This is a genomic window from Rhodococcus sp. 1163 (assembly GCF_002091985.1).
In the GTDB taxonomy this organism is placed as follows: Bacteria; Actinomycetota; Actinomycetes; order Mycobacteriales; family Mycobacteriaceae; genus Rhodococcoides.
Window position 1 is genome coordinate 171,481 of the sequence record NZ_MKKX01000017.1, and the last position, 408,951, is coordinate 580,431.

The 408,951-nt window shown below is 62.6% G+C and carries 376 protein-coding genes, 6 tRNA genes, 1 other RNA gene, 4 pseudogenes and 2 riboswitches (1 of these 389 only partly in view); of the genes and pseudogenes, 184 read left to right on the plus strand and 203 right to left on the minus strand.

Annotation, left to right across the window (positions count from 1 at the left end; genetic code table 11):
• From BJD99_RS04270 to BJD99_RS04395, 26 genes are all read right to left on the minus strand, one after another.
• Positions 1-427, minus strand: partial view of a hypothetical protein gene (locus BJD99_RS04270; protein WP_256895479.1) — the 5' portion only. Its footprint begins 101 nt before the window's first position; the window shows 427 of its 528 coding nt (coding positions 1-427); its start codon is at positions 425-427; the stop codon falls past the left edge of the window.
• 60 nt (positions 428-487) lie between these two features.
• Positions 488-2,563 (minus strand): FUSC family protein, encoded by a 2,076-nt coding sequence (locus BJD99_RS04275; protein WP_084345563.1) that lies wholly within the window; start codon positions 2,561-2,563, stop codon positions 488-490.
• Between the two features lie 70 nt (positions 2,564-2,633).
• Entirely contained in the window at positions 2,634-3,326 is a 693-nt protein-coding gene (locus BJD99_RS04280; protein ID WP_084345564.1) for a (2Fe-2S)-binding protein, read from the minus strand.
• The gene (locus BJD99_RS04285) at positions 3,323-4,090 is read right to left on the minus strand and encodes an ABC transporter ATP-binding protein (protein WP_084345565.1); all 768 of its coding nucleotides are present in this window, start codon (positions 4,088-4,090) and stop codon (positions 3,323-3,325) included. The genes BJD99_RS04280 and BJD99_RS04285 overlap by 4 nt, the downstream gene beginning before the upstream one ends.
• On the minus strand, positions 4,087-5,175 hold the full coding sequence (locus BJD99_RS04290; RefSeq protein ID WP_084345566.1) for an iron ABC transporter permease: 1,089 nt from the start codon (positions 5,173-5,175) through the stop codon (positions 4,087-4,089). Before BJD99_RS04290 ends, BJD99_RS04285 begins: the two co-directional genes overlap by 4 nt.
• Positions 5,175-6,170: an ABC transporter substrate-binding protein gene (locus BJD99_RS04295; protein WP_143542046.1), complete on the minus strand. Its 996-nt coding sequence runs from the start codon at positions 6,168-6,170 to the stop codon at positions 5,175-5,177. Before BJD99_RS04295 ends, BJD99_RS04290 begins: the two co-directional genes overlap by 1 nt.
• Positions 6,171-6,270: 100 nt before the next feature.
• A riboswitch (cobalamin riboswitch) is annotated at positions 6,271-6,420 on the minus strand.
• A gap of 41 nt (positions 6,421-6,461) precedes the next feature.
• Positions 6,462-7,763 carry a GAF domain-containing protein gene (locus tag BJD99_RS04300; protein ID WP_084345567.1) on the minus strand — a complete coding sequence of 434 codons (1,302 nt, stop codon included), beginning with the start codon at positions 7,761-7,763 and terminating at the stop codon, positions 6,462-6,464.
• Between the two features lie 45 nt (positions 7,764-7,808).
• A complete protein-coding gene (locus tag BJD99_RS04305) occupies positions 7,809-8,660 on the minus strand; it encodes an IclR family transcriptional regulator (RefSeq protein WP_084345568.1) in 852 nt (283 codons plus the stop codon).
• 165 nt (positions 8,661-8,825) lie between these two features.
• Complete coding sequence (locus BJD99_RS04310) at positions 8,826-10,442, minus strand: NAD(P)/FAD-dependent oxidoreductase (RefSeq protein WP_084345892.1); 1,617 nt, start codon at positions 10,440-10,442, stop codon at positions 8,826-8,828.
• Positions 10,443-10,503: 61 nt separating this feature from the next.
• The gene (locus tag BJD99_RS04315; protein WP_084345569.1) at positions 10,504-11,220 is read right to left on the minus strand and encodes an SDR family NAD(P)-dependent oxidoreductase; all 717 of its coding nucleotides are present in this window, start codon (positions 11,218-11,220) and stop codon (positions 10,504-10,506) included.
• Complete coding sequence (locus BJD99_RS04320; RefSeq protein ID WP_084345570.1) at positions 11,217-12,017, minus strand: mycofactocin-coupled SDR family oxidoreductase; 801 nt, start codon at positions 12,015-12,017, stop codon at positions 11,217-11,219. Before BJD99_RS04320 ends, BJD99_RS04315 begins: the two co-directional genes overlap by 4 nt.
• Positions 12,018-12,032: 15 nt before the next feature.
• The gene (locus tag BJD99_RS04325; RefSeq protein ID WP_084345571.1) at positions 12,033-12,455 is read right to left on the minus strand and encodes a Zn-ribbon domain-containing OB-fold protein; all 423 of its coding nucleotides are present in this window, start codon (positions 12,453-12,455) and stop codon (positions 12,033-12,035) included.
• Between the two features lie 2 nt (positions 12,456-12,457).
• Complete coding sequence (locus tag BJD99_RS04330) at positions 12,458-13,660, minus strand: thiolase family protein (RefSeq protein WP_084345572.1); 1,203 nt, start codon at positions 13,658-13,660, stop codon at positions 12,458-12,460.
• Positions 13,660-14,100 carry a MaoC/PaaZ C-terminal domain-containing protein gene (locus BJD99_RS04335; RefSeq protein ID WP_084345893.1) on the minus strand — a complete coding sequence of 147 codons (441 nt, stop codon included), beginning with the start codon at positions 14,098-14,100 and terminating at the stop codon, positions 13,660-13,662. Before BJD99_RS04335 ends, BJD99_RS04330 begins: the two co-directional genes overlap by 1 nt.
• Before the next feature lie 29 nt (positions 14,101-14,129).
• A complete protein-coding gene (locus BJD99_RS04340; RefSeq protein ID WP_084345573.1) occupies positions 14,130-14,636 on the minus strand; it encodes a MaoC family dehydratase N-terminal domain-containing protein in 507 nt (168 codons plus the stop codon).
• A gap of 43 nt (positions 14,637-14,679) precedes the next feature.
• Complete coding sequence (locus BJD99_RS04345; protein ID WP_084345574.1) at positions 14,680-15,951, minus strand: CaiB/BaiF CoA-transferase family protein; 1,272 nt, start codon at positions 15,949-15,951, stop codon at positions 14,680-14,682.
• Positions 15,948-17,144, minus strand: a complete 1,197-nt coding sequence (locus BJD99_RS04350; RefSeq protein ID WP_084345575.1) for a CaiB/BaiF CoA-transferase family protein — start codon at positions 17,142-17,144, stop codon at positions 15,948-15,950. The genes BJD99_RS04345 and BJD99_RS04350 overlap by 4 nt, the downstream gene beginning before the upstream one ends.
• A complete protein-coding gene (locus tag BJD99_RS04355) occupies positions 17,134-18,282 on the minus strand; it encodes an acyl-CoA dehydrogenase family protein (RefSeq protein ID WP_143542047.1) in 1,149 nt (382 codons plus the stop codon). Before BJD99_RS04355 ends, BJD99_RS04350 begins: the two co-directional genes overlap by 11 nt.
• A 37-nt stretch (positions 18,283-18,319) precedes the next feature.
• Positions 18,320-19,498 (minus strand): acyl-CoA dehydrogenase family protein, encoded by a 1,179-nt coding sequence (locus BJD99_RS04360; RefSeq protein WP_084345577.1) that lies wholly within the window; start codon positions 19,496-19,498, stop codon positions 18,320-18,322.
• Positions 19,499-19,538: 40 nt separating this feature from the next.
• Positions 19,539-20,354, minus strand: coding sequence for an ATP-binding cassette domain-containing protein (locus BJD99_RS04365; protein ID WP_084345578.1), 816 nt, complete (start codon positions 20,352-20,354; stop codon positions 19,539-19,541).
• Complete coding sequence (locus BJD99_RS04370; RefSeq protein ID WP_084345579.1) at positions 20,354-21,397, minus strand: ABC transporter ATP-binding protein; 1,044 nt, start codon at positions 21,395-21,397, stop codon at positions 20,354-20,356. Before BJD99_RS04370 ends, BJD99_RS04365 begins: the two co-directional genes overlap by 1 nt.
• Positions 21,390-22,277 carry an ABC transporter permease gene (locus BJD99_RS04375; protein ID WP_084345580.1) on the minus strand — a complete coding sequence of 296 codons (888 nt, stop codon included), beginning with the start codon at positions 22,275-22,277 and terminating at the stop codon, positions 21,390-21,392. The genes BJD99_RS04370 and BJD99_RS04375 overlap by 8 nt, the downstream gene beginning before the upstream one ends.
• A complete protein-coding gene (locus BJD99_RS04380; RefSeq protein ID WP_084345581.1) occupies positions 22,274-23,215 on the minus strand; it encodes an ABC transporter permease in 942 nt (313 codons plus the stop codon). The genes BJD99_RS04375 and BJD99_RS04380 overlap by 4 nt, the downstream gene beginning before the upstream one ends.
• A gap of 48 nt (positions 23,216-23,263) precedes the next feature.
• The gene (locus BJD99_RS04385) at positions 23,264-24,829 is read right to left on the minus strand and encodes an ABC transporter substrate-binding protein (protein WP_256895481.1); all 1,566 of its coding nucleotides are present in this window, start codon (positions 24,827-24,829) and stop codon (positions 23,264-23,266) included.
• Between the two features lie 51 nt (positions 24,830-24,880).
• Positions 24,881-25,780, minus strand: a complete 900-nt coding sequence (locus BJD99_RS04390) for an NAD(P)-dependent oxidoreductase (protein WP_084345583.1) — start codon at positions 25,778-25,780, stop codon at positions 24,881-24,883.
• Positions 25,777-26,532, minus strand: a complete 756-nt coding sequence (locus BJD99_RS04395; RefSeq protein ID WP_084345584.1) for a class II aldolase/adducin family protein — start codon at positions 26,530-26,532, stop codon at positions 25,777-25,779. The genes BJD99_RS04390 and BJD99_RS04395 overlap by 4 nt, the downstream gene beginning before the upstream one ends.
• Before the next feature lie 210 nt (positions 26,533-26,742).
• Between BJD99_RS04395 and BJD99_RS21210 the strand changes: the two are divergent.
• The 4 genes and pseudogenes from BJD99_RS21210 to BJD99_RS04410 all read left to right on the plus strand — a co-directional run.
• A pseudogene (locus BJD99_RS21210) lies at positions 26,743-26,871 on the plus strand (helix-turn-helix domain-containing protein); the annotation flags it as partial.
• Positions 26,872-27,057: 186 nt separating this feature from the next.
• The gene (locus BJD99_RS21215; RefSeq protein WP_256895482.1) at positions 27,058-27,438 is read left to right on the plus strand and encodes an IclR family transcriptional regulator C-terminal domain-containing protein; all 381 of its coding nucleotides are present in this window, start codon (positions 27,058-27,060) and stop codon (positions 27,436-27,438) included.
• Positions 27,439-27,500: 62 nt separating this feature from the next.
• Complete coding sequence (locus BJD99_RS04405; RefSeq protein WP_084345586.1) at positions 27,501-28,445, plus strand: alpha/beta hydrolase; 945 nt, start codon at positions 27,501-27,503, stop codon at positions 28,443-28,445.
• A 137-nt stretch (positions 28,446-28,582) separates the two neighbouring features.
• Entirely contained in the window at positions 28,583-30,424 is a 1,842-nt protein-coding gene (locus BJD99_RS04410) for an NAD(P)-binding domain-containing protein (RefSeq protein ID WP_084345587.1), read from the plus strand.
• 85 nt (positions 30,425-30,509) lie between these two features.
• Here the strand turns inward: BJD99_RS04410 and BJD99_RS04415 are convergent, their stop codons facing one another.
• Entirely contained in the window at positions 30,510-31,862 is a 1,353-nt protein-coding gene (locus tag BJD99_RS04415) for an NAD(P)/FAD-dependent oxidoreductase (RefSeq protein ID WP_218775705.1), read from the minus strand.
• Between the two features lie 20 nt (positions 31,863-31,882).
• A complete protein-coding gene (locus BJD99_RS04420; RefSeq protein WP_084345588.1) occupies positions 31,883-32,884 on the minus strand; it encodes an aldo/keto reductase family protein in 1,002 nt (333 codons plus the stop codon).
• A gap of 108 nt (positions 32,885-32,992) precedes the next feature.
• Here BJD99_RS04420 and BJD99_RS04425 point away from each other — a divergent pair, with 108 nt between their 5' ends.
• Positions 32,993-34,609, plus strand: coding sequence for a sigma-54-dependent Fis family transcriptional regulator (locus tag BJD99_RS04425; protein WP_256895483.1), 1,617 nt, complete (start codon positions 32,993-32,995; stop codon positions 34,607-34,609).
• An 86-nt stretch (positions 34,610-34,695) separates the two neighbouring features.
• Entirely contained in the window at positions 34,696-35,805 is a 1,110-nt protein-coding gene (locus tag BJD99_RS04430) for an NDMA-dependent alcohol dehydrogenase (RefSeq protein ID WP_084345589.1), read from the plus strand.
• 73 nt (positions 35,806-35,878) lie between these two features.
• On the opposite strand, the gene BJD99_RS04435 is transcribed toward BJD99_RS04430, so the two are convergent.
• Positions 35,879-37,024, minus strand: coding sequence for an acyl-CoA dehydrogenase family protein (locus BJD99_RS04435; protein WP_373270517.1), 1,146 nt, complete (start codon positions 37,022-37,024; stop codon positions 35,879-35,881).
• A gap of 70 nt (positions 37,025-37,094) precedes the next feature.
• Positions 37,095-37,916 carry an SDR family oxidoreductase gene (locus BJD99_RS04440; RefSeq protein WP_084345896.1) on the minus strand — a complete coding sequence of 274 codons (822 nt, stop codon included), beginning with the start codon at positions 37,914-37,916 and terminating at the stop codon, positions 37,095-37,097.
• A gap of 79 nt (positions 37,917-37,995) precedes the next feature.
• Between BJD99_RS04440 and BJD99_RS04445 the strand changes: the two genes are divergently transcribed.
• On the plus strand, positions 37,996-39,147 hold the full coding sequence (locus tag BJD99_RS04445; RefSeq protein WP_256895484.1) for an NADH:flavin oxidoreductase: 1,152 nt from the start codon (positions 37,996-37,998) through the stop codon (positions 39,145-39,147).
• 25 nt (positions 39,148-39,172) lie between these two features.
• Here the strand turns inward: BJD99_RS04445 and BJD99_RS04450 are convergent, their stop codons facing one another.
• Entirely contained in the window at positions 39,173-40,048 is an 876-nt protein-coding gene (locus BJD99_RS04450) for a LysR family transcriptional regulator (RefSeq protein WP_084345591.1), read from the minus strand.
• Between the two features lie 70 nt (positions 40,049-40,118).
• Between BJD99_RS04450 and BJD99_RS04455 the strand changes: the two genes are divergently transcribed.
• From BJD99_RS04455 to BJD99_RS04470, 4 genes are all read left to right on the plus strand, one after another.
• Positions 40,119-40,478, plus strand: a complete 360-nt coding sequence (locus tag BJD99_RS04455; protein WP_084345898.1) for a nuclear transport factor 2 family protein — start codon at positions 40,119-40,121, stop codon at positions 40,476-40,478.
• 73 nt (positions 40,479-40,551) lie between these two features.
• Positions 40,552-42,222 (plus strand): phospholipase D family protein, encoded by a 1,671-nt coding sequence (locus tag BJD99_RS04460; RefSeq protein ID WP_143542073.1) that lies wholly within the window; start codon positions 40,552-40,554, stop codon positions 42,220-42,222.
• Positions 42,223-42,378: 156 nt separating this feature from the next.
• Entirely contained in the window at positions 42,379-42,789 is a 411-nt protein-coding gene (locus tag BJD99_RS04465; protein WP_143542048.1) for a hypothetical protein, read from the plus strand.
• Positions 42,790-43,060: 271 nt separating this feature from the next.
• Entirely contained in the window at positions 43,061-44,080 is a 1,020-nt protein-coding gene (locus tag BJD99_RS04470; RefSeq protein ID WP_084345593.1) for an LLM class flavin-dependent oxidoreductase, read from the plus strand.
• A gap of 39 nt (positions 44,081-44,119) precedes the next feature.
• Here the strand turns inward: BJD99_RS04470 and BJD99_RS04475 are convergent, their stop codons facing one another.
• From BJD99_RS04475 to BJD99_RS04495, 5 genes are all read right to left on the minus strand, one after another.
• Positions 44,120-45,967: an APC family permease gene (locus tag BJD99_RS04475; RefSeq protein WP_179142180.1), complete on the minus strand. Its 1,848-nt coding sequence runs from the start codon at positions 45,965-45,967 to the stop codon at positions 44,120-44,122.
• A gap of 386 nt (positions 45,968-46,353) precedes the next feature.
• Positions 46,354-46,426 (minus strand) — tRNA-Thr (locus tag BJD99_RS04480).
• A gap of 144 nt (positions 46,427-46,570) precedes the next feature.
• On the minus strand, positions 46,571-47,758 hold the full coding sequence (locus BJD99_RS04485) for a DNA polymerase III subunit delta' (RefSeq protein ID WP_084345594.1): 1,188 nt from the start codon (positions 47,756-47,758) through the stop codon (positions 46,571-46,573).
• Between the two features lie 73 nt (positions 47,759-47,831).
• The gene (locus BJD99_RS04490) at positions 47,832-48,347 is read right to left on the minus strand and encodes a hypothetical protein (protein ID WP_179142181.1); all 516 of its coding nucleotides are present in this window, start codon (positions 48,345-48,347) and stop codon (positions 47,832-47,834) included.
• 204 nt (positions 48,348-48,551) lie between these two features.
• Positions 48,552-49,673: an NAD(P)/FAD-dependent oxidoreductase gene (locus tag BJD99_RS04495; RefSeq protein ID WP_084345596.1), complete on the minus strand. Its 1,122-nt coding sequence runs from the start codon at positions 49,671-49,673 to the stop codon at positions 48,552-48,554.
• Between the two features lie 69 nt (positions 49,674-49,742).
• Here BJD99_RS04495 and BJD99_RS04500 point away from each other — a divergent pair, with 69 nt between their 5' ends.
• The gene (locus BJD99_RS04500; RefSeq protein ID WP_084345597.1) at positions 49,743-50,390 is read left to right on the plus strand and encodes a TetR/AcrR family transcriptional regulator; all 648 of its coding nucleotides are present in this window, start codon (positions 49,743-49,745) and stop codon (positions 50,388-50,390) included.
• A 150-nt stretch (positions 50,391-50,540) separates the two neighbouring features.
• Here the strand turns inward: BJD99_RS04500 and topA are convergent, their stop codons facing one another.
• From topA to BJD99_RS04515, 3 genes are all read right to left on the minus strand, one after another.
• A complete protein-coding gene (gene topA / locus BJD99_RS04505; RefSeq protein WP_084345598.1) occupies positions 50,541-53,540 on the minus strand; it encodes a type I DNA topoisomerase in 3,000 nt (999 codons plus the stop codon).
• Between the two features lie 144 nt (positions 53,541-53,684).
• Entirely contained in the window at positions 53,685-54,272 is a 588-nt protein-coding gene (locus tag BJD99_RS04510; RefSeq protein WP_084345599.1) for a hypothetical protein, read from the minus strand.
• A 176-nt stretch (positions 54,273-54,448) separates the two neighbouring features.
• On the minus strand, positions 54,449-54,652 hold the full coding sequence (locus BJD99_RS04515; protein ID WP_084345600.1) for a cold-shock protein: 204 nt from the start codon (positions 54,650-54,652) through the stop codon (positions 54,449-54,451).
• Between the two features lie 431 nt (positions 54,653-55,083).
• On the opposite strand from BJD99_RS04515, the gene BJD99_RS04520 reads away from it, so the two are divergent.
• The 6 genes from BJD99_RS04520 to BJD99_RS04545 all read left to right on the plus strand — a co-directional run bounded on the left by BJD99_RS04520 (position 55,084) and on the right by BJD99_RS04545 (position 62,438).
• Positions 55,084-57,441 carry a DEAD/DEAH box helicase gene (locus BJD99_RS04520; RefSeq protein ID WP_256895485.1) on the plus strand — a complete coding sequence of 786 codons (2,358 nt, stop codon included), beginning with the start codon at positions 55,084-55,086 and terminating at the stop codon, positions 57,439-57,441.
• A gap of 208 nt (positions 57,442-57,649) precedes the next feature.
• Positions 57,650-58,786, plus strand: a complete 1,137-nt coding sequence (locus tag BJD99_RS04525; RefSeq protein WP_256895486.1) for an ABC transporter substrate-binding protein — start codon at positions 57,650-57,652, stop codon at positions 58,784-58,786.
• Positions 58,787-58,863: 77 nt separating this feature from the next.
• A complete protein-coding gene (locus BJD99_RS04530) occupies positions 58,864-59,694 on the plus strand; it encodes an ABC transporter permease subunit (RefSeq protein ID WP_218775706.1) in 831 nt (276 codons plus the stop codon).
• The gene (locus BJD99_RS04535; protein WP_084345604.1) at positions 59,682-60,578 is read left to right on the plus strand and encodes an ABC transporter permease; all 897 of its coding nucleotides are present in this window, start codon (positions 59,682-59,684) and stop codon (positions 60,576-60,578) included. The genes BJD99_RS04530 and BJD99_RS04535 overlap by 13 nt, the downstream gene beginning before the upstream one ends.
• Positions 60,579-60,580: 2 nt before the next feature.
• On the plus strand, positions 60,581-61,657 hold the full coding sequence (locus BJD99_RS04540; protein WP_218775707.1) for an ABC transporter ATP-binding protein: 1,077 nt from the start codon (positions 60,581-60,583) through the stop codon (positions 61,655-61,657).
• Between the two features lie 16 nt (positions 61,658-61,673).
• Entirely contained in the window at positions 61,674-62,438 is a 765-nt protein-coding gene (locus BJD99_RS04545; protein WP_143542050.1) for a GntR family transcriptional regulator, read from the plus strand.
• Between the two features lie 82 nt (positions 62,439-62,520).
• Here BJD99_RS04545 and BJD99_RS20710 read toward each other — a convergent pair whose 3' ends face one another.
• Positions 62,521-63,078 (minus strand): HD domain-containing protein, encoded by a 558-nt coding sequence (locus tag BJD99_RS20710; protein ID WP_143542051.1) that lies wholly within the window; start codon positions 63,076-63,078, stop codon positions 62,521-62,523.
• Positions 63,078-64,199 (minus strand): TauD/TfdA family dioxygenase, encoded by a 1,122-nt coding sequence (locus BJD99_RS04550; protein ID WP_143542052.1) that lies wholly within the window; start codon positions 64,197-64,199, stop codon positions 63,078-63,080. Before BJD99_RS04550 ends, BJD99_RS20710 begins: the two co-directional genes overlap by 1 nt.
• Before the next feature lie 447 nt (positions 64,200-64,646).
• On the opposite strand from BJD99_RS04550, the gene BJD99_RS04555 reads away from it, so the two are divergent.
• Positions 64,647-66,248 carry an ABC transporter substrate-binding protein gene (locus BJD99_RS04555; RefSeq protein ID WP_084345607.1) on the plus strand — a complete coding sequence of 534 codons (1,602 nt, stop codon included), beginning with the start codon at positions 64,647-64,649 and terminating at the stop codon, positions 66,246-66,248.
• Positions 66,249-66,838: 590 nt separating this feature from the next.
• Here the strand turns inward: BJD99_RS04555 and BJD99_RS04560 are convergent.
• The 5 genes from BJD99_RS04560 to BJD99_RS04580 form a co-directional block, all read right to left on the minus strand.
• Positions 66,839-68,434, minus strand: a complete 1,596-nt coding sequence (locus BJD99_RS04560) for an ABC transporter substrate-binding protein (protein ID WP_084345901.1) — start codon at positions 68,432-68,434, stop codon at positions 66,839-66,841.
• Positions 68,435-68,558: 124 nt separating this feature from the next.
• On the minus strand, positions 68,559-69,545 hold the full coding sequence (locus BJD99_RS04565; protein WP_084345608.1) for an ABC transporter ATP-binding protein: 987 nt from the start codon (positions 69,543-69,545) through the stop codon (positions 68,559-68,561).
• Positions 69,545-70,663 carry an ABC transporter ATP-binding protein gene (locus BJD99_RS04570; RefSeq protein WP_084345609.1) on the minus strand — a complete coding sequence of 373 codons (1,119 nt, stop codon included), beginning with the start codon at positions 70,661-70,663 and terminating at the stop codon, positions 69,545-69,547. Before BJD99_RS04570 ends, BJD99_RS04565 begins: the two co-directional genes overlap by 1 nt.
• A gap of 91 nt (positions 70,664-70,754) precedes the next feature.
• Positions 70,755-71,897 (minus strand): ABC transporter permease, encoded by a 1,143-nt coding sequence (locus BJD99_RS04575; protein ID WP_256895487.1) that lies wholly within the window; start codon positions 71,895-71,897, stop codon positions 70,755-70,757.
• Complete coding sequence (locus BJD99_RS04580; protein ID WP_084345610.1) at positions 71,890-72,846, minus strand: ABC transporter permease; 957 nt, start codon at positions 72,844-72,846, stop codon at positions 71,890-71,892. Before BJD99_RS04580 ends, BJD99_RS04575 begins: the two co-directional genes overlap by 8 nt.
• A gap of 752 nt (positions 72,847-73,598) precedes the next feature.
• Between BJD99_RS04580 and BJD99_RS04585 the strand changes: the two genes are divergently transcribed.
• From BJD99_RS04585 to BJD99_RS04600, 4 genes are read left to right on the plus strand one after another with little or no spacing between them, the layout of a single operon-like run.
• Positions 73,599-73,895 (plus strand): hypothetical protein, encoded by a 297-nt coding sequence (locus BJD99_RS04585; RefSeq protein ID WP_084345611.1) that lies wholly within the window; start codon positions 73,599-73,601, stop codon positions 73,893-73,895.
• Positions 73,896-73,933: 38 nt separating this feature from the next.
• Positions 73,934-75,613 carry an alpha/beta hydrolase gene (locus BJD99_RS04590; protein WP_256895488.1) on the plus strand — a complete coding sequence of 560 codons (1,680 nt, stop codon included), beginning with the start codon at positions 73,934-73,936 and terminating at the stop codon, positions 75,611-75,613.
• Positions 75,613-76,188 carry an LppA family lipoprotein gene (locus BJD99_RS04595; protein WP_084345613.1) on the plus strand — a complete coding sequence of 192 codons (576 nt, stop codon included), beginning with the start codon at positions 75,613-75,615 and terminating at the stop codon, positions 76,186-76,188. Before BJD99_RS04590 ends, BJD99_RS04595 begins: the two co-directional genes overlap by 1 nt.
• Positions 76,189-76,246: 58 nt before the next feature.
• Positions 76,247-76,615, plus strand: coding sequence for a hypothetical protein (locus tag BJD99_RS04600; protein WP_084345614.1), 369 nt, complete (start codon positions 76,247-76,249; stop codon positions 76,613-76,615).
• 178 nt (positions 76,616-76,793) lie between these two features.
• On the opposite strand, the gene BJD99_RS04605 is transcribed toward BJD99_RS04600, so the two are convergent.
• The 7 genes from BJD99_RS04605 to ssd form a co-directional block, all read right to left on the minus strand.
• Positions 76,794-77,141, minus strand: a complete 348-nt coding sequence (locus tag BJD99_RS04605) for an Rv3654c family TadE-like protein (RefSeq protein ID WP_084345615.1) — start codon at positions 77,139-77,141, stop codon at positions 76,794-76,796.
• Positions 77,138-77,434, minus strand: a complete 297-nt coding sequence (locus BJD99_RS04610) for a TadE family type IV pilus minor pilin (protein WP_084345903.1) — start codon at positions 77,432-77,434, stop codon at positions 77,138-77,140. The genes BJD99_RS04605 and BJD99_RS04610 overlap by 4 nt, the downstream gene beginning before the upstream one ends.
• A 20-nt stretch (positions 77,435-77,454) precedes the next feature.
• The gene (locus tag BJD99_RS04615; protein WP_084345616.1) at positions 77,455-77,658 is read right to left on the minus strand and encodes a DUF4244 domain-containing protein; all 204 of its coding nucleotides are present in this window, start codon (positions 77,656-77,658) and stop codon (positions 77,455-77,457) included.
• A gap of 80 nt (positions 77,659-77,738) precedes the next feature.
• Positions 77,739-78,311: a type II secretion system F family protein gene (locus tag BJD99_RS04620; protein ID WP_143542054.1), complete on the minus strand. Its 573-nt coding sequence runs from the start codon at positions 78,309-78,311 to the stop codon at positions 77,739-77,741.
• Positions 78,311-79,108, minus strand: coding sequence for a type II secretion system F family protein (locus BJD99_RS04625; RefSeq protein ID WP_084345618.1), 798 nt, complete (start codon positions 79,106-79,108; stop codon positions 78,311-78,313). Before BJD99_RS04625 ends, BJD99_RS04620 begins: the two co-directional genes overlap by 1 nt.
• Positions 79,105-80,286, minus strand: coding sequence for a TadA family conjugal transfer-associated ATPase (locus BJD99_RS04630; RefSeq protein WP_179142182.1), 1,182 nt, complete (start codon positions 80,284-80,286; stop codon positions 79,105-79,107). Before BJD99_RS04630 ends, BJD99_RS04625 begins: the two co-directional genes overlap by 4 nt.
• A complete protein-coding gene (gene ssd, locus BJD99_RS04635) occupies positions 80,283-81,410 on the minus strand; it encodes a septum site-determining protein Ssd (RefSeq protein WP_256895489.1) in 1,128 nt (375 codons plus the stop codon). The genes BJD99_RS04630 and ssd overlap by 4 nt, the downstream gene beginning before the upstream one ends.
• Positions 81,411-81,732: 322 nt before the next feature.
• Here ssd and BJD99_RS04645 point away from each other — a divergent pair, with 322 nt between their 5' ends.
• A complete protein-coding gene (locus BJD99_RS04645; RefSeq protein ID WP_084345621.1) occupies positions 81,733-82,566 on the plus strand; it encodes an HAD family phosphatase in 834 nt (277 codons plus the stop codon).
• Positions 82,567-82,943: 377 nt separating this feature from the next.
• Here BJD99_RS04645 and BJD99_RS04650 read toward each other — a convergent pair whose 3' ends face one another.
• From BJD99_RS04650 to BJD99_RS04670, 5 genes are all read right to left on the minus strand, one after another.
• Positions 82,944-83,699: an oxidoreductase gene (locus tag BJD99_RS04650; protein WP_084345622.1), complete on the minus strand. Its 756-nt coding sequence runs from the start codon at positions 83,697-83,699 to the stop codon at positions 82,944-82,946.
• Positions 83,700-83,760: 61 nt separating this feature from the next.
• Entirely contained in the window at positions 83,761-85,461 is a 1,701-nt protein-coding gene (locus BJD99_RS04655) for an ABC transporter ATP-binding protein (protein WP_084345623.1), read from the minus strand.
• Positions 85,458-86,432, minus strand: coding sequence for an ABC transporter permease (locus BJD99_RS04660; protein WP_084345624.1), 975 nt, complete (start codon positions 86,430-86,432; stop codon positions 85,458-85,460). Before BJD99_RS04660 ends, BJD99_RS04655 begins: the two co-directional genes overlap by 4 nt.
• Complete coding sequence (locus BJD99_RS04665) at positions 86,425-87,351, minus strand: ABC transporter permease (RefSeq protein ID WP_084345625.1); 927 nt, start codon at positions 87,349-87,351, stop codon at positions 86,425-86,427. The genes BJD99_RS04660 and BJD99_RS04665 overlap by 8 nt, the downstream gene beginning before the upstream one ends.
• 95 nt (positions 87,352-87,446) lie before the next feature.
• Entirely contained in the window at positions 87,447-89,009 is a 1,563-nt protein-coding gene (locus BJD99_RS04670; RefSeq protein ID WP_256895512.1) for an ABC transporter substrate-binding protein, read from the minus strand.
• A gap of 537 nt (positions 89,010-89,546) precedes the next feature.
• Here BJD99_RS04670 and acs point away from each other — a divergent pair.
• Positions 89,547-91,493, plus strand: a complete 1,947-nt coding sequence (acs, locus tag BJD99_RS04675; protein WP_084345627.1) for an acetate--CoA ligase — start codon at positions 89,547-89,549, stop codon at positions 91,491-91,493.
• 49 nt (positions 91,494-91,542) lie between these two features.
• On the opposite strand, the gene BJD99_RS04680 is transcribed toward acs, so the two are convergent.
• The gene (locus BJD99_RS04680) at positions 91,543-92,910 is read right to left on the minus strand and encodes an MFS transporter (RefSeq protein ID WP_179142183.1); all 1,368 of its coding nucleotides are present in this window, start codon (positions 92,908-92,910) and stop codon (positions 91,543-91,545) included.
• 253 nt (positions 92,911-93,163) lie between these two features.
• Here BJD99_RS04680 and BJD99_RS04685 point away from each other — a divergent pair, with 253 nt between their 5' ends.
• Both BJD99_RS04685 and BJD99_RS04690 read left to right on the plus strand, forming a co-directional pair.
• A complete protein-coding gene (locus BJD99_RS04685; protein ID WP_084345629.1) occupies positions 93,164-93,667 on the plus strand; it encodes a phage holin family protein in 504 nt (167 codons plus the stop codon).
• 25 nt (positions 93,668-93,692) lie between these two features.
• Positions 93,693-94,622: an alpha/beta fold hydrolase gene (locus BJD99_RS04690; RefSeq protein ID WP_084345630.1), complete on the plus strand. Its 930-nt coding sequence runs from the start codon at positions 93,693-93,695 to the stop codon at positions 94,620-94,622.
• 26 nt (positions 94,623-94,648) lie between these two features.
• Here BJD99_RS04690 and BJD99_RS04695 read toward each other — a convergent pair whose 3' ends face one another.
• From BJD99_RS04695 to nth, 4 genes are read right to left on the minus strand one after another with little or no spacing between them, the layout of a single operon-like run.
• Positions 94,649-95,839, minus strand: coding sequence for a MarP family serine protease (locus BJD99_RS04695; RefSeq protein WP_084345631.1), 1,191 nt, complete (start codon positions 95,837-95,839; stop codon positions 94,649-94,651).
• A complete protein-coding gene (locus BJD99_RS04700; protein ID WP_084345632.1) occupies positions 95,836-96,549 on the minus strand; it encodes a CoA pyrophosphatase in 714 nt (237 codons plus the stop codon). Before BJD99_RS04700 ends, BJD99_RS04695 begins: the two co-directional genes overlap by 4 nt.
• Positions 96,546-97,220: a TlpA disulfide reductase family protein gene (locus BJD99_RS04705; protein WP_143542055.1), complete on the minus strand. Its 675-nt coding sequence runs from the start codon at positions 97,218-97,220 to the stop codon at positions 96,546-96,548. Before BJD99_RS04705 ends, BJD99_RS04700 begins: the two co-directional genes overlap by 4 nt.
• Positions 97,217-97,903: an endonuclease III gene (gene nth, locus BJD99_RS04710; protein ID WP_256895513.1), complete on the minus strand. Its 687-nt coding sequence runs from the start codon at positions 97,901-97,903 to the stop codon at positions 97,217-97,219. The genes BJD99_RS04705 and nth overlap by 4 nt, the downstream gene beginning before the upstream one ends.
• 161 nt (positions 97,904-98,064) lie before the next feature.
• On the opposite strand from nth, the gene BJD99_RS04715 reads away from it, so the two are divergent.
• Together BJD99_RS04715 and BJD99_RS04720 are read left to right on the plus strand one after the other, a co-directional pair.
• Complete coding sequence (locus BJD99_RS04715) at positions 98,065-98,325, plus strand: hypothetical protein (RefSeq protein ID WP_084345634.1); 261 nt, start codon at positions 98,065-98,067, stop codon at positions 98,323-98,325.
• 252 nt (positions 98,326-98,577) lie between these two features.
• Positions 98,578-99,252 carry a Crp/Fnr family transcriptional regulator gene (locus tag BJD99_RS04720; RefSeq protein ID WP_019662947.1) on the plus strand — a complete coding sequence of 225 codons (675 nt, stop codon included), beginning with the start codon at positions 98,578-98,580 and terminating at the stop codon, positions 99,250-99,252.
• 10 nt (positions 99,253-99,262) lie between these two features.
• On the opposite strand, the gene BJD99_RS04725 is transcribed toward BJD99_RS04720, so the two are convergent.
• The 3 genes from BJD99_RS04725 to BJD99_RS20715 are packed head-to-tail and all read right to left on the minus strand — an operon-like array spanning position 99,263 to position 100,740.
• Positions 99,263-100,045, minus strand: a complete 783-nt coding sequence (locus tag BJD99_RS04725; RefSeq protein ID WP_084345635.1) for an MBL fold metallo-hydrolase — start codon at positions 100,043-100,045, stop codon at positions 99,263-99,265.
• Positions 100,046-100,100: 55 nt separating this feature from the next.
• Positions 100,101-100,568, minus strand: coding sequence for a RidA family protein (locus BJD99_RS04730; RefSeq protein WP_084345636.1), 468 nt, complete (start codon positions 100,566-100,568; stop codon positions 100,101-100,103).
• A 4-nt stretch (positions 100,569-100,572) separates the two neighbouring features.
• Entirely contained in the window at positions 100,573-100,740 is a 168-nt protein-coding gene (locus BJD99_RS20715; protein ID WP_088944003.1) for a DUF4177 domain-containing protein, read from the minus strand.
• 137 nt (positions 100,741-100,877) lie between these two features.
• On the opposite strand from BJD99_RS20715, the gene BJD99_RS04735 reads away from it, so the two are divergent.
• Positions 100,878-101,885, plus strand: a complete 1,008-nt coding sequence (locus tag BJD99_RS04735) for an ArsA-related P-loop ATPase (RefSeq protein ID WP_256895490.1) — start codon at positions 100,878-100,880, stop codon at positions 101,883-101,885.
• On the plus strand, positions 101,882-103,012 hold the full coding sequence (locus tag BJD99_RS04740; RefSeq protein ID WP_084345638.1) for an ArsA family ATPase: 1,131 nt from the start codon (positions 101,882-101,884) through the stop codon (positions 103,010-103,012). The genes BJD99_RS04735 and BJD99_RS04740 overlap by 4 nt, the downstream gene beginning before the upstream one ends.
• Before the next feature lie 23 nt (positions 103,013-103,035).
• Here the strand turns inward: BJD99_RS04740 and BJD99_RS04745 are convergent, their stop codons facing one another.
• Positions 103,036-103,353 (minus strand): WhiB family transcriptional regulator, encoded by a 318-nt coding sequence (locus tag BJD99_RS04745; protein ID WP_247596322.1) that lies wholly within the window; start codon positions 103,351-103,353, stop codon positions 103,036-103,038.
• A 353-nt stretch (positions 103,354-103,706) separates the two neighbouring features.
• On the opposite strand from BJD99_RS04745, the gene BJD99_RS04750 reads away from it, so the two are divergent.
• The gene (locus BJD99_RS04750; RefSeq protein WP_084345640.1) at positions 103,707-106,073 is read left to right on the plus strand and encodes a penicillin-binding protein; all 2,367 of its coding nucleotides are present in this window, start codon (positions 103,707-103,709) and stop codon (positions 106,071-106,073) included.
• A gap of 70 nt (positions 106,074-106,143) precedes the next feature.
• Here BJD99_RS04750 and BJD99_RS04755 read toward each other — a convergent pair whose 3' ends face one another.
• Positions 106,144-106,608, minus strand: a complete 465-nt coding sequence (locus BJD99_RS04755) for a GatB/YqeY domain-containing protein (RefSeq protein WP_084345641.1) — start codon at positions 106,606-106,608, stop codon at positions 106,144-106,146.
• 149 nt (positions 106,609-106,757) lie between these two features.
• On the opposite strand from BJD99_RS04755, the gene BJD99_RS04760 reads away from it, so the two are divergent.
• Entirely contained in the window at positions 106,758-107,696 is a 939-nt protein-coding gene (locus BJD99_RS04760) for a metallophosphoesterase (RefSeq protein WP_256895515.1), read from the plus strand.
• A gap of 18 nt (positions 107,697-107,714) precedes the next feature.
• A tRNA-Pro gene (locus tag BJD99_RS04765) sits at positions 107,715-107,788 on the plus strand.
• A 16-nt stretch (positions 107,789-107,804) separates the two neighbouring features.
• Here the strand turns inward: BJD99_RS04765 and BJD99_RS04770 are convergent.
• The 3 genes from BJD99_RS04770 to BJD99_RS21405 form a co-directional block, all read right to left on the minus strand.
• The gene (locus BJD99_RS04770) at positions 107,805-109,088 is read right to left on the minus strand and encodes a site-specific integrase (RefSeq protein WP_084345907.1); all 1,284 of its coding nucleotides are present in this window, start codon (positions 109,086-109,088) and stop codon (positions 107,805-107,807) included.
• Positions 109,081-109,632, minus strand: coding sequence for a helix-turn-helix transcriptional regulator (locus BJD99_RS04775; protein WP_084345642.1), 552 nt, complete (start codon positions 109,630-109,632; stop codon positions 109,081-109,083). The genes BJD99_RS04770 and BJD99_RS04775 overlap by 8 nt, the downstream gene beginning before the upstream one ends.
• A 193-nt stretch (positions 109,633-109,825) precedes the next feature.
• Positions 109,826-110,008, minus strand: coding sequence for a hypothetical protein (locus BJD99_RS21405; RefSeq protein ID WP_179142184.1), 183 nt, complete (start codon positions 110,006-110,008; stop codon positions 109,826-109,828).
• Between the two features lie 57 nt (positions 110,009-110,065).
• On the opposite strand from BJD99_RS21405, the gene BJD99_RS04785 reads away from it, so the two are divergent.
• The gene (locus BJD99_RS04785) at positions 110,066-111,433 is read left to right on the plus strand and encodes a DUF3631 domain-containing protein (RefSeq protein ID WP_084345644.1); all 1,368 of its coding nucleotides are present in this window, start codon (positions 110,066-110,068) and stop codon (positions 111,431-111,433) included.
• Positions 111,434-111,772: 339 nt separating this feature from the next.
• Here the strand turns inward: BJD99_RS04785 and BJD99_RS04790 are convergent, their stop codons facing one another.
• Together BJD99_RS04790 and BJD99_RS04795 are read right to left on the minus strand one after the other, a co-directional pair.
• A complete protein-coding gene (locus BJD99_RS04790; protein WP_084345645.1) occupies positions 111,773-112,138 on the minus strand; it encodes a hypothetical protein in 366 nt (121 codons plus the stop codon).
• 47 nt (positions 112,139-112,185) lie between these two features.
• Positions 112,186-112,782, minus strand: coding sequence for a recombinase family protein (locus BJD99_RS04795; RefSeq protein ID WP_084345646.1), 597 nt, complete (start codon positions 112,780-112,782; stop codon positions 112,186-112,188).
• 205 nt (positions 112,783-112,987) lie between these two features.
• On the opposite strand from BJD99_RS04795, the gene BJD99_RS04800 reads away from it, so the two are divergent.
• The 4 genes from BJD99_RS04800 (at position 112,988) to BJD99_RS20920 (ending at position 114,500) form a co-directional block, all read left to right on the plus strand.
• Complete coding sequence (locus BJD99_RS04800) at positions 112,988-113,200, plus strand: helix-turn-helix domain-containing protein (protein ID WP_084345647.1); 213 nt, start codon at positions 112,988-112,990, stop codon at positions 113,198-113,200.
• Positions 113,201-113,274: 74 nt separating this feature from the next.
• Positions 113,275-113,889, plus strand: a complete 615-nt coding sequence (locus tag BJD99_RS04805; RefSeq protein ID WP_084345648.1) for a hypothetical protein — start codon at positions 113,275-113,277, stop codon at positions 113,887-113,889.
• A 71-nt stretch (positions 113,890-113,960) separates the two neighbouring features.
• Positions 113,961-114,149 (plus strand): hypothetical protein, encoded by a 189-nt coding sequence (locus BJD99_RS20915; protein WP_179142185.1) that lies wholly within the window; start codon positions 113,961-113,963, stop codon positions 114,147-114,149.
• A gap of 249 nt (positions 114,150-114,398) precedes the next feature.
• A tRNA-OTHER gene (locus BJD99_RS20920) sits at positions 114,399-114,500 on the plus strand.
• 65 nt (positions 114,501-114,565) lie between these two features.
• Here BJD99_RS20920 and BJD99_RS04815 read toward each other — a convergent pair.
• The 11 genes and pseudogenes from BJD99_RS04815 to BJD99_RS04865 form a co-directional block, all read right to left on the minus strand.
• The gene (locus tag BJD99_RS04815) at positions 114,566-115,537 is read right to left on the minus strand and encodes an LLM class F420-dependent oxidoreductase (RefSeq protein ID WP_084345650.1); all 972 of its coding nucleotides are present in this window, start codon (positions 115,535-115,537) and stop codon (positions 114,566-114,568) included.
• A 9-nt stretch (positions 115,538-115,546) separates the two neighbouring features.
• Positions 115,547-116,211 (minus strand): annotated as a pseudogene (locus tag BJD99_RS04820) (SDR family NAD(P)-dependent oxidoreductase).
• Between the two features lie 12 nt (positions 116,212-116,223).
• On the minus strand, positions 116,224-118,008 hold the full coding sequence (locus BJD99_RS04825) for a glycoside hydrolase family 15 protein (RefSeq protein WP_084345651.1): 1,785 nt from the start codon (positions 118,006-118,008) through the stop codon (positions 116,224-116,226).
• On the minus strand, positions 118,005-118,697 hold the full coding sequence (locus BJD99_RS04830) for an HAD family hydrolase (RefSeq protein WP_084345908.1): 693 nt from the start codon (positions 118,695-118,697) through the stop codon (positions 118,005-118,007). The genes BJD99_RS04825 and BJD99_RS04830 overlap by 4 nt, the downstream gene beginning before the upstream one ends.
• A gap of 86 nt (positions 118,698-118,783) precedes the next feature.
• Entirely contained in the window at positions 118,784-119,257 is a 474-nt protein-coding gene (locus BJD99_RS04835; protein ID WP_084345652.1) for a Dps family protein, read from the minus strand.
• Positions 119,258-119,301: 44 nt separating this feature from the next.
• Positions 119,302-120,816, minus strand: coding sequence for a catalase (locus tag BJD99_RS04840; RefSeq protein WP_084345653.1), 1,515 nt, complete (start codon positions 120,814-120,816; stop codon positions 119,302-119,304).
• Positions 120,817-120,828: 12 nt separating this feature from the next.
• Positions 120,829-121,386 (minus strand): Fur family transcriptional regulator, encoded by a 558-nt coding sequence (locus BJD99_RS04845; RefSeq protein WP_084345654.1) that lies wholly within the window; start codon positions 121,384-121,386, stop codon positions 120,829-120,831.
• 50 nt (positions 121,387-121,436) lie between these two features.
• Positions 121,437-122,108: a hypothetical protein gene (locus tag BJD99_RS04850; protein WP_084345655.1), complete on the minus strand. Its 672-nt coding sequence runs from the start codon at positions 122,106-122,108 to the stop codon at positions 121,437-121,439.
• Entirely contained in the window at positions 122,096-123,814 is a 1,719-nt protein-coding gene (locus BJD99_RS04855; protein WP_084345656.1) for a GMC oxidoreductase, read from the minus strand. The genes BJD99_RS04850 and BJD99_RS04855 overlap by 13 nt, the downstream gene beginning before the upstream one ends.
• A complete protein-coding gene (locus BJD99_RS04860; RefSeq protein ID WP_084345657.1) occupies positions 123,811-125,349 on the minus strand; it encodes an NAD(P)/FAD-dependent oxidoreductase in 1,539 nt (512 codons plus the stop codon). Before BJD99_RS04860 ends, BJD99_RS04855 begins: the two co-directional genes overlap by 4 nt.
• Positions 125,346-125,927: a TetR/AcrR family transcriptional regulator gene (locus BJD99_RS04865; RefSeq protein WP_084345658.1), complete on the minus strand. Its 582-nt coding sequence runs from the start codon at positions 125,925-125,927 to the stop codon at positions 125,346-125,348. The genes BJD99_RS04860 and BJD99_RS04865 overlap by 4 nt, the downstream gene beginning before the upstream one ends.
• Before the next feature lie 379 nt (positions 125,928-126,306).
• On the opposite strand from BJD99_RS04865, the gene BJD99_RS04875 reads away from it, so the two are divergent.
• The 3 genes from BJD99_RS04875 (at position 126,307) to BJD99_RS04885 (ending at position 128,828) form a co-directional block, all read left to right on the plus strand.
• Complete coding sequence (locus BJD99_RS04875; protein ID WP_084345660.1) at positions 126,307-127,056, plus strand: alpha/beta fold hydrolase; 750 nt, start codon at positions 126,307-126,309, stop codon at positions 127,054-127,056.
• Positions 127,057-127,064: 8 nt separating this feature from the next.
• Positions 127,065-127,841, plus strand: coding sequence for an acetoacetate decarboxylase family protein (locus BJD99_RS04880; RefSeq protein ID WP_084345909.1), 777 nt, complete (start codon positions 127,065-127,067; stop codon positions 127,839-127,841).
• A 102-nt stretch (positions 127,842-127,943) separates the two neighbouring features.
• Positions 127,944-128,828 carry an alpha/beta fold hydrolase gene (locus BJD99_RS04885; RefSeq protein ID WP_084345661.1) on the plus strand — a complete coding sequence of 295 codons (885 nt, stop codon included), beginning with the start codon at positions 127,944-127,946 and terminating at the stop codon, positions 128,826-128,828.
• A 361-nt stretch (positions 128,829-129,189) separates the two neighbouring features.
• Here BJD99_RS04885 and BJD99_RS04890 read toward each other — a convergent pair whose 3' ends face one another.
• Positions 129,190-131,040, minus strand: a complete 1,851-nt coding sequence (locus BJD99_RS04890; RefSeq protein ID WP_256895491.1) for a multicopper oxidase family protein — start codon at positions 131,038-131,040, stop codon at positions 129,190-129,192.
• A 226-nt stretch (positions 131,041-131,266) separates the two neighbouring features.
• Between BJD99_RS04890 and BJD99_RS04895 the strand changes: the two genes are divergently transcribed.
• The gene (locus BJD99_RS04895; protein ID WP_084345911.1) at positions 131,267-132,343 is read left to right on the plus strand and encodes an ABC transporter ATP-binding protein; all 1,077 of its coding nucleotides are present in this window, start codon (positions 131,267-131,269) and stop codon (positions 132,341-132,343) included.
• A gap of 64 nt (positions 132,344-132,407) precedes the next feature.
• Here the strand turns inward: BJD99_RS04895 and BJD99_RS04900 are convergent, their stop codons facing one another.
• Together BJD99_RS04900 and BJD99_RS04905 are read right to left on the minus strand one after the other, a co-directional pair.
• A complete protein-coding gene (locus BJD99_RS04900; protein ID WP_084345662.1) occupies positions 132,408-133,430 on the minus strand; it encodes an aspartate-semialdehyde dehydrogenase in 1,023 nt (340 codons plus the stop codon).
• Between the two features lie 5 nt (positions 133,431-133,435).
• Positions 133,436-134,701 (minus strand): aspartate kinase, encoded by a 1,266-nt coding sequence (locus BJD99_RS04905; RefSeq protein ID WP_084345663.1) that lies wholly within the window; start codon positions 134,699-134,701, stop codon positions 133,436-133,438.
• A 498-nt stretch (positions 134,702-135,199) separates the two neighbouring features.
• Between BJD99_RS04905 and BJD99_RS04910 the strand changes: the two genes are divergently transcribed.
• The 3 genes from BJD99_RS04910 (at position 135,200) to leuA (ending at position 140,061) form a co-directional block, all read left to right on the plus strand.
• Positions 135,200-137,737: a LuxR C-terminal-related transcriptional regulator gene (locus tag BJD99_RS04910; protein ID WP_256895492.1), complete on the plus strand. Its 2,538-nt coding sequence runs from the start codon at positions 135,200-135,202 to the stop codon at positions 137,735-137,737.
• Between the two features lie 108 nt (positions 137,738-137,845).
• Entirely contained in the window at positions 137,846-138,079 is a 234-nt protein-coding gene (locus tag BJD99_RS04915; protein WP_084345665.1) for a hypothetical protein, read from the plus strand.
• Positions 138,080-138,255: 176 nt separating this feature from the next.
• Positions 138,256-140,061 carry a 2-isopropylmalate synthase gene (gene leuA / locus BJD99_RS04920; RefSeq protein ID WP_084345666.1) on the plus strand — a complete coding sequence of 602 codons (1,806 nt, stop codon included), beginning with the start codon at positions 138,256-138,258 and terminating at the stop codon, positions 140,059-140,061.
• 71 nt (positions 140,062-140,132) lie between these two features.
• On the opposite strand, the gene BJD99_RS04925 is transcribed toward leuA, so the two are convergent.
• Positions 140,133-140,423, minus strand: coding sequence for an SHOCT domain-containing protein (locus BJD99_RS04925; protein ID WP_084345667.1), 291 nt, complete (start codon positions 140,421-140,423; stop codon positions 140,133-140,135).
• 9 nt (positions 140,424-140,432) lie between these two features.
• The gene (locus tag BJD99_RS04930) at positions 140,433-140,864 is read right to left on the minus strand and encodes a DUF6325 family protein (protein ID WP_084345912.1); all 432 of its coding nucleotides are present in this window, start codon (positions 140,862-140,864) and stop codon (positions 140,433-140,435) included.
• 153 nt (positions 140,865-141,017) lie between these two features.
• Here BJD99_RS04930 and BJD99_RS04935 point away from each other — a divergent pair, with 153 nt between their 5' ends.
• Positions 141,018-141,410: an SHOCT domain-containing protein gene (locus BJD99_RS04935; RefSeq protein WP_084345668.1), complete on the plus strand. Its 393-nt coding sequence runs from the start codon at positions 141,018-141,020 to the stop codon at positions 141,408-141,410.
• Between the two features lie 37 nt (positions 141,411-141,447).
• Here BJD99_RS04935 and BJD99_RS04940 read toward each other — a convergent pair whose 3' ends face one another.
• On the minus strand, positions 141,448-142,347 hold the full coding sequence (locus tag BJD99_RS04940) for a LysR family transcriptional regulator (protein WP_084345669.1): 900 nt from the start codon (positions 142,345-142,347) through the stop codon (positions 141,448-141,450).
• Between the two features lie 72 nt (positions 142,348-142,419).
• Between BJD99_RS04940 and BJD99_RS04945 the strand changes: the two genes are divergently transcribed.
• On the plus strand, positions 142,420-143,379 hold the full coding sequence (locus BJD99_RS04945) for an EamA family transporter (protein WP_084345913.1): 960 nt from the start codon (positions 142,420-142,422) through the stop codon (positions 143,377-143,379).
• Here the strand turns inward: BJD99_RS04945 and BJD99_RS04950 are convergent.
• Complete coding sequence (locus tag BJD99_RS04950) at positions 143,327-143,704, minus strand: nuclear transport factor 2 family protein (RefSeq protein WP_084345670.1); 378 nt, start codon at positions 143,702-143,704, stop codon at positions 143,327-143,329. The two genes, BJD99_RS04945 and BJD99_RS04950, sit on opposite strands and share 53 nt — an antisense overlap.
• Before the next feature lie 107 nt (positions 143,705-143,811).
• Between BJD99_RS04950 and BJD99_RS04955 the strand changes: the two genes are divergently transcribed.
• The gene (locus BJD99_RS04955) at positions 143,812-145,095 is read left to right on the plus strand and encodes a MurT ligase domain-containing protein (protein WP_084345671.1); all 1,284 of its coding nucleotides are present in this window, start codon (positions 143,812-143,814) and stop codon (positions 145,093-145,095) included.
• On the plus strand, positions 145,088-145,795 hold the full coding sequence (locus BJD99_RS04960) for a type 1 glutamine amidotransferase (protein WP_084345672.1): 708 nt from the start codon (positions 145,088-145,090) through the stop codon (positions 145,793-145,795). The genes BJD99_RS04955 and BJD99_RS04960 overlap by 8 nt, the downstream gene beginning before the upstream one ends.
• Positions 145,796-145,846: 51 nt before the next feature.
• Here BJD99_RS04960 and recR read toward each other — a convergent pair whose 3' ends face one another.
• From recR to BJD99_RS04975, 3 genes are all read right to left on the minus strand, one after another.
• Positions 145,847-146,455 carry a recombination mediator RecR gene (recR, locus tag BJD99_RS04965; protein ID WP_084345673.1) on the minus strand — a complete coding sequence of 203 codons (609 nt, stop codon included), beginning with the start codon at positions 146,453-146,455 and terminating at the stop codon, positions 145,847-145,849.
• A 9-nt stretch (positions 146,456-146,464) separates the two neighbouring features.
• Entirely contained in the window at positions 146,465-146,803 is a 339-nt protein-coding gene (locus BJD99_RS04970; protein ID WP_084345674.1) for a YbaB/EbfC family nucleoid-associated protein, read from the minus strand.
• 102 nt (positions 146,804-146,905) lie between these two features.
• Entirely contained in the window at positions 146,906-147,340 is a 435-nt protein-coding gene (locus BJD99_RS04975) for an SRPBCC family protein (protein ID WP_084345675.1), read from the minus strand.
• A gap of 308 nt (positions 147,341-147,648) precedes the next feature.
• On the opposite strand from BJD99_RS04975, the gene BJD99_RS04980 reads away from it, so the two are divergent.
• Positions 147,649-149,049, plus strand: coding sequence for an FAD-binding oxidoreductase (locus BJD99_RS04980; RefSeq protein ID WP_084345914.1), 1,401 nt, complete (start codon positions 147,649-147,651; stop codon positions 149,047-149,049).
• The gene (locus BJD99_RS04985; RefSeq protein ID WP_084345676.1) at positions 149,046-150,362 is read left to right on the plus strand and encodes a class I SAM-dependent methyltransferase; all 1,317 of its coding nucleotides are present in this window, start codon (positions 149,046-149,048) and stop codon (positions 150,360-150,362) included. The genes BJD99_RS04980 and BJD99_RS04985 overlap by 4 nt, the downstream gene beginning before the upstream one ends.
• A gap of 30 nt (positions 150,363-150,392) precedes the next feature.
• Here BJD99_RS04985 and BJD99_RS04990 read toward each other — a convergent pair whose 3' ends face one another.
• Positions 150,393-151,331: an oxygenase MpaB family protein gene (locus tag BJD99_RS04990; RefSeq protein WP_084345677.1), complete on the minus strand. Its 939-nt coding sequence runs from the start codon at positions 151,329-151,331 to the stop codon at positions 150,393-150,395.
• A 53-nt stretch (positions 151,332-151,384) separates the two neighbouring features.
• Between BJD99_RS04990 and BJD99_RS04995 the strand changes: the two genes are divergently transcribed.
• The 10 genes and pseudogenes from BJD99_RS04995 (at position 151,385) to BJD99_RS20925 (ending at position 161,780) form a co-directional block, all read left to right on the plus strand.
• A complete protein-coding gene (locus tag BJD99_RS04995) occupies positions 151,385-151,975 on the plus strand; it encodes a TetR/AcrR family transcriptional regulator (protein WP_084345678.1) in 591 nt (196 codons plus the stop codon).
• A 56-nt stretch (positions 151,976-152,031) separates the two neighbouring features.
• The gene (locus BJD99_RS05000; RefSeq protein ID WP_256895493.1) at positions 152,032-152,292 is read left to right on the plus strand and encodes an acyl-CoA-binding protein; all 261 of its coding nucleotides are present in this window, start codon (positions 152,032-152,034) and stop codon (positions 152,290-152,292) included.
• 29 nt (positions 152,293-152,321) lie between these two features.
• Positions 152,322-154,670, plus strand: a complete 2,349-nt coding sequence (locus BJD99_RS05005) for an FdhF/YdeP family oxidoreductase (protein WP_084345680.1) — start codon at positions 152,322-152,324, stop codon at positions 154,668-154,670.
• Positions 154,671-154,877: 207 nt separating this feature from the next.
• Entirely contained in the window at positions 154,878-156,374 is a 1,497-nt protein-coding gene (locus tag BJD99_RS05010; protein WP_084345681.1) for an aldehyde dehydrogenase family protein, read from the plus strand.
• A 1-nt stretch (position 156,375) separates the two neighbouring features.
• Positions 156,376-157,311 (plus strand): oxygenase MpaB family protein, encoded by a 936-nt coding sequence (locus BJD99_RS05015; protein WP_084345682.1) that lies wholly within the window; start codon positions 156,376-156,378, stop codon positions 157,309-157,311.
• 76 nt (positions 157,312-157,387) lie between these two features.
• Positions 157,388-158,953, plus strand: a complete 1,566-nt coding sequence (fadD5, locus tag BJD99_RS05020; protein WP_084345683.1) for a fatty-acid--CoA ligase FadD5 — start codon at positions 157,388-157,390, stop codon at positions 158,951-158,953.
• Positions 158,954-159,234: 281 nt separating this feature from the next.
• Positions 159,235-159,549, plus strand: coding sequence for an integration host factor, actinobacterial type (gene mihF, locus BJD99_RS05025; RefSeq protein WP_084345684.1), 315 nt, complete (start codon positions 159,235-159,237; stop codon positions 159,547-159,549).
• Positions 159,550-159,601: 52 nt separating this feature from the next.
• On the plus strand, positions 159,602-160,084 hold the full coding sequence (locus BJD99_RS05030; protein ID WP_084345685.1) for a cation:proton antiporter regulatory subunit: 483 nt from the start codon (positions 159,602-159,604) through the stop codon (positions 160,082-160,084).
• A gap of 22 nt (positions 160,085-160,106) precedes the next feature.
• Entirely contained in the window at positions 160,107-161,273 is a 1,167-nt protein-coding gene (locus BJD99_RS05035) for a cation:proton antiporter (RefSeq protein WP_084345686.1), read from the plus strand.
• A 34-nt stretch (positions 161,274-161,307) separates the two neighbouring features.
• A pseudogene (locus tag BJD99_RS20925) lies at positions 161,308-161,780 on the plus strand (GntR family transcriptional regulator).
• 44 nt (positions 161,781-161,824) lie between these two features.
• On the opposite strand, the gene BJD99_RS05045 reads toward BJD99_RS20925, so the two are convergent.
• Together BJD99_RS05045 and BJD99_RS05050 are read right to left on the minus strand one after the other, a co-directional pair.
• Positions 161,825-163,981, minus strand: a complete 2,157-nt coding sequence (locus BJD99_RS05045) for a 3-hydroxyacyl-CoA dehydrogenase NAD-binding domain-containing protein (protein WP_084345687.1) — start codon at positions 163,979-163,981, stop codon at positions 161,825-161,827.
• Between the two features lie 9 nt (positions 163,982-163,990).
• The gene (locus BJD99_RS05050) at positions 163,991-165,202 is read right to left on the minus strand and encodes an acetyl-CoA C-acetyltransferase (RefSeq protein WP_084345915.1); all 1,212 of its coding nucleotides are present in this window, start codon (positions 165,200-165,202) and stop codon (positions 163,991-163,993) included.
• Positions 165,203-165,435: 233 nt separating this feature from the next.
• Between BJD99_RS05050 and BJD99_RS05055 the strand changes: the two genes are divergently transcribed.
• Complete coding sequence (locus BJD99_RS05055; protein ID WP_256895495.1) at positions 165,436-165,669, plus strand: hypothetical protein; 234 nt, start codon at positions 165,436-165,438, stop codon at positions 165,667-165,669.
• A 75-nt stretch (positions 165,670-165,744) separates the two neighbouring features.
• Here the strand turns inward: BJD99_RS05055 and BJD99_RS05060 are convergent, their stop codons facing one another.
• From BJD99_RS05060 to phoU, 4 genes are all read right to left on the minus strand, one after another.
• Positions 165,745-168,099 carry a DNA polymerase III subunit gamma and tau gene (locus tag BJD99_RS05060; protein WP_143542056.1) on the minus strand — a complete coding sequence of 785 codons (2,355 nt, stop codon included), beginning with the start codon at positions 168,097-168,099 and terminating at the stop codon, positions 165,745-165,747.
• A 54-nt stretch (positions 168,100-168,153) separates the two neighbouring features.
• Positions 168,154-170,076, minus strand: a complete 1,923-nt coding sequence (locus BJD99_RS05065; RefSeq protein WP_084345688.1) for a helicase-associated domain-containing protein — start codon at positions 170,074-170,076, stop codon at positions 168,154-168,156.
• Positions 170,073-170,648 carry an HhH-GPD-type base excision DNA repair protein gene (locus BJD99_RS05070; protein ID WP_084345689.1) on the minus strand — a complete coding sequence of 192 codons (576 nt, stop codon included), beginning with the start codon at positions 170,646-170,648 and terminating at the stop codon, positions 170,073-170,075. Before BJD99_RS05070 ends, BJD99_RS05065 begins: the two co-directional genes overlap by 4 nt.
• Before the next feature lie 79 nt (positions 170,649-170,727).
• Entirely contained in the window at positions 170,728-171,381 is a 654-nt protein-coding gene (gene phoU / locus BJD99_RS05075) for a phosphate signaling complex protein PhoU (RefSeq protein ID WP_084345690.1), read from the minus strand.
• 164 nt (positions 171,382-171,545) lie between these two features.
• Between phoU and BJD99_RS05080 the strand changes: the two genes are divergently transcribed.
• A complete protein-coding gene (locus BJD99_RS05080) occupies positions 171,546-171,875 on the plus strand; it encodes a YnfA family protein (RefSeq protein WP_084345691.1) in 330 nt (109 codons plus the stop codon).
• A gap of 26 nt (positions 171,876-171,901) precedes the next feature.
• On the opposite strand, the gene BJD99_RS05085 is transcribed toward BJD99_RS05080, so the two are convergent.
• A complete protein-coding gene (locus BJD99_RS05085) occupies positions 171,902-173,209 on the minus strand; it encodes a lipase family protein (RefSeq protein ID WP_084345692.1) in 1,308 nt (435 codons plus the stop codon).
• A 154-nt stretch (positions 173,210-173,363) separates the two neighbouring features.
• Positions 173,364-174,035 (minus strand): TetR/AcrR family transcriptional regulator, encoded by a 672-nt coding sequence (locus tag BJD99_RS05090; RefSeq protein ID WP_084345693.1) that lies wholly within the window; start codon positions 174,033-174,035, stop codon positions 173,364-173,366.
• Between the two features lie 107 nt (positions 174,036-174,142).
• On the opposite strand from BJD99_RS05090, the gene BJD99_RS05095 reads away from it, so the two are divergent.
• A complete protein-coding gene (locus BJD99_RS05095; RefSeq protein ID WP_084345694.1) occupies positions 174,143-175,666 on the plus strand; it encodes an MFS transporter in 1,524 nt (507 codons plus the stop codon).
• Positions 175,667-175,716: 50 nt separating this feature from the next.
• Here the strand turns inward: BJD99_RS05095 and BJD99_RS05100 are convergent, their stop codons facing one another.
• Both BJD99_RS05100 and ffs read right to left on the minus strand, forming a co-directional pair.
• Positions 175,717-177,003: an aminotransferase class I/II-fold pyridoxal phosphate-dependent enzyme gene (locus BJD99_RS05100; RefSeq protein WP_084345695.1), complete on the minus strand. Its 1,287-nt coding sequence runs from the start codon at positions 177,001-177,003 to the stop codon at positions 175,717-175,719.
• A 49-nt stretch (positions 177,004-177,052) separates the two neighbouring features.
• Positions 177,053-177,147: signal recognition particle sRNA small type (gene ffs / locus BJD99_RS05105), an RNA gene on the minus strand.
• Positions 177,148-177,242: 95 nt separating this feature from the next.
• On the opposite strand from ffs, the gene BJD99_RS05110 reads away from it, so the two are divergent.
• Positions 177,243-177,327 (plus strand) — tRNA-Ser (locus BJD99_RS05110).
• Positions 177,328-177,455: 128 nt separating this feature from the next.
• Positions 177,456-178,013: a TIGR03086 family metal-binding protein gene (locus tag BJD99_RS05115; protein WP_084345696.1), complete on the plus strand. Its 558-nt coding sequence runs from the start codon at positions 177,456-177,458 to the stop codon at positions 178,011-178,013.
• A 140-nt stretch (positions 178,014-178,153) separates the two neighbouring features.
• On the opposite strand, the gene BJD99_RS05120 is transcribed toward BJD99_RS05115, so the two are convergent.
• Together BJD99_RS05120 and BJD99_RS05125 are read right to left on the minus strand one after the other, a co-directional pair.
• Positions 178,154-178,900: a 3-hydroxybutyrate dehydrogenase gene (locus BJD99_RS05120; protein WP_084345697.1), complete on the minus strand. Its 747-nt coding sequence runs from the start codon at positions 178,898-178,900 to the stop codon at positions 178,154-178,156.
• A complete protein-coding gene (locus BJD99_RS05125) occupies positions 178,897-180,288 on the minus strand; it encodes an MFS transporter (RefSeq protein WP_084345698.1) in 1,392 nt (463 codons plus the stop codon). Before BJD99_RS05125 ends, BJD99_RS05120 begins: the two co-directional genes overlap by 4 nt.
• Before the next feature lie 139 nt (positions 180,289-180,427).
• Between BJD99_RS05125 and BJD99_RS05130 the strand changes: the two genes are divergently transcribed.
• Positions 180,428-181,348, plus strand: a complete 921-nt coding sequence (locus tag BJD99_RS05130; protein WP_084345917.1) for a LysR family transcriptional regulator — start codon at positions 180,428-180,430, stop codon at positions 181,346-181,348.
• Positions 181,349-181,432: 84 nt separating this feature from the next.
• Positions 181,433-182,155 carry a hypothetical protein gene (locus tag BJD99_RS21230; RefSeq protein WP_084345918.1) on the plus strand — a complete coding sequence of 241 codons (723 nt, stop codon included), beginning with the start codon at positions 181,433-181,435 and terminating at the stop codon, positions 182,153-182,155.
• Here BJD99_RS21230 and BJD99_RS05140 read toward each other — a convergent pair.
• Positions 182,143-182,799 carry a class I SAM-dependent methyltransferase gene (locus tag BJD99_RS05140; protein ID WP_084345919.1) on the minus strand — a complete coding sequence of 219 codons (657 nt, stop codon included), beginning with the start codon at positions 182,797-182,799 and terminating at the stop codon, positions 182,143-182,145. The genes BJD99_RS21230 and BJD99_RS05140 overlap by 13 nt on opposite strands.
• A gap of 83 nt (positions 182,800-182,882) precedes the next feature.
• Between BJD99_RS05140 and BJD99_RS05145 the strand changes: the two genes are divergently transcribed.
• From BJD99_RS05145 to BJD99_RS05155, 3 genes are read left to right on the plus strand one after another with little or no spacing between them, the layout of a single operon-like run.
• Positions 182,883-183,449: an RNA polymerase sigma factor gene (locus BJD99_RS05145; protein WP_084345699.1), complete on the plus strand. Its 567-nt coding sequence runs from the start codon at positions 182,883-182,885 to the stop codon at positions 183,447-183,449.
• The gene (locus BJD99_RS05150) at positions 183,446-183,724 is read left to right on the plus strand and encodes a zf-HC2 domain-containing protein (RefSeq protein ID WP_084345700.1); all 279 of its coding nucleotides are present in this window, start codon (positions 183,446-183,448) and stop codon (positions 183,722-183,724) included. Before BJD99_RS05145 ends, BJD99_RS05150 begins: the two co-directional genes overlap by 4 nt.
• Positions 183,721-185,169, plus strand: coding sequence for an NAD(P)/FAD-dependent oxidoreductase (locus tag BJD99_RS05155; protein WP_084345701.1), 1,449 nt, complete (start codon positions 183,721-183,723; stop codon positions 185,167-185,169). Before BJD99_RS05150 ends, BJD99_RS05155 begins: the two co-directional genes overlap by 4 nt.
• On the opposite strand, the gene BJD99_RS05160 is transcribed toward BJD99_RS05155, so the two are convergent.
• Positions 185,141-185,764, minus strand: a complete 624-nt coding sequence (locus BJD99_RS05160) for a CDP-alcohol phosphatidyltransferase family protein (protein ID WP_084345702.1) — start codon at positions 185,762-185,764, stop codon at positions 185,141-185,143. The genes BJD99_RS05155 and BJD99_RS05160 overlap by 29 nt on opposite strands.
• Entirely contained in the window at positions 185,761-186,468 is a 708-nt protein-coding gene (locus BJD99_RS05165) for a TVP38/TMEM64 family protein (RefSeq protein ID WP_256895496.1), read from the minus strand. The genes BJD99_RS05160 and BJD99_RS05165 overlap by 4 nt, the downstream gene beginning before the upstream one ends.
• Positions 186,469-186,622: 154 nt before the next feature.
• Between BJD99_RS05165 and BJD99_RS05170 the strand changes: the two genes are divergently transcribed.
• Genes BJD99_RS05170 through BJD99_RS05185 form a run of 4 tightly spaced genes read left to right on the plus strand, consistent with a single transcriptional unit; the run spans position 186,623 to position 190,507 of the window.
• The gene (locus BJD99_RS05170; RefSeq protein ID WP_256895497.1) at positions 186,623-187,885 is read left to right on the plus strand and encodes an ABC transporter substrate-binding protein; all 1,263 of its coding nucleotides are present in this window, start codon (positions 186,623-186,625) and stop codon (positions 187,883-187,885) included.
• The gene (locus tag BJD99_RS05175) at positions 187,882-188,715 is read left to right on the plus strand and encodes an ABC transporter permease (protein ID WP_256895498.1); all 834 of its coding nucleotides are present in this window, start codon (positions 187,882-187,884) and stop codon (positions 188,713-188,715) included. Before BJD99_RS05170 ends, BJD99_RS05175 begins: the two co-directional genes overlap by 4 nt.
• Positions 188,712-189,482 (plus strand): ABC transporter permease, encoded by a 771-nt coding sequence (locus BJD99_RS05180; protein ID WP_084345703.1) that lies wholly within the window; start codon positions 188,712-188,714, stop codon positions 189,480-189,482. The genes BJD99_RS05175 and BJD99_RS05180 overlap by 4 nt, the downstream gene beginning before the upstream one ends.
• Complete coding sequence (locus BJD99_RS05185) at positions 189,479-190,507, plus strand: ABC transporter ATP-binding protein (RefSeq protein WP_084345704.1); 1,029 nt, start codon at positions 189,479-189,481, stop codon at positions 190,505-190,507. The genes BJD99_RS05180 and BJD99_RS05185 overlap by 4 nt, the downstream gene beginning before the upstream one ends.
• Before the next feature lie 3 nt (positions 190,508-190,510).
• On the opposite strand, the gene BJD99_RS05190 is transcribed toward BJD99_RS05185, so the two are convergent.
• Complete coding sequence (locus BJD99_RS05190; protein ID WP_084345705.1) at positions 190,511-191,962, minus strand: radical SAM domain-containing protein; 1,452 nt, start codon at positions 191,960-191,962, stop codon at positions 190,511-190,513.
• A gap of 114 nt (positions 191,963-192,076) precedes the next feature.
• On the opposite strand from BJD99_RS05190, the gene BJD99_RS05195 reads away from it, so the two are divergent.
• Genes BJD99_RS05195 through BJD99_RS05205 form a run of 3 tightly spaced genes read left to right on the plus strand, consistent with a single transcriptional unit; the run spans position 192,077 to position 194,287 of the window.
• Positions 192,077-192,541: an SRPBCC family protein gene (locus BJD99_RS05195; RefSeq protein WP_084345706.1), complete on the plus strand. Its 465-nt coding sequence runs from the start codon at positions 192,077-192,079 to the stop codon at positions 192,539-192,541.
• Between the two features lie 59 nt (positions 192,542-192,600).
• Complete coding sequence (gluQRS, locus tag BJD99_RS05200) at positions 192,601-193,488, plus strand: tRNA glutamyl-Q(34) synthetase GluQRS (RefSeq protein ID WP_084345707.1); 888 nt, start codon at positions 192,601-192,603, stop codon at positions 193,486-193,488.
• Positions 193,489-193,546: 58 nt separating this feature from the next.
• On the plus strand, positions 193,547-194,287 hold the full coding sequence (locus BJD99_RS05205; protein ID WP_084345708.1) for a queuosine precursor transporter: 741 nt from the start codon (positions 193,547-193,549) through the stop codon (positions 194,285-194,287).
• A gap of 30 nt (positions 194,288-194,317) precedes the next feature.
• On the opposite strand, the gene BJD99_RS05210 is transcribed toward BJD99_RS05205, so the two are convergent.
• Both BJD99_RS05210 and BJD99_RS05215 read right to left on the minus strand, forming a co-directional pair.
• Entirely contained in the window at positions 194,318-194,998 is a 681-nt protein-coding gene (locus BJD99_RS05210; protein WP_084345709.1) for a hypothetical protein, read from the minus strand.
• A gap of 19 nt (positions 194,999-195,017) precedes the next feature.
• Entirely contained in the window at positions 195,018-196,424 is a 1,407-nt protein-coding gene (locus BJD99_RS05215; RefSeq protein ID WP_084345923.1) for a glutamate decarboxylase, read from the minus strand.
• Positions 196,425-196,684: 260 nt separating this feature from the next.
• Here BJD99_RS05215 and BJD99_RS05220 point away from each other — a divergent pair, with 260 nt between their 5' ends.
• Complete coding sequence (locus BJD99_RS05220; RefSeq protein ID WP_179142188.1) at positions 196,685-198,427, plus strand: alpha/beta-hydrolase family protein; 1,743 nt, start codon at positions 196,685-196,687, stop codon at positions 198,425-198,427.
• Positions 198,428-198,494: 67 nt separating this feature from the next.
• Here the strand turns inward: BJD99_RS05220 and BJD99_RS05225 are convergent, their stop codons facing one another.
• Entirely contained in the window at positions 198,495-200,390 is a 1,896-nt protein-coding gene (locus BJD99_RS05225) for an alkyl/aryl-sulfatase (RefSeq protein WP_084345710.1), read from the minus strand.
• A gap of 319 nt (positions 200,391-200,709) precedes the next feature.
• Between BJD99_RS05225 and BJD99_RS05230 the strand changes: the two genes are divergently transcribed.
• Positions 200,710-201,375 (plus strand): pyridoxamine 5'-phosphate oxidase family protein, encoded by a 666-nt coding sequence (locus tag BJD99_RS05230; RefSeq protein ID WP_084345711.1) that lies wholly within the window; start codon positions 200,710-200,712, stop codon positions 201,373-201,375.
• Here BJD99_RS05230 and tgt read toward each other — a convergent pair.
• The 7 genes from tgt to BJD99_RS05265 all read right to left on the minus strand — a co-directional run bounded on the left by tgt (position 201,365) and on the right by BJD99_RS05265 (position 210,575).
• The gene (gene tgt, locus BJD99_RS05235; RefSeq protein ID WP_084345712.1) at positions 201,365-202,636 is read right to left on the minus strand and encodes a tRNA guanosine(34) transglycosylase Tgt; all 1,272 of its coding nucleotides are present in this window, start codon (positions 202,634-202,636) and stop codon (positions 201,365-201,367) included. The genes BJD99_RS05230 and tgt overlap by 11 nt on opposite strands.
• Positions 202,617-204,539 carry an ABC transporter ATP-binding protein gene (locus BJD99_RS05240; protein WP_084345925.1) on the minus strand — a complete coding sequence of 641 codons (1,923 nt, stop codon included), beginning with the start codon at positions 204,537-204,539 and terminating at the stop codon, positions 202,617-202,619. The genes tgt and BJD99_RS05240 overlap by 20 nt, the downstream gene beginning before the upstream one ends.
• Before the next feature lie 23 nt (positions 204,540-204,562).
• The gene (locus tag BJD99_RS05245) at positions 204,563-206,293 is read right to left on the minus strand and encodes an ABC transporter ATP-binding protein (RefSeq protein WP_084345713.1); all 1,731 of its coding nucleotides are present in this window, start codon (positions 206,291-206,293) and stop codon (positions 204,563-204,565) included.
• A gap of 83 nt (positions 206,294-206,376) precedes the next feature.
• Entirely contained in the window at positions 206,377-208,695 is a 2,319-nt protein-coding gene (locus BJD99_RS05250; protein ID WP_084345714.1) for an MMPL family transporter, read from the minus strand.
• 11 nt (positions 208,696-208,706) lie between these two features.
• The gene (locus BJD99_RS05255; protein ID WP_269302181.1) at positions 208,707-209,330 is read right to left on the minus strand and encodes a TetR/AcrR family transcriptional regulator; all 624 of its coding nucleotides are present in this window, start codon (positions 209,328-209,330) and stop codon (positions 208,707-208,709) included.
• 114 nt (positions 209,331-209,444) lie between these two features.
• Positions 209,445-209,900 (minus strand): Rrf2 family transcriptional regulator, encoded by a 456-nt coding sequence (locus BJD99_RS05260; protein WP_179142189.1) that lies wholly within the window; start codon positions 209,898-209,900, stop codon positions 209,445-209,447.
• 168 nt (positions 209,901-210,068) lie between these two features.
• Positions 210,069-210,575: an alpha/beta fold hydrolase gene (locus BJD99_RS05265; protein ID WP_084345717.1), complete on the minus strand. Its 507-nt coding sequence runs from the start codon at positions 210,573-210,575 to the stop codon at positions 210,069-210,071.
• A 148-nt stretch (positions 210,576-210,723) separates the two neighbouring features.
• Here BJD99_RS05265 and BJD99_RS05270 point away from each other — a divergent pair, with 148 nt between their 5' ends.
• Both BJD99_RS05270 and BJD99_RS05275 read left to right on the plus strand, forming a co-directional pair.
• The gene (locus tag BJD99_RS05270) at positions 210,724-211,260 is read left to right on the plus strand and encodes a DUF3558 domain-containing protein (RefSeq protein ID WP_084345718.1); all 537 of its coding nucleotides are present in this window, start codon (positions 210,724-210,726) and stop codon (positions 211,258-211,260) included.
• A gap of 30 nt (positions 211,261-211,290) precedes the next feature.
• On the plus strand, positions 211,291-211,674 hold the full coding sequence (locus BJD99_RS05275; RefSeq protein WP_256895499.1) for a hypothetical protein: 384 nt from the start codon (positions 211,291-211,293) through the stop codon (positions 211,672-211,674).
• Positions 211,675-211,714: 40 nt separating this feature from the next.
• On the opposite strand, the gene BJD99_RS05280 is transcribed toward BJD99_RS05275, so the two are convergent.
• Complete coding sequence (locus tag BJD99_RS05280) at positions 211,715-212,065, minus strand: VOC family protein (RefSeq protein ID WP_084345927.1); 351 nt, start codon at positions 212,063-212,065, stop codon at positions 211,715-211,717.
• 86 nt (positions 212,066-212,151) lie between these two features.
• Positions 212,152-212,838 (minus strand): YceI family protein, encoded by a 687-nt coding sequence (locus tag BJD99_RS05285; protein ID WP_084345719.1) that lies wholly within the window; start codon positions 212,836-212,838, stop codon positions 212,152-212,154.
• A gap of 164 nt (positions 212,839-213,002) precedes the next feature.
• On the opposite strand from BJD99_RS05285, the gene BJD99_RS05290 reads away from it, so the two are divergent.
• The 5 genes from BJD99_RS05290 (at position 213,003) to BJD99_RS05310 (ending at position 216,629) form a co-directional block, all read left to right on the plus strand.
• Positions 213,003-213,665, plus strand: coding sequence for a hypothetical protein (locus tag BJD99_RS05290; protein ID WP_084345720.1), 663 nt, complete (start codon positions 213,003-213,005; stop codon positions 213,663-213,665).
• Complete coding sequence (locus BJD99_RS05295; protein WP_084345721.1) at positions 213,662-214,150, plus strand: RDD family protein; 489 nt, start codon at positions 213,662-213,664, stop codon at positions 214,148-214,150. The genes BJD99_RS05290 and BJD99_RS05295 overlap by 4 nt, the downstream gene beginning before the upstream one ends.
• A gap of 4 nt (positions 214,151-214,154) precedes the next feature.
• Positions 214,155-215,165: a PHP domain-containing protein gene (locus BJD99_RS05300; protein WP_084345722.1), complete on the plus strand. Its 1,011-nt coding sequence runs from the start codon at positions 214,155-214,157 to the stop codon at positions 215,163-215,165.
• Between the two features lie 74 nt (positions 215,166-215,239).
• Complete coding sequence (locus BJD99_RS05305) at positions 215,240-216,067, plus strand: S9 family peptidase (RefSeq protein WP_256895500.1); 828 nt, start codon at positions 215,240-215,242, stop codon at positions 216,065-216,067.
• 31 nt (positions 216,068-216,098) lie between these two features.
• Positions 216,099-216,629 (plus strand): hypothetical protein, encoded by a 531-nt coding sequence (locus BJD99_RS05310; protein ID WP_084345724.1) that lies wholly within the window; start codon positions 216,099-216,101, stop codon positions 216,627-216,629.
• A 47-nt stretch (positions 216,630-216,676) separates the two neighbouring features.
• On the opposite strand, the gene BJD99_RS05315 is transcribed toward BJD99_RS05310, so the two are convergent.
• The 6 genes from BJD99_RS05315 to BJD99_RS05340 form a co-directional block, all read right to left on the minus strand.
• A complete protein-coding gene (locus tag BJD99_RS05315) occupies positions 216,677-217,165 on the minus strand; it encodes an FBP domain-containing protein (protein WP_084345725.1) in 489 nt (162 codons plus the stop codon).
• A gap of 7 nt (positions 217,166-217,172) precedes the next feature.
• A complete protein-coding gene (locus BJD99_RS05320) occupies positions 217,173-217,751 on the minus strand; it encodes a TetR/AcrR family transcriptional regulator (RefSeq protein WP_084345726.1) in 579 nt (192 codons plus the stop codon).
• Between the two features lie 164 nt (positions 217,752-217,915).
• Positions 217,916-218,006 (minus strand) — tRNA-Ser (locus tag BJD99_RS05325).
• A 59-nt stretch (positions 218,007-218,065) separates the two neighbouring features.
• Positions 218,066-218,263 carry a CsbD family protein gene (locus tag BJD99_RS05330; protein ID WP_084345727.1) on the minus strand — a complete coding sequence of 66 codons (198 nt, stop codon included), beginning with the start codon at positions 218,261-218,263 and terminating at the stop codon, positions 218,066-218,068.
• Between the two features lie 95 nt (positions 218,264-218,358).
• Entirely contained in the window at positions 218,359-218,811 is a 453-nt protein-coding gene (locus tag BJD99_RS05335; RefSeq protein ID WP_084345728.1) for a nucleoside deaminase, read from the minus strand.
• Between the two features lie 6 nt (positions 218,812-218,817).
• Positions 218,818-219,381, minus strand: coding sequence for a tRNA adenosine deaminase-associated protein (locus BJD99_RS05340; protein ID WP_084345928.1), 564 nt, complete (start codon positions 219,379-219,381; stop codon positions 218,818-218,820).
• A gap of 83 nt (positions 219,382-219,464) precedes the next feature.
• Here BJD99_RS05340 and BJD99_RS05345 point away from each other — a divergent pair, with 83 nt between their 5' ends.
• On the plus strand, positions 219,465-220,421 hold the full coding sequence (locus BJD99_RS05345) for a prephenate dehydrogenase (protein ID WP_256895501.1): 957 nt from the start codon (positions 219,465-219,467) through the stop codon (positions 220,419-220,421).
• Here BJD99_RS05345 and BJD99_RS05350 read toward each other — a convergent pair.
• A complete protein-coding gene (locus tag BJD99_RS05350) occupies positions 220,394-220,909 on the minus strand; it encodes a putative glycolipid-binding domain-containing protein (protein ID WP_143542078.1) in 516 nt (171 codons plus the stop codon). The genes BJD99_RS05345 and BJD99_RS05350 overlap by 28 nt on opposite strands.
• A gap of 335 nt (positions 220,910-221,244) precedes the next feature.
• On the opposite strand from BJD99_RS05350, the gene BJD99_RS05355 reads away from it, so the two are divergent.
• On the plus strand, positions 221,245-221,571 hold the full coding sequence (locus BJD99_RS05355) for a hypothetical protein (RefSeq protein WP_084345731.1): 327 nt from the start codon (positions 221,245-221,247) through the stop codon (positions 221,569-221,571).
• 13 nt (positions 221,572-221,584) lie between these two features.
• On the opposite strand, the gene BJD99_RS05360 is transcribed toward BJD99_RS05355, so the two are convergent.
• The 3 genes from BJD99_RS05360 to BJD99_RS05370 are packed head-to-tail and all read right to left on the minus strand — an operon-like array spanning position 221,585 to position 225,686.
• Positions 221,585-222,016, minus strand: a complete 432-nt coding sequence (locus tag BJD99_RS05360; RefSeq protein ID WP_084345732.1) for a MepB family protein — start codon at positions 222,014-222,016, stop codon at positions 221,585-221,587.
• Between the two features lie 45 nt (positions 222,017-222,061).
• Entirely contained in the window at positions 222,062-223,888 is a 1,827-nt protein-coding gene (locus tag BJD99_RS05365) for an ABC transporter ATP-binding protein (RefSeq protein WP_084345733.1), read from the minus strand.
• Positions 223,881-225,686: an ABC transporter ATP-binding protein gene (locus BJD99_RS05370; protein ID WP_084345734.1), complete on the minus strand. Its 1,806-nt coding sequence runs from the start codon at positions 225,684-225,686 to the stop codon at positions 223,881-223,883. The genes BJD99_RS05365 and BJD99_RS05370 overlap by 8 nt, the downstream gene beginning before the upstream one ends.
• Positions 225,687-225,950: 264 nt before the next feature.
• On the opposite strand from BJD99_RS05370, the gene BJD99_RS05375 reads away from it, so the two are divergent.
• From BJD99_RS05375 to BJD99_RS05400, 6 genes are all read left to right on the plus strand, one after another.
• A complete protein-coding gene (locus BJD99_RS05375) occupies positions 225,951-227,099 on the plus strand; it encodes a DNA cytosine methyltransferase (RefSeq protein ID WP_179142208.1) in 1,149 nt (382 codons plus the stop codon).
• Complete coding sequence (locus BJD99_RS05380; RefSeq protein ID WP_084345736.1) at positions 227,096-227,935, plus strand: hypothetical protein; 840 nt, start codon at positions 227,096-227,098, stop codon at positions 227,933-227,935. The genes BJD99_RS05375 and BJD99_RS05380 overlap by 4 nt, the downstream gene beginning before the upstream one ends.
• 5 nt (positions 227,936-227,940) lie before the next feature.
• Positions 227,941-228,375, plus strand: coding sequence for a very short patch repair endonuclease (locus BJD99_RS05385; protein WP_084345737.1), 435 nt, complete (start codon positions 227,941-227,943; stop codon positions 228,373-228,375).
• Between the two features lie 10 nt (positions 228,376-228,385).
• Positions 228,386-229,042 (plus strand): DUF998 domain-containing protein, encoded by a 657-nt coding sequence (locus BJD99_RS05390; RefSeq protein WP_084345929.1) that lies wholly within the window; start codon positions 228,386-228,388, stop codon positions 229,040-229,042.
• 61 nt (positions 229,043-229,103) lie between these two features.
• Entirely contained in the window at positions 229,104-229,328 is a 225-nt protein-coding gene (locus BJD99_RS05395; protein ID WP_084345738.1) for a hypothetical protein, read from the plus strand.
• Between the two features lie 10 nt (positions 229,329-229,338).
• On the plus strand, positions 229,339-229,830 hold the full coding sequence (locus tag BJD99_RS05400; RefSeq protein WP_084345739.1) for a GAF domain-containing protein: 492 nt from the start codon (positions 229,339-229,341) through the stop codon (positions 229,828-229,830).
• On the opposite strand, the gene BJD99_RS05405 is transcribed toward BJD99_RS05400, so the two are convergent.
• Together BJD99_RS05405 and BJD99_RS05410 are read right to left on the minus strand one after the other, a co-directional pair.
• Positions 229,813-231,510, minus strand: a complete 1,698-nt coding sequence (locus BJD99_RS05405; protein ID WP_084345740.1) for a dihydroxyacetone kinase family protein — start codon at positions 231,508-231,510, stop codon at positions 229,813-229,815. The two genes, BJD99_RS05400 and BJD99_RS05405, sit on opposite strands and share 18 nt — an antisense overlap.
• 105 nt (positions 231,511-231,615) lie before the next feature.
• Positions 231,616-233,583 carry an AarF/ABC1/UbiB kinase family protein gene (locus tag BJD99_RS05410; RefSeq protein ID WP_084345741.1) on the minus strand — a complete coding sequence of 656 codons (1,968 nt, stop codon included), beginning with the start codon at positions 233,581-233,583 and terminating at the stop codon, positions 231,616-231,618.
• A gap of 178 nt (positions 233,584-233,761) precedes the next feature.
• On the opposite strand from BJD99_RS05410, the gene BJD99_RS05415 reads away from it, so the two are divergent.
• The 3 genes from BJD99_RS05415 to BJD99_RS05425 all read left to right on the plus strand — a co-directional run bounded on the left by BJD99_RS05415 (position 233,762) and on the right by BJD99_RS05425 (position 235,995).
• Positions 233,762-234,118, plus strand: coding sequence for a hypothetical protein (locus BJD99_RS05415; RefSeq protein ID WP_084345742.1), 357 nt, complete (start codon positions 233,762-233,764; stop codon positions 234,116-234,118).
• Positions 234,119-234,204: 86 nt separating this feature from the next.
• Positions 234,205-235,104 carry an oxidoreductase gene (locus tag BJD99_RS05420; protein ID WP_084345743.1) on the plus strand — a complete coding sequence of 300 codons (900 nt, stop codon included), beginning with the start codon at positions 234,205-234,207 and terminating at the stop codon, positions 235,102-235,104.
• A 78-nt stretch (positions 235,105-235,182) separates the two neighbouring features.
• A complete protein-coding gene (locus BJD99_RS05425) occupies positions 235,183-235,995 on the plus strand; it encodes a maleylpyruvate isomerase family mycothiol-dependent enzyme (protein WP_179142190.1) in 813 nt (270 codons plus the stop codon).
• A gap of 12 nt (positions 235,996-236,007) precedes the next feature.
• Here BJD99_RS05425 and BJD99_RS05430 read toward each other — a convergent pair whose 3' ends face one another.
• On the minus strand, positions 236,008-236,535 hold the full coding sequence (locus tag BJD99_RS05430; protein WP_084345745.1) for a TetR/AcrR family transcriptional regulator: 528 nt from the start codon (positions 236,533-236,535) through the stop codon (positions 236,008-236,010).
• A 33-nt stretch (positions 236,536-236,568) separates the two neighbouring features.
• On the opposite strand from BJD99_RS05430, the gene zapE reads away from it, so the two are divergent.
• From zapE to BJD99_RS05450, 4 genes are all read left to right on the plus strand, one after another.
• A complete protein-coding gene (gene zapE / locus BJD99_RS05435) occupies positions 236,569-237,450 on the plus strand; it encodes a cell division protein ZapE (protein ID WP_084345746.1) in 882 nt (293 codons plus the stop codon).
• Between the two features lie 113 nt (positions 237,451-237,563).
• A complete protein-coding gene (locus tag BJD99_RS05440; RefSeq protein ID WP_084345747.1) occupies positions 237,564-237,941 on the plus strand; it encodes a hypothetical protein in 378 nt (125 codons plus the stop codon).
• A gap of 100 nt (positions 237,942-238,041) precedes the next feature.
• Positions 238,042-239,136 carry an LLM class flavin-dependent oxidoreductase gene (locus BJD99_RS05445; protein WP_084345748.1) on the plus strand — a complete coding sequence of 365 codons (1,095 nt, stop codon included), beginning with the start codon at positions 238,042-238,044 and terminating at the stop codon, positions 239,134-239,136.
• Complete coding sequence (locus BJD99_RS05450) at positions 239,114-239,596, plus strand: MarR family winged helix-turn-helix transcriptional regulator (RefSeq protein ID WP_084345749.1); 483 nt, start codon at positions 239,114-239,116, stop codon at positions 239,594-239,596. Before BJD99_RS05445 ends, BJD99_RS05450 begins: the two co-directional genes overlap by 23 nt.
• 18 nt (positions 239,597-239,614) lie before the next feature.
• Here the strand turns inward: BJD99_RS05450 and BJD99_RS05455 are convergent, their stop codons facing one another.
• Positions 239,615-240,163 carry a ribonuclease H gene (locus tag BJD99_RS05455; RefSeq protein WP_084345750.1) on the minus strand — a complete coding sequence of 183 codons (549 nt, stop codon included), beginning with the start codon at positions 240,161-240,163 and terminating at the stop codon, positions 239,615-239,617.
• Positions 240,164-240,220: 57 nt separating this feature from the next.
• Here BJD99_RS05455 and BJD99_RS05460 point away from each other — a divergent pair, with 57 nt between their 5' ends.
• The 3 genes from BJD99_RS05460 (at position 240,221) to BJD99_RS05470 (ending at position 243,427) form a co-directional block, all read left to right on the plus strand.
• The gene (locus BJD99_RS05460; RefSeq protein ID WP_084345751.1) at positions 240,221-241,285 is read left to right on the plus strand and encodes an acryloyl-CoA reductase; all 1,065 of its coding nucleotides are present in this window, start codon (positions 240,221-240,223) and stop codon (positions 241,283-241,285) included.
• Between the two features lie 19 nt (positions 241,286-241,304).
• Positions 241,305-242,246, plus strand: coding sequence for a DNA-3-methyladenine glycosylase (locus BJD99_RS05465; RefSeq protein WP_084345752.1), 942 nt, complete (start codon positions 241,305-241,307; stop codon positions 242,244-242,246).
• A gap of 230 nt (positions 242,247-242,476) precedes the next feature.
• Positions 242,477-243,427: an aldo/keto reductase gene (locus BJD99_RS05470; RefSeq protein WP_084345930.1), complete on the plus strand. Its 951-nt coding sequence runs from the start codon at positions 242,477-242,479 to the stop codon at positions 243,425-243,427.
• Positions 243,428-243,447: 20 nt separating this feature from the next.
• On the opposite strand, the gene BJD99_RS05475 is transcribed toward BJD99_RS05470, so the two are convergent.
• Positions 243,448-243,831, minus strand: coding sequence for a hypothetical protein (locus tag BJD99_RS05475; protein ID WP_084345753.1), 384 nt, complete (start codon positions 243,829-243,831; stop codon positions 243,448-243,450).
• A gap of 69 nt (positions 243,832-243,900) precedes the next feature.
• On the opposite strand from BJD99_RS05475, the gene BJD99_RS05480 reads away from it, so the two are divergent.
• From BJD99_RS05480 to BJD99_RS05490, 3 genes are all read left to right on the plus strand, one after another.
• A complete protein-coding gene (locus BJD99_RS05480; protein WP_373270512.1) occupies positions 243,901-245,196 on the plus strand; it encodes a multidrug effflux MFS transporter in 1,296 nt (431 codons plus the stop codon).
• A gap of 6 nt (positions 245,197-245,202) precedes the next feature.
• Positions 245,203-245,673, plus strand: a complete 471-nt coding sequence (locus tag BJD99_RS05485; protein ID WP_084345755.1) for a DUF309 domain-containing protein — start codon at positions 245,203-245,205, stop codon at positions 245,671-245,673.
• Positions 245,674-245,750: 77 nt separating this feature from the next.
• The gene (locus BJD99_RS05490; protein ID WP_084345756.1) at positions 245,751-246,419 is read left to right on the plus strand and encodes a hypothetical protein; all 669 of its coding nucleotides are present in this window, start codon (positions 245,751-245,753) and stop codon (positions 246,417-246,419) included.
• Here BJD99_RS05490 and BJD99_RS05495 read toward each other — a convergent pair.
• Positions 246,416-247,180, minus strand: coding sequence for a deoxyribonuclease IV (locus BJD99_RS05495; RefSeq protein WP_084345757.1), 765 nt, complete (start codon positions 247,178-247,180; stop codon positions 246,416-246,418). The genes BJD99_RS05490 and BJD99_RS05495 overlap by 4 nt on opposite strands.
• A 76-nt stretch (positions 247,181-247,256) precedes the next feature.
• Here BJD99_RS05495 and BJD99_RS05500 point away from each other — a divergent pair, with 76 nt between their 5' ends.
• The 5 genes from BJD99_RS05500 (at position 247,257) to BJD99_RS05520 (ending at position 254,987) form a co-directional block, all read left to right on the plus strand.
• Positions 247,257-247,988 (plus strand): ABC transporter ATP-binding protein, encoded by a 732-nt coding sequence (locus BJD99_RS05500; protein WP_084345758.1) that lies wholly within the window; start codon positions 247,257-247,259, stop codon positions 247,986-247,988.
• A gap of 2 nt (positions 247,989-247,990) precedes the next feature.
• The gene (locus BJD99_RS05505) at positions 247,991-250,528 is read left to right on the plus strand and encodes an ABC transporter permease (protein WP_179142191.1); all 2,538 of its coding nucleotides are present in this window, start codon (positions 247,991-247,993) and stop codon (positions 250,526-250,528) included.
• A 147-nt stretch (positions 250,529-250,675) separates the two neighbouring features.
• Complete coding sequence (locus BJD99_RS05510; protein ID WP_084345759.1) at positions 250,676-253,258, plus strand: non-ribosomal peptide synthetase; 2,583 nt, start codon at positions 250,676-250,678, stop codon at positions 253,256-253,258.
• A gap of 188 nt (positions 253,259-253,446) precedes the next feature.
• Positions 253,447-254,349, plus strand: coding sequence for an alpha/beta fold hydrolase (locus tag BJD99_RS05515; RefSeq protein ID WP_084345760.1), 903 nt, complete (start codon positions 253,447-253,449; stop codon positions 254,347-254,349).
• 2 nt (positions 254,350-254,351) lie between these two features.
• Positions 254,352-254,987: an LON peptidase substrate-binding domain-containing protein gene (locus BJD99_RS05520; RefSeq protein WP_084345761.1), complete on the plus strand. Its 636-nt coding sequence runs from the start codon at positions 254,352-254,354 to the stop codon at positions 254,985-254,987.
• A 60-nt stretch (positions 254,988-255,047) separates the two neighbouring features.
• On the opposite strand, the gene BJD99_RS05525 is transcribed toward BJD99_RS05520, so the two are convergent.
• A tRNA-Met gene (locus tag BJD99_RS05525) sits at positions 255,048-255,124 on the minus strand.
• Between the two features lie 117 nt (positions 255,125-255,241).
• Between BJD99_RS05525 and BJD99_RS05530 the strand changes: the two genes are divergently transcribed.
• Positions 255,242-256,021, plus strand: coding sequence for a class I SAM-dependent methyltransferase (locus tag BJD99_RS05530; protein ID WP_256895502.1), 780 nt, complete (start codon positions 255,242-255,244; stop codon positions 256,019-256,021).
• A gap of 9 nt (positions 256,022-256,030) precedes the next feature.
• Here BJD99_RS05530 and BJD99_RS05535 read toward each other — a convergent pair whose 3' ends face one another.
• The gene (locus BJD99_RS05535; protein ID WP_084345763.1) at positions 256,031-256,699 is read right to left on the minus strand and encodes a DUF998 domain-containing protein; all 669 of its coding nucleotides are present in this window, start codon (positions 256,697-256,699) and stop codon (positions 256,031-256,033) included.
• 21 nt (positions 256,700-256,720) lie between these two features.
• Positions 256,721-257,695 (minus strand): NADPH:quinone oxidoreductase family protein, encoded by a 975-nt coding sequence (locus BJD99_RS05540; protein ID WP_084345764.1) that lies wholly within the window; start codon positions 257,693-257,695, stop codon positions 256,721-256,723.
• Positions 257,696-257,843: 148 nt separating this feature from the next.
• Here BJD99_RS05540 and BJD99_RS05545 point away from each other — a divergent pair, with 148 nt between their 5' ends.
• Positions 257,844-258,524 (plus strand): dienelactone hydrolase family protein, encoded by a 681-nt coding sequence (locus BJD99_RS05545; RefSeq protein ID WP_084345765.1) that lies wholly within the window; start codon positions 257,844-257,846, stop codon positions 258,522-258,524.
• The gene (locus BJD99_RS05550; protein ID WP_179142192.1) at positions 258,511-259,386 is read left to right on the plus strand and encodes an amidohydrolase family protein; all 876 of its coding nucleotides are present in this window, start codon (positions 258,511-258,513) and stop codon (positions 259,384-259,386) included. The genes BJD99_RS05545 and BJD99_RS05550 overlap by 14 nt, the downstream gene beginning before the upstream one ends.
• Positions 259,387-259,394: 8 nt before the next feature.
• On the opposite strand, the gene BJD99_RS05555 is transcribed toward BJD99_RS05550, so the two are convergent.
• A complete protein-coding gene (locus BJD99_RS05555) occupies positions 259,395-260,249 on the minus strand; it encodes a patatin-like phospholipase family protein (RefSeq protein WP_084345767.1) in 855 nt (284 codons plus the stop codon).
• 43 nt (positions 260,250-260,292) lie between these two features.
• The gene (locus BJD99_RS05560) at positions 260,293-261,132 is read right to left on the minus strand and encodes an alpha/beta hydrolase (protein WP_084345932.1); all 840 of its coding nucleotides are present in this window, start codon (positions 261,130-261,132) and stop codon (positions 260,293-260,295) included.
• Positions 261,133-261,345: 213 nt separating this feature from the next.
• On the opposite strand from BJD99_RS05560, the gene BJD99_RS05565 reads away from it, so the two are divergent.
• Positions 261,346-262,464, plus strand: a complete 1,119-nt coding sequence (locus BJD99_RS05565) for an alkane 1-monooxygenase (protein WP_084345768.1) — start codon at positions 261,346-261,348, stop codon at positions 262,462-262,464.
• Between the two features lie 4 nt (positions 262,465-262,468).
• Here the strand turns inward: BJD99_RS05565 and BJD99_RS05570 are convergent, their stop codons facing one another.
• Positions 262,469-263,659 carry an ATP-binding protein gene (locus BJD99_RS05570; protein WP_084345769.1) on the minus strand — a complete coding sequence of 397 codons (1,191 nt, stop codon included), beginning with the start codon at positions 263,657-263,659 and terminating at the stop codon, positions 262,469-262,471.
• A gap of 560 nt (positions 263,660-264,219) precedes the next feature.
• On the opposite strand from BJD99_RS05570, the gene BJD99_RS21235 reads away from it, so the two are divergent.
• Positions 264,220-264,435 (plus strand): alpha-isopropylmalate synthase regulatory domain-containing protein, encoded by a 216-nt coding sequence (locus tag BJD99_RS21235; protein WP_373270518.1) that lies wholly within the window; start codon positions 264,220-264,222, stop codon positions 264,433-264,435.
• A 54-nt stretch (positions 264,436-264,489) separates the two neighbouring features.
• Here the strand turns inward: BJD99_RS21235 and BJD99_RS05580 are convergent, their stop codons facing one another.
• Positions 264,490-264,990 (minus strand): hypothetical protein, encoded by a 501-nt coding sequence (locus BJD99_RS05580; RefSeq protein ID WP_084345770.1) that lies wholly within the window; start codon positions 264,988-264,990, stop codon positions 264,490-264,492.
• A gap of 143 nt (positions 264,991-265,133) precedes the next feature.
• Between BJD99_RS05580 and BJD99_RS05585 the strand changes: the two genes are divergently transcribed.
• Positions 265,134-266,027 carry an alpha/beta fold hydrolase gene (locus tag BJD99_RS05585; RefSeq protein WP_084345771.1) on the plus strand — a complete coding sequence of 298 codons (894 nt, stop codon included), beginning with the start codon at positions 265,134-265,136 and terminating at the stop codon, positions 266,025-266,027.
• Here BJD99_RS05585 and BJD99_RS05590 read toward each other — a convergent pair.
• The 5 genes from BJD99_RS05590 to BJD99_RS05610 all read right to left on the minus strand — a co-directional run bounded on the left by BJD99_RS05590 (position 266,024) and on the right by BJD99_RS05610 (position 272,284).
• Positions 266,024-267,478, minus strand: coding sequence for a DUF4185 domain-containing protein (locus tag BJD99_RS05590; protein WP_084345772.1), 1,455 nt, complete (start codon positions 267,476-267,478; stop codon positions 266,024-266,026). The genes BJD99_RS05585 and BJD99_RS05590 overlap by 4 nt on opposite strands.
• 38 nt (positions 267,479-267,516) lie before the next feature.
• The gene (locus tag BJD99_RS05595; protein ID WP_084345773.1) at positions 267,517-268,788 is read right to left on the minus strand and encodes an LLM class flavin-dependent oxidoreductase; all 1,272 of its coding nucleotides are present in this window, start codon (positions 268,786-268,788) and stop codon (positions 267,517-267,519) included.
• A gap of 1 nt (position 268,789) precedes the next feature.
• Complete coding sequence (locus tag BJD99_RS05600) at positions 268,790-269,560, minus strand: 3-oxoacyl-ACP reductase (RefSeq protein ID WP_084345933.1); 771 nt, start codon at positions 269,558-269,560, stop codon at positions 268,790-268,792.
• 46 nt (positions 269,561-269,606) lie between these two features.
• Positions 269,607-269,696, minus strand: a riboswitch (TPP riboswitch).
• Positions 269,697-269,807: 111 nt separating this feature from the next.
• Complete coding sequence (locus tag BJD99_RS05605; RefSeq protein WP_084345774.1) at positions 269,808-271,127, minus strand: alpha-amylase family glycosyl hydrolase; 1,320 nt, start codon at positions 271,125-271,127, stop codon at positions 269,808-269,810.
• A complete protein-coding gene (locus BJD99_RS05610) occupies positions 271,124-272,284 on the minus strand; it encodes an alpha-hydroxy-acid oxidizing protein (protein ID WP_084345934.1) in 1,161 nt (386 codons plus the stop codon). The genes BJD99_RS05605 and BJD99_RS05610 overlap by 4 nt, the downstream gene beginning before the upstream one ends.
• A gap of 225 nt (positions 272,285-272,509) precedes the next feature.
• On the opposite strand from BJD99_RS05610, the gene BJD99_RS05615 reads away from it, so the two are divergent.
• Positions 272,510-274,507 carry a DEAD/DEAH box helicase gene (locus BJD99_RS05615; RefSeq protein ID WP_084345775.1) on the plus strand — a complete coding sequence of 666 codons (1,998 nt, stop codon included), beginning with the start codon at positions 272,510-272,512 and terminating at the stop codon, positions 274,505-274,507.
• Positions 274,508-274,525: 18 nt separating this feature from the next.
• On the opposite strand, the gene BJD99_RS05620 is transcribed toward BJD99_RS05615, so the two are convergent.
• Positions 274,526-274,939 (minus strand): DoxX family protein, encoded by a 414-nt coding sequence (locus tag BJD99_RS05620; RefSeq protein ID WP_084345935.1) that lies wholly within the window; start codon positions 274,937-274,939, stop codon positions 274,526-274,528.
• 494 nt (positions 274,940-275,433) lie between these two features.
• Between BJD99_RS05620 and BJD99_RS05625 the strand changes: the two genes are divergently transcribed.
• Positions 275,434-276,207, plus strand: a complete 774-nt coding sequence (locus tag BJD99_RS05625; protein ID WP_084345936.1) for a GTP pyrophosphokinase family protein — start codon at positions 275,434-275,436, stop codon at positions 276,205-276,207.
• On the opposite strand, the gene BJD99_RS05630 is transcribed toward BJD99_RS05625, so the two are convergent.
• The 6 genes from BJD99_RS05630 to BJD99_RS05655 all read right to left on the minus strand — a co-directional run bounded on the left by BJD99_RS05630 (position 276,204) and on the right by BJD99_RS05655 (position 282,046).
• On the minus strand, positions 276,204-277,079 hold the full coding sequence (locus BJD99_RS05630; protein ID WP_084345776.1) for an aldo/keto reductase: 876 nt from the start codon (positions 277,077-277,079) through the stop codon (positions 276,204-276,206). The genes BJD99_RS05625 and BJD99_RS05630 overlap by 4 nt on opposite strands.
• A gap of 89 nt (positions 277,080-277,168) precedes the next feature.
• Positions 277,169-277,999 (minus strand): DUF72 domain-containing protein, encoded by an 831-nt coding sequence (locus BJD99_RS05635; protein ID WP_084345777.1) that lies wholly within the window; start codon positions 277,997-277,999, stop codon positions 277,169-277,171.
• A gap of 24 nt (positions 278,000-278,023) precedes the next feature.
• Positions 278,024-279,352: an MFS transporter gene (locus BJD99_RS05640; RefSeq protein ID WP_084345778.1), complete on the minus strand. Its 1,329-nt coding sequence runs from the start codon at positions 279,350-279,352 to the stop codon at positions 278,024-278,026.
• Positions 279,349-279,894: a 3-isopropylmalate dehydratase gene (locus tag BJD99_RS05645; RefSeq protein ID WP_084345779.1), complete on the minus strand. Its 546-nt coding sequence runs from the start codon at positions 279,892-279,894 to the stop codon at positions 279,349-279,351. Before BJD99_RS05645 ends, BJD99_RS05640 begins: the two co-directional genes overlap by 4 nt.
• Entirely contained in the window at positions 279,891-281,153 is a 1,263-nt protein-coding gene (locus tag BJD99_RS05650; RefSeq protein ID WP_084345937.1) for an aconitase family protein, read from the minus strand. Before BJD99_RS05650 ends, BJD99_RS05645 begins: the two co-directional genes overlap by 4 nt.
• A gap of 17 nt (positions 281,154-281,170) precedes the next feature.
• Positions 281,171-282,046 carry an oxaloacetate decarboxylase gene (locus BJD99_RS05655; protein WP_084345780.1) on the minus strand — a complete coding sequence of 292 codons (876 nt, stop codon included), beginning with the start codon at positions 282,044-282,046 and terminating at the stop codon, positions 281,171-281,173.
• Between the two features lie 150 nt (positions 282,047-282,196).
• On the opposite strand from BJD99_RS05655, the gene BJD99_RS05660 reads away from it, so the two are divergent.
• From BJD99_RS05660 to BJD99_RS05675, 4 genes are all read left to right on the plus strand, one after another.
• Entirely contained in the window at positions 282,197-282,988 is a 792-nt protein-coding gene (locus BJD99_RS05660; RefSeq protein WP_084345781.1) for an IclR family transcriptional regulator, read from the plus strand.
• Between the two features lie 167 nt (positions 282,989-283,155).
• On the plus strand, positions 283,156-283,917 hold the full coding sequence (locus tag BJD99_RS05665) for a nuclear transport factor 2 family protein (RefSeq protein WP_084345782.1): 762 nt from the start codon (positions 283,156-283,158) through the stop codon (positions 283,915-283,917).
• 73 nt (positions 283,918-283,990) lie between these two features.
• Positions 283,991-285,778, plus strand: coding sequence for an HNH endonuclease signature motif containing protein (locus BJD99_RS05670; protein ID WP_084345783.1), 1,788 nt, complete (start codon positions 283,991-283,993; stop codon positions 285,776-285,778).
• A 226-nt stretch (positions 285,779-286,004) separates the two neighbouring features.
• On the plus strand, positions 286,005-287,090 hold the full coding sequence (locus BJD99_RS05675; RefSeq protein WP_084345784.1) for a S1C family serine protease: 1,086 nt from the start codon (positions 286,005-286,007) through the stop codon (positions 287,088-287,090).
• A 4-nt stretch (positions 287,091-287,094) separates the two neighbouring features.
• Here BJD99_RS05675 and BJD99_RS05680 read toward each other — a convergent pair whose 3' ends face one another.
• Positions 287,095-287,475, minus strand: coding sequence for a VOC family protein (locus BJD99_RS05680; protein ID WP_084345785.1), 381 nt, complete (start codon positions 287,473-287,475; stop codon positions 287,095-287,097).
• 94 nt (positions 287,476-287,569) lie between these two features.
• On the opposite strand from BJD99_RS05680, the gene BJD99_RS05685 reads away from it, so the two are divergent.
• The 5 genes from BJD99_RS05685 to BJD99_RS05705 all read left to right on the plus strand — a co-directional run bounded on the left by BJD99_RS05685 (position 287,570) and on the right by BJD99_RS05705 (position 291,103).
• A complete protein-coding gene (locus tag BJD99_RS05685) occupies positions 287,570-288,547 on the plus strand; it encodes an LLM class F420-dependent oxidoreductase (protein WP_179142193.1) in 978 nt (325 codons plus the stop codon).
• Positions 288,548-288,616: 69 nt separating this feature from the next.
• A complete protein-coding gene (locus BJD99_RS05690; protein WP_084345786.1) occupies positions 288,617-289,240 on the plus strand; it encodes an AIM24 family protein in 624 nt (207 codons plus the stop codon).
• Between the two features lies 1 nt (position 289,241).
• A complete protein-coding gene (locus BJD99_RS05695) occupies positions 289,242-289,940 on the plus strand; it encodes an AIM24 family protein (protein WP_084345787.1) in 699 nt (232 codons plus the stop codon).
• Positions 289,941-289,948: 8 nt separating this feature from the next.
• The gene (locus tag BJD99_RS05700) at positions 289,949-290,695 is read left to right on the plus strand and encodes an AIM24 family protein (RefSeq protein WP_084345788.1); all 747 of its coding nucleotides are present in this window, start codon (positions 289,949-289,951) and stop codon (positions 290,693-290,695) included.
• Between the two features lie 27 nt (positions 290,696-290,722).
• A complete protein-coding gene (locus BJD99_RS05705; protein WP_084345789.1) occupies positions 290,723-291,103 on the plus strand; it encodes a hypothetical protein in 381 nt (126 codons plus the stop codon).
• Here the strand turns inward: BJD99_RS05705 and BJD99_RS05710 are convergent.
• A complete protein-coding gene (locus BJD99_RS05710; protein ID WP_084345939.1) occupies positions 291,084-292,253 on the minus strand; it encodes a macrolide family glycosyltransferase in 1,170 nt (389 codons plus the stop codon). The genes BJD99_RS05705 and BJD99_RS05710 overlap by 20 nt on opposite strands.
• A 126-nt stretch (positions 292,254-292,379) precedes the next feature.
• On the opposite strand from BJD99_RS05710, the gene BJD99_RS05715 reads away from it, so the two are divergent.
• The 3 genes from BJD99_RS05715 (at position 292,380) to BJD99_RS05725 (ending at position 297,530) form a co-directional block, all read left to right on the plus strand.
• Positions 292,380-292,985 (plus strand): GNAT family N-acetyltransferase, encoded by a 606-nt coding sequence (locus BJD99_RS05715; protein WP_084345790.1) that lies wholly within the window; start codon positions 292,380-292,382, stop codon positions 292,983-292,985.
• Between the two features lie 57 nt (positions 292,986-293,042).
• Positions 293,043-295,418 carry a lysylphosphatidylglycerol synthase transmembrane domain-containing protein gene (locus tag BJD99_RS05720; protein ID WP_084345791.1) on the plus strand — a complete coding sequence of 792 codons (2,376 nt, stop codon included), beginning with the start codon at positions 293,043-293,045 and terminating at the stop codon, positions 295,416-295,418.
• 243 nt (positions 295,419-295,661) lie between these two features.
• Complete coding sequence (locus BJD99_RS05725; protein ID WP_256895504.1) at positions 295,662-297,530, plus strand: EAL domain-containing protein; 1,869 nt, start codon at positions 295,662-295,664, stop codon at positions 297,528-297,530.
• A gap of 13 nt (positions 297,531-297,543) precedes the next feature.
• Here BJD99_RS05725 and BJD99_RS05730 read toward each other — a convergent pair whose 3' ends face one another.
• From BJD99_RS05730 to BJD99_RS05740, 3 genes are all read right to left on the minus strand, one after another.
• On the minus strand, positions 297,544-297,840 hold the full coding sequence (locus BJD99_RS05730; protein ID WP_084345793.1) for a putative quinol monooxygenase: 297 nt from the start codon (positions 297,838-297,840) through the stop codon (positions 297,544-297,546).
• A 66-nt stretch (positions 297,841-297,906) separates the two neighbouring features.
• The gene (locus BJD99_RS05735) at positions 297,907-298,740 is read right to left on the minus strand and encodes a spermidine synthase (RefSeq protein ID WP_084345794.1); all 834 of its coding nucleotides are present in this window, start codon (positions 298,738-298,740) and stop codon (positions 297,907-297,909) included.
• Positions 298,730-299,443 carry a TetR/AcrR family transcriptional regulator gene (locus tag BJD99_RS05740; RefSeq protein ID WP_084345795.1) on the minus strand — a complete coding sequence of 238 codons (714 nt, stop codon included), beginning with the start codon at positions 299,441-299,443 and terminating at the stop codon, positions 298,730-298,732. The genes BJD99_RS05735 and BJD99_RS05740 overlap by 11 nt, the downstream gene beginning before the upstream one ends.
• Positions 299,444-299,642: 199 nt before the next feature.
• Between BJD99_RS05740 and BJD99_RS05745 the strand changes: the two genes are divergently transcribed.
• Genes BJD99_RS05745 through atzF form a run of 5 tightly spaced genes read left to right on the plus strand, consistent with a single transcriptional unit; the run spans position 299,643 to position 306,344 of the window.
• Positions 299,643-301,193, plus strand: a complete 1,551-nt coding sequence (locus BJD99_RS05745) for an amino acid permease (protein WP_084345940.1) — start codon at positions 299,643-299,645, stop codon at positions 301,191-301,193.
• Positions 301,194-301,197: 4 nt separating this feature from the next.
• Complete coding sequence (locus BJD99_RS05750; RefSeq protein ID WP_084345796.1) at positions 301,198-301,995, plus strand: urea amidolyase associated protein UAAP1; 798 nt, start codon at positions 301,198-301,200, stop codon at positions 301,993-301,995.
• Positions 301,992-302,618, plus strand: coding sequence for an urea amidolyase associated protein UAAP2 (locus BJD99_RS05755; protein WP_084345797.1), 627 nt, complete (start codon positions 301,992-301,994; stop codon positions 302,616-302,618). Before BJD99_RS05750 ends, BJD99_RS05755 begins: the two co-directional genes overlap by 4 nt.
• The gene (locus BJD99_RS05760) at positions 302,618-304,642 is read left to right on the plus strand and encodes a 5-oxoprolinase/urea amidolyase family protein (RefSeq protein WP_084345941.1); all 2,025 of its coding nucleotides are present in this window, start codon (positions 302,618-302,620) and stop codon (positions 304,640-304,642) included. Before BJD99_RS05755 ends, BJD99_RS05760 begins: the two co-directional genes overlap by 1 nt.
• Positions 304,629-306,344 (plus strand): allophanate hydrolase, encoded by a 1,716-nt coding sequence (gene atzF / locus BJD99_RS05765; RefSeq protein ID WP_084345798.1) that lies wholly within the window; start codon positions 304,629-304,631, stop codon positions 306,342-306,344. Before BJD99_RS05760 ends, atzF begins: the two co-directional genes overlap by 14 nt.
• A 61-nt stretch (positions 306,345-306,405) precedes the next feature.
• Here atzF and BJD99_RS05770 read toward each other — a convergent pair whose 3' ends face one another.
• A complete protein-coding gene (locus tag BJD99_RS05770; RefSeq protein WP_084345799.1) occupies positions 306,406-306,912 on the minus strand; it encodes a MarR family winged helix-turn-helix transcriptional regulator in 507 nt (168 codons plus the stop codon).
• A 124-nt stretch (positions 306,913-307,036) separates the two neighbouring features.
• Between BJD99_RS05770 and BJD99_RS05775 the strand changes: the two genes are divergently transcribed.
• On the plus strand, positions 307,037-307,828 hold the full coding sequence (locus BJD99_RS05775; RefSeq protein ID WP_084345800.1) for an SDR family NAD(P)-dependent oxidoreductase: 792 nt from the start codon (positions 307,037-307,039) through the stop codon (positions 307,826-307,828).
• A gap of 30 nt (positions 307,829-307,858) precedes the next feature.
• On the opposite strand, the gene BJD99_RS05780 is transcribed toward BJD99_RS05775, so the two are convergent.
• From BJD99_RS05780 to BJD99_RS05790, 3 genes are all read right to left on the minus strand, one after another.
• Positions 307,859-308,500, minus strand: coding sequence for a LysE family translocator (locus BJD99_RS05780; protein ID WP_084345801.1), 642 nt, complete (start codon positions 308,498-308,500; stop codon positions 307,859-307,861).
• Positions 308,501-308,568: 68 nt separating this feature from the next.
• Positions 308,569-309,159 (minus strand): DUF937 domain-containing protein, encoded by a 591-nt coding sequence (locus tag BJD99_RS05785; protein WP_084345942.1) that lies wholly within the window; start codon positions 309,157-309,159, stop codon positions 308,569-308,571.
• A 45-nt stretch (positions 309,160-309,204) separates the two neighbouring features.
• Positions 309,205-310,086: an SGNH/GDSL hydrolase family protein gene (locus BJD99_RS05790; RefSeq protein WP_084345802.1), complete on the minus strand. Its 882-nt coding sequence runs from the start codon at positions 310,084-310,086 to the stop codon at positions 309,205-309,207.
• Positions 310,087-310,363: 277 nt separating this feature from the next.
• Between BJD99_RS05790 and BJD99_RS05795 the strand changes: the two genes are divergently transcribed.
• On the plus strand, positions 310,364-311,227 hold the full coding sequence (locus tag BJD99_RS05795) for an MBL fold metallo-hydrolase (protein WP_084345803.1): 864 nt from the start codon (positions 310,364-310,366) through the stop codon (positions 311,225-311,227).
• 114 nt (positions 311,228-311,341) lie between these two features.
• Positions 311,342-311,506, plus strand: coding sequence for a hypothetical protein (locus tag BJD99_RS20930; RefSeq protein WP_179142195.1), 165 nt, complete (start codon positions 311,342-311,344; stop codon positions 311,504-311,506).
• A 9-nt stretch (positions 311,507-311,515) separates the two neighbouring features.
• On the opposite strand, the gene BJD99_RS05800 is transcribed toward BJD99_RS20930, so the two are convergent.
• Entirely contained in the window at positions 311,516-311,788 is a 273-nt protein-coding gene (locus BJD99_RS05800) for a hypothetical protein (protein WP_084345804.1), read from the minus strand.
• 326 nt (positions 311,789-312,114) lie between these two features.
• On the opposite strand from BJD99_RS05800, the gene BJD99_RS05805 reads away from it, so the two are divergent.
• Together BJD99_RS05805 and BJD99_RS05810 are read left to right on the plus strand one after the other, a co-directional pair.
• Positions 312,115-313,092, plus strand: a complete 978-nt coding sequence (locus BJD99_RS05805) for an NAD(P)/FAD-dependent oxidoreductase (RefSeq protein ID WP_084345805.1) — start codon at positions 312,115-312,117, stop codon at positions 313,090-313,092.
• A 187-nt stretch (positions 313,093-313,279) separates the two neighbouring features.
• A complete protein-coding gene (locus BJD99_RS05810; protein WP_084345806.1) occupies positions 313,280-315,556 on the plus strand; it encodes a bifunctional diguanylate cyclase/phosphodiesterase in 2,277 nt (758 codons plus the stop codon).
• A 24-nt stretch (positions 315,557-315,580) separates the two neighbouring features.
• Here the strand turns inward: BJD99_RS05810 and BJD99_RS05815 are convergent, their stop codons facing one another.
• Complete coding sequence (locus BJD99_RS05815; RefSeq protein WP_084345943.1) at positions 315,581-316,264, minus strand: response regulator; 684 nt, start codon at positions 316,262-316,264, stop codon at positions 315,581-315,583.
• 367 nt (positions 316,265-316,631) lie between these two features.
• Here BJD99_RS05815 and BJD99_RS05820 point away from each other — a divergent pair, with 367 nt between their 5' ends.
• From BJD99_RS05820 to BJD99_RS05835, 4 genes are all read left to right on the plus strand, one after another.
• Positions 316,632-317,324: a DUF998 domain-containing protein gene (locus tag BJD99_RS05820; protein WP_084345944.1), complete on the plus strand. Its 693-nt coding sequence runs from the start codon at positions 316,632-316,634 to the stop codon at positions 317,322-317,324.
• A 105-nt stretch (positions 317,325-317,429) separates the two neighbouring features.
• Positions 317,430-317,798 (plus strand): YciI family protein, encoded by a 369-nt coding sequence (locus BJD99_RS05825; protein ID WP_084345807.1) that lies wholly within the window; start codon positions 317,430-317,432, stop codon positions 317,796-317,798.
• Positions 317,786-319,009: an RNA polymerase sigma factor gene (locus BJD99_RS05830; RefSeq protein WP_373270519.1), complete on the plus strand. Its 1,224-nt coding sequence runs from the start codon at positions 317,786-317,788 to the stop codon at positions 319,007-319,009. The genes BJD99_RS05825 and BJD99_RS05830 overlap by 13 nt, the downstream gene beginning before the upstream one ends.
• Positions 319,010-319,083: 74 nt before the next feature.
• Positions 319,084-320,814, plus strand: coding sequence for an FAD-dependent oxidoreductase (locus BJD99_RS05835; RefSeq protein WP_084345946.1), 1,731 nt, complete (start codon positions 319,084-319,086; stop codon positions 320,812-320,814).
• 17 nt (positions 320,815-320,831) lie between these two features.
• On the opposite strand, the gene BJD99_RS05840 is transcribed toward BJD99_RS05835, so the two are convergent.
• On the minus strand, positions 320,832-322,145 hold the full coding sequence (locus tag BJD99_RS05840) for an NAD(P)/FAD-dependent oxidoreductase (RefSeq protein ID WP_084345808.1): 1,314 nt from the start codon (positions 322,143-322,145) through the stop codon (positions 320,832-320,834).
• A gap of 97 nt (positions 322,146-322,242) precedes the next feature.
• Here BJD99_RS05840 and BJD99_RS05845 point away from each other — a divergent pair, with 97 nt between their 5' ends.
• Complete coding sequence (locus BJD99_RS05845; RefSeq protein WP_256895505.1) at positions 322,243-323,148, plus strand: LysR substrate-binding domain-containing protein; 906 nt, start codon at positions 322,243-322,245, stop codon at positions 323,146-323,148.
• Between the two features lie 30 nt (positions 323,149-323,178).
• Here the strand turns inward: BJD99_RS05845 and BJD99_RS05850 are convergent, their stop codons facing one another.
• From BJD99_RS05850 to BJD99_RS05860, 4 genes are all read right to left on the minus strand, one after another.
• Entirely contained in the window at positions 323,179-323,775 is a 597-nt protein-coding gene (locus BJD99_RS05850) for a DUF6188 family protein (RefSeq protein WP_256895506.1), read from the minus strand.
• A 28-nt stretch (positions 323,776-323,803) separates the two neighbouring features.
• Positions 323,804-323,956 carry a hypothetical protein gene (locus BJD99_RS20935; RefSeq protein ID WP_179142172.1) on the minus strand — a complete coding sequence of 51 codons (153 nt, stop codon included), beginning with the start codon at positions 323,954-323,956 and terminating at the stop codon, positions 323,804-323,806.
• 65 nt (positions 323,957-324,021) lie between these two features.
• Entirely contained in the window at positions 324,022-324,963 is a 942-nt protein-coding gene (locus BJD99_RS05855; RefSeq protein WP_084345949.1) for a DUF808 domain-containing protein, read from the minus strand.
• A 175-nt stretch (positions 324,964-325,138) separates the two neighbouring features.
• The gene (locus BJD99_RS05860) at positions 325,139-325,576 is read right to left on the minus strand and encodes a pyridoxamine 5'-phosphate oxidase family protein (RefSeq protein ID WP_084345809.1); all 438 of its coding nucleotides are present in this window, start codon (positions 325,574-325,576) and stop codon (positions 325,139-325,141) included.
• A gap of 263 nt (positions 325,577-325,839) precedes the next feature.
• On the opposite strand from BJD99_RS05860, the gene BJD99_RS05865 reads away from it, so the two are divergent.
• From BJD99_RS05865 to BJD99_RS05875, 3 genes are all read left to right on the plus strand, one after another.
• On the plus strand, positions 325,840-326,412 hold the full coding sequence (locus tag BJD99_RS05865; protein ID WP_179142196.1) for an HPP family protein: 573 nt from the start codon (positions 325,840-325,842) through the stop codon (positions 326,410-326,412).
• 248 nt (positions 326,413-326,660) lie between these two features.
• The gene (locus BJD99_RS05870; RefSeq protein ID WP_179142197.1) at positions 326,661-327,527 is read left to right on the plus strand and encodes a patatin-like phospholipase family protein; all 867 of its coding nucleotides are present in this window, start codon (positions 326,661-326,663) and stop codon (positions 327,525-327,527) included.
• Between the two features lie 55 nt (positions 327,528-327,582).
• A complete protein-coding gene (locus BJD99_RS05875) occupies positions 327,583-327,834 on the plus strand; it encodes a SulP family inorganic anion transporter (RefSeq protein WP_084345812.1) in 252 nt (83 codons plus the stop codon).
• 262 nt (positions 327,835-328,096) lie between these two features.
• Here the strand turns inward: BJD99_RS05875 and BJD99_RS05880 are convergent, their stop codons facing one another.
• From BJD99_RS05880 to rpsF, 12 genes are all read right to left on the minus strand, one after another.
• A complete protein-coding gene (locus BJD99_RS05880) occupies positions 328,097-329,704 on the minus strand; it encodes a class I adenylate-forming enzyme family protein (protein WP_084345813.1) in 1,608 nt (535 codons plus the stop codon).
• Positions 329,701-330,402 carry an ABC transporter ATP-binding protein gene (locus BJD99_RS05885; protein WP_084345814.1) on the minus strand — a complete coding sequence of 234 codons (702 nt, stop codon included), beginning with the start codon at positions 330,400-330,402 and terminating at the stop codon, positions 329,701-329,703. The genes BJD99_RS05880 and BJD99_RS05885 overlap by 4 nt, the downstream gene beginning before the upstream one ends.
• On the minus strand, positions 330,399-331,187 hold the full coding sequence (locus tag BJD99_RS05890) for an ABC transporter ATP-binding protein (RefSeq protein ID WP_084345950.1): 789 nt from the start codon (positions 331,185-331,187) through the stop codon (positions 330,399-330,401). Before BJD99_RS05890 ends, BJD99_RS05885 begins: the two co-directional genes overlap by 4 nt.
• 5 nt (positions 331,188-331,192) lie before the next feature.
• Positions 331,193-332,227 carry a branched-chain amino acid ABC transporter permease gene (locus BJD99_RS05895; RefSeq protein ID WP_084345815.1) on the minus strand — a complete coding sequence of 345 codons (1,035 nt, stop codon included), beginning with the start codon at positions 332,225-332,227 and terminating at the stop codon, positions 331,193-331,195.
• Positions 332,227-333,102, minus strand: coding sequence for a branched-chain amino acid ABC transporter permease (locus BJD99_RS05900; protein WP_084345816.1), 876 nt, complete (start codon positions 333,100-333,102; stop codon positions 332,227-332,229). Before BJD99_RS05900 ends, BJD99_RS05895 begins: the two co-directional genes overlap by 1 nt.
• Entirely contained in the window at positions 333,095-334,303 is a 1,209-nt protein-coding gene (locus tag BJD99_RS05905) for an ABC transporter substrate-binding protein (protein WP_084345817.1), read from the minus strand. The genes BJD99_RS05900 and BJD99_RS05905 overlap by 8 nt, the downstream gene beginning before the upstream one ends.
• A gap of 128 nt (positions 334,304-334,431) precedes the next feature.
• Complete coding sequence (locus BJD99_RS05910) at positions 334,432-335,109, minus strand: TetR/AcrR family transcriptional regulator (protein ID WP_084345818.1); 678 nt, start codon at positions 335,107-335,109, stop codon at positions 334,432-334,434.
• A 121-nt stretch (positions 335,110-335,230) separates the two neighbouring features.
• Positions 335,231-337,630: a replicative DNA helicase gene (gene dnaB, locus BJD99_RS05915; RefSeq protein ID WP_084345819.1), complete on the minus strand. Its 2,400-nt coding sequence runs from the start codon at positions 337,628-337,630 to the stop codon at positions 335,231-335,233.
• Positions 337,631-338,443: 813 nt separating this feature from the next.
• Entirely contained in the window at positions 338,444-338,899 is a 456-nt protein-coding gene (gene rplI, locus BJD99_RS05925) for a 50S ribosomal protein L9 (RefSeq protein ID WP_084345821.1), read from the minus strand.
• A 15-nt stretch (positions 338,900-338,914) separates the two neighbouring features.
• A complete protein-coding gene (gene rpsR, locus BJD99_RS05930; RefSeq protein WP_084345822.1) occupies positions 338,915-339,157 on the minus strand; it encodes a 30S ribosomal protein S18 in 243 nt (80 codons plus the stop codon).
• 44 nt (positions 339,158-339,201) lie between these two features.
• Positions 339,202-339,753, minus strand: a complete 552-nt coding sequence (locus BJD99_RS05935) for a single-stranded DNA-binding protein (protein ID WP_084345823.1) — start codon at positions 339,751-339,753, stop codon at positions 339,202-339,204.
• A gap of 58 nt (positions 339,754-339,811) precedes the next feature.
• The gene (gene rpsF / locus BJD99_RS05940) at positions 339,812-340,099 is read right to left on the minus strand and encodes a 30S ribosomal protein S6 (protein ID WP_084345824.1); all 288 of its coding nucleotides are present in this window, start codon (positions 340,097-340,099) and stop codon (positions 339,812-339,814) included.
• Between the two features lie 163 nt (positions 340,100-340,262).
• On the opposite strand from rpsF, the gene BJD99_RS05945 reads away from it, so the two are divergent.
• The 4 genes from BJD99_RS05945 to BJD99_RS05960 all read left to right on the plus strand — a co-directional run bounded on the left by BJD99_RS05945 (position 340,263) and on the right by BJD99_RS05960 (position 343,431).
• Positions 340,263-341,681 (plus strand): glycosyltransferase family 87 protein, encoded by a 1,419-nt coding sequence (locus tag BJD99_RS05945; RefSeq protein ID WP_179142198.1) that lies wholly within the window; start codon positions 340,263-340,265, stop codon positions 341,679-341,681.
• A gap of 67 nt (positions 341,682-341,748) precedes the next feature.
• Positions 341,749-342,441: a response regulator gene (locus tag BJD99_RS05950; RefSeq protein ID WP_084345825.1), complete on the plus strand. Its 693-nt coding sequence runs from the start codon at positions 341,749-341,751 to the stop codon at positions 342,439-342,441.
• A 138-nt stretch (positions 342,442-342,579) separates the two neighbouring features.
• Positions 342,580-342,948, plus strand: coding sequence for a response regulator transcription factor (locus BJD99_RS05955; protein WP_084345826.1), 369 nt, complete (start codon positions 342,580-342,582; stop codon positions 342,946-342,948).
• A 222-nt stretch (positions 342,949-343,170) separates the two neighbouring features.
• Positions 343,171-343,431 carry a LuxR C-terminal-related transcriptional regulator gene (locus BJD99_RS05960; protein ID WP_256895520.1) on the plus strand — a complete coding sequence of 87 codons (261 nt, stop codon included), beginning with the start codon at positions 343,171-343,173 and terminating at the stop codon, positions 343,429-343,431.
• 21 nt (positions 343,432-343,452) lie between these two features.
• On the opposite strand, the gene BJD99_RS05965 is transcribed toward BJD99_RS05960, so the two are convergent.
• Together BJD99_RS05965 and BJD99_RS05970 are read right to left on the minus strand one after the other, a co-directional pair.
• The gene (locus BJD99_RS05965; RefSeq protein WP_084345827.1) at positions 343,453-344,550 is read right to left on the minus strand and encodes a DUF475 domain-containing protein; all 1,098 of its coding nucleotides are present in this window, start codon (positions 344,548-344,550) and stop codon (positions 343,453-343,455) included.
• Positions 344,551-344,658: 108 nt separating this feature from the next.
• Positions 344,659-345,234 carry a TerD family protein gene (locus tag BJD99_RS05970; RefSeq protein ID WP_084345828.1) on the minus strand — a complete coding sequence of 192 codons (576 nt, stop codon included), beginning with the start codon at positions 345,232-345,234 and terminating at the stop codon, positions 344,659-344,661.
• A 263-nt stretch (positions 345,235-345,497) separates the two neighbouring features.
• Between BJD99_RS05970 and BJD99_RS05975 the strand changes: the two genes are divergently transcribed.
• The 7 genes from BJD99_RS05975 (at position 345,498) to BJD99_RS06005 (ending at position 354,695) form a co-directional block, all read left to right on the plus strand.
• Positions 345,498-346,601 carry a hypothetical protein gene (locus BJD99_RS05975; protein WP_084345952.1) on the plus strand — a complete coding sequence of 368 codons (1,104 nt, stop codon included), beginning with the start codon at positions 345,498-345,500 and terminating at the stop codon, positions 346,599-346,601.
• Between the two features lie 47 nt (positions 346,602-346,648).
• The gene (locus BJD99_RS05980; RefSeq protein ID WP_084345829.1) at positions 346,649-347,806 is read left to right on the plus strand and encodes an HpcH/HpaI aldolase/citrate lyase family protein; all 1,158 of its coding nucleotides are present in this window, start codon (positions 346,649-346,651) and stop codon (positions 347,804-347,806) included.
• The gene (locus tag BJD99_RS05985) at positions 347,803-350,133 is read left to right on the plus strand and encodes a phosphoribosyltransferase (protein WP_084345830.1); all 2,331 of its coding nucleotides are present in this window, start codon (positions 347,803-347,805) and stop codon (positions 350,131-350,133) included. Before BJD99_RS05980 ends, BJD99_RS05985 begins: the two co-directional genes overlap by 4 nt.
• Complete coding sequence (locus BJD99_RS05990; protein WP_179142199.1) at positions 350,130-350,978, plus strand: HAD family hydrolase; 849 nt, start codon at positions 350,130-350,132, stop codon at positions 350,976-350,978. Before BJD99_RS05985 ends, BJD99_RS05990 begins: the two co-directional genes overlap by 4 nt.
• 128 nt (positions 350,979-351,106) lie before the next feature.
• On the plus strand, positions 351,107-352,582 hold the full coding sequence (locus tag BJD99_RS05995; RefSeq protein ID WP_084345831.1) for a PPE domain-containing protein: 1,476 nt from the start codon (positions 351,107-351,109) through the stop codon (positions 352,580-352,582).
• Positions 352,579-353,355, plus strand: coding sequence for an ESX secretion-associated protein EspG (locus tag BJD99_RS06000; RefSeq protein ID WP_084345832.1), 777 nt, complete (start codon positions 352,579-352,581; stop codon positions 353,353-353,355). Before BJD99_RS05995 ends, BJD99_RS06000 begins: the two co-directional genes overlap by 4 nt.
• A 134-nt stretch (positions 353,356-353,489) precedes the next feature.
• Positions 353,490-354,695, plus strand: a complete 1,206-nt coding sequence (locus BJD99_RS06005; protein ID WP_084345954.1) for a TerD family protein — start codon at positions 353,490-353,492, stop codon at positions 354,693-354,695.
• Here the strand turns inward: BJD99_RS06005 and BJD99_RS06010 are convergent.
• The 3 genes from BJD99_RS06010 to BJD99_RS06020 all read right to left on the minus strand — a co-directional run bounded on the left by BJD99_RS06010 (position 354,692) and on the right by BJD99_RS06020 (position 359,561).
• Positions 354,692-356,290, minus strand: coding sequence for a glycosyltransferase family 87 protein (locus BJD99_RS06010; protein ID WP_373270513.1), 1,599 nt, complete (start codon positions 356,288-356,290; stop codon positions 354,692-354,694). The two genes, BJD99_RS06005 and BJD99_RS06010, sit on opposite strands and share 4 nt — an antisense overlap.
• Positions 356,291-356,299: 9 nt before the next feature.
• A complete protein-coding gene (locus BJD99_RS06015; protein ID WP_084345833.1) occupies positions 356,300-358,399 on the minus strand; it encodes a transglycosylase domain-containing protein in 2,100 nt (699 codons plus the stop codon).
• A gap of 700 nt (positions 358,400-359,099) precedes the next feature.
• Positions 359,100-359,561 carry a DUF5318 domain-containing protein gene (locus BJD99_RS06020; RefSeq protein ID WP_084345834.1) on the minus strand — a complete coding sequence of 154 codons (462 nt, stop codon included), beginning with the start codon at positions 359,559-359,561 and terminating at the stop codon, positions 359,100-359,102.
• Positions 359,562-359,819: 258 nt separating this feature from the next.
• On the opposite strand from BJD99_RS06020, the gene BJD99_RS06025 reads away from it, so the two are divergent.
• Positions 359,820-360,407 carry a PadR family transcriptional regulator gene (locus BJD99_RS06025; protein ID WP_084345956.1) on the plus strand — a complete coding sequence of 196 codons (588 nt, stop codon included), beginning with the start codon at positions 359,820-359,822 and terminating at the stop codon, positions 360,405-360,407.
• The gene (locus BJD99_RS06030) at positions 360,400-361,482 is read left to right on the plus strand and encodes an inositol-3-phosphate synthase (RefSeq protein ID WP_084345835.1); all 1,083 of its coding nucleotides are present in this window, start codon (positions 360,400-360,402) and stop codon (positions 361,480-361,482) included. The genes BJD99_RS06025 and BJD99_RS06030 overlap by 8 nt, the downstream gene beginning before the upstream one ends.
• A 124-nt stretch (positions 361,483-361,606) precedes the next feature.
• Here the strand turns inward: BJD99_RS06030 and BJD99_RS06035 are convergent, their stop codons facing one another.
• The 4 genes from BJD99_RS06035 to BJD99_RS06050 are packed head-to-tail and all read right to left on the minus strand — an operon-like array spanning position 361,607 to position 364,973.
• The gene (locus BJD99_RS06035) at positions 361,607-361,789 is read right to left on the minus strand and encodes a hypothetical protein (protein WP_084345836.1); all 183 of its coding nucleotides are present in this window, start codon (positions 361,787-361,789) and stop codon (positions 361,607-361,609) included.
• Positions 361,786-362,607, minus strand: coding sequence for a carbohydrate ABC transporter permease (locus BJD99_RS06040; RefSeq protein ID WP_084345837.1), 822 nt, complete (start codon positions 362,605-362,607; stop codon positions 361,786-361,788). The genes BJD99_RS06035 and BJD99_RS06040 overlap by 4 nt, the downstream gene beginning before the upstream one ends.
• Entirely contained in the window at positions 362,604-363,653 is a 1,050-nt protein-coding gene (locus BJD99_RS06045; protein WP_179142200.1) for a carbohydrate ABC transporter permease, read from the minus strand. The genes BJD99_RS06040 and BJD99_RS06045 overlap by 4 nt, the downstream gene beginning before the upstream one ends.
• 48 nt (positions 363,654-363,701) lie before the next feature.
• Positions 363,702-364,973 carry an ABC transporter substrate-binding protein gene (locus BJD99_RS06050; protein ID WP_084345838.1) on the minus strand — a complete coding sequence of 424 codons (1,272 nt, stop codon included), beginning with the start codon at positions 364,971-364,973 and terminating at the stop codon, positions 363,702-363,704.
• A 235-nt stretch (positions 364,974-365,208) separates the two neighbouring features.
• Here BJD99_RS06050 and BJD99_RS06055 point away from each other — a divergent pair, with 235 nt between their 5' ends.
• The 8 genes and pseudogenes from BJD99_RS06055 to BJD99_RS06095 all read left to right on the plus strand — a co-directional run bounded on the left by BJD99_RS06055 (position 365,209) and on the right by BJD99_RS06095 (position 387,910).
• Positions 365,209-366,027: a DUF2786 domain-containing protein gene (locus BJD99_RS06055; protein WP_084345839.1), complete on the plus strand. Its 819-nt coding sequence runs from the start codon at positions 365,209-365,211 to the stop codon at positions 366,025-366,027.
• Positions 366,028-366,040: 13 nt separating this feature from the next.
• The gene (locus BJD99_RS06060; RefSeq protein WP_373270514.1) at positions 366,041-366,553 is read left to right on the plus strand and encodes a TIGR04338 family metallohydrolase; all 513 of its coding nucleotides are present in this window, start codon (positions 366,041-366,043) and stop codon (positions 366,551-366,553) included.
• Between the two features lie 36 nt (positions 366,554-366,589).
• Entirely contained in the window at positions 366,590-367,354 is a 765-nt protein-coding gene (locus BJD99_RS06065) for an LLM class F420-dependent oxidoreductase (protein ID WP_084345959.1), read from the plus strand.
• A 127-nt stretch (positions 367,355-367,481) separates the two neighbouring features.
• Positions 367,482-369,183, plus strand: a pseudogene (locus BJD99_RS21240) (ABC transporter substrate-binding protein/permease).
• Between the two features lie 3 nt (positions 369,184-369,186).
• Positions 369,187-369,912: an amino acid ABC transporter ATP-binding protein gene (locus BJD99_RS06080; protein WP_084345842.1), complete on the plus strand. Its 726-nt coding sequence runs from the start codon at positions 369,187-369,189 to the stop codon at positions 369,910-369,912.
• Positions 369,913-369,996: 84 nt separating this feature from the next.
• Entirely contained in the window at positions 369,997-372,042 is a 2,046-nt protein-coding gene (locus BJD99_RS06085) for a PhoX family phosphatase (protein WP_084345843.1), read from the plus strand.
• Between the two features lie 284 nt (positions 372,043-372,326).
• Positions 372,327-386,918: a non-ribosomal peptide synthetase gene (locus BJD99_RS06090; RefSeq protein ID WP_084345844.1), complete on the plus strand. Its 14,592-nt coding sequence runs from the start codon at positions 372,327-372,329 to the stop codon at positions 386,916-386,918.
• A complete protein-coding gene (locus BJD99_RS06095) occupies positions 386,915-387,910 on the plus strand; it encodes an alpha/beta hydrolase family protein (RefSeq protein WP_084345845.1) in 996 nt (331 codons plus the stop codon). Before BJD99_RS06090 ends, BJD99_RS06095 begins: the two co-directional genes overlap by 4 nt.
• Positions 387,911-387,924: 14 nt before the next feature.
• Here the strand turns inward: BJD99_RS06095 and BJD99_RS06100 are convergent, their stop codons facing one another.
• Positions 387,925-388,749 (minus strand): helix-turn-helix transcriptional regulator, encoded by an 825-nt coding sequence (locus BJD99_RS06100; protein ID WP_256895507.1) that lies wholly within the window; start codon positions 388,747-388,749, stop codon positions 387,925-387,927.
• Between the two features lie 51 nt (positions 388,750-388,800).
• Here BJD99_RS06100 and BJD99_RS06105 point away from each other — a divergent pair, with 51 nt between their 5' ends.
• Positions 388,801-389,184, plus strand: coding sequence for a VOC family protein (locus tag BJD99_RS06105; RefSeq protein ID WP_084345961.1), 384 nt, complete (start codon positions 388,801-388,803; stop codon positions 389,182-389,184).
• Here BJD99_RS06105 and BJD99_RS06110 read toward each other — a convergent pair.
• A complete protein-coding gene (locus BJD99_RS06110) occupies positions 389,181-390,518 on the minus strand; it encodes an amylo-alpha-1,6-glucosidase (RefSeq protein WP_084345846.1) in 1,338 nt (445 codons plus the stop codon). The two genes, BJD99_RS06105 and BJD99_RS06110, sit on opposite strands and share 4 nt — an antisense overlap.
• A gap of 111 nt (positions 390,519-390,629) precedes the next feature.
• Here BJD99_RS06110 and BJD99_RS06115 point away from each other — a divergent pair, with 111 nt between their 5' ends.
• Both BJD99_RS06115 and BJD99_RS06120 read left to right on the plus strand, forming a co-directional pair.
• Complete coding sequence (locus BJD99_RS06115) at positions 390,630-391,154, plus strand: DinB family protein (RefSeq protein ID WP_084345962.1); 525 nt, start codon at positions 390,630-390,632, stop codon at positions 391,152-391,154.
• Between the two features lie 26 nt (positions 391,155-391,180).
• The gene (locus BJD99_RS06120) at positions 391,181-391,867 is read left to right on the plus strand and encodes an SDR family oxidoreductase (protein ID WP_084345847.1); all 687 of its coding nucleotides are present in this window, start codon (positions 391,181-391,183) and stop codon (positions 391,865-391,867) included.
• 81 nt (positions 391,868-391,948) lie between these two features.
• Here BJD99_RS06120 and BJD99_RS06125 read toward each other — a convergent pair whose 3' ends face one another.
• Complete coding sequence (locus BJD99_RS06125; RefSeq protein WP_143542062.1) at positions 391,949-392,602, minus strand: Tat pathway signal protein; 654 nt, start codon at positions 392,600-392,602, stop codon at positions 391,949-391,951.
• A gap of 348 nt (positions 392,603-392,950) precedes the next feature.
• Here BJD99_RS06125 and BJD99_RS06130 point away from each other — a divergent pair, with 348 nt between their 5' ends.
• The gene (locus BJD99_RS06130; RefSeq protein WP_084345849.1) at positions 392,951-393,661 is read left to right on the plus strand and encodes a thioesterase domain-containing protein; all 711 of its coding nucleotides are present in this window, start codon (positions 392,951-392,953) and stop codon (positions 393,659-393,661) included.
• A 38-nt stretch (positions 393,662-393,699) separates the two neighbouring features.
• Here BJD99_RS06130 and BJD99_RS06135 read toward each other — a convergent pair whose 3' ends face one another.
• The gene (locus BJD99_RS06135) at positions 393,700-395,037 is read right to left on the minus strand and encodes a lipase family protein (RefSeq protein WP_084345850.1); all 1,338 of its coding nucleotides are present in this window, start codon (positions 395,035-395,037) and stop codon (positions 393,700-393,702) included.
• Positions 395,034-396,242: a hypothetical protein gene (locus BJD99_RS06140; RefSeq protein ID WP_084345851.1), complete on the minus strand. Its 1,209-nt coding sequence runs from the start codon at positions 396,240-396,242 to the stop codon at positions 395,034-395,036. The genes BJD99_RS06135 and BJD99_RS06140 overlap by 4 nt, the downstream gene beginning before the upstream one ends.
• Positions 396,243-396,492: 250 nt before the next feature.
• Here BJD99_RS06140 and BJD99_RS06145 point away from each other — a divergent pair, with 250 nt between their 5' ends.
• A complete protein-coding gene (locus tag BJD99_RS06145) occupies positions 396,493-397,461 on the plus strand; it encodes a patatin-like phospholipase family protein (RefSeq protein WP_256895508.1) in 969 nt (322 codons plus the stop codon).
• A 31-nt stretch (positions 397,462-397,492) separates the two neighbouring features.
• Here BJD99_RS06145 and BJD99_RS06150 read toward each other — a convergent pair whose 3' ends face one another.
• The 3 genes from BJD99_RS06150 to BJD99_RS06160 form a co-directional block, all read right to left on the minus strand.
• Positions 397,493-399,067, minus strand: a complete 1,575-nt coding sequence (locus tag BJD99_RS06150) for an AMP-binding protein (protein ID WP_084345963.1) — start codon at positions 399,065-399,067, stop codon at positions 397,493-397,495.
• 230 nt (positions 399,068-399,297) lie between these two features.
• Positions 399,298-399,708 carry a hypothetical protein gene (locus BJD99_RS06155; protein ID WP_084345853.1) on the minus strand — a complete coding sequence of 137 codons (411 nt, stop codon included), beginning with the start codon at positions 399,706-399,708 and terminating at the stop codon, positions 399,298-399,300.
• A gap of 82 nt (positions 399,709-399,790) precedes the next feature.
• Positions 399,791-400,690, minus strand: coding sequence for a ribonuclease H family protein (locus BJD99_RS06160; RefSeq protein WP_084345854.1), 900 nt, complete (start codon positions 400,688-400,690; stop codon positions 399,791-399,793).
• A gap of 146 nt (positions 400,691-400,836) precedes the next feature.
• Here BJD99_RS06160 and BJD99_RS06165 point away from each other — a divergent pair, with 146 nt between their 5' ends.
• From BJD99_RS06165 to BJD99_RS06190, 6 genes are all read left to right on the plus strand, one after another.
• Positions 400,837-402,927, plus strand: a complete 2,091-nt coding sequence (locus BJD99_RS06165; RefSeq protein ID WP_256895509.1) for an AlpA family transcriptional regulator — start codon at positions 400,837-400,839, stop codon at positions 402,925-402,927.
• Positions 402,917-404,533, plus strand: coding sequence for a class I SAM-dependent DNA methyltransferase (locus BJD99_RS06170; RefSeq protein WP_084345855.1), 1,617 nt, complete (start codon positions 402,917-402,919; stop codon positions 404,531-404,533). Before BJD99_RS06165 ends, BJD99_RS06170 begins: the two co-directional genes overlap by 11 nt.
• Positions 404,530-405,702: a restriction endonuclease subunit S gene (locus BJD99_RS06175; protein ID WP_084345856.1), complete on the plus strand. Its 1,173-nt coding sequence runs from the start codon at positions 404,530-404,532 to the stop codon at positions 405,700-405,702. Before BJD99_RS06170 ends, BJD99_RS06175 begins: the two co-directional genes overlap by 4 nt.
• 31 nt (positions 405,703-405,733) lie before the next feature.
• Positions 405,734-406,798 (plus strand): phospholipase D-like domain-containing protein, encoded by a 1,065-nt coding sequence (locus tag BJD99_RS06180; protein ID WP_084345857.1) that lies wholly within the window; start codon positions 405,734-405,736, stop codon positions 406,796-406,798.
• A gap of 173 nt (positions 406,799-406,971) precedes the next feature.
• Positions 406,972-407,268, plus strand: a complete 297-nt coding sequence (locus BJD99_RS06185) for a DUF6508 domain-containing protein (protein ID WP_084345858.1) — start codon at positions 406,972-406,974, stop codon at positions 407,266-407,268.
• Between the two features lie 120 nt (positions 407,269-407,388).
• Positions 407,389-408,783, plus strand: coding sequence for an IS1380 family transposase (locus BJD99_RS06190; protein ID WP_084345178.1), 1,395 nt, complete (start codon positions 407,389-407,391; stop codon positions 408,781-408,783).
• Positions 408,784-408,951 lie beyond the last annotated feature (168 nt).

Consider the following 408,951-nt stretch of genomic DNA (forward strand, 5'->3'; position numbering starts at 1 on the left):
CCTGCACCGGAATCGACAGGTTCAGCACCGGGAGAATACGACGGAGGATGGACAGTGCATGCCCATACCCCAGAATGGCGGCGCGAATCAGTAACGCACACAATACCGTTGCGAATGCGTGAGCACAGGCCATCGTGGGGGTCAGGAAAGACCCGTGATCATGTTCGGCGGCAATCGTCAAGATCGTGTGGCCGAGCAGCTGTCCGAAGATCAGGGTCGCCGGCGTCGAAGCCCATCCCCCACGCTCCCCGAGAGCTGCGACCGCTCCACCCACCGCGGCACTGATTGCGAGGAGCAGAATCAAAGCCGCTTCGCTCGGCATCATGGCTCCCCCACCGACACCGTGCGCGGCGACACTCAGCGCACCGGATGCGGCACCGACGAATGCACCGCGCACGCGTGCGCGACCGTCGGGCCGGGAAGTCATGGGCACACCTTACAACTGACTACTACAGCCCCTAGTAGCGGCTGGAAACTTCGGCGACGGTCAGGCGCGGCTGAGAGCTTCCCCCATCGTGCGATTCAAGGTACCGAGCGCGCGGACCAGGCTACGCACGGATCCAGAGGTGGTCTTGGACTCGAGCATGACGTCGTGGGCGGAAGTTTCGGTGAGTTTCTCCGGTGGCTCGACGTGTTCACCTGAGATGGCTCGTTTGACATCGCTGATCGTAGATTTCGTTACCTCCGCGGCCTCTCGGACAGCCAGTATCGTCGCCTCGCACGGTCGTGATTCCGGTTCGGCGCGTGATGCGCCGACCCCTGCTCGGACTAGCGCATGTCCGCACCTGTTGCTCACCGCCATTATCCGCAGCAACCGCTTGGCACCCTGACGAGTCCGGGTGGTCGGACCCAGTTCCAGCGGTTTGCCGGCCGTCGTGAGTTCTTTCAACGCGTTGTCGAGCCTGCGCATGTCGGCAACGAGGTTCGTTGCATTCCCAGGTTCGACCACAGAGTCGATGCTCGTGTCGATGATTGTCGCCATCTGGTCGAGGTAGTCGTCGACCTTCTTTACAAACGTCGATCGTGTTCCGGTGGAGAAGATGAAGTAGGCCGACGCGATGCCTACCAGTCCTCCCGCGACGGTTTCGTATATTCGTAGCTCGAGCACCTCGAGACTGAAAGTTCCCAGGAGGCCGTACAACATCGCGAGCATCACCGTGATGAAGAAGGCGAGCAGCGAGTAGGCAACGGTGACGAGGTAGAACGCACAGAACACGCATACGACCAGTAATACGAGTTGAAGTGGTCGATCAGGTCCGACGAGGGCGGACAACACAACTCCCGCAAGTACGCCGGCGATGGTTCCGACAACACGGTGGCTGGCACGGGAGAGTATCTCACCGCGTGTCGATGCTCCCGTGAAGACCAGGAATGCCGTCAGAACTGCCCAGTACCAGCGATCGGGGGAGATGAGTTCGCCGAGAATCGTTGCAGCGCTGGTGGCTACGGCAACCTGAATGGCTGCCTTCGTACTGGGATTCAAGCCGGTGGATTCATCGCCGCCGGCGACCTCGTCCTTCTCGCCCGCATGGGATTGCGGATCCTTGCGCAAGGCATTGCTGGCGATGTGGTGAATTGCGCTGTGCGCCTGCACTGCCCGCATGGTGATAGTTGTGGCAATTCCGGCTTGGGTCGACGGGTCCGCCTTGTCCGCCGCTGCCACCGCGAGACGTCGCGCGGCGCGCAGTTGATCTTCGGATGGATTGTTCTGCAGGCTCGAACCCAAGGCAGCCGTAGCCTCACCGAGCGGCTCCGGCCATGATTCCTTCGGATCGAGCGCCCAGAGTGCGCTCACCAATTGTTCGGTGACGATCTGGGCATCGAAGATGCGTAGCGCAAGGTCTTTGCTGCTGACGCTGAAGAGTTGGGCGGCGTCGTTGCGGTCGAGCCAGTCGTCGATCAACAGGGCGGTGCGGCCGAACCGATCCAGCTTCTTGCGCAGTGTCGCGAGATCCCGCTCGCTTCGGTTCGATGCGACTTCGAGCACATCTATCGACGCCGCCCGCAGCGCCCGTACAAGTCTTCGCAGTTCTACCGCTGGCCGCTCCGGGAGGATTACCGTCCGAACGAGCAGCGATATCGCGACACCGCACGCGATCGATACCAAGAAAATTGGAATCTGGCTTGGCTGCGCACGCAGGAAAAGGGCAAAGAAATAGCAGATGAAGGCCACCATGCCCAGTGCGGTTCCACGTGGGCCGTACCGCCTGACCCAGACCGCGGTGAAGAGCACGGCGATGAATCCGACATCGGCGACCGCGCCGAACTGCGACAGAACCGCCGACAGCGAGACCGCAGCGGCGGCCGGGAAGAACAGCAGCAGGGTGGTAATGACGCGGCTGCGCTGGTCCTTGTCCTTCACCGCCGCAGCCGACTGCATCGCAACGACGGAGCCCAACAGCGCGACCGTGATCGGTTGACCGATCAGATTCGACGCCGGTAGAAGGAATGCAATAGCGAGGACCAAGGTCAGCGTCGTTGCCGTTGCACTGCGCAGTCGAAGCCTGCCAGGGTCGGAGACGGCAAGAAAACGCGACGTCTCGTGCAAGAACCGAACTGCCATCCACCGATTATGCGGCCCCTCCTACATTGGCCGCACAATCGGTGGACAGTGTGGTCGTATCGCTCGAGCTCTAGTAGCGGGCGGCTCGTTCGAGTCCACGCCGACGATCCGCCGGCGTTCGTCGAGGGCAGCTGGTGCATTTGTCGGCTCCCGCGGTCTCGTACAAAAGGCAGCACGAGCAGCGTTGGGCGAACCGGCAGCCCCCCACGTCGACGAATCTCGGCGACGGCAGCGTTTCCTGCATATTCGCGATCAACGACATAGCGAAGCGACTGCCGATGGTCCTGTCACCGAGGGCGGCCCCCACGTCGAGGCTGCGGTTGGCGATGGAGTCCGTCGCGATTGCCCACAACGCCTGTCGGCGGGCTCCCGACACCTCGGCGAGCACGTCGATGATGCGCGCGAACGCTGCGTCCAGTGCGGGTGCCAGTTGCTCGGTCGAGATGGTCCGCTCGGTGCTCACCCCACCTAGATAGCCGTTGGGCCGCAGGAAGCAGCGTGCGGTATCGAGGCTTGGATCTGCGGCCTCACCGGTCACCATCGCGGTGGCGACAGCAACGAAAGCGAGGGTCGAGCTGGCCGAATACCACCACAGCGTGCCGTTGACCCGATCGTCGACGCAGTTCCACCGCACCCCGGTGTCGACGACGCGAGCCCGAATCCAGTCGGCGTCGAGCATCACCGACGCAGGAAGATCGAACGGGCCTTCGAGGTATTCACCGAGGCCCGGTACTCGCGCCGCAGCACGCGCATAGACGCTCACGCCAGCCCGTGTACATCGAAGACGGGCCTCGGATGGGTACGCACCGTCGCGCGAATCCCGAACACCTCCGCCAGCAACGTGTCGGTCAGCACTTCGGCGGTCGGGCCCGAGGCAACGACGGATCCACCGTCGAGAACCGCCAGCGAGGAGCAGTACTCGACGGCCAGACGCAGATCGTGCACGGTGACGACGATAGCGAGCCCGTCGGCAGCAAGGTCGGCAATGGCACTCATGACGATCAGTTGGTGGCGCAGATCGAGATGGTTGGTCGGCTCGTCGAGCAGCAGAATTCGCGGCTGTTGAGCCAGCGCGCGGGCAATGGAGACACGTTGCCGCTCACCGCCGGACAATGCGCCGACATCACGGTCGGCCAGAGCGGACAATTCCATCCGATGCAAACAGGATGCCACTACCTCGTCGTCGGATGCGGTCGGGGGAGAGAACCAGCCGCGGTGCGGCACCCTCCCGAGCGCGACCGATTCTCGGACCGTCAGTCCCACGGACGCCTCGGGTTCCTGTGCTGCGACGCCGACGGTCCGGGCCAGTTCCGCGCGTTTCATCGACCGTGTGTCGACATGGTCGACGAGGACGGAACCGGATGCCGGTGTCAGCGCACGGTAGCAGCAGCGCAGCGCCGTGGTCTTACCTGAACCGTTGGGTCCGACGAGCCCCAGAATTTCCCCGGGGCGGACGCTGAAATCGATGCTGTGCAACACTTCTCGTGATCCGAGCCGGGCAGTGACCTCGTGTATCGACAGAGTCATCGCTCGGCCCTTCCGTACTGACGAGAGAGCATGAACACGAAGATCGGTGCGCCGACCAGTGCGGTGACCACTCCGACCGGCACCTCGGTGCTGCTGGCAACCGATCGCGCAAGCGTATCTGCCCCCACCAACGCGACCGCCCCGAGCAGCGCCGCCACGGGAAGCAACCTGATGGCCCGGGTACCGACGATGTACCCCGCGAGATGAGGTACGAGCAAACCCACGAAACCGATTCCGCCACCGACGGATACGGCCGCACCGGCAAGCATCGAGACTGCCAGGAGCTGAAGTACACGGAATCGCTGGACGTTCAATCCCAGAGCCGCGGCGCCGTCGTCACCCGTCTTCAGCAGGTCAATCCGCGGCGCACTGAGCAACACCACGGTGCCGACCACCAGGAGTGCGAGAGTGGGGAAAGTCAACGTCGACCAGCGCGCGTCGCCGAATCCTCCTGCCAGCCAATGCAACACACCGCTCAGGGTGTGTTCGTCGGCGAATACGAGAAGAGTGAAGGTGATCAACGCCGAGAACACGGCGCCCAATGCGACGCCGACGAGGATGATCGCCGTCGACTGTGGGTACCTGCCACCGATCAACAATGCCAGGAACAACGGGATCATCGCCCCGATGAAGGCGGCCGCTGGAATGGTGAAGACCCCGAGCGCACCCGCTCCGATACCGAGCACCATCACCACCACGACGCCGAAGCCCGCTCCCGAGGAGACTCCCAGCAGGTACGGATCAGCAAGCGGGTTACGCGTGACTGCCTGTGCGACACCGCCCGCGATCGCAAGCGAGGCACCGACGACCGCTGCCGTCAACGACCGCGGAAGACGTGAGTCGAGGACGATCACTGCGCGAGCCTCGGTCCACCAGGAGTCGAACGCTCCCGGCATCACCTTGTGCATCACGATCGCCCAGACGTCGCCGACGGGAATCCGCACCGACCCGAAGGATGCTGCCGCGGCGATCGCAGCCAGAAGACCGATGGTCAGCAGTGCAAGAACCACTCCGAGCGGAAAGCGTGAACGCCGGTTCGACGCGGGTTCGACAGGCGCAGTGCGTGTTTCGACGGCGGTAGCCATCAGTCCTGGAACCGGTCCGGGTGCAGTGCGCGTGCGATGGTGTCCACGCTCATCACCAGTCGCGGGCTCTCGAAGAAGTCGTCGAGCGGTACGACGATGAAGTTGTCGCGTTGGACGGCAGGCGTCGTCGCCATGATCGGTTGACTTTTCAGGAAGTCGATCTTGCCCTGCGCGGAGGTATCACCGTAGTCGAGGACGACGATCGCCTGTGGTGCGCGTTCGCCGATGATCTCCCACGTCGTGTCCAGGTAAGGCCGCTCGCCTTCGGGGAAGATGTTCGTCGCCCCGGCGTAGTCCGCGATGACCTGCCCGACGCCGACGCCCCCGATGGTCGTGGGAACGTCTTCACCGGAGTCGTAGAAGAACGTCGGGGTCGGAGGCACGCCGGTCAATTTCTCGCCCACCGCGTTCAGGCCTGCCACGACCCCGTCGGTGACGTCTTTCGCAGCATCCTCGGCTCCCAGGATCTCACCGAGTTGGGAATAGTCGTCTTCGAGCATCCCGATGTCGGGGAATCCCGATCCGCAATACTCGGAGAACAGGAACGTCGCGATGCCGACGTCGGTGAACGATTCGCGGGAGCGGCCTTCCTTGTCGTTGAATGCGCTTCGCATGCCGCCCACGACGAGGTCGGGGTCGAGATCGAGGATCTGCTCTTTCGTCGGGTATTCATCGGCGAGGCCGGTGATCTGTGCGAATGCATCTGCCGTCTCCGCAGTGGGCGACGCGTTCTGGTAGCCCATCCCGACAATCCGGTCCGCGACTCCCATCTCGATGAGCACCTCGGTGACGTGGTCGTTCATGGAAACGATGCGTTGCGGAGGGACATCGAACTGCTGGGTGAGGTCGCAGTTGGAGATGGAGACCGGCTCGTCGAACGCGGCCCCGGTCGAGGTGGCGTCTACCGAGTCGCCACGCGAACAGCCCGCGAAGAGCAGCGCTGCAGCGGATCCGACCGCGACAATTCGGACGATGGAGGGAGTAGATGGTGACATATGAACCTCACTTGGAGCTCAGAGCCACGAAATTGAGAGTCGACGCGCAGCAAAAAATCACCCACGCGCAGGACTGCCGATTCGTAGACCACGACGAATAGGTGTCGCACACACAGCCGCTGGGTAATCGGACTCGCCATCTCTACGAGAAGAGACAGCCCACCGTTGCGGGTCAGCGCCGGATTTCGACCGGCTTCCCCCTGCGACTGGCTTGCTTAGTGCTTCGTCCAGCAGTATGCACGAGAGCTTTCGGCAGCAGTCGAGCGCGCCTACCGAGCGCTCAACATGTCGTCAGCTGATACGTCGTGCCCGAACCGCGGGTGCCGAAGAATGCGGCAGCAGTCTGCTGATGTCCTCGGGCAGCAAAATTTCGACGGTCGCCGACGCGTCGAACCGGTAGGGCTGGGTCATGACCACGCCGGACAACTGCTTTCGGAGGCGTGACATTTCGGCTCGCACGGTGATCGCCCTTCCGCCGTCACCGAAGAGATCCGCCGCCATCTGTGCCGCAGTCCGCCCCTCCCGATGGCACGCCAGGAGGTAGAGAATCTCTGCGTGACGAGGCGTCGGCTCGTGTGTCCACTCCCCGACCTCGCTACGGATCTGTACACGCATGTGCTGCGGATGGCGTAAGTCGATGTAGATCGTGGTGGCCCCGGCCGTCTCGGATACCGATGCGCTCTCCGCCATCCCGGTCGGCCGGACGAGCCAACCACCGGGCAACGGCTCGACTTCACACACACCGAGCGTCGGCATCCAGAATCGTCCCGTGGCCAGATCCTCGGGCAGTAGAACTCGAGTGCGCAGCGCTACGGACGAGGTGGCCGCTACCCACCCGTTGGCGTCGACGGCCAATGCGGGGGAATGCAGCCGGGCGAGCATGGGGGCAGCGACCGAACGCAGCCGGTCCAAGTTCTGCCGATGATGTTCACGCAGTTGGAATTCGGCAAGACGGGCAATGGCATCGACCAGTGCGAGGGTCGTCGGGTGCACGGTGTTTGCGGGCCCGCTGACATCCAGTGCGCCGAGGACGTGACCGGTGCGCGGGTCCTTGATGGGCGCGCCTGCGCACGTCCACGGATGGTGACTGCGCACGTAGTGTTCCGCGGAAAATATCTGCACGGCCCGACGTGAAACCAACGCTGTTCCGATGGCATTGGTTCCTACCGAATCCTCGGCCCAGCTGGCGCCCTCGACGAATCCGAGTCCGTCTGCGCGATCGAGCACCGATGTCGAGCCACTGCGCCACAACACCCGCCCGTGACGATCCGCCACGACGAGAATGTTGTTGCCGTCCTGGACCACCGATTCCAAACCTCGAGCCAGATCGTCGAGGACGTCGAACAGACCCGAATCTCGACGGCTCAGCTCGAGATCGGAGATGTCGACGAGCGAGGGTGAGATCGATTTCTGTTCGGGATCGATCCCGAGAGTCTGCAACCGACGCCACGAGTCGCCGATCACCTCGCGCGGCCGGGCGGGACCCTTACCGCCCGCCATTGTCGCGTCGTAGACGGCCGCCAGTATCTGCGCGTAGCGGCGCGGGTCTTCACCTGCCGCCAGCGCAGGCTCGGGACCTGTCGACTGAGTCATTGCCGACAATTGTGCGCCAGCTCACATCGCTATGCAGAGGTGGGGTCAGTTGGCTTTCATCGACAGAGCTTTGCGGGCACGGCGAGGGGCTCCCAGTTCGGGGAACAGAGTCCGCGTGACCTCACGAGCGGCATCCACCACCAAAGGCGCAACTCGCTCGAGTTGTGCAGTCCGCATCTCCCCACACAGCGCGATACCGCCGGCCGGACCCTCGTAGCCACGAATCGCCGATGCCACGCATGCGATCCCACTGACCGACTCGCCGAGACAGAACGTCAGCCCCTTGCGCTGACGAATGCGGTTCAACTCCAGATGCAGGACCGCTCGGTCGGTAATGGTGTGGTCGGTGAAGCGGGGAAGGGTCGGACCGAACAAGGTGTCGACATGCTCGGGATCCAGCCACGCCAGCATCGCCTTTCCACCGGCCGTCGCGTGTGCCGACACCCGGCCACCGACGCGGGATGGCAGCGCGGAGGCGAACCGTCCACCGACCTTGTCGAGACAGACGCTTTCGGGCCCGTCGAGCACGGACAGATGGACGACCATCCCGGTCTGCATGTGCAGTTCGTGCAGGATCGGTGCTGCAGCCTCGCGAATCTGGCTACGTCCACCGTCACCGCCGCCGAGTCCGAGGGCACGCGCACCGAGGCCATAACCGACCGAAGAGTGATTCACCCAGTCGAGCCGGATGAGCTGATCGAGAATGCGGTGAACAGTGGACCGCGGAAGCTGAGTGCAGAACGAGATCTCTTCGAGGGACAGCCGGGCTGCTCGACCGTCGAACGCGTCCAGGATCAGGGTCATGCGTTCGACCATCGACGGCGGCAGGACCGACCTGGACTGTGCGCCGATGGCCCGGCCGGCGAACCTTGTGTCGTTCATGTCAACGATGGTCATGGCACTCCCCCAGATCAGTTTCGAGTCGAATCACAGCTTTACGGAGCCGAACCGAGGGCATGAATCACTGAGTGATACTTGGTATCTCATCACACACCAAAGAGTAAAAGAGATTTAGATCACCGTCAAGCGGGCCCGCATCCCCGGTGCAGACCCGCCGTGACGTCACTCCTGACTTGCAGCGAGCGCGGAGAGATCGAACCCCTTGTACCCCGCCGCAGCAACCTCGGCAATCTTCTGGCCATAGTTGCCGAAACCACCCGCATACATCATGAAGACACGCGGCTTGCCCTCGATATTTGCACCCATGTACCAGGAGTTGGCCTGTGGGAACAAAGTTTTCGCGGCGACGGCGGCACACTCGGCTATCCAGTCCACAGCAGCTTGTTCGCTTGCCTCGATGACCGCGTAATCGTTGCTGTCGAGGTACGCGATCGCGTCCGCGATCCAGTTCACGTGCTGCTCGGAACCCAGCACCATGTTTGCCAGCACGCCGGGGCTGCCGGGTCCGGTGATCAGGAACATGTTGGGGAAGCCGGCCGCAGCGATGCCGTGCAGTGTCTGCGGTCCTGCCGCCCATGCCTCACGCAGCAGTACCCCGTCGCGTCCACGGATGTCGATGCGGTCCAGTGAACCGGTGATCGCGTCGAAGCCTGTGGCGAACACGATCATGTCCAGGTCGTAGTGCGCGTCGGCAGTCGCGATGCCCGTCTCGTCGATGGCGGTGATCGGCGCCTTGCGGAGATTCACCAGTGTGACGTTGTCGCGGTTGTAGGTCGCGAAGTAACCGGAGTCGGTGACGATGCGCTTGGACCCGATCGGGTGGTCCGTCGGGATCAGTACGTCGGCCACGGACTGATCTTCGATGACCGCGCGAATCTTGCGCTCAGCGAAGCCTCGAGCCAAGTTGTTGGCCTCGATGTCGCTCATCTGGTCCGCGAACGTCTTGGCGAACAACACCCCGCCGAGCTCCCAGTACTGCTCGAACTCTGCCTCCCGTTCGTCCGCCGGAACCTCGAGCGCACTCTTCGGGTTCGAGACGAAGGGTGAACCACCACCGCTGGCCCAACTCTTGCGTCGACGCTCGGCGTAAGTCGCCTTCTGCTCACGGCGAGTCTCTTCGTCCAGCGGGCGGTTGCTCGCGGGCACGGAGAAGTTCGGGGTGCGCTGGAAGACGTGCAGCGTCGCTGCCTCCTCGGCGATCAGCGGGATGGACTGGATGCCCGAGGATCCGGTGCCGATGACACCGACCCGCTTTCCGGCGAAATCGACCCCGGTGCGCGGCCAGTCGCCGGTATGCAGGATCTCTCCGCCGAAGCTGTCGCGGCCCGGGATGTTCGGCAGGTTCGTGGTGGACAGCGCGCCGGTGGCCAGCACACAGAATCGCGCCGTCACCTTCTCGCCCTTGTCGGTGACGATGTTCCACCGTGCGGCCTGCTCGTCGAACGTCGCGGACACCACTCGGGTGTCGAACTCGAAGCCGCTACGCAGGTCGAATCGGTCCGCGACGTGTTCGAGGTATGCCAGGATCTCGGGCTGCGTAGCGTAGCGCTCGGACCAGTCCCACTCCTGCTGCAGGTCATCGTCGAAGGAATACGAGTAGTCGACGCTTTCCACGTCGCAGCGGGCACCCGGGTAGCGGTTGAAGTACCACGTGCCACCGACGTCGGAAGCTGCCTCGAAGCCCTGGACGTCGAGTCCCTGCCCGCGGAACTTGTGCATCGCGTACAGGCCGGCGAGGCCTGCTCCGACAACCACCACGTCCACATTGGTTCGCGTCATGATCGATTCCTTCTTTCTGAAGAGTGTGTTGTTTCGACTGGCACGCACGTCACCCGGGCTCTCACGCGTAGACCATGTCGAGAGGCATCGTGATCCCGGTGATGGAGCGGGCTTCGTCGGAGGCCAGGAACAGGCTCACGTCGGCGATGTCCTGGCTCGCCCTTCCGTCCGTGCTCATGGAAGGGTTCACGATGTTGATTCGAATACTGTGTGGCGCAAGCTCCTTCGCCAGCGATCGCATCAGCCCGACCAGCCCGTGCTCGGCCGCGGCGACGTGGCCCATGCCGTTCAGGCCCCGCACGCCGGCCGTGGAGCTGACCAGGACGAGCGAACCACCGCTCCCGCCCTCGATCAGGTGTGGAATAGCGGCCTTGCAGGTCTTCCACATCCCGGTGAGGTTCACATCCAGCATCGTCTGCCAGACCTCGGACGAGAGCTCCATGGTTTTGCCGGTGGAACTGATTCCGGCGCCTGCGCAGACGATGTCGAGCCTGCCGAGTGCGTCGACGCCGCGGGCTACCGCCGCATCGAGCGCGCTCTGCTCGCGGACATCTGCCTCGATGGCGAAGATCCGTCGCCCGAGCAGTTCGACCTGTCGGACAGTCTCCGCCAGATCCGCGCTACTGGCGGCAGGGGTCGTCGAGTGCGCTACCGCGGTGCAGCAGTCCACCACGATCAGGTCGGCACCCTCCTGAGCGAATCGCACCGCCTGCGCGCGTCCGATCCCCCGGGCTCCGCCGGTGATCAATGCCGTCTTGCCCGCCAATCGCCCACTCATGACATCGCTTTCTGTGTAAGTCCGGCGTCGACCACCAGTTGTGTGCCGGTGATGTACCGCGCCTCGTCCGAGGCCAGGAACACCACCGCATTGCTCACATCCACCGACTCCACCCAGGGGACCGGCAACAGGTGCCGCGCGGCGAGGACATCGACGACGTCCTCGGCCGTTGGATCCTCGAGGTCCGGTCGCAACCGGGCGAAGGTTGCCGGGTTGAGTGTCATCGCCGTGTCCACTGCGCCTGGGTGGACGGTATTGACGCGAATCGACTGCGGGCCGAGCTCGTTGGCCAGTGTCCTGGCCAGTCCGACCACCGCATGTTTGGCTGCGCTGTAGTGCGAGGCACCGGGAGCCGCGCTGATGCCGGCCGTCGAGCTGATGATGATCACCGAACCGCCGGCGACCTCCAGCGCCGCGACGCCCGCCAGCACGGTGTGCCAGACACCGGTCAGGTTGACGGCCATCGACCGCTCCCACAGAGCCTCGTCGATCGTCCACGACGGGCCGACGTTCTCGGTCACTCCGGCATTCGCGACCACCGTGTCCAACCTGCCGAGCTCTCCGACACCCAGTGCGACTGCATCCTTCGTCGCCGCCAGGTCGCGCACGTCCGCAACGTCGGTGACGATTCGACGGCCCTCGGCCCGAACCAGCGCCGCTGTCTCGGCAAGGCCTGCCTCGACGAGATCGAGCGCGATGATGTCCGCGCCCTCCTGGGCCAACCGCACCGCGTGGGTGCGGCCCATTCCTCCGCCTGCGCCGGTGATCAACGCGACCTTGCCGGCCATCTGTGACATCTGTGATTCCTCTCGTCAGTCTCGGTTGCCGGCCGGGCGATAACGCAGGAGCGTGATGTCGCGGTCGGGATAGTCGCAGAACACCGGCTCGACGCGCATGCCGATTTCCAGGTCTGCCGGGTCGACCTCCACCATCTCCGTGCTCAGCCGCGGGCCCACGTCCCACTGGACGACGGCCAGGATCTGCGGGAGCGAGTCCGCCCATGGCGGCGCGGTGGGGCGATCGGCCACGGTGTAGGTGTACAGCGTGCCCAGCCCGGTGATTTCCCGCCATTCGAGATCGTCTGCCAGGGTCCGCGGCGCCAGCACCCGCGGGTAGAACACGTACTCGTCCGAGGACGGCGAGTACTGGATCTCGATCCGGTGCTCGCGGAGGCTGTCCCAGAACGGCTTGGTGACCGGGGTGGGCTCGGGAAACGGCTTTTCTGCGGTGCTCATACTCATTCTCCTTGCAGGATCAAAGCGACCTGCTCGCTCATGATTCCGCCGTTGCCGGTGACGAATGCCGTGTTGCAGTCCTCGACCTGTGCCTCGCCTGCTCGTCCCATCAGTTGCCGGACGCCATCGACCACGTGGTGCATGCCGCCTGCCATGCCTGCCTGCCCGAAGGAGAGCTGGCCACCTGCGGTGTTCAGCGGGAAGTCGCCACGGAAGGTGAGGTCGCGTTCCTTGACCCACTCCATGCCGGTGCCCTTCTCGCAGAACCCTGCGTCCTCCAGGCTCATCAGCACGGTGATCGTGTAGCAGTCGTAGATCGACGCCACGTCGATGTCGGAGCGCTCGACGCCTGCCATCGCGAAGGCTCTGTCCGCCGCCGCCTTGATGGGTGTGCGGACCATGTCCTCGGCGTAAGTAGGCGTCTTGAACGAGATCCGCTCGCCGAAGCCTTTGACCCACACTGGACGGTTCTTCGACTTGCGCGCCACGTCGGCGTTACCGACGATCACACCCGCGCCGCCCTGCACCCGCATGACGACCTCGAGCATCCGGATAGGGTCCGCGATCATCGGGCTGGCGAGCACGTCGTCGAGAGTGATCGGCTTACCGTGGAACACCGCACCGGGGGTGGCACACGCGTTCGTCCGCTGGTCGACGGCGATCTTCGCGGTCGCCTCCGGGTCGTAGCCGAACTCGGCTGCGTAGCGTCGGGCGATCTGCGCGTACGGCGCATTCTGGCCGAGGTTGCCGTAGGGGATCTCGAACTCCGCCTGAGGCGAGCCGAAGTTGTTGCTCGACGCGCCGAAGTAACCGGGGTCCTTGGCCGGGCGTTGCTGCGAGCGCGGCAACATGTACGAGCCCGGGACGACCACGAGCACGGATTCACACAGGCCGAGCTCCACGGCAGCAGCCGCACGCCACACCATGCCGGCTGCAGTGGCGCCGCCGAGGTCGACCCGCTCGCCGAAGTTCAACGGCAGTCCCATGTACTCCGACAGCGTGGCCGGAACGAACATGTCAGACTCCGCCAGACCATGCGCGACGATGCCGTCGACCTGGGAGGCGTCGATGCCCGCGTCGTCGATCGCCATCTTCGACAATCTCGCCCACTGCTCGATGGTGAACTGCTCCGGGCGAGTCTGCTTGCGCTGGGACGGCAGTTCGCAGAAGCCGAGAATGGCTGCTTCGCCGCGTAGTCCGCTCATCAGGCAGCCTCGGTCCGGCGTGGCAGGGTGACGGTGGCAGTGCCCGGCATCAACAGCTCGCCGTCGCGCTCACCGCGAATCTCCAAGTCCACCAAAGCGCGTCCGTCTTCCTCACGCTTGGCCGTGACCGTTCCCACGAAGTCCAGCTCCTGGCCGGGAAAGGCGACGGCGCGGTTCTGCGCCGAGTACGTCACCAAGGTGCCGGCGCCGCCGATCCAATCGGTGACGGCACGCGCCAGTAGTGCGGCCTGAAGCGGTCCCTGCACCAGCGGCGCTTGGTAACCCTCGACATCGACTGCCCAGGTCTTGTCGTAATGGATCCGGTGCGCGTTGTACGTCGCAGCACTGAACAAGAACATCTGGATCTCGTCGACGCTCGTGCGCAGGGTGGTGATCTGGTCCCCTACCGTGACGTCGTCGAAGTGCAGCTGGTCCGCCATCGCGTTCTCCCTCAACTCTTTTCCTTCTCTCATGGCCGCGCGATCATCGATGTCGTTGCTTCGGCGACCAGTTCGCGGCGCTGATTGGTGTACGTGGTCTTCCACGTCACCAGCACGAAACGTCCTGAGCGGCCTTGCTTCTCCACGATCGACTCGACTGTGCGCACCGAGGTGATCACGTCGCCGTCGTAGGAGGGGCGCAGGAACGTGGTGCTCTCGCCGCCCGCCATCCGCTTGGGGCACTTGGGAAACGTCAGGTTCCCGGATGCGGCACCGGAGGAGCCGTCGACGCGCAGGGTGTCGATCGGGGTGACGCCGAGGATCGAGTACTGCACGTAGAGCGGCGGGCAGATGACGTCTGCGTAGCCGTGTTCACGTGCGTAGTCCCCGTCGAAGTACAGCGGGTTGTCCTCGCGGACGGACACGGCCCAACGCTGCCAATCACGCTGAACGACAGCACCTTTCGCGGTCGCTACGACCGTTCCAATCCGGGCCGCGACCTCGTCCGGGATCAACGACTCTGCTGTTTCTGGCATCGGTTGCCCGCCTAACTGTGTTGAATTCGAATGCATCTGTCTGTCAGGCAATCTGGTGGTCGGTGATCAAGCCACGAGCCACCTGGTCGGCGTACTGCTCAGCGGAGTAACCGAGCAACTCCTTGTAGAGGTACTCGTTGTCCTCACCGAAGCCCGGAACCGCCCGGCCGAATGCCAGGTCGAAACCCTCTGCTCGCCACGGGTGGCCGGGGTAGCGGTGCGTGCCCACCGACGGGTGGCTGCGCTCCTGGAACCAGCCGCGTGCTGCCAGGTGCGGATCCTCGAGCAACCGAGTTTCGCTCATCACCTCGCCGGCAGGCACGTCGACGTCCTGCAATTCTCGAACGATCTGCTCAGCCGACCGCTTTTGGCACCAACCTGCCAGCACTGCCCGGATTGCGGCGGAGTTCTCCGCGCGCAGCGCGGCGGTCTCGCCCATCCCCGCCAGTCCTTCGGGGTCTACGAGTGCTGCCATCACGATCCAATCTCGGTCGTCGCGCACCGACACGGCGACCCAACGGTCCTCGTCGGCCGAGAGGAACACGTCCTGCAGCATGTGCAGATCGGTGTTTCCGAGCACCTGCGGGTTGCGAGCGTTCATCTGGCAGTCGAGCACGAACTCGCCGATGTCGGCCATGACCGCTTCCGCCTGTGGGAACTCGACCAAGCCGCCGAGCCCGGTGCGTTCGCGATCCCACAGCGCTGCCATCACCGCGAACGCGACGCCCGCGGGGGCCGCCTCGTCCATGTGGTAGTTCTCGCCTGCCGAATCGGGCTCTTCGCCCTCGTACCCGTCCATTGCTGCGATGCCGACGAGCGAGTTGAAGTTCGGCCCGTAACCGAGATAGTCGCTCATGGGTCCGCTCATTCCCATCGGCGGCATCCGTACCACGACCAGGCGTGGGTTGATCGCCAGCAGCGCCTCGTGGCCCAGCCCCAGCTTCTCGAGCGTGCCGTTGGAGTTGTTCTCCACCAGCACATCACTGATCTCGAGCAGCTCGATAGCGGCGGCATGGCCTTCTTCGGTCTCCAAGTTCGCGCACGCGGCCAGCTTGTTCCTTGAGTGCCAATTGAAGAGCGCGGTCCGCTCGTACGGTCGTTCACCCGGGTCCTTGTCCGGGTACGTGCCGCCGTGGTAGCCGGTGGAGGCGATGAGTTCCTTGGTCGTCTTCGCGGACACCTGCCTGCTGGCGCGGTTGTTGCCCTCGAGCCGAATCACCTCGGCACCGAGGTCACCCAGCAGTGCCGTCGCACCCGGCCCGGACCATACGACCGTCAGATCGACAACGCGGATCCCTTCGAGTGGATAGCTCATGCCAGGCTCGCCTTCTGCTCGTTCTGCTCCCGAATCCGTGCACCGTGCTGATCGAGCAGCGGCGCGGCCGTTTTGATCGCATGACCGCCGCGCATCCGCCACGGTGCGCCCGTATAGGTCAGGGTTCCCGCGACGGGATGCTCCACCTCGGTGAACGCCCCGCGGCCGCGGAAGTGCTCGTGTGCCAGCAGCTCCGAGACCTCCATGAAGGCGGTGACCGGGATACGAGCCTCCTCACAGCGCTCCATCAGGTCCATCTTGTCGTTCGCCAGGCACCAGGCCTCGATGTACGCCATGAAGTCCTCGCGGTCCTGGCCGCTCACGGTCGGCATGTTGTGGAAGCGCTCGTGGAACTCCGGGTCGTCGGCGCCGGCGAGGTCGATCAGCCGGTTCCAGAACACCTGGTTGGTCACGTAGATCATCACGAAGCCGTCGTTGGTGCGGAACGGCCCGGTGAAGGTCGCCCCATGCCGATGCGGGCTACGGACCCCTCGCGGCGCCACCATTCCCGAGTAGGACGCCGAGAGCAGGTACGACGCGCGACGGTCTGCCCCAGCGAGCAACACTTCCTGCCCGGACACATCGATCACCGAACCCGAACCTGTGCGTCGGGCATGGAAGATGCCGGCCATCGTGGCCTCACCCGCCGAACGCCCGATCGTGTAGTGCTCGAGCAGACCCGGCTTGCGCAGCGGAGCACGGTCGGCCGCGCCCGTCGCGTTCATCGGGCCGCCGGCTGCCTGCAGAACGAGCCCGGTGGCCTCGCGGTCCCGGTTGGGCCCGTCCTGGCCGAAGGCACTGATGCGGGTCACCACCAGCCGTGGGTTCCGCGCGCGCAGCACGTCGGGACCGATACCGAGGCTCTCGAGATGCCCCGGACGGAACGACTCGACCACCGCGTCGGCGGTCTCGATCAAGGTGAGCAGGACCTCCACATCGGCGGGGTCGTGTAGATCGAGTGCCACCGACTGCTTGTTGGTGTTCAGGTGCAGGAACAGCGCGCTGGCCTCGGGGTCCGGAACATCACCGGGGAAAGGTCCCCATCGACGCGTCAGGCTGCCTTCGCCGGGCCGTTCGATCTTGATGACCTCTGCGCCGAAGTCTGCGAACAGCTTGCTCGCGTACTCACCCGCCACCCACCGAGACAGGTCGATGACACGGAGTCCGGAAAGTGCTTGCGGCTCAATGGACAAGGCCGATCTCCTCCTCTAGCCAGCGCGCGGCCACGTCTGCCGTACCGCCACGGATCTCGGATACTTTGGCCCGCTCGGACCACAGATGCAGGTCCGTCTCTCGGACGTACCCCATTCCGCCGTGGACCTGGTGTGCGTTGAGCGTTGCCCACTTGTAGGCCTCGCTGGCGTGCATCTTGGCAATCGCCACGTTGCGGCCGGCCTGCTCGCCGCGTGCGAGCCACCAGACTGCCGAATCTGCGGACAGTCGCGAAGCCTCGAGTGCGATGTGAATGTCGGCCACGATGTGCTGGACCGCCTGGAAGATGCCGATCGGGCGTCCGAACTGCTCGCGGGTACGCACGTAATCCACGGTCCGCTCCAGCACGGCAGCGCCGCCGCCGGACATTTCCACGCACTGCAAAGCGGTGACCACGTCTGCCACCCACCGCACGTCGACGAGCGCCGGCCCGGCATTGCCGGCGAGAACCCGCTCGTCCGGCACGAAGAGCTCGTCGAGCTCGACGCGGTACTGGTGCTCACCTGCGATGGTCGGCTGCCACGTGCTCGTCCATCCCTGCCCGCCGGGCTCGACGAGCAAGCCGAGCATTCGGTTCGGCTCCGCGAACACGGTCGAGGTGGCCGTCACGAGCAGAAGTTCGGCCAGCTCGGCGTTCTCCACGAACGGCAGGAGTCCGCTGAGCGACCAGCCTCCGTCTGCGCGCGTCGCCGTCAGGGTGGGCTTCACATTGTGGGCGTCGGCGGCGTCCCAGAGGGCTACCCCGGCCCGAAGTTCGCCCGCCGCGACACGCGGAAGGTACTGCTCGCGCATCTCCTGACCGGCCAGTCGGTCCAGCGCGATGCCGAACGCCAGCGTGCTGTAGATGATGGACGGGCACAGTGCCCGTCCGGCCTCGGAGTAGAAGATGCCGAGCTCGTTGAGCGTGGCACCCGCCCCGCCGAGCTCCTCTTCGAGCGCCAAACCGAACACGCCCATCTCGGTCAGTGCGCGCCAGAGCGAGTCCGGGAACACTGTCCCGGACGATTCGGAACCGGCAGCTTTCCACTTACGCACCAGATCGGGCGTGCACTCCTTGACGAACAGCGAACGGAGAACCGCTCGCAATTCCGACTGCTCCTCCGTGGGAACGAGTCTCATGACTTTCTCCTCTTGATCTCGTCTACGCAGCTCATGGTCATCGTCCGCCGCGCGGCAAGCCGTGCCCACGCTGGGCGATGACGTCTCTGAGCACTTCGTTGGCGCCTGCACCGAACCGCAGCAGCGGTGCGGCGCGGTAGAGCCGTTCGAACTTTCCATCGAGCGGGGCACCCTCGGTACCGATCGCGAGAACACCCGCCATGCCCAGTACCTGGGTACCGACGTCGGCGATGCGCTGGCGCAGCTCACTCGAGTAGATCTTCTCGGCGCTGACCAGTACCGACGGAATGATGCCGTCCTCGAGCAGCGACGAGGCCTCGAAGCCCATCAGCCGGGCAGCCTCCACCTCGGCGTCGAGCTGTGCGATCTTGCGACGGAGCGCCGGGTCGTCGATCGGGCGAAGACCGTCCGCGCGCTCGTCCTTGGCCAGGCCGATGAGCTCGTCCACCGAGCGACGCAGGTCGCCGACGTTGGTCAGGGCACCTCGCTCGAGATCCAGCGCGCCGATGATGTAGCGCCAGCCCTGGTCGACTTCACCGATCAGGTTGGTCACCGGCACCCTGACGTTGTCGAAGAACGTCTCGTTGGTGCGGTAATCCGACCACGCCATGATCGGACGGATGGTGATGCCGGGTGCGTCGATGGGCACGATGATCACCGAGATGCCCTTGTGCTTGGGCACATCCTTGTCGGTGCGCACGCACAGCCACTCGTGGGTGACGCGCTGCGCCATGCTGTTCCAGATCTTGGATCCGTTGATCACCCACTCGTCACCGTCGAGCACCGCGGTGGTCCGCAGGCTGGCGAGGTCGGTACCGGCGTCGGGCTCGGAATAGCCGACCGCACAGGTCATCTCACCGCGCGCGATCGGCGGCAGGAACTCTTCCCGGTTGCGAGCGGTGCCATTTCGCATGATCATCGGCGCTACCGAGGTGACGGTGAGGTCCGGCCCGGGCACACCCCAGTACTCGAACTCGCTGACCAGAAGATGCTGGTACACCGCGCCCAGCCCTAGCCCGCCGAACTCCTTGGGCCAGTTCAGCCCGAACCAGCCTTTGTCGCCGATCTTCTTACGGAACGCGGTGACCTCGCCACCGAGAAACTCGATGTCGTGCTCTGCCATCTCGGCGCGCAGTGCGGGGGTGACATTCTCGGCGAGGAACGCGCGTACCTCCTCGAGCCAGCGCTTCTGGTCTGCGTCCAACTGGAAATCCATGCCTCACAGCTTTCGATAGGGTGAAAATCAAAATAAGAAATCAACTGGTTTCGACGGTCCTGGCCAGTCGAGGGATCGGGACGGGGATCGCGTCGAGCAGCGTGCGGGTGTATTGCTCCTGCGGATTCGCGAAGACGTCCGCCACCACGCCCGACTCCACGATTTTGCCTGCAGCCATCACCAGTACCCGGTCGGCGATCACTTCGATCAGAGCGAGGTCGTGGCCGATGAACAGGTAGGCCAAGCCCAGTTCGTCCTGCAGGTCGCGCAGCAGGTTGAGTACCTGCGCGCGCACCGAGACGTCCAATGCCGCCACCGGTTCGTCGCAGACGATCATCTTCGGGCTCAGCGTCAGTGCCCTGGCGATCGCGACGCGCTGGAGCTGCCCGCCGGACAGCTCCGATGGGTAGCGGTCCAGGTAGCGAGAGCCGATGTGCACCTTGCTCAGCAGCTCGCGCACGGCCTTCGCACGCGCGGTCCGATCGAGATCGGTGTGCACGACCAACGGCTCGGCCACAGCTTCCCCGATGGTCATCCGCGGGTTCAGGCAACTGTGGGGATCCTGGAAGATCATCTGCATTCCACGTCGCATCTGACGCAGTGCTGCCGGTTTGGCAGCGCGCACATCTTCACCGTCGAAAATGATCGTGCCGGTGTCGGGTTCGATCAACCGCAGCACGATGCGCCCGACCGTCGACTTGCCCGCGCCGGATTCCCCGACGACGGCCAGACATTCACCGGCCTCGAGCGTGAAACTGACGTCACTGACCGAGGGGGCGCCCGGTTTCGGCCGGCCCCACCAGTTTCGGCCCGAGTCGAAGGTCTTGGACACGTTCGATACTTCGAGAAGGCTCATCAGATCGTCACCCCGGCAAGTGTTAGTTCGGAGGCGCGCACGCAGCGCGCATGGCTGGTGCCGTCCACCTGAGTCATCGGCGGATGCACCGCATCGCACAGGCCGGGCTTTGCAGACTCGCAGCGATCGAAGAACCGGCAACCCGACGGCCAGTCCGCGGCGGCGGGAATGCCACCGGGAATGGCGGAGAGTCGACGCCGTGTGCCGGAGTTCGGCTGCGGGATGGAGGCAAGCAGACCCGAGGTGTACGGGTGAGCCGGCCGGAAGAATACGTCGTCGATCGTGCCCTCTTCGGCGCTCTCGCCGGCGTACATGACGATTACCTTCTGGCAGAGTTCGGCGACGACGGCGAGGTCGTGGCTGACGAACAGCATCGCAACGCCCGTCTGCTCCTGCAGATCCCGAAGCAAGGACAGGATTGTCGCCTGCACCGTCACATCCAGTGCGGTGGTCGGCTCGTCGGCGATGAGCATTCGTGGTTTGCTGGCCATCACCATCGCGATCATGACCCGCTGGCACATGCCGCCACTGAACGCATGGGGGTACTCGTCGACTCTGTCTGCAGCCCTGGGAATCTGGACCAATTCCAACATTTCGACGGCCTTCGCCATCGCGGCCTTGCGTCCCAGTCCGAGGTGTCGGCGGACCGACTCGGCGATCTGGTCACCGACGGTGAACGCGGGATTGAGGCTACGAATCGGCTGCTGGAAGATCATTCCCATTCCGCCGCCACGCAGGTCCCGCCAGACGCGGTCGGGTGCCGCGGTCAAATCCTGGCCGTCGAACACCACTTTGGAGCCCGGCGCAAGCCTGCCCCCGGTTCTGCCGGTCAGCCCCATCAGGGCCAGCGAGGTCACGGTCTTACCCGAACCGGATTCACCGACCAGAGCGACGGATTCACCGGCTGCGAGGTCGAACGAGACTCCGTCCACCGCGGTCAGCCACTTGCCGCGGCCCGCGGGGAATTGCACCGTCAGGTCCTGGACCTGCAGGAGCGGTGAGTCTTTCCGGGCAGAGCTTTCCATCGAGTTCTTGTCAAGCATCTTCGCTACCACTTCGGCTCCTCACCATCGCTCGTCGCACACCGTCACCGAGGTAGGTGAAAGCAAGTACTGCCAGGAAGATCATGACCCCGGGCGGCCACACTAGATACGGGGCGAGCTGCATATTCGATGCCGCGGTGCTGAGCATGGAACCCCAGCTCGCAGCCGGCGCCTTCGCGCCGAGACCCAAGAAGCTCAACGAAGCCTCCGCGGCAACGGCCGAACCGAGAGATACCGAGATCACCAGCACCACCGGCGGCATCACATTCGGCAGGACGTGCCGCACGATCACGCGGATCGGCCGACATCCCAGTGCCACAGCGGATTCGATGTACGTCTCATGACACACGTCCATCGTGGAAGCCCTCGCGACACGGAAGAACCGCGGTGTCATGACCAATCCGACGGCAACCATCGCGTTGGTGATTCCGGAGCCGAGTACTGCCACGATTGTGATGGCCAGTACCAGGGCGGGGGCACTCATCAGCGCATCCATGATTCTGGTCAGCACGGTGTTGATCCATCCGCCGACGTAGCCGGCGATCACACCCAACGGCAGGCCGAGCACCAATGCAAGACCCACCGCCTGCAGTGCGGCAGTCAATGAGATCCGCGCTCCGAAGATCAATCGGCTCAACGCATCCCGGCCGTAGTCATCGGTGCCGAGCCAGTGCTCCGCGCTCGGTGGCGAGAGCCTGTCGAGTAGGTCCTGCGCGTACGGGTCGTAGGGGGCGATCCATGGCGCGAAGATGGCCATCAATGCCAGGGCAACTACGAACACCAGAGCGATCAGGGCAGCGGGCCGTCGGCGCATCCCGCTGAGCACACCACCGGTTTTCCGTGGCGCGGTCTTCGACTCTTCGTCTGACTGCGTTGTCATGAGCGAACTTTCGGGTTGAAGTAGCCGTAGGAGATGTCCACCAGAAGGTTCACCAGCACCACCACGATCGTGGTGAACAGGACGAAGCCCAACAGCACCGGGATGTCATGGTTCTGCACGCTGTCGACGGCCAGGCTGCCCAATCCCGGCATGCCGTAGATGATCTCGATGGTCACGGCGCCGCCGAGCACCTCGGAGACTCGGAAGCCCAGAACGGTGACCACGGGGATGCATGCGTTCTTGAGTGCATGCTTGAACATCACGCTGGTCTTGGACAACCCGCGGGCCTCGGCGTTGAGAATGTAATCGCTCTCGAGCACCTTGCCGAGCGCGGACCGCAGCTGCAACGTCACTTCGGCGGCGGGCAGTAGCGCCAACGCTATGCCCGGTAACACCAGGTGTTGCAGCCACGGGACCACGCCCTCGGACAACGGTACGTAGCCGAACGCGGGAAAGATCTGGTTGCTCACTGCGAACAGAGAGACCAGGACCAGCCCGAACCAGAATGCGGGGATTGCGATGGCAATGGATGCCACCACGTTGACCGCTCGATCGATCACTCCGCCCGGCCGGATGGCCGCCACGATGCCGAGAAGCCCGCCGACCAGCACCGCGATGACCATCGCGAACAGAACCAGCGACATCGTGGTGGCCATCCGGCGACTGATCAGCTCGGTGACCGACTGATTCGACAGGAACGACATGCCCAGGTCGCCGTGAAGTACCCCACCGACCCAGTCCACGTAGCGAACGAACACATTGTCGTCGAGTCGCAGATTCTCGCGAATCGCCGCCAACCGCTCGGGAGTGGGGTTCTCACCGGCGAGTACGACGGCGGGATCTCCCGGAGTGAGGTCGATCAGCACGAAAATCAGAAACGGCACTATCAGCAGCAGCGGCACTGCGGCCAGCAGCCGCTGGCCTCCGTATCGCAACATGGCTTGCCTCTCGGGTCGAAAAACTCGGACTTGGGGGTGAGTCGGGTGTTACTCGACCATTGCCACCGTGCGGATATCGAAGGTGCCGGTGTTCGCCCACGGCATGTTTTCCGCGTCGACGACCTTGTCGGAGTAGATGGTCGCGTTCGTCTGGTGGCAGATCGGAACGAACAGTGCTTCGTCCAACACCATGGCCCAGATTTCCTTGTACAGCGCGGCGCGATCATCCTGTGCCAGTGTCGGATCAGCAGCCTGCTTTGCCTTCGCGGCGATCTCGGCGTTGCCGTTACCGAAGCCGTAGGCACCGGTGATGTAGGTTTCCACCGTCTCCTCCGGGTCGATCTTCGGGCTGAAGCTGTTGGTGACCATCGCCTCGAAATCCCCGGCGATGAAACGCGGCTCCGTCTGGGTGATCGGGGCCGGGTTCAGCGTCGCGTCGAATCCCACCTGCGAGAGCTGCGACTGGATCACGTTGGCAGGCTTCTCGGTGTTCGTGCCTGCAGCGAAAGTGAGAGCAATCGTCGGCGATCCGCCGGCAAGCTTCTTGGCCTCGGCCTCGTCGTAGGTGTAGGGGTACTCGTAGGAGCCGTCCGTAGACCAGCTGCTCTCCGGGTACATCTGCTGGTACGGGGTGCAGGTATCGGAAAACAGCGCACTGATGGCTGCCGGATCGATCGCCCGCGCCGCTGCCCGTCGAACGGCCGGGTCGGTCATGTCACCCTGCGCACGCATCATCAAGCCGAGGACGTTTCGGAACTCGACTTCTTCGACACCGAGAGCGCTCTGCTTGGCGAGGCTCTGTGCTTCCACGATCTCGTTCGCCGAGCTGACCCACGTCAGATCGGTTGCACCGGTACGTACACCGTTGAGCCGTGTGGACGCGTCGGGCATTCCGACGATCTCGATACCCTTCAGACGGCCGGCCTTCTCGTCCCAGTAGTCTTCGTCCGCGCGTGCCAGAGTCAGCGACTCCTGAGGGATGTACGCGGTGACGACGTACGGGCCGGAACCTGATTTGCCGGGATCGTTCTGAATGTCGGTGCCGGCTTCGATCGTCTTGGGACTGATCATCATTCCCACATTGGTGCCGAACACACTCGGCAATTCCACGCCGGAACCGGGAGCGAGGTTGAGGCGCACCGTGGTGGGATCGACGACGTCGACCGTGGTGATGTCACTGAGCGGCTTCACTACGGTGCTGCCGGGCAAGGTCTTTCCGCGCTGAATGTTCGCGGCCACTGCCGCCGCGTCGAACGGCGTGCCGTCGTTGAACGTGACGTCGTCGCGAAGAGCGAGCTCCAAGTAGGAACCGTCCGGAGCGAATTCCCACGATGCGGCGAGGCCGGGCACCACGTTGTCGTCGCCGTCGATCATCGTCAAGCGATCGAAAATCGGTGTCATATAGCTGACCCCGCTGTAGCTGGCCTGTAGATGTGGGTCGAGGTTTCGAGAAGGGGCTGCGGTGGTCACCCGCAGGACCGCGTCCCGGTCGATCTCGCCCGACGAGTTGGACGCACTGCCCCCGGTAGCCCCACCACCACATGCCGACAACAACATGAGTGCGGCGGCGGACGCCCCCAGAACCTTTGCCGTACCTTGCTTTCGAACCTTCACGGCGTTCCTCTCGTAGAGAACTTCACACTGAATTTGGAGTTCGGACAACATTTACCGAGTTACGAATTCGCTGACGTTTCGGACGATGGCGTCCCAGCAGCGGTTGGCAGTGTCATCGGTTATGGCCGCACTGTGCGGCGTGATCACCACACCCGGAGCGGTCCACAGCGGATGCCCGGACGGCAGTGGTTCCGGGTCGGTGACGTCGAGGATGGCGTGGATCCGTCGTTCCTCGAGCGCGGCGAGCAGTGCATCGGTGTCGACGAGTGGTCCTCGGCCCGCGTTGACCAGCACACTCCTGGGGCGCATTGCCGCCAGGAACGACGCGTCGACCACGTGGTGGGTGTCCGGTGTGAGTGGGAGCGCCAGGACGACGACATCCTGCTCGGGCAGCATCTCCCGCGCTTGCACGAGATCGACGACGCCCTCTCGCGCGCTGCGAGCCGCCAACATCACGTCGGCGCCGAACGGCACAGTTCGCTGTTGGACATTCGACCCGATGTCGCCGGCTCCGAGGACGAGTACTCGTTTACCGGCAAGCGTGCCGGTGGGATGCCGTTCCCACAACTGCGCACTCTGCTTCGCGCGGTAACCCGCCAGGTCGCGGTAGTGGTTGAGCAGTTGCGCCACAACCCATTCCGCGACCGGACCGCCATGTGCCCGATCCGCTCCGGAAATCACAACACCCGCCGGGACGATGCCGGTCCAACCATCTCGTCCGGCGCTGAACAGCTGAACCATCCGTAGGTTCGGCAGTTCGGTGTGCATCTGCGCTGCGAACTCTGGATCTACTCCGCGGCTGACCAGGACCTGGGCCCGGTCGGCCCCGGCGGGACGCGGGCCCGACAAGTCCCAGAGAATCGGTTCGATTCCGGGCAGGCCATCGAAGGCTTCGATTCCCCACTGATCCGGCACCAGTACTACGACTGCGCTCGCGGGCGCAGTCGTCACTCCGACACCGACGCAATCTTCCCCAGCAGCTCGGGCTCGGTCCGCAACGCCGCACGAACAGCTGCCTCCCAGAAACCGTGGTAGCCGTTTCCGTCGCTACGAGCCTGGTTGCTGACCCACCAGTCGGGCAGCGAGGTCTTCGCTGGTCCACCCGCGACGCGTGTCAGCCACGCATTCTTGCAGCGAATCTCGAGACTCACCGCGCGAAGGTAGATCGCACGGGCGGTGCTGCCGAGAACGAACACACCGTGGCCACCGAGGAGTGCGACATCCGCATCGCCGACGCCCTGGATCGCAGCCGCGGCCGCGGTCATGTTGTCCACTCCACCGTCGTACTCGTCGACGAGGACGAGCTCGCCTCCGCCCAGGCTCGAACTCTGATCGTGCATCGGCGGAATCTCTTTGAGATCGGCCCAGACGGTCCCGTACTCCGAGTGATTGTGCAGCGCGAACGTGACGTCCGGGCGCGCCTTGTGCAGGGCGAGGTGCAGCGGGATTCCCAGCGGTACCGGCCAGTTGCCCTCGATCAGATTTCCGTCCATGTCGATGCGGAGCACATCCTCGGGACCGAATTCTTCCCAGGTCAGTAGCCATGGGTTGCAGAGCAGAGTGCCGTCGCCGACCGCGTAAGTGATGTGTCCCGCGAGGTGGTCGCAGTAGCCTTCGGCCCACAGGGTGCGAGCCAGCATGACGATCTCTTCTGCTGGGGTGAGTTCGGGCATCAGGCGATCCGCGGTCGGGATGAATCCCATCGATGGCTCCTTGTCGATTCGAGTCGAATGTCCATCGACCCGGCCATGGCCGGCCCCGAGGGGCCATTCACGACCCAACGGCTCGGATGGTCGACACTGTCGTTGGCAACACTGTGGCTGAAAACACTGTGGTATCGTCTAGCGATACTGGGTATCACTTTCAGGTGAAGGATAGGTGGGATTCAAATCACAGTCAAGACGATCCGCAGTCTGACCCGCGGCCTCGAGATACTCGAGGCGATCGCTGCCCAACAGCCGATCGGCCTCACCGCACTGTGCACGGCCACAGGCGAAGACAAAAGCGCACTTCAGCGGACACTTGCCACGCTGCACGAGGCCGGCTGGATCCAACCCGCCCCTGGTTCCTCACCCCAGTGGGAGCTCGGCGCCAAGCCGATCGTCGTCTCCGGACGGGCCCGCCAGTCTTCATCCCTGCAAGGACAGGCACGCCAACTCCTCGGACCGCTGCGTGATGCGACCCGCGAGACGGTCCATCTCGCGCTGCTCACCAACACCAACCTCGTCGTGGCCGACGTCGCAGAGGGCATGCAGGTGGTTCGGACCGCCCTGCCGGTCGGGCAGCTGCACCCATTCGAAACGAGCTCCGCCGGCCGAGCGATCCTCGCCCACTTGAACCCGGTGCAGCGTATGGCGCGAGCCCAGAATCCCGAAAAGCTCCTGACAACGGCAGAATACGAGCAGATACGCCAACGGGGTTGGGCCTCGAGCGCAGGTGCAGTTCTCGAAGGGTCGAACAGCATCGGTGCAGCGATACTCGATGCCGCGGGAACGCCGATGGGTGCGATAGTGATCAGCGGCCCCGCATCCCGCCTCACTCCGGACAGATGCGAGGAGTTGGGCGTGGCCCTGACCGAGACGATTCACGCGCTGTCCCACCACCACTGAACTCGCGCTCACCGAATTCCCCCACTCGACCCGCTGAAAGGTACCCCGAGAAACGGAGCATCATGCGTCTCACCGACGAGGTCCAAACCTTGCTCGACATTCTGAACACCGGATTTCCACGTGTGGAGCAGATGACGGGCGCCGACGCGCGCGCCGCGGTACTGGCCCGCAAGCAGATTGCTCCGAACCCGGAACCCGTTGGCTCGGTGGCCAATACAGCCATCGATGGCCCCGGCGGCCCGCTCCCGCTACGCATCTACCAACCGTTCTCGAGCACCACGCCTGCAGCAACGACGCGGCCCGTCGTCGTCTTCGCACACGGCGGCGGCTTCGTGTTCTGCGACCTCGACACCCACGATGAACTATGCCGAGCCATGGCCAATGCTGTTGACGCAGTGATTGTCTCGGTCGACTACCGATTGGCTCCCGAAAATCCTGCGCCGGCTGCGGCCATGGACGTACATGCGGCACTCGAGTGGGTTCGCGTGCACGCCGGAGAGCTGAACGCCGACCTCGATCGGGTCGTTGTCGCCGGAGACAGTGCAGGCGGAAACTTGGCGGCAGTGACCGCCCTGATGGACCGCGACAGCACTTGGCCCGCGATCGCCGGTCAAGTTCTGATCTACCCGGTGATCGACGACGACTTCGACACCCCCTCGTACCTGAAATACGCCGAGGGCTACTTCAACACTCGGAACGCGATGCAGTGGTACTGGCAGCAATACGCACCCGGCGGCGTTCACGTTGCCGACAACCCCCACCACATCTCCCCCACCCGAGCCGACACACTCGCAGGCCTGCCGCCTGCCATCGTCATCACCGCCGGATGCGATCCACTCGATCACGAAGGCACCGCCTACGCAGAACAACTCCGCGCTGCCGGAGTGACTACCACCCATCGCCGCTACGATGGCATCTTCCACGGCTTCCTGACCATTCCCTCCCTGACGATCACTACCGAAGCCCGAACCCAACTGTGGGCCGACCTGAACGAGATGCTCGCCTGAGTCACCGAGCACGACCTGGAGAAACGTTCAGCCCTCTCGAGCTCTGCCGCGTGCAACCCATTGCAACTCTCGACCAATGCGCACCGAAGGTGTGTGCTGGCTCACAGAGCACGCACACGAGCAACAAGGGAGTTGGCATGACCCAGACCATCGAGCCGGTAGAAGCAACACGGTTTCAGAGCCCGCAGGAACGCGTCGACGCCTGGTTGGCCGACTTCGAGGCAGCACTGACGGCCCGGGACATAGAGCGGGTCACTGCCAAGTTCGCGGTCGACAGCTTCTGGCGAGACCTGGTCACGTTCACGTGGAACCTGAATACCGTCGAAGGCCGTGACGGCATCGCGGGCATGCTCCAAGACCGTCTCGACGACACCGACCCGTCGAATTTTCGGACGATCGAGGCGCCCGACGAGGCCGACGGTGTCACTTCGGCGTGGATCGAGTTCGAGACCGCGACCAGCCGCGGCAAGGGGCATTTGCGATTGAAGAGCGATCCGGAGACCGGGGAGGACACTGCCTGGACGCTGCTCACCACGATGCAGGAACTCAAAGGCTACGAGGAGCGCCAGGGCCACACCCGGATCAAGGGCGCGGTGCACGGGTCCAACGCCGACACCCAGAACTGGGCGGAGAAGAAGGAGATCGAGGAGAAGGAACTCGGTTACACGGTGCAGCCGTACGCATTGATCGTCGGCGGTGGCCAGGGCGGGATCGCGCTCGGTGCACGATTCCGCCAAATGGGTGTCCCCGCGATCGTCGTCGATCGCGCGAACCGCCCCGGGGATCAGTGGCGCGGACGCTACAAGTCCCTGTGCCTGCACGATCCGGTCTGGTACGACCACCTGCCGTACTTGCCGTTCCCAGCCAACTGGCCGGTCTTCGCCCCGAAGGACAAGATCGGCGATTGGCTCGAGATGTACACCAAGGTCATGGAGGTTCCGTACTGGAGCCGGACCACCGCGAAGTCCGCGACTTACGACGAGACCGCCGAAGAATGGACCGTCGTCCTCGATCGCGACGGCGAGGAAGTGATCCTGCGGCCCAAGCAGTTGGTGATGGCCACCGGAATGTCCGGTAAGAAGAACGTCCCGAACTTCCCAGGAATGGACGAGTTCGAGGGCGAGCAGCACCATTCGAGCGAACACCCTGGTCCCGACGCGTATGTCGGCAAGAAGGTCGTCGTCGTCGGATCGAACAATTCAGCGCACGACATCTGCAAGGCACTGTACGAAACAGGCGTCGATGTGACGATGCTGCAGCGATCGTCCACGCACATCGTCAAGTCCGATTCATTGTGCGAGATCGCGCTCGGTGACCTGTATTCCGAGCGTGCCGTCGAGTCCGGGATGACGACGCAGAAAGCCGATCTGACGTTCGCCTCCTTGCCGTACCGGATCATGCACGAGTTCCAGATCCCGGTGTACCAGCAGATCGCGGAGAAGGACAAGGACTTCTACGATCGACTGGAGAAGGCCGGCTTCCAGCACGATTTCGGCGACGACGGCTCAGGGTTGTTCATGAAGTACCTACGCCGGGGTTCGGGATATTACATCGATGTCGGCGCCTCGGAACTCGTCGCTGACGGAAAGATCAAACTTGTTGCCGGACAGGTCGATCGGATCAGCAAGACCGGTGTCGTACTGGCCGACGGCAAAGAACTGCCCGCAGACCTCATCGTCTACGCCACCGGCTACGGGTCGATGAACGGCTGGGTCACCGACCTGATCGATCAGGAGACCGCGGACAAGGTCGGCAAGTGCTGGGGCCTCGGCTCGGACACCACCAAGGATCCTGGCCCGTGGGAGGGAGAGCAGCGCAACATGTGGAAGCCGACGCAGCAGAAGAACCTGTGGTTCCATGGCGGCAATCTCCATCAGTCACGGCACTATTCGCTGTACCTGGCACTGCAGATCAAGGCGCGCTACGAGGGCATCGACACCCCGACCTTCGGCCTGCAGGAAGTACACCATCTGAAGTAAAGTTCGGAACGACCTTCAGCGGCCTTGTGCGCACTTTCGGGTGCGTACAAGGCCGTTCGAGCTACTGGCCCTGCGCTTTCGCGAGCTACTGGCCCTGCGCTTTCGCGATCAGTGCGTCCTCGGCGCGCACTTGGTCGAGGTTGACCACCCGAGTCGGCAGAACCGTCGAATAGAGCCAATCGGTGGCAACTCGAACTCTCGCCGCGGCAGTCGGCAACGCGTACAGGTGATAGCTGCGGGCGACGAACTTCGCGACCGGCCCCTTCAGTGGAATGCCCAAAGGTTTTGCAACACCGTCGAATCCGCCCAAATCTGCGACGAGTCCGAGATCCTTGTGGAAATACGGCTTCGATTCTCCGACGCCGAGGCTTGCCGCCACATTCTTCGCAACCCGCACCCCCTGCCGCTGCGCATGTTGAGCGGTCGGCGGTGTGGGTTTCGACGCGTCCAACGCGAGATCGGGCACCGCAGCCGCGTCGCCGATGGCCCAGACGTTCGGTACTCCAGGAACCGTCATGTCGGGTTCCACCACGAGGCGACCCTTCTCGGTCGGCAGCTCCAGCTTGGCGATCAGCGGACTCGGCGCGACTCCCGCGCCCCACACGAGGGTCCTCGACGGCACGACGGTTCCGTCGGTCAACGTCACCGAGGTTGCAGTGGCCGACGCTACCGACACCTCGAGACGGATCTCGACCCCCCGTGCGGTCAACACATCCATCGCTTCCTTGCCGAGCTCGTCCCCCAGCTCCGGTAGAACCGCTGGCGCCAGGTCGACGAGAAGCCATCGCACATCACTCGGGTCGATGCTCGCCCATCGGGTCGCTATTCCTTTGACCCAGTTCTGCATCTGTGCAACGAATTCCGTGCCCGTGTACCCCGCGCCGACAGCCACGACGGTGAGCCGCTCGATCCGCTCTGCGCGACCGGCCGGAGTATCGGGCAATGAATCGGCGGCATCGAGTTGCGCGAGGACATGGTTGCGGATGAACGTTGCCTCGCTCAATGTCTTGAGCCCGTGCGCGTTCTCGGCTACACCCGGTATGTCGAACTGTCTGGTGACCGATCCCGGCGAGAGAATCAGCTTGTCCCACTCGATTTCGGTGATCCCGTCCCTGCCCTCGACGCTCAGCGTGCGATCGCCGAAGTCGATCGAGGACACATGCCCGAGCACGGTGCGAGTGCGTCGCAACGTCTGTCTGATGGAGACGGCGATGTCACGTGGGTCGAGCACACCCGTCGCGACCTCGGGGAGGAGTGGGCTGTAGAGGAGATAGTCGGTCGGCGCGACGAGCGTCAGGCTCGCTCGTTCGGGTTCGAGAAGTTTCTGTAAACGCCTCAATGCGTGAAATCCACCGAACCCGCCTCCGACGACGACAATCCTCGAGGGAGCCAGGGGCAGCGGCGTTTTCGTTCGGGAGCCACGACCGAATGTGCGCATGAACGACACCTTACTGCGGGTCAGAGGCGGGCGTCGGGAGACCGCGTCAGTTTCGGATCGGTGACGATGGATCCGGCAAGGGCGTCGTCGATCTTCCCCAACACCTCCGCGTCCAGGACGACTTCGGAGGCTTTGACGTTCTCTGCGATCTGTTCCGGCCTCGAGGCGCCGACCAACGCTGCGGCCACGTTCTCGTTCGCCAAGACCCAGGCGACGGCGAGCTGAGCCATGGTGATGCCGAGGTCTGCGGCGATGGGCGCGAGTTTCTGCACCCGTGTGAGCGTCTCGTCTTCGAGGTAGCGGGAGATCATCTTGTCTCCACCCTTGTCGTCGGTCGCTCGCGAGCCTTCCGGCAGCGGCTGCCCGGGCAGGTATTTGCCGGTCAGCACGCCCTGCGCGATGGGTGACCAGACGATCTGCGAGATACCGAGCTTCTTCGACGTCGGGACCACGTCTTTCTCTATGACCCGCCACAGTGCCGAGTACTGAGGCTGATTGGAGACGATGGAGAATCCGTTTTCCCTGGCCAGCGACTGGCCTCGCCGCAGCTGGTCGGCGTCCCACTCCGAGACGCCTATGTACAGCGCCTTGCCCTGACGGACGATGTCGCCGAACGCGGCGATGGTCTCCTCGAGCGGGGTCTCGACGTCGTACCGATGTGCTTGATAGAGGTCGACGTAGTCGGTCCCAAGCCTGTGCAACGACGCGTCGATGCCTTCGAAGATGTGTTTGCGTGACAATCCGGTGTCGTTGGGGCCTTTCGGTCCGACCGGGAAGTAGACCTTGGTGAAGATCTCGAGCGATTCCCGACGCACCCCTTTCAGGGCCTCCCCGAGTACCGATTCTGCAGCACCGTTGGCGTAGACGTCGGCGGTGTCGAAGGTGGTGATGCCCGCGTCGAGGGCCGCATGCACGCACTTCGTGGCGACGTCGTTCTCCACTTGCGAACCGTGTGTCAGCCAATTTCCGTAGGTGATCTCGGAAACTTTGAATCCACTGTTGCCCAGATATCTGTATGCCATGAGAAAAACGCTACCCGCGAACCCAGCTGTGTACAGGAAGAACCGAGTTTGCGCAGAAGCCCTCGGTACCTCGTAAGTCTTCGATACCGTTCGGTGAGGGTGCACCGAGTGGAGAACACCGTGGAACTGGTTCGTGAACAGATCGCGCAGTCGTGGAGTCGAGCCAGGCTCAGCGGCCTCGCTCCGTCGGACACGTTGGAGGATTTCAGCGTCTCCGACGTGGACCGACGCTCACGCTTGCTCTCCGCTGCCGAACCCGTCCTCGACCGTATGGACAACGTGCTGCGCGGCAGTCGGTACTGCGTCATCCTCGCCGACCGCGACGCCAAGCTCGTCGACATCAGATTCGGTACCGCCGCCGTCCGCGCTCTCGTGGAGTCGACGGGCGCGGTGGTGGGTCGGACCTTCACCGAGAACACCTCGGGCACCAATTCGATCGCGACGGTGCACGAGCTCAGAAAACCGGTATCGGTGCGTGGCGACGAGCATTACATGGAATCGATGAAGATGTTCAGCTGCTACGGATATCCGATCGTCCACCCCGTCACACGCCGGATCGAGGGCGTACTCGACATCACCTTCCTCGAGCCGGACGACAATCCGTTGCTCGAGCCGATGCTTGGAAATGCTGTCTCGGATATTCAGGACCGGCTGTTCGAGGAAACCCGGTGGAGCGAACAGCTCCTCTTCGGAGCGTTCCAGCGCGCTTCGGCACGCAGACGCGGCGCACCGGCCATCGCGATAGCCGAAGAAATATTCTTGGAGAACACCAGCGCGGGCACACTTCTCGATGCTGTCGATCATGCCGCCTTGCGGGCACTGACCGACGATCCGGTCCACCGCCAAGGCGTCGTCCGATCGATGACGTTGAGTTCGGGGGTGCGTGCCACCGTGCGATGGGAACGTCCGGCTTCCGGTGCGGGCATCGTGATCGAGATCGATCCGCTGCGCGAAGGGTCGTGCAGCAGACCTGCTGCACCGTTGATCCGCGCCGAGAAGAAGCGTGAAGCCACCGTCAGTGTCAGCGGCGAACCCGGCTCCGGGCGAACTACGGTGCTGTCCGAGCTGGCCGGTAATGCGAAGTTCTTCGACGCCGTCGATCTCGTGACCAGTGATCCGCACGAGTGGATGACGCTCGTGGGTGCCGCACTCGCCGATTCCGCCGGTGCGGTAGTGATCGAACATGTTCATCTGCTCTCTCCGGCGATCGCGCGAAGTCTCTATGTGAAGCTCCAGAGCGCGACCGCGTGGTTTGCCGTGTCTTCGAGTTCAGGGGCCGCGGTGTCCGCTGAGCACCGTCAGCTCCTTACCGCGTGTAGTTCGACGATAGAACTGTCACCACTGCGGACGCGTAAGCACGAGATCCCCGGCTTCGTGCGCACCTTCCTGGCGCAGGTACCGCGCGGATACGACCGCCGCATCACGGCAGCTGCGATGACTGCGCTGATGGGTTACGACTGGCCCGGCAATCTGACCGAACTTCGGACCGAGGTGACCGAGGTCGCCGCCAGACGTTCGGTCGGCGACATCACGGCGCGGGATCTGATCAGGCCGACGGCGGGAGCACCTGCCGCCGGCTTGGGGACCCTCGATGCCGCGATGCGCGAGGCGATCGTTCGCGAACTCGAACGCCACGGTGGCAACAAACGCACCACCGCAGAGCAATTGGGGATCAGCCGGACCACGCTGTACAAGCGGATGAAAGACCTCGGCATCGTGGGCTGAATAAGGTTGTCCAATATCTGAACACTCGGCGGGCGTGATCCAGGTCACGATGGTGTACGAGCGCCATCTACCGGTAGGAGATTTTCGTGAAGATCAAAGCAGCCGTTCTGTTCGAGCCTCACAAGCCGTTCGAGATCATCGAACTCGACATGGACGGCCCAGGACCCGGCGAGGTACTCATCAAGTACGTCGCCGCCGGGCTGTGCCATTCGGATCTGCACCTCCTCGACGGGGACCTACCCCCACGTTTCCCGATCGTCGGCGGGCACGAAGGCTCCGGCATCATCGAAGAAGTCGGGCCCGGCGTCACCAAGGTCAAGCCCGGCGATCACGTCGTATGCTCGTTCATCCCGAACTGCGGCACCTGCCGCTACTGTTCGACCGGCCGACAAAGCCTGTGCGACATGGGCGCAACCATTCTCGAAGGCAGCATGACCGACGGCAGTTTCCGCCGTCGCGACAGCAAGGGCACCGAGTTCGGCGCCATGTGCATGCTAGGCACCTTCGCCGATCGCGCGACCATTTCCCAACATTCGGTCGTCAAGGTCGACGACTGGCTGCCGTTGGAAATCGCAGTGCTCGTCGGCTGCGGTGTCCCCTCCGGTTGGGGAACCGCCGTCTATGCAGGCGGGGTCCGAGCGGGTGATTCGGTCATCATCTACGGCATCGGTGGCCTCGGCATCAACGCCGTGCAAGGCGCTGTTCACTCCGGCGCCAAGCACGTCATCGTCGTCGACCCGCTCGAATTCAAACGCAACCAAGCACTGAAATTCGGTGCCACACATGCTTTCGCGGACTACGCATCAGCTCAGGAAAAGCTCACCGAGCTCACTTGGGGCCAGGGCGCTGATCAAGCGCTGATCCTCGTCGGGACCGTCGACGAAGAGGTCGTCCAGGCTGCGACGGCCGCGATCGGCAAAGGCGGAACCGTCGTCATCACCGGCCTTGCAGATCCTTCGGCTCTGACCGTGCATGTTTCGGGCACCGATCTGACGCTGAACCAGAAGACGATCAAGGGCACCTTGTTCGGTTCGGCAAATCCGCAGTACGACATCGTTCGACTTCTGCGTCTCTACGACGCCGGACAGCTGAAACTGGACGAGTTGATCACCACGACGTACAGCCTCGAGCAGGTCAACGAGGGCTACCAGGATCTACGCGACGGCAAGAACATGCGAGGTGTCATCCACTTCTAGACTCCCGACGCACAAGGGCGGACGTACCCCCGAGGAGGTATGTCCGCCCTCGTGTGTCAGGACCCGGATGTGTTCACCTGTATTTGCGCAACTCCATCTTCGCGATCGACATCTTGTGCACCTCGTCGGGACCGTCGGCGAGTCGCAGCGTCCGGATGTGGGCGTACATCATGGCGAGTGGGAAATCGTCGCTGACGCCGCCGCCGCCGTGGACCTGGATGGCGCGATCGATGACCTCGAGCGCCATGATCGGTGCCGCGACCTTGATGGCTGCGATTTCGGTTCGCGCTTCCTTGTTGCCGACCGTGTCCATCAGGTATGCGGCCTTCAAGGTCAGTAGCCGCGTCATCTCGATATTGATGCGAGACTCCGCGATCCAGTCCTGAATGTTGGCGCGTGTCGCGATGGGTTGACCGAATGTCACTCTCGACGACGCTCTCTTACACATCAATTCGAGTGCACGCTCGGCCACGCCGATGGTGCGCATCGCGTGATGGATGCGACCGGGCCCGAGACGCGCCTGGCTGATGGCGAAACCTTCACCCGGGCCTTTCAACACGTCCTTCGACGGCACTCGAACATTCTCGAAGAGGACCTCGGCGTGACCTTCTCGGTCGATGTAGCCGAAGACCGGGAGATTGCGGACAACCGTGACGCCGGGAGCATCGATCGGGACGACCAACATCGACTGCTGACGGTGGGTAGCCGCGCTCGGATCGGTCTTGCCCATGACGATGAGCACCTTGCAGTTCTTGTGCATCGCGTTGGACGTCCACCACTTGCGGCCGTTGAGGATGTAGTCGTCACCGTCTTCCACCATGCTCATCTCGATGTTGGTGGCGTCGGAACTGGCAACTGCAGGCTCGGTCATGGCGAATGCGGACCGAATTGTGCCGTCCAGCAAGGGCTTCAGATACTTTTCCTTGTGCTCCTCGGTCCCGAAAAGCGTCAAGACCTCCATGTTTCCGGTGTCGGGGGCGTTGCAGTTGCATGCCTCCGGCGCGAGCAGGCTTCGACCCATAATTTCGGCGAGCGGTGCATATTCGAGGTTGGTGAGCCCTGGCCCCCATTCGGGGTGCGGGTGGAAGAGATTCCAGAGTCCCCGTGACCGGGCTTCCTTCTTGAGGTCCTCGATGATCTGAGGTTGACCGTGTGGATCGCCGAGTTCTCGCATCTGTTCGCTGTACACGGCCTCGGCCGGGTAGATGTGCGAGTCCATGAACTCGAGCAGGTCGGTTTCGTACTTCTTGGCCCGGTCGGTAGTTTCGAAGAACGACACGTGTTTCCCCTCAGTTGTTTTCGCCCGTGAGGGCGGTTTGGTAGCGGCGCATTCCACGAAGCCACCGGTCGTAATCGGATCCTTTGTTGCGGTACATGTCCAACACGTTGGCGTGCGGGAGGATCAGGAATTGTTCGGCGTCCATCGCGGCGAGCACGATCTCGGCGACATCGGCCGGTTCGAGGACGTCACCGGCGGCCAACACTGCCTTGGTCGCGGCAGCACCCAAGGCACTTCCGGACTCCTGTCCCTCGTACAACAGCTTGGTGTTGACGCCCATGGGACACAGGCAGCTGACTCGGATGCCACGATCTCCGTAGGTAACATTGAGCCACTCCGAGAAGCCGACGGCGGCATGTTTGGTGACCGAGTATGTGGCAGAACCGATTTGAGTGAGCAGCCCTGCAGCGGAAGCGGTACTGACGAAGTATCCCTCACCGCGTTCGATCCAGGTGGGCACCAGGAGCTGCGCAGCTCTGATGTGCGCACGAAGATTGACGTCGATCGACAGATCCCAGTCTGCCTCGCTGGCTTCCAATCCCGGTGCGCCGCCGATCCCGGCGTTCGCAAAATAAAGGTCTACCGGGCCGAAAGTATCCTCGGCGAGCGCAATGAGTGCAGTGATGTCCTCGACTACCGACGCGTCCCCGCCGAGAGATACCGCCGCGCCCGGACTTGTCTGCTCGATACGGGAGACGACCTCCGAAGCAGCGGTTGCATTCAGATCGGACACGACCACACGGGCACCTTCTACGACCAGTCGCTCGGCGAGCGCTCCACCGATTCCTCCGCCACCACCGGTGACGATCGCGACCTTGCCTGTAACCTTCATCACCCAGGTATAGCACGCTCCCCGTCGCAGATTGCCGCCCGAAGGAATAGCGGCCACGCCCTAGTAGTTGGACCGCTACGTGACCCAACCCGCAGTGAGCAACCTCGACCTCGACCTCGACGCAGCCGGACTCTTCACCCCCATCGAGGTGAAGTCCTTGAAGTTGCGCAATCGCTTCGCGATGGCACCGATGACACGCGCGTTCTCTCCAGGCGGAGTGCCCCGCGAAAATGTCGCCGAGTACTACCGCAAGCGGGCCGCAGGTGGAACCTCGCTGATCATCACCGAGGGCACGCTGATCCCCGACCCGGCAGCAGGCCCGGACTCCCGAGTCCCCCACATCCACGGCGACGAAAGCCTCGAAGGCTGGAAAGGCGTCGTCGACGCAGTACACGCCGAGGGCAGCGCGATCATCCCTCAGCTATGGCATCTCGGTGTCGAACGAGGCGCGACGCCGAGGTTCAACCCCGACGTCGTCACCGTCAGCCCGTCAGGAATCGCTCTCGACGGCTCGCCGGTCGGCCGAGCGTTCACCGACGCCGATCTGGAAGAGCAGAAGCAGATCTGGGTCGATGCCGCGGTCAACGCCAAGGAGACCGGATTCGACGGCGTCGAACTCCACGGTGCGCACGGGTACCTTCTCGATGAGTTCCTGTGGGAGCAGACCAACACTCGCGAAGACGGATACGGCGGTTCGCTGGAAGCCCGTACCCGATTCCCTGCCGAGGTAGTCGCAGCCATTCGCGCTGCCGTCGGGCAGGAGTTCGCGATCGTCTACCGATTCTCGCAGTGGAAATCGGGACACTACGATGCCCGCCTGGCCCAGACTCCCCAGCAACTCGAACGCATCCTCGCTCCGCTGGTCGACGCCGGTGTCGATGTTCTGCACCCCTCTACACGACGTCATTGGGAGCCCGCCTTCCCTGAGCTGTCCGGCGTGGAAGGCGAACGCGGACTTGCCGGTTGGACGAAGTCGATCACCGGACTGCCGACCATCACAGTCGGTTCGGTCGGCCTCGACCAGGTATTCACCGGTGCGTGGGGCAAAAATTCCACCGCCGCAACAACCAGCCTCGACCCACTGCTCGCGCAGTTCGCGCGCGGAGAGTTCGACATCGTCGCCGTCGGCCGGGCATTACTGTCCGACCCCGAATGGGTCAACAAGGTTCAGCAGGGACGTCTCGACGACCGCATCCCGTTCGCCCGCGAGCACATCACCTCGCTGAACTGAGGCTGGCCCGGCGGCTCAGCATCAGCTAAGCGAAACGTCTTCGCATGCCGGCGACCAGTTCCTTTACTGCTGCGCTCGGCCTGTCCGACCACACCAGAGCGAGAACAGCGTCGATGGTGAGGCCGGATATCGGCACTGCAATCAACTGATCGGTGAAGGCAGATGCCATAGATCGACTGAGTATCCCGACGCCCATGCCGCGCGCGGCCAAGTCCGCGACTGCAGCTGGGGCGCTCGCGGCGAACGCAATGTCGGCGACGATGCCCTGGTCTGCGCAGGCGTCGTCGAAGACCGCTCTAATTCCGGTGCCCGTGGGCAGGCAGACGATTCGATGAGCGGAGGCCTGCCTCAGGCTCACTGTGATCTCGGATGCGAGTGGGTGTTGTGGGGGGACGCACGCTGCAAGTCCTTCGGCAATGATGACCAACGAATCGAGCCCCTCGGGTGGGGCCGAGGCGGTGCCGACGAGGGCCAGGTCGAGTGCACCCGATCGTATTTTTGCGATCAGATCGTCCGAATTACCCTCGGCCAATGAGATATCGACGCCGGGATACTCGAAGTGGAAGTCGGCCAGCGCGTCGAACATCGGGGTAACGGTGCACGCAGTCACCATGCCGACGCTTACGCGGCCCCGAACCAGCGAGTGGACCTCGTCGACGGAAACCTGAAGGTCTGCAGCAGATTTCAGGGCGGTCCGAGCATGTTCGATCGCTGCCTTGCCTGCGACCGTGAGCGTCGCGACACGGCTGCTGCGATCGATCAGTTGTGCGCCGACCTCGCGCTCGAGTGCACGGATTTGGGCACTGATGCCGGACTGACTGACCTTCACCCGTTCCGCAGCACGGGTGAAGTTCGCCTCTTCCGCTACTGCCACGAAGTATTCCAGTTGACGTAACTCCATAACTTGGAATTCTAGTTTCGATCGCTACAATCTGTTGGACTTCTGGTTCGCGCACGCGCAACCTGGAGACATGACACGAGAGAAAGCACTCACCCCGGAAGACATCACCCGACTTTTCGTCGAGCGGTCCAACGCAGGCGATGCCGAAGGGGTCGCCGCGTTGTACGCCGAGGATGCAGTCATGGCCTATCCCACAGGAAAAACAACCGTCGGACGCGTCGCGATCGAAGAACTGTGGGCATCGGTTCTTGCACACGGTCCGCACTTCGAAGCGGAGGACGGCCTCCCGACGCTCCTTCACGGTGACATTGCGCTGACGTCCACAGCACCGAAGGACGGAGCAGGCGCACGTGCGCAGGTCGTACAGCGGCAGCCCGACGGGTCATGGTTACGCATCGTCGATCAGCCCGAGTTCAACCCGACGACCTGAGCAAGACCGACCCGGGACGGCGGCACACCGGATGCGGCATCTCGCGGCGGGCTCTGACAGAATCTCGTCCGTGATGACGCAGCGGGCACGCCGCATGATCGACGTGGTGGCGAAGCGACTCGGACGCAGTATCACCGCACTCGACGACGAAGTTCGCGATTTCGATTCGGCCCATCCGTGGTTCCTGAGTGCCGAGGAACGCGACAATCCCGATACCCGGATCGCGGCGTGGACCGAGGGCAATCGCGTCACGCCGCTGGTACACGGGAAGACCTATTTCGCGCAGCTCGCCGAGGCATTGTCCAAAGCTGGGCGTGACGATCTGGTCTTCTTCACCGATTGGCGCGGCGATCCGGATCAGCTCCTCACCGACGACGGCGAAACAGTCGACGATGCGCTGTCCGGCGTCGCCGAGCGCGGCGGGATCGTCAAAGGCATGGTGTGGCGCTCGCACATCGAGACTCTCGGGTTCACGGGACCGAAGAACCGCAAGCTCGCCGAGCGACTGGCAGAGTCTGGCGGCGAGGTCATCCTCGACCAGCGAGTTCTGATGCTGGGGAGCCACCATCAAAAGTTCGTCGTCATTCGCTACGTCAGCAAAGATCTTCAGGATGTCGCGTTCGTCGGGGGCATCGATCTCGCACGCGCCCGCCGGGACGACGCCGATCACTTCGGCGACCCCGTCAGTCGGCCCTTTCCACCGGAGTACGGCGAGACTCCCGCGTGGCACGACATGCAGGTGCAGCTCGAGGGCCCCGCGGTCCGCGACGTCGAGGACGTATTTCGAGAACGCTGGGAGGACCCCGCTGCACTGTCACGACTGCCCTGGCACGCTCTTCCGGACATTCTCCGGGGAGTGACGCGCGCGCCTTCGGAGCTCCCGGAATCACCGGCCGGCCCCGAGCCGCTGGGCTCGTGCTCGGTGCAGCTACTTCGGACGTACCCCCGCCGCCGACCGGCATATCCGTTCGCCACCAAAGGTGAGCGCAGTGCCGCGCGCGCGTATGCGAAAGCCCTTCGCCGCGCTCGCCAGCTGGTGTACGTGGAGGATCAGTACCTGTGGTCGGTCGACGTCGCGCGGGTCTTCGCCGCTGCACTACGGCGTTCTCCCGACCTTCGCCTCGTCATCGTCGTACCGAAGCATCTCGACGACGACAGCGCGATCACCATCCCGTCGGCGCTGCTCGGTCACTCGGCGGCGCTCGATGTCATTCGTGACGCGGGCGGCGAGAGAGTATTGGTGCTGGATCTGGAGAATGACCGCGGCATACCCGTGTACGTGCATTCGAAGGTCTGCATCATCGACGACGTCTGGGCGGCCGTGGGCTCTGACAACTTCAATCGCCGCTCGTGGACGCATGATTCGGAGTTGACAGCCGCGATCATCGACGAAGACGTCGACCGACGCGAGCCGATCGACCCGGGCGGTCAAGGCGATCATGCCCGGGTATTCGCACGTTCACTACGCCTCGAGTTGATACGTGAGCACCTCGATCGCGCACCAGGGGACGACGCGGATCTTCTCGATCTCGGCTCGTTCTTCGACGCTGTCGGTGCGAGTGCCGATCGTCTCGACGCCTGGCACCGCGCACCGGGGGCGGCACCACGGCCTGCGGGTAGGTTGCGCGCACACAACATCGAGGTGCCAGCGGAATGGCAGCAACGGCTCGCATCGCTGGCATACCGGTTGTTCGTCGATCCGGACGGTCGCCCTTTCGGGATGCGGCTGAGGAAGAACTTCTGACTCTCGTTTCGCCGTAAGCCGCGATCACCGCCGGCTAGTCGGGATTCGAGAGAACGGTGACGAGTCCGACCAGGTGTCCATGCGACCCACTCGAAGCATGAGATCGTGGGGCATGACGAGTGCGTGGCACCAAGCTTTACGAAAAGCGACCTGATCGTGAAGGTGACACTGACGTACCTTTCGGCCCTGACGGTGCTCTGCACGATGTTGGTCTTGCTGTACTGCGTACCTCAGCTGGTGGTCTCCGGTGTGATCGAACCGGGGCCGCTGTTCGAGCTGATGGTGGTGTTTCCAACGGTGGTCGGCGTAGTTGCTTCGCTGATCGGAGCAGTCACGGGGGCCGTTGTGCTTCCGCGCGTGGTGCGCGCCGGACAATACACAGCCGCAACCATGGCTGCCGGGCAGATCATCACCTGCACAATCGCTTTCGCGATCGTTCTCTGGGCGGGTTACTTCGCCACGACAGGATGGGAGTTGCTGATGCTGCCTCTCGCGCTGTTCATCGGCCAAGCCGTAGTCGCTGGGGGTCTTGTGTCGCGAGTGCGGCAGGTGCGTCATGCCGTTTAGTGCGAAAACTCCACTCGATACCTGCCGATATTTCTGTTTCGAACATATGCACTAACAGGGTGTGGATGAAACTGTGGATAACTCGAGGACCAAGGCCTTCAGGCTGTGGATGGCTTGTGGATAGATCTGAAGCTCGTCACCATTACCCCTGCTAGAGAAGGGTAAATCTGAATTACAAGGCTGTGAGTAACTTTGGTTGAAGCTAGAACCTAACCTGTGTATGTTGGGGATTGCATTCATCTTTTGCCGGACTTCGAGGAAGTAGACGCGTATGAAGAACATCGGGTTCTTGTCCTTCGGCCACTGGACGGAAAATCCGCAGTCGCAGACTCGATCGGCCTCCGACGTCCTACTGCAATCCATCGATCTCGCCGTTGCTGCCGAGGAACTGGGTGCCGACGGTGCCTACTTCCGCGTCCACCACTTCGCCAACCAGCTTTCTTCACCGTTCCCGCTACTCGCGGCAGTCGGTGCCAAAACGAGCAAGATCGAGATCGGCACGGGTGTCATCGACATGCGCTACGAGAACCCGTTTTACATGACCGAGGACGCCGGTTCCGCGGATCTCATCTCGGGCGGCCGGCTTCAGCTCGGGATCAGCCGGGGATCGCCCGAGCAGGTCATCGAGGGATACCGCTACTTCGGGCACACGCCGCCGGACGGGTCCGACCACGCGGCGATGGCTCGCGCGCACACCCGACAGTTCCTCGAGCTACTGGAAGGCAAGGGATTCGCCGAACCGAATCCGTCGCCGATGTTCCCCAATCCTCCCGGACTATTGCGTCTCGAGCCGCACTCCGCGGGCCTGCGCAACCGAATCTGGTGGGGGGCCGGCACGCGGCAGACCGCCGAATGGGCTGCCGAGCAGGGCATGAACCTGATGAGTTCGACACTCCTCAGCGAAGACACCGGAGTCCCGTTCCATCAACTCCAGGCCGAGCAGATCGTTCGATTCCGTAAAGCCTGGTCCGACGCAGGCCACGCACACGAACCCCGGGTCTCGGTCAGCCGCAGCATCTTTCCCATCGTCAGCGATCTCGACCGCGCCTACTTCGGCCGCGAAGGCACCAGCCGAGACCAAGTGGGTTACCTCGACGGCGGCAAAGCCCGCTTCGGCAAAACATATGCCGGAGAGCCTGATCGACTCATCGCGGACCTGGCCGAGGACGAGGCCATCGCTGCCGCCGATACCCTGCTGCTGACCATCCCCAATCAACTGGGCGTCGACTACTGCGCCCACGTTCTCGACGCGCTACTCACCGAAGTTGCCCCAGCACTCGGGTGGCGGTAGCGCGCCGATTCGCAGAGGTTCTCTGCGGCGACTTGGTCGTCAGGCGTGCAAGGGGCGGTATCGGTCTGCAGGATCGATGCGGACCGGTATCTGGCACACCACCGCTTCGGTGTGTTTGCGCAGTACACCGGCGATTTCGTCGGTGCGTTGACTAGGCAGGAACTTGTGCCATCTGGTGGCCGGGTCGATGGTGGCGACCACCGCGAATGTTTCCTGATGTGGGAAGTGTGTCCGGATATACCGGGCAAGGGACAGCCCAACCGAGTTTTCGGTGTCTTCGATGACGATCAGATGCGAATCGGGATAGCGGGTTTCCCAGCGATGCGTGAAGTCGGCCGTCGACTCCTCGCCCATGCACACGTGAATCGCGATCAGCTCCGATGACATGGCAGTCGCTGCAGCCATCGCCCGCACGGACAGTGCCGTGAGTTCCGCTACCGGAACCAGCACAGCAGGTTTGACTCGGACGCCGCGGGAGAACTCGACACCGTCGACGGTAGTGAGTCGTGTGCCGATGTGCGTGTACGCACCTCGAATGCGTTCCATCCCGAGGATCAGTGCCGGCAGGGCAAGCGCGATCAGCCACGCTCCCTCGGTGAACTTCATTGCGGTGGTCACCACAGCGGCCACGGCCGTCAGCAGTGCACCGAAACCGTTGAGCGCCAAGCGCCACTTCCAGCCTGGAGTGCGCTCGGCCAGCCAATGCCGCACCATGCCGAACTGAGCGAGGGTGAATCCGATGAACACTCCGATGGCGAACAGCGGGACCAACGTGTTCATGTGTCCGCCGGAGGCGAGGAGCAGCAGTGCCGCTACGCCACCGAGGGACAGAACGCCGTAGGTGAAGACTTCTCGTCGCGACTTTCGACTGAAGCGATGCGGAAGCACATTGTCCTCGGCGAGAAGTCGCATCAGGTTGGGAAGTCCGCCGTACGAGGTGTTCGCTGCCAGTGCAAGAAGTATCACCGTGGAGAATTGCACGACGTAGTAGCCCACACCATTTCCGAGTGATGCGGAGGTGAGCTGCGATAGGACCGTCGTACCGTGCACCGGCGTCAAGGAGAACTTCTCGATCAGCACCGCGAGCCCGATCAGCATGGTGCCCAACAGAATTCCAAGGACGACCTCGGCGCGCTGAGCATTGCGCACCCGAGGCGTCTTGAAGCTCGGTACCGCATTCGCGATCGCTTCGACACCTGTCAGTGCAGCACAGCCACTCGAAAATGCCTTGAGGAGAAGAAGAATACCGATCGAATGTGCATTGTCGGCGAGAAACGGAGTCGCGACCGCGGCGGGCTGATCACGAAACAGTCCCGCAATGATGACGGTGAAGATACTCACGACGAAGATCGCAGTCGGGAGCATGAACACCCGCGCCGACTCCGCGATTCCACGTAGGTTCAACGCAGTGATCCCACCGAGTATCGCCAGCGCAATCCAGACCGTATAAGGAAGCAGTGCGGGGAAAGCCGAGGTCAAAGCCGCCACACCAGCGGCGATCGACACCGCGACGTTGAGGGTGTAATCCACGATCAACGACGCGGCGGCCGCCAAGCTTGCACGAGGACTCAGATGCTTCTTCGCGACGGCGTAGGCACCACCACCTTGGGGAAACGCAGCGATCACCTGACGGTACGACGCCACCAGAACCGCAAGCAACACCGCGATCGCGATGGTCACCGGCAAAGTGAACCCGATACCGGCACCACCGGCGAGGGCGAGAACCAGCACGATGGCCTCGGGGCCATACGACACCGAGGCCATCGCGTCGAGCGACAACCCCGCCAATCCTGTTGCAACGGAAAGCTTGTGCTTTTCGGTGTTTCGCGCCGGCCGTGGGGTTGCCGATACGGCCCCACGGTGCCCGAGTATCACTGAATGTCTCATCGCTCGAGACTCGCACGGGCCATCGGCTTCGAATCGTTTCCTGTCGAAATATTGACGGGATAGCCGCCAATATCGACGACATTGATCGGATACGGCCCCGATCAGGGCGAACCTGCCGTGGTCGAGAGGGCTCTTCGGCCCGAATGTGCCCTCCATGGTTTTCACAGCTGAAACCGCGCCTCGTGAGCGAAGCAGGCGGGTAGAGCCGACTGGTGGGTGTGTCCCTGCCCTCGGTCACAGCTTGGCGATTGGCTACACAAGCCGTATCGGAGGTCCGAATATGTCAGGCGACCGCGTTCCGACGTCGCCGGCCGATCTGGCCGTGCCCGGGTCGACCCACGAAAAAGCCCCTCACCGGCTTGCTGGTGAGGGGCTTTCCGTCTCGGAGCCGCCTAAGAGAATCGAACTCTTGACCTTTTCATTACGAGTGAAATGCTCTACCGACTGAGCTAAGGCGGCGTGCCTTTCGGCGATCGTGAGTCTAACGGAGCATCCCGCCCAAATGAAAATCGGCTGCTTGAATGGCCACTTCAAGCTATCTGTCAGCCTGAATGAACCATTGAAGCGATGGGCCAGCCTCGATGAAACACCCAGGCGATGGGGTCAGCGCAGCGCCGAACCCAACGACGCCACCATGGCGTACACGGCGAACTTCGGTTTGGCGTTCAGAGCCAGGGACTCACGGCAGCGCAGAATGGCCTCGATGCTCTTCAGCAGCGCCTCCGGTGAGGCACCTTTGGCCATCCGTTCGATCTGTTCAGCCATGTCAGGGTGATTGAGCACGGCCGTCGACCCGTACGAGCGGGCCAACGCATCGCGGTACAGGCCGGCGAGATCGATCAGTGCGCGGTCGTACGAGTCGCGCACGTTGCGGGTGCGGCGCGACTTCTGCCGCGCTTCGAGTTCCTTGATGACCCCTGCAGACCCGCGTAGCGCGCCCGCGGCGCCCTTGCCGGTGCCGCCTGCACCCAATGCGGTGCGAAGCTCCTCCATCTCGACGCCGTCGAGCGCAGCACTGATCTCCGCTGCTTCCGTTTCGGCGGCCTTCACCATCTCTTCGGCTGCAAGATAAGCCTGTGTGGGGCGAGCGGCGGCTGATGCGAGCCCGAGCGCACGCATCCGTCGAGCACGGGCATCCTCGTCTTTGGCGAGACGTCGAGCGCGGCCGACATGCCCGCCACTGATCGACGCGGCCCACTCCGCTGTTTTCTGGTCCAGCTTGTCGCGTGTCTGCAGCACTCCTGCGATGGCCGACGCGGTGGGCGTCACCAATGGGATGTGGCGGCAGCGCGACCGCAGTGTCACCGACATATCCTCCGGATCGGTCGACGGCGCACACAGCAGCATGACGGTCCGCGTCGGCGGTTCCTCGACGACCTTGAGCAGCGCGTTGGCGGCGGCCTCGCTGAGCCGGTCGGCGTCCTCGATCACGACGATCTGCCACCGGCCGGTACTCGGACGTCTGGACGCTATCGAGACGATGTCGCGCATTTCCTTGACGCTGATGCTCAGCCCCTGCGGGATGATGCGTCGAACATCGCCGTGGGTTCCTGCCATCGTCGTCGAACAGGCATGGCACTCGCCGCAGCCCGGTGAACCTTCCGACGTGCATTGGAGGGCTGCGGCAAAACACAGTGCGGCCACCGAACGACCCGAGCCGGGAGGCCCGGTGAAAAGCCAGGCGTGAGTCATGGCGGACCCGGTATCGCCATTGCGTGCACCGACGGCTGCAGTGGTCAGCTGCAACTCGACGTCCTCTTGGCCGATCAGCCGATCGAATACTCCTGCCATGGGTGGTGATCCTAGTCGTCGACTACGACGCCGTAGACGATCGCGGTACTGCCGGATGAACGGGCCACCCGACCTAGATGTCCTCCAGAAGCATTCTCGTCGCCACCCTCAATCTGATGCAGAACGAGCTGAAGTCCTTCTCCATCATCGTCAGCTGAAGTGCTCGGCCGTCGATATCGACCAAGGCCACACAGGAGTCGCCCTTGAACACGAAGATCTGAACTGTTCGCGCGCCTACGTCGATGGAAGACAAATCGGTGATGCCGGATGTCGTCTCGATCGAATCCAGCGGCAGTCCTGCCTTGACCGTGGCAGTGAATGCAACATCCTCACCCGTCCAGACGCACCCGCCCGACATCGGCACGACCGTCTCCGGATCCACCCCTACCGCTACCGTCAGCGTGATTTCGTCGAAATCGCATGGGTCGAACTCCGCAGAAGTTACCGCCTCGGTCGTCGGCGGCGTCGCCGAACTCGATTGGCCTTGCCCATGCCACGGGTCCTCGACGACAGCTTTACCCTCGACCGATCGAGCGCACCCCGACAACACGAGTAGACAGCATGCAGCTGCAGCTAGTTTCTTCCTCACACCCACTTGGACGTAGCGAACGCCCCGCTGGTTCCAGCGTTACCCAGTCATGTTCGATCGGCACCCATCCGCTTGAATGGTTCATTCAAGATGACAGATAGCTTGAATGGTCCATTCACGTTGGCAGACAACAGTACTGAACACCCAAGAGCTCCCATCACTGCCGGCATTGGGCCCGCGCCAGTGCTAGTGCTAGTGCTAGTGCTAGCTTGCACCCGAAATGAGCTCGATCAGCCCGAAGGGTGCGCTGTCGCCGATAACCAGATCCAACGTCTCGTGTGCCTCGGCGGCGACTGCTGCGCTGCGCGGGAACAGCTCCCCCTCGTAGGCCGTCAGCGCTGCCTCGATATCACCCGGATGTGCGGCGATCGACTTCCCCAGCTCGGAACCGTCGAACATCGCCAGGTTCGCGCCGTCGCCGGATGGCGGCATGAGATGCGCCGCGTCACCGAGGAGCGTCACACCAGGAACGCGATTCCATCGGTGCTCGTTCGGGAGCGTGTAGATCATCCGCGCAACCGGCGGGGCCTCACCATCGGTGATCAGTGAAGTGAGTTCGGGTGCCCAGCCTTCGAATTCGGCTGCGATCCGGCGCGGTGCGGTGTCGTCGGAGAAGTCGATTTGGGCGATCCAATCCTCGGATCGCTTCAGCTGAACGTAGGTGTGCAGAATGTCCCCTGCCTCGCGGTGCACCGAAATCCCTTTACCGGGGGTGAGCGCGAACATCGCACCACTGCCGACGGCCGCGGCGGCGGCAGAGTGCCTTTCGTCGACGTCGGTCAAATAGGTCTCGACGAAAGTAACGCCGGAGTATTCCGGTATTGAATCCGAGAGTAGAGGCCGCACCCGTGACCAGGCACCGTCTGCGCCCACGAGAAATGGAGTGACAACCGTCGACCCGTCTGTGAATGCCAGTTCATGCGTGCCGTCACCGCGGGACGTGACGCCCGCGAGCTTCCTTCCCCACTGAACAGTGCCGTCGGGCAAGGATTCGATGAGGATTCGTCGGAGATCGCCGCGAAGAACCTCGGGGCGGGTTCCGTTGCCGACGTCCTTGTCTTCGTACAGCACCACGCCCTGTGCGTCGACCGCACGCGTCGCTTCGCCACCCTCGTGAATGATCGCCTGGAACTGGTCCGTGAGACCGGCCTCGGCAAGCGCCGCCTGCCCGTCGGCGACGTGAATATCGAGCTGCCCGCCCTGGGTGCGGGCCTGAGGGGAGGCGTCGGACTCATAGACGACCGCGGAGATCCCGTTCGTGTGGAGCACGCGAGCGAGGACGAGCCCGCCTAGCCCCGCGCCGACGATGGTTACTTGGAATTTCAAGTCCTACCCCTTCTATGGAACGTTGTTCCACAATGATGGAACAACGTTCCAAACATGTCAAGATAGGGCATGGCCACCAAACCGAAGCTCTCCAAGGAACGCATCGTCGAGGCCGCGATCGACATCCTCGACGCCGACGGCGAGGCAGCGCTCACCTTCCGCGCGCTCGCCCTCCGCCTGAGCACCGGAAGCGGCGCGATCTACTGGCACATCGACAACAAACGCGACCTACTTACCGCAGCCACCGAAGACGTCATCACCCACGCAGTGACAGTGACGGTCGGCGAGGAAGACCCCAGAGAGGCAATCCGCGCGATGGCCTCGGGACTGTTCGACGCCATCGACGCCCACCCATGGGCGGGCACCCAACTGGCCGGCGAACCCTGGCAACCGGCTGTCACCCAGATCATCGACGGGATCGGCCGACAGCTTCGGGCACTGAAAGTTCCACAAGACGCACAGTTCGACGCGGTCTCCGCGGTACTGAACTACATCATCGGACTTGCGGCCCAACATGCAGCGGTCGCAAAGCTTCTCACCAGGGAAACCGACCGATCGACATTCCTCGGCAGTATCGCCGATCGGTGGACACAGCTCGATCCCGCGAAGTTTCCGTTCCTGCATCAGGTATCACCGCAGCTACGCGAACACGACGACCGTGAACAATTTCTCGCGGGTATCGACATCTTTCTGGCGGGCGTAGTCACCGCCGATTGAGCAGCCGGGGCGGTTACGCACATGGCGGATGTCTACAACTTTCGGACCCGTCGCCTCAATGGTTCATTCAAGCTGACAGATAGCTTGAATGGTCCATTCACGTTGGCAGACAACATGAATGGACCATTCAAGCAAAAAGGGGGCAGGCGGCTAACCCTCAGCCGGCGGCGTCTTCTTCGCGACGGTTTTCTTTGCGGCAACCTTCTTCGCCGCGGCCTTTTTCGCGGGCGCCTTCTTGGCTGCAGCCTTCTTCGCCGGTGCCTTCTTGGCCGCAGTCTTCGTTGCGGTGACCTTCTTGGTCGTCGCCTTCTTGGTGGCCTTCTTCTTCACCGGGCCACGAGCACGCCTGTCCGCCAGCAACTCCGACGCACGATCGTCGGTGATGTCGGCGACGTCGTCGTCCTTGCGCAGGCTGGCGTTGGTTTCACCGTCGGTCACGTACGGTCCGAATCGGCCGTCCTTGATGACCATCGGCGCTTCGCTGACCGGGTCGATCCCGAGCTCGCGGAGCGGTGGCTTCGCCTCACCCTGACGTCCGCGACGCTTCGGTTCAGCGTAGATCTTGAGCGCATCTTCCAACGTAACGGTGAACAATTGTTCCTCGTCGGTGAGCGAACGAGAGTCGGTGCCCTTCTTCAGGTACGGGCCGTAGCGGCCGTTCTGAGCGGTGATCTCCTCTTTCGACTCGGGGTCCACGCCGACCACTCGCGGCAGCGACAGCAACTTGAGCGCGTCGTCGAGCGTGATGGTCGCGAGGTCCATCGACTTGAGTAGTGAGCCTGTGCGCGGCTTCGGGCCGGCGGCCTTCTTCGCGGCCTTCTTGGCGGGCGCCTTCTTCGCGGCAGCCTTCTTGACTGCAGTTTTGGTGCCGCCGCCACCGTCTTCGCCCTGCGGAATCGGAACGATGTCCGGCTCGGGAGGTGTCGGTTCGGCCGGCGGCTCGGGCAGTATCTCCGTCACGTAAGGACCGAAACGGCCTTCTTTCGCGACGATGTCGTTGCCGGTGAGTGGGTCGGCGCCGAGCTTGCGGCCCTCCTGCGGGGTCGCGAACAGCTTTTCCGCGAACTCGAGCGTCAGCTCGTCGGGGGGAAGGTCGTCGGGCAGGTTGGCGCGCTGCGAGATCGGATCCCCATCGGGATCGTCGTCGTTGCGGACCATCCGCTCGAGATAGGGACCGTAGCGGCCGACGCGTACGTGAACTTCGCGTCCCTCGCTGTCGTCGAACAGCCTGATCGAGTTGATTTCGCGAGCGTCGATGTCCTCGAGGTTGGTGCCGACCATCTTCTTCAGTCCGCCAGAACGCGCGACAGAACCTTCGGCGCCGGTGTCGCCACCGAAGTAGAAGCTGTTGAGCCAATCACCGCGACGTTCGCGACCACCGGCGATGGCGTCGAGATCGTCCTCCATCCCGGCGGTGAAGTCGAAGTCCACGAGTCGACCGAAGTGCGTCTCGAGGAGTGCGACGACCGAGAACGCCACCCACGCCGGCACCAATGCGCTGCCACGTTTGTAGACGTATCCGCGGTCGAGAATGGTCTTGATGATCGAGGCGTACGTCGACGGTCGACCGATCCCCAACTCTTCGAGGGTCTTGATCAGCGAAGCCTCGGTATACCGTGCCGGCGGGTTGGTGGTGTGCCCATCCGGATCGAGCGCGGTAGCGGTCACCGCATGCCCGGCCTTCAACGCAGGGAGTCTGGATTCTGCGTCGTCGGACTGGCCGCCGGCCTCGTCGTCGACACTTTCGACATAGGCCTTCAAGAAGCCTGCGAAAGTAATGGTGCGACCAGCCGCGGAGAACGTGCACTCTTCGCCGGTGCCTGCTGTTCCGGTGATGCGCAAAGTAAGAGTCGTGCCGCGAAGATCCGCCATCTGCGATGCGACCGTGCGCTGCCAGATCAGCTCGTACAGACGGAACTCGTCGGTCTGCAGCGCCGAATGAAGCTGGCCGGGCGTTTGGAAGACGTCACCCGCAGGCCTGATGGCCTCGTGCGCCTCCTGCGCGTTCTTGACCTTGCGTGTGTACTGCCTCGGCGACGGATGGACGTATTCCGCACCGTACAGATCGGTTGCCTGAGCCCGTGCGGCTGCAATCGCGGACTCCGACAAGTTCGTGGAGTCGGTACGCATGTAGGTGATGTAGCCGTTTTCGTACAACCGCTGCGCAACGCGCATGGTTCGTTCCGAGCTGAAACGCAGTTTGCGGCCGGCTTCCTGCTGCAGCGTCGAGGTCATGAACGGTGGGTACGGTTTGCGGGTGTACGGCTTGTCCTCGGCAGACGCGACGGTCAGGTCGACGCCTTGAAGTGCGTCGGCGAGCCTGCGCGCACGTGGTTCGTCGAGAACGGTCACGGCGTCGGTCTTGAGCTTGCCGTCGGCTCCGAAGTCTCGACCCGACGCGACACGATTGCCATCGACGTTGACCAGACGGGCACCGAAACTGCGCGGTGCCGCATCGGCTCCGGCGTCGAGTGTCGCCGAAATGTCCCAGTACTCGGCTGTGCGGAACGCCATCCGGTCACGCTCACGCTGCACGATGATGCGAGTCGCGACGGACTGGACACGGCCCGCCGAGAGCTTCGGCATGACCTTCTTCCACAGGACCGGACTGACCTCGTAGCCGTACAGGCGATCGAGGATTCGTCGGGTTTCCTGCGCGTCGACGAGGTCTTGGTCGAGTTCACGGGTGTCGGCGGCCGCTGCCAGAATGGCTGGTTTGGTGATCTCGTTGAACACCATCCGTCGAACCGGGATCTTCGGGTTCAGGGTCTCGAGGAGGTGCCATGCGATGGCTTCACCCTCACGGTCAGGGTCAGTGGCCAGGTAGAGTTCGTCGGCGTCCTTGAGCAGGCTCTTGAGCTCGGCGACCTTGCTTCGCTTCTCCGGCGACACTACGTACAGAGCTTCGAAGTCGTGATCGACATCGACGCCGAGCCTGGCCCACGGTTCACCCTTGTATTTGGCAGGCACGTCGGCCGCTCCACGTGGGAGGTCTCTGATGTGCCCGACGGATGCCTCGACCACGTAGTTCGGACCGAGGTACGGGGCAATCTTCTTCGCCTTGGTCGGGGACTCGACGATGACAAGACGGCGCGGCTCAACAGAGCTGCCGGTGGACCCGTCCCCCGTGCCGTTATTCCGTGTTGCCACCTTGTTGCCGAACCTTTCCTAGTGCATTGACTCGAAGCACTCCGTGTGCATTTTTACCGGTCGAATCCGACATTTTCTTTCGGTCCGCCTGGTAACAGAGTGACATACGCCGTCGAAATTCTCGCAGATCGGCTTCTGAACGACCTAGTCGGCGCGCGGCCAGCCGGCACGAGCGTCCGCGTTTTCCGGAGGGGGGCCTACGTTCTCGACCAGCCTCATCATGCGCCTGCGCCCGGAAATTCTCAGGCCCGGCATCGGACCGCGAGTGCCGATCTGGGTCGGCGCGATTCCGGCACGCATCAAGGCCTGCGCGAGCGGGGCATGCGTTTCCGGAGCGTGCGGATCGAGGCCGAGGACGTAACGTTCGCCCTCCGCCTCCGGCCTGCCGGAGGCCAGAACCCAGGCCCGTAACTCACGGGATCCAGGAACCCAGCCGGGTGGCATCGCCTTCACCGCGCCCTTGGTCCACAGAGAGGCCAGCGCTGCCAGGTCCGCGACCGATGCCGTACGAACTAGTGGACGACCTTCCTCCGACCGACTCGAGTCCGAGACCAACCCGCACTCGGCGATCAGATCTGCGATCGCCTCGGCGCGCCATTCACTGTCGACGACGACAGAGATACGCGCGCCCGCAGCTGACACGACGACCTGTCCGGTCGACGCCAGCAGTCCGCTCAAGTCGGTCACCGACGGGGGCAACGACTCGGCGGAGAAGAACGACAGCTGGTTCACAGTGTGGACAGTAGGACATTGCCGGTAGAACCGACGCCTCATGTGCGCGTTTCGCCCGAGCAGATGACGCGTCTGCCCGAAAACAACTCATCCCCCTCTTGCCGTTCGCAGAAAATGCGGAACGTAAGAGGGGGATGACGATTGTCGACTCGACCCGCAGTGCGGGCGATTGTCGATCAGACCGCGTGAACTCCGGTTGCCTGAGGCCCCTTGGTGCCCTGGCCGACCTCGAACTCGACGCGCTGGTTCTCCTCGAGGGTACGGAATCCGTTGCCCTGGATCTCGGAGTAGTGAACGAAGACGTCAGCGGACCCGTCCTCTGGTGCGATGAATCCAAAGCCTTTTTCGGCGTTGAACCACTTCACAGTTCCCTGTGCCATGCTGTTCCTTCTCTTTCTAACACCGGATGCGGCGGACAGCGCATACAGTCCGCCGGGCCGGTTCCGACCGTTGTACTTCCTGAATCCCCCTCGCGAGGAACCCCTGCAAAACAGAGATCCCTTCAGGAAACGCTCTGAAAAGCACACCGTTCGCAACATTAGTTTCTGTGAACGTGAAACGAACACAGAAGCTGCGACCAAGGCAAGTGAACCATGTTCCCAGCAATCGCAACAGTCGGAATGCGCACTTTCCGAACATTTTGTCGATCTTGATGACCACAGAGCCGACCGACGACACCGTCGCGTGCCTTCACCAGCAGCGATACCGTCCCACTGCAGGTGATCGACCTGCTGACCGATAGCATGAAAACCGCAGGTCGTAGCCCTCGTAAATGTATGCTGTTCGTTCGATTTTCAAGTATGGAGAGCACGTGACCCAACCGGTTCCACAGCAGAGCTACGGTCGCGCACTACTGGACCGAGTGCTCGCCGGCACCCCCTCCGGTGAGGACCCGTTGACCCACATCGCGGAGTTGCCGGGGCGGGCTTCGCAATTCGTCGACTGGCCGTCGTGGCTGAAGCCCGAAGTAAGCCGCACGCTGATTTCCCGAGGAATCACCCGACCGTGGAGCCATCAGGCTCACGCCGCGACACTCGCCATCGGCGGTCAGCACGTCGTCTTGTCCACCGGTACGGCATCGGGAAAGTCACTGGCATACCAGATGCCGATCTTGTCGACGCTTCTCGACGAGCCCCGCGCGACGGCACTGTATCTGGCACCGACGAAGGCTCTGGGCGCAGACCAACTCCGCAGCACCATCTCCATCACCGACGAGTTACGCACCGAAGCACCGGAATCGAGTGAGGTCTTCCCGAGCTCGTACGACGGCGACACGCCCATCGAAACCCGACAGTGGGCCCGCGCCAATGCACGCTGGATTTTCACGAACCCGGACATGGTGCACATCGGAATTCTCGGCGCGCACGAGCGGTGGGCGAGATTCTTGCGGAACTTGAAATTCGTAGTCGTCGACGAATGCCATTACTATCGTGGCGTTTTCGGTTCCAATGTCGCATTGGTACTTCGGCGCCTTCGACGCATCTGCGCGCGCTACGGTGCCACACCCACCTTCGTTCTGGCGAGTGCTACGACGGCCGATCCGGGAGCAGCGGCCACCCGCCTCGTCGGCGCTCACTGCGCACAGGTCACCGAGGACGGATCTCCGCACGGCCCTCGCACAGTGGCACTGTGGGAACCGCCGCTGCTGAAAGCGATCACGGGCGAGAACGGGGCGCCGGTTCGCCGGTCGGCAGGCGCTGAAGCGTCGCGCATCATGGCCGACCTCATGATAGAAGGCGCTCGCACACTGACATTCGTCCGATCCAGGCGAGGAGCCGAGGTCACCGCTCTCGGCACTCGACGCCTGCTCGCCGACGTCGATCGAGACCTACCCGCTCGGGTTGCCGCGTATCGTGCTGGATATCTCGCGGACGATCGACGGAAATTGGAGTCGGATCTTTCCGACGGCACTTTGCTCGGGGTCGCCACCACCAACGCTCTCGAATTGGGCGTCGACATCGCCGGTCTCGACGCTGTCATCGTCGCAGGATTTCCCGGGACCGTCGCCTCGTTCTGGCAGCAGGCCGGCCGCTCGGGAAGGCGAGGAGAGGGATCTCTCGTCGTCCTCGTCGGCCGCGACGATCCACTCGACACGTACCTGGTTCACCATCCCGCAGCATTGCTGGACAAGCCCATCGAGGCGACGGTCACCGATCCGACCAACCCGTACATTCTCCGCCCGCAAATACTGTGCGCTGCAGCAGAATTACCGATCACCACCGAAGAGGCAGTGGAGCTGCAGGCCGAGTCGGTGCTCACTGCCCTGGCTGCCGACGGGCTGGTCCGCAAACGCCCGCACGGATGGTTCATCACACCCGAGGGCCAGAAGATGACTCCGCATGCCGCCGTGAACATACGCGGCGGCATCGGCGTTCAGGTCGCCATCGTCGACGGCGGCTCGGGTCGCATGCTCGGAACCGTCGATGGTGGCCGAGCCCCTGCCACAGCGCATCCCGGCGCCGTCCACATTCACCAGGGTGAATCGTTCGTCGTCGACGAGCTGGATCTCGAGGACGGAATCGCACTCGTCCACCCGGAGCAGCCCGACTGGAGTACCTCTGCCCGCGAGAGAACCGACATCGCGGTCACGGCGGTGCACTCGCAGCAGGATTTCGGCGAGGTGACCACCGCACTCGTCCAGGTGAACGTCACCCATCAGGTCGTCGGCTATCTTCGACGTCTGCACTCCGGCGAGGTCCTCGATTCCATCGATCTCGACATGCCCGAACAGACATTGGATACACGCGCGGTGATGTACACGATCACACCGGAGCTACTCGAGGCCAGAGGGATACCGGCGGAACGATTCCCGGGATCACTCCATGCCGCGGAACACGCTGCCATCGGCCTACTTCCGCTCATCGCAACCTGCGATCGCTGGGACATCGGCGGCGTATCGACGGCCCTGCACCCGGACACCGGGCTACCCACGATCTTCGTATACGACGGTTACGACGGCGGTGCAGGATTCGCCGACCGGGGGCACAGCGCGCTCCGAGAATGGCTGGCCGCGACGAAGGATGCCATCGAATCATGCGAGTGTCGGACCGGCTGTCCGTCGTGCATTCAGTCACCGAAATGCGGCAACGGTAACGATCCGCTGGACAAGCCTGGCGCCGTCGTGGTGTTGGAAACGGTCCTCGGTGCGCTCCGGGCCGGGCCGCGCTGAGGTAGCTCCTACCGCGGGTCCGAAGACGACTGGGAAACCGCTGCAGCGTCAACGCGCGCCAGTTCAGTTGGCTGATGGACTCGATACGTTCAGTCCTCGTTCATCTTGCAGACCCGATGAATATCTTGGCTATACAACTTGCTCGCGCAAAGTCTGTTTCGCGTGATTGCCACCTGGCAGCGAACGCGAATTCAGATTGGAGTCCATCGTGCGTAGTACAACGATTCGAACAGCGGGAATGATCTTTTTGGTAGGCACAGTGGCCCTCACCGGAACTGCCTGCACCAAGAAGAGTGATGCGCCCGCTACTGCTGCAGCGTCGGCGACATCGGCTGCCGATCTCGGCGGGATGGACGCCCTGATCGCCGCCGCACAGGAGGAGGGCTCTCTGAATCTCATTGGCCTGCCCCGTGATTGGGCCGGGTACGGCAACCTGATGGACAACTTCAGCGCCAAGTACGGCATCGCGGTCACGGTAGACAACCCGGAGGCCAGCAGCGCCGACTTGGTCAACGCGATCAAGTCCCTCGCCGGCCAGGACCGCGCGCCAGATGCAGTGGACGTCGGTACTGCGTTCGCCATCAGCGGAGCTGAAGAGGGCCTGTACGCCCCGTACAAAGTAGAAACCTGGGACAGCATTCCCGAGTCGCAGAAAGCCGCCAAAGGTGACTGGTACGCGGACTACGGGGGCTACATCTCGATCGGCTGCGACGCGGCCAAGGTCGAGGTGTGTCCGGAGTCGTTCGCGGACCTCGCCAAGCCCGAATACAAGGGCAAGGTCGCACTGACCGGCGACCCCCTCAAGAGCAATTCAGCCCTGATGGCCGTCTGGTCGGCTGCCCTGGCCAACGGTGGCTCCGTCGATGACATTGCGCCCGGCATCGAATACTTCGGCAAACTCAAGGCCGCCGGAAACTACGTCCCGGTCAAGGCCACCGCCGCGACGATCGAATCCGGCGAGACCCCCATCGTCGTCGACTGGGACTACCTGAACGCCGCGAAGACCGAGGATCTGGCGAGCTCCGGTGTGCAGTGGACCGTCGCAGTCTCGGGTGACGCGACCATCGGTTCGTACTACGCGCAGGCCGTCAGCGCGACAGCCCCGCACCCCGCCGCCGCGCGCCTGTGGCAGGAGTACCTCTACAGCGACGAGGGCCAGAACGGCTACCTCGCCGGATACGCACGCCCGGCGCGTCTCCCGGCTATGGAAGAAGCCGGAACCGTCGACCCGGCACTCGCCGGCAACCTGCCCGCCGTCACTGTGAAAGCTGAATTCCCCACGGACGCAATGTCCACCGCTGCGAAGAACACGATGACGCAGACCTGGGCCGGCGCGGTCGAGTAATGAGAACTACGAGCCCACCGTCGACCCGGCTCGAGACGAAGAGCAGTTCGACTCAACTGTGGAGTCGACTGGGACTGGTGCCGTTCTTCGGCTACGTCGCGGTCTTCTTCATCCTTCCCACCGCAGTGATTGCCTACTCTGCCTTCCAAGCCAAGGACGACGGCGGCGTCGGCACCTTTGGCGGCGCGAATATGACTGCGGCGCTTAGTGGTCCGTATCTGGACGCACTGTGGAACAGTACGAAGATGTCGCTGATCAGCGCCGTAATCGCGGCAGCGCTCGGCCTCGTGCTCGCGTACGCGGTAGTCACCAGTCGCGGCGGCGTGCTGCAGCGGACGGTCTCCACCAGTGCTGCCGTCCTCGCCAACTTCGGCGGACTGCCCCTGGCTTTCCTCTTCGTCGCGGCGATCGGCAACGCCGGCGTGCTCACCTCCTTCGTTCGGGAGCACCTGGGGGTGTCGCTGCGCGAGGACCTGAGGCTGGACCTGTACTCACAGAGCGGCGTGCAGTTCGTATATCTGTACTTCCTGATCCCGCTGATGGTCCTGACCATCACACCGGCTCTCGAGGGCCTGCGCCCCGAGTGGCGCGAGGCGGCTGAGGGCCTCGGTGCGAAGGGCTGGCACTACTGGCGCTACGTCGCCGGCCCGGCCCTGCTGCCCCACTTCCTCGGCAGCCTCGCGCTGTTGTTCTGCACCGCATTCTCCTCGTTCGCAACGGCGGAGGCGCTCACGAACGGCACCTTGTCGATCACGCCGCTGCGCATCGACAGTGCCCTGTCCGGCAATGTTCTTGCCGGACAGGAGAATCTGGGCTCCGCCCTGGCACTGTCGATGATCGTGGTCGTAGTTCCCCTGACCCTGCTCTACCAGCTGATGCAGCGAAGGAGTTCACGATGGTTGCAGTGATCGACGCACCCAAGTCCGACATCGCCGATAGTGCGGTCGCATCCGGAAAAAGCCGTCGCACAAGCAAAAACGCCCCACCCGTGCGCTATTGGCGCGGCATCGTCCTCGCCATCGCGGCCATCTACTTCCTCGGTCCGGCGCTGGTTGCCTTCTGGTTCACGGTGGATGGCGCCGACGGCCTCAACCTGGCGGCATACACCCGAATCTTTTCCGCACCCGGCTTCACCGACTCGATGACGAGTTCCCTACTACTCGGCGTGATCGCGGTGACGATCACGCTGGGGATCATGGTGCCCACGATGCTGATCGTGCACCTCAGGCTGCCGAAGATGCGCAGCTACGTCGAGGCGTTCTCTCTGCTGCCGCTGGTGATCCCTCCGGTGGCCCTGGTGGTCGGTGTGCGCGGCGTACTCGGCTGGGGCAACGGCAGTGAGTACGTCGAAATCTCGTCGCTCTTCACTGCGCTACAAGACAAGTCGCTTCCACTGGTGCTCGCACTGATGTATGTCGTCGTCGCCCTGCCGTTCACCTTTCGCAGCCTCGACGCGGGACTTCGCGGCTCGAAGGTGACAGTCCTGGTGGAGGCCGCCCAGAACCTAGGGGCGCGGTGGCCGACCGTGCTTTGGCGAGTAGTACTCCCAGCTCTGCGCACGTCGATCCTCAACGGCGCCTTCCTCGCCTTCGCTCTGGTTATGGGCGAGTACACGATCGCGAAAATCCTGATCTTCCCGACCTTCCCGGTCTGGCTCGCACAGTCCGGTGCCACCGACGGCCAGTTGCAAGTCGCACTGTCCCTGCTCAGCTTGGTCTTCACGTGGGCGCTGCTGCTTATTGCGGTGGCGGTTGCCGGCAGAACATCAAAAGCACGTCTACGAAAGGAATGATAATGACGAACCCCCACGCTCTCCTCGCGACCGAGGGCACAGCCGTCAGCTTCGTCGGCGTGCGCCGCGCCTTCGGCAGCGTCAATGCGCTCGACGGACTCGATCTCAACCTCGAGCCGGGCGAACTGGTGGCGCTGCTCGGGCCGTCGGGCTGCGGCAAGACGACCGCGCTGCGCATCCTTGCCGGCTTCGACCGACCCGACGGCGGACAGGTCCTCGTCGACGGCGTCGACGCATCCGCTCTCCCGGTCAATCGCCGGGACATGGGCATGGTCTTCCAGTCCTACAGCCTCTTTCCCACCATGACCGCCCAGGACAATGTCGCATTCGGGCTCAGCCTGCGCGGGCGCAGCGAACGTGGCAAAGGCCGATTGGCCCGCGCCCGCGAGCTCCTCGACCTGGTAGGTCTCGCCGACCACATGCACAAGTATCCGCACCAGATGTCGGGCGGGCAGCAGCAGCGAGTCGCGCTGGCGCGCGCCCTCGCGATCTCACCGCGTGTCCTCCTGCTCGACGAGCCGCTGTCCGCGCTCGACGCCAAGGTCCGCTACCAACTGCGCGAGGAGATCCGCCGCATCCAGCTGGACCTGCGCGTGACCACTCTCCTGGTCACCCACGACCAGGAGGAAGCTCTGGCAATCGCCGACCGCGTCGCGGTCATGCGTGCCGGCAAGCTCGAGCAGTGCGCGCCGCCCAACGAGGTCTACCAGCGCCCGTCGACGCCGTTCGTAGCCGAGTTCGTCGGCACGATGAATCACATCCCCGGCGTTGCCGTCGAACGAGGCACGGTGCAGGTGGGTGAACAAACCCTGACCTGTGACGGCGAATGGCCTGGCATAGGCCCCGTCACCGTGCTGACGCGTCCCGAGGCTGTATTGGTCGACGAGGCTCCCGGCGGCGACACGATCATCACGACAGCAACCTTCTACGGCGCGACGACGCGACTGCGGTTGACTCACTCGACCGGAAAGGTGCTACTCGCTGACGTCGCAAGCCATCGCGCGGCAATGTTGACGCCCGGATCACGGGTCCGAGTGTCGCTGCTCAACCGCCCGGTATTACTGGCGCCAGCCGAATGATCGGTACGGTGTGACGATGACCAAGGGCGACGACAGCCTGCCGCTCTACCGCTCGATTGCCACGGATATCCAGACTGCAATCGAACGCGGGGACTTCGCCGACGGATCGACAATGCCCTCGGAGAACGAATTGACGGTGACGTACGGAGTTTCGCGTGGGACGATCCGGCAGGCCTTCGCATTCTTGCGATCCACCGGTGTCGTGTCGTCGCGCCGCGGTGCGCGCAGACAAATCCGGAGCGGCCCGCGCGTACAGTCGATGAGCGAGCTGGTCAGCTTCTCCCTCTGGGCGCGCAGCCTCGGTGAGACACCGAGTAGCCGAACACTGAGCGTCGGAGCAGTGCCGGCGTCCGGCTTTGTTGCGGACAAGCTCGGAGTTCCCGAGGGCGCGAACGTTTTTCACACCCATCGCCTTCGGCTGCTGAGTGACGTGCCGACTATGCTCGAGAGCACCTACTACCCGGAGTCCCTCGCGCCGTTGATCGCAGCGATCGACCTCGACACCCAGTCGATCACCGATCGCCTGGGTGATCACGGCATCGTGTTCGCCGATGCGGAACATGCAATCGCCGCGGTTGCAGCAACTTCCGGAGAGGCCGAATTGCTCGGCCTTGCGCCCGGAGCGCCGCTGCTGCGCACGATCAGGCGGACGACGAACCCGCTCGGCGAGGTCCTCGAGTGCTCGATCGACCTGTACGCCGCTGAATCCGTTGCGTTCGTGGTCCGTAATTCACTGGCCGCCGGAGGGACCAGTCGGGTCGGTTCGCGGCGCGACACCTAGCCCGGTAATCGACTGACACAAGGATCCGTTGCCCGAGTTCGATTCGGGTAACGGATCCTTCGTGCTGTGGAGACTGCTGTCACTACTCCTGAAGGGTGCAGTCCAGCGCGTCGATGTCGGCCCGGAAGTCGGCTAGCGTGACTACGGGTGCGTCCGGATCCTTGCCGAGGTCGTCGAACTTGCGCAGTTGGCAAGCAGCCTCCGCGAAGGGTTCGGCTGCGAACGCCGCCACCTCCTCGTCAGTCATCGATCCGCCTTGTACGGACATGGTGAATTTCGAAGCGTCGGAGAGCTTGTCGTAGTAGGCCGGATCAGTGGCACACAGGTAGCGTTTGGCGGCGACGTGGAGACGAACCGGTTCGGTCACCTCAGGAGCGAACCATGTCGACAGCCACTCGGAGGCGACGGCGTCGTGATGGTTATCGTTGCCCGACATGAGGTCTCGTCCACTGATCGCACCGGAGAAATGGCCGACGTCGTGCAGTACCGCCGCCACTACAAGTACCGTGGGAGCGCCGGCTTCGCGAGCAGCTCGTCCGGTCTGGAGCATGTGCTGCGCCATCGATACTTGCTCACCGAGGTACTCCTGCCCACCTTCACCGTCGAACAGCTTGGTCAGGGTGTCGTACGCGTGCGTCATCAGTTCTCCTCGAAGGCTTGCAGGGTGCTGAGCAACCCGTCCAGGTCTGCGTAGGTTCCCTGGAGATGGCGTCCGCCGGTCGCGGCAAATGCGGTACGGGCGTGCAAAAGTCGTGTGTTGTCGAAGATCAGGCAATCTCCGGCGTCGAGCTGGAAGTTGAGCTGAGCCTCGGGGTGGTACAGCAGTTCGGCGAAGGTACGGTAGGCGCTGTAGAACTCGCCGGCCAGGCTCGATTCCAGACGCGGCGCAACCATCGCGCGGTTGTTGAAGCGGATCTCGCGCACCCTGCCGGACTGGTCGAGACCGATCATCGGCATGGTCGCACTCAGGTGCGCGTCGGTGCTGTCGAAGCGGAAGGTCACCGGCGTGCGGGTCAGAACGTCGAACGCACGAGGATTGTTCTCACGCAACATCTTCGCAGCGGCAAACCCGTCGACGAGGCCGGATTCACCGCCGGTGGTCTCGTTGTGAATGCAATGCAGCAACTGGAGAGTGGGCACCGGATCCCGGTACGGATTGTCGGTGTGCGGACTGATCGCGAGTCCGGTGAACGCGAGGTTGACGGGATTTTCCTCGACGCGGACGTCGAAGATTGTCCCGTAGTTGGTCTCACGGACGAAGCCGAAGGTCTCAGCGACAGCCACAACCTGACCCAAATCGGTTGGTACACCGTGTACCAGAGCAAAACCATCGTCGACCAAGGCACGCAATGCGGGTGCTGGATCAGCGAGGTAGTCAGTCCAGTCATTCCACACCGGAGATACTTCTGCGGCCAAGCGCCACAAGCGCTTTGCCTCCTCGTTTCGCGCGTCAGCCAAACCGGGAGGCACGTCGGCCGTGATCAGGGCCTCGACATCGAACACCCCCCGGTGACCGTCCGGAGCGAACTCGACCTCGAGACTGCGGCCCACGACCCGAGCACGCTCCACCCGAGTATCCGCAGGCAGGTCGACGATGTTGAACAACTTCTGTCCGTTATCGGCGCGACTTTCCGGACACGGGCAACTGTCCCGCAGCCAGATCGCCGCGATCTCGACCTGGGTGTCCCCCACCTTCAGATACAGGTCTCCGTCCTCGACCAATGCGGATATGCCTAGTCTTTCACCAACGTGGCTATACATGTTGAATATCGTGCACGGCTTTCGTCACCAATCGACAAAGCTGCGGTGAACGCCGAGCGTCCGGCACGCGCCTATTCAAAGTGCCGATCGACTACTTGGGAGTTCATGCGGGGGGAGGCGGTCAGAATCAACAGCGCCGCCGGAACTACTTCGATCACGACGGGCAGGGGCCATCCGATCTCGATCGGCGTGCGCCCAACCAGGCGGACGCATCAGCAGTAAGAAGAATCGAGGCCAAAGGCATCCTCCTCCAGCCTCTACAGCGGCGCCGCCGGGTCGGTGTCCGCGATCCAGGGAGTGGTGCTAGCGACTTTCGAAAGCCTTCGTCCCAGTGACAGAGACTGTGGTCTTATTACCGTGATTCAAGTCATATGGTGGTTCGCCTATGGCGAGCGCGACATGTTCCACCGAGACCGTTCGTCTCGACACAATCCAGGAGGTTCTTAGGTGACACTTTCAAGGCAACGCAGGCGCGGCGCGGTGGCTTTTGCCGTCTTGACCAGCGGCCTACTGTTGGCGGGCTGTGCGAGCGGTGGTGGTAGCAGTTCCAGCCCACAGACCGACCCAGGCGCTGTCGGTGTGATCGGGGATCAGGCTGAGGGCGGCACCCCCGTGGAGGGTGGCACGTTGAGCTTCGCCGGCTATTCACCGGTGGCGAGCCTCGACCCTGCCAAGACCCAGCCCACTGGCTCAACCGGTGGCACCGAGATGGCAGCGGTCTACGATCTCCTCGTACGCTACGACTCCGCCTCCGATTCCTACGAGCCGCAACTGGCGAAAGCGCTCACCTCGAGCGACGACTTCAAGACGTGGACCCTGGAGTTGCGCGACGGCGTCACCTTCAGTGACGGCACGCCACTCGATGCCAAGGCCGTAATCGCCAGCACCAATCGCTTCAACGAACGGAAGGGCGGCGGCAGTCAGGCATTCACCGCCGGCGTGAAGTCCATGGAGGCCACCAACGACTCCACCGTGGTCTACACCATGAATCAGTCGTGGTCCGAGTTCCCGTCGCTTCTCGTCTACGGCCACGGCATGGTCGTCGCACCTAGCTCGGATCAGCCCGACGGCACTTTCAAGCCGATCGGCGCAGGTGCTTTCACATTGGAGAGCCTGACCCCCGGCGCAGACGTTGTGATGAAGGCCCGGCCGGACTACTTCAACGGCAAGCCGAACCTGGACACACTGAAGTTCGTCACGATCAGCGACGAACAGCCCAAGGTCGACGCCCTCAACTCGGGCGGCCTCAATATGGCATACCTACGCGACGCCGCAGTCGTCGACGAGGCATCAGCCAACCTTCCGGGTTACTACGAGACGAGCAGTCTCTCTGCGGTGGTCAGTATCAACCAGCGTGAAGGCCGTCCCGCCGCCGACGTGCGGGTACGGAAGGCGATGCAACTGGCCGTCGACCCCGTGGCAATCGATCAGCGTGCACGTGGCGGCAAGGGCATGCCCGGCACCGAGATTTTCCAGCCTTGGTCCAAGTGGCACAACGATATTGCGCCCGTGGAGATGAATACGGAAGAGGCCAAGGCTCTAGTCGAGGCCGCGAAGGCAGACGGCTTCAGCGGCAACATGACCTACTTCACCCCCCAGACGCAGGCGGCCCAGGCCACCGCACTGACAATCCAGGCGATGCTGGCACCGATCGGTATCAACGTCGACATCGAGTACGCGGCATCGGTCACGGACATCGTCAAACGCCTGTACATCGACAAGGACTTCGACATCGCCACCGGCGCGCTGAGCATCCAGGACACGGCACCGTTCCAGCGCCTGTACGGGGCGTTGAACTCCACATCGACGAACAACATCGGCGGGGTCAACGACCCGAAGATGGACGAGATCGTCGCCAGTGTCCAAACCGCAACCAATGACGAGGCGAAGCTCGAGGCTTTGAGCAACCTACAGGTGGAGGTCAACGAGAACGTGCCGTTCCTGGCCCTTGCCTCCGGTGCCAACTTCTTGGCGTGGACCGACAACGTGCACGGCGCAGTGCCGAGCCTGGACGCGATGGTGCTTCTGGACAAGGCCTGGATCGAGTAGTCGCCGCTCGACCGTGTCACCTGAACAGTAAGGTGGCATGACCTAGAAAACTGCATATAGAACGCCGCCTGCCCGGTACGTCAACGCCAGTTGTCGTACCGGGCAGTTTGCTGTCCCCACTGTTCGACGGCGTAGGCGGGCCAGTCTTCTTGCTTCACGTCACAGACTGAGCGTCTCGTCGAATAGCCCAGAGCGACAACATGATCTGGTGTGTGCTCGCCGGAAAGAATCTCCGAGTACGCCCGCCGAGAGTGGGCGCCTGCGGCTTGGTCCATTAATGCAACCCAGCCGAAACGATTCCTTCGTCCTTGTCGGCGTCCGAGTCCGCGGGTTCCACCACAGTCGGGGTGGCGCGGCAGTCGCAGGTGGTAGGAGATACGTTGCGGGCCGCTGGTCCTGTTGAGGTCGGTCCATCTCTACGCCGCGGGCAGGGCATCAGCGGCAAACAGCGAGGGCCTCTCGGTTATCAGGGTGCGTGGTACGCACACCGATACCGAGAGGCCCTCGCCTTCGTCACATCATCCACAACTATCTCGGGAGCTACACCTCGTTGGCGTGCTTGCCTTTCCCCGGAATTCCGAACTGCGCGTTCAGGACTCGACCCATGCTTTGTCGAACAACATGATGCCAGTGGCAGTGGGCACGACTTCGTGCACGTCCTTCTGCCACGCCCAAAACGCGGCAAGCCCGCTGATGGGAACCGACGGCACAGTGTCGTTCCAGAGGCTCTGGACTCGAGCGATCACATCGCGCGCAGCATCATCGTCGGGGGCCGCCTGGAGCTCCTTCAACAAGCCGTCCATCTCCGGATTGGCATACCCGGCTGTGTTCCTCAACGATGTGCTGGAGAGAACGGACTGCAAACCCGCGTCTGGAATCGACTCGTAAAGACCGATCCCGGCATGAGCCAGATCGAATTCATGTTTGACATAGACGCTGTTCAGTAGATCCCCAGCGTTGTTGGCGTAGACGATGTCCACTGTAAAACCGACGGCTTGCAGCAACGACTGCACCGCAAGGCCGATCGCTTGATCCTTGGGCTCGTTGAGAACGGTGTACTTCAGACGCCCGTCATAACCGTCGGCCTTTGCCTGGTTCAGCAACTCGGTGGCCTTGGCCGGATCGTAGACAGGGCCGGCAACATCGGTATGCCATTGCGACGTCTGTCCGAACAACTCGGATCCGGGAAGGCCCTGGCCTTCTTCAGCGCGCTGATCGATGAGGTCGGGGTCAATGGCATACGAGATCGCTTGTCGTACCCGGACGTCTGTGCCTGGACGACCTTCGCGATTGTTGATCAGCTCGGCTCCGCCGGCATTGAGGACATCGACGAATCCGGGGTAGCCGGCATCTTTCGCAGCGTTGATTGCCGATCCCAGGCCGCGAATGTAGGCAACGTCGAGTTGGCCCGCTTCCAGTGACTCGAAGTTCTCTTGTGGGCCGTTCAACGCCACCATGCGCAGACTGGCCAAATTCGGTGGCCCGCCGTAGTAGTCGGGGTTCGCGGTGAACGTGCGTTCCTCTCCGGGGAGAAAACCTGCCTCTGTGAAGGGACCGGCCCCAACCGGAGTGAACTTCTCACCTTGCTGTGCACCTGGGGCGACGATCATGCCGTGGCCCAACGCCAGCATCGACGGAAACCTGGGCCATGAATTTGCGAGACGGAAGATCACAGTGGAACTGTCTTGCGCCTCGGTCGATTTCACCGACTGCTTCCATAGATCTGCACCATTGCCACCGCCGGCGTTGTAGCGCTCGATGCTCGCGACGACCGCTGCAGCATCCAACGGCGTGCCGTCACTGAAGCGCACTCCCTCACGTAGACGCAGAGTCCATGTCGTGTCGTCTGTGCTTTGCAATGATTCGGCGAGCTGGGGTGAGAACTCCCCGGACTCGATGTCGTACTTCATGAGCACGTCGTACACAGCGGCGAGTGCCTCGCCACCCTGGCCACCGCGGGCTGTGGCTCGGAGAGGGTCCAGCGTCGGAGTGAGAAGTTGTACACCGTAGGTGAGGGTGCCACCGGCGACCGGATCGCCACCTTCGGATTGGACGTTCACCAGGCCGGTCTCGTACGTGTCGCTGCCGGACTGGGAACCCTCCCCGTTGGCACCGCTCGAGCACGCTGCGAGTACGACGCCGACTCCGACCAGCGCGGCTGCCATACGGCCGGAGCGGCCGGTCATCCGGTGTCCATAAAACATGGGAATCATGTGGGTTCCTTGTATGTGCGTGCGGTTCGACGGATGAGAACGCCAGACAACGACCCTCTGGGACAGTTCGCCGCGAGGGGGCGGGTAAAAGCTGGGATTACACGTTGTGGCAGGCCACGAAGTGGTCCTTGCCGACCTCCCGTAACAGTGGCTCTTCGGCTGCGCACTGCTCGGTCGCGAGTGGGCAACGGGTCCGAAAACGGCAACCCGACGGTGGGTTCAGGGGGGAGGGCAGGTCGCCCTCGATGATCTCGATCTCGTCCTCCCCATCCCGCGATCGGTTCGGATCCGGAATCGAGTCGAGCAGCAGTCGGGTGTAGGGATGCATCCCGGTGTTCTGAACATTGTCGGTCGGCGCGACCTCGCAGACCTTACCGAGGTACATCACCATGATCCGGTCGCTGATGTTCTTCACCACGGCCATGTTGTGGGCGATGAAGATCATCGAGAACTCGAATTCCTTCTTGGTTTTCTCCAGAAGGTTCAATATCTGTGCCTGCACCGACACGTCGAGGCTCGAGACCGGCTCGTCACAGATCAGCAGCTTCGGCCGAAGCATCAAAGCGCGTGCGATACACACACGCTGGCATTGGCCGCCCGACAGTTCGCCCGCCGTCTTCTCCATCACCGCATCCGGATCCAGGCCCACTGCGCTGAGCAGCTCACGGGTCATGGTTTCGAGCTTGGCCTTGTTTTTGGTCCCCCAGATGCGAGGTCCCTCGGTGACAAGATGCTTGACCTTGCGGCGCGGGTTCAGCGATGAGATCGGGTCCTGCATGATCATCTGCATCTGGTTGCGGGTGATCCGCAGACTCGACGCGGACATGTCACCGAGGACCATGTCATCGAGCGTCACGGTGCCGGACGTGGGCTTGGGCAACTGTAGGACAGCGCGCCCGGCGGTGGACTTCCCGCAGCCCGACTCCCCGACGATGCCCAGTGTCTCCCCTGGGACGAGGTCGAAGCTGATGCCGGAGACCGCGTGCACGGTCTGTTTGCCTGCGGGGAATTCGACCAACAGGTTCTCGACGGTCAAGACCCGCTTCTCGTCTTCGCGCATGTGTGCGGTACCGCTGCCAGCCATTACACAGTCTCCAAGTCCAGCTTGCGTCCGGCCGCGGTGCGCCCGGCCTTCTCGTTGGCGGCCAACGCCGCTGCACCCTCGGCTGTACCGACGGGGAAATGACATGCGGCCTCGTGCGGATGCACCGCCGCTGCAGAGTCTGCAGTGGCGACCAGTTCCGGCGGCACCGTAAGGCACTTCTCCTGTGCGTACCGGCAGCGAGTCGCGAATGAACACCCCTCAACTGGCTTCGTCATATCCGGCAACCCGCCTTCGATGGCCTCGAGGACAGTGTGCGGCGCATCCTCGATTCGCGGGATCGCCGACAGCAGCGCCTCGGTGTACGGGTGACGCGGCTGCGCGAACAACTGCCGTGTCGGCGCGGTCTCCACTATTCGGCCCGCGTACATTACGGCGACGCGGTCCGTCTGGCCTGCGACGACGCCCAGGTCGTGGCTGATCAAGATCCCGGCCATCCCCGTTTCCTTGCGGAGCGAGTCGAGCAACTCGAGAATTTGCTTTTGCACCGTCACATCGAGCGCCGTCGTCGGCTCGTCAGCGATGGTCAGGATGGGGTCGCACGCTAGCGCCATCGCAATGACTACACGCTGGCGCATACCTCCCGAGAGCTCATGTGGGTATTGGTCCACCCGTCGAGTCGGCTCGGGAATCCGCACCTTACGCAGCAACTCGATCGCCCGCTCTCGGGCCTGCTTCTTGTCCAGGCCCAGATGGGCTCGGATCGACTCGGTAAGGTGCGTGCCGATGTGCTTGAACGGGTTGAGCGCCGTCATCGGGTCCTGGAACACCATCGCGATGTCCTTGCCCCACAGCCCCTGCTGTTCCTTGCGGGTAAGCGCCTGCATATCGCGGCCCTGGAACCGAATCTCGCCGGCGACGGTGGTCGCGCCACCGTTGGAGACCAGGCCCATGATGGTCTGCCCGAGCACCGATTTTCCGGAACCGGACTCGCCGACCAGGCCCAGGGTCTCGCCCGCGGCGAGGGTCAAGCTCACACGGTCGACGGCGCGCAACTGGCCCCGCTTGGTGCGAAAGTGCGTGGACACATTCCCCACTGTCAGCAGCGGTCCCGCCGCCGCATGGTCCGGCGTTCCGGCGGCTGCCGTCGTAGCGCCCATGCCAGGCTTTTCGTGCTTATTCATCGGTGAACTCCCGCTTTGCCATGTAGGGCCAGGACTGAGGCGATACGGACACTGTCCGCTCTCGCCGTCACAGCTTTGCCTGGCGTGAGCCGCCGGTGGCCTTCTGCGCCTTTTCGCCGACAATGTTGAACGAGAACACTGTCAAGAACAGGAACATGCCCGGGACCAGTACGACGAACGCGTGCTTCTCGAACACCCCGCCCTGGCCCTCGGCGATCATGTTTCCCCACGTCGGGATCGGCGGCTGGATGCCGAGGCCCAAGAAGCTCAGCGATGCCTCGGCGACAATCATCACCGAGATCATCACCATGCCGAGTGAGGCCAGCGGCAGCGCCACGTTCGGCGCCAGCTCGCGAACCATCACCCGCCAGCGGCTCGCGCCCATCGCGCGGGCCGCGAGGACGAATTCACGTTGGGCGAATGTCAACGTGTTCGCCCGCGCTATTCGAATCATCGACGGCACCGCAAGCACCGCCAGTGCCAACGCGATGTTGCGCAGGTTCGGTTTGAGCACCGACGCCAACGCGATCAGCAGGATCAATGCGGGTACTGCGAGCAGCGAGTTCGTCAAGATCCCGACGATCGAGTCGACTTTCCCGCCGAAGTAGCCGGCGAGGATGCCGATCGCGCCACCGATAATGATGCCGATCAGCACAGCGCCGACCGCGACCACGAGGGAGGACCGTGCACCGTAGATGGACCTCGCAAACAGGTCCAGGCCGAAGTTGTTCGTCCCCAGCGGGTGGCCGGAGAACAGATCCGGCGGGGCGTAACCCTTGGATCCGAGAGTCTTGCTGGTGTCCTCGTGCTCAGCAAACGGCAACAGCGGCGCGATGATTGCTACGCCGATGATCAACGCCAGCCACACGCATGAGATCACGAACGTCAGATCGAAGTCCGGGCCGAAACGGGCCAGCCCGATCCGACGGAAGCCCATGTAGATACCCATCAGGCCGATGATGCCGACCACGATGCGCACAGCCATCACGACCGGGCCCGCGCCCAGCGCGAAACCGAACGCGATCACCCCGATTGCCAGCAGAATTCCGCCGCGTACGTACAGGTTTCGACGTCCGTCTTTGCCGTCGGCGGCGGCCGTGACAGCGGGGTCCTTCACTACCGGATCGGCGACGATCACCGCGGCACCCTGTGCCATCGCGGGGATGGCCTGATCGGGGTCGTTGAGGTCGGGGTGGGAGATATTAGACATGGGCTCGTCGGCTCCTCGGGTCGAGATATCCATAGGAGATATCGATGATGCCGTTGGCCACCACGTAGATGAACGCGATCACCAGTACCGCTCCCTGCACCATCGGCATATCGCCCTGCTGGGCGGCGCGCACGATCAGCGAACCCATCCCCGGCAGCGAGAACAGCGTCTCGATGATGACGGTGGAGCCGATCATCGAGCCCAGCACCAGGCCGAGCATCGTGATCAGGGAGAACGAGGAGGGACGGAACGCATCGGAGATCAGCAACCTCAGGTTCGAGGTGCCCTTCGCCTTGGATACCAGGATGAAGTTCTCTTGCAGGGTCGTGATCAGGTCGCTGCGCAAGATGCGCAGGAACATCGCCATTTCCAGGAGGCTGATCGTGACCGCCGGCAGGATCGCGTGGTACAGGTTGTCGGCAAGTCCCCCCTCGGATACACGCACCCACTGGGAGCGCGGGAACCAGCCGAGGGTGTTGACGAACAGCATGATCAACAGCAGGCCGGACAGGAACGATGGGATCGACAAGACGCCGAATGTGGTGGCACTGATGACACGGTCGACCAGGCCGCCGCTGTGGCGCGCGGACCACATTGCCAACGGAATCGATACCACCAGTGCGATAACCATCCCCATGACAGCCAACTGCACACTCACCGGCAGCGCTGCGACGATGCGCTCCATCACGTCCGACTGCGGCGGAACCAGCGAACGGCCCAGATCGCCCTGCAGAGCGGACGTGAGCCAATCCCAGTAGCGGCTCAAGAACGGATCGTCCAAGCCCATATCGAGACGCGCCTGGGCGTACTCCTCAGGGGTACGTCCCTCCCCTAGTGCCGCCACCGACGGGTCACCGGGTATCAGCGACACAAGTCCGAACGTGCCGAGGCTGACGACGAACAGCACAGCAATCAGCTCGCCAATTTTTTTGAACACAACCTTGGTCATTGCTGGCGTTGCCCCCTTTCTCTGTTCATCCGTTCATCCTCACTTCGATACGATGCTCAGCTGGCCGCGCTTGCGGCCACAGAGTCTTGGGCGGTATCAGCCGGCGCCGAGTCGGTACAGCGCCGAACCGTGGAACGACAGCATTCACTGTTCCGTGCGTCTCATTATGACTGCTGTCACACATCACGAAGGTTCAGTCTCACTGTTCGAGACTGCCCACGATCGGTTAGATCACGAAGGGAACCGAGTCAAGCCAGGCGTCGTCGCCGGGCACATAGCGAAGGAGGCATCCAGCCACCGAAAGCACCCACTGAAGAACCTTCGCGGCGAGTGCACGAGATACAGACATGTAGGGGCTGCCTGCTCGGCGCTTTCCGCTCGAGGCCGGCTTGCGCGGGCTGATCCCCGCATAGAGCAGCGTCAGACCGGCCAGCTGATGTAGAAAAACTTTTGGCAGCCGGCGCCGATGTTGATGTCCGCGACAACAAGGAGTGGACGCCGGTGCCTTTTGCGAGTGCTCATCTTTGGCCGCGTCTCATCTGCCGGAAGCGTTCTCGATGACTGAGTAATTCCAGTACCGCAGCAGTGTCGATAGAGAGTCGAAGCGTCGACCGGCGCGTCTGGGCCAACGCACTGACTACGGAGTGAAGGTCGGACATTGCTGGATCGTGGCAAATGCGTACGTGTTAGCCTTCTGGCGAATTTGGCGCTGCTGTCAGGTTGAGGTCATTCAATTCCGCTGGGGGCGAGAAGTGGGCGAACTGCTGGCAGTCGATGTCGAAGAGCTTCGAGCGCTCAGTAGAACACTCGCCGATACGGCGATCACGATCAACGGAATCAGCGTCACCGCGACTATCGCGATGCCGGGCTCGCCGATCGCCCCAGCCTCGGAGCAGAGCACCAAGACCACGGCCGACGCCTACACACGCATCGGCAACAACGTCAACGAGATGTCGGCAGCGTGCAAGTGGAACGCAACAAGCTACGAGGACGTCGACCGGACGTTTCGTTCTCAGTTGCTCCGCTACGACCGCGCGGCCCCGCGGTGACCACGATCTCCCACGTGCGGGGTTGTCAGCCGAGGTCGATGACGGATTACGCCACGTCTCTGCTGGCGTCGAACAGTACGTTCACCGACCAGGTGCACCGGATGGATCGTGCGGTCGACTCCGCGATGGACAGGTGGCAGGGAGATGCGGCAGCCGCCGCGTCGGCGCGCAGTCTGTCGGAAAGCCTTGCCTCCTCCCACATCGACACGGCCGTCATAGCCATCGCCGAGGCGCACGCATCCCACGGGTCAGTACTCGACGGCATCCGCGCATCGCTGCTGGCCATCGTCGACTTCGAGGTGCCCGGTGCCGGTATGACGGTTGCCGATGACGGCTCAGTGACAGCGCCGACGGTCCCGGTCGGCGGCGGTGTGGTCATCGCGATGCTCCTGCAGAGTCAACTCGACGCGCAGGCCGACGCCATCGAGGTGCGCATCAAGGCGCTCCTCGCACAGTTCGGCGACGGTGAAGTGCAAGCGGCGCAGGCTATTCGAGTAGCGCAGCACCAGCTCGACGCCGTTTCGAACTCGCCGGAGGCCGCGACGATCAGCCCGGCCGTATCGGACATCGTCAATGGCAAGACCTCGCTGCCGTCGGACCCTGCCCAGTTGAGCGAGTTGTGGTCCACGTTGTCCCCGGCCGACAAGGACGCGCTGTTCGCTCACGACAACTACATCGGCAACAGCGACGGTCTCCCGGTCACCGATCGTGACCACTACAACCGAATCAAACTCGACGACGAGTTGTCTCGCGCCGAGGCCCGCGACCCGGCCGTGTCGGATCGGCTCGTGGATCTACAGGCCGTCCTGGACACCATCGCCAACAACCCGGACCGGATGTTGCTGCTCCTCGACACCCAGTCGGGTGTGCAAACCCATGCGGCGGTGGCTGTCGGTAACCCGGACACCGCGGATCACGTATCCGTCACCACACCGGGACTGGGCACCACCGTCGGTGGTGCGATCGGGGCCATGACCGATGAGGGCGAGCAAATCAAGCTGACCGCCGAGAAGCAACTCGACAACATGCCCGGGCACGCGGGTGAGACGGTGTCGACCGTTGCGTGGATCGGTTACGACGCACCGCAACTCGACAAAGAGGACTACACCTCCGAGGAAAGTCTCGGTGGGCTGATACAGGTGTCGGAGGAATGGAACGCGCAGGCCGCTGCGCCGAACCTGTCGCAATTCTACGAAGGCATCGACGCCTCGAACCACGACGGCGACCCGCACCTGACCGCAGTGGGGCATTCGTACGGCTCTCTGACCACAGGACTTGCCTTGCAACAAACTCCTGCGGGAATCGTCGACGACGTGATTGTCTACGGGTCACCCGGCCTGGGCACCGGCCATGACTTCGTAGACAGCAGTCTCGACAAGCTCAACATCGAACCGGGGCACGCGTACGAGATGACCGCGCACGACGATCCCGTCGCGCACTTGAACCGATTCGGCTGGAGTCCCGGCTACATGTCTGAATTCACCCACCTGGACACCGACGCCGAGACGACCGCCGACGGGGTGGCGCGCCAGGGTGCGACGGGGCACAGCGAGTATCCGAGGTCGGGCGACGACGGTGAATTGCGCACGTCCGGCTACAACACGGCCGTCGTGATCGCCGGCCTGGCGGATGTGCCCGGCCAACTCGTCATCGGCGACTCGGCCATCCAGACCGGCGGACGCGATGTATTGACCCAACTCATAGATGCGGTGCGCTGATGCGCGAGACACGAACTACCGACACACGATCGCGACGGTGGATGACGACGGTAGCCGTCGCCGCAGTCCTTACCCTGACAGGATGTGGATCCGACGTGCTCGATAATCCCTACGAAAAGCCGAGCCCGGCCGAGACGGCAGATGCAGCAGCGATTCTGGCGACTCTCCCGTCGCTCGAAGAAACCGAGGTGCAGATGCAGAACGCCGTCGAGCAGCTCGCGGCCTTCATCGACACCCTCGTGCCCGACATGGGGTGGACCTGGATACGACAGAGGAGCGCCGGCAGCTGCAGCCGGCCGTTCAGCGATACCGACGGCGACGATGTCCAATTGAAAAACTATGTGTCGGTGGGGCCGATTCCGGATGCGGTGTGGCCGCAGGTGCTCGAGCACGCGTCGACCCTCGCTACGACTGTAGGCGCAACCAAGGTGCAAACCTTTCACGACGACCCGGACAATCACGAGGTTCGCTTCTACAGCCCGGAGGGCACGTCCATCTACATCGGCACCAGGGGCGCCGTCATCTCCGCGAACACGGGATGCCGACTGCCGCAGGCGAATATGGCCGGAACATAGCACGTTCGCCGGGACCCTTGGCCGACCTACACTCAGCATCGAAAGGACCCCTGTGACGATGCCCAACAGCGCATTCGACGAGCTGGGCATCAAAGTTCAACGTGCACAGGCAGTTGTCTCCGCGATCCGCGGTGTGGGACGGGCCGGCGGCATCGCTGTCGAGGTCGACGCCGAGAATCGGCTTGTCGCACTGCATCATCCGGACGCGCACATCATCCTGGCCGCGTACCGAGCGGCGCTCCTGGACAAGCAGCCGCAGGTGGACGAAGCGATGCGAGAAATGCTCAACGATCCCGACGTCCACGCAATCACCTCGTTCGTACATACCAGCTCCGCTGTCATACCAGCGCACCATCCGCAGCCCGTCGAGGACGACGACACCTACTTCCAAAATCTCGAGCAGGATCCACTCGGCCGGAATCGATGACCTTCGACTCAGTTCGGTAGAGCCCACATTTCACGATTCGCTTCCTCTGCTCGTCGGGCTGCCTTCTCGGCCACGTCCGGCTGGGCTCCGACCGCGGTGCACAACACCGTCCACACTCCACGTGGACGCCATCTGCACACGACCGGAATCATCGGGACCCTCCGACCCCATCGACACTTCACGCCGGCCCCGCCCGCGCCGACGCGACCGCGTCGGCGATCCCGAATCGCCCGAGCGGCAGAGTGATCGTCACGGTGACCACGACGTCCCAACCCTCTACGACGCACTCCGTCACCTCACCCTTCGAGCGGCTTACGATCTCCCGCGCCGTCGCACACGCATCCCCGACGCCTCGGTTCAATTCCCCGGCGGCCGCGAGAGCCGACAGGTCCGCAGCCGACTGGGCCTGATGCCGGGCACCGACCGCCGAGCCGACGTGAACGATCGCCACCACGACCACCAGCAATGCGGCCAGTGCAGCTGCAGCAAGAACCGTCACACTGCCTTCCTCACTGGACACCGTCATTCCGCAGTGTCCGGTTCGATCGCGGCGACAGCTTCGGCACTGACAGTCAAACCCGGCAACGGCGTGTCGGACTGCACGCGGGCTGTCACGAACCCATCGTGCTCGGTGACGGTGATCTGCGCCCCACTCGGCGCCACCGACTGGGCAACCGATACCGCATCACCCCTGGCCGCCAATCGCGCTGCTTCCCGCGCCGCATCCACACACCGGACATACATCGACACAGCAAGTATCGCCCCGATGCATGTCACGACGACCGCAACGATGGACGCGATGGCGATAGCCGCCTCCACCGTCACGGCGCCGTCGTCGGCTACACAGCTGTCTTGAGGGCTCGGTCGATGATTCCGGTCAACGAACTCACGATCGAATCGCCGGTCACCACTGTGTAGAGAATCGCCCCGAACGCCGCAGCGGCGATCGTGCCGATTGCGTACTCGGCTGTCGACATTCCATCGTCGTCCGCCGCGGCCAAGATCAATCTCACCTGAAGCTCTCGAACCATCCTGTGCACCATGCCTATTCCCTCCCTCGACCTCCGAGACGGCGGTTCCGCCTCGGAATCCTCTGTGTCTCGTCACAGCGACCCTCGTGTGCTCACAGCAGTCCCCCACCCAGTACGTTCCCGGCGAGTCCGATGACGACGGGAACGATCCCGAGGCACACGAACGCCGGCAGAAAGCACAGGCCGAGCGGCCCACTGATCAACACCCCTGCGCGCTCGGCTGCGGCTGCCGACGAGTCCTCGGTCTGTGCACGCCGCGCCTCGGCGAGCTCGGAAATCCCCTGTGCCAACGAGGCTCCCGATCTTGCCGATCGCCGCGCCATTCGCGCGAGGGATTCGATGTCGGGCCTGGCGGCTACGGGCTCCCACGCGGCAGCGGGGTCCGCGCCCAGCGCGAGTAAGTCTGCGGTGGTGCGCAATGCCTCGGCGAAGGGCTCGTTCGTCGACTCGGAAACCGCAGCGGCTGCGATGCCCACCGGAAGTCCGCCGCGCAAACATGCAGCCAGCAGATCGAACGTGGTCGCAACCGAATGTGGATCGGCAATGTCGGCGTCGTCTCCGCTCTTCTCGTCGAAAGGATCCTTGGGCGCGATACGAGAGACGTACGAGGGAGCTGTTGGGATCACGGCGAGTGACGCCGCCGCGCACACCGCCGCCACCCACATCAACGGCACACCTTTTCGGTGATCGCATCGGTCCACATCAGCCCGGCGCACGCCAACATCGAGCCGAGCACCAGAAGGACTCCGCCCAGGCCGCCGCCGAACAGCACACCGATCGGGGACGCCCCCATGAATTGACCAAGGATGACCCCGAGGACCGGCAAACCCGACAACACTGTTCCCGTCGCCCGGGCACCGGCCAGGCTCGCCTCGGTTCGATCGCGAAACCGACTCCTACCCAACAGGTCCTGCCGCGCTGCCCCGAGCAGGTCGGCAAGCCCCAATCCGCGGGTGTCCGCGATGTGCCAGGCTGCGGACAATCGCGAGAGTTCCACGTGCACCGGCGAATCCGCGACGAGCAAGCCCGCACACGCATCACCACCCAGCCGCGCACGCCCCGCCGCGGTGCCGAACGCGACAGCCACGCTTCCACTGCAATCGGCAGCAGCACTCGCGCAGGCCAACGCCGGATGCGAGCCGACTCGGAGCTCACCGATGACGACGTCGAGTCCAGCGATGAGCGAGTCGAGCTCACCGCGATGCGATCTCCGCCGCTGAGCTTTCTTTCTCCGACGGACCACCGTTGCACCGACGATGATGGCGGCACAGAGCGCATGCAGGCCACCCGCCACCACGGCAAGGGCCAACCCCACCACTACCACCGACGTGAGACCCAGTGCCCGAGAGCGCGTTCGATCGGCACGAGCGACTTTGCCACGCAGCAACGACGGCACTCGCACACGTGGACGCGGTAGCACCAGAAGTGCCGCGGCACAAGATAGAACACCCAGCGCGGTCACAACCGCGCCAACCGTTGCTCAAGGAGTGCATCCAGCCGTTCTCGGCCGCGGTGTACATCGCCGTCCACACTCCACGCGGACACCATCTGCACGCGACCGGAATCATCGGGAACGACCACGGCAATTTCACGCAACCGACGCCGGCCATCGAACGAGCGATGCACATGCAAGACCACCTGTACCGCGGCCGCGAGTTGACTGTGCAAAGCCGCACGATCCAAACCACCCAGTGCGGCAAGAGCTTCCAGGCGTGCGGGCACCTCGGCGGGAGAGTTGGCGTGAATCGTGCCCGCTCCGCCGTCGTGACCGGTGTTGAGCGCGGTGAGCAGGTCGACGACTTCTGCGCCGCGAACCTCTCCCACAACGAGCCGGTCCGGCCGCATCCGTAGCGCTTGACGAACAAGCTGCCGAACGGTGACCTCGCCGACGCCCTCGACGTTGGGCGCCCGAGCAACCATTCGAACGACGTGCGGATGCGACGGCGCCAACTCGGCAGCATCCTCGACGCACACGATGCGCTCGCTGCGCGCGACCTCGCCCAGCATGGCGGCCAACAACGTAGTCTTTCCTGCGCCGGTTCCGCCGATGACCAGAAATGCCAAGCGCGCCTCGATGATCCGCTTCACCAGAGCGAGAGCACTCGGCTCGAGCGCTCCACGGTCCGCCAAGGCTCCGAGCCCCTGGGTGGTCGGGCGCAACACGCGCAGCGACAGACAGGTACCGCCTCGCGCGACGGGCGACAGCACCGCATGCAGTCGGACGCCGAAAGTGCCGTCGCCCACTCCGGGTAGCTGCCCGTCGACCCACGGTTGAGCGTCGTCGAGCCGTCGGCCCGCGGACAGTGCCAGTCGCTGCGCGAGGCGTCGTACCGCGGCCTCGTCGGCGAAACGGATGTCGGTGCGCTCGAGTCCCGCGCCGCGGTCGACCCATACTTCGTCCGGTGCCGTGACCAGAACGTCGGCGACCCTGGAATCGAGTAGCAGCGTCTCCAGCGGGCCTGCACCGGTCAGCTCGGTCTGCAGGACACGGAGCGCCGCCAAGAGATCGGTATCGCTCAATACCCCGCCCGCTTCGATTCTGATGGCTGCAGCGACCAACGCGGGCGTCGGTTCACCCGTCGTGTGGACGAGCCTGTCGCGAACGCGGTCCAACAACTCCGGCGTGACGACGGCGCTCATGCCGCCCACCGCCTCGGCGCCGGCTTGCGCGCGAACGTCGCGAGAATCGACTCCGCGGCATCGGTCAGAGGCGATCGACGTCCGAGCCCTAGCCCCCCGCGTTCGATACGCTGCGCCAAGCCTGGCTCGGGTCGCATCGTAGCCAGCAGGGGCAATCGGAGGGCGTCGGCGATGTCGGTGCCGCGCAATCCCCCGGGCGCGGGCCCCCGCACGACGAGTCCGACGTTCGAATTGCGGCCGCGGAGGTAGCCGAGGAGATTCTCGGCGCCAGCGACGGCTCCGATCTCGGCGGGGACGACCAACACCACCAGGTCCGCGGCGTCGTGGAAGACGTCGGTGTGTGGGCCTGGGTGACGGGGAACGTCGCACACGACCAGATCTCCGGATCGGCGTCCGGCGTCGACCACCGCGGCACATGCCGTCACATCCAGGCCCGAAGATCCCGAGTCCGCGCGGCCGGCCGAGAGGACGGCCAACGAGCCGCTCGACGGCAACGCACTGTGTAGGGCATCGCCGGAAATCCGGCCTGCCTCGACGACGAGTCCGGGCCATCGCAGGCCCGGCTGATCCTCCCAGCCGAGCATGAGATCGAGTCCTGGACCGTAGCTGTCGCCGTCGACCAACAGCGTTCGCGCTCCTGCCGCGGAGGCCGACAGGGCCAACGCCACGGCGAGCGTCGACGTTCCAGCACCGCCCCGGCCGCCGACAACGGTGATGACCCCGCCGCCGCCCTCGGTCCGGTCGTGTTCCCGTCCGAGGAGCCCGATCAACGTCGCTTCGTCTTGCGGAAGTCCCAGGACGTGTGATGCTCCGACGGCAGTGGCAGCACGCCATTGGTCGACGCCGGGTTCTCCTCGGCCCAGCACGAAGATCGCGTCGCGACGGGGCAGTCTTCGGGAGGACGCCTCGCGAGCGTGGGCGACGTCGAGGAGTATTGCGTCGGCTTCATCCCACTCGATCCTGCTCGGCGGAGTGACTGTCGCGGCAATACCGACTGGTAAGTTCCTTTCCAGCACAGTGCATTCGGCCGCCGCGGCGATCCTGAGTACTTCGTCGCGCAGTACGGGATCGCCGGTGGACAACACGATCGGGCGCCGAGTCGGCGACATGTCCTGGAATTCCATGGGTGCGAGCCTGCAGTGAATTGCGCTCGGAGAAAACAGCGTTCATGCCGAATGGGGATAACTCGCAACGTGTGGACGAGATCGTGTACATCCGTACCAAATTCACGCATTCCCCTACAACGAGGACGACCCTCGCCAGGGGGGAGGAGGCGAGGGTCGTCGAGTTCAGCCCCGGGGGGTCGGGCTGAACTTGCCCGGACGAATCCGGACAGGTCGATACTACACCTGGCGATGACGGTGTTTGCAAGTTCAACATTCACTCTTACTCAGTGAGACAAACCGGGAAATAGCCGAAAAAAACGAACACTCTATTGTGAAAGCTGTGACCACCACCACCGGCAAAGTCAACGCCGAATCCCCTCGTCCGGGCGGAAATATCGCCGCATTCTTCGACCTGGACAAGACGATCATCGCCAAGTCGAGCACCCTCGCTTTCAGCAAACCATTTTTCGATCAGGGGCTGATAAACAGACGGGCCGTACTCAAAAGCAGCTATGCACAGTTCTTGTTTCTGCTATCCGGCGCCGATCACGACCAAATGGAGCGAATGCGAGCGCATATCGCTGCAATGTCCGCCGGATGGGACGTCGAACAAATTCGGTCGATCGTTGCAGAAACGTTGCACGACATAGTAGATCCGTTGGTATTCGCCGAAGCAGCGGACTTGATCGCAGATCACAAACTCCGCGGACACGACGTCGTGATCGTCTCGGCATCCGGTGAGGAAATCGTCGGTCCGATCGCCGAAGCGCTCGGCGCAGACTTCAGCACCGCCACTCAGATGGAGGTCGAGGACGGCCGATACAACGGAACCGTCGCCTTCTACTGCTACGGTGAGGGCAAGGTCGAAGCGATGAACGCACTCGCCGAGTCCCGAAATTACGACCTGTCAAGGTGTTTCGCGTATTCGGACTCGATCACAGACCTTCCCATGCTTCATGCCGTCGGCAATCCGACTGCCGTCAATCCCGACCGTGCGCTCCGCAAGGAGGCCGCGTCGCTTGGTTGGCCGATTCTGACTTTTTCCAATCCGGTCTCACTTCGATCACGTATCCAAGCACCATCGGGTACAACCGTGGCGGCAAGTGCCGCAGTCTTTTTCAGTGCGCTGCTGGCCGGAGCGGTTACCTACGGGTTGCTGAGAAGAAAACCGTGACGCACCCCTTGCTGTGAGCGCCGTCACGGGGTACAAAGGACTTACGGAAGAACGGAAGGCCAAGATCGAACCGGAAGAGAAGGTTCCCTCTCCCAACCGTGATTCCCAGCACGGACACCAGGCACCCACGCTGAGCTCGCCGCTGACATGGCAAAAGCGCTGTGGGTCTGCGAGATTCGGGATGTAGCAGCAAGAACCCTGCACCGGTTGCAGGGATGACCTCCTACCTCACCGGACCATCGCCGAGGCCATGCGATCCTAGCGATCGTGACAGCCCACCAATGCACGCTTGGTAACCCGGCAGTCCGTGCTAACGGGCGGCGAAGTCGACTCAGTCGGCGGCGCCGCCCTTTTGATGTACCGACACAGCCAGGTGGTTACTTGTCGGAGCCTGCAGCCTCGGCGATCGACGTCGCTTCCATCGCCCCGGCCTCGAGTGCGCCGCAGCAGAGGATGACCCAGCTGCCGACACCGGTGGCAGTACCGGAAGCGAACCCTGCCGCTCCGTCTCGGTAGGCCTGCGATCGGCGCAGCCAACTCACTTCGGGTACTCCGAGATTGTGCGGATCCAAACCCGAAGACGCGGCCACGAGCCGAGACGCCGCCCGGGCGACGACACCATCGGCCGACTCGAACGGCTTCAACGTCAACAGCTCACCGTGCACGATCGCCGCAATGACCGGCGCCGGCGCGGAGGATCCACCGGTGACCAGCTGGGCCAGAAAGTCCAGACGCTCACCGATCCCGCCGTCCGAACGTGGTCGCCCGAGTGCTGACTGGTCCTCGACCAGGTCCGCCGCAGCAAGTAGATGGAGTCGAGCGAGGGCCTGAAGCGGCGCGCTCTTCCATGTCGAGAGCATGATCGACAGCGCATCCCCGTCGAGAGCTGCACCTACCCGCAAGGCGCCTGCCAGAATCGGGTCGCCGTCTTCACCTTCGCGTGGGAAGTCCATCGATCCGCCTTCGAGGGCGGACGAAGATCGAGCTGCACGTACTGCGGCTTCGGCCGCCGTGGCAGGCCAGCCTCGACGGTTCGTCTTGTGCCGATGCACTGCTCCGAGTGCGTCGCGGGCACGTTCGGCGGCGTCGATGACGCCGGGGAGTTCGAGCAGCGGGGCGAGAGGGTCCGTCACGATAGGCGACGGTACCCCCTCGCAGGCTGGAGCAGACTCGCCGGACTGCCCCAGCCGATCGCTATACGCCGAGCTGAACCGATCCGCCGGGAATGGCGGCCAGCAGTCGCTGTGTGTACTCCTGCTGCGGGTTGTCGAACACCTCGTCGGTCGTGGCCGCCTCGACGATCTCTCCTGATCGCATGACCAGCACGTCATCGGCGATCTGCCGCACCACGGCAAGATCGTGCGTGATGAAGAGGTAGGTCAGACCGAGCTCTGCCTGCAGATCGTTCAGCAAGGACAGAATCTGCGCCTGCACGAGAACGTCGAGAGCCGAGACTGCCTCGTCGCAGATCACCATCTCCGGCGAGAGAGCCAGAGCGCGCGCAATGGCTACGCGTTGACGCTGGCCGCCGGAAAGCTCGTTCGGGAATCGGCGCATGACCGAAGTCGGCAACGCCACCTTGTCCAACAGGTCACGGACCCGAGCCTCACGTTCCTTCTTGCTGCCGACCTTGTGGGTCCGCAGCGGCTCCTCGATAGTGCGGTAGATCGAGTACATCGGATCCAGCGACCCATAGGGGTTCTGGAAGATCGGCTGTACACGACGCCGGAACGCGAAGGCATCCTTGCGATCCAGCGCCCCTACGTCCTGCCCGTCGAACTTGACTGTGCCAGTTGTCGGTTCGAGGAGACCCAGCACCATTTGCGCAACAGTCGACTTGCCCGAACCCGACTCACCGACTATCGCAGTGGTCGTTCCGCGCTGCACTTCGAACGAAACATCTTTCACTGCAATGAAGTCCGTCGACTTCCACGGTGCTCCGCCGCGGATCTTGAATGCTTTCGTGAGCCCTTCAGCCACCACCACATTTTCGGTGACGTTTTCGGTATGCGAATCGTCCTGCTGCTCAGCCAACTCGAAGGCGTGTTCGGTCGCACTGTCCTTGACCTTTGCACGTGCCTTCACCGATTCGAGCCGGCGCGATGCCAGAGACGGCGCTGACGCCACCAGACGTTGCGTGTACTCGTGCTGCGGATTTTGCAGAATCTGCCGTGCGGGACCGGATTCGACAACGTTGCCCCGATACATCACGACGAGATGCTCGGCACGCTCGGCGGCCAACCCCAGGTCATGGGTGATGAGCAGAACCGCAGTGCCGAGTTCCTTCGTCAGCCCCTCGAGATGATCCAGGATCTGACGCTGCACGGTCACATCCAATGCCGATGTCGGCTCGTCCGCTATCAGTAGTTTCGGTCGACAAGAAAGCCCGATCGCGATAAGCGCACGCTGACGCATGCCACCGGAGAACTCGTGTGGATACTGATTCACACGCTTGTCGGACTCCGTCATCCCGGCCTCGTCGAGCAGTTCGATCGCCCGCTTCTTTGCCGCCTTACCTTTGGCTATACCATTGGCCGCCAAAGTTTCTTCGATCTGAAAGCCGATCTTCCACAGCGGGTTCAGGTTCGACATCGGGTCCTGCGGGATCAGTCCGATCTGATCGCCGCGAAGCGCTACGATCTCCTTTTTCGACGCCTTGGTGACGTCGAGACCGTCGAACAGAATCTCGCCGCCGGTCACGCGACCGGTGCCTGGCAGGAGGTCGATGATGGCATGAGCCGTCGTGGACTTTCCGGAGCCGGATTCACCTACGATTGCGACAGTCTGTCCGGGGTACACAGCCAGACTCACGCCCTTGACAGCGGGAACCATCCCGAACTTGGATTTGAATCCGACCTGCAGATTCTTGATTTCGAGCAGCGGCTCTTCGGTCATCGTTTCCTCGCCTTCGGGTCGAGGGCATCACGTAGGGCATCGCCCATCATCATGAACGCCAGAACCGTAATCGCCAATGCCGTTGCGGGATAGAACAAAATCGGGGAACCGGAACGCAGCCGCGACTGTCCGGTGCTGATGTCGGCACCCCACGAGACGACCGTGCCGGGCAGACCGACGCCTAGATACGACAACGTTGCTTCGAGTGTCACGAATACACCGAGCGTAATCGTCGTGGTGACGACGATCGGACCCAAAGCGTTCGGAATGACGTGCCGTAGCAAGGTTTTGAATCGACTGACGCCGAGAGCCTTCGCAGCCATCACGAAATCGTTGCCACTGATCGAGAGCACCGAACCGCGGGTAATGCGCGCGATCTGAGGCCAGCCGAATATGGCAATGATGCCGATGACGACCCAGACGTTGCGATCACGCAGGACCTGCAGCAGCACGATCGCTCCCAGGATGAGAGGGATTCCGAAGAAGATGTCCGTGACTCGCGACAGCAACGAATCGAGCCAGCCACCGTAGAAGCCGGCCAGCGCGCCGAGGGTGCCGCCGAAGAGCAACACGGCAAACGTTGCTCCAACACCCACCAAGACCGATGCACGAGCGCCGTACACGGTGCGCGCGTAGATATCGCAGCCCTGCAGATCGAACCCGAACGGGTGCCCGCCGCTACGCGCGGCCATGCTGAAATCACCGTTGCAGTAGCGCGGATCTTGACTGGTGAACCAACCAGGGAAGACCACGACGACGAGAATGAACAGGATGAGCAAGCCCGAGATGATGAACAGTGGACTCTTGCGCAGGTTGACCCACGCGTCACGCCAGAAACCAGAAGGCGCCTCGGAGTCGTCGACGGAATCGACCACGGCGACCTCGACCTCAGTGGGTCCGGCAACGAAAGAGCCTTGCGCCGGGCGTCGAGGGCGCACGAGGTCGCCCGATGCGTCTCGCAGATCAGACATAACGAATCCTAGGGTCGAGAACGGCGTACAGAAGGTCGACGACGAGGTTCGCGACGATGTAGATGACGATCAACACCGTCACGAAGGATACGACCGTGGGTGCCTCCTGACGAACGATGGCCTGATACAACGTGCCACCTACGCCTGGGATGTTGAAGATTCCCTCGGTAACGATTGCGCCACCCATCAGCGCACCTAGATCGGCACCGAGAAACGTGACGACCGGAATGAGCGAATTGCGTAGGACGTGAACGGTGATCACGCGGTTGCGTCCCAGCCCCTTGGCCGTAGCGGTACGAACGTGGTCAGCGGTGAGATTCTCGGCGACAGAGGAGCGCGTGAGGCGCAATGCGTACGCGAAAGAGACCAGACCGAGAACGAAAGCGGGGAGCAGGAGCTTGCCGAACGTCGCATCGCCACCGACAGTCACCGGAGCGATTCCCCATTTGATTCCGAGGAAGAACTGACCGAGAAAACCGAGGACGAAGATCGGCACCGCAATGATGACGAGACTGACGACGAGGATGGAACCGTCGAATAAACCGCCCTTGCGAATACCGGTGATCACACCGAAGCCGATGCCGAACACCGCCTCGACGACCAACGCCATCAATGCGAGCTTGATGGTGACCGGAAACGCTTGCGCCATGACCTCGGACACCGGTCGTCCGGAGAACGAGGTTCCGAAATCAAGCGTGAAAATGCCCTTGAGGTACTCGAGGTACTGCACGAAGAATGGCTCGTCGAGATGATAGCGCGCGCGCAACGCGGACTCGACAGCAGGGGTGAGCGGTTTGTCACCGCCGAGAGCTGCGATGGGATCTCCAGGGAGCAGAAACAGCATCGCGTAGATGAGCAGGGTCGCTCCGATGAACACCGGGATCATCTGGAGTATCCGTCGCCCGATGTACCAGATCATCAGGTTACTTTCCGTGGGGTGCGAATGTGAAAATGCGAGGTCTACCTGCTCATGGATGAGCAGGTAGACCTCGCATGTCAGACATGTTGGGCTACTCAGCCCTTGGTGATGTTCTCGTAGTCCGGCAAGCCGTTCCACGTGATCGCTGCGTCGGACACTGCCGTCGAGTGACCGGCAGCGGCGATGTAGTCCCACATCGGGATGACCGGCAGATCGCGGAGCAACATTTCTTGCGCCTCGTTTGTCAGCTTGTAGGACTCATCCACGTCCGTTGCGGCCTCGGCAGCACGCAGGGCGGCGTCGAACTCGGGATTCGCGTAGTCGGTGTCGTTCGCACCTGCACCCGTGACGAAGATCGGCTCGAGGAACTCGAGCAGCGATGGGTAGTCACCCTGCCAGCCGGTCCGGAATGCGGTGGTGATGGTCCGGTCGGTGATCTGTGTACGGATCTGGGCGAACGTCGGCTGCGGTGCGCCGATGGCGTCGATGCCGAGGGTGTTGCGGATGCTGTTGGTCACCGCGTCGATCCACTCCTGGTGGCCGCCGTCCGAGTTGTAGGCGATGGCAAACTGACCGCTCCACGGGGCGATGGCATCGGCCTTCGCCCACAACTGCTTTGCCTTTTCCTGGTTGTAGCTCAAGACGTCGTTCCCGGGGATCGAAGAGTCATAGCCCGGCAGGGAGCTCGCCGTGAAGTCCTTCAGTGGTTCGCGGGTTCCCTGGAAAATCTGCTCGGTGATCTGATCGCGGTTGACGGCCATCGAGATCGCCTGGCGGCGCAGAACACCTTCCTCGCCACCGAAGTGAGCCAGCCTGAGGGGGATCGCGACGGTCTGGTTCTGCGCAGTCGGTGCATTGATCGCCCGATCGCCCAGATCCTGCTCGTACGTGGGCAATGCACTCGACGGGATGGTGTCGAGAACGTCGAGGTTGTCGCCCTGCAGATCTGCATAGGCGGTGTCCAGCGAACTGTAGAAGACAATGCCGAGTCCATCGTTCTTCGGCACCCGGTTGCCGTCGTAGTCGGTGTTCGGAACGAGGTCGAGCCGGACGTTGTGCTGCCACGCACCGTCGCTGGCGAACTTGTACGGTCCGTTGCCGATGGGGTTCTCGCCGAATGCCTTCATGTCGGCGAACGCTGCCTCGGGCAGCGGGTAGAACGGGGTGAACGCCAGACGCGTCTCGAAATCGATGGTCGGTGCCTTGAGCTGGACCGTGAATTCACTGTCGCTGACAACCTTCAGACCCGACATGGTCTGTGCAGACGGGTTCTCGACGGAAACCTCGTCGTAGCCCAGGATCGGCTCGAAGAACGAACCCTGCAACTGAGCATTACTTGACAGTGCGCCGTAGTTCCACGCATCGACGAACGACTTTGCCGTAACCGGCGTGCCGTCCGTGAACGTCCAGTCGGGCTTGATCTTGATGTCGTAATTGAGGTTGTCCGTCGTATCGATGGACTCGGCAACCTCGTTCGTCGACTTGCCTTCGGCGTCGTACGACTTCAGCCCGGCGAACAGACGATCGACGATTCGGCCGCCGCCGTTCTCGTTCGTGTTGGTCGGAATCAGCGGGTTCTGCGGCTCCGAGCCGTTCACCGTGACGACACTGTCAGAACCACCGCCGCCGTCGGATCCGCTACTGCACGCAGTGATCATGGACAACCCGAGAACCGACGCTACAGCGACGGTTGCTATGCGTTTGACACGCAAGATAACCCTCCATCTAGGTGTGACCACAGGTTTACTGTGGTCCGTCCTCCGGGCGCAACGCCCCGGGGGATTCATGGGCGGCGACCGCAAGCCGCGACATTGTGCGCCGAGGCAACGATCTCAATAACGAGGACTCTAGACACACCCTGAAACGAACCTGTGAACTCCCCCAGAAAAAGCAGACGCTCGACTGCGTGTGCAACATGTTCGAAACGATTCGGCAACTGAATTCCCACGAGGTGAGAGCGATCTCCCGCCAACCACTCCGATCATGCGGTGGGCGGTACCGCCCACCGCTCGAAACCTACCGATCACCGCAGATCAGAGGGTTGCAGGTGGATGCAACGATGCGACAGCGCTCACATGTGACTACCCTCACAGGGGCTCGCGCGGAGGCTGCAGAGCGACTGTTGAGCTCGTTCGTGATGGCATAAGTAGCTGCCCGAGCGCGAAGAGAACCACGACGAAAGAGAGCCATTCGAGATGACGATCAGTACCTCCGGTGACCACGACACTGCCGCCGAGGAGACCTACCCGCCGTCTGCAGAATTCGCCGCGCAGGCGAACGCCACAGCAGATCTCTACGACGCCGCCGCCAAGGACCGCCTCGCATTTTGGGCCGAGCAGGCACGTCGACTGCACTGGCACACCCCGTTCACCGAGGTGCTCGACTGGTCCGACGCGCCCGTCGCCAAATGGTTCGCCGACGGAGAGCTCAACGTCGCCTACAACTGCGTCGACCGCCACGTCCTCGACGGCCACGGCGAGCAGGTTGCGATTCACTGGGAGGGCGAACCCGGTGACAGCCGCGACCTCACCTACGCCGACCTTCTCGCGGAGGTCAGTCAGGCGGCCAACACCCTGACCGACCTCGGACTGGTCTCCGGCGACCGCGTCGCCATCTACATGCCGATGGTCCCCGAAGCCATCATCTCGATCCTCGCCTGCGCACGCCTGGGCCTGATGCATTCCGTCGTCTTCGCCGGCTACTCCGCCACGGCACTGCGTTCACGCATCGACGACGCCGAAGCCAAACTCGTCATCACCACGGACGGGCAGTGGCGACGCGGTAAGCCCGCGCCGATCAAGGACACCGTCGACACCGCCGTCGACGGCGCGAAATCAGTCGAACACGTATTGGTCGTCAAGCGAACCGACTCCGAGGTCGCCTGGACCGAAGGACGCGACATCTGGTGGCACGAGAGCGTCGCTGAGGCATCGAAAGAGCATGAGGCTCAGCCGTTCCCGGCCGAGCACCCACTGTTCATTCTCTACACCTCCGGCACGACCGGTAAGCCGAAGGGCATCGTGCACACTTCCGGCGGCTACCTGACTCAGACCTCGTACACGCACCACAATGTGTTCGACCACAAGCCAGGCAAGGATGTCTATTGGTGCACCGCCGACGTCGGTTGGGTCACCGGCCACTCGTACATCGTCTACGGTCCGCTCTCGAACCGCGCGACGCAGGTCGTGTACGAGGGAACACCGAATTCCCCTGACGAGCACCGGCATTGGAACGTCATCGAGAAGTACAAGGTGTCGATCTATTACACCTCGCCCACCCTCGTGCGCACATTCATGAAGTGGGGCAAGGAGATTCCCGAGGCCCACGATCTGACGTCGATCCGGCTGCTCGGCTCCGTCGGCGAACCGATCAACCCGGAGGCGTGGCGTTGGTTCCGCGACGTCGTCGGTGGTGGAACGGCACCCATCGTCGACACCTGGTGGCAGACCGAAACCGGCGCGATCATGATTTCGCCGTTGCCCGGCGTGACGTCGACCAAGCCCGGTTCGGCGATGGCTCCGCTTCCGGGGATCTCCGCCAAGATCGTCGACGACGACGCAAAGCCACTGGGCAAGGGCGGAAACGGATATCTGATCCTCGACGAGCCGTGGCCGGCGATGCTCCGCGGCATCTGGGGTGACATGGAGCGATACAAGGACACGTACTGGTCCCGTTACGCCGAAGAAGGTTGGTACTTCGCGGGCGACGGCGCCAAGTACGACGAGGACGGCGCACTATGGGTCCTCGGACGCGTCGACGACGTCATGAACGTCTCCGGCCACCGGATCTCCACCTCCGAGGTGGAATCAGCGCTCGTGAGCCATCACGGTGTCGCCGAGGCTGCAGTCGTCGGTGCCGCCGACGAGACCACAGGTCAAGGCATCGTCGCGTTCGTGATCCTACGCGCAGGAATCGAGAATACCGGTGACGAACTGATCGCGGAGCTCAAAGCTCAGGTGTCGAAAGAGATTTCACCGATAGCTCGCCCTCGCGAGATCTCGATCGTTCCCGAACTCCCGAAGACTCGCTCCGGCAAGATCATGCGACGCCTGCTGCGTGATGTCGCCGAGGGCCGCGAACTCGGTGACGTATCGACTCTCGTCGATCCGAAGGTCTTCGATTCGATCAAGAAGGGTCGCTAGCGACCGGTGAGTGGGCATTCATCCCTCTAAGGATGATGCCCACTCACGTCTAGTCCGTCAGTGACTGATCGCGGGTTTCCTTCATGAGGATCAACGCGATCAACGTCAGAACCGCGGCGACCGCCAGGTAGACCCCGACCCATCCGACGCCGTAGCTGCTCACCAGCCAGGTCGCGATGAACGGCGCCACTGCCGCACCGAGGATCGACGCCGTGTTGTACGAGATTCCCGATCCCGTGTATCGCACGTTGGTCGGGAAGAGTTCGGGCAGAACGGCACTCATCGGACCGAAGGTAAGACCCATCAAACCGAGTCCGATGCACATGAACACGAGCATCCGACCGGCCGTCGCGCTTTCCGGTGCGGCGAACCAGTGGAATGACAGACCGAACAGAATGATCGCGGCCGTGATGACGATGAGGGTCGGGCGTCGACCGTATTTGTCGGCGAGCAAACCTGCCACCGGAATCAGTGCGGCGAAGAAGAGCACTGCGATCAGCTGAAGCTCGAGGAAGTCGGTGTACGCGATGGTGATCTTCGGGCCACCGGCGTCGGAGACCTTGCCGGTGCCGTAGCTGACCACCCACGTCGTCATGATGTAGAAGAGCGTGTAGGTGGCGAGCATGACGAACGTGCCGAGGATCAGCTGGCGCCAGCTCGTACGGAAGACCTGTGCGAGCGGAGTCTTCACCTTCTGCCCACGCGCGACAGCCAGCTTGAACACCGGCGTCTCTTCCAATTTGAGTCGCACGTACAGACCGATGATGACGATGACGGCGCTCAGCAGGAACGGCACACGCCATCCCCACGTGAGGAACGCGTGATCCGTTGCAGAGTTGGCGGAGTCGTAGCCGGTGATGACGACCAACAGCAGGAAGATCCCGTTGGCGAAGAAGAAACCGATGGGTGCACCCAACTGCGGATACATCGCGGCCCAGGCGCGCTTGCCCGGCTTGGCTGTTTCGGTCGCGAGCAGCGCTGCGCCGCTCCACTCGCCGCCGAGTCCGACACCCTGCGTGAACCGCATGATCGCGAGCAGTGCGGGCGCCCACAGTCCTGCTGCCGCATAGGTGGGCAGCAATCCGATCGCGAAGGTCGCCACCCCCATCGTCAGCAGTGAACCGACGAGCGTCGCTTTGCGCCCGATGCGGTCGCCGAAATGGCCGAACAAAACGGAGCCGATGGGGCGTGCAACGAAAGCGAGTCCGAACGTCGCGAACGACGCCAGCAGCGCCGTCGTCTCGTTCCCCGCGGGGAAGAACAGCTTGGGGAAGACCAATACTGCGGCAGTCGCGTAGATGTAGAAGTCGAAGAATTCGATCGACGTGCCGACCATGGATGCGACGACGATGCGAGACCGTGGTACCTCCGGGGCAGCAGCGGTGCCGTCACTTGGGACGGCCGAGGTAGTGCTCACGGTTAGGACTCCTGAAGAGGTGGGTATGTAGAACGCAAATTACCTGATGAAAACCTGAGAATTACAGGCGATGCCCGGATGCACCGCCGAAGCATTCACCGTTAATCTGAGAGCGCCATCACAGGGCTCGCTGCGACTGTGAGGCAGAGTGCGTCGGGTCGGCACTAGTGTTATCCGAAGAAAGCAGTCGAGACGGCGTCGCAAGACGACATCTTGGAACCAATCAGCACCAGCAAGTGGAGGGGTCGAGAAGTTGAGCGTGACCAATCGCGGTAATGGCAATGCTTATCCGGACGGGGTGCCGAACACGATTTCGTCCATTCCACTGACGGAGGTAGACCACCGCGCACCGGGTACCGGCAGCATCGGGAACCTTGTCAAGGATGCGACGACGCAGGTGTCGACGCTGGTCCGCGCCGAGGTCGCACTGGCAAAGGCCGAGGTCACGGGCGAGATCAAGAAGGGGCTACAAGGCAGCCTCTTTTTCATCCTGGCTCTCGCGGTCGTCGTCTTCAGCGCATTTTTCTTCTTCTTCTTCTTGGCCGAGACGCTCGACATCTGGTTGCCGCGATGGGCCGCCTTCCTCATCGTCTTCGTTTTCATGCTGCTCGTGGCCGCCCTGCTCGGGTTCCTCGGGTATCGGCGCGTCAAGAAGCTCCGTAAGCCGGAGAAGACGATCGAGTCGCTCAAGCAGGCCTCGACCGTCCTGCCGCACCAGCACGAGTCGACACCGGCAATTCCCGGGTACAAGCAATAGCGACGTCGGTAGCGGGGCAAGAAGAATGAACCGGCCTGATCCGTCCACTGTTCGTTTCGCCGGTCCGTGGACACACCGCGACATTCATGCCAATGGCATCCGGTTCCACGTCGTCGAGACCGACGACGCGCCAGCCGATGCCCCGCTGGTAGTTCTACTGCACGGCTTCGCAGATTTCTGGTGGTCGTGGCGTCACCAATTGACCTCGCTGACCGAGGCGGGTTTCCGCGCTGTCGCTGTCGACCTCCGTGGATACGGAGACACCGACAAGCCACCGCGTGGATACGACGGGTGGACGCTGGCCGGCGACGTCGTCGGCTTGATCCGAGCGCTGGGGTACGGCGAAGCAACTCTCGTCGGGCACGCCGATGGCGGTCTGGTGTGCTGGGCCACTGCCGCGCTGCATCCACGAATGGTCCGATCGATCGGTTTGGTCGGGTCGCCGCACCCCATCGCGTTGCGCCAGGCAGTCCTGCGCAACAAGGCCCAACGAGCTGCACTGCTCCCGCAGTTCTTGCGATACCAGGTGCCGCTGGTGCCCGAACGCACGCTGACCAAACACAATGGCGCCGCCGTCGAGCAACTCCTCCGAGCGCGGGCGGGGGCCGGCTGGCGGGACTCGGACGAGTTCGTCGACACAGCGAAGCAGATGCGCTCGGCGATGCGCATTCCAGGCGCGGCACATTGCGCCTTGGAGTACCAACGGTGGGCATTTCGAAGTCAGTTTCGTTCCGACGGTCGAAAGTTCATGCAGGCCATGGACACCCGGTTGCGCATTCCGGTACTCCAGATCAGAGGCGAACTCGATCCGTACGTGCTACCTCGATCGGTAGCCACCGAGGGTCGCTGGGCCCCAGATCAGCGCTTACATACTGTGCTCGGGGCCGGTCATTACGCGCACCAGGAAGCTCCTGCCGAAGTCACCGCACACTTGCTGGCCTTGTTGGCGCTCTAGGTTCGACGCGTCTCCCGCACCCGAACCTAGAGAATGCAGTTGCCAGTTCCGACTGCGACCGGGCTCACGAGGCTCTGCTCGAGCTCGTCGGATACTTCGGGTGCGGTGAGTACGAATCCGGTGTCGGGATCGTCGACGGCGGCACCGAAGACCAGACCTAGAACCTGCCCGTCTTCCGCGACGAGCGGGCCACCCGAATTGCCCTGCCGCACGCTGCCTCGCACGGTGTAGACCTGGCGTTGAACCGTTCCGGTTCGGTAGATGTCCGGGCCCTTCAAGTTCAGGGTTTCTCGGATGCGGGCGGGACTTGCCGTGTACGGTCCGCCGCCCGGATATCCCAGAACCAGTGCACTGTCTCCGGTGACGGCCGGGTCGGGCGCGAAGTTCAATACCGGAGCACGAAGACCGGGTACCCGCAGGATCGCCACATCTTCCTGGGGATCGAAGAGCACGACCTCGGCGTCGAACACCGTGCCCACCGAGTCGACGGTGACGCCTTCGGTGCCGGCGACAACATGCGCATTGGTCATCACGAGCTCGGGGGCTACGACGAATCCGGAGCCCTCCAATGCCTTCTGGCAACTTGGGGCCAGGCCGCTGATCTTGAGAACGCTGGCATGCAGTTGGTTCGCCAGAGGGTTCGCCAACAGCGCTTGATCCGGCTCGGCAACTTCCGCTACCGGGGTCTGCCCGAATGGGCCGATGACATCGGGAAGTCCCGAGGTGTCGAGCAGTGCCGAGAATTCCTTGGGTACTTCACGAAGCCACTGTGGGGCCACTTCGTCGACCTTGCCCAGCACCTTCGAGCCGCGAACCGCCCCGGCAACCTCGGGCTGCGAAGACGACGTCAACGGAATAGCGAGCAACCACGCTGCAGCGAGGACGGCCATGGCTTGCAGGCCGGCGCCGACGACACTGTCGATCGATCGAGCGCCACGTGAATGTATTCCGCTGCGCAGCGCTCGGCCGAGCACCATGCCCGACACTTCGCCGACGATCACCAACACGACGATCAGCGCGATTCCGACGAATACTCGCATCCGAGCGCCGTCGACGTGCAACAGAACATGCGGCGCGATCAGAATTCCCGCGACGGCACCGAGTACGACACCGAGAAATGCCAACGCCGACGCCACTGCACCCTGTCGCCATCCCGACATCGCTGCCAGCAACGCCACCGCGAGAACGACGAGGTCTACCCAGCCGGACCCGCTCACTGATCGAGCCCCGCCCCTACAGCTGCCAAGCTGGCCTCCAGATCACGAATGTCGCCGGTGTCCCACTCGGTCTCCCAGCCGGACACTGCGAGCAGGCCCGCCAGAATACCGCCTGTGAATCCCCACACCAGCATTCCGTCGACGGCGAAGGCCGGACCCTGATAGCCCGCCGGGTGCCGGACCTGGAAACGGTTGTCTGGATCCAGTAGTGCTCGGATCGGCACCCGAACGACTCGGGCGGACTCGCCGGTGTCGACAACTCGGACGTCGCTGGGCCTTCGCCAGTACGCAAGGACTGGGACTACGTCGAATCTCGACGGCGGCACATAGATGCCCGGCATCGTCGCGAGCGGTTGCACACCTGCAGGATCCAAACCGGTCTCTTCCTCGGCTTCACGCAGAGCTGTTGCGACCGGAGATACGTCCCCGGGGTCCGTGGCGCCACCGGGGAACGCGATCTGTCCGCTGTGCTGGCGCAGCGTCGACGCTCGCTGGGTCAGCAGCACATCGGCGTCGGCGGGAAGTCCGCCTCGCGCGGTGTGGTCCGGCTCGGGCGAGCCACCGAACAGTACGAGGACCGATGCCGGACGCGTCGACTCACCGGCGGCGGCAGTGCGCTGCAGTACCGGGTTGATGCCTGTCGTATCCAGCAAGCCTCGTTCACCGCCGACCGCCTCGACGACACTGCGAAGCCAGGACGGGGCGCTCATCGTGCGAGTCCGAGATCGTTCTCGACTGCATCTGCTATCTCTTCGACACTTCGAAACGGTTGCGGCAGCACCTTGGCGACATTGCCATCCGCGTCGATCAGAATCGATACCGGGAGGACGGGCTGCGCGCCGACGGCGGCTGCTATGCGGCCGGCTTCGTCCTGGACACCGGGCAGCGATACACCGTAGTCGGCGAGCTTGGCGAGGCCGTTGCCTTCGTTGCGGTCCTGGTGAACGGTGAGGACGGTCAGTCGGTCGGCCACAGTGTCTGCGTACTGCTGAAGATAAGGGAGTTCCTCCGCGCACGGTCCACACCAGTACGCCCACAGATTGATCAAGACGGGCTTACCTGCCAGTGCCTGGCCTACGTCGATACTGCTGCCGTCGGTGACACACCCGAGCACGATCCCCGTCAACGGGCCGGCCGGTGCGGGAGCTCCTGGAGCGGGGGTCGGGCACGGCGCCAGCTGCGCCCGCTCCCGTAACGCGGCGAGCCCTTCGACGGAAGCGACAGAACCGCCCGGGGAGCCCGCGGTAGGCCCTTGGCCGGTCGCGAGGCCACCGACCGGCGGCTGCAGACCGGGGTTCGTATCGCGCGGCCACAGGGCATAGATCATCCCGACGACGACGATCAGTGCTACCAGTGACCAGCGCAGTGCGGATTTGTTCACGGTGTGATTCCGGCGAGCGCGAGGAGATGTTCGGTCTCCGGCCCCTTGACCAGAGCGGCCGCCTGCGTCTTGTCCACCGGACCGATTCCGTAGGACGGGCAGTCCTTGGCCAGAATGCACACCCCGCACGCAGGCTTCCGGGCGTGACATACGCGGCGTCCATGAAAGATCACGCGGTGTGAGAGCAGTGTCCATTCCTTGCGCTCGATGAGCTCGCCGACGGCGTGTTCGATCTTGACCGGGTCTTCCAAGTCGGTCCATTGCCAGCGTCGAACGAGTCGAGCGAAGTGGGTATCGACGGTGATGCCGGGCACATCGAATGCATTTCCGAGGACCACATTGGCCGTCTTACGACCGATGCCGGGCAGCGTCACCAGGTCCTTCAGGTTTGCTGGAACTTCCCCGTCGAACCGCTCGAGAAGAGCCGCGCCGAGACCGATCAGTGAGTTCGTCTTGTTGCGGTAGAAACCGGTTGTGCGGATGTACTCCTCCAGTTCCGTTCTGTCCGCTTCGGCGTAGTCCCGCGCAGTGCGATATCTCACGAATAAAGCAGGCGTGACGAGATTGACGCGCTTGTCGGTGCACTGGGCCGACAAGATCGTAGCGACGGCCAGTTCGAGGGGGGTGGTGAAGTCGAGTTCGCAGTAGACATGCGGGAACGCCCTCCCCAGCTCCCGATTCATGCGGCGGGCGCGTCTGACGAGCCCAAGTCTTGTCTCTTCGCGTTTACGCACGTCGAAGGCCTTCGAGGCTGTCGAATCCACTCCACAACTGTACGGACAAGAATCGGCATCTAATCCGCACTGTGTTCTTATCGAGACTTTTTCGGTGTTAACTTCCCCGTATGCAAGGACTCGCCGTGGTGCTTTTTCCAGTACTCCTGATGCTCTTCTCGCTCGCTATGGAGCGAGTCGAAGGCAAACTGAGCAAGCTGGCGGTTCGTGAGCACGACGTCGAGGAGTTTCTCGATCAGGCCAGTAGTTCCGAGGTGGCAACGCTCGCCAACGACGGCTTCCCCAACGCTCTCGCGAAGCTCAACAACCGCAAGAGCCGCCCCCATGTTGCGAAGGACTCCGAGGCACTGCTGGACCAGCGCGCCAGTTGAGCGGTCCGTAACGCCCGACATGCCCGTTTCGAGATGAAGATCCGGTGAACTACCCCGGGTCCGTAGATTCTCCTCGACGGTTCCGTGGCGCCGATCACTCGATATCGGACTCGGCGAAGTAGACTTCACCGAGATTCTTGTCATGTTCGATTATTGGTGTGGCGTTGCCGGCCTTCGGGTAGGCAACCCGCGCCGTTTGAAACGCTTGTCGATCCGGGAAACTGAATCGACGACATCCCAAAAGGAGCGCAAGTGGACGACGTCCTGGCACGGGCCGGCATCTTCCAAGGAGTCGAGCCCTCTGCGGTAGCAGCGCTGACCAAGCAGCTGCAGCCGGTCGATTTCCCCCGAGGACATGTGGTCTTCAACGAGGGTGAGCCGGGTGATCGGCTGTACATCATCGTTTCCGGCAAGATCAAGCTCGGCCGCCGCTCCCCCGACGGTCGCGAAAACCTGCTGACCATCATGGGTCCGTCGGACATGTTCGGTGAGCTCTCGATCTTCGACCCGGGCCCACGTACGTCCACGGCAACCACGGTCACCGAAGTTCGTGCCGTCAGCATGGACCGCGACGCCCTGAAAGCGTGGATCGATCAGCGTCCGGAGATTGCCGAGCAGCTTCTTCGCGTGCTGGCCCGCCGACTCCGCCGCACCAACAACAACCTCGCGGACCTCATCTTCACCGATGTGCCCGGACGCGTCGCCAAAGCACTGCTGCAGCTCGCTCAGCGATTCGGAACCCAGGAGGCCGGGTCACTCCGCGTCACCCACGACCTGACGCAGGAAGAGATCGCCCAGCTCGTCGGCGCCTCACGTGAGACCGTCAACAAGGCACTGGCCGATTTCGCGCACCGCGGATGGCTGCGCCTCGAAGGCAAGAGCGTGCTGATCTCGGACTCCGAGCGCCTCGCTCGCCGGGCACGCTAGAAATTCAGAGCTAGTTCTCGCGTAGGTACGCCAGCTGTGTTTTGACCGACATGCGGGCGGCAGGCCACAGCTTTTTGTCCACGTCCGAGTAGACGTGCTTGACCACCTGCATCGGCTTCGCATCGGCACCAAGTTCGTGCAGTGCTGCACGAACTTGGGCCAGCCGATCGAGTCGGTGCTTTCGGTAGAACCGCACTACCTCGGGGAAGTCGGCGATCTCGGCGCCGTGCCCTGGCAGCGCGACCTTGCCCTCGCCTATTTCTTCGAGGCGGTCGAGCGAGTCCAGGTAGTCGGCGAGGGTGCCGTCTTTCGGATCCAGCACCGTAGTTCCGCGTCCCAGAATGGTGTCACCGGTCAGGACGGCGTCATCGAGGACGAAGCACAACGAATCGGCTGTGTGCCCCGGCGTCGCCAGTACCGAGATGGACAGGCCGGCCGCGACGATCACCTCTCCGTCGGTCAACGGTGAGGTGTCGCCATGGACGTACTTGGACTCGAAGGCTCGGATCGGCGCGCCACTCTTGCGGTGAAACCTCTTCAGCCCTGCGGTGTGGTCCCGATGCCGATGCGTGACAAGCGCGAGAACCACGTTGCCCACCCCGGCAACCGCGTCGAGATGCTCGGAGTCCTTCGGACCGGGGTCGACGACGACGCAGTCCTGGCTGCCAGGGGCGCGGAGGATCCACGTATTGGTGCCATCGAGCGTCATCTTGCCCGGATTGTCGGCGAGTAACACAGCAGCTGTGTCGGTCACCTGTCGTAGCTTTCCGTAGGCAGGGTGAGCAAGGGTCATAGACGTACCTTAGGACGAAGAGAGAAATGGCACGAGGATCTTTACCTCGCGGCGCTCAGGCCTCGGGGGTGAGTTCCACGATGAGCTCGACCTCGACTGCTGCACCCAAAGGCAATTCGGCTACACCGACCGCGGAGCGCGCATGCACGCCTGCATCTCCGAATATTTCACCGAGCAGATTCGACGCCCCGTTCATCACCGGAGGTTGACCGGTGAAACCGGTAGCCGACGCAACGAAGCCGACAACTTTGACTATGCGCTCGATGCGATCGATCCCGACGAGCGAGTGGATCGCGGCCAGCGCGTTGAGTGCGCACGTCCGCGCTGCTGCTGCGGCTTCCTCCGGAGAGACCTCCGCACCGACCTTGCCGGTGCAGGTCAACTTGCCGTCGACCATCGGCAACTGGCCGGAGGTGTAGACGTACATTCCCGTCCGAACCGCCGGCGTGTATGCCGCCAACGGCGGGACGACGGCGGGCAGTTCGATGCCCAGTTCGGCCAGTCGCGCGGACCAGTCGGCCATACCGTCAGGCCTTCGGGCGCTTGAAGTAGGCCACGAGCGAGTCCCCGCCATTGGGGCCCGACATGATGGTCACGAGCTCCCAGCCCTCGGAACCGTAGTTGTCCAGAATCTGCTTCGTGGCGTGAATCAGAACCGGTGCGGTGAAGTACTCCCAGATAATCTTTTCGCTCATACCGACAAGCCTAGTCGGCATCGAGGATGCACCGGCGTCCCATCCGTCCTGGATCACGGACCAGATCAAGACCGGAGATGGTGAGCTCGTGCCGTGTTCCCGGGAGGCAATGGGCGATTCGTCTATATGGTCGTGATGTGGGTACCTCTAGTTTGTCAGTTTGGCCGGACAAGGCCGCAGCCGCTCGCTTGCATTTCGTGTCCGGCAAAGGCGGAACCGGTAAGTCGACGGTGGCCGCCGCTCTCGCACTTTCGCTCGCAGCGGGCGGTCGACGCGTACTGCTGGTGGAGGTCGAGGGCAGGCAGGGCATCGCGCAACTCTTCGACGTGCCGCCGCTGCCGCCCGTCGAGACCCGCGTGGCTTCGGCAGAGGGTGGCGGTGAGGTCTTCGCGCTCGCTATCGACATCGAAACTGCATTTCTCGAATACCTCGATATGTTCTACAACCTCGGCTTCGCCGGCCGAGCGATGCGCAAGATCGGTGCCATAGAGTTCGCGACGACCATCGCACCCGGCCTACGTGACGTTCTCCTCACCGGCAAGGTGAAGGAGTGCGTCGTCAGAACGGACAGGGCCGGAAACCGCGCGTACGACGAGGTCGTCGTCGACTCACCGCCGACCGGGCGCATCGGCAATTTTCTCGACGTGACCAAGGCGATGGCGGATTTGGCCAAGGGTGGGCCGGTCCGTTCGCAGAGCGAAGGTGTTGTCCGCCTGCTGCATTCGTCAGAGACCGTCGTCCATCTCGTGACACTGCTCGAGGCTCTTCCGGTGCAGGAAACTGCCGACGCAGTCCGGGAACTCGAGGCCGCAGATCTGAGACTGGGAACCGTCATCGTCAACCGTACGGAGCCGACCTTTCTTCCTTCGGACGCACTCGCGGACGCAGCCGAGGGCGTCATCGACGCCGAGCTGATCCAGCAGGGACTCAAACGGGCTGCAATAGCATTGTCCGACAGTGACTTTGCCGGTCTTCTCACGGAAACGATCGAACATGCTTCGACGCTTGCTGCGCAGGTGGAGAGCGGAAGCCAACTCGACGAGCTGGACACGGCGCGAATGCATCTGCCGATGCTCGGCGGGGGAATCGACCTCGGCGGACTGTACGAACTAGCAGCCAAGCTCACAGAACAGGGTGTCAAATGAGTTCTTCCGCAACGGATGTCCTCGACGTCTCCAGAATTCTCCTCGAGGACTCCTCACGCATCGTGGTGGTGTGTGGCGCCGGCGGTGTGGGCAAGACGACCACGGCAGCAGCGATGGCCCTTCGCGCGGCCGAGCAGGGCAGGAAGGTCGTGGTACTCACCATCGATCCAGCCAAAAGACTCGCACAGGCTCTCGGTGTCGGCGAACTGGACAACACCCCGCAGCCGGTGAAACTCGCGGCGGGCGCCACGGGCGAACTGCACGCGATGATGCTGAATATGCGTCGAACGTTCGACGAGATGGTCATCGAGCACTCGACTCCGGAAAAAGCGGAACAAGTGTTGGCCAACCCCTTCTATCAAACTGTCGCATCCTCGTTCTCCGGCACGCAGGAGTACATGGCGATGGAGAAACTGGGGCAGCTCGCGGCCGATTCGACGTGGGATCTCATCGTCGTCGACACTCCGCCGTCACGTAACGCTCTCGACTTCCTCGACGCCCCACAGCGCCTCGGATCATTCTTGGACGGTCGATTCATCCGCCTACTGATGGCACCCGGTCGAGGTTTGACGAGGATCGTCACCAGTGCGATGGGTTTGGCGTTGAGAGGAGTCTCGACAGTCATCGGGAGCCAGATGCTCAACGATGCGTCGGCATTCGTTCAATCACTGGATTCGATGTTCGGCGGGTTCAGGGAACGCGCGACTCTCACTTACCAACTATTGCGGGAGAGCGGGACGAGCTTCGTCGTCGTCGCCGTGGCCGAGCCCGACGCGTTGCGTGAGGCTGCGTTCTTCGTGGATCGCCTCAGTAGCGAGGGCATGCCGTTGGCGGGGCTGATCCTCAACCGAACCCATCCGACCCTGTCGGCGTTGCCTGCCGACCATGCCGCCACGGCCGCTGATCAGCTGGACGAAGACGACGATGCCTCGGCCGTTCTGACCGCTGCAGTGCTACGGATCCACGCGGCTCGCGCGGTGACTGCCACGCGCGAGCTTCGTCTGCTGCGCCGCTTCACAGCGGCTCATCCCCGGGTCCCTATCGTCGGGGTCCCGTCACTGCCCTTCGAAGTCTCGGACTTACATGCCCTACGCGCTGTGGCCGACCAACTCACCGGCACCGCATAGCGCAGAACACGACGTCAGCCGCTTCAGATGGCTGCTTGTGTCTGTCGTTGACTTTCGAAGAACTCGGACCACGAGTCGACCTCGGGATGCTGCTTGAGCAGCGCGCGTCGTTGACGCTCCGTCATTCCACCCCACACCCCGAACTCGACGCGGTTGTCCAGCGCATCTGCGCCGCACTGCATCAGCACAGGGCAGTGCCTGCAGATCGTTGCGGCCTTGCGCTGCGCTGCACCCCTCACGAAGAGCTGGTCCGGGTCCATGCCCGAGCACCTTGCCTGCGCCACCCACGCAATACGCGCTTCGGCTTCTTCCACATCGAGCCGCGTCGGCGCTGCTGTCATGTTCATGTGCGGATCCCCTTTGCAGTTCGAACATCCTTGCTGGACGTTCCACAAGCTCTTTCGACCTCGAACTTCACCTCGAAGCACATCGACCTAAGAGCTGCCCCACATTCATATACAAGTGTTATGTGAATCACACCGTGCTCATAATTTAGGTAAAACCAGCCGCGAACGCAAGACGGACAGGGCAACTTTCTGGTACGGCCGTCTCTACCTGCGGCTGAGCAAATTCTCGAGGTACCTCGGCAGGGATCGAAGCTCGAGAAGGGACGCAAGTCGAGCGCGCAGATCCGTGTCCACTGGGAGAGACGCCGTCGTCCACGTACGCTGTGCCTGTGTCAGTTGGAAAAACCGTGGCGAAGCTCGCCGGATGTTCAGCCCTTGCGGGTGCGTTGTTGGCCGGCGTCATGTTTCCGCTGGCAGGCGGGTTCGGATACGCATCCAACCGCGCGGCCGATACCGTCGACAATGTGTCGGCCGAATTAGTCGAGGGATCCGTCCCTGCGGTCTCGACGATGGTCGACAGTGCAGGCAACCCCATTGCGTGGTTGTACGAGCAGCGAAGATTCGAAGTGCCGAGCGAGAAGATCTCGAACGAGATGAAGCTCGCCATCGTCTCGATCGAGGACAAGCGGTTCGCCGAACACAAGGGCGTCGACTGGCAGGGCACGCTCCGCGCGTTTCTGACCAACACCACCAGTGGTCAGGTCGAGCAGGGTGCGTCGACACTGGATCAGCAGTACGTCAAGAACTATCACCTGCTCGTCGTTGCCAAGACCGACGCCGAGCGTCGGGCAGCTATCGAGACGACGCCTGCCCGCAAGATCCGCGAGATCCGGATGGCGCTCACCCTCGACAAAGAGCTGACCAAGGACGAGATCCTCACCCGCTATCTGAACCTCGTCCCGTTCGGTAACTCGTCGTTCGGGATTCAGGACGCCGCACAGACATATTTCGGCATCGACGCCAGCAAGCTCGACGCCAAGCAGTCGGCCATGCTCGCGGGCATGGTGCAGTCGAGTTCGGCACTCAATCCGTATACCAACGAGCAAGGCGTCCTCGAGCGGCGCAACACCGTCCTGGACACGATGATCCAGAACATCCCGGAACGCGCCACCGAATTCCAGGCCGCGAGGGCCGAGCCGCTCGGTGTACTCCCCGAACCGCAAATCCTGCCCCGCGGGTGCATTGCTGCCGGCGACCGCGGGTTCTTCTGCGACTACGCGTTGCAATACCTAGCCAATGCAGGTATCAGCCGAGAGCAGATCGACCAGGGTGGATATCTGATCAAGACCACCCTCGATCCCGCCGTCCAGAACTCGACCAAAGCCTCGCTGGTAGCCAATACCAGACCGACACTCGACGGCGTCGCGACCGTCATGAATGTCATCGCACCCGGCCAGGATGCCCATCGCGTCCTGGCAATGGGCAGCAGCCGTACGTACGGTCTCGATTCCGGCGCGGACGAGACGGTGCAGCCGCAGCCTTACTCGCTCGTCGGACACGGCGCAGGATCCATTTTCAAGGTGTTCACCACGGCCGCCGCGATGGAGCGCGGCCTCGGTACCAGCGCAACCTTGCAGGTCCCCAGACGGGCCGAGGTCCGAGGCATGGGCGACGGCGGCGCAAAGGGTTGCCCTGCCAACACGTATTGCGTGGAGAACGTCGGCGACTACCCCGCGTCGCTCTCGGTTCCCGATGCACTGGCGAAATCTCCGAACACGGCGTTCGTGAAGTTGATCGAGTCCGTCGGAGTGACGCCGACGGTGGACATGGCTGTGCGCCTCGGCCTTCGGTCCTACGCTGCACCGAACACTTCCGGTTTCGACGAGCGGAGTATGGCCGACTTCCAGAAGGATCAGAATCTCGGCTCTTTCACGCTCGGGCCCACCTGGGTCAATCCGCTCGAGTTGTCGAATGTGGCAGCTACCCTCGCGTCTTCGGGCAAGTGGTGCCCGCCGACACCGATCGATTCGGTGTTCGACCGTAAGGGCAAGCAAGTACCGGTGACGCAGCAGGCATGCGAGCAGGTTGTCGAGCCTGGCTTGGCCAACACCTTGTCCAATGCGATGAGCAAGGACGACCAGCCCGGTGGCACGTCCGCATCCGCTGCAGGATCGGTTGGTTGGAACTTGCCGATGTCCGGCAAGACGGGCACGACCGAGTCGCACATGTCCTCGGGGTTCCTCGGCTACACCAATAATTACGCCGCCGCGGTGTACACCTACGGAGACTCCCCGAGCCCCGGCGAAATCTGCTCGTTCCCGTTGCGCCCGTGTGGCGACGGCAACTTGTACGGCGGCAACGAGCCGGCTCGTACCTGGTACGAGGCCGTCAATCCAGTCGCCAACAACTTCGGTCCGGTCTCGCTGCCTGCCGTCGATCAGAAATACGTTCGTGGATCCGCCAATGGTCAGGTTCCTGACGTGACCGGCTCGACCCAGTCGTCCGCGACCGCGACCCTGCAGGCGGCAGGTTTTCAGGTCACCGTGGTGAGCACGTCCGACGCTGCAGCACGAGGAACGGTCACCGGAATGTCCCCCTCGGGGTCGGCTATCCCCGGTGCGATGATCACGATCTACGTGAGCGATGGATCCGTTCGACAGGCACCACCGGCTCCGTCGCTTCCAGCACTACCGGAGCTTCCCAACATCCAGATTCCGGCAATACCGCCCAACCTTCCGATTCCGGCCATCCCCGGCGTCACGGTGCCGCGCTAGGACGCAATCGATCCGCACGAGGTACACCTACGCGGTGGGTGGACCTCGTGCGGATTGCCGGAGTTCGAACTTACAAGCGGTCCTTGACAGCCTTGGAGATCCGAGTGCCGTCGGCCTTGCCCTTGGCGAGTTCGGTCGCGACCTTCATGACCTGACCCATCTGCCGAATCCCGGGACGCTCACCCAATTGCTCGGCAACCTGGGCAAGTGCGGTATCCGCGATATCGGCCAGTTCGGCGTCGGTCAATGGCGTCGGCAGGTATTCGTCGATGATCTGTGCCTCGGCATGTTCGGTAGCCGCTAACTCACCTCGGCCGTTCTGGGTGTAGATCTCTGCGGACTCACCGCGCTTCTTCGACTCCTTGGCAAGAATCTTGATCACCTGGTCGTCGGTGAGATCGTGGGCTTGCTTGCCGGATACTTCCTCTGTTTGGATCGCGGCGAGGAGCATGCGGATGGTCGCGGTTCGAAGCTTGTCTCTGGCCTTCATGGAGGTGGTCAGGTCGGTTCGCAGCTGGGACTTCAGTTCGGACATGTATCAGAACGCTACGCGGGCAGTGCCCTGGCCCGCACGTCGATTGCACCACCTGACGTATCGTGGAGGACGTGTCCGTGAAAATCACTACATCGGCCCGACTCCTCGCAGCAGCAGAACGTACTCGCGCCGCTGCCTCGGAGGCCCCCATCAGAAGCGCAGCGATTGCGACGGCGGGCGCGGCGGCACTGGGTATCGGATATGCGACCCTCATCGAACGTAATGCGTTCACTTTGCGGGAAACGTCGATGGCGGTCCTGGAACCTGGTTCGTCTTCGCTTCGGGTGTTGCACATCAGCGATCTACACATGATGCCCGGCCAGCGTTCGAAGCAGAATTGGCTCCGCGAACTCGACAGCCTGGAACCGGACCTGGTGGTCAATACCGGTGACAACCTGTCGCATCCACGCTCGGTTCCTGCCGTCGTTCAAGCTCTCGGTCCCTTGCTGTCTCGGCCGGGACTGTTCGTCTTCGGCAGCAACGACTACTTTGCGCCGAAGCCGAAGAATCCACTCCTGTACTTCAAGAAAGATCGCAAGAAGGTACTCGGCGAAGCACTGCCGTGGCGTGATCTGCGGGCGGCCTTCTCCGAACGCGGTTGGCACGACGTGACGCATGTGCGCCGAGAACTCGAAGTTGCGGGCGTACGTATCGCCTCGGCCGGTGTCGACGATCCTCATCTCGAGCGAGACAGGTACGACACCATCGCCGGCCAGCCGAATCCCCTCGCAGACCTTCGGTTGGGAATCACGCACTCCCCCGAGCCACGCGTGCTGGATCGTTTCGCCGACGACGGATACGACTTGATCCTTGCCGGACACACTCACGGCGGTCAGGTCTGCCTGCCGTTCTACGGTGCTCTCGTCACCAACTGCGAGCTCGATCGCTCTCGCGTGAAGGGTCCGTCGAAGTGGGGCGCACATACCCAGCTGCATGTCTCGGCGGGCGTCGGCACGTCTCCCTATGCGCCGGCCCGGTTCTGCTGCCGGCCCGAAGCGACACTGTTGACGCTGACCCCGGCCCCGCGTCAGGGTCCTCGCGAAGGATCGGACGAGGGCGTTTCGCGTTCTGAGGCAGTCGTAAGCTAGACTCTCCGAGGCGGTACACGGGGTGTGGCGCAGCTTGGTAGCGCGCTTCGTTCGGGACGAAGAGGTCGTGGGTTCGAATCCCGCCACCCCGACAGATATAACCGCAGGTCAAGGCCCTACTCGGGAAACCGGGTGGGGCCTTTCTTGTGCCCCAGTCCGCAGGGCGTCCGCAGTAGGTTCGTAGAGCTTTCGAACGGCCAGGTCGAGGGCCTCGGATACAGACTCGAGGTCGTCGGGGAAGAGGTCCGCATAAGTGTCGAGCGTCATTGCCGCCGACTTGTGCCCGAGCATCAGCTGGACGGCTTTCACATTCGCGCCCGCCGAAATTGCGAGTGACGCCGCAGTGTGCCGCAGGTCGTGCGGGGTGACCCGGGGGAACTCGGGGGTCACAGCCTCGCCCGTCGTCGCACGTTCCCGTTCACGATCACCCAGGGCCTGTAGGCCGAGCGTCGCGACCGTGGGGTTGAAAACCCGTGACCGATATGTCGACACCCGCAGGGCATCACCCATCGGAGACGTGAACACCAGGTCGCCGCGCTCCTTCCCTACCATCAGCTCTGCCAGTCGATCGGTAAGGAACCTCGGGAACGGCACTGAGCGTCGCTCGTGAGTCTTGGGCGTCGACCACACCAGCTGCCCGCGAACCTCCGCAACCGCACGCACAATGTTCACCCGCCGGCGAAGCATGTCGAAGTTCTCGACTCGCAGCGCGGCCATCTCACCCCAGCGAAGCCCGGTGTACGCGAGAAACAACACGACGATCGAATTCGACGCAACATCGGCGGCCAACTCGTGCACCTGCGCGTGAGTCAAGTAACCACGGTCAACATGTTCTCTGCGTGGGGCCTTCACACCTGTGCACGGGTTGCGTGCGATCTGTCGGTCCTCGACGGCAAGCTCAAGCGCCATCCGCAACGCGCCGAGGGCGTTCTCTATAGTCGCAGGTTTTGCCCCACCCTCTACTAGCTCTGCGACCCACGTGCGGACATCGGTGGTCTTGACGTCGCGCACCGCGTACCGGGACCACCTCGGTTCGACGTGGCAGTCCCACGCACTCCGCCGTGTCGCGTCGGTCGTGGCCTTTATATGCGCTTGCGACGCAAACCACGCGATACCGAGGTCGCATACTGTGCCCCTGCCCGCAGACGGTGCGATGTGTGCTCCTTGCACGATCGAGGACGTGACCCCGTCGAGCCACGCGGACGCGTCAACCTTCCGATCAAATCCCCTGGCATGCTCTTTGCCCAGGTCGTCAACGTAGCGGGCTCGCCAGCGTTTGCCTTTGCCGTGGTTGGCACTCTGGACTTTGGATGCCTTCCCGTCTGGATCTCGCGTGGTCTTCGTCCATCTGTCTTCTACGCCTCCGCGCCGATTGCGGTGACCGCTAGTCATCGGCGTCATCCTCACCCGGAATGGATGGGCGGCTTTCAGTTCGGATGGTGTCGACGGTGAAGTCTTCGGGGAGATTCCCGTACTCAGCTCTGAGAACTTCACGCATCGTCTGGGCTACAACTTGGCTGTAGTCGGCCTGGAGGTATCCGACAGCGTTGTCCACGGCGAACTGGGCGACATCCTCGCCGGCGACGGCGAGGTCGGTAGCAAGGTTGATAAGTCCGGTTTGAAGAGTTGAGGCTGCGCGGGTCAGCTCGATTACTAGACCTTGTATCCGGGTGGTGCTGTGACTGATGGATGTTGTTGCATCCGTGTCTTTGATCCCCCTCCATAGCACTGCGGGCAGGACGCCTAGCGCCTCAGCGAAGTTCAACGCCTCTGTCAGTTTGAGTGGGCGAGAGCCTTTTTCAACTTTGAGGATGGTCTGTTGTTGAAAGCTGTCACCTAGTTTCGTCACCGCCTCGGCTAGGTCCGCCTGGGACATCGACTTGGCAACTCGGAGTGCGGCGATGGTCCGTCCTATTTTGGCGTTCATGTTGTCCACACATTGAGAGTATACGAAACAGTGTGATTGACCAACGTTAGTTTGGTGTGTAACGTTTGCGGTGTGACCAACCCACAGCAAAACAATGACCATGCAGCGGACGTACTGAGCATCACTCAGGCATCGGTGCTGACCGGACTCCCCGTCGCGACGCTCCGTTACTACCGGCACAAGGGGATCGGGCCGGTTAGCTTCAAGCTTGGGCCGCATCGGATCGCGTATAGGAGGGGTGCTCTCGAAGCGTGGCTTTCGGCGCAAGAATCGGAAACAGCACGTGGTGACCTAGCTTCATGACCTCATCGGCCTGCCGGATCACGAAAAATAAAAAACCGGGCAAAGCCGCCAGCTTCACCCGGTTACGAAGAACTGCCTGCACTCCTCAGAGAGAAGCGGACACCCCAACACCATCGACTATGTTACATGGCAGGCGACTGTGACGACAACCAATCCTGAGCCGCTCCTCGACGCTTTGCTGACGTTCTACCGCAAGTACGGGGTCTACCCAACCGAGCATCATTACACCGTCCTAATCCTCTGGGCTGCACACACTTACGTGTATGAAGAGTTCGACACATCCCCTCGACTGTTCCTCGATTCCGCAGTTCCGGGGAGTGGTAAGACCCGCACCCTGGAACTGTTAGACGAGACCGCCCGTAACCCGTTGATGGCGTTTTCTGCATCGCCGGCCGCATTGATTCGGACTATCGACAAGGGTGGTCGAACCATCCTGATGGACGAGATCGACACGTTGTACAACAAGGGTGGCGGCGCTGGTTCAGAGGACGTCACCGCCGTGGTCAATGCCGGTTACAAGAACGGTGCCCGCGTCCCGAGATGCGTCGGACAAGGGATGGACATCGACGTGGTGGAACTCGACGCGTATGCGCCTATGGCCCTGGCGGGTCTGCACTCGAATGTGCCGGAAGCTGTTCGGTCCCGAGCAATTCACTTCCGCATGAAGAAGCGCAAATCCTCCGAGGTGGTATCGCCGTTCTATCGTCGGGATGTGACCGAGGAGGCTCAGCCACTTCGTGACGGACTGGCGGAATGGCTCGAGCCGCTCCGTGAGGTAGTTCGGGCTGCGCGGCCTCGGATGCCCGTGGGCGTCGAAGATCGGGCAGCCGAAGTTTGGGAGCCGCTGTTGGTCATCGCAGACCTTGCACGCGGGGAGTGGCCAAAGCATGCGCGGGATGCGTGCAAGCACTTCGTATTCGCCAAGTCCGGGTACGCCCCTCCAATCGGCATCGACCTTCTAGTCGACATCAAGACGGTGTTCGACGGGGCCGAGAAGATGGCATCCGCCGATCTAGTGGCCGCTCTTGTAGCGATCCCTGACGCGCCGTGGAAGAACATCCGAGGATCATTTCTGGATCAGGCAGCCTTGTCCAAGCTCCTACGACCGTTCGACGTACGCCCGAAGACCATTCGCAAGCCGGACGGCGTCACAGCTAAGGGGTACGTCGTGGCCGGCGAGGGTGGTCTCAGTGAGGCGTGGGAGAGGAACCTGCGCCCGGAGGACGAGGAAGAGGAAGCCCAATCCGAGCAACTGCCCGCGCCCATACCCTCACAACCCGTAACACCCGTAACACCCGTAACACCCCAGGTCAAAGCACTGAAAAGTGTGACGGCACCTGTTACGCCCACGAAGGGAGCAACGGCACCCGTAACGCCACCCGTCACACAAAACGTGCCTTCTACCAGCACTGTTACGGCTGTTACGGGTGTTACGCCCTCCCAGGGTAGGGGCGGGAAGAAAACGGCCAAGGCATGGCTTCTCGAAGAGGAGGCGGCAGCGTCATGAACGTGTGCGAGAAATGCGAACTTGATCCGTGCGCCTGCCGATGGGTCGTTCAACTCGGCCGGGGTGGGCGATGGGAGTGGAGACGCGCCGAGGCGTTGAAGATGTGGGATCAGCCGTTACCTGAGATTGACGACCGACAGACCTACCACTACAGCACCTGCCCGTGCCCGCAGTGTTGGTCTCTCCGACAGTCGACCTTTCGCGACTACCCGAACGTAATCCCTCTGCCGCTGCCACCAGACAAACCGCCTGCCGACGATGAACGGACTTCGATGTGACACGGAAAAGGGGCCGGATTCTCGACCCGGCCCCTACCCCCGCGGTGTTAACCGGAATGCGTCATTCACCCGTCATGTCACGCTCGATTCGCCCGAGAAGGCTTTCCGTCTCTGCAATCAACTGCGGCAGGTCCGCCGCACTCGCCAGAGCCAGTGCCGCAGTCGCCATGCGGCGCGATGCCTCACACGCCGGCACCGTTGATGCAATCCCCAGCATGGCCGAAACACGCTGGTGATCGGTCAGCTCCCGAAGCACCTCCCGGGCGAGATTGTCATCGGCTATGTATCCGTCCGGATCCAAGATCGCCCCGGGCCATGCCGCACTCAACCGCCCGAATCTGTGCGACTGTGCCGGCGTCATCCTCGATACGTGAAGTGGCAGAGGGCCGTCTGCGCTGAAGGCGGACATTCTGTAATCGACGGTCATTTCGTAGCTCTCCTGTTGGGGTTGGGTCGGGTTGCGTACTGGAGCGTCTACGTCGCAGCCGCTTCCGTTTCGGGGGCGCTCAGGTAGCGGTAGACAGACGCTCGCGAGATGCCGAGAGCCTTGCCGACCTCGCCTGCCGATAGGCCCTGAGCTTTCAGCTCATGTGCTCGGACGGCATCAGAGGTGGTCAGCTTCCGGGGCCGACCGGTGTGCTGGCCACGTGCTGCGGCAGCCTCACGCGCCGCAGCGGCACGCTCAGCCTTTAGGTCGACCTCCATTTGTGCCATGACTGCCATGATCGCGACGAGGGCTTCCCCAATCGGGTCGCTTGTGTCGAGCCGTCGCCCAGACTTGTCGATGATCTTGATACCGAGGCCGACAAGCTCCTTGACGGTGCCAATTACCTCGAGTGTGGAGCGTCCGAGGCGATCGAGTGCGTCGACGGCAAGTGTGTCACCGGGTCGGAGGTACTCACGGCATGACTTCCATGCGGGCCGATCCATCGTTCGACCGCTGACCTTGTCGGAGAAAATTTTTACAGCGCCCATTTCGGCAAGCTTGTCCAACTGACGGTCCAGATTCTGGTGGCTGGTCGAGACGCGGGCGTAGCCGACGATGTGGGCGCGGGGTGCTCCGTTGGTCATAAGTGAAGCGTCTCATAAGTCGGCACACTCCGCAACTATTGAGACGCATTAATGCGACGGACTTCTGAGACAGTGCGACCAGGCGGTTCGCATGGCCTAGATGGCCTAACGACAGCCGTCTCATTGCTTTGGATATGAGACGGAGGTCGATTGAGGTCGAATCTTGAAAACTCACCCAACAGAGAAAAACCTCTAACGTTATCACATGAACAAATTAGTCCAACCCCCAGACCCCCTACTGAAGCCCGACGAGGCAGCAGCGTTCCTCCGCATCGAAGTCGCCACGCTCGTCTACTGGCGATGCCGCAAGACCGGACCCCGGTTCGTACGCATCGGAGACGGACGAGGCGCAATCCGTTACCGCACAAGCGATCTAGTCGCATACCTCGACCAGAACTCGTCCGACAACGCCGCATAGTTTGCCGTCGAGGAAACCTTGACAACTAGACGACGTCCGACACCGAAGAACTCACCGCACAGGAGAACCCCCGAATGAGCACCACTGAGCAGTCCGCAACCGAGTACTACGAATACCTCAAGGCCCGCATGGTCGACGGCGAAACCGTATCGGTGGCCGAACTGGCCGAAGCCAAAGCGGCAGCCGATCACGAAGCGCTTGTCGATGCCGGCAAGCAGACCATCCGCGAACGCCTCGCAGCCCGCAGACTGGCCGGACAGCAGGACGACGCCAAAGCCCGCGCAGCCGATATCGTCACCGCGCACCCAATCGAAAATGTCTGTGCCGCATACGATTCAGCCCGTGATGCCGTCGACGCACTGATCGGTGCCAGTGACGACTACAACGCCGCACTGGCCGAGGCGACAACAGTCCTGACAGACGGACGTGTGGACGAAAAAGCTGCCAGCCGTGAGCCGCTAACGTGGGCCGATCACCCGCATGGCATCCTCCAGGCCGTCTACGTCGACGGTGTCCGGCACTCCCCGCAGAGGACCGCGGCTTGGGTCGCCCGACTGTGGGCCGACAGTGGCCGCGATCACAGCCTGACCCTCAACGGCGGTAGCTCCCTCGAAGGACTGATCGGTGAGCATGGCCGCGATACCCGCACCCCCGGCGCCCTCCTAGAACACCTCCGAGACGCCGCGTGAACCCCTTCAACTGCCCGACATGCGGCCGCTTCATGGGCGATGCCTGCACCTTCTGCCCGACGACCGGGCCAGTGGGACACCGTAGCGAATTGCCGGCGTCCGGGAACATCACACCCGAGCAAGCAATGGACGACCTTCTAGAGGGTGTTCTCGCAGCTCAGCCTGACCTTGATGCGATCGTTGCAGCCGCCGACGAAGCAACCGCCGACGTACTCGAATGGGTCGAAGGCTGGGAATCCCCAGGTCTTTCTGGGACATAGAAAAAACGCCGGCCCCATGAACCTGCCCCCGTGAGCTGTGTCCGGGAGTGTTCGCGGCTCACGGTGGCACATCAGCACCCCGTAACGCCTTCCGTCAGACAGGGGCCGTTGCGGGGTGTTGTCGTCGGTAGACGGCAATCGAGGTTCGTACCCTTGTTCGATGATGGCCCCCAGTCCGCAGGGCGTCCGCAGTGTTCTCGACTAGCCTCGTTCTCTGTCAACTCAACCGACAATCGAACCCGCTGGTAGCGGTGGTGTACTCACTCAGCACACGAGTGTCGTCACCAGCAAGTATGCCGTTACCTTTCGTTCGGGACGAAGAGGTCGTGGGTTCGAATCCCGCCACCCCGACAAAGTATCGGTGAATTGCAAAAGTCCTGGCCTTTCCACAAGGCCAGGACTTTTGCGTTCTCGACTCAGTTCGCAGCGGCGCGCAACTTCTCCAACAGCGGACCTGCGGCCTCGTCGAGGAATCGTTCCTGGGTTTCGTCGCCTACCTGCACGAGTGCGATGTCGGTGAAACCAGCCTCCCAGTACGGCTTGACGGACTCGACGATCGCATCGAGGTCCGGTCCACAAGGAATTGTTTCGGCTACATCTTCCTTGCGGACGAATTGCGTCGCTCCAGCGAACCCGGCCGTCGTCGGGAGGTCCGCGTTGACGGCCCAGCCGCCTGCGAACCAACGAAAGCGGTCGTGCGCGCGGTCGATTGCAGCGTTCTTGTCCGGATCCCAAGAGATCGGGATTTGACCGATGGTGCGCGAGCGCCCGGAGTGCTTCTCCGTCCATTGCTTCACCAGGTCGCCATTGGGTTCGACGGCAATCAAATGGTCACCGTACGGAGCGAATCTCTCGATGGACTTTTCTCCCGAAACCGCGATTCCGATCGGGATGCCACCGTCGGGCATATCCCAAATCTTGGCGGAATCGACGCGAAAGTGCTTGCCCTCGTAAGTGATCAGCTCGCCTGTATGAAGTTGCGCGATGATCTCCAACGCTTCGACGAACATGTCCTGACGTTTGTCGATCGATGGCCATCCCTCACCGACGACGTGCTCGTTGAGGTTCTCCCCGCTGCCGAGTCCGAGCGTGAACCTGCCGTCGGCGAGTATCTGCATGGTCGCGGCTTTCTGCGCGACGACGGCAGGGTGGTAACGAATGATCGGGCACGTCACGTAGGTCATGAGCTCGACGCGCTCGGTCGCGTGCGCGACGGCGCCGAGTGTGGTCCAGACATAAGGCGCGTGCCCCATGGAGGACAGCCAGGGTGAATAGTGGTCGCTGGCAACCTCGAAGTCGAAACCGACTTTCTCGGCGCCGACCGCATACTTCACGAGTTCTTTGGGGCCGCTCTGCTCGGTCATCAATGTGTAGCCGAAGTTGGTCATCGGTTTCTCCTAGATGGTTGCGACGGAGCCGGCGTCGACTCGGTAGTTGGATCCATTGACGAAGCTGGCGCGATCGGAGCACAGGAAGGTGATGACCGACGCGACCTCTTCGGGTTCGCCTCGCCGACCGAGTTCCATGTACGGACGCTCTTCCTGGAGGAAGCTCTCGATGGCGCCTTCACGATCGGTGCCTTTTCCCTGGGCACGTTTGTCCATCATCGCGTCGGTCATAGGCGTGTGGATGAAGGCAGGTGAGACGGCATTGACGAGTAGGCCCTCGGATGCGTAGCTACGCGAGAGCCCCTTGGCCAACGCGAGAACACCGGCTTTCGCTGAGCAGTAAGGCAATTCGTCGTCGTAGGGTTGCACTGCGTCCTCGGAGGTAAGCAGGACGATCCGTCCCCAGCCGCCTCGTCGGAGCGCGGGCAGGAATGTTTTCGAGTGTGCGCTGCAAGCTCTTGCACACTCGCGGTATCAGTGACATCTGCGGCGAAGGCATGCAGTTGCCCCGGTTCGGCCACGAGTTCGGATGCGGATTTGTCCAAGGCGTCCTGGTCCTTGTCGCTGATCATGACCTTGACACCCTCCGCTAGCAACATCTGTGCGGTCTGCCAACCGATTCCGGAGTCCGCACCCGTCACGAGCGCGATTCGGCCGTCTATTCCCAGTTCCATAGCGCCTGTCTCCTATCGGTTCGTGGTGGCATCGTGCGAGCGTGCGATGGTCAGTGCCGCGTTCACGAGCGCCAGATGACTCAATCCCTGCGGGAAGTTACCCAGAAAGGAGCCATCCGATGCATCGATCATTTCGCTGTACAGACCGACGTCGTTGGACATGGAAACCAGCTCGTCCATCAGGTCCATCGCTTCGTCGTCTCGCCCGACGCAGGACAGGGCGGAGACTCGCCAGAAGGCGCAGGCAACGAACGTCGCTTCTTCTGCTTCGACACCGGTGTAGCGGTAGAGCAGTGGTCCGGCGCCGAGTTCGGCACCAAGCGCATCGATGGTCGAGGACATACGTTCTCCGCGATCGAAATCCATCTCCGCCGCCAGCAGTACCGAAGCATCCAGCCCGTCCGCGCCTGGATAGGCAATGTAGGACTGCCGCTCGTCCGACCAACAGTTCTCTTCGATGTACGCCCTGATTCGCTCTCGTTCGGCTCTCCACCTGTCGGGGATGCCGGGGATCTGGCCGTTCTCGGCAAGGTAGACAGCACAGTCGAGTGCCTGCCAGCATCCGAGCTTCGAACTCGTGAAATGCTGCTCCTCCTCGAGTTCCCAGATTCCCGCATCTCGTCGCTGCCAGGAGTCGCACGTCTGGTCTGCGATCGTTGCCAGGAGTCGACCAGTGGAGGCATCGAGCACATTGCCCGCGTCGACGTACAACCGAATGATCGAGAAGAGATCTCCGAAGATGCTCAGCTGCAGTTGGTCTGCGGCCCGATTGCCGTTCACGACGGGCCCGATCCCACGCCAACCCGGCACGTCGGGTTGTTCGGTCCCGCCAGGCAATTCACCACCGAGGGTGTAGAAGACATTGACCAGAGGATCGTTGGCCCGGATGACTTCCAGTAGCCACGCAACGGCTGCGTGCACTTCTTCGCGCAGCCCGAACCGAATCAAGGCTCTGAGTGTGTATGCGGTGTCGCGGACCCACGCGTAGCGGTAATCCCAGTTCTTACCTCCCGCAGGATTCTCCGGCAGCGACGTCGTCGCTGCGGCGGCAATGGCCCCGGAGGGGCTGTGAAGCAACAACTTCAGCGCGAGTGCACTTCGAGCCACGTGTGCCGCCCACGGGCCGTCGTACTGGAATTCGTCGGTCCACGCACGCCAATTCGCGATGGTTCTGTCGACGCCTTGGTCGACCTCCCGAGGGTCCGGGATGTGCAGTGGTTCGTTTTCGGTGCCGGCCAGGCCTACGAGGTGCCGCGATCCAGCACTGGTGGTGAAGACACCGTGGATGTTCTGTTCTTCGACCGTCAAGTCGTCGGCCTCGAGGGTTCGCACGGCCAAGGTCACTCCGTCGACACGCAGGACGGTCCCGTGCGAAGTGTCGTAGGCCCACGGCGATGCTTTGCCCAGCATCGTTCCCGGCGCAACCCGCCACACCATATCGACTTCACCTTCGAGACCGTCTGTTCGACGGGCCAGTTCCAGCCACGGCAATCGGCCCGCCACTCCGGTGTTGAGTGAATCGGTGACTCGCACCGAACCGGTGGCGGTTCGGTAGGTGGAGGTCAAAACGTTGGTGCCTTCGACGAATTCACGTTCGACCGTGAACGGTCCGGCCGGTGACAGTTCGAATCTTCCGCCATTCTTGGCGTCGAGAAGTGCCGCAAACGTCGGCGGCGAGTCGAGATTGGGGATGGGCAGCCAATCGATCCGGCCGTCCGTTGCGATCAGGGCTACCGTTCGTCCGTCGCCGATGGCGGCATAGTTCTCGATTGCGATGTACCCGTGCTCACGACTCATACTTCGGTCAACCTTGCGATCGCACTGGACTCGAGCCGGCCGAGCAAATCGGCGGGATCCTCGTACACCTCTTCCGCACCGGCAGAGCGTAGTTCGGCATCGGGAACGCCCCCACACCGAACACCGACGCAGACCACCCCGGCCGTGCTGGAGGCTTTCATGTCCCACACACTGTCACCGACCATGACCGCGCTGCCCGCCGATACGTGGGCGCGGGCGAGTGCAACCTCCACGATCTCCGGACTCGGCTTCGCCACCTCGGCGTCCTCTGCGGACGTCACGACCGCAACGATGTCCTCGACGTCGAGCAGATCGCGTAGCAGAGCAAGCTCGGATTCGGGTGCCGACGTCGCCAACACGACGATCGATCCGCGGTCTTCGAGCCGTTTCAGCAGGTCCCTCGCACCGGGGAGAATCTGCAGGCGATGACTTGCCTGTCGGTAGTACTCGCTGTGAAGGCTCTTCGCCTCACGTGCGATGTCGCTGTCAGCAGATCCGACCAGCGACTCCAGCAGTTTGCCACCGTCCATTCCGATGCAGCGATGGATGCGCCAGGCCGGCACGGCAACGCCTGCCTCGAAGAATGCTCTGGACCAGGCATCGACATGGATATAGTTCGAGTCGACGAGCGTGCCGTCGATATCGAACAGCACCGCAGTTGAACCTTGGCCACTCGAGGGTTCGCTCATTCCACCGTCGTACCCGACGCCTACGGCCACGAAACACGAAAGAGGGCCCCCGCATGCGGGGGCCCTCTTTCGTAGCGTTGGGACGATTAACCGACCTGTGCCTGCCACATCCAGTGCAGCTGCTCGAGTCGTGCGGTGATGGCGATCAGCAGATCCTGGGTGACCGGGTCGGCCGCCTCGGTATCAGCGATGCGGCCGCGTAGGCGATCGATCACAGCGGTGAGGTTGTCCACCACTGCCGCAATGACCTGCTCGTCCTTCGTCCAGCCGTCACCGATTCCTTTGGTTCCCGCTGACGCCGAAACCGTGGCGGAGCGGCCGTCCGGGCTGACCCCGATAGCGGTGGCGCGCTCGGCCGACGAATCGGTGAACTCGCGCGCTGCGGCTACGAGCTCGTCCAAAGCGAGGTGGACCGAACGGAAGTTCTTTCCGATAACGTTCCAGTGCGCCTGCTTGGCGATCAAAGACAGGTCGATCAGGTCCACGACGGTGCCCTGCAGCGCGTCGCCTGCGATCTTCTGCTGTCCGGCGTCGAGTGAACTGGTGATGGGGTTGTTCATGATGTGCCTCCTGATAAGAGTCGGAGAGAAGGAGCGGTGAGCGACTAGACCTCTGCGGCCTCGTCGCCAGGAGTGGTCGGCGACTGGCTCGTTGTGGGTTCGCTCTCGGACTGACCTGCACGGACGCCTTCTTCGACCTTCTTGCCGAGTTCTGGGTCCACGTTGGACCAGTACTGGAAGACCCGAATCAGGACATCTTCGGTCACACCGTTGAGAGCGTGCCCGACGATGTTGCCTGCGAGCCTCTCCCGCTGCGCGTCATCCATGACTTCGCGGTAGAGCGTGCCTGCCTGAACGAAATCACCGTCCTGCGGGTGCTCGATATAACCGGTGCGCACGAATCTCGGCTCGAAGTCCCACGATCCGTCGTCGCCGTAGGTCTTCGTGTCTGCCTGCGGACCGCCGTAGGAGTTCGGCGCGTACACCGGGGTGTCGGCGGAGTTGAACGAATACCGCATCGACCCGTCTTTGGAGTACGAATTGACCGGAGCCTTCGGCGCATTGACGGGCAACTGCGCGTAGTTGGTGCCGATCCGGTAGCGGTGTGCGTCGGCGTACGAAAAGACGCGGCCCAACAACATTTTGTCCGGGCTGAAGCCAATGCCTGGAACGACGTTCGACGGCTCGAACGAGCTTTGCTCGATCTGGGCGTGAAAGTTCTCCGGGTTGCGATTGAGGGTCATCTTACCGACCTCGATCAGCGGGTAGTCCTTCTGCGACCAGACCTTGGTGAGGTCGAACGGGTTGAACTTGTAGTCTTCCGCCTCGTTGTACGGCATGATCTGCACCTTGAGCGTCCAGCTGGGGAAGTCGCCCTTCTTGATGGAGCCGAACAGATCCTGACGGTGATGATCGGGCGAGGTCCCGGCGAGTTCGTCAGCCTTGGCCTGCGTCAGAAAGTCGATGCCCTGATCGGTCTTGAAGTGGAACTTCACCCAGTTGCGCTCGCCGGCCTCGTTGATCAGCTGATAGGTGTGCGAACCGAATCCGTCCATGTGGCGGAACGACTTCGGGATGCCGCGGTCTCCCATGAGCCACGTGACCTGGTGTGCGGTCTCGGGAGAGAGTGTCCAGAAATCCCACTGCATGTTGTGGTCGCGCAATCCGGAGTCAGGCATGCGCTTCTGGCTCCGAATGAAGTCCTGAAACTTGATCGGATCCTTGACGAAGAAGATCGGGGTGTTGTTGCCTACGAGATCCCAGTTGCCCTCTTCGGTGTAGAACTTGAGCGAGAATCCGCGCGGATCGCGCCAGGTGTCGGGGCTACCCTGCTCGCCGGCCACCGTGGAGAATCGCGCCAACATCTCGGTCTTCGCACCGGGCTGAAGAACCTTGGCCTTCGTGAATTTGCTTATATCGCCGGTGATTTCGAGTTCACCGAATGCTCCCGAGCCCTTCGCGTGAACTACGCGCTCCGGGACACGCTCGCGGTTGAACTGCGCCATCTTCTCGATGAGGTAGTGGTCGTGGAGCAGAATCGGACCCTGCGTACCTGCAGTCAAGGACTGGTCGTCACTGGCTACCGGAATTCCAGCGTTACTGGTGGTCGGCTTGGTCATATGCGCAGCCTCCTACGTTGATGGGTGGTCGCCTACCGAGGGGCTGACTCGGAAGGCGTGGTTCGACGCCGCCTGCGTCGGGATGGCGTTTCGAGCGGATGCAGCCGAAGGTGCCATGTTCGAGTTCAACCGCGAATCGTGTGTCGATGCGCAGTCGGAACAGAGCCCCCAGAACACGATTTCGGCTTCCTCGACGACGAATCCATGAGACTCCGACGGGTCGAGGCATGGTGATCGGCCGACGACGCAATCGACGTCGACCACTGTTGTGCATACGCGGCAGACCAGGTGGTGGTGATTGTCGCCGGTTCTGCTTTCGTACAGCGCAGACGAACCTGCAGGCTCGATCCGTCGGAGAAGTCCGGCACCGACGCAAGCACGAAGTACGTCGTACACCGCTTGCGTGGACACCGAGCCGAGGTGGGATCGCACCACTGCTGCTACCTCATCTGCATCCGAATGCGGCTGGGCTGCAACCGCAGTCAGAACCGCCACCCGTGGCGCCGTCACTCGCAAACCCACCGAGCGCAATTGCGCGGTGGGTTCGAGTGTGGCGTCGTTCAGTGGCATGCATTCGAGTATGCCCCTTTTCTGGAATTAGTCAAGAAAAGGCAGGCTTACTACACCTGTCCACTGCTGAGCAGGGACGATACCCCCGTGGCCATCCGGCCGGAGACAATCTGCAGCCCGAAATGGGTGCCCGGAGTGATCCACTTGCCCAAGCTCGGACCCGACGCGTCGACCTGGACCCTCGCCAACCGGGCCTTACCCGTCAAACGTGCAGTCGCCAGAAGCGAACCCTCGTCCGAGGGCTGCGCGAACCCGAGCACACCCTTGATGGGGAAGCTCGGGCCGATACCTTTCGCCTTCGTGCGGACAGACCATCCGTCTCCCGACGCCCCTTCACCAGACACCGAGGCGTCGGCAAGTACGTCGCCGCCGAAGTCCGCGAGAACTTTGGGCAGATGCCAGTGTGTGCGGCCCCCGTGCACCGAAGTCTCGGAGTCGACAGCGATGAACGGAACCGATATTCGTGGCATCGGCCCCATTCCACGGCCCGGACGCTGCAAAACCGGACTGGCGAGAACCTCGCGGTACGGCCCGACCGGTGAGTTCAGGTAATCGATGACCATCACCATCGTGATCGGAATCGTCCGACCCTTCAGTAGCGCACGCCCGGCGGGCCGAGCCCGGTGCCACCAGATGGTGGCCTTCACTTCGGCGGGCCACGGCGGTGGCGGGCTCTCCGGCCACTCGGTTCTCGCCGATTCGGATTCGGTCACGCTCCACATGTCGTACCTCCGGGAGCATCGACCGATACGACGGTCAACGGCAGTCGCAGTGCGCCAGAAGCAGCGGTAGGTACTACCGGGCTTCTCGGCGACGTCGGGAGGACCTCGCGATAACCGCTTCCCAATTCTGGACGTCGGTCCGGTTCACCCCTGTTCGGCCACAACGCCATAGCGCGCTCGGCCTGGGCAGTAATCGTGAGCGACGGGTTGACACCGAGGTTGGCGCTGACGGCCGACCCGTCCACGACATGGAGACCAACGTGTCCGTAGACGCGGTGATAAGCGTCGACGACGCCCGTATCGGCCGAGTCTCCGATAGCGCATCCACCGAGGAAGTGAGCAGTCATCGGGATGTTGACGATCTCGGCCATGGACCCGCCAGGGTCGCCACCGATCTTGTCCGCCAGCAGCCTGATTGCCTCGTGCCCCTGCGGGATCCACTGCGGTGGCGGGTCGCCGGCTCCGGGCCGAGAGGTAAGGCGCCTACCGAAGACACCGGCCTTGGAGCCGAGCTCGAGTGAGTTGTCGTCGGTCTGCATCACCAGCGCGATCACCGTCCGCTCCGACCAATGACGAACGGACAGACTGCGAAACGCCGCTCCAGGATGCCGCAATGCCACACCGAGAGTCTTCAGAATGCGAGGCGTTTTGCCACCGCCGTCGCTCAGAACGGTCTGCAAAAGCCCGATTGCATTGCTGCCCTTGCCATATCGAACCGGCTCGATATGCGTGTGATCATCGGGATGGAACGAGGAGGTGATCGCGACGCCTTCGGTGTAGTCGACCTCGCGGCCACGTGCGGTCGCAGCGAGCACTGCTTCGGAATTGGTCCGTACCAGTGAGCCGATCCTGTTCGAAAGATTCGGCAGTGCCGCAGTCTCCTTCATAGCCAGCATCAGCTTCTGGGTCCCGTAGGTACCGGCGGCGAAGACCACTTGGTCGGCCGTCAGCACAGTGACGCTTCGGCGAAGCTTGCCTCCGGTCCTGCGTGTGCAAACCTCGTATCCGCCGCCTGCCGCGGGCCGCACGGCCGTGACCGTCGTCAACGGAAGCACCTGTGCACCAGCCTTTTCTGCTAGGTACAGATAGTTCTTGACAAGAGTGTTCTTGGCCCCGATCCGGCATCCCGTCATGCACGATCCGCATTCGGTACACCCGGTGCGCGTTGGTCCGACGCCACCGAAGAACGGATCCGCCGACTCCTGTCCTGGCGTTCCGAAGAAGACTCCGACCGGAGTGCTGGTGAACGTGTCACCGACTCCCATATCCTCGGCCACTTCCTTCATGACTTTGTCGGAGGGAGTGATGGTCGGGTTCGTCTCCACGCCCAACATCCGTTTGGCCTGGTCGTAGTACGGCGCGAGTTCCCGATGCCAGTCGGTGATGTGTCCCCATTGCGGATCCTCGAAGAATCGGCGCGGGGGTTGGTACAGGGTGTTGGCATAGTTGAGCGAACCGCCGCCCACGCCCGCGCCCGCCATCACGAGGACATCGGGAAGCAAATGGATTCTTTGCACGCCGTAGCAACCGATAGCGGGCGCCCACAAGTACTTTCGGAGTCGCCAACTGGTCTTCGGTAGTTCGTCGTCGGTGAAGCGTCGGCCGGATTCGAGCACTCCGACGCGGTATCCTTTCTCCACTGCACGCAAGGCCGCCACGCTACCGCCGAACCCTGATCCGATGACCAAGACGTCGTAATCGCTCATACCCGAACACCTTTCCTTGCTACCGCACTCGCATAGTCCGCAAGATCGAAGGTGCGAGTCGAGTTTCGGAAGGTGAAGGTGTACGTCGGCCACATGACCGGATTGCGGCCTTCGGCATCGAGATACCAACTCGAGCAACCACCCGAATTCCACACCGTCCCCGCCAACGAGTCGTGAATCCACGAATTATATTGCCGCTGAGACGCTTCGGTTACCTCCACACTGGCTATCCCGCCCTCTCGCATCTTTTCGAGTGCGGAGGCGAGATAGTTCGCCTGCGACTCGAGCATGTACACGATCGAACTGTGGCCGAGGTTGGTATTGGGCCCGTACATGAGGAACAGGTTGGGGAACCCATGCACGGTGGTGCCGCGGAACGCATTGGGGCTGCCGTCCCAATGCTCGGCGAGGGTGCGCCCGTCGAGGCCGGTCAGCGCGTGCGATACCGGAGGTTCCGTCGGGGTGAACCCGGTGGCGAAGATGATCGTGTCCACCGGATAGTGATTTCCCGACGCGTCGAGCACGGAATCGGCGGTGATTTCGGTCAGCCCGCTGGTCACGAGGTCGACGTCGGTCCGATCGAGAGTGGAGAGCCAATCGTTGGACAGGAGCATTCTCTTGCAGCCGATCGTGAAGTCCGGAGTCAGCGCGGCTCGCGTTCGAGGATTCTTCACTTGCCTGCGCAGATGAGCCTTGGCGACCACCGACACCGCCGGTAGCACCCAGGGGTTGTGCGCAAGCGCGGTGACGTAGAGCTCACGGTAGCTGTATATCGTTCCCCGTACTGCCTTTTGGACAGCCGGAAACTTCCGATACAGCGTGCGTTCGACTTTACTGAGCGTGCGGTCCAGCCTAGGCACTACCCAGGCGGGCGTTCGCTGAAATACCGTCAGCCGTTCGGCGCGGTCGACGATCTCGGGAACGAACTGGACAGCGGATGCACCGGTGCCGATGACCGCTATGCGGCGACCGGTCAGGTCCTGTTCGTGATCCCACGTCGCCGAGTGAAATACCGTGCCGGTGAACTTCTCCAGTCCGGGTACGTCAGGAAACTTCGGGGTCGACAGTGCCCCCGTGGCGGCAACGAGGACGTCGGCGTGCACGATGCCCTTGCTCGTCTCGACGATCCAGAGGTTCTGCGCCGCATCCCATCTCGCCGAATCGAGCGAACAGTCGGTAATGATTCTGTTGCCCAGTCCCGACTTGTCGACGACCCCGCGCAGGTAGCGGTAGATCTCCGGTTGACGCGCGAAGGTGTGCGACCACTCGGGGCTCGGCGCGAAGGAGAAGGAGTACAGCGAGGTCGGGACGTCGCATGCGCATCCCGGATACGTGTTGTCACGCCATGTACCGCCGACGTCGTGCGCCCGCTCGATGACGAGAACATCGGCGTCAGGGTCGTCCCGCAGTATGCGCGACACCGCGGCGATGCCGGCAAACCCAGCTCCCACCACAAGTACGTGTACCGATTTCGGCAACGCGGATTTTTCAGCAGCAGTGGATTCTTCGGCAAGGACTGATTCGGTACTTGTCATGACTGGATCACCTTTGCCTCCCATACCGGGAGAAGTCGGGCCCGCAGCTGGGCGTCGGCGTCGGGGGTGCGAAATATCGAAGACACCGCCAGTCCGCGAGCGAGTTCCACGCTCAGCTCGATGGATTCGGGCGACATGGTCTTGCCCATGATCTCGGCGGCACCGCCGGCAATGGCGTCGGCGACCTTGCGTTCCAACGGGACCATGGCCTCGTGCAATATCGGGTCGGTTCGCGCGGCCACCCACAGCTCGAGGGCGGCGTAGAACAGCGGTCCGGAGAATGCTTCGCTGAGCAGTTCGACGCCCCGGGTGCCATCGGAGTTGGCCTCGAGGATTTCGGCCAATCGCTTGTCCACCAGATGTCCGACGGCGGCAGTGACAAGCGATTCTTTGGTCGGGAAGTGGTGTAGTTGCGCTCCGCGGGACACGCCGGCACGCCGTGCGATCTCTTGTGTGCTGGTCTGCGCGAAACCCTTCTCAACCAGGCAGTCGATTGCCGCGTCGAGCAATTTCGTCTGAGTACCTGCAGTGCGTTGTGCCTGCGTACGCCGCTCCGGCGGTCGAGTGCTCTGGGTCACATGAGCGACTGTAGCCCCAAATCAACAAACAGTCCAGACTGATTGTAAGTTCGGTGAGATCCCGATCATCGTCGAAGGCATCAAGTGCGAATATGTCAAGCTCACCCGTTTGATAGACGGACCGACCGCGGCAATACCACCCGCGAAGCCGCCGTGACGCTCTCCTGCTGGGCTGACGCTTACGGCACCGTCGAATCCACGCACCTGCTCGCCGATGCGGATGCCCACGCTCACCGCTACGCGGGAGTTTTACGTGAGGCACAGAGAGCGCTTCGCGGACACTTCTCGTGAGTCTCGTCTAACCGTGGACAAAGTGTGAACTGGCTCATATAGTCAGCCAGTAATACCGAGCGAGCGCTCGGTCGCTTGAGGAGGAAGTATGACCCCATTCGTGGAAGGTTCTGGCGATATCCGGGTGCTCGTATTGCACGGGTGGGCGCTTGATAGTGCCGTGTGGGCCGCGGTCCGATTGGAGACGAATCTCGACAAATTCACTTACGCTTTTGTCGACTTCCCCGGCTATGGCCCGAACCGTTCCGACGCTGACTCGCCTACAGACGGCATCGATGGCATGGCGGCGGCGGCTCTAGCTGCGGCCGACGACCTTGGCTGGGACAAGTTCGCGATCCTTGGCCACTCGATGGGCGGCGCGACCGCCCTCCGAATAGCAACTGTGGCTTCGGATCGTGTGAGCTCAGTGGTCGCGCTGACTCCCGTCTCGCCTTTCGGGACCCCGTTCGACAAGGCAACGTACGAGGGATTCGCATCTGCGTACTCCGATCCAGGCCCGACGTTGGGCGGACTGGCTCCGCACCTCAGTGACGCTCAGCTTCAAAACCTGGTGGCGCGATCGCAAACGGTTCTGGACCGGGAAGTGTGGGAGGCCTACTTGGCGAACTGGAGCAACGCAAGTTTTGGCAGCGAACTCCCCGGATACCACGGCCGAGTCATATTGGCCTATGGGGAGAGCGACCCATTCGTCAGCAAGGAGTACCTGCAAGAAACCGCCGACTCGCTCCCCAACGCTTCGATGGTCGCCATTGAGCACGCCGGCCACTACCCCATGGTCGAGGCGCCGGTCCAGACCGTGCGGCTCTGGGAAGACGCATTCACCGACAAGCAGGAATGAGATCCATCATGACCAAGGTTCCGTATCGGGGCATGCCCCCCACCGTGTGGGCACCCGAGGCTCCCCAACTCATCCGCGATGCACGCATGGTGATCGTGGGCTATCAAGCCGACCGCGAAGCGCTACAGGAAATTCTTCCCCCTGGCCTTGTTCCGCACGAAAACAACACAGTTCAGATGAATATGTACGACATCGAAGCCGACCAGAGCAGCGGGTTTGGGGGGTTCTCCCTGACGTACCTGACGGTTGAAATCGACGGGCACGACAGTCTTGCAGCCGACGGCGCCATGGCGATTCCGGGCCGATACTTCGCGTATTACTGGAACAGCTCCCAGCGAGTCATCTCGTACGCGCGAGAATCCTCCGGCATCCCAGCAATGCTCGGCACACGAACCGCGGAACTGGAGGGAAGCAAGCTCACCTCCACCCTGAGCATCGAGAACAGCGCAGCCATCACGGTGTCAGCAAGCGTCACCGACACACACGTCGGCAACCTCGGCGGGCATCTGAATTACTACAGTCACCGCCAGATCCCAGAACCGTCTGGCGGGTACGCGGCGCTGAGTCAACTCATCGAGCTTCCTCTCCCGTTCACCGTCAAACTCTTCGACGCGTCGGTCGACGACATCACGTTTACGATGCCCGACGGGCATCCCGCGGCGAAGCTCGCTCCGACCACCCCGTTGAACGTCACCTCACTCCTATACGGCGACGTGACATTCACATATTCAATGGGCCGAGTCCTCCATGACTACCTAGAGGACCCTGATCCCGGAAATCTCTAGTAGAGCCTGTCGCTCCTACTGACAGCAGACCACCTTTTTGCCCGCGTGTGTCGGCTCCAGCCCGATCGAATCCCCTCCTCACTCGAACCCGGAAGGACCTCGATGACTACGAAAACTATCGATATCCCCCACCTCGGCGGATCCACCATCGGCTACAAGTTCGGACGCGAATACGATGCGTCCCTGCCAACCATGGTCATGGCCAACTCGTTCACCACGTCCGTGGAGCTGTACCGCCCTCAATTCGCCAACGCAGAGCTCAATGCGGCTATGAACCTGCTGGCCATCGAGCCCTACGGTCACGGCGCAACCCGCGCCAACTACCGTCAGTTCACCTACTGGGACAGCGCAGTCGCGAACCTGCAGGTCCTCGAAGCGCTCGGCATCAAAGAATCATTCGCGCTCGGAACCTCCCAAGGAGGATGGATCGCCACGCGAATGGCGATGCTTGCTCCTGATGTCATCCAGGGAATCGTTATCTTTGGCACCTCCATGGACTTCGAGAGCCAAGCGAGCATGGACAGAGGTTGCTGGAACGGGTCAGAATTCTGCAGCCCATCCATTGATGCACTATCGACGCCTGTCAGTGACGACTGGGTGGTAGAAGACGACTTCGTAAACGCAGTCCTCGGCGCCGGCTTGGGCGAAGTAGTCTCCGAGGAAGAACGCGATTTTTGGCTGAAAACCTACCGATCCAACTACACCGGAGACGAGGGCCGGCGCCGACTCCGGACGAGCACGGTCAATCTCCGCGATCGGGATGGCCTCGAGGCACGCCTCAACGAAGTGAAGTGCCCAGTGCTGTGGGTACAAGGCACTGCCGATCAGGTTTACTCCGTCGCCAACGCCGAGCATGGAATCTCACAGTTCACGCAATCTCCTTCAGCCGAACTCCAGATCGTCGACGGGGGACAACACTTCCTGACCGCATCACACCCCGACACCGCGAACACCGCCGTGGGTGCGTTCGTCGAACGGTGGACGTGAAGCCTGCATGCGGTCCCGCCGTCGACCCTCCAAAAGTAAAGCTGCCCTTCCAAATCCGGAGTCCGTAGCGCAGGTTGGTTGAAGGCCTGGCGAGGCGGGAGATGAAGAGGTACTGGGGCGGGTGAAGATGAGTTTTACGCCAACTATCATCCGCCTCGGGGTCTCCGCAGCGGCCATCACCCGTCGGCCCTGTCGCGGTCCGACGATCACCACCCCGCCCGCAGCTAGTGCGTTGACCAGCGGCTTGTAACTGGCAGGGGCAGGAACTCGGAAGCCGAGAGTAGCTGCCTCAGCCGCCGCGTAGTCGATAGCAACCGGGTGGGTCGTCTCGGCCTGAGCTTTCCGTATGGCATCGACGCGACTAGGCACGCAGTCGGTAACGCAGCATCATCTCGTGGTCCTCGTGGTCGAGCATGTGACAGTGCCACATGTAACCCTGCAGCTCGGTCGAGCTCGCCTGCCCACCAGCCTCGTGACCTGAATGGCCGCCTTCGTGTGCAGGTGCAGGGCCAGCGAAAGTTGCGTCAGGATCGAATCCGAGCTCGTCGGCCGTGGGGAATCGCACCAGAATTCGCGTGACGGTCCCCGGGTAAGTGTTGACGGTGTCCTTCGCGCCCGACTCCCACGCGGCCGGTGGAGACAGCGGGCCGGTCACATATCTCTCGACGTCGGGCGCCCACTTGACGCCGATATCGGGGCGAGGACGCTCGCGCATGTACGCCGTCAGATCCACCGATGCTCGGCCGAGCGTGCGGAAGTGCACCAGATGCAGGTGAATCGGGTGAGGCTCGAGGGTGGTGTTGACGATGTTCCACTGTTCTACGACGCCCTGCGTCGGCATCTCGATATCCGGGTCGCTGTAGCGAAGGTTGTTCAGCGTCATCATCGGCGGCGCCAACGACAACCCTGCCGAAGGCTGATTGACAGTGACCGTGCGCTGAACCTGCGCAGCAGGAATAATCGGCAGCAGAGGTGGCTGGCCTTTGCCGCCGCGATACATCGTCATGACGTCACCGACATATCCTCGGCCCGACGCCACCCTGAACTGACAGAACAACGGCATCGGCACCGCCCCCAACGATGCAGCCTGGGCCGGTGGCGGCTCGTCGTTACGGAGCTCGACCAGTTCGCCGGGTGCCAGCGAGCCGAAATCGACCAGCACATCGACCCGTTCGGCCGGCGCCAGCCTAATACTGTCGGTCTGCACCGGCGCATCGAGAAGCCCGCCGTCGTTCCCGATCACCCAGAATCGCATCCTGTTGCCGAAGAACAGATTCCACACACTGTAGGAGCCGGCATTGACGACGCGAAAACGGTACAGCCCACGCGCCACTTCCATCGTCGGCCAGATCTTCCCATTGACGACGCCGACGTCCCCGGTCCCGCCACCTTCCCATTTCCCCTGGGGAACAGTGATATTGGACCTGATGCTAATGCTGCCGTCAGGATTCATGATCTTTTCCTGCAATACCAACGGCACTTCGAACTCACCGGACGGCAACCCCAGAGAATTGTCGGCGAGACCCGAATCGAATTGATCCCGAACCAGATTCATTCCGACCAGACCCGCGTAGACATTGATGCGCGTCATCGACATCGCGTGATCGTGGTACCAAAGCCCTGCGGCCTCATTGAGCCCCGGAAACCTATGAGTGAGAGATTCACCCGGGCGGACGAGCATCTCGGAGTTACCGTCGCTGTCCGGCGGAGTGATACTCCCGTGCAGATGCAGCGACGTCGGGGTCATCTGCCGGTCCTGCTCGCTCATCCCGTGCAGCGAGGTATCCACATCGGCTGCAAGCGGATTCCCCTCGGTGCGATTGGTGTAGTTCAACGTCCACGGCTGTCCCTGCACGGACTCGATGGTCGGGCCCAGATAATCGAGCTCGCCGTAACCAAACGTCGGACCGGCAGGGAGATCGGCGTGGAAAGAATGCATCGCGCTGCGCGCATCGAGCGACACCTGCGAACCCCCGACCACCGGCAGCCTCGGCAACTCGTCACGAAACGGAGCAAGCGTGGGCGAATGGAACAGCAAAGGGCTACGGCCGCCGAAGATATCGTCGGCAAAAGCCCGCCGAGCTACCGAACTCGACGGCAGCGCTGCACCCCCGGCAACAGCAGCAAGCAACGCGAGACTCCGAAAGACCGACCTGCGCGAAATACCGTCCACATCCACACCCTTCGCCCGTGCCGTGTCATGCCGTGTCATGCCGCGGGCTACCCTCCCGCCCACCTGGGTCGTTCCGCGGGCTACCCTCCCGCTTTCCTGGGTCGTTCCGCGGGCTACCCTCCCGCCTTCCTGGGTCGTTCCGCGGGCTACCCTCCCGCCCCACCGATGTGACCGCGCCCATACTATGTTCCTTCGTCGGCACCCGTCGATACCCCACACTCGGATCGTCCGGCACGTTCCTGCCGGTGGAGGGATTTCACAGAACATGGCATCGATTACGTTCGATCGCGCGAGCAGGCTTTTCCCCGGCTCGGATGCGCCTGCGGTGGACGCACTGGACCTGGAGATAGAGGACGGCGAGTTTCTCGTCCTCGTCGGCCCATCCGGTTGCGGCAAGTCCACCTCGCTCCGGATGCTTGCCGGTCTCGAAGAAGTGAACAGCGGACGGATCCTCATCGGAGGCAAGGACGTCACCGACGCCGAGCCCAAGGATCGCGACATCGCCATGGTGTTCCAGAACTACGCGCTCTATCCGCACATGAGCGTCGCGGAGAACATGGGCTTCGCACTCAAGCTCGCGAAGGCGAGCAAGGAAGAGATCAACACGCGAGTGCTCGAGGCCGCGAGGCTTCTCGACCTGGAGGACTACCTCGACCGGAAGCCGAAAGCACTCTCCGGTGGTCAGCGGCAGCGAGTTGCGATGGGCCGAGCGATCGTGCGTCAACCGCAGGTATTTCTCATGGACGAACCACTGTCCAACCTCGACGCCAAGTTGCGGGTACAGACGCGTACCCAGATCGCACAACTGCAACGGCGGTTGGCCACCACCACCGTGTACGTGACGCACGATCAGGTGGAAGCGATGACGATGGGAGACCGCGTCGCAGTCTTGAAGGGTGGAGTGCTGCAGCAATGCGCTTCACCGCGCGAGCTGTACCGAACCCCGGTCAACGTGTTCGTCGCGGGTTTCATGGGTTCGCCGTCGATGAATCTGTTCACGCTGCCGATTACCTACGGCGGGGTGCAGATCGGTGATCAAGTCATTCCGGTTCAGCGCGAGGCCCTTGCGGCGTCGTCAGGGACGGAGGTCGTGTTCGGTATCAGGCCTGAACACGTGCAGATCGCAGACTCGGGAGTGAAGCTCGAAATCGACATCGTCGAGGAACTCGGCTCGGAAGCTTTCGTGTTCGGTCGCGCTGATATCAACGGCCGGACGCAGACGATCGTCGCGCGCGCCGACTGGCGCGATCCACCGCAGAAGGGCCAGGTCGTGCACGTACGGTTCGACGAGGCCCATGCGCATCTTTTCGACGGATCGGGCGACGGGCAGCGGCTGGGCTGAGCCCACCGCGATCTGCTCCCCGGTTTGTGCTCGAGCGCGCAACCGGGGAGCAGATCGGGTAGATCTAGACCAGCAGTTCGGCAATCTGAATGGTGTTGAGCGCAGCACCCTTACGAAGATTGTCACTCGATACGAACAGTGCGAGTCCGCGGCCTTCGGGAGCGCCCGGGTCCTGACGGATACGCCCGACGAGGGAATCGTCCTTGCCTGCAGCCTGCAACGGCGTCGGCACATCCACCAACGTCACGCCCGGTGCAGCTGCGAGAAGCTCACGAGCACGTTCCACCGAGAGCGGGTTCGCGAACTCTGCGTTGATCGACAGCGAGTGCCCGGTGAACACCGGGACGCGCACGCAGGTGCCACTGACCAGCAGGTCCGGGAGTCCGAGAATCTTCCGCGATTCGTTACGCAGCTTCTGATCCTCGTCGGTCTCGCCTGATCCGTCGTCCACCAGCGCTCCGGCCAGCGGAAGAACGTTGAACGCGATCGGCGCTACGTAATTGTTCGGAGCCGGAAAATCCACCGAAGATCCGTCGTGCACCAGCTTCTCGACGTCACCGATGACAGCGCGTGCCTGCGTGGCGAGTTCCTCGACGCCTGCAAGCCCACTACCCGACACTGCCTGGTAGCTGCTGACGATGAGGCGCCGAAGGCCGGCTTCGTCGTGCAGCACCTTCAGTACCGGCATCGCCGCCATGGTGGTGCAGTTCGGGTTCGCGATGATGCCCTTGGGAGGGTTCTTCGCTTCCTCCGGATTGACTTCGCTGACGACGAGCGGCACCTCGGGGTCCTTACGGAATGCCGAAGAGTTGTCGATGACGACTGCGCCTGCCGCGGCGAACCGTGGTGCCTGCGCACGTGAGAGCGTGGCGCCTGCAGAGAAGAGTGCAATGTCGATGCCTGCGAGATCGGCGGTCGACGCGTCCTCTACGACTATCTCTTCCCCGCGGAACGGCAGCTTCTTGCCTGCTGATCTCGCCGAGGCGAAGAACCGCACCGTGTCGGCGGGAAAGTTGCGTTCCTCCAACAAGGTTCGAATGACGGCACCCACCTGACCGGTGGCGCCTACTACTGCGACTGTTGTCATCTCCCCTACCTTCCTGTTCCGCCGTGCACGACAGCTTCTTCGTCGCCGCCGAGATCGAAGGCGGCGTGCAGTACGCGCACCGCCTCGTCGAGTTGGGTGTCACTGACCAGTACCGAGATGCGGATCTCCGAGGTGCTGATCAAGTCGATGTTGATACCGGCGTCGGCGAGTGCTTCACAGAACGTCGCTGTAACACCGGGGTGGGTCTTCATGCCTGCACCGACGAGCGAGACCTTGCCGATCAGGTCGTCGTAGAGCACCTGGGCGAAGCCGATCTCACCCTGCAGCTTGGTCAACATCTCCACGGCTCTCGGACCGTCGGACTTCGGGCAGGTGAAGGTGATGTCGGTCTTGCCGGTGTCGATCTTGGATACGTTCTGCAACACCATGTCGATATTGATCTCGGCATCGGCGACGGCGCGAAAGACCTTGGCTGCGTAGCCAGGTGCATCGGACAGGCCGACGACGGTGACCTTCGCTTCACTGCGATCGTGTGCGACGCCGGTGAGAATGGCTTCTTCCACTGGAATGTCCTCCATAGATCCGGAGACGATTGTTCCGGGTTTCGTGGTGTACGACGACCGAACATGTACGGGAACGTTGTATCGACGGGCATATTCGACGCATCGCAGCATGAGCACCTTGGCGCCGCATGCCGCCATTTCGAGCATCTCTTCGAACGAAACTGCGCTCAGGTGGCGGGCGTTGGGAACGATGCGCGGATCGGCCGTGAAGATGCCGTCGACGTCGGTGTAGATCTCGCAGACGTCGGCATTCAGCGCAGCGGCGAGTGCGACGGCAGTGGTGTCGGAACCACCGCGGCCGAGTGTCGTGACGTCCTTGCTGTCCTGGCTGACGCCTTGGAATCCGGCGACGAGCACGATCGCACCTTCGTCGAGTGCGTCGCGGACACGACCTGGTGTCACGTCGATGATCTTGGCGTTGCCGTGCACGCTGGTAGTCACGACGCCCGCCTGCGATCCGGTGAAGGAACGAGCCTCGGCGCCGAGGGAGTGGATAGCCATCGCGACCAGTGCGTTGGAAATCCGCTCACCCGAGGTGAGCAGCATGTCCATTTCACGGGCGGGTGGGGCTGGGCACACCTGCTTGGCGAGGTCGAGCAATTCGTCGGTGGTGTCGCCCATGGCGGAGACCACGACGACGACGTCGTTGCCGGCCTTCTTGGTCTCGACGATTCGTTCAGCGACGCGTCGGATACGTTCGGCGGATCCCACCGACGATCCACCGTACTTCTGGACGATGAGAGCCACGCGTGTGTACCTCCGGTGCATTTCAGTGTGTGTTTGTGGTGCATCTGGCCCCGCCACCTTACCGAGGTATGCCGTCGCCAGCAGCCTTGGGTGTTCCGGGGAGTGCCCGCCGGAGCCCTCCACCTGCGGCGACGTAGTGCGGGTGGGCTGGTCACTGCACAAGCGGTGACATTCGCGACAAATGGGGCGCACGCACATTTCTACCGAGGAGACCGCACGGCGGCATATTTCGCATTTGTCATTCGGCGTATCCAGTATTCATCCTCGTAAAAGGCGCGGAGTATGCATAAAGGCGAGCAAACATACCGTTCAGTATCGAATAGTGCTTTCATCACCCAAGATCACTTCGAGTGGAATATTATCGACGCGTCCAGCAAACCTCCGTGTGGCCTTTTCGTCGGGAGACGGTCGTATATGAATACGCTGCGTTGTGCCGCACCGAGAGTGCGCAGCCGAAAACCACAGAGATCCAGCGCCACGATTCGGCGAGGGCGCCTCTTGACCCTGCTCGAACCGACGAGTGACCGCAGCCCCATCGCCGTGATCACGGCGCCCGCCGGTTCAGGTAAAACGACCCTGCTCGTCGATTGGGTCCATACGATCGACGCCGAGGACGACACCCTTCTCGCATGGATCACCATCGACGAATCCGACAACGATGTAGCGGTGCTCAGAGCGTGCGTCATCTCGGCGCTCGCCCAGTGTGGATCGCCCCAGCTCGCTTCTGCTGTCGGATCCCTTCCATCCGTGGGCGATCCGTCCTACTCGGAGTTCAGCGCACTGTTGGTCGAGGCCGTCGAAAGTGTCGACGCACAGATCTGCCTGATATTCGACGACGCCCACCTCTTGCACAACCGTGAAGTACTGGCCCTTCTGGGTACGTTTCTGCGTTGGCCGCCGTGCAATCTCCGGATCATCGTCGCTGGACGATTCGAACCTCCACTCGCACTGCAGAAACCGCGACTCGACGGACTCGTCCGTGACATCTCCGCAGCAGACTTGGCATTCACCACCGATGAGGCGTCGGAGATGTTCCAGCGATCCGGAATCGTCCTTGCCCGAGGCGATCTGGTGAAGGTCATGAACCGAACCGAGGGTTGGGCAGCGGGTCTGAGGCTGGCTGCAATGACACTGGGCGGTGGCGCGAATTCTCCCGAACTCATCGACGGTTTCACCGGAACACAGCACACGGTCGCCGACTATCTCGTGAACGAGATCTTGGCCGGACTCCCTGACGACGCTCGTACGTTCCTGATCGAGACCTCCGTACCCGAATGGTTCACAACCGATCTCGCCGAAAAGTTGACCGGCCTCGGAGGTGCGCAGGCCACCATCGATCACCTGCTGACGCAAAACTTTCTCATCGATCAGATCCCCGGATCAGAACCTACCTATCGATATCACCCGCTGATGCGTGGCTATCTTCGTGCCGAAATCTGTCGCCTCGGCGCCCGGCAGATCAGAAGCCTCGAACGCGTCGCATCCTCCTGGTTCAGCGACTATCGACAGCCACTGCACGCGTTGCAGCACAGCGTGCACGCTGGTGATTCGAGATCGATTCTCGACATCGTTGGCACATCCGGACTCGGACTCGTGCTGCGCGGCAATGCTTCGGAAGTTCTGACCGCTATCGACGACAGCCCGGCTCCGGTACGTAGGCACGAGAACGTTCAGTTGATCAGCGCAGCAGCACTATTGGCGATCGGAAGTGTTGCACCGGCGACCTCGACGCTGACGGCGCTACGGCGCAGACCAGTCGACGAGCTTGCGAGTTTCGATTTCGAGATTTTGCGTCGAACTCTCGAGGTTCACGCGGCAGTGCACGTCGGCAACGACATCGAGGGCGCTTTATGTCGCTTACGCGAGTTGGAGTTCGGCGAATCCGGTTCGCCCGAACTCGATTCCTACGCGCTGCTGATCGCCGGACTCGCCGAGTTGCATCTCGGTCGATCCACCGAGGCGCAGCGCTGTCTCGAGGACGCGGTAGCGAACGGTCGGGCTGGAAATCTCCCGTCGGTTGTCACGACCTGCCTGGTGACCTCGGCCGGGATCTGCTTCCTCACCGGAAGATTGACCGAGGCCCTTGCTCGTGGCCAACGCTCCGTCACCTACGCACGCCTACACTCACTGACCGATAGTCCGCTCTTCTCGGTCGCCGAATCGCTCGAACTTCTCGTTGCCCATATCCGTATGACGCCGACGCCAATGGCAGGGGAGGAAGTGTGGTCGAGCATCGGTCGTTCCGCTGATTCCGCGGTCGCGCAGTACGGAAAGCGCGCGGCTCTCGTTCTGAACGGGACGATCGAGGAGGTGAGCGCCGCAGGCCGTGAGTGGATCGAGTCGGTTCATCCGGTGGTTCCCGCCTACGAGGCACTCCTGGCACCGATGGTCCAGCGTCGATATCTGACGGCGGGCGAAACCCTCTGGGCAACCGAGCTGGTAACCGTCACGAGGCGACGGCTCGGCAAGGTCGGCGAGGTTGCCCTGTTGTCCGCCGAGATCCACCGAGTGCACGGACGCTTCGACGTCGCGGACTCCGAACTGGCTGCGATCCTGGGCGGTCAGCTTCGATGCGCCGGCTTCACGACCCCCATCCGCGCTGCGATCACCGCCGCAAAGGTCGCACTGGCACGACGCAATCCGGCACGCGCGTTCGAACTCGTGTGCCGCGCTCTTGCCGAGGCCGAACCCGAGGCGATACTGCTGCCGTTCGCCGAGGGCGGCGCCACCGTGCGGGACATTCTCACGCACAATCGCGGCCGGTTCGGTCTGCTCGAACCGTTCGCAGATCGTGCCCGCGAAGTAGTACCCCGGCATCCTGCTGCGGCCGAGTCGAGGATGTCGGGCGCACTGACCCGCCGCGAACTGGAATTGCTCCGGGAGCTGCCGTCCTGGCGTACTGCCGAGCAAATCGCGTCCGATCACTTCGTGTCCGTCAACACCGTCAAGACGCATTTGCGTGGTATCTACCGCAAGCTCGAGGTCAGATCGCGCCGCGACGCGATTGCCGCCGCGCACGAGCTCGGTCTGCTGTGATGCGCCGATCGAAGATGTGGCGCGGGTTCACCATCTGCGGGTGATGCCGCGGCGGCCGGGGGCGCGGAACCTGGTAGTAACGCCAGCAGCGGACCGCGAAGGAGCACCATGGCTCAGCCCGCCGATATCAACACCCGCAGAGTTCGGTACGAATTCCTCGTCGAGGGTGAGCTGTCCGAACGTGCGCAGGCTGCCTTCCCCGATCTCGCCACCACCGAAGTCCCGATGCCGTTCACCCGGTTGTTCGGTCCGGTGGACGACGAGACTGCCTTGCGCGGGATGCTTGCGCGTTTCGACGCGTTGGGGCTGACCGTCGTGGAGTTGCGAAGACTTCCCGATTGAACTTTCCTTACCGACCCCGGCACGGGGTTTGCGCTCGCGGTAGTACACTTCTGTTCATGCAGCGTGCGCTCCTCCTCGATCGCCGCGACGGGGTCTGAATCAGACTGGCTTCCCGTCGCGGGGTTCTTCGCGCCGGTCGATAACCATTTCAGCCAGTAACTTCGGAGATTGAGCCAATGTCACCAGCCGACGCATTCACCTCGAGAACGATTACTCCTCCTTCGCGGCCCGCTCCCAGCGACCAGCCTGCGTGGAACACCCAGAAGAACTCCTCGATGCCGACGTACCGGTACCTGCCGTTCGCCGAGGAGGTCGAGCCGATCACCCTCCCCGACCGCACGTGGCCGGACAAGGTGACGGACCGGACTCCGCAGTGGTGCGCGGTCGATCTGCGGGACGGTAACCAAGCGCTCATCGACCCGATGAGTCCGGCACGCAAGCGACGTATGTTCGACCTGCTGGTCCGTATGGGCTACAAGCAGATCGAGGTCGGATTCCCCTCGGCGAGCCAGACCGATTTCGACTTCGTCCGCGAGATAATCGAAGACGGTGCCATTCCCGACGACGTGACGATTCAGGTTCTGACGCAGTGCCGACCCGAGCTCATCGAGCGCACATTTCTCGCGTGCGAAGGTGCACAGAACGTCATCGTGCATTTCTACAATTCGACGTCGATTCTGCAACGTCGTGTGGTGTTTCGTGCGGAGCGCGACACGATCAAGAAGATCGCCACCGACGGCGCACGTAAATGCCTCGAGGAATCCAAGAAGTACCCGGACACCGACTGGCGATTCGAGTATTCCCCGGAGTCCTACACCGGGACCGAGCTCGCCTACGCCAAAGAGGTCTGTGACGCCGTAGTCGACGTCATCGATCCTTCACCAGCCAAGCCCATCATTCTGAATCTGCCTGCAACGGTCGAGATGGCCACGCCGAACGTGTACGCGGACTCGATCGAGTGGATGAGCCGAAATCTCGACCGCCGTGACAGCGTGATCCTGTCACTGCACCCGCACAACGATCGCGGAACCGGCGTGGCTGCTGCCGAGCTCGGCTACCAGGCGGGCGCAGACCGTATCGAGGGATGCCTCTTCGGCAACGGTGAACGCACCGGCAACGTATGCCTGGTCACCTTGGGTCTGAACCTGTTCACCCGCGGCGTCGATCCGCAGATCGACTTCTCGAACATCGACGAGGTGCGTCGAACAGTCGAGTACTGCAACCAACTCCCCGTTCACGAGCGTCACCCCTACGGCGGAGACCTGGTGTATACGGCATTTTCAGGAAGCCACCAGGACGCCATCAACAAGGGCCTCGACGCGATGAAAGTGTCCGCCGACGAACAGAACTCGGATGTCGGCGAGATCACCTGGCAGGTCCCCTACCTGCCGATCGACCCGAAAGACGTAGGCCGCACCTACGAAGCCGTCATTCGCGTGAACTCGCAGTCCGGCAAGGGCGGCGTCGCCTACATCATGAAGTCCGATCACGGTCTCGCGCTGCCGAGGCGGCTGCAGATCGAGTTCTCGCAGGCTGTTCAGCGCATTACCGACGGCGAGGGTGGCGAGGTGTCCCCGAAGGAAATGTGGGACGTCTTCGCCGAGGAGTACCTGAGTCCAGTGCGTCCGCTCGAGCGCATCAAGCAGCGCGTCATCGCGGCCGAAACCGACGGTGGAACCGACAGCATCGTCGCGACGATTCTGCTCGACGGCGTCGAGCAGGACATCACCGGCTCCGGCAACGGCCCCCTTGCCGCATTCGTCGACGCGCTGTCGACGATCGGTTACGACATCAGCGTCCTGGACTACTCCGAGCATGCGATGTCTGCCGGCGACGACGCCCAGGCGGCTGCCTACGTCGAGGCCTCGGTCACCGGTCCCTCCGGTACTGCTGTGACGGTGTGGGGTGCTGGAATCGCGACGTCGATTACTACCGCATCGTTGCGAGCGCTCGTTTCCGCGGTCAATCGCGCTCTGAAGTAACCCGCTGGAACCACTCGGACCCTTCTCCGCCACAGCGGAGGGGGGCCCGCGTGGTTCCACCACCCCGGGGATCAGGCGAGGAGCTTTGCTTTCGCTGCCGCGAACTCGTTCGCGTCGAGTACGCCTGCATCGCGCAGCGCAGCCAGTTTCTGGATCTTGCCGACGAGGTCGTCCTCGGCTGGAGGTGCGGCTACTGGTGGCGGTGGTGGCGGTGGCGGTGGCGCCTGTTGTTGCTCCTCGTGCGATTGTCTGCGACGGTTCATCGCGTTGGACGTCGCATTTGCCGTCCCCGCGACGACCGCGGTGCGGGCTACCGTCCCCAGTAGCCCAGGCCTGCCGACTCGTCCTCGTCCGAATACCATGTGTTTCTCCTAAACCAGCGCTGCAGCGAGCGCAATTTCGACTGTTTCGCGTGGAATTTGAACGTGCAGTGCGACTTCGCCACCTGCCGCGCGTGCTGCATTCGCGAAGGTTCGGGCCCAGGTCTGCTCGTAGACGAGAACTGCGGCGGAGGTCCCCGGTTCGAGGGACTCACGCACGACGTCGAGGTCCTCGTCGCTGATCAATGCCTTGGCTTCGAGCGAGAGGATCTCGAGACCCACGTCTTCGAGTTTCTCGTCGACATCGACCTGACGATAGGTTCCGTCCGGTCTTCGCCCGATGAACACCAGATCGAGAAGCGACACCGAGCCCTGTGCGATCACACTTTGCAGCGCCTCGACCACCTTGGGATTTGCCCGATCGCCGGGAAATGTCATGACCAACAGGCCAACCGGCCCTATGTCGAACACCGTCTCACTCATCGCAGTGATTCTCCCCGCGTTCACCACCTGTGGCATCATCCGGCGCGGGTGAATTCACCTGTTTCGGATGATGATCTTGCTCGCAGATGAGTGCGACACTAAGGCGCAAGGCCTTTCACCAATTTCTTTCACCGGAAATTGGTCTCACTCGAAATGGAGCATCGAATCGTGGATTCGTTCTGGGATTTCCTTTGGCTGATCATCGTCAGCTTCGCATTCATCGCCTATCTCATGGTGCTGTTCTCGATCATCGGAGACTTGTTCAGGGATCACAAGAGCTCTGGATGGGTCAAGGCCATCTGGGTCTTCTTCCTGATCGTGGCACCGTTCATCACTGCGCTGATCTACCTGATCGCCAAGGGTGGCGATATGACCAAGCGTCAGGTAGCGGCCATGCAGCACATGAAGGACGAACAAGAGCAGTACATCAAGCAGGTCGCTGGACGCACCTCCGCCGAGGAGATCGCACATGCCAAGGCACTTCTCGACAGCGGAACCATCACCGATGAGGAATTCTCGCAGCTGAAAGCCAAGGCACTACAGTAGCCAGATTCTTCGCATCTGACCGGATAGGCATGGCACGTCATGCATTTCCGGTCACCTGCGAAGCCTCCGCACGAAAAGCCTCGATGACCGCGGCGACGGCCGGGAGCCTGTGCGCTCCCGGCCTCGTCGCGAGTTCGTAGATCCGTCCGGCCTTCACACCCTTCAACGGCAGTCGCACCAGCCGCGGATGCACCACCGCAAAACGTGGCATCAGCGCGACGCCGTGACCGCGGGCCACGAGTTCTTCGGTCACTCGAAAATCATTGATGCGCTGAACAACTCGTGGTTGCACTCCGGTAGCTGCAGCGACCGAGAGCAACACGTCGTCGACCGGGAAGCCGCCACGCACGCTGATCCAACGCTCTTCCGCCAGCTGCCGCACATCTACCGAACCCTGTCCTGCCAGTGCATGATCGGGTGGCAACACCAGATCGATCGGTTCACGCATCAGCGGCACGACTTCGATACGCATGGCCGCGGTCGCCGGGGCAACGTCATCACGATGAGTCAAGACGACGTCGTAGTCCGCAAGAAGCGCCGATACGGACGATGCGGGGAGGTCCTCGTCGCTGGCGTCGACGCGAGTTCCGCTCCCGCTCAATCTGCCCAGCACACCAGGAAGCAGTAGCGCCGCGCCCGATGGAAACAGCGCGACGCGCACGCGTCCACGCGGGGAGTTGCCGTACGAGGCCATCTCCGCTGCAGCTCTGTCCAGTGCTGATATGACCTCGTCGGCGCGCAGCACGAGTGCGTGCCCGGCATCGGTCAATCGCAGCCTTCGGCCGTCGGGTTCCAACAGTGTCACACCGGCTTCTTTGGCCAACAGTTTGAGCTGCTGGGACACCGCGGACGGGGTCAAGGACAGTGCCGAAGCCGCTGCCGCGACCGTCCCGCGGTCGGCCAGCTCCCGAAGGATCCGCAAGCGCTCGACGTTCATGAAGTAAAGCTTAATCATTCATGCGGATTTATTAGATTGTGCTGATGTTTTCTACCGGTCACGATAGTGACCGTGAACAACCGCGATCGGCTCCTCGGGCTCACTGTCGCGGTGCTGTGGGGGCTCAACTTTCTTGCCATTCGGGTCGGGCTCGATCACTTCCCGCCGTTCTTCTTCGCCGGTCTTCGGTTTCTCGTCATCGCGATCCCGGTACTGCTGTTCGTTCGTCCGCCGAAGGTACCGATCGCATGGCTTCTGCTCTACGGGTTCGGCTTCGGGTTTCTACAGTTCGCTTTTCTCTTCGCAGCGATGAATGCCGGGATGCCCACCGGGCTCGCCTCACTCGTGCTGCAATCCTCGGCGCCGTTCACGATCGTCCTCGGCGCTCTGCTACTTCGTGAGCACGTCGGTCGGCGCCGAATAGTGGGTATCACCGTCGCCGTCGTGGGAATGTCCCTCATCGGTTGGGACCGAGCACAGGCCGCGTCGTTGCTGCCCGTCGTACTGACGTTGCTCGCCGGCCTCGGTTGGGCGTTCGGCAACCTCGGCAACAGGCTTGCCAGGTCGAGAGAACCGATGCGGCTGATGCTGTGGATGTGCGTGATCCCGCCGCTTCCGATGCTTGCACTCTCGGCTGCCGTAGAAGGACCATCCACGGGGTGGCGTGCCCTCGGTGACTCGTTCAGCTCGTCGGGTTGGCCGGCGCTCGCCGGTCTCACCTACATCGTGCTGCTGGGCACGATCGCCGGATCGGGTCTTTGGACGGTACTGATCAGTCGCCACCCCGCGGGTGTCATCGCACCGTTTTCCCTGCTCGTCCCCGTCGTCGGCATCGCCGGGGCGTGGATCTTCCTCGACGAGTCCCCGAGTGCCTTGTCTCTGATCGGAGCAGCTGTCGTCATCGGTGGCTGTCTCGGTGGAATGACCGGAACTCGGGGAACGGCCGGGGCTGTGAACCCGGGGCGTGATCGACCTCGGTTCAGGGAAGCTGAACCATGTCTTCCTGACCCCAGATTGCGCGCATCGAAGTGATCTTGCCCTCGTCGTCGAACTCCATCACGTCGATCGGCGAGATCTCGAGCATCTTGTCGCCGAACTTGGTTGTCAGCTTGAAGTGGAACGCAGCTGTGCTCGCCGCGATCCGCACCGTCAGCACCTCTCCGGTCTGCTCCATCGATTCGACCACGGCATAGAACTCCCTGATCGAGGCCTCGGTGGTCTTGACCTCGGTGCCGACCGGATCTTCCACCGTGGCTCCCTTCGCGTACAAGGCCAAGACGTCGTCGACAGTGCCGTGCGCGACGGCCTGGACGTATTTCTCGACCGTCTTGCGGATGACATCGGCAGTTGGAGCCATGAAAAGTAGTCCCTTCATCGTTTTTAGAACATGTTCCAAAATCAAGATAGCGGTCCGAGGCAACTTCCGAGGAGAGTTCATCGGCCAGTCTGTGCCAGACTCGGCGCATGGTTCGAGCGGGTGAGCGCAGAGCGGCGATAGGTGCACGCGGAAGGCTGGCACTACGAGCAGCCGAGGCTGCAACGTGGGCGTCACGCAAGGCAGGCCGGGGCAAGGGATCGATGATCGGGGGCCTCGTCGCCCTCAAGATCGACCCCGACATCCTGACCGGCCTCGGCTCCGGCCGTCGCACGGTTGTGGTGACGGGTACCAATGGAAAGTCGACGACGACGCGGATGACGGCGGCGGCACTCGCTCCCCTCGGAGAAGTAGCCACCCAGGCCGACGGCGCCAACATGGATGCCGGAATCGTTGCGGCCCTGTTCGCGCATCTCGATGCACCGATCGCTGCGCTGGAAGTAGACGAACTCCACGTCCCCCACGTGTGCGACGCGGTATCCCCCGACGCTGTAGTACTACTGAACCTCAGCCGCGATCAGCTCGATCGCGTCGGCGAGATCAACATGATCGAGCGCAAGCTGCGCGCCGGTCTCGCACGGCATCCCGAGACCGTCGTCATCGCCAACTGTGACGACGTCCTCGTCACGTCTGCCGCGTTCGATGCCCCCAACGTCGTATGGGTGGCGGCAGGAGGCGGCTGGGCTGGAGACTCCGTCAGCTGCCCGAGGACCGGAGAACCGATCGTCTGGGACGGCGACCACTGGTACAGCACCGGCGGCGACGTCGGAAACGGCGTGGCCTTCGAGCGTCCGACGCCCGACTGGTGGCTCGACGACGAAAATCTGTACGGGCCGAACAGTCTGAAGATTCCGATGAGCCTGGCTCTACCGGGTAGAGCCAACCGCGGTAACGCAGCTCAAGCCGTCGCCGCTGCCGTGACTCTCGGTGCGAGCGCGGTCGAGGCCGTTGCCGCGGCGTCAGGAGTGGACGAGGTCGCGGGCCGTTACTCGACAGTCCAGTACGGACGTCATTCCGTGCGTCTGCTTCTCGCCAAGAATCCCGCGGGATGGCAGGAAGCCATGTCGATGATCGACCCCACCGTGGACGGTCTGGTCATCGCCGTAAACGGTCAGGTTCCCGATGGGGAAGACCTCTCTTGGCTGTGGGACGTACGATTCGAACACTTCGAGAACGTCGCCGTCGTTGCTTCCGGAGAACGCGCCACGGATCTCGGCGTCCGCCTGCTCTACGCCGGTTCCCCACACACGACCGTGACAGATCCACTGAGGGCCATCGCATCCTGTCCGCCCGGACGCGTGGAAGTGCTGGCCAATTACACCGCGTTCCGCGACCTCGGCCGCGCGCTCGCACGCGAGGTGCACGATGTCTGAGTCCACCGTTCGGATCGGGCTCGTCCTGCCCGACGTCATGGGAACCTACGGAGACAACGGCAATGCGCTGATTCTCCGGCAGCGTCTTCGCATGCGCGGTATCGATGCCGAAGTCGTCCACATCACCTTGCAGGACCCTGTCCCCGAGTCACTCGACGTCTACACCTTGGGCGGGGCCGAGGACTCGGCGCAACGATTGGCGACGCGTCACCTCTCCCGATACCCCGGACTGCAGAATGCGGCCGCACGCGGTGTTCCCGTCCTCGCGATCTGCGCGGCCATTCAGGTCCTCGGACACTGGTACGAAATATCCTCCGGCGAGCGCGTCGACGGCGTGTCACTGTTCGACGTCACCACCAAGCCGCAGGCGACGCGGTCGATCGGTGAGGTCGTCACCGAACCTGTGCTCTCCGGGCTCACTTCGCATCTGACCGGCTTCGAAAACCACCGTGGTGGAACGACACTCGGCGCCGACGCTTCCCCACTGGGGAAGGTCACGCACGGCGTCGGCAACGGTGTCGGTGACGGCCGCGAAGGCGTCGTACAGGGTTCTGTGATCGGGACGTACATGCACGGACCGGTACTCGCGCGCAATCCCGAGTTGGCGGACTACCTCCTCGAACGTGCGCTCGGATCGCCGCTGGCGCCGTTGGAACTCCCCGAGGTCACCCAACTGCGGAAGGAGCGGCTCAGCCGCTAGGGCCTCCCGCTGGTCCGTGAAAGGCCGGCGGAATCGAACGCGCTGATCAGGTCAGAGCACTCGACGCCCCGTCAGTGCCCGACCCAAGGTGAGCTCGTCCGCGAACTCGAGATCCCCACCCATCGGTAGACCCGAGGCCAGCCGGGTGATCGACAGACCTGGGAAGTCGCGCATCGTCCTGGCCAGATACGTCGACGTTGCCTCACCCTCGGTGTTCGGATCCGTGGCGATGATCACCTCGGATACATCGACGCCGTCGTCCTGGTTTCCTATTCGCACCAACAACTCTCGAATGCGAAGTTGGTCGGGGCCTATGCCGTTCAGGGGATCGAGGGCACCACCGAGCACGTGGTAACGGCCTTTGAACTCCCGTGTTCTTTCCACTGCCTGAACATCTTTGGGCTCTTCGACGACGCAGATGATGCTGCGATCGCGTCGAGGGTCGGCACAGATTCGACACAGCTCTTTGTCGGAGACAGTGCCACACACCGTGCAGAACTGGACGCCGTCGCGGACCCGTTGCAGTGCTTTCAGTAGCCGATCGATGTCGGGTGGTTCCACGCTCAGCAGATGAAACGCAATGCGCTGAGCGCTCTTGGGTCCGACACCTGGAAGTTTTCCGAGTTCGTCGATCAGATCCTGAACAGGACCTTCGTACACGTGTCGGCCCTAGAAGCCGGGAAGGCCGAGCGAACCGCCACCGAGCCCACCAGTGAGCGGACCGAGCTTGTCTGCCGCTACGGTCTGAGCGGATTTCGACGCGTCGGCGATCGCACCGATGATCAGATCCTGCAGTGTTTCGACGTCGTCCGGGTCGACGACCTTCGGGTCGATCGTCAGGCCGACGAGTTCGCCTGTGCCCTTCACCGTTGCGGTGACCAATCCTCCGCCCGCCTGCCCGCTCACCTCGATCTCCGCGATCTGGGCTTGTGCGGCCATCAGTTGCTGCTGCATTTGTTGCGCCTGCTGCATGATCGACGCGATGTCGGGCTGCTCACCGGGTTGCACTGTGGTGTCCTCTCGGTTCGGTTACACATCTCAGCCTAGCCGCGCCCCGCTCAGGGGAGCGCGGCCCAGCATCCATACACGTGCGTGTCGCCGTACGGCGTTCTATCGAATTTCGCGTTCCAGGTTCGCCAACGTCTGCGCCTGGATCTTCTTCAGTCCGAGCGGTGCGAAAGTTTTTTCGAAGAATCCGCCGATGCCACCTGCGCCTTTCCACTCGGTTGTCGTCGTTACCTCGGACCCCGTACCTGACCGGGTGATCGTCCAGGTCGTGACCATCGTGGAGTTGGCGTCCCGCTCGGTGATCTTCGATCCCGCGACCGTCACGGTGGCCAGGACGTTGCGCGAGCGCTTCGAGGTTGCCTGCAGTGTCCACTTGGCCACCGTGCCGTCGCCCTGACCACCCTCGACAACTACGTAGTCGAGGTACTGCTCGGGAAGAATGCGCGGGCGCACCGTTTCGTAGTCGGCGAGCGCGGCCAATACCTTGTCGGGCCCCTGAGCGACGGTGATGGAGCTACTTGCACTTACCCGAGCCATGATCTGTCCCCTTCGATGAATCCGTTTCGAGATCGAAGCACCATCCTGCCCTTCGTCGAAGCAGCGCCAGCCCAGCGGTATGCGGCGATGTGACAGGGTTCACCAACTTTTATTTAGCCGTGCAAAAGACATGCAAGACGAATCTATTTGCCCGATTAGTCCGTTTACAATGACGCTTTCGAGCAACGTTTACGTGAAATTTTACGTACGAGGACGCATTCTCGGTGGCCCTCGACCTGCAGTAGAGATAGCGTCAGCCTGTGGCTTCCGTGAACGTGCTGACGAGACGACGACCCGAACCTCGAGAGATCGGATTCGCCGCGTATCGCGCCGGGGTCGACGCACTACTCGCAAGCTACCGAGCAATCCCCGAGGACGCGACGGTGCGCCTGGCGAAGAAGACCTCGAATCTCTTTCGAGCACGAGCAGGCTCGACCGCCCCCGGACTCGATGTATCGGGGCTGACCGGAGTCATCACGGTGAACCCGACGGATCGGACAGCCGATGTGGCCGGAATGTGCACCTACGAGGATTTGGTCGACGCGACGCTGCAGTACGGCCTGGCCCCGCTTGTCGTTCCCCAGCTGAAAACCATCACGCTCGGCGGTGCCGTCACCGGCCTCGGGATCGAGAGCACCTCTTTCCGCAACGGACTTCCACACGAATCCGTTCTCGAGATCGACGTCCTCACCGGAAACGGCGAGATCATCACCGCGACGCCGGGCGGTGAGAACGCCGAACTGTTCCGGGGTTTCCCCAACTCGTACGGCACCCTCGGATACTCGACCCGACTGAAAATTCAACTCGAACCGGTAAAGCCGTTCGTCGCTCTCCGTCACGTGCGCTTCCACGACCTCGACACGATGCAGTCGACGATGGACACCATCGTTTCCGAGCGTACGTACGACGGCATCGAAGTCCACTACCTCGACGGCGTCGTGTTCTCCGCCGACGAAAGCTACCTGACACTGGGCACCCAAACGGCCGAGCCCGGCCCGGTCAGCGAGTACCACGCCGGCCCCGACGTCTTCTACCGCTCGATCCAGCACGACGGCCCCGAACCGAAGACCGATCGACTGACGATTCACGACTACCTGTGGCGTTGGGATACCGACTGGTTCTGGTGCTCACGTGCCTTCGGCACCCAGAACCCGAAAATTCGACGCCTCTGGCCGAAGAAGTATCGACGCTCCAGCTTCTACTGGAAGCTCATCGGCCTCGACCGCAAATACGACATCGCCGACCGCCTCGAGGCCCGCAAAGGAAACCCACCGCGAGAGCGCGTCGTTCAGGACGTCGAAGTTCCCATCGAGAACACCGCTCCGTTTCTGCGCTGGTTCCTCGACGAAATCCCCATCGAGCCATTGTGGTTGTGCCCGTTGCGCCTTCGCGATCCGGCACCGGACGGTGCCGAGGGTGCGCGACCATGGCCGTTGTATCCCCTCGAACCCGACAAGACGTACGTCAACATCGGTTTCTGGTCCTCGGTCCCTATCGTTCCCGGCCAACCGGAAGGTGCCACCAATCGTGCCATCGAACACAAGGTCACCGACTTCGATGGGCATAAATCGCTCTACTCGGATGCTTATTACTCCGAGGCAGAGTTTGCCGCGCTGTACGGCGGCGAGAAGTTCGAAGAACTGAAGAAAAAGTACGATCCGAAGTCACGTCTGTTGGACATGTACTCGAAAGCGGTGCAAGGAAAATGACAACGTTGAAAGAATCCACCAGTAGCGACGCGAGCCGCACCCACAAGCTCACCATCTCGGAGATTCTCGAGCTGCTTTCCGACGGAAACATCCCCCTCCGTTTCAGCGCTTACGACGGCAGCGCCGCCGGTCCGGAGGATGCCGCGCTCGGACTCAAGCTCAAGAGTCCGCGCGGCACCACCTACTTGGCGACCGCCCCCGGTGACCTCGGCATGGCCCGCGCCTACGTATCCGGCGACCTCGAGGCCGAGGGCGTACATCCGGGAGATCCGTACGAGTTGTTGCGGGTGATGGGAGACGAGCTGCACTTCCGCAGGCCGTCCGCCCTCACACTCGCCACGATCACCCGCTCTCTGGGCTGGGACTTGTTGCGTCCCATCGCGCCGCCGCCACAGGAGGCGATTCCGCGGTGGCGTCGAATCGCGGAGGGCTTGCGCCACTCCAAGACTCGTGACGCCGAGTCGATCTCGCACCATTACGACGTGTCGAATACGTTCTACGAGTACGTACTCGGAGAATCGATGACCTACACCTGTGCCGCATACACCTCACCGGAGCAGTCCCTCGAGGAGGCACAGGAGAACAAGTACCGGCTGGTGTTCGAGAAGCTCGGATTGAAGGAAGGCGACCGACTGCTCGATATCGGGTGCGGCTGGGGCTCGATGGTCCGCTATGCCGCACGACGTGGCGTCAAGGTCATCGGCGCAACTCTTTCACGCGAGCAAGCAGACTGGGCACAGAAGGCCATTGCCGACGAAGGGCTCTCCGAACTCGCCGAGGTTCGCTTCTCCGACTACCGCGACATCGCCGAGACCGATTTCGATGCGGTGTCTTCGATCGGCCTCACCGAGCACATCGGGGTGAGCAACTATCCAGCGTATTTCAGCTTCATCCAGTCGAAGTTGCGCGACGGTGGCCGAGTGCTCAACCACAGCATCACCCGCCCCGACAATCGAAGCCACGCCAAAGCCGGATCGTTCATCGACAGGTACGTCTTTCCGGACGGTGAGCTGACCGGCTCGGGGCGCATCATCAGCGAGATGCAGGATGTCGGCCTCGAAGTGCGGCACGAGGAGAGCCTCCGCGAGCACTATGCCCTCACGCTGGCCGCGTGGTGCCGCAATCTCGTCGACAACTGGGACGCGTGCGTCGCCGAGGCCGGCGAAGGAACCGCCCGCATCTGGGGCCTCTACATGGCCGGCTCACGTCTGGGATTCGAACGCAATGTCGTTCAGCTGCACCAGGTTCTGGGCGTCAAGCTCGGACCCAAGGGTGAAGCCGGTCTCCCACTGCGGCCCTGGTGGGATGCCTAGGCCGCTTCTGTGGACAGGTGAGCGGAACCTCTAGACCCGAGGACTGTAGTGCTTCGGATCGTTCCGCTCACCGATCGGCGGAAGATTGCGTGCCGGGGTTTGGGGTAGTGCCGCGTCGGCCGGAATGCGTCCGGTCGCGCGGTCCCAACCGGCTCGTCCTCTCGGGTGCATACGGTATCGACGAGGCACCACGGCGAATGCCTTGTCGACCAGCTTTCCCACGGTGGAGAAGATTCGCACGTCACGCTCGGTCCAGTTGTAGCCCAACAGATCTCGTATCGATTGATCGTAGAGACCGACGGTAAGCCACACGAAACCTCGCGCGACCGGTCGCCGGAGAACGGCCCAGATCGGCGCTGGAATCCACGACGCGTACGGCGGCGGCCCGAGCCCCGACAGATCCAGGACGTCGCGAGTGGCCTTGTTGTCTTCCAATACCTCGCGGCACATGTACCTCCAGTACACCTGGAAGTCCTCCCAAGTCTCGGGGACCGGCCGCATGCTCATCCCGTACAACCGGTACCACTGAACATGTTCGGTGAACAGTTGGCGTTTCTGTTCTTCACCGAGGCCACCCATGAAGTGGTCCGCCGTCAGAACGGTCCCCATGAAGAACGTTGCGTGCGCCCAGTAGAAGGTGTCCGGGTCGAGCGCGTGATAGCGCCTACCTTTGGCGTCGACGCCTTTGATGTTGTCGTGATATCCACGGACGGCCAGCGCAGTTCGTTCGGCCCGATCGCCGTCGAAGACCACGCCGCCGATCGGATACAGCGATCGGTACAAGCGCTGCCAACGTTCGTCGAAGAAGATCGAATGCTCCTCGACGCCTGCACCGAGCCCGGGATGCATGTTCTGCATGGATCCGGCCCATACCCCCTGCAGCATGCCGCGCCAATCGCCGAAGTACTTCCACGTCAACGACTCGGGCCCCAGCGGAATCGGCCGATCGACCCCAGACTGACTACACATGTTGTCAGACTAGGATTCGACAACATCCGTAGTCAATAGAGACGAGGTGACTCGTGAACATCGACGAACGCCGAAGGCACCGTTACACGACGCTGCTCGACGTCGGTGTTGCACTCCTCGGCTCCCCGGGCGGACCCGCAGTCAGCGTCCGTGCGGCCTGCCGGAGCGCCTCCCTGACCGAGCGATACTTCTACGAGAGCTTCACCGACCGCGACGAGTACGTCCGAGCCGTCTACGCCCACGTCGGCCTTCGGGCCCGTGCTGCCATCGAGACCGCCGTCGCGACCTCCACCGAAGAGGACAGGGCCGCAGCACCGGTCCGCGTCTTCGTCGAACTGGTCCTCGACGATCCCGCCGTGGGCCGAGTCTTACTGCTGGCACCACTGTCCGAGCCTGCCATCAGCCGAAGCGGAACCGCCCTCGTCCCCACCTTCGTCGACCTGGTTCGTACGGAACTGACCGGCCTCGACGCCGAAGACCAGCATTTGGTCGCCATCGGTGTCGTCGGAGCGCTTACCTCCTTGTTCGTCGGATACCTCGACGGAACCGTCACTGCGACGCGGGAGAAGTTTCTCGCTCATTGCGTCCGCCTCGTCGCCGATGCCGGACGAACGGCCCATCAGCACGCCGCTCGCGTGCCATGATCGTTCGACAGGAGCATGTGTCGCAAAACTGCGTCGCAAAACAAGGGAGCCGAACAGTGTCCGATCTCGAGCAGTCGTTTCAGCAGGCCCAGATCGACGTGAAGACGCTGACCTCCAAGCCCAGCAACGACAACCTTCTCAGCTTGTATTCGTTGTTCAAGCAAGGTTCGAAAGGCGATGCCGAGGGTAAGCGCCCGGGAAGACTGGACATGGTCAATCGCGCCAAGTTCGACGCATGGGCGAAGCTCGAAGGAACGAGCCAGGATTCGGCGAAACAGTCCTACGTGGACTTGGTTGCCAGGATGCTCGGCAAGTAGCGGCTTCGCCCGACCCGAAAGGACTCAGCATGGAGCGTCACGAAACCGAGCTCGACATCGGCACACCGAAGACTCATGCTGCGGGCCTGACCGCCGTCGCGGTGTCGATGAAACGCGCGCTCGGCCACATGGGTCCGGTTCGGACGGCCAAGACTCTTCTCGATCTCAACCAGGCCGAGGGCTTCGACTGCATGAGTTGCGCATGGCCGGATCCCGACCCCGGCCATCGTCACGTCGCCGAGTTCTGCGAAAACGGCGCCAAGGCGGTGGCCGAGGAAGCGACGACGACGCGTGCGACCCCCGAGTTCTTCGCCTCTCACACCATCGCCGACCTGGACGGCCACAGCGAACACTGGCTCGGGCAGCAGGGGCGCATCACCCATCCGATGGTGAAGCGGCCAGGCAGTCAGCATTACGAATCGATCGAGTGGGACGACGCGTTCGGGCTCATCGGCGAGGAACTTCGATCGCTCCCCGACCCCGACGAGGCAATTTTCTACACCTCGGGTCGAGCATCGAACGAATCGGCTTTCACCTACCAACTCTTCGCGCGGGCATTCGGTACCAACAATCTGCCCGACTGTTCCAACATGTGCCACGAGTCCACCTCGATCGCATTGCAGGAGACCATCGGCATCGGTAAGGCCAGCGTGACGCTCGACGACGTATACGACGCCGAGCTGATCATCCTCGCCGGCCAGAATCCGGGCACCAACCATCCCCGCATGTTGTCGGCGCTCGAGAAGGCGAAGCAGAACGGCGCGAAGATCCTCTCGATCAACCCACTGCGTGAAGCCGGTCTGGTGAACTTCAAGAACCCGCAGACCGTCCGCGGAATGGTCGGTCCCGGTACGGACCTCTCCGACATGCACTTGCCGATCAGAGTCAACGGAGATCTGGCGCTGTTCCAAGCGTTCGGGTCGTTGCTCGTCGAATGGGATGCACTCGACCACGAGTTCGTCGAGGCCCACACCGCAGGGTTCGACGCGTGGCGCGAGAACGTGCGCGCCCTCGACTGGGACGTCGTCACCGAATCCACCGGATTGACAAGGGAAGTCATCACCGAGGCTGCACGTATGCTTCGTGATTCGAAGGCCACCGTCTTCTGCTGGGCCATGGGTTTGACCCAGCACCGCAACGCCGTCGCCACCATCAAAGAGCTCACCAATCTGGCTCTGGCACAGGGCAATATCGGCAAGGCCGGCGCCGGCCTGCTGCCCGTCCGCGGCCACTCCAACGTGCAGGGCGATCGCACCATGGGGATCTGGGAGCGAGTCCCGCAGCACTTCCTCGACTCCATCGAGGCCGAATTCGGTTTCGATCCACCGCGCGAGAACGGTCTCGACACAGTCGACTCGATCCGCGCGATGCGTGACGGTAAAGCCCATTTCTTCCTCGGACTCGGCGGCAACTTCGTTCAGGCGACGCCGGACAGCGACGTCACCTTCGAGGCGATGCGCGGTATGCGCATGACCGTGCACATCTCGACGAAGATCAACCGTTCGCATCTCGTTTGTGGCGAGACTGCCCTCATCCTCCCGACACTCGGCCGCACCGAGCAGGACGTGCAAGCCTCGGGTCCGCAGTGGATTTCCGTCGAGGACTCCACCTGCTCGGTGCACTCTTCTCGCGGCCCGTTGAAGCCTGCCAGTGCGCACCTCCGGTCCGAGGTGGCCATCCTCACCGGCATCGCCGAGGCCACCTTGGGTGACCGTCATGGCATCGACTGGAAGGGCATGCGCGAGGACTACCGGAACATCCGCACGCACATCTCTCGCGTCGTACCGGGTTGCGAAGGATACGAGGTCAACGTACGCAGGCCAGGCGGTTTCGTTCTCCCACATCCACCGCGGGATTCGCGAACCTTTGAAACCGACTCAGGGCGAGGCGAATTCACCGCGCTGCCGATCGATGTTCTACATGTCCCGGAAGGCCACCTACTACTCCAGACGCTCCGGAGTCACGATCAGTTCAACACGACGATCTACGGCCTCAGCGATCGCTACCGAGGAATCGAAGGTGGCCGACGCGTCGTGTTCGTCCACCGCGAGGACATCGCCGCACTCGGCTATCGGGACGGCGAGTACGTCGACCTCGTCACCAAATGGGACGACGACGACATCGAGCGGTGTGCCTCGAACTTCCGGATCGTCGAATACGACACTCCACGCGGATGCGCCGCCGCGTACTACCCGGAGACCAATCCGTTGGTTCCCCTGGACTCGACGGCGGTGGGAAGCAACTGTCCGACATCGAAATCTGTCGTCATCGAGCTCGTTCCTGCCGGGACTGCCAGCACCGCAGGTCGCGGTCCCCAGGCCGACGTGAGATCCGACGAGGTCCACAAGTCCCATCCGCAGCCACATCATCTGAGTTAGGCCCCGCCCTCGAGGTGCCCTGTCAACCGCTCGGCCCCGTCCACGAACTGGCGACGCATCAGCGCCGAAGAGGAATCACGCGAGCTTCGAACCACCCGCGACCCGGTTGGTTGTCGGCACTGCACACCCCGCATAGTGTGAGCCAGACAACAGTAAATCGCATCGAATATACGTGATGCGATTGCACAGACCGGGAGGATTCGGCCCATGACGGACCAGGTCACGCAGATGAAAGTTCGAATGTTCGACAGTCTCGATCCGAGGACAGGCGACGTGCTGGCCAGCTATCCGATCTCCGACGACGCTGCAGTCCTGGCCGCCGTCGACCGCGCTCGGGCAGCTTCTCGGTGGTGGGATCTTCAGGGTTTCACCGGACGTAAGAATTGGCTGCTCGAGTTCAAGAACGCGATCGCCAAGGATGCGCAGAGCCTTGCCGCAGTCATCGCCGCCGAGAGCGGCAAGCCCGATGAGGATGCGATTCTCGAGGTCATGATGGCCGTCGAACACATAGATTGGGCTGCACGGAACGCCGAGAAGACGTTGAAGCAGCGCAGGGTGCCCTCGGGGCTGATCAGCGCCAATCAGAAGGCCTATGTGGGCTACCGGCCGTACGGTGTCGTCGGCGTCATCGGGCCGTGGAACTACCCGTTGTACACCCCGATGGGTTCCATTGCGTATTCACTCGCGGCCGGCAACGCCGTGGTGTTCAAACCGAGCGAGCTCACCCCGGGTGTCGGTGTGTGGCTGGCGAAGAAGTGGGAATTACTCGCGCCGACACAGCTGGTGTTCCAGACCGTCACCGGTGACGGATCGACCGGCGCTGCGTTGTGCACTGCGGGAGTCGACAAAATCGCCTTCACCGGGTCCACGGCAACCGCCAAGAAGGTCATGGCAACGTGCGCCCAGTCGCTGACCCCGCTCGTTGCCGAGTGTGGCGGCAAGGACGCCATGCTCGTCGACGCGGACGCCGATCTCGATGCAGCCGTGGAGTTTGCAGCATTCGGCGCGATGGGCAATGCGGGTCAGACCTGCGCGGGTGTCGAGCGGATCTATGTCGCGGCTCCGGTGTACGAGAACTTCGTCGACAAACTTGCTGCGGCCGTGTCAGCGTTGAAGCCCGGCGGTGCCGGATCCTCCTCGTACGGTCCGATGACTCTCGGAAAGCAGAGCGACATCGTCCGAGGCCAGATCGAGGATGCTCTGGGCAAAGGCGCGCGTGCTGTCGTCGGCGGCCTCGAGTCGCTGCGCGGCCCGTACATCGACCCCGTCATTCTCACCGACGTTCCCGAAGATTCGACTGCGATAACGGAAGAGACCTTCGGTCCGACGGTGGTCGTGAACAAGGTTCGTGATCTCGACGAAGGTATCGAACGCGCCAACGCATCGGTGTACGGACTCGGCGCCTCGGTCTTCACCAAGGACATCGAGGCCGGACGACGAGCAGCGGAAAGGCTCGATTGCGGCGTCGTGACGGTCAATTCCGTCCTCGGGTTCGCCGGCATTCCTGCTCTGCCGTTCGGTGGTACCGGCGATTCCGGTTTCGGTCGGATCCACGGCGCCGACGGACTCCGCGAGTTCAGCACCGTCAAATCACTTGCCGTACAGCAATTCGCGATACCGCTGAAGCTGCTCACGATGAACCGCAAAGCACGCGACATGAAGATCTCGAAACTGATGCTCAAACTACGACACGGGAGAGGCTGACATGGATGTCACTCCCAAGCGCGGCCGGTACGGGTGGTTGCGGCGAATAGAGGAACTCGACCCGAAAGTGGACAACCACGAGATCCATCTCATCACCGCAGGCTGCGAGTTTCCGTGGGACTACCAACGCGCTCTCGAATTCGCCCTGTTTCGGACGTACTGTGTCCCAACCATCTCCGAACTGTTGGAAAAGACAGGCGAATTCGAGAATCGACCACAGAAGCGCTACGACGACACCTCGCTCCTGATGGCGGAGATGCTCGAGCACGGTTACGACTCCGAGAGGGGACGCGAGTCACTGCGGACGATCAATCGAATGCACGGCAAGTACGACATCGACAACGACGATTTGCTCTATGTCCTGACCACGTTCATCTACGAGCCGATCGAATGGATCGACCGATACGGCTGGCGTCGGCTGCACCCGAAGGAACGCCTGGCCACGTTCTACTTCTACCGTGAAGTCGGAATCCGGATGGGTATCAAGAACATTCCGGAGTCCTACACCGAATTCGCGCGATTCAAACTCGACTACGAGCAGCGCACGTTCCGGTACACCGAGGACAACCACCGCGTCGGGAAGTACACCCTCGACTTGTTCTGCTCATGGTTTCCGACGGCACTGCATCCGGCGGTACGGCAGGGTGTCTATGCGCTGATGGACGACAAGATGGCGCACGCGTTCGGCTTCCCGGCCGGCTCACCGACTCTGCGTCGCATCGCGGTGGCGAGTTTGCGCGCCAAAGCGCGCGGGGAACGATTCATGCCCAAGCGTAGGCATTCGAGAACCACCGACGATTCCAAGAACAAGACGTACCCCGGCTACCCGCGCGGCTACCGTCCGAGCCGGCTCGGTGTGCTCGCCGATCCGTCGACGTGTCCGTACACACCCGAACACAGTGTCGGTCCACGAGCGGAGCACCCCGCGACACTGTGACCGGTGAAGATCTTCAGTAGCCGCCGTGTGCGCTTCGACCCCCGACAGCCGGCACCGTGCGAAAGAGGAACCAGCAATGGACCCATCCGATCCCAGCCAGGAGCCACAACGTTCGGTTCGCAACAATTGGAACAACCAGGTTCGTCGACACGCCCTGATGAATCCGGACGGGCTCGCGCTGCGATTCCTCGGTGAATCCACCACCTGGCGCGAGCTTTCCGACCGGGTTGCGAGGTTCACCGACGTCCTGAGCCGACGAGGGATCGGCGCCGGAGATCGCGTTCTGATTCTCATGCTCAACCGTCCCGAATACCTCGAATCGGTCCTGGCAATCAATGCGCTCGGCGCACTGGCAGTACCCGTGAACTTCAGGATGACCGCCCCTGAGGTCGCGTTCCTGGCCGACAACAGCGGTGCGACGCTACTCGTCACCGACCAGCCACTGTCTCCACTTGCCGAAGCAGTTGCAGCGCAATCGGATTCCGTGACAGGAACGATCACGGTCGGTGCGGAGTACGAGGGGTTGCTCGTCGCCGCCGAACACGCCGCACCCGTCGACGTCCCCGATGATGCACCGGCATTGATCATGTACACCTCCGGCACCACCGGCCGACCGAAAGGTGCTGTGCTGACCCACGCCAACATGCAGGCGCAAGCACTGACGTGCATTCGCGCACTGCAGATGCACGGCGTGGACGAAATCGGCTTCTGCGCGTCACCGATGTTTCACATCGCGGCCCTCGGCAGCCTGGCCCCGAGTCTGCTGCTGGGGGTACCGACCGTCATCCACCCAGTCGGCGCATTCGATCCCGCAGCGCTGCTGGACGTCTTGGAATCGGAGGGAGTCACCACGCTGTTCCTCGTGCCCGTGCAGTGGCAAGCGATATGTGCCGAGCAATCGCGAGTTCCACGCACGGTGAAGCTTCGCGTCATATCCTGGGGCGCCGCCCCGGCGTCGGACACGATCCTGAAGGCCATGTCGGCAACGTTCCCCGATGCACTCAACGTCGCGGTATTCGGCCAGACCGAGATGTCACCCATCACCTGCGTTCTCGACGGAGCGGACGCACTGCGCAAGCTCGGTTCCGTCGGACGCGTCGTCGCCACTGTTTCGGCCCGTGTGGTCGACGACGACATGCAAGACGTCACTCGCGGGGAGATCGGTGAGATCGTCTACCGGGGACCTACTCTCATGCGTGAGTACTGGCAGAACCCCGACGCCACAGCCGACGCGTTCGGCGGTGGCTGGTTCCACTCCGGGGACCTGGTCCGTCAGGACGACGAGGGTTTCGTCTTCGTCGTCGACCGCAAGAAGGACATGATCATCTCCGGCGGCGAGAACATCTACTGCGCCGAAGTGGAGAACGTCCTCTTCTCACATCCGCGAATCCGCGAAGCTGCAGTCATCGGGCGCACCGACGAGACCTGGGGTGAGGTTCCCGTTGCCGTAGTTGCCCTGACCGACGCTGCCGGGGCCCCGGATCCGACTCTGGAGGAACTCGGGGAGTGGCTGGGCGAGCACCTCGCACGGTACAAACACCCGAAGGAGCTCGTGGTCGTCGACGCTCTCCCCCGCAACGCCAGCGGCAAGGTCGTCAAAGTCGCACTCCGAAGCACGTATTCACCTGCCGATGCGAACTGACCGGACGATGAGCCCGATCGGCTTCACGCGCCACCGAGACCGCCGTCTACTGGCGTCAGACGAACCGAAGTGACACAGTTGCCGAGATCCGGATCCGCCCAACTGCTGGTCGGGGCGTACCCCGAAAGCGAAAGGACGTAGCCTGGCGGTGAAGGATCGGTGGCTCACTCCGAATGACACGCGTGTCGTTCGAAAAGATTGTCCGAGCCACCAGGCACGATGCAAGAGGGTCCCGACCATGTCATTGAGCGACGGGTCACCACTATCGAGGAGATAAGGCCATGGCTTTACCAGTATTGACTCCGGAACAGCGCACCGCGGCGTTGGCCAAGGCGGCCGAGGCACGTACCGCCAGGTCGAAGCTGCTGGCCGCCGTCAAGTCCGGCGAGCTGAGCGTCGCTGACGTTCTCGCAAAGGCCGAGGGCGACGAGATCGTCAAGAAGACCAAGGTCTCCGCACTGATCAAGGCACTTCCGGGTGTCGGCTCGGTGCGCGCCGCACAGCTGCTCGAGCAGCTTTCCATCGCAGACACCCGCCGTATCGGTGGACTCGGCGCCAACCAGCGTGAAGCACTGCTGGCCGCTGTCGCGTCCTGACCGAGAGGCTCTAGGCGGTACGGGTCATACCGACTGGGGTTAGCATTCCCCTATGAATGTCGAAGTGACCCTGCTGCCCGGGATCGGGGTGCGGAAGGATTTCGCCCTCGCATCTGGGCGTCGCATCGGTGTCATCACACGCAAGGACGGCGTGAACGAGCTGATCGTTTCGCGCATGGATGACCCCGACGCGACACAGGCGTCCATCACACTGAGCAATGAGGAAGCGGCGGCGCTGGGCAATTTGCTCGGCACGCCGCAACTCATTGCTCAGCTCGGGGAAGAGCACCGTGAACTCCCCGGTATTCACACGCGACAGCTCCGCATCAAAGAGGGCTCGCGATTCGACGGCCGAACTCTCGGCGACACCACGATGCGCACCAAGACCGGTGTATCCATCGTCGCGGTCATGCGCGCCGGGCAGGTCCAACCGTCACCCAATCCTGATTTCCTGATCGTCTCCGGCGATCTGCTCGTTGCTGTCGGTACGGCAGAGGGACTGGATGCGGCCACAAAGCTGCTCGGCAATGCGTAAGAACAAACAGGGCTGATTCCTCATGGCCGAAAGCGCACTCGCGCTGACCGAACTCGGGGCAGTGTTCTTCGCACTCGGCCTCCTCGCCAGGCTCGCCGGACGCATCGGCGTCTCCCCGATCCCCTTCTATCTCCTCGGTGGACTGTGCTTCGGCAACGGCGGCTTCATCACACTCGACGGTATCGACGAGTTCAGTGCGCTGGCCAGCGAGATCGGCGTCATACTTCTGCTCTTGCTGCTCGGGCTGGAGTACACCGCCACCGAGCTCGTTACCGGGCTGCGCAGGTCGTGGATGGCCGGTGTCGTCGATATCGTCCTCAACTTCGCGCCAGGGGCAGCCGTCGCGCTCATGCTCGGCTGGGGTGGCGTCGGCGCACTTGTTCTCGGCGGCGTCACGTACATCTCGTCCTCGGGGATCATCGCCAAAGTTCTCACCGATCTGGGCCGTCTCGGAAACCGGGAAACACCTGTCGTCCTCTCGATCCTCGTATTCGAGGATCTCGCGATGGCGATCTACCTGCCGATACTGACAACAGTCCTGGCCGGGGTGGGCATTCTGGGTGGCTTCGTCGCGGTCGGAATCTCGTTGCTCGTCATCACCGTGGTGCTGGTGGTCGCGCTCAGATACGGACGATTCGTTTCAGCCGTCGTCGACAGCCCCGACCGCGAGGTAGTTCTGCTCACGGTCCTCGGATCAGCGTTGGTGGTAGCCGGCATCGCCTCCGAGTTGCAGGTATCAGCCGCAGTCGGCGCCTTTCTGCTCGGCATCGCCATCTCCGGATCGACCGCGGACAACGCAACCCGCATCCTCGAACCGTTACGTGATCTCTTCGCCGCCATGTTCTTCGTCGTGTTCGGCCTGAACACGGACCCCTCGACCATTCCGCCCGTCCTCGGCTGGGCCGTCGTCCTGGCCGTGGCAACAACGGTCACCAAGGTCTTGACGGGCGCCTGGGCCGCTGGTCGGCAAGGCATCGGTAGGCCTGGACAGCTGCGCGCGGGCGCAGCTTTGGTCGCGCGCGGAGAGTTCTCGATCGTCATAGCGGGGCTCGCTGTTGCCGCAGGCGCTGTCGACGGCGAACTGGCTGCTCTCGCGACCGCGTACGTGCTGTTGATGGCGGTACTCGGACCGGTCGCTGCACGCGTGGTCGAGCCCCTTACGAAGTCCTTGATCCGGCCCCGGAGTTGAGTGCAGACCTACACACCGTGATTGGCTGATCGTCATGGCAGGCAGAGCGCGCACGACTTCCGCAGCGACAGCGCTTTCTCGGCGGCCGCAGCTGTCCGAGGACGTCGCCAATCATGTGCGGCACCTCGTCATGTCCGGCGAAGTTCGCCCGGGTGACTACATCCGATTGAACGAGACCGCAGCCGAGCTCGGTGTCCGTGTCACGCCGGTTCGAGAGGTTTACTGACACTTCGGGGCGAGGGAATGGTCGAACTCGTACCGCATCGCGGATACGTGGTCTCGGCACTGGCCGAGGCGAGCAAGTTGGCATGGTTTCTGAGCAACGCGACCCGCTACACCCCCACCCGCCTCTATGCGTAGGACCCCGAATGGGGCCGCGCGGCGGTGAGCAACCATGAACAGCTGATCGATGCCTTGGACGTCGGCGACGTCGATGCGGCCTGCACTTCGATGCGCAAGCAATTCACCGACGGCGCCGAGCGTTTGGTCGCATACCGCGAGATGTGAGTGGGAATACGTCGTGTGGGACGTATCCCCACTCACATGTCTAGCTAGGAGCGGAGCGAGTCCGGCGCTGTGAACCGCTCGCCGTACTTTGCCGCGAGCTCGTCGGCACGCGCGACGAAGCCCGCCTGACCACCCTTGTAGCCGACGATGTACTGGTGCACGCCGCCCGTCCAGGCTGGGTACCCGATGCCGAAGATCGATCCGATGTTGGCGTCGGCCGTGGAAGTCAGCACGCCTTCGTCGAAGCACTTCTGCGTCTCGAGTGCCTCGATGAAGAGCATGCGCTCGATGAGATCCTCGAACGGAGCTTCCGAGGTACCCGACTTGAACGCATCACGCAGTCCGGGCCACAGGCCGGTGCGCTTGCCGTCGGCGTACTCGTAGAAGCCTGCACCCTTGAGCTTGCTCGGACGCTCGAACTCGTCGACCATCTTGTTGATGACCTCGCCTGCCGGATCCACGGGAGGAGTGCCGCCGGCCGCGACGACCGCGTCGTAGGTCTCCTTGCGGATTTTCTGCATCAGCGTCAGCGTCAGCTCGTCCGAGAGCTGCAGCGGCGCTGCGGGGTAGCCAGCTTGCAGGCCTGCCTGCTCGATGGACGCCGGCTCGACACCCTCGCCGAGCATCGCGATTGCCTCGTTGATGAATGTGCCGATGACGCGAGAAGTGAAGAACCCACGGCTGTCGTTGACGACGATCGGGGTCTTCTTGATGAGCTGGACGAGATCGAAGGCCTTCGCCAACGCAGCGTCCGACGTCTTCTCGCCGCGGATGATCTCCACCAGCGGCATCTTGTCGACTGGACTGAAGAAGTGGAGTCCGATGAAGTCTTCCTGGCGCTTGATTCCCTTCGCCAGGCTCGTGATCGGCAACGTCGAGGTGTTCGAGCCGAGCAATGCCTTCGGATCGACGAGATCCTCGATCTCCTGGAACACCTTCTGCTTGAGCTCCTCGGACTCGAAGACCGCCTCGATGACGAGATCGGCGCCTTCGACGTCCTTGGCATCGGCGGTCGGGTGGATCCGAGCCAGCAGTGCGTCGGACTTCTCCTGGGTGGTCTTCCCACGCGAGAGTGCCTTGGCCTCGATGGTCTCGGAGTACGCCTTGCCCTTCTGCGCAGACTCGATGGCTACGTCCTTGAGCACGACGTCGATGCCGGCCTTTGCGCACACGTAGGCGATTCCGGCGCCCATCATGCCTGCACCGAGGACGGCGACCTTGGTGAACTTCGTCTTCTCGATGCCGTCGGGACGCGACTTGCCTGCGTTGATCGCCTGAATGTCGAAGAAGAACGCCTGAATCATGTTCTTCGAGATCTGCCCGGTGACCAACTCGGTGAAGTACCGCGACTCGATCGTCGACGCGTTGTCGAAGTCGACCTGGGCCCCTTCGACTGCAGCGGCGAGGATTGCACGCGGCGCGGGCATCGGTGCACCCTTGAGCTGCTTGCGCAGGTTCGAGGGAAAGGCAGGCAGAACCGCGGCCAGCGCCGGACTCGACGGTGTTCCACCTGGAATCTTGTAGCCCTTGACGTCCCACGGAGCGACGCCGCCCTCTGGGTTGGCCTTGATCCACGCCTTGGCGGCCGGTACGAGCGCGTCGATGCTGTCGACGAGTTCGTGGACGAGACCGATCTCGAGCGCCTTGTCGGGACGGAATCGGGTGCCCTGGGCGAGGACCGTCATGAAGCCGGTCTGGATGCCGAGGAGGCGGGTGATGCGCGTGACGCCACCGCCACCGGGAAGCAGTCCGAGGGAGACCTCGGGGAGGCCGAGCTGGACTCCGGATACATTCGCCGCAATACGGTGATGCGTTGCGAGTGCGATTTCGAAACCACCGCCGAGTGCAGCACCGTTGATGGCTGCGACGACGGGCTTGCCGAGCTTCTCTACGCGGCGCAGCTGCGCTTTGAGGTTCTGGGCCTCGCCGAACACCTGCTGTGCGTCGTCGGGTCCGATCTTCATCATGTTCTTCAGGTCGCCACCGGCGAAGAAGGTCTTCTTCGCGGAGGTGATGACGACGCCCGTGATCGAGTCCTTCTCGGCTTCGAGACGGTCGATGGTGATGGCCATCGAGTCCTTGTACAACTGGTTCATCGTGTTGGCGCCCTGGTTGGGGTCGTCCATCGTGAGCACGACGATGCCGTCGGAGTCCTGCTCCCACTTGATCATGTTGTCTTTGCTTGCTTCAGTGTTTGTCATATCTTCGCCTCAGACTCGCTCGATGATGGTGGCAACGCCCATGCCGCCGCCGATGCACAGGGTGATGAGTGCGTAACGGCCTCCGCGGCGCTCGAGCTCGTCGAGCACGGTTCCGGTGATCATGGCTCCGGTGGCGCCCAGTGGGTGACCCATCGCGATAGCTCCGCCGTTGACGTTGAGCTTCTCGTTCGGGATGTTCAGGTCCTTCTGGAAACGCAGCACGACCGATGCGAACGCTTCGTTCAACTCGAAGAGATCGATGTCGTCGACGGTCAAGCCTGCTGTCGCAAGAACCTTCTTCGCCGCCGGTGTCGGTCCGGTGAGCATGATGGTGGTGTCGGCGCCGCTCGTCGCGGTTGCTACGACACGCGCCCGCGGAACCAGGTTCAGGTCTTTGCCTGCCTGCTCGCTGCCGACGAGGACGAGGGCTGCGCCGTCGACGATGCCGGAGCTGTTACCACCGGTGTGCACGTGATTGATCTTGTCGATCCAGTGGTACTTCTGCAGCGCGACGTCGTCGAAACCGCCCATGGCGGCAACTCCGGCGAACGCCGAGTTCAGCTTGCCGAGCGATTCGACGGTGCTGCCCGGACGCATGTGCTCGTCCTGATCGAGGATCAGCAAACCATTCTGATCGGTTACGGGCACGACCGACTTGGCAAAGTAGCCACCCGACCATGCTGCCGCCGCGCGCTCCTGCGACTGCACTGCATATGCGTCGACGTCTTCGCGGGTGAAGCCCTCGATCGTCGCGATCAGGTCGGCGCCGATCCCCTGCGGGGCGAAGTAGGTGTCGTAGTTGGTGGCCGGGTCCAGCGCCCACGCGCCACCGTCGCTACCCATCGGAACACGAGACATCGATTCGACGCCGCCTGCGATCACGAGCTCATCCCAGCCGGAGCGCACCTTCTGTGCGGCGAGGTTGATTGCTTCGAGACCGGAAGCGCAGAACCGGTTGAGCTGGAATCCGCCCACGGTGTCCGGCATCTTCGCGGCGAGAACGGCGGTGCGGGCGATATCCATACCCTGATCGCCTACCGGCGACACGACGCCCAGGATCAGGTCCGAGATGCGGTTCTCGTCCAGATCCGGGAATCGACGACGAAGTTCGTCGATCAACCCGGTAACCAGCGAGATCGGCTTGACGGAGTGCAGCGAGCCGTTCTTTCCTTTACCGCGCGGGGTTCTGATGGCTTCGTAAATGAACGCCTCTGTAGTCACAGCGTGCAGTTCCTTCCACGTACTGATTTCGGTGGCAGCGCCGGTCAGGACGCTGCAGGACACGAGGATTACACCTCGGCTGTGTACAGACTAGAACGTGTTACCACTGAAGGGACAGGACCTAAACGAGCATTGTCTGTGACCGAATGGGCAGTTTGGGTTTCGAAGGTGCTGGGTAGACCTACAATCGACATAGCGGGGGGATATTTGTGGAAGATCAGGAGTTGATGTCCATGGACACCCAGCAGCCCCTTGCTGTCGGCGCACATGTGAAGGTCCGCTACAGCTCCGATGCCGAGCTGTCGCGTGAGCAGTGGCCTAAAGAGTCCGGCGTGGTCAAGGAAGACTTCGGCGACCAACAGGCCGCGGTGACAGATCGCGGCTGGGCTCTCGCCCGTCGATATGCGGTCGCACTCGACGACGGACGCCTGGTCTTCGTGGATCCGGAAGATATCGAGCCGGCCTAGCTCCTTGTTGTCGAGTGCACAGGACAGCACTCGACAACAACTTCGCCTGAGCGGATTTCTCCGCTACGAGCAGCGCTACTCCTTCAAAGGAGTTCCGCCCAGCTGACTTTGAATCAACTCCAGTGCAACCGTATCCGGGTCGCGCCTGATCGATGGATCCGCAGGCTCTGCGGCCGCCTTCATGAGCTCTTCCTCGTCCTCAGCGGTTTCCGGCGGTGGCGGACCTGCCGGCTCGGGGTCGTCAGGGTAGTCCGGCGCTTCAGGTGGCGGAATGTCGTCGTAGCCCGATCCATCCCCCGCCGACCCGAATGCGTCTTCGGTCGTTCGCGCCGTCTTGTTGCTCTGGCTCGGTCGTGAGAATTTTGTCGACGGGGCCTTCGGAGCCTCGGGACCACCCTTCGATGCCGAGACCTCTTCAGCCGGTGCCGTCGCACCTACGACGCAGGTCACGGCCCAGTCGACCCCGAAAACATCACGCAGTGCGTCTCGAATGACATCGGCGTTTCGCGGCTCTCCGAGTCTCTTGGCCAGCGGGGCCGAATCGTGGCCGAGGGTGATCGAATCGACTTCGACGGCGCGCACCGACGCCCCGGACAGCATGACCTCGACCGTACGGCTGCGCTCGCGAACCTTGGTCCTGACCTCGGACCACACCGCACGTACCGCCGCCGCGTCGGGTTGATTCGACTCTGCGACAGGAGCCGGCGCGGGCTCCGGCTCGCTGACGACCGGCTCGCTGACAACCGGGTCACTGGCAACCGGCTCACTGGCAACCGGCTCACTGACAGCCGAAAGCTCGGGCTGCGATTCGGCCTCGTGCTCTTGCTCCGGCGGCGATACAAGAGCCGGCTCAGGCTCTGCACTCGGCACTGGCTCCGGCACGTGGACCGGCTCGGGTTCCGCATTCGGCACTGGCTCCGGCACGTGGACCGGTTCCGGCTCGGGCGCTGGTTTCGGCACTGGATCCGGTTCCGGCGTCACGATGGGCGCCGGCGCAGGCACGGTCACCGCAGGCTGGGGCGCAGGCTGGGGCGCAGGCTGGGGCTGGGGCGGGGGCATGGCAGGAGCCGCGGCGGGCTCAGGTGTAGGCACAGTCACCGCAGGCGCCTCTGCCACCGGCCGTTGTGAGGGGCGAACGAACTTCGACGGAGTGTCCTCCACCGGTGGCACCGGTGCCACTGGTGCCACCGGTGCCGACGCCTCGATCCGTCTCGGGGCTGCATCCTCGACAACCGCGGCCCGATCGACCGCGGCCTGTTCACCGGCGGGAAGGGTCACGTCGAGACGCCGTTCCAGGCGCTCGAGACGTTGAAGGACGGCAGATTCGGCGTCGGAAGCGGAGGGCAGAAGCATGCGTGCACACATCACCTCCAGGAGAAGTCGCGGTGCAGTGGCCCCACGCATCTCCCCCAATCCGGAGTGCACGATTTCCGCATAGCGCGCCAAGGTTGCCGAGCCGATGCGCGTGGACTCTTCGCGGAGTCGTTCGAGCACGTCGCCCGGCACATCGACCAGACCTCGTTCCCCGGCGTCGGGCACGGCGCGCATCAGGATGAGGTCGCGCAGCCGCTCGAGGAGGTCGGTGGCGAACCTGCGTGGATCGTGACCGGCATCTACGACCTTGTCGATGGTGCCGAACAGGGAGCCACCGTCGCCGGCAGCGAGAGCGTCGACTGCCTCGTCGATCAGTGCGACATCGGTGACTCCGAGCAAGGACAGCGCCCGGGGGTATGTCACGCCCTCCGGACCTGCGCCCGCGAGGAGCTGATCCAATACGCTCAGCGAATCACGCGGCGATCCACCTCCTGCACGGATGACGAGCGGAAACACCGGGTCCGCGACGATCGCGTTCTCCTGCACACAGATCTTCTCGAGCAGTCCGCGCATGGTCGACGGGGGCAGCAACCGGAACGGGTAGTGGTGCGTGCGTGACCGAATGGTCGGCAGCACCTTCTCCGGCTCGGTGGTGGCGAAGATGAAGACCAGATGCTCCGGCGGCTCCTCGACCACCTTCAGCAGGGCGTTGAAGCCCGCCGTGGTCACCATGTGAGCCTCATCGATGATGAAGATGACGTAACGAGACTCAGCGGGCGCATACACCGCTTTGTCCCGAAGATCACGGGCATCGTCGACGCCGCCGTGACTCGCTGCGTCCATCTCTACGACGTCGAAGTTGCCTGGTCCACCCGGCGCGAGCGCGACACAGGAATTACACACCCCACAGGGTGTGGAGGTAGGGCCCTCGGCGCAGTTCAGCGAACGCGCGAGGATGCGCGCCGACGACGTCTTGCCGCAGCCACGTGGGCCGGAGAAGAGGTAGGCGTGGTTGATTCGGTTGGAGTTGAGCGCCACACTCAAGGGCTCGGTGACGTGCTCCTGCCCGACAACCTCAGCGAACGTCGCAGGACGGTACTTCCGGTAGAGAGCCACGCCGAAAGGGTACCGGCGAACGCCGACATCGGCGCCGATGGCCCAGCCTCGAGTTCACAACAGCGGCGCGACGACCATCCGGACATTCGAGATCCGGATGGTCCGCCTGGTCTGCAACCGTTCCGACCAGGCATGCAACGTACCGGAATCGAGGAGGATGTCACCGATCGTGTCCTTGACGATGCCCATGCCCGCGGTAAGTACATCGACTGTCACCTCGGTGCCGAGCGCGATAGCTCCTGCGAGGGCGTCGGCATCTCTGGCCGGGAGGTGATGAACGGTCTTCACACGAGCGGCCAATCGGGCTACATCGACCTCGACCGGATCACCTGTCACGAGAGCGCGCGCCAACACACCGACTTCGGTGCGCTGCGGCGAGATCGGAACGATGCGGGGCTGTAGCGGTCGAGGTGACACCCGGGCCACCTCGGTCGGTGCGAAGTCGCCGGTGAGCACTGGGGCGTATCCCGCGGATCGCAACGCGTCGAGCACACTGTGCGCCGGTATCGACGGGGCCAGGGCTGTGTCCGCGCACCTTTCGGCGTCGAAAAGTGCGCGCGCGTGAATCTCGGCGATGAGCGCGGCATCTCGAGACTCGATGCGCCCGGACACCCCGTCGACGGTGATTGCCCCGTGCCGTCGCAAGACATCACGGATCAGGTATTCGAGGGACTGTGGCATTTCGGTCGACGCAGTTGCAGCCAGAGACTCGAGCAGTTCTTCACCGGAGCCACCTCGATCGAGCCAACCGCGGATGGACCGGTCGCTGAACCGCCAGGCCGACGCAGCGCCGCGCGATTCGCGGGTCGCCGATCCCGTGAGAAGCAGCGAAACACGTTCGCTCACAGGGCCGGACACCACGGCAGTGAGATCGGGCAACAACCGCACTACTGATTCGGCTCGGTGGACGAGCTGGTGGACAGCGGGTGCAACTACCGTCGCATCGGCGGTAGTTCCCAGGCTGCCGAGCAGTCGTGACAAGTCCGTCGGAGCACCGTCGACGATGATCCCGAGCGCGGATGCCTCGCGCCACACGGCCGCGACATCACCGGGGTTCGCCTCGGCCGCGAACCGGGGCAGCTTCCACACTGAGTAGTCCACAGCCGAGTCGACGTCGAGAAAACCACCGTCCGGGATCGAGTCGATCATGCGTCGACGAAGCACGGCCGTCGATGGATTCGGGGCGATCGGACCGAGTGTCTGCGCCCGCTTGCCGTTCGCTTGCAAGGAATTCGTCGCGGCGCCCTCCGACCACCACCACGCTTCCACGATCTTCGCGTATTTCGTTGCCCGGTCCATCGATTGCCAGTCGCCGCACTCGGTCGTGCATCGCAGTAGCGGAGCGTGAGCGTCGACGAGACGCAGTTCGCCTGCGAGACCGAGAACAAGTTCGACGTCGTCGATATCAGCGCCGACGCCCTTGGCAAGTGCCCGAAGCTCGCGACTCCCCACTCCCCCTGCCCTGACCGCTTTCACGGAGCCTGCATCGACTTCCACGAGCACTGCTTCGACGAGGTCGCAGAACCCGGCCACGGCAAGTTCCTGCGATTGCACATTCGCTGTCCCACGCTCGACCATGACAGGCCGCGACACGTCGAGGAGTGCGTGCAGATTCAGACGTTCGAGGTTCTCGACAATGGAGGTGTAACCCTCACCGACCGGCAAGCAGAGCCCGAGATCGATCAGCGATCCCACCGCGCGATCGACCTCGGCCGTCGTGCATTCGATCCCCTCCGCGACCGCGATACCGAGGTCCGAACGCGAGATCGATTCGCGTCCAGCGAGAATGACGAGCAGAGACAGCGCACCCACGTCGAGTTCACGTATGGCGGCATCCAACGATCGATCGCGCCGCAGAAGGTGGGCAAGCGCGGCATACGTGCGCGGTGGCGGATCGAGCGCCACGTCGGGACGCTTGCCGAGAAGACGGGCCAGCGATGCCTCGTCGATACTCTCGAGCCAGTGCTCGTACGTCACTTTTTCTTGGCTGCTGCCTTGGCTGCTTTCTTGAATTCGCGGACTTCGAGGAGCGACTTCTCGTCGACGACATCGGCGATCGACCGCCGCGACCCCTCGTCCCCGTACGCGCCTGCGGCCTTGCGCCACCCGTCGGGCGTCACTTCCATCTGCTTGCCCAGCAACGCGAGAAAGATGCGGGCCTTCTGATCTCCGTACCCCGGCAAAGCCTTCAGCCGCTTCAGTACTTCGGGTCCGTCAGGACTGTCACGGCGCCAGATCTGATCCGGCTTACCGTCGTAGTTCTCGACGAGGTATTCCGCAAGTCCTTGAATACGTTTGGCCATCGAAGCCGGAAAGCGATGTACCGCAGGCGTTGTGGCACACACGGCCGCGAACTCCTCCGGGTCGGCTGTCGCAATGGTCTCGACGTTCAGATCACCAAGACGGTCGACGAGTTTCTTCGGACCGGCGAATGCCGATTCCATCGGAACCTGCTGATCGAGAAGCATTCCGATCAGCAACGCGAAAGGGTCCTCGGCGAGCAGCGCATCGGCTTCTGGGTCGCCGACCAGGTGCAGAGTAGGAGACATAACTCCGATCCTCCCACGCGGGAGGAAATTCCGTTATCGGGTTCCAGCTGCGATGTCGTGGCCGAACTGTATGGCTCGACTATGTCTCGTCGGACCGAAATTCACCGGTGACGAGGAAGATGACCCGCTTGGCAACCTCGACAGTGTGATCGGAGAACCGTTCGTAGAATCGGCCGAGCAACGTGATGTCGACGGCAGCAGGAATGCCGTGCGGCCAGCCCGGTGCGGACGTCAGAGTGAACAAGCTCCGGTGGAGTTCGTCCATCGCCTCGTCCTTGGTCTGCAGCTCGGTGGCCAGTTCGGCGTCACGGGAGAGCAGAACCTTGCGCGTCGAATCTGCCTGTTCGACGGCGACGCGCCCCATCTCGGCGAACACACTCTCCACCTCGACCGGCAGTACGTGTGCAGGGTGCCTGCGTCGAGCGAGCTCGGCGATATGGATGGCAAGTCCACCCATGCGTTGGAGATCGGCAACAATGTGAAGTCCGCTGACCATGATTCGCAGGTCCAGTGCGACGGGCGACTGCAACGCGAGGACACCGAAGGCTTGGTGCTCCCAGTCGGCTGCAGCTCTGTCGATCGTTTCCCTGCCGGAGATGGTGTGTTCCGCGACTGCGAGATCCGCGGTCAGCAAGGCCCTGGTAGCCGATTCCATCGCAGATTCCGCAAGTCCGCACATCGATGCAAGATCGGCTGCGAGGGAATCCAAGGTGACGTTGTACTGCTCACGCATGAGCTACCTACCTCCGTTGGGCTTACTCGATTGACCTCGATCGGTCACGATCATCTGCCGCCGCCCCTCGCTGTGTACATACCTTCACCCTGTTACCCGAGTGTTGATCCTCCTACACTTGGGAAACCTATGGCACTTCGGTGAACATATGGAATCGTGCACACGTGACGGTACTCAAATCCATCCTGTTGTTCGGCGTCGCTGCAGTGCTGGAGATCGGCGGGGCGTGGCTGGTATGGCAGGGAGTCAGAGAACACCGCGGATGGATCTGGGTCGGCGCAGGTGTCGTTGCGCTCGGTGCCTACGGATTCGTCGCGACGCTGCAGCCGGACGCCAATTTCGGCCGCATCCTCGCCGCGTACGGCGGTGTCTTCGTCGCGGGGTCTCTCGCCTGGGGAATGATCGCCGACGGCTTCGAGCCGGACAGGTGGGACGTGACAGGAGCAGCACTCTGCCTTCTCGGCGTCGCCGTGATCATGTACGGCCCGCGCTGACTGTGCCCGGACCGTACGAGATCACCTCAGCAATTCGACGGCGCTGGGACTCCGTCGAAACGATCCTTCATCCAGCTCTGCGCTTCACCGAGTCCGAGTAGATCCGGAATGATGTGTCCTGCACCCGATCCCGGCACTATGGCCGGTACCTGAGCACTGCTGAGCTGAACGGTTGCACCTTGACTGCACCAGTCAGCGGCCAGCTGCACGGCTTGACCGTGTGGGACGACGTCGTCGGACGTGCCGGACTGAATCAGCACGGGCGCGTTCGGTGTGCGTTCGCCGATCTTGTTGGCCGCCAATATCTCCTGAGCCCTGGGTAGCCTGTCGAGAACAACCGACATCGGTTCGCCTGTGTTGGTGTACTCCTGCGTGCGATGCAACCCGACCGTCAGAATCGTGGCGCCGACACATTGATCAGCGACCTCTCTCAACATCGCCTTGCCTGCACCGTTGATGTTCTCGTCGATGATCGGCTGAAGATCCGGGTCGGATTCGAGCAAGCCGTTGAGCGTGTAACCGATCACGCCGGTGAGGATGGTGCCGTCCACCTGTTCGAGTGTCGACTTCAGATCAGCCGGCGGGGCCCCTGCGTACGTACCGACGATGTTCAGTTCCGGCGCGTACTCGGATGCCAGTTCTGCACCGGACGCCGCCGCGCCTCCACCCTGTGAGTAGCCGTACAGTCCGACGGGTCCATCGGTGGAAATCTCTGTGCCGGAGAGACTCTGCGCTGCCCGAGCCGCATCGAGAACAGCATGCCCTTCGGCAGCGCGGTTGACGTAAGTGTGGGCACCCGGGGTGCCGAGTCCCTCGTAGTCGGTGATGACGACGCCATATCCCTGAGACAGCAACGCGTATGCGGCGAGCACCTCGTACTCCACCATGGCATCGAACGGCGGCGTGTAGGTGATGAGGTTGTTCAACATCTTCGATGGCGCACACTGGTCGCCCTGCCCCTGCGTACCGGGTGCGAGACTCACGAGCGGTCGCGGACCTGGGCCGGTCCAGTCTGCCGCCGGATCGATGTAGGTGCCAGTCACTGCGATCGGATCACCGTTGGAATCCTTGCTGCGGTACATGATTCGAGTAGCCTCGCCGGGGAGTGCCCCACCGATGGTGGGCACCGAGATCGCCAAATGCGAGGGCTCGGAGCGGATGACGTCCCCTGCATCGCCGTCGGGCAGTGGGCTCGGAGGTAGGTAGAAGTCGGACTCCACCGTCGATCCGGTCGATGAACCCGATGGCGGCTGAGCCGACGCCAAGGGCGTCATCGCTGTTGCTGCCAGCAGAACGGCTCCGACGGCCGGTCCGACTACCCGTGACGCTCGCATGCATTACCCCCATAGGTCCACTGTCGCCGCCGTTATTACTAGGCAGTAGCAACACTCGTGACGGACCATACGTGATGTACAGCACAGGCGAAAGACTGATGGTTCAACCCACCGCGCACCGGCGTGAACCTTGTGAACAATCACAAAAAACAGATCAGCGGCGACGGCGATGCATTGCAGCTTTCGCCGAGTCGAGCTCGACTCCGGTGAGTGCACGCCCCGGCAGAGCGGTCGCCGCACCGGGTTCGGATCGGAGCCCGTCGAGAACCACGGTGAAGTAGCGTCGCCAATTGCCGGCGTCCACCGCGGAGGTGAATTCGGCGCCTGTGGAGACCATGCTGATCAGCGGAATGATGTCGTTGACCTCGACGTCGCCGCGGAGCTGACCCGACGCCTTCGCTCGGAGTACGATCTTCTCGACGAAGGGCTCGAGCCGTTCGCGCACCTGCGCGATCCCCGCGCAGCCCTCGTCCGTGCCGAGTACGACCTCACCGAGACCCCGGTCTGCGGACATCCCCTCGCACAATCTATCGAGGAACACCACGAGGCCTTGCCACGGGTCGGCGGTGGTCAACGCCTCCTCAGCGAACACGGTCATCTCCTCGAGCCGCTGTTCGAAGACACCATCGATGAGCTCTTCTTTGCACGAGAAGCGCCGATAGACGGTTCCGACGCCGACCTTCGCATGATCGGCGACGTCGTCGAGAGTGATGTCGATTCCGCGCAATGCGAACAGCTCGCGAGCTGCCTCGACGATGCGTTTGCGGTTTCGTTCCGCGTCGGCCCGAAGCGGCTTCTTTGCCGCTGTGTCAGCTCTCACACTCATCTGAATGTCCGTTTCACCCGGTAAGCGGAGGATTGACCTCCGCTTAGCTGCTACCTTTGGTCGATAACCGGAGAGTACACCTCCGCATAGCCGACAGAAGGACGAATATGACCGCATTGTCTTCGGATAGCGTCGAGACATCGACGTCACCGGCCTCGGAAGAAACTGCTGACGCAAAATCACATCGCGTTCGCTGGCTGGTTCTCGCCACCCTCGGCCTGGCTCAGCTCATGGTCGTGCTGGACGCGACCATCGTGAACATCGCGTTGCCGGCGGCCCAGCTCGATCTCGGCTTCGACAACAGCAACCGTTCCTGGATCATCACCGCCTACGCGCTGGCCTTCGGCAGTCTCCTGCTCCTCGGCGGCCGACTCAGCGATCTGTTCGGTCGTCGCAACACCTTCCTCGTCGGGCTCGTCGGCTTCGCCCTCATGTCCGCGGTCGGGGGCGCATCGGTGAACTTCGGAATGCTCGTCGCAGCTCGCGCAGGCCAGGGCGTATTCGGTGCACTTCTCGCACCGGCGGCACTGTCGCTGCTGGCAACCACGTTCACGGACCCGAAGGAGCGTGCGAAAGCATTCGGCATCTTCGGTGCAATCGCCGGTGGCGGTGGCGCGTTGGGCCTGTTGCTCGGCGGCATACTGACCGAGTGGGCGACCTGGCGTTGGAGTCTCTACGTCAACCTGATCTTCGCCGGGGTGGCGTTCGTCGCCGGATTCATCCTGCTGGCCAAGCATGCGGTCACCACCAGGCCCAAGCTCGACATTCCGGGAACAGTCACAGTCTCGGCCGCGCTGTTCGCCATCGTCTACGGTTTCGCACACGCAGAATCCGACGGCTGGGGTAACACGGTCACCCTCGCGTTCCTGATCATCGGTACAGCATTGCTCGGCGTGTTCGTCGTCCTGCAGCGACGCGTCGCGCATCCTCTGCTGCCACTGCGCATCATCCTCGACCGGACACGCGCTGGATCGTTCCTCGCAGTGTTCGTCACCGGGGCAGGCATGTTCGCAGTGTTCCTCTTCCTCACCTATTACATGCAGAGCACACTCGGCTACACACCGATCACTACCGGATTCGCTTTCATGCCGATGATCGGCGCGTTGATCCTCACCGCAACGGTGTCGACGGGAGTGATCCTGCCGCGATTCGGACCCCGGGTCCTGATACCGACGGGCCTGCTGGTTGCCGGGGTCGGAATGAGTCTCCTGACTCAGGTTTCACTGGACAGCACCTACCCGATGCACATTCTGCCCGGGTTGATCATCATGGGCCTCGGACTCGGCGCCTCCATGGCTCCGGCCTTTCAGAGTGCGATCTCCGGGGTGAATCTCGACGACTCGGGCGTCGCCTCCGCCACGGTCAACACCATGCAGCAGATCGGCGGCTCGATCGGTACGGCATTGCTCAGTACCATCGCAGCGAGCGCAGCAGCCACGTACGTCACAGACAATGTGGCTAGCGCATCGAGTGCGGCGGCACTGCAGGCCAACGCCGAACTCGCCAGCTACACAACGACGTTCTGGTGGGCGAGTGGGATCTTCGTGCTGGGCGCGGTCATCACCGGGTTCCTGTTGCGACCGGGCCTACTCGCCGAAGCACCAGAAGGCGCGGTAGTGATCGGTCACTGAGCGACTTCGTTGCAGCCTGAATGGAATACGCCCTCTCGGGCGTATTCCATTTACCTGTCGAGGAGCTTTTCGGTCGCGGCGAGCAAAACGCACGTCGCGACCCCGTCCATCGACTTCTGCAGATCGTCCAAGGACGGGAAGCTCGGAGCGAGCCGGATGTTTCGGTCCTCGGGATCGTTTCCGTACGGGAATGCCGAACCCGCTCCCGTCAACGCGATACCGGCGTTCTTCGCCAATGCGATCGAGCGAGCCGCGGTGCCCTCGAGCACGTCGAGGGAGATGAAGTAGCCACCCTTCGGCTCCGTCCACGACGCGATCTTCGACGCACCGAGCCGGTCTTCGAGGATCTGACCGACGAGCGCGAACTTCGGTGCAAGGATGTCCCGATGCTTGGCCATGTGGGCACGGACACCGTCGGCGTCGCCGAAGAACCGCAGGTGCCGAAGCTGATTCAGCTTATCCGGACCGATGCTCTTCTTACCCAAATGCTTTTGGTACCACGCGAGATTCTCGTCCGAGCTGCCGAAGAAGCTGACACCCGCACCGGCGAACGTGATCTTCGACGTCGACGCCAGTACGAACGGACGATTCGGGTATCCGGCTTCGGCCGCCCACCCGAGAATGTCGTGGGACGGGGCGAATTCTTCCACCAGCGGATGCACGGCGTAAGCGTTGTCCCAGAACAGGCGGAAGTCTGGGGCGGCAGTCGGCATGGATGCCAACGCTCGCACTACTTCCTCGGAGTACACGGCCCCCGTGGGGTTCGAGTAGTTCGGAACCGCCCACATGCCCTTGATCTGCGGATCCGACGAGACGAGACGGGTGATCTCGTTGATGTCGGGACCGTCGGGAAGCATCGGGACTGCGATCATGTCGATGCCGAAGCTCTCGGCGATCGCGAAGTGCCGGTCGTATCCGGGCGCCGGGCACAGGAAGCGGATATTGGGCTCGGCCGACCAAGGCCGCGGCGAATCGGTAAGACCGTGCAGCAGGGCCCACACAACCAGGTCGTGCATGATTTCGAGGCTCGCATTGTTACCGGCCAGGAGATTCTTCACCGGAATGCCGAGGATTTCACCGAAGATTGCTCGTAACTCGGGAAGACCTGCGAGGCCTCCGTAGTTGCGGCAGTCGGTTCCATTGCCGTCGCGGTAGTCCTCGCCGGGAAGCGTCAGCAGGCCGGCAGCAAGATCGAGCTGCTCGGGCGACGGCTTCCCTCTGGTGAGGTCGAGTGCAAGGTTCTCGTTCTCGAGCTGCTGGTACTTGGCAGACTGACGCTCGTGCTCGGAGACGAGCTCCTCATGGCTCATCAACCCCATTTGGGTTTGCGCTGGCATGTGGAGCTTCCCTCTCGGTGTCGGGGCTCGAAATCTGGTCCCTTGAAAGTAAAGGGGACCCCGCGCACCCGGCAGAGCCCATTGACCCTTGCTGCCTTCCGGCCCTGGGGGAGTTCACAGGATGCGCGCCGCGCGGGATCCATTGAAGAGTGTAACCACACTGGCGGCCGTGCCGTTTCGGTGGCCCTCACCGGAGCCCGTTTGGGATCTGGAGGGGGTTATCCGGTACGCTTCCACACGGAGGATTCGCCTAGTGGCCTATGGCGCTCGCCTGGAACGCGGGTTGGGTTAACGCCCTCAGGGGTTCAAATCCCCTATCCTCCGCAGAGAAGCCCCTGCAACCGTTTGGTTGCAGGGGCTTTCTTCATATCGGTGCAGGTCCGCGCGCCCCGTCTCCTACGCATTCCGATATTCGATCCCCGGCGAGGGTGAATGTTGGGAGAATCGGCCGCATGACAACGCCGGAATCGACCGCCGACCGCTATCGCCGCCTCGCAGGCGTACTTACTCGCCGCATCGAGGCAGTGCCGTCCGACAAGTGGGATATCGCCTCTACCTGTGCGGGCTGGAGCATCCGTGACGTTGTGAAACACCTCGTCGACACCGAGAAGGGCGCACTCGAACCCGTCGGCCTCTCCATTCCCGACGGCCCATCGGCGGACGACAATCCAGCCACCGCCTGGGCCCACACCCGCGACGGCATGCAGGACATTCTCGACGACCCGGCCCGCGCGAACCTCGAGTACGACGGACATTTCGGGAAAACCGATCTAGCGTCGTCGATCGGGTCGTTCTACAGCCTGGACTTGATCGTTCACGCGTGGGACATCGCGCACCCGGCGGGCGTCGACGCAACCATCGCCGACCAGGACCTCGACTTCGTCGAAGCGTTCATCGAGCAGATTGGCGACAACATTCGAATGGAGGGAGTGTGCGGTCCGGCCGTCGAGGTGCCGGAGTCGGCCGATCGCCAGAGAAAGGTGCTCGCCCAGTTGGGTCGGGAGGTCTGAAAGCGCCTCACCCATCGCTTGAATGAACCATTCATACGATCAAATAGCTGGAGGGGTCCATTCAAGCCGGTGGTGGTGGTGGCGGTGGTGGTGAACACCAACTGGTGGGGCGGACACAAGCCGGTGGTGGTGGTGGCGAACTACTTCGCCGACCACCCACCGTCCATGGTGTAGGACGCACCGGTGACCATGCCCGCGTCCGCGGACGTCAGCCATCCGACCAACGAGGCAACTTCCGACGGTTCGACGAGCCGTTTGATCGCGCTCTCGGCCAGCATGACCTGTTGGAGCACCTCTTCTTTCGGAATACCATGCGCGGCAGCCTGATCGGTGATCTGTTTCTCGACCAGCGGGGTTCGGACGTAGCCCGGATTGACGCAGTTGCTTGTCACTCCATGCGGGCCACCTTCGAGCGCGGTGACTTTCGACAGTCCTTCGAGCCCGTGTTTGGCCGTGACGTAGGCAACTTTGAATGCAGAGGCACGTAGGCCGTGCACAGAGGAAATGTTCACGATTCGGCCGAATCCACGAGAGTACATGTGCGGCAACGCGGCTCGGACGAGAAGGAAGGGCGCTTCGACCATCAGCGTCTGAATCCGACGAAATGCCGTTGGATCGAAATCGACTATCGCCGAGACGGTCTGTATGCCGGCGTTGTTGATCAGAATGTCGGTGTCGAGAGTGAGGTTCTCCAGAGCCGCGACGTCCGATAGGTCCACCGCCCACGACTCCCCGTGCAGTTCCGATGCCAACTCCTTCGCCGCGACTTCGTCGACGTCGGCGATGGTGACTCTCGCGCCCCGATCCGCGAGCATCCGGGCACACGCTGCACCGATGCCGCCTGCCCCACCGGTGACGAGTGCGGACCTCCCGGTCAGGTCCGTCACTTCAGTCCTGCTTTGGCCAGTTCTGCCTCGGTTGCAAGGTTTTTGGCATCTGCGATATCGATGGACTCCAGCGCAAGACCCTTTGTCTCACGGGCAGCGATGACCGCAACCAGCGTGATGGTGCACGCACCGGCCAGGTACCACGCAATCGGGACCGAGGATCCGTACCTGTTCAGCAAGAACACTGCGATGATCGGCGCCAGTGAGCCGGCGACGATCGAGGTGACCTGATAGCCCAGGGAGACGCCGGAGTAACGCATACGCGTCGGGAACATTTCGGCCATGATCGCCGGCTGGGTGGCGTACATGAAGGCGTGGAAGACCAGGCCGATGATGATGGCGAGCATGATGACGGCGTTGTGCCCGCTGTTGAACATCGGGAATGCGAAGAAGCCCCACGTGCCGGCGGTCAGTGCACCGAACAGGTAGACCGGCCGTCGACCGATTCGGTCGGCTAGACGTCCTACCAGCGGAATGACGGCGAAGTGGACGGCATGAGCTGCGAGCATCCACCACAGGATCGTCTGGGTGTCGGTGCCGACCTCGACTTTGAGGTAGGTGATGGTGAACGTGACGACGAGGTAGTACATGACGTTTTCGCCGAACCGAAGACCCATCGCAGTGAGAACGCCACGCGGGTAACGCTTTACGACCTCGAAGACGCCGTACGACGCGGCCTTGATGACCTCGGCCTGCTTCTGTGCCTCTAGGAAGATCGGGGCATCGGTGACCTTGGTGCGAATGTAGTAGCCGACGAAAACGATGACGGCAGAGAGCCAGAATGCGACACGCCATCCCCAGCTGAGGAAGGCTGCGTCGGACAGCGTTGTGGTCAGGACGAGAAGGACGACGGTAGCGAGAAGGTTTCCGGCGGGCACCCCGGCCTGCGGCCAGCTGGCCCAAAATCCGCGACTCTTGTTCGGACTGTGTTCTGCCACAAGAAGAACCGCGCCACCCCATTCGCCACCGACTGCGAAGCCCTGGATGAATCGAAGCAGCACGAGAAGCGCGGGGGCCCAATAGCCGATCTGGTTGAAGGTCGGGAGGCAACCCATGAGGAATGTCGCACCGCCGACGAGCACAAGACTGAACTGCAGCAACTTCTTTCGGCCGTACTTGTCCCCGTAGTGTCCGAAGACGATGCCGCCGAGCGGGCGAGCCACGAATCCGACGGCATAGGTGACGAAGGCAGCCAGGATCGCGTCGAGCTCGCTGGTGCCCGCGGCGAAGAAGATCTTCGAGAACACCAGCGTCGCTGCAGTGCCGTAGAGGAAAAACTCGTACCACTCGACGATCGTGCCTGCCATCGACGCGGCAACGACCTTCTTGAGCCCGGTCGGGGCTGCGTCCGGATCTGGACCGCTGTGCGATCGTTCGTCCACGCTCATTGGCACTCCTCGTGTGATTCGGCATGCGCGGCGTACCGACTGTGACGGCTCGCACACATGCTGGGTATCTCGAGTATTGGTGCAGAGCAATTGCGATGCAATAGCCAAGAACGCAGGTGCGATCTGCAAATATGCAGAGATGACGTCATCCTCGGCCGGTCGACTACCGAGTGCCGACGACCTTCTGGTGCTCCTGGCCGTCGGGCGGACCGGTCGCTACAGTTCTGCCGCCGCTGAGCTGGACGTCAACCACACGACCATCTCGAGGCGCATCGCCGTCCTCGAATCGACGCTCGGGGGTCGCGTTCTCACCAGGGGCTCAGGCGGGTGGGAGCTGACCGAGCTCGGGCGTCGAGCGCTGGCCGCAGCGGAAGCCGTCGAATCGGTGGTGCGGGGATTGGTGACGCGCGGTGACGCTGCCGAGTCACTCGAAGGAGTCGTCAGAATTTCGGCAACGGACGGGTTCAGCGCGTACATCATCGCCCCGGCCGCGGCTCGGGTGCAGCGCCGCAATCCCAACGTGGCCGTCGAAATCGTTGCGACGACCCGTCGAGCGTCTCAGCAGCGGTCCGGGCTCGATATCGAGGTCGTCGTCGGCGAGCCCCAGGTCCATCGCGCACAGGCTTTCCGTCTCGGTGACTATCGCCTCGGGTTGTACGGCTCGCGCGCATACTTCGACGAGCACGGGACTCCGCAGAATCTCGATGAATTGTCCGCCCACCCGTTCATCTACTTCATCGACTCGATGCTGCAGGTGGACGACCTGGATCTGGCCCCGAGTTTCACTCCGACGATGCGCGAATCGGTGACCTCCACCAATGTTTTCGTCCACGTCGAGGCCACTCGCGCGGCAGCAGGTATCGGTTTGCTGCCGTGCTTCATGGCCGATCGCCACGACGACCTCGTCCGAATCTTGCACGACGCTGTCACTGTTCGGCTCACGTACTGGCTCGTCACACGTAGTGAGACACTGCGCCGCCCCGAAGTCGCGGCGCTCGTGGAAGCGATCCGAACCATCGTCGACGAGCAGCGTCCGGCGCTGTTGGGCCTGGCCGAGTGATGACCGTCTGTGCGGGGGTACGAAGTGCGCCCGGCGTATACCGTCGTGCACACAGAGTTTCCGTCTGACAGGGAGGATCCCTCGATGTCCGATATCGACTTCTATTTCGATCCGGTGTGCCCGTTCGCATGGATGACCAGCAAATGGGTTCGTAAGGTGCAGGCGCAGCGTGATTACACGGTCGACTGGCGATTCATCTCCCTGCGCCTGCTCAATTCTCACATCGACTACGCGTCCCACTTTCCACCTGAGTACGAGGCCGGCCACACCGCAGGTCTACGACTGCTGAGAGCCGCCGCAGACATTCGGCGCGAGCACGGGCCCGCTGCGATCGGGCCACTGTATGCCGCACTCGGTACGCAGATATTCGATACCGATGTGGTGCCCGATGACGCTGCGAGCCACGGTTATCGCGGCACCGCGGCGTTCCTGGCACCGATCCTCGAACAACTGGGCTTGCCGACTCGGCACACCGGCGCACTGGATGATTCCTCGTTGGACGAGGAAATTCGTGCCGAAACCGACCATGCGCTCTCGCTGACCGGCAAGGACGTCGGCACACCGATCATTGCCTTCGAGCCTCCGGACGGAGTTGCATTCTTCGGCCCGGTGATCAGCAGACTACCCAGTGACGAAGATGCAGTACCTCTGTGGGACAACGTGATCGGACTCGCACGCTTCCCAGGGTTCGCCGAAATGAAGCGCAGCATGCGTGAGCTTCCCCAACTGAAGGCTCTGGGTGTAGCGGAGGACGAAGTCGGTACGCAGCAAGACTGGCACGCCGGTAGCCGACGTCAGAAGAAATGACCACCGCCGGCGGTCGCCGAGGGAACCGACCCGACGCGCACCTGGATGTGACCGCCGCGCACCGATGCCGTTTTCATTGCATCCAACCGAGCGGGCATTGCAGTCCAGGGGTGAGCGTCGATGTCGGATCCACCGAGTCGGCACGCCAGGCGCGCCAGCGGTGTCCATAGTTCTGCGCGTCCGACCGGTTTCTGCATGTCTACGACGGCCACCGCTCCCCCCGTCCGGGTGGCGGAGATCATCGCGTCGAGTGCAACCTCCCACCGAGCCATCAGCGACAACGCGTAGGTACTGATAGCCGCATCGAAGGGAACGTGATGTCCCAGGTCCACCGAACCGAGTGCGGTGGCGTCGGCTGCGACGAGGTTGACGTTCTCCCACCCAGCTGAGGTAGCGCGGCGTCTGGCCTGCTCGAGCATCTGCGGGCTGGCATCGACTCCGGTGATCGAACCTGCCGGCCCGATCCGGCGCTGAAGCAAAGCAAAGTTGAGGCCGGTTCCGCAGCCGATGTCGAGAACATGGCTGCCCGCTGGAAGTGCCATCAGATCGATCGCTGCCGTGCGACCAGCGCGATAGATCGGCCACTCGAAGGAAATGACGTCGTACATGCGCGCCGAAATCGTGTACGGCGTCGGCTTCTTCATCGGTCGGTCCATTTCGTCGAAGTCTGCAGGGCACACTCTGTCGCTATGGGAACACCGCAGGACACTCGAAGGGTTCCATAGCTGTGCCCGAAACAGAATCCGACGCCGTCAACGACGCTCAGGCACGTAATTTTCGTCTCTACGTCGAACCGGAGATCGAGGTGCTCCTGCGCGTTGCGGCCACGTTGACTGGACCCTCGCAAGCCGAGGACCTCGTGCAGGAGACGCTCATACGTGCGTGGCGCAGCGTCGATAGCTTCGACGGGCGCCACCCTCGAGCCTGGTTGCTGACCATCCTGCGCAACACAAATATGAACATGCACCGACGGCAACGGCCCGACACATTCGCCGAGCTCGGCGACTACCTGTCCACCCGGCCCGCGTTCGGCGTCGAGGAACTCGGAACCGAGGAGAGAGTCATGACATCCATCTTGTCCGACGACCTCGAGCGAGCAGTCGGGTCGCTGGACCCGAAATTTCGGACTGTTCTATTGCTGATCGACGTCGATCAACTGACCTACGCCGAGGCAGCGAATGTTCTGGGCGTCCCGGTCGGGACGGTGATGTCGCGACTGAGCCGAGCCCGTGATCGGGTTCGACGCCACCTTCGGCCCACATTCGCCTCTGCCACTGGAAAGGGAAAGCCATGATCAAGACCGCGCGAATGATGCTGACCTGCCATTGGTCGGCTCGACGGCTACAGCGTTATCTCGACGCCGATCCGGCGGCCCACCTCGATCCGTTCGAAGTGCGCAGGATCGAGGCTCACTTGGCTGTGTGTGCCAGGTGCCGGGCCGCAGAGGACGAGTTCCGGCAGATCGACGGGGCGTTGGCCCGCTGGACCGTACGAACGATGCCCGACGCGACGAGCGTCGAACATGCTCGAAAATTCGTGGATCGACTTACCCGAGGCGACCTGACATGAGTTCGATGCCGACCGAAGCCGATGTCGTCGTGGTGGGCGGCGGAACAGCTGGCATCGTCGCAGCCAAGACTGCGGCGGGATTCGGCGTACGCGTGGTGCTGATCGAGCGGGAGCGGCCCGGCGGTGACTGCCTATGGACCGGGTGCGTGCCGTCCAAGGCACTGCTGGCGGCGGCATCGACAGCCGCCACGATCCGGGACGCGCGCAGCTTCGGGATCGACGCCGGTGAGCCGCGCGTGGACTTCCCCCGTGTCATGGCGCACGTTTCCCGCGCCATCGCCGAGATCGCCCCGATCGATTCTCCGGAAGCGCTCACCGGAGCGGGGGTAACCGTCGTCGCCGGTGATGCCGTATTCACCGGACCCGGAACCGTGGCCGTCGGATCGGGGTCCTTGCATTTCGGCCAGGCCATCATCACCACCGGTGCCAGTCCATCGATACCGCCGATCTCAGGATTGGACACGACGGACTACCTCACCAGCGAGACGCTGTGGTCCCTGACGTCGCTGCCGGAACGACTACTCATCATCGGGGCCGGCACCGTCGGCTGCGAAATGGCTCAGGCCTTTGCCCGACTCGGCTCGGATGTCACCCTCGTCGGTCGGGCCGAGACCATTCTTCCGAGGGAGGACGCTTCGGCATCGGCAGTACTGTCCGCAGCGCTCACCGATGAGGGAGTGCACATTCTGACCTCGACGACGGTCACCCGAATCGACGACGGGGAAGCCCTCACCGATACCGGTCTCACGTGCACGTTCGACCAAGTCCTCGTCGCCACCGGACGTACTCCGAGGACCGTTGCCCTGGGCCTGGAATCGGCCGGAGTGTCACTCGAAGAACGCGGTTACGTCGTGGTGGACGATCATCTCCGCACCACCAATCCCCGCATCTGGGCCGCCGGAGATCTGACCGGTCACCCACAGTTCACTCACGTGGCAGGGATGCACGGCAGCCTCGCGGCGAGCAACGCCGTACTCGGTGTGCTCCGAAAGATCGACAAGACCGGCACTCCGCGCGTCACCTTCACCGATCCCGAAATCGCTTCGGCAGGAATCGATGTGCGCACGGCGAAGCGTATCCCCGGGTTGCGATTGCAGACACTCGGGCACGAAGACGTCGACCGCGCGGTCACCGAGGGCAAAACCACCGGTTTCACGACGCTGGTACTCGACGGTAAGCACCGCATCGTCGGTGCCAGCGTGGTGGGGCCACGGGCGGGCGAAACCATCGGCGAACTGATTCTCGCCGTCAGGCAGGGCCTGCGCACTCGCGATCTCGCCGGTGCCACCCACCCCTATCCGACGTACAACGACGGGCCGTGGAACGCTGCGGTCGGCGACGTCCGTTCACAGTTGAGCACTCCTGTCGTATCTCGAGCGCTGCACACTCTCGCGAAAGCCCGAGGTAGGTGGATCGTCAGGAGAGAGCGCGGTAGCCGGCAATGATGCGTTGACCCGAGCTGATCGCTACCACCGCCGCCCATACCGTTGCGATCTGCCACGACACTGCGGGAAACAACAACCAGAGACTGTGCACGGCAATCGTTTCCGCTCCTTCGGCCAACCCGCCCAGAAATGACAGCGAGCGGCCGTCGTCGAGTGTTCTGCCCGTTCTTTCAGCGATGGACGAGAACGCAAGAAATGCTGTGCCGTTGATGTAGTAGGCCAGCAACACCAGTAGAAATGGCCACCACGGGGCGTCGTAACCTGCCGACGCGCCGACCGCGACGCCCACGACCGTTGCCCCGTAGACGGTGAAATCCGCTGTGATGTCGAAGAACCCGCCCGCACCGGAGGTGGGTCCGCCACCGCGGAGTCGTCTACGGGCCAGTGGTCCATCGAGTCCGTCGGCCAGGCGCGAGAGGATCCACAGGGCCAACGCGAGGAGCCAGAACTGTAGTCCGGCTGCGACTGCGCTGCCCAGTCCCAGCAGCAGACCGACAGCAGTAATTCGGTCCGGCGTGATTTGGCTGACGTCGAGGATCCGAGCACACCGATCCAGCGGCCCCTCGAGCTTGCGACGCAGGTAGTTGTCGATCATGGAGCCGCGATGTCGTCGAGATGTGGGCCGTTCGATTCCGGGTCACTCTTCAGGCCGAGACGTTTGGCAGCCAACGACGACCCGACGCCGATCACGAGGACGGCCACCAGCGCAGCGGCGAACGGCCAGGACAGCGGAGAGGTTCCGTACGCGCCGAGTGCGGTGAAACCGACGGTGGCCGGGATGATGCCGACCGCCGTGCCGATCAGGTAATCACGCTGGCCCACGGCGCTGATACCCGCCGCGTAGTTGACGACCGAAAATGGGAACACTGGGATCAAGCGGACGATGAACACCGACATCAAACCGCGTCGCCCGAGCATGGCGTCCAGCCTGCGGAGCTTGCCCCACTCCGAGCGTGCAACCGATCCACGGCCGAGCGCACGCGCCGCCCAATAACCCACATAGGCGCCTCCCGTTGCAGCCACGACCACCACCGTTGCACCGACCGCCAACCCGAACAGCAATCCGGAAGCGATGGTGAGGGCGCTCGCTGGGAACGGCGTCGCCGACAGCACGACATACAGAATTACGAACGCAACGATCCCCCACGCACCTGCGTCCGCGACCAGGGTTCGGATCGACTCCGGATCCGGAAGGTCCACAGTCGCGGCCACGATGACGACCACCATGATCACGGCGGCAGCAGCTGCCAGCTTGATCGCGGTGGAGCGGCTACGTGCCGGTCGGGGGTCCTGATTCACAATTGCTACCTCTCGTGCTCGACACACAAAACAGTTCTTCTACGACGGGAAGTCCTCGACTACCCCAGTGTGTTCCCCTATCACCGGATTCGACCGATTACCGTGGATCAGGCAGCGTCGACTCTGTCTGCATCCTCGGACCAGGAGGCCCACGTTGTTTTCTCGATCTCATACCCGTCGACCGAGAAAGTACGCGTTCGCGGCCCTGGTGGTTGCCGCGAGCGTGGGGTTGGTCCTGTCCTCGTGCGCAGCCCCGTCGTCCGACGCGCCGGTCGCCGAGGAACTGTCCTGGAGCGAGATCGAACAGCAAGCGCAGGGGAAAACAGTCTCACTGTGGATGTACGGCGGTGACGAACAGGGCAATACGTACGTCGACAACGTCCTCACCCCCGCCGCCGCAGCCGCAGGGGTCACGCTGCGTCGTGTGCCCGTCGAATCCACCACCGACGCCGTCAACCGGATTCTCTCCGAGCGGCAAGCAGGTGTCACCGATGGAGAGGTCGACCTGGTGTGGGTCAACGGTGCAAATTTCGGGACCGGTCAGCAGGCAGGCGCGTGGCTCTGCAATTGGACACAGAATCTACCGAACATGGAGTACACGGACCCCGAGGACCCGCTGCTGAGCAGCGATTTCGGTACGCCGGTGAACAACTGCGAAGCACCCTGGCACAAGGCGCAGTTCACGCTCGTCTACAACTCGGCGGCAATAGCGGACCCGCCCCGCACTTTGGACGAAGTATTCGACTGGGCCGAGGCCAACCCCGGCCGCTTCACCTATCCTGCGCCCCCGGATTTCACCGGTTCGGTATTCGTCCGCGAGGCACTGGTGAACCAGTCCGGTGGCGTCGAGAAGGTGCCCGCCCAGTTCGATCAGGACACCTACGATTCTCTCTCGCCGGCCGTGTTCGATCGGCTGAACGCCCTTGCACCGTCGCTCTGGCGCGGGGGCACCACGTATCCGCAATCATCGAGCGAACTCGACGACCTGTACGCCGGCGGGCAGGTGGACATGACCATGACCTATGGGCCCGCGACGCTGCCACAACTTGTCGCCGACGGCACCTATCCCCCCGAGACGCGCGTCCTGGCTCTCGATGAGGGCACCGTCGGCAACGCGAGCTTCCTGGCGATCCCGTCGACGTCGGGGCAGTCCGCGGCAGCGCAGGTCGTCGCCAACATCGCACTGTCACCGGAGCAGCAGCTCGCCAAATCCGAACCAGATGTATGGGGCCAGTTCACAGTGCTGGACACTTCCCGCCTGACACCGGAAGTCAGGGCGCAGTTCGAGGCGCTCCCGGCCTCCCCTGTCCTCCCGCCATACGAGGAACTCTCGGCCAACGCTCATCCCGAACTGGCCGCGGAGTGGGTCACGCCGCTGGACGAGGGGTGGCGGCGATCCGTTCTCGCGGGGCAGTGAGCCAGCGAAAGGTACGCAGCACCCTCTGGGTGCTTCCAGCGGTGATTCCGGTTTTACTGGTGGTCGGCGGTGGCCTCGGAGCTGCCCTGCTGCAAAGTCTCGGTCTGATGCCTCTGGTGGGACGGCCCGCACTCACCCTCGATGCCTATTCTGCCCTCGGTGGAGATCTCTGGAGTTCTCTCGCGCTCACTCTTGCCGTTGCGACAGTCTCGACTGTGCTGGCTACATTGATCGGTCTTGCAGCAGCATCGACGGTGCTGTCCGGTAACCGAACGGTGTTGATCGCCGCGGCGCTGACGTTGGCCGTACCCCATCTGATCGGTGCGGCCGCCATGGGTTTGCTGCTCACCGACTCGGGACTACTCCCGCGCATCTTCGGGCTCACCGATGGCGGATGGCCGGAGCTGGTGGGTGGGCGCTGGTGGATTGCCGTCGCACTCGAATACGCCTGGAAGGAATCGGCTTTCGTCGCCATCGTCGTGGCGGGCACCCTGGCAACTCGGGTGGCAGGATTCGACGAGACTGCTGCGACGCTCGGGGCGGGAAGATGGGCTCGTTTTCGTCTGGTCACCCTGCCGTTGGTGCGTCCCGCGTTGACGGCGTCGGCGGCGATTACCTTCACGTATATCGTCGGATCCTACGAAGTAGCACGAATCCTCGGCCGCCCCTATCCGGAGCCGTTGTCCGTCATGGCAATTCGATTGTTCACCTCCATCGACCTCGCTGCCCGCCCCCAAGCTGCGGCCGCAGCGATGGTCGCCGCCGCACTGGCGATTGTCGTGGCCGCGGTGGCGCTCAACTATCTCCGTAGATCGGCGGTCTGGAAATGACGGCGGTGCGGCCTGCGGGACGGGCACTTCTGGTTGTCTGGTTCGTACTACCCCTCATCCCGGTAGCTGTGTGGGCGGTGAGCAATCAGTGGTCTTTTCCCGCTGTGCTGCCACAGGAATGGGGAGTGGACGGAGTGCGCAGCGCCGTCGCGTCCGGCGGGATAGAAGCCTTCGTGAGGTCTACGGGTCTCGCCCTGACTGTCGCCGCGGTCGCAACGCCGTTGGGAGCATTCGCGGCCCGGGCCCTCGCGCGGGGGAATGTGCACTTCCCTGGCATTGTCGCGGCAATACTGTTCGCTCCACTGGCACTACCGCCCTTCGCGGTGGCGCTGGGATTGAATGTGTTGATACTGCGCGCGCGAATTCCGAGCACCCTGGCCGTGGTCGTGCTGCTCACCGTGGCAGCGATCCCTTACACCACATACTTGATGCGGGTGGCGTTCGGTGCCTACGACCCCGGGTACGAAGAGGAAGCAAGATTGTTGGGTGCCTCGAAGTCGATGGTCCTGCGACAGATAAGGATTCCATTGTTGGCACCAGCCTTGTCCGGCGCCGCTCTGCTGGCCTTTCTCGTGGGATGGAGCGATTATGTGATCACGCTGCTGGTCGGCGGCGGCAGGCTGGTGACGGTGCCGATATTGGTGGCCTCGTTCGCTGCGGGCACCGGAAACGACGCCGTCGTGGCGGCCCTGTCGATCGCAGCCGTGCTGCCCCCTCTGGTGCTCGTCATTCTGCTTTCGCGACTCGGAAGGCGGGCTGCCCGATGAGTGTCGAGCTATCGGTTCACGGACTCACCAAAGTTCATCCGGGCCAAAAGAGTTCGGCATTGACATCGTTGAATCTGACTGTTCGTCCAGGTTCGTGCACAGTAATACTCGGCCCGTCCGGCTCTGGGAAGAGCACCGCACTGCGGTTGATCGCCGGCCTCGATAAGCCATCGGCGGGAACCGTCTGCATCGATGGCGTCGACATCACCGAGATCCCGGCCGAGGAACGTGGCGTCGGGATGGTGTTTCAACGCCCGATGCTCTTTCCGCACATGTCCGTCGTCGACAACATCGGTTTCGCCTACCGTGCCGCAGGCCAGACCCGACGCCACGCCCGCGAGCGCGCACGTCGATATCTCGATCTGGTTCATCTCGGCGATATCGGTGATCGATCGGTATCCGATATCTCGGGTGGTCAAGCACAACGAGTGGCGTTGGCCAGATCCCTCGCCGGTTCACCGCGGGTGCTGCTCCTCGACGAGCCGTTCAGCGCACTCGATCCCCTCCTGCGGACGGAGATGCACGACCTCGTTCGGGAGATCCGCACCGAACTCGACCAAACGCTCGTACTCGTCACTCACGACCAACAAGAAGCTGCGGCACTGGCCGATTCGGTAGCCGTACTCATCGACGGCGAACTGCAGCACCATTCCGATGTCGCATCCGCCTACACCCGACCCAGCACGCTGGCGGTCAACCGGCTCATGGGCGGGATCAACGAGATCGACGGGCATCTGGAAAGTGGGGTTCACTATTCCGCGATAGGGGATTTCGAGGTCGATGTTGCCTTCGGTGACGGTCGGGCCGTTTTGTTACTCCGCCACGAAATGATCCGTGTAGTCGACACTTCCGAGGTTCACGGTGTGGTGTCGGCCCTACGTCCGATCGGTTTCCGCAGCATCGCCGATGTGACGATCAGCGGGGTCACCGTCAAGGTCGAACTACCCGCGGGAGCGACGACGCGGGTGGGCGAGGAAATTTCATTGGAGATTCCGCCCGAGGCGAGGGCTGTGGTCTTTCGCTGATCCTCAGCCACAGCATCCGGGCGGACGTGCCACCGTCAAGGGAAGCAAGCGGCGCAGTTCCTGGTTCTCCCCCGGATCGAGCACCGAATGTTGTACACACGCCGGCACCAGTGCACCGGTCTCGGGATGCGCCATCGAATAGGTGCACGCTGCCAGCCGCTCCTGCGTTTCGAGAATCACGGGATCGGTGGCTGCCACCCCAGACTGCATCAACGTCCATGCAGGAGAAACATTCTCGGCATCCATGAAGCGATGCACGACGAACGTCATCGGGCGTACTTCCTTGCGGAGCAAAGCCACAACCACCGTTCGGCCGCCGCATCGCCGCAGTACGCTCGCAGCCCACTTCACCGCCACGACAACACCGTGCGGATGACCCACCAGCACCCGGAGCAATTTCAGAACCAAGGCCGGCGAACCCGAGCCGCCGAAGTTCACACCCCCCAGATGGGTGAAGAATTCTTCGCGGGCACGCTCCTCGACCTTCGACGTCACCTCGAGAAACGGATGCCACCGACGACCGACCATGAACCCCAAAGCTGTTCGGTTACAACGCGGATCACCGAACTGGATCGCCGAGTACGAAATAGGTTGCCCCATGCCGAGTTCGATCTGCTCCCAGACCGTGTCGATGTCGATCTCGCGGTAGTCGCCGTGCCACCGTCGCTCGTCGCCGACGAAGGCCGCAGGCTGAAAAGAGACCATCGAATAACCGCCCATGTCCACCACTTCGCCCACGACAGCTGCAACCTCGTCGATGTTGTCGGGGGTGACGGTCATGTTGTGCGCGAGATAAGACGCAATGCCGTGTTCGCTTTTCAACCGAGTGAACATCTCCGCGAATCGGCGACGATAGGGCGTGAGCTCGGCTTCCGTTCGTGGGCGAGGGATTCCGCTTCGTCCACGCATCAGCTTGTCGAAATGTGCAGCGAAGGAAACTCGCCCGAACCTGGCGTTACCGTCGGGATCCAAGACGACCGCCCGCAGATACTCGTAGTCGAAGTCACCGTGTGTGAACGACATCGGCTCGCGCCCGTAGTCCCGCATGATCTGCAGCGCTGCAGCGTGGTCGTCGGGGTCCAGCAGGCTGACCTCCCCGCCGATCAACTGTGCGTGTGCCCGTGGGCCTCGGCGCGATGCCAGGAACTTCAGTTGCGCCTTTATCTCACGGAGGGTGTGCTCGCCGTCGACGCGGACTTTGTTCGCATCGGCGCTGTGGTAGCACGGGCTACACGTGAGATTGCACTTCGGAAACACTCCGTGAGTGCCCTCGCATCCGACGGCATGCCGACCGAGCGTCTGTGCCGGTGTTCGTGCCGCCTCGGGTAGGGCCGCCCATCTCGCGTCCAATGCAGCACGGGTTCTCGGGTGGACCGGCCGGTAGCGAAGCTCGATCCGACGCGCGTAGGCCCGCGCTTTTTTCCACATAGTCGGCCTCGATGTCTTCACGGTCATGCAACCCGGTGTGCACTGTTCATCGTTCCAGTGTGCGCGTACCCGAAACGGTCACGTCGACATCCAGGGGCAGTCAGGGTTGCCGAGTGAAAAGACCTTAGGCATGGTGGAGGTATGACCGACAACGCAAAGATCACAGTCGAACGCACCATCGAGGCGCCCGTCGACGCAGTCTTCGATGTCCTGTCCAATCCCGAGCGTCACCAAGCGCTCGACGGCTCCGGTTTCATTCGCGGCGTGGACCATGCCGACCGGATCCAGAAGGTCGGCGAAGTGTTCACGATGAACATGGCGGGCGATCACATGGGCGGCGATTACCAAACCGACAACCATGTTTCGGGATACGCGAAAGACAAGTTGCTGGCCTGGAAGACCGCGCCCGCGGGCACGGAGCCTCCCGGATGGGAGTGGCTGTGGGAACTGGAATCGCAGGGGCCGAACGAGACCTTGGTGCGCCACACCTACGACTGGTCGAAGGTGACCGACAAGAAGCTGCTCGAGCAGGTCAAGTTCCCGCTCGTCACCAAGGAGCAGCTGTCGGACACCCTGGGTCGATTGGCAGCCGAAGCTACTTCCTGACCGATCGCTCTACTCTTACCGGGCTTCGTCGATCGATGCACCGAAACTAGAGTGGTCTCATGAGCACGGGTGCAGGACGTTTCGCTCCCAGTCCGTCTGGAGATCTACACCTGGGAAATCTGCGCACTGCACTTCTGGCCTGGTTGTTCGCTCGATCGACCGGTCGGAAGTTTCTGATGCGGATGGAGGATCTCGATCGCGTCCGCCCCGGCGCCGAGAAGCGCCAGCTCGCCGATCTGCAGGCGATAGGCCTCGACTGGGACGGCGCGATCGTCCGCCAGTCTCAACGCACCGCGTTGTACGAGGATGCGATCACGTCGCTGCAGGAGTCGGGGCGGACCTACGAGTGCTTCTGCACCCGTAAGGAGATTCTCGAGGCGGCATCGGCGCCGCACGCGCCGGACGGGGCGTACCCGGGGACGTGCCGAAACCTCACCTCGACCGAGAAGGCGTCGATGTCGCGCCCTCCCGCATTGAGATTGCGGTCCGAAGTGACCGATTTCTCTGTCGACGACGCGTTGCTCGGCCCATTTCACGGGCTCGTCGACGACTTCGTGCTCCGCCGAGCGGACGGCGTGGCGGCATACAACCTTGCTGTCGTCGTCGACGACGGCCAGCAAGGTATCGACCAGGTTGTGCGTGGTGACGACTTGTTACCGTCCTCGCCCCGTCAGGCATACCTTGCCTCGCTACTCCACTTACCCTCTCCCACTTACGTTCATGTACCACTTGCTATCAATTCTTCAGGGAAACGGCTCGCCAAACGCGACGGTGCGGTGACCCTCGAGGATCAAGCTGCGCTCGGCCTCGGCCCATACGATGTGCTGGCAGTTCTGGCGCAGTCACTGGAGTTGGCGGGCCCGAACCAACCTGTCACGACGACAGAACTGCTGGCTCGTTGGAATCCGAACTCGCTGCCGCGCACGCCCTGGATATTCGAGACATAAGGGATATCGGCTCGGCAGTGATTCGGACCTGGGGATTGAGCGTGTTTGGATAGGGCACGTGACAGTTCCGCAGACCCCAGACGAACCCGATACCGTAGCGCAGTTCGCGCACGTGAGCCGTGGTTACTATCCGACAATCGTTGCCCTGTTCGTGGCGACACTGATCATCTCGAATGTGTCGGCCAGCAAGGGCGTCGCATTCTTCGGTGACAGCGAAGTCTTCCTCGGCCCGCTCCAGATCCTCCCGATCAATACGGACGGGGCGTTCTTCCTCTTCCCATTGGCGTACATCCTCGGCGACGTGCTCAGCGAGGTGTACGGGTTCAAGGCGACGAGGCGCGCAATCTATCTCGGCTTCGGGTCGATTACTTTGGCCGCCCTCTGCTTCTGGATCACCATCGAACTTCCTGCCGCGAGCTTCTACGAGAATCAGCAGTCACTGGAAACCGTCGTCGGTGTGGTTCCGCGGTTGGTCGTGGCCGGGTTGGCCGGCTATTTCGTAGGCCAGATGCTCAATTCACTCGTGCTCGTGGCCATCAAGGAGCGCACCAAAGAGAAGCACCTCTGGGCGCGCCTCATCGGTTCGACCATCGTCGGTGAATTCTTCGACACCCTCATCTTCTGCTCTATCGCGGCCGGGGTCATCGGGATCAGCACCTGGGCGGACTTCATCAACTATGTCATCGTCGGATTCCTGTGGAAGACGATTGCCGAGATCATCGTCATGCCGATCACCTACCGGGTCATCGCGTACATCAAGAAACGCGAGCCCAGCTACCAGGAATCGCTCAACCCCTGAGCCGATATCCGGGTACCGCACGACGGTCGACTACCGGGTGGAGTCGAGATCTCGACCTCGACTCCACCGCGGTAGAACCAGGAACGACGCGAAGAAAAAGCACAGCGCACCGACGAAGGTGCCAGTGTTGGCGAGCGTCGAGTCGACCGTGACACCGTCCGGGGTGACGAAGGCAGCCACCGCGGACACGCCGAATGCGACGCACCCGATCAAGTTGATCTGCCCGGACCACCAGTCGGCCGCGCTCGGATCCCAGAACTTTCGGGCGTGGGTATACGCGATGATCACCAGTACCCCGCTGATGAGGAAAGCGACCGAGCCTCCCGCATCCGGACTCCAGACGAGGCGTTTCTCTTGGGTGACCGATCGTGATTGCAACGCAGCGGTGGTGCTGACGTTGAACAACAACGTACCGACGAATTGCGTTGCGGCGGCCAACCACTCGGCCCGCACCATGAAGCCGGATCCGTACGAGACCTCTGTCGTGACCGCGCCACTTCTGACCAGCTGAATGAATCCAGCCGCGGTGAAGAACCATGCGCCGATGAAATAACAGATATTGGACGCCGAGGCACCGGCCCAGGTACCGAACCCTGGGGCAGAACCCAAGGCGAACAGTGAAGAGCCGATCATGAAGCTCACACACTGCTTGTACAAAGTGGGCGTCAGGAGCACAGCGTGCCAACGCGGTGTTTCCGCAGCAATACTCATGCAACCGCCTCCGGTCTATTCAATGATGGAAGTGGGATCCTTCGCCCACTCGCGGCATAGGCGCAGAAAGGCTGTCGAGAAAAGTAACCTCGCCTTCGAGGTCTCTGAACAGTGCGTCTGCTAGATCCTCGCTCAACCCGGCACGTACCACGATGCGCTGAACTGTCATCTCACCCAGATTGTCGGCCATCGGATAGGCAGGAACGAGCCATCCCTTCATCCTCAACCGATCGGAGAGGTCGTACAGATTCCACTTGTCGGTGTACCCCTCTTTCAGTCGCCAAGCGAAGACGGGGATCGTGTCTCCCTTGCTGACCAGTTCGAAAGCATCCAGTCGCGCAATCTTCGACGAAAGATGCTGTGCCACATCGAGTGAACCCTGCTGCACCTGACGAAAGCCCCTGAACCCCAATCGAAGGAACATGTAGTACTGCAGCAATACCTGAGCTCCTGGACGCGAGAAGTTCAGCGCCAAGGTGGGCATGTCTCCGCCGAGGTAGCTGCAGTGGAAGACCATGCTCGCGGGCAAGGCTTCTTCATCGCGCCAGACGATCCAGCCGACGCCGGGGTACACCAGACCGAACTTGTGGCCGGAGGTATTGATCGACGCCACCCGCGCGACTCGGAAGTCCCACTCGAGATCGGGCTGACAGAATGGAGCAATCATGGCTCCCGAGGCTCCGTCGACGTGGATCTGAACGTCAAGCCCGGTATCGGCTTGAATCTCGTCGAGCTTCTTGGCGATCTCGGCGACGGGCTCGTACATGCCGGTATAGGTCTGCCCCATGATGGCAACCACACCGATAGTGTTCTCGTCTACATACTTCTCGAGTTCGTACCCGTCGAGAACCATGTGGTCTTTGCTGATCGGCACCCACCGCGGTTCCACCTCGAAGTAGTTGCAGAACTTCTCCCAGCACACCTGAACGGCGGTGGACAGAACGATGTTCGGGGTCTCGGTCGACTTCCCCTCCGCTTTACGACGGCCTTGCCAACGACGCTTGAGTGAGAGTCCTCCGAGCATGCACGCCTCCGAGGAACCGATCGTCGAGGTACCGATAGCGTTGTCGACGTCGGGACTGTTCCACAGGTTGCCCAATATCTTCCAGCAGCGCTCCTCGATTGCAGCTGTTTGTGGGTACTCGTCCTTGTCGATCATGTTCTTGTCGAAGGTCTCGCTGTAGAGCTTCTTGGCCTCGTCGTCCATCCAGGTACTGACGAAGGTGGCGAGATTCAGCCGCGCGTTGCCGTCGAGCATCGCCTCGTCGTGCACGATCTGATACGCCGTCTCCGGCAGACTCATGTCGTCTGGAATCCTGAATTTCGGTAGCTCGGTGGCCTCACCCGGCCTGACGAACACCGTGTTCAAAGAGAGCACGTCACCGAGGTTGGTGGTTTGTCGTGCATTTGTGTGGTGTTTGGTCATGACGTCCTTCTTCCGCTCGTGGCAGAGCTCTGTCTGTGCAGACATCAGAAGCTAACCAAAAACACTGCTCAGTAGAGGGAAAGTCTGTGTAATCGGATAAATGCGTTCAACCAAATTTTTCGCTTTCCCCTGAGATAGCCGAAACACCAGCTGAAATCGGGGGGTAAAGTCCGGCCGACGACGTTCTTTCTCATTCTCGTGATGGCGTCACTTCGGAACCAGCACGATGTCCTACGCGAGAACGATCAGGGAGCCACATGATGCCCGCCTCCACAGAAGAAGCTCCGAACCTCGAGCACTCGCCCCTCGATGAAAGCAACCCACCACCGAACAAGGTCCGCTTCGGACGAGTTCGACACTGGCTGGCCAGGTTCAATCCGATAGGTCTGATATTCGCCCTAGCGTTCTACTGCTGGTCCATGTCCCCGTCACTGCTACCGCGCCCCTGGCATCTCCAGGCTGTGGCCAGCGGCGTGAGTGCGGCGATCGGCTACGGAGTAGGAGCCCTGGTTCTTTGGCTCCTCCACAAATGTGGGCTGACCCGACAGTGGTCACCGCGATGGCAGCGGGCCGGTTGGATCACGATCGGAATCGTGGCTCTGGTCGTGATCCCCACCTTCCTCGTACTCGGATCGTGGTGGCAGGACATCTCCCGAGAACTTGTTGGTGTCGAGCCCGGCAGCAACTGGGACTACCTTGGAGTATTTGCCGTCGGCGCCGTGGTCTTCCTGCTCTGCTTACTCATCGGACGCGGCCTTCGGCTGCTCGTGCACCTACTCGACCGATTCGTCGATCGATTCCTACCCGCACCCATTGCGCTGGGCGTCAGTGCGCTCGTCGTAACTGTGATCGTGGTGCTCATGATCGAAGGCATTCTCTCGACGGGAATCACGCGTATCGCCAATGGTTCTGCCGCCGTAGCAGACAAGGGCACAGCCGACGGAGTGGTTCAGCCTACTTCGCCAGAACGCTCAGGGTCTCCGGAGTCGCTCGAAAGCTGGGATTCGCTCGGGCGTGAAGGCCGGACATTCGTGGCAGGCGGACCGGATGCCGCACAGATCACCGAGATGACGGGAGCACCTGCGCAGGAACCGATCCGGGTATATTCGGGTCGAATTTCAGTAGATGCAGACGGTTTCGAGGACGGCGAAAACGTCGTCGACGCGCTTGCGGACAATGTTGTCGCCGAGCTCGATCGGACCCGCGCGTTCGATCGCGAGTACATTGCCGTGGCCACCACCACCGGGCGTGGTTGGGTGAATCAGGATGTGGCCGCCTCGCTCGAATACCTGTCCGGCGGCAATTCTGCGATTGCGTCGATGCAGTATTCCTTCCTGCCGAGCCCCTTGGCATTTCTTGCCGACCGCAAGACGCCCAAGCTTGCCGGACGCGCGTTGTTCGAGGCGGTGTACGCCCGGTGGAGTGAGCAACCTCCCGAGCAGCGACCCAAACTATTGGTCTTCGGAGAGTCCCTGGGTTCGTATGGCGCGCAAGACGCATTCTCCGGCGCTCAGGACATCATCGCCCGAACTGACGGTGCTCTGTTCGTGGGCACCCCGAACTTCACCGAGCAGTGGCGGCGGATCACCGATTCCCGAGATCCCGGCAGTCGTGAAATCCTGCCCATTATCTACGGTGGCGAAAATGTGCGTTTCGCCTCGACTCCGGCCGACCTCGACGCACCTGGCCTCGGCGAGTGGGATTCGCCGCGCATCGTGTATTGGCAGCATGCAAGCGATCCCATCGTGTGGTGGTCACCGAGTCTGCTCCTCAACAAACCCGACTGGCTCGACGAGCCACGCGGCGAAGACATCGACAAGGGGATGAACTGGGTCCCGTTTGTGTCTTTCTGGCAGGTCACCCTGGACATGGTGTTCGCTGCCGAGGTTCCTTACGGCCACGGCCACGCCTACGGCCCGGAAGCGGTCTACTTCTGGAACCAGATCCTCGGCGTCGACGATCAGGCGCTGTCGGACCGTATTTTTGCGAAGCTCGACGGCTGAGCAGTGAAAATTCTTTCTGCTACCTTCGGTCTCGCATAACTTCCCGATAGCGGCGACGAAGTGCCCATCACGGGGTCACTATCGCAAAGTCCGGATCGGGCGCGTCGAGGTAACTTGCCAATTCCGCCAGCCGGCTCGGATCGCCGTCGACGCGTACCTTTCCGTCCGAGATCAATGCACCGAGATCCATCCCGCCGAGCAATATACCGATCAGGTCAGGCCGGGTCAGGTGGAAAACGGTGTCTCCGCGAGTTGCATCGTGATCAAGGTCGAAGTGAACCAAAAGGCCGTTACGCAGCGCCGTTCGGTGCACCAACTCTTCGTCCGTGATGTCCCAGTCCAGCACGATGTCGGCCGACCACGCCCGTGGCCCGTCGACACGCAGCGCGATGGCGTCGAAAATCTGCCCGACCGTGAGCGCGCCGAGGATGTCGGGAGCAGCAGCGACGATCGGTGTGCCGACGTTGCCGAGCCTCAATTCGTATGCGCCCATCAGGTAGAAATTACGCCAAGTGCCGTTCTCACAGCCGAATCCGAGCTGTTCGAAGGTATCGGCCTGAAGAGTACGGGCTTCGGAATTGTCCGGCTCCGCGAAAAGCACATAGTTGAGAACTTGTGCGGCCCAGCGAAAGTCGCCTCGATCGAACGTCTCTCGCGCCTTCCGGAGTACTTCCGCGGAACCACCCATGAAGTCGACGTGTCTTTTCGCGGAATCCACCGGTGTGTGCGGCCACAGCAGGGCTGGATTGCCCTCGAACCATCCCATGTACCGCTGGTAGATGGCTTTGACATTGTGGCTGACCGATCCGTAGTAACCCTTGGTGTGCCACGCATTGTCTATGGCCGGAGGCAATGCGATTTCCTCGGCGATCTCGGTACCGGTCAAACCCTGATTTATCCGCCGCACCGTCTGGTCGTGAAGATATCCGTACAGATCGCGTTGGAGTGCCAGAAATTCGGTCAGCCGCTCGGTCCCCCAGGTGGGCCAATGGTGCGAAGCGAACAGCACATCGGACTTGGATGCATACCGGTTGATCGACTCGGTGAGATATACGGACCACACATGCGGATCGCGTACGAGCGCGCCACGCAGGGTCAATAGGTTGTGCAGGGTATGGGTTGCATTCTCGGCCATGCACAAGGCGCGCAGGTCCGGGAAGTAGAAATTCATCTCCGCCGGAGCCTCGGTTCCCGGCGTGAGCTGGAATTCGATCCGCACACCGTCGACTGTCTCCATATGGCCTGACCGGTCGATGGAGACTGTCGGCGAAATCAGCGTCGGCGTACCTGTCGACGTGGTCAAACCAAGACCTGCCCCCACCGCCCCCAGAGGTTTACGCGGTAGCGCAGCTCCATACATATAGGCGGCACGGCGAGCCATTGCTGTTCCCGCATAGACGTTTTCCTCCACAGCGTGCTCGACGAATCCGGCAGGCGCCAATACCGGGCACCGGCCGGCCTCGACGTCCTCCACGGTGGTGACACCCTTGATACCGCCGAAATGGTCGATGTGGCTGTGACTGATGATGACACCGGTGACAGGTCGTTCGCCGCGATGGGCCCGGTAGAGAGCGAGTCCTGCCGCTGCTGTCTCCGCCGAGATCAGCGGATCGATGACGATGACCCCGCGATCACCCTCGATCAACGTCAGATTCGAAACATCGAGGCCACGGATTTGGTACACCCGATCGCACACTTCGAACAAACCCTGTTTGGCGCACAGCTGCGATTGACGCCACAAGCTGGGATGCACTGTCGGTGGACACGAGTCCTTCAGGAACGCGAAAGAATCGCAGTCCCAGACAACAGACCCGGCAGCATCGGTGATGGCGCCGGGCTGTAGCGCAGCGACAAACCCCCGATCTGCATCCGCGAAGTCCTGCTCGTCGGAGAAGGGCAGGGTGCGCAATGCGTCTTCGTGCACGGCTCGCACCGTCGGTGTAGCGCCGGTATCAGTGGACATGGCTTCCTTTCGGTCCGACCGTCTCCTGCTTCCGTAGGACCTCGACCGTGGTGATGGCATACCTGTGCGGTCGGGACCGAAGAGTGAAACAGGACCTCGTTCGACAGTACGAATTGCGATGGATGTCCACCTCACACCATCCGGGTGATGTGAGGTCAGTACCACCGTCGACTACTCATCACAGGCATCGATCTCCGCAGAAATCAGCCGCGCTACGGTGTACGAAGCAGTCGGGTAGGCGAAAGGATCTTCGGTGGAGTATCGGATCGACGAACTTGCGCAAGCTATGGAACCACAAGCTGAGGACCAGGCCTGAGCCATGCCCAACAATCACTATCACCATCTGATGTTCGGGCCCTCCGCAATCGAGCGGCAGAAAGCGACGGGGAGCTACACCGCGTACGGGTCACAGACCGAACGCCCCGACGACGGCCCCATGCCGCTGGATACCCGAGAGAAACTCATCATCCGCGAGGCCGATCAGTTTCACATCGCCTCCGTCGCCGAATCCGGCTGGCCCTACATTCAGTATCGCAGTGGCCCAAAGGGTTTCCTTCAGGTACTCGACGATTCGACGCTAGGTTTCGCTGACTTCGCCGGCAACAACCAATATGTGACCGCGTCGAATATCGATCACGACGGCCGCGTTGCACTATTTTTGGTGAATTATCCACTGCGCCAGCGCCTCAAGCTCTACGGCAGAGCACGCGTGATCGAAGCGGACGCCGACCCCGAACTGCAGGCAAGGCTCGAGGATCTGGGAACTCGAACAGTTGCCGCGAAGTCCGCGCGCAGCATCGTCATCGACGTCGAGGCGTTCGACTGGAACTGCTCGCGTAGCATCATTCCGCGATACGACCAGGCGTACCTCACCGAGTTGTCCAAGGTGTACCAACGCAAGGCGGCCGAACGTGAAGCAGAGCTGCTCCACCGGATCGAAGATCTGGAAGAGCAACTCGCCCACCAGAAACGGACTACCGGTTAGCACTTCCGTAGAAACGACCGAGATATTCGGTCTTGAACTCCTCGAACCGTCCCTCGTTTATCGACGCTCGGATATCGTCGACCAACTTCACGGTGAATCGCTCGTTGTGGATGGTGCACAGCGTCGAGGCCAACATTTCCTTCGCCTTGAACAGGTGGTGGATGTAGGCCCGCGTGTAGTGAGCACATGTGTAGCAGTCGCAGTGTTCGTCGATCGGTGTGAAATCACGACGATTCTTTGCCGTATTTATGTTGAAACGTCCTGTTGGGACATAGATTGCTGCGTTACGTGCGACACGAGAAGGGTTGACGCAGTCGAAGGTATCGGCGCCGTTCTCGATGGCGGTGAAGAAGTCGTCGGGCTCACTGATACCAAGCATGTGGCGCGGCTTGTGTTCGGGCAGTTCCTCGTTCACCCACCGCACGATCGTCCCGAGATTCTGCTTCTCGAGAGCGCCGCCGATGCCGTAGCCGTCGAAACCTCGCCCGGTCTCACCGGTGATCGTCTCCAGATCGTGTGCGGCCTTGCGTCGTAGATCTTCGTATTGCGCGCCCTGCACCACACCGAACAACGCCTGATACGGCTTCCCGACGCGTTCTGCGGTCAGTCTTTCGTGTTCCTCGACGCAGCGGACGGCCCATGCCTGGGTTCGGTCGACCGATAGTTCCTGGTAGCCACGGGTGTTCATCAGGGTGGTGAGCTCGTCGAAGGCGAACATGATGTCGGCGCCGAGGCGGTGTTGGATTTGCATCGACACCTCGGGCGTGAATCGATGCTTCGAACCGTCGAGATGTGATTTGAAGGTGACGCCGTCGTCGTCGACGTGGGCGAGGCGTTCCTTGCCTTCGGCGATGACGTCGTCGGACTCCACACGGCTCGCGTCCATGGAGATGACCTTCTTGAAACCGACGCCGAGCGACATCACTTGAAAGCCCCCACTGTCGGTGAAGGTCGGCCCGTCCCAGTTCATGAACTTACCGAGGCCACCTGCTTCGTCGATGATGTCCGAGCCCGGCTGCAGGTACAGGTGATATGCGTTGGCGAGTACGGCCTGGGCGCCGAGCTCCTTCATCGCTTCTGGCAGAACCGCTTTGACGGTTGCCTTGGTGCCGACGGCAATGAACGCCGGGGTAGCGATGTCGCCGTGCGGGGTGTGGATGGTACCGGTTCGACCGAGCTGACCGTCGAGGCGGCTGTCGATGTCGAAGAAGGGGTCGTTTGGAGCGCTCACTCGACCAACCTTAGGCGAACTGCGACGCATACAGCCTGTTGTACGCCCCGCCCGACTCGACGAGCGAGTCGTGATTGCCTTGCTCGACGATCCGGCCGTCCTCCATGACGACGATCAGATCGGCGTCGCGGATGGTCGAGAGTCGGTGCGCGATGACGAAGCTGGTGCGGTCGCTACGCAGGGCTGCTGTTGCCTTCTGCACCAGCAACTCGGTGCGCGTGTCGACCGAACTCGTCGCCTCGTCGAGAATCAGGATCAGCGGCTTGGCGAGGAACGCGCGAGCGATGGTGATGAGCTGCTTCTCACCGGCACTGACATTGTTTCCTTCCTCGTCGATGATCGTGTCGTAGCCGTTGGGCAGAGAGTGCACGAACTTGTCGACGTAGCTCACTCGCGCCGCCTCGAGAATCTCTTCCTCCGACGCATTCGGATCTCCGTAGGCGATATTGTCGCGAATCGTTCCGCCGAAGAGCCAGGTGTCCTGCAACACCATTCCGGTCCGTCCACGTAACTCGTCGCGGCTCATCTCGCGGGCGTCGACGCCATCGATGGTGATTCGGCCCGAGTCGAGTTCGTAGAACCGCATGATGAGGTTCACCAATGTCGTCTTGCCGGCTCCCGTGGGGCCGACGATTGCGACGAGATGCCCGGGCTCGGCAACCAGCGAAAGGTCCTCGATCAGTGGCTGACTCTCGTTGTAGCGGAACGAGACGTTCTCGAAGGCGACGCGGCCGAGATTCGACACGGGGACGACAGGTTCGACTGGATCTGCGTCCTCGTCGTCGGCGTCGAGCAGGTCGAAGATCCGCTCGGCCGAAGCGACGCCGGACTGGACTAAGTTCACCATCGATCCGACCTGCGTCAGTGGCTGGGTGAACTGACGCGAATACTGGATGAACGCCTGTACTTCACCGAGGCTCAGCGTGCCCGATGCAACTCGCAGCCCACCCACGACGGCGATGATCACGTAGTTGATGTTTCCGAGAAACATGATGGCGGGCATGATCATTCCGGAGATGAACTGTGCCCGGAAGCTCGACTCGAACAGTTTGTCGTTGCGGTCGCCGAACTCCTGCTCGACCTCCGCCTGCCTGCCGAATGCCTTGACCAGTTCATGACCGGTGTAGGTCTCCTCGATCTGACCGTTGAGCCGCCCCGTGTGCTTCCACTGGGCGACGAAGTGCGGCTGCGATCTCTTGGCGATGACGGCTGTGACAACGAACGACGCAGGAACCGTCAGCACCGCAACGAAGGCGAGCAATGGCGAGATCCAGATCATCATCCCCAAGATGCCCAACACTGTCAGCACCGAGGTGATCAACTGACTCAAGGTCTGCTGCAGGCTGGTGGAGACGTTGTCGATGTCGTTGGTGACGCGACTGAGTAGCTCGCCCCGGGTTCGAGAGTCGAAGTACTTCAAGGGAAGTCGGTGGATTTTGCGCTCCACACTGTCACGCAGATTGCGCACGGTCCGCTGGAGCGCGATGTTGAGGATGTATCCCTGGGCCCAGGCGAGCACCGCCGACGCCAGATACAGCGCGAGTACGAACAGCAGAACATTCCCGACGGCCGAAAAGTCGATCCCGACGCCAGGGGTGACGTCCATTCCGGACACCAGGTCTGCGAAGGTTCCCTGCCCTTGCGCACGAAGTCCGTCGATCGCTTCCTGCTTGGTCTGGCCGGCCGGGAGCTGATTCCCGACCACACCGTTGAAGATCAAGTTGGTGGCATGCCCGAGGATGTTCGGACCAGCAACGGTGAGAACAACGCTGACGACGGCGAACGCCAGCATCAGCGACAGCAACGTCTTCTCCGGCTTCAGAAGTCCGAGTAGTCGTTTGAGTGAGGACTTGAAGTTCAACGCCTTCGTTCCGGGCGCTCCAGGCGCGCCAGGACGTCCTGCTGCCGGCCCCGCCGATGGGGATTTCGTCAGTACAGGCTGTGTAGCCGGCTTCGTCACGATGCTGCCACCGCATGCTGCGAGTCGACGATCTCGGCGTAGGTGGGGCACGTGATGACCAGGTCTTCGTGCGTACCGAGCCCGACCGGTCTGCCGTCGTCGAGCACGAGGATCTGGTCCGCGTCGACGATGGTCGAGACGCGTTGTGCAACAACGATCATGCAGGCATCCTTCATGACGGGTTTCAGCGCGCCTCGGAGGTTGGCATCGGTGGTGAGGTCGAGCGCGGAGAACGAGTCGTCGAACAGGTAGATGCTCGGGCGTCGCACGAGGGCCCGTGCGATCGCGAGCCGCTGACGCTGGCCCCCGGAGACAGTTGTTCCGCCCTGCGCGACGGCGGTCTCGAGGCCGTCGGGCATCTTTCGGACGAAATCTGCACCTTGTGCGATCTCGAGCGCCTCCCACAGTTCTTCGTCGGTGGCGTCGGACTTGCCATATCGAAGGTTGGTGGCGATGGTTCCGGAGAACAGGTAAGGCTTCTGCGGGATGAGGCCGATCTCCGATCTCAGGATGTCGATGTCGAGTTCGCGAATATCGACGCCGCCGACCAAGACCTGCCCCGCCGTGACGTCGATGAGTCTGGGGATCAGGTTGATCAGTGTGGTCTTACCCGATCCGGTACCGCCGATGATGGCGGTGACCTTGCCTGGTTCGGCGACGAGGTCGACACCGCTCAGTACGGGGAATTGCGCTCCAGGAAAGGAGAATTCGGCGTTGCGCAGCTCGACACGGCCGGGCGTCGTCACGAATGCCTTGGGCGCGGCCGGCAGTACGACCGAAGATTCGGTGGCAAGCACCTCGCTGATGCGGTCGGCACATACCGACGCCCGCGGCACCATCATCGCGATGAACGACGCCATCATGACCGACATCAGGATCAACATGATGTAGCTGAGAAGCGCTGTCAACGAACCGATTTCCATGGTTCCGTCGTTGATGGCATGGCCGCCGAACCAGATCACCGCGACGCTGGTCACGTTGCTGATCAGCATCACTGTCGGAAACATGAGGGCCATCAACCGACCGACACGAAGCGCGGCATCGGTCAAGGAGTCGTTGGCGACGGCGAATCGATCGATCTCGAATCGCTCACGCACGAAAGCCCTGACGACGCGGATGCCGGTGATCTGCTCACGGAGTACGCGGTTGACTGCGTCGATACGGATCTGCATGGACCGGAACCCCGGCACCATGCGAACCACGATGAGTCCCATCGAGATTGCCAGTCCGGGAACCGCGATCAGCAGTATCCAGGCCAGACCGATGTCTTCCCGAAGCGCCATCACCACCCCACCGATACACATGATCGGCGCCATCACCAAAATGGTGAAGCCCATGACGATCAGTAGCTGGACCTGTTGCACGTCATTGGTGTTGCGGGTGATGAGCGACGGCGCGCCGAACTGCCCGACTTCACGTGCCGAGAATGTCCCGACGCGATGCAGAATGGACTTCCGCAGATCGCGGCCGGCACCCATGGCAGCTTTCGCACCGATGAGCACGGCCGCGACCGAGCAGACGATCTGAACAAGCGAGACACCCAGCATCCACATGCCGGTGGACACGATGTAGTCCGTGTCCCCGCGAGTGACGCCGTTGTCGATGATGTCCGCGTTGAGTCGCGGTAGGTAAAGCGAGGCAGCCGTGGCCACGAACTGCAGCACCACCAGTGCCGCAATCGAACGCTTGTACGGGGCCAGATAGGTCTTCAGCAGTGGAATCAGCATGACGGCCGAAGGTTACTCGTGCACATATAGAACAGTCTCCACACTTTTCGGGGTGTACGAGGCAACCTTCGGCCGATCTCGACTCAAGCCGTGACTGGTTGCTCCTCCTTGGCCTTCGGCCTGGCTGCGTTCAACTTGGCACCTTCGATGTCGACGTCGGGAAGAATCTTGTCGAGCCACTTGGGCAACCACCACGCTTTGTCGCCGAGAAGCGCCATCACCGAAGGGATGATGACCATGCGGACGACGAATGCATCGAAGAAGACTGCGGCAGCCAAGGCAAAGCCGATCGACTTGATGAACGAGTCCGGTTCGGCCATGAAGGCCGCGAACACGGAGATCATGATGACGGCAGCGGAGGTGACGACGCGTGCGCCGTACTTGAACCCGTTCACGACGGCGTCCTTCGCAGATGCGCCGTGCACATACTCCTCCCGCATGCGAGACACCAGGAACACCTGGTAGTCCATCGCGAGCCCGAACACCACACCGATGAGGAAGATCGGCATGAAGCTCACGATCGGTTGCGGGTTGCTGATCAGCCCCAGGCCACCTTCTTGGAAGATGAACACCGTGGCGCCGAACGTGGCGAGAACGCTGAGCAAGAAGCCGATGGTGGCCGTCAGAGGCACCAGAATCGACCGGAACACCAGCATCAGCAGCACGAACGCCAGTCCGACCACCACTGCCAGGTACGGCACCAACGCGTCCTGCAAGCGTTCGGAGACGTCGATCTCGAGCGCGGTCTGACCCGTCACGCCGTAGGAGACGCCGGTGCTCTCCTTCACTCCGGATTCCGCGGCCCTCAGGTTTTCGACGAGGTCCTTGGTTTCCTGACTGTTCGGTCCACTGGACGGTGTCACGATGATCTGAGCGGTATCGCCGGCCGGGTTCACCGCGATGACCTGAGCGTTGGACACATCGGATTGTTCGTAGATCGCGTCGACGACCTTCTGGAAAGCCGCAGTGCGATCGGCGTCGGCCACATCGGTGGCGTCGGCGATGGTCAGAAGCGGTCCGCTCTTACCCGGTCCGAATCCTTCACCTTCGAGGTCGTAAGCCTTACGCACCGATGTCGCCGGGTCGGCAGTGGCAATACTCGGCAGTGCAAGCGAGAGTCCGGTCGTCGGGCCTGCGATGACGCCGAGGAGCACGATGCCGCCGATGAGACCCAGAGCTGGGCGCTTGACCAGGAAGCGTGCCCAACGAAGGCCATTGGTCGGCGTCGCGTTCGGATCTTCGGGGTCGGTGGTGTTGACGAACTTGATCTTGCCTGCGAAAGCCTTGCCCTTGTAGAGGCCGAGCATTGCGGGCAGGAAGGTCAGCGCAATCAGCACTGCGGTGAACACGGCGAAGGCCGCGGCCAGACCCATCTGCGAAAGGAATGGAATTCCGACGACGCGCAGAGCAACGAGCGCAATCAACACAGTTGCGCCGGCGAACACGACGGCCGAGCCTGCCGTACCGACGGAGCGTCCGACGGCTTCCTCCCGGTCATCGGTGAGCGTCAGCTCATGCCGATAGCGGGCGAGAATGAACAGTGAGTAGTCGATGGCGACCGCGAGGCCGATCATCACCGCCAGAATCGGGGTGAACGAGGACAGATCGGCGAAGCCGGACGCGGTGGTGATGGCGAGGCTGCTGATTCCGATGCCGACGATGGCAGTGATCAGCGGAAGGCTAGCCGCGGCGGCCGAACCGAACATGATGAGCAGCACGATGGCGGCGACGGCCAGGCCGACGATTTCGGACGTCCCGCCCGGTGGGGACGCATCCTGGGCGACACTGCCACCGAGTTCGACGGTGAGGCCCGCATCGCGTGCCGGCTGCGCAGCATCGTCGAGTGCGGTACGCAGATCGTCGGTGACATCGGCGAGTTCGGCGGCAATCGGGACATCGAGCGTGCCGATGTTGCCCTCCGGACTCAACGGCGACAGCGCTGCGGCATTGGCGGCCGCGACGTCGGGAGCAGTGCCGTCCTTGGCTGCGAGCTCGTTGTACTGCTCGACGATTGCTTTGTTGCCAGCAACCGGTCCGACCAGCGGCTTCTCTCCGCCTGGCTTGACCGCGGCCTCGACGTCGGCGATCTTGTCTATCTCGGCGATGGTGGCATCGATCGCTGCGGTGTACGCAGGCGTGTCGAGGCTTTGACCATCAGGCGCTGCGAAGACGTAGTTCGCGGAGACGGCTGTCAGCGGGTCTTCGGCGTTACCGAATCGCTCGGCTTGCAGATCGAGTGCGGACTGCGCGGGAGTGCCCGGAATATTGAACGAGTTGGCAGTCGGACCTGAGAGGGTCGACGCCCCGATGCCCGCCAGCACCAGAATTGCGAGCCACAGGGCAATGACTATGCCTTTTCGTCGGTAAGCGAACTTGCCGATTCGGTATAGATAGGTGGCCACTGGTTGGTTCCTCAGTTCGTTTTCGTTGTATTCGGGGCCGGAAGGCCGGCTTGCAGTTGATCGAATGCATCCTCGACGAGCTGTTTGGGTGAGAGCATTCCCGAGGTGTCGTTGGTCCAGAGGGTCAACGCTGCAACGACAGCGGCGCCGACGGCCATCTGCAGCAGGTTCGGATAGAGATCGGTCTCGATGTCGGTGCCGGTTCGTTGCGCGATCGCTTCGCCGAGTACGCGGGTGAGCGACTGATGAATTTCGAGCTTGCGGGCCATCACGGCGGGATTGGACTCGATGAGCTGTGCGGCCGCGAACGTCTCGCCGAGATCACGCTCGGGATCGGTCACGATCGACACGGCGATGTAGCGCAGCGACTCCCAGATCGGTTCCTCCGCCGGCCGCGCACGAAGCATGCCGAACCACTCGAGCGCAGATGTCTCGATGTGATGGAGGACAGCTTCTTCCTTGTTGGCGAAGTAGTTGTGAAATGTCCGCGTGGATACGCCTGCCTCGGCAGCGATGGCGTCGGCTGTGACCGCGTCCAGTCCCCGAGCCGTGCCGAGACGGACAGCCGCGAGACCGAGAGCATCGCGGGTTGCCGCCTTCTTCAGGTCACGAAGGCCGGTGTTGGGAACAGTCACTCCACCCAAACTACGGACTTTGCAGAGTTCTGCAATGTTGCACTCGACTGCAAGTATGTCGAATGCGTCACAGCGAATAGTTTTTATGAACTAGGACACATCACAAAAACTACTTCAGCGTCGTGCCCACGCCGCCGGATCGCTGGTCAGGTCGAAGATGAGCGACGGCAGGTCATCGTCGGCGATCTCCGCCAAAGAGACAGCCTCCAAAACGGCGCGCATGTTCGATCGCACAGCAAGCCACACCAACCGGAGGGGTTCAGCAGGACCGGGATAGTCGACATCCTCCGGGCGCTGACCCCGCACCGACGCCAGCGGGCCCTCGACCGCTCGAATGACATCGGCGACGGAAATCTCCGCGGGTGGACGGGCCAACCAGTAACCGCCGTCCGGGCCACGCCTGCTGCGTACCAAATCGGCTCGCCGAAGATCGGCGAGAACGGACTCCAGGAACTTGTGCGGGATGTTCTGCGCCGTCGCCAGCGCCTCTGCCTTTCCCGGAGCTCCGCCGGCCGCGGCAATCTCGAGTAGCGTCCGCACGGCATAGTCCGCCTTGGCGGTAATGTGCACCGTCGGTCCCTTCGTAGGATGTCCCCAATTCCTACCATTCGAATAGGAAATGAGCCAGTTCCTGCCTGATGGAGCGGACACCCATTGGAAGCGGACACCCTTTTTGCTAAGCCCGTACCGTTTCTCACACGCGAACATGGCGGCATGCTTTACAAAAACGGTGCACGCTTATGCCGTCCAACTCGCTGCGATCGTGTCGAGTACGCCGACGAACTGGTGCCCACCCGATCGGTGCTCGTGCACGGACGCCGAGGGTAGACGGGTCGAGTGCAACTTCAAATGGTCAAACGGCACCACCTCGTCGTCGCGGCAATGATGCAACGACAGCGCCACTTGGGGTTCCGGTCCAGTGAACGCATAGTCCTCGACGTCCCATCCTTTCGACGTCCAGTCCGGCATCGCCAGCAGCACTGCGTTCGACGGAATGGCTCGACGTTTCTCCGCAAGCACACGTATCAGGATCGATGCGCCGAAAGAATGCCCGACGACGATATCCCCGGACTTCATCGCGTCCAGATACGTACGGACAATCGTGGCCCATGCCTCGAACGACATATCTTGGTCCGGGATGTGCGGCATCTCCATGGCACACCCGAGTCTGTGCGCAAGCCCTTCCGCTATCGGGCGATCGTCGACGTATCCGCCGGCACCATGGAAATAGAGCAGTCGACGCATGTGATGCATCCTCCTCGAATCTGGTTGGTCCAGTAAGCAGACCCGGGCGGTCGAGCGAATTCACCGGTTTGGCTCAGGCGCCGGCGGAAGGGAACCGTTTCTGTCTCGACTGCGTCTAATCTGTCGACGGAACAATCAAGGAGGGGCGATGCGACGTGGAGTGCTGGCAACAGCCGCTGCCCTGACCCTCCTCACCAGCTGCGGCCAACCCGTCGAAGGCAACGCGGTCGCCGGCGAACCCTCACTGGCCGACCAGTTCGACCCCTGCACCATCCCCGACGACGCCATCGCGCGCACCGGACTCGATCCCGACTCCCGTCGCGCCGAGGCTGATATCGGGATTTCGACCAAGGATTGGAAGAGATGCCACTGGCAGGACGCGTCGACAATTTCGCGGTACTCGTATCACGTCCTATTTTCACAAAAGTTCACCCTTGCCGACGTGCGAACGAATCCGGACAATGTCGGATTCTCCGACGTCATGGTCGGTACTCGTGCAGCGCTGCTCTACCGGTTGAGGGTTTCCGACAGCAAGGGAATTTGCGACCTCGCATTCGACACAGAAGAGGGTGTCGTCATCATTTTTGCCAACAGTCAAAGCCCCAGCGATACTGCCGGACAGAACCTTTGCGAGATCGTCCGGCGACACACGGAAGATGTCGAATCGTATCTTCCACCATCGTGAACAGTCGAGCGTCCATCAAAAGGAGCACACGTGCCCCCGAAATCAATCGAACCGAATCTCCTAACGCATTGGCACGACCTCGCTGCCGAAGCAGACAATGGCCACCTCTACTTGACTGCTGACGCCGCAAGAGCGTGCGATGTGGCGTGCGATCAGTATCTCGATTTGCTGAAAACCTGCAAGAATCGCGCCTACGAACTCGCGCACGTCAAAGGCATGGGTGACTTCGAATCCGGCCGGGCGCTGGCGCGGAAGTTTTCGCTGAAAGCAGTGGGCGGTGACAACAACCTCGTCGATGTCTTGGACAGCCACATTCTCGTAGTCGAATCCATGCAAACTGTATTCCGCAAGTTCATCGTCAGCACCGCCGCAACCGACGGGGAGAACGCGTCGAGTATCGACGGGCCAAAGTAGGAGTCCAAACACCCGATGGCACGGGCAAAACGGCGTTCTCTCAGTGCTGTTGGACGATATTGAAGACGTTCCCATCCGGAGCCCGGACGAAGAATCGAGTCACTCCCCAGGTTTCGGTGGTCAGCGGATGCACGATGTCGTACCCATTCTCCTGCGCCTCGGCGAGGGCCGCGTCGATGTCGTCGACTTTGATCGAGACGACGGGGTTGGCGGAGGCAGACGCGTCGTGCGTAAGAATTTGGATGTGGGCTCCTGTGCTCGGCGACGTGTACCGGGCGACCCATCCCAGGTTGAACTCTTCGACGCTCAGGCCGAGGTAGTCGGTGTAGAAGCTTCGTGCCTCGCCCATATCGGGTACCGCAATGTCGGCGATGATATCGGTGATCTTCATGTGCATCTCCTCCGCGAGGTGATCTTCTTTCCCAAATCCTGCCACGAGGCTGGGGCACATGGATCGACGTTCCTCGAATCGGTGTTCTAAGTGCTCGAGTTGATCAGAAAGTCCACGGATCCGGTTGCTTCGACTGTCACGAATCCTAGTGATGGCGGTTCGATTCCGTAGTCGCTCCACGTCGTCGGGATACTTCCCGACGCGATCAGCGAATCACCGGATTGCAGTACCTCCATCTGAACCGAGACCTTCCGCGACTGGTCTTTGAGTGTCAGAGTGCCTTCTGCTGTGACAGTTTCGGTAGTTCCGTCCTTCGGGAGTGCCGACAGATCGACAGGCGAATCGATGGTGAACATTGCCGTCGGGTAGGTGGCCGTGTCGAAGATGTTTCCGCGGAACTGGCTGTCGCGCCGCCCATTGTCGGTACTGATCGAATTCGTCTGCACCACAACCTCGCCCGCGGTGAGCGAATTATCGGCGATGGTGACGCTGCCGCTCACTTCGGTGGTCGAACCCACGACCGTGACGTCGGCCCCGTTGAGGACCTCCTTGACGGTGTATCCCGCGGCCGTCGTGTTGGCCGCGTCTCCCGCGACCACCGTCCACCGTCCGTCGATGCCGTCGGTCGACGCGGCCTGCGCTCCGGACGTGGACACGGTAGCTGCAGGGGCGTCGTCCTCGGCGAAAATTTTGCCGTAGATCCAGGGTCCGACGAGAATTACGAGGGCCACTACGACCACTATCCCGAGCGCACTCCACCGTTTCTTGGTCATGCAACCCGATGCTAGTTGCACCTTCAACTCGATGGGTGACCTAGCGCCTGGCAAGTTACTGAGATATTCGTCCGTCTTCGCCGGCAGGGCTCGGACTGGATAGCCGTACCAAAACTCCTCCCGAACTGGAATGCTGGTATTCGACGATCAAGGTGGTGGCGCGTATGCCGGACGAAGTACGACTGATCAACCTCGCTGCCGGCATGGCGGTGACGGCAGCAGGTGCCGCACGCGGATCCTTGCGCATGCTCACCCGCCTCCCCGGGCTGTCCGGACCTGCCGAAGCTCTGTCCGTACGCGGCGAGCGGGCGGTAGCTGCAGCCGCTGTAGTCGTGGACGCTCTGATTCGTCTCACGATCACCAAGGTGGTAGCTGCTGCCCTGGACGAGATCGATCTGACGCGGCTCATCCGAGAGAACGTCGATATCGATTCCATCGTCGAGGGCGTCGACCTGGACAGAGCTGTCGCGAGGGTAGATCTCGACAGCGTGGTCGCCCGAGTGGACCTCGACAAGGCCGTGTCGCGGGTCGACATTGCCGCCGTCATCGGTCGAGTCGATCTCGATGCCATCATCGAGACCGTCGACCTCGATCGCGCCGTTGCGCGGGTGAACCTCGATTCCGCGATCGCCAAGGTGGACCTGATCGCTCTCGCGAACTTCGTGATCGAGGGCGTCGACCTGCCGGACATCATTCGCGAGTCGACGGGGTCGCTGTCGGCCGAGGCTGTGCGAGGAGTCCGCAGCCAGGGAATGCAGGCCGACGATGCGGTGACGCATTTCGTCGGACGGCTGTTCGGACGCGATCAAGGTCCGGCGACCCCATGAGCCATCCACAACCTTCATTCGAGGACATGCGGCCGGCCGGGATCGTCACGCGCGGAGTTGCAGCGTTCATCGATCTCGCCGTGGTCGGGGCGCTGATGGGGTCGGTGTACGTCGGCTCCCTCTTCATGCAGTTGCTGTTCAGTCCGCAGTCCTTCAGCTTTCCTTCTCCTGCGGTATTCCTGTCGATTTCGGTCTTTCTTGCGTTGTCGATCGGCTATCTGACGCTGTGCTGGGCGACGACCGGTCGTACGGTCGGCGCAATTCTGATGGGTGTCCGACTGGTCTCCCCCCGTCACGGAGTGCTGCGGTGGCCGTTGGCGGCATTACGGGCCGTGCTCTGTGTCGTGTTCGCTTTCGGTCTGTTGTGGGCGGCTGTCGACGGGCGCAGGCGATCGTTGCAGGACATCGTGCTGCGCACCTCGGTGGTGTACGACTGGCAGCCGAACGCCGCGTTGGTCGACCCGCACGCGACTACTGGACAATAGGGACATGGACCCGATCGAAGCACTCCGCGAGATCGCCTATTGGCTCGAACGCTCACGCGCAGACACGCACCGTGTCAAGGCATATCGACGGGCAGCCGACGTCGTGGAATCGTTGGACGAAGCTGCGCGTTCGGAGCGCAACAGAACTGACTCGTGGTCCGCTCTGCCGGGGATCGGCGCTAAGACTTCCCTCATCATCCGGCAGGCCGTCGCAGGAGAAGTCCCCGAATATCTCGAGGAGAAGCGCGCCGAGGCACAGCCGATCGGCGAGAACGATCTACGTGCCGCGCTGCGCGGTGATCTGCACACCCACTCGAACTGGTCCGACGGCGGAAGCCCGATCGAGGAGATGATGCGAACGGCCCGCCGGCTCGGCCACGAGTACTGCGCGCTTACCGACCATTCGCCGAGACTTACTGTCGCCCACGGACTGACGGCCGAGCGTTTACGCCGTCAACTCGACGTCGTCGCCGAACTCAACGAGCAACTGGCGCCGTTCCGCATCCTTACCGGAATCGAGGTGGACATCCTCGACGACGGGAGCCTCGACCAAGACGGAGGGCTGCTCGCCGAGCTGGATATCGTTGTGGCAAGCGTGCATTCGAACCTTCGTGCCGACTCGGACACCATGACGCGGCGGATGGTCAACGCAATCGCCAACCCCCACGTCGATGTGCTCGGTCACTGCACCGGCAGGCTCGTCGAGGGCGGTCGCGGCACTCGGCCGGAATCGAAGTTCGACGCCGAGGTGGTGTTCGAAGGCTGTAAACAGTTCGGCACTGCGGTCGAGATCAACGCTCGACCGGAACGCCAGGACCCACCCGAGCGGCTCATCGACATCGCGCTCGAACGCGACTGCCTGTTCTCCATCGACACCGACGCGCACGCGCCGGGCCAATTGGATTGGCAGGGCTACGGATGCATTCGAGCCGAACAACAGGGCGTTCCGGCCGAACGCATCATCAACACTTGGGCACTCGAGGAACTCCTCGCTTGGACCGGTGGTAGTCGGTGAGATCAAGCCGAACCCTCACTTGCCTTACAACTCTCGCCCTTCTCTCCGGATGCACCTCTACCCAGCAGACCCAAGTGCCGCAGGCGCTTCCGACGCCGTCGCCTGCGCTGGTCCCCGCACAGTCCGATCCACCGATCCGACTTGCGTACGGTGCGAGCAAAGACAACATCGGAGATCTCTATCTCCCCGACAACGGCGTCGACGGACTCCCCGTTGTGGTCATGGTCCACGGCGGCGGTTGGCAAGCGAAGTACGACATGACGTACTTCGCTCCCATTTCGCAGGCGATTGCCGATCGCGGAATCGCCGTGTGGAACATCGAGTACCGCCGCGGTGTCGACTGGCGGGACACCCTCGCCGACGTCGACAACGCAACGGAAGCACTTGCGAACACCGTTCAGGAAGCCGCCGGTGGTCGATTGGATCTGGACCGCGTACAGGTTGCGGGGCACTCCGCGGGCGGGCAACTCGCGGCGTGGATCGCCGGCCGACACACACTCGACGCGTCCGCGCCGGGGGCGCAACCACGCATCCGTCCAGCCAGCGCGACAATCATGGCCGGGGTCTTCGACATGGCGCGGGCAGCGAACATCGGCAACGACAGGTTTGTCCCTGCATTCCTCGGTGGCATGCCCGACCAGGTTCCCGACAACTATCGCATCGCATCGCCGATCAACCATCTTCCGACCGACGTCGCGGTCACAGCAATTCACGGTGACAGCGACGCGACCGTGTCGGTGAACCAAAGCAAGGTGTACGTCGAGGCCGCTCGGTCGGTGGGAGACTCTGCCGAGCTCGAGATTCTGCCCGGCCTGGGTCATAGTGACTTCGTCGATCCCACGTCGGTGGCGTGGTCGACGTCGATCGATACCATTGCCGAACACGCTGCATCGCTGAACTGATCGAGCCACTCCCCTGATACATACTTTGCTCATGATGCGGATGATGTGGGTCGGCGTGCTCTCGATTCTTGCGCTCACCGGTTGCAGTTCGGAGGCGCCCAACTCGTCGAGCGAGGCTTCGGCTCCGGCCACCTCGGCGACATCTTCCGCAACTGCGCCTGCATCCTCGGCTCCCGCCGGGCCCTCGACCGCAGCCGAGGCTCCCCCGCTTGCGACGCCACCGCGATCACCCGAGCCGCTGCCCGAGGATGTGGGAGCAGATTTACCCCCGGTCGCGACGCCGCTCGGATCCCCCGAGCCGATGCCGGCACCGGAGGCGAACGTGGCTCTACCGCCGGAAGGAACGGATATGCCGCATGGCGAAGCGTTGTACCTCGACATCTGTCAGCGCTTCCTTCCCGCGATCGACGCGTTGGAATCGACAGGGGCAGCTAGCCGGGAACAGTCCGTCGTGGGGATGAGAGGAAAAATGGAATCCAATCCGAGTTGGTCGACAGTGTCGGTAGAGGATCAGCAGGAAATTGTGCGCGGACTCAGTGCCGCTGGAAACGGAAGTTGCTGAACGCAGCTGCCGTTTCCAAGCGTTTCGACCGCTGGGCTCACCCGTACTCAGATATAGAGTCGATGGACGAACAGTTCGATATTTTCCCTCACTCGCCCAGCACGCTCCTCGGGAGTGAGGTTCTCGCGGTATCGATTGCCCAGCGCCGGGGTCTTTTTACCTCTCGCGTACAGCGAGCATGCGAGATCGGTGCACATGTACGTGCCGACAGTGTTTCCACGTCGACCTGATTCGCCGACCTTCTTCGCCGTCATCAGCGACACGTTCCCCCGCGAATGCGTGGTCGTGCAGATCGTGCACATCTGTGCTCGATCGGATCCTGTTGTCTCGTAACGCAACGCAATGCCGATGACACCTGCTGGACGCGGAACGACGAGGTAGCCGCGGCCCGCGTATGAGCTATCGGTCCATCCGAGGAAATCCAGTTCTTCCCAACGCTTTTCGTCGAGGTCACGTGGAACGCTCATCCGCTTCGTGTCCCCCTTGGAACAGTTGACGAATGACGCGCGTATGTCCTGTTCGGTGACAGGGTCCATGGTGATATCACTCCTTGGTAAGTGTCGGCCAATGTTCGAGTGCGTGGTGAAGCACGTCGAGCACCCTTTTCCACGAGTCCTCGGATTCACGCGGGGTGTACGCGAAGCCACCCGCAGCCTCGAGCGCGATGAAACCGTGAAACGTACTGCCCAGCAGCCGGACCGCATCGGTCTCGTCCGGTTCGGCGAGAGCGTAGGCACGCAAGACAGCACGCGACATGGCCGAATGCCGTCGGGCATCACTGGCCGCTGCCACGTCCGGGTCGAGGTCGAATTGCGTCGATGCGTAGCGTCCCGGATGCTCCCTGGCGTAGTCGCGGTAGGCGTTCGCGAATGCGACGAGTGCGTCCTTGCCCGCCCTGCCGGCCAAGGCGTCGGAGACACGGTCTGCGAGCTCGGACAACGACGCGACGGATACCCGCTGGCGTAATTCTCGCAGGTTCTTTATGTGCGAGTACAGGCTCGCGTCCTTGACGCCGAACGAGCGGGCCACAGCGAGCATTGTCACGTTCTGGAAACCGATCTCGTCGGCCATGTCCGCCGCCACCTCGGTCAAGCGAGAAAGCGTCACCCCTGCGCGTGCCATCGGACTCCATTCGAACTTGCTGTCTTAGTTTTTTAGCTAGCTGCTCTAGGTAGAGTAGAGCAATTCCACGCTTTGCGCCACGATTTCGGGAGCAGTAGTTGTGGAGGGCATGCGAAGAAGGCACAAAAAAAGCTCCCCACCTGCGTGATGCAGGTGGGGAGCTTTGGCGGTGGCGGAGGGATTTGAACCCTCGGACGGGGGTTACCCGTCACGCGCTTTCGAGGCGCGCTCCTTAGGCCGCTCGGACACGCCACCGCGGAAAACTGTACCGCAGTGACGGCGCGACACTAAATCGCCAGCTCAGCGTTAGTGGATCAGTGTCCGGTGAGCTTGTCCTTGATGGTGGAGGCTGCGTCCTTGACCTTCTCCGCGCCATCCTTGACTGCGGAAGAGACCTGATCGCCCTTGCCCTCGTTCTCGAGGTCCTTGTTTCCGGTGGCCGAACCGGCAGCTTCCTTTGCCTTGCCGCCCAGATCCTCGGTCTTGTTCGAGATCTTGTCGTCGAGTCCCATTAGTGCCTCCTAGGCAATGGAGTTACCGAGCGCGGGTACCGCGCCCCTTGCTCTAGGGGCTTATCCCGTGGGTGCAGCCGTCAAACATGAGAAGTTCATAAGCGTTCGCGGGCGAAGAATTCACGCAGGGTGGCAGCGCACTCCCCTTCGAGAATCCCACCACGGACGTGCGGTCGGTGAGTGAGTCGGCGGTCTCGAACGACATCCCACAGCGATCCGACGGCGCCCGTCTTCGGTTCCCACGCCCCGAAGACCACCCTTTCGACACGAGCCAGGACCAGTGCGCCGGCGCACATCGTGCAGGGTTCCAGGGTCACGGCCAGCGTGCACCCTTCGAGCCGCCACCCGTCGCCGTGCACAGCGGCGGCCGCCCGCAGCGCCAGAATCTCGGCGTGAGCCGTCGGGTCCCCGGTGGACTCGCGCGCATTCGCGGCACGGGCCAGTTCGCGTCCGTCGGCGTCGAAGATCACTGCGCCGACCGGAACGTCACGATCGGACGCATCCCCCGCAGCGGCCAGTGCCGCTCGGATCAGATCCTCGTCGACCACGCCGGACTACCGAGGAAACTTGTCCAGAACGGCCGCGAGTTCGTCGGGGAAGCCGAGTCGCTCTGCGATCGAACCGAGCTGCTCGTCCGGATAGAGATCGGTTTCGGCCACGATGATGCCCAGGACCGCTTCAGGCAGGCCTAGATCGGCCAGCAACGCAAGATTGCCTTCTTCCCAGGGCTCGATGTCATCGAGGTCATCCGGGTCGATATCGGGGATATCGACGTTGAGTGCGTCGAGTACCTCGGCAGCGATGTCGTATTCGATCGCAGCGGTGGCATCGGAGATCAGCAAATGTGTGCCCGACGGCGCGGGCCGGAGGATGACGAAGAACTCGTCGTCGATGTCGAGTAGCCCGAATACCGCGCCCGAGCTGCGCATCTCCCGTAGTTCGGTTTCCGCCGCCGACAACGACGTCAATGCCGACATCGGTAGCGGTGTCACTCTCCACTTGCCGTCTTCCCGGACGACGGCAACGCCGAAGCCGTCCAGGTCGTCGTAACTGTTGTCATCCGGACCGTCGTCGTTCTTCGCCTTGGCGGAGTTGTTGCTCCCGCGCTGTGCAGCCATGCGCGCAACGGTAGTCGTGAGGACCACCGAAACTGAAGTCCGCCGTCAAGACGCCGTTTCGAACGGTGTGTCAATCTATTCGGGTGACTACTGCCCCTGTGTGCGTTCTCGGACTCGGCCTGATCGGTGGATCGGTTCTGCAAGCTGCCGTTCGAGGTGGCCGGATCGCATGGGGATACAACCGGTCCGCGGACGCGATCGCCGGTTCCGTCGAAGCCGGCTACGACACCGGTACCGATCTGACCGCGGTGCTCACCCGTGCCGCCGAGTCCGGTGCGCTGATCGTCATCGCGGTCCCGATGCCCGCAGTCGACGCAATCCTCGCCGCCATCGCAGAGCATGCACCGAACAATGCGCTCACCGACGTCGTCAGCGTCAAAGCCGAGGTAGCGGCGGCAGTGTCACGACGGGGTTTGTCCGAGCGGTGGGTAGGCGGGCATCCCATGGCCGGCACCGACCAGTCGGGTTGGTCCGCCGCCGATCCGGAACTGTTTCGAGACGCAGTCTGGGCTGTCGGCGTCGACGACGGCGTCGACCCGCAGGTGTGGCGTGAGGTGGCATCGCTGGCACTCGACTGCGGTTCGGTCGTCGTACCCGTCGAAAGCGGTGAGCACGACCGCGCTGTCGCCCGGATCTCACATCTTCCGCATCTCCTGGCCGAGACGCTCGCCCTCGTCGGGGCCTCCGGCAGCCCGCTGGCGTTGGGTCTGGCAGCAGGTTCGTTTCGTGACGGAACGCGCGTCGCGTCGACGGCACCGGCTCTGGTCAGTGCGATGTGCGAGGCAAACTCCGCCGCCCTCACCGACGCGCTCGACGAAGCGCTCGACGTGCTGACCCGGGCCCGCGAGGAACTGGCAACGGACGGGTCGACGCGCACGCTCGTGACAGCCGGGCATCGCGCGCGCACCCTCTACGAGGAGCACCAGCGATTCGATATCACCGGCATCGAACCGGGTGATGATCAGTGGCGCGAAAAATTCGGCTCCGCGGGAAGAAAAGGCGGAGTGATCCGTCAGATTCGCTCGGCGAGCCCCGGGTAGTCGAGTACGAATCCGTCGGAATCGACCTTCAGTGTGGATGTCGAGACCGGTGAAAGAACGTGGATGCCGTCGGCGCCACTGCTGTAGGTGAGTTCGGCTTGCTGGATGGACAAGTCGAGCAAGTTGACGTAGATCACGGGAACCTGCACGTCGGAGGCATCGGTGTGCAACTCGAGCCGACGAATCGGCAGCGTATTGAAGAATGGGCTGAACACGACGTCGACATCGAGCGCCCCATTGTAGGTGGACCGCTGATGGTTGGACGAGTTCTCGATCATCCAGTAGCCCTCGTTGTCGCGACTCACCGAAGCCTGCTTCTCGCCTCCCGCGACGAATGTTCGCAGCGAGAGCCTGCGAGTGATGCCGTTTTCGTCGGTCACCAGGTCGTACGACGCGCTGAATGCCGGATGCTCCGCGCAGGCACCGCCGATGATCCGTCCGGCTGCCTTGATGCGATTGCCGCTCAGTTGGACGCGTACCGACTCCATCCGGGGAGCGTCGTGTGCCCGCCACGTCAAGATGGCAGGAAAGGCCGGCGCCGACGAACCCAGGGGTTCTGGCGCGGAGCCTGCGGAAAGACCTGGTTTTACTGGGGGGGAAACGCGTTGTTCACCCGGGGCTGGAGTGGTCACCCGACTACGGTAAGCGACACGGACCCCTGTAGAACAAGCGGTAGCGATTTTTATCCTCCGGGTACGGCTGACGGAGTCCTGCCTCTCACGGTTACAGGAGTCGTAATCCGACATTTCGGGCAGATTTGCGGTGGTGTCGATTACATCGAACCCGATGTTCGAAACTCCTCACCTTCACTAGGGTTGTCGTCGTGACTGCAGGTGACTTCGATTTCGCGCACTCCGAGCAGGCGGCGAAAAGTAGACGAGACAAGGCGACAGCCCTCGCACGCTTCCTCTGGGAACGCGGCATCGACTCGGAGGAGCTTCTCGAGCTGACCGACGCCACTCGACGCAAGCTCGCCCGTGCAGCCGACATTTCGCCGCCGAGCACGATGGAGACGTGGACCATTGCCGCCGAGTTGGTGGACAGCAAGTGCGCGTGGGCGCTCGCGAACCCGAACCATCCCGCGGCCAAGCCGAAGCATGCCGACGAGAAGATCATGTGGGTGAAACCGCCCATCACGCCATGGACCTAGGGCGGGCCGGAGCTCAATACTCCTCGAACGCGGACGCCTGAGCACGTTGCGTGGCCGTGGCCTGAGCATTCAGCCCGGTGCACCAACTCGGATACACCCGGAACCCACGCTTGCCCGGCCGCTTCCCTGAGGTGATGGCGAGTTCGGCAAGATGCGCGCGGGTGAACCGAAACACGCCGCGTCGGCCCCGTTTTTCCACGAAGACAAGCAGGCCCGCGGCCAGATCGTCTTCACCGAACGGCATCGTCGTTCCATCCGTGTCTCGCTGCCAGTAGCTGACGAAAGCGCCCGGCTTGGTCGGGGTGTTTCGCGCAGTCCGGATATGCCACGCCTCGTCGCAGATCTGGGCAATGCCCGACTCGTAGTCACTGTTGTGCATCTCGGGAGTCACCGCTGCGGCCAGCCCCACCTCGGCGGCATAGGCCTCGAACGCACTGAATTGCACGCAGCCAAGCTACCTCACCCATCATCACTGCCCGAGGAAGCGCACTCACTGGACGAGGCTGGTTTCCCACGCGTCGTGCAGTTCGGCGAACCTGCCGTGTCGGGCGATGAGTTGATCCGGAGTCCCATCCTCGACGATGTTGCCGTTATCCATCACCAGGACGCGATCGGCGATCGCAACTGTCGACAAGCGGTGCGCGATGATCAACGCGGTCCGCCCCCTCAGAATCGTTTCGAGGGCGCGCTGCACCAATCGCTCGCTCGGGATGTCGAGGCTCGAGGTCGCCTCGTCGAGGACGATCACCGCTGGCGCGGCGAGGAACACTCGGGCGAACGCGACGAGTTGCCGCTGGCCTGAGCTGAGCCTGCCGCCTCGTTTTCGGACGTCGGTGTCGATTCCGTCGGGAAGTGTGGCGATGAACTCCGTGAGCCCGACGGCATCTGCTGCTGCCCGCACGTCCTCGTCGGTGGCGGTGGGCCTGCCGAGTCTGATGTTGTCGGCGACCGAGCCGGAGAACAGGAACGATTCCTGGGTCACCATGACGATGTGCTCGCGCATGTTCTCGTCGTCGAGTCTGCGGAGGTCCACTCCGTCGAGGCTGACCGTGCCCTCTGTCGGATCGTAGAAGCGTGCGAGAAGCTTTGCGAGAGTGGACTTTCCTGCACCGGTCGCGCCGACCATCGCCACGACCTGTCCGGCCGGTACGTGCAACGAGAATTCCGGCAGCACCACGCGGTCCGTGTTGTACGCGAACCGAACATGGCCGAAGTCGATGTCTCCCTGTGCAGAGCGGAGCAACACCGGATCTTTGGGCGACTGCACCGACGGCTCCTCCTCGAGCACTCCGGAGATCTTCTCGAGTGCGGCCGCTGCGGACTGATACGAGTTGAACACCTGCGCCAACTCGTCCAACGGTCCGTAGAACCGGCGCAGATACAGCACATACGCTGCGAGCACACCGATATCCATGTGGCCGTTGATCACCCGGTAACTACCGAACACCACGATGATCACGAGCGTGAGATTGCCGATCCACCGAACGATGCCGGTGTAGCTCGCCATTCCGCGCAGCGCAGACGTCGTCGCGTCTCGGTATTCACTGTCCTCTACCTCGAGGATCGCATCGTTACGCTGCTCCCGGCGGAAAACCTGTACCGCGCGAATGCCACCCATCGACTCGACGAAATGGACGACGACCTTTGCAATGGCCACCCGTGTGCGTCGATATCCGGTGCGCTGCTTGCGCTGCGACCACCGCGTCACCAGAACCAGCGGAACGAAGCCTGCCAGCACCACAAGTGCGAGCGGCATATCGAGATACACCAGAATGACCGCGATGGTGACGATCGACAGAACCGCGGACAAGGCGTCGTTCAAGGCACTTTCGAGCAACGTCTGCAGCGATTCCACATCGCTGGTCAATCGCGAGATGAGCCGGCCAGAGGTGTACTTCTCGTGGAACGACAAGCTCAACTGCTGCGCGTGCACGAATACGCGTTTACGCAGATCGAACAGGATCGATTGGCTGAGCCGCCCGGACACGATCAGAAAAGTGTACGTGGTGATCGCACCGAGAACGCCGAATCCTATGTAGCCCAGTACCGTCCATACCAGCGGCATCCAGCGGCCGTCCTGTGCAGCGGAGATCCCGTTGTCGAGCGCGTATGCGATGAACAGTGGACCGGCGACGAACGCCAGGTTGTCCACGATGATGACCACCAGCGCCAGCAACGCCTGTTTCTTGTACGGCCGAACCAACGACGCCAAGAGTCGACGAGACCTCGCCGCCAGGACCAGGTTGCCCGTCGAATCGACATCGGAATCCTCGTTGCCGACGCCTCGCCAATCACCGACTCTCTGCTGCTCAGCCATCGACAGATCCCGCTTCGATCGAACCCATGACGTGGCGGTACCTCGGCGACGACGCCAGAAGGCGCTCATGCGTCCCCTGCTCCACAATTCTTCCCTCCTCCAGATACAGCACCCGATCCGCGAGCGCAGCAGTCGACGGCCGGTGCGCGACCAGCAACGTCGTCGAATGAGTCAGGACGCGTCGTAGATCGTGTTGAACCAAAGCCTCGGTGTTGACGTCCAGGGCCGAGAGCGGGTCGTCGAGCACCAGAATTCGCGGCTTCCCGAGCACCGCCCGCGCCAGCGCCAATCGCTGACGCTGCCCACCGGACAGGCTCATACCCTGTTCCCCGATTCGAGTGTCCAGCCCCCAGGGCAGCTCATCCACGAACTCGACGGCATGAGCGATCTGCAGCGCTTCCTCGACGTCGACATCCGATGCACCCGGCCGACCGAGTGCGATGTTCTCGCGCACGCTCGCCGAGAACAGGACCGGATCCTCGAACGCAACCGACACCACCGAACGCAGGTCCTCGAGCGCCAACGTCCTGATGTCGATACCGTCGATCGTGATCGCACCCGCCGTGACGTCGTAGAGTCGCGGCACCAAATTGGTCAGCGCAGTCTTCCCACTACCCGTCACCCCGACGAGCGCGACCGTCTCACCCGGTTCGATCCGGAAGTCGACATCGGTCAACAGAGGTGCCGACGCGTCGGGAAACGTGAAGCCGACGCCATGGAACGCCAACGTTCCATGCACGTCTTTCGGAAGCGGCACCGGCGCAACAGGTTCACTGATCGTCTCGGGTGTGTCCATGATTTCCCAGTAACGATCCGCGGCCGTGCGTGCATTGTTCAGCTCGGCGAGCAGGAATCCGAACGATTCGATGGGCCACAGCAGGAAAGACACGATGGCCATCGACGCGACCAACATTCCTGCTGTCATCGTGCCCGCCACGATCGAGTAGGTCCCGAAGGCGAGCATCAGCCCGATTCCGATCGGCGGGATGCCGACGATCAGCGACCACAGGATCGCGAGATATCGAACCTTTCGCAGTTCGGTGCCACGCAGCGTCGCTGCTTCGGAAAGGAATCTTCGGCCCAGATGCGCGCTCCGGCCGAACGCCTTGAGCACCCGGATTCCCTGAATGGATTCCTCGACAGTGGTCGTGACATCGCCTGCCTGATCCTGCGCATTCCGCGCGAGAACGCGATAGAGCGACTCGAAACGCGCGCAGATGATCACGAGCGGAACAGTCGTCACAGCCATGATGAGACCGAGCTGCCAGGATTGGACGAACAGAACGCCCAGCCCGACGACCAGCGTCACCGTGTTGATGATCAGAAAGGGACCGATGAAGGCGACGAAACGTCGTAGCGCCGACAGGTCCGCTATCGCGCGTGAGAGCAACTGGCCGGATTCCCAGCCTTCGTGCGCGGACACCGACAGTCGCTGCAACTTCTCGAAGACCGTTGCACGTGCCGAAATCTCGAACTGACTCGACGGCCCGGACACCAGATAGCGTCGAATCCAGATACCCACGGCATCGATGGTGCCCAGCAGCAAAATCAATGCCGCAGGCCACCACACGCCCGCAACGTTGCCCTCGGTGATGGGGCCGTCGATGACGCCCTGGATCACGAGTGGAATCGCCAGCCCAGTGAGAGTCGCCACCAACGACACGGCGATCGAGACGAAAAAATACCACCGATACGGTGCAATGAACGGCAGAAAGCGTGCCAACGAACTGCGTTCCTCAGGATTCGAGGACGACGAATCGACCGTCCCTACCTCGGGCTCGAGCACACTCGTCGACACTTGAAACTCCTTCGCACTGTCAGAGGAATGGTTTCACTCCGCAGTTCTTCGACCAACCGATTTTCGGGCCGCCACATTCCACGGCATGAGAGCTCGTGCGCCTCACCGTGCGCCTCGCCTAACCTGTCGGAGGTCTCGAGTAACGTTCTCCATGAATTTGGGTGTCGATCAGTTACAGAGTCCGATCAGTTTCAGAGTCCGATCAGTTACAAGAGTCCGATCAGTTTCAAGAATCACAGAAGGGTGCCCGTGAGTTCACGATCGATGGTCGGGCTGTTCGCCGGGATCGGCGGGCTCGAGTTGGGGCTTTCGGAGCAAGGGTGGTCCACCGAACTGCTGTGCGAGATCGACCCGGGAGCACAGGCCGTTCTCGGCGCTCGATTCCCCGATACTCCCGTGCACGGTGACGTGACGAAGTTGCGATCGTTGCCTTCGGGCACCGAGTTGGTCGCGGCGGGGTTCCCTTGCCAGGATCTGTCTCAGGCCGGCCTCACTGCGGGTATCACCGGATCTCGTTCCGGGCTCGTCGACGAGGTATTTCGCCTCGTCAAGCGACGTAAGGGACCGCGTTGGCTACTGATCGAGAATGTCCCCTTCATGCTGCAACTGAGCCGGGGCGCGGCGATGCGTCACATCACCGACGCGTTGTCCGATCTCGGCTACACGTGGGCTTACCGCGTCGTTGACGCTCGGTCGTTCGGGCTTCCGCAGCGTCGCCAGCGGGTTTTGATGCTGGCCTCGCGCACCGAGGATCCGCGAGAGGTGCTGTTCGGGCAGGACGCGGGTCCCGTGCCCGAGGGCGACCCGAGTGAGCAGCCGTGTGGTTTCTACTGGACCGAGGGCACCCGTGGGCTCGGTTGGGCCATCAATGCCGTCCCGACGCTCAAGGGCGGATCGTCGATCGGCATCGCCAGTCCACCTGCTATCCGGTTGCCGTCCGGGGAGATCGTGACGCCGGGCATCATCGGCGCCGAACGCCTGCAGGGCTTCGACCCGGATTGGACGGCGCCCGCGCTGTCGCTGCCCGGGGTACGGGCCGGCCATCGGTGGAAGCTCGTCGGCAATGCGGTCAGTGTGCGGATGGCGTCGTGGGTCGCCTCGCAGCTGGATCGGCCGCAGCCACACGACGACTCCGAGGACACCCCGCTTCTACCTGGGCAGGCCTGGCCGACGGCCGCCTGGGGACGCAACGGCTCTTCGTTCCGAGTCCACCGATCCACCTGGCCCGTGCACGAGCCGTACGAGGACCTCAGCGACTTCCTCGACGACTCTCGGCTGTTGTCCGCTCGGGCCACCGCGGGCTTCCTCAAGCGCGCGAAGATGGGCAACCTTCGATTCGTTCCGGGTTTCCTCGACGACGTGGAGAGCCACCTCGACCGCATGGGCGGGCACCCCACACCTCGCGCCGCATGAGCGATCACTTGTTTCCGGACCCCCCTGCGCTGGCGCGGCCATTGACGTTGGCCGGAGACAAGCCATCTCCGAGCGCAGACCGCAGCGACAAGAAGAACTACGCCCAACGCTTGTCGAACCATCTCGCGCAGACGGTCGCCGACGCTTTGCGGCCCCACTATCCGGGAATCACTCCCGACGCGATGGGGATGGGCCAGGAAGCGCAGGTCGACGTCGCGAAGGGTCGTAAGAGACTCGACGTCAAGGCGCTCGACCCGACGCTGGGCCTGATTCTCTGTGTGTCGATCAAGACCTACAGCTTCCAGGACTACAGCCCGAGGACCGGCAAGTTGGGGCGTTGGACCAAGAACATCGTCCGAAACGACCACGAACTGCGCGGTGAGGCGATGGTGTTGCATCAGCGCCAGCCGTACAGCGTCCTGATCGCGGTCATGTTCGAGCCGCTGTCGACGTGTGATGACGGGGATCCGGCGAAGGCGAGCGACATCGGCAAGTCCTCGTTCGCACATCATGTGACGACGCTGTCCAAACGATCCGGCCGCGGAAAGCGTCCGGTCGTCGGCGGGACCGGGAAAATGTGGGTCGATCTGGGCGCCGAGGACACTCGTTACGACCTGTTCGAGAAGGTGTTCATCGGCCTCTACGAGACGGACGGCCCCGATCGCGGTGAGGTTCGGTTCTTCGACGTCGACGAGTCCCCACCGCGGAACGGACGACCTTCCGACGCCCAGACATTGTCGTTCGATGAGTTCGTCGCTCTTGTGCACGGCGAGGTCGAGCGCAGAAACCGATTTGCGCCCACCTGGTCCGAACCCGAAGACAGCGAAGACAGCTAGTTCAGGTGGCCGATCGTCCGCGCACCGATGCCGCAACCAGCGCGCGTCTGAGCAAGCAACGTCGGCGCGATACAGGCCCAGAGCTGGCGCTGCGTCGTGAACTCCATCGCCGTGGCCTGCGGTACTTCGTCGATCGGGCTCCGCTGAAAGGTTTACGTCGGCGCGCCGACGTCGTGTTCCCACGACGCAAAGTAGCCGTGTACGTCGACGGTTGTTTCTGGCACAGCTGCCCTCTTCACGCCACCTCACCCCGCAACAACGCGCAGTGGTGGACCGACAAACTTGCCGCCAATGTCGTCCGCGACCGCGATACCGATGCCCGATTGGATGCTGCGGGGTGGACCGTCGTACGCGTATGGGAGCACGAGGTGGCCCGAGACGCAGCCGACAAGGTCACTCGGGCGCTCGACGAAGACGGCTCGGCGCCGCCGGAGAACTAGAGTGGCGGGAGTGACGCGACGGAGAGCCACCACACTGATGGTGATTTCGATAGTCGCCGGGCTGTTGTACTCGGCATGGGTGGCGGAGTTCTTCCTCGACACAGGATTGGATCCGGCGCACTCGTTTCTCAGTGAGCTCGATGCCGCGGATCAGCCTTACAAGGAGTTCTTCGGCACGGCCGATCTGATCACCGGGCTGCTCCTCGTCCTCGCCGCGGTCCTGGGGTTGTGGTGGATTCGACGACATCGCCTCACGACAGTCGGCTGGATCGCTCTCGGCATTTTCGGGATTGCCACGATCGCAGATTCCCAATTGCCGATCGAGTGTGTGGCCGAGAACGACCCCGGCTGCCCTGTCGAGCCGAGCGGTCTCTTTCCACAGTTGCACCACATTCATGCGCTCACCAGCACGATCGCAGTGTTTGCCGTGTTCACCGCCATGCTCGCGTTCACGATAGCGTCGTTTCGGTACCGGTCGATGCCGCTCTTGCGCACTGCTGGCACAGCGGTTCTGATCGTCACCTCGGTCGCGACGGCGTGGTTGATGATCGCCGACAACCTGCCCGGTGAGTACGGCCTCGGTATCGCGCAGCGGATTCAAGTCGGGGGAATGTCGCTGTATCTCATAGTCCTCGGCGTAAGCGTAGGCCGCGATGGGGCTCGGTGAACATGAAAGTTGTGTGCGGTTTGCCACCGAGAGTCGCTCTGAGAAGGTAGCTTTCCGGTGTATGTCGGGAAAAGATCGAGCACTGGGCATCGTCCGAACTCATTGGATATCCATCGTCCTGGTGATTCTCGCGGCGGTATTCATCGCCCAGAACCGGTACAGCACCACCATCGAGCTGTTCTGGCTGAACGTCACCTCACCACTGTGGCTGATCCTGCTGGTGCTGTTCGCTGTCGGGTTCGCGGCAGGTCGCCTCAGTGCCGGGCGCAAGGTTCCGAAGAAATAGACTCGGGCCCATGTCGTTCACCGCCACCTCACTTGCCGGTACCAAGACCGAGCAGTACGCCCAATTGCTGCAGCAGGCTCGAGCACTGGTGTCCGGGGAGTCGGATCGGATCGCCAATGCCGCCAACATTTCGGCCCTGGTCTATCAGGCGCTCCCCGAGGTCAACTGGGTCGGTTTCTACCTGTACGACGGCGTCGAGCTGGTCGTCGGACCGTTTCAGGGGCAGCCTGCGTGTGTGCGGATCGCACTCGACAAAGGAGTGTGCGGGGCCGCAGCGACAACCCTCGAGACACAGCGTGTCGAGGACGTCCATGCCTTCCCCGGACATATCGCCTGTGATGCTGCTACGCGATCGGAGTTGGTGGTTCCACTCAGCCGCGATGGCAAGTTGATCGGAGTCTTCGACCTCGACAGCCCGAGACCGAATCGATTCGACGCCGACGATCAAGCCGGCCTCGAAGCACTGGCGCGAGTGTTTCTCTCCTCACTGGGCGAGCACTGACTCTGCAGCATCCGACGCTGCCTCGAAGTACCACGCCATCACCAGCGCGCCCGGGTCGGTGACACCGCGGGCCGCCTCGCCGACGTACGACGCGCGGCCGCGGTTCGCCGTCAATTCACTGGTGGATGCGGCACCTTCCGTGGCAGCCGCGGCGGCCGCATAGAGTCCGGCCACCAGTGACGCCGCCTCTTCCAACGCTGCCTCTTCCAACGCTGCCACGGCAGGAGCAAGGGCGTCGACCATCGTCTTGTCGCCGACCTGCGCGCCTCCGAGTTCGGTGATGCTGTCCAGTCCGTTCCGTGCGGCGCGCACGATGGCGTCGAGGTCAACGGCCTCACCGAGTTCACGGTAGAACTGCCGAAACCATAGCCCGAACAGCGCACCGGACGTTCCGCCCGCGTGACCCAGGTACGCCTCGGACACTGCCTCGAATACCGTTGCAGCCGGTAGTTCTTCGCGCATGCTGTCGAGATCGAGCCGATGGAGCGCGGCCACCATGTTGGTTCCGAAGTCCCCGTCCCCGGCTTTCCGGTCCAAATCTGTCAATGCCGGCTCTTCGTCGAGCACTCGCCGCACCCAACTCGATACCCATTCACCCACGAATACGCTTGTGTCACTGCTGGTTACGCTAGGGGTGAAGCTCGGACCGAAGCTGCCTCGCTCGCCGACACCTCGGTACTCCGATTGCGCAGCATTGGGCCACCCAGGCGCGGATGTCGGCGCATCCCACAGTTGGAGGATCTCCTCGTCGACACGGACGAGCGTGATCGAAGCGCCTGCCATGTTCAGCGCCGTCACGAAGCTCCCGACGAGGGTGCGGGCTATGGTTATGTCCTTGTCCGACAGGTACTCTGCTAGCTCGCCGAACAGGAGATGCAGCTCCAGCGGATGGGTGCCGCCCAGACCGTTGACGAAGGCGAGCACGGTGTCACCGCGTTCGAGCGCGAGCGAAGCCACCACGGCGCCCGCCAACTCGGCGACGATGTCTCGCGCCGACATCGTCGGAACACGAGACGTTCCGCGCTCGCCGTGGATACCGATGCCCAATTCGATCTCGTCTTCGGGCAGGTCGAACGACGGTGAAGCCGAACCGGGAAGAGTGCACGAACCCAGGGCCACCGCCATGCTGCGCGAGTTCGATGCCACCCGCCGACCGAGCGCCGCAACCGCATCGAGCGAGTCACCCCGTTGCGCCGCTGCACCACATACCTTTTCGACGACCACCGTCGCTGCAGTCCCGCGGCGGCCGGGGCCGTCCCCATCGGAGCGTTCGGTCGCGACGTCGTCGTCGACCAGAACGAAATCCGTCTCGATACCGTCCTCGCGCAACAACTCCCGCGCGATGTGGAAGTTCATCACATCACCGGTGTAGTTCTTCACGATGTGCAACACGCCGCCGCCTGCGCTGATCGCCTTGGATGCTTCATGCACCTGTAGTGCATTCGGCGAGGTGAACACCAGTCCAGGGCACACTGCGGTGAGCATCCCCTCGCCGATGAAGCCTGCGTGCATCGGTTCGTGGCCTGATCCGCCACCTGACAGCAACGCGACCTGGCCCTGCGGGATTCGGTCGCGTCGGGAAAGAAATCCTGGATCGGGTTGCCAGGTAATGTCGCCGGTGGTAGCCACCAGGCCGCGGAGTGCGTCGGCAACGAACGTGTCGGCTGAGTTGACGAACATGACCCCACCCTAGGCGGCATGAAAGAGGACTTCCATCCCCGTCCCCTGACCGACCAAGTCGATTACAGCCGGGGTGTTGCCCTGACAACGGCGAACCGCGCTGCGCTAGTTACGTTTCCCCGCGAACACCACATAGAGCACACGCAAGAACAAGATCGCACTGATAAGGATCAGGTTGAAGCCGAATATCTCGTAGAGGGTGATCGACTCGGCGACCTGCGGCCCGCCCGGATTAGCCAGCAGCACCACGGCCATGATCCCGGCGACCCCACCCAGGAACGCCAGTACGACCTGATTGACCAGTCCCACGATCAGCTTCCGGTCGCGCGAGTCGGAGAACAAGCCGAGGTTCACCTTCAACCGTCCTGCTTCGAGTGATGAGGCGACGCGGTCGAGGTGCCGTGGCATTCGGCGCAGGATCGGGAGCACGGTGATCAATTCGTCTTTCGCAGTCTCCTGCAGCGACGATGGGGAGAGCCGCTCGGTGAGTTGCCGCGAAGCGAAGGCGCGGGCTTCGGCGACCATACTGAGGCCGGGTGCGATCGCAGCCACCGTGCCTTCGAGTGTCCCGATTGCACGGAAGGCCTCGACCACCTCGTTGGGGATCACGAGCGCATAGTCGGAGACCAGGCGGACCAGATCTGTGAACATCTCCGCACTCGGGTCAGTGCCCACGGACATATGCAGCGCCATGAACCGCCCGATGCTCCGGCGCAGCGCGTCCTCGTCGACGTATTCAGGACGAACCACCAACCCTAACAGTGCATCACTTACCTGTTCAGGGTTGTTCTGCTCGAGTGCGAGCATGAACTGCCCGAGACCTGCGCGCAGGTACGAGTCGATGCGTCCGACCGAGCCACAGTCGATGAACGCGGCCCGGCCGGCGTCCATCAGCACAATGTTTCCTGGGTGCGGGTCCGCATGGAATACACCATCGACGACTACCTGGCGTAACAGCGAGTCGAACAAGGTGTGGGCCAAACGTTCGCGCTCGGCAGGAGAGAGGGCATCGAGGGCTCCCTTCGCGGCAAGCGTCGTACCCGAAGTGAACTCCATGACCAAGACCCGGCCGGTGGAGAAGTCCAAGAATGGTTCGGGCACAACAATTTCTGGTATCGACTCGTGATTACTGACAACCGCACGCAATGCGGCGAGGTTTCGAGCCTCGAACCGGAAGTCCAGTTCTTCACGCAGCGCGTCGGCAAACCCCTCCGTCAGCGCCGCAACCCCGATGGAGCGCCCCCACGATGTCGAATCCTCGAGTTTGCGTCCAGTTCTGGTAGCGATCTGGAGGTCACGCTCGACCAACGGTCCGATGCCAGGCCTTTGCACTTTCACCGCCACCTCTACGCCAGTGTGCAGACGTGCGCGGTGCACCTGCGCGATCGACGCAGCAGCGATCGGCTCGCGATCGATCCGCGCGAAGGCGAGTTCTGGAGCGCACCCCAACTCGTCGCGCAAGATCTGGGCGATGTCCTGCCACTCGACGGGGGAAGCCTGCTGCTGCAGTCGGGACAGTTCGTCGAGGTACTCGCGAGGCAACAGATCCGCCCGGGTAGAGAGCATCTGACCGAACTTTACGAATCCCACCCCTGCTTCTTCCATGGCAGAGCGCAGTTCCTTTGCCCGCGATCGCCGCTGCTCAGGTGTTCCACCGAACGGCCCCCCTCGTACGCGCGCCATCCGGGGCAGGCCGTGCCTGAACGCCACCACGACGAGTTGTAAGCCGCGCCGGGTCATAGAAATCTGTCTGCGGAATGCCCGCGCCATCTGATCCGGGCGGGCAAGGCTGCCCTGTGGGACGAGTAGCTCCATGAGGACCAAAGACAGCAACGCGACCAGGACGACGATCCCGATTTGCAACGGGATGAAAGCCAGCCGATTCGAGGTTTGCTGCCACACCACCTGAGACTCGAAACCCACCTCGGCACCCAGCGCCAGCACTGCGGCCACTACCGACCGCATCAGCCCTGCGCGGAGACCTACGAGGCGACGAGCGACCGTCGTTATCAGCGCGACCGACAGAACCGTGACCACCAAGGCTGTCAGCACGCTCGTTGTCGTCTGCCCCACGGTGCCACGGCCTTTCGCTCGAGATGAATTTCGCACTGCCTAGCGACGTTTCGCCCGCCGCAGGCTCCGTTACCGTCCGGCAAGTTCGCTCTTACGCCCGATCATCAGGATTGGAACACGTGGTCCGACTTCACCTCGACTGCTCATTATTGCTGGTCTCCACCGATAGGGTGGCGGTATGGAATTCGTATACAACGTCGTGGTGCTGGTGCACCTTGTCGCAATGGCCGCCATCGTGGGCGGGTATCTGACAGTAATCAAGGCGCCGCGGATCACCGAGGTGATGGTGTGGGGCGCGCGGATCGCGTTCTTGGCCGGCATCGTCCTCGTCGGATTGGGCGAGAGCGTGGATTCTCTGGGCAAGGACTACAACATGGGGAAGATCGGCGTGAAGTTGGTCGTCGGATTGGCCGTCGTCGCCTGTGCCGAGATCGCCCGCGCCCGGCAGAAGCGCTCCGAGCCAGTAGTGAACTTGGTCCATGCTGCCGGTGGACTGGCGATCGTGAATGTGATTGTCGCGGTGCTCTGGAACTAGCGGGCGGTAGATCGACCGGCTGTATGTCGACCCTGCGCCTATTTCGGTCATAGGCAGATCCGAATCGCCGAAGGTAACCTTTGCCCGTGCCAGACAACAAGCAGCGAAATGTCATTCTCACCGGCGGAAATACCGGTATCGGTTACTTCACAGCACTCGAACTGGTCAAGCAGGGCGACCACGTCACGTTGGCCTGCCGGAACTTGGACAAGGCGAACAGGGCAGCAGAGAAAATCGCCGCGGAGGCACCCGAAGGTACTGTCGACACCGCACACCTCGACCTCGCCGACCTCGGTTCGGTCCGCGAGTTCGCCGAGTCCGCCCCGAAGACCCTCGACGTTCTGATCAACAATGCGGGCGTGATGATGCCGGCGAGGAGAGCGGAAACCAAGGATGGTTTCGAGCTCCAATTCGGAACGAACCACCTGGGACACTTCGCATTGACCGGCCACCTGCTGCCGAATCTGCGTGCAGCAGATCACGCAACGGTCGTGACCGTCTCCTCGGTTGCGCACAAGCAAGGACCGAAGTTGGACTTCGACGACCTGCAAGCCGCCAACGGTTATCAACCGCAGCGGATGTATGCCAATTCGAAGCTCGCGAATCTACTGTTCGCTCTCGAACTGCAACGCAGGCTGGACAGGGCGGGAATTCCGATCACCAGCAATGCAGCGCACCCAGGTATTTCCGAGACTGCGCTCTACACCAGCCCGGACGGTTTGGGGAGTTCGAAGATCGCCTCCCTCGCTGCTTCGATAGGGCTCAAGTTCATATCTCAGTCCGCACGCGCAGGTGCTCTTCCTACGCTGTACGCCCTCGAGAGCGGCGGGCCTGGCTCGTACAGCGGACCTACCTCGTTGTTCGAAGCCAGGGGCGTCCCCGGTCCGGCCAAAATGTCGTCCGAAGCTCAGGACGCAGAGCTTGCCGAAAAGCTCTGGCACGCAAGTGAAAGACTCACCGGGATCACGTACGACTTCGGGAAGTAGCTGAACGCTCTTGTGCAGCAATTACTTCTACCGTGACAGCCGGCCGACCGGACAATCTCGAACGAACGGGAGCACACAGTGATCGACAAGCAAAGCATCGTAAAGGCACTCATCGAGGAGTGGGCATCCATCGACGCGCTGGTGCGCGAACTGGACGAAGACCAGTGGGCCGCTTCCACGCCCTGCCCGGGCTGGAGCGTCCACAATGTGATCGCGCATATCGTCGGCACCGAACTCTCGCTCGCCGGGCAAACGCCTCCGGAATCCGACATCGACGTCAGCGCACTCGCGCACGTACACAACGACATTGGCGTGCTCAACGAAAAGTGGATACAGGCGTTCAGCCAACTGAGTCCTGCCGAGTTGATCGAACGGTTCCGGACGGTAACGGGCGATCGTGCTCGGACGCTCGAAGCGATGTCGGACGAGGACTTCGCCGCGCCGTCGTGGACCCCTGCAGGAAAAGCGACGTACGGACGATTCATGCGTATCCGGGTGTTCGACTGCTGGATGCACGAGCAGGACATCCGCGACGCCATCGGGGCGACCGGAGGAATGGACAGTGTCTCTGCCGACTACTCGGTCGACGAAATCGTCCAAGGACTCGGATACATCGTCGGCAAACTAGGCAACGCCCCCGACGGCTCGTCGATCACCTTCGACCTGACCGGTAGCCGGCCTCGCCGCGCGCACGTCGACGTCACCGGGCGAGCACAGGTCGTCGAAGAACTGGCCGGCCCCGCGACGGTCACGATCGCGCTTCCGACCGGAGATTTCACCCGCCTGTGTGGGGGCCGGATCGACGCTTCCGCTGCGCTCGACCGGATCGAGTATCTCGGCGACGAGTCGCTCGGCCTGCAGATCGTCCAATCGTTGGCGTTCACCAAATAGTTTCTGTCCTCGCTACGCCCCGGGGCCGTTGAGATACCTGGCAACCGGGGTACGTAGTGACGCAGCTTCGTAACCAAGTGCATTGTCGTGCCCACGCATCAACGCAACCGCGATGAGCCCTTCGCACAGGGCAAGAAATCCCTTTCCTTGCCCCGCATCACCGAGCAGTTCAGTGGCACCCTCGGCTGAGAACAGACATCGAGCCAGGCGCTCGCGCGCCGCGGGTTCGACAGTCGGATCGATGGTCAGCGCGTGCCGTGCTCTCAGCTGATCCGCACGTTCGGTCAGGAGATCTTCCAGATAGGCGACCGTCACCTCCACGGGATCGCCGGAGGTCGCTTGTTCGAACGCTGCACGTGACGACTCCGTGATTCGGTCGACCACCGCATCGATCAGGTCCTGCTTGGTGCGGAAGTAATACGAGGTCGAGCCGGGAGACAATTCGAGTGCCGAGTCGATCGCTCGGTGCGTCAGCGCACGCACGCCAGAGTGTGCGATCAGCGAGATCGCTGCGTCCGCAATCACAGTTCGACGGTCCATAACCGAGACTCTACATATGTAGAGTCTCGGTTCATGAGACCTGGAGTTCCCCGTTCCGGCTTCGACTCGTCGTTCACACTCGACAAGGCCCAAGCTGCTGCCGCCGATGCGCTCGCGGCTTCCGACTCGCGAGGCGTCTACCTCTGGGGACCCGCCGGGCGCGGCAAGACCTGGCTCCTCGACCACTATGTCGAATCCGTTACCGGTGTCACCACGAAGCGAGTGCACTTCCACAGCTTCTTTCGCGACCTTCACGCGTCGTACTTTCGGCATGGATTCTCACTGACGCGCGCCCTGGACGAACTGCTCGGAGACATCGCCGTGTTGTGCTTCGACGAATTGCACGTGCACGATATCGGCGACGCGAGGCTCCTCGCCCGCATGCTCGACGAACTGTTCGCCCGCGGGGTCACGTTGGTGGCGACGTCGAACTACCCACCCGCAGGCCTGTTGCCCAATCCACTGTTCCACGAGGCGTTTGCGCCCACGATCGCGCTGCTGGAATCTCGGATGCAGGTAATCGCAGTCGATGGACCGCTCGATTACCGAGCCGAAGGAATCTCCTCGACCAGATTCTCCAAGGGCACATGGTCGATGGTGGATGCGTCGTCCGGGTGGTCGTTCACCGAACTCTGTGTCGAACCCAGATCGACGGGCGACTATCTGGCGATGATCGAAGGACTCGACTCCCTGACAGTCCGCGACATACCGGCGCTGAAAGATGCAGACGACAATGCAGTCCAGCGCTTCTGCAATCTGATCGACGTGCTCTACGACGCCGATGTCCCGACGCAATTTCATGCCACGGTCCCGCTGGCAAGCTTCACAGCTGGATGTAGCAGCCTCGATATAGCGCGGACCTCGAGCAGACTGAGCGAGCTGGCCGCAGAAAGTAAGAGAGACACCCACTGCTGACGGCGGTCGGGGGCGACAGCAGCAGCGGGTGTCTCATTGTTCATTCGCCGCAGGTGGGAAGGTGGATGGGTCAAAGGCAGAAATTTCTTTTTCTCTGCCCCTAGCCTGGGTGCATGCCTTTCACAGCAGCGAATCACTTCACCTTCGACGGCGACGACATCTCCGGGACACTCGATTCGGGGGCGGTCGCGGGAGTACTCGTCGCGCAGATCGTTCTCAGCGGCGTGACTTTGGAATCGACGGCTGTGACGAGGTCGGATCTCGGGTGGGAGATTCGGGCGATCGTCGAGCAGGTTCATGATGGCAACTCCACTCATCTACTGGTCGTGGTGCCTCGGGTGAATATCGAGAACGAGCCGGTCGCGTTTTCGTCGTTCGCGGTGCTGTTCACCTCGCGCGGCAACGTGGCCGGTGATCGCTATGTCCACGGCGCGCTGGAGTCGTACGACGTGCGTTCGCTCTCGGGCACTGCGTCCCTTTCGGACAGCTAGAAGTTTCGAGCGGAATAGTTTCCCCTGGCACGTCGTTACCGTACAAGTCAATGCAAACGCATGGACTTTCGTTTCGACGACTCGGTGCCCAGGAGCAGACATGCAATTCGGAATCTTCACCGTCGGCGACGTCACTGTCGACCCAACCACAGGCCAGGCGCCCACCGAGCATGAGCGCATCAAGGCGATGGTCACCATCGCCAAGCATGCAGAGGAGGTCGGCCTCGACGTCTTCGCGACGGGCGAGCATCACAACCCGCCGTTCGTACCGTCCTCACCGACGACGATGCTCGGGTACATCGCTGCCCAGACCGAGAAGCTGATTCTTTCCACGTCCACGACGCTGATCACCACCAACGACCCGGTGAAAATCGCCGAGGACTACGCGATGCTTCAGCATCTTTCCGAAGGACGCGTCGACCTCATCATGGGCCGCGGCAACTCGGCACCGGTGTACCCGTGGTTCGGCCAGGACATCCGTCAGGGCATTCCGCTGGCACTCGAGAACTACCAGCTGCTCCGACGCCTGTGGACCGAGGATGTCGTCACCTGGAAGGGCAACTTCCGCACCCCGCTCGACAACTTCACCTCTACGCCCCGCCCACTCGACGACATCCCACCGTTCGTCTGGCACGGTTCGATTCGAAGTCCGGAGATCGCCGAGATTGCGGCGTACCACGGCGACGGATTCTTCGCGAACAACATCTTCTGGCCGAAGGAGCACTACATTGCGCTCATCAACCTCTACCGCGAACGCTACGAGCATTACGGACACGGCCGCGCAGACCAGGCTATCGTCGGCCTCGGTGGCCAGGCGTTCATGCGGAAGAACAGTCAGGATGCGGTGAACGAGTTCCGTCCCTACTTCGACAACGCGCCCGTCTACGGACACGGCCCGACCATGGAGGAGTTCACCGAGCAGACCCCACTGACGGTCGGTTCACCGCAGCAGGTGATCGAGAAGACGTTGGCGTTCGCAGACTTCTTCGGTGACTACCAACGCCAGTTGATCCTGATGGATCACGCTGGGCTGCCGCTGAAGACCGTACTCGAGCAGCTCGACCTCCTCGGCGAGGAAGTGGTGCCGACACTGCGCAAGGAATTCGCTGCACGTCGCCCCGAAGGAGTCCCGGAGAACCCGCCGACGCACTCGGCGATGCTCGCGGAAAAGAATGCCGTCAGTGTCTCCGTCTAGTACCGAACTGGCAGTCGATGCCTGGGAGGCTTTGTTTCGCTCCCAGGTATCTCTGATGCGTCGGTTCACCGCCGACGACATCTGGGATCCGATCAGCCTGCGCGAGTACGACGTCCTGTTCACGTTGAGCAAGTGTCCCGAATCGGGGCTTCGGCTGCACGATCTGAATCACGAGATTCTGCTCAGCCAGCCCTCACTGAGCCGGATGTGCGAGCGGCTCGAAAAGCTGGGTTATGTAGCCCGACAACAGGATCCGGACGACAAGCGCGGAACTGTCGTCGCACTCACCGACGAAGGGCTTGCGGTACAACGGTCCATCGGCCTCAAACACGCTGCCCGAATACGGCGGTACGTCGGCGAGGCACTCGACGACGAAGAACTGACCCTTCTCGAAAGACTGTGCACCAAACTCAGACTCGCGCAGGTCGACATCCGTGATGTGAACCAGAAGCGGGAGTGAACCAGAAGCGCGAGTGAACTAGAAGAGTGTCGCGACCTCGTCAGCAGGCTGTGCGGCCTTGGCTTGCCTACTCCTAACCGGTTTACTCGGTGCGACCTTCGCAGGTACAGCTTTCGCGGGCGTCGCAACTGCTCCGGAAGCGGCGACGGCGCGCGCAGCTTCACCGGCCAGTGCGTCGGCGGCTTCGTTGAAATGATTCCCGACGTGTCCGCGTACCCAACGGAACCGGACCGGCCCGGTGCGCTCGGTGATCGCGGCATCGATGCTCTTGATCAGTTCGATGTTGCTGACCGGGGAACCGGAAGAGGTTATCCACCCTTTGCGCTTCCACCCGGGAAGCCATTCGGATGCGCACTTGATGGCGTACTGGGAGTCCGACTCGATGGACAACGGCTCGTCGCCGGGATGGGCGAGAATTGCTTCGAGCAGAGCCCGTAACTCGGCGATCTGATTGGTTCCCGACGGCTCGCCGCCGGAGTTGCTGGGACCGGTGTGATCGACCCAAGCCCACCCGATTGCGCCTCCCGGATTACGCAGACACGAGCCGTCCGTACTCACAATGATCACGAAGCAGGACCCTACTTCGGTCCTCCGACAAACAACAGGCGCCGCGCTGGATTGGATATGGTCGGTACGCAACCGAAACCGGAAGGATCATCTCTTGTGAGCAGCTCCGTGCCCTCGTCGTTCAAAGCTCTTGTCGCCCGGGAATCCGACGGGATAGTTCTCGCTCCGGAACAGGTAAACGAGTCGTTTCTACCGACGCACGCCGACCGATCGGGTGTTGTCACCATCGCTGTGGAGTATTCGTCCGTCAACTTCAAGGACGCTTTGGCGATCACTCCGAAAGGTGGCGTCGTACGCGAATATCCGATCATCCCCGGAATCGATATCGCGGGAACTGTCGCCGATTCCACGAGCAGCGACTTCACTGTCGGGCAATCGGTGGTCGCTCACGGTTACGACATCGGTACCGCGCAACACGGTGGTTACTCCGAATTCGCTCGCGTACCGGCAGATTGGGTCGTACCCCTGACCGCATTGTCCACCCGTGAGGCGGCCGCGATCGGAACAGCTGGATTCACGGCAGCTTTGTCCGTCTGCGCCCTGCTCGATCGAGGCATCATGCCGTCGGACGGCCCGGTTCTGGTCACCGGCGCAAGCGGCGGCGTGGGGACTGTCAGTGTGGATCTGTTGGCGGGAGCCGGATTCGAAGTTCATGCATCGACTGGAAAGAAAGACGCGGCCGCATTGCTGACCAGCCTCGGCGCGTCCACGGTCATGGGGAGAATTCCGGAAGATCCGGACGCGCAGCCGCGGCCGCTGGGGCGTGCAGAGTGGGCCGCAGGGGTGGACTGCGTCGGTGGCGCGACGCTCGCCCACCTCCTGAGCACCACGTGTTACGGCGGCGCTGTGGCTGCGAGCGGTTTGACCGGAGGAACTCGACTCCCGACGACTGTGCTTCCGTTCATCCTGCGAGGGATCGCACTGCTCGGCATCGACTCGGTGCAGTTGCCGATCGAGCATAGGCGGGCAATCTGGCAGCAACTCGAGACCGATATGCGTCCGCGACACCTCGCTGCGCTCACCACGGAGATTCCCGTTACCGGCGTCCAGCTCGCTCTCGACAAGATCCGAGAAGGTCGGATCACCGGTCGAACCGTCGTTTCGGTCGCCGGTCGGTTCTGAGCGCTAGGCTCGAAAGGACATGTTGTCGTCCGATCTCCACGCCTCCTCGAACTCGGTCGTGACCGAGTTCGTTTCGGAGCACCCGATGGACGTGGCGATGACGCTCTCCCCGCTTCGTCGAGGCAAGGGCGACCCCACTTTCGAGCGCGATTCAGCGGGCTCGGTGTGGCGAACCTCACGTTTGCCTTCGGGCGTTCTCACGTATCGATTGACGCAGATTTCTCGGTTCCGCGTCCGAAGCGAGGCATGGGGAGCAGGCGCCGCTGAATTCACGGGCATGCTGCCCGCGCTCCTGGGAAACGCCGACGATGCGTCGGATTTCGCGCCCGAGCATCCGACGCTGATTCAAGCCCATCGGGAGTTTCCGCATCTCCGGCTCGGCCGTACCGGCCTTGTCATGGAGGCGTTGGTTCCTGCCATTCTGGAACAGCGTGTGCATGGAGTCTCCGCGTTCGCTTCGTGGCGCCGACTCGTCACCAAGTTCGGTGAGCGCGCTCCCGGGCCGACGCCCAGGCCGATGTTCGTGCCTCCCGCGGCGGACGTGTGGCGGATGATCCCGTCGTGGGAGTTTCATCTGGCGAATGTCGATCCCGCCAGGTCGAAGACCATCGTTCGCTGCGCGCAGTCGGCCGGCAGGCTCGAGGAGACGGCGACGATGACCGCGGCGGATGCGACGCGTCGGCTGCGGGCGATTCCGGGGGTCGGCGTCTGGACCGCCGCCGAGGTAGCGCAACGTGCGTTCGGAGATCCCGACGCTTTGTCGGTGGGTGATTATCATTTGGCCGCCGTGGTGGGCTGGTCACTGTTGGGACGGCCCCTCGACGATGACGCGATGGTCGAGTATCTCGAACCTCTTGCACCGCACAGGTTTCGGGCGGTACGTCTTCTTGCGGTGAGCGGCAAGGCCATCAAGCCGAAGTTCGGTCCCCGCACGCCGCTGGTAGACCACACCGGCCACTGACGGCCGCCGCTCAGTGGCTCGTAGCCGCGTTTTCCGTTGAAGCCGTCTCTGCGCAAATGCTCCGCCTGTTGGGATTCGAACCCCCTGCAGGAGGTTCGAATCCCAACACGGAGAGTAAATTTCCGGAGCGGCTCCGACGCCCAACCTGCGCAGACCCCCGAAGCGGAATAATCGCTATCGAAGCGGTGTTCCCCGTCACGGCTAGTTCTGGACGACTGAAGGAGTACTCGGTGGTAGCAATCGGACATTCGAACCTCGACATCTTTCCGCTGGCTCTCGGTGGCAATACTTTCGGCTGGACCAGTGATGCAAGCGCCTCCTTCGAGATTCTCGACGCATTCACCGCCGGTGGCGGAAATTTCATCGACACGGCCGACTCGTACTCCGCGTTCGTCGACGGCAACTCCGGTGGCGAATCCGAAACCATCATCGGAAGCTGGACTGCTGCCCGCGGCAACCGTGACGACGTCGTCATCGCAACCAAGGTCAGCCAGCATCCCGAGTTCAAGGGTCTGACACCGAAGAACATCGCGGCCGCGGCCGAGGCGTCGTTGAAGCGGTTGCAGAGCGATCACATCGACATCTACTTCGCCCATACCGACTCCGGCGATGCCCCACTCGTCGACACGCTCGCAGCGTTCGATTCGCTGATCGAAGACGGCAAGGTTCGGTACGTCGCGATCTCCAATTTCTCGGCCGATCGCGTCGAGGAGTGGTTGAAGGTCGCACGCGAGAATAATTTCGCGGCACCGATCGCTCTGCAGCCGCACTACAACCTTGTCACTCGACATGCGTACGAATCCGACCTTGCCCCACTCGCCGCCGATAACAACCTCGGGGTCTTTCCGTACTTCTCTTTGGCGTCAGGGTTCCTGACCGGCAAATACCGCGTGCGCAAGGACCTCGAAGGTGGCCAGACTCGGAAACTACTGGCGACGGGTTACTTCACCGACAATGGACTCGACGTCGTCGATGCGCTGAGCGAGATCGCTGAGGCTCACGAGGAAGAAATCGCCACCGTCGCGCTCGCGTGGCTGCTGCATCAGCCGACTGTCACTGCGCCGATCGCGAGCGCGAGCACGATCTCTCAGCTGCCTGCACTGATGGCCGCCCCGACGCTGACCTTGTCGCCCGCCGAGCTTGCACGGCTCGACGCGACGTCGGCTGCTGTCTCCGCGTAGGCGGGCTCGACACCTGAGTTTCAGACAGTTGCGGGTGCGCGCCTGAGGGGGATCCGAAGTTTCGCGCGAATGTGGTGGATGGTGCCGTCGGGGATCAGGAAGCTTTCCTCGACCGCGACGGTCACCATCCGCCTGCCACGCAATCCCGCATCGATAAGGAAAGTCGAGTGCACCGTGTCTCCGGATTCGGTGAGTGCGATGTTCCGAATCGCAATGATCGCGCGGTAGTAGAACGCGTTGCCGAGGGCCTTGATCAACCCAGGGCCCGAGAATCCTGTGGTCAACCCGTTTTCTACGCGGCGTGCGTGGGGCGCGAACTTCACTGCGCTCGGATCGTGGGAGAGCAAGGAATCGATGTACGCCCGGGCGATAGCCTGCCGCGGACTGTCCTCTGGCGTGGTCACGATTGCGGACTCTAGCCCCAACGCTTCCCGCTCGGGAACATATCGGTCATCTTCGTTGCTGACCTTTGGGTGTCTCGAGCCCCGGAACGAACTGCCACCGTCGACCCACCCGCAGTGGCCGTCGTCGAGCCGACATCGTCCGAGCGACTGAGGGTCATTCTCGTTCTCGGTGCACTCATCGCGCTGGGCCCGCTGACCATCGACATGTATCTACCCGCGCTGCCTGCAATCGTCGACGATCTGAACTCGTCCTCGGCCGCAGTGCAGCTCACGCTGACCGGAACACTGATCGGATTGGCACTCGGCCAGCTCGTCATCGGTCCACTGTCCGACATCATCGGCCGTCGACTGCCACTCATCGCCGGCACAGCGGTCCACGTCGCCGCATCACTGCTGTGCGTCATCGCTCCCAATGTCGCCGTCCTCGGTCTCTTTCGTGGGCTACAAGGCCTCGGCGCAGCGGCAGCTGCGGTCGTCGCAATGGCCGTCGTACGCGATCTGTTCACCGGTCGGGCCGCCGCAACGGTACTGTCCCGCCTGATGCTGGTCATGGGTGTTGCACCGGTCCTGGCGCCGTCGCTGGGTGGGGCAGTTCTTCTTGCCGGCTCGTGGCGCTGGGTGTTCGGTGTCCTTGCCGTGCTCGGTGTGGCTTTGCTGGTCCTCGCTGTGTTCTCGCTTCGTGAATCCCTGCCGCCGGAGCGGCGTCGTAGTCGCGGCATCATGCCGGTTGTCCGTACCTACGGCAGCCTCCTGCGCGACGGACAGTTCGTCGTACTCGTGCTGGTTGCCGCTCTCGCGATGTCCGCCCTCTTCGCCTACGTCGCAGGTTCGTCGTTCGTCCTCCAAGAGCAATTCGAACTCGACGAACAGCAGTTCGCTGTCGTATTCGCGCTCGGTGCGATCGCCCTGATCGGTGCCTCACAGCTCAACGTCGTTCTCCTCGCCCACTTCACACCGGTACGCATCGTGATCAGCGCATTGTCGGCGGGCGTGCTCGCTGCCGCAGTGATGACCGTCCTCGCCGTCGGCGATATCGGCGGAATATTCGGCTTCCTGATCCCGCTGTGGTTCGTCCTCGGAGCTGTCGGATTCGTCATGCCGAACGCACCTGCCCTGGCGCTGTCTCGGCACGGTGAAGCCGCGGGAACTGCTGCGGCGCTGCTCGGCGCTGCACAGTTCGGCTCCGGCGCCATAGTCGCGCCGGTAGTCGGTGTTCTCGGCAACGATGCCGTGGCAGTATCGGTCACGATGGTCGGTGTCTCCGCGTTTGCACTTCTCGCGTTGATTGCAGTAACTGTGAAGTCTCCGACCTCGACGACCCACACCGCGACGACCCACACGGTGACGACGACCAGCAAGGTGTGAGCGCACATGCCGGAACGAGAACGCGATGCCAACGGTAAACCGCTGAATGCACGCCCCCGTGACGGTTTGGGACGGCCGCTCGCGCGCGATGCAATCGGTGTCGAACGGATACCGGAGGACCTCAGGCTTCCGCCGCACGAGTCCATCGCGAAAGCACAACAATTACTCGATGCCGATATGCCCTTCCATGCTCACGAAATTCTCGAAGGAACGTGGAAGGACTCACCGGAACCGGAGCAGATGCTCTGGCAGGGTCTCGCTCAGCTCGCCGTAGGCCTGACGCACCTCCTACGTGGTAACGCCGTGGGGGCTCGATCACTGCTCGAACAAGGCCACGATCGCATCCGCGGTTACGAAGTCGATCCGCCGTACGGACTCGATGTGGCCGGGCTTCTGGTGTGGTCGCAAGAGCTTCTGGACCGCCTCAACGACGGGGATCTTCCGCCGTCGCCTTCGGCTCCTCGTCTTCTGGGCTGACCCCCTCTCGCCAATCGTTCCCGATCTGGCTACAGTGAGAATTGTTAGGTTAGGCGACACTGAGCGGAAGGCAGTCGGTGACAGCACAGTCCGCAGCGGCACAGGTTCCCTACTGGGTTGCAGTTCTCACTCCCGAAGAACGGCCGTTCGGAAGCCGTCGCGCCGATCCCCGGATAGACACGATCGATTCCTCGGTCGTCACTTCCTCGCGTACCCAATGGGCGGGTGCGTATCATCCACCGGCCACCACCCTGCTTGCCGTCCTCGCCGCCACCGTCGGTTCGTGGCAGAGCGATCGCTGTCGCAATTGCACCTCCGGAGTGCTCGTCGACATCGAAGCCGGCCGATTCGGCAATCCCGACGCAGCGTCCGAGGATCGTGGTTTCTTCCCGGTTCGTCTTCCGTCCACCGGCCAAGTCGACGTACTCACCTCCGAAGTCCGTCGCCGCGTCGCCGCGGCCCCCAACGAAGGCTTGGACTTCGGTACCGCCAAGCACGTCTCGAGCCCTCCAGTGCTGGCACGAAGATCCGGCGCTCAGATTTCGTTCGAGTACGGCACCGGTAGTGCTGTCCCCGACGACAGTGCCCCGCTGACCCACAACCTGTCCGTCACCTGCGACGTCGTCGTGATCGAAGGCGTCACCGTGGTGGACACCGAGTTCCGCTGGAACAGCCGAGTCTTCACCTGCGCGGACGTCGACGACTTCGAACGCTTCTGGGAGAAGACGATCTCGATGTTCCTCTAGAGGCTCTTCAGAAATCGAACGTCCTCGGCCAGCCCGTCGGCGGGCGTTTCGAGGATCACCGGAGCGTCTGCTGCCTCGGCGACCGCGACCAAAACGTCGGCATCGATCGTTCCGTCGGCGAGGTTGGCATGCCGGTCGCGCGCAGAGCCGAACTCGTCGCGCGAATTATTGAGGTGCACCAGGTCTATTCGACCCGTGATGGCTTTGATTCGATCCACGACGCCGACGAGCTCTTCGCCTCCCGCCCAAGCGTGGCACGTGTCGAGACAGAAACCGGCACCGAATTCGCCGACGGCGTCCCACAGCCGCGCAATGTCGTCGAAGTGGCGAGCCATGGCGAAATCTCCGCCCGCTGTGTTCTCGATGAAGATCGGCACGCCGAAGCCCCCCACATCCTCCTGGCGCTCGAACAACTTGCGCCAGTTCTCGACGCCCTTCGTGGTGTCCTCGCCATCACGCACGTGACCGCCGTGCACGACCAGACCGATCGCGCCGATCCCGGCAGCGGCCGCGGACTGCTCGATCACAGCCTTACGCGAAGGAATCCTGATCCGATTGTTCAGACTCGCCACGTTCAGGACATACGACGAATGCACCACGACGTCGATGTTGCCGGCTTTCAAGTCCTCGCCCTGGGGGTGGGGCTCGAGCTTGTTCCACTTCTGCGGATCGGTCAGAAAAAGCTGAACCAGATCGACGCCGAAACTCTCCGCGGAACCGATGGGGTCGGCGGAGTCGCGGACGTGTGCCCCGATACGCATGTATCCATGATAGGTGGGCGCACCTCAGGGTGTCCCCCGATAGTGAAGACTCCCGAACACTGAAAGACTGAACACTATGACTGATATCGCCGCCAGCGCGATCGCCCTGACCAAAACCTACGGCTCCGGGGATACCCAAGTCCACGCTCTGCGCGAGGTGAGCGTGGAGTTCGCGCGCGGCGAGTTCACGGCAATCATGGGCCCCTCCGGTTCGGGGAAATCCACTCTGATGCACTGCCTCGCGGGCCTGGACTCGGCAACGTCGGGGACCGTGACGATCGGTGACACCGAACTGACCGACCTGACCGACAAGCAGATGACCGGATTGCGCAGAGACCGCATCGGTTTCGTGTTCCAGTCGTTCAACCTCGTCCCCACCCTGACGGCACTGGAGAACATCACCCTTCCGCTCGACATCGCCGGCCGTACGCCGGACAAGGAATGGTTGGACACCGTGGTGAGCAAGCTCGGGATCGGCGATCGTCTCGATCACCGCCCGAGCGAACTGTCCGGAGGACAGCAGCAGCGCGTAGCCTGCGCGCGAGCACTCGCAGGCCGACCCGACATCGTCTTCGGCGACGAGCCGACCGGCAACTTGGACTCGCGTTCCTCCGGCGAGGTGTTGAGTATTCTGCGCGCCGCGGCCGACGACTTCGATCAGACGGTAGTGATCGTCACTCACGATCCGCGCGCGGCAAGCTACGCCGACCGCGTCGTGTTCCTGGCCGATGGCGCTGTCATCGATCAACTGGCGAATCCAACAGCCGAGACAGTCCTCGACCGCATGAAGCAGCTGGAGACGGTCTGATCATGGCCGCCAATCCCATGCGCAAGGTTTCACTGAGAAATCTTGCTGCACACAAAGTTCGTCTTGCACTTACCGTCCTGTCCGTCGTACTCGGAACAGCCTTCGTCGCAGGTTCGTTCGTGTTCACCGATACCTTGCAGCGCACGTTCTCCTCGATCTTCTCCGACACCGCGGCAGGTGCGGATGTTCGAGTCAGCGCGGAGGAAACCGGCTCGAGCGGAGTCCCCACCCAGGATGCCGCGACCATAGAGGCCCTACCGAACGTGGCCGCAGTGATGCCCTACGTCGGCGGACAGATCGTCGTTCTCGACAAGTCCGGGGCGACAGTTCAGTCCGGTGGTGCGCCCACCATCGGGGAGGCCTACATCCCCGATGAACAGAGACTCGGCGCAAAAGAAGACTTCCTCTCCGGCGCTGCGCCCGCTGCCCCCGGTGAAGTCGCGATCAACGAGGGTGGCGCAGAGCGGTCCGGCCTCGCCGTCGGGGACTCGACGCAGGTCCTCATTCCGTCCAAGGGCACGGTCGATGTCACGGTGACCGGAATCTACGACACCGCAACCGAATCCGGCGGTTATATCGGAGTCCAGTTCCTGCAGAGCCAAGCGAACGAGCTGTTCTCGGACGGCTCGCATGTCCAGTACTACGACGTCGCTGGTAATGATCTCGCAGCAAAGGGCATGACCCAGGCCGACCTACGCGAGGAGATCGCCGCCGCGCTACCGGATGCCAAGGTGCAGACAGCCGACGAGGTACGCGCCGAAGCCCAGGACGCGATCGAATCCGCGTTGTCCTTCGTGAACTACTTCTTGCTGGCATTCGGCGGCATCGCCCTACTCGTCGGCACGTTCATCATCTACAACACTTTCTCGATGATCGTCGCGCAGCGAGTCCGCGAACTCGCATTGCTCCGTGCCATCGGCGCAAGCCGCAGCCAGGTCAGCCGCTCGGTAGTGTTCGAAGCGCTCATCGTCGGAATCATCGGTAGCGCGCTGGGGTTCGCCGGCGGCGTAGGGCTCGCCTACGGCCTGCGTGCTCTGCTCAATGCCTTCGACGTCGGATTGCCCTCGGGCGCACTCGCTCTCGAACCGAGAACCGTTTTCGTCGCCTTCCTCGTCGGGATCGTCGTGACGGTACTGAGCGCCTACGCGCCGGCCCGTCGTGCCGCCAAGATCCCACCGATCGCGGCCATGCGAGAAGAGTTCGCCTCTGCGGGTGACAGTCTTCGTATGCGCACGATCATCGGGATCGTGATCGGCGCGCTCGGCGCGGTTGCACTTCTCGTGGGCGCGCAATCGACAGGTGGAGCAGCTGCGGGCACCGTCGGAGTCGGAGCCGTCGCCGTCATCATCGCCGTCGCGCTGGCCGCGCCGTCACTCTCGCGTCCGATCGTCGGCGCCTTGGGATCGGTGCTCACTCGGCCCTTCGGTGCGATCGGTTCTCTCGCACGGACCAACTCGGTCCGCAACCCCCGCCGCACGGCAGCAACTGCCTTCGCTCTGATGCTCGGTCTGATGCTCGTCTCCGTGATCGGCGTACTCGGTGCGTCGGCGAAAGCCAGTGTGGACGCTCTCGTCGACACTGGAATCGAGGCGGACTACATCCTGAGCGGACCTCAGGCCATCGGTGTTCCCGTCGGGGCAGGACAAGCCGCCCGTAACACCCCCGGGGTGGACAAGGTCGCGATACTGCACCCAGTACAGGTGAACATCTCCGGTGAATCAACCTTCGGGGTTGCCCTCGACGGAAGTCCCGACGGCTTGTTCGATCGAAAAGTTGTCGAGGGCGATCCAGAACTCTCCGGCGACAGCATCGCTGTCTCGCAGTCGGCGTCCAGCGAGAAGAACTGGCAGCTGGGGACCGTGGTGGACTTGGACTCGTTCGACGGTGTGCGCGTCCCGGTGACCGTGACCAGTATCTACGAGGACAGCCCTTTGGTAGGTGACTGGCTCGTATCCGAGAGCGTCTACGAGCAGGTGACACCGAGCATCGTGCGTTCGGACATCGTGGTTCTCGTCGGTGCGGCCGCAGGTACCGATCTCGATGTCCTACGCAGCGACCTCGAGGCGTCGACGAAGCCGTTCGTCGTCGTACAAGTACAGGACCGCGAGCAGTTCAAGGGCAGCCAGAGCCAACAGATCGATACTCTGCTCGCAGTTCTCTACGGACTCCTCGCGTTGGCAGTCGTGATCGCAATTCTCGGCATCATCAACACACTCGCTCTCTCCGTGGTCGAGCGCCGTCGAGAGATCGGGATGTTGCGGGCCGTGGGGATGCAGCGTGCCCAGGTGCGTCGCACCATCTATCTCGAGTCCCTTTTGATAGCGCTGTTCGGTGCCATCGTCGGACTGGTCCTCGGAATAGTGTTCGGCTGGGGTTTCGTGCGGACGCTTCGCGACGAAGGACTCGGGGTCATGACGGTTCCGTGGGGGCAGGTCATCGGGATGCTGATCGGGTCGGCAATCGTCGGAGTCGGAGCAGCTCTCTGGCCTGCCGCCAGAGCAGCGCGCACGCGCCCGTTGGAGGCCATTGCCGACGCCTGATCGTGGAGGCCCGCCCTCTTGGGCTATGTAACAATGTCGTAAGGGTTGCACATAAAACGACCCTGGGGTTACCTTGTAGCGCGTAAACAGACTCGAAGACGGTTTCTAGTCAAGACCCGAATGGGCTGTGGCACTGCAAGGGGGGGCATGTCGCTTCATCCGACCGACACGTCCCCACACTCCGACCTCGCGCCGATGTGCAAACCCGATCTGCGGGACACGCTGCTGGATCGGTTGTGCGAGGTCGCCCACGCGCTACCCGACGCGACGGCTCTGGTCGCGGACGACGGCGTACTCACCTTCGACCAGCTTCTGCACCGGACGTATGCAGTGGCCCGCAAGATTGCGCACCTGACCCAGGTCGATCGAAGTCCCATCGCGGTGGACGGGCGCAACACGACCGAGTCGATCACGTTGATGCTTGCGGTCATCGCGTCCGGGCACTCTTTGATACCTCTCGACTCGAACCTGCCCGAGACTCGACGCCGGCACATCGTCGAGCAGGCAGCCGCGCTGCGGATGAACACTGCCGACATCTCCGACGCCGAAGACTCGGCTGCGCCGCTCCCGACGGTAACCGGGGATCAAGTTGCGATGATCGCGTTCACTTCCGGATCGACAGGCGTCCCCAAGGGGGTTCTGCTCAGTCACCGGATGTGCCTGAGCAAAGCGTACGAAGTCAGCTCGGCCCTGGCGCTCAGGCCACGTGACCGCGTGGGGAATGTGCTTCCAGTGAGCTTCGGTGCCGGCGTCAACACCCTGTTCGCAGGTCTTCTCAGTGGCGCACAGGTGCATTGCCGCGATCCGCGAGCGGTCCACCTGGATCAGTTGGCAGCATGGATCGAGCGGTGCTCCATCACGACTTTGCATTGCTCACCTTCGCTGGTGAGTAGCGTTCGCACGACGCTAGCCACCTCGAACGTGCCGCCTTCTCTCGTAGGCGCGGTACCTGCGAACACAATCCCGTCACTTCGCGTCGTCACCACGTACGGAGAAGCACTTCACTCTTCCGACGTACGCTTCTTTCGATCCGTGCTCGGTAGTGATGCAACCTTCGTCAATTGGTACGCCACAACCGAATCCGGTGTAGTCGCCTACAATTCATACAGCGCGGACCAGCCTCTTCCCCACGGGTTCATTCCTGCCGGGTACAGCCCACACGGAAAGATCGTGGAGATCGTCGGAGTAGGCGGTCGGACGCGAAAGTTGGGTGAGATCGGCGAAATTCGAATCTCGGCGCCCTTGTCGGCCGATGGATATCTCGGGCTGGAAGAGTTGACGCGCTCGCGTTTCAGTACTCACGACGCAACTCACCGCTACCTCACCGGAGATGTAGGTCGCATCGATCGGTTCGGGGTTCTGCACCTCGTGGGTCGAGTCGATGATGTGATCAAAGTGTCCGGCTACCTGGTAGAGCCCACGGAAGTCGAAGCGGCACTTCGTACTATCGACGGTGTGGACGATGCCACGGTCGTTGCACGCGATGTCGAATCGGGCAAGGAACTCGTCGCATACTTCGTCTCCGATCGATCTTCTGTCGCCGCAGTGCGCGATGCACTGCGGCGAGACTTGCCGGAATGGACGGTTCCCGCACATATCACCCGGGTGGACAGGATCGACCGGAACGAACGAGGCAAGGTCGATCGTTCGAAACTCTTCGACTCCGAAGCGTTGCCGGAGGCGCTGTCCGACAACGCTTTCGATGGACCCACCGAAAGGTGGATAGGCAATATAGTTCAACAAGAACTAGGGCTGGACGACATCGCCCGCGACGCGGATTTTGCTGCGCTGGGTGCCACCTCACTTGCTTTGACCACGATCGTGGTGGGAGTGCGACAGTCCTTCCACGTCGAGATCTCCACCGAGGAACTTGCGCAGGCGATGAACATCCGTAGCTTGGCCCGGACCGTCGATGCCAAGCTCGCCGATGCCGATCTGGACACCGCAAGGTCGTCACACGACGGAGTCATGGTTCCGCTGCGGAGCGAAGGTTCCGCGGCTCCCCTCTTCGTCATCGCGGGAGCGGGCGTACCAGCAGTCGGACTCATCCCTCTGGCCAATCACCTGGACCACGACCGTCCCGTATATGCGATACAAGCCAAAGGGCTTGGGAAAAAGGCACTTCCGGACCGCAGCATCGGCAAAGCCGCGCGTCGATATGTCCGCGAGATCCGCCGGATCCAGCCACAGGGACCGTATCTGCTCGTCGGCCATTCACTCGGAGCATGGATTGCCCTCGAGATGGCTCGCATCCTCGAATCGGACGGTGACATAGTCGCCGAGCTGATTCTGCTCGACCCTCGCCTGTACCGAACGATGTTGGACAAGCTGTCGGAGCGCAACACCGATCTCGAAGCGGCCCCCGACAGAGCACCGCTCCGCAAACCCTGCCTTCCCGCGCTCGCTCGCCGGGCGGTGTCCGTCGCACTGGCGGGGTTGGTCCGGTTTCCGACCACCGAGCGCTGGCTGGCATTCGGCATCATCGGTCACAGAGCACTCGACGCTCATCGACCGAAGCCATGGAGCGGTCCGGTCACTGTTGTCGTCACGGGCGAGAACACCTCCGATCGACGCTCCTGGGAAACGCTGGCGACGGGCAATCTCGTCATCAGAGAAGTTCCTGGCAATCACATCGACATGGTTCGCGAGCCCATCGTCGCCAGAGTCGCCGACATCATCGACGACGCACTGCACAGGCGCAGGCGGCGGGAACGGACAGATCACAGATGACCGACTCGATAGAACGGCGGCGAAGCCGCAGACCGCTGATGACGTCCATCGCCACTCATCGTGATGGCCACCAGTCCTCGATGCAGCCTTGTAACGTGACGCAGGACTCGATGAGCTGTCCTCGGTCCCCCGATACGCGTACGTTGGTTTTCGATGCTGTAGCAACGCAGCCGGGAGGCTCTCGACCCATGAACATGGACTCACCGCGTTACCCAATGGCCTCGGTCGAACTGCACAAAGACGTACTTCGCTATGTCGACGTCGGCGATGGTCCACCCATCGTGCTGGTGCATGGTCTGCTGGGATCGAACGAGTCCTGGGCAGGGCAAATCGAACGCCTGTCGGCGCGGCACCGTGTCATCGCGCCCGATCTGTTCGGCCACGGCCGATCCGACAAGCCGTCCGGAGACTATTCACTCAGCTCGCATGCTGCGACGATCCGCGATCTGCTCGAACATCTGAACATCAAGTCCGCGTCGATGGTCGGCCATTCGCTGGGCGGCGGGATCGTCATGCAGGCCGTCTACCTGTTCCCGGGGTTGGTCGAGCGGTTGGTGCTCGTCAGCAGCGGCGGTCTCGGCACCGAAGTGAGCCTGCTTCTCAAGGCCGCCACCTTGCCCGGCAGTGAGCTCGTTCTTCCGGTTTTGGCGTCCGACTGGGTACGCAAGAATGCCGAGAGCGTCATGGGGCAGTTGAACAAATGGGGGCTTCCGGTACGGCCGGGTGCGAGCATGGCGGAAACGTGGCGCTCGTTCAAGTCGGTGTCCGACCGACAGACCCGCGAAGCTTTCCTTGCCTCCACGCGCGCAGTCGTCGGCCCGCGTGGACAGACGGTCAGCGCCAAGCAGCACTTCGAGAAATTCGAATCGATCCCATCGCTACTGATCTGGGGTGGCAAGGACCGCATGATTCCGGCTTCGCATGCCGACAACATCAGGCGGGAAGTGCCCAATAGCCGTGTCGAGATCTTCTCCGACGCAGGACATTTCCCGCAGCTGGACGAGCCGGATCTTTTCTTCCGCGTTCTCGACGAATTTCTCACCGCGAACTCCCCGGTCGAGGCAGCACCGACAACTGCAGTGTCGGACTGACAATGTCGCTGTGGCCAATGTTTCCACTCGGCAGCGTGTTGCTGCCAGGGGAGCGTCTTCCTCTGCACATCTTCGAGCCGCGTTACCAGGAACTCTTGGCCGCTTGTCTCGCCATGGAGGACCCCAGTTTCGGGGTTGTGCTGATTGCGCGAGGGAAAGAGTCCGGGGGCGGAGATGTGCGCCACCATATTGCAACGGCTGCTCACATCGTCGCCCACGAAGAGGTCGGTGATGGCAGGCATTACGTGGAATGTGTAGGGAACGAAAGACTTCGAATCGACGCGTGGCTGGAGGACGACCCCTACCCGCGCGCTGATCTTCGTGTGTGGGCCGACGAGAACGCGGACGCTCCGCCGCTCGAATCCGAGTTCGAGTCACTACAGGACAAGATTTCTGAGCTGTACGCATTGATCGGCAACCTGGCACGGGCCGAAGGTGCTGCGCCACCGCCTGATCCGAGTTTCTCCGCTCTTCCTGCCGAGGCAGGTGAACGCTTGTTCACCCTTGCCGCACAGGTACCGATGGGGCAGGCCGACCGTCAGGACGTCCTGGAGGCACCCGGCCCGTCCGAGCGTCTACGAGTACTCGTCGACGCTGTCGACAACGTCACCGACATCGTCAAGTTCAGATTGAGCTGACCGGCGCAAACAGACACAGAAAAGAACCAGTACCCGAAGGTACTGGTTCTTTTCTGACATTGGTAGCGGGGACAGGATTTGAACCTGCGACCTCTGGGTTATGAGCCCAGCGAGCTACCGAGCTGCTCCACCCCGCGTCGGTGTGAAACCAACACTACATGCCTCGGAGCGGATCGCCCAATCACCAGGTCAACCACCGACTCAGTAGCCGATGCGATTGCCCTTATGACGCGCTCGGGCGGAGGATGAGAGCCATGAACGATGAGACTTCTCGGATGTTCGCAGCGCCGGCAGCGGGCTACGACCGGTTGATCGGACGCTATCTGCCTACCTTGGCACCGACATTCGCCGATGCAGTCCCCGTCACGACGGGCATGCACGTCGTCGACATCGGCTGTGGCCCCGGCGGTTTGACGCGTGAGCTGGTGTCGCGAGTCGGCGCGTCAGGGGTCTCGGCGATCGATCCTTCTGCACCTTTCGTCGAGGCTTGTCGAGCCCGCAATCCGGGCGTCGATGTCCGCGGGGGCTTCGCCGAGCGCCTGCCCTTCGACACGGACTCGTTCGATGCTGCGCTGGCGAGTCTCGTCATAGGGTTCATGCGCGACCCGGTGGCCGGTGTGCGCGAAATGGCCCGCGTCACCAGGCCTGGCGGGACGGTGGCAGCGTGTCAATGGGACCGCGCCGGGATGCCCGCTATGCGGATCCTCGGCCAGTTCATGGTCGCCGCAGACCCCACTGTCAACGACAGGATGAAGCTGACCGGCGACACCGCAGGGGAGATTGCTGCGGTGTTCCGCGAGGCCGGCCTCACCGATGTCGAGGACGGCGCGCTCACGGCCCGCGGCTCGTACGCTGACTTCGACGACTGGTGGGAGCCGTTCACCCTCGGTATCGGCCCGCACGGTGCCTACCTCGAGACACTCGACGACAGTGGCCGCGAAGCCCTTCGATTGGCCTGCCTGAACACCTTCGACCGCCCGGAGCAGCCCTTCACGGTGGAAGCCCGCGCGTGGTTCGCTCGGGGAACGGTGTAAAACGAACCGCTAATGCCTCGTGCGCGCAACAACCAACCCGAGCGCTGCCGCGGTGAGCAGCTCCCAGCCGGTGAACGTGTAGATCGACGCGCGCTCCATCACACCCACTGGGCCGACACCGGCGATCAGCAGACCGGAAGCAACGAAACCGAGCACCCCCAATCCGACACTGCCCCTCGAGTACCAACGCGGGCAGGTTGGAACACCCGTGCCGACGAGCAGGGCAATGATGTTTCCGGCGCCGATCGCCAGAACCGCACCGATAATGTGTGTATTTCCGTCACCGGCATGTACGACGGCAACGAGCACGCTGCCGAGGGAGTAGGCGGCTATTGCTCCGAGATACACCCATCGCCGACGTCCGAGCAGCGATGCCGAACAGATGCCCGCAGCCAGCACCGAGATCGCGGACACGCAGAATGCGACGTTCATCAGCCACGAGGTGTCCGATGTTGTCGGCACGCCGAGATCGCTGACGGTGTCATAGGCGTACCGGTAGCCCTCGGATCGTGAGGCGGTCAACGCCTCGAGCAGCAGATATTGCAGCGAGGCGAAGGCGAAGAGCAGGCCTGCAGCGCGTGCTTTCCTACGTGGAATGTCGTACTCCTCAGGGCTGGGAACCGATCCGTTCGTCTTCGAGAACGTCTTCCCCGCGGAGGTGGCCGCGTCGGCGCACACCCGCGAGGTCGATCGGCCGGACTAGCTGAGCGTCAGGACGACTTTGCCTGCGGCGGTTCGATTTTCGAGAGAAGCAATTGCCTCACCCGCCTTCTCGAGCGGGAACACCGACGGCTCGGGTGCAGTCAGCTTGCCCGAGGCGAGCAATGGTTCGACCTCGGCCCACTGCTGCTTCAGGTAGCCCGGACGCGTCATCCACCATGCGCCCCAGCCCACTCCCACGACGTCGACGTTGTTGAGCAGCAGTCGGTTGACCTTGACCGTCGGGATCTCACCGCCGGTGAACCCGATCACCAGGATCCGACCCGACGGCGCAAGACTGCGAATGCTGTCGGTGAACCGGTCACCGCCGACGGGATCGACGACGATGTCGACGCCTTTGCCTCCGGTGAGTGCCTTCACCGCGTCCTTCCATCCGTCCACGAGCACGACGTCGGTGGCGCCCGCGGCCCGCGCGATCTCGGCCTTCGCTTCCGAGCTGACGACGGCAATAACCCGTGCAGCGCCCAGAACCGGAGCCATCCGCAGCGCGGAGGTACCGATGCCTCCCGCGGCGCCGTGCACGAGAACCGTTTCGCCCTCGGTGAGACGTCCGCGCTCACGTAGCGCGAAATGCACCGTCAGATCGTTGAACAACAGTCCGGCGCCTGCCGTCAACGAGACGGCCTCCGGGAGCGCGAAGACGGTCTCCGGGGCCACGGCGGCGACCGAGGCCATACCGTCGGACAGTCCGGTCAAGGCGGCGACGCGATCACCTGCGGTGAACCCGGATCCCTCGGGTGCCGACCGAACGACGCCCGCTATCTCACTGCCCGGCACGAACGGCAACGAGGGCTTGTACTGGTAGAGCCCGCGAGTCAGCAGAGCGTCCGGGAAGGCGACCCCGGCGGCGTGTACGTCGATCAGCACGGACTTCCCGTCGTCGGCCGGTTCGTCGACGTCGACGATCTCGACCGAATCCGGTCCATCCAGCTTCGTGATGTGCACCGCACGCATGAACTGTCCTCTCGTTGGGAAAAGATCCCTTTTCGATCAGGGCGCGAAGCGCCGTGTGACCCACGGTACAAAACCGGCGTGAGGAGCGCGGACCCGGCCGGGGGAGGCCGGAGCGGAGATGGATCGGCCGAGGTGGTCCAATCGAGGTATGTCCACCCCCCTCACCACTGTTACGCCTTCCGGAACCCCTCGCGGCGGTGTCGTCGTAGTTCAGGAGGCCTTCGGCGTCACCGACCACATCGTCGATATCTGCCAACGATTCGCCGACGCCGGCTGGGTCGCCACCGCGCCCCATCTGTTCCATCGACAACAAACCCAGATCATCGCGTACGACGATATGGACCCGGCCATGGCAGCCATCGGCGCACTGAAGGCAAGCGAGGTCGATTCCGATGTGGACGCCGGATTCTCGGCTTTGGCCGAACTCGGATTCGAGCCACAGCAGACTGCGATCGTCGGATTCTGCATGGGCGGATCGGTCACCTTCCAGACCGCTGTACGACGCGCTGTCGGCGCCGCCGCGACGTTCTATGGCGGCGGGATCTCGAAGGGACGCTTCGGATATCCGGCAATGTTGTCGGTCGCCGATGCGTTGCAGACGCCCTGGCACGGGTTCTTCGGCGACCTGGACAAGGGAATTCCCATCGACGAGGTCGAACAATTGCGCACCGCGGTAGCGACGTCACCAGTGTCGACCGGCATCACCCGATACGCCCAGGGCGAGCATGGATTCAACTGCAACGACCGTCCCGCGGTCTACAATCCCGAGGCCGCAGCCGACGCCTGGACGAAGACACTCGAATGGTTCGACGGCCATGTCGCCCACTGAAACCGAGCAGATCCGGTCCTTCTGGGCGGACCTCGGATTGCCCGGACTTTTCGATGTCCACACCCACTTCATGCCGAAGAACGTCATGGACAAGGTCTGGACGTACTTCGACTCCGCGGGCCCGCTCACCGGAATGGCCTGGCCGATCACATACCGGGAGGACGAGGACACGCGTATCGAGATGATGCGCGAGTTCGGTGTACGGGGGTTCACCTCGATGATCTACCCGCACAAGCCAGGCATGGCGGAGTGGCTGAACTCGTGGGGCACACAGTTCGCGCAGCGGGTGCCCGATTGCGTGCACACCGCAACGTTCTACCCCGAGGAAGGTGCCACGCAGTACGTCGAATCTGCGGTGGCGTCCGGCGCCCGAATTTTCAAGTCACACATACAGGTCGGGAACTACCCGCCGAACGATCCACTGCTCGACGGCGTGTGGGGGATCATCGAGGACGCGGCGATACCCGTTGTGATCCATTGCGGTTCGGGGCCGGCTTCCGGACCACACACCGGTCCGGAATCGATTGCCACGCTACTGCAACGCTTTCCGCGACTTCCGCTGATCATCGCCCACATGGGAATGCCCGAATACCTTCAGTTTCTCGAGATGGCGTTGCAGTATCCGAACGTGCGACTCGATACGACCATGGCGTTCACCGATTTCTCGGAAGCGTCTTGGCCGTTCCCGAAATCCGGACGACCGAAACTGATAGATCTTCAGGGCCGCATACTGTTCGGGAGCGACTTCCCCAACATCCCGTATCCGTATCTGGACGCACTGACCGCGGTGGCTCGCCTCGATCTGGGAGACGAGTGGGTCTCGGACGTGTGCTACCGAAACGGAGCGAGCCTGTTCCTGTAGGGAAAGGCTCAGCTCATTTCGAATGCGCTTATCGCATCGGCTATCCGGCCACCCTGGGCAAACCCCGCTTCGGCGGTGTCGGCTCGCCTGGCCGGATCCGTCGGGTCGGGGCCGATTGCCGCGATAGCGTTTTCGTCGGGTTGCACGAGTTCCACAGCGGATCCGCGCGCGATCAGAAGTGCACGCTCACGCTCGAACTTTCCGTCCGAGGGTTCGACGAGACCGACCTTCAGCACCAGTACACGTGCGAAACCGACTGCCAGATCCACATTTTCATCGGATCGGACCCCGCCGTCGACATAGCGGTGATCGCCGATGGTGACCGGCGGCCACATTCCGGGGATCGCGCAACTCGCGGCCACGGCGTCGACCAGTTGCACTCCCGAGCCTCGATCCAACACTCGATGGCGTCCGGTCACGGCGTCGACAGCAACCACACGAAGATCGCGGTCGGGCCATCGGTGTGAGGGGAGCCGTTGCGCGATGACGGCGCGTCGTTCGGCCTCTGGAACGGTTCGAGCAGCGATCGCAGCGGCACCGACCAGCCGGGCGAACTCCTGCTCGTTCCCCCCTGCCCGCTCGGTTGCCCGAGCGAACAGGTCGAGGACGTCCGTCAAGGAACCGTCCGCCCTCAGCTCGTCTACCTGCAGGGCCGGATCGATCTGCCGCGCGTAGAGATCGCCGAGCGAAGTACCGCTGGTCACCTGAGCTGCCACGGTCGATCCAGCTGACGTGCCGAGGACCATGTCGGACCACCCCGGGGCCGTCACGTCGACACCCGCGCAGGCCATACCGTGCAACAAACCGGTCTGCCAGGCGATGCCGGCAACCCCTCCACCGCCGAGAACCAATGCTGTACGCAACGTGCAACCCTCGTCTTTCGTAGCCTGGGTAGAATCTACCGGCTCACGCGACTCTCGGCGACAGCCAGGCGATCAGGTCGTCGAGGACGCGATCGTGCTCGGGTTCGTTGAAGATCTCGTGGTAGAGCCCGTCGTACACCTCGAGGGTCAGGTCGGTCGATCCGGCGGATTCGGCGATCGAGCGACTGCCCGATATGTCGGCAAGTTTGTCCGCGCTGCCGTGCTGCAGAAGAACCGGGAGCGTGAGGGTATGCAGCCGCGCGGGATAACTCTCCATGGCGCCGACCAATCCGCTGGCCAGCCCGGCTGGAATCTTGCCGTGGTAGACGAGAGGGTCGGCGTTGTACGCGGCCACGACGGCCGGATCACGCGACACCGCCGCCGAGTCGAGTTCCTGAACCGGCAAGCTCGGCGCGATCTTGCCCAGTATCTTGCCGATCGGAATCAGAATTTTCGGAGTGCTGTCACCGAGGACGACCGCGGGGGCGGACAGCATCAGCGCATCGAGCTCGTCTTGGTACTCGAGGGCGTACGACAGGGCGATCGCACCACCCATGCTGTGACCGAGCAGAAAACTCCGAGTACCGGGGTAAGCCGCACCGGCGATTCGAAAGACCTCGTGCAGGTCGTCGACGAAGTCCGACCACTTCTTCAGTTCGAGCCGCTTGCCACCGGATCTTCCGTGCCCACGATGATCGGGCGCATAGACGACGAGACCGAGCGTACCGAGACGTTCGATGACGTGGTGGTAGCGGCCCGCGTGTTCACCGAGCCCATGTGAGAGCACCAGGATCGCCGACGGCTGGAGATCTTCGGGCGTCCAGACGTCGTACACGATCTTGGTTCCATGCACGCCACTGAACGATGCCTCGGTGCGTTTCACGTGTATCTCTCCTTGTCTACGACGCTGAACTTCAGCGATCTGAAAGGCGGTCTTCTTCTCGGAGAAAGACGGCGTCCCCATCCGATCACGAGGTGGTGCCGAATTGCAGGGGATCGGCTGACGTGAGGTTTGCTGACAATTTGCTGTTACCGTTTTATCGTAGGTTGCTCGGAAGTTTTGGTTGATGTAGCGAAAGGGCGTGCTCCACTCTCTATGAATGCTCCTTCCGAGGCGCTGCCCGGTGCGCGGTGGCGAGACCCCAAGCGCTACCTCTGGCCGCTCGGTCTGGTCATTCCGTTGAGCCCGTTTCTGGCCTGGGGACTGGTCACAGTGCTGGGCCCAGGCGCCTTTTGGCTCCTCGGCCTGTTGATCATGGGAATCGTCATCCCACTGATCGACGTCTTCGCCGGGGTCGACCGGACCAACCCACCACTCGAGGCTGCGCGAGCCCTCGAGAACGACAAGTACTACCGCTGGTGCCTGTACCTACTGATACCGCTTCAATACGCGGGTTTGGTTGCCGCATGCTATCTCTGGGCCTACGGGCCACTCGGAGTTCCCGAGCGGTTGGCACTCGCCGTCACCATCGGGATCGTTGGCGGTGTGGGCATCAACGCTGCTCACGAACTCGGACACAAGCGCGAAAACGTCGAACGGTGGTTGTCCAAGGTCACACTCGCACAGGCGTTTTACGGACACTTCTACGTCGAGCACAATCATGGCCACCATGTTCGCGTCGCCACCCCCGAAGACCCTGCGTCGGCGCGTTACGGAGAAAGTTTCTGGAAATTTCTGCCTCGTAGCATAATCGGCGGCCTCACCTCGGCCTGGAGCCTCGAGCAACGTCGTCTGCACCGGGTCGGTTCCGCGAAATGGTCCGCCCACAACGACCTGTTCAATGCCGCCGCGATCTCACTCGTGTTGTTCGCGGTCCTCATCGGGGTCTTCGGCTGGCAGGTTGCGCCGTACCTCCTGATACAGGCAGTAATCGCCATCGTTCTGTTCGAGGCCGCCAACTACCTCGAGCACTACGGCTTGCTGCGGCAGAAGAAGAGCAACGGCAAGTACGAACGAACCGATCACCGGCACAGCTGGAACAGCGACCATCTCTGGAGCAATCTTTTTCTGTACCACCTCCAGCGGCACAGCGATCACCACGCTCACCCGACCCGCCGCTACCAATCCCTTCGGACCGTCGACGAATCCCCCCAGCTCCCAGCCGGTTACGCGGTGATGATCTTCTGCGCATTGATCCCGCCATTGTGGCGAAAAGTGATGGATCAGAGATTGATCGACTTCTACGACGGGGACATGTCCCGGATCAACAGCTGACCCGCTACTCGTCGGTCTGAGCCCGCAGATACCGCCCGAAGTGCGGGACGGTGAACGCGATGGTCCCGCGCTCGGCGGAGTAGATCAGACCCTTCTTGATCAGTCCGTCACGAGCAGGCGACAACGATGCCGGCTTGCGCTTCAACTCCGTCGCCACCGCAGACGTCGGTACCGAGGTGTCGTCGCTGGACAGATCGGCCATAGCTCGCATGTACTCACGCTCGGCAGGGGTGGCGCGCTCGTAGCGAGACCCGAAGAATCCGACGGCAAGTTCCTCCTCGGCCGTCGGGGCTGCAACCCGCACGTCCTCTGCCGTGATCGGACTCTCGGGCGCCAGATCCCATGTCGCCTTGCCGTAGGCCTGAACGAAGTACGGGTATCCATCCGCCGCCTCGTAGAGCGCGTCGAGTGCCTCGGTCGTGAATTCCACGTCCTCGCGATCAGCAGGAGCGATCAACGCGAGATCGGCAGCCTTCCGCTCGAGCCGCCCGATCCGGTGGTAGCTGAACAGTCTTTCGGAGTAGCTCTTCGACGCCGACAACACAGCGGGGAGGTGCGGAAGACCTGCTCCGACGATGATGAGCGGCGCCGCATCTTGACTGAGCTCATGGCAGGCCGCGCACAGCGCCGAGATGTCGGCCGGCCCCAGATCCTGCATTTCGTCGATGAATATCGAGATGCCGACGCCGACGTCACCGGCCAGCACCGACGCGTCGAGCAGCAGTTCCACCAAATCGATCTCGATGTCCCCGGAATCCGCCCGGCCGCTGAGCGCGGGAACATCGATACCGGGCTGCCAACGTTCACGCATCCCCTTGTCGGCGGAGGCACGCAAGGCGAAGGCTTTGAGTACACCGAGGAATTCGTCGACCCTCTCCGGATCGCGATGCGCGGCAGCAATGCCGCGAACAGCCATGTGCAGCGCAGACGAGAGCGGTCGACGCAATTCTTGATCCGGCCTTGCCTCGATCTTGCCGGTTCCCCAACCGCGTGCGACCGCGGCCGAGCGAAGATGATTGAGCAGAACGGTCTTGCCCACGCCGCGCAACCCCGTCAGGACCACACTTCGCTCCGGTTTACCGCGAGTGATCCGCTCGAGCACGACGTCGAACGCGTCGAGTTGCTTCTCGCGGCCTGCAAGTTCGGGTGGGCGCTGGCCTGCGCCCGGAGCGTAGGGATTACGCACGGGGTCCATGGGGTCAAGATAACAACCGTCATAGCAAAGTATCGGCACATCTAGCGCGTGTCCTAGACGCCGGTATGGACGGCTAGCGACCCTCTCGGCTTGTATCGACGAGTCTTCACAATGTCCTAGATTTCGATAGACTCGACTACACGGTTGCACGAGAGCGGAAACTGCGCCTACATTGGACTCTGTGGAACACCTTCTCGTAGTACGCCGCCGTAGCGGGGTCTAATTCGGACCGACCCCTCGCTGCGGGTCGTCGTGCTATCTCGGTCCTCCCTTCGCTTTCGGAGAACCACCGACATGAATACTCTCTCTTCCACCACTTTCTCGAGCGACTGCTTCGCTGCCCGCTATGGCGCACCACTACCGCGCGACCTTCGTGACCAGGCCGCGAACATGAGCTGGGCTGCTTTCTTGCAGCGCTTCGGCGCACGCACCGGGCCCATCAGACTGGGCAGCTGGTCGCCCAGCCCGGCCCTGGTGGACAGACGAGATTCGACGCGACCTTCGGCGTCGGGAACGCGATCCACACGACAACAGCAACGTCTCACGGCCCGATCGATGCCCTGACCTCGATGTTGTACGACGCAGGTTTCCATATCGAAATCCTGAACTTTCACCAGCAGACCGTTTCCGAGAACGGCATACATGCCGCCAAGATCGCCACCTTCGTCCTCTGCGAATTCGACGGCCGCCGCGCGTGGTCCATGGCGATGGACGGGGACGGCACGAGCTCGTCCATCCGAGCCGTCATCGGTGCGGCCAACATGTTGCACGGGTAACTCTCCGACCTTCTACTGCACTCTTGTCGACAGGCTAGATCTCGGTAGAGAGCACTAGGGCATTTCGATGGTCTGCGAACGCGCTATCTCCTCGATCGCCCGCCGGATATAGACCTCACTCGACGTCGAGGCATGCGCACCTTGTCCGTCTGCCGCACGCCGGGTGGGACTGGACAGCTCGGCAATGATCAACAACGCATGACCTGCTCGGGGTCGCGGACGTACAGCCTCGGTGTCCGCGACCCCGAGCGCACCTGTGAGCACTTCTACGAATCCATCGACATCGAGGTCGCCGAACCATTCCGATGCCGAGCGCACTGTCCGCGCCAGCACATCCTGAACATCGTCGCCGATCAGCCCGTCGGGATGCAGTTCTTCGAGCAGCGCTCGGATGATCTCGGCATGCACCAGACCGACCTGCGCCGCGTCCTCGGACTCCACGTCGGCCACGGCGTCGCGATAGGCATCCTCCGAGCGCGCACGAGCGGCAGCAAGCGCCTCCTCGGTGGAGGTCGCGATAGCTCGGGGTGTCGCGGGCCAGTCGTTGGGCCACATCTCGAGGGTTCCTTTTGTTGGGCGAAGAGGTTGGACAATCCTCCCACCTTGCACCGACAATCCATTTACATGTAACCGGTACTTATAGTAATCTTCGACAGAGTGTGACGCCCCAACCGAGACCGAAAAGGACGTACCACCCGATGAGCGAAACCGTGACCCGCACAACCGTGGTCAACGAGGGAATGTCACTGGCGGTCTACGAGACCGGCAATCCGGACGGCGAGACCATCGTTCTCGTCCACGGCTGGCCGGACACCCACGAGATGTGGAGTCACATCGTTCCACGACTCACCGCGCGCTTCCGCATCGTCAGCTACGACGCGCGTGGCGCAGGCGAAAGTACGGTTCCGCGTGAACGCTCGGCCTATCGACTCGCCAATCTGGCCTCGGACTTCTATGCTGTCGTCGACGCAGTCAGCCCGAACGCACCGGTTCACGTCCTTGCGCACGACTGGGGCGCCGTCACCGTGTGGGAAGCAGCCGGCGAACCCCATGCGGAAGACCGAATCCGTTCGTACACTTCCATTTCGGGTCCGAACCTGGATCATCTCGGCAAGTGGTCGCGGTCGCGGCTGGCCACGCCGAGCTGGAATAACGTCAAGCAAGTCCTCGCCCAGACGCGCGCATCCTGGTACACCGTCACCTTCCACATACCCGGCCTCTCCACTTTGCGAATTCGACGCCAGTTCGCCAAGGGTTGGCCTACATTCCTGCAAGAATTCTCCGGCGTCGACCCGTCACTGGTCACCGAGAACCCCACATTGTTCTCCGACGCGACCAACGGGGTGAACCTGTATCGCGCGAACCTCTTACCGCGCCTGATGAAGCCGCGGGATCGATTCATCGCCATCCCGGTGCACTTGATCGTCAACACCGAGGACCTCGCGGTGCGTCCCGATCATTACGAAGACACTGGAAAATGGGTGAAGAACTTGACTCGCAACGATATTCACGCGGGTCATTGGTCACCGATCTCTCATGCTGTCGAGATCGCCGAGCTCACCGAGAAGTACATCGATTCGCGAAAGAGCTAGTTGGTCAACTCCGCGTGCATCTGAAAGACGTTGTAGTCCGACCACGTCGAGATGTTGAAGTACAGGTCGGTGCCGGTGGACCAGGGATGCATGAACCCTCCGTACAGCTCGGGGTAGTCGGCGACGCTGACCATCGGCGCTCCGTCGGACCACGCCCCTTGCGGAGAGTCGGACTCCCGCAGCGTGATAGCCGTTTTCGCGGTGTCGAGGTAGGTCATCTGCCATCTCTGGCGTGCATCGTCGTACCGCACCGACAGTTCCGCTGCCGGGGCCGCCACGATCGTCGAGGCTGCGGTATACCCTCCGACCGGCGTCCAGTTACCCTCGCTCCAATACTGATACGCAGACTTGTTCAGCACCTGGTCCTTCGGGACGCGTGCGACGCCGACGTCGCCGAGCCGGGTGTTCGGCGTGCCGAACATGTATACGTAGTCACCCTGCGGGACCATCGACGTCACCTGAAACTTGCTGACGCCGAAGATGTTGTCCCACTGCGCGTACGGATCCTTCGTCCAGGTGGAGCCGCCGTCGTCCGAGTACGCGATCCCCCCGTAGTTGGTCCACCAGGTTCCCGGGATGCTGTTCCACGTCCTGATGGACATGTAGCTCATGTATTGGCGGTCGCCGAGCGCGAAGCCGGAGGTAGGAATCGTGGTGATCTCGACGTTGTCGAGCTTGCGACTGCTGAGCAGTTCAGCTGCGTGACAACGACTGTCCTGCACCATGCTGTCGTAGGTGACCCCGTCGGACAGATCGGTATCGGTGCTGAAAGCGAGTACATTGCTGCGCCAATCAGGGCCCTGGCCTCCAGGGGGATGGAAGCCTTTGCCGACGCTATCGCCGAACGCCGTCGCTATCTGTCCGGGGGCGCTCTCCCACATCATGCCCAGGTCCGTTCCGTAGACCTGCCAGCGTTTGTCGGTGCGGTTGATCGATCCCGCACCAGTCTGTTTGGCAACACGGGTGACGTTGCCGATCTGCGGCGTGGGAGGTGCCGGAGTTCGGACCGCCGGTTCGACGGGAGGTGACGCCGGATCGGGAGGAGGCGGAAGCTGCACTTCGGGCCCGGGAATCGGGATCGGAATGGTGAACGGCTTGAACTCGAATCCGATCCGGGGAATGTTCAATTCGCTCGAGAGCGTTGTGGGCTCGCGAGTCTCATCGGTCAGCTCCGGGCACGGATCCACGCAGGGGTCCGCCGGCAACGGTTCCGGGTCGATGCGTGTCGGGGCCGTCGTCGGTGCTGGGTATGGCACTGGTGCGAGTTGCGGAAATGGGATCGGAATCGAGAGATCCTCCGGGACCAGTGACCCGGTCTCGTTCGTCAGGTCGGCCGCGCACGCGCCGGGAGGGACGAGAGATTCGGCGGCAGCTGGGACGCTGTCCCCGTACACGATCACCACGGACCCGAGAACAACAGCGGCGCTCACGACGGCCATTCGCTTCGACATACTTCCCCTTCTGCGGATGCACCACCCGTGCCAGCGCATCATGCCAGATTCTCGCGCAATGAGCGCGAAGAGTACTCCTTACGAAAGAGATCACGTGACTGGAGAATTGGCACGACTTCGTCGACGAAGTCGTCGAGACTGTCCGGATACAGCGGTGGCATCAGATTGAAGCCGTCGGCAGCTCCTCGTCGCACCCACTCCGAAATCTCGTCGGCGATCGACTCCGGCGTCCCGATCATCGTGGCGTGCCCTCCACCTGCTGCGAGTGTCCCGAGAAGTTGACGGACAGTCGGGTCATCTTTGGCGACTATCCGCAAAATCGTCTCGTATCGACCGTGCGGCCCGGTGAACTCCTCGATCGGTGGAAGAGCAGGAACCGGTGCGTCGAGCTCCCAATCGATGCAGTCCTGCTCCACGAACATCCCCAGCGTGCGCAACGACTGCTCGACGGGAAGCAGTGCATCGAGCTCGGCCTTCTTCGCACGGGCCTCGCTCATCGTCGACCCCACATACGTCACCAGACCCGGCATGATTCCGACGGTCGAGCTGTCTCGTCCGGCAGCGTCTATGCGGCGCTTGACATCCGAATAATAGGCAGCGCCGGCTTCGGCATCATGGGCAACGGCGTAGATCGCCTCCGCGTAGCGAGCCGCGAGATCACGCCCCGGTCCCGACGCGCCTGCCTGAAACAGCACCGGACGTCCCTGCGGAGACCGGGGGACCGTCAAGGGGCCGTCCACCCGAAAGTGCTTGCCTACATGATCGATGGGGTGCACCTTCGCCGGATCCGCATACATTCCCTCGCGATCCAGTACCAGCGCGTCCTGTTCCCAGCTGTCCCATAGAGAGAGGGCGACCTTCACGAATTCTTCTGCACGCTCGTACCTTTCGGCTCGTGCTGGAATGTCCTCGAATCCATGATTGCGCGCCTCGGCGTCGAACATCGAGGTCACGACGTTCCAACCTGCCCGGCCGCCACTGATGTGATCGAGCGAGGCAAGCAACCGCGCAGCATGAAACGGGGTGTAGAACGTCGTGGATATGGTGGTGACCAGGCCGATATGGGTGGTCGCTCCGGCCATCGACGTCAGCGCCGTGATCGGTTCCAGAAACCAGGTGCCCGCGCCTGCCGGATCACGAACGGAGTGTCCGTCGGCGAAGAACACGGCATCGAACTTGCCCCGCTCGGCGGTCTGCGCGAGTTCTTGGTAGTAGGTGATATCGCCGAGGTCCTCGACCCTCGAATTCGGGTGACGCCACGCTGCACTGTGATGCCCACAGCCGTACAGGAATGCGTTGAGATGCAGCATGTCAGTCCTTGACCAAGCCGCCGTCCACGACCAAATTCTGTCCGGTCACCGACCTCGACCACGGAGACGCGAAGAACAACAGGGCATCTGCGAACTCCTCGGGTGTCACCACTCGCTGCAAAGGCGTCGACGCCGCGATGAGGTCGAATACTTCCTCCGGTGTGGCTGCGCTGGCATCGGTGGTCCGCAGCAAGCCACCCGACACCATGTTCACAGTGATGCCGTCCGCACCGAGATCCGCTGCGAGAGTGCGAGTCAGAGACAACAGCGCAGCCTTCGATGCCGTGTAGTCGTGGTACGGCACCACTGGGTTCTGGAACAGATTGGTGCCCACGTTGATGATTCGGCCGAATCCTGCTGCGCGCATCCCCTTCAGCGCTCGCTGCGTAGTCGTCAGCGCACCACGCACAGTGCCACGGAACTGCGCGTCGAACTCGTCCCACGTGATCGAGTCGGCCTTGCTGCGCGCGTCCCCGTTGAACGAGAAGTCGGCCAACGCGTTGTTGACCACCGTCGTCACGGAGGAACCGAAGTGCGCTTCGGCTTCGGTGAACAATGCGTCCACCTGCTCGGCGTCGGTGATGTCGGCTTGAATGGCAACCCCGCCGATCTCCGACGCCAGCGCCTCCGCCGAGACTCGGCTGCTGCGATAGTTCACCACGACGCGCGCACCTTCTCGCGCGAATGCCCTGGCTACCGCGGTGCCCAGACCTCTGCCCGCTCCGGTGACGAGCACTGTCTGCTCGTCCAACTTCTTCGACTGGATGTTCATGTCAGGCCTTTCGCTCTTCCGGCCCACACCGCGCAGAGCATGCACGTATCCCAAGTGCAGACATCCCTACGCTGGTGTTGACCAGATCAGGTTCGACGGGTGTGTTCTCAGCCGTTAGGCACCCCGTGTCGAAGAGGACTGTACCTCTTGCCGAATATCCGCTCGTCTAGGTTTGATCGTAGAAATACGTATAGATACCGGACAAGTCGGGTTTCAGCACGTCGGCCCATCTCATGACGCCCTGCACCTAACGCAGCACCACCCAGCCGTGGGGTGGAATCCTGGTGGATCCGCCGCCCGCATGTGCTTCGCCGGCCAATATCTCGCCGGCAAACACATCGCCGCCGATGCGGTACGTCACCTCGTCGTCACCGAGGTTCAACGCCACGTGCAACTGCTCGTCACCCGAGTGGACGCGGTACAACATCGCGGTATTGGACAGCTCCACCGTTTCGGTGCGCGCCTCGACGAGCCAGGGATGCCTGCGGCGAAACCCGATCAGTTCCTGATGCAGATGGAACGTCGGCCAACCGTACGGGGCGAGTTCTTCTCTGCTGCTGGGGAATTCCGGCCGTACCTCGTCATCACCGCCGACACGTTCCTCTTTCGCGCCACGGAAGCCCTGTTCGTCGCCGTAGTAGATCATTGGCATACCCCCGACCGTGAACAGAACCACGAGTGCATGCTCGAGATGGCGTTCGTCGGTGATGGTGCTGGCGATGCGAGCCACGTCATGATTGCCGACGAACGTGGCCGGAACGAACGTCTCGAGCCACTCGTTGTGACGTCCGAGCGCGTGCGACAACTCGAAGAAGTTTCTTTCCGAGATTGCACTCCATGACGCTTTCCACAGCTCGTACTGAGTCACCGAATCGAGTGAGCTCGCTTTCACGATGGCTGCATAATCACCGTGGATGACCTCCCCGAGGAAGTAGGCGTCAGGGAACTTCTGCCGAACCTTCGGAATGACCGCCGCCCAGAACCGCGGCGGCACAGCGTATGCCGCGTCGAGACGCCACCCGTCTGCACCCCGTTCGAGCCAGTGCGACATGACATCGACGACATACTGCTCGACCTCGACGCTGTCGTGGTTGAGCGTCACCAGTTCATCGTGGCCCTCGAAATTGCGATGCGTCGGTCTCGCCCCGGACCAGTCCAGGTGGAACCACTCGGACTCCGGTGAATCCGGCCCTGCTTCGAGCGCCTGCACGAACCGCGGAAATGCTTGTGCCACATGGTTGAATACGCCATCGAGCATGACTCGCAGTCCACGTGAATGAGCTTGGTGGATCATGTCGTCGAAGTCCGCTTCGGTCCCGAGCCGTGAATCGATGCGAAGGTGATCGATGGTGTCGTATCCGTGGCTTGCGGAGGCGAAGATGGGGCCGAGGGCGATTCCCGACGCCCCGAGTTCCACGGCGTAGTCGAACCAGTCGACGATGCGGTGCAGTCGATGCTCGTCCTCGAGCGAACCGCCGTCCCAGTCATGGACCGGGGCGCCGACGAATCCCAGAGGATAGATGTGCCACCAGATGGCGTGGTCTACCCAGGCAGGCTGACTGCTCATGCCCGGATCACCGACTCACGGCCGAGTTCGGCAGCACCGGTATGACCCGACAAGCTGGTGACGAGATCGAATTCAGCGAGAATGCAACGTAATACGTGCGCCACACCCTCCTGGCCGCCGAGCGCCAAACCGTACAGGAACGGCCGTCCCAGCAGCACCGCGTCGGCCCCCAACGCGAGCGCCTTCGCCATGTCGGACCCGGTGCGCACGCCGGAATCGAACAGGACCGTCAGCTGATCACCGACGGCGTCGACGATCTCCGGCAGCGCGCTCAACGACGAGCGAGCGCCGTCGATCTGGCGCCCACCGTGATTGGACACCACGATCCCGTCCGCCCCGTGATCGACAGCTGCTTCGGCGTCACCGACCGTGCAGATTCCCTTCAAGACGATCGGTCCGTCCCACTGCTCACGCAGAAACGCCAACTGCGACCAGTTCAAACCAGGGTTGGGGAACATCTGCGCCCAGTGCATAGCTGCAGCCCCAGGATTCGCTTCGACCGATTGATCCAGACCCGCCAGAAATGCCGGGTCGGTCAGATAGTTCTCGATCCCGAGGTTCGCCAGGAACGGCAGGTATCCACGGTCGAGGTCGGCCGGCCTCCAGCCGAGAAGCGTCGTGTCGAGCGTCAGTACAAGCGTCGTGAATCCCGATGCCTTGGCTCGCTCGAGAAAGCTGAGCAGAACGGATTCGTCTGTGGGCCAGTACAACTGATACCACCTGGGGGCGTCGCCACCGGCCTCGGCGATCTGCTCGAACGAATGCGAAGCCTGAGTGGAGTGAATGTAGGGCACCGAAAGCTCGGCGGCCGCCCGCACCGTCGCGAGCTCACCGTCCGGATGCGCGAGAGTCTGCACACCCACCGGCGCTATCAACAGCGGCGCGGGCATCGAGGTGCCCAGCACGGTGACCGCATGATCTCGTTCCGCTGAACTCCGCAACATACGCGGGGCGATCCGCCACTCGTCGAACGCATCGCGGTTGGCGCGGGCCGTGGCGCCGCTACCCGCGCTGGCGACGATGTACCCGAGAGCTTCCGGGCTGAGGGTGGCAGCGGCCTGCTCCTCCAGCCTGGCCAGGTTCGTGGTGATCTGCGGCCTCTGATCGGTGAACATGCCCTGGGCATATATACCGATTTGATGGTCACTGAAGTTCATGGTCACCACCGTAGTGCCGTCGCGGGCGATATGGCAGGACATCACCGAGCGGGCGGTGGAGAGAGCGCGTTGGGAAAGCGCGCACCCTTGTTCGGAACCTCACCCCCGCGATCACGTCCTAGCGAGGGTGTTCGGTTTGCACAAAGGGTGCACGGTTCACACCGCCCAGGGATGTCTGTGCCGTCCTCTACGGTATTTCGGACACCGTACGACAGACTGGATCCGATGCCACCTCGTAGACGCAAGCCCACAACCACCGCGAGAACCATCGGCGCAGGCAAGAGCGCCGCTGCGCGCAAATTCAAGGAGTCGACGGCAGCACAGTCGACGACCAAGAAAGCCCCCGCGAAGAAGGCCGCTACCAAACGGACACCGGCCAAGCGGACCACGACGCGCAAGCGTGCACCCCGTAAGACCGTCTCGCCGGACCTGCGGTTGCCGGACCCTGGTGAGCGGGTGTGGGTCCTCGACGTCCCGTTCGAGGATCGCGCTCTCGCGTCGGCGTCCGGTGCTCGGTGGCATCCGGGTCCGCGGGTGTTCGCGTTCTACGGGACCGAGCTGCCCGACGGTTTGGCGTCGTTCGAGTCGATGCCGTACAGCCTGCAGCGCTGGATCGAGGACGACGCCAACGAGGAGTGGCGGCCCGAGGAGATGCACGAGAGGTCGATGACGCCGCGCGAGACGCAGCTCGAGTCGGTTCGGAGGCATCTCGACGCGTTGGACAACGGGTTCCCGTATTTCGCCCAGATGGACTCGACGGGCCTGGGCAAAACTCTTGCCGTGTGCGAGGCCGTCCGCCAGATGGAGGATCCGAGTATCGGAACAGTGCTGGTGGTCGCCCCCAAAGGTGCTCTTCCCGGTTGGCGGCGCACCATCGCCGACACCGAGGCCGATATTCATCCGTCCGAGCGCAAGCGCTGGCTGCTGGTGACGTATCAGTCGACGAAGAAGCTGCTGACCGTCCCCGAAGATGTAGATCTGGGCAAACGCAAGCGAACGCAGAACAAGAGGACCATCACGCTCGGCGAACTTCGATTCGACATCGACATCGTGGTGGCCGACGAATCGCATGCGTTGATGAATATCGAGTCGCAGCAGTCGCAGATCCTCTGGCGCTACCAGGAGGCTGCTCGCGCCGTCGTCTGGATGTCCGCTACCCCGGGTTATCAACCGATGCATTTCGCGTACATGGCCCGGGCGATCGAGCAGAGTCGCGCGCAGGAGCCGATCATCGGTGACGACGAAGGCCTCGGACACGCCATCACTGCTCAGTGGGCGACGTTCCTCGAGGAGTCGGGCTTCGCACTCAAGGAGGGCAAGGCAACGACCGGGCTGAAGACGTGGCGGTGGGAGCCCGAGGATGCTGCACGACGCGAGCGCGACATCGGCACCATCCATCGGTGGCTGTCCGGTGGCGCTGTCCCGTGGTCGATTTCGCGGCCGTCGCCGCCCACGCCGCGCGAGCCTCTCGGCCAGGAGCTGACGGCTGTGCAGAAGCGGCTCTATCACTCGGCGTGGGTGGATTACCGCAAGGAGGTCGGACTGCCGAACTGGAAGAATGTAGGCGGTAGACGGGTGCTCCAGAAGAACCCGAGTACGCGAGCGGCCGCACTGCGGTTACGCCAAAAGTGCTCGTACTTACGCATTCCCGCGTCCGCCGATCAGGTCCGCGCGTGGGTGCGAGACGGCAATCAGGTGTTCGTGTCGATGTTCTATCGCGAATCCGTCGCCGAGTTGTCGCAGTCCCTCCGGGACGAGGGTCTCGATGTCGCGGTGGTCGACGGCAGTATGAGCAGCGCAGCCCAGGAAGTCGAGATCCGCCGATTCCAAACCGGCGCTGCACGAGTCATCGTGTCTACGACGACCAGTGCGATCAACCTGCATTCCAACGAGTTGCTGCTGCCCGAGAAGACGGTGTCGACGGCCGCTCCTCGCATCACTCTCATCCACGACCCTCGGTGGACACCCATCGAGATCCGGCAGATCGAGGGGCGCGCGAATCGCATCGACAAGGACCACAACCACACCACTTCGACCTGCTATTACGGATATGCCGAGGGCACGGTAGAGGAGGACATGGTCCTGACCGGCGTCGAACGCATTGCCGATCTGGGTTCGATCGTCGGTCAAGCGGATCTGATCGACCCGGAGGCGTTCTTGGCGGCACGAGCCGACCCCGATCAGCCGGGAGCGTTGTTCGAGGTCGGCAGGGATGCCATTTGATTCCGGACTGCAGTCTTGTCAGCGTACGAAGGGCATGACCTGCCGTACTTTCGGATCCCGGAGATACAGTGCACCCCACACCACGATTCCGACGTACACCGCAAACAGCACGGTGCTGAACAGCGGCTTGTCGACGCGCCAGTTGGTGAGGACTGCGCCACCGAGGTAACCGGTAAGCAGCACGGCACCGAGAAATGCGGTGCGCGGCACCAAGTACAGGGCAAGCGATACGAGTAGAACGATGCCGACGACGGGCATCATCTCCTCTCGAAGGCCGAGATCCACGGTCGCGTCCTTCACCGCCTGCACGTTCATCAGCTTGGTGACTCCGTCGAAAATCAGGAAGATCGCAATCAACGCGGTGAGCACCCAGCCGACGCGAGCAGCGACGGGTGAGTTGGTGTGCGGTGCGGTGGTTGTGGTGGTGGTCATTGCATTCTCCGATGTTCGGGCCGGGAATTCGGTACTTGCTTGTATCGACACCTCGGCACGCGAAATCTCATCGCATTGGCTGGTTACGAACATACGTTCGATTGCCGTGCTATTCTCATCGAGCCGTCCGGGAAATCAGCACTCGCGGACGGTCCAAAACCATTCGGCAAGCGGGGCCTTCATGGCGATATCAGATGGACCCGATACTTCAGGAACGCTCCATCGATCGGGCGATCGATGGTCCGAGAACGCACCTTTGCGGTGCGCGCGCGGTCATGCCCTCGGCCCGCGAACCGTGCTGGTCGGGTCGAGGGCATGCTCCTGCGGCCGCGGTCACCACCGCACTCATGCCTGCCGAGTCTGCGGCGACATCACCTTCACGCCACCACTCGGAGATCGCTGCGGCGATGCAAGTTTCGATTCACGGGCAGGAAGGCAAGACCCCAGCGCGGGGGCTTGACGCGTCGATCCGGACATTGGTGGACAATCGAGCTATGCAGAACAGCGATTCGGGCGCAGCTTCCTTGGATACGACCGCTGCGCAGGTAGCTCAACTGCGGAACGACTTCACGCGGTTCATGATGGGGTACAAGTTCGGCACCGACGAACTGATGACCAAGATCAATATCCTCAAAGAGGAATTCACGCACATACATCGGTATTCGCCGATCGAACATGTGACATCTCGACTCAAGACGCCGGAGAGCCTGCTCGAGAAGGCGCGACGCAAGAATTGCCCGCTCACCTTCGAAGACATTCGCAAGAACATCTTCGACATCGCCGGCATCAGAATCACCTGCAGCTTCATCTCCGACACCTACCGAGTCGCCGACATGCTGACCAGTCAGAGCGACGTCGAGGTCATCGAGATCAAGGACTACATCGCCAATCCGAAACCCAACGGCTACAAGAGTCTTCACGTGATCGTCGAGATACCAGTCTTCATGACGGACCGAGTCCAGCCCGTTCTCGTCGAGCTCCAGATCCGCACCATCGCGATGGACTTCTGGGCAAGCCTGGAACACAAGATCTTCTACAAGTACCGAGGCGCTATCCCCGTCACGCTGCTCGACGAGCTCACCGATGCTGCCGAAAGTGCGAACAGACTCGACGTGAAAATGGAACATCTGCACGACGAGATCGGCGAAATCAAGAGCAGCAATCTCGATGCCCCGGACAGTATTCAGCTCAGCTCGATGCCGTCGCTGTCGTTGCCTCGGGAACTGCTCGCGTCACTTCTCGAACACGGAAGTATGGGCCGGCTCTAGGCTCCTGCGGCAGAAAGCGCGTCGAACTCGTCGTCGGTGAGTTCTATGCTTGCACCCGCGAGGTTGTCTTCCAGGTGCTCCACGCTCGAGGTTCCCGGGATCGGCAACACGACCGGCGAACGCTTCAGCAGCCAAGCCAGTGCAAGTTGCGACGGCGACGCGTTGTGCTGCTTTGCGAGCGTGGACAACGGACTGCCCTCACCGCTGAGCTTGCCCGTTGCCAGGGGGAACCACGGGATGAAGCCGACGCCGTTGGCTGTGGACCAGTCCAAGAGCTCTTCCGAAGATCGGTCGGAGAGGTTGTAGAGGTTCTGAACGGACACGATCGGCGCGATCTTCTGCGCGGCCTCCGCCTCGGCTACCGAAACCTGACTCAACCCGATGTGGCGGATCTTTCCCTCGTCCTGCAGCTTCTTCAGCTCACCGACCTGGTCCTCCAACGCCACCTCGGGGTCGATTCGGTGGAGCTGGAACAAATCGATTCGGTCCAACCCGAGACGTCGAAGACTCAATTCTGCCTGCTGGCGCAGGTAGGCGGGGCGTCCCACAGGCGTCCAGATACCGGGTCCCTGACGGGTCAGTCCGGCTTTGGTGGCGATGACGACGTCGTCACGGTAGGGATGTAGGGCCTCGCGCAGTAGGTCCTCGGCAACCTCGGGTCCATAGCTGTCGGCGGTGTCGAAGAAGTTCACGCCCAGCTCTACGGCCCGCTGGAGAACGCGAATGGCGGCGGCTCGGTCCTTCGGCTCTCCCCAGACGCCTTCGCCCGGCAGCTGCATCGTGCCGTATCCGAGGCGGTTGATCTCGAGGTCGCCACCGAGACGGAACGTCCCGGAAGCGGCGGCGGGCGTGGCACTGTCCGAAGTAGTCATGCAGGTTCTGACGCTGCGCAGGCTCCGACTATTCCGTCTCGGCCAATCTATGGAGATCTATCGTTTATTCAATACTAGGATAGAGAGGGCTACAGTCGCTCGATCAGCTTCATGGCGTCGAACGGTGCAAAACCCTTCGCATCGTTGTCGAAGTACACGTGCACGTCGAGGCCCTGCTCAGCCCACGCGGCTATCTTTGCGGCCCAACCGTCGAGCGCCTCCTCGGTGTAGCCGCTCGCGTAGAGCTCGTCGGCGCCATGCAGCCGTACGTACATCAATTCAGCCGTCGGCGTCTCGACGTACGGGTATTTACCTGCACTGTCTGCAACGACGAAGGCAATACCGTTCTCCCTCAACAGCGAGACAGCTTCTTCCACCTGAAAGCTCGGGTGCCGAACTTCGAGTGCATGCCGCAGCGTGCGGTCTCCGTCGACGTCGAGATTCACTCGATCCTCGGGCAGCTTGTCGTCCCGTTGCTCGGCGAGTTCGATTGCTGCCGTTGTCGTTCGAGGAAGAACATCGAAGAATGCAGCGAGCTTGTCCGCGTCGAACCGAAAATTGGGCGGCAGCTGCCACAGAATCGGACCGAGCTTGGCGCCCAAGCTCAACACCCCGGTAGCGAAGAAGTTCGCCAGCGCCACTTCGGCACCGACGAGACGCTTGACGTGGGTAATGTAGCGGCCGCCCTTGATGGCGAATACGAAATCTTCCGGCGTCTCCTCGCGCCACTTCACGAAACTCGACGGCTTCTGCATTGCGTAAAAAGTGCCGTTGATCTCTATCGAGGACAGGTGCGTCGACGCATATCCGAGCTCGGCGCGGTGCGGCAGGCCGGGTGGATAGAAGTCGCCTCGCCAGGGCGCATACGTCCGGCCGGAGATCCCGATTCGAACCTCTGGCTCTCGCGTGCGGCGTGACATAGGAGGAGTATGCACTTCGCTGCATTACACGGGAAGCGCGGACTTTCCGGTCTCCCGGATTGTCAGCACGGTGGCCACGCCGATCGCACAGACGCCCATCACCCAATAGGCCGGGGACATACTGTTGCCGGTCGACTCCACCAACTGAGCCGCCACGTACGGCGCAGTGCCGCCGGCGGCGATGGTGCCGATGTTGAATCCAAGAGACACCCCGGTGTATCGAACCGATCGAGGAAAGAGTTCGGTGAACAATGGGAAGGCCGGAACCTGAACGACACCGTTGAGCACCATGTACACGAAGTAAACGCATCCGACGACGAAGATGCTTGCCGTCGCACCCAGAATCATGAACGCGGGCAACGCAATCACGATGTATCCCAGATAACCGGCCAGTAGCACCGGTTTTCTGCCGTAGCGGTCGGTGAGCATGCCACTGAGAGGGAATGTGGCGCACGCCAGCGCAATACTGATCGCCGACGTCCAATACACGGCATCCTTCGAGAACCCGAGATCATTGATCAGATAGACACTGAAGTATGTGAGCCCGATGTATCCGGAGCCGTTCATGGCGATCGCGATGCCGACCACTCGCAACACCGACTTCGGATTCTTCTTCACCACGTCGGACAGCGGGCTCTTGGCAACCTGATTCTTCTCTGCCATCTCTTCGAACTCAGGGGTGTCCTCGAGCTTCAACCGGACTCGGAGACAGACGAATGCGAGTGGCAATGCCAGCAGGAACGGAATTCTCCAACCCCATGAGGACATCTGCTCGTCGGTGGTGCCCAGTGCCACCAGACCGACCACTGCGGCCGCGACGGCGAAGCCCAGGGTCGACCCGACGGGCGTGAAAGAGCCGAAGAATCCACGACGGTTCGGCGGTGCGGACTCTGCGATATATGTTGCTGCCCCGCCGATTTCACCTCCCGCCGAGAAGCCCTGCGCAAGGCGGACGAAGACGAGGAGAATCGGGGCAAGCACGCCAACCGACGAATGTGTCGGTAGAAGACCTAGAACACCACATGCAATTCCCATGCACACGACGGTGATGACCAGTGCGGACCTACGACCGCGCCGGTCACCGAGACGCCCGAAAAAGATCCCACCCAGCGGACGGGCCACATAGGCAACTCCGAAGACGGCGAGGGTTGCCAGAATCGAAACCCCGGGACTCGTCGACGGAAAGAACAGGGGCGCGATGACGACCGCCAAAAACCCGTAGACAGCAAAGTCGTAGTACTCGATGAGCGTTCCGACGCCACCCGCGATTGCGGCCCGGCGCGCGGTAGTCGTCGGCGCCGGCGAAGAGCCACCCGTGCCAGAGCGAGCGGGGGAATGTTCCACGTTCGTCATTGTGCCTGTCCTTGTGCTGTGAGGGAGCGTGAGTGTTCTTCGAGCAGAAGTTCGTACGACCCGCCTGCTTCGATGACCTGGACGGTTCGGGCGTTGGGGCGAGTACCCACGAGTTCGAGGCCGCCGACGGTCCGCAGCGTCGCCGCACGCCAATCCAGCGTCACTGCATCCCCCGTCGTGATTGCGGTGGATATGCCGGGCACAGTGATGAGCGGCATCCCGTTGAACGTCTCGCCTCGCCAGAATCCGGGCGAGAAGGACTCGGCGACTATTGCGGCGATCCCGCAGTTTCTGAGCGCGACCATCGGTGGATAGTGCGGGTGCCCGTATCCGAAGTTGCGACCGCCGACGATGATGTCGCCCCGTCCGACCCTGTCGACGAAACTATTGTCGTAAGCCGTCATGCAGACCGCGCGAAGGTGCACGGGATCATAGGATTTGATGTTGGATACTCCGACGACGAGGTCGATGTCGAAATCGTCGCCGAACACCCAGGCGACCTTGCCGGTGATCACGTCGGGAGGTGGTGGGTAAGCGCTCATCGACCGACCTCCACCGTCTGCGCAGACTCCGTGATGGCACCGGCCAATGCGCTGGCGGCCACCGTGAAGGGCGACCCCATGTAGATGTTCGCATCCGAGCTTCCCATCCGACCCGAGATATTCAAGACGCCGGTAGAAATACAGTTCTCACCGGCTTGGAGTGGTTTCTGATATCCGAAGCAGAAGTCGCAACTCGACACCGCGATCGTGGCTCCGGCGGCACGCAGTACGTCGAGGATGCCTTCACGTTCTGCCTGCTCGTGCACCTTCTGTGACGTCGGCACCACGTTGAGATCGACGCCCGGCGCCACTCGACGCCCGTCGAGGACCAGCGCTGCCGCGCGGAGATCCTCGATTCGGCCGCTGGCGCACGAGCCGATGAAAGCCTTGGTTATCGGTGTACCGGCCAGTTCCCTCGCGGTCTTGGTATTGGCTGCCCGAGCCGAACCTGGCTGCACAACCTGGGGGACGACGTCGGCAAGATCGATCGTGTACCGCGCTGCGTAGGTCGCGTCGGCATCGGGATAGACCGGCTCGAATTCTCGCCGCGCAACATCTTTCGCGTAAGACAACGAGATCTCGTCGGGTTCGAACACCGCGGACACGGCCCCGGTGAACATCGCCATACCGCACAGCCCCTGACGATGATCGATCTTCATCGTCTTCGCACCAGTGCCGCCGAATTCCATGACCTGATGGGCGCAGCCGTCGGCACCGACGAGATCGATGATGGTGTGCACCAGATCTCGACTGTCGACGCCAGGGGCGAAATCGCCGATCAGGTCGAACCTGGTGGTTGCGGGTATGTCGACGAACAGTTGGCCCGTCACCCAGGCTTCGATGAGGTCGCGGCGAATTCCCCAACCGAGCGCACCGAAGGCGCCGATCCCACTGATGTGGCCGTCGAAGTGCACGAGAAAGTCGCCGGGAATTGCGAGACCGAGCTCTGCGGTCAGCTGGTGACCGATTCCGCGGCCTTCGTGGAGTTCGATTCCGTAGAACTCACACCAATCACGAGTGACCTTGTGAACTTCGGCTTCCTTGTCGTCGTTCCTGGTCAGCATGTGGTCGATGAAGACGACGTAGCGGCTCGGATCCGACAGCTCGGTGATTCCGAAGTCCTCCCGCATCTGGCGGAACATCACGTCGGTGTAGCCGGGGAAGTCGTAGGCGATCATGCGCGCCGGACGCACGGCATGATTTTCCCCTGCGCGGACCATCGGACTGTCGCAGGTCCGTGCCAGTATCTTTTCCGTCATCGTGAATCCCATGCCGGTCACCGTTTCGCTTCCGCGGGAAGGTACTTGCGTTGCTTTGCCTCCACCTCGGGAAAGCCGATCAGGTTCACGAAGTCCTGATGCGAGAGCGCGTCGGCACTGACCGCAGCCGGTGCTTCACCCCGAGCCAGCCGGCGCAACGCTTCCTGCGCTGCTCCCGTTGCAGCCATCAGGACCTGTGTCGGCAGCAGTGCAAGACGTACCCCGATTCGATCGAGGACTTCGGGCGTGAAGTCCCGTTCGGTCCACGTCGACGCAGTCAGGGTCGCCATGAGCGGTACTCCGACTTCCTCGTGGCAGCGCTCCCATTCTTCGATGGTCTCGAACGTCTTGGTAACGGGCATGATCATGTCCGCACCTGCCTCTACATAAGCCTGTGCTCGACGGATGGCGTCGTCGCCACGTGAATCCGTCCGTGCGATGAGCAGCACGCCGTCGGGAATCGAGTCTCGGACGGCATGGATTTTTCCGGTGGCCTCGGCGACGTCGATCAGATCTACGGGCTCGCCGACGCAGATGGGGCATGATTTCGGGGAAACCTGATCCTCCATGAACATGCCCTGTACCCCGGCGTCGACGAATTTCGATGCCGTCCGGGCTGCGTTCACTGCGTTGCCATACCCGGTATCGATGTCTGCGACCAGGGGAAGCTTCGACGATTCGACGATGGTGCGCACGGCATTCAGGTTCTCGGTCATCGTGTAGAGCTCGGCGTCGGGCAGCCCGAGAGCTGCGGACACCGCGAATCCCGACGCACACAGAGCGCTGAATCCGGCCTGGTCGGCGAGTCGCGCAGTCAACCCGTCCCAGACGCCTGGGGCGTAGACGAGTCCGCGCGAAGTGAGTTCTTTGAGAGTTGGAGCCGATTCAGTCATGTCACCATCCGTTTCGTATTGCGGAATGCGTTCCGCAGATCACTCCACCGAAGCTAGAGTGGTCGGAGTCACATGTCAAGAGATCGGGCCTGCGCCATCTCTTCGTATGATGACCAGACCGACCACCCGCCGAAACGAAAGTGAGCACTTGTGGCTGCGCCTATCGAGTCCGAAGCACAAGTCGGCCGCGACATAGTCGGAGCCGTACTCAAGGCATGCAGCCTTCTGGAACACTTCGATGCCGCTCGGCCCGTCTGGACGCTCAACCAACTCACCTCCGCGAGCGGTATGAACAAGACGACCGTGCACCGCCTGATGACGACCCTCATCCACGCGGGCTGGGTCGATCGAACCGCCGAGGGCTCGTATCGGATTGCGATGCCGGTATTCGAGATCGGCTCCGCTGCACTGGTGAACCTCGATATTCGCACCGCTGCAAGGCCGTTCATGGTCGACCTGGCCGAGACATTCGGTGACACTGCCTATCTCATGGTCCCTGCTGAAGAGGGCGCAGTGTGTATCGACCGCCTGGAAGGAAACAATCCCCTCGTCGTCGCGGGGATCAACATCGGATCGGTGATGCCCTACCACGCCGCGGCAGGACCGATCGTCATGCTGGCGTTCTCGGATATGTTGCGTAGCAGATGGATCGAGCGCGGGTTGCCGTCCTTCACCGAACACACGTTGACCGATGCCGCCGCGCTCGGCGAGCACCTGGACTCGGTGCGGGCCGCTGGGTATTCCGTGAGCAACTCCGACTACCTCCAAGGCGTTGCGGCAGTGGCGGCACCCATCCTCGGCCGAGACGGTTCGGTGATCGCGTCGATCAGCATCGGCGGTCGAGTCGAAGCCTTCACCGGGACAGCTCTCGAAAAGAAGATAGAGCAAGTTTGCGATGCGGCCGCCCGGCTCACCAGGGTCGCCGAGGCCCTGCCTCAGTAGCACTCGTAACGGTCATTGAGTGGGCCGAACGGCCTCGCGGACCGCAACCATCACCCAACTCGACGGTGGAATCATTGCCGTCAGCACGCAGTAATCCACCAAGTCCCAACAAGCGAGATGCGAGCATTCCCGCGCCTCGACCGCGCAGAACCGATAGCTTCGTTGGCGTGCACACCTCCGAAGACCTTGTGGCAACGATCGATGCATCCCCCGCCGCGGTCGCTGTCCACGACCGCGAAGCCTGGGTGAACCTGTACGCACGCGGAGGAGTTGTCAACGATCCCGTTGGCTCTCGACCGCATCAGGGCAGGCAGGCGATAGAAAAGTTCTACGACACCTTCATCGCTCCCAACACGATCAACTTTCACGTCGAGAACGATGTGGTGGACGGAATGTCCGTCGTCCGGGATCTGTCACTCGAGACCATCATGTCCACCGGAGCGACATTGAACGTCCCGATGCATATTCGGTACGACATCGTCGACGAGGAAGGCGAACTGAAGATCGCACGCCTCGCTGCGCACTGGGAATTGGCATCGATGATCGGACAATTACTGCGTGCGGGGACCAAAGGCTTGGCTGCGTCGGCGAAGCTGACGCCTCAGCTGATCGGGAACCAAGGCATCGGTGGCGTAGTTGGTTTCATGGGCGGCCTGCGTGGCGTCGGGAGCAAAGGTAAGCGCGCGGCAACCGAAGCGCTGGAAGCGGTCTCACAGGGACACGGTGCGGCCGTACGAACGGGCGCAGGAGACGACGTCGCTGCGGGTTCACTGCGTGGAATGACATTCCGGAAGCTGATCGCCGCCGGCAATACCGTAAGCGCGACAGTCGAACACGAGTCTCGACGGGGCGTCGTCTTTGTCGAGTTCGGCGACAAGTCGTTGCACGTCGCTTCGATTACTGCGTTCGGACTTCGACCGAACTCGTGAGCAGGAAAGCCACCGATCGACGATGGGAACATATGTTCGAGTTCTTGTCGGTGGCTGGGGTTACTCTCATTACATGCTTTCGGGGGATGGTATTTCAGGAATAGCCGGGGTGGCAGCTGACGCTCGATTCACTGGTGGCAGTAAGTCTTCCGGTGGCAGTATGTCTTCCGGCGGCAGTGTGTCTTCCGATGGCAGCTGCGCTTCGGCAGAGCCCACGCCATCGTCGGCGTTGACGATCGAGGACATCGACCTCGCACACGCGATAGCGACAATCGAAGATCAAGTCTCGATGCTCCGACGCCTCGATACCGCCGGAGCATCGAATTCCGATCGACGAGCACTACTGGTCCGCACCGAAACAGTCCAACGCACCCTGTTCGCGCTCTCACACACCTGGATCGCCGACCTCATCGCCCAACACGGACTCGACCACATCTACGGATCCGTACCCGACACTCTCGCAATACTCCTGCGACTCTCCAGAAGACGCGCCAGCCAACGCATTCGCCACGCCGAACAGTACGGTCAACGCTCAGCTATCACCGGCGAGCGACTCGGCCCGATCCTCGCTACCACGGCCACCGCCGCCACAGAAGGCGCCCTCGACGAAGAACACCAACACATCATCACCAACTTTTTTCGCACCCTCAGTCCCGACATCGATCCCGAAACCCGCCACCACGCCGAGCAGCAACTCACCGAACTAGCCCGCCAACTCGGCCCCGACAACTTCAAAGTTGCCGCCAGAAGACTCTTCGACACGCTCGACCCCGACGGCACCAACGAAGACGAACAACAGATCGCCGAACAGTGCTACTTCCGCATCAAAGACCAAGGCCAACACGGACTCTCCAAAGGCACCTTCCTCATCGACGCCGAAACCCGCGCTTACCTGGAAGCAGCTTTCGCCAAATGGGCCAAACCAGGAATGTGCAATCCCTCCGATGCCACACCCACCACCGACAGCATTCACCACGACAGTGGAAGCAGCAGCAGCGGTGATCGTCGCAGCGAAAGTGGCGGCGGGAGTAGCGGCCGGAGTATCAGTGCGACAGGGGGTGCGAGTGGCAGTGCGAGTACCAAGGGGAGTGACAGTCCGAGTGGCAGCGGGAGTGGTAGTTCCGAGGCCAGCAGCACCGACACCGACACCGACACCGACGATCGCGCCAGACGGGACTGCCGCAGCCAAGGACGACGCCAACACGACGCACTGAAAACCATCGTCAGGCAAATGCTCGCCTCCGGCGACCTCGGCACCCATCGAGGGCTACCCGTCACCACCGTCATCACGATGAGCCTGTCCGACCTCGAATCGGCGACCGGCCACGCCGTCACTGCCACCGGGTCCCTCATCCGAATGCGCGACGCGATCCGGATGGCCTCCCACGCGCACCACTACCTCGTCCTCTTCGACGATCACGGACGATCCCTGCACCTTGGACGAACCAAACGAATCGCCACCGCTGATCAACGCATCGTCCTCATCGCCGCCGACCGCGGCTGCACCTTCCCTGGATGTACCAGACCCGCTACCTGGTCACAGGTCCACCACATCGACGAATGGGCCACCGGTGGCAACACCGATATCGACACCCTCACCTACGGCTGCGACATGCACCATCCACTCATCGGACCCGACGACACCGATTGGGCAACAACCAAAGCCGGACCCGATCACCCTTACCCCGGCCGCACTCTCTGGCATCCCCCGACCACACTCGACCCCAGCAGAAAAGGCCGCATCAACCACTACCATCACCCCAACGAATACATCTACCCGACAACCGAAACACACTCTCCCTCAATGCAACCCAGAATACCGAAGCCCGGTGCCCCCGATCCACACCCGCCACCCACCTGACACCACCGGGTAGCCGGCCACCAGTGACTTCCAGCGGCACAGAGCCCCACACGTGCCGCCGACAGTCATGCCACGAGCCAAGGCGTCCCGGACAGCTCCGCCCCTCGTCGCAGAGCACCACCTGTCCCGCCAACAGTCATGCCGCGCGCCGACAGCACCAGGCCCCCAGAACTCCGCACCGCCAGAACACTCCATTCCGCAGCCATCGCAGCCATAATCGATACCCATGCAGGCGGCAAGTCGGGCGGCGCTCCTCACGGTGCTGGTTTTCGCTGTCTCGGCTCTGCCGACGCCCCTTGCGCCCGGTGTGCGAGAGCCCCTCGTGGCTACCCCGGCACCTGTGCTCGCGGAGCCACCACCTGCGCCGCTGACGCTGAAGGAGTTGTCCGCTCGGGTGAATCCGACGGTCGTGACCATATCGGCGGAATTCAGCTTCTACGGCGTCGCAGGCACCGGGTTCGTCGTCGATTCGGACGGCCTCGTGCTCACCAACTTCCATGTAATCGAGGAAGCAACCGACGTCACTGCGGTACATATGGGCAGTGGCTTGATCTACGACGCGTCGGTGCTCGGTTACGACAAGACCCGTGATGTTGCGGTTCTCCGATTGGCTTCTGCGGTGGATCTTCCGGTGGCCCCGATCGGGAGGTCTGCAGACGTTGCCGTCGGCGACGGAGTTACCGCGGTAGGCAACGCGGACGGCGGGGGAGTCCTCGTCGCCGCGCCCGGACGCGTGGTTGCCCTGCAGGAATCCGTCATCGCCGAAAGCTCCGTCGATGGGTCGCGGAACGAACTGACAGACATGATTCGAATCGACGCCGACGTACGCGCGGGCGATTCGGGCGGCCCGCTCGTCGACGCGTGGGGCAATGTCATCGGCGTCGACGCGGCTGGCCTGTCCGAGAAGGCTCGGGCGGTATCTGCCCCCGAGGCGTATGCCATTCCCATCGATACCGCGATGGCCGTGCTCGCCCAGGTCCGTGACGGCCGATCCGGGGGCACTGTCCACGTTGGGCCGACCCCGTATCTGGGTATCGGCGTTCGCGATATCTCGGCATCGCGTGAGACGGGACCATCGCAGGGTGCCGCGGTCACGTCCGTTCGATACGATTCCCCAGCCGAACGGACCGGTTTGCTTCGCGGCGACGTGATCGTGTCGTTCGACGGGAGGCCGGTGCGTACGTCGAAGGATCTGATCGAAGAGATGGTCGAGAAGAGTCCGGGCGACGTCATCGAACTCGAGTGGGTCTCTGGGCAGGGAGTCCGTCAGCAGCAATCGGTGACCCTCGAACTGGGGACTCCGACTGCGTAGTCGCTCAGGCTTGCAACACGGACAGGACGTTTCCTGCGGGATCGGTGAACCACGCGATCAGCGGGCCGCCGTGTCTGAAGATTCCCCGCTCATCGGTCCCCATGTCGGGGTAGTGCTCGAACACCACACCTTTGGCGGTCAGGGCGTCGACGGCTGCTTCGATGTCTGCGACCGGGAAGTTCAGGATGGTGTAGGCCGCGGGCACATGATTCGGCCGGGGGTAGATCAACACTTCGTTTCTCTCGCTGAGCTGCAGGTTGATCAGGCCCATCTCACCATCGACGACGGTAAGTCCCAGGATGTCGGAGTAGAAGATGCGGGCGGCCTCGATGTCGTCGACAGCGAAGCCGGAGAAGGGCGCGCGGGTCAATTCGATAGTGGGCATACCTCATCGTGCCCCTGTCGAAGTCGGTACGGGGAGGTATCGAAGCCGTCGTTGCGCCTCCGAGCAGGTCACCGACGGGAGTACCGTTGAACGGGTGACTATCCGCCTCGGTTATCAGATGCCCAATTTCAGCTACTCAGGTTCCGTCGCAGAGCTGTTCCCGAAGGTCATCGCGCAAGCGCGCGAAGCCGAGGCAGCAGGATTCGACACCGCGTTCGTCATGGACCACTTTTATCAACTACCTGGAATCGGCAAGCCCGACGAGCCGATGCTCGAGGCGTACTCGGCCCTGTCGGCTCTGGCCACCGCTACCGAAACGATCCAGCTCTCGGCCCTCGTCACCGGAAACACGTACCGCAAACCGGCAATCTTGGCGAAGACCGTGACCACGCTCGACGTCGTGAGCGGAGGCCGCGCGATCCTGGGAATCGGAGCCGGCTGGTACGAGCTCGAACACCAGAGCTTCGGCCTGGAGTTCGGTACCTTCACCGATCGATTCGAGCGTCTCGACGAGGCACTGCAGATCATAGAGCCGATGCTCCGCGGGCAACGGCCGAGCTTCGACGGGTTGTGGTACCAGGTCGAGAACGCCATCAACGAGCCACGTATGCGCGACGATCTGCCCATCATGCTCGGTGGAGGCGGAGAAAAGAAGACCTTCGGTCTCGCTGCCCAGTTCGCCGATCACCTCAACATCATCTGCGACGCAAGCGAATTGCCCCGCAAGATGAAGGCAGTCGAAGCTCGGTGCGAAGAGGTAGACCGTGATCCGAAGGATCTCGAGACAAGTTTCTTGGCCTTCGTCATCCTCGACGAGGACGGTGACAAAGCGCGCAAGCTGCAGAGCGACTACTTGTTGTCGAACGGGGTCGACTTGTCCAACCTCTCCGACACCGACAAGGCGGCAGCAACCGACCGCCAGTTCTGCGGCACACCTGACGACGTCGCCGAACAGGTGCAGACGCGTGTACTCGATCAGGGTATCGACGGCATCATCATCAACCTGATCACCAACGGTCACGAGCCCGGCATCGTCGAACTCGCAGGTAAGACACTGCGCCCGCTCGTGTAGTTCGAACCGACTTCAGCTTTGGCACGGGGGAACGTTGCGTGGGATAGTTCCCCCGTGGCTCAGCTGACAATGAACGGGCACAGGGTGCTCGTTGCGAATCTCCTTCAGGGATCACCGCAGGGCGATTCGCTACGTGCGATGTCCGGTTCCATGATTGCGTACGAGGGTGACGTCGCCTTCAAGAGTGCAGGAATGGGCGGAGGCGGTGGACTACGCGCGGCTCTGAAGCAGAAAGCAACCGGTGAATCTCTTTCTCTCATGGAGGTTTCCGGCAAGGGCACGGTGTATTTCGCCGTCGACGCTCAGGACATCACTGTCGTCGAGATCGCGAACGACACCATGCACGTCGAGGCCTCCCAGCTGCTCGCGCTGACCGGGCAACTGAAGACCGAGGTCAAGTTCGCCGGCCTCCGCGGCGCATCCTCGGGCCAGGGCCTGTTCACGACCGTCGTCAGCGGTTCGGGTTCGGTGGCCTTACTCTCGGCAGGCGGACCCTTGATCGCGCTCGCCGTCGACCCGACGTACCCGCTCGTCGTCGATCCAGATTCCTTTGTGGCACATCGCGGTCAGCTGAACCAGAGTTTCGTCACCGACGTCACCTGGCGATCCGCCGTCGGTGGTGGGAGCGGTGAAGCCTTCTCGCTCCGTTTCGACGGCCAAGGCGTCGTCTACATCCAACCCGAGGAACGCTGACATGCCGCTCGAGCTCGTCAACAGCAAAGTCGTAAAATCCTCTCTCGCGGCCGGGCAGAACGTCTTGGCCCGTAAGGGTTCGATGCTGTATTACACCGGCGACGTCCACTTCATTCCACATTCGATGGGTGGGTATGCAGGCTCCATGCCCGGAGGCCGGTCGGGTTTTTCAGCGAGCGGCGTCGCGGGAATGGCGGGACGAATGATGTCGGGCGAGCATGTTGCCATGATGGCCGCCGAGGGCCAGGGGGAGGTGTTCTACGGCCACGCCGGCTTGTACGTGGAAGTGATTCACCTCGACGGGTCGTCGATGCTCACCGTCGAGGCCGACCGGCTGCTTGCGCAGGACGGCAATTTGTCGAGTTCCATTGTGTCCCTTGGCTCTCAGGGCGGTGCAGTGCGGGGCGCCGTCCGTGGTGCGATGACCGGGCAGGGCCTCTTCACGACGCAGCTGACCGGCATGGGCAGCGTCGCAGTTCTGTCACACGGTGGAGCGATTGCGCTGCAGGTCGGTCCGGAGCACCCTCAGGTCGTCGTGGATCCACAGGCTTATGTCTGCCACCTCGGCAACATCACCGTCGACATCTCGGCGAACGTCGGCTGGCGTGACGCGGTGGGGCGTGGCAGCGGCGAGGCCGTTCAGCTGAAGATGACCGGCATGGGCACCGTATGGGTCCAGGCCTCCGAGAAGAAGTTCTGAGGGCGAGTATGACGATCGAGATCCACACCCCCCATACGCTGCCCGTCGACGACAACATCCCCGGTAACGATTACGCCTTCTGCGTCGAACTCGCCGGCCAACCCTGGTTCACATCCAAGGGCGCGATGATTGCGTACTACGGCAATATTCGATTCGAGCCGCTCGGTCAGACGTCGATGCCTGCCATCGTCGCCGCTCGATTCTCCTCGCCGCTGTATTCCAACGACTGGGTGCTCGCGCAAGGACAAGGGAAGTTGATCCTCGGCGACCGTGGATTCAACATCAACAGCTACGATCTAGACGACGGCAACCTGACCATCCGAGCCTCGAACCTCCTGGCCTTCGAACCAACGCTCGATCTGAAGCAGTCGATCGTCCCCGGATTCCTGACGCTACTGGGCACGGGCAAGTTCCTGGCCTCGTCCAACGGGCCTGTCATGTTTGCCGAGCCACCGTTGCGCATCGACCCCGAAGCACTGGTCGGCTGGGCCGATTGTCCGTCGCCGTCGCACCACTTCGACGCAGGGTGGATGCAAAACTTTCTGGGTGCCGCGCATGGATACCTCGGGGCCAACACCGGCGAAGAGCGTCAGTTCGACTTCACCGGCACAGGAACGGTGCTCATTCAATCCAGTGAGAAGGTTCTGAACGACGGACACCTGCTGCGCCACATCGAGTCGCAGACCGTCTCGCTAGGGCAGAACAGCTTACGGACGCTGCACGGCACAATCGGTTCGCGACTGCAGCAGCACTGACTTGACTCGCAAGCGCATTATGGAGTGATGACAAACAACGGACCCTTCGGCGTCGACCCCGAGGACTTCGATCGCTTCGCCAAAGAAGCGAGCGACGGACTCCGCGACGTCGTCGATCAGGTAGGTAAAATTTTCGGGCAATCCGGCGCAGGCGGGTCTTGGGGCGCGTTCTTCGGAGAACCATCGGCACAGAGGAAGCCGGAGCCGGAGCCGGAGCCGGAGACCACCGGCGAGACCGGCGATGGTGTCTGGGCGATCTACACCGTCGACTCCGACGGCTCTGCGCACATCGACCAGCTGTATGCGACCGAACTGGATGCCCTACGCGCCCACAAGGACAATGTGGACCCGGCCAGACGCGTCCGCTTCCTGCCCTACGGCGTCAGCGTCAGCGTGCTGGAAGTCTAGATTCCACTGCATCGGCCGCGTGGGCAATTCCGCCGTGCGCTCGTACGTCGGCGCTGATATGTGCCAGTCTCGCGGCTAGTGCCGGTGAATTCGCGACGCCTTCGACGGCCTGAAGCAGCGAGTACGCCGTCACGTCTTCGTCGTCGAGACGAACGCCGACGCCCAGTTCCTCCAACATCGTCGCGTTGCCGAATTGATCGACTGCTTGCGGAATGGCGACGGTCGGTACTGCGAACCACAATGCCTCGGTGCAGCTGCCCATTCCTGCATGTGTGACGAAAGCAGAGGCGGCGGCAAGTACGGCGAGCTGCGGAACGTGCGGTCGGATCTCCATGTTCGACGGCACGGGACCCAGCTCACCGGCGTCGACGCGGTGGCCGATCGAGATGACCACATGCCATTCCGTTCCGGCGAAGGCTTCGATGCACGTTCGGTAGAAGTCGGGGCGCTCATTGAATCCTGTTCCGAACGACACCAGCAGGACCCTCGCACCGTCCGTCGGTGGTGCCCAGCACGAGTTCGTGAGGCGAGCGAGGTCCATACAAGGTCCGACGAACCGAACGGTCTCGGGTACCCGGTCGGCATTCGGTTGCATCACTCGCGGGACGAGGGAGAGAACATCATCGGGGTGCGAGATCCATTGCCATGGATCGGCGTCGACACCGTTTTCTCGCAGCCACGAGGAGTAGGCGCTGTAGTACCTTCTCCCACTTTCGGATTCACGAATCTGCACGAGCACCTCGCCCATGTCCTCCTCGTATCCGTCCCAGGCCACGTAGGTCGGCGAAAGTTGCACGGCCGGAACGCTGTAGCGCCTACCCAGAACGGGCGCCGCCAACCCGCCGATGTCGTAGAGCAGTAGATCCGGCCTGTTGTCGTCGTAGAAGTCGGTGAGGACACCGAACGCGTAGATGGCCTCGTCGAGAAATACCCGCATCGCCGACGCTGGGTCCTCAGGCCAATTCTCTTCCCCCTGAGGCAAGATCGAGGTGAAGGAAACAAGCTCGATCCCAGCGGGTTCGACGAGGTCGGCCACTGCGTCGCCGACGGCGTACGTGACTCGATGTCCCCGTCGCACGAGTTCGGACACGAGGCCGAGTGAGGGATAGATGTGGCTAGGGGCCGTGCAACCGATCATGCCGATGTGCATGGCTGTCACGATAGAACTGCAGTGCGCACGCACGCCAACGGTTTTCCTTCGGATGGTCATGTAGCCGAATCGGGCCACAATCAATCTCAGTGTTCGGCGTCGGCCCGCTCGCGTATCGTCCGCAGTGTGACTTTCCTGCAGCCGGTAACCCTGTCGAACGATGTAGTGACGCTCGAGCCACTGAGTCACGATCATCTCGAAGGACTGTGTGACGCCGCCCGTGACGGTGAGCTATGGAACCTCTGGTACACCTCGGTTCCGCACCCCGACGATATGGCCGCCGAGATCGATCGACGATTGGGCTTGCAGCAGACAGGGTCGATGTTGCCGTTCACGCTGCGACAAAACGACACTGGCCAGATCCTCGGGATGACGACGTACGCGAATGCAGATGTGGCGCACCGACGGGTAGAGATCGGGTACACCTGGAACGCTTCATCTGCGCACCGGAGCGGGACCAATGCGGCGAGCAAGCTTTTGCTTCTCAGCCACGCGTTCGACGAATTGGATTGCATTGCAGTCGAATTTCGGACGCACTGGATGAATCTTCAGTCACGAGCGGCGATTGCGCGACTCGGGGCCAAACAGGATGGGGTTCTTCGCAACCACACCCGCATGCCCGATGGGTCGCTGCGTGACACCGTGGTGTCCTCGATCATCGAGTCGGAGTGGCCCGCGGTAAGAAACGAACTCGACCGCCGGATCACGCACCATCGCGGCCCCGCGCGGTAGGTTTGCCAATAGCGTCGGCCGGCGCGCACGGGTTCGATCGAAGGTACTGATAGCAGCATGCGGGTTGACGGGCGCGACATACCGGTGACGGGCAGCCTGCTGCAACCGCTGGTACGACGCACCAGTGACATCATGCGAGTCGTTCTGGCGCTGCTCCTGCTGTCCACGGTCATCGCCGGTTCGCTCATCACTCGAAATCAATGGGACGCGCTGGAGAACTCGGTCTCGAACATCGTCGGGGTGCTCAGTCCGGACAAGTCGAATCTGGTGTACGTGCTGTACGGCGTGGCGATCCTGGCGCTGCCCTTCGGAATTCTGATCGGACTGATCGCCGGCCGGGAATGGAAGCTACTGGCCGGGTACGGCGCGGCTGGGTTGCTCGCCGGTCTGGCGTTGTCGATCACCGGTAGCGGAATCTCGACGCCCGCCTGGCACCTCGAAGTCCCCGATCAGCTCGACACCTTTCTTTCCCAGTTCCTGGACGATCCACGCTGGATCGGCATGCTCGCCGCGGTGCTCACCGTGTCCGGGCCGTGGCTACCGCAGCGCTGGCGGCGAGTCTGGTGGTTCCTGCTCCTGGCGTTCGTTCCGATCCACCTGTTCGTCAGCACTGTCGTGCCTGCCCGCTCGCTGCTCGGCCTGTCGGTGGGCTGGCTCATCGGCGCATTGATCGTCCTGGTCGTCGGCACACCAGCCCTCGAAGTGCCGCTCGACGACGCGGTACGTCTGCTGTCCAAGCGCGGGCACATCGTCGACTCCCTACGCGTGGTGAAACCTGCAGGCCCGGGACCCCTCGTGCTGGCGGCGTCGACGGAGGGTGCAGAACCAGATCTGATCGTCGAAATGTACGGCCAGAATCAGCGCAGTGGAGGTGCGTTGCGCCAACTGTGGAGGTGGTTGTCCTTCCGGAGCGCAGAGTTCGTTCCATTGCATGGCTCACTGCACCGAGCCGTCGAGCACCGGGCGTTGATGGGCATTGCGATCGGGAACCTGTCCATCGCGAGCAGCCGCCCGCTTGCGGCGTCGGCGCTCGAACGTGGGTGGGCAATGTATGCGCATACCGCGCCCATCGGAAGTCCCGTCGACGACACCTCCCCGGACGCCCTGGTCACGAGCATCTGGAAGGGACTGCAGACTCTGCACGGGTTCCAGATCTCCCATGGCGACCTGCGCACCGCGGAGATCAGAAACGACGACGGTAAGGCACTCTTCGGTGGATTCGCGAACGCCGAACTAGGCGCAACCGACGCGCAGATGCAGTCCGACATTGCGCAGCTGCTGATCACCACTGCTGCGCTGTTCGGTAAGGAACACGCCGTGCGCAGTGCCATCGAGGCCCTCGACGCAGACACTGTTCTCGCGGCATCGGGCCGGCTGACGAAATCGGCGGTACCCAAACGCGTCCGCACATCGGTTCCCGACGGCAACGAGGTCATGAAGGCCGTACGTGACGAGGTGGCGAAACAGACGGGTGCCGACAAGATCAAGGCCGAGCAGGTCACCCGCTTCTCGCGGAGTCAGATCATTCAGCTCGTCCTGCTGATCGGCCTCGTCTACGTCGCCTACCCGTTCATCAGTGCGGTGCCCACATTCCTGACAGAGCTGCAGTCGGTGAACTGGTGGTGGGCGCTACTCGGACTCGTCGTGTCGGCGCTGACCTACGTCGGCGCTGCCGCAGCATTGTGGGCATGCGCTTCGGGCATGGTGAGTTTCCGCAACCTGACGATCATGCAGCTAGCCAATACGTTTGCGGCAACGACGACCCCTGCAGGCGTCGGCGGCCTCGCACTGAGCGTGCGGTTCCTGCAGAAGGGTGGCCTCGGCGCCGTTCGAGCGACGGCCGCAGTTGCTCTGCAACAGTCCGTTCAGGTGATCACCCACGTGGGATTGTTGATCCTCTTCACCTTCGCTGCCGGCACGTCGGCGGATCTGTCGCATTTCGTGCCCGACCCGACTGTTCTCTACCTCATCGCCGGTGTTGCCCTCGGCGCCGTGGGCACCTTGCTGTTCGTACCGAAACTGCGCCGCTGGCTGCGGAACGACGTGCGCCCCCAACTCAAAGAGCTGTTCGGCGAACTCGGCGAACTCGCGCGTGATCCGAAACGTTTCTCGATCATCGTACTCGGCTGCGCTGCAACTACTCTCGGGGCTGCGCTGGCGCTCTGGGCGAGCATCGAGGCATTCGGGGGTGGGACCACGTTCATCACGGTCACCGTCGTCACCATGATCGGCGGAACGTTGGCGTCAGCGGCCCCGACGCCAGGCGGGGTCGGAGCCGTCGAAGCAGCCCTGATCGGTGGCCTCGCGGCATTCGGCCTCCCCGCCAGCATCGCCGTTCCATCCGTGCTGCTCTACCGGGTGCTCACCTGTTGGTTACCGGTGTTCTGCGGTTGGCCGACGCTGCGATGGCTGACCGAAAAGGACATGGTCTGATACGACGCCTCATACTCAGCGTCTCGGCAGTCACTCACATTGCATTGCCCGAGTAAAACGCATCGTGCATACACATTCGTCGGTCGTAACCGGCAGCTGGATCCGGTTTCGGCCGTCGAACCGCCCGCTCACTGGTACCGTTCCGTGACAGGGTCGGGGACCTGAGAATACGAACGATCGGCCGTTACATGGACAAGAAAGTTCTCGAGTACCGGCAGGTCCCGCATGAAAGGCTGTCGATCGGTGACCGGCAAGCTCGCGTTCCACGAAGAGTCCTCTGACTCCTGGGCTTCCCGCGCAGTAAATATCAACCCAGTGGATACCAACCCAGTGGCCTCTCGCGCGCTCGAACCTCGGGCCCCGAAAACGGCCGACTACTCCTTTCGAGTTCGCCCACCGAACAGTGAGCGATGGGCCAAGGTCCTCATCGGTTCACTGACCTTGTCGTTCGGACTGGCCGGAATTCTGCTGGTCCCATCCGGGCAATTGGCCTTCCCCGCGGCAATCCTCCTATTCGTCGCCTCTGCGAGTACAATCCCCGTCGCACTCCGCTGGTTTCTCGGAGCGTGGCCCAGTCCGACTCTGATCAAAGCGTTCATCATCTGGGCCGACCTCGGGATCCTGGCGGTAATGCTGCTACCAAACTCGCCGATGCTCGCGATGTCGAGTTCGGCAATGTTCGCCATCGTCGCCCTTTTTGCCATCATCGGGACTTCGTCCAGGGTGCTCGGCATCCATCTCGCGTGTGCTGTCACAGCACTGTTGCTCACGGCTGGAATGTCGATACTCGACGGGGCAGACCCTTGGACAGTTTCCTCGCGCGCCGTCACCGTCGCATCGATGTTCGTGATGCCGTTCGCTCTTCGTCCTTACATCCGCTATCTCCGCGAACGCGCCGACGGAGCGTTGCGGGATCCGCTGACCGGGCTGTGGAACCGTCGGGGACTCTTCCATGCGGTGGGATACCTCAATACCCTCAACGCCTCGCCGATCCACGAGACGCGCTACATCGGCGTAGTCGTGATCGACATCGACAGGTTCAAGGCCATCAATGCACGATTCGGGCACCCCTCGGGCGATGCGGTGTTGACGGAGGTTGCTGGCCGGTTGCTGCACGCTGCGTCCGTCGATGCGGTGGTGTCACGGTTGGGCGGCGACCAGTTCGTATGTGTACACATCGGCAGCCGCAACAAGGTCGACGACGCCGAGACGCGGATCCGCGCGGAACTCGAAGAATCTTTCAGCGGGCCGCCGTTCACCACCAGTATCGGGTCGGCCGGCGACCGCCTGATCTGCGGAGACAGCACGGACGCACCCATGCGGCGGTTGATTGCACTGGCCGATATCGAGATGTACCGCGAGAAAGCAGATCCGGCCGCGGCGGCGAACGATCTTTGCTTGGATCCTCTCGGTATACGGGATCGAATCGAGGCGCTCATCGACTCCGGTGGACCCTCGATCGTGTTCCAGCCGATCTGCGACACCGTTACCCGAGCCGTGGTCGGGTACGAGGCACTTTGCCGCTTCCCGTTCGGTCACGGTTCGCCGTACATCTGGTTTCGCGACGCGACATGTGCCGGTGTCGGTCCACGTCTCGAACTCGCCGCGATCGATACGGCGCTACGCGCCATGGCAGGCCTTCCTGCCGATGCTTTCGTCTCGGTCAACGCCTCGGCCGCAACCATCAGGACGACCGACATGCTGGCCCGCCTGCGGCCGCACATAGGCACGCGCACAATATATTTGGAAATAACAGAGCATGAACGGGTCGACGACTACCGCGCTGTGGCTCGATCCGTCGAAGACCTCAGAGCCGCCGGCGTCAAAATATCCGTCGACGATGTCGGAGCAGGATTCGCCGGACTCCGCCAAGTCGTGGAACTGAAACCCGACACGCTGAAATTGGACTATTCACTCGTCCACGGCGTGGACCTGGATCCGACCCGCAGGGCGGCCGTGGCGTCGCTCACCGCGTTCGCGCGGGAAGTCGGCGCGACCCTGATCATGGAGGGTGTCGAGACCGACGGCGAACTGCGGGTCGCCGTCGAACTCGGCATCGACATGGTGCAGGGCTATCTCACCGGCCGACCGGCATCGGTCGAACCAGCCTGACGTAGGTGACTTTCTAGACTGCGTCGGTGATCGTGTATTTCGTCAAACTCGGCGCTCCGGCGAGGAGTGGCGCCAGGTCAGCGATCTTTCCGGGACCGGCACGGAAATCGCGGTACTTCGCGTCTGCTTCGGCGGAATCCCAGCGCTCGTGTGCGATCCAGTGCGTCGGGTCGGCTTCGTCGACGAGAACGTCGACTCCTAGGCACCCCTCGAATGCCCTCGTCTCGGCGAGCACACGGGCGAGAACGACTTTGGCGTCGTCGAGTGCTTCGGGCTTGAACTTCAGATCGAGCAGGGCGATGAGCGCCATTCGGTTCTCCCAAATCGACAGTGAAAACGTACGAGCTTCGAACTACTTCTCCAGCCTACCGATCGCTCATACGACGTCCCGTAGGACTTTCGCGTCGCCGCTGAAACTCCGCACCCTCTCATCGAGCCATACCTGCGCAGGCACTCCTCCGCCGAGCAGTTCACGAGCCAACGCCGGGTCCTCGCCGATCGGTGTGTCGCTCCCGGCGATGACGACGTTCCCGTAACGGCGCCCCTTCAACATCGCCGGATCCGCGATGATCACCGTGTGCGGAAAGACCTGTCCGATAGTGGCAGCCTCTCGACGGGTTCTCGTCAGGTCACGGGTGTCGCCGCAGTTGACGACGTAGATCCCGCACGGGGCGAGTACGCGTCGCACCTGCTCGGTGAATTCCAGAGTCAACAGCGGTTCCGGAGTGGCACTTCCGGCAAAAACGTCGCGGACGATCACATCTCGACTGTCCTCGGACAGCGTCTCGGTCACCGCACGGGCCTCACCGACTCTGATACGCAGCATCGGTGCGCGGGGGAGGTCGAACCATTCGCGTACCAACTCGGCCAGCTTGCCGTCCAGCTCGACGACAACCTGTCTTGCATCGGGATACTCCGCAGCGAAATAGCGTGCGAGAGTGCAGGCGCCACCACCGAGATGCAAAGTGCGCAGCTTGGAGCTCGAAAATGTATGGTAACGAACAAGTCCCGCCATCCAACGCATGTACTCGAAGTCCAGCTGTGACGGGTCGGCCATATCGATGTGTGAACTCGGCACACCGTTGACATGGACCGTCCAGCCGTCCGCGGTCAGCGTGTCGCGTACCAGTTCGCAAGTGCCGGTGTCGATGTCGTAGACCCCAGCCTTGGGCCCTGTCTGTTTTTCCGGCCGTGCCTTCTTATTGGCCATGCCCTGCCTTCTTCTCGAAAATACTGCGTGCGGTCACGTCGGACGCCACGCGTACCGCCCTGTCATGGATGCCGTCGATGTCACCGGAGAATCCGAGAACTCGGACCGCGGCGGTGGCAATGAGCGGAGCGTGATGCAGGCCCGCCGAGCCTCGACCGTTTTCTGTATCGGCCCGGCCGTTCACTATCGTCTCGACAAGTCGAAACGGTAACTCTTCGGTGCCGGCGGACACGTCGGACCCGAGCTCTTGCACGACCCCACCAGCGATGGTGGCATACAGATTCATCAGCGTGAAGCGGCTTTCTCTGAACGAGCCGAACCGATCGGTCCGGAGCTCGGGCAACAGATAGAGCGCACCGAGGTTCCAACGGGAACGGCTGAGCTGATCGGCATCGAACCAGGCCATCGCGTACATCTTCACTACCGCCGACTCCTCGACACCCTGAATGCCCTGCCCGACGGCGAGTGGCTCGTCGACAGTCCCGCTGAGCAGCGAATCGAGGATGTCGTCCTTGTTCGAGAAGTGGTGATAGAGCGAGGCCTGCCGCAGGCCAACGGCGTCGGCGATCATGCGTGTCGAGGTGTTGGTGTACCCACGGGTGGTGAAGAGTTCGGCGGACGCGTCGAGTATTTCTTCACGTGCGGTGTCACCCGGACGTTTCTTGGTGGCAAGCCTCGGCCTCCCGGCACCGGTAACGGACATTGGTCCATCCTGTCAGCAATCCGCGCCCGTGAGATTCCTGTCATCTGATCGAAATAGACGAAACAAGCTCGTTTCACGACGGTCACCAGCCGGGCACAACGGCGCGGAAAACTATCAACTGACAGAAACCGCACCGGCAACCCCGCACCTGTCGAAGCAGACGGGCGGTCCTTCTCACCTCTTGTACGGAGACAAAGACATGAGCTCGACTACTCTGCCCTCGCCCGGGGAAAAGGCACCGTCGTTCGGCACTGACCACTTGGACCTCGCCGAACTCGGGTACGACCAGCAACTGCATCGCAGTCTCGGCAAGTACGCGTCGTTCGCCGCCGGTTTCTCGTTCGTATCGATCCTGACCACAATCTTCCAGCTCTTCGGTCTCGGCTTCAGTTTCGGCGGCCCGGCGTTCTTCTTCACCTGGCCGCTGGTGTTTCTGGGTCAGTTCATGGTGGCACTCAATTTCGCCGAACTTGCAGCGCGATATCCCATTTCAGGTGCCATCTACCAATGGTCCAGGCGCATGGGCGGTGAAATCATCGGTTGGTTCGCCGGATGGTTCATGATCATCGCGCAGATCGTCACGGCATCGGCCGCCGCAATTGCGCTGCAGGTCGTCCTGCCCAGCATCTGGAGCGGACTCCAGTTCGTCGGGGAAGACACCGCACTGACCTCGGCCGACGGCGCCGCCAACGCCGTCATTCTCGGCTCTATCCTCCTGGTACTCACCACCACGATCAACTGCATCGGCGTCAATTGGATGTCGCGGATCAACAGCATCGGTGTCACCTGCGAGATCGTCGGCGTCATCGCCCTCGTTCTCGTCTTCTTCACGCACGCCGAACGCGGACCTCAGGTCGTCTTCGACACCGGCGCACCCGGTGCCGATCCCGGATACATCTGGGCCTGGATCGTCTCCGGGCTCATGGCTGCATACGTCATGGTCGGCTTCGGCTCGGCCGGCGAACTTGCCGAAGAGACACACAATCCACGACGCGTGGCGCCTCGCACGATCCGGCTCGCACTCTCCGCATCTGCTCTCGGCGGAGGCCTGATGATCGTCGGCGCCTTGATGGCCGCGCCTTCTCTCACCGACGGCAACCTTGCGACGCAGGGACTTCCGTACGTCATCGACTCCATCCTCAGCTCCCCGTGGGGCACGGTACTGCTGATCGACGTCGCCATCGCCGTCTTCATCTGCACCCTCGCGATCCAGACAGCGGCATCGCGGTTGATGTTCTCGATGGCTCGCGACGGCCGCCTACCCGCGTCGACGATTCTCTCGAAAGTCAACTCCCGCACCGGCACCCCGATCGCACCGTCGGTCCTGATCGGATTCGTCTGTGTGGCAATCCTTGCCGTCAACGTAGGGAACTCGGCGATCTTCACCACCTTGTCGAGCGTCTGCATCGTCCTGATCTACCTGGCCTACTTGATGGTGACCGTGCCACTGCTGGTCCAACGCCTCAAAGGATGGCCGCACGGTGGTCGGCAGGCAACGCCCATCTCGGCAGAGGAGAAGCTCTTCACCCTCGGTAAGTTCGGCATCCCGGTGAATATCGCCGCCGTACTCTACGGCGGGCTGATGGTGATCAATCTTTCCTGGCCACGCGCCGAGATCTTCAACCCCACCGGCGAATTCCCGCTTCTGCAGTGGGCAGCACCACTCACGGTGATCGCGGTAGTGCTGGCCGGAATCGCCTGCCTGCCGCGCGGCAGAACACACCCCAAGCCAGTCACGATCGGAGCCTGAAGACATGAGCACCGCAACCACTCTCGCCGCCAAGGAACATGCTCGGAGCCAGGCAGAGAAAGTCTCCGCCCCGGTTGCCCCGGACGGCGTCACCGAACTCACCTGGGCCGAATCGGTGCCCGGCGGTCGTTACACCACCAGAGTTCTCGCTCGCGGTACCCGAGTACGGCTGCGCGACGTCGACGGCGCCGCATGCGCCAACCTACTGCTGTACCGCGCGGACGCCCCGTGGGAGCGATTGAATGCCGCGGACACCGTCAAAGTTCCGTGGAACGCATACCTCGGAATCGGGCACCCACTGCTCTCGGATCAGGGACGAGTGCTCGCCACGATCGTCGCCGACAGTTCGTCCCGGCACGACGCACTCTGCGGTACAACATCTCTGGCCACCAATCGCACCAAGTACGGTGACGGATCGTTGCACGGGGTATCGCCTGCCGGTCGTGAACTGTTCACGGTGGCAGCTTCCAAGAACGGCCTTCGACCACGCGACTTGCCCCCGTCGATCTCGTTCTTCCACGGTGTACGCGTCGAAGCCGACGGACACCTGCACTCGACCGGCAATGCGGGATGCGGCACCGAAGTGGACCTGCTGATCCACCTGCCGGTAATCGTGCTGCTGGCCAACACCGCGCACCCGCTCGACCCGTCGCCGAGTTTCGACACAACGGCGCTCGAGGTTCTGGCCTGGCAAGCACCGGAAGAGCTCGACGACCTGCCCAATACCGACCCCGAGTATCTGCGCGCTGTTGCCAACACCGAAGACGCTTGGAACGCCACATACGCGAAAGGCGCACGATGACAATCACTCTCGAATCAGGCACAGTAGTGCTGGACCAGATCGCCGACGCCTTCGGCCCATGGTCTGCCGTCGTGAAGGCCGGAGACCTGCTGACCATCGTCGATCTGCACGGCAACCAGGCCGTCGACACGCTGGTCTACGCGGCGCACGATCACACCATCCGCTATAGCGCGGCCGCAACCGTGGTCGCGCAACAGAATCTGTTTCTCACCACCGGCAGCGTGCTGCGCAGCGATGATTCGACGTCGCTGATGACGATCGTCTCCGACGAAGTCGGCAATCACGACACAGTAGGCGGCGCCTGCTCACAGGAATCGAACACGCTGCGGTACGGGCATCACACGCAGCATCAACACGCTTGCGTCGAGAACTTCCTGGCCGAAGGATCCAAGTGGGGACTGGGCAAGCGAGATCTGGTGTCCAACATCAACTTCTTCATGAATGTGCCAGTCGACACCGATGGAACACTCGGAATCGTCGACGGGTTATCGGCACCCGGCAAATCGCTGACTCTGCGAGCCGAGATCGACACGCTGGTACTCGTCTCGAACTGCCCGCAAATCAACAACCCGTGCAACGGATTCGACCCCACCGCAGTCCGCATGATCGTTACCCGACCATGATGTCGACCGACAGCAGGCGAGCGAAGATGACGGTACTGCGGCCGGGGATGCTGACCACGGTTCAGGACTGGCCCGGACGCGTCGGATACTGGAAGGTCGGGGTGCCGCCGTCCGGGCCGATGGACGACCTCTCGTTCCGCCTCGGCAACGTCGCCCTCGGCAACCCGCAGGGCGCACCTGGACTCGAATCTGCCATGGCTGGACCAGCACTGACCTTCGACGCAGATACCTGGGTGTGCGTCACCGGTGCCGACGCTCGGGTCCGCGTCGACGGTCTCGACGTCGCGCAGTGGGGTCCGGTATTGGTGCCGGCCAATACGACGCTCGATGTGGGAACGACAACCGGGGCCGGCTTGCGCGTGTACGTGCTCATCCAAGGCGCCATCGACGTCGAGCCGTACCTGGGCAGTGCATCGACGTTCACACTCGGCAAATTCGGTGGACACCGAGGTGGAACTCTCTGCGAGGGAGACATTCTGGAGATCTCGACGCCTAACGACGCCGCCGAGCGCATTACTTGCATTCCTTCCGAACACCGACCGGCACTGACGACGAGGTGGAGCATCGCCGTCACCGAGGGACCGCATGGGGCACCGGAGTTCTTCACGCGCGCAGACATGGACACGTTGTTCGCCACCGACTACGAGGTGCACTTCAACTCCGATCGCACCGGCGTCCGGCTCATCGGGCCGAAGCCGGAGTGGGCGCGCACGGACGGCGGCGAGGCGGGGCTTCACCCGTCGAACATCCATGACAATGCCTACTCGGTCGGCGCACTCGACTTCACCGGCGACACCCCTATTCTGCTCGGCCCGGACGGCCCCAGCCTTGGCGGATTCGTCTGCCCGGTCACCGTCGTCGCCGCCGAAAGATGGAAGCTCGGGCAGCTCAAAGCTGGAGACACGATCCGGTTCGTACCCGTGCGCGCGGCCCACGCGGCTCCGCTCGGGGCGCTCGGTGTCGCACGTCGCGCATCATTGCCGTTCGTCTTCTCGAGCGGTGGCGACGGCGACGACGGCGTCATTGCCCGGCGTGAGGCAGAGACCTGCGTGACCTACCGCCGCTCGGGAGACGACAACGTGCTGGTGGAGTACGGGGACATGAAGCTGGACCTCGCGCTCCGTGCCCGCGCACACGCACTGCACCAGCGCATCGAGGCGATCTCACCGAAGGGGCTGCTGGACCTGACCCCGGGCATCCGCTCGCTGCAGGTCAAAGTGGATCCGGACGTTCTTTCGATCGACACAGTGATGGGGCTACTGGCCGAGGTCGAAGACGATCTACCCGCTGCTTCGGAGCTCGTGGTCCCGAGCCGTACCGTTCGGATGCCGTTGTCCTGGGACGACCCGTCGACCCGAGAAGCAATTGCGCGCTACATGCACGGAGTACGAGCGGATGCACCGTGGTGCCCGTGGAACATCGAGTTCATCCGACGAATGAACGGACTCGGTTCCGTCGCAGACGTTTTCGATACCGTCTTTGCGGCCGACTACATGGTGCTCGGTCTCGGCGACGTCTACCTGGGCGCACCCGTTGCGACTCCGCTCGATCCGCGGCATCGGCTGGTCACCACCAAGTACAACCCGGCGCGGACCTGGACACCGGAGAACGCCGTCGGGATCGGTGGGGCATATCTGTGCATCTACGGCATGGAAGGGCCCGGCGGATACCAGTTCGTCGGCCGGACGACGCAGGTGTGGAATCACCGATATCCAGAGCAGTCCGGACCGTTCGAGCGCGAGTCGCCCTGGTTGCTGCGGTTCTTCGACCGAATCTCCTGGTACCCAGTCGAACCCGAGGAGCTGATGGATCTTCGCGCCGACACCGCAGCCGGACGCGGTGGAGGTGTCGAGATAGTCGACGGCGAATTCTCACTCGCCGAACACGAGCAATTCCTCGCGTCGAACAGTTCCTCGATCGAGAAGTTCAGGGCCTCGCAGGCAGTCGCCTTCGACGCCGAACGCATGGCATGGTCCGCGGCAGGCGAGTTCACGACAAAGGGTGATTCCGATGCAGCAGCATGATATTTCGGAGCGAGTACGGCAGGCGTACAAGCGCATTGCCGAGGTCAACCGACCCGAAATCTGGATCACCCTACGCGAGGAGGACGACGTACTGGCCGATGCCGCAACAGTCGACACTGCCCTTCCGCTGGCCGGGTTACTGGTAGCCGTCAAGGACAACGTCGATGTCGCAGGTCTGCCGACCACCGCAGCGTGCCCGGAGTTCGCCTACATCCCCGCTCGCACCGCGACGGCCGTAGCGCGACTGGTGGAGCAGGGTGCGGTGATCCTCGGCAAGACCAATCTGGATCAGTTCGCCACCGGTCTCGTCGGGACGAGAAGTCCGTACGGCGCGGTCCGGTGCGCCTGGGATCAGGATCGGGTGTCCGGTGGATCCAGTTCCGGATCGGCCGTCGCCGTCGCTCTCGAAATCGCAGACATCGGCATCGGTACCGACACAGCCGGTTCCGGTCGCGTGCCGGCTGCATTCCACGGCCTCATCGGCGTCAAGACGAGCCTGGGGATCGTCCCGACGACCGGCGTCGTCCCAGCATGTATCGACTTCGACTGCGTGACAGTACTCGCTGCCGACCTCGAGACCGCGACCCTGGCGACGCGGGTCATGGCCGGCTACGACGACGCTGACCCACGTAGCCGGCGTTGGCCCGCGGACGTGCGGTTGTCTGCGAACGCTGTTCCTCACATCGCCGTTCCGCGAGCAACTGATCTCGAGCAACTTTGCCCAGAGTACCGAGAAGCATTCGCTCGCCAGGTGTCTCGCCTGGAAGCACAGGGATTCACGCACTCCGAGATAGACATTTCACCGCTGCTCGACGCGGCCACCCTGCTGTACGACGGTGCCATCGTCGCGCAACGATTCTCGGCCGTCGGGAGTTTCGTCGAAAGTAACGGGGCCAGTTGCGATCCGACCGTTGCACAGATCATCCTGAATGCCGCCGAGCCGTCGGCGCACCGATACGTCGACGATGTCTCTGTTCTCGAACGCACGAAGCGGCTCGCGGTGGCGTTGCTCGACGGTTTCGACGGACTGCTACTGCCGACCACCACCGAGCATCCGACAATTGTTGCAGTTCAAACAGATCCAGTGTCCATCAACCGTCGAATGGGTACCTTCACCAACTTCTGCAACCTGCTCAACATGGCCGCCGTCGCTGTCCCCGGCACCCCCACGAGCAGTGGCGATCCGTTCGGGGTCATGTTCGTCGTACCCGAGTTTCACGACCAGATCGCCATCGACCTTGCTGCGCGACTCATCGGAACACCCTCACCGTCGCTCGTCACCGACGGCCATGACGTACTCGTTGTCGGTGCACATCTCGAGGGCTTTCCGGTTCACCATCAACTGACCGATCGCGGCGCGCGATACCTCGGCGAGGTCCACACGTCCGACGCGTATCGAATGGTCGACCTGGGAACGACGCCCGCGAAACCGGGCTTGGTGCGCCACCACCCAGGGGAGGGTTCGGCAATTGTCGGCGAGCTCTACCGAATGTCCGCCGCCGGACTCGGAACCTTCCTGGCCGCTCTGCCCGCACCGATGGGTCTGACGTCGGTCGAGTTGTCCGACGGGCGCTGGGTCACCGGCTTCTGCTGCTCACACGAAGCGGGCGAAGCAGGCATCGACATCACCGAGTTCGGTGGTTGGCGGGCGTACATGGCTTCGGTGAGCGGTGGCTCGTTGAACCGTGCACCCTTTTTGTAAACCGATCGGCCGCGCTCGGACGCGAATGTAGCGCGCCGCTTTGGAAAAAGGGTGTGCGCTCTCAGCGTGGGCGCCCGGGGTCGGCCGAAGGTTGCCAGCCCTCCTCGGAACGGATCGCCGTCATGATGCGACGACTGATTCCGCCGAGCTGACGCGCCTGGACCTGCGTCAACGGGTCGAAGACGAGCCGGTTGACGACGTCCACGTGCCCGGGGGCTGCCTGGTCGACCTTCGCCGACCCCAACTCTGTCAGGGTCGCCAGGGTGTAGCGGCCGTCCGCAGCATCAGGAGCGCGTCGTACCCAGTCTTTTGTCTCGAGGCGCGCCACTGCACGCGAGAGCCGTGAGAGTGAGCTGTTGGAATAGCTTGCCAACGTGCTCATGCGGAGGGTGCGGTCGTCCGCTTTCGAGAGGGCGAAGAGGATGCCGTACTCGAAGTGAGTCAGGCCCGCGTCGCGTTGGAGTTGTGCGTCGAGAGCAGTGGGCAGCCACTCCAGCAGAGTGGCCAGGGCGGCCCATGTTTGGAGGTCTTCGTCGCTGAGCGCTGCTCGTTCGCTGGGGTCCGGCATGGGAGCAGACTACTCGACACCACGCCCGATGACTTGACTGAGAAAGTTAATCACCATAGTTTTACTTGACTGAGAAAGTCATTTGGTGCCCTGTACGGCATCGATCGAGCGCACCAGGAGAGACATGGATCTGCAGCTGCACGGCAAGTCGGCTTTCATCAGCGGTTCTACGCAAGGAATCGGCTACGCGATTGCGCGAGCTCTCCTCCAGGAGGGAGCGTCGGTCGTCATCAACGGGCGCAGCGAGAGCAAGCTCGACGAGGCCGTCCGGCAATTGAGGCTAGAGGTTCCGGGCGCGACGATCTCCGGGGCCGTTGCAGACTTCGAAGATCCAGTAGACGTCGGCCGGCTTCTGGAATCTCTCGGCGATATCGACATACTCGTCAACAACGTCGGCCTCTTCGAGCTCGCGCCCTTCGAACAGATTTCCGACGAAGAATGGCAACGCTACTTCGACATCAACGTCATGAGCGGGGTCCGGTTGTCGCGGCACGTCTTGGGCAAGATGCTCGCAACCGGGTGGGGCCGGATCATCTTCGTCGGCAGCGAATCGGGGGTGAACATACCAGCCGACATGGTGCATTACGGAGTCACAAAAGCCGGGATGCTCGCGCTGAGCAACGGCCTCGCCAAGCTCACACGCGGAACCGAAGTAACCGTGAACACGATCCTCGGTGGGCCGACCTATTCCGACGGGGTCGCAGCCACTGTCACCCAGATCGCTCGAGCTCAGGCAATGCCCGCCGATGACCTCAAGGCCGCCATCATCGGCGGCAACGCGACTTCACTGCTGCAACGGTTCATCGAACCCACCGAGATCGCCAACCTCGCTGTCTACCTGGCAAGTCCGCTGTCCGCCGCCACCAACGGTGCAGCACTGCGTGCCGACGGGGGTGTCCTGACGGCCATGGTCTGAGGTCATCTCTCGACTCGAGCCGCCGCGATTTCACGCGGGAACAGGGCGAGAAGGATCGACCGCAAGCCGGACGGCCAACAGCCCGAGAACCGTGCCCATCACGTAACGCTGCAGCTTGATCCACGACGGCCGCGACGCCAGAAACATCGCGATCGATCCTGCAGCAAGCACGATCAAGGCGTTGACGGTAAGCCCGACCAGAATCTGAACGCCGCCGAGTGCCAGTCCTTGCATCAGTATCGATCCTGCTGCAGGGTCGATGAACTGCGGAATGATCGAGATGTACATGACGGCCATTTTGGGGTTCAGCAGATTGGTCAGTATCCCCATCGTGAACAGTCGAGTATTCGAATCATGCTGCAGTCCTGAAACTTCGAACACCGATCGGCTCCCGCGCAGTGCCGTCCACGCCAGCCAGGCGAGGTAGCAGGCGCCGGCCGTCTTGATGACCGCGTACAGCGCCGGAACAGCAGCGAACAGCGCTGCCAGCCCGAGGTTGGTCGCCACCACATAAACGACCAACCCCACCCCGACGCCGCCGAGCGAGACGAGCCCAGCGACCCTGCCCTGAGAAATACTGCGCGACACCAAATACACCATGTTGGGACCGGGGGTCAGGACCATCGCCAGAGCGACGGCGAACACCCCCGCCACCGCCGTCATTGTCACCATGGTCCAACGATCGCACCGGTCGACGAAGTTGTATCGGGCCAGTTCCCGAGTCGTGGACTTCGAACGCGCTACTTCTTGCCGCCCCCGAGCAATCCGCCGAGCAGATCGCCGATACCGCCACCGGAGCCACCGCCTAGAATGCCGCCGAGGAGTCCGCCAAGGCCGCCGCCGGATCCCGAACCGCTGGTTGCTCCGCCGAGGACACTGCCCAGCAGGTCACCGAGACCGCCGCCGCCCGAGCCAACCGAGCTCTGACCGCCGGTGTATTTCTTTGCCAGATAAGCCAATACGATCGGCGCGAGGATCGGCAGCACTTTGCTCACGAGGCTGCTGTCCGCGCCGCCGCTGATTCCGCCGAGCGCGCTTGCTACATCGTTCTTCTTGTCTCCGAACACATTCGACACGATCTTCGCACCGTCTGTCTCGTCCACTTGGTCGATGTCTACGCCGCCGTCGAGCAATCCCGAAGAACGGTGCTGCTGGAGCGCATTCTCCAAAGACGCAGCACCTGCCGGGTCTTGGGCATTGGCTTCGAGGCCGCCGACCAATGTGGGCAATGCCCGAGTGACAGCAGATTTCGCCGTCTCCTCGTCGACACCGAGTTTCGATGCAATCTGACCGATGGGAATCTGTGCGAGAAGTTCGTCGAGCGATGCCATGAAGTCCACCTACCGAGCGTGGGCTCCCCCCGTTGGGAGCCGCGGTCAGTTCAGCGTAAGCGAATCTCCTACCACCTGGGCGAATGCCGCCATTCCTGCCGCGGTCGGATGTAGTGGTGCCGCTCGGTTCAGAGGGAACACACCCTCGAGGTAGCGCTGATCGCCCGCTGCGCACGCGTCGTGACCGACACTGACGGGCCTGGTATCGACGAAACTCGCACCGTGCTGCGAGGCCTGCTCGGCGAGAGCGTCGTTCATCGTGTCGATGCTCCGCTGCAGGTAGTCGGCGTCTCGGGCCCATACCGGCTGCACGCCATAGCAACCGCCCGGTTGTACATAGGTTCCATAGCCGACTACGACGACATCCGCGTTCGGGGCGCGTCCCTTGATGTCCTCGAAGACCTGCCCCCAGCGCGGAGCCGCCGCGGCGATCGCGTCGGCGAGCTTGTCCGTGCCGCCCTCGGTCAGAGCATCTCGACACGACCGCCCTGTCGGCTCCGGCGAGAAGTTGATGCACTGACGCGCCGTCGACACCAGATCCACATCGTTGCCGCCGATGGTGATGGTCACCAGGTCCGTATCCGCAGAGAGCGCGTTCAGTTGGACGGGCACCGACCCGCTGTCGGTGATCTGCTCGACCGTGGTGATGTTCTCGGACTTCGCGCCAGAACACGACACGTCGGTGAACGACGCGGCCCCGATCAAGCCTGCCAACACGTGCGGATAGTTCTCGTCTGATTGCAGGCACCCTGCGAATCCCACCTGGTCCGGAATCAGCGGTCCCGAAGCCGCCGAGTCACCGAGTGCGACGTAGTCGATGGCCGGAGGCAGTTCGGTAACCGGGTCGGCGGGATCCTGTCCGGAAGGGCTCTGGGAGCAACTCACCAGCGCGAGAGCTGCCAACAGACCCACCGCGACACGCCGCATTGGATCGACGCTACGCCGGTTCGACGCCGTAGCCGGGCTCATCTCACACGAACCCCACAGCTTCATCCGCTGCCGCTGGGCCCGAATCACCGGTAGCCTCGACCGGGTTCATCGTCATCTCTACGAGAGGAAAGAACTCACATGATCACGAATTTCATCAATCTCATTCTCGGCGGCGTCAGCTCGGCCTCCGCCGGCAGCAGTGGCTTCGAACTGGCTCCGGGCGTGCTTCCTTTCGGTCTGTAACCGCGAAGACCTGTAGACCGAGAAGACAAGATTGTCTCGTTCTTTCGGTGACGACTACCCGATCTGCGTGACCTGCGGCGTTCAGTACCCGCTGAACGTCGCAGCTCCGGCCGGCCCAGCGGCTGCTCACTGCTTCATCTGCGAGGACGAGCGCCAGTACGTGGGGTACGGCGGTCAGCAGTGGACAAGCCTCGGCGAACTGAGACTTCAGGGCCATACCGTCGAGATCAGGGAAGAAAGACCCGGGCTCTGGGGGATCTCGACGTCTCCGCACCTTGCCATCGGTCAACGAGCGCTTCTGGTTCCGGGAGACGACGGCAACGTGCTGTGGGATTCCACTACGTACATCGACGATGCCGCGGTCGAGCGAGTCACGGAACTGGGAGGAATTTTGGTTATCGCACTGTCGCATCCGCATTACTACAGTTCGATGGTCGAGTGGAGCCGAGCATTCGGTGATGCGCCGATCTACGTGCACGAACGCGATGCGCAGTGGATCCCGAGGAACGACAACGTCGTCCTGTGGTCCGGTGACACACTTGAGGTGCTTCCCGGACGCACTCTGATCAATGCCGGAGTTCATTTTGCCGGCGGCACGGTCATGCACTGGCGTGACGGCGTCGATGGCAGTGGCGCCCTGTTCGCCGGAGACATCTTCACCGTGGTGGCGGACCGTCGCTGGGTCGGATTCATGTACAGCTACCCCAACCTCATCCCCGAGCACCCCGACACTATTCGGAAGGCTGTCGATCTTGTTCGACCCTTCCCGTTTGCATCGCTCTACGGTGCTTGGTGGGGTCGGATCATCACCACCGACGCCCATGATGCCGTGATCCGCTCGGCGCGAAGGTACTTCGAACACATCGGAGCATCTTTGGATGGAATGCACCTCTAACTTCTGGTGGTAAGTGATGTTCGATGCCGGGACAGCCACCGCGCGTCTGCGGGACATCGTGCAGGGCTGAGCAGCCGAGAGTTTCAACCATCCTGACGCGGGTAAGAAATCGTCATGACTGGAAAACACGCAAAGACGCCACACACCGAGACCACCGACAAGGGTGCCGAAGGCGCTCACACGGACGTGCAGTCGGATCCTGCGGCCGGCCAGGATTCAGGTGACTGGTCGGGTGAAGGCGGTGCAACCACCGACGGTCCCGCCACCGACACCGAATGAATTGACGTATCAGCCCAGGTGACGGTCGGCGCGTTGGACCAGCCGAACGTCGCCGGGCGCGACAACTTTCTCGACCTCGGTGGGTTCGGTGAACCAGCTACCGTCGACGTCGAATACCACGAGAAGGTCGGTGAGCCAGTCGACCTCGACGACCGTGCCGACCGATCCCGCAGGCACTCCGCTGCGCCAGCCTCGTATCCCCAAGTCCTGCAACGCAATAACGGTGTCACCTCGCACGAATTCGCCCTGGCTGTCCTCGCTGTGGTCTACCGAACTATCCATGGCCCCCCGACCCGAATGCGCAGCCCCCGTTGACGAAGACCGACTATGCGGGTAAGTCAACAGCAACACCACACACTCTTTCAAGCAGTGAGCGCCCTGCTGAATCGGGCATTTTCTTACGGCAGGCCCAGTTGATAGATGTAAGCAAGTTCCGAGCTGCTTACTAAGGTCTTACCGTGCTTCCGGGTTGAGTTCTGCCGCCCTAACGCGCATTCTCACTGTTTCGAGGAAGGGGAGTTCGCGACCGCATTACTCACAGCACCCAATTTTTTGCCATTTCAGCAAAGGCGCTTGCCGATCCATGCTGGGCGAGTCAGCATGAATGCATGACAACTCCACTGAAATACGACGCACTCATCATCGGCGGGGGCGCCGCAGGCCTTTCCGCAGCGGTGGCGCTAGGACGGTCACGTAGAACCGTCCTCGTCATCGATGCCGGCAATCCCCGTAATGCACCCGCCGCACACGCGCACAACTACCTCGGCCGCGAGGGCGTTCCACCACTGCAACTCCTCGAGATCGGGCGCACCGAAGCGCGGTCTTACGGCGCAGAAATCGTCTCGAGCACCGCGGTCGCGGCAGCGAAGGTAGAGGGAGGATTTACGGTCACACTCGGCGACGGCACGTCGGTCATCGGCCGCAGCGTGCTGGTGGCGACCGGGCTGACCGATACATTGCCGGACATCCCAGGCATCGCCGAACGTTGGGGCCGCGAGGTCCTGCATTGTCCCTACTGCCACGGCTGGGAAGTCCGCGACCAGGCCCTCGGGATCATCGGCGGCAAGTTCGGTGTCCACCAGGCACTGATGTGGCGTCAGTGGACCGAAGACATCGTGCTGTTCACCCAGGGTTTCGAGCCCTCCGAGGAAGATCAGGTGAAACTGGAAGCGCGCGGCGTCCGCGTGGAGACGGACGAGATCGCCGAGCTCGCCATCGAAAACGACACGCTCATCGGGGTTCGCACGATGTCGGGCAACACTGTGCCCGTTCATGCGGTGGTCGTGAAGCCGAAGTTCGAGGCAAATGCGGACATTCTCCTCCAACTGGGCCTCGAGACAACGGAACTGATGATGGGCGACGTGCCCGTCGGCGCCACATCGGTGGCAACCGACCCCACCGGAGCGACATCCGTGGCGGGAATCTGGGCGGCCGGCAACGTGACTTCGCCGATGGAGATTCTGATCGGTTCGGCCGCAGGCGGTGTGCGTGCAGCGGGCGCCTTGAACGCGTACCTCATCGACGAAGACGTGCGCAGCGCAGTCCGGGCCGCAAACGACAAAGCCGGGGCAGGAACCCAAAGCTGACGCAAAATCGCAGGGGATCCATCGCGCAAATAGGTCCCTGCCGTTTCGGGACCTCGTGACCGATGAAAACTCATCGCAGCAGGAGTGGTTCCCGCGCTGTCGGGCAATCCTGGGCTAACCTCGCAGTCGGCGGATGCCCGATTGCCTCCGCCGCGCCGGCGCTGCACACGAAAGGGGAAGCCTTCGCATGGACTCGAAGGTTCTTCCGATGCACCAACTGCTGGCCGGTATACCCAAATTGGTGGGCATTTCTTCAGCGGTCGTCGCCAGTAGTGTGCTTTTCTTCCGCGGCGACTCCTCGGTTCGTTCGATCGTCATGGCCGCGTTCGCTTTGTCGGCGATCGTCGCCATCAGCGTCGGTATTCGTCGGTACAAGCCTGCCGACGCCACGTCGTGGTGGTGCCTGTTCGGCGCATCTGCACTTTTTCTGGTCGGTGTTGGTCTCCGCGGCGACCCGACGGTCTATCCGGGTGGTGTCACCGCACTGTCCAATGCACTGACGCTGGGGGGCTACTGCCTGATCGGCACGGCGCTGGCGCGATGGGTGCTCGAACGACGGTCCAGAGACGACATCACGCCGCTCATCGATGCCGGGCTCATCTCGGTCGGCACCCTTTTCGTGTCGTGGGTGGTGCTGATATCGCCGTTGCTCGACGGCTCCGTCGGTACGGCTGCCGCGATCAGCAACGGAGTGTATCCCGCAATCGACGCAGGCATGATCACGCTCGTGACGTACCTGCTCGTCTCGTCCACGCATCGCAATCGCGCGCTTCGCCTTCTTCTCGTGGCCTTGCTCGCAATATTGGTCGGCGACCTTGCCTACGCACAGTCCCTCTCACGTACGGTTCCGTTGTCGCCGGGACTACTGGACGGCATCTACCTGTTCGCCTACGCCGCACTTGCCCTTGCGGCTCTCAATCCGCAGATGGCGACGATGTCGCATCGACAGAATTCCCCTCCTCTGCACAGTCGCCGTCGGGTGCTGTTCGTCGTCGCACTCCTGGCGGTGTGCGCAGCCACGTTGGTTCTCGGATCCTCGATCTCGACGGTCGATCTCGTGGTGCGGTCGGCGTTGCTCTCGGTACTGCTGATCGGGACGTTCTTGCGAGGCGAGCGCGCCATGAGCCTCGTCCAACGCAGCGAGGACGACGCGCGATACCGCGCGGCCCACGACGCGCTCACGGGGCTACCGAACCGAACGATGCTCGACGAGCAGTTTGCTCGATTGGCTCTCGCAAGTGGACGTGGGCGAATCTTCGTCCTGTTCGTCGATCTCGACAACTTCAAGACTGTCAACGATTCCTACGGTCACCGTGTGGGTGACGAGATGATCGCTGCAGCTGCCCATCGGATCCGCGCGACGGTGCGATCCTCGGACACCGTGGTGCGGTACGCGGGTGACGAGTTCATCGTCATCGGTCGATGCACTCGTCCCGAGATGGAGGAGGTGGCTCGTTCGGTGATCGAGCGGATCTCCGAGCCGTTCGTTCTCAGCGTTGCCACCACGTACATCACGGCGTCGGTCGGGATCGCCGCCGCCGACAACCGCCCAGGCGATCTGGACGATCTCCTCCGCGAAGCCGATATGGCGATGTATCACGCGAAATCGCTAGGGGCCTCCCGCTTCTCCTTCTTCGACGAGTCGTTGCGCGCGTCTTCGATCGCGGCGATCGAAACGGCAACTGCCCTACGAGGGGCGACCCGACGCGGTGAATTGGTCGTTCATTATCAGCCGATAGTCTCGACGTCCTCACGAAGTACCGTCGTCTACGAGGCGCTGGTGCGATGGAACCGCGACGGTTGTTTACGCTCACCCGTCGAGTTCGTGCCGATCGCGGAATCCACGAATCTGATCGGTGAGATCGGGGCCTTCGTTCTGCGCACGGCCCTGCAGGATCTGAACGCGCTTCGGGCAGCCGGACAGAACGTCACGATGTCGGTCAATATCTCCTCGGTTCAACTCCGCGACGACTCGTTGCCGAAATTGGTCTCCGACATGCTGGAAGAGTATGGCCTGTGCGGTGCGGATCTTGCTCTCGAAGTCACCGAAACTGCACTCATCGACGATGTCTTCGCTGCCAAGAAGATCCTCGATGAACTGGCAGCGATGGAAGTGTTGATCGTTCTCGACGACTTCGGCGTCGGGTACTCCTCGCTCAGCCGACTCCGCGAACTTCCCATCGCCTTGCTCAAGATCGACCGCTCCTTCGTCGCCGAGATCGGCACCAGCGAGTCCGCGGATTCGCTCGTCACGGCCATCGCAGCGATGGCGCGGGCGCTGCCTGTGTCCATCGTGGCGGAGGGCGTCGAAACCGAGGAACAAGCGCGCGCGGTGGAGGCTCTGCATTGTCGGTTCGCCCAGGGATACCTCTACGGCCGACCCGCGCCACTAGAACACTGGATACAGGCCACGCTCAACTCGGCGCACCCGGTCGGTGTCGACTTGTCGAATACCGTCGAATAGTTGACCGCTGCTCACGATGGCCCTTCAGACGAACCGGTAGCCCATCCCGGTCTCGGTCAGCAGGTGGCGCGGATGCGACGGGTCGTCCTCGAGCTTGTGCCGTAACTGACCGAGATAGATTCGGAGATAGTGCGTTTCGCGCCCATGGTGCGGACCCCACACGGTCTGCAGAATCTCCTTCTGGGAGACCAGTTTCCCCTGGTTTCGGACGAGGAGTTCGAGCACACCCCATTCGGTCCGAGTGAGATGAATGTTCGCTCCGTGCCGCGTCACCGTCTTGGCGGACAAATCGACGGTGAACGAGTCGGTGACCACGACGGCCGCTTCCGCTGTATGAGGTCCGCGTCGCAGAGCTGCGCGCAGACGCGCGAGCAACTCATCCATACCGAACGGCTTGGTGACGAAATCGTCGGCACCAGCATCGAGTGCCTCGACTGTATCGACGGAATCGGTGCGAGCCGAGAGAACGACGATCGGCACATCGGTCCATCCGCGCAAGCCTCCGATGACGTCGATTCCGTCGATATCCGGCAGACCGAGATCGAGGATCACGATCTCGGGATGGAAGTTCGCGGCCACTCGGAGCGCCTCGGCGCCTGATGCCGCCGTCACTACCTCGTAGCCACGCACGTTCAGATTGATTCGGAGTGCTCGCAGAATCTGCGGTTCGTCGTCGACGATGAGAACTCTGACTCGCGGCGTCGCCATCGAGCCACCGCCGGCAGTGACCTCGACAGACACACCCTTGCGCATCCGTCGATCCCCTCGTCGCTCGTTGGGTCCAGCCGTTACGGATACACCGTACTTCGAGCCGATGCCCAGCTCCACACGCCTATGCCGGACGGCCCGAGAGCGGACGCTCTTCGATCTTCCGACGGTGGTCGATTCTGAGATCGAACTGCGACATTCGGGACACTGCTCTCAGGTTGACGCTCTACAGTCGGACCCAGAAGTCAAGTCTGTATCGACAGAGAGATCCGCCATCAGCAATCCACACCACGCCGACACATCTCACCGAAGCCACAACCTGAGCCACGCCGCTGCAGGAACTGCATGGATTCTCTCGTTCGCATATTTGTTGGCAGAGGTGTTCACGGCTGCTGCGTGGAACACGCCCTACAGCTTTGCCCAGAACTCGATCAGCTCACTCGGTGTGACGACCTGTGACGTCGATTCGTGCTCTCCGATGCACGACGTCATGAACTCGACGTTCGTAGCGCTCGGGGTATTGACCCTCATCGGCGCCCTCTTCTTGCATCGACACATCCGAAATGGCCGGTCGAAAAAGTGGATTCTCTCGCTGGCGGTTGTCATCGCCGTGAGCACTGCAGCCACCGGACTGTTCCCGGCGAACGACGGAGCGCTCATCCATTGGTCGGCGGTGATGCCGGGGTTCGTGGCAAGACATGTCGTGCTCGTCCTGATCGCATGGCATCTGTGGCACGAGAAGCGACTGGTGGCGATCTGGTCGGCACTGTGCGCGTTCGTCGGAGTGCTCGGAGCAGTCCTCATGCTGGCGAAGGCACTGCATTTCGGCCTCGGCGAGCGCCTTGCGCTCTACCCCTTGCCGACGTGGATGGCGGTCACCGGCACCGCAGTCTTGCTGGCGTTGGCACGACGCACAGTCCTGCGGAACGTCGACTTCTCGGTGCGCGCGTTCGACCCGCGGATCTGGCCACGCGTCTGGATCGCCCCCACGGTGGACTGCCGTCGTGACCCGCATCCGGTGAGCGGCAAGCTCACCGTCCTGGCACCACTTAGTCATTGAAACGTGCCTGTCGATTCCACGGCAGCTCGATCGTCATCTCTGTGCAAGACCGCGTGATGCGGTGACAATCGAAACAGACGTTGACCAGACGATCGGGAGCACACCATGAGATACGCACTTCTCCTCAGCAACGAAGAGCCCGGTGAGGGCGTCATTCCAGACGAAGCCAGAACGCAGATGCAGGAGGCGTTCGGCACCTACGGGAAAGCCCTCCAATCAGCTGGAGTTCTCGTCGCGGCCGAAGTTTTGACCAACGCGGCGGCGACAACCACGATCACCCTTCGCAGCGGTTCGCTGCAGATTCAAGACGGACCGTTCGCGGACACCAAGGAGGCACTCGCCGGGGTGTTCGTCCTCGACGTACCCGACCTGGACGCTGCGCTGATGTGGGCCGAGCGTTGTCCGGGCGCACAGTACGGAGTGATCGAAGTACGGGCAGCCGCTACGTCGTTCATCGACGGATCGTGGACCTGAAAGCTCGAAATTCTGCCGAGAACTCCGCTCGCGGTTCGTACGGGCGACTTCTCGCGCTCCTCGCGGCGGCGAGCAGGGACATCGCCGGCGCCGAGGATGCGCTGGCCGACGCCTTCGAGCGAGCGTTGACGACGTGGCCGAGGGACGGTGTCCCGTCGAACCCCGATGGATGGCTGCTGACCGTGGCGCGGAATCGGCAGCGGGACGTCTGGAAGTCCGCACCACACCGAATGAACGACCCACTGACGTCGGCGCCGGAGACCTACGACCATCTCGCCGAACTCGATCCCGACGCGATCGAAGACAAGCGGCTGGAACTGATGCTCGTCTGCGCGCACCCGGCGATCTCCCCGGCGGTACACACCCCGCTGATGCTCGACGTCGTACTCGGCTACACGGCGAAGGACATTGCTCGTGCATTCGCGTTGCCGTCGTCCACACTGGCCGCACGCCTCGGACGGGCCAAACGACGCATCCGCGAAGCCGGAATCTCCTTCGAGCTACCCGACAGATCCATATTGCCCGAGCGGGTCGACGCGGTGCAGGCAGCCGTGTACGGCGCTTTTGCCATCGACTGGCACACCAGTGGGGTCGAGATGCGCGACGGCCTTGCCAGCGAGGCCCTCCATCTCGCGGAGACACTCTGCACACTTCTGCCCGAGGATCCGGAAGCGCATGGACTTGCGGCACTCATCTTGCTGAGCACCTCGCGCCTACCAGCACGCCGGATCGACGGCGTCCTGGTCCCGATTCAGGCCCAGGACGTGCAGAGATGGGACGAGGCAACGATTGCGCGCGGTGAATCGCATCTACGTCGAGCGCATGCGATAGGTGCTCTCGGACGGTTCCAACTCGAAGCAACGATCCAGGCCGTGCACTGCGCGCGCCGACACACTGGATCCACGGACTGGGCCACGCTGCGCGCACTGCACACCACACTCGACGCACTGGCGCCGACGCTCGGCGGCAGCGTGGCATTGGCCGCCGTCACCGCCGAAACCGACGGCCCTGAATCCGGGCTCCGCATGCTCGACGAGCTCGACGGCACCGAGCGATTCCAGCCCGCATGGGCGGTACGCGCCCACCTGCTCGAGCGGTTGGGCCGCGTCGAGGAATCGGTAGTCGCCTACGAGAAGGCAATCTCACTGTCCGCGGATGTACCGACGCGACGGTACCTCCGCGGGCGGGCCGACGCGTTGCTGACGAGATGAGTATGTCCCGTCACGAAACCCACGTCTGGTCGGTCGAATAGGTACACGGAAGTTCCTTCCAGAAGGAGATGCTCATGAGTTCCACAGAACGTCGGATAGCGACCTCGGTGCTGGTCATCGGATCGGGTGGATCGGGCCTGCGGGCAGCCATCGAGTTGGCCGAACACGGGACCGACGTCCTCGTGGTCGGCAAACGGCCGAAGCTCGATGCTCATACCTCGCTCGCCGCCGGTGGAATCAATGCTGCTCTGTCGACGATGGATCCCGAGGACTCGTGGCAGCAGCATGCCGCAGACACGGTGAAGGAAAGCTACTTTCTCGCCAATCCGCACACCGTCCAGATCGTCACCGAAGGCGCCGAGCGGGGTATCGCCGACCTGGTTCGCTACGGAATGCCGTTCGCCCGTGAGGAAGACGGGCGGATATCGCAACGCTTCTTCGGTGCACATACCTACAGGCGAACCGCTTTCGCGGGCGACTACACCGGGCTCGAAATTCAACGAACACTTCTGGCACGTAGCGAGGAGCTCGATATCGAGATCCTGGACAGCGTCTACATCACCAAGCTCCTCGTTCGCGACAACACGATCTTCGGCGCCTATGGATTCGACCTCACAACCGGTACGCGTTACGTCTTCCATGCGGATGCCGTGATTCTCGCTGCCGGTGGTCACAACAGAATCTGGCGCCGATCGTCTTCACGGCGCGACGAGAACACCGGCGATTCCTTCCGCTTGGCCTACGAGGCCGGTGGCCGGATCCGCGACCCGGAACTCGTACAGTTCCACCCTTCCGGGCTGATCGAACCAGAAAATGCTGCAGGAACACTGGTTTCGGAAGCAGCACGCGGCGAGGGCGGCATATTGCGCAACACCCTCGGCGAACGCTTCATGAGCCGATACGACCCCGAGCGGATGGAACTGTCCACCCGCGACCGCGTCGCACTCGCTGCATACACCGAGATCAAGGAGGGCCGCGGAACTGCCCACGGAGGTGTCTGGCTCGACGTGTCACATCTCGATCGCGACGTCGTCATGCGCCGACTCCCTCGCGTGTACCAGACACTGATGGAACTTCAAATGCTCGACATCACAACGGATCCCATCGAGATAGCACCCACCGCGCACTATTCCATGGGTGGCGTGTGGGTACGACCGGACGACCACAGCACCGACGTCACGGGCCTGTACGCAATCGGAGAAGCATCGAGCGGGCTGCACGGCGCAAATCGCCTCGGCGGGAACTCCCTGATCGAATTACTGGTCTTCGGACGCATAGTCGGGCAAGCCGCGGCGAAGTACTCGGAGGGACTGGATGCGCAACTTCGTTCGGAGAACGCAGTTTCCGAGGCACGAGCCGAAGTCGATACGCTGCTCGTCTCAGACGGGCATGAGAACGTGCGGGCCCTGCAGCGAGCGATTCGCAACACGATGACCGAACATGCCGGCGTCGTGCGGGACGAAGTCGGGCTCACAGCGGGACTGACGGAACTCGACGAGATCGAACTTCGCATCGCCGACGTCGGTGTCCATCCGGACATCGCCGGATTCTCCGACGTAGCCCATGCTTTCGATCTGAAGTCGGCCGCACTGGCGGCGCGGGCGACCCTCGAAGCGGCGCTCGAACGCCGTGAGACGCGCGGATGCCACAACAGATCGGACTTCCCGGACCAAAGCGCATCGTTCCAGGTCAACCTGGTGTGGTCTGGCCCCGGAGAAATCACACGCGAGGCCATCCCGGCGATCCCGTCGGAGATCGGAGCTCTCATCCGCACGGTCGATTCCACCGGAAAGCTCGTCGAGTAACGCCGTGGTTGCGGGCGTCAGGCTGCCGCTCGCTCCACTTCGGGTTCGACCAGTTCGACCTGATCCACCCACTTGTCGGTGTACTGGAAGTGTGGGCGTCGATCGCCGATGTAGGAGCTGAGCCACGACACGACCGCGACGTATCGGTTCCGAAAGCCCACCATGTACATCAGATGCACTGCCAGCCATAGTACCCACGCGATCGGCCCCGCAATGTCCACCTTGCCGAACAGACGCGCGACGGCACTGAATCTACCGACGATCGACATACTGCCCTTGTCGACGTAGCGGAACGGTGTGCCTGCCTTCACCTTTCCGGTGATCATCTTGGCCGCGTGCCTACCCTGCTGCATCGCGATAGGAGATTGGCCCGGCAGGTTGTCGAGTGAGGTGACGTCGCCGATGGCGAAAATGTCCGATGCCGAGCCGACAGTCAGGTCGTCGTGAATCAGTAGTCGCCCGGCGCGATCGGTTTCGCACCCTGTTCGCTCGGCGATGGTCGCAGCCAGTGCGCTTGCCTGAACGCCTGCGGACCAGATGACGGTCTTGGCGGCGATGGTGCGTACAGCCTTGGTGTCGACGTCTTTGATCGTGACCGTGTCATCGGCGATGTCGGTGACCATGGCACCGGTCACCACGTCCACCCCCGACCGTTCCAGTTTGGCCCGCGCATACTTGCTCAACCGACCACCGTAGGCAGGCAATACATCTTTGACGCCGTCGACCAGCGTGACCGTGACGTCATCCGGCGTGATGTCGGGGAACGAACCGGCGAAATAGCGGTGTGCAAGATCGCGGATCTGGCCGGCAAGTTCGACGCCGGTCGCACCAGCGCCGACGACGACGAAGCTCAGGAGTTCTCGCTTGGCGTCGACGTCCGAGGTCAGATGCGCTTCTTCGTAGCAACTCAGGATCTGCTCGCGGAGGGCGATGGCGTCGTCCACGGTCTTGAGGGCGAAAGTGCGGTCCTTGAACTCGTCGTGACCGAAATATGCCTGCGTAGCGCCGGTAGCAACGATGAGGCGGCCGTACCGGATCGAACGCGTGGAGCCCGCTGCCGTGTAGGTGAGAACGTGCCGCTCGGGATCTACGTCGACGACGCGGCCCAGCCGGACATCTGCCGAGTCGTACTCGGCGAGGATTCGCCTGATCGGCGGGGCAATCTCTCCCGTCGAGATCATTCCGGTGGCCGCTTGGTACAGCAGCGGCTGGAACAGGTGCTCGGTGGTGCTGGAGATAAGCGAGAACTTCACGCCAGCCTTGCCCAGAGTCTTGGCGGCAGCCAAAGCTCCGAATCCTGATCCGACGATCACGACCTCGTACTCATCCACGACAAATCCTCCTACTCGAAAGCTGTTAAGTACATGCAACGCTTCTATCCGGTCGCTATCAACGCGAAAGATCGCATAGCATCAATGAGCAGAACTCATGGATGGAGAAATTGTGGAACTACGACAGGTGAAATATTTCCTCGCCGTCGCCGAGGAGTTGAACTTTTCGCGGGCCGCCGAGCGCTTTTACATCTCCCAGTCCGCAGTCAGCCTGCAGATCGCAAAACTCGAACGCGAGATGGGCGAGCCCCTGTTCGAACGGACATCACGGTCCGTCCGATTGACCACTGTCGGAGCACAATTGGTGTCGATCGCCCGCCACATGATCGAACTGGAACAGTCCGCGCTCGCATTGACTGCGCGCAAACGCAACCAACTCAGACTGACCGGCAACATGACCTTCGCCGCGAACGCACTGGCCGCCATCGTGCGTGTGCGTGAGCAACACCCCGAAGCAGAAATCGACTTCGTACTCAAACGATTCGCCGAACAGATCGAAGCAGTCACGACCGGGGATTGTCAGGTCGCACTGATCCGAGGCAGCGTCGAACGATCAGGACTGCAAGCGAAAGAGCTATGGACCGAGGACCTCGTGGTGGTCCTCTCGGAGCGGCATCCATTGGCCGACCGCATCGAACCTAGCCTGGAAGACCTCGCCGCGTACCCGCTCCTGCTACCCAAGCGCAGCGAACAAATATTGCTGCACCGCGTCGTCGAAGGCGCGATGAAACGCAGCGGCCTGCGCCTGACCTTCGGTCCACCCGTAGCCGTCGACCACACCGCAAGCGCTGAACTGCTCAATCGCCCGGACTGCTGGTCGATCCTCTACGCCAGCACCGCCGCAGGCACCCCCACCAGCGGCCTCGTATTCCGGCGGGAAGCGCAGCGGCGGTTGCAACTCGCCGTATCCGCAGTCGTCGACGGCACAGTACCCGCCACCGATATTCAGCGGGATCTCGTTGCGGCACTGGCCGAAACGGCGCCCGAAACTCGGGAGAAGTGACCGGGGTGCGCCCATGCCTGAGCCGCAGAATCACTGCGGTACAGCAATGACCACACCCGAGGAGAGCGCTATCTGATGCTCGGAAACTTCGGCCACACTTTCACGCAACACCAGGTAAGCCTCGTCCAGCGATACCGCCGCGGGCACGCTGGTCCGGTCGGAGAACTCGACGGTCGACTTGTCTCCCATAGCAATTCGGACAACGCTGGCTCCGACGGAAGGTAGCTCGGTGACTGCAGGGATTGGTACCGGGGGATCCGAAGGACCCGAGAGGAACTCGATATCGCCGCCTGCGAGGCAGACCACCGTGGAACCGTCGGAACCTGTGTACTCCCAGGACTCGACCTCTTCACGCGAAGCCGCTTCGACAACCGTTCCGTCGTCGAACACGATCGTCAATTCACCGGACTCCGCGTAGGCGACGCTCTCGCACAGGCGGCCGACGAGAGCAGCGGCAAGTCGCAGCCCTTCGAACTGATTGTCCTCGTCCACCAGCACGTCACCGATCACGAACTCACTGAACGCAACGGTAGCGCCGCCGGCGAACTCGATGCTCAGATCGAAGTCCAACAGAACGCGCGTGACGCGTCGGGACTGCAGTGCGAGTTCCATCGGTGCCGGTGTCATCACTGACGACTCCAATCCAGTGAGATTTTCATTCGGCCGTTCGGTAGAGCCGCCAGAACCACACTGCCGTCACCGCCAACATGACAATGCCCGACCCCAGCGCCCCCACGACGAGAAGCATCGTGCCGAGAGCAGCGAGGCCGATGATCCCTGCCAGCTGAAGTCCGTCGCCGATGTGCACACCAGAACTGTCCCTTGCCCTGGTCGGGGGCGCAACCTGTGGAAGGAGTTCGACGGCCCGACGCGCTAGTGCGCTTTGGACCGCTTGGCGAGAACGCGGGTGATCCCGAGCTGGCCGCCGACGATTATCAGACCAGCGATCAAACCGAGAATCGCGGACGCGATCGTATTGACGATCCATGCCAACACCCCTCCGATGCCGGAGATATCACCGACAGCGTCCTCGAGGTGGTGAACCAGCTGATAGATCGGATGGAAACCGAGCTCGTCGATTCCGTTGAGCAAAATATGTCCACCGACCCACAACATGGCAGCGGTTCCGACTACGGACAGTACGGACATCACGTGTGGCATCCCGCGCACCAACCCGCGCCCGAACTTTTCCAGCATCCCGGTCGAGTTCTCCGCAAGCTTCAGACCGATGTCATCCATTTTGACGATGAGCCCGACGACGCCGTAAACGAGAATGGTAATCACGACTGCAACGACTGCAAGGACGACCAGGCGGTTCCAGAAGCCTTCGCTCGCAATCGTATCGAGCGCAATGACCATGATCTCCGCAGACAGGATCAGATCTGTACGGACAGCTCCAGAGACGACGCTATCCTCATCGCGCGGCTCGTCTGCCGCCGACTCGTCATGCTCACCGTGACCGAAGAGCGCGCCCCAAATCTTGTGCACTGCTTCGTAACTGAGGTAGAAACCACCGAGCATCAGAATGGGGGTCAGCAGCCACGGAAGGAACTGACTGAGCAAAAGCGCGATGGGCAGAATGATGATGAGCTTGTTGCGCAGCGAACCGATGGCGATCCGTTTGATGATGGGCAGCTCACGCTCGGCGGCGAGGCCACGAACGTACTGTGGCGTCACGGCCGCATCGTCGATGACTACACCGGCGGCCTTGGCTGTCGCTTTCGCGGTCGCCGCCCCGACGTCGTCGATCGATGCAGCGGCGAGACGAGCAAGCGCGGCGACGTCGTCGAGAAGAGCAACAAGTCCACCAGCCATCACAGACCTCCAGAAATCAGCGCGTAGAGCGTATAGACGGTCGGTTCCATGAATGCGTCTGATCTCATGAACGTCGGCGTCGGCATCGGTCGTACAGCACAATACCGGCACCGGCCCGGCCGCTACTCTCGGCGACTACCGGACTGATCGTGTATCGAGTCGAGGAAGGCCCAGATCAGGCTTCCGGTTTGTCTCCGAACATGAGCTCGCGGCCGCTGATCTCTGTAGGGACGATTTCCACGATGTTGTATTTGATGGTGGGAACCCAGGAGACAAGGTCGAGAGCTTCAGCTTCGGCGATTTCCGCGGAGGTGCTCAGGGTGCGGGCAGTGCCATGCACGACGACGCTCCAACCGGAGACGCCGGGATTGATGTGATCGACTTCGAAGACGACTCGGTTCTCGATGCTGAGTTCGACGAGTTTGGTGCCCTCCGCAGTGCGGAACAACAACCGGCCACTGTCGGCCAGGTAGTTGACGGGAACCACGTCGATGCGCCCGCCGACCGAGGTGACCAGCCGCCCCAGCCTCTCCGAACGCAGCGCATCCCAGCTCTGCTCCTCGGTGAAGACACGAACTGGCCCGGCAGGGGTGTGTGCGTGAGGTGCGGTCATGACCTGATTCTCTCACTCCGGTCCAGTTATTGTCTGGCGTATCGGTCACGCTTTCGGGGAGCGGCCGTCCGCCCCGTTCACCGAGTTCAATGATGTTGTCGGCATGGATTTTTGGGTGCCGGTTCCGTTGCTCACACACTCCCCAGGCACGTCTGTTACACGCTGTCGTGGGGCTAAGGTCAGGGTGTCCGAGGAGTACGCGGCGGGCCGTGTATCAGGGTTTTTACGAGTATCGGTACGGCAGCAAACGGAAGAGGCAAGCAATGAAGGTTCGTGATCTGATGACCCGCGAGGTCGTGACCGCCCAACGCGACACACCGGTGCGGGAGGCGATCATGCTGTTGACCAGTAAGCGATTCGCAGCGCTACCGGTCGTCGACCGGAAGGGCGCGTTGGTAGGGATCGTGTCGGAATCGGATCTGTTGGCGTTTCAGACATCGAATCCGAAAGCCGTGATCTCTCCGGCAGTGGTCAGCGAGGTCGAGACAGCGGAACCACAATGGGAAGCGTCGACCGCGGCAGCGGTGATGTTGGATCGGCATGTGCGCTCGATGCCCGTCGTCGAGTCCGGGATCCTGGTGGGCGTCATCGCTCGCAGCGACGTGTTGCGAAGTCTGATCATCGGCGACAACGAGGTCATCGCCGCGAAAGTCCGCGCACTGCTCGACGACTACTCCGGCAGCACCCGCCGATGGGTGATCGCAGTCCGCAGCGGTGGTGTCGTGGAAGTAGGAGGAGGGTTCGACGACGACACCGAACGGCACGTCGTGCACAGGTTGCTCTCCACCATCGACGGTGTCACCAAGGTGAACCTCGATACTCGTACGTCGGACTGACCTCGTGGGGCGTGTGGCGGGCCTCGTTCGATAGTTCTTCACGAGCGAGGGCCGCCGTCGTGCTCACAACATATTCGTATTGGAAGCTCCCTCGTTCCACCGTTTCAACTCGAATAAACAGGCCGCCACCTGCGCATTGACAGGGACGTTGTCGCACCGTATCGACAAAAATGTCGTCACCGCGGAGATCAGTTCTGGGCCATCGATTTTCGATCATCCGGCCACCTGAATCTGTTACGTTCGTGACCATGCGTGCGCAGTCGAGTCTCGTTGATCTGCTACCTCGACCAATCGGGTTCGTTCTCGGTGGCGGCGGGAGCCTCGGCGCGGCGCAAGTGGGAATGCTCGAGGCGCTATGTGAGGTTGCGGTGCATGCCGACCTCGTCGCTGGCACATCTGTCGGCGCGCTCAACGGTGCCGTGGTCGCCTCCGATCCGATCGGGGCGGCCCACCGGTTATCGCATATCTGGCACGGTCTGGAGACCAAGATGGTGCTGCCGGGCGGTATATGGACTCGCGTCAGAACCGTACTGCGCAGTCGCACCAACCTCTACGACAGTCCCCGCATCAGTCGACTGGTCTCGCAGGCGATCGGCGTGACCGATATCTGCGAGCTCCAACTTCCGTACCTGGCGATGGCCGTGGACGCAGACACTACCCGGACGGTACAGATTACCGATGGGCCCCTGTTGAGTGCGATGCTCGCGAGCTCCGCAATTCCGGGCGTATTTCCTGCCATCAGGCGCGATGGTCGCGACCTCTATGACGGCGGACTCAGCGTGAATACCCCGATATTGGAGGCGCTCGCGATGGGGGCAGGCTCGCTGGTGGTCCTGGATTGCAATTACCCGGATCGACAGCTCACCCGGCCCACGACGGTTCCCGAGGCAGTTTTATATGCGGCAACAATCGCGGCCCGGCAGCAGATGGAGCGCGACCTGCCGATGGCCGGTCAACAGGTGCCAGTCCTGGTGTTGCCGGGACCTGAGTACATCGCCAACCTTTCGCCCTTGGATTTCAGCGGTGCCACGCCGTTGATCGCCTCGGCGTACGACGCATCCCGCGACTTCCTGTCGACGGTTCACGTGCAGGGCCCGGGCGTGTACCGGTGTTGACTCGGGGCATTTCTGAACGGAAACCAGTCCCACAGCTTCGTGCTCAGTGCCGCCGGTGCGAAGTTCGCAGGGTGCGAACCTGGTAGTAACCGCACTGGTCGTAGTGACTCTCGACTTCCTGGCACCAGTATTCGACTACCTGCCCGTACCCACCCTGGCTGCGATAGTGATCGTGGCCGGACTCGGCCTTTTCGACGTTGTCGTGGCGATGGGGTTGTCGGTGCTGCTGATGGTGCTAGGTGCGGACGCGATGGACCGTCATGGCCGTTCGAACGAGGAAAGCATGAGGAAGAACCGCCGAGACTGACCATCGAGCCACCGTCCTCGAGGACCCAGCGGTACCCGGTCGCTGAGATCACCTCGGCGTTGGGAGTCGACGTGGTGGTGAATGCTCTTCTTACCCAGTCTCGTTGCTTTCAAGCAAAATCGATGAGGTAGACGAATGCCTCGACCTTCGCCGCCACGTTCCACTTGGTGCCTGACTCGCGAGAAAAGGCCGACCGCACCGTACTTCAGGCCTCATCGACGATGCCCCGAGTTGTTTCCGACTCGGAGGCACCGCCGTTCAGCTATCGACTCTCGTCCTCCACCAAGGCTTTGACCTGGGCCTTCGCGATCTTGCCCCCGGGTGCCATCGGCATCTCCTCGACCACCACCATCCGCTCGGGCAAGTATTCGCGGGTGGTGCCCTGCGCACGCAGCCAATCCGTCAACTCTTCCAAGGTCAGCGCCGCGGCCTCCGGCTCGAGTGTCACCACGACGCACAGCCGCTCCCCGAAGATGGGGTCGGGCACACCGACGGCAGCGACCATGGCGACGGATGGGTGCTCACGCACATGGTCTTCTACCTCGACCGCCGAAATGTTCTTTCCTCCGCGGATGATCAGGTCTGCCAATCGTCCGACCACTCGGAGCCGGCCCAGCTCGTCCACTTCGACGATGTCGCCGAGCAGGACCCAGCCATCATCTGTGAACAGTTCCGCATTGGCGGCCTCGTCACCCCAGTAACCGGGTGAAACCAGCGGCCCGCAGACGGCCGGTTGCCCGCGTCGGGGAGCTGGCCCCGTGACCTCATCGCGGCCGTTGAAGATTCGCACGTTCATCTCGTCGATGAGGTACCCGCCGGTGGACAGGCGCGTCTCCTCGTCGTCGCGGACGGTGGTGGCGCTGGCAGCCCCCGTCTCGTTGGAACCATAGAACTGCAGCACCTTGGCACCGGTTACGTCCTCGAAGCGTTTGGCCTCGGTGGCCGGCACCGCTTCGCCTCCGGTGAACATCACCCGCAAGGTGGTGACGTCGGATAGCTGAGATCCGCGAGAGTGCAGCATCATGCGGAACTGGGTGCTCACGCCCGCCAGAGTGGTGGCGCGGGCGCTGGCCATAATAGCGATGGCCTGGTCTGCGTCGAAACGCTGCATCACAAGGGCCGGACGGCCCAGTAGCGCAGGTAGAAAGTGGGAGGTCCATAGGCCGAAGCCGAACGGTGCGGGCACAAATGCCGCGATAATTTCGTCCGGCATGAGCTCGGCGTTGCGGCAGGCGACCGCGGCGAAGGTGGTCCAGCGGCGTTGGGTTTGAGCAACCAGCTTGGGCCTGCCGGTGGTACCCGATGTGCTGTTGAGCAAGGAGATCTCGTCCACGGTGAAGCCGTCGGTGTCTCCGGGGCTGGGGGCGAACTCAACGGCGGCGCCGTCGACTTCCACCGATCCGGCGTCCACCAGGATCACCTGTGTGAGGGTGACCCCGCGCTCCTTCAGCCCCTCGACAAGCTCGGCCGCGGAGAGTCCGCGGTTGTCGCGCGCCGTGATGAGGACCGTCGCACCGGATGAGGTGATGATGTGCGCCACCTCGGCGATCCCGGAGCGGGCCCCGATGGCGGCGGCGAGGACCCCTGCCCGATAGGCACCAACGAGCGTTGCGTGGAACTCGGCGGAGTCGGGGAGATAGACGGCGACCGCGCCGATCTTGCCGAGGGAGCGCAGCGCGCCACCCACAGTGTCGGCGAGGCGGTCGTATTCCGACCAGGAGGTGTGGCCGAGCGGGCTGATGTAGGCGGGCTCGTCGGCGCGGGCTGTGGCCCAGTGCCGGACGAGTTCGCTGACGGACAGGTCCGTGTAGTCCATGGGGGAGACCGTGAATTCGGCCAGATTGCGTGTCGAGCTGACCGGTGCGGTCATAGTGCTTCCTCCAATATGCCCATTGCCTCACGGTATGCGGAATCGAGGGCGGCGGCGCTGGGTTCTAACTCGGACAATGAACCGCGCATCATCACATAGCCGGAGTCGACGATGCGGGCGACGCGGTGCAGCGCGGGCTCGGCGACGACGACGGTAATGCCGGTGTCGGCGAGCTGACGCACTTGGTCCAGTAACTCGCCGGCGATCTTGGGGGCTAGCCCCGTGGTCATCTCGTCGAGCAGCAGGACGCTGGGCGTTTGTAGCAGCGCACGGGAAAGTACGAGCATTTGCTGCTCACCGCCGGAGAGAACGCCCGCCAATGCTTTGGCGCGCGTGCGCAGGATGGGGAACCGGTTGTAGGCGGTCTCGATGACATCGTTGGAGACGCCGAGCAGTCGGGCCCCGATCTCCAGATTTTCGCGGACTGTCAGGCGTGGGAAAAGCTGTCGACCCTGCGGGACGTAGGCGAGTCCGGCGCGCATGCGCTGGCGCGGAAGTTTCCCACTGATGACGTCGCCGTCCATGGTGACAGTGCCCGAGGAGGCAACGCTGCCGAACAGCGCGGTGAGAAGGCTCGACTTGCCGGCACCGTTGGGCCCAACCACCGCGGTCACGTGACCGGGTTGGGCGGTGAGCGACGCCTCGCGGACAGCCAACGCCTTCCCGTACTGCACGGAGACTTGCTGCGCAGAAATCATTTACCCTCCTCCAATTCGGCAGTACCGAAATAGACCGCCTGCATTTCCTTGCTACGCATGCACGCTTCGGGCGTGCCCTCGAAGACGAGCCGCCCCTCGGCGAGAAGCACGACAGCATCGGACATCTCGGCGATCAGATCCACGTTGTGGTCCACCAGCACCACCGAGCGGCCGGATTCTTGGACCTGGCGAATCGCCCGGGAAATCGCGGCGATGCCGTCCGGGTCGGAGCCGGCGAACGGTTCGTCCAGCAGCAGCACTCGGGGTTGTGCGGCCATGGCGCGCGCAATCTCGACGAGCCGCTGGGCACCAAGGCTCAGATCGCCCGCCGGGATGGCGTCGGTGGTCACCCCGTACTCCTCGGCCAGGGCCTTTGCCTGAGCGAGCAGTTGTACGGGCGCGCCACTGAGGCCACGGAACATCGCGACCAGCGATGCGCCATAGGAGCCGATTTTGCCGCCAATGAGCCCGGGGATGATGTTCTCCACCGGCGTGAGCTCGAGTGCAAGCTGCGGATGCTGAAAGGTGCGCGCCAGTCCGGCCTGCGCCCGGGTGGTCGGGCCGGACTCGAGCGCGCGCCCCTCCAGCGCGACCACGCCTGACGATGCTTCCTGCGTGCCGACGATACAGTCGACCAGCGTCGTCTTGCCCGCGCCGTTGGGGCCGACTAGGCCCAGAACGCTGCCCGCCGGCAACGTGAAACTGACGTCGTCCACAGCGGTAACTCCGCCATAGCGCTTGGTGATGCCATCGACCGAAAGTAGTGCGTCGGTGTGCGGTGCCATGGTCGTCACTTCCTATTCCGGATCCAATGGATGCCCTGCTGGATCCAGCCGATGACGCCGCCGGGCGCCACGAGCAAAATCAGGAGGACGACTCCGGCGAGCAGTAGCTCGCCCGAGCCTTGATAACCAGGCATATTCAGGGTCACTGCGACCACGATCAACGCGCCAAGCGGCGCCCCCCACGCCGTGCCACGGCCACCGATGATGGGCATGAAGATCGCGAGGAACACCAGTTCGAGGCCGAATGTCTCGGGCGTGACCGCCTGCACCGAGACGGTGAACAGGGCTCCGCCGGTGGAGGCGATCGCCGCGCCCACCGCGAGCGCAACGACCCTCAGATGTGCTGGGGAGATTCCAGAAGACTGCACAGCGGGAGTGCTCTCCCTCGATGCGGATAGGGACAGGCCCCAGGCGGATCGACGAATCCGCTCGAGAAGGACCGTAACCACGCAGACGAAGACGATCGCAGCGACGGCCTGCGCATAGCGCGGCGGCGTCCAGCCGAACAGCGAGGGGATCGGGATGCTGGAGATACCCGACTCGCCGCCCGTGATCGGTGTTGCGTCGCCGAGCCAATCAACGAATGCCATCGCAAACAGCAGCGTCACTGCCGCCAAGTAGAAACCGGAGAGCTTGCGCGTCGCCATCGCGATGATGAGGGCGACGATAGCCGAGACGGCCATGCCAGCGAACCAGCCGAGCCACGGGTTCAGCCCGGCCTTCACCGAGACCAGGGCTACGGCGTACGCGCCGATCGCGGCGTACGCGCTGTATGCCATCGACAGCGATCCGCCGAGCACAAACGGGAGGTACATGCCCAGCGCCACCAAGCCGTAGGTGGCGGTCAGAAAAATCAGGTCTTGCCGGTACAGGCTGGGACCCATCCACGCCAACACAGCGGCCACGACGGCGACGCAGATGAGGGTTTCACGAAGGATCGACCTCCCAGCTGCGCGTCGAGCGGGGGCCCCTACGGCACCCTCGTCTGCCTTCGTCTGGCTGGTCCTCCGGTGGGAGGGAGCAGCGGTGGGAGAGGTCATCACACACGCACCTTTCGCTGGAACAGGCCCTCCGGGCGGAAAGCGAAAAAGGTCAGCGCGATCAGGAAGATCGCGATGGAACTGCCGGTGGCACCGAAGTAGTAGCTGCCGAACACCTGCACAATGCCGAGTGCGAGACCGCCGACGAGGGGTGCCCACGGTTTGCCGGTGCCGCCGATGACGAGGGCGAGGAAGCCGGTGAGCGTCCAGGACAGGCCGTTGGTGAATTGGGCGCCCGATTTCGCAGCGAAGACGATACCGGCGATCGCGGCGATCGCACCGGAGATGCCGAATGCCCACAGCCGAACCCGGTTGACGCCGACGCCGATGATCTGAGCAGCCTCGTTGTTGTCGCCGACGGCGCGCAGTAACTGCCCGGTTGTGGTGGATCGCAGCCACATGATGGTCGCGGCGGCCGCAACTACTGTGACCAGCACGATGGTGACCGTGGTCCCCTGTACGGCGACGCCGCCGATGCTGAAGTTGGCGAAGGGAAAAAGGTTCTGCACCGGGAGCGGTGTTCTCCCGAAGATGGTGCCGGCGAGTTGTTGGATCGCAAACAACGTGGCGGTCACGGCCACGAGCGCCGGCAACTCGGCGCCCCCGGACCTGCGTTGTACGTTCCTGACCACGATGACCTCCGTGAGCAGGGAGACAGTGATGCCCACCGCGACGCCGAGCAGGGCGCTGAACACGACAGGCAGGCCCCACGCGGTGGTCGCGTAACCGGTGACCATGGCGGCGGCCATCGCATACGGCCCGGCCGCGAAGTTGAAGAACGAGGCGCCCACCACGACGAGATACATCGACAGGGCGACCAACGCGAAGAAGCACCCGATTTCGATTGCGGCCAGCCACAATTGGGGATCACTCACCGACTCGGTCCTTTCTGTTTCCGCAGTCCGGCTGGTACTCGGGCCAAGGACCGGTGGGCTGGTTGTTGGGGCCGAACTCGATCAGGACAAGCCCGCAGACGGAGTCCGGCGCGATGTGCTGTTCGGGCGAGAGCGACAGTGTCAGAGCAGATTGCCCGAACGTCGCGGGAACCTCCTGAATCTGCTGAAAGGCTGAGTTCAAAAGTTCGGGATCGGTGTGCGTGCCGGCGATCTCGATGGCCCGCTTGATCAGCATCACCGAGTCGTAGGCCTGCGCATCGTAGGCGGTGACCGAATAGTCGGGCCCCTTGATGGTGCGCAACCAATCTTGCAGTTCCGCGGTGCGCGGATTGTCCGGGGCCAGGCTCCCCATGTAGACCAGTCCGTCCAGAGATCCGGGTTGGGCCAACGCCCAGGACTTGGGCTGATTGCCGATCGAGGCCAGCGAGAATCGCTGGACGCCAGGCGCTAGCCGGTGCAGAGTGTTTTGCGCCATCAGTTCGAAGTTGCCGCCGACGCTGGCCACAAGCACAACGTCGGGTTGGTACTCGAGGAGGCGGCTGACGCTGGCGGTGAGGTCGGCGGTGTCGATGGCGGCCTTCTGGGTGCTGACAATCTCGATGCATTCGGTGAGCTTGGGGCTCAGGGTCGCAAGGATCCCGGAGATCGCGGGACTGGAGTCGGCGACGATGCCGAGCCGCGTCTTCCCCTGCTGCTCGAATGCCCCGCAGTACACCTCGGCGTACTGGGCGAGAGGGTTCGGAACCATGTATGCGTACTCATTGTCCGGTGCATTCGCGACGGCGTCGGTCAGTGCTATCGGGGCGATGGTGGGTATCCGCGTGGACCTGGAGACCTGTTTGGCCTGCAGCGCGGACCCGCTGCCGGTGGCGAGGATGATCGCGGAGGCACCCTGGTCGACGATCTTGCGAATGATCGACGGCGTGTTCGTTGGGCTGCTCTCATCATTTTCCACGACGAGCCGAACCTGTTTGCCCGCTATTCCGCCCTCGGCATTGAGCTTGTCGATGGTCGCCCGCACGGTGCTGCCGGCGATTGTCGCGTAGGAGGCACCGGGACCGGTCGAGTCCTCATCCATCCCGATGACGATGTAGTCCGCCACCGGAGTCTGCACATTCGCGCATCCGGCCAGGGCGAGTACCGAGGCCATCAGCCACGGCACCGCGCGAAATTTTCTCATGAAAGCACCACCAGACTCCTAACAAGCGATTGCTTGGCAACAACCAAGCGTTTGCTCGCTATAGTGGTCTAGAGCACAGCTGAAGTCAAAGCGCGTCCGACATGATGGGTGTTGTTCGTTCTCAGAGGTCAGCGCGATTGATCGTGCGACAGCGCGACAAGCTGCGCCTCGATGCGATCAAGCTGGTCGGCGATCCGGTATTCCGTGATTGCCACGGCCGGCGCCGGAGCCGCGTCGGGTGTGGCCGCACCCTCGACGAAGACCAAAAACAGGGTGTCGGTGATCGACTGCGCATCGGCGGCGAGGCTCTCGCGGTGGTAGCGCACCGACCACCACACGCTCTCGCGCAGCACGCGGGCGAACTCGGCGGGCTCGAGTTCGGCGCGCAGTTCTCCGGTTGCGCTCCCGGTCTGCGCGGTGTCCGACCAGAACGTATGCGCGCGGTGGACGGCCTCGGCGATCTCAGCGGGAGCGTCCGGACCGTGGAGCGACCGCTCATTTTGGTAAATCTCTGTGGCGTAGGGGTGCTTTTCCGCGACGAGGATGGACTCGTGGATCAGCGCGCGAAGGCGCGCCCGCAGGCCGTCCACATGTGGGAGGACCGACTCGTAGCGGGCATTGAGGTCGGTGAGAAAGTCGCCGAGGACCGCCGCCGCGATCGCGTCTTTGGAGGGAAAGTGGTGGTAAAGGCTGCCCGAGAGCATGCCGACCTCCAGGGCAATGTCTCGGACACTAGTTCCAGCTATACCGTGCTCAGCAAACAGCCGAGCGGCCACTCGCATGATCTGATCTCGACGGCTCTCCATTGGCCCATGGTTGCCTATTCGGTGGTGCGTTGTCGATTGAGGGGACCGAACCACACAGTGCCTCGACTCGAGGGCCTGTTCCAGAATCCCACAATGTCCGAGGTTCGGATATGGCGGCCGACTACCCCCGCGCCATATCCACGAACCTGGACAGGTGAAGCTGGTGTGCCACAGTGATTGTCGCGGTCGGGCCGTTACGGTGCTTGCCTAGAATCAGGTCGGCCTCGCCGCCGCGGGGATCGTCACGCTCGATCGCGTCGGGACGGTGCAGCAGGATGACCATGTCGGCGTCCTGCTCCAACGAGCCGGACTCACGGAGATCGGACACCATCGGCTTCTTGTCGGTTCGCTGTTCCGGGCCACGGTTGAGCTGACACACCGCAACAACGGGACACTCGAGTTCCTTGGCCAACAGCTTGAGCTGACGGGAGAAGTCCGAGACTTCCTGCTGTCTCGACTCGACCTTCTTTCCGGAAGACATCAGCTGAAGGTAGTCCACCACAATGAGTTTCAGGCCGTTGCGCTGCTTGAGACGACGCGCTTTGGCACGAATCTCCATCATTGTGAGGTTCGGTGAGTCGTCGACGAACAACGGCGCTTCACTGATCTCGCTCATACGACGCGCTAGACGAGTCCAGTCTTCGTCGGTCATCTTTCCGGAGCGCATGTCACCGAGCTTGATACCCGCCTCAGCCGAAAGCAGACGCATCACAATCTCGGTGCGGCTCATTTCCAGCGAAAAAATGACACTTGGCATGCCGTGCTTGATGGAGCACGAACGCATGAAATCCATCGAAATTGTGGAGTTGTGCGTCGGGATCATCGACTCACTGGCCAGGTAGAGGTGATCGGCATTGTCGACCTCGACGCAACGCACTGGAACGGAGTCGACCTTGCGGACGTCGACGATGAAGCGAGATCCGGAGCGTACAGACGAGCTCGCTGTGCGACGCTCCTTGTGCAGTATCTGCTTTCGATGCAAACCGAATACCACGTCATCGGTCGCGAAGGTCAAGACATAGGCCGTCGACGACCCCTCGCTACGCCCCTTTACTCGTTTCGTCGACATCTGCACGCGATAGCCGAGGCTGGCGACGAGTTCGCGAACACCCTGGACAAGACGCTCACTGGTCACGCAGAACTGAGCCGACCCGCCAGTGGTCACCGTTCCATCGGTATCGAGCAGGCCCGCGAGGAGTGCTCGACGTTGACTTTCGGAGCCACGCAGGTACTCGCTCGGGATGTGCTTGTCGCCGAGTACACCAACAGTCCGCAGGTAGAGATCAGCCTTCGTCACCTCTAAGCCTTCGCCCTCGATACGAGTGATGATCTCGGGATCAGCGCTCGTGATTTGAGCGCACGCAGAGGTACCGTCGCCGAGCCACGCGCCCAACGTGTAAGGCGGCACCATCAGTTTGCGCTCGGGGAGCTGCAAGGCCTCGGCATTGACCACCGAGTGGTTGATGCGAGCGTCTTTGGTGTTGCAGCGAACCGTCCGCGCAATCTCTTCGGTCGTGCGTACTTCAGCAAAAGTGCGCTGATTGCGAGTGCGGTTGTATCCGACTGCAGCGGCCTGGGCGGACTTCCGCGACGCGCGAGTATCTGTCAGCCACTGGTGCTGCGCGTCCGCAACGATCACTGTGCCGTCGGAGAACTCGAGCTCGAAGCACGGGCGGTCGACCATGACGTCGGTGGTTGCAACAACGCGGGTGGGCCTGCCGTGGGCATCGATCAATTGGTCACCCACCATCACTTCACCCATGGTGGTCCAGCCATCGGGCGTAGGCAGGGGAGTATCGAGCGCCAATGCCTTTCCCACGCCAGGACGTGCGGCGACAATAATCATCTGACCTGGGTGAAGGCCGTTGGTGATTTCGTCGAGTTCCGCGAATCCGGTGGGGACACCGAGCGAAATTCCTCCGCGGCTGGCGATCGAGTCGATCTCGTCCATGGTCGGCTGGAGGAGCTCTTCGAGGGGGATGAAGTCCTCCGAAGTGCGACGCTCGGTGACCTCGTAGACCTCGGCCTGTGCACGGTCGACCACCTCGGCCACATCCTGGCCGTCGGCGCCGGCGTAGCCGAACTGAACGATGCGTGTGCCGGCCTGCACGAGCCGCCGCAGAATCGACTTCTCCGCGACGATCTCCGCGTAGTAGCCGGCATTGGCGGCCGTCGGCACGGTCTGCGTGAGCGTGATCAGGTACGGCGGGCCGCCGATCCGCTTCAGTTCGCCGCGTCTGTCCAGTTCGGCCGAGACGGTAACGGGGTCGGCGGGCTCACCCCGGCTGTACAGGTCGAGAACTGCGTCGTAGATGTTCTGGTGAGCCGGACGGTAGAAGTCGCCGGGACGAAGCACCTCGAGGACGTCAGCAATGGCGTCCTTGCTCAGCAGCATGCCGCCCAGTACCGACTGCTCTGCCGCCATGTCCTGTGGCGGCTGCCGACCGAAGTCCTCGCCTGGGGCCTCTCGTGGTGCCTCGGAGGAGTAATTCGATTGACCTCGATCATCTACAACAGCCACCGAATTCGACCGTCCTTCCTGTCGGAAATCACCATCGTCGTTTCAGCCCGGCGACGTACTGCAATAAGACGTACTGCAACAAGTTGTACCCCTCGACTACGACACCCCCGGGTACCGAGCGCCGTCTCCACCGAACACACCCATCTGTGCGGTGGAGAGACGCTCGAGGGACGTTAGGTGTTCTCGTCGTCAGTCACAACACGGCCTGTGGATGAATCTGTGGAGTAATTGTGGATAGTTCCTACGAACCGTGTTGACCACCTGGGGATAACCTGGGTATAACTTTTCCAATTTTGGCCAAATCGCCAGCTCAAAGCATGTATATAAAGTTTCTTTCCTGTGTATGGATTAATTCGCGGCGTGTCGTCCGAGTTGACAACTCGGGCGTGTTGAGTAAACAGCAGATGAATTTAGTAGTGAATTAGATCACAGTGTCTGGGAACACTCACAAAAGCGGGTAATAGGATTGGTCTGCGGCAGATTTACCGATTTCACACACGGATCCGGGCCGGGACTTCTATCGACTCGACTCTCCGAAGCGACGATCTCGGTCTCGACATTCGGCAAGATCCGCCGATTCGACGCCAGGGGTCGTCAGATTCCGACCGTCGTGCTGCCCGCCCAGTCGGGACCTCACGACACCAACCCGGCCACGGTGGTGAACCGGCCACGTCCGGCGGCACAACGGCTCATGCGCGACCCCAGCGCTTCCGCTTCCAACGCTCCGCTACTGCAGACCGTCGAGACAAGAAAGGCCCCACGAACATAGAGTTCGTGGGGCCTTTCTCAGCCGATATGGCCGAAAGCTACAAATCAGCTTCCGACGACGTCCAGCTTGAACTTTGCGGTCACATCGGGGTGCAGGTTGACGACGATGTCGTGGCCACCCGTGCTCTTGATGTGAGCCTTCGGCAAATCGATGCTGCGCTTGTCGACGATGGGGCCGCCCGCTGCCTTGAGAGCAGAAGCGACGTCCGCAGCCGTAACCGAGCCGAACAGCTTGCCCGAATCGCCTGCAGTCTTCACTGCCAGCTTCACGGACTCGAGTCCTTCGATTGCCTGCTTGAGCTCGTTGGCGTGCTCGAGGCCGCGGACGGCACGAGCTTCCTGAGCGCGGCGAATGCCCTCCACCTGCTTCTCAGCTCCGCGAGTGGCCTGGATGGCCAACTTGCGGGGCAGCAGGAAGTTGCGGCCGTATCCGTCCTTGACCTCGACGGTGTCACCCGGCGTACCGAGGTTGTCAACATCAGCGGTGAGGATCAGCTTCATGAGTGATCTCCCTTTCTATCGTGCCGTCGCGGCGTAAGGAAGCAATGCAACCTCACGCGAATTCTTCACGGCAACGGCCACGTCGCGCTGATGCTGGACGCAGTTGCCGGTGACTCGACGCGCGCGGATCTTGCCGCGGTCGCTGACGTACTTACGCAGCAGCGTCGTGTCCTTGTAATCGATCGACGCGTCCTTTTCCTTGCAGAAGGAACACGCTTTCTTCTTGAGCACCTTGTCGCGCAATGGCGGTTTTGGCATGGTCTTTCTCCGTTACATCTGGGTGTTCTCGATCTTTCAAGGATCTAGAACGGGGGTTCGTCGTCTCCGCCGCGAGCTCCACCGAACGAACCCGACGCCTGAGGCGCACTGCCCCAAGGGTCGTCTCCGCCGCTGGGTGCCGAGTTGGCGTTGGACGACGGGCGTCCGCCGCCTGATCCACCTGAGGAACCGGAGCCGCCGCCGAAGCCGCCGCCTGCTCCACCACCACCGCGATTGGCCTTGTTGACCTTGGCGGTGGCGTAGCGCAGGGATGGGCCGATCTCATCGACCTCGAGCTCTACGACAGTCCGCTTTTCGCCCTCACGCGTTTCATATGAACGCTGCCTGAGCCGTCCGGTCACGACTACTCGCGCACCGCGGGTCAAGCTCTCGGCCACATTCTCCGCAGCTTCACGCCAGATGTTGCAGCGCATGAAGAGTGCGTCTCCGTCTTTCCATTCGTTGGACTGACGATCGAACGTGCGGGGAGTGGACGCAACGGTGAAGTTGGCCACGGCCGCGCCGGCCGGGGTGAAACGAAGCTCTGGATCTGCCGTCAAGTTCCCGACGACGGTGATGACGGTCTCGCCTGCCATGGTTCCTCTTTCAGTAGAAAGTCATTGTTGATGCCAGCCTAGAGGCGAGCAACGACAATTACTTGCCCTGTCGCAGGACCTTCGTGCGCAGCACGGACTCGTTGAGTCCGAGCTGGCGGTCGAGTTCCTTGACAGTCGCAGGCTCGGCGTTGATGTTCACAACGGCGTAGATGCCCTCGGCGTGCTTCAGGATCTCGTAGGCCAGACGACGCTTGCCCCAGACATCGACCTTGTCGACGGTGCCGCCGTCCTTGCGAACGACGTTGAGGAACGTATCGAGAGACGGAGCAACAGTGCGCTCGTCAAGGTTGGGGTCGAGAATGACCATCAATTCGTAATGACGCATAAGACCTCATCACCTCCTGTGGACTAGTGAAAACGGCCACGGACTATCCGTGGCAGGAGGGTCGTTGCGTCAGCAACCCTTGGAGGGTACACGGCTATACCCTGACCTGCGAAATCAAACGACGGTGCCAGAGCACACTCGGCGGCAACATAGGCTTGTCTTCATGCGATCAGGGCAACGCACGTCGATGGCGACCATGATCGCCGTGGTGTCCCTCTGTGCCGTGACCCTGACTCTCGGCTACTTCAACAAGGCCCGCTGCGCCGTCGCTCCGTTCCTCGACAACGGTCGCAGTACCGCCTTCGACACGGTCAAGGACAGCTGGGTCTGCTATTCCGATATCCAATTCTTGTGGCTCGGACGCGATATCGACAATCACGTCTTTCCCTACCTCAGCGGTGCCATCACGCCCAACGGAATTCTCACCGGCGGAACCGTCGAATATCCTGTATTGAGTGGTCTGTTGATGTGGCTCGGTGCGATCCCATCACATACCGATGCAGAATTTCTGCTCTATTCGAGTGCGCTGCTTGCACCGTTCGGCCTGTTGACAGCGTGGATGCTCGGGCGTCTGGCGGGCAAGCCTGCGCTGTTGTGGTCGGTGGGTCCTCCGCTGGTGCTGTACGCATTCCACAACTGGGAACTACCGGTGGTGGCAACGGCCGTCGGCGCCGTATTCGTCATGGCCCTCCGAATTTCGTTGCGCACCAGAGGGATACTGGCCGCAATTCTGCTCGCGATCGGATTCTGCCTCAAGCTGTATCCGGGTGCATTCGTGTTGCCACTACTGCTCTATGTCGCCTACGGCGGGAACGGCGGTCGCGAACGACCCCACACGGTTCGAGGTCGGTTCGATATTCAGGGCGCGCTCGGCGTTGCATTGGCAGCGATCGGAACCGTCGTCGCAATCAACCTTCCCTTTGCCGTACTGGGCTACGAGGGTTGGCGGGCCTCGTTCGCCTTCCAAACTCTCCGCCAAGCCGATATCACCACCAACTCCATTTGGTATTGGGGAGTGCGTCACCTCTACATCGCCGATTCGATGACGCCGGAGGATTATCTGCGCGCCGAAGCGTCGTTCCAGGACACCGTCGATGTGTTGTCACCGCTGCTTGTTTTCATGGCATTCGGGTTGGCACTGTGGCTCGGCCTGCGGAGGATGAAAGTCGAACACACCTACCCCTGGATCGCTGTCAGTGGCTCGATGCTGTGCGGATTCCTACTCCTGCACAAGGTGCACTCACCGCAGTACACCCTGTGGCTTGTTCCGTTCTTCGTTCTTCTCCGCGTGCCATGGGCCCTGGTCGGTGCGTACTTGGTGGCAGACCTGTCGATGGGCATCGGGGTGTTCAAGTACTTCGGAGCACTGGCCGAGGGTTCGGATAGCACTACCGAGAAATTTTTCGTCGAGGTGGGCGTATGGGGACGTGCAGTGTTGCTCGTCGTCTTCTTCTTGGTCTTCCTCCGTGTCGGGCTACGAAACCCCGGGCTGACACAGCCGGCGGACGCCGACGACCTCGGCGGTGGATCCGACACGGGGACGTCGAGGGCCGACACGCGGAGCAACGCGCCGACCCAGTAACAAACCGACCCCTTGTTCCGACTAGTCGGTAGGCAGCCGAAGTAGTTGTCGTGAGCGGAGGCGGAGCATGACGCAAGGCTCAGGGGGATCGATACCGACCGAAGGCAATGTTCGACGCAGGATCGGTTTGGTCGAGGATCACGAGTCGGTTGCGCTGGGCCTTCGATCCATTCTCGCCGACCAATCGGATCTGGATCTGATAGCTGTCGCTGCCACTGTCGACGAACTTCTGGCGTCGGGTCGAACGCTGGACCTCGTCGTCCTCGATCTTCGGCTCGGTGATGGGTCTTCACCGCGGTCGAATGTCGAGAAGTTGCACGCCGCAGGTGCTCAGGTCCTGGTCTACACCGGTGCGGAAAATCCATTTCTCGTTCGGTCCGCCGCGAGGGCAGGAGTTCTCGGCGTAGTCCGCAAGTCCGAGCCGGCCGCAGCCATCGTCTCGGCTATCCGCCGCGCCGCCGCGGGAGGCCAGGTCGTCACCACCGATTGGGCTGCGGCTATCGACGGCGACCCGCAACTGCCCGATGTCGGCTTGAGTCCACGTCAGCGCGAAGTACTGGCGTTGTATGCGTCGGGAGAGAAGGCCGGACGCGTCGCGCGTCTGGCAGGGCTCTCGGAGCAGACCGTCAACGACTACCTGGTTCGGATCAGAAACAAATATGCCCAGGCGGGGCGCCCCGCGCCGACCAAAACCGACCTCTACAAGCGAGCTGTCGAAGACGGATGGCTTCCGATGCCGGAAGTTCCGCCGGTGAGTTGAGGACCTACGGAGTCAATTACCCAGGTCGTCAAGGATTCAATGCCCCTAGTTTTGAGGGCAGACAACCCGCCCGCCACCTGTGAAACTCGAGTCAACGGTTTGTAAAGGCCACAACCGCACCAGTACGGGGAGAACGCCATGTCAACAGGTTTCGATGCCACAGCTATCTGCTTGTCCGGGCTTTCGGCACCGATCGCCGAGCGTCCTTCACGCCCACAGTTCAGCCTCGCATCGCCGGTCCAAGATCGTCCCGTCGCCGGAATGGCGGGCTCGTTCCTGCCTAAACCGATCTTGACTGGACGCGAGATCCAGGTGCTGACCGGCTGGATACGCTGCGACTCCAAAACTGATGTGGCCAAGTCACTGTTTCTGTCGTTGGGCACCGTCAACACTCACCTGACGCGCATTCGGGCGAAATACGCGGCCGTGGGCCGCCCGGCCTCGACCAAAGCATCACTGGTGGCACGGGCGCTACAGGACGGAATGATCGATATCGCGGAGCTGTAGGTACTCCGGCGCCGACCGACGTATTGATTGTGTACAGATTTCGCTGCGCCCCTTCTCAGATGCCGGGTTGCGCGCGCAGTATCGACGAGGGCGGTCGGGCGCTCGGCATGGGGAGAACGTCTCTGGTGCTGGATTTCTTACTGCAGGAGGTACACGTTGTCGAGTTCGCCACGTCCACCCACGATTGCGCGGGACATCGGAGCGAAGTCTGCACGCTATTCGGTGTCGACGAGCGAACTCGATGGGTACCTGTATCGCAGACCCGCCCTCAGCGCCCGCGAAGTCGAAGTCATGCTCGCTTGGTTCTCATCGGATTCGAAAGCCGACGCCGCATCCGCGGTCCGCATTTCTGTCGGCACCGTCAACACGCATCTCACTCGCATTCGTCACAAGTACGCGGTAGTGGGTAGGCCTGCACCGACGAAGGCCGCCCTGTTCGCTCGCGCGTTACAGGACGGCCACACCAAGCTCAACCATTGGTGACGCAGGGATTTCGTCTACGAGTTACACCTTGAGTTCAGTGTCCTCACCTTGTTCGACCAGCTTCTTGTTCCGCCTGATACTGCTGATCAGTGCAGCGCCGATGAACAGAATGCCGACGAAGCCGGTGATCAGCTCGCTGATATGCACCCCGATCGACACGAGCAGAATGATCGCCAGTGCGCCGATGGCCCAGTGCGCACCGTGCTCGAGGTACACGTAATCGGACAACGTGCCCTTGCGGACCAGGAACACAGTGATGGATCGAACGAACATCGCACCGATGAATCCGAGGCCGAGCGCGATGATGATCGGATCTGCGGTGATTGCGAAAGCGCCGATGACACCGTCGAACGAGAACGACGCGTCGAGGACCTCGAGGTAGAGGAACAGGAAGAACCCTGCCTTGCCGGTCGCTTTGGCCAGCTCGCTCGGACCGCCCGATGCCCCTTCACCCTCTTCGTCGGTATTGAACAACTCGCCGAGGCCGTTGACGGCGATGTAGGTGATCATGCCGAGCACGCCGGCGACCATGACCGTAGAAATCTTGTCGTCGTCAGCGAGGAACTCTGCGCTGAGCACCAGCAGTAGACCTGCCACTACGACCGAAAGCTGGTCGAGCTTGCCGATCCTCGCCAGCGGCTTCTCGAGCCAGCTCAGCCAGGTGATCTCGCGGTCTTCGAAGACGAATCCGAGAAACAGCATCAGCAGGAACATTCCACCGAACGCAGCAATCTGAGGGTGCGCGTCGGTGAGGAGAGTCTCGTAGCTGGGACTGCCGTCGGGGAAATATGCGCCATCGTTTTCCGGCGGATTGAGTGCAAGTTGAATCGCTGCGACGGGTCCGAGACCGGATGCGGCCCAGACGATGACGAGCGGAAAGAGCAACCGCATACCGAATACGGCGATGACGATTCCGATTGTCAAGAATATCTTCTGCCAGAATTCGCTCATCCGGCGGAGAACGGTCGCGTTGATGACCGCGTTGTCGAACGACAACGACACTTCGAGCACGCCGAGAATCAAGACGAGAATCGCAGCCTCGAGGCCGCCGTAGAGGAAGGCGACTATCACCGAAACAATCGTGACTCCGATGGACCATCCGAATATCCGTAGAACCACTGTCGGTGGCCTTTCTCTTCCAGAGCAATAACGAAAAATAGGGGAGAACCCCGATACATCATGAATGATGAGACGGGATTTTCCCCTATTTCAAGTGCGAAGAATGAACTAGACGTTCACGCCGAAGTCACGAGCGATTCCGGCGAGGCCGGAGGCGTAGCCCTGGCCCACGGCACGGAACTTCCACTCGGCACCGTTGCGGTAGAGCTCACCGAAAACCATGGCGGTCTCGGTGGAGGCGTCCTCGCTGAGGTCGTAGCGAGCGAGTTCGGAGTTGTCGGCCTGGTTCAGTACGCGAATGAACGCGTTGCGCACCTGACCGAACGACTGCGAACGCGCGTCGGCGTCGTAGATCGAGACGGGGAAGGTGATCGTTTCGATCTCCGGCGGGACAGCGGCAAGATCGACCTTGATCTGCTCGTCGTCGCCCTCGCCCTCACCTGTGGTGTTGTCGCCGGTGTGCTCGATCGAGCCGTCGGGGGACTTGAGGTTGTTGAAGAACACGAAGTGTCCGTCGCTCAGTGCCTTCTTCGTCGAGTTCAGCGCTATGGCGCTGGCGTCGAGGTCGAAGTCCGTTCCGGTCGTCGTTCGAATGTCCCAACCGAGTCCGACCGTGACCGCGGTCAGGTTCGGAGCTGCCTTGGTGAGTGAAACATTGCCGCCCTTGCTGAGACTGACGCCCATGTCTGTCCTTTCGTGTGGATTCCGCTACTTACTTTCCACCGTAGTGGTCATCTGTCCGATTTGTGAGGAGCTCGCGGTCACACCGCGGGCCTGATCCTGTTTGTCACAGTTGCACTACGGCAACGTGCACACCACGGTGGGAAGTTCCCGTCAGTACTATCGAGCGGGTGACAAGTCGCTGGCCTGGGGCCTTCCGCCGCGGAGGTGGATCGGAGTCTGCTGCGCGCGCAGCACAGGAGAGCGCCGTCGCTGCCTTCCTCGACATGGACAAACGACAGTCGATCGCATCCACGGGTGTCGATGCAATCCGGGCATTGACTCCCGAACGCGACATCACGTCGTTATGGCACGAGACCGAGAAGAAGTGTTTCGAAGCCGGCGCTGCCTACTTGGCAGCGGTGGATCAGTTCGACGGCATCACCACTCCGGCAGCACAGAACGCATTCGACGCCGCGGCGCGTGCGCTGGGCGAGGCATGCCACGCTGTCGACGAGTTCTACCAAGCGCACCGAATCGACATCGAACAAGCACGTTCCACGCTCGCCGCTACCCCGCGCCTGGCTCAGGATGCCAAGGCCCTTGCCGAGAAGGCCCAGTTGGCCGTCGCGGCCGCCGATGACAGCTTCACCGACTACCCGTCGATACGAGCGGCATGGCAGACGCTCGACGCCAGCGTTGCCGCCCTCGACGGCGCCACCGCGTCGAACGACGCTCTGGGCGTCCGAAATGCCGCCGCCGCAGTTCGTGACGCCGCAGCAGCGCTGGAGGCTGCAGTCGAAGCAGCTCCGGCTCGGGCCAAGGAAGCACGCTCGGCTCTCTCGTCGGTCCGCACCCGCCTCGAGGCTGTCCGCACGCGCTTCGAACGACTCGCACCTGCCTTCTCGACGTTGCTCCGCGAGTTCAATGTCGCCAGCTCGGCCGACCTCTCGGCCAACGAGCACATGAGCGCCCGATACATCGAGCAGGCCTCGGAAGACCTCGCCGCCGCGCGGGCGGCCGCCGACGCCGGGAACCCCGAACAGGCTCTCGACTACATCGCGCAGGCTCGCGCGCGCCTTGCCGACGCCGAGGCTCTCGTCGACGCCGTCACCGATCGGGTCGAACTGCTGCGTGCGGTGAAGGCGAACCCACGGGAGAAGGAACGGGCGGTACGTTTCACGTTACGAGACGCACAACAGTTGGCTGTGAACCGTGGTCTGGTTGCCGAGTGGGGATCGGTGTTGGATGCTCAGCTGGCTCGAATCGAGAGAGCGAGCACTGCGTTGTCCGGCACTCACCCCGATTACTGGTCCTATCTGCAAGATCTGAATACCATTTCCGGCTTCATCTCCGGGGTTGTCGACAGGATGCGAGGCTCGGCTCGCTGATCGCCGAACTCCACAATTCATTTGCTCACGAACGCTAAGGACGCCCGGTGCAACACTTTCGACATCTCGATCCCGCAGTGCACGACGCACTGTTCTTCCGGCCACCCAAGAATATTGCCGTAGACGCGGACATCGTCAGTGTCGCAACGGCACTCGGGGCAACGCTGTACATGCCGGCGACACGGACCGACCTGACCGCGACGTTGATCAAACGCAGCCGCATGGGTGTCTGCTCATTGGTCATCGACCTCGAAGATGCCGTCGCCGATCACCGTCTCGAAGAGGCTCTCGCCAACACCGTGCGGACACTCGACGAGCTGGCCGCGGACGAGGATCTCACCGCGCTGGTGTTCGTCCGGGCCCGTACTCCGGAGCACATTCGCAGAATTTGTTCCGAGATCGCTCACGGTGCCGCCGGCCTCGCCGGTTTCGTGGTGCCCAAGTTCACGGCGGCAAACGGCGCCTCCTTCCTCGACGCCATCGCCGCGGGTTCGAGTGAGCACGGCAAGCGACTGTTCGCGATGCCAGTTCTCGAATCCACCGAGGTCGTATTCCGAGAGACTCGCGACACCGAACTCGTCGCGGTACGCGAACTGCTTCTGGCACACAGTGAACGAGTACTCGCGGTGCGCATCGGCGCCACCGACATGTGCGGCATGTTCGGTATCCGGCGCGACCGAGATCTGACCATCTACGACGTCCGCGTCATCGCCGACGTCATCAGCGCCATCGTCAACCACCTCGGGCGCAACAACGGAACCGGATTCGTCATCACCGGACCGGTATGGGAGTACTTCGCCGATCACGAACGCATGTTCCGTCCCATGCTCAGACAGACTCCGTTCGTCGAACCCGGGGCAGTTCGATTTCGGCAGCAGCTCGTCAGCAGTGACCTCGACGCTCTCCTTCGCGAAGTCGCATTGGACCGCGCCAACGGGATTCAAGGAAAAACGGTGATTCATCCGTCTCACGTTCCTGCTGTACATGCACTGTCCGCAGTGACACACGAGGAGTACCACGATGCGCTCGACATCTTGGAATCCGACGCGGGAGGCGTCCGAGCCTCGGGCTACGGTAACAAGATGAACGAGCTTGGACCGCATCGCAACTGGGCGAGCCAAACATTACTGCGTGCCGATGCTTTCGGCGTCACCAACGAAAAGGTCACATTCGTGGACGTACTCACCGCCCTGGCGGACCGATGAACAACCCGACCGACGGAATCAGAGTCACCGGCACCGGTACGTCCTCCGAGTGGTCGGTAGAGCAACTCGTCCGCCCCGGATTACGTCGAAACCCCAGGCGTGCACATCTTTTGGTGTCAGAGGTACTCGGAAAGCACATACCGGTCGACCCCGAGCTAGTGACCGCTGCAGCGGACCAACTGGGAACCCTCGTACTCGACGCGGTCGGTGGATCGGACATCGTCGTGCTCGGGTTCGCCGAAACTGCAACAGGTTTGGGACATGGCGTCGCAGCACGACTCAACGCATACTCCTACCTGCATTCGACGCGTCGCGATGTGCCCGGCCTCGAGGTGTACGGCGAGTTCCAAGAAGGCCATTCGCACGCGACGGATCACAAACTGCTGCCAACGTCCGCGGACGTCCTGTCCGTTCCGCTTCCCCTCGTTTTGGTCGACGACGAGATATCCACCGGTAAAACGGCACTCGAAGCAATCCGCTCCGTCCACGCCGTCACTCCGCGGGCACATTACGTGATTGCCTCGCTCGTCGACATGCGAAGCGAGGAGCACATCCTCGAGACCGAAGCCGTCGCGACCGAACTCGGCGTCACCATCGTCAGCGTGAGCCTCGCGCAGGGCAGCGTCGAGCTGGCCGACGGGCTCGTCGGTGACGTGACCGGACTACCGGACTACCGGACGTTCAATCCTGCCGCGGAGTCCGCGGGCACCGTAACCCGCCTCGATGCGAATTGGCCCGCAACCGTTCCCGACGGCGGCCGTCACGGCTTCCTTTCCTTCGACACTCCGGCCTTCGAGAACGCGATCGCTCACGTTGCCACGCGCGTCGAGACCGTCGTGCCCGCCGGCAGACCCGTAGTGGTCCTCGGCCACGAGGAATTGATGTACCTGCCACTTCGCCTCGCGTTGATCCTCCGCGCGGGTGGTCATCCGGCTTTGTTTCAAACCACCACTCGCTCACCGGCTTACGTACTCGACACACCGAACTATCCGCTGCGTCGTGGCTTCCAGTTTCTGGCGCCGGAGAACGGCGAACCCGAGGCTCGGTACGTCTACAACGCCGACGGCCCGGAGAATGCGTTGCTGATTCTCGTGGTCGACGAGCCTGCGGACACCGACCGTCTGTTCGGCGAAGGTGGTGCCGCTCGCACTCTCGCCGCGTCCGGCGCCGATGTCCTCGTCGTCGTCATCACCGGTGCCGATCCGGTGGCCCTCGCAGTATCGCGCCGCGCAGTGCCCCTGACCGGGCCCGCCTTCGGTTCCTACGCCCCAGGTGAAGTGACATGGCTGCTCAAGGACCTCTCCGGCGTAGAGCTCGAAGCCGATGTCGGTGAGCGAGAGAAGCGAATTCAGGCCGGCACAGCGCATTACGCCGAATCGCTACCCGTAGAGTTTCAACCCGATCTCGCGTACCGTGAATTGTTCGAAGAGGTCCTGCAGGACAGCGCTTCTCGCCTAGCAGTCGCAGTCGGCACCGTCACCGAACTCGTTCTGGCCGAGCGCGGGCACGACATAGTCCTCGCCTCCTTGGCGCGGGCCGGCACACCGATCGGGATACTGATGCGCCGCTGGGCGCACCATGCGCACGGACTCGAACTGCCACACTATGCCCTCTCGATCGTCCGCGACCGTGGAATCGATACTGTCGCACTGAAATACCTCGCAGACAATCATGATCCGCGGTCGGTCGTCTTCGTGGACGGCTGGACGGGCAAAGGTGCCATTGCCCGCGAATTGACCGCTGCGCTGGCGGCATTCGAGGGCGCAGAGTTCAACAGCGACCTCGCAGTTCTGGCCGACCCCGGCCATTGCGCGCGGACCTACGGCACGCGCGATGATTTCCTCATCGCATCTGCCTGCCTCAATTCGACGGTCTCCGGTCTCGTCTCCCGGACGGTCCTCAACCGCGACCTGATCGACGACGGCGAATTCCACGGCGCCAAGTACTACGCCGACCTAGCACCGGACGACGTGTCCAACCATCTGCTCGACACCGTGTCAGCACAATTCGACGCGGTACGCGAGGACGTTGCCCGATCGGTCACCGCGGTATCGAGCTCCGATCGCACCCCGACCTGGACCGGATGGGCTTCGGTGGAGAAGGTCCGCGAAGAGTTCGGGATCTCGCATGTCAATTTCGTCAAACCCGGTGTAGGAGAAACCACGCGAGTGCTTCTCCGTCGAATTCCATGGCGGATTCTCGTGCGCGACCTCGGTGCCCCCGAGCACCGGCATATTCGAATGTTGGCTGCCGCCAGAGATGTTCCGGTGCTCGAGGTACCGGATCTGGCATATTCGTGCATGGGCCTGATCAAGGATGTCACGTGAACACCCTCGTAGCGGTCGACCTGGACCGAACGATGATCTTCTCCGCGGCCGCGTTGGGGTTCGAGGTCGACGACACCGTGGTCTGCGTCGAAATGTTCGAGAGAGCGCCACTGTCCTACATGACCACCGCTGCCGCGGAGTCGCTGCGCACCCTCACTGCCGATGCCGTCGTGGTGCCGACGACGACACGCACGATCGAGCAATTCCAGCGAGTCTCACTGCCCGGCGCGCCGTGGCGGTTCTCGATCACGAGCAACGGCGGCAACATCCTCGTCGACGGTGAACCCGACCGTGCATGGCGCGCAGGTTTCTCGGACATCGATCTCGGCGGGGTCCGCGAGGAGTTGACGCGTCGAACGGGCGGCGACTGGGTTCTCAAGCGTCGGACAGCGGACGATCTTTTCTGCTACCTCGTCGTCGAACCCGCAGCGGTTCCGCCCGGATTTCTCGCGGACTGGTCTTCGTGGTGTGCCGCACGTGGATGGAACGTCTCGCAACAGGGGCGCAAGATCTACACCATGCCCGACGTCGTCTGCAAGAATCGCGCCGTCGCCGAAGTTCTCACACGCTGCATCGACGACGGCATTCTCGACGACCGGGCCCTCACGCTTGCTGCGGGAGACGGCGCCCTCGACGCAGACATGCTCATCGCCGCCGACCGGTCCATCAGGCCGCGGCACGGCGAGCTGGAGGCGAAGAACTTTCGCCACGACGGGTTGGTGGTCACGAGGTCGGCGGGTGCGCTCGCGAGCGAGGAGATCCTCACCTGGCTGCAGGCCGAGACGGCTCGAGAAGTCGATGGAACCATCCGTGCGTCCGCTGCGTCGAACAAGGCAAGGGGTTGACGCACACACGGGGGTACAGGCATGGGCTGGGGAAGAACAGGCTCGAAAGGTAAGCCCTGGACGGGTGCGGATCGTGTTGGATCCGCGGAACGGGGTTCTACGCCGACGCATGATCCGGAGCATCAGGCATGAGCGGTGATCCTTCGGAAGAACTGCAGCAGACCCTGCGCACACTCGAGAGCATCAGCGGGTTCGGTGACATGTCGGCGCAGGAGTTCGGCGATCTGACGCGTGCCGTCGTCTACCAAGAACGAGACAGTTACGCGTACAGCGGGGGCTACGAGCCCAAGGCAGTGTTCGACGACGACCCGTTCGAGGCAATGTCGCATGGAGAGATCTTCGGGAAAGTCGAGCAGTTCCAACCTGAACGGGCCGAGGAGTCCTCCAACAACTGGCGAGCGATCGGAGCCCACGCAGCCGAGGGCGCCGATCAGTTCGCTCAGGCAATGGCCGCGGTGAACAGCACCAGCTGGCAGGGCCCATCAGCCACCGCCGCAGTCGACGGTGTGCAGGCGTACACGAAGTCGACCGCAGAGTTGAAAACAACTGCACATCTCGTGGCGAACAAGCTGCTCGAGGCCTACACGGGGCTTCAGCAAACCAAGGCGAGCGTTCCGCCTCCGCTGGCTACCGGCCCGTTCGAGAAAGTGCTCGATGCCGTTCCGGGCTTTATCGTGCCCGGTGCGTTGAAGCAGGCCCAACACGCACGTGAAGAGGCAGAAGAAGCTGCGCGCCAGGTCATGCACAGTGTGTACATGCCGGTCGTACATCAATCCGACGACCAGGTCCCGATTCTGCCGACCGCGCTCGATCCGGTCACCGACGGCGGTTCCGGCGACGCCGCCAGGCACCAACCGGGAACCAAGGGCCCCGGCTTCGACGCGCAACCTTTTTCTCGAGCAGACACTGCGGCCACCGGGCCCGAATCCGGCAATGGTGCTTCGGGGCAGGCCGGTTCACCTGCCTCCGACGGCGGCGCTCTTCGATCTCCCGCATCGGACACTCGGGACACCGGGACAGAGGCGTCGAGTTGGGCGCCCGGTGATGCGACACAGTCGCCGCAGCCGCCCACCGGTCCGGCCGGGGCGCAGCAAGGGGCGAATGCCCCCTCCTTATCATCACCGGCGGGGTCGTCACCCGGTGGCTCGGTACTGGGCAGCCCACTCGGTGGTCCCCGAGGTTCTGGTCCAGGCGGTTCAGGTCTCGGCGGTTCAGGTCTCGGCGGCTCAGGTTCTCGGGGCGGCAGTTCCGGCGGTGCCGGTTCTCGGTTCGGCGGGGGCTCCGGCGGTTCGGGCTCGGGTGGTTCGGGCTCGGGATCGGGAACCGGGGGGTTGAGTCGTCCAGGAGTCGGCGGCTCGGTCCTCGGGGCTCCTGGCCAGGGCAGTACCGCGGCCGGGGGCCAGGGATCGGCCGGAGGATCCGGTACGGCCGCAGGCCGTGCCGGTGCACCTGGGATGGGCGGAATGTCGCCTGGCGTAGGTCGCGGTGGGCCGGGGGGCGCAGACGACGTCCACAAGACGCCCGGTTATCTGGTCGATGCCGTCAATGGAGACGAATTGATCGGCACGCTGCCACTTGTCGTTCCACCGGTGCTCGGCGGGTGAACGAGCGCGAGTGGACCATGACCGGCCTCGAATTTCGGGTCATGATGGAACAGTTCGGGCGCGATCGATTGCCGTTCCCACTGCAAATTCGTGCGACCGCAAGCTCGGCAGCCGAATATCACCGTCGATGCCACGAGGCGTCGATAGGCATCGCGACGAAGATGGACGAAGACCTGCGCGAGGCCGGACGGATCCTTCTCGACCCGCGGCTTCGAATCGAAGTCGTCGGCCATACGCGGAGCACGAGCGCAGCCGACGGCTCCGGCGACATCAAAATACGTGGCCATGCCGCGATCCGACACGACAGTGCAGCGGTGCTGATCCAACAACCCGGACTCGATGATTCCTCCGGCGGCCCGGTGACGGTTCGCCTGGTCGCTTCGCATCGCGCCGTGAATCGAGTACTGGGAGCACTGCCCGAATCCCCGAAGGGCACACACCCTCGCATCGACATCCCGCGGCCTTCTCCGATCGGACGATCGACCGCGAACTCAGTCGTGTTCGACAGCGCCACAGGATCGACCTCCAGGGAGCACTTCGACCGACTTCTGGGCCGACGTCGAACCAGCGCAGGCGAAATCCTCGTCTGCCCTGGCAAAACCACCGACAATCGAGTGGAAAAGAACTTGGCTGGTTTTCACTGGGTGGACAACGCCGACGACGGTCGATACCTGGTCCGGTCCGGCTCTACTGTCAGCGTCATTCCTGCCTCCGATTCCGACGTGGCCGCGGAAGTCCGAAGGCTCGCCACAGAGTTGGCAGCCGAGACCTGAAGCCGACGACGGGCACGGGTTGCGGAACTTCGTCCACAACATTCGGACATTTCGACCCAGTACATTGGTGTGCGCACTTCACGACCCGCTCTCATCGAAAAGGACACACATTGTCTGCTCCAGCCGGTCAGCCCTTGGCGAAGGGACAAAACGGTCCGATCACCGTGAACAACGTGGTCGTATCCGTGCAGCTCAGCGCTCCTGCCGACCTGTCGGCACTTCTGGTAACCGGGGACGGCAAAGTTCGCACCGACGCGGACTTCGTCTTCTTCAATCAGCCGACCGGGCCAGGTGTCCGCCTGGCGCCCGGTGCCGCTGGGCAACCCGGACAGTTGTCGATTGCGCTGACCGAGATCCCCGCCGATATCGAACAGATCCGCGCGGTCATCACCCTCGACGACGCGTCGAGCAGCTTCGGCCGAGCCGCCCCACCGACCGCTCGCATCGCCGACGCGCAGGGCAATGTGTTGTACGAGTATGTCGTCGACGGTCTGAGCAGCGAATCCATCGTGATCGCTGTCGAGGTGTACCGACGCTCGGGCACGTGGAAAGTTCGGGCCGTAGGACAGGGCTACTCCGGTGGTTTCGCCGCATTGGTCACCGACCACGGTGTGTCCGTCGACGACGCTCCCGCCGCGCAACCGGCAGCCCCGGCTCCTCCCGCAGCCCCGGCTCCTCCCGCACCCGCACCGACACCACCCGCACCGACACCACCGCCGTCCGGCCCATCCGAGGTCAGTTTGACGAAAGCCCGGCCGGTCAGTCTGACCAAGGGTCAAAAGGTCACACTGCGCAAGGACGGTGGAGTCGCGCTGACGAAGATCCGGATGGGTCTGGGATGGGACCCGGTGGCGGCGCCCAAGAAGACCGGCTTCTTCGGCGGTGGCGGACGCAGCGGAGCCATCGATCTGGACGCGTCGGCGATCATGTTCGCCGGGCGCAACGTGGCAGACGTCGTGTATTACGGCCAGCTGAAGGCCAAGGACGGGTCGATCCTGCATCAGGGCGACAACCTGACCGGCGCCGGCGAGGGCGACGACGAGGTAGTGAACGTCGACCTCACTCGTGTTCCCGCGAATGTGACCGCGATCGTGTTCACGGTGACCTCGTACCGAGGACAAACTTTCGAGCAGGTCGAGAACGCATTCTGCCGCCTCGTCGACGACACCAACAACGCCGAGCTCGCCCGCTTCACGCTCCAGGGCGGGATGCCGTTCACCGGCCTCGTCATGGCAAAGGTCTACCGCGAGGGTGGTAACTGGAAACTTCAGGCAATCGGTGACGGCATCGCCGCCAAGCACGCAGGCGAAGCCGTTCCGCATCTCGGCAAGTACATCTAGTCCACTCGCATGGGCACGGAAACCGCCTGCGGTGCAGCGGTTTTCGTGACCCGATGCGTATCCGGCGCACGGTCGAGCACTCCGCCCACCGGATCGTCCACCCCGCCCAGTCGCACCAGATCCTCGTCAGGATGATAGATCTGTCGAACTATCAACGCGCACAGTGCGATCACAGCAATGTCACGCACGACGACGGTAGCGGTGAACCACTGCTCCGGGACACCCTTGTCAGCGACACCGAGGTAGTAGTACATCCGGGGGAACCAGACGAAGGCGTCGATCGCCATCCAGGCCAACAGCACTCTTCGATGCGGTAGCGCGAGCACAGCCAGCGGCACGAGCCACAGTGAGTACTGCGGACTCCACACTTTGTTGGTCAGCAGGAACCCGGCGACGACGAGGAAGCTCAGCTGTGCCAATCGCGGACGCATCGGAGCATTCATCGCGATGTAGGCGATACCGGCGCACACGGCAACGAACAGCACCATCGTGACGGTGTTGAGAAACAGCGGTTTGTCACCCGGATACAAGGTTCCGTCGAATCCACTCCATCCGGTGAACGACGAGATGACGTTGTAGATCGAATCCGGGTCGGCAGCGCGCATGGAGTTGAGCCGAAAGAACTCCGACCATCCGTTCGGAAACAGAAGTGCAATAGGAAGATTGACAGCCAGCCACGCTCCGAGTGCGGCACCGGCGGTCAGAGACCATTCGCGCATTTTCCCAGCGCGCCAACACAATACGAGCAGCGGGCCGAGGAGAAGCAGGGGATACAACTTGGTCGCGCCGCCGAGACCGAGCAGGACTCCGGCCAGCACGGGTCGCTTCTTACCCCAAGCCAAGATTCCTACGGCAGCGAAAGCTGTTGCCAGCGCATCGAAATTGGTGAAACCGTGCACGATGACCAGCGGTGAACCTGCCACGAGGGCCGCATCCCAGATGCGCCGTCCGGCCGACATCGCTGTCGCCCAGACGGTGACCAACCATGCAAGGGCCAACCCGATCGCGACGACGTTGAAGTAGATCACCACCGAGAGTGCCTGCGGCAGCCAGGAGATCGAACTCCACGCCTTGGCCACGACCATCGAGCCGTACTGATACATCCCCGACAGGACCGGATACTCCATGTAGCGAATCTGAGTGGTCCCGTCCGCGGCCACTTCTTCCCAGGACTTCTTGTACGGGAAGGCACCCTGATCCAAGCGCTCTGCGCCGTACAACGGAACCGTGTCGGAATAGCACATTGCAACGTACTGACGGCTGCCACTCCAGTCGAGACCGAACGATCCCTCTGGTCCGTTGGGCGCCTGCTGAATACAGCCGGCCTTGGCGAACCAACCGAAGCTCAGGAACACCACGGCGAGGAGCAACACCACCCGAAGCGGCGTCAGAAATCGCTGGCGGCCGATCAGTGCGTGCTTGCCCGCCGACCCACCGATGACCGCAGCGAACTCTGCGGTCATCGGGTCGTTCGCGCCCGGGAGATCTCGGGCCACGTTCGATGAGCGGTCTGGTGCCAACGGCCCCGGGCTCGCAACGACTTTCCTCGCCCCGGGTTCGGTGACTCCGGATTCGATGGCTCTGTCGTCGCTCACCCCGTCACGCTACCGAGCCGGAGCAGGTTCGAGCTCTTCTTCGGGCGTCTGTGGTGTGGCGGGTTCGGGCGTCGGCGACTGCGCCGGCGCCGGTGCGAGGCCGGGTAGCGGAATCGTCACCCCTGGAAGGATCTCGACCTGGCGCGGTGTGATCACGACGGGCGGCGAAATCTCCGTCGGGATCGGCAACGTGATCGCCGGTGGCGGCGTCACCACTGCTGCGCTGGGTGTCGTGGACGGGGCTGCGGGAGCCGAGTACTGCGGCACACCAGCCTGACCGGCGATCGGCTCCGGCGTCGGGAAGGACTCGTTGGACGTTCCTTCCAACGAGCCGTCCATCGTGTCCTTCCAGATGTCCGACGGGAGTCCGGAACCGTAGATCGATCCGCCGTAGCTGTTCTGCAGCGGAAGTCCCTGTTCGGTTCCCACCCACACTGCCGTCGACAGTGACGGGGTGTACCCGACCATCCAAGCATCCTTGTTCTCGCCGGTGTCGCCGAGCTGTGCAGTGCCCGTCTTCGCGGCGGATTGACGGCCACCGTCCAGATTGTGGCCCTTGGAGTATCCGGCAATCGGCCGCATCGCAGCCGTGACGTTGTCCGCAACAGCAGCAGAGGTGACCTGCTCGCCTGCCTCTGCGCCCCGATCCAACAGGACCGTTCCGTCGGCCGTGACGACGCGCTGCACGAAGTGCGGTGCGTGGTAGACGCCCGACGCAGCGAGTGTCGCATAGGCGGAGGCCATGTCGATCACGCGAGACTGGTACTGGCCGAGCACGATTCCGTTGTTCGGTCCGGCACCGTTCGGCTCGGTCAACGTGGGACCGACGCCCGGGATTTCCTCGGGAATTCCAAGCTTGTGTGCCATATCGGCGATCGCCTGCGAACCGTTGTCCATCGACAACTGCAAGCGGTAGAAGCTCGTGTTGAGAGAGCGTTTGAGCGCCTCTGCAATGGTGCACGTTCCGCAGGATTCGCCCTCGACATTGCTGATGGGGATGCCATTGACGGTAAGCGGTGAGCTGTCGAACATCTGCGAAAGCGGAATGCCCTGATCCAGTGCCGCCGCAAGGCCGAAGACCTTGAACGAGGATCCCGTCTGCAGGCCGGACTGGGCGAAGTCGAATCCGCCGCCGTCCGAGCCGCCGTAGTAGGACTTGACCGCACCCGTGCGTGGGTCGACCGAAACCGACGCCGTGCGCAGCTCGGAGGGCTCGCCCTCCATGTTCGAATCGACCGCATCGATCACTGCAGCCTGCGCCACGGGATCGATCGTCGTAGTGATCTGCAATCCCTCGGTGTTGAGGTCCTGTTCACTGACACCCGCCGCCGACAATTCACGCAGGACCTGGGACTTGATCAGCCCGTTGGGTCCGGAGTCACTGTCACCGGTGTCGGCCTGTGCACCTGGAATCCACCGTGGAAACTGCATCGCCGCACGCTCCGCCTGCTCCAGGTTGCCCTGTGCGACCATGCCGTCGAGCACGTAGTTCCACCGGGTCTGAGCACCGGTCGGATTGAACTCGGGGTCGAGGCCGGACGGCTGCTGAATGGTGGCCGCCAGCATGGCACCTTCTTCGACGGTCAACTGATCGACCGGCTTGCCGAAATACGCCGTCGACGCGGCCGCGATGCCGTACGCACCTCGGCCGAAGTAGATCGTGTTCAGGTATGCCGCCAGGATGTCGTCCTTGGACCACTGACGAGCCATCTTCGAGGAGATGACGAGCTCGCGCATCTTTCGCGTCAAGGTGCGTTCGGATCCGACAAGGGCATTCTTGACGTACTGCTGGGTGATGGTCGAGCCACCACCGGCACTGTCGCGTCCGAGAACGTTGTCACGCAATGCGCGTCCGAAGCCGGTGACCGAGAAGCCGGGATTGGAATAGAAGTCCCTGTCCTCCGCTGACAGCACTGCGTTACGCACGTGCACCGGCACCTGCTCGATCGAGACATCGGTGCGATTGCCCTCGGGGGGCACGACCCTACCGAGCACACTCGAACCATCGGACGCCAGAATGGTGGCGACCTGGTTGGTCTTGATGTCACCCGGGCGTGGGACGTCCTCGACCGTGTAGGCGACCATGAACGTCAGAATCGGGATGATCATCCCCAACGCGATCAGCGCATACAGCGTTCGACGGGCGACCCGCCACTTGGACTTCTTCTTCGTGTTCGCGGCGGAACCTCTCTCGGGCGGTTCGGGCGGTTCATTGCCCGAAGAACGTGGGGGCGGGTTGTCCGGCGGCCCGGTCGGCGGAAGCCCACCGGCACCGCGTGCAATGGGCGGGCCCGTTTCAGGGCCGCGATTGGGCAGCGGAGGGCGCCCGGGCGGTGGACCAGCCGGGCCATTGCCGGTAGCTGGACGGCCTGCGGGTGGACGGCCCGCGGGTGGACGGCCTGCTTGCGCTGGCCCGCCCGGTACGGGTCGACCGGCCTGCGGCGGGGGCCCCTGTGGTCGGAGCGGCGGACCCTGTTGGCCTCCCAGAGGTGGACCCTGCGGCCGACCCGGAGGTGGACCCTGCGGCCGACCTGGAGGCGGACCCAGTGGCCGACCCTGCGCATCGCGTCGAACACCGGGGGGTGGGCCCAGTGGCCGACCCTGCGCATCACGTCGAACACCGGGAGGTGGGCCCATGGGAGGACGGCCGGGAGGCGGGCCGCCGGCGCCGTGTGTCTTGTCGCTGCCGCCAGGTGTGTTGTCGCTGCCACCAGGCGTGTTGTCGTAGGGGGAACTCACGTACAGGTCTCCAGTGGTTGCGGCTGGCACATCCGTATGCCGACCGGGGTTGTCAGCGACGCGATGTGTGTCACTCGCTCGCTGTTCGACGGTTCGGTTCGCGAGATCCCGATCGGGGCCGTCGCGGTTGCTTCGGGGTGGGAACTGCACCTAGTACATAGGACTGAACCAGGTGATTCCAACTGCAGGAACGACAGACTTCGACGACGTGAACCGAGAACTCCTCCTGCGTCGCCGCGAGGCGAACGAGTTCGTCCGCCGTGCGCGCCGAGCCCGAGAGTGTCCCCAGCTTCTCACCGAACACCCACGAGACGAGGGTGAGCTGCTCCTTGCGGCAGATCGGGCATGCGATTTCGCTACCGCGGCCGTGGAACTTGGCCGCACGCAGTAGATAAGGATCGGCATCACACACTGCGGTCACGCCGGTCCTGCCCGAATACACCTCGGCGAGCAGTGACCGTCGCTGAAGGGCGTAGTCCACCACCTGTCGCTGAAGTCGCACGAGGACCAGAGTACGTGCGGCGCCAGACATGCGGATCGGGCATCCCGACTCTTACGTGACAACGACGCGCCCACTCTCGCTGATATCGACCCCGCCCACGACGCTTCACCTGTGCCGAAGCGTTTACCAGTGGCGATGCGCACATGTCTCGCGGCCGACCTTCGAACTGAATTTCGGCGAACCGGAGGCACGGATATGTCCACACATATATCGAGTCGATACATCTTGTGTATATGCTTGGGAGTCGCATCAACAATTGCGGTACAGACAACAGAGGAGGAGGGTCGCATGCTCGAGCTCGCAATCCTCGGTTTGCTCCTCGAAGCACCGATGCACGGATACGAACTCCGCAAGCGTCTGACCGGACTCCTCGGTGCATTTCGGGCCTTTTCGTACGGCTCGTTGTATCCAGCCTTACGCCGCCTACAAGCGGATGGGCTGATTGCCGAGGATGCGGGGCCGGACACCCTCGTGAAGCGTCGAGCACGGCGTGTGTACGAGCTCACTCCGCAAGGTAAGAAGCGCTTTGCCGAGTTGGTTGCCGACACCGGACCACAGAATTACACCGACGACGGATTCGGCGTTCACCTCGCCTTCTTCAGTCGCACTCCGGCAGAAGCCCGGGTGCGCATCCTCGAAGGCAGGCGACGTCAGGTCGAGGAGCGCCGTGAAGGACTCCGCGACGCCGTGGGGCGAGCCAACGGGACGCTCGACCGGTACACCAGTCAGCTTCACCAACTCGGCCTCGAATCGAGCGATCGCGAAGTGCGGTGGCTCAACGAAGTAATCGCAGCCGAGCAGGCGGGCCCGTCCGTCACCTCCACCACGAATCCGAACAATGTTTCCAAGACAGAAGGAGAACCCGACCATGGGTGAGAACAGCAACGCCATCCGCGTGGCCATTGTGGGTGTGGGCAACTGCGCCTCATCCCTGGTCCAGGGCGTGGAGTACTACAGGAATGCCGACGAGAACGCCACCGTTCCCGGCCTCATGCACGTCAAGTTCGGCAAGTACCACGTCCGCGACGTCGAGTTCGTCGCCGCGTTCGACGTAGACGCCAAGAAGGTCGGCTTCGATCTCTCCGAAGCAATCTTCTCCAGCGAGAACAACACGATCAAGATCGCCGACGTACCGCCGAAGAACGTTCAGGTGCTGCGCGGACCGACCCTCGACGGACTCGGCAAGTACTACCGCGAGACCATCACCGAGGCCGACGCCGACGCAGTCGACGTTGCCCAGGCCCTCCGCGATGCGAAGGTCGACGTCCTCGTCTCCTACCTGCCCGTCGGATCGGAAGAAGCCGACAAGTTCTACGCGCAGGCATCGATCGACGCAGGCGTCGCATTCGTCAACGCACTGCCCGTCTTCATCGCCAGTGACCCCGTCTGGGCCAAGAAGTTCGAGGACGCAGGCGTCCCCATCGTCGGCGACGACATCAAGAGCCAGGTCGGCGCCACCATCACGCACCGCGTCATGGCGAAGCTGTTCGAAGATCGCGGCGTCCAGCTGGACCGGACCATGCAGCTCAACGTCGGTGGCAACATGGACTTCCTCAACATGCTCGAGCGCACCCGCCTCGAGTCGAAGAAGATCTCCAAGACCCAGGCCGTGACGTCGAACCTCCAGAAAGAGTTCAACGCCAAGGACGTTCACATCGGACCTTCCGATCACGTCGGCTGGCTCGACGACCGCAAGTGGGCCTACGTCCGCCTCGAAGGCCGCGCCTTCGGTGACGTGCCACTGAGCCTGGAATACAAGCTCGAGGTCTGGGACTCGCCCAACTCGGCCGGCGTCATCATCGATGCGGTTCGCGCAGCGAAGATCGCTCTCGATCGTGGCATCGGTGGACCGGTCATCCCGGCCTCTGCTTACCTGATGAAGAGCCCACCCAAGCAGCTCGCCGACGACGTCGCGCGCACGCAGCTCGAAGCGTTCATCATCGACGCGTAAATCAGCTTCACTTTCCTGCCCGGGTGGGCGTGGTCGGTCTCCACCGACGACCATGCGCACCCGGGCAGAATGCTGTGTACAGCAGATTTCACCGCCCGTGGCCCTGGGCAGGAGCGAGAAATTACTAGTGTGTGACCTTCAGCTTGCGGATGACGAAGGCAAGGGCGACAAGCAGTCCGAGTAGGACGACCGATGCCCACACGCTCGGATCGCCACCGACGATGCCTGCTACTGCAGCTACGAACGCCATCAGCGCGAAGAACCCCAGAATGCCGGCCAGCATCTGGAGATGATCGCCCGCTGTCACGACTTGACTCCGCCTGCAGTCAGGCCGGAGATGATGCGACGTTGGAACAGCAGGACCATGATCACCAGCGGGATCGCGACGATGGTGCCTGCCGCCATGATCGCCGCGTACGGAACCACATGTGGGTCGTTGCCGGAGAACCGGGCGATGGCCACCGTCACTGGTTCGGTCTTGTCGCTGGAGAGCTGACTTGCCAGGAGATATTCGTTGACTGCCGCGATGAAGGCGAGGATAGCGGTGGTGAACAACGCTGGTGCTGCGAGCGGCAACATGACCAGTCGGAACGCCTGAAAGCGTCCGGCGCCGTCGATACGGGCGGCTTCTTCTAGCTCCCAAGGCAATTCGGCGAAGAATGCGGCCAGAGTGTAAATGGTCAGCGGCAGCACGAACGAAATGTTCGGGATGATCATCGCCTGGTAGGTACCGATCCAACCGATGTCGGTGAAGAATTGGAACAGCGGCGTCACCAATGCCACGACCGGGAACATCGAGGCGCCGAGCACGATACCGACAACGATGTACTTGAACCGAAAGTCGATCCGCGAGAGGGCATACGCGGAGAAGATACCGATGACGAGCGCAACGAGAGTGGTTGCGCCGCCGATGATCAGGCTGTTGATCACCGCTCGAATGAAGTTGTTGCCGTTGCTCGTGGACAAGGCGTTGGAAAAGTTCTCCATCGTCACATGCGTCGGCCACGGCGTCGTGTCGAATGTGTAGCGCGGATCTCGTAGCGCGGTCACGACCATCCAGTAGAACGGTGCCAGGCCCCAGATCAGGATGATCGCGACGCCGAGATAGATGCGAGCGGTTTTCATCGGACCACGCCCTTACGCTGATTCTCTTGCGTGGCAACCGCATTGGCCCCGAGGAACTTCACCAGAATGAACGCGACGATGAAGATCATGATGAACGAGATGGTCGAGAGCGACGCGGCACTGTTGAATCCCTGCCGTATCTGCTCCACCACCAGAATGGAAATGGTGCGGGTGGCCGGGTTGCCCTCGGTGAGAATGGCAGGTAGGTCGTACATTCTGAGCGCATCCATCGTGCGGAACAGGATCGCCACCATCAGGGCCGGTTTCACCAGCGGCAACGTGATCTTGGTCAGCCGCTGCCACGCCGACGCACCGTCCACGCGCGCAGCTTCGTAGACGTCGGCTGGAATCATCTGCAGCCCAGCAAGAATGAGCAGCGCCATGAACGGCGTCGTCTTCCAGACGTCGGCGATGATGACCGCGAAGCGCGCGGGCCAGGCATCACCCGTCCACAGAATGTTGGTGCCGAGAAGTTTGTTGGCGATACCGTCGTAGGCGAAGATGAAGTACCAGAGCTTCGCTGTCACAGCCGTCGGGATAGCCCACGGAATCAGGATCGCGGCGCGCAGCAGTGCGCGTCCGGCGAACGTCTTGCCCATGATGACAGCCATTCCGAAGCCGATGACGACCTCGATGGACACCGTCACCACCGTGAAGAAGGCGGTGTTGCCTACCGCTCCCCAGAACTGGGAGCCGAGTGTGCCGGGCGGACACGGAACCAGCGTCCCCGACGCGGAAGTGCACTGCTGCAGAATCCAATGCGTGTAGTTGGAGAACCCTGCGCTGCCCCCCTTGACGAACATGCCGGTCGCCGGGTCGAGACCCGCATCCTTCTGAAAGGACATGATGACCGCACGTACGACAGGGTAAGCGATGACTATGGCCAGGATGATCAGCGTCGGCGCTATCAGCAGCCACGCTCGCCCACTGGAGAGCCCGAACTTTGCCTTCTTCTCGGTGCGTGTATGCCGACCGCGGCCGGGGGGTTGCCCCCCGGCCGCGGTCGTGTCTACAGCCCCACTGGCTTGACCAGTAGGTACAGCCATCGTGTGTTCTCCTGTAATGCTTCGAAAGAACGGCGGTGAACGGACGAGCTAGTTGGAACCGGCGGACTCGATGCCGGCCTGCATGTCCGTGATGGCCTGATCGACCGACTTCTCACCCTTGATTGCTGCAAACGTGTTGTCCTGCACGGCCTTCGAGACGGCCGGGTAGAACGGGCTGACGGGACGAGGAACAGCGTTCTCGATCGACAACTTCAGCGCCGGCAGGTACGGCATCTCGGCGATGAGAGCCGGGTCGTCGTAGAGCGAGCTGAGCACGGGCGGAAGTGCACCCTCGGCGATGATGCGCTGGGCCTGCTCACCCTGAAGGAATCGCAAGAAGTCGGCGGAAGTTGCCTTGTTCTCGGAGAATTCGCTGATGGCAGCGTTGTAGCCGCCGAGCGTCGAGGTTCCGACGCCGGTTGCGCCGGGCAGCGGTGCTACGGCGTACTTGCCTGCAACGGCGGAGCCTTCCTTGGCTGCGGTGCCGTAGACGTACGGCCAGTTACGCAGGAACAGGGCCTTTCCGTCCTCGAATGCCTGCTGGCTCTCGGGCTCCTTGAACGTGGTGTCCTGCGCCGGGATGACTCCGGTCTCGAAAGCGGTGACGAGAGCCTGCAGCCCCGCCTTTGCTTCCGGGCTGTCGACGGTCGGGGTTTTGCCGTCTTCGCCGACGAACGATCCGCCGTATGCGTTGATGATCTCGGACGTGTTGACCGTCAGACCCTCGTACGACGCGAACTGACCTGCGTAGCAATCGATGTTGTTGGTCTTGGCGACCGCACAGTCGTTGGTCAGCTCGGCCCACGTGGTGGGCGCCTTCGGGAGCAGGTCGCTGCGGTAGAACAGCAGACCGCCGTTGGTGTTCTTCGGGGCGGCGTACTGCGTGCCGTTGTAGGTAGCGCTCTTGACGGTCGAGGGCAGGATGCCCGCGTTGTCGAGCGCGAACTCGCCTTCGAGCGGAACGAGCCATCCCTTCGCTGCGAACTCTGCGGTCCAGATGACGTCGAGCGCCATCACGTCGTAGTCGCTCTGCTCTGCCTGAAGATGCTGGACCAAGTCGTCGTGGGCCTGGTCGGCGTCGTTGGACTGCTCCTTGAACGTGACCTGCTCGTCCGGATGGGTCGAGTTCCACTCGTCGATGATCTGCTTGACGACACCGGTTTCGGTGGTGTCCTTGCCTTCGACGTATGTGATGGGGCCGCGGCCGTCGGTGTTTTCCGACGCGGAATCGCTGGAACCGCTGTCACTGGAACACGCGGTCAGCGTCAGCAGCGTTGCCGCTGTCGCCAGCACCGCTACCTTCGAGATCAAAGACGCCATTGTTTATCTCTCCACTAACTTCGTACACGTTGGTATGCGCGGGGACGATCACGGTGATCTCGACCCGCAGTGAGTTCGACCCACAGTGACGTTGACCACAGCGAAGTACCAACTGTGCTGCCCCCGACGCACATGTCGATACGCACTCTGGCACACAACTCACCCGATAGGTGTGATTTCACCCCACCTGAATCGGTCAACCGAGTTGTCGGTGGGGCGTTGTAGCGTCCTACCGGTGAGTTCGGAGAAGATGTTGACCCGCATCGGCGGACTGCTGCGCCAAGCCGAGTCCACCGACAATCCGCACGAGGCCGAGGCGTTCATGGAGGCCGCGCAGCGCTTGGCCACGGCGACGTCGATCGACCTTGCCGTTGCACGTTCGCACAACGCTTCCCGCGAGAAGCAGGTGGCACCGGCCCAACGCGTCATCAGGATCGGCGAGGCCGGCAAGAAGGGGCTTCGCACGTTCGTGAAGTTGTTCCTCGTCATCGCCTTCGCGAACGACGTGAAGTGTGACATCTCGCAATCGTCGACTCAGGTCTTCGCGTACGGCTTCGACTCCGACATCGACACCTGCGAGGCACTGTATTCGAGCCTGCTGATCCAGATGGTCCGAGCCTCGGATGCGTACATCAAGTCGGGCGCATACCGGAACGAAACGGCCGTACGCACCGTCACGGAAACCATCGGTCGGAAAAAGTACAAACGCCAAGAAGTAGTCGTCGTTGCCGGCGTCACCGCCCGACTCAACTTCCAGACGGCTTTTGCCGAGCGCATCGGAAAGCGGCTCGAGAGCGTCAAGAAAGAGGCCGAGACAAAGGCAATCGAAGAGGAGAGCCGCGACGCCGGGACCGCAGTGGTGTTGCGTAACAAAGCAATCGAACTGAAGGACTTCTACACCTCGACGTCGAAGGCGCGAGGATCGTGGCGCAGCCAGTCCGCCAATGCCGGATACTCCCGCGGTGCACGCGCCGCCGGAGACAGGGCAGGACGCGCGGCGCGTCTGGGCGGTGAGCCCGAGCTGGGGCGCGGTTCGACACAACTCGGCAGGTGAAGTGAGGCTGACGGTGAACAACAGGGACTCCCAACGATCGAAGGTCTACGATGCCGAGGCGATGGTTCGTGTCATGTTCGATCGTGCGGACGAGCGCGGACTACGCACCGTCGAGATGTTCGGTTCGACCATCACGCTGCCGATCGAACGGAAGTTCGCGTCGATCGAGTCGGTGCAGAGCTATGTCGACGCGATCTTGGCGCTGAACTGGGTTCGTGAAACCTGGCCGCATGCCGGATCGGTCGTGCAGGTCCGTGAACGTTCGGGCACGGGTGCTTCGCACTACGAGCGGGATACCCACACCATTGCGGTGCCTCTACACCGCAACAACGAGGCGTGGGCGCTGCGTGAACTGGTGCTGCTGCACGAGCTTGCGCACCACTTCGAACCCGCTGAACTCGATGCTGCCTCTCACGGCGGGGAGTTCGTCGATCGGTTCGTCACGCTTGTCGGGGAAATCATCGGTCAGGAAGCTGGTTTCGTGCTGCGCGCCACCATGGCCGAGAACGGTGTGAAGATCGGTTGATGCGGGTGCGCGGCGAGGAGGCGCATCATGGAAATCATGACTATCAAAATCGGCGTTCAACTCCAGCCCCAGCACGCACCCGACTACCAGATCATTCGCGATGCGGTTCTGCGCGCGGAGGACGCGGGCGTCGATATCGTCTTCAACTGGGATCACTTCTATCCGCTGTACGGCGACCTCGACGGTGCCCACTTCGAATGTTGGACGATGCTGGGCGCTTGGGCGGAGCAGACGTCGAACGTGGAGATCGGGGCCCTGGTCACCGGTGGTGGCTACCGCAACCCGGATCTCCTCGCCGATATGGCCCGCACGGTCGACCACATCAGTGGCGGCCGGTTGATCCTCGGCATCGGCGGCGGATGGAACCAGAAGGACTACGACAACTTCGGCTACGACTTCGGTACCGCAGGGTCGCGCCTGAAGTTGTTGAACGAGAACCTCGCTCGCATCAGCAATCGCCTGGCGGTAGGTAATCCCGCTCCGACCCGCGAGATCCCCATTCTCATCGGTGGCGGCGGGGAGAAGAAGACGCTCAAGATGGTCGCCGAGTATGCGCACATCTGGCACAGCTTCGCCGACCTCGACGAGCTGAAACGCAAGTCCGGGATTCTCGCCGAGCACGGAGTCACCGTCGGGCGCGATACCTCGGTGATCACGAAGTCGGTCCCGTGGCCCGGTACCGACAAAGCCCCGGCGTTTCTCGATGCCGGAGCCACCTTGTTCACCGTCGGAATCGGCGGCCCGGAGTACGACATGACGGAGCTGCACGACGCCATCGGGTGGCGCAACAGCCAGCAGTGAGGACCGTTCGGGAATGGACTGCGGTGAGTACTGGTTGAGCTTGGCGGCAATCTGATTTCCGGGTGGTCGCGGCTTCGCGATAGCCTCGGACGTCATTTCACTTGTTTCCGCACCGAGGAGTTCACTCTTGACCAGTCGACGTTTACGCGGCCGCGCCCTGGCCGCAGTAGCTGCCACGCTCGCTCTCACGCTCGGCGCCGTCGCATGTTCGAGTGACAACAGCTCGGGCGGAACGGGCGAGAACGCCCTTGCCGGCTCCGACCAGACTTCGCTCGACAAGTACACGACGGACGATGTCACCCCGCTCGATCAGATCGATACCTCGAACATCGGTCTGATCGAGCCGGGCAAGCTCTACGTCGGCACGTTGTCCGACGCCCCGCCGAACATCTTCATCGACCCGTCGGGCAAGTTCACCGGCTTCGACAACGAGCTGCTCCGCGCCGTCGCCGCCAAGTTGAACCTGACCGTCGAGTTCTCGGCCACCGAGTTCTCCAGCTTGCTCGCCGCGGTCAACAACAAGGTTTACGACGCCGGTTCCTCGTCGATCTCCACCACCGATGCGCGTCGTCAGACCGTCGGGTTCACCAACGGTTACGACTTCGGTGAGATGGCGCTCGTCGCCAAGAACGACTACGCGATCAAGACCATCGCCGATCTGGACACCGAGCAGCGCATCGGCGTGGTTCAGGGCACGGTCCAGGACGATTACGTCACCAACACCCTCGGTATCGAGCCCGTACGTTTCCCGGATTACAACACCGCGTACGCGAATGTGAAGTCCGGCCAGATCGACGCATGGGTCGCGCCGTCGCAGCAGGCTTCCGGCCAGGTCAAGGCCGAGGACGGCGTCGCCATCCTCGAGAAGACGATCAACACCACCAACTTCACGGCCTACGCGGTGAACAAGGACAATCAGCCGTTGATCGACGCTCTCAACTCCGGTCTCGACGCCGTCGTCGCCGACGGAACGTGGAACACCCTCGAGAACGAGTGGTACCCCGAGCGCCAGGTTCCCGCCGACTGGAAGCCGGGCAGCAAGGCTTCCGTCCTGCCTGCAAGCTGATATGAGCACACTGTCAAATCTGTACGACACGTTCTTCGATTGGGACCTCATCTGGGACACCGTTCCCAAGCTGATCACCGTCGGATTGCCGAACACCCTGATTCTCGCTGCTTCGTCCGGGGTGATCGGCACGGTGATCGGGATCGGGTTGGCGGTAGCGGGCATCTCCCGCTCCCGCTGGCTCCGATGGCCGGCCCGGGTGTACACAGATATCTTTCGTGGACTTCCCGCGGCGGTCGTCATTCTTCTCATCGGCCTCGGTTTCGGTCCGACGCTGACCCAATTGACCGGCAGCCGTAGCCCTTTCCCGCTGGGCATCGCGGCATTGGCACTGATGTCCGCCGCGTACTTCGGTGAAATCTTCCGTTCCGGCATTCAAAGTGTCGATCCGGGTCAGATGGAGGCCTCACGCGCACTGGGCTTCAGCTACCGCCGTTCGATGGCCCTGGTAGTCATGCCTCAGGGCATCCGACGCGTCCTGCCTGCCACGGTCAATCAGTTCATCTCGCTGATCAAAGACAGCTCACTGATCTACTTCCTCGGCTTACTCGCTTCGCAACGCGAGTTGTTTCGAGTCGGGCAGGACACCGCCGCACAGACCGGTAACCTCTCACCGCTGCTGGCGGCGGGCGTGTTCTATCTGATCTTGACCATCCCGCTGACGCACCTCGTCAACTTCATCGACAAGCGCATGCGCTCCGGTAAGGCCGATACTTCGGGCACGCTCGATCCCTTGGAAGTATCAATCGTGGTGGAGAGGTAAGTAATGGCTGTCTCATTGACCGGCACCGACATTCATCTCGCTTTCGGTGCCAACAAGGTGCTCAGGGGTGTGAACATTCACGTCGACGCGGGCCGCACCACCACGGTGATCGGGCCTTCGGGATCAGGCAAGTCGACGTTGCTCCGTGCGCTCAACCGCCTCCATGAACCCGACCAGGGCGACGTTCTGCTCGACGGAAAATCGGTGTTGAAGGACAACCCGGACGAGTTGCGTCAGCGCATCGGCATGGTGTTCCAACAGTTCAACCTGTTCCCACACAAGACAGTGGCGGACAACGTCTCGCTCGGCCTACGCAAGCTGAAAGGTCAGTCGAAGGACGAGGCGCGCGCTGCGGCGATGGAGCAACTCGAGCTCGTCGGTCTGTCGAACAAGGCAGATTCGCGCCCGGGCAACCTCTCCGGTGGTCAGCAGCAACGCGTCGCCATCGCTCGGGCACTCGCCATGAAGCCCGAGGTGATGTTCTTCGACGAGGCAACATCGGCGCTGGACCCCGAGTTGGTCAAGGGAGTGCTCGCGCTGATGGCCGATCTCGCCTCCGGTGGTATGACGATGGTCGTCGTCACGCACGAAATGGGTTTCGCGCGTTCGGTGTCGAACAAGGTGTTGTTCATGGATCACGGGAGTGCCATCGAAACCGGTACCCCGGAACAACTTTTCGACGACCCGCATACCGATCGACTGAAGCAGTTTCTCTCGCAGGTCCTGTAGGCAACTGCGCCGCACGTTTCGATATCGCCTGCCGTTCACCTCGGCGTTCCCCCGCTTTCGTTTCGACCTGTCACCGTTCGCGGCATGAAGCTTCTTCCGATCCTTTCGGCCCACGACGGCAGCTCCGCGCGTTCTTCCTTGACGTGCAAGTACAAGTGCGGTGACGCCTGCTTCCACGAGATCCCGAACACCTCGAAGGGCCAATACTTCGGCGACATCGTCAAGACTGCGATGACGCGCCGCGGGGTACTACGCGGCGGCGCGATGGCTGTGGTGGCGGTCGGCGCCGGAAGCGTGCTTGCTGCGTGCAGTACGGACGAGGCAAGCTCTACGGGTTCGAGCAGCGAGATGAGCACACCACCGGTCGACGGTGTCGACTTCGTCGCAGTCGAGCCCAACACCGAAGATGCCGTCGTGGTTCCTCAGGGCTACGAGCAGGGCGTCATCATCCGCTGGGGTGATCCGGTCCTCGCGGGCGCCCCGACCTTCGATTTCGACAATCAGACCGCCGCCGCGCAGAACATGCAGTTCGGGTACAACAACGATTTCGCCGGACTGTTGCCGATCGAAGGGACTCCGAACGGCTACCTTCTCGTGGTCAATCACGAGTACACGACCGAGCCGTTCCTGTTCAAGGGATACGACGCGGAGAATCCGACGAGTGCGCAGTTCGATATCGCCCTTGCCGCACATGGCCTTTCCGTGGTCCAGGTGACGGGTCGGTCCGGTTCCGGCGCACTGACGCCGGGGCTCGGGAAGTACAACCGTCGCATCACCGGCACGACGGAGTTTCTGCTGACAGGTCCCGCAGCAGGCAGTGATTTTCTCAGGACGAGCGTCGATCCGACCGGCACCAAGGTCTTCGGAACGTTCAACAACTGTTCCGGGGGCCTCACCCCGTGGGGCACCGTGCTGTCCGGTGAAGAGAACATCAACCAGTACTTCGGGAACGCCGAATCCGTCACCGATCCTGTTGCCGCGCAGCGACTTGCCCGCTATGGCATCGAGGGCGCGGCCAGTGATCGCAAGTGGGAGCGTTTCGACAAGCGTTTCGATCTGGCCCAGGAACCCAACGAGGTCAACCGGTTCGGCTATGTCGTCGAGGTCGACCCGTGGAATCCGACCGGGGTTCCGATCAAGCACACGGCACTGGGTCGTTTCAAGCACGAGGCCGCAACCATCTACGTCACCGATGACGGCACCGTCGTCGCATACAGCGGTGACGACGAGCGGTTCGACTACATGTACAAGTTCGTATCGAGTCGAAAGATGATGCCCGGCAACGGTCAAGCAGCGATGCGTCACAATCTGACGATTCTCGATGCGGGCACGTTGCATGTCGCCGTACTCACCGGCGACGCCCCCGACGCGATCGACGGCACCGGCACGCTGCCGGAGGCCGGTAAGTTCGCCGGGAAAGGCGAGTGGATTCCGCTCCTTCGTACCGGCGACGACGGCCGTGGCGAATCGCTGGTCGACGGGATGTCCGCCGAAGAGGTGGCGGTGTTCACCCGGCAGGCCGGAGACAAGGTCGGCGCGACGAAGATGGACCGACCAGAGGATTTCGAGCCGAACCCGGTGACCGGCAAGGTGTATGTGGCACTGACCAACAACACCAAGCGCGGCACCGATGGAAAAGCGGCCGCCGACGAGGCCAACCCACGCGAGAAGAACAAGAACGGCCAGATCCTCGAGATCGACGACGACCACGCAGGTACCACGTTCGTGTGGAATCTACTCATCGTCGCGGGTGATCCGAACGAGGCCGACACCTATTTCGGTGGCTTCGACAAAACTCAGGTCAGTCCCATCTCATGCCCGGACAACCTGGCTTTCGACTCCAAGGGCAACCTGTGGATCTCTACGGACGGCAACGCTCTGGAGTCGAACGACGGCTTGTTCGCGGTGGTTCTCGACGGCGAACGACGCGGAGAGACGCGTCAGTTCCTGACTGTCCCTGCCGGGGGCGAGACGTGTGGTCCGATCATCTCGGACGAGCGCGTCGTCGTCGCAGTCCAGCATCCGGGTGAGTTCGACGAGGCATCTGCCGACAACCCGATGTCGCACTGGCCCGATGGCGGCGATTCTCAACCGCGTCCGGCCATGGTTGCGGTCTGGAAAACCCAGTAGCCGGTACCCATGAGGCCCGCATAGCTGCTGGATGGCGGCTGTGCGGGCCTTCTTCGCTAGTAGTCGTCCTTTAAACCGTCGACGCACCCTGTGACTTCTCTCGAGGGGCGGCGGTGTGTTCCCGTTTCCGGTTGACCCCTGGTAACGGTTGTGTAAACCTCGGTAGGACAGACCGGCAGTTGGGTTTCACATCACGAATGCAAACGGCGTATCGGGCAACGTCCAGTTTGCGATAACCCAGCGCCTCACTCCGGTACCGATGCTCCCGACTGAGAGAGCACACTGTGGATTCGGTTGAATCACTGGAAGTACGTTCGGACGAGAGTGACCGTGCATCCGCCGCTGACGCCGCGCCCTTCCCGCTCACCGCGGCACAGAAGGGATTGTGGTTCGCGCAGCACCTGATGCCCGAAGTTCCCATCACGATTGCGAACTATCTCGACATTCGCGGAACCGTCGACATCGAGATGATGCTGTACGCAGTTCGACGCACCGTTCGCGAGCTCGGGGCGGGATCGCTTCGCCTGGTCGAGATCGACGGAGAGCCACAACAATACGTCGACGCCGCACAGAGCGAGGACACGGTCAGGCTCGACTTCAGTGACTCCGCCGATCCTGAGCAGTCCGCACTGGACTGGATGCAGGCCGCGTACTGCGAGCCGATCGATCTCGTCGGTGGCCCACTCACCCGCCTCGCGATCATCCGGATCTCTCCGGACCGCATTTTCTGGTATTCCCACAGCCACCACATTGCACTCGATGGCTTCGGGGCAGTCCAGCTGATCAATCGCGCTGCCGAGATCTACTCTGCCGTCGTCGAGGGCCAGGATCCTTCCCCGTCGAAGGCAGGGGCCCTCGTGGACATCTACGGGGCGGAGGCGGCGTACCGGGCTTCGCCGCGGTTCGGCAAGGATCGCCAGTACTGGATGGACAAGACCCGCGATATGCCGGCGCCGGCCAGCCCGGCAGGGATGGCCGCTCCACCGTCGTCGCGGTCGCGAATTTGCGGGGAACCGCTGCCGGAGATGCTCGAGGTAGCACTGGCACGTACCGCGGACCGGCTCGATTCTGCTTTCGCGCCGATAGCCGTCGCCGCTGTCGCGGCATTTTTATCCGCGCTCACTGGGGCCGAGGACATCGTGTTGAGCCTGCCGGTTGCGGGCCGCACCACTGCGTTGCTCCGTCGCTCGGGCGGCATGGTCTCCAACGTGCTGCCGATCCGTGTTCGCATCGGCTCGGATACCACCGTCGCGGGCCTGGTCGCGGACGTTCAACTCGAGCTGACGGGCGCACTGCGTCACCAGCGGTACCGCGCCGAAGACATCCGCCGCGACGCCGATATGCCGCGCGAGCAACGCGGCTTCTTCGGGCCCGCGATCAACATCATGGCGTACGACGAAAAAGTGCAGCTGGGTTCTGTGACCGGGTTGTTCAACGTGCTGTCCACCGGACCGGTCGAGGATTTGTCGGTCAACCTCTACCCGGCCATCGGGGGCGGAAGATCTCGCATCGACTTCGAGGCGAACCCGAACGTCTACAGCGAACAGGCTTTTCGCGACCTTCACAATCGATTCCTCGGGCTGCTGGCGCAGTTCCTCGGCAGCGAGCCGTCAGCGCCGGTCATCGGGTTCGACATCCTCGACGTCGAAGAAGTACGAGCACTCGTGCCTGCGCGCGGACCCGCCGCCGCGGCACCTGCCTCGATGCCGGACATCCTCGCCGCGGGTACGGCCCGCAATCGCGACGGTATCGCGCTGATCGCCGGGGCGCAGACACTCACGTACCGCGAACTGGACCTCTCCAGCAACGCTCTCGCGCGCGCTCTCATCGCTCGAGGCGCCGGGCCGGACACCGTCGTCGCGGTGTCGTTCCCACGGTCGATCGACTCGGTTCTCGCATTCTGGGCGGTCGCCAAGTCGGGCGCATCTTTCGTCCCGATCGATCCGACGTATCCGCGAGAACGCATCGCGCACATGGTCGGTGAGTCCGGGGTGCTGATCGGTCTCAGTGCCCGTTCACTGGCCGCGTCACTCCCCGACAGCGTCCACTGGTTGACCCTCGACGACAAGACACTGACCGAAGAACTCGCCGAACGAAGCTCGGCTCCGATCACCGACGCCGATCGCCGGTGCGCTCTCGATCTCGACCACGCCGCCTACACGATCTACACCTCGGGTTCGACGGGGACACCGAAGGGTGTCCTGGTCACCCATCGCGGATTGAGTGCATTCACCACCGCGGAGCGGCCCGAGCTCGGGCTGACTCCCGCCTCCAGAGTTCTGCGCTTCTCCTCCTCCAGCTTCGACGCGTCGATCTTCGAAATGATCGCTGCATTCAGCGCTGGTGCCACCATGGTCATCGCGCCGCCCGAGGTGTACGGCGGGCGTGATCTGACCCAACTGATGACCGAGCACGCCGTCACCCATATCATCACCGCTCCCGCACTTCTGTCGACCGTTGCCGTCGAAGAGGTCGCCTCGCTCGAGTCCGTCGTCGTCGGTGGTGACGTCTGCCCACCGGATCTGGTCGAGCGCCTGGCGGGCGTTGCCGATCTTCGAAACAGCTACGGCCCCACCGAGTCCACCATCGTCATCACGATGACCGAGCCGCAGCACGACCCGCACTCGATCACCATCGGCCGTCCACTCCAAGGCGCATCGGCAGTCGTCCTCGACCGTTGGTTACGTCCCGTTCCGTCCGGAGCGTCGGGTGAGTTGTACGTCGGCGGGCCTGGCCTGGCGCGTGGTTACCACCGCCGCTTCGATCTGACGGCCGAGCGATTCGTTGCCGATCCGTTCGGGTCCGGAACCCGGCTGTACCGGACCGGCGACGTCGTACGGTGGCGCGGCGACGACGTCGCCGGGGCCGAACTCGAGTTCGTGGGCCGCAGCGACTTCCAGGTTCAATTGCACGGGCTGCGCATCGAGTTGGGCGAAGTGGACGCAGTGCTGGCGTGGCATGCCTCGACGGACTTCGTCGTCTCCACCATCTTCCGTCACGGCGGTCAGTCCCAACTCGTCTCCTATGTCAAGATCAAGCCGGATCACACTTTCGATCGCGAGTCCCTACTTGCTCTGGCTTCGGATTTCCTTCCGACACAGATGATTCCGGTACACCTGATCGAGCTCGAGGCGGTGCCACTGACGGCCACGGGTAAGGTGGACCGCTCGGCGCTGCCCGATCCCATCGACACCGGGACCACTACTGCCTTCCGTGCGGCAAGCGGTCCCGTCGAACTGGCCATCGCCGAATCGATGGCTTCCGTCCTCGGTCTCGACTCCATCGGCGTCGACGATTCGTTCTTCGCCCTCGGTGGCGACAGTATCGTCGCCATTCAACTCGTCTCTCGGGCAAAAGAATCCGGCGTCATCTTCACCCCACGCGATGTTTTCGAGCGCCGTACCGTCGCGGCCCTCGCCGAGGTTGCGGCGAATACGGCCGATCGAATCCAGCTCGCGGAGCTCGACGGCGGCGGCGTCGGCCCGATGCCGCTGCTTCCGATCGCGCGCAGCGTGTGCGCTCGCGCCGCCGAACCCGCGGACCTCGACAGCTTCTACCAGGCACTTGTCCTGACCTCGCCGCCCGACCTCGACCCGACACGGCTCCGTCGTACTGTCGCCGCCATCCTCGATCAGCACGACATGCTGCGGGCACGCTGGGTGGGGGAGAACCTGGTCGTCGGCGCGCCGGGTACCGTTTCCCCGGAGTCGGTGATCTCGCACGAAACAGTAGGTGCCGAAACACAATTAGCGTCGGCGATAGAGGATTCCGCCAGACGCGCGTCCCGTCGTCTCCGTCCACGGGACGGTGTCATGCTCCAACTGGTCTCCGTCGTGGGCGACGGCTGGGCGCGGCTCGTCATCGTCGCTCACCACCTGGTGATCGACGGTGTGTCCTGGCGCATTCTGGTGCCGGACCTGGCGTCGGCATGGTCGCAGAGCGACGACGCGATCACGCTCGCGCCGACGGGAACCTCGATGCGGCGATGGACGCATGGTCTCGCCGAACTCGACTTCACGCAAGAACGCGAAAAATGGATGTCGATCCTCGACGGTGACGACATCCCGATCGGGTCGCGACCGCTCGATCCGAAGCGCGACACCGGCACAAGCACACGTACCGTCCAACTCGACATCGACGCCGACGTCACCGCCGCCGTGTTGGGTCCGCTCACCACCGCGTACCGGATGGGTCCCGAGGATGCTCTCCTGACGGCATTGGCCCTGGCTTTTCACCGTTGGCGCGGCACGTCACAGTTGGTGTCGATCGAGAGTCACGGCCGCGACGAAGAGTTACTTCCCGGCGCCGATCTGACACGGACGGTCGGGTGGTTCACCACCGTGCACCCCGTCAGGCTCTGGGTGCATGACGCGACCGATCCTGCTGCGGCGGTGAAGGCGGTCAAGGAACAGCTCCGCTCGATACCGGCCCGCGGGACCGGATACGGCTCGCTGCGCGCCGCCGGGGCTCTGGACGGACTTCCTGCCCCGCAGATCAGCTTCAACTACCTCGGGCGGGTAGCCGACACTCCCGACGCCCTGATCGGCGTCGGGTGGATTCCGGACATGACGGCCGAGGTGCACGGCGGGAGCGGCGAGGATCTTACAACCGACGTGGTGCTCGACATCAACGTCGTGCTTGCGGGGAAACGGCTTTCGACTCGCATCGGCTACCCGGACGGCGTGCTGACCGAAGCCGAGGTCCGCGAGTTCGCAACACTGTGGGCCGTTGCGCTCGGTGAACTCTCTGCGCACGCCAACGACCCGTCGGCCGGCGGTCTCACTCCCGCCGACGTGGCTCTGGTCCAGGTCGATCAGCATCGAATCGAGCTGTGGGAGGACAGCTTCGGCCGGATCGATGACGTATGGCCACTGGCACCGTTGCAACGCGGACTGATGTTCCATGCCGATCTGACCCGCGACAGCGTGGACGTCTACGCCGCCCAGATCATGTTCGAGCTCGACGGGGACATCGACGGCCCCCGGTTGCGTCGCGCGGCGCAGCGCCTGCTCGATCGCCATGACAACCTGCGCGCTGCGTTCGTTCACGACGCACGCGGCTTGCCGGTGCAGGTGATCCTCGCTGACGTCGACGTGCCATGGCGTGAGGAGACCGTCACCGATCCGGAGCGGATCATCGCCGAGGAACGCCTGCGAAGATTCGACATGGCAGCGGCCCCACTGGTCCGGTTCGCGTTGCTGCGCAGCGCCGGGCGGACACAACTGGTCGTCACCAACCACCACATCCTGTTCGACGGCTGGTCGATGCCGATCTTCATCAAGGATCTGCTGGTGCTGTACGGCACCGACGCCCCGATCCCGACCCCGGCCAGGGCGTACCGCGACTATCTCGAATGGCTCTCCCGACGCGACCACGATGCTGCCCGCGAGCGTTGGGTCACCGCGCTGGAGGGGCTCGACGAACCGACTCTCCTCGCGCCCGCGACCAGCTCCGCGGACGGCACGTCGGTGTTGCCGCGCGAGGTGTCCGTTCGCGTCCACCGCGACGCCCTCGCGGCGCTGGCGAAGGATGCATCGGTGACGGTCAACACCGTCGTCCAGGTCGCGTGGTCGATCGTGTTGTCTTCCTTGCTTACTCGCAGCGACGTCGTGTTCGGCGCGACGGTGTCGGGCAGGCCTGCCGAGGTGCCCGGTGCCACGGACACTCTCGGACTGTTCATCAACACCCTGCCCGTGCGGGTGCGATCGAGCGCCAGCGATTCCGTTCGGACAGTGATGACTCGGTTGCAGAACGAGCAGGTCGAACTGCTCGACGTCCATCACGTCGGACTCGCCGATATTCAGGGTGCGGCAGGCCCTGGGGCGATGTTCGATACGTTGACGGTCTTCGAGTCCTACCCGATCGATCGCAGTGCCTTGCGGTCCGATACCGATATAGACGGGATGCGGGTGCTCGACATCGCGGTCGAGGACGCAACGCACTATCCGTTGACGCTCGTCACGGTGTTGGAACCGGATCTGACCATGACGTTGAGGTTCTCATCGGACGCGTTCTCGCCCGGGCAGGTCACGACGATGACCGAGCGTCTGCAACGTGTACTGACGGCGATGACCAACCGTCCCGACGGCGCCCTCATCGATATCGACGTGTTGGGGGAGCTCGAACGCGAAGCGCTGACCCTGGACTGGAATGCCACCGACCGCGAGATCGAACCACCGACGCTCACGGACCTGCTGAGCGCGGCATCGAGCACGTACGCGTCCGAGACGTGCGTGGTGTTCGAAGAGCATTCGTTGACCTACGGCAGTTTCGCCGCGAGGGTTCACTGCCTGGCGCGTTTCCTTCTCTCCCGCGGTGTCGGTCCGGAGTCGGTGGTCGCCGTCGCACTGCCGCGATCCATCGATCAACTCGTCGCCATCCACGCCGTCGTGCACGCAGGTGCTGCGTACTTGCCTCTGGACCCGACTCTTCCCGGCACACGAATCGCCTACATGGTCGATACCTGTTCTCCTGCTTCGATATTGGGTTCTCACATCGAAGCGACTGCACCGGTCATCGACCCGCGCACCCTCGACCTGTCACGGTTCGGTACCGGGCCCATCGCACCGTGGGAGCGAAAGTCTGGCCCCCGCGGAGGGAATACGGCATACGTCATCTTCACCTCGGGGTCCACCGGTATGCCCAAAGGTGTTGCAGTATCGCATGCCTCGATCGTCAACCGACTGCTCTGGATGCAGGACACCTATCCGTTGGACGAGTCCGACGTCGTACTGCACAAGACGCCGACCACATTCGACGTCTCGGTGTGGGAACTGTTCTGGCCCCATCTCACCGGCGCCCGAACCGTCATCGCCGAGCCCGAAGGCCACCGCGATCCCAAGTACCTCTCGGGCCTCGTCCAGGAGCAGGGGATCACCACCGCGCACTTCGTCCCGTCGATGCTGGATCTGTTCCTCGAGTACGGTGACACCGCAGCGTGCACGTCGTTGCGGCACGTCTTCGCGAGCGGTGAAGCACTTCAGCGATCGACCGTTCGACGGTTCCATGCCGCGCTGGATACCTCGCTGCACAATCTCTACGGACCTACCGAGGCCGCTGTCGACGTCACGTTCCACGACACCGAACCCGGCGGCGACTCGCTGGTTCCGATCGGCGTCCCGGTGTGGAACACCCAGCTGCGAGTTCTCGATCCGGTTCTACGTCTCGTCCCCATCGGCGCAGTCGGCGAGTTGTACCTCGCCGGCGCACAACTCGCACGTGGTTATCTCGGGCGGGCCGCGCTGACCTCGGAACGTTTCGTCCCCGACCCGTTCGGTAGCGGCACCCGACTCTACCGAACCGGCGACCTCGTTCGATGGACCCTCGATGGTGAACTGGAATATCTGGGCCGCAACGACTTTCAGGTCAAGCTCCGTGGACAGCGACTCGAACTCGGTGACATAGAGGCATCCATTTTGCGCACACCCGGCGTCGCGTCGACCGTCGTCACCGTCCACGGATCGGGCGCCGACCACGTGAGTCATTCCGCAGGCTCCACTCCGAACGAGACACTCGTCGCCTACGTATCCGGAACGGCGTCGATCGAGGAGATCCGCAGCCGAGCCGAAGCCGAACTTCCGGCCTATATGGTTCCGACCGTCTACGTGCCGCTGACGCGAATGCCTCTCGGCCGCAACGGCAAACTCGATCGGTCCGCGTTGCCGGAGCCGGTCGGTGATTCGGCCGAGGTCATCGCCCCGGCCGACGACACCGAAGCAGCCGTGGCCGCGATCTTCGCCGACGTACTCGGTCGATCCGACGTAGGAGTGACCATCGGCTGGTTCGAACTCGGCGGGAATTCGCTGACGGCGACCCAGGTCGTCGCGCGGGTCAATTCCGAGCTCGGCAGCAACATCGGTGTGCGAGCCCTCTTCGATCACCCCACCGTCCGGGCACTGTCCGCGCAACTCGCACACGGGCAGAGCGGTCCGGCACTCCGCGCCGCAGTGCGCCCCGAGTCGATTCCGCTCGCACCCAACCAACACCGCATGTGGCTGCTCAACCGCTTCGACCCGGCTTCGGGGGCGTACAACATCGCGGGCGCCATTCGCCTGACCGGAGACCTCGACACCGACGCGCTTCGGCAGGCAGTGTTCGACGTCGTCGAACGGCACGAAGCACTGCGGACCGTCTACCCCGATTCCCCGGACGGCCCACGCCAGGTCGTGCTGGAGTCCGCCGCACTGGAGGTGCCGACGACCGACACCACCGAGCGCGATCTCGCCGGGGCGCTGGCGATCATGGCCGCGCGCGGCTTCGACGTCACCGCGCAACCGCCGATCCGGGCCGCCGTGCTCCGGCTCGGCCCCACCGAACACGTACTGATGGTGATCACCCATCACATCGCCGCGGACGGTTGGTCGATGCGTCCACTGGCTCGGGATGTCATGGCGGCCTACACCTCTCGGACCCACGGGACTGCGCCGACGTGGACGCCGCTGGCGATCCAGTACGCCGACTACGCGCTGTGGAAGATCGAAGTACTGGGATCGGAGTCCGATCCGGACTCGACGATCTCCCAGCAACTCGCCTTCTGGAAGAACGAACTCCGCGGGGTACCCGAACGACTGCCGCTGCCGACGGACCGTCCGCACCCCGCCGCCGCGTCGCACCGCGGTGCTACCGCCGAATTCACCGTCACCGACGACACCCGCCGCAGCGTCACTGCACTCGCGCAACGCACGGGGACGACGCCGTTCATGGTCCTGCATGCTGCCCTGACCGTGCTGTTGGCGAGAGTGTCCGGAGAACGCGACATCACCGTCGGCACGCCCGTCGCAGGTCGCGGCGAAGAGGCGCTCGACGAGATGGTCGGCATGTTCGTGGGCACCCTCACCCTGCGGACCGAGATCGATCTCGCGTCGAGCTTCACCGAGCTGCTGCACCGGGTTCGTGACCGCGACCTCGCTGCCTACAGCAATGCCGACGTCCCGTTCGATCGACTCGTCGAGGTCCTGGCGCCCACCCGGTCCACGGCACATCACCCTCTGTTCCAGGTCATGTTGTCCGTGGACGACTCGGCGCCGACGGTAGAACTGCCCGGTCTCGTGGTCGCTCCGGTCACCGGTGTCGCGGCCGTCGCGAAGTTCGATCTGCAACTCGAAATCGATCCCGTCGATTTCCACGGAACATTCACCTACGCAACAGATCTGTTCGACGCCTCGACAATCGCCTCCTTCGCCCGGCACTTCGTGAACATTCTCGCCACGGCCACCGCCGACCCCGACGCAGTGGTCGGCGACATCGATCTCGCTGATCCCACAGTGCTGCAGGGCAGCCCCGCACTGCGCCGACGCACTCTGCCGCAGCTGTTGGCATCGGCTGTGGTCAACTCGACCGGCGCCGCGGCACTCGAGGACGGCGATATCGTCTGGACCTACCCGGAACTCGACGATGCATCCACCCGCATCGCTCGACAACTGATCGCACGCGGCGCAGGGCCTGAGTCTTCGGTCGCAATCATGATGGCACGCAGTGCAACTGCCGTTCTGATGCTGTGGGCGGTAGCCAAGACCGGGGCCGCGTTCGTCCCGATCGATCCGCGCTATCCGGCAGGCAGAATCGAACATATGCTGACCGATTCCGGTGCACAACTGGGCATCGGTGAGCCCGGAGTCGGATCCGTGCACTGGGTTCGCCCCAGCGAGCTGGACCCGTCGGTTGGATCGGCGGCCCCGATCACCGACGCCGACCGGATTCTCACGCTGCGCCCGGAGCACCGCGCGTACATCATCTACACCTCCGGCTCGACTGGAACACCGAAGGGTGTGGCGGTCACGCACAACGGCCTCGCCAACTTCAGCGCCGAGTTGTGCGAACGATTGCGGCTGGACAACGGCAGTCGCACATTCCATTTCGCGTCGGCCAGTTTCGACGCCTCGATACTGGAAATGCTGCTCCCTCTCGGCACCGGTTGCACTATGGTCATCGCCGGACCCGACATCTACGGCGGCGCCGAACTGACGCGGGCCCTGCGCGGAGTCACCCACGCCTTCGTGACCCCAGCCGCACTCGCCACGGTGGATCCCGACGCCTTACCCGAGCTGAGCACCGTCGTCGTCGGGGGAGAAGCCAGTGGGACCGAGCTGGTCCGGACCTGGGCAGGCCGGGTCGCGATGTTCAATGCGTACGGCCCCACCGAGGCCACCATCGCCGCGACCATCGACGGGCCACTGGACCCGGAGCTACGGTTCGGAATCGGCGGACCGATACGCGGAGTCAGCGCGTACGTTCTCGATTCTCGACTCCATCCGGTACCCAGCGGGGTGATCGGCGAGCTCTACGTCGGCGGCGACTCCCTCGCTCGTGGCTACCACGGCAAGGTCGGTACGACAGCGGCCAGCTTCGTGGCCGATCCCTTCTCGCGACGCGGAACCCGCCTCTATCGCACCGGCGACCGTGTCCGCAGTCTCGGTGGTTCGTTCGAGTTCCTGGGCCGCGCCGACGCACAGGTCAAGGTCCGCGGTTTTCGTATCGAACTGGGCGAGATCGATGCAGTCCTCACCCGGCATCCCGACGTCGACAACGCAGTCTCCGATGTAGATTCCGATGCCGTCGTCAGCTATGTCGTTCCAGCAGTGGGCCGTTCACCGGTTCCGGCCGACCTTCTCGAGCATGCCCGTCGCACTCTGCCGTCGCACATGGTTCCTCGATCGGTGACGATCATCGAATCGATTCCGGTAACAGCGGCAGGCAAGCTCGATCGGTCGGCGCTGCCCGCACCGGTGAAGGTGGAACGGGAGTTCCTCGCACCGAGAACCGACAGCGAGATACTCGTCGCCGAGGTATTCGCCACCGTCTTCGATCTGGACCGTGTGGGGGCCGACGAGGACTTCTTCGACCTCGGCGGTAATTCGCTCGTCGCCACGCGCGTGGTCGGACGCATCAACGAACGTGCCGGAACCTCACTGCCGGTGCGGTCTCTGTTCGATTCCCCCACAGTCGCAGGCATTGCCGTCGCTCTCGATACCGCCGATCGTTCGCAGCTTCCCGTCCTGACGGCAGGCCCACGACCGCGGCGCATTCCGTTGTCCGCGGCGCAGAGCAGGATGTGGCTACTCAACCGAGCCGATCCCGACTCCGCCGCATACAACATCGCGTTGGCCGTCAGGTTGACCGGCACGCTCGATGCGGCGGCGCTCACCCTTGCCGTGCAGGACGTGCTCGGTCGGCACGAGTCCCTGCGCACGACGTACCCGGGCGGCTACGAACCCGAGCAGGTGATCCTCGAAGCCGATGCCGTCGGGCTGGATCTGACGCCCGTCGACGTCGAAGAACATGCCGTGCTCGCCGAGACCGCGAAGGTGCTGGGGCGAGGGTTCGATGTCACGGCTGGGGTCCCGCTGCGCGGATCGCTTCTGCGCACACGAGCCGACGAGTACGTACTCCTGCTGGTCGTGCATCACATTGCGGCCGACGGGGTCTCGATGATTCCATTGACTCGCGACATCCTCACGGCGTACACGGCACGACTACACGGTGCTCCTGCGCCCTGGAGTCCCCTGCCCGCGCAGTACGCCGACTACGCCCTGTGGCAGCACAGCGTCCTGGGGTCCACCGAGGATCCGGATTCGGTGGCCTCCCGCCAACTCGACTATTGGCGAACAACGTTGGACGGTTTGCCGGACCTGCTCGACCTCCCATCCGACCGTCGCCGACCTGCGGTCGCATCGCAGCGCGGCGACCAGGTCACCTTCGAGCTGGACGATCGCACGTTCGCCGCCGCACGCTCCCTCGCCCATCGTCACGGCGCGTCGACCTTCATGGTCATGAACGCGGCGTACGCGATACTGCTCGCACGGTTGTCGGGTACCAGCGACATCGCCGTCGGGACGACGGTGTCCGGCCGAGGGGCCGGTATGCTCGACGACGTCGTCGGCATGTTCGTCGGAACTCTCGTGCTACGCAACGAGGTACGGCCCTCGGCGAGCTTCACCGAGCTGCTCGCCGAGGTCCGAGAGCGCAATCTCGACGCATTCGCCAACGCCGACATACCGTTCGAGAAAGTCGTCGAGGCGTTGCGGCCCACCAGGTCGACTTCGCACTCGCCGCTGTTCCAAGCGCTTCTCGCATACGAGCACGAGCGCCCGAGCACTATCGATCTACCGGGCCTGACCGTTTCGAAGTTCCCTTACGAACCGGGGGTCACGCGTTTCGATCTGGCGCTGACACTTTCCGAGACCGACCAGGGACTTTCTGGCGCTTTGCGCTACAGCACCGACCTGTTCGACGCCGACACCGTCGCCGGATTCGCCGCGAGGTTCGAGATGATCCTCGGCGCCGCTGTTGCCGAGCCTTCGCGTCCCGTCGGCGACATCGACATCCTCGACGCCGCCGAACGCAGTGCGCTGGCACCGGTACACGGCGCCCATGCACCGACGCCGTGCACGTTCTCGGAGCTGATCGCGTCGGCGGTATCGCAGAATCCCGACGGCGTGGCCGTGCGCTGGCGCGGTCGTGATTACACCTATGCCGACGCCGATGCCGCATCGACACAGCTTGCCCGGGTGCTTCTCGGCTACGGTATCGGCCCGGAAACGGTGGTGGCGCTCGGCCTTCCACGTTCGGTGGAATCCGTCCTCGCGGTGTGGGCGGTCACCAAGACCGGTGCCGCGTACGTTCCCGTCGATCCCGCGTACCCGGCCGACCGCCTCGAGCACATGGTCACCGATTCCGGTGCCGTCATGGGAATCACCCTTGCCGAGCATGTATCGGCACTGCCGACCGGGATCACCTGGCTCGAACTCGACTCGGAAGAGCAAGTAGCCGAACAGGAAAGCGCACCGAAGACTTCGATAGGCGCCACCGAATCGAACGGCTATGTCGACCTCGACACGGCTGCTTACATGATCTACACCTCGGGATCCACCGGTATGCCCAAGGGAGTGGTGGTGAGCCATCGCGGTATCGCCAATCTCGCGGCGTCGCGGCGCGAACTGCACCGAGTGCAGTCCTCCTCGCGCTTCTTGCACAACACTTCACCGAGCTTCGACATGGCCGTCGGCGAGATGGTGTCGGCGCTGTCCGCCGCTGCCATACTCGTCATCTCACCACCGGAGATCCTCGGCGGCGACGAACTGACGGACTTCCTGCGAGCGGAGCGCGTCACGCACGCGTTGATGACGCCTTCGGCCTTGTCGACCCTCGATCCCGAGAACCTGACAGACCTCGAAGTCGTCTGTGTCGGCGGAGAAGCCTGCAGCCCGGAACTGGTGTCTCGGTGGGCACCCGGGCGGCTCATGCTCAACGGCTACGGCCCCACGGAAGCTACGGACATCTCGACGCTCGGCCCCGTCGAGAACGGGTCACCGATCGACATAGGCGCGCCGATCACCGGGTTCGAAGCCGTTGTTCTCGACACCCGCCTGCACCCCGTACCGGTCGGCGTCCCCGGTGAGCTCTACGTCGCCGGCCCAGCACTCGCCCGCGGCTATCACGGCCGGCCGGGTCTGAGCAGCGAACGGTTTGTCGCACATCCATTCGGGCACGGCCGGATGTATCGAACCGGCGACATCGTTCGGTGGACGGCGGCCGGCACACTCCGCTACAGCGGTCGGCTCGATCACCAGGTGAAAGTTCGCGGCTTCCGCGTCGAACTCGGTGAAATCGATGCAGCGCTGTCGACGCATCCCGGTGTCGACTTCGCCGTCACGCTCGGCCGTCCGGGCCCATCGGGGGATACTGCGCTCGTCTCGTACGTTCTCGTCACCCAGGACGGGCTCGCCGATCACGATGTCCTGCGCAGCCACGTGCGGGCGCTACTGCCCGGCTACATGATTCCCGCAGCCGTCATGGTTCTGACCACCATCCCGAGGACCCCCACCGGGAAACTCGATGTCGACGCGTTGCCGGAACCGGACTTCTCCGGCCTCCGCAGCGCATACCGGCCCCCGGCAACCGCCACGGAAGCTACTGTCGTCCGATCGTTCTCGGAGGTTCTGAAAGTGGACGATGTGTCGGTCACCGACAACTTCTTCGAACTGGGAGGGACCTCACTGAGCGCGATGCGCATGCTCACCGTTCTACGCGAGTCGACGGGCACCACGCTCTCACTCCAGTCGCTCTTGGCCGACCCGGTTCCCGAATCTCTTGCATCACTACTGGATTCGGGAGCCGACGTCGGTAGCTCCTTCGACGTGGTGTTCCCGATCCGCGAAGGTGGGCCCAAGGCGGTACTGTTCTGCATTCACCCGATCATCGGATTGTCCTGGTGTTACGCAGGTTTGGACAAGTACACGGACGGACCCATCTACGGCATTCAGACACCCGGGCTCACCGACCTTCCCGGATCACTCGACGATCTGGCTCAGCGGTACATCGAGGAGATCGAACGGATCGCACCCGACGGCCCATACCACCTGCTCGGCTGGTCGCTCGGCGGCACGATCGCGCACGCGATTGCCGTCGTCCTGCGGGCTTCCGGCAAGGAAGTGCATTCGCTCATCATGTTGGACGCTCACGCCGTTGCACCCGAGGATGTCTGGGACACCGACATGGCCGCGTCGGATCTGATGCACGCAGTAGGAGTTGCTGTGCCCGGCATCGACGATCAGCGGATATCGCTGGACTCGCTGCCGGATCTCGTCTCGGGCTCCGGTGTACTCAGCCGTGACGAGGTCGAACGACTCCTCGGGTCCGCACGCCACAACCACGACATCTCCACCCGACACCATCCCGGCGTGTACGACGGCGAAGTACTGTACGTCGCTGCCGGCCACGAAGAACGGCAAGGACTCGCAACATGGCACCCCTACATTCGAGGCGAAATCACCACAGTGTCCATACCGAACACCCACTGGCAGATGACATCGGAGGCTGCACTGAAATCCATCGGATCGCTGATCGATCACTACATCCGACGCGGGGTGCAGCGATGAAAACTGTGCGACGGCTGATCCTGGCGATCACTGCGGTACTTCTCCTCGCTCCGACGACCGTGGCAGTCGCCGAACCCGCCACTGCGGCAATGGGAACGCTCGACCGAATCGAGCAGGTGGACGACACCCGCTGGAACGTCCACGTCTACTCACCTTCCATGGACCGCGTCATCCAACTCCAAGTGCTCCGGCCCGTGGACACGTCGGTACCGCGTCCGACGCTGTACATGCTCAACGGCGCAGGCGGCGGCGAAGACGGCGCGAACTGGCTGAAGCAGACCGATATGGCCGCCTTCTTCGCCGACAAGAACGTCAACGTCGTCATTCCCGTCGGCGGATACCTGAGCTACTACACCGACTGGGAACGCGACGACCCCGCACTCGGACGCAACAAGTGGCAGACCTTCCTCACCCAGGAACTACCGCCCGTCCTCGACGAAGCACTGAACGCCAACGGCATCAACGCCATCGGCGGATTGTCGATGTCCGCCGGTTCGGTCCTCGATCTGGCGATCCAAGCACCGGGCCTCTACCGCGGAGTGGCGTCGTACAGCGGTTGTGCGCAAACTTCGGACCCCCTGGGACGCAACTTCATTCGCCTGGTGGTGGAAGCTCGCGGTAAGGGCGATGTCGACAACATGTGGGGACCGGACAGTGATCCACGCTGGGTCGAGCACGACCCCTACGTCAATGCCGAGAAGCTACGTGGATTGGAACTGTTCGTCTCCAATTCCACCGGACTGCCCGGACGATACGACATGCCAGGCGTCGTCCGGCCCGTCGGCGCGCCTCCACTGCCCGACCAGGTCGTCATCGGCGGTCTCATCGAAGCAGTCACCAACGGATGTTCCGAGCGGCTCGAGCAACGACTCGACGAACTGGGTATCCCTGCACAGTTCGATCTCGGTTCCCCCGGGACCCATTCGTGGATGTACTGGCAGGACGCGTTGCGTGCCTCGTGGCCGACGTTGGAGCGTGCGCTGACGGGTTAGAGGAGATAGCCGGGTCAGCGGAGGTAGGCGCTCGGCGGTACCCCGATCAGCTCGGTGAACTCACGAGTGAAATGCGCCTGGTCGAACCAGCCGTACCGAGCCGCCAAATCGGCCAACGAACCGGTGAACCCGCCGTCCAGGTCACTGACGGCGTCATGGATGCGGTACCGCCCGAGGACCCACTTCGGGGTCACCCCGACGTAGCGTTCGAACAATCGCTGCAGACGTCGGGCACCGATACCGCACCGTTGCTCAATGTCGCCCACACGCACCAGTGATCGGTCGTGGAGCATCACCGAAACGATGTCCAGAACTTCCAGGTAGTCGGAGTCGGCCGGCCGTTCGTAGGGCGCCAGAACTGTATCGACGACGGTTCGGCAGTGGTCCAGATCGTGGCGCGGTCCCAGCTCGGCGAGTGCGGTGACCGTCTCCTGCCGAAACGCGGTCGGTGAGGCGACCGGCACGTCGCGCAGTGTTCGAGCGTGGGTGTCGGTCAGGCTCGCGTATCCACCGGGCCGAAACTTGATGCCGAAGACCCAACCCCGTTCCGCGAGTGTGACATCGAAGCGCTTGGTGAGTACTCCAGTCACGACCACGGGATCGGTGACACCGGCGCGTCGATGACCGTGCTCGATGCTCAACGTGCAGGCCGGGTGTGGCAGCGTCGAGCTGCTGTATATCCTGCCGGACGGCAATTCCCACCGCAGCAGCCAGTAGTTCTCGACCCACGGGTCCAGTGATGGTGCGCAGGGCACACGCGTGAGATCGACGTGCTGCGCCAACTCTTCGGGTCGCAGCACACCCGCATGTGTTGCTGTCGCGTTTTTCCTATCCACCACAAGTCGAGTCTAGGAGTCTGGACCTACACACCGTTGGCAGGAGAAAAGCAGATGACGGACACACCTATCGCAACACTGAAGATGGTCACCCTGGACTGCCCCGACCCGCCGACCAGCGCGAGGTTCTGGTCGGAACTGCTCGGATGGAGCGTCGTCCATTCCGAGAAGGACTACGCGATGCTCGAAGGCCCGAGCAGTGCGCTCGGGTTCGGCCGCGTCGAAGACTACGTTGCGCCGACGTGGCCCAATGCGCACGGCAGCAAGCAATATCACTTCGATCTCGCGGTGACGGACCTCGACGACGCTGCGAAGAAAGCCGTCGAACTCGGCGCGAAACTCACCGAGGACCAACCGGGCGAAACGTGGCGGGTGCTGCTGGACCCGGCCGGTCATCCCTTCTGTCTGACGAAGGCCGAGAACTGGGGCAGTAGCTAGCCGAGCCAGTCCAGTACCGCTGCCGCCGTCCACGACTGCTGCATGCTGCCGAGCGGTTCACCGGTGAAGGGCTCGTAGTACTCCGCGAAACTCCCGTCGCTGGCCTGCCGCAGTCCTTCCTCGCGCAGTGTCAACGACCGCTCCGCCCACCCGCGCCTCGAGAACGCCCACGAGAACAACCACGTCATGACCGGCCACACCGGACCTCGCCAATACTCCCGTGCGCGAAAGTCTTTCGAGACCGGCGACGTCGACGGCGGAACAGCGAACAGCAGATCCGGATGTCCGCAGAATCGGGTGCCTTCGAACATGCGCAGTAGCGTGCGTTCCTGTTCGCGTGGCAACCCGCCGCACAGCAGGGGAGCGAACATCGCGATCGTGTCGGTGGAGATCCAGCGCCCCGCCCGGACGTCGTAGTCGCGGGCCGCCCCGGAACGGGGATCGGTCGTCGCGACCACTCCCTTGCGGAACTTATCGGCCCACTCGCGCAGGTCTCGGACGTCGGAGTTCGGTTTGGAGTGTTCCTCACCGATGGTCGCAAGCACATCGCACGCCATCGAGAAGATGGCGCTGACGAAAACGTCCTCCACGGCGAAGCTCATCTTTTCCGCCAGAGCCGCGTCGTCGTAGCCGACTTGTTTCATCTCTTCGACCAACCAGATGTAGCGGTCGTATTCACTGTTGCTCGGGCGCATCGACAGGTCGGTGATCACCGCGTGGTCCTCGCGGATGTAAGCGGGCATCTGCCCGGCGACGACATTGGCATAGGAGCCATCCCAGCGCGGGGAGTTGTCCATGCCCGACTCCCAACCGTGGAACAGCGTGATGCGGCCGCTGCCCTGGATGTCGCGTGCGGTGGCGAGCCACCGATGCCATCGGACGAGGTTCTCCCACCGACGGTCGAGGAACTCCTCGGCGACGGCCCGAGTGGTCCGGCCGTGTCGCCTCGAGTGATCGAGGATGCGCTGCACCGCAATGGCGTGCACCGGCGGCTGCGTGATTCCCGACGTCTGCGGCCCGACGGGCGCGTGCACGGCCAGCTCCCGTGTTTCCCATCGCGCGGGTCCGGGGAAGTAGCCGTCGACGCCGTTGGCGAAGACGATGTGCGGGATCATGCCGTTCTTCCACTGCGCCGACAGCAGAGTGTCCAGCTCCACCACGGCTCGTTCGACGCTGAGCGGTGCGAGTCCGACCGCCACGAAGGCCGCGTCCCAGCTCCACATATGCGGATACAACCGCGGTGCGGCGCTAGTCATGGTGCCCAAGTCGTTGCCGCGCAGAAGATAGGCAGCTCGAGCGGCCAGTTGTGTCGAAGTGAATCCACGGTCGCCCATGGTCCTAGTTTGCGTCTGTTTCTTCTTTCGCGCGCATCGGACACGCTCGAGGACCGAACATGTCCGCAATTGGTCGTACCGTTGCCTTCACCAGCAACGAAGGGAATATTCATGACACTCACCGGTGAGAAGGCCGACATTGCAAGAATGCTCGCCGACCAGCGCAAGAACTTCCTCTACACGGTTCGGGGGATCACCGACGAGCAGGCCAGGCAACGAACAACCGTCAGCGACCTCACCCTCGGAGGACTGCTCAACCACGTCGTCAACAACGAGCGTTACTGGATGGAAATCCTCGATGCCATGGATGAGAGCGCCGAGTTCGATACGTCACGGATGGGGACCGAATACGTGATGAGTCCAGGCCAGAGCGTCGCCGGGCTCGTCGAGGAGTACGCCCTGACCGCCGCCGCGACCGAAGCTGCCATCGCCGATCTCGACCTCGACGCCCAGGTGCCGCTACCGACTGCGCCGTGGGCCCCCGAGCGTCAATGGCAATCAGCGCGCTACACCCTGCTGCACATCCTGCGCGAAGTTGCCCAGCACGCCGGCCACGCCGACATCATCAGGGAATCCCTCGACGGCAGCAGCACGACGATGTCGATGGGGGCCGAAGCAGGCATGACGTTCGGCTAGGTGAGCGCAATGACTAGTTTGGACTCATGACTGCAGCAGCATTGACTCGTACAGCTTTGGTGACGGGTGCGAGCCGAGGCCTCGGTGCGGCGATTGCGCGGCAACTCGCACCCGATCATCATGTGTACCTCGGCGGACGGTCTACCGAATCACTCGGCTCGATCGCCAACGAACTCGGCACCGGCACACCCTGGCCGGTGGATCTCACCGATCACGACGCCGTCGCCGCTGCAGTCGAGCCGGTCGAGTCGCTCGAGGTTCTGGTCCACAACGCCGGCATCGCGGCACTCGGCACGATCGAGGAGTCCTCGATCGACGACTGGCGTCGCCAGTACGAGAGCAATGTCCTGTCGGTGGTTGCCCTGACTCAGCTCTTGCTGCCTGCACTGCGGCGCGCGGGCGGACATGTGGTTCTGATCAATTCGGGTGCCGGCATCCGGGCCAATCCTGGGTGGGGCGGGTACGCGGCGTCGAAATTCGCGTTGCGGGCCTTCGCCGATGCGCTGCGTCTAGAGGAGCCGACCCTGCGTGTGACGTCGGTGCACCCCGCGAGGATCGACACCGATATGCAGCGAGCAATCGTCGACCACGAGGGCGGGGAATACGACGGGTCGAAGTTTCTGCAGGCCGGGTCGGTCGCGCTCGCCGTTCGGAACGCTGTCGATACCCCCACCGACACCCATCCGACCGAGATCGTGCTCAGGACGAGATAACCCACCGGCCGGTGGAGACCGAAGCCGAGTACGGCACGCAGTTCGTTGCCGTACTCGACTTCGTTGTCTCACCGAGTTCGGTCAGGCCAGAACTGCACCCAACGACGGGAACCAGATGTTCGACGTCTGGTAATGCCAATCACCCTTGCCGTCGAGTGCGGCCGGATCCCACCAGCGGTGCAGGATGCTGCCGTAGATACCGGCAACTACCATCCCACCCTTTGCCTCCGGGATGGGCTTGGTGGAAATGACTGTCGGACCGGCGATATCGCGGACATCGAGGACATTCGTGCCGCTCTTGCCCGTCGCCGCGTTGACCCACAGGACGTTCAACTTCGCCGCGCCTTGATTCGGTGCGATTTCTCCTGGGCCACCGAAGAATCCGAAACGGAACTCACTGTTCAGGTTGGTCGCGATGCCGGAACCGTGAACTTGGCCGGTGACCGGGTTGCCCGCGCCCGTATCCGAATAGGCCGGGATGGGGAAAATCTGGGCCGGAACCCGTGGGCCTTCGGCGACATCGGTGCGCGGAACGGCCGCATTCGGATCCGCCAACACCCGCTCGAGCGCCGCCTGGGCGTCTGGATTTCCTTCCGCAACCGACAGCAGTTGCTCTGCTGCCGTCACCGGATTCACCGGCGCGGCTACGGGTTCCGCAGTTGCACTGCCTGCAAAAACAAGAGCACTGGCTGCTGCAATCGCAATCGCAGAACCCAGCTTCCGACTCGTACGCATGAATGCCCCCTTGTGCATGGTGTGTTTACCTTCCGCGGAGACGGTAACGAATCGGGCGGGCCGCCGCATCTCCTACTCGAGAATCAGATCCGACCCGCGAATCATGAATTACCACTATGTAATTCGATGGCGTAACGTCGGCGAACCCGGGCGGCCTGAGCAGGGATTTCGCCCGAAAAGATCTTCGGATCCGGCTTTTATACACCCCGATCATGGAATAATCGACGAGATGCAGGTAACACCTGCGCCTCCTCCGGCGACATACTCGTCGATCGGCGCATACGAACTTCACAGGTTGTTCGCACACGCGGCCGAATGACCGAAGACTTTTGATCCCGGAGGTTCAGCATGACCGTCGTCAACGATCTCTCGCACCCCTCCATCACGGGTATCGACGACCGGTCGCCCACCTCGTACTCGAGGCCGACGATTTTGCCGATCCGCGCCACGGGCACTCGAGCACCCGTCTTCTGCATCCATCCGATCGACGGCCTCGCCTCCTGCTACGCCTCATTGGCAGCCCACGTGGATGAGGAGCACCCCATCTATGGTGTCCAGGCGCCCACGCCCGGGGAGGATTCGAAGTCCCTGACCGCTCTCGCGGCCTACTACGCCGACGAGATTCTCGCCGGCGACACCGCCGGACCGATCCACCTCCTCGGACTTTCCTTCGGCGGCCTCCTCGCCCACGCAGTAGCCATCGACATGCAGGCACGCGGCGTCGCAGTGGACAGCCTCACACTGCTCGGTAGCGATCCGCTGCGCTCCCGCACCGATGGCACACCCGCTGAGCTTGCGCACGCACTGTTGGCCGGCATGAGCGACGACATCGATCGAAGCCACGCCGAGGAACTTCTCGCCGTCGCCACCCACAACGAAGCCCTGGCGAACCGACACTTCCCCGGCGTCTACGTCGGCGACGCCCTGGTCGTGTCCTCGGATGGATCCGACGCCGGGCCGGCGTGGCACACCTTCGTCAGTGGGACGGTCGTCAAGTATCTGGTGCCCGACGCCTCCGCCTTCGGCCTGCTCGGGCCGCTGGTCAACAGCTACATCTGACCCCCTGGGAAGCCAGGGGGTCAGCACCGCGAATCAGGTCACTGCAACGTCGAGTCGAGCCAGTCGATGGTCTGCATGCCGAACAGATCGGTGCCCCACCCGTACGCGTCCGTGAGGGTCTTGGTCATAGAGCAGTCGCTGGGCGCATAAGTCACGTCGGTGCCCCCGGCCCGGTATCTCTCGACGAGGTCTCGTGAGTCCTGAGCAGGCACCAGCGACATCGGCGAGTCATCGGCGCCGCACGAGGTGACGAGGACTTTGGCCTGCGGCGCCCGTTTGCCGAGCTTGTTGTCCTCGAAAGCCGGCTGGAAATCAGGGATGTCGGCGGGGCTCTGACCGTCCGTGAACAGCGTCTGCAGCGGCACGAACGGCATGGTGAAGTAGGCGGGCATCTGGCACTGAGTGCGGTAGAAGGCCGCGATCTCCTTGCCGACCGGAGTGAGCTTCTCGTCGATCTTCATCTCCGGGTACCAGGGCTCGAGGCCCAGGAGGTTCGCGAACGCGAAGCCGGAGCCGACCGAACCGTCTGCGGTGCGCATGAAGTTCTTCTGGTTGATGACCATGCCCTCGAGCACGGCGGACTTGACGTTGAGCTCGGGCGCGTACTCCTGCTGGATCTCCGCTGCCACCGCGGCGCCGACGCCGCCTCCCGCGGTGCCGAAAATGCCGATCGGCGCCTCCTTGCTCAGACCCGCCTCCTGCACCTGCAGCGCGGCGCGAAGCCCGTCGAGATTGGACTGTCCGCCGAACTTGCCTGCAAACACGCCGTGCGGGTCCGGGTCGCCGGCATTGCCGACGTCGCTGATCATGACTGCATAGCCCTTGTCGAACATCAATGCCAGTGGCCCCAGAGCAGACCACGATGCGCCATCGAGAGGATCCGCCCCGGTCCACTGGTTGCTCGGGTGGCAGTAGGCCCCGACGCTGTCATTGGCCTCCTGGTAACCGATGATGGGTCGGTTCGCGTTGTCTCGGCCGTCGACCGGGATCATCAGGATGCCGGTGCTGATCGCCGGCATGTCGTCGACGCCCCGGGTCACATACATGACCTTGTAGGCGTCGAGGTTGCCCGGCTCGAAACCGGCGAACATCACCTGCACGGGTTGCGATTTGATCAGCGTTCCGGGTGCCTCGCCGCCGTTCAGCTCGGGCTCGTCGTAGAAGGGGTCGTTGGGCGCCAGCGCTTCAGCAATCTCGTCGACCGTGGCGAACTTGCCGTCTTCGAAGGTGCTCTGCGTGTAGCCGGTGAAAATTTCGTCGAGTCCGGGGGTGTCCACCGGTTCTGCCTGTGCCACCTGCTGCGAACCGAAGAGTACGGCGATGGAAGCAGCCGTAGCAGTGACTGTGGCTGTGAAAACTGTGGCTGCGCGTTTCATGCGAACGTCACCGTGGTTCCCTCTAGTGCGGATTGGAGCATCTGCGGAATGTTCCGCAGCGGGCGTGCGCCTTCGAGCTTCTGATCGTATGGCTCGCGCAGCTCCGACTCGAGCTGTGGCCACTTGTTCTCCACCATCGCCTTGTACTTGGGTAGGAGCTCGGTGGAGATGTAGTCCCACCGCTGATCGAATACCGACCAGTTCCAGCTGGGGAGCGGCGTGGTCAGGGTAGCGACGCGTCCGTCGGCCAGCGTGGTGCTGATGGTGACCGGCTTGTACGACCGTGGCGCGACTACCCCGGCCACCGACGGCGAGGCGGCGATGGTGGAGGCGTAGGTGATGGCCTCGCCGACGTCGCCCTTGTAGTTGCGGACGTCGTCCCATTGCGACCTGATCACCACGCCTTGCTCGCGCTGCAGCAGCACGCGGTTGCCTGCGGCGATGCGGTCAGTCTCGCCCGAGGCGACATCGATCCAGGCGTTCATGACGGTGGCGTCGAACAACCCGGCGCGGTGCATCTGTTCCAGCGCGGGGAGACCTTCGGTCACATACGCCTGATGCATGGGCATCAGGTCGGAGAAGATGTTCTTCTGCATCACCAAGATCTCGCCGAGGATCTGCTGCAGGTCCTGCGGTGTGATGGTGGCACCCGACCGGGCGAGCGCCCGCAGCCCCTCGGGCAGCAGAGCCACCGCGTCGGGGCCGAGCACCTCGAGGGTCTGCTCGACGATGGCGTTGGCTGTCTGCGCCATCCCGGGGAAATCGTAGATCCCGGACATCAGCTCGAAGTCGATAAGGCCGCCACCGAAATCCGCGCCCACGAGTCCGCCCATACCAGCCCACTGCAACTCGCGGTGGTTCAACTGCAGACCCACGTAGTAGCTGTAGGAGTCGACCAGGTTCTGCCGGTTGGCCTCGACGCCAGCACGCGGATCCCAGGTCAAAAGGTCGATGCCGGCAGCCTCGGTGACGTCGACCAGGCGGTACTGCAACAGCAGCGCCGCATAACGGGGCGGATCGACGCCCTCGCGATCCGCTTTTTCCAACAGATTCTCGAGCTGCGCCTTGTCATAGGGCAACGCCGGATTCACACCGCCCGGGCCATGTGCCGCATCGCGGTTGACGAGCGGCAGATCCAGAAATGGCTCGAGTTCCGCGGAGATGGCAGGGTTTGCATTCGCGAAGCCGACGCCCAGCGGCATCATGAGCACGACGGCCGTGGCCGTGGCGATCGCTCGGCCCCATCTCGAACGTGCGGCGCGGACGGGGGTACGAGTCGACAACTTTCACTCCTGCAACGGGACGATCCGGGGGTCCAGTGGTTGCAGGCGATTCTGCAACCATCCGGCGAGCAACGGAACACTTTACACAGACAGCGCGCAGGTACCTGGGGTTCGTGATCTGCAGGTGCAGATACACCGTTCACCACTGTTCTTCGCGCGTACGGTTGGTGTGGTGACGACAGCGTTCCGTCAGGCAGATCTGGTCTGTGAGGGCGGCGGGGTCAAAGGCATCGGCCTCGTCGGAGCTGTTCATGCGCTCGCCGAGGCGGACTATGGGTTTCCCCGCGTAGCCGGGTCCAGCGCCGGCGCCGTCGTCGCGGCCTTGGTGGCTGCGCTGCAGCACGCCGAGGAGCCCTTGACGCGATTGCCGGAGATTGCGCAGCGCGTCGACTACCGCAAACTGACCGACCCGTCACTGCTCGGGCGTGTGCCGCTGATCGGCGGAGTCCTCTCGTTGCTCACCTCGAGCGGTCTCTATCAGGGTGCCTACCTCGAAGACCTCCTCACCGACACTCTCGCCGAATTCGGGGTCCACACTTTCGGTGATCTGCGCACCGGCGAGGAACCACTGAGCTACGCATATTCGCTGGTGGTGACCGCCAGCGACCTCTCCCGGAAGCGTCTGGTCCGGATCCCGTGGGACCTACCGCTGTACGACATCGACCCCGACACCTTCCCGGTCGCAAAGGCGGTGCGAGCCTCGGCAGCAATCCCGTTCCTGTTCCGACCCGTCCAAGTGTCGGGCGCAACCTGGGTCGACGGCGGACTGCTCTCCGACTTTCCCGTCGGATTGTTCGACCGGACCGACACCGCAGAGCCACGCTGGCCGACATTCGGGGTGCGGCTCACCGCACGACCGGGAACACCCCCGGCGACCCATCACATACGCGGGCCGCTCGCCCTCGGTATAGCCGCGATCGACACCCTGTTCACCAACCAGGACGCCGCCTACGTCGATTCCCCCTGCACGGTGCGGCGCACGGTGTTCGTCCCCACCGAGTCGATCAGCGCCGTCGATTTCGACATCACCGACGCCCAAAAGCGCACCCTGTTCGACAACGGCGTCCGCGCTGCGGAGAAATTCCTGAGCACCTGGGACTTCGACGACTACCTCACCGCCTGCCGCACACCACCGGTCTGAATCCGGGACTGCATGATGGGAAAATTCACTCCTACACAGCGCGGTCGCTGGTCTCCCAGTACCGCGCGCGCAGCGCCTTCTTGTCGAGTTTACCGAGCGGTGTCAGCGGCAGACTGTCCACGAAATCAATGCTCTTGGGTGCGTGCACCGACCCCTTGGCTGCTTTCACCCGCGCGACCAACTCTTCCGTGGCGACAGTCAGCCCGCCGCGCAGAACCACGCACGCCTTGACCGCTTCACCCCACTTGTCGTCCGGTACACCCACAACCGCCACGGAGGCGACGGACGGGTGCGCGGAGATCACGTCCTCGATCTCGCGCGGGAACACGTTGAAGCCGCCGGTCACGATCATGTCCTTCTTGCGATCGACGATGGACAGAAAGCCGTCGACGTCCTTGCGCGCGATGTCGCCGGTGTGCAGCCAGCCGCCCCGGAAGGCTTCTGCGGTCTCGGCAGGTTTCTTCCAGTACCCCTTCATGACCAAGGGACCTCGGACGCAGATCTCGCCCAATTCGCCCTGCGGCACTTCGTTCAGGTCGTCGTCGAGCAGTCGAACGTCGAGCCACGGCACCGGACGGCCACACGTGGCAAGTCGGGCGGGGTCGTCGGCGAGGTGCTCTTCCTTACGAAGCACTGAGATGGTCATGCCGCACTCGGTCTGACCGTAGAACTGGAAGAAGATCTGACCGAACTTCTCGATGCCTTCCTGCAAACGTGCCGGCGACATCGCGGATGCCCCGTAGAAAAGCGTCTGCAAACTGGAGACGTCCCGCTTCTCGAGGTCCGGATGATCCATGAGCATGTAGATCATGGTGGGCACCAACATGGTTGCGGTGATCTTGTACTTTTCGATCGCCTCGAGAACTGCTCTGGGTTCGAAGGCAGGCAGTACGATCAGCGCGCCACCGCGCAGCAGCGTCGGCGTGAAGAACGCCGCACCGGCATGCGATAGCGGCGTGCAGATGAGGAAACGGTTCTCCTCGGGCCATTGCCATTCCGACATCTGGATCTGGTTGAGCGCCGCGCCCGAACGGAACGATCCGACAACACCTTTGGGCTTTCCTGTGGTGCCACCGGTGTACACCATGCTGCTGGCGTCCTCGGCATCAACGTGCGCGGCTGTGAGAGCTGCAGGCTCGAATGTGGCCGCGAGAGCCAGAATGTCGATGCCCACCTCGGAGGGCCCCATCGACAGGATCGTGGTCAACGAAGGCGACGACACCTTCAACTCTGCGGCGCGGTCCTCGAAAGCGTCGGGGTCGAAGATGAGGGTGTCGATCTCGGCGTCGTCGACGATGTACTTGTGGTCGTCGAATGAACCCATCGGATTGAGGGCGCTGGCGCGACAACCGGTGATCATGGTTGCGCCCATGCTGACGAGCACTTCGGGACGATTCTTGGACAGCATCGCCGTGCTGGTGCCCTGGGTGATTCCGAGCGACGCGAGTGCTTGGGCGAAGCAGCTGATCTGATCGCACATCTGTCCGCCGGTGAGAACAACGTCGCCGATGTACAGCGCCGGCTTGTCGTGATTCCGTTCGAGGGCGGTGATGAGCAGGTCCGGAGCGTAAATCGGCCGGTGGAGGTCAGCGAACTCGTCTGGCATCTGGTCTTCCTTCTGCTCGCGCTGCCCGGTTCCGAGACGAATACCACAACCCGAACAGTGAGACGGGCAGGTACCCACGGTCCGGTGACGACTTCGAGGGTAAGCGAAGTCACACCTGGTTCGAGGCTCGGGTCCAGGTAACAGCAGCGGTACCGAAAGCTGACAGACAGTCGCTCGATATCGCCGGACGGAACGCCCCGAACCAGGGGCGTCCCGTCAAGCAGTAACTACTAGAAGCCGGCCGAACCTGTCCACGGCAGCGGCACCGGCGCGGGAGCCGGAGCCGGAGCAGGCTTCGGAGCGGGAGCAGGCACAGCCTTCAGCGTCCACGTTCCGCAGTCCTCGGAGTTGAATGCGACGTCGCTCGCTTTGATCGTCACCACTGCCTGCCCGGAATCAGGGCTGATGAAGTCGTTGGCGATGATCGAGTCGAAGTCGCCTTCGAAACTCGAGGCCCTCTCCCAGTAGCAGCCGTACTCGTCGCTGGCCCCGTCGGAGACGTACGTTCCGGGCACGATATCGGTTCCGACGGCCCAGGTGCCGTTGCCGAAGGAGGTTGCGGGATCTGCTGATGCAACGCCCGTACCGATGAATGCGGTACCGGCGAGGAATGCCGCAGCAATCAGGGACTTCTTGAACATGGAGAGCCTTTCGAGGTGATGTGAAGCGGAACCGATCGAGGCAGATCGGATCCGGTGGAACCAGAAATCTCGGACGAGATTTCTAGGCAGCCTGGGCAGCAAGACTCATCTGCTCCAGGATGTTTCGGTTGATCTCTTTCCTGATGCTCGGGTCGACGCGTGCCTCCTCATGGCGACGGGCGGCGACGGCGAGCCGGTCGGCGATCTCGTTCAGTTCATGACCGGAATGGCCGCGAACCCAGCTGTATCGAATTTCTCGATGCGCGGCCCTCTTACGAATGACGTCGACGATGGCGATGGTGTTGCCTGAATGTTTGTCCAGCAACCTCGGTCGCGTCATCGCCAGGCAGGAGAGCGCCACCTTGCTGTCGGTCAGGATGTGTAAGCGGCGGTCAGGAAAAGCCTTGAACGCGAGCGCAATAGCGAGGAGTTCACCGACAAGCACGGTGTCGGTCTGCGGATAGGACTTGCTCGAGTAGCCGCCCTCTCCGCTCACACACGCCACTCCCACACCGCGCCTGCCGCTTCCCTTGGAGGCGTCGGTTGCCACGACCAGTTCGGGTAGGGCGGCGCGGCGGTCCAGTTCGGCCCGCCACGCTCGGTGATGGGCGAACCGGTTGTGATCGTCGAGTGCAGCTACTGCCATTCCGATGAGGTCCAGAAGCGAACCTCGTGCAGCATCGACGACGGTAAGGCCGGGAAACGACGCGGCAGCGGCTTGGATCTCGTGCCGAAAGGTGCGGTCGGAGATGTACAAGACTGCCGACGGATGGGCCAACGTCACGAAGTGCTCGAGTGCTTCGAGCGCTGCCGAATACATGAACGGGGCGGCGTCCCCCGTGAAAACCTCTGAGTGCGAGTCGCTTCCATCGAGCGACCAGACGAGTGCGACTTCGACACTGCCTTGATCTCCGAAACCAATCTGGCGCATGTGCAGTGCGGCGAGCATCGAGTCCTCCTCGGTCGGCTGTGGGGTGAACACAGCTTGACGGCAGGAGGGCAAACGTGGAACTGACCTCTTGATAACTAGGGTTATCAAGAGCTTGCACTGAAGAGCGCGCGCCGTAAGGTAACTTCGAGAACGGTCCGAGCGGTCCGAAGAGAACCCTACCCAGGAGGTACGACAGCGTGAAGCATCGTGCCACCACCCTCCTGACGATGTCGGAGATCGCCGCGTTGGCGCAGGTCCAGCGGCCGGTAGTGACGATGTGGGCCAACCGCTACCGGGGAACCGATCGCCCGTTCCCGTCGCCCACCGAGGTACGGGGCAGACAACGACGGTATGACGGCGACGAGATCGTCCACTGGATCCAAGCTCGGGAACTAGGCAACAACGACGCTCTCGACGAGAACCTTTGCCTGTACGCAGCGCTCGACACCGGCATCGATATCGGTGAAGACACCGTGCTCGAAGGGATCAGTGCCCTTTTATGCCTCAAATGGCTTCTGGGCGATCAATTGAGCGAACTCTCCCCGGCTGATCTTCTCGACGAAGCGGACGACGCCGATCCCGACGACGCATTTCTCTACGCAGAAGTTGCGGCACTAGGGGACAGTCTCGGGATGTTCGCCGAGTACGTCGATCGGATGGTCGATTCTGCATACGGTCCGAAGCAGGCATTCGAAGCGCTACTGGCCCAACGGTTTCGATTGCTCCGCACGGACTTGTCGGACAGCGCCATGAGCCCCAAGGCTCTGGATTTGTGTGCCGCGATCACACTTGCCATCACCGACCACGACCGCCATGTCTTCGTCGATCCGTCGGAGGGCAGCAGTGACCTGCTCGTTGCTCTCCGCAACAGTCTTCCCGAATACGCCGAGCCTCTGTCCATGCGCAACGAGGCATCCTCGTCTGCTGCGCGGCTGGCACGCCGGCGACTCACTGTGCACGGGTGGGCGCGACAGAGCCCGCCGGTATCGGGGTTCGGAAACGGTTTCGCACTCTCGGGTCCGTCTGCGTTCGTCGTCCAGTATCCGTCGCCGTCGTCCCTCGCCTATTCCGACTCTCAGATCTTGTCCGAGATCGATGACATTGCCGTGCAAATGGCCGAGGATCATGTTGCCGTCGTGGTGGCGCCCGCATCGGCGTTGCTCGATGCCCAACGCGACCCCTCGGCTGCTCGGCTACGGTCGGACATTCTCCGCTCCGACCGTGTGCGTGCAGCGGTGCGCCTACCGGAGGGTTTGCTCCCCGCCAAGCCTGGAACATCGCTCGCATTGTGGGTACTGGGTCCGGCATCCGAGGCAGTCAAGCCGGCCGATCGGTGGTCAGTTGTGATCGACGTCGGTTCTCGGGAACTCGATACAACAACTACCGAAGGCCTTGTCTCCGATGTCATTGCAGCAATGGGTGATTGGGACACCATCAAGGCCCACGCCTTTCAGTTCGGTGTATTGACCAGGACATCGGTTCTTTTGGCGGAAGACAAGCGTGGACTCACACCGGCCCGGATCAGACATCCGCGAGCGAGACGCGTGGGTGCCGATTTGGCAGCCAAAGTACTCGCCCATTCCGACGAGATCAGACGAACTCAGCTCGAGCTGCGGCGAGAATTTCGCATACCCGTCGAGTATCGGGACAGCGACCGGTCGTTGATGCCCACCATTGGACAACTCCTCGACTCGCGAGAGCTCCGGCAGCTGAGCGGAAACAGAATCGATTCCGAGGACCTGCTCGTCGGGGGCGCTGTCCGAGTTATTGGGGCAGACGAGGTGACCGGCATCCGACCTGTCGGAGTCCGAGGAATCGACCGCTTGGTGTTCACCACCGCTTACCCGAACGGTCGGTACACCGAGCCTGGTGACATCGTCTTCTGCTCGGGTTCACGTTTCGGAGCGATTGTCGATCATGACGGTTCCGCGGTCGTCGTCTATCCGGCCAGGGTCATCCGAGTTGCCGACCCAGCCACCTCAGGGCTGATTCCCGACGTCATCGCCGGTCACCTCAACGCATCTCGCCTCGATACCCGCCCGCCGGGGGCCATAAGATCCAGTGCGACGTGGAAGCGGTGGGAAGTGCCGAGGGTTCCTACGGATCGCGCGGCGGCGACGATCGACGCCGTTCGAACGCTGCGCGACCGACGCTCGGCGGCCCTGCAATTACTGACCGAAATCGAACAATTGACAAGCACTCTCGTCGACGGGCTTGCACACGGAGTGCTCGCCGTCGGTGCCGATATACAGCCTCCACACGAAAGGGCTCCACAGAATGCCTCCTAGGAAACGGGCGGCGGCAGTCAATACGCCGTCGACGATGAAGGAACTCAAGGACACGCTCTGGAAGGCCGCGGACAAACTCCGCGGTTCGATGGATGCATCGCAGTACAAGGACGTCATCCTCGGCCTGGTGTTCCTCAAGTACGTCTCCGACGCCTTCGACGAGCGTCGTGAGCAGATCCGTGCCGAACTCCTCGCCGACGGTATGACCGAGGACCAGATCGGTGATCTGATCGACGATGAGGACGAGTACCTGGGTAACAGTGTTTTCTGGGTTCCCGAGACCGCTCGGTGGAAGTACCTCGCGGAGAACGCAAAAGGCATCCAAGAGTCGGTCGGTGTGACCGGCAAGTCCACAGGTGAGCTGATCAATGCCGCGATGGTGTCGATCATGGCGTCCAACTCCACCTTGACCGGCACCCTGCCCGTTGTGTTCAACAACGACAGCATCGATCAGCGACGTCTCGGCGAGCTGATCGACCTCCTCACCGATACTCGTTTCACCGGTCATGGTTCTACGAAGGCACGCGACCTCCTCGGTGAGGTGTACGAGTACTTCTTGGAGAAATTCGCTCGCGCGGAAGGTAAACGGGGCGGCGAGTTCTACACGCCCTCTAGCGTTGTTCGCGTTTTGGTCGAGGTTCTCGAGCCGTACAGCGGTCGGGTGTACGACCCGTGCTGTGGGTCGGGTGGCATGTTCGTTCAGACCGAGAAGTTCATCGAGAATCACGGTGGCAATACCGCTGATGCTGCGGTGTACGGCCAGGAAGCGAATCAGCGGACGTGGCAGATGGCGAAGATGAACCTCGCGATCCACGGCATCACCGGCAACCTCGGTGACCGCTGGGAAGACACCTTCGCTCACGACAAGCATCCAGATTTGAAGGCGGACTTCGTGCTTGCGAATCCGCCGTTCAACATCAAGGACTGGTCACGGCGCGAGGACGACAAGCGTTGGAAGTTCGGTGTGCCACCTGCCGGTAACGCGAACTACGCGTGGATCCAGCACATCATCTCGAAGCTTGCCGAGCGTGGCAGCGCAGGTGTGGTCATGGCGAATGGTTCGATGTCCTCGAACTCTGGTGGTGAAGGCGACATCCGCGCACAGTTGGTCGAGGCCGACCTCGTTTCATGCATGATCGCACTGCCGACCCAGCTATTCCGTAGTACAGGAATCCCGGTGTGTGTCTGGTTCTTTGCGAAGGACAAGACAGCCGGACCGAAGGGATCCATTGATCGGCAGGGTCAGGTTCTGTTCATCGACGCCCGGAACATGGGCTACATGGTCGACAGGGCTGAGCGGGCGTTGAGTGATGAAGACATCGCGAAGATTGGTATGACTTTTCACTCGTGGAGGGGAACGGCATCCGGCATTGGGACTGAATACTCGAATATGGCCGGCTTTGCATACTCCGCAACACTCAATGAGATCAAAGAGGCCGACTATATTCTCACCCCTGCAAGATACACCGGGCCGATACCAACGGAAATAGATCTTGAACCTCTCGAAGAGAAGATACGCCGCCTCACAAAACAACTTTTTGAAGAATTTGATAGATCGACCAAGATGGAGAAAATAATTCGACTTCGATTGGACGAACTTCAGTGAGCCTTTGGCCAGTATCCAAGCTCAAGGACGCAGAAATCGATATTCTAGATTGTGAGCATAAAACACCACCAGCTCTCTCAGATGGTGCGCCATATGTCGCCATCCCTAACATCATAGATGGCAGAATTCGGCTCGAAGATTGTCGACGTATAAGTATAGAAAATCTGAATGAGTGGACGCGGCGCACTCGGCCTCAAGGTGGCGACCTCGTAATAACCAGGCGAGGTCGGGTCGGCGACACTGCACCAATCCCTAATGGCGTGAACTGCGCAATGGGCCAAAATTTAGTAATTGCCCGATCGAGTGGAAATCAAGTTGACCCATCTTTCTTGCGTTGGGCGACCCGTACGCCGCAATGGCGTCACGAGGTTGATCGCCTAACCAATGTGGGCGCAATCTTTAACAGCTTGAATGTGCGTGATATCTCGAACCTGAGAATTCCATTGCCACCAATTGGTGAACAGCGCAAAATCGCTGCAGTATTCGATGCCATTGATGAAAAAATGACGTTGAACAGCAGCATCGTCGCAACTGCTGAAGCATTGTCGGACTCAGCAATGAAGCTGATGCTGACCACCACCACCACTACCGCGGTTCCCTTGTCTGCTACGGCTCGTTTCGTAAACGGGAAAGCATTTACGAAGGAGGCGACAGGAGCAGGGCGCGTAGTTATCAGGATTGCAGAGTTGAACTCAGGCCTGAGTCGTTCGACGGTCTATAGCGAAGAAGTAGTGTCGGACGACTACATGGCACGCTCGGGTGACATTCTCTTTGCGTGGTCCGGTTCTTTAACTCTCCACCGATGGTACCGAGAACAAGCAATTATTAATCAGCACATTTTCAAGGTTATTCCATCATCGAACTACCCGCGGTGGCTCGTATTCCAACTGATAAAGCAGAAACTGCAGGCTTTCAAGAACATTGCCGCCGACAAGGCTACGACGATGGGCCATATACAGAGAAAGCACCTAGATGAACCGGTTCCCATTCCAGACAGCGAAGATATTCAATCCTGGGATTCGGCACTGAGTGCGTTGTGGAATCGCGCGCTCGCAGCCGAACAGGAGTCAGAGCAACTATCAACACTGCGTGACACATTACTGCCGCAGCTACTCTCGGGCAGGCTTCGCCTCCGGGAGACAGCCAAGCGGGTCGAAGATGTCCTTTAACTCGGCCAAAGATGCAAGCAATTCCGCGTCTATGGTTGGACTCGACGACCGCACCACACGCCTCATCTCCGGCAAACACACTTGGGGTGTGCTCACCCCGATCCTGAGGCCCTACGAAACTGCAATCACTGCAGCAATCGCGTACATCGGTTCACACGCAGCACAACGTATTCCATTGTGTTCGGGCTCGTCCATCATCGTGGATGCGAGCGAGAAGTCGGTTCGTGCCGGCTCCACCGACCCTCGGGTATTACTGTCGTGGGTGAAAGCCGGGGTCAACGTCTATTCACTGCCGAATCTTCACGCAAAGATGATTCTCGCGGACCGTGCATCTGATGCTCATCCACCGTTCCTCGCTGTCGGGTCAGCCAATGCCTCTGATACCTCAGCAAACCGGTTGCACGAGTCAGTACTGCTGACAGATAACGACGAAACCCTTGATGAGGCTCGATCTGTCCTCATCGAGTGGAAAACGTTAGCGGGTAGGCCAATTTCCCTCCGGCAGCTCGAACCTCTCGTCGACATCTACAACACCAGGACGTCCGACGACAAGACACCGGATGCGGATCAGGCGCAGCCGGAGGATCGCACGCCGTGGCCTCGGCCCACTGCGATTCGCCTTGCAGTGATCGGGCTTCCAGGCGATCCATCGGAAGAAGCCATCCACCGCCGGGACGAACTAGCCCGTCAGTTCAAATGCACCGACGAGGATCAGGTCGGCGACATGTTCGTAATCTCGATGTTTTGGTGGGAGGAGGAACATGAGTACCTCGACGCACCGCGATCGGCCTACGCCGAGGGTGACTACGTAATAGTCATCAGAGGATCGAAATCGGCGAGCGTGCTCTCGACGTCACAACTCGACGAACCCGGGAGGGTTGTTCGTATCTACATAGAAACCGAAGGTAGACGGTCGCGGATCTATTGCTACCTCCACAGAAAACTATCCGACGAGGACCACACGGCCATCGAGCTAAGACAAGTTCTGACCGCATTGGACATTGAGTTGAACTTCACGCGGCACTACCGCCGGCAGCAGATAGTCGAAGCACTGCTCGGTATATGGACAGATCTCGAATACAGCGAAGGTCTCTGAACGACAGCGACAGCGAAACCGTCAACCTAACGCCGCTTCGCCCCCGCGCTCCTCGACCCAGACGTGCGAGAGCCCATCCTTCGCGCCGACGACGGCTGGGCTAGTTGCGGCTTCGCAAATCCTGTCTGTGCGGCATTGATTGCCCCTGCACGCCGCAACACAAGGAGACCCACATGATCGAACCCGATCCGCTCGCTTTGCTGTCCAGCGAGGACTGGACTGCCCTTCGCGAACTCACCGAGCGGATCGATGCCGACCCTGATGTGTTTGGAAAGTGGGTTGCTCCCGAGCGAAGAAGAGAAGACGGTGTCACGCAAATCGGACACGTGAACTATGGGTCTGTTGTTCGGGAGTTTCTGGAGTTCATGTACGTTATGAACCTCGTTGTCCAATTCGACTGGCGCGGTCGGCGTGGCAAAGAAGCGGTGGCGCAGGGAGATCTTGGCCCGATACGGTCGGCGACGCCCTAACCTCGGGCTTTCACGCGAATTGAGCTCGACCGAGTGTCAGTTCAGAGGAATGGTGCCCTGAACTGGGAAGATTGAACTTGCGAAGGTAACAATCCAGCGAGTTCGAGAGGCACCATTCCGGTGAGTAAGTCTACGTCGCCCTACCCCGCCCTATCCGTCGATGCGACCGGAAACGGGATCGTGTCGCACGCAGGTGCCGTCACCGTCCTGCGCACCGCCGAGGTCACAGGACTCACCGCAGCCCTGTCCGAGCAGCTCGCACCATGGCGTAAACCGTTGGCGCGCTTCGACCCCGGCAAGATTGTCGTCGATCTGGCAGTGTCACTGGCACTCGGCGGCGACTGCCTCGCCGACATCGCTACCCTGCGAGAACACGCGGGCGTCTTCGGGCAGGTGCCTTCGGATCCGACGGTGTCCCGACTGGTCTCCGTCCTGGCCTGCGATGCTCCGCGTGTACTCGCAGCGATCGACAACGCCCGCGCACAGGCTCGCGCTGCTGCGTGGGCACACGCCGGCCATCACGCGCCTGATCACGACATTTCTGCGCAGAACCCGATCGTCATCGACCTCGATGCCACCCTGGTCACCGCCCATTCGGAGAAGGAGAAAGCGGCACCGACCTACAAACGCGGATTCGGATTCCACCCACTGCTGGCCTTCGTCGACCACGGCAAGTCCGGTACCGGCGAACCCGTCGCAGCGCTTCTACGTCCAGGAAACGCAGGCTCGAACACCGCCGTCGACCACATCGAGGTCACTCGGAAAGCATTGGCGCAGTTGCCGTTCACTACCGGACAGCGACCTGGGAGGAAAGTGTTGGTACGGACAGACGGCGCTGGGGCGAGCCACGCATTCCTTACCTGGCTGCACAGGCAGCGGGTGTCGTATTCGATCGGCTTCGCGCTCACCGACGCCATGGTCCACGCTCTCGCTGCTGTTCCGGAGAATGCATGGTCTGTCGCCGTTGACTCGGAGGAGAAGGTCCGAGACGGCGCATGGGTCATCGACGCCACCGGAATCATTGATGTCACCGCGTGGCCGCCGGGGATGCGGGTGATCATCCGGAAGGAAAGGCCACATCCAGGTGCCCAACTGCGGTTCACCGACAGCGACGGTCTGCGGTTGACCGCTTTTGCCACCAACACCGTCGGTGGTCAAGTCCAGGACCTCGAACTACGGCACCGGCGCCGCGCGCGATGCGAGGACCGTATCCGCACCGCCAAGGACACCGGGCTCAGTAACTTTCCATTGCACGGTTTCGACCAGAACCGTATTTGGCTCGCACTCGTCGAACTCGCTCTCGAACTCACCGCATGGACACAGATGCTCGGCTTCCCCGATCACGATGCCCTGCGCTGGGAGCCCAAACGTATTCGTCTACGGATCTTTTCGATCGCTGGCCGCATCTCGTCCCATGCCCGTCGCATCAGACTGAAACTGTCGAAGAACGCGTCCTGGTCCGATGCGATCGTTTCCGCCCTGACACGATTGGCGGCGTTACGCGCACCCGCCTGACCCGGACCACCATCCCATCAACATGGAAGTAAACCTCTCGGGCGGTGGAACCGAGCGTTCAACCGATCGACATCGGCCGACACATCGCGCCCGATCGACGTGCACTCGGCCGCAAACGACAATCTCGATCCGATCAGGTCACCACGACAGCACGAAGAAAGATCGAGG

Bases quoted from the DNA above. Each gene is read 5' to 3' on its own strand.
- BJD99_RS04275 (WP_084345563.1), bottom strand. From the start codon at position 2,563: ATGGCAGTTCGGTTCTTGCACGAGACGTCGCGTTTTCTTGCCGTCTCC.
- BJD99_RS04285 (WP_084345565.1), bottom strand. From the start codon at position 4,090: ATGACTCTGTCGATACACGAGGTCACTGCCCGGCTCGGATCACGAGAA.
- BJD99_RS04290 (WP_084345566.1), bottom strand. From the start codon at position 5,175: ATGGCTACCGCCGTCGAAACACGCACTGCGCCTGTCGAACCCGCGTCG.
- BJD99_RS04295 (WP_143542046.1), bottom strand. From the start codon at position 6,170: ATGTCACCATCTACTCCCTCCATCGTCCGAATTGTCGCGGTCGGATCC.
- BJD99_RS04300 (WP_084345567.1), bottom strand. From the start codon at position 7,763: ATGACTCAGTCGACAGGTCCCGAGCCTGCGCTGGCGGCAGGTGAAGAC.
- BJD99_RS04305 (WP_084345568.1), bottom strand. From the start codon at position 8,660: ATGACCATCGTTGACATGAACGACACAAGGTTCGCCGGCCGGGCCATC.
- BJD99_RS04310 (WP_084345892.1), bottom strand. From the start codon at position 10,442: ATGACGCGAACCAATGTGGACGTGGTGGTTGTCGGAGCAGGCCTCGCC.
- BJD99_RS04315 (WP_084345569.1), bottom strand. From the start codon at position 11,220: ATGAGTGGGCGATTGGCGGGCAAGACGGCATTGATCACCGGCGGAGCC.
- BJD99_RS04320 (WP_084345570.1), bottom strand. From the start codon at position 12,017: ATGTCACAGATGGCCGGCAAGGTCGCGTTGATCACCGGCGCAGGCGGA.
- BJD99_RS04325 (WP_084345571.1), bottom strand. From the start codon at position 12,455: ATGAGCACCGCAGAAAAGCCGTTTCCCGAGCCCACCCCGGTCACCAAG.
- BJD99_RS04330 (WP_084345572.1), bottom strand. From the start codon at position 13,660: ATGAGCGGACTACGCGGCGAAGCAGCCATTCTCGGCTTCTGCGAACTG.
- BJD99_RS04335 (WP_084345893.1), bottom strand. From the start codon at position 14,100: ATGGCGGACCAGCTGCACTTCGACGACGTCACGGTAGGGGACCAGATC.
- BJD99_RS04340 (WP_084345573.1), bottom strand. From the start codon at position 14,636: ATGCCAGAAACAGCAGAGTCGTTGATCCCGGACGAGGTCGCGGCCCGG.
- BJD99_RS04345 (WP_084345574.1), bottom strand. From the start codon at position 15,951: ATGAGCTATCCACTCGAAGGGATCCGCGTTGTCGATCTGACGGTCGTA.
- BJD99_RS04355 (WP_143542047.1), bottom strand. From the start codon at position 18,282: ATGAGACTCGTTCCCACGGAGGAGCAGTCGGAATTGCGAGCGGTTCTC.
- BJD99_RS04360 (WP_084345577.1), bottom strand. From the start codon at position 19,498: ATGGATTTCCAGTTGGACGCAGACCAGAAGCGCTGGCTCGAGGAGGTA.
- BJD99_RS04365 (WP_084345578.1), bottom strand. From the start codon at position 20,354: ATGAGCCTTCTCGAAGTATCGAACGTGTCCAAGACCTTCGACTCGGGC.
- BJD99_RS04370 (WP_084345579.1), bottom strand. From the start codon at position 21,397: ATGCTTGACAAGAACTCGATGGAAAGCTCTGCCCGGAAAGACTCACCG.
- BJD99_RS04375 (WP_084345580.1), bottom strand. From the start codon at position 22,277: ATGACAACGCAGTCAGACGAAGAGTCGAAGACCGCGCCACGGAAAACC.
- BJD99_RS04380 (WP_084345581.1), bottom strand. From the start codon at position 23,215: ATGTTGCGATACGGAGGCCAGCGGCTGCTGGCCGCAGTGCCGCTGCTG.
- BJD99_RS04395 (WP_084345584.1), bottom strand. From the start codon at position 26,532: ATGGGATTCATCCCGACCGCGGATCGCCTGATGCCCGAACTCACCCCA.
- BJD99_RS04405 (WP_084345586.1), top strand. From the start codon at position 27,501: ATGCGTCTCACCGACGAGGTCCAAACCTTGCTCGACATTCTGAACACC.
- BJD99_RS04410 (WP_084345587.1), top strand. From the start codon at position 28,583: ATGACCCAGACCATCGAGCCGGTAGAAGCAACACGGTTTCAGAGCCCG.
- BJD99_RS04415 (WP_218775705.1), bottom strand. From the start codon at position 31,862: ATGCGCACATTCGGTCGTGGCTCCCGAACGAAAACGCCGCTGCCCCTG.
- BJD99_RS04420 (WP_084345588.1), bottom strand. From the start codon at position 32,884: ATGGCATACAGATATCTGGGCAACAGTGGATTCAAAGTTTCCGAGATC.
- BJD99_RS04435 (WP_373270517.1), bottom strand. From the start codon at position 37,024: ATGGACTCGCACATCTACCCGGCCGAGGCCGTGTACAGCGAACAGATG.
- BJD99_RS04440 (WP_084345896.1), bottom strand. From the start codon at position 37,916: ATGAAGGTTACAGGCAAGGTCGCGATCGTCACCGGTGGTGGCGGAGGA.
- BJD99_RS04450 (WP_084345591.1), bottom strand. From the start codon at position 40,048: ATGGAGTTACGTCAACTGGAATACTTCGTGGCAGTAGCGGAAGAGGCG.
- BJD99_RS04455 (WP_084345898.1), top strand. From the start codon at position 40,119: ATGACACGAGAGAAAGCACTCACCCCGGAAGACATCACCCGACTTTTC.
- BJD99_RS04460 (WP_143542073.1), top strand. From the start codon at position 40,552: ATGACGCAGCGGGCACGCCGCATGATCGACGTGGTGGCGAAGCGACTC.
- BJD99_RS04470 (WP_084345593.1), top strand. From the start codon at position 43,061: ATGAAGAACATCGGGTTCTTGTCCTTCGGCCACTGGACGGAAAATCCG.
- BJD99_RS04475 (WP_179142180.1), bottom strand. From the start codon at position 45,967: ATGAGACATTCAGTGATACTCGGGCACCGTGGGGCCGTATCGGCAACC.
- BJD99_RS04485 (WP_084345594.1), bottom strand. From the start codon at position 47,758: ATGGCAGGAGTATTCGATCGGCTGATCGGCCAAGAGGACGTCGAGTTG.
- BJD99_RS04500 (WP_084345597.1), top strand. From the start codon at position 49,743: ATGGCCACCAAACCGAAGCTCTCCAAGGAACGCATCGTCGAGGCCGCG.
- BJD99_RS04515 (WP_084345600.1), bottom strand. From the start codon at position 54,652: ATGGCACAGGGAACTGTGAAGTGGTTCAACGCCGAAAAAGGCTTTGGA.
- BJD99_RS04535 (WP_084345604.1), top strand. From the start codon at position 59,682: ATGGTTGCAGTGATCGACGCACCCAAGTCCGACATCGCCGATAGTGCG.
- BJD99_RS04540 (WP_218775707.1), top strand. From the start codon at position 60,581: ATGACGAACCCCCACGCTCTCCTCGCGACCGAGGGCACAGCCGTCAGC.
- BJD99_RS04545 (WP_143542050.1), top strand. From the start codon at position 61,674: ATGACCAAGGGCGACGACAGCCTGCCGCTCTACCGCTCGATTGCCACG.
- BJD99_RS20710 (WP_143542051.1), bottom strand. From the start codon at position 63,078: ATGACGCACGCGTACGACACCCTGACCAAGCTGTTCGACGGTGAAGGT.
- BJD99_RS04550 (WP_143542052.1), bottom strand. From the start codon at position 64,199: ATGTATAGCCACGTTGGTGAAAGACTAGGCATATCCGCATTGGTCGAG.
- BJD99_RS04560 (WP_084345901.1), bottom strand. From the start codon at position 68,434: ATGACCGGCCGCTCCGGCCGTATGGCAGCCGCGCTGGTCGGAGTCGGC.
- BJD99_RS04565 (WP_084345608.1), bottom strand. From the start codon at position 69,545: ATGGCTGGCAGCGGTACCGCACACATGCGCGAAGACGAGAAGCGGGTC.
- BJD99_RS04570 (WP_084345609.1), bottom strand. From the start codon at position 70,663: ATGGGCGCTACGACGGCAGCCGCCGGAACGCCGGACCATGCGGCGGCG.
- BJD99_RS04575 (WP_256895487.1), bottom strand. From the start codon at position 71,897: ATGTCTAATATCTCCCACCCCGACCTCAACGACCCCGATCAGGCCATC.
- BJD99_RS04580 (WP_084345610.1), bottom strand. From the start codon at position 72,846: ATGACCAAGGTTGTGTTCAAAAAAATTGGCGAGCTGATTGCTGTGCTG.
- BJD99_RS04590 (WP_256895488.1), top strand. From the start codon at position 73,934: ATGACGGATTACGCCACGTCTCTGCTGGCGTCGAACAGTACGTTCACC.
- BJD99_RS04595 (WP_084345613.1), top strand. From the start codon at position 75,613: ATGCGCGAGACACGAACTACCGACACACGATCGCGACGGTGGATGACG.
- BJD99_RS04600 (WP_084345614.1), top strand. From the start codon at position 76,247: ATGCCCAACAGCGCATTCGACGAGCTGGGCATCAAAGTTCAACGTGCA.
- BJD99_RS04605 (WP_084345615.1), bottom strand. From the start codon at position 77,141: ATGACGGTGTCCAGTGAGGAAGGCAGTGTGACGGTTCTTGCTGCAGCT.
- BJD99_RS04615 (WP_084345616.1), bottom strand. From the start codon at position 77,658: ATGGTGCACAGGATGGTTCGAGAGCTTCAGGTGAGATTGATCTTGGCC.
- BJD99_RS04620 (WP_143542054.1), bottom strand. From the start codon at position 78,311: ATGTGGGTGGCGGCGGTGTGCGCGGCGGCGTCACTCGCCGTGATCCCA.
- BJD99_RS04630 (WP_179142182.1), bottom strand. From the start codon at position 80,286: ATGAGCGCCGTCGTCACGCCGGAGTTGTTGGACCGCGTTCGCGACAGG.
- ssd (WP_256895489.1), bottom strand. From the start codon at position 81,410: ATGGAATTCCAGGACATGTCGCCGACTCGGCGCCCGATCGTGTTGTCC.
- BJD99_RS04655 (WP_084345623.1), bottom strand. From the start codon at position 85,461: ATGACCGAAGAGCCGCTGCTCGAAATCAAGAATCTGCAGGTCGGATTC.
- BJD99_RS04660 (WP_084345624.1), bottom strand. From the start codon at position 86,432: ATGTCTGATCTGCGAGACGCATCGGGCGACCTCGTGCGCCCTCGACGC.
- BJD99_RS04665 (WP_084345625.1), bottom strand. From the start codon at position 87,351: ATGATCTGGTACATCGGGCGACGGATACTCCAGATGATCCCGGTGTTC.
- BJD99_RS04670 (WP_256895512.1), bottom strand. From the start codon at position 89,009: ATGATCACTGCGTGCAGTAGCGGATCCGACGGCGGCGGTGGTTCTGAC.
- acs (WP_084345627.1), top strand. From the start codon at position 89,547: ATGACGATCAGTACCTCCGGTGACCACGACACTGCCGCCGAGGAGACC.
- BJD99_RS04690 (WP_084345630.1), top strand. From the start codon at position 93,693: ATGAACCGGCCTGATCCGTCCACTGTTCGTTTCGCCGGTCCGTGGACA.
- BJD99_RS04700 (WP_084345632.1), bottom strand. From the start codon at position 96,549: ATGAGCGCCCCGTCCTGGCTTCGCAGTGTCGTCGAGGCGGTCGGCGGT.
- nth (WP_256895513.1), bottom strand. From the start codon at position 97,903: ATGAATCGGGAGCTGGGGAGGGCGTTCCCGCATGTCTACTGCGAACTC.
- BJD99_RS04715 (WP_084345634.1), top strand. From the start codon at position 98,065: ATGCAAGGACTCGCCGTGGTGCTTTTTCCAGTACTCCTGATGCTCTTC.
- BJD99_RS04725 (WP_084345635.1), bottom strand. From the start codon at position 100,045: ATGACCCTTGCTCACCCTGCCTACGGAAAGCTACGACAGGTGACCGAC.
- BJD99_RS04730 (WP_084345636.1), bottom strand. From the start codon at position 100,568: ATGGCCGACTGGTCCGCGCGACTGGCCGAACTGGGCATCGAACTGCCC.
- BJD99_RS20715 (WP_088944003.1), bottom strand. From the start codon at position 100,740: ATGAGCGAAAAGATTATCTGGGAGTACTTCACCGCACCGGTTCTGATT.
- BJD99_RS04740 (WP_084345638.1), top strand. From the start codon at position 101,882: ATGAGTTCTTCCGCAACGGATGTCCTCGACGTCTCCAGAATTCTCCTC.
- BJD99_RS04745 (WP_247596322.1), bottom strand. From the start codon at position 103,353: ATGACAGCAGCGCCGACGCGGCTCGATGTGGAAGAAGCCGAAGCGCGT.
- BJD99_RS04755 (WP_084345641.1), bottom strand. From the start codon at position 106,608: ATGTCCGAACTGAAGTCCCAGCTGCGAACCGACCTGACCACCTCCATG.
- BJD99_RS04770 (WP_084345907.1), bottom strand. From the start codon at position 109,088: ATGACTAGCGGTCACCGCAATCGGCGCGGAGGCGTAGAAGACAGATGG.
- BJD99_RS04790 (WP_084345645.1), bottom strand. From the start codon at position 112,138: ATGACCGTCGATTACAGAATGTCCGCCTTCAGCGCAGACGGCCCTCTG.
- BJD99_RS04795 (WP_084345646.1), bottom strand. From the start codon at position 112,782: ATGACCAACGGAGCACCCCGCGCCCACATCGTCGGCTACGCCCGCGTC.
- BJD99_RS04800 (WP_084345647.1), top strand. From the start codon at position 112,988: ATGAACAAATTAGTCCAACCCCCAGACCCCCTACTGAAGCCCGACGAG.
- BJD99_RS04805 (WP_084345648.1), top strand. From the start codon at position 113,275: ATGAGCACCACTGAGCAGTCCGCAACCGAGTACTACGAATACCTCAAG.
- BJD99_RS04815 (WP_084345650.1), bottom strand. From the start codon at position 115,537: ATGACCAACTTCGGCTACACATTGATGACCGAGCAGAGCGGCCCCAAA.
- BJD99_RS04825 (WP_084345651.1), bottom strand. From the start codon at position 118,008: ATGAGTCGTGAGCACGGGTACATCGCAATCGAGAACTATGCCGCCATC.
- BJD99_RS04830 (WP_084345908.1), bottom strand. From the start codon at position 118,697: ATGAGCGAACCCTCGAGTGGCCAAGGTTCAACTGCGGTGCTGTTCGAT.
- BJD99_RS04835 (WP_084345652.1), bottom strand. From the start codon at position 119,257: ATGAACAACCCCATCACCAGTTCACTCGACGCCGGACAGCAGAAGATC.
- BJD99_RS04840 (WP_084345653.1), bottom strand. From the start codon at position 120,816: ATGACCAAGCCGACCACCAGTAACGCTGGAATTCCGGTAGCCAGTGAC.
- BJD99_RS04845 (WP_084345654.1), bottom strand. From the start codon at position 121,386: ATGCCACTGAACGACGCCACACTCGAACCCACCGCGCAATTGCGCTCG.
- BJD99_RS04850 (WP_084345655.1), bottom strand. From the start codon at position 122,108: ATGTGGAGCGTGACCGAATCCGAATCGGCGAGAACCGAGTGGCCGGAG.
- BJD99_RS04855 (WP_084345656.1), bottom strand. From the start codon at position 123,814: ATGAGCGATTACGACGTCTTGGTCATCGGATCAGGGTTCGGCGGTAGC.
- BJD99_RS04860 (WP_084345657.1), bottom strand. From the start codon at position 125,349: ATGACAAGTACCGAATCAGTCCTTGCCGAAGAATCCACTGCTGCTGAA.
- BJD99_RS04875 (WP_084345660.1), top strand. From the start codon at position 126,307: ATGACCCCATTCGTGGAAGGTTCTGGCGATATCCGGGTGCTCGTATTG.
- BJD99_RS04880 (WP_084345909.1), top strand. From the start codon at position 127,065: ATGACCAAGGTTCCGTATCGGGGCATGCCCCCCACCGTGTGGGCACCC.
- BJD99_RS04885 (WP_084345661.1), top strand. From the start codon at position 127,944: ATGACTACGAAAACTATCGATATCCCCCACCTCGGCGGATCCACCATC.
- BJD99_RS04890 (WP_256895491.1), bottom strand. From the start codon at position 131,040: ATGACACGGCATGACACGGCACGGGCGAAGGGTGTGGATGTGGACGGT.
- BJD99_RS04895 (WP_084345911.1), top strand. From the start codon at position 131,267: ATGGCATCGATTACGTTCGATCGCGCGAGCAGGCTTTTCCCCGGCTCG.
- BJD99_RS04900 (WP_084345662.1), bottom strand. From the start codon at position 133,430: ATGACAACAGTCGCAGTAGTAGGCGCCACCGGTCAGGTGGGTGCCGTC.
- BJD99_RS04915 (WP_084345665.1), top strand. From the start codon at position 137,846: ATGGCTCAGCCCGCCGATATCAACACCCGCAGAGTTCGGTACGAATTC.
- leuA (WP_084345666.1), top strand. From the start codon at position 138,256: ATGTCACCAGCCGACGCATTCACCTCGAGAACGATTACTCCTCCTTCG.
- BJD99_RS04925 (WP_084345667.1), bottom strand. From the start codon at position 140,423: ATGGTATTCGGACGAGGACGAGTCGGCAGGCCTGGGCTACTGGGGACG.
- BJD99_RS04930 (WP_084345912.1), bottom strand. From the start codon at position 140,864: ATGAGTGAGACGGTGTTCGACATAGGGCCGGTTGGCCTGTTGGTCATG.
- BJD99_RS04935 (WP_084345668.1), top strand. From the start codon at position 141,018: ATGGAGCATCGAATCGTGGATTCGTTCTGGGATTTCCTTTGGCTGATC.
- BJD99_RS04940 (WP_084345669.1), bottom strand. From the start codon at position 142,347: ATGAACGTCGAGCGCTTGCGGATCCTTCGGGAGCTGGCCGACCGCGGG.
- BJD99_RS04950 (WP_084345670.1), bottom strand. From the start codon at position 143,704: ATGGCTCCAACTGCCGATGTCATCCGCAAGACGGTCGAGAAATACGTC.
- BJD99_RS04955 (WP_084345671.1), top strand. From the start codon at position 143,812: ATGGTTCGAGCGGGTGAGCGCAGAGCGGCGATAGGTGCACGCGGAAGG.
- BJD99_RS04960 (WP_084345672.1), top strand. From the start codon at position 145,088: ATGTCTGAGTCCACCGTTCGGATCGGGCTCGTCCTGCCCGACGTCATG.
- BJD99_RS04975 (WP_084345675.1), bottom strand. From the start codon at position 147,340: ATGGCTCGGGTAAGTGCAAGTAGCTCCATCACCGTCGCTCAGGGGCCC.
- BJD99_RS04985 (WP_084345676.1), top strand. From the start codon at position 149,046: ATGACAACGTTGAAAGAATCCACCAGTAGCGACGCGAGCCGCACCCAC.
- BJD99_RS04990 (WP_084345677.1), bottom strand. From the start codon at position 151,331: ATGTGTAGTCAGTCTGGGGTCGATCGGCCGATTCCGCTGGGGCCCGAG.
- BJD99_RS05005 (WP_084345680.1), top strand. From the start codon at position 152,322: ATGGAGCGTCACGAAACCGAGCTCGACATCGGCACACCGAAGACTCAT.
- BJD99_RS05010 (WP_084345681.1), top strand. From the start codon at position 154,878: ATGACGGACCAGGTCACGCAGATGAAAGTTCGAATGTTCGACAGTCTC.
- BJD99_RS05015 (WP_084345682.1), top strand. From the start codon at position 156,376: ATGGATGTCACTCCCAAGCGCGGCCGGTACGGGTGGTTGCGGCGAATA.
- fadD5 (WP_084345683.1), top strand. From the start codon at position 157,388: ATGGACCCATCCGATCCCAGCCAGGAGCCACAACGTTCGGTTCGCAAC.
- mihF (WP_084345684.1), top strand. From the start codon at position 159,235: ATGGCTTTACCAGTATTGACTCCGGAACAGCGCACCGCGGCGTTGGCC.
- BJD99_RS05030 (WP_084345685.1), top strand. From the start codon at position 159,602: ATGAATGTCGAAGTGACCCTGCTGCCCGGGATCGGGGTGCGGAAGGAT.
- BJD99_RS05035 (WP_084345686.1), top strand. From the start codon at position 160,107: ATGGCCGAAAGCGCACTCGCGCTGACCGAACTCGGGGCAGTGTTCTTC.
- BJD99_RS05045 (WP_084345687.1), bottom strand. From the start codon at position 163,981: ATGACAAACACTGAAGCAAGCAAAGACAACATGATCAAGTGGGAGCAG.
- BJD99_RS05055 (WP_256895495.1), top strand. From the start codon at position 165,436: ATGGACACCCAGCAGCCCCTTGCTGTCGGCGCACATGTGAAGGTCCGC.
- BJD99_RS05070 (WP_084345689.1), bottom strand. From the start codon at position 170,648: ATGTCTCCTACTCTGCACCTGGTCGGCGACCCAGAAGCCGATGCGCTG.
- phoU (WP_084345690.1), bottom strand. From the start codon at position 171,381: ATGCGTGAGCAGTACAACGTCACCTTGGATTCCCTCGCAGCCGATCTT.
- BJD99_RS05085 (WP_084345692.1), bottom strand. From the start codon at position 173,209: ATGCGAGCGTCACGGGTAGTCGGACCGGCCGTCGGAGCCGTTCTGCTG.
- BJD99_RS05090 (WP_084345693.1), bottom strand. From the start codon at position 174,035: ATGAGTGTGAGAGCTGACACAGCGGCAAAGAAGCCGCTTCGGGCCGAC.
- BJD99_RS05095 (WP_084345694.1), top strand. From the start codon at position 174,143: ATGACCGCATTGTCTTCGGATAGCGTCGAGACATCGACGTCACCGGCC.
- BJD99_RS05100 (WP_084345695.1), bottom strand. From the start codon at position 177,003: ATGCCAGCGCAAACCCAAATGGGGTTGATGAGCCATGAGGAGCTCGTC.
- BJD99_RS05115 (WP_084345696.1), top strand. From the start codon at position 177,456: ATGACAACGCCGGAATCGACCGCCGACCGCTATCGCCGCCTCGCAGGC.
- BJD99_RS05125 (WP_084345698.1), bottom strand. From the start codon at position 180,288: ATGAGCGTGGACGAACGATCGCACAGCGGTCCAGATCCGGACGCAGCC.
- BJD99_RS05130 (WP_084345917.1), top strand. From the start codon at position 180,428: ATGACGTCATCCTCGGCCGGTCGACTACCGAGTGCCGACGACCTTCTG.
- BJD99_RS21230 (WP_084345918.1), top strand. From the start codon at position 181,433: ATGTCCGATATCGACTTCTATTTCGATCCGGTGTGCCCGTTCGCATGG.
- BJD99_RS05140 (WP_084345919.1), bottom strand. From the start codon at position 182,799: ATGAAGAAGCCGACGCCGTACACGATTTCGGCGCGCATGTACGACGTC.
- BJD99_RS05150 (WP_084345700.1), top strand. From the start codon at position 183,446: ATGATCAAGACCGCGCGAATGATGCTGACCTGCCATTGGTCGGCTCGA.
- BJD99_RS05155 (WP_084345701.1), top strand. From the start codon at position 183,721: ATGAGTTCGATGCCGACCGAAGCCGATGTCGTCGTGGTGGGCGGCGGA.
- BJD99_RS05160 (WP_084345702.1), bottom strand. From the start codon at position 185,764: ATGATCGACAACTACCTGCGTCGCAAGCTCGAGGGGCCGCTGGATCGG.
- BJD99_RS05180 (WP_084345703.1), top strand. From the start codon at position 188,712: ATGACGGCGGTGCGGCCTGCGGGACGGGCACTTCTGGTTGTCTGGTTC.
- BJD99_RS05185 (WP_084345704.1), top strand. From the start codon at position 189,479: ATGAGTGTCGAGCTATCGGTTCACGGACTCACCAAAGTTCATCCGGGC.
- BJD99_RS05190 (WP_084345705.1), bottom strand. From the start codon at position 191,962: ATGACCGTGAAGACATCGAGGCCGACTATGTGGAAAAAAGCGCGGGCC.
- BJD99_RS05195 (WP_084345706.1), top strand. From the start codon at position 192,077: ATGACCGACAACGCAAAGATCACAGTCGAACGCACCATCGAGGCGCCC.
- gluQRS (WP_084345707.1), top strand. From the start codon at position 192,601: ATGAGCACGGGTGCAGGACGTTTCGCTCCCAGTCCGTCTGGAGATCTA.
- BJD99_RS05210 (WP_084345709.1), bottom strand. From the start codon at position 194,998: ATGAGTATTGCTGCGGAAACACCGCGTTGGCACGCTGTGCTCCTGACG.
- BJD99_RS05215 (WP_084345923.1), bottom strand. From the start codon at position 196,424: ATGACCAAACACCACACAAATGCACGACAAACCACCAACCTCGGTGAC.
- BJD99_RS05220 (WP_179142188.1), top strand. From the start codon at position 196,685: ATGCCCGCCTCCACAGAAGAAGCTCCGAACCTCGAGCACTCGCCCCTC.
- BJD99_RS05225 (WP_084345710.1), bottom strand. From the start codon at position 200,390: ATGTCCACTGATACCGGCGCTACACCGACGGTGCGAGCCGTGCACGAA.
- BJD99_RS05230 (WP_084345711.1), top strand. From the start codon at position 200,710: ATGCCCAACAATCACTATCACCATCTGATGTTCGGGCCCTCCGCAATC.
- tgt (WP_084345712.1), bottom strand. From the start codon at position 202,636: ATGCGTCGCAGTTCGCCTAAGGTTGGTCGAGTGAGCGCTCCAAACGAC.
- BJD99_RS05245 (WP_084345713.1), bottom strand. From the start codon at position 206,293: ATGCTGATTCCACTGCTGAAGACCTATCTGGCCCCGTACAAGCGTTCG.
- BJD99_RS05265 (WP_084345717.1), bottom strand. From the start codon at position 210,575: ATGCGTCGACTGCTCTATTTCCATGGTGCCGGCGGATACGTCGACGAT.
- BJD99_RS05270 (WP_084345718.1), top strand. From the start codon at position 210,724: ATGCGACGTGGAGTGCTGGCAACAGCCGCTGCCCTGACCCTCCTCACC.
- BJD99_RS05280 (WP_084345927.1), bottom strand. From the start codon at position 212,065: ATGAAGATCACCGATATCATCGCCGACATTGCGGTACCCGATATGGGC.
- BJD99_RS05285 (WP_084345719.1), bottom strand. From the start codon at position 212,838: ATGACCAAGAAACGGTGGAGTGCGCTCGGGATAGTGGTCGTAGTGGCC.
- BJD99_RS05290 (WP_084345720.1), top strand. From the start codon at position 213,003: ATGCCGGACGAAGTACGACTGATCAACCTCGCTGCCGGCATGGCGGTG.
- BJD99_RS05295 (WP_084345721.1), top strand. From the start codon at position 213,662: ATGAGCCATCCACAACCTTCATTCGAGGACATGCGGCCGGCCGGGATC.
- BJD99_RS05300 (WP_084345722.1), top strand. From the start codon at position 214,155: ATGGACCCGATCGAAGCACTCCGCGAGATCGCCTATTGGCTCGAACGC.
- BJD99_RS05310 (WP_084345724.1), top strand. From the start codon at position 216,099: ATGATGCGGATGATGTGGGTCGGCGTGCTCTCGATTCTTGCGCTCACC.
- BJD99_RS05315 (WP_084345725.1), bottom strand. From the start codon at position 217,165: ATGGACCCTGTCACCGAACAGGACATACGCGCGTCATTCGTCAACTGT.
- BJD99_RS05320 (WP_084345726.1), bottom strand. From the start codon at position 217,751: ATGGCACGCGCAGGGGTGACGCTTTCTCGCTTGACCGAGGTGGCGGCG.
- BJD99_RS05330 (WP_084345727.1), bottom strand. From the start codon at position 218,263: ATGGGACTCGACGACAAGATCTCGAACAAGACCGAGGATCTGGGCGGC.
- BJD99_RS05340 (WP_084345928.1), bottom strand. From the start codon at position 219,381: ATGGCTGCACAGCGCGGGAGCAACAACTCCGCCAAGGCGAAGAACGAC.
- BJD99_RS05350 (WP_143542078.1), bottom strand. From the start codon at position 220,909: ATGGAGTCGGTACGCGTCCAACTGAGCGGCAATCGCATCAAGGCAGCC.
- BJD99_RS05365 (WP_084345733.1), bottom strand. From the start codon at position 223,888: ATGGCTGAGCAGCAGAGAGTCGGTGATTGGCGAGGCGTCGGCAACGAG.
- BJD99_RS05375 (WP_179142208.1), top strand. From the start codon at position 225,951: ATGGTCGGGCTGTTCGCCGGGATCGGCGGGCTCGAGTTGGGGCTTTCG.
- BJD99_RS05380 (WP_084345736.1), top strand. From the start codon at position 227,096: ATGAGCGATCACTTGTTTCCGGACCCCCCTGCGCTGGCGCGGCCATTG.
- BJD99_RS05395 (WP_084345738.1), top strand. From the start codon at position 229,104: ATGTCGGGAAAAGATCGAGCACTGGGCATCGTCCGAACTCATTGGATA.
- BJD99_RS05400 (WP_084345739.1), top strand. From the start codon at position 229,339: ATGTCGTTCACCGCCACCTCACTTGCCGGTACCAAGACCGAGCAGTAC.
- BJD99_RS05405 (WP_084345740.1), bottom strand. From the start codon at position 231,510: ATGTTCGTCAACTCAGCCGACACGTTCGTTGCCGACGCACTCCGCGGC.
- BJD99_RS05415 (WP_084345742.1), top strand. From the start codon at position 233,762: ATGGAATTCGTATACAACGTCGTGGTGCTGGTGCACCTTGTCGCAATG.
- BJD99_RS05430 (WP_084345745.1), bottom strand. From the start codon at position 236,535: ATGGACCGTCGAACTGTGATTGCGGACGCAGCGATCTCGCTGATCGCA.
- zapE (WP_084345746.1), top strand. From the start codon at position 236,569: ATGAGACCTGGAGTTCCCCGTTCCGGCTTCGACTCGTCGTTCACACTC.
- BJD99_RS05440 (WP_084345747.1), top strand. From the start codon at position 237,564: ATGCCTTTCACAGCAGCGAATCACTTCACCTTCGACGGCGACGACATC.
- BJD99_RS05445 (WP_084345748.1), top strand. From the start codon at position 238,042: ATGCAATTCGGAATCTTCACCGTCGGCGACGTCACTGTCGACCCAACC.
- BJD99_RS05450 (WP_084345749.1), top strand. From the start codon at position 239,114: ATGCCGTCAGTGTCTCCGTCTAGTACCGAACTGGCAGTCGATGCCTGG.
- BJD99_RS05460 (WP_084345751.1), top strand. From the start codon at position 240,221: ATGGTCGGTACGCAACCGAAACCGGAAGGATCATCTCTTGTGAGCAGC.
- BJD99_RS05465 (WP_084345752.1), top strand. From the start codon at position 241,305: ATGTTGTCGTCCGATCTCCACGCCTCCTCGAACTCGGTCGTGACCGAG.
- BJD99_RS05485 (WP_084345755.1), top strand. From the start codon at position 245,203: ATGCCGGAACGAGAACGCGATGCCAACGGTAAACCGCTGAATGCACGC.
- BJD99_RS05495 (WP_084345757.1), bottom strand. From the start codon at position 247,180: ATGCGTATCGGGGCACACGTCCGCGACTCCGCCGACCCCATCGGTTCC.
- BJD99_RS05500 (WP_084345758.1), top strand. From the start codon at position 247,257: ATGACTGATATCGCCGCCAGCGCGATCGCCCTGACCAAAACCTACGGC.
- BJD99_RS05505 (WP_179142191.1), top strand. From the start codon at position 247,991: ATGGCCGCCAATCCCATGCGCAAGGTTTCACTGAGAAATCTTGCTGCA.
- BJD99_RS05510 (WP_084345759.1), top strand. From the start codon at position 250,676: ATGTCGCTTCATCCGACCGACACGTCCCCACACTCCGACCTCGCGCCG.
- BJD99_RS05515 (WP_084345760.1), top strand. From the start codon at position 253,447: ATGAACATGGACTCACCGCGTTACCCAATGGCCTCGGTCGAACTGCAC.
- BJD99_RS05520 (WP_084345761.1), top strand. From the start codon at position 254,352: ATGTCGCTGTGGCCAATGTTTCCACTCGGCAGCGTGTTGCTGCCAGGG.
- BJD99_RS05530 (WP_256895502.1), top strand. From the start codon at position 255,242: ATGAACGATGAGACTTCTCGGATGTTCGCAGCGCCGGCAGCGGGCTAC.
- BJD99_RS05540 (WP_084345764.1), bottom strand. From the start codon at position 257,695: ATGCGTGCGGTGCACATCACGAAGCTGGATGGACCGGATTCGGTCGAG.
- BJD99_RS05545 (WP_084345765.1), top strand. From the start codon at position 257,844: ATGTCCACCCCCCTCACCACTGTTACGCCTTCCGGAACCCCTCGCGGC.
- BJD99_RS05550 (WP_179142192.1), top strand. From the start codon at position 258,511: ATGTCGCCCACTGAAACCGAGCAGATCCGGTCCTTCTGGGCGGACCTC.
- BJD99_RS05565 (WP_084345768.1), top strand. From the start codon at position 261,346: ATGAATGCTCCTTCCGAGGCGCTGCCCGGTGCGCGGTGGCGAGACCCC.
- BJD99_RS05570 (WP_084345769.1), bottom strand. From the start codon at position 263,659: ATGGACCCCGTGCGTAATCCCTACGCTCCGGGCGCAGGCCAGCGCCCA.
- BJD99_RS05580 (WP_084345770.1), bottom strand. From the start codon at position 264,990: ATGTGGCCCAACGACTGGCCCGCGACACCCCGAGCTATCGCGACCTCC.
- BJD99_RS05585 (WP_084345771.1), top strand. From the start codon at position 265,134: ATGAGCGAAACCGTGACCCGCACAACCGTGGTCAACGAGGGAATGTCA.
- BJD99_RS05590 (WP_084345772.1), bottom strand. From the start codon at position 267,478: ATGTCGAAGCGAATGGCCGTCGTGAGCGCCGCTGTTGTTCTCGGGTCC.
- BJD99_RS05595 (WP_084345773.1), bottom strand. From the start codon at position 268,788: ATGCTGCATCTCAACGCATTCCTGTACGGCTGTGGGCATCACAGTGCA.
- BJD99_RS05600 (WP_084345933.1), bottom strand. From the start codon at position 269,560: ATGAACATCCAGTCGAAGAAGTTGGACGAGCAGACAGTGCTCGTCACC.
- BJD99_RS05605 (WP_084345774.1), bottom strand. From the start codon at position 271,127: ATGAGCAGTCAGCCTGCCTGGGTAGACCACGCCATCTGGTGGCACATC.
- BJD99_RS05610 (WP_084345934.1), bottom strand. From the start codon at position 272,284: ATGAACTTCAGTGACCATCAAATCGGTATATATGCCCAGGGCATGTTC.
- BJD99_RS05615 (WP_084345775.1), top strand. From the start codon at position 272,510: ATGCCACCTCGTAGACGCAAGCCCACAACCACCGCGAGAACCATCGGC.
- BJD99_RS05620 (WP_084345935.1), bottom strand. From the start codon at position 274,939: ATGACCACCACCACAACCACCGCACCGCACACCAACTCACCCGTCGCT.
- BJD99_RS05625 (WP_084345936.1), top strand. From the start codon at position 275,434: ATGCAGAACAGCGATTCGGGCGCAGCTTCCTTGGATACGACCGCTGCG.
- BJD99_RS05630 (WP_084345776.1), bottom strand. From the start codon at position 277,079: ATGACTACTTCGGACAGTGCCACGCCCGCCGCCGCTTCCGGGACGTTC.
- BJD99_RS05635 (WP_084345777.1), bottom strand. From the start codon at position 277,999: ATGTCACGCCGCACGCGAGAGCCAGAGGTTCGAATCGGGATCTCCGGC.
- BJD99_RS05640 (WP_084345778.1), bottom strand. From the start codon at position 279,352: ATGACGAACGTGGAACATTCCCCCGCTCGCTCTGGCACGGGTGGCTCT.
- BJD99_RS05645 (WP_084345779.1), bottom strand. From the start codon at position 279,894: ATGAGCGCTTACCCACCACCTCCCGACGTGATCACCGGCAAGGTCGCC.
- BJD99_RS05650 (WP_084345937.1), bottom strand. From the start codon at position 281,153: ATGACGGAAAAGATACTGGCACGGACCTGCGACAGTCCGATGGTCCGC.
- BJD99_RS05655 (WP_084345780.1), bottom strand. From the start codon at position 282,046: ATGACTGAATCGGCTCCAACTCTCAAAGAACTCACTTCGCGCGGACTC.
- BJD99_RS05670 (WP_084345783.1), top strand. From the start codon at position 283,991: ATGCTTTCGGGGGATGGTATTTCAGGAATAGCCGGGGTGGCAGCTGAC.
- BJD99_RS05675 (WP_084345784.1), top strand. From the start codon at position 286,005: ATGCAGGCGGCAAGTCGGGCGGCGCTCCTCACGGTGCTGGTTTTCGCT.
- BJD99_RS05680 (WP_084345785.1), bottom strand. From the start codon at position 287,475: ATGCCCACTATCGAATTGACCCGCGCGCCCTTCTCCGGCTTCGCTGTC.
- BJD99_RS05690 (WP_084345786.1), top strand. From the start codon at position 288,617: ATGAACGGGCACAGGGTGCTCGTTGCGAATCTCCTTCAGGGATCACCG.
- BJD99_RS05695 (WP_084345787.1), top strand. From the start codon at position 289,242: ATGCCGCTCGAGCTCGTCAACAGCAAAGTCGTAAAATCCTCTCTCGCG.
- BJD99_RS05700 (WP_084345788.1), top strand. From the start codon at position 289,949: ATGACGATCGAGATCCACACCCCCCATACGCTGCCCGTCGACGACAAC.
- BJD99_RS05705 (WP_084345789.1), top strand. From the start codon at position 290,723: ATGACAAACAACGGACCCTTCGGCGTCGACCCCGAGGACTTCGATCGC.
- BJD99_RS05710 (WP_084345939.1), bottom strand. From the start codon at position 292,253: ATGCACATCGGCATGATCGGTTGCACGGCCCCTAGCCACATCTATCCC.
- BJD99_RS05720 (WP_084345791.1), top strand. From the start codon at position 293,043: ATGCGGGTTGACGGGCGCGACATACCGGTGACGGGCAGCCTGCTGCAA.
- BJD99_RS05730 (WP_084345793.1), bottom strand. From the start codon at position 297,840: ATGGCGCTCATCGCCCTGCTCGATCTGAAGTTCAAGCCCGAAGCACTC.
- BJD99_RS05735 (WP_084345794.1), bottom strand. From the start codon at position 298,740: ATGGCCAATAAGAAGGCACGGCCGGAAAAACAGACAGGGCCCAAGGCT.
- BJD99_RS05740 (WP_084345795.1), bottom strand. From the start codon at position 299,443: ATGTCCGTTACCGGTGCCGGGAGGCCGAGGCTTGCCACCAAGAAACGT.
- BJD99_RS05745 (WP_084345940.1), top strand. From the start codon at position 299,643: ATGAGCTCGACTACTCTGCCCTCGCCCGGGGAAAAGGCACCGTCGTTC.
- BJD99_RS05750 (WP_084345796.1), top strand. From the start codon at position 301,198: ATGAGCACCGCAACCACTCTCGCCGCCAAGGAACATGCTCGGAGCCAG.
- BJD99_RS05755 (WP_084345797.1), top strand. From the start codon at position 301,992: ATGACAATCACTCTCGAATCAGGCACAGTAGTGCTGGACCAGATCGCC.
- BJD99_RS05760 (WP_084345941.1), top strand. From the start codon at position 302,618: ATGTCGACCGACAGCAGGCGAGCGAAGATGACGGTACTGCGGCCGGGG.
- atzF (WP_084345798.1), top strand. From the start codon at position 304,629: ATGCAGCAGCATGATATTTCGGAGCGAGTACGGCAGGCGTACAAGCGC.
- BJD99_RS05770 (WP_084345799.1), bottom strand. From the start codon at position 306,912: ATGCCGGACCCCAGCGAACGAGCAGCGCTCAGCGACGAAGACCTCCAA.
- BJD99_RS05775 (WP_084345800.1), top strand. From the start codon at position 307,037: ATGGATCTGCAGCTGCACGGCAAGTCGGCTTTCATCAGCGGTTCTACG.
- BJD99_RS05780 (WP_084345801.1), bottom strand. From the start codon at position 308,500: ATGGTGACAATGACGGCGGTGGCGGGGGTGTTCGCCGTCGCTCTGGCG.
- BJD99_RS05785 (WP_084345942.1), bottom strand. From the start codon at position 309,159: ATGGCATCGCTCGACGAACTTCTCGCACAGATTCCCATCGGTCAGATT.
- BJD99_RS05790 (WP_084345802.1), bottom strand. From the start codon at position 310,086: ATGCGGCGTGTCGCGGTGGGTCTGTTGGCAGCTCTCGCGCTGGTGAGT.
- BJD99_RS20930 (WP_179142195.1), top strand. From the start codon at position 311,342: ATGACTGGAAAACACGCAAAGACGCCACACACCGAGACCACCGACAAG.
- BJD99_RS05800 (WP_084345804.1), bottom strand. From the start codon at position 311,788: ATGGATAGTTCGGTAGACCACAGCGAGGACAGCCAGGGCGAATTCGTG.
- BJD99_RS05805 (WP_084345805.1), top strand. From the start codon at position 312,115: ATGACAACTCCACTGAAATACGACGCACTCATCATCGGCGGGGGCGCC.
- BJD99_RS05810 (WP_084345806.1), top strand. From the start codon at position 313,280: ATGGACTCGAAGGTTCTTCCGATGCACCAACTGCTGGCCGGTATACCC.
- BJD99_RS05815 (WP_084345943.1), bottom strand. From the start codon at position 316,264: ATGGCGACGCCGCGAGTCAGAGTTCTCATCGTCGACGACGAACCGCAG.
- BJD99_RS05825 (WP_084345807.1), top strand. From the start codon at position 317,430: ATGAGATACGCACTTCTCCTCAGCAACGAAGAGCCCGGTGAGGGCGTC.
- BJD99_RS05835 (WP_084345946.1), top strand. From the start codon at position 319,084: ATGAGTTCCACAGAACGTCGGATAGCGACCTCGGTGCTGGTCATCGGA.
- BJD99_RS05845 (WP_256895505.1), top strand. From the start codon at position 322,243: ATGGATGGAGAAATTGTGGAACTACGACAGGTGAAATATTTCCTCGCC.
- BJD99_RS05850 (WP_256895506.1), bottom strand. From the start codon at position 323,775: ATGACACCGGCACCGATGGAACTCGCACTGCAGTCCCGACGCGTCACG.
- BJD99_RS05855 (WP_084345949.1), bottom strand. From the start codon at position 324,963: ATGGCTGGTGGACTTGTTGCTCTTCTCGACGACGTCGCCGCGCTTGCT.
- BJD99_RS05860 (WP_084345809.1), bottom strand. From the start codon at position 325,576: ATGACCGCACCTCACGCACACACCCCTGCCGGGCCAGTTCGTGTCTTC.
- BJD99_RS05865 (WP_179142196.1), top strand. From the start codon at position 325,840: ATGAAGGTTCGTGATCTGATGACCCGCGAGGTCGTGACCGCCCAACGC.
- BJD99_RS05870 (WP_179142197.1), top strand. From the start codon at position 326,661: ATGCGTGCGCAGTCGAGTCTCGTTGATCTGCTACCTCGACCAATCGGG.
- BJD99_RS05880 (WP_084345813.1), bottom strand. From the start codon at position 329,704: ATGACCGCACCGGTCAGCTCGACACGCAATCTGGCCGAATTCACGGTC.
- BJD99_RS05885 (WP_084345814.1), bottom strand. From the start codon at position 330,402: ATGATTTCTGCGCAGCAAGTCTCCGTGCAGTACGGGAAGGCGTTGGCT.
- BJD99_RS05890 (WP_084345950.1), bottom strand. From the start codon at position 331,187: ATGGCACCGCACACCGACGCACTACTTTCGGTCGATGGCATCACCAAG.
- BJD99_RS05895 (WP_084345815.1), bottom strand. From the start codon at position 332,227: ATGACCTCTCCCACCGCTGCTCCCTCCCACCGGAGGACCAGCCAGACG.
- BJD99_RS05905 (WP_084345817.1), bottom strand. From the start codon at position 334,303: ATGAGAAAATTTCGCGCGGTGCCGTGGCTGATGGCCTCGGTACTCGCC.
- BJD99_RS05910 (WP_084345818.1), bottom strand. From the start codon at position 335,109: ATGGAGAGCCGTCGAGATCAGATCATGCGAGTGGCCGCTCGGCTGTTT.
- rplI (WP_084345821.1), bottom strand. From the start codon at position 338,899: ATGAAGCTGATCCTCACCGCTGATGTTGACAACCTCGGTACGCCGGGT.
- rpsR (WP_084345822.1), bottom strand. From the start codon at position 339,157: ATGCCAAAACCGCCATTGCGCGACAAGGTGCTCAAGAAGAAAGCGTGT.
- BJD99_RS05935 (WP_084345823.1), bottom strand. From the start codon at position 339,753: ATGGCAGGCGAGACCGTCATCACCGTCGTCGGGAACTTGACGGCAGAT.
- rpsF (WP_084345824.1), bottom strand. From the start codon at position 340,099: ATGCGTCATTACGAATTGATGGTCATTCTCGACCCCAACCTTGACGAG.
- BJD99_RS05945 (WP_179142198.1), top strand. From the start codon at position 340,263: ATGCGATCAGGGCAACGCACGTCGATGGCGACCATGATCGCCGTGGTG.
- BJD99_RS05950 (WP_084345825.1), top strand. From the start codon at position 341,749: ATGACGCAAGGCTCAGGGGGATCGATACCGACCGAAGGCAATGTTCGA.
- BJD99_RS05955 (WP_084345826.1), top strand. From the start codon at position 342,580: ATGTCAACAGGTTTCGATGCCACAGCTATCTGCTTGTCCGGGCTTTCG.
- BJD99_RS05970 (WP_084345828.1), bottom strand. From the start codon at position 345,234: ATGGGCGTCAGTCTCAGCAAGGGCGGCAATGTTTCACTCACCAAGGCA.
- BJD99_RS05975 (WP_084345952.1), top strand. From the start codon at position 345,498: ATGGACAAACGACAGTCGATCGCATCCACGGGTGTCGATGCAATCCGG.
- BJD99_RS05985 (WP_084345830.1), top strand. From the start codon at position 347,803: ATGAACAACCCGACCGACGGAATCAGAGTCACCGGCACCGGTACGTCC.
- BJD99_RS05995 (WP_084345831.1), top strand. From the start codon at position 351,107: ATGAGCGGTGATCCTTCGGAAGAACTGCAGCAGACCCTGCGCACACTC.
- BJD99_RS06015 (WP_084345833.1), bottom strand. From the start codon at position 358,399: ATGATCATCCCGATTCTGACGTTCATGGTCGCCTACACGGTCGAGGAC.
- BJD99_RS06020 (WP_084345834.1), bottom strand. From the start codon at position 359,561: ATGTCTGGCGCCGCACGTACTCTGGTCCTCGTGCGACTTCAGCGACAG.
- BJD99_RS06025 (WP_084345956.1), top strand. From the start codon at position 359,820: ATGCTCGAGCTCGCAATCCTCGGTTTGCTCCTCGAAGCACCGATGCAC.
- BJD99_RS06030 (WP_084345835.1), top strand. From the start codon at position 360,400: ATGGGTGAGAACAGCAACGCCATCCGCGTGGCCATTGTGGGTGTGGGC.
- BJD99_RS06040 (WP_084345837.1), bottom strand. From the start codon at position 362,607: ATGAAAACCGCTCGCATCTATCTCGGCGTCGCGATCATCCTGATCTGG.
- BJD99_RS06045 (WP_179142200.1), bottom strand. From the start codon at position 363,653: ATGGCTGTACCTACTGGTCAAGCCAGTGGGGCTGTAGACACGACCGCG.
- BJD99_RS06050 (WP_084345838.1), bottom strand. From the start codon at position 364,973: ATGGCGTCTTTGATCTCGAAGGTAGCGGTGCTGGCGACAGCGGCAACG.
- BJD99_RS06065 (WP_084345959.1), top strand. From the start codon at position 366,590: ATGACTATCAAAATCGGCGTTCAACTCCAGCCCCAGCACGCACCCGAC.
- BJD99_RS06080 (WP_084345842.1), top strand. From the start codon at position 369,187: ATGGCTGTCTCATTGACCGGCACCGACATTCATCTCGCTTTCGGTGCC.
- BJD99_RS06085 (WP_084345843.1), top strand. From the start codon at position 369,997: ATGAAGCTTCTTCCGATCCTTTCGGCCCACGACGGCAGCTCCGCGCGT.
- BJD99_RS06095 (WP_084345845.1), top strand. From the start codon at position 386,915: ATGAAAACTGTGCGACGGCTGATCCTGGCGATCACTGCGGTACTTCTC.
- BJD99_RS06105 (WP_084345961.1), top strand. From the start codon at position 388,801: ATGACGGACACACCTATCGCAACACTGAAGATGGTCACCCTGGACTGC.
- BJD99_RS06110 (WP_084345846.1), bottom strand. From the start codon at position 390,518: ATGGGCGACCGTGGATTCACTTCGACACAACTGGCCGCTCGAGCTGCC.
- BJD99_RS06115 (WP_084345962.1), top strand. From the start codon at position 390,630: ATGACACTCACCGGTGAGAAGGCCGACATTGCAAGAATGCTCGCCGAC.
- BJD99_RS06120 (WP_084345847.1), top strand. From the start codon at position 391,181: ATGACTGCAGCAGCATTGACTCGTACAGCTTTGGTGACGGGTGCGAGC.
- BJD99_RS06125 (WP_143542062.1), bottom strand. From the start codon at position 392,602: ATGCGTACGAGTCGGAAGCTGGGTTCTGCGATTGCGATTGCAGCAGCC.
- BJD99_RS06130 (WP_084345849.1), top strand. From the start codon at position 392,951: ATGACCGTCGTCAACGATCTCTCGCACCCCTCCATCACGGGTATCGAC.
- BJD99_RS06135 (WP_084345850.1), bottom strand. From the start codon at position 395,037: ATGAAACGCGCAGCCACAGTTTTCACAGCCACAGTCACTGCTACGGCT.
- BJD99_RS06140 (WP_084345851.1), bottom strand. From the start codon at position 396,242: ATGATGCCGCTGGGCGTCGGCTTCGCGAATGCAAACCCTGCCATCTCC.
- BJD99_RS06150 (WP_084345963.1), bottom strand. From the start codon at position 399,067: ATGCCAGACGAGTTCGCTGACCTCCACCGGCCGATTTACGCTCCGGAC.
- BJD99_RS06155 (WP_084345853.1), bottom strand. From the start codon at position 399,708: ATGTTCAAGAAGTCCCTGATTGCTGCGGCATTCCTCGCCGGTACCGCA.
- BJD99_RS06170 (WP_084345855.1), top strand. From the start codon at position 402,917: ATGCCTCCTAGGAAACGGGCGGCGGCAGTCAATACGCCGTCGACGATG.
- BJD99_RS06180 (WP_084345857.1), top strand. From the start codon at position 405,734: ATGGTTGGACTCGACGACCGCACCACACGCCTCATCTCCGGCAAACAC.
- BJD99_RS06185 (WP_084345858.1), top strand. From the start codon at position 406,972: ATGATCGAACCCGATCCGCTCGCTTTGCTGTCCAGCGAGGACTGGACT.